Genomic DNA, 461,373 nt, shown 5'->3' with positions numbered 1-461,373 from the left:
CTCGCATTCGATTACTCAATTCAATGCAAGTCGTTTTGGTAAGCGATCGCATCGCAATATCTCAATCACTTGCAACACAAAATAGTCTTTCTAGTTTTTACATGATTAAGAACTTATTCTGCATCATCGTCAATTACTGCACTGCGATCGAGTATTAGTAAGTTACGAAGTTGGTCTGTATCCAGTTCAGTCAACCATTCTTCCCCAGCACCCACAACTTGTTCAGCCAATTGTTTTTTACTTTCAATCATGTCATGAATTTTTTCTTCTAAAGTGCCAGTGCAAACAAATTTATGTACTTGCACATTCCGGGTTTGACCAATGCGAAATACTCTATCTGTAGCTTGATTTTCTACGGCTGGATTCCACCATCTATCAAAGTGGAATACATGATTGGCTCGTGTTAAATTCAGTCCTACTCCACCCGCTTTCAAAGAAAGAATCATAATTGGTGGCCCTTGAGGATCGTGTTGGAAACGGTCAATCATTTCCTCACGTTGTTTTTTGCTAGTGCTGCCATATAAAAAGAATATTTCTCGTCCTAACTGTTTTTCTAAATAGGGTTTAAGTAATTTACCCCACTCAGCAAATTGTGTGAAAATCAAAGCTCTATCGCTTTCTGCTAAAACTTCTTCTAACATTTCTTCTAGGCGCAGAAGTTTGGCTGAATTATGTTGCTCTAATGTCGCTTCTTTCAAATATTGGGCTGGGTGATTGCAGATTTGTTTGAGTTTGATTAACAAAGCCAAAATCATCCCCCGGCGTTGCAATCCTTCAGCAGATTCTATCTCTACTAAAGATTGTTCTACAATTTGTTGATAAAGTGCAGCTTGTTCGCTAGTCAGACCGCAAAATACGGTCATTTCTTGCTTATCTGGTAAATCTTGAATGATGTCGCGATCGCTTTTCAATCGCCGCAGTATAAATGGTTGCACTAATGAACGTAACTGAGTCAAAGAAGCCGTATCACCATACTTTTCAATTGGCATGGCAAACCGCCTCTGGAAAAATTGCTTATTGCCTAAATACCCAGGATTGAGAAAATCTAAAATAGACCATAGTTCTTGCAGTCTATTTTCTACTGGTGTCCCCGTCAACGCAATACGAAATGTCGCTTCTAATTCCCGCACTGCTTTTGACTGTTTCGCCTCTGGATTTTTCACATTCTGGGCTTCATCTAAAACTATTATCTGCCAAGAGACACTTTGCAATGACTTGATATCTCGATGAAGCAATGAGTAACTGGTAACGATTAAATCGTGTTTTTTTACAGCTTCTAAAAATGCTTTTCCTTTTGGGCGTTTGTCACCGTGATATTGCAAAATTTTCAGGCTTGGTGCAAATTTATTGACTTCCCTTTCCCAGTTGCCTAAAACCGAAGTTGGACAAACTAATAGTGTTGGATTTTCTAGTGCATCTTGTTCTTTCAAGTGCAGCAGAAAAGCAATGAATTGGACAGTGTTATGGCAAATAATATTATTAGCGACAAAATTATGATGTTCGCTAACTTCAAAATCATAAACCCATCCCTCATAATCTATCTCCTCTATAGATTCAATCCGACAATAAAATACCTCTCGATCGAGAAGACATTGCAAAGACTGTCTTGTTAAGCTCAACTGTTCTACATCTAGGTTGCTATATGCTGACAAAGTTTGAGTTGTCCATTTAGAAGGTTTTAGTAGCTGATATTGTTTTTGGGCTTCTCCACTAATCATCTGGCTCATCCCAGCTATTACTTGCTGTAAACTATCTCTAGAAAATTGCTGTGAGCCATTAATGTAAACAGTGTTGTGCATCCCAAAATGCCGCAACGGTAGCCTCGTTCCCCTGACTGCTTGAGCAACAATATCAGAAGCAGGAATTCCTTCAATATTTGTGTTATTGACCAGTTGACAAATTTGCTCTAATTTACTCTGTTTTTCTGAGTTATTAAAACCAATTTTTTGGAAGAATCTGCGGGCAGAATTTCCACCAATTACACCAATATAGTAGGTGCGTAAAGTACGAGTTCCATTAGTAGCAAACTTCAGTTTGGGCGATATTCTTAACCAAATACCGAAGCGTCGCAACAGTGCAGAAAGTTGCTGAATTAGTAAAGTTGAAGCTGTAGAAATCTCAATACTCCGCATCCTAAAAAGAACAGCAGACTCAGCATCGAAATAGTTTTGTAAAAATATCCGCACGCTATCCAAATCTGCCTGCATAATGAAGGGCGGAATAGATTTTTCTGCCGATAGTTTACCCCAAACATAACCTTGAGCTTCTAAGAATCGTCGATAGGCTTGACTGTTAACTCGAAGACAAGGAACTTTATTAGTGAAGGTAGAGATATTAGGGCTGTTAATTTTGAGGTTATAACGGTTTTGAATGCGTTGGCAAGTTTGGAGTAGATCCTCTAGTACTCTGATGTCTTTTTGGGATATTGTGACTCTTCCCACATCAGGTAGTTCATGCCCTTCAGCAATCTGCCAAGCAATAAATTTGACTAAATCAGGGTCTTGTGATTGCCCATTCCAGAGAGTTTTACCTGGTACACAAACGTAATCACCCACCTGTAAGTTATTTGTCCAACCTTTACTTGTTAGCAGTTTGTGACGATGAGTGATTGTGATATTGCTACCGTCTTCTAACGTTATTTTTCGCAATTTTTCGCAGACTTGTTGCCGATACAATCGCCTGACATTAGCTTGGACAATTTTGCCAGTTTTTTCATTTATGGAATTAACTAGTAATTGCTCAGTGGGGTTAGACCAAAATCCTTCGCCGTCAAACTCTGTTTCTTTGGCGTGAGTTGTCCAGATTGTCTCAGCTGTGCGTAACAGCCCATTTATATTTATTAGAGTATCATTGGCTACGCATTTACCGAGTCCCATATCGTCGGCGAGACACGCGCCTAAGCCCCAGCGTTCCAAGAATGACAACCAAGCAGCACCACGTTCTTGATAAGGTCGCAACTGTCCTTTAAAGTCTGTTGGTGTTGGCAAAGGTGCGATCGCTTGATTATTTGTTAATGCCCCAATCAACTCTTGCAATGCCCCAGATGCATCAAAGCTGACCACTGGTAACTTTTCAATTGCTTGAGTATCTCCTGTACTCAAACGCAAAGCATCTTCCAGGGAAAGCGCCATTTGGTCTTTGCGAGTGGTAAAAAATGTTTGGGCTGTCTTGATATCTTGGGGTCGCAATTCTACCCACTCACCGTTAATTTCCACTAGCGGACTATTTAAAGCCACAAGTTTATCAAACTCGGCTTTGGAAATAGTCTGTCCACCAATTGCCAATTGCCATTGGAAATTTAGTAAACTCTGCAAGCCTAAACGTCCCTGCTTTTTCTTTGGGGTTTCGGCTGTAATTTTTAAACCTAAACGGTTCGCCCATCCTTCGCGGTTCGCCAAGCTGGGAGGCAAAATTACTCCTAAACCACTGTCTTCCAATCTCCAAGCTACAGCTTTGATAAACTCATAAGCTTGGATGGGGGTGAGACGAGAAGATTGGGGATATTCGGTTTCTAAGCTGGGTGCGTAGGCGCTTTGCGTCTTGTCGCCAGACATCGCTGGATATAATCGGGAAGCTACCCCTAAACCTCGCAAAAATGTTTCTTGTGGTTGCTCAATTGTCCGATTTTGATAAACCAATCTTTCAACTGGATTGTTCCAAATAGTTGCTGCATCCACTAAAAACTCAGGATCGTCAGCCGCTTGCAAAAAATACGCCAATGTCCAATCTGTTTCGCCAGACTCTGGAGAACGCAGTTGAAAACAGGTACGAAATTGACTTTTAAGAGTTAATTGGTATTGTAGCGGCATAGTCCAAGCTTTCAATGCCGCTTCCAGTCGTTCCACTTCAAGTGCATCTGCATTGATACCAGATCCACTAGTTAAGGCTTGCAACCACTGTCGCACCCCAGATGGTAAAGATGCAATCGCCTTAGCTTCTATTGGAGGTTGAGAACCCATCATTTCTCTCACTTGGGCATCTATCGTACTGTTGAGAAATCCCAAAAGTAATTCTTGAGGTTCTGTGGGAAAGTCTATATAAAGTAGGGATCGGGAAAACTCCTCCCCAGTCTCCAATCCCTCCTGATAAGTACGACAAACCAACGGTATATTCGCAGAAAATCTTTCTAGGCGGGTTCCATCTAATGCACTGTCTAGAAGTACTCGCCATTTGGCAGCAAATGCACCATCTGATTGTCGGTCAATTGTTGGTAAAAACTTACACCGGGAGATTAAATCTAAACTCCATCGGGCAACCTGCGACCAAAAGCGTAAATCTCCACCCAAAAAAGCATCTTCCCCTTTAGCAGCATTCAGGGGAATCGCGGCGAGAAATTTTATTGCTTGGCTGGGGTTAAGACAAAAACCCTCAACTCGCCACGGTTGCAAATATTGTGGTGAGTCTGTATTTTCGCCCAAGCTAGCAGAATGTACGGGGAAAATTGCTGCTGTTCCTTCACTACTACCTTCTGGGATATAAGTTGGTAGGGCGATGATTTGGGAATGCGTTGGCAAACTGATTTCAGTGGCACTGGCGGCTTTGCGCGTTCGCCCAGTAGTAGCGATCGCTTTGCTTGCCCCAAGCATCGCAACTTGAGGTTGCTGAATGAAGTTGGTAATTGCCATGTTCTGGGAACGCAACCACTCACTCAACTCCACTGATGTCATTGCCAATGGATGTATTGGGATATTTCCAGATCCATTCAACTCCAAATTCACTCGTGGCGATCGCCAAGTTTCCCCCCAAATAAATAAACTACCATTTTGATTTTTTAGTAACCAATTACAGTGTAAAATCGCCATTTGCTAACTACTCAGATTTTCCCAAAACTCTAGAATTAAAATCACAATTATTCGATTTTTTGCATCTTATCAACAAAATTTATTGCCCAAGTTTCTCATAATATAATAAATATTTCAGTAATTATTTCATATAAACATTGTTAATCATGAATTTTCCCCTAATTAAAGTCTTAAAAACCGGGATGTTAGTGGAACTGGATTATATGCATCCTCAAGAACAAGAGGTTGTCAGATCGTTACTCAATGTTGTAATTGTTGAAGGTAAAACTTATCCCCAAAAGCAACCTCTATCTCCTACAGAATTTTCAGCTTACTGGTTAAGCAAGGATGCCTTTGTTGTCAGGACATCTGTTGTAGATCCTACACACAAGTCAAAAGAAATATTAGGGGCGTTTTATTTAAAGCCAAACTTTCCCGGTCGGTGTAGCCATATTTGCAACGCTGGTTTTATTGTACAACCTGGATTACGCGGTCGGGGTTTAGGACGGTTCATGGGAGAGGCTATGCTTTCGATCGCAGCAAACCTGGGCTACGAAGCAGTAATGTTTAATTTGGTCTTTGAGACTAATATACCTTCAATTACACTTTGGCAGTCGTTAGGATTTGAAATTATTGGGCGAATTCCGGGTGCGGCAAAGCTCGAGAATGGGCAGGTAGTAGACGCTCTAATCTTGTATCACACTTTGTGTTAAACGACTTGTCTATCTTTGTATGTACTAGAAGTCAGCCATAGGGCATAAATGTTAGGATTGCCACAGAAAGAGAATAGCGAAAGAGAAGGAAAAAAAACTGAATGGCAGAAGTTGATAAGTCAATATCCTTCGATGGAAGGGATATTCGACTGAAAGTAGGCCTACTAGCTCCCCAGGCAGGTGGGTCAGTTTTGATAGAATCAGGGGATACATCCGTTTTAGTGACGGCTACGCGATCGCAAGCCAGAGAAGGCATTGATTTTCTTCCCCTGACTGTAGATTATGAAGAAAGGCTATATGCCGCTGGTAGGATTCCCGGCGGGATCATGCGGCGCGAAGGTCGCCCACCAGAAAAAACAATTCTCACCAGCCGTCTTATAGATCGTCCCCTGCGTCCTTTGTTTCCTTCATGGCTAAGGGATGACCTGCAAATTATTGCCTTAACACTGTCGATGGACGAGTTAGTGCCACCCGATGTGTTAGCAGTTACAGGTGCTTCAATTGCTACCCTGATTGCCCAGATTCCTTTTAATGGGCCAATGGCAGCAGTGCGGGTTGGTTTAGTGGGAGATGATTTCATTATTAACCCCACTTATGCAGAAATTGAAGCCGGAGACTTGGATCTGGTAGTAGCAGGTTCACCAGATGGTGTGATCATGGTGGAAGCAGGAGCCAATCAGTTGCCAGAGCGAGATATTCTTGAGGCGATTGACTTTGGTTATGAAGCAGTGCGGGACTTAATCAAAGCGCAGCAAGATTTAATCGCCGAACTGGGTCTAGTAATAGTGCAAGAAGCACCACCAGAAGTAGACCAAACCCTAGAAAATTATATCCGCGATCGCGCTAGTGGCGAGATTAAGAAAATCCTGTCTCAATTTAGTTTGAGCAAACCCGAACGCGATGCAGCTTTAGATGTCGTCAAGGATGAAATTGCCGCGACGATTACCGAACTGCCAGAAGAAGACCCAATTCGAGTTGCCGCAACTACAAATAAAAAAGCACTTGGTAACACTTTTAAAGATATTACCAAACACTTTATGCGGCGACAAATCATCGAAGATAACGTCCGCGTTGATGGTCGTAAACTCGATCAAGTGCGTCAGGTTTCTTGTTTAGTTGATGTCTTACCAAAGCGAGTCCACGGCAGCGGTTTATTTAACCGGGAACTAACTCAGGTATTATCCACTTGTACTCTGGGTACACCTGGGGATGCTCAAAACCTCAACGATGACATGCAGCTAGATCAGCACAAGCGTTACCTGCATCATTACAACTTCCCGCCGTTCTCAGTCGGGGAAACCAAGCCAATGCGGGCCCCAGGAAGGCGGGAAATTGGTCACGGGGCATTGGCAGAACGAGCGCTAATACCTGTGATACCGTCAAAAGAACAATTTCCCTACGTGATTCGCATCGTATCGGAAGTACTTTCTTCCAACGGTTCCACCTCAATGGGTTCAGTCTGCGGTTCCACCCTCGCCCTGATGGATGCTGGTGTACCAATTCTCAAACCCGTCAGTGGCGCGGCAATGGGTCTGATTAAGGAAGGGGACGAAGTACGAGTTCTGACCGACATCCAAGGCATTGAAGACTTTTTGGGCGATATGGACTTCAAAGTTGCCGGCACGGATACTGGGATTACCGCCTTGCAGATGGATATGAAAATCTCCGGTTTGTCTTTGGAGGTTATTGCCCAAGCCGTCCACCAAGCCAAAGCAGCCCGGTTGCACATTCTGGAGAAAATGCTCGCCTGCATTGATACACCACGAACTGAAACCTCACCTTATGCTCCACGTCTGTTAACAATCAAGATTGATTCAGACATGATTGGTTTGGTCATCGGGCCTGGAGGCAAGACTATTAAGGGAATCACAGAGGAAACTGGTGCAAAAATTGACATCGAAGATGATGGCACCGTGACAATTTCCGCTGTGGATGAGAACAAGGCCAAGAGAGCCAGAAATATCATCCAAGGCATGACCCGTAAGTTGCACGAAGGGGATGTCTATGCAGGACGCATTACTCGGATTATACCGATAGGTGCATTTGTGGAATTCTTGCCTGGAAAAGAAGGCATGATTCACATATCTCAACTAGCTGACTACCGCGTTGGCAAAGTTGAGGATGAAGTGGCAGTAGGCGATGAAGTGATTATCAAAGTGCGCGAAATTGATAACAAAGGTCGGATTAATCTCACCCGCTTGGGTATTCACCCAGATCAAGCAGCAGCAGCAAGAGAAGCGGCGGCGGTGAATCGGTAACTCGATTTGGGATTTTAGATTAGATTAAATCTAAAATCCGCGATGCCTACTGTGAAGGCATCGCCGTATGCTTCTCTAAATTGACAAATTAAGAATTACGAACTTGTACTGAGCGAAGTCGAAGTATTACGAATTATTTCAACGACTTTTCTAGTGTTTTTGGCTCTGGCAGAGGTTGACCGTCAGCCAAAGATGATTCAATCAGCATTTCTAAAACTTCTTGAGCATTTTTGAAAGCTTCTTCGTAAGTATCTCCGTGAGTATGACAAAATCCCCATTCAGGAAGACTCACAATAAAACACTCATCTTCATCAGACCACTGAATAATTATTGTGTAGCGAGAATTCATTCTTGTTCTTCCTCTTGAGCCTTTTTAATTTCTTCTAACCTTTGAAGTGTATTATTAACATCTTTCTCTTAGTAAGCTTTCGCATCATTCCCGTCTTTACCTGATATAGTGACTCTCCCAGATAGTAGGGGATGATACCAATTAGTGTGACTACCTTTCCCAGGACGGTATGTAAACCCTGCTTATAGCAACAAGCTTTTCAATTCTCTGATTTTCTTGGGCATATACTCAGCTTACATTTACTTTCCCCAATGCTTTAACTTCTCTTGAGCAAACTTTCGCACTTGCTCATCTGGATCATTCTCTGCTTTGTCGCGCAATAGTGGTAAAGTCTGGGGATGTTGAGGAAATTGCTTGATAATTATCTCCAATGCAACGCGTCGAGGGTTGGTTTCATAGTCTTGCTTACGCTCAAAGGGGTCATTGACAGCGCAGTTGTAGTAAATCTCAAATAACTCAGGCTGATTTCTGAAGTGTTTCGCTAATGCTTCGATGGCTGCACCTCGCACATCCCATTGATTATCAGTAGTGGCGCGTTCTTTGAGAAACAAGTGGGTGTCCGGGTCATCTTTGAAATTGCTGGCTAATGCTTCGATGGCGACACCTCGCACATAAGATTGATTATCAGCAGTGGTGCGGTCTTTAAGAATCGAGCGGGTGTCTGGATCATCTTTGAAATTGCTGGCTAATACTTTAATGGCTGCATATCGCATAGACCCAGATTTATCAGCAGTGGCGCGGTTTTTAAGAATCGAGCGGGTGTCTGGATCATCTGCGAAATTGCTGGCTAATGCTTTAATGGCTGCACGTCGCACAGAATCAGAATCATCAGCAGTGGCGCGGTCTTTGAGAATCGAGCGGGTGTCTGGGTCATCTGGGAAATTGCTGGCTAATGCTTTAATGGCTGCATATCGCATAGACCCAGATTTATCAGCAGTGGCGCGGTCTTTGAGAATCGAGTGGGTGTCCGGGTCATCTGCGAAATTGCTGGCTAATGCTTCGATGGCTGCACATCGCACATACTCAGATTTATCAGCAGTGGCGCAGTCTTTGAGAAACAAGCGGGTATTCGGGTCATCTGGGAAATTGCTGGCTAATGCTTCGATGACTGCACATCCCACATACCATTTATTCTCAGCAGTGGTGCAGTCTTTAAGAAACGAGGGGGTGTCCGGGTCATCTGGGAAATTGTTGGCTAATGCTTCGATGGCTACATATCGCACATCCCCATCATCATCAGCAGTGGCGCGGTCTTTGAGAAACGAGCGAATATCCGGGTCATTTTTGAAATTGCTGGCTAATGCTTCGATGGCTGCATATCGCACATACTCATCATCATCAGTAGTGGCGCGGTCTTTGAGAAACGAGCGGGTGTCTGGGTCATCTTTAAAATTGCTGGCTAATGCTTTGATGGCTGCACCTCGCACATCCCATTGATTATCAGTAGTGGCGCAGTCTTTAAGAAACGAGCGGGTGTCCGGGTCATCTGAAAAATTGCTGGCTAATGCTTCCATAGCTGCACCTCGCACAACATCATCATCATCAGTAGTGGCGCGTTCTTTGAGAAACGAGCGGGTGTCCGGGTCATCTGAAAAATTGCTGGCTAATGCTTCGATGGCTGCACTTCTGACATAGTTTTTATTATCAGCAGTAGTCAAGTCTTTGAGAAACGAGCGGGTGTCTGGGTCATCTTTGAAATTGCTAGCTAATGCTTCGATGGCTGCATCTTGCACATACTGATAATTATCAACAGTGGCGCGGTCTTTAAGGCAGTGTAAGGCATCACGTTTATCTTTCCAAATTGCGGCGATTGTTACAACTGCTTGAATGCGAATTTCTTGAACTAGCTTAGTTTCTTCTGCATTTGCAAAGGGTCTGTAATAATACCAGAGGTCATATTTGGTTAAGTCTTTTACCTTGCCAAATAATTTATTAGCCACTGACGCAATTCCCGACCGATTTCTCACCTCTGCAAGACACTTAGCCGCTAAAAACAAGTTGATAAATTTTTCCTCTTCGCCATCTTGCACCATCAAGTAATCAAGAATTTCACCAACAAATTTCACATCAATCATTCCCGCAATTAGCCGCAATACCTCATGCCAAGTTTCATCTTGCCAGTGTTTGCCAAAAACTTCAGTTTTGAGATCCTCAATTGAAATACTGCCTTCTTTCTCAAACTGCCAGACAAACTCCCAAGCACAGAAATATTCTAAAAATTTCCGATGCAGAAAGGCATTGCTTGCTATCCAGTCAATAAACCATTCCAGCATAATACTCATGCCTGCTAAGTACTTGACTACGAGTATATACACCAGTCCGAGAAATCTTTCTAGATTTCTGGGTTTTTAGGGAGTGCGAGTCTATTCATGCAAAACTTAATGTTATCTGGATTTATATACTGCGATCGCACCTCTGTACTACCTGAAGATTTGTTAAAAATAACTATATACTGTGCATGAATATTAAGAATAATTTTATGGTTCTACAAGTTAACCCCATCCAAAAAGAACCAATAGTTACTTGGGAAGCACTTCCAGCCGACTTCATTTTACCAGACGATCCAGTGGAAAATATTCAACAACCTGCGATCGCTGCTACGCTTACCGATGCTTTGGGAAGCACAGGACGCATCCAACCTCAAATGCTGATAGGCTCTAACTTTGGACTTGTAGCCACAGTCAACAGAAAAATGCCCAACAAGAACGTCAACGCGCTGAACAGGAACGCCAGCGTGCTGAACAAGAACGCCAACGAGCTGAACAAGAACGCCAGCGTGCTGATATATTAGCAGCTAAGTTACGTGAGCTAGGTATTGACCCTGATTCGACTTTGAATAGCCCGTTGTAGACATCGCATAACCTAACAAATGCTGGGAATAATAATTTTGGTACATCAGCACCAAAATTCATTCTATGAAACAGCAAAAAAATCAGTTCAGCCATCTTACTGCGATTGAAAGAAGTTATTTATCATTTCCGGCACAGTTTTTATTAAATCAAAATCTTCTCCAAGGTAAAATATTAGACTTTGGTTGTGGCTTTGGTAATGATGTTAGAATATTGCGCCAAAAAGGTTGTGATATTACAGGCTATGACCCTTATTATTTTCCAGAATATCCTGATAATAAATTTGATACCATAATTTGCTTTTATGTTTTAAATGTTTTATTTGCCGAAGAACAAACTAATGTCTTAATGGAAGTATCACATTTATTAAAACCAGGAGGCAAAGCTTATTATGCTGTAAGAAGGGATATCAAAAGAGAAGGATTTCGAGAACATTATGTTCACAAAAAGCCTACTTATCAGTGTATTGCAAGACTTCCCTTTACTTCAATTTGCTTAGATGAATATCGAGAAATATATGAGTATGTTCACTATAATCATCAGCGAAATTCATCTAACTATTGCATATTCTGTAATCCTCATAAAAATCTAAAATTATTAACTGAATCAGCAACAGCTTATGCTATTTTTGATGGCTATCCAATAAGTAAAGGTCATGTTTTAGTTATTCCCAAACTTCATGTTAGCAATTATTTTGAACTTCCATTAAAAGAGCAATCTGCTTGCTGGTTTATGGCGAACAAAGTCCAAGAAATTATCAAAGCAGAATTTGAACCTGATGGTTTTAATGTAGGAATGAATATCAATCGCTCTGCTGGTCAAAATATTATGCACGCCAGTATTCATATCATCCCTCGCTACAAAGGTGATACTGTCTCTGCTAAAAGTGGAATCAGGAACGTTATTCCTAAAAAACAATAGTTTTTCTGTAATAATTCAGGATTCAAAATTATGCTGTAATTTAACCGCTTTCAAGTGATTATAAAAATTCCTAAAACATCATGACTTGCTCAAATTTCTCTCATTAGATTGAGAGCATCTCTTAAATCCTTTGCGATCGCAATCTCTATCCCAGGAAAAATGCATGTGATGTAGAAATTTTATTGCGATCGCACAAATCAGTCGTTAGCGCATATTTTTGTTCTACCTAACTTGCTCGCACACGATAAATAACCATCTTGACCTGATTATTTTATGGCCAAAGTCACAAGATCGATTTGGATTCAAGTTGCGATCGCCTATTACCATGATGTACTAAGGCCGCCGTTCCATGTTCTGAAGCACGTGACTCTTTGTCAGAGATTTGTGGCTCCTTGGTATAGACCGAACTTAGTAAGATATTCAAAACTCCACTTGTTTCAGCTTGACTGACGGCGCGATGTGTAATCAATTCACCTACATTCAATATCACGTTGTCTTCTGGGTCAAGAATGACACGGGTAACTGGACGACCCAATGCTTGTTCAATCCGTTGATTTTTCATTGCCCGTCTGCTGCGTTCTTGTAACTTTTCTGCCTGCGCTTTCAAAGCTTGCCAGAAAGTGTTGAGGTTCTCTTGAGCGATGCTTACTCGATCGTCCAGTTGAACTTTGTTTTCTAACCATCTGTCACTTGCAGTAGAACGGACTGCGGTTGCCAGATTCAGACCGACAGCGTTCAGTAATTCTGCTTCTTTACCGTAAATCTGAGCGCGATCGAGAAGGGATTCTGTCACAATCTGCCCAGATGCGGCAATAATTAAGCCATCGTCAGTACGCACTGTTCGCAGGACTCTGCGCCCTCTTGCCTGCTGGATCGCTACATTTGCTGCCAAGGAATCAACTGAGTGACGCAGACTAGCGGCGCTGCTCTGAGTTACGCTGCCAATTCGATTGCTAACAGATTCTGTTGCTGCTTGTAAATTGCGGCTGATGTTGGCAGTCAGACTGCCACCCGTGGCTCGATAGAGTTCATCAAGGATACCCAGGCGATCGGCCGCTTCTGCATTGACTAGGGTGACTTCTTGACCTTTTAGTAGCAGTACATTCCCATCTGGAGTCAGCACATCGCACTGGACACACTTGCCAATCACATATAGCTTTTGTTCGGCAGGATCGACCAAATTGTTTGTCAGGGAGGCAATTGCATCTCGATTGAAGTCTTGTAGTTTGCTGCTAGTAGCATCAGTTGCGGCAAGGAATTGCTCACCTGCATTCTGGCTTGCTGACTGTAGCTCTCGGTTCAGTTTCTCTACCGAGCTTTGTAGTTGCTCATTCATAGTTTGAGCTGCTGTTTGCAGTCTGCGGTTAGTACTCTGGGCCGAGTCTTGCAATTTATCTCCAGTTGCCTGAACGGCTCCTCTGATACCACCAACCTGTTCTTCCATCAATTGAGCAATTTCTGGAGGTACAAAAGCAACATCATCACCAATTTTCAGTGTTTCGCTAGCAGGAACGAATGATCGCCCCGAATAAGCATCGGCAAATACACCGCCAGAAACTTCGTATCCTTCCACCAGTCCACTATGCTCATCAAAGAACAAATCGACCAATCCACCGAGGTCGAGTCCCTCTGTAGTTAGAATTCTCTTTTTTCTCAACACGATATTCTGGTGCAGAATCTCTTTAATTACAGGGACACGATGTGCCTTCACAACAGATTCTTTCGAGTTAACTACGATCGCATTTGACCCGATGGCTTGTACCTCTTGTAAAGGAATCACTTTTGCGTCTCGAAACAGTCCCTTCTCTGCAACTAGAAAACCCAAAAGTTGATTGCGTTCCCGATCGACAATTAAATCGATGATTCGGACAATTTTCTTACCTGTGTCGTAGGTGACGACTACTTTATCGAGAATATCACTACCTTTAAGCATTATATATCCCTGGTCTTTTTATTGATTTGGTTGTTGAATTATTTGTTCGTTAGTCGCCCGAAACTTCAGTTGAAAATATCGTCCTTCTCGTCCAAAGCCGGGAACTATATCAATCACACCAAAGTATTCGGAAAGTACCCCAAATATGGCGAGCAGAATGATTAAGCTGGTGATATTCGCTCCAGTATGAGAGCGTTGTCCTACTAATCTAGGCATTTGTTCTTTTATTTATTGTTGTTTTCTAGGGCTAACCTTACTGAAAAAATAATACAAAGCTGTTGATATATTTTTATCTACGATTTGCATTGATTAAGTTTAATCTTTAGGAATAAAAAAACAAAAATTACTAGTTCTAAAGATAGCTACAATCCTGTTTGCCTTCAATCTTTTGGAAGTAACTATTTTTAGATCATTGAGCTTTATTCATTTTCAATAGAACATCAAACTACTCAGAAAGCTTTCACGACTTCCTTAGACTCTTGCACAAATATTTTATGGTAAGATGGAGGTTTTATTAGAAAGCTAATGGTAATATGCGATACCAACAAATCAAAAGCCGATCGGTTGGTGAATTTAAACGCCTGTTTGGGATAAAAGTTGCAATATTTTGCTTTGACTAAGGGATACCACTTGTGGTATTTAGAAATAGCCAAGATTTGATAGATATAATAGTTACTCGCTCGTTTGGTGGTTGTCTATAGCATTGCCCGATCTAAAATTGCAGCCCAGTCAAGAATACAGGCATTTTTACCCCACTCAGAAAGTTGCTTCAGCCGATAAAATTTTGGTAACTCTTAACTATTAATAAATATATCGGTGCTTAGTGCTATTCATGCTTTATATTTAGCGACAGGATGATGCAAATAGCCACTCACCTTCAAATACTTAGGAGGCAGTATCCACCAAAAGCAACTCATGCTTTGATACCACCACCAGATAGTGTAAGTTAAGGTTAAGTCGATATTCAAACGAATAATTTTTGCTCAATTGCGACAGATAAAGACTAAACTAAAAAGTCTTGTGCAGCAAAACCTGTAGCTTTAAATGAAGTAATCATGTCTAAGGTTCTTGTCTCTGATTCGATTGACCAAGCTGGAATTGACATTCTTTCGCAAGTTGCAACTGTTGATGTCAAACTAGGTCTAAAACCAGCAGAACTGATCGCAATTATTGGTGAGTATGACGCGCTGATGATTCGGTCTGGTACGCGCGTTACTCAAGAAATCATTGAAGCCGGCACTCAGCTAAAAATCATCGGTCGTGCTGGTGTGGGTGTGGATAATGTGGATGTTCCTGCTGCCACCCGCCGGGGAATTGTCGTAGTCAATTCTCCAGAGGGAAATACAATAGCCGCTGCCGAACACGCGCTAGCAATGATTTTGGCTTTGTCTCGCCATATCCCCGATGCTAATGCTTCGGTAAAACGCGGTGCGTGGGATCGCAATAGCTTTGTCGGCGCGGAAGTCTACAAAAAAACTCTCGGCGTTGTCGGTTTGGGTAAAATTGGCTCCCATGTTGCGGCGGTAGCTAAGACAATGGGAATGAAACTCCTAGCTTACGACCCTTTTATTTCTACAGAACGAGCCGAACAGCTTGGCTGTCAGTTGGTGGAACTAGATTTACTCTTCCAGCAAGCAGACTATATCACCCTCCACATTCCAAAAACCCCAGAAACTACCCACTTAATCAATGCCACAACTCTGGCAAAAATGAAACCGACAGCCCGGATTATCAACTGCGCTCGTGGTGGGATCATTGATGAAGTAGCTTTAGCAGCAGCTTTGAAAGCGGGTAAAATTGGCGGTGCAGCCTTGGATGTGTTCGAGTCAGAACCACTGGGTGAATCGGAATTGCGATCGCTAGGTAAAGAAATCATCCTCACTCCCCACTTGGGAGCCTCTACCACAGAAGCTCAAGTGAATGTGGCCATTGATGTTGCCGAACAAATTCGCGATGTCCTTTTAGGACTACCAGCACGTTCAGCCGTCAACATTCCCGGACTCGGCCCCGATGTGTTGGAAGAACTCAAACCCTATATGCAACTAGCAGAAACTCTCGGTAATCTAGTAGGACAACTAGCTGGTGGAAGGGTAGAAGTACTGAATATTCGACTACAAGGGGAACTCGCGACCAATAAAAGTCAGCCTTTAATCGTCGCTGCCCTCAAAGGACTACTTTACCAAGCTTTGCGGGAACGAGTAAATTACGTAAATGCCAGCATAGAAGCCAAAGAACGCGGAATTCGGGTAATTGAAACCCGCGATGCTTCGATTAGAGACTATGCTGGTACACTGCATCTAGAAGCCACAGGTACTTTAGGTACTCATTCTGTCACAGGTGCTTTGTTGGGTGAGCGGGAAATCCACCTCACCGACGTTGACGGTTTCCCGATTAACGTCCCACCTAGCAAATATATGTTGTTTACCCTGCACCGCGATATGCCAGGGATTATCGGCAAACTTGGTTCCCTACTCGGCAGTTTTAATGTGAATATTGCCAGTATGCAAGTAGGTCGTAAAATCGTCCGTGGCGATGCGGTAATGGCTCTGAGTATAGATGATCCTTTACCAGAGGGCATTTTGAATGAGATTATAAAAGTCCCTGGTATTCGGGACGCGTATACAGTAACACTTTAATTTTGGATTGCGGATTTTGGTGAGGTAGCCCCCGTCTTGGCGGTTCCCGTCGATAGCGCAGCGTTAGCGAGTCATCGAGCGTCTGGGGGACTGCCGAACCCGAAGGGATTTTGGATTGGTAATGGCTAATTGCTCATTGTTTTTCGCATTGGTCATTAACCGTTACTTAGTCCCTAATCTAAAATCTAAAATCTAAAATTTAAAATTATATGGCAAACACCTGGTGGGAACTAAATATTTTATGTGAACCAGACCTAGAAGATACGATCTTTTGGCGACTGGAAGATTTTGGCTGTCGTGGTACGGCTAGTGAAAACAAAGGAAATTCATCTTTAGTCAGGGCTTATCTGCCGACAATTCAAACACAGCTTTTAGATTTAGCAGCGCTGTCGCTATGGCTGCGTCAAGATGCGCTCTGTGTAGGAGTTTCATCTCCTTCTTTGCAATGGCAGTTAATTGATGAGGAAGATTGGGCGACTAGCTGGAAACAATATTGGCATCCACAAGAAATAGGCGATCGCTTCCTAATTAACCCAGCTTGGCTACCATTACCAGAAACAATCGAACGATTAGTAATTCGCCTCGATCCTGGTGTAGCATTTGGTACAGGTAATCATGCGACCACCCAGCTATGTTTGGAATCCCTGGAAATGCGGCTGAGTGGAGTTCCGCAGTCCTTTGTGGGTAATAGTGGCAAACACGAACATTTGGTAATTGCGGATATTGGCTGTGGTTCTGGTATCCTTTCCATTGGGGCGCTGTTATTGGGTGCTGAGAAAGTTTATGCAGTGGATACTGACCCTTTAGCGGTGCAATCAACTATCAGTAATGGTACGCTGAATCATATTAGCCCAGAACGTTTACTGCCTGCACAAGGAAGTGTAGACGTTTTGAAAAAATTAATTGAAAGCCCAGTGGATGGTATTGTCTGCAATATTTTGGCTCATGTGATTATTGAATTGCTTCCAGAAATGAGTGCGATCGCTAAACCTGAAACTTGGGCAATTTTCAGTGGTATTTTACTAGAACAATCTAAAGCTGTTGCTGACGCTTTAGAAGAAAATGGCTGGGTTGTCGCTACCCTGTGGAAACGCAAAGAATGGTGTTGCTTGAATGTACGGCGTTCTTAACCCAGTAGAAATTATCGCAATCCGCAGATCCCCGACTTATTTAAGAAGTCGGGGATCTTTAAGTAAGTGACATAATATATAGATTACCCACTATTGACTTTTAAAACTAGCGATGAAAGAACGGCTACAAATCCACAAAAAAGCTGACTCATCCGCTTATTCGTCAGAGCAAAGTCAGTTGCAATCGCATTTATTAACTACCCACTCTCAACTTGGCTCCAACAAGCCTATAGTACAGGCAAAGGTAGAAAATCAGAAATTTCAACAATATCAGTTTGAGGCAACGAAACTCCAAATACAAGCCAAGCATGGCACGATCGCGCCAGAGGGACAAGAGCGACTCACTGTGTTGCAAACAAAGATGAATGAGTCTTTGCAGCAAGGCAAGGAACACTCTTTGCAGTTTGGTCATAACTTGAGCAAAATGGCGATAAAACGTGTTGATAGCGTGTCAATAGGAGAAATACAGCCAAAACTGACTATTGGTCAATCAGAAGATCGATACGAACAAGAGGCGGATAGTGTCGCTACTTCTGTAGTCAACCAAATTAATCGATCTCCTCTGCAAAACCAGGACGCACAGCAGACAATACCAGCTAATCAGAACGAACAAGCAAAGTCTGAAGAAATATTAGCAGCAAATAAGTCAGCAGATAAAAAACAAAAATTTTTACAAGAATATTCACTAGCCAAAACACTAGTCAATGGTATAGATGACACATTGCCACAAGATAAAATACTGGAACAACTTTTCAAAAACTTTGTAAATATCCAATTTCAATACACAATGGTAAGCAAGAGTCCAGAAACGCTCTTAAAAGGCTCTCCAGAAGGAGATTGTCAGACATTAGCTCGTGCTTTTAAAAAAGTTGCAGAAGAATATTTTGGCATTGAAAAAATCACAATTGAAAGTATCGCCAAACCTTTTTTGAGTGAAGCTGGAGCTACGCCATACCAAGGTAAAAAACCTAATTGTGATGATGGAAAACGATGGTTTTTCCAAAACCATTATTGGGCTAGCTGGAATGGAAAAATTTATGATGTTTTATTCCTTAGCAATAAACGAACCGAAGCTGATATGGCAAAACAGGTGCAACCACTCACATCAATGTTGATGCCTGAACAAGAATACTATCAAACAGAAAAAGGAAAAATTGTATATCCAATTGTTAATAAGTATTCTACTGTAGAGGTGACAATTTTTGAAAAACTGAAAAACTTTGTTAATAATCTCGGTCAGTTTTTCTCCAACAGTATGAGTACGATAATTAATAAAATTCGGTCTTTATTTGCCCAAAGTGGAAACAATACTAGTGGTTTTGATTCTCTCATGAGAGAACTCGAACATGACAAAAATAATAGTGCGATCGCAAATAACCAGACTCAATAATTCCAACTTTATATTGTAGGTGGAAATTGCTTAAAAATGTTGGCATCTATTTCAATACGATCAAAGCAATGTCCAAACAACTAACTGTCACTGCTTCCTTTGGATAATGAAGTGTGTAGGTTTACACTTCGACCCAACTCTTGGAGACAGTACGCGTAGCTTGCTTCCCCGTAGCGGTACGACAAAGCTCAGGGCAACGCAAGCTCTGTTACCACCGCAGGCATCGCTATCTTTGGTTTCAGAAATAATGGTGGGAAATGATGCAGAATCAAGATATCCACAATCAATCTTCCAGTGCCCCCATGACCACTATTAAGGAACAACTCATTGCTGCGATCGAAACCGCTCCAGAATCGATTCTAGAGGAAACTCTCGACTATCTCGAATATCTCAAAACCAGAAAAAATAGCTCTGGTATTAAACCAGCAAGTGCCATTATCCAAGATGGGGAACCAATACTGCGTGGCTCCAAAGCTAAAGATTTGCTGAAATTTGCTGGTACCTGGCAAGGTGAGGACTTTGAAAAATGTCTCCAGTCTGTTTATGACACCCGCTCGCAGGCTGAATTCTGATGTATCTGCTTGACACTAATCACTGTAGTCGCATCATCTTCGGTGAACCCAATCTCATCCAACAGCAGTCTCAACGGACAATGATTTCCAACGTATTCACCAGATTCACCCTTTCGCTTTAGAGTCTTGGGTTTGAACAGCAATATCCAGCTTACTAACTTGCCTTTCACCACTGCCCTGAATTATCTTCCTGTTGCAATCCAATTAACTGTCGCCGCTTCCAAGCATAGTGAAGAATATTAATCCCTAATTCCTGAGCTGTCCGAATGGTCAATCTGGGTAAACTCAAATCTCTATCCAGCCCCCAAGCAGTTGCTAAATCTCCAATGGCTAAAATAATTCCTCCACCAATTAAAAGTTTAATTTGTTGTTGATTAACCATTGGTAAAGCAGCAAATAAGAAAGGTTTTGTCCTTAAAGGATGACTCCGTTGCAATTCTTCTAAAGGTCTTAAAGGACTCTCTAATTGTTGTGCCAAAGCTTGAGTACTCTCAATTAGAGGATTAGCATTTGTTGGCGCATCAACAAAAAGTACACCACCTAAATTTAAATAATTTTTGAGGGATTCAAATTCGAGACTATTTAAAGAGATAGCCTGTCCACCTGTGAGATAAAGGATGTCATAGTCTTGGATGTTTTCTGCTAAAGAAACCTGACCTGGTTCATCAGCCCCCCGCAAACTTGGGTAGAGAGGTTCTACTGCTTGTAATAAATATGAAAGGCTGAAAAAATTACGCGCACATTCAGGATCGCTATGAGTCGCCTGCGCCATACATACAAGTGCTTGAGGACGCATTTGTGCCTGACGACGATAACGCAAATCAATATTATTATATCCAGGGAAAAAAGCATCCGCAGGTTGGGTAATGTCAGTATGTCCTGGTTGTAAGAGTATTCGACATATTTCTATTTCTGAACTGGCTGGTGTAGAGTTTATTTGGTCAATTCGATAAGTTTCTTGAACAATATCTCTTTGTTGTCCGCGCCGCAATTCATCAGGGTCTACATAGCTAACTACTAAGTAGATCATGAGCGGTTCAGAACTTACTACTTCTAAATCGATCGGAAAATCATAAGAAGTCGGTACAACAATTAGATTACCTGCTAAATCAATTGCAATCCCAGGTTGAATTTGTACCCAACGTCCATCTCGATATCTAGCTTCAACTTGGCTTGGGGCAGTTACATCTCGCACGCCTAAACCGCAGACAATTCCAGGTTGATTTAAACTTTGATATTGAGCATTTTGCCGATTCCGGTGATATTCATGGGCTGTGCGCCAGCGTTCCGCATTGATTAGTAAGCCGTCTGCGGCTTGCAGGCGTTCCAAGGATTTAATTGGTGGTGGTGGGAAAGGATGGGACATGGCAATTTTGGATTTTGGATTTTAGATTTTGGATTTTAGATTTTGGATTTTAGATTTTGGATTTTGGATTTTGGATTTTAGATTTTAGATTTTAGATTTTGGATTAAAAGTCTGTTTAATTTTACTGAATTACGAATTATTTAATTAGTGGGATTTTCGATAGATAATTCATAGGTGCAAAAAGCAGGTTTTTCTTGTTCGATTATTCTTTGAATAAGTTCTTCGTTGATGATGCCACTAGAAATATTTGAACGCAAACGCACTATAAAATGATATGGTTGTCCACCTGCTAAAACTGCATTTCCTAATTGTGCATCTCCGATAATGAAACTTGGGCCAAAAGGTTCTGTAATACTAATATGTTTATCAGCTTCATTTGGTAAATGTTCATCTAGCGGTAAACCAGTATAAAGATGCAAGTAGAGACGCAATCCTTTACGAGTTCCTCGCCAGCGATAAAGTTCTACGGCTCGGCGAATTAAACGCCGTTGTTGCTGGAGATCCCAAACAGAATCTACTTGCCAAGCAACCCAATGAGCCATAAAGGGCAATAATGCTTGCGGTGCTGTCAAGGGATCGAGGTTTGCCCACATGACGTTATAACTATCAACTATTGGTTGAAAAGCTTGCTCAAATATTTTCATGAAGCGACCAATAAAGTCCACTTCCCGATACAAAATTGGCAAGAATTCCATGTAGGCAGTGTAGGGACGGATATATAAATCGAAATACTCGCTTCTCTCGATTTGTTCGTTGTCTGTGCCTGGATCTATATGTAGGGTAATTAGGCTGCGAAAATTGAGTGTTAGTTTGTCTTTTTTTCCAGGGGAAATTGCTTCTTGGTCTTCAAAAAATGTGTCGGGAATTGAGAAGTGGAGAACAGCATCCATCTGTCCGCGAGGCGGTATTTCACTGCCTTCTGTACCAATTTGACACCACTGGGATGGAAAGTTTCCTTCAACGCTTAAGCTTACCCGCAAAGGACGTTGTTCTAAGTTTTGCACCTGCACAATCATCTCGCTAGGATGTCCAGGATGTAAGAGCAAACTACGTCCAGCTACATCGATGTTTTCTGCATTTGCAAATGCTAAACCTGCCGCAGGTAAAGCTTCAGGAATTTGCATTGGCGTTAATTGAATGCTTACAGCTGGACTAGAGCGACTTTGAACCATAGGATTGAGGGTTGGGGGTAAGAAGAGGCAGGGGGCAGCCCTTCGACTTCGCTCAGGGCAAGGAAGCAGGGGGGCAGGGGAGCAGAGGAGGATAGATAATTAATGACAAATGACAAATACTTCTCTACGAGAGGCTGCGCCAACGGCTTCGCTCAGTACAAGTGACAAGTGACAAATGACAAATCAACGATTAATGATTTGGATGTCGTGATTGGAACGCAGATTTGTATCAGCCCAAGAACATATCAAACCTTCCGATCCCGGATCGATCAATTGTTCTGGTGATGGTTGTCGTCGCCAATTTTCTCCTTGCTTGCGGATGGGAAATAGCAAGACAGGGCCTAAATGACGCACGCCTGGGGTTTGTTGCAGTAATGCCACAATATCTGATGTATAAACTGGTCGCCCAAATGGCCAACCTTTGCCGTCGATTCCTCCAGTTAAGGGATTTAAATATTTATACAACGATCGCCTTAAATTCCGGCGAATTTCTTCGCTGGCAAAAGGATTATTGTAGGCTGGCTCTAGAGCAATTTCTGTCTGTACCGAAACACCTACGTAATTCGGCTCTTGTAACTCTACTTGTACCCCTAATAAGCGTCTTTCATCTAAATAACTCAAAATTTGCTCTTGCAGGGCATTACTCAGGGCAAAATCTTCTGGTGTCATCCCATTGCCTTGGGCGATCGCATCTGTATTTGCATAAGGCACTACTAGCAAACTAACTATACCAGCTTGTCTGCGAGAATTTGCTGGCAAACACCGGACGCGAGCGATCGCACCTGCACCCGCCTGTTGAGTTAAAACTTCAAAATCTTCAGCAGTGACGGCGCGATCGCGCGTGCGGAGGATGCGGGGAGCCTTCATTACAGCTTGTTCCAGTGACTCAGCATCCGCCCCATTGATTGCTGGTACGCGATTGACCACACTAGTAATATATGGATATGCAGACTTCAAAAACTGAATTGCCCCAGTTTGAACATTGCCTTCTCTACCGCCGCCTGTACGATAACTAACCATCCTAATTTCTGCACCACGGGGAGGAATCGCCCCATATTGATGTTCCGACTGGTTATTTTCCAGAACTTGTACAGATGTGTCATCTAGTTGTGGTTGCTGAATTCTCGATCTTACTTGTGTTTGTTGTTTAAGTTGGCTCGGTTCCCGAATCAGCGGCCCGAATTGGACTGTACCAGTGATTGAATCGATGGTGTAATGAAAGTTATGCGGCCCAGAATCAGCAAAATCTCTCACCTCAGTCCACTTTTGCGGCAAACCACCAGCAGGAGTAACTAAAATATACTCATTTTCTCGACGTTCTAAAATTGGTGCTGTTTGTAACTGGAAAGACTGACCGGGTGTACCATCACTAATTCCCAATCGCTCGTCTTCAATCAGCGTACTATGGCTAGCCCTAACAGTACCGCCAATTGACCGCACTGCTAAACCAATAATTCGTGGCGGACGATTGTAACCAGATTCATTGGCTTCTGTAGAAATAAAGCTACAACGCAACCAGCGACCTCGGTAAGAGGTAAAATTAGCCACAGGCCAAACTTGAGGTAAATGCAGACGTACCTCTGCACCTTGAGAGGGGTTTTCACCTTCTTGGGCGATTTCATAAAAACTGAAGCCGCGAGTTTTATCATCTGATTCTTGCAATAAAACTGATTGCCAATTTTCCCCATCCCAAGCTTCCCACTTCCGGGGTGGTTGATTGGGGTTAATCCCAGCAGGAGTAGCCGCAGCCCCTTGGAAAATAATTTCTAAAACATTAGCGTCTAAAGGATCGTCAGAATTAATTGCTAAATAAAAGCAGTTACCAGGTTGGGGTTCCTCTTCAAATATCGGTTGTTCGTTACCTGTCCAGTAACCGTTAGATTGACGAGTCCAGGAAGTTGTGACTCTTTCACGCAGAGATTGGGGAATATCTTCGGTAGTTTGGGCAGTTAAGAAATGTTGGATGCGGGGTTTGCCGATAATTAGAGGAGAATCTGTACTGAAGGTAATTGCTTCTGTAGTTTCAGTGCGGATAGTTGAAGCTTCCAATCCGGCGGGAATCGTGTAGGCTTCAGGTAGTGCAGCGCTTAAATAAAAAGTTAATTCTGTGCGGGCTGGGGCGGGAGGCTGGAGACGAATACCTAGTAATTCTAAAAAAGCAACATAATTTTTTCGAGGTACTTGGTTGAATCTGAGCAACATTTGGTCAGTTAACCAAGCAAATAACTCAATGAGCGTAATTCCTGGGTCGCTGAGATTGTGGTCTGTCCATTCTGGACAGTAGCGAGGAATACGCATGATACATTCTTGCACCAAATCATCAAAGGCGCGATCGTCTAAGTTGGAAGAAGGTAATTTCGGTAAAAAATCAAAGTTCATACCAATTTTAAAAAAGAATGTGACAGATACAACCTAGAAACCGAGACGAAATTTAACTTTCTGAATTTTTAATTTTTAATTTTTAATTTTTAATTGGTATCACGATTCCTCCCCAGCTGACACCAAATAATAAGGATAAACAAAACTATAAATATCGGGGCTGTCTTTGAGTCGATAATTGATGATGATGTCCACTCTGCCACGCACTGGATCGGGATCGGTGATAACTTCATCGATAGTAATGCGTGGTTCCCAAACTTCTAAAGCTTCCAAAACATAAAGGCGGATTCGCAGTAGGGTATCGCTATTTAAAGGTGCAAACGCCAGTTCTGACAAGCGCGAACCAAAGGTAGGCCGATAAACCCGCTCACCTATTCCCGTGCGGAGGATAATCCAAATAGATTCTTTAACTTTTTGATCTTCTCGGCTAAGTTGTATCCCACCTTGCACACTTAAATGCAGTGGATAAGCCCAACCTGTTCCCAAATAGGCTCGTTGACGACCGTAAACCATATCTGGCACTTAGACAGCTGTTACATGGATATCTTCAAAGATATCGGCACAGAGGGTTTAAGCCTATTCGCCAAAGGTCGAGGTTAAGGAGGCGGGGCGCAGGGGGGCACAGGGGCAGAGGAGCAGGGGGGCAGAGGAGCAGAGGGGCAGGGGGCGAAGGGAGAATGATTTGTAACTGTAATTTGGTATAAATTAAGATTCATAGACGAGTCTTTAATACTCGCGGACGAGTCTTTGATACTCGCGGACGAGTCTTTGATACTCGCGGACGAGTCTTTAATACTCGTGGATGAGTCTTTAATACTCGTGGACGAGTCTTTGATACTCGCGGATGAGTCTTTAATACTCGTGGACGAGTCTTTAATACTCGTGGACGAGTCTTTGATACTCGTGGACGAGTCTTTGATACTCGCGGACGAGTCTTTGATACTCGCGGACAAGTCTTTAATACTCGTAGGCGCAGTATTCCCCTGCTCCCGTTCGACTACGCTCACGGCAAGCCTGCTCCCTGCTCCCTGCTCCCTGCTCCCTGCCCCCTGCCCCCTGCCTCTCCAATCAACCGCCAATCAAAACAGTGGGATTACCTTTGATAATTTTATTCGGCGGCCCTAATGCTTCTAAAACGGTGTCGCCCATGCGAGAAGCAGGCAAATTGTTAATCAGCACTGTCTGACTACCGTCAATCACAACTCCAGGGCCGTGAGGAGGGACGGGTAAAGGTGTGGCGCAATTATGAATATCAGCACCAGCAGCAGCAGCAGCGATCGCACTACCCATAGTAGCAGCTGATGTTGCCTTTGTAGTTTGTTCCGCAGCTAAGGCAGCAGGTGCCCCTGGTGTACCAGCCGCCGCTAAAGTAGCAGCCTCAGCGGCTTGGATAGCTGCATCAGAAGCGGTTTTGGCAGACTGTAAACCTGGTACTGCGGCGGCAAGCACACCCCGCCACGCAGGTAAAGACCCAATCAACACATTGGGACTACCCGGCCCTCCTGTCAAGACTGGGGGTAAGGGGTGCGCTACATTGTCAGTAATTCTTGCTGCTGGTCTACCCACGATAACCTCCTATTGTGTTAATTACGAATTAATTAAGTCGAATCAACGCACCTTTGACTGTAATCGTACCCGTGGCTGAAATGTCTATATTTCCACGAGCATCTAATGACATATTACCTGTTGATTTCACTGAAACAGATTTAGCCATATCGTCCATTTTGATTCTATGACCGCCTTTAGTTTCAATTTCTATGCACCTTTGACTATCATTGAGATATATTTTATGACCGTCTTTAGTTTCTACGCGAATCCCTGTTTTACTAGTTCCTTTATCTTCTTCAACAAACTGTAGAGTATGACCTACACGAGTTTTAATGGTGCGTAATCTTACACCGTTTGTAACTGAATCCCTTACTTTTTCCGGTGGTGCATCTTTGCCATTCCATACCCCGCCAATAACGTAGGGACGGTGGATATCGCCATGCTCAAAACCTACTAAAACTTCATCGTTTACCTCTGGTAAACAGTCAAAACCTCTATTTTGACCTGCTCCCACAGCTACAACTCTCGCCCAGTCACTTGTATGTTCTTCTGTGAGCGTGGGAAACTTCACCTTCACCCTACCCCATGCCTCTGGGTCTTTGTTATCAGTGACAATTCCCACTAATAAAGTCTCAGATGGCTGGAGACGTTTTTCTGGAGATAGAGTTGTGAATAAGCTACCAGAACGTAGTCCCCGCACGCTGAAATAAGTTTCATAAACGCGTTGACCAAAGAAATGGCGGGTTTCTGTAACATAATACTTACCACTATAGCGATCGCCCATACCCTGAAGATTAATAACCCGTCCCGGACGAATCTCAGGATTCCCTTCTGCTTTGGCATCTGCATAAACAAATTCTCCTCCCAGTTCATCACACAAAGCCTGAGCCATCGTATCTGCTTGTTTTTTACTGGCAACAGGTTTATCTACAACAATCATTTTGGGAGACTTAAGATTAGAAAATGCATTACTAGTACTACTTCCTAGCCGATTACCTGTCTCGGTTACTTGCTTCTCTTTCTTGGCTGTTCCACTAATCAATTGTTTCTTGGTATAGTCCCAAGCGCGTACTTCTACAGAACTTATCTGTTCAGCACTAGTAACACGAGTACTAAATTTATTAATATCAACTAACCATTTAAGTGATAAGGCTCCCTGAGTTTTTGGTTTGCAAAAATTTAGTTTTTCCTCTGTAATAAATAACTCAAAACCAATGCGAGCAGCCCTTTCTCGCAAAAATTCCATATTAGTTTGATTTTCTTGGAAGACATACTTATGAACTTCACCTGTTGCCTCTATATTGCCAAGCTGTATGCCTACTTCTTTAACTATTTGCTTGACTATATCGCTATCAGTTTTATTTAAAAAAGAACGATTATAACGACCTCTATGCAACCGATGAGAAATATCATAACCGCGAACAATGATATCAGCTTCAGATTTTTCATTGAAGTGAACTTCCATCGCTGTAATTTCGCCTTCAATGAGGAATTCTCCTACCTCTTCTTGGAAGTTATTATCTAGAGTTGTACTAGAAGTAAAACCCAATTTCACTTTTTTTCCAATTTTAAATAAAGGCTCATGTCGCCAAGCTTTGTTTTCTGGCCGATCGGATGCGGGAATATAGCTGTTATGGATTACTAGCGTAAACATTGCTGGTAAATGAAGGCTTTCTTCGATTGTGATTTGCAACAAATCCTTCATTAATTCAGGAGAAGCCTGTTTTCCATCTATCTGTATTTTAGGTTCGCTTAAATAAAGGCTTTTTTTTGCAGGCATAATTATTACTTTAGAAATTATGAAATGTTTAGAGCAGCTTTTAATGAGAAAGTCAATACTAATTTGTCACTTTATACCTATTTAATTAATGATTGCAACACATCCTTGGCTAAAGACGCGATTCATCGCGTCTCTACAACGGGGGAAACTCTCGCAACGCGCTGGCTCATGAATCGCCTCTCTAAAAATGGTCTATTTGTCACATTCTTTTTTCAAATTGGTATTACTTATTCTGTCTTACTCAGTGTTTGTCCTTTTTGATCTCCCGCACGAGCATCTCCTGTAGAAGTAGATTCACGTCCTCCAGGAAGGTTATTTTTATCTACTTCTTGCAAGGCTATATCTACCAGTGCTCTTACTGGTGTACCATCACTCAAAAACATATTTAAAGTGTAAGTTAAACTCGTGATCACACAATAAAAATACTCGTTTCCCCATGTAAATATATAAACAGGTGGTCGTTTATCAGTTGCTTTGCTGATAGTTTCTACGCCTTTCTTAATTTTATCTATATATTTTTTCATCACCGACTCTTTTGTTTCATAAGTATCATAAAGTAACTGTTTGAGTGTAAATTTGTAAGGTTCAACGCCAGAAAAGTTTACTTTCGGAAGTAGAGTCGTTCCTCTATTACCATCTTTGCTTTCCCACTTAACAGTCCGAGAGAAACTAATATCTGTAGGATTAAACATTAATTCAATATCTGGCGCTTCACCGTTATAAGCTACAAGTTTGGCTTTCTCAAGTTGCGGTTGACGTTTTTGAATAACAATAATTGCTGGACTTGCCATTTGAGTCTTTCTCCAAAAATTAATTCTTGAATACAAATTTACCAAGGTAATCTACCAGAGGAACCGCCATGTCGTTCTCGCTCAATTTCTATTCGTTGTCGTAATCTGCTATAAACTTCACGAGCTAGAGCTTCAAGATCGGCTGTATCATCTTCATCACCTTCTTGAGAAAATGAAGATGCGCTCTCTATCGTCTCAGTTAGTGGTGCTATTTCTCTGGATATGTCGGGTGGAGTAACTTCTCCACCATCAGTAAAGCCTCTAGGTGAAGGAAGATGTTTAGCAAAAACTTGTGGTGATTCTGAAACATAAGAAAATTCATAATTTTGGCTATTAGATTCTCCATCATTAAAATTAAAGCTCGTAAATTCATCATCATTTCCATTGAGTAAATCTTCTACACTTGACCATTGAGAAGGTGTTTTTGACCATTGGGAAGATGTCTTAGTGGGAGAATTGGCTTTGCGGAAAATCAGGGGAGGTGATGAGTATTGAGGTGAGGATTCACCTACATCAATTGTTTCATTGTGAAGGGTATGAATCTCTGGAGAATTGAGAATAGAAAGTTTCTGTTTATTAAAATTCAACCCCAAGGAAGAAGGAATTAAAGAATTGGATATCTCAGGTGAATCAGTCTCAGCACTTTTTAGCTGTAATGAAGTGTCTGGAAAAGAATCGACTTTAGTCGGAGTCTCTGGAGAAATTGTTTCTTCTGGTTCTGTGGAATTGGGTATCTGTAAACTTGGAAGGATAATATCTTGGGGTGTTCCACCCGTGTTGATGTGATGTAGTAGGGGTAGATTCTTCTGTGCATCTCTAGTATTAATCACAAACTCCCCAGGCGTAAGCATTGCAGGTACAGTATCGGAAGATGCTATCTGCTGACGATTTTCAACGCGGGAATCTGTTACGTGGCCACCAGTAGCATAACCTTTAGGCGCTGGCAAATTTTCTGCGATCGCATTTTGCTCAACTTGAGGTAGTGTGTTTACCTCATTTTGTGGGGAGGTTGGATTATCTGAGGTATCAACAAAGGTTAATATTTCAGGATTTTCTTCATTTGTTACCGCAGAGGTAAATTCTGATTCTACTATTTGTTCATTGTCAATAATTTCCCTGAAAATACTCGCAGTTTCACCAATTTCAGGCGATATGGTGGTAATTATTGGTGCTTCAACAATCTCTGGCGATATGGCGCTAATTGCTGGTATTTCAGAAATCTCTGGCGTCGCGGTAAGTGGTGCGATCGCAGTGATCGCAGTTTCATCAATCTCAGGCGATGTAGGAGTAATTATTGGTATTTCAGAAATCTCAGGTGATGTGGTAAGTGGTGCGATCGCAGTTTCACCAATCTCAGGCGATATGGCGCTAATTGGTGCTTCAACAATCTCAGGCGATGTCGGAGTAATTATTGGTATTTGAGAAATCTCTGGCGTCGCGGTAAGTGGTGCGATCGCAGTTTCACCAATCTCAGGCGATATGGCGCTAATTGCTGGTATTTCAGAAATCTCTGGTGATGTAGCGCTAATTGGTGCGATCGCAGTTTCACCAATCTCAGGCGATATGGCGCTAATTGCTGGTATTTGAGAAATCTCTGGCGTCGCGGTAAGTGGTGCGATCGCAGTTTCACCAATCTCAGGCGATATGGCGCTAATTGGTGCTTCAACAATCTCAGGTGATGTGGCGCTAATTGCTGGTATTTGAGAAATCTCTGGCGTCGCGGTAAGTGGTGCGATCGCAGTTTCACCAATCTCAGGCGATGTCGGAGTAATTATTGGTATTTCAGAAATCTCTGGCGATGTAGCGGAAAGTGGCGCGATCGCAGTTTCACCTATCTCAGGCGATGTCGGAGTAATTATTGGTATTTGAGAAATCTCTGGCGATGTGGTAAGTGGTGCGATCGCAGTTTCACCTATCTCAGGCGATATGGCGCTAATTGCTGGTGTTTCAACAATCTCTGGCGTCGCGGAAAGTGGTGCGATCGCAGTTTCACCTATCTCAGGCGATATGGCGCTAATTGCTGGTGTTTCAACAATCTCTGGCGTCGCGGAAAGTGGTGCGATCGCAGTTTCACCTATCTCAGGCGATATGGCGCTAATTGCTGGTATTTCAGAAATCTCTGGTGATGTCGCGGTAAGTGGTGCGATCGCAGTTTCACCTATCTTAGGCGATATGGCGCTAATTGCTGGTGTTTCAACAATCTCTGGCGATGTAGCGGAAAGTGGTGCGATCGCAGTTTCACCTATCTCAGGCGATATGGCGCTAATTGCTGGTGTTTCAACAATCTCTGGCGTCGCGGTAAGTGGTGCGATCGCAGTTTCACCAATTTCAGGCGATGTCGGAGTAATTATTGGTATTTGAGAAATCTCTGGCGTCGCGGTAAGTGGTGCGATCGCAGTTTCACCTATCTTAGGTGATGTCGGAGTAATTATTGGTATTTCAACAATCTCAGGTGGGACTAAAATGGGCTGACTTTCTGTAAACTCGGTATTAGTACTTTCAAGATAGCTGTCACGTTGCAGTAAAGTCAGATTTGCTGAAGCATCTAAGACATTAAGCACCATAGCAGATTGTGACTCTGAAATTACTAACGGTTCATGATTATCAGAGTTTCTGAATAAATGAGGTGTGTCTTCAATCTCGGCTGAGGTAGGTGTTAGCTGAACAGGTATACTCGCTAGAGACTCACTTGAAACACTGGAATCAATTTCTTGTTGGATTGCAATAGTTTTTTTTGCAACTGAAGACTCAGAAGTAGGTACAACAATATGCTCTACTACAATATTTTCATCATTCGCCAAAGGATGAGTTAAAGTAGTTGCATCATCAAGATCGGGTGAGGTAAGTGCTGACGGCAAAGCTAGAGAATTTTCAACGACAGCATTATCTAGTCGCAATGTGGGTATTTCCAAATTAGCCCCAACAGACAGAGGCTCATTTAATGTTAATAAGCTATCTTCATTACCATTAATAGTAACATTGCTTTGAACAAGATTCTTAGCTACAGATGATTTGACTGCTTTTTTAGATTTTGGTTTTGATTTTTTCTTAAGTGGCTTTTGAGATTTATTTATTTTTTGTGATTTAGATTTACTTTTACTTTTAAGACTTAGTTGTTGCGAGGTATCATCAATTGTTTTTTTATCAATCCGATTTGGCAGGATTTCTGGAATACTGTCTTTTACTATTTCACTAGGATTAACATGACTATTTTCTGGTAGAGCTATTGAATCAAAAAAATCAGATTCCAGTAATGGCAAATCACTATTTATATCTTGATTATCCCAACTATCCCAACCTATTAATGGTTGTATCGATGGTTCATGTTCGCGAGATAAGAAAAATTTCGAGGATGTAACTAATGGTAGTTTAGTTTGTATGGGACTAAGAAAATTACTTCGTGAATGCAGAGAATGAGACTGTTTTCTCAATACCATTCTCTCAGGATTTGATAAAGATGATATTACCCCAAGGGGCTGAATATTGTTTCCTAGTGGAGATTGAATAATTTGCATAGTTATCGTTGAGAAATAGCCAATTAGCTAGAAACGAAATATCCACTTTTTTGATTTCGTTGTACAGAAGTGCCTCCCCCTGTAGACCTTGCAACTTGTAAACCCTCATACGCTAAAGTTAATTCTTCAATGGCAACTGCCTTACCATCTGCTTGGAGTGCAGGTGTTTTCCAGGTTATTGGAATAGCACCAATCAAAGTCCAACTCATCATCGTTTCACCGGCTTGATTGAAAATCAAAATATTGACATTGCGTCGAGATGTTTTCTTCTGTTCATCAAAAACTGCATTCATCCAGTTCCAAAAACCTGGATGATCGGTAACTCCACGTTTAAGAGTGATGTCTGCAAATTCTGTATGACCTAAATAAATTCTTTGCTGATCGTTAACGCCACCTTCTTGAAAGACATTTTTCTTAATTTGAATACTTAATCCTGAACATTCCGCGAAAGATGCAGCAATAGAACTGTCTATTTCTACATAGAAACGATTAGTAGTGACATAATTTAATTCGTGAGTAATGTTGCCATTATTAGCGCCTGTAGCCATCACAACCACCTTTGGGAATTATAATTACCTAGCCTTTCCCGCTGCGATCGCAAATCTTCTAGCAAAAGTTTATATACGTGTTCTGTAAGCTGGTTCATCAGCAGTGAGTCGTTGAGATATTTACTTGCCGTTTTAGCCGCCTTGGTAGCATCAGATGCCGCCGAAACCCCAGCATAGCCAGCAGTCCCGCCAACATCTCCATCGAAGGTGAAAAAATTTTGTTGCTGTTTTGAGTCCATAAATAAAAAAACTCTCCCTAAATCCAGGCTAAAGGTAGTGCATCAGAATCAAAAGTAGCCAAAAGTCGAACTTAGTTTTTGCCTGGATTTCGACTTTGGGTGAATTGTGTTACAAGTGCGATCGCAGTACTCTAGATGTTAGTAACAGCAAAATATTCACCTAGCTACTACTTGGGCATCTGGAGAAGAAAATGAGAGAACAGGTCAGCCGAGGGAAAAAAACTACTACAGGCTTCTCAATTCCATCCCTGAAACACCCAACACGTGGCTTTGGTTTGGAGTCGTCGGCAATTTCACGCCAAGCGGTTCCTGAAATACAACCACTCCATCAACCAGTTACTCACGATATCAGTCGCATACCTCTGCGTAGTCCCCAAGCAAAACTCTCAATTAGCCAGCCGGGAGACATTTACGAACAGGAAGCTGATAGTGTCGCACAGCAGGTAATGCAAAGAATGGCGCAGCCTGTAAATCGTCAGCATATCCAACGAGAAACATTGCCAGAAGATGAAGAAGAATTGCAGATGAAACCTCTGGCAAATTCCATCACGCCTTTGGTGCAACGAGAAGCATTGCCAGAGGATGAGGAAGAAGAATTGCAAATGAAACCTCTGGACAATCGCACACTGCAACGAGAAGAAGTGCCAGAGGATGAGGAAGAATTGCAAATGAAATCTCTGGACAATCGCACACTGCAACGAGAAGAAGTGCCAGAGGATGAGGAAGAATTACAGATGAAGCCGATGGTGCAGCGTCAGGCCAAGGCTGGGATGGCTGCTACACCTGACTTGGAAGCGTCCATTAACCAAGCTAGGGGTGGCGGACAGTCGATGGCGGACGATATTCGCGAACCGATGGAAGTGGCATTTGGCGCAGATTTCAGTGGGGTAAAGGTTCACACGGATGGTCAATCTGACCAGTTGAATCGGTCAATTCAGGCGCGGGCTTTCACAACAGGACAGGATGTGTTCTTTCGTTCGGGAGAATATAATCCTGGGAGTCGGGCTGGACAGGAGTTGCTGGCACATGAGTTGACTCATGTTGTGCAGCAGAGTGGGGGGGTAGTGCAGCGATCGCCTCAGACACAGGAGGGGATACAGAATTTGAATTTTCTCTCTACTACTTCTTTACCAACACGCAGTATACAGCGTGTGATTATCCCACAAAATACGGTAGCAGGGCTAACAGCAGACTTGGATACAAATAATTTGGATGCCGCGAAATCACTCATCAATTTACTGCATGATGAAGGCAGGAGAAAATCACTAGCGGAACTGTACACCAAGATCAAACAAGCAGACACTCATAACAATAAGGAATTAATCAAGTTTATAGATGATAAGTTGAACGTAAAAACAAACATTGTTAAAGAAAATCAACCGTCAGGATTTTTTGAAAAGTCCGCCTTAATTTTCAAATATGGGAATGCAAATGCTACTAACGAAGTTGTGCAAGCCGGTTTGCGAATGTGGGTTTCTGGTGATCCGCAAAGGGGAATTAATTGGAATATGATCGGAAAGCATTTGCGCGGCAGACTTACCGAAGATGAATATAAGCAAATCGGTACGCTGAAATATATGTTAGACGATCAGAATAACAATACCACCCTTGTTAACAACTATTCACCGGCTCAAAAAATACAAGCTGGTACTCAATTACTCAATGATGCACGAAATGATATTAGAGGAGCATTAGATGCACTACCAAACCATGAGGGTATGTCTTATCGCCAAGCTGGTGTAGCAAATACTTCAGTTTATGGAGGAAGTATCAATGTAAGAGATTATATTCGAGATACGACGTTTTGGTCTACCAGTGCGCTCCGTATCACTGGGTCGGCCGGAACTTGGGGTGAGGATGGAACCACATCACATCCTAAGGTTTACTTCATCATAAATGGAACAACAGGTAAATACATTGCTAACTATTCAGGACAGGAAAAGGGTCAGCATGAGGTGCTATTTAAAGATTTAGTGACATTCCAAGTAACAAAAATTGGTAGTTTTCGCAACACATCATTTGTCCATGTTACTGAGGTCGATCCTAAGACTCTGTCGGCCGATCAAGCAATCAAAAATCCTTACACGGGAGAGAACTTGCCATAGCCAGCAACCGTTACTGTTACGATCAAGATTGTGATACTCTGCTCAATGTATGGTTCAGTTTGGCTCACAAGCAGATATTCACATGCGATGGTCGCGTACCCGCTTGCCAGAGGTGATCGCGAATCTTATCGGTTGGGTTGAGTGCGATCGCGAATCTTGTAGGGCGCGTTAACGAAGTAACGCACCAAACCGATGATTTGGTGCGTTACGGCGTAAACAACCAAATCGCCTGTCAAAATATCCAAACACGAACGCTTAACGCAGCCTAAGAGAGATTTATCCCAAATTGAATTAAACTGCAATCGCCGCTCTTGTGGAGGAGCAAGGATATCTTTGCAGGGGAAGAGAAAGTCCTTTTGATTCGGTGAAATTGGATGATTTATTTTTTGGAGTTCCCTTACTTGAAGACAAAAGTTACTTCAGGGAAGGCAGAAGTTGCTACAGAGTGCGCGAAACACCGAAACGTCTTGGCAGAAGTTAATTCCGAGAAAGCAGAAGTGCAATCGCCCGATACCATAGAATCGGGTTCTTGAAAATTTATACTTTCGATAAATTGTGTTACAAGTGCGATCGCCGCGATCCAACGCCTAGACAATTTCAGCGAGAGACGATCGCATAGGATAGATTTTCGGACAATTTAGACTTTGGTGCATTATGTGGTGAATGCGATCGCGATGTTGTCGTTAAAAAACTCCATAGCCCGTATATTCCCGCATTTCAGGAGATTGAAATCCAAGAACAATATCATCTTTTGGAATCCCTCGCTCTACAAGTTCTTGAGCCACTCTCATTTCCGTCATATTCTGCTCAATCGAAATTTTTCCCTGTTTAATATCCAAATGTAAAACACAACCATAGACTCGCCGATGACCATCCCATCCCACATTCATAACCATGTAATGGTCTTGTTTTGTATCAAAAACAGTGTAACAATCAATCTGACCATTCGCTATTGGGATAGCAGCATAAGTCGTCAACAACGACTGAATGATATGCCGATAAGATTCTAGGGTATCCATTGTACAATTACCTCTTGAATTGGGTCATAGATAATTTGTTTAATCTGATATCTCTCTACAGATATTTGGGCAAATTCCCGCTTGAAAAAAGCTTCATAAACACTTATAGGCACTGCCAAATAGAGAATGCGATTTGAATTGCTGATTTCTAAGGCAAGCCGATAATTTAAAAACTGTCCTAAAGCAGCATGATAATCTGTTAATGGTGAATCACTCAGGAACGTTTTAATCTCAACTGCAATTTTTTCTTCACCTCGCTCTGCCGCTAACAGTTGCTCTGCACCTAAATCTATTTCAAACTTAGTTCCGCCAACTTCCAGTCGCAGAGGATCGTCGGTTATCTTCCACTGCTGCTTTTCTAAAGCAATTCTAACCACAGCATGAAATTTATCTTTAGCTGGCATTGTTAACGTTTTCTGATTTACTTAACATTTTAGGACGTAGGCGCAGCCCGCACTTCGACACCTTTCGGCTTCTCTACGAGACGCTACGCGTCAGCGGAGCTTTGGCTTTAGCGATACGCTCAAGGCAAGAAGCTCAGTGACCACCGCAGGCATCGCCCGATACCATAGAATTGGGTTCTTGAAAATTTATACTTTCGATCAATTGTGTTACAAGTGCGATCGCAGTACTCTAGATGTAAGTAACAGTAAAATATTCATCTAGCTACTGCTTGGGCAATCTGGAGAAGAAAATGAGAGAACATGTCAGTCGGCAGAAAAAAACTACTACAGGCTTCTCAATTCCATCCCTGAAACAACCGATACGCGGCTTTGGTTTGGAGTCGTCGGCAATTTCACGCCAAGCGGTTCCTGGAATACAACCACTTCATAAACCAGTTACTCACGATATCAGTCGCATACCACTGCGTACCCAAGCAAAACTCTCAATTAGCCAGCCTGGAGACAAATACGAACAGGAAGCTGATAGCGTCGCACAGCAAGTAATGCAAACAATGGCGCAACCTGTAAATCGCCAGTCTATCCAACGAGAAACATTGCCAGAAGATGAAGAAGAATTGCAGATGAAACCTCTGGCAAATTCCATCACGCCTTTGGTGCAACGAGAAGCATTGCCAGAGGATGAGGAAGAATTACAGATGAAACCTCTGGACAATCGCACACTGCAACGAGAAGCATTGCCAGAGGATGAGGAAGAATTACAAATGAAATCTCTGGATAATAGCACACTGCAACGAGAAGCATTGCCAGAAGATGAAGAAGAATTACAAATGAAATCTCTGGACAATCGCACACTGCAACGAGAAGCATTGTCAGAAGATGAAGAAGAATTGCAAATGAAATCTCTGGACAATCGCACACTGCAACGACAAGAAGTGCCAGAGGATGAGGAAGAATTGCAGATGAAGCCGATGGTGCAGCGTCAGGCCAAGGCTGGGATGGTTGGTGCGCCAGACCTGGAAGCGTCCATTAACCAAGCTAGGGGTGGTGGAGTGGCGATCGCAGACAATATCCGTAAACCGATGGAGGTGGCGTTTGGTGCAGATTTCAGTGGGGTGAAGGTTCACACAGATAATCAATCTGACCAGTTGAATCGGTCAATTCAGGCGCGTGCTTTTACGACGGGACAGGATGTGTTCTTTCGTTCGGGGGAATACAATCCTGGGAGTCGGGGCGGACAGGAGTTGTTGGCGCATGAGTTGACCCATGTTGTGCAGCAGAATGGGGGGGTGGTGCAGCGCTCGCAAAATCAAAAAGCTACTTTACAGCGTCAAGAAACAGAAATTATACAAAGGGTAGTTTACGATAATATGGCTGCGATGTGGACGGAAGTCCATAGTGGCTATTCGCAAGAAAAGATTCAAAATATTCTTAAAGATTCTGTGCTGTCCGCACAATATAATGACGCAGCTACCCAATTACCTAAGTGTGATTTTGTTCAAGTTCAAGGCACAGCACCTCAAGCTACCTCAACACCTGACGCAGAAAAACCTTATAAGATAGAGTGGGACACCGCAGAAAAACTCTCTCTTGATGAGGATTACTTTGCAAGTGCTATTATTCATGAACTGGCTCATGTTGCATCATCACAACAGTACCGAAGAAATGGAGTTAATGACAGGGAATTGATTTGGGCTAACATGAATTTGCCTCCTGCGGAGGGTGTTGTTGATCCTGAAACTGGGATGAGTCCTAATCAATTGCAATCATATCAAACTCAAATGCAGACAATTGATCGAAATTGGCAAGATCTAGAAAAGGAGGCTACGGCAGATCAAAAGTCGGGAAAACTTCCCAACATTCACTACGAGCATATATATAAAAGAATCCAATATGGCTTGGGTACATGCTTTGTCCACAACGATACAGTCTTGGTAGATATGCTGTACTATTTAAAAGCAAAGGAATTAGATAATACAAAGACATATTCATTCGCAAGACGTATGCTCAATGAAGCCAATGATCGTCGTAGGAATGGTTTTTGGTCGAAGAGTGATACTGAAGTTAGAGTGGTTGATAGCAAAGCATGGTGGTTTCAATTTTGGAAATGGTAATCACAGGTTTAAAAATGCGATGATCGAGCTATACTGTGCTCGCTCACCTCGTAGTGCGATCGCCAATCTTGTAGGGTGCGTTACGGCGTAAACAATTAAATCGCCTGTTAAAATATCCAAACACGAACGCCTAATCTGCGTTAAGAGATTAAAGATGTTGTTGGCGTAGTTGTTTTCTACCTCATGGTCATCCCAGGTAACAATCCAGGGAAACGCTGCATGAGCTGCTTGCAGATTGGTATTGGTTTTATAGAAAGCGTGACGGTTGCGATACCTAAGCTTAGTGTGCCGGAGTAATCGCATTCCAAAATAACTTATTTCCGTTTTTACTTTTAACACTTAGCTTTAACTCAACTGTATTGCCTCTAATTCTTCTCTTACAGATAAAGGCTGATACCCCAATGCAAAAGCTTTGGAACTATCCAAAGAAACATCAGTTGGTCTGGGTGCTGCCATTTTCACATCTTGTTGGCGGCAGGATTTAAGTCTAGTGGCGGGAAGTTGCAATACTTCTACTAATATCTGTCCAAAATCATAACGTGAAATCCGCTCTTTGCCACCTAAATGAATCATGCCATTAACTTTTTCTAATGCTAGTAAGAGTCCTTTGGCGGCAGTTGTTCCACTTACTGGGGTGCGGAATTCATCAATAAATAAATTTAGTTCTTTTTCGGCTTGTAAAGTTTGAATAAATGGCTGAATAAAGCTTTTCGCTGTGGGTGTTGCTGCACCAAACATCAACGGCATTCGACACACTGCGGTCATGGGATACCTTTCTAGCATATCTGCTTCTGCGATCGCCTTTTGCTCGCCGTAAAGATTGACAGGACACACGGCATCTGTTTCTCGATATGGAGCATTTAAACCATCAAAAACTAAGTCGGTCGAGGTAAAAGCACAAGGAATAGAATTATCCGCGCAAAGTCCGGCAATATTGCAAGATGCTATCACATTAATTGCGTGCGATTCTTTGGGGTTGGTTTGACAAAAATTTGGTTGCGAATGTGCAGCAGTATGAATAACTGCTTCTGGTTTGACATCATTAAAGATACGTTTCAATTCCTGAAAATTTGTTAAATCCGCTTGTAAAATTTTCATACCAGGAATCTCTAAAGGATGGGATAAATAAGTGCCATAAATCTCCCATTCTTGTTTAGCAAGCTGGCAAAGATGCCATCCTAAAAAACCGCTTGCCCCAGTGATTAACAATTTTTTCATGTCTAATCGTAAACCGCTCAAGAAAAAATCCTTGTTACAGCAGGCTTATATTTTACACTGAGTAGTGGCGATCGAATACTATTGCAGTAATTCCTGAAACTGCTTTTTACTACGCACTTTGCTAAAGTCGGGGTCAGTTTTTGCTAACTTCTTGTATTTATCAGGAACAAGCTTGATTGCTTTGTCTAGGTTCTCAATTGCTAATTCTAGATTGCTTTGTAAAGCATAAGAGCAAGCTTTGTTGTAATATGCTTGGTGCAAATCTTGCTTGATGGCGATCGCTCTATTATAAGATGCGATCGCATCTTGGTAGCGGTGCAGCTTTGTCAGAGCTATACCTCGGTTAATTAAAGCTTCATATTTGTCGGGTTTGATGGCGATCGCTTTGTCATAAGATGTAACAGCATCTTTGTAGCGTTGCAACGATGTTAAGGCGATGCCACGATTATACCAAGCTTCATATTTGTCGGGTTTGATGGCGATCGCTCGATCGTAAGATGCAAGAGCGTCTTGGTAGCGTTGCAGCGATGTTAAGGCGATGCCACGGTTAATCCAAGCTTCAGGACTCTCAACTTTGATGGCGATCGCTTTATCATAAGCTTTTATGGCATCTTCATAATTATGTCTATCTAATAAATTGTTACCTTGATGAAAGTAATCTTCTGCTTTTTGGGTAGCCTTCGCTTCTATGAAAAGTTGGGTTACATTGCTTTCTTGGACAACCTGTGTAGTATTTTCTGCCGATGAGTTTCCCCCACCACTACAGCCAAATGTCAAGAAAGCTATCAAGCCAGATGCAACGAAGCAGTGCCGAAAAACCATGCTGTACCTACAAAAATTTTTAGATGATGGTCAAATTTGTTAGTTTTTTGAGTATTATCAAAATACACTAGTTTTTACCCATTAATTTACTTATATTTCTTTTCCCAAAAAGGTTTGTTGACAATGCATAAAACTTTATCAAAATCAAGCGTATGTAATAATATCATATTAAATACACATAAAGCAATCGCTTAGAACCTGCTTTACTCAAAAAACAATTTATTCGTGTTGCTATATATATTGCGTAGCTGTGACTCGTCGTAAACATCGCATTCCTGTAGTAATTCATCCTGATGAGAAGCTTCTTCAATTTGCCAATGCCGACGGTATAAATCAGCCAGGATCGCAGAGGTGAAGACAGAAGGAATATCAGAATAGTTAGTTTTTCCAACCTCTATCTCTATTAATTAGTTTTATTTTTCGCTTCCAAAGAAAATTCAAACTAAGCTCTAGATATTGATAAATCGGATAAATAATTTATATTAAATATATGGCAATTTCAAGTTTTAATTTTACTTAAAAAATTATTAACAGGAAAAAATCCCATAAAAATTGCTAGTGCACTCATAATGCCATGAGATAATTTTTGGCATTAAAATTGTCTATTTTGTATTCATCATTTTTTATTTAGGATATAAAACTATGTCTCTTTTCTCCCCTGATGGTCGGACAAAAGTTAGCAACACGACAACTTCTCCATTTAGTGCTATAGGAAAGATGAGAATACATTGGAAAGGCCCAGATGGGGTTATTGATACTGCTGATGATATTATCATCAACGGTTCTGGTGCCATGATTGATTCCTACCACTTTTTAACAGCAGGACACTGTGTATATGATACGAGATATGGAGGTTGGGCAGATAAAATTGAGGTGATGCTTGGTTCTAAAGGAAATATTATTGCTGGTACAAACCGCGCTGATTATGAATATTATAGTGAAGCTAAATCTGTTTATACACGTTCTTTTGATGGATGGACTCAAGGAGATCAAACTAAAAGCGAAACTTTTCAATACGATATAGGATTGGTTACTCTTGACCGCAATATTGGAAACTTTACTGGCTGGTTTAACTATGGATATGACGATAATCTCAGCAGTGGAACTTTAGTGAATGTCACTGGATACCCATCTGATAAATTTGATTCCAATAGCGATGGGAAATTTGACAACTATGATATGTGGACTCAAAGTGGAAAAATCACAAGTACAACTGACTCGATCTTGCGTAGTAATGAGCTAGATATCCTACCTGGAAATAGTGGAGGCCCTCTCTGGCTTAATAATTCCAACACAAATAAACCAACTATTTATGGAGTAGCTTCAAATGAGACAACCAGCAATAAAACTCCGCTTTACAACGAGTTCGCCCGAATTACAAGCACTCGATATAATGAGATTCAAAACTGGATCGACCAAGACAATACCGCGCGCCAACCTACTGACAAAGCTGATTTAGTAGATTCTGATGTGTGGTTTAACACCACTCTTGGAAGTTTTAATAATAAAACTATCAAATATGGGGAAAATTTCAGCATCACGGTCTATCCTCGCAACAATGGTACAGCCGCGACAGGCACTTTCTCGGTTTCTTTTTATGCTTCCACTGATGCCAATATCACTGATAATATTGGTTCTCATTACTTAATTGGTAATACAACTATTTCTTCGATTAATCCATTCAATTCGGGAACAGCGACTTGGAGTGGTGCGTTTCCGAATATCCCAATTGGAAATTACTATGTTATTTCATTTCTAGATCCAACTAATTCAATCCCAGAGTTTGATGAAAGTCTAACCAGCAACCAAAAGGTATTTAGAACTTTACTCACTGTTGCCAATAATACGCCTACTTCGCCAGATATCACCGTTTCATCAACCGTTAGCTCCCCTTTATCAGCCAATGAAGAAAATCTTACCTTAACAGGTGCAGATGATATTAATGGGACTGGTAATACTAGTAATAACAATCTAAATGGTGGAGATGACAATGACATCCTTATAGGGGGAAGTGGTAATGATACTTTCGTTGGAGGTTTAGGTAACGATACACTAACGGGAGGAACTGGATCTGATGTTTTTACTATTAATACCCCTTCTGAGGGGATTGATAACATTACAGATTTTTCGCCCTTAGATGACACAATTCATGTTTCTCAAATCGGGTTTGGAGGTGGACTTAGTGAAGGTATACTTCAAGCCACGCAATTTTTTATCGGTTCAGTAGCAGAAGATAGTAGCGATCGCTTTATCTACAACAATAATACAGGGGGTTTATTCTTTGATGCTGATGGTACAGGCTCATCTAGTCAAATCCAAGTTGCTCAACTAGCAATAGGTCTAGCTATGACTAATACAAATATTTTCGTGATTGCCTGATAAATCAAAACGCGATAAATCAAGACGCGATAAATCGCGTCTCTACATGAGGGTTTATCTGTGCAAGGCTTAACTAATGCCAAACACTGACTCGACAGTTGACTTAATCGAATCCCGCGCATCCTTCAAAGTTTGGCTAATGGGATGTTTTGCCTGCAAAAATGCGCGTGCACAATTGCGTCCCGGCATTCCGGAAATTGAACCACCTGGATGAGTCCCTGCACCAGTCAAAAATAGATTATCAATTGGCGTTTTGTAGTTCGCTATTTCTGGCAAGGGACGGAAAAATACCATCTGATCTAGGGTCATGTCAACATGGTAATAATTCCCTTTGTACGCACCTAATCTTTCTCCTAGTTCGGCTGGACTTTCTACCCGACGGGCGATAGTTGCATTTTTGACATTAGGTGCATAGTCTGCCAATTTATCAATCACCCGATCTGCAACTTTGTTTTTCAATTCATCCGTCCAACCAGTACCTTTTAAACCAGTGCCTTCTGCACCAGCAATTTGATAAGGAGCAAAGTACTCAATCCATAGAGTGTGCTTACCTGCTGGTGCTAATGTGGGATCTAAATAACTAGGCATCACCACATACATTGATGGGTTAGCATCAGGAATCTCTCCCAAGGTACATTTACTATGAGCCTCTTCTACATGAGCCACAGAATCAGCAATCAAAATAGAACCGACAAGATATTCATCTTTGTGGGCGTGGTGGGGAAAATGGAGTGGTTCGTCTAAAGCCAAATCTATTTTGAGGATGGTTTCGTTGTTGTTAACGATGCGGCGTTCCAATCTTTCCCATAAATTTGGGTCGGCTCCATCAACATCGCTTTTATCTGTCATTTGTAAGAACAACCGCTTGGCATCAATATTAGAAATAACCCCGTATTTAGCGCGATATTCTTTTCCACCAGCAACCCGCACACCTACAGCTTTGCCATCATCAATTAAAACTTTTTCAACGTGCTGATCTGTGAGAATAACGCCACCTTTACTTGTGACTAAATTCACCAAAGCTTGCACAAGTGCGCCAGTTCCACCGCGAGGTCTGGCCATCCCCGGATTATGACGCATTGCCATCATAATTGCACCAATGGCAAGGGTTTTTTGTGATGGCGGCGCACCAAGTTCTGATGCTAGTCTGGCTAGTGGCGCTTTCAGAAATTCTTCATCAAACCATTCGTTAAGTAAATCCTCAGCGCTGGTCAACATCGTGCGAATAAAGTCCAGCGTTTTGTTTGGAGAACCAATAACAGAAAATAAATCTTTCAGTTTGGTAACGTCGTAGTTACCAAGAATGTCTATAACTGATTTTGGCGGTGCATTAAACATAGGAATCATTGCACCTAGCGATCGCTGCCAAAAGTCTACAAATTCTGCGTATTTTTTGGCATCACGTTGGTTGTAACGGGCGATTTCTGCACAAGTCTTTTCCACTGACTTATGTCCTAAGAAATACTTCCCATCAGGATGAGGACAGAAGACAACTGGATCGCACTGCAAATAATGCAAGCCATATTTTTCTAGTTCTAATTCTTCAACAACTGGCCCTAAATGAATAAATTCATGGTCAATCGCACACAAATTGAATTTAAATCCAGGAGCTTCTTGCGGTAAGCATTCTTCAGTTGTTGCTGCGCCACCTGGTACAGAACGCTTTTCTAGTAACAGAACGCTATAACCAGCTTTTAGCAAATAAGCTGCGCAAACTAGCCCATTATGTCCAGCACCGATCAGCACAACATCATACTCTTGCATAGTTGGAAATTAGAAATAAGTAGCTTTCTAAAATATTAGAAAATTTTTATTACATTGACATCATCCCTCAGTAACAAAAATTATTTTTAATTCGTGTCAATCCTACTAAGGAGATATTAAACTTGAAGATGGAGGTATTTGCTTTACTTGAACTTCTAACATAAGTATTAAAGTACCTTTTTGTACTTCTACATTTTTGATAGAAAAAGCTATCTCCTCCCATTTAAAGGATGGTATATTCATCAGTTCTTTAGCTTTCTGCATCAATGCTGTAGTTAATTCTATTGAAATCCCCTCTCCCTCAGTGCAGTTAAAAGCCTCCAGCATGGCGGGTTGTGAATGAGTTCGTGGGCGAGCGATCGCAGTGTAAGCTAAAGGGCGAGTATTTCCCATTTCCTTTAACTGCACCTTTCCTTTAAATTCTAGTTTGCCATCACCAGGTAAAAATATCTGAATTTCTTCTGGCTCAAAACTGACAATTTCTCCATCTACATTCAACTCAAAGTTTTGCATCTGGCTACGAACAAACTCTGAGGTCAAGGCGCGGTTAATATCTACTTCTGTGAGTATAACCCTAGCAATAGTATTGATTGGCTCATTGAGTTCTATTTGACCAAAAAGAGCGCTAAAGGGATTGATAGCTATACTATCTGTTTGCAGTTTTATTTCCTGTACGCGAATGTCTTCTTTAATAACTAATCCTTGACCTGCAACTGCAACTCCATCCGCCTGTCCTTGAAGGATTTTTAACAGATCGGTTTTTACATCTATTGCTATTTCTTCTACTTCATCTAGCTGATTGGATACTTGTTTTTCAGCTTCTTGGGATAGAAATTCTTCTTCTAACCGATGCTCATTAGGCATGAATTACTAATTCTCATAAATAATGTCCTCTTCCTATTTACTGTAAAGGCTAGATCCTAACAAGCGGCTCTATATTACGATATATGCAAATGGGAAGATTGAGTAATTAAGTAGAAAGTATTGTTTGTTTTTTGAGTTTTGCTTTTTTAGTAACAACCATTTTTACACCGCCGCTAGGGACAATTGTAATGCCACGACGGACGGGATGCACAGGACGTTTATCAGTAAGGCTTAATTCAAAACGGGATAATATTATGGCTGTTACTAATTTTAGTTCGTACATGGAAAAGGCTGCACCAATACAACCGCGATAACCTCCACCAAAGGGTAAATATTCGTAAGGTGAAAATTTTTGATTGAGGAATCTTTCTGGCCGAAACTGTTCTGGTTCTGGGTAAGTCTCGGCTCGGCGATGTGCTAAATAAATACAGGGAACTAAAACTGTTTCTGATGTAAATTTATGCCCCATAATTTCCACTCTATCTTTTACCATTCGCGGCGTGCAAATTAAAGCAATAGGGTGAATTCGCAGTGTTTCTTGACAGACGGCGGTGAGATAAGGTAATTGAGCAATTGTTTCCGGATTTGTGAGATTGTTTAAGGTATTTAGTTCTTGCATTAGCCGATGTTTAACCTTTGGATGGGAGTGAATTAAATAAAATATCCACGCTAATACACCAGATGTAGTTTCGTAACCCAATAGCAATAATGAAACTAGTTGATCGCGTAATTCCTCATCTGTCATTTGTTGCCCATTTACGTCATAAGCTGACATCAGCAGACTGAGAATATCTGTACGCGCAGGATCATTTTGCCAACGTCTTTCAGAAATTTCGGCATAGATGAGTTTGTCAATTTGCTCTCGTCTTTTTAAGAAAATTCCCCAAGGACTCCATGCGCCTAAATCTTTTTGCAGCGAAGGAAAGAAAAACAAGCTGGAATACCAAGGTTTAGTTACGTCTTCTAATAAAGAACTCAATTGTTTTTTTAATTGTTGGTAACGCGCACCATGAGTAATCCCAAATACCACTTGTAAGATAATTTCTAAAGTGATATTTGACATTAATTTGTGTATACAAATATTTGTACCTGATGTCCAATTTTGTGTAATCTCTTCAGTTATTTGACAAATTGCTTGTCCATAAGATTTTAAATTATCGCCATGAAATGCTGGGAGTAATAGCTGCCGTTGTTGTTGGTGCGATCGCGCCTCTTGAAATACAATAGAATTCTCACCAAACAAGGGTTTAAATACATGGGTTGCTTTCTTAAAATCTAATTTTTGTGCAGGTATGGCAAAACAATCACTAATTGCTTGCGGATGGCTAAAAAATACTATCGGTGGCGACTTTAAACCCATTACCTTTACTGTAAAAATATCACCATACTTAGCAGCATTATTTTCTAAAAACTTTGTTGGTTCAGCAATTAATTGCAGAGTTTGTAGCAACGCTGGTGTGCTGAGATTCTCAAATAGTTTCATTGTTTATTGAATACTTTTAGGATTTAACAAGGCGCAAATAATTCAATCCGCTTAGGTTAAGGCTTACTCTCACTAACATTCCTTAAAAAAGATGCAATTATAGCAAGCTTTTTTAATATTTTCAGGGGATAGTCGGGAGTTAGTTACCACTAAGTGAACCGTAGTGTTAATTAATCACCATTAGTTTGACAAAATTAATAATAATATTTTTTATGATTTTTTAAATGCATTTACAAAAAAAACTTACTCAATTATTTTGGGATACACATATTAAATTTACGTCTTTTGATGATATTAAAATGCCTTATCTTGGTGTATTGTCTCACTATTAAAATTCATTCTTTTTACAGTTGTAATATATTAAAATCCCTTATAGTCCTCTTTTAAAGAGGACTATAGGGGATTGTTTAAAAGCATTGAAAATCTATCTAAATGTATAGATGATTGAAAGTTTGCTGAACGCAACCATTAAACCTCGCAGCATCAAACAAAGGTTGTCTGGAGGATGGAAGACTTCACCTGACGTTGACTCGTGACAACCATCTCAATGGGACGATCTGGCCCTGTCACTAAACCACGGCGTTTAGGTCGCACTTCACCATTATTAACTAGTTCTAATTCCTTACTAGAAAGGATTTGAGCAAGTGCTAGCTTCATTTCCAACTGGGCGAATGCTAGCCCAATACAGCGCCTAGCACCACTGCCAAAGGGCAAGTATTCATAAGCAGAAAATTGTCGTTCTAAAAAGCGTTCTGGCTTAAACTGCTTAGGTTCTGGATAAATATCTTCCCGTTGGTGGGTCAAATAAATAGAACCAAGTAGCACTGTACCCGGTTCTAGTTCGTAACCGCCCAGCGATATCGGGGTTCTGACTACCCTGGGCAAAGTTAGTATCGCTACTGGATAAATCCGCAATGTCTCGGAACAGACAGCGTTGAGATAAGGTAACTTGAAAACGGTGCCAGGATCTAGGTTATCGCCCAAGCTATCTAATTCTTGCAGTAGCTTTTGGCGCACTGATGGTACTTTGTGAATCCAGTATAATGCCCATGCTAAGGCTGTGGCTGTAGTTTCGTGACCAGCGACTAACAGAGTCATCAATTCATCGCGCAATTCTTCATCGGTCATGGGTTGACCGGCTTCATCTCTAGCAGCCATGAGTAAGCTAAGAATATCCGTGCGTGATGAATCTGGTTGTTCTCGACGTTCCCGAATTTCCTCGTAGATGAGTTTGTCAGCTTCTTGCTGAAGGCGCATCTGATTTCCCCAGAAGTTAATCGGGCCAAAATCTCTTTGTAAAGCTGGAAAATAAAGCAAAGCTATACTTAAGCGAGAACTGGCCTTTTCTAAAAGATCGCCCAAAAAATGCTGTAGTTTTTCGGCGCGAGGCCCTTCATACAGACCAAATACAGCTTGCATAATCACCCGCAGGGTAATAGCTTGAGTTGCAGACCGGATATTAAAGGGTTTACCTATTTGGTATTGGTTAATAACTTGCTTGGTGACATCGGTAATCACCTGGCTATAGTTCCGCATTCTTTCGCCATGAAATGGAGGCATTAACAACTGACGTTGGCGCTGGTGTTCTGCGCCGCTGATGGTAATTACAGAATGCTTGCCCAGCAACGGTTCAAACAGCTGATTCACATCGCCAGGTGCTTCCAATTCTTTGGTATCAGTTGTCAAAATTTGCTGTTGCGCTTGGGGGTTGCTGACAATCACCATAGGAGGCAGATTTTTGTCTAATCGGAGAGAAAAAATCTCGCCATAGTTTTTGGCACAAGCCTCCATAAATGACATCGGATTAACAACCCAGCGCAGCATCTGTACAACTGCTGGAGTTTGCGGGCCATTTGGGAATTTCATAAATTTTTTTCCGATTAAATATTTTTTGCTACTTCAACTAATTGAAATTTTGATTGCCTGACCATTTAAAGTACTTATTCTAACGTTGTAAAAAAGCAATAAACTGTTACAACCTCGAAGATGTAAAATTTTGGTTAAATTCAACAAGCATCTACAGTTTCACTTCATCGTCAAAAGGTACTCAGCATGACTGCAATCTCCGCAAAGGCATCTTCAGCGCTTCCCAATTTTTCGGAAGGGATTCAATATTTTGGTGAAGCCTTACCAGATTTTGAAACTTATGGTGCAACTCCTGCTATTGAGTCGGGCAAAATCGCGATCGCATCGACTACAGATAAAGCAGCCGTATATCAAACTTTACTAGCTGCCGATGCCCTGCGCTACCTAACTTTACAAGTTACCGGTAGTAAGGCTTCTGGGCATCCCGGCGGATTCGCCAGCCAAGCAGAAGCTTACGCATCTCTTGTCATGCTGGGATACAAGAATATTATTACCGAAGTCGGACACCACGCCCCCGGATTTTATAGTGCCATGTTCTTGGATCGTTCGCTAGAGGACATGGGAATTTTTACAGTCGAACAATTGCGCGATCGCTTTCGAGAAAAGCACGGACTTTTAGGACACCTTTCCGGTTACATTCCCGGTATTCTCGCACCTGCGGGGCCATTAGGACAAGGGCAACACTTTGCAATGGCGGCTGCACTCCTGCACAAAGATAAGTTGTTCCCTTTTACAGTTGGGGATGGGGGATTGGGTGAGCCTTATATTGTAAGTGCGATCGCGCATTTTCATACAGCTTATCCTACTGTCACCAATTTTTTACCGATACTGGTGTGGAACGGTTACAGCCAAGAACATCACAGCATGGTTTCCCTGAAAACCAACCCAGAGATGCAAGCATATTGGCAAGGTAACGGTTTTGATGAAGTCATATTAGTTGATGCCAAAGATTTTGACGATCGAGATCAACCAGGGGATTACGTTGATAGTACTGCCTTTTCCTTTGAGAAACGCCTAGAATTTACTCAAGCAGTACTTTCTGGTGTAGATAAAGCAGCGCGTTCTGCACTGGGCGGCAAACTTACCGTTTTTATTATTAAACAACTCAAAGGTGCAGGAGTTCATGCGCGGGGTGCGAAATCTCACAACCTCTATCCTAAAGATACGCTGGATGCGCCGCATATTGTTAATGCATTGCAAACCCGTGCTTTGTCAGCAGAAGCTTGGCAATTAGTCAGAACAAATGCCGAACGCGCCGGTGGTGGACCAGCAGCAAAAACTGTAGTGACAGAATTTGAATTTCCATTGCCAGAATTAGGCGAATTATCTTTAGAAGAATATGCAGTTGGAGGCGAACCAAAAGTTTCCACAACTGCAATGGGACGATTGGTAGGAATAGTGGGAAATAAAGATCGGGATTTTCTCGTCACCAACGCTGATGGGAATGAAGCGTCTGGAATTGCTAACATCAACCAAGCATTAAAGATTATCCATCCTACAACCGACGAGTTATATAATCAAGCACCAAATGGGCAAGTTTATGAACCATTGAGTGAAGATGCTTGTGCCGGTTTAGCTGCGGGTTTAGCGTTAATGGGTGCGAGAACTTTGTGGTGTTCTTACGAATCTTTTGCCATCAACGGATTACCAATTTGGCAAACTGTAACTCAAGCAATGGCAGAATTACGCCGTCCCACACCCTCGACTATTACTTTATTCACAGCAGGCGCATTAGAGCAAGGGCGCAACGGTTGGACTCACCAACGTCCAGAAATTGAGGCTTACTTTGCTTCGCTGATGCGAAATGGAAATGTTTTTCCATTATTTCCCCCTGATGCTAACAGTATTCAAGTCTGTTATGAGTGGGCATTGAAAACTAAGAATAAGGGTATTGTAATTACTGCAAGTAAATCGCCGTTACCAATTCGGACAACTTTAGAACAAACTCGTCAAGGGTTGCGCGATGGTGCAGTGTTATTACATGAAATTGCTGGCGATAAACAAGTTGTATTTGCTGTAATTGGCGATATGACATTAATGCCAGTATTTGAAGCTGCTGCTTTCTTAGAAACTGAAGGTATTGGTGCGAAGATAGTTTCTGTCATCAATCCTCGGCAATTGTATCGTAGCGATGATACCGCGTGGGATACCTGTTCTGAACCCGAAGGCGGTTTCTTAGATGATGCGAAATTTGCCGAATTATTTGATGGCGATGGGTTAATTGCGGTGACTGGTGGTGCTGCGGCGATGCTAGAACCGATCCTGTTACGGAGTACAGCGAAGCGCGACACCTTTGCATGGAAACGTGGCGAAACTACAGCCAGTGCTGGCGAGTTGATGGCCTTTAATGGATTAACTGCTGAAGCGTTAACAAAACGTGCGATCGCTTTAGTGCATTAAATGATGTTGCATAAATGCAGGATAATTTTATTGAATTTTCCTTTGCGTTTCATCCCTAGATTCAGCAACGCCCATTAAATAAAGCTGGAATTGCTTCTACTTTTATCGCATTTATACGTATATAAACGCTGAAATTGCGTCGGAATGCGTATATTTGCGTTTTTTTATTGAAGAGAACTTAGCAAGCAGGAAAAATGGGAGTAGATTTGCTGAAATTCTTTGACAAAAGCTAATTTTGATGTCGCAAAAGCTGGTTTTGGAGTCACAAAAGCTGGTTTTGATGTCACAAAAGCTGGTTTTGATGTCGCAAAAGCTGGTTTTGATGTCGCAAAAGCTAGTTTTGATGTCGCAAAAGCTAGTTTTGATGTCGCAAAAGCTAGTTTTGAAGTCACAAAAGCTAGTTTTGAAGTCACAAAAGCTAGTTTTGGAGTCGCAAAAGCTAGTTTACGAGTCAGAAACTTAGTTTATAAGTCGCAAAACTTGATTTTTGTAGCTAGGACGAAGGGTGATATTTTTATCTGGAAACGTGGGGAATGTGGAGACTTGAGGAAAAGTGCGATCGAGTTAGCTCATTAAGCTGGATTTTGTAAGTAGAAAAGTCTGAACTTTAACCCAAAATACACGCAGATAGATGCCATAGATTAGCATTTTAAGACGTATATCTACGGTTATTTTTATCATTTTAATTTATTAGTATATATAAAAATTAATTAACAATAAATTATATGCTTAATGAAACAGCTAAAAAGCTTGTGGATGAAATTACAAAAAATTTGGCAGCAAGCAAAGAATCTATATCTTCTTCTTTTGGAGAATTGTTAAGTTTATTAATTGATAAATTACAGCTATCTCAAGACAAAAAATTCGTATTTGTTTTACTAGGCAAAACAGGTGTTGGTAAATCTAGTACTGTTAATTCATTACTGAATCAGGAAATTGCTCCTGTAGGCAAATATGATGCTACAACAATGGAAGTTCAGGAATACGAGCATGAAATAAATGGTGTTAAATGTTCAATAATTGATACACCTGGATTGTGTGATGATATCCCAGAAAAAGGAAATAACCAAAAGTATATAGAATTAATTCAAAATCAAGTCAAGCAAATAGATTTACTTTGGTTTGTAACTCGTCTTGATGACGCAAGAGTTGGTGAAGATGAAAAAAAAGGTATACAAATTATTTCAGAAGCATTTACACCAAAAGTTTGGGAACATTCTGTAATTATTTTTACACGTGCTAATAAAGCTGACGACTATTTAGATGAATTACGGGAAAGAACTAAGCGTATTAGAGATGAAATTGCAAAACATACAGGTAATGAAATTGCAAATAAAATCCCCTCAGTTGCTGTAGATAATAAAAGCCAAACAACACCAGATGGCAAAAGATGGTTAGAAGAATTGTATACGCAAGTATTTATAACAATGTCTGAAAGAGGTGCTATACCTTTTTTGATGGCAACCGCTCCTAGAATAAATAAAACACAATCTAATAAAACTAATACAGATCCCAACTGGACTTTTTATAATCAATCCAAATTTACAAATGAAGACAAAGAAGATAAGAATAATGAATTTAATGCTAATGATTTTATATTTAATGGCATACAAAAAGAATTAATTAAGAAAAAACTTATAGAGGTTATTCCAGCTTTAGCAGCTGCGGGTGCAAGTGCTGGAGCAGTAGTTGGTGGGCCAATCGGTGCTGCAATTGGTGGTATAGTAGGCGCTGCTGTAGGAAGTATTTTTTATTTTTTTAGCTAAAACTAAATAACAAGATAAAGCTATCTTTATATTTAGTAATACACATTGCCTCATGACGAGCTAATATTCTTACCTTGTGTATAATAATTTTCTTAATACTGATTTTCTCTAGCCTCTGGTATCAAGTAATATATTTTAAAATTTAAAATATTATTTGGCTGTATGCCATTCTAAATTAGATTATCAGACGCGATCGCTTGAAAAGCAGTCTATAATAAGGTCATACTGAAAACTTTCCTCAATCTTAGAAGTTAATTATGCTTATAAAATTTGAAGAAATATATAGAGATATTGATACTTTACCAGAAGAAGCTCAAATCTTACTACTTGATTTTATTCAGTTACTCAAAAAGCGTTATCCTCAATCAGAATCAGAAAATCATAGTCAGGAAAAAAGTCTCTATGAAAAGTTTGATGAAATTGGATTAATTGGTTGTTGTTCTGTTGACGAAAATTTATCAACAACCTATAAAGAAGTTTTATCTATTACATTAGATAATAAATACGATCGTCGTTGATACAGGATTTTGGTTAGCTCTTATTGATAAAAAAGACACCTACCACGAAAGAGCAAAACAAGCCTTAAAACAATATAATGAACCTTTAATTACAACATGGTGTGTTGTCACATAAACCTGTTATCTTTTGCTAACTCGCAAGGGAATTGACGCTGAAATTATATTTATAAATAGTCTACAAGAAGAATTATTTAAGATTTTTAATTTAGAACTTCACCATAGTGCTCGAATTATTGAATTAATGAAAAAATATGCTGATCTTCCAATGGATTTAGCTGATGCTTCCCTGGTAATTTTAGCAGAACATTTAGGGCATGGACGCATTTTTTCAGTAGATCGGCGTGACTTTAATACCTATCGCTGGAAGCAAAGTTATCCTTTTGAAAATCTCCTATTTTGAAGTAATTATAAATTTATCAGCCGCGATCGCACAATTTCTTTTCTCCCAATGGGATGAAATTGTAGTTGTAGTAGTTGTAGGTTGGGTTGAGGAACGAAACCCAACATTCCCGCCTCTGTTGGGTTTCACTAAAGTTCAACCCAACCTACAGTTAATATTTCCGTACTATGCTTTAAAACCTGCAAAGGAGGAAAAACTGTTTAACAACATTCTACGGGTTTAAGTCCCTGGCTTCCTCTCATCCGCAAGTTTTGTGATGGGGTTTAAATCCCCATTACAAAACTGTACTTCCGACTTCCGACTTCCGACTTCCGATTTCTTTAAGCAGTTTCACTGAGTAATCGCAGAATAAATTGCAGTGGAATTTCTACCCGATCGGAGCGATTATTTAGTTCCTCGCCTAGTGCATCAATCGCTTGCTCTAGAAGATAGGCAAAAAGCAGCACATCTAGTTCTTCTGTTGTCTTTGGCAGGAAAGATTCTTGATTGGCAGTTTCTAAATAAGAATTGAGAAAGCTAGTACTAACCCAGATATACCAAAACTGTCCCCATTGTTCTATAAGGGGTAAATTTTCAGCCCGGATCATTCCAGATTCTTTTTGATAGCTCAGAGCTTGATTAACTGCATAGTTGAAAGAGAGCAACATTCCTGCTACATCTTGTAAAGGCGATCGCTTGATGCGTCGTTCGCTAAAACTACGATCTGCTTTGCCTTCAAAATCAGGAATAATAAACTCTTTTCCTGTGTAAAATACTTGCGATAAATGGTAGTTTCCATGATGACGAGTACGCAATGCAGTAATTTTTTGCCCGACAACTAACTGAAAGCGTTCTAAGATTTTCTCTTGGCTATTCAGAACTTCTAATGCTAATGGTTGAGTATCGGTTGGCAAGGATTTTACTCGTTCTTTTAACAACCTAAATACTTGTCCAGTTAAGTTACGTGCATTTTGATATATTGAACGTTGATAAAGTGATGAAAAAGATTCTGGAGCAAAGTCTGAGCTATCTATATTTGCAGCCAACGCTATATGGAATTCAGCTGTGGATTTACCCAATAGCTCAACACTTTGCAAGTAAGAAGTGATAGTTGCAATTGCCAATTCTGGAATCTCAATTCTCTGTAAATCCAACAAAGAACCTGATGGCAGAGGCACTTCGGTAATAGTGGCGTGTTCTGTGGTAACAAAATCAAAGTACTTTTGCAAACTATCAAGGGTGTAATCCCAACCACTGCGGATATCTGAAATAAACTCTTGTAATATGCCTATAGTCGTGGCTTGGGCAGTTTTACTGGCTGTTTTATTTCCCCGGCGGTACTCTAAAGCACCAGCTAGAAAAACTGAGTTTTGCAAGTGTTTTTTCTGGTATAGGAAACGCCGGATTTCTAAATCTGGGTGCAAACCCTCTTCGACTTTGCGGAAGAGTTTCAACAACAAGCGATCGCCATAAATTATATAAGTATTGGTTTGTTCTTCTTTATTCAGAACAGTCGGCTCATGATTGGTTAACTGTCGGCGCAATTCGGAGAATGAATCAGTAGTAGTGCCAAATAATTCTCCGGTTGTCCCTTTATAAGAGTGATGATTAGCGATCGCATCATCTAGCAGTGAGGTAAGAAAGTTTTTGTCTGCTAAAGCATCAAATAAAATCCCAACTTCTTGAGTATTGGGTGGAGGAGTGTCTATTTTGCCTTGCACCTCAAGCCGTGCAATTATAGCTTGCGGCATTTCTGCTAAAAGATGTGTTGCAAGATCGCCTTCTGCATAGGCGAGAAATAACAGATAAGTTTCGTGGTTTCCCTGGCTATAATCTACCTGCAACCAAACAATTTGAGCTATCTGCTGGTTATAAGGTAAAGAAATCGCTTCAATGATTTGTACTGATTGTACAGTCTGAGTTTTGCCGCCAAACCAGCTACAGGTATAGAGATAATCCCGCAGTGTTGATTCTAGAACGCTTTTTGACTCTCGTTGTTGAATCACATTCTGCCACGAACCATTTACCAGCAGAGTTACTAAATCTGCTTGGGGTTTAGGCTCTTGATTTGAGCTAAGTTTACGTTGTAAGGTGAACCAGTAAAATCCGTAAGGACTTAAGCTGAGGAAATAGGGCGATTCTGTAATCGGTGGAAACTCAGTGGAACCAAAAATTTCTACTGGTAGTAACCCATTGAAAGTTGATAAATCTAACGTCACCGTTTGCACGTAACGAGATAAATTTGCTACTACCAAAACATTTTCTTCAGAGGTAATCCGGCTGAAGGCAAAAACTTTGCGATTATTAGACTGTAGCAATTCAAAACGCCCTTCACCCAATGCTGCAAACCGTTTGCGAGTAGCGAGTAAACGTTTCATCCAATACCAAAGAGAATTGCTATTAGTCCGTTGTGCCTCGACGTTGAGTGCTTCGTAGTGATATTCTGAGTCAACGATGACGGGTAGATACAAGCGTTGCGGGTTGGCGCGACTAAAACCAGCATTGCGGTCAGAACTCCACTGCATAGGTGTGCGAACACCATTGCGATCGCCTAAATAAACGTTATCTCCCATACCAATTTCATCACCGTAGTAAAGTACGGGGGTTCCTGGCAAAGATAATAGTAAACTATTGAGTAGCTCAATTTGGCGGCGATCGTTACCCAAAAGCGGCGCTAATCGGCGACGGATGCCTAAGTTTACCCGCATCATCGGGTCTTGTGCGTAGGCCCCATACATAAAATCGCGGTCTTCATCTGTCACCATTTCTAGAGTCAGTTCGTCATGGTTGCGGAGGAACAATGCCCACTGACAGTTATCAGGAATCGATGGAGTTTGCTGAAGAATATCTACAATCGGGAAATTATCTTCCATCCGCACTGCCATAAACAAACGCGGCATTAGGGGAAAATGAAAGTTCATGTGACACTCATCCCCTGCACCGTAATACTCGGCTGCATCTTCAGGCCATTGGTTCGCCTCAGCTAGTAACATCCGGTTAGGAAATTTCGCGTCGATGTGCGATCGCAACTCTTTCAAAAACGCATGGGTTTCGGGTAAGTTTTCGCAGTTCGTTCCTTGCCGTTCGTAGAGATAAGGCACAGCATCCATGCGTAGTCCATCTACACCCATCTCCAACCAAAAATCTAGAACATCAAATACTGCCTCGCGCACCAAGGGATTGTCATAATTCAAATCCGGCTGATGGGAATAGAAACGATGCCAGCAATAAGCTTTGGCAACTGAATCCCAAGCCCAGTTAGATGTCTCAAAATCTTGAAAGATAATTCGCGCTTCTTGGTATTTTTCAGGAGTATCACTCCAAACATAAAAATCTCGCTCCGGACTTCCTTTCGGGGCGCGGCGCGCTCTTTGAAACCAAGGATGTTGGTCAGAGGTATGGTTAATAATTAACTCAATAATTACCCGAATACCGCGCTGATGAGCAGCGCTCAAAAACGCTTTAAAGTCTTCTAGCGTGCCATAGATAGGATTTACACTAGTATAATCGGCAATATCGTAACCATCATCTCTGAGTGGTGAAGGAAAAAAAGGTAACAACCAAATGGCAGTAATACCTAAATCTTGTAAATAGTCTAGTTTTTCTGTCAGCCCTGGAAAATCACCAATACCATCACCATTACTGTCAGCAAATGTGCGAACACCTAGTTCGTAGATAATTGCATTTTTGAACCATAATGAGTCATCTTTCAAGCTGGAGTTTGGCATTATTTTAAAAAGATATGCGATCGCATATCCAATAGAACTATATTTTTACTTGATACAATCGCTGAGATTATCAGCTTATTGATCTTACACGAGTAATGTTTACGCTTTCTTACTTAAGTAATGAAACTACCAAAGGAGCTATATTTAGTCATAAATTATCATACCAACTGCGTATATACATATAGCAGTTTTTATTTGCATTAAGTACAAAGTTACGGGTTTTGAGGCAGGTGGTCACTGAGCGTAGTCGAAGTGAGGCAGAAGCTTTTTATATCTGATGCTCCCGTACTGCATTTTTAATTTCGCTTAAAAACCAACCTGCTGTATAATTTTTATTTCCGGATGGAAAAATGTAACAAAACTTATTGTAAACTATAGCAATCCTAAATGAGGAGCAAATTTATATTTGCAGCATCACGGTTGCTGAGTTATATTTTGGTGCTTATAATTCTCAACCAGTAGTGGAAAATTGAACTCGTGCAGAAGAATTTATTCTATTCAAAACTTACCCGTTGTACCTTTAACCGATCCTGCTCTGAGAAAGTGTGGTGAATTAAAAACAGTACTTCGTAGAATAGGACAAACTATTACTGAATTTGATTTACTAATTGCTAGTGTTGCAATTGCAGAAAATTACACCTTAGTAACAAACAATACTCGTCACTACAGCCGCATTTCTAATTTACAATTAGAAAACTGGATTTCATCTGAAAAATATTAAGTCCTGTTACACTTTTGACTTAACTACTTGCTGTGATGCTTGTATCTGAGGCAAACTCCAGTCGGGACGCAAGCTAGCGGCGTTACGTAAATAAATATGATGAATTGAGGCGGAGGTTGGCAGATAAGCGTGAATTAAGAAGCGGATACAGCGCTGCAAGCTGCCTTCGACGTGCATTTGCTGCACATCCAACATAGCCACATTATCCCAACCAGGACGCGCTCTTGCGATCGCAGCTGGAAAAACCGCATCCAAATCGCGTGTCACTGAAAAAGTCACACTAATAATGTCTGTTGGCTGGAATTGATTCCGGTTTTCCAGTTCATCTAGTAGTTCTGTAACCACTTCTCGGATTGTCTCAACAGTATTTTCTGAAGCGGTTGTTGCTCCGCGAATAGCCCGCATTTGCCAGTCCACGCCAAAATCCTCCTTAATTAGTCATTGGTCATTGGTCATTGGTCATTGGTCATTGGTCATTGGTCATTGGTCATTTGACTGTGAGCAAAAGACAAAAGACAAAGGACTAATGACTAATGACAAACAAATATTTAGGGTCGATATAACCACAGAGGTAAACCACTAGTAGACATTTCAAATTCGAGCCAATCAATACCAGCCCCAATTCCTGATGAAAACTGACGACTTCCTGGTATAAAGCGACTCAATAAGGGTTTCCGTTCTTCTAGGGTATAGCAGAGAGTTTTTTCTGGATCGAGACCAACCAGTTCTGCTGTCCAACGACGGGCATCTTCTTCTGTGCCCAAGCGGTCTACAACACCCAAAGCTAGGGCTTGCTGTCCAGTAAAAATCCGACCATCAGCGAAACTTTTTACAGCTTCCACCGTTAAAGAACGGCCATCAGCTACCGTTTGGACAAACTGCTGATAACTTGTGTCAATCAACTCTTGCAGGATGCTTTCTTCTGGTTCGGTCAATTGCCGATCGAAAGCCAAAATGTCTTTGTAAGGGCCAGATTTAATTACTTGGAAGGAAACACCAATTTTTTCTAGCAAGCGTTCCAAGTTATTCCCACGCAGAATCACACCAATGCTACCCGTAATTGTACCTGGGTTGGCAACGATGTGTTCGGCTCCCATGCCGATGTATACTCCTCCAGAAGCCGAAATATTGCCAAAGCTAGCGACGATTTTGATTTTCTCGCGTAAACGCTTGAGGGCACTGTAGATTTCTTGAGAATCTCCGACTGTGCCGCCAGGGCTATCGATACGTAGCAATAATGCCGGAAACTTTTTTTCTTCTACAGTTTTCAGGGCTTCTAGGACGCGTTTGCGAGTAGCACTGGCGATCGCACCAGTAATTTCAATCCGCGCAATTTGTTTTCTAAACTTGGGCTTAAACGGCCAAACCATGAGCTGTCAACATACCTCGTAATAAATTCAATATAAGATCCCCAAGGTCAAACGACCTGCTTTTCTCTGTTAAGAAACATGAGCTGCCATTGTGCTCATCAATATTTTAAGGAAATTTTTATATTTTTCAGTGAGTTTTATTTGATATTCTCAATTAATGCTAATCAAATCCTTAAAGATTACAGCTAGCACAAAATGCCAAACTCTAGTTTAGCGTTAACCTGATGATTTAGAAAGGCTATTTTAGCTATTTTGCAAAATTAAAACTTCTCAATGCCTTGTTATTCCGGCTTTTTGAATGGTTGAGGACTGTTTTTACTCGCGATCGCGCACGCTTACTAGTTGTCAGTAATTAATCACTAATAACTAATGAATATATAAATATTTAATCAATTACTTCGACACTCAATTTAATTAATAAAAATTGATTCAGTAACACTAATCTCTATTTAGGTTATAGACTAGTAGTACTTTCGCTCTGAGAAATATTACTTTTTCCTGTCTTCTACAGCCCAATAATCTCCTGATGAAGCGATTTCACTACTTAAGAATCTATCCGTAAAATTTGATACCGATAATAGACAAACATATCAAACAGTGCGCCAACGAAACTACAGGTTAAGCTAATTACAAATAATCCGCGTAGGGGAGTTCCACTGCCGAAGGTAGCGAGAAAATGGATAATCTCAGTTGCGATCGCCTCAGTGAAGTCTTGTAAGCAGGGGAAGTGACCAATGAGGGATAGAACGAGGAATCCGCCGCCAACGAAAAATATGGGAAGCACAAAACTAAAAATGATTGTGAGTAGTAGGGAGCGGAGAAAGTTAGTAAAAATAGTCATTTAAGACAAACTCCGTGAGTAGAGATGACAAAAGCAAGATAGTGGTTTGTCATTTTCTACAATACGGGCGATCGCTCCAAAGCAGCCAATCTGTCAAAAATCTTAAGTTTTCATTAAAATAAATGGCTAGCAGTTACAGCCCATGCTGTGGATAAAAAAAGCGACTTCAATCTACAAAAGCCTTGTACAATGAAGGTTATAGCGAAGGGTAATACTTATGTATTGCTTTGCAGCACGTTTAAGAACAGCTTCATTTTCTGAGAACATGTTTAATCTAAGTTAATATTCAGCCTTCTTGGGAGAGCAGGGAGAGTAGGGGGAGATGTGGTTCGACTGCGCTCACCAACCGGGACATGAGGGAGATAGGGGGACAAGAGGGTAAACAAAACTCCTAACTCTTAACTCTTAACTCCTAACTCAACACTCTTAATACCCAATGCCCAATGCCCAATGCCCATTCCCCATTCCCATGACTTCCGCTATTCTTAAGGCAGTTACCGAGTTAGCTACAGAACATTGAACCAGACTACATCCAAATCCAGTTTAGGGGAATGGAGTCAGCGGCTGCTGGCGGCGATTTTTCTGGGTGGGCAAGTACTAGTTCACCTATTAAGAGGCAAAATCCATCGGCGCAACACCTTAGAACAAATGGCAGCAGTTGGGCCAGATTCCTTATTTATTGCTTTATTGACGGCTATTTTCGTTGGCGCAGTGTTTACCATTCAAGTGGCGCGAGAATTCATTAACTTTGGTGCCGGAAACATTATCGGCGGAGTCCTTTCTGTAGCGTTGACACGAGAACTCACTCCTGTGTTAACAGCAGTGATTTTGGCCGGACGAGTCGGTTCTGCTTTTGCAGCAGAAATCGGTACCATGCGAGTCTCAGAGCAAATCGATGCCATGTTGATGTTGAGAACAGATCCAATTGATTACTTGGTTATCCCCCGCGTTCTTGCTTGCTGTTTCATGCTACCAATTTTAACCCTTCTGTCTTTAGTGACAGGGATGTTCGGAGGATTCATCATTGCGACCAGTATCTACAACCTGTCTGATACGGTATTTTTAGACTCAGCCCGTAACTTTCTTGGTCTCTGGGATATTTTTAGCGCCATGATTAAAGCCTGTTGTTTTGGCATTTTAATCGCTGTAATTGGTTGCAGTTGGGGGTTGACGACAACCGGAGGTGCCAAAGGTGTAGGACAGTCAACTACAACAGCTGTTGTGACTGCCTTGCTGATTATATTTGTTAGCAACTTCTTTCTTTCTTGGTTAATGTTTCAGGGGACTGGCAGTGCATTCATAGGGCTATAGAAGTAAGAAGTGAGGAGTTATGAGTTATGAGTTATCAGTTAAAACTCCTCACTCCTAACTCTTAACTTCTAACTCCTGACTCCTGACTCCTAAAATAGGAGATATGCCTACTAAACAAAGCAGGATTTAAGACTGTGACCAGTTCATTTGTTTCTAACTCCACATCAACTGTGGAACTCAAGCCTAGTTACAATATACCCATAGTGTTGGTGATTGCCGCGATTCCATTATTGTTGGTACAACCTTGGGTAGGCTCCGTTTTCACGCTGTTTGGTTTGTTTCTCATGTTTCAAGCGTTAACGCTGCGTTTGCAATTTACCGCTACCGACTTAGATATTTACAGAGGCGAGAAATTGATTCGACGCTTTCCCTACCAAGAATGGCAAAACTGGCGGATCTTTTGGAATAGAGTCCCCATTTTGTTTTACTTTAAAGAAATTAAAAGTATTCACTTTTTGCCAATTTTATTTGACCCCAACACCTTGAAAACTTGTTTAGAACAACGTTGTCCGCGTATTTAGTGCTGATTGCCACCTGTTCTGAGTCGTTTTGATATAGACTCAGAACTCAGCACTCATGCTCAGGACTTTTATGGCAGGTCAATTGTAATATTTCTGAAAGCTATTTATTCGCGTCATAGGAATTACACTATTGTTTATGAACCCAGAGGCATCTCAAACCCCAGAACCAATTGATGAGCGGTTGGCAGAAAAACCAGAAGAGAACAATGCAATTGAACATCCAGTCAATCCATCAGTTGAGTCAGTGGTAGACACAAAAGTCATTAGCTCATCAGATGACTACACAAATTTTGAGCCACTCATTTCCAGTGCAGAAGTAGTAGATTCTACAGTAGAGCTAACAGAAAATTCAAATGGCGAGTTTGTAGCGCAGTTAGAAGCGGAAAATGCCGTTCTGGGGTCTGAAATAGGATCGGGAAATCATTCATTAAATTATGTAGAAGCAGAATATGTAGAAGCAGAGCAGCGGATAGCAGAGTTGCAGAGTGCTGAAGTAGCTCTCAAGTCAGAGATAGCCAAGCTGCAAGGTGCTTACGAAAAGCTTCAGACACAGGTGAGTGAAACTCAAACCTCACTAGGGCGACTCGTGCAAGAGTCGCTGGTGCAGTTAGAACAACGCAAACAAACGCTGCAAATTTCTGTAGAACAATTAGAACGCCGTCAAGAACGTATCCGCAATGAGATGCGAACCACTTTTGCTGGTGCATCCCAAGACTTGGCAATTCGCGTGCAGGGTTTTAAAGACTATCTCACGGGTAGTTTACAGGATTTGGCCTCTGCCGCCGAGCAGTTGCAACTAACGCCAAGTGTGGTGGAACGAGAAAAACCATCTGTAAAAGAGGCTAAACCAGCTGAACCCCAACCTGGAATACCCCAATTTGCCCAACAGCAGTTTCAAGATACGACAAAGCAAATTCGCCGCCTCATTGACCAATACCGTAATAAACCAGATTACTACGGGCCACCGTGGCAACTACGCCGTACCTTTGAACCAATCCACGCTGAACGAATCTCCAACTGGTTTTTTACCCAAGGAGGAAGAGGTGGTTTGCGGACAATGGGTAGCCGCTTACAAAATATTCTGATTGCCTCAGCTGCAATTTCGATATTACACAAGCTCTATGGCGATCGCGTCCGTACTTTAGTCTTAGCTAATACACCGGAGCGATTAGGGGAATGGCGGCGCGGCTTGCAAGATTGTCTAGGAATCGGTCGCCCAGATTTCGGCCCAGACCGGGGTGTGGTATTATTTGAGGCATCTGATGCTCTGGCTCAAAAAGCAGACCGATTGACGAAAGCCAATCAATTGCCTTTAATTATCATTGACGATTCCGAAGAACAAATCAGTTTGTCACTGCTGCAATTTCCCCTGTGGTTAGCCTTTGCCCCTGACCCCAAAATAGTGAGAAACTATGATGATGACTTTTAAATGAGTCATTGGTCATTAGTCATTAGTCATTAGTCATTGGTCAAGAGGTATTACTCTTGACTTTTTTGAATTTTGAATTTTGAATGAGTGAATTTTGAATTGTATTATGGCTATTTGGTTAACTCTGTGCGGAGCAATTGTGGTCATAGCTTACCTGCTGGGTTCTTTTCCTACTGGCTACATTGCTGTGAAGCAGTTAAAAGGTATTGATATTCGGGAAGTTGGTTCCGGTTCCACTGGCGCAACTAATGTACTAAGAACTTTGGGCAAATGGCCAGGAGCATTGGTTTTAGTACTTGATTCCTTAAAAGGAGTATTAGCGATCGCTCTAGTTTATTGGTTGTTCAACTTTGAAGCAATTAAAAATTATATCCCTCAAACGGTAGATGTACAACTGTGGCAACCGTGGTTGGTAACAATATCTGGGTTAGCTGCTATTCTGGGACATAGTAAATCAATTTTTTTAGGCTTTACTGGTGGTAAATCCGTTGCTATCAGTTTGGGGATTTTGTTGGCAATGAGTTGGCAGGTAGGTTTAGCAACAGCGGGTGTGTTTGCCGTCGTTGTGGCAATATCGCGGATTGTTTCTTTAAGTTCAATTGCAGGCGCGATCGCAGTTTCCATTTTCATGGTAATTTTGCATCAACCTTTACCCTATATTCTCTTTGGGATTGCCGGTGGTTTGTATGTGATTTTGCGCCATCGCGCTAATATTGAACGGCTGTTTGCGGGAACGGAGCCGAAAATTGGGCAACCTGTAGCGACAGAACCCGAACAAAGTGCATCATAGGTAAACGAGAGCCATCAAAACTCTTCTCTGAGAAGGAAAGAGCTTCTTCCAGAATTACTGTATTGATATTTTAGGCTTACGAACGAACATTGCCTTTAATTAATCGGTGGAAAAGGCGGCAAGGCCACAAAAAAGCTCCACAAACACTGACTGAGGCGATAGCGGCCACAACTCGCCAACTTGAACTAGACCCGGTGTCAGACTTTGAAGGATGAGCTTGTGTGTTTTTAGCTAATTCTGGCATTGAATGAGATAGCTGACTGGCTGTACTCACCCCTTCAATCGCTGCTCCAATTAGATAAGCTACTAGGGCAACTACTAGCCAGTTATTCATAATATTCCACTGTTTGAACTTTGAGCGTATGCTTGGCAGCGAGCAATTATTTGATTTTTCAGACTAATGATTGCCGCCTTGTTCTAAAGATAATCGACCCTCAGCCGTATCACGAATTAGGGGCAGTTTAGATTTTATATAAGTATTGAGGGTGCTATCTGCCTGGGAATCAAGCCCCTGCTTCGCTTTTAACTGCTGGAGAAGCAATTGTACTAAAGCAGCGTCATCAAACTGGAGCAGGGTGTTGACCTGGGTAGACTCGATTACAGCCCAAAGCTGTTGCATCATTTTCGCTGTCACCATGAGTCTGTAACCTCTTAAGCTTTTCTTTATATTTACACGGATTTGGAAATTGTGGTTAGTTTTTATTTGAAGATTTATAAATATTTAAACTAAAAATGCCTGAATCAGTTAAATCGGTTAAGTTATAGCCTTTTTCAATTGATTGCACTGCAATACTAGGCCACACGTTAGCTTAACGGTGCTATGTAAAGAAAAAAACTGCCTAAAGACTTAAATCTTTCCTAACTCTTTTTTATCAGCAAGGAATTATAGCAGGGCTTTCGAGCGGTCACAATGCAGATATACGTAGGTATTAATGCTTTTTTTCGAGGCGAAACTTCTGTGGCTATCAGGTAATTTTGCTATAACTTTATTGTAAAACTCTCGAACAAGCTCCTTCTTGTCCAGAAGGATCGGGAAAAATTGCTAAGGTGTGATATTCAGGATTATCTGTTTTATATATCACTTTAAAAGTATACAACTTGTTTTTACCTTGCGCTTCGGTAACAACTGTTAAAAGTGTATTGCTAGTGGGAGGAAGTCCAGGTATGTCCAGTTTTTGAATTCGTCTGAGTTGAATTACATTTGCTGCGGAGTTTTTACAATCTCCTGAATTATTATTAGCTTCTTGACCGAACTGCATACATACTGGCCCATCAAAATCCATAGTTACCTGTGATGGGTCATTTAACCAAACTTTTTTAATTACTTCTCCCGCCGGAATAAAACTTAAGTTTGTTCCTTGTTGATACCAGACATCAACCGTAGGTACAAGTCCCCCTAAACCTTGTGCTTGACAGGAAAAGATGGAACGCAGAACGGCGTTATTAGCTACAGCGCGACCTACCAACCAGAACATAGAAACGGAGAAAATTAAGGAAGCTATAGGTAGGAAATAAGAACGTTTTGGGTTATCTCCTGACAATTTAATATTCTTTTTCATGGTTGCAAATATCTAAAATTGCTATAAATATTACCCCTTAAAACTGAGTTGCTTGATTAACGTATATTTCAATATTTGTGCCTGCTGGCAAAAACCAAACACCACCTTGTTGAGACATTTGGGCGATCGCCTGTTGATTGCGTTGGGCAATTTGGGGTACTACAGAGTTCATACCACCTTCCAAAACCGCAGCTCCAAGATTGCGTCTGTTGTCAGTCTCACTAACAAGACCAGTGGAGGTGCTGCTGGTGGTATTGTTCGGGTTGTCTTCGGTAGGGTTGGGAGATGTTGATGTTATCGAATATGGCACGAGTTTTGTATCAGGGCGATTTATTAACTCTGCTGCTTTACCTATACCTCCCAAAACAAATAGTCCTGCATCCATCGAGGCTATGGAGGAACTTTGACCAGGATATTTATTTGCGATTAAAGGTTTACCTTGAGTACCGCGAAGAATAATTGCATTGTTGGGTAAGCTTCGTTCTGTACGATTGCCATTATTTTGCGAGATAACTTTGACTACGTTCATCTGCAAAAGACCTTGTTCGGAAAGCGAACCAATTTCAGCTAGGAATTCGGTGTTTGCGGGTAGAGCGATCGCACCATCGGTAGATTTTAGTGGTTCTTTCAATCGGATCACAAATACGTTTTTCGCTTCATCTGCATCACCACCACCACCTGATTTATTAGTAGTTTCTCCAAATATTGCGGTCGCTAACACAGCTTTAGCACTACTTCCAACTGCTACAGATTTCTCTCCCTGCGGTTGAGCTTGACTTACCGCAGAATTGTCCTGTTGTGGGGTGTTTTGTTCGGGATTGGAATTTGTTGCTTCTTGCTGCGGCTGCGCATTGGTTGCAGGTTCCAAAGTAGCTATGTTACTAGTAGGTTGATTGCTAGGATTGACTTGACCGTAGCTCCCTAACTTTGCTAACCTTGCCCACTCTGCAAATGGGTTTGGTGGAGATGGTGGAGTTATAGATGGTGAAGTTATATTAACTACTGGTTGAGTATTTGGCTTTACAACTGGTAGCTGGGGCGATCGCGAAGGTTGAGAAGTAGGTACTCTAACGATCCGCTCAACTGTCACTGTCCGAGGTACGTAAGCTGTTGGTGAGGGTGTTGGGATCGCTTTTTGTCTAACTGACGGTTGTTGTAAAGCTACTGTCGGTGTTGATTTAGCAATTCTCAGCTGTTGTTGGGCATCTTTCACCATCTGTGCTTGTTCAGTCAAAGCTAATTTCGTTTTGAGAGTATCTACTTGGGCTTCCATCTGTTGAGATATGGATTCATCAGTAGGCTGCTCTTGCACTGGCGGAGAAACAATAGTTTTTGGCTTTTGATTGCTACCACTCATCAACTGAGACAAAAACACACCACCCACCAAAACGATCGCTAAGGTAGCAGATCCTACCAAGCCTAACTTGGCAAAGGGATTAGATGAGAGTGCTTGCTTAGTCTGAACTTCTTGTGGAAGAGATAGGGACTCTGGCGGCGTTGCCGAGTCTTCCGATTTTTCGGTGTCACTAGAAGATTCTTCTTCAAAACCGACCAACCTTGACATCCGCGATTCCCAATCTCCAGATTCTACTTCTGGTTGGCGATCGTCGGTAGTTAGAGTAAATCCATTTTGGGGAGGCGTTTCGGCAGGAATTGAGTATCGGGTCATGGTAGAGCCTAGTTTGGATTTCCAGAACAATTATTATCTTTTATTTCACATATATTATAAATTTCTAATCTGGCTTCTCCAAGGCGGTAAGCTGCAAACTGCGACGGTAGTGCTGCATTTGGTAGTGAAGTTACAGGTCGATCTATTGCTCTAACTAAAATTTGTTTATTAAAAGAAACTGATTTCCCTAATTTATCATAACTGTTAAAAATTAATTGATTTGCAAGTATCTCTACTTTCCACTTTCCATTACTGATTTCTTGAGGTTGAGAAACTTTTTGGATTACTAAGACATTCTCTGCACCTCTATTAACATTTTCAAATTGGCTATCTGGATTTAAATTAGTAATTTCTGACTTAAGTTTTTCTTTAAAATCATCAGCTACCAGTTGTGAGCTAATTTCCCAGACTTGTGTTGGCGGCTGTTGTTGTGACCAGGTAAGCATTAAACTCATAGTTTCACCCACAAAGCGCCGAATCGTCTCTGGTTGCCGCTCTAAATTGGGTTGGGGGTCTACCGTTATCGCATGACCATCAACAAGTTGCACTAAACTTTGAGGTGTGAGTTGTCGGCCTAACTGTTGTAACATAGACCAGTGAAATATTAGTAACAGCAAGGTAAATAGATGTAAACCAAATGTTCCTACTGCCAACAGGGGTAAAGGGCTATTTTTTTTATTATTTTCTGGTTTGAGTAATTGCATTAATAATCGTTCGTAGAATTATAATACTGAACTATTTTTACGTCAGAAATTGATTATCTGATAAAACTATCAGATGTTTGTCCAGTTCCGCATTGTTGTAATTGATTTTTGTTCGGGTTGTAGTCATCTAGCAAACATAAATTCCGAATTTCATAAATTTCTAGTCTATCAGCACGGACACTATAAATTGCTTTTTGCAAGTCGGTGCTATTGTCAGCTTGGGGATTAGCAAAATAATCTGCTGCACGTACAAGTAAATCTTTATTAAAAGGAGTTATAAGTCTTGCACCACCAACTCGGTTTTTTTGAACTAAGTCGGCTACCATACCCACTTGCCATTTCCCTGGTGCAATTTGTTTTGGCGGATAAACTCTCTTAATTACTAGTTGTGAAGTCATCGCTTGGTTGGGATTTTCCGAGAAAACTTCTGGTGGTGTCATTTCTGCAACTGTGCCTAAGAAACCTTTGCGAAAGTCTTCTGATAAGGCAAAACTAGCTACCCAACTGCTGGTAGTAATTTTTTGGCTACCACCTTGAGGTGTATTAATCAGTATTCCTAAATCTGGTTTGGGGTTTGCGACTTCTTCAATATTTTGTGGTGGTAAGGTTCCAGACCAGCTAAACATTGAGATCATCGTTTTGCTGATAAATTGGCGAATTGCTTCTGGTTCTCTTGCTAAATCATCAATATTAGCTACTGGTTTGCCATTGATTAATTGCACAAAGTTAGGAGGTTTTCTCAAACTGAGTTGGCGAATATTTAGCCCTTGTAATAAGAATAAAAATAAAACTAATATATGTAAACTGAAGGTTGCGATCGCAAAAAACGTCAAAACACTTGCCGTTCTTTGTCTTTTTTCTAGTAAACGCACCATTTCCTCACCTCCTACTGCAAAAACTTCAGCTATTATATATGATGTTTTGCATATACTTAATAATTACGATACTTACAACAATTTTATTCATTTTTAATTTTTTTATATCCTCTCCTTTACTAAAGAAGCCGTACTGTTAATTGCGCTGAAGACTGCAAAACCACCAGCAGCAGCCACAATTAAAGATAAAATTGGTGCTAAAATTCCCAGAAAAATTATGAACCACATTAAATCTGGATCGACACTAGCATTTTGACCTGGGCCATTGACAATCACTGCGGCAGTCAGCACAGCAATAATATTGAAGGAAATTTTGGCGATTCCAATAGATAAAAATCCAGTCAGCCATGCAAAAATTGGTTTACCAGCTACAGGTAGCAAAGATCCACCTACTGCTATTGGCCCTAAAACTGCTATTAACAACATAGTAGCTTCTATCAAATTCTGAAAAGCATATTGTAAGGAAACTAAAAAGTTTTTGATGCTCGTTTGGGCTGTAGAACCTAACAGAGAATTAAAAGAGGTTTCTGATACAATGCCAGTGCCATATCTGATATTATCTACCTTTGTTTGTAGTCTGCTTATCCAGCTTTTATTTCCATAAGTATCTCTATATTTCTGCCAGAGAACGTTAACTTTTTCGGCAGCTTTAACAAAACATTGGCTTTGTTGTTCGCCAGTAAGAGATTGACAAGGACGTAGTAAAGAACCAGCTACTTCTTCAGCAACACTCATATTCAGTGCTTGCTGATATATATTATCTGCATCTGCTGAAACCACTACTTGCTGATTCACACCGTTTAAAAAATCCCGCACTCCCAGTGTCAGAGTAGAAAGTATACTTCCTTTGCCTGAATTACTTAAGAGGACTACCACAATAAAAGGCCAAATTAAAGCTGATATGGGACGGGTGTATTCGTAGGATATTAAGTCTTTGAGGAATTGTATCATAAAAAATAACAGGGTTCCTACAGCAAAAAAAATACCCAGATTTGTCAGCGCTCCATACAAGTTATCAGCGGTGTTATTTTGTAATAAATCCAACCATTGTTTGTCCCAACCTTCGGCAATACTTTGGGAAGTTGCAGCACCATTATCGAGAATCTGATCGATGCCTACTTGGGCAAAAATTAGTTTAATAGCAAGTTGCATTTTGAGTTTCTGGGCTATTTTCTGAGATTTTGCCAGGTGTGTTAGGAAAATAACCCACCCTACTAAACTGTTTTTTAGATTTACTATTGGTTTATCAAAATTTCAAGTATTTTAAAAATGGTCTAAAAGATTAGAGTTTTTTTCTCTTCAAATCCAAATTATTAACTTTTCTGCCAAACAAATCTAGTTGAGAAGTCGCTCGTAAAAGTCGCGCTGCTTCTGTAGATGTTTCTACTCTCCGAGCGCGATTCGCCTCTTCCGCCTGCTGAGAAATGTTTGCTAAGTTTAAGTTAGAGTATTGCAAAGCCTGATTATTTTGTAATGTCTGAGCAAATGTTTCAGCTACAATTTTTACTTGCTCCTGTTGAATTTTCATCATTTGCACTTGACTAAGACCTAGCAATTGTGCCAAGCCAGAAACAGCATTTGCTGTTTGATCAGTTGCCTTAATAGTGCTTTTAATTTGATTGAGTAGTGTATTATTAGTACCCTCTGTTTCCTGAGCCAATCCATCAATATCTTCCAGACTTTTTTCTGTATTTTCTAGCTTTACTTTTGTTCTAGTTTGTCCATTTTTACCAAGAACACCTACCGCTATTCCACGGGTAATTATACGATTAAGTTCATTACTAACTAAATTTCCCCTTACTGCTGCATTATTCTCAAAGCGACTTGATTTAGCATCTGAATTATAAGAGTAGTTAATTGAATCATCACGAATTTTTTGTCCCGCAGCAACGGGGTTAGGTATCTTCAAATCTCCTTTGGCACTGTCAATCGCAATTTGACTCTGGGCTTGTTCTAAAGGATTTAAGGTATTTTTCAAATTATTATGTTGAAAGTAATCTTGCATATCTTGGGAATATGATTGAAAGTCAGTCCAAACCTGGCCTAATCCGCCCGTCTGAATTTGTGCTACTGCTGGTAGTATTGCCAGAGATAGCAAGGTAAAAGTAAAAATGGTAGTTTTTCGCATATATCTGTGCCTGAAAAAGGTAAACTACATTATATAGTGAGGTAAAAATTTAGCTTTTGAGCCGTGCTGATTTGGGATTTTGGATAATAGAATTAGTTTTTCGGTTCAATCCCGGTGCTATTCTAAAATCTAAAATTCCTGAGCTATAACCCAAAAATGGGTGCAGTAAATCTAAAAGACGTTGGTAAGTTGCTAATACTACACTATCAGAAATCTAAAATCCAAACTTGTTTGATTCACCATTAACTACTTACATAACCCAATTAACTACTACGTAGAGTAGCCACTAATTGACGTGCAAAGGCAGAAATTGCTTCATATTTATCACTGTGAAGTTGCATCATTTGGCTACGTGCAGTTTGTTCATAAGGGTTATTAGCAACTGCTGCCAATTGCTCGTAACCTGGATAGTAACGACAGAATGTATAAGTACCGTTATCATCTAATAGCCATTGACTATAAACGCCTTCTTTACGGGGAAAAAAGCTTTCTGAAGCATTACGAGAAATAACTTGGCGGGGATATTTTAAGATGTCTGCAAAACTATCTACTGCAACTGGCTGAATGCGTCCAATCAACCGTGTTGTCAGGTTTTGCAATATTTTCGATGCAGCTTTAGATTTAGCAATGGTGTCAGGATCTTGTCCTGATAAGATGACTCTGATACCAGCTTTAGCGCCGTTCGCACAAACTCTACCAACTAAATCGGAAATTTGCTCAAACTCAAATAAAATTGGTGCTTCATCGATAAAGAATATGGAAGCTGGACTACTTAATGCGCGTCGGAGTGCGGCTGAATAAGCACTCAAGGATAGTACGGCTGCATCTTCACTATCTGATAGGTTTCTGAGAGCAAAAACTAAAAGTTGTGCATCGGTAGGAAAGCTGGATGGTGCAGAAATGGCTTGTCCGACGCGGCTAGAAAGCCAAAAGCGTAAGCGCAACTGAATTTGACTCAGAGCATCTTCGACTCTGCCAGTTAAAGAACTTAGCTGCAAATGTTCTGGCGAGCAGAAAAAGAGAAAATCTTTTAAAGTAGGAGTTTTCTGCCAAGCAAGAGTGCCAAATCCTCCCTCCATCGCCTGTCGATATCGCTCTTTGATCCCCTCATCTCTAAAGAAGGCTTCTAAAGCCAAGTTGAGCAGCGATCGCACGGTTTGCGATAAAATTTGACTTTCAGTGGACGATCCTAAAACCATTGTCATTAACGCTGATTCCAGGAAGGCGGTATAATCGTTAAAGCGATCGCGCTGTTGTTCTACTTCTAGCGATCGTAAATCTGGCTGCTCAAATAAGTTATTCGATTGTTTGGAAATATCAAAATAGGCTCCATTCCCCTCCATAAACTCTGTGTAGTCAGTGAAAGTAGATGTCCCATCAGGTTTAGGGAAATCTAACGCCACAACCGGAATCCCATGCGCTAAAGCCTGAGTTAAAATTCCTGACACCAACACCGATTTACCAGCACGAGTTGTGGCAAACAAAGCTAAATTTTTGTGTTGATTAAACAAATCTAAATGTATGGGTGTTCCGCCTTCTTCAGCAATCAACTCAAAGCCTTGTCTATCACCTTTTTTACTTAAAACTAGAGGCATTAATCCCGGAACTTCACTGGTTAAATATAGCTGACGACGATTAAAGGGTGTTGCTAATAAACCTTCCCAAACTATTGGTAGAGTTTGCAGCCAAATTTTCCAGGCATATTCAGTTTCTCTAATTACTCTGGCTGGACGTTGAAAACAGTTTTCAATATATCTTGTCGCCTCATCTAATTTTTCTAAAGTTGGACGATGTACTAAAATGGCAATACTCGTATAAATCGGGACTGCACCTTCAAATAACTGTTCTTGTGCTGCTACCGATTTCTTCAATTTTAATTGAGCATTGACATCAATAGTTTTACTTTTTTCTTGAGCCAGAATCGTTGTCATATTTGACTGCTTCAGCACTCGTTGCAAAGTAGTTTTTACCAATGCTGGATTTGCAGCAGTCAACTCACAAAAAATTTCTGTATCTATTACTGTTTCTCTGGCCAACAGTTCCCATAAATAGCGCAGTTGAGCCGATTTATTGGGCCAGCCGCCGGGTTTTTCCAGAAATGACAATGCGCCAATATAACGATTGTTAACATTAACCCAACGGCGATCGGCACAAGGTACACTAGATTCCATCAGCAAAGTTGTGCCGTGAATATTGTCTAGAAGTAATTTAGTACTAGCTAAATCGGAATTAACTTGTTCGTGTAAACCTTGTTCATCTAAAGTCATTAACTGGGGAATATCTATTGGCTGCGTATCATTAAACCTTTTCCATATTTCCCCCCAGAGTTCATCAGCAGTCAAAGGTTTGATATCCAATCCCATCTTGTTAGATAAGATTTGTTCCCAGCGGAGAAACCCCTGATTGTAAGCATTTGTAACCAAAGTTTCAATACGTTGATTTTCTACTTCTAAAAGATCGCCTTTAAATTTCAACCACCAAGATTCAGCTTTGACTAAAAGCTTTTCTATCCAATCATCTGCGTGTTGCGAGTTAGATTCAATGGTATAAGTTACATAAATCCGCAAAAATTTAGGTTTACGAATCCCAGAAATAGTCAGTTCTTTAATTCTGGCTCTCTCCGCCATCAACAAATATTTGATGTCTCGCGATGATGCATTTCTGATTAATGTTGCTAACTCTTTTTGGCGTTCCTTGTCTGAACTAAAAGAACCCAAGTGCAGCGTCATCCTTTCACCACTAGGAATGTCTTTTAATCCGGCTTCAATGTTATTAAAAAGTGTATCAATTTGTTCAGGTCTTAAGGTGGTATGAATTCCCTTACAATCAAAACCAAAAACAAAGCAGAACCGATCTTTTTGAGTACCTTTTGTCAACAGGTAAGCGCCAATATCACGTCCATTCATGGCGACACGCAGCATTGTCGCCAAGTGCAAGGCATCTTCAAATGGTGTTAATCTACTTTCATTTCCGGCGACGCTGACGCTTTGTTTTCCGATTTTTTGCTTCATGGTTAACTTCCAATAAGCTTTGATAACGAGCAAAGCCTCTTGTCCAAGTGGGAACCCCGATAAATTTACTTAAAAAACTCCAACTCTTACCACCAGTTAAAATCCACCAAGTTCCGATTCCCCAACCAGTCATTAGTACTGTCCACAACCATTTTTGAAACTCTTCTTGGAAAAAACCCCCAAAAATTCCATTGATAATAAAATAGGAAGCTAAGGCAATTACTGTCCAAGGAAGAATTTGATCGGCAGGAATTGGCCCTAGTGAAGGTTGGCTTCCCAGAACCTGATTGACTGGACGAAATTCTTGTTCCTGCTCTTGAGGCATTTGAAATATCTGAATTATTTATTAGGGCCAGCGCCAATTACAAAGCCTGTAAGTACATCAGCAACGGTAACAGCAACAACCACTAATAGAGGAGTTCTAGCGATGCTTTGCCAATCTTCATCTTTACGCACTGCGTTAATCACACCAACTAAGGAAATTGCAATATAGAGTAAGTAAATCGCCCGCAAAACATTAAATATCAAACTTATTGCTGTGTTACTATCACCACCATTGGTTGCTGAACCACTGAAGCTGTTTTTGAAAAAGGTTTCAGCTTTCCCAAAAAATTGAGCTTGTGCAGGGGCTGCAAACCAGTCTAACCAATATAAACTCAGAACGATCGCTGCTGCTAAAATTTGTAATAATATTAGCGATCGCCTTGGTAAATTCACTTGCTGACCAATTTGCTGGATGATGACTGCAATTAAACTACCAACCAGTAAACAAAACAGCAAGATAGGACTTTTGAGGCTGATAACGCTAACCAATACAGCACAAGCAATCAAAAAAGGTACAGATTCAATCAGAATAGTCAGACAGGATTTAAATGCCCGTCTTAACTTGTGAGATTCTTTCGCCGCACTACCAGTTAAAGCTTTGAAAAAGTTTCTCTCGTGAGAACTTTGTCTAAACATTTGCTAATTTTCCTATGGTGTACTATGATTTATCCTTGTTTGTATCAAATTTTACAACTACTACAATTCAACATACTTTAACATCATTTCATTATTAATCAAATTATAAACCTGTAGTAAAGTTCTATATTCTACATCAGTATTCTGAAGTTAAGTTAACATGATATTAAGATTTATCTAAAAAGAAATTTCTCTGATTTGAGAAGCTGGATTGCAAATATTGAGATTAAACTGGTAGATTCCTCTCGACTTTGAGAATTTTCTCAATCTTCTCATACAGATAGCCTGGATCGACCAAATTCCAAGCCTTGACTTTCTCCACCTCATAGGTATCTGAGCGAACTGCTATAAATGTTTTAAACTTGTATGTACACCATAGGCTTGCTCTTAGGGCAGACCAAGCGTAGCTTTGGTTCTTTAAAGTTCTTCGGAGCGAACATGATATGAAACAATATTGAGTCACCAAAATTCAAATATCTGTCTTGAAAAGTTTAGATCGATTGTAGAAAAATGGTAAACGTTCTAATCTACGTTTTACCATTTTCTACACGCCGATTAGATTTGGAACTAAATTACAAACTTAAACACAGTTCCTAGATTAGAACTACCGCCAAAAGAGGCAGTACCGTAAAAGGCACCATTTGAGAGTTGAATTAGCGTGGACTCTGGTGTTGCCCCATTAGTGCCATTGAAACTAATTAAGCCGGTGATGGTTGCTCCAGTTAGCTGATAGATAACTCCTTTGTTGCTTGCCCCACCAGCAGAAGCTGTGCCATAGAAGTTACCATTGCTTGCTTTTATGAGTGCAGCCGTTGGGTTGGCCCCATTGGTGCCATTAAAACTGGCGACTAAAACGGGTGTACCGCCACCGATGGGAACCTTGAATACAGCTCCTTTATTGTTGGCTCCACCTAGTTTAGAAGTCCCATAGAGGAATCCACTAACTTCAATTAATCCAGACTGCGGATTTGCCCCATTGGCGCCATTAAAGCTATATGAAGTCAGTATTCCTGCGGGAGTTAACTTGAATACAACTCCTTTAGCACTTGCTCCACCGGCAGAGGCGCTGCCATAGTAGTTTCCATCGGTAGCCAGTTGCAATCTTGCTAATGGAGTTGCTCCATCAGTACCGCTGAAGCTTCTGATGGTGGTGAGTGCCCCGGTAGTTGGCGAAACCTTAAATATAGTTCCTTTATTATTAGCCCCACCTGTAGAGCTTGTCCCCCACAAATTGCCATCAGTACCTGTAATCAGTCGGCCTGCTGGGTTAGCCCCATTAGTGCCTGTGAAATTTGTCAGAGTTGTCAGGGTTGTAAAAGCTGTTTTCGCCAACTTAAACACACTGCCGAGGTCACTTGTACCACCTGTAAAGGTTGCCCCATATAAATTGCCATCGGCTGCTTGGAATAATCTCGCAACTGCATTAGTCCCTTTGTTGATTCCAGAGGTTCCGGTGAAGTTGATTAGTGTAGTTAGAGTAGTGTAAGCAGTAGGAGTTAACTTGAATGCAGTTCCTTTGCCAGAAGTGCCACCAGCAGAAGTAGTTCCATAAAGATTGTCATCAGTACCGTTGCCTTTAAGTACACCAGCTCTTGGTGTAGCTCCGTTGGTGCCGTTGAAATTTACAACAGTAGTCAATGTTGCACCAAAGGCTTGTTGAATGGGTAGTACTAATGAAGAAGCCAAAACAGTCAAAGAAGTAAAAATCAATACCTGATTTTTGGCCTGGTGTTGTTTGTGCAGATTAATCTTGTTCATTGAATACCTCAAAAAGTTTAGTAGAGACGGAATCGTAGCTAGTTCTGACGGATTTTGCGTAGGCGTAGCCCGCCTTCGGCATCGCTGCTATTCTTGACTAATACCAATTTGAAAAATGATTGCTACAAAGTAGGTTAGGAAGCCACTGCTGTCGAAGGGTTTCCCAGCTTTTCTGCGTTTAAAGCACGAAACCCAACGCCCCAACATCTTGTATATGTTGAGTTTTACCCCGTAATCTACGAGATATTGCTACGACTCAATCTACGTATTGAGCGCATTTTTATCTAAAATTGGTATAATTTGTCAGCTTAGGCATTAATGAGAAAATGCCTTAAATGTTGGTATAGCCCTATTTGAAAAGGACTCAACAAGCCTGTTTTACCTACATCACAAAAACCGTACTAGCACTGAGTCAATAATGTGAATAGCACAATTAATGATTTCGTTCGGTAGCATAGATCGTTATTTGTGTTTTTGATGTCGTGAAAAACACAAAAAACAGTGAAAAATCCACGATTTTGACAAAATATAGTCACAAAACTCGAATCAAAAAGTTCCATATAATGGTTTTTTTGTCAAGCAATTAGTAAGCTCTATTAAATACTGATTAAAACCTCTAAAAAATCTTAATAAGCAAAATCACATATTACACATATTAAGTGAAAGGTCTTGATTTTCCTCTGAAGAAAGTAATAAAAGTGCTATAAAAACCACTTTTGAAACACCTCTAAATTCCCAAAATATATTTAAGCTTTTTAATCATTTCATAATGTAATCATGACTTAAAGTTTACCTTCACATTATACTGTTGATTCCGTTGGCAAAATTTAACAGCTATTACCTATAGCAGTTATCAAAAAATCGTGGAATCCTAAATTTCTTTACTTCGCACTTAGCGGTAGTTTGTAACAAACTGCTGTAATTTATATTGAAGAAATTGATTTCCATAATTCAAATAAAATTGCCATCCTAAATAAGTAAGTGGGTAAAATTAAACATGGCTTTTAAAAGGAAATAAGAGACTGAAAATGGTAATTGAAGCCTGATTCATAGTACTAATAACTACTCTCTTATATTAAAGCCACTGAATATTTATACAAACTTACTTTAAGAATGTAGAGTTTTTAACTAGCAAATAATCATTTGTTAGGGTGGATTAGCAATAGAGCCATACTCTCTATATAAAGTATTGCTTTAGTTTTGCTCTACATTTTTCAGCGTTTTGTGTCAATCTCTAATTTATTAATAACCTTGATAATGCTAATTATTTATGCAGATATAAGGTTGTTTTTAATCGCCAATTTGACACTTGATTTTGATTTTATAGGCGTTGAGCCGGAAATTAATTTGAAGGAGCTTGACATGACTTTTTATCCTAATCGTCAATTGACCTATTTAGCAAGTTCAATTTCTGTACTTGCCATAGCAACTGGTTTAGTAGTAGGTCAATCTGCTACTCATAAATCTCTAGCTCAGACCTCTACTACTCCTCCCCCAACTGGAGTAACTTCCATAAATGGTGCAGGTGCAAGCAGTATAACTACTTTGTTTATAGGTACAGGAACTACCTCTCCTTTTAATCCGAAAGGCTCATGGTTTAACACTTACGGTGTTGGAAATCCTTCAAGCCTCAATCCTCCCGGCCCAGTAAATGCGGCTGTCACATTTAGATATGCTTCGGTTGGTAGTGGTAAGGGTTTAACAGCTTTTTTCACTCAAACCGTACCAGCTGGTAGTCCTACTATCAATCGCCCTGTCTCTTTTGCAGCTAGTGACGACCCCGTAGTAGGAACAGAAAAAGTTAGTGGCAGTCCCAATAACGCTGGCACACCCGCAAATGCATACGTCCAAGTACCTGCAATCACCGTTGGAATCGCCTTAGCTTATAACCCCACTGGTCTAAACGTGCCAGCTGGTGGAATTAAGCTTTCACGAGCTACTTACCTTGGTATTCTTCAAGGCAACATCATAAATTGGAATGATGCCAAAATCAAAGCAGATAACGGTGGCGTAACAATAGCAAATAAGCCTATCGTTCTCGTATATCGTAGTGACGACAGCGGTACTACTTTTGCTTTAAGCAGTCATCTCAAGGCGGCATTTCCGACATGGAACAGAGGAACTGGTAAAAAAAGTATTGTTGGCTCTGTACCCTCAACAATACCAACCGATACAGTTATTTGGCCAGTTGGTTCCAAAGGTGCTACAGGAGGTGGAGGTGTAGCCACCACCATCGCTACCACTCCTGGTGCAATTGGTTATGTGGATAGTGCTACGCAGTTAGCTAACAATCTGAAAGCTGCTCTCTTGCAGAACAAGGCAGGTACTTACAATGCCATTTCACCAACTACAATTTCAAATGCTTTTGTCGGTGCGAGTGACCAAGATGCAAATGCTCAACGGATTAAACTCGTAGTTACAGATCCAACAGCTGCAAATGCTTATCCCATTGTTACCGCAACTTACGTGCTATTTTATAATAAATACGCAGACGCTAAAGTAGCAGCTGGTATTAAAGGATTGATCGGTTGGGCTTTCGGAGCAGCCGGGGACACGATCGCTAAAAATCGCGGATATGCTCCTCTTCCCCCTGCAATTAAAACTCTGTCTCAAAATGTTGTGAATACTTACGTCAAACCATAATTGGGTGAATACTGTTTTTGGTATTATCCTCCCTTGTATCCTTTAGATTTTTACATATCTTGACAAAGATATGAAAGTTATACCCCAGGATTATATTTATAATCTTGGGGATTTATTAAGGCGATGATTCGATCTCAATAACTAAATATTCAGATAGTTCGCGATCGCTTTTAAGCATTCACCGATGCTGTCAGGTGATGCGATCGCATCACCTGACATCAACTATGTTATGATTTTATCTGTTGAGAAATATTTTCGGTCATGTGACTGACTATATAGACTCCTCTTTGAATCTAAATCTCTACACCCTTTGATTCTAAAGGTGTTTAATGTCATAAGTATTCCAAAAATTGAAATTTTACTTAGCCGCAATGTATTGTAATACCTCGCGTGACACTGACACTGATACACCTAACTGTCAAAGAAAATGTGCTAATAAGAACGGACAAGTCTAGTGTGTCATACACGCAGACAACATACGGATACTACTGGAACTTATGCCCACGGATATAATTACTCGTCCTGAGTCCCTCACAGAAGATTGCTTTTTTACTTACGCTCTTGGGACTGATTTGCACGATCCTAATTCAACAGCCAAATATTTACGCCGAATCAGAAAAGAAGATAAACCATATATTGACATAGCTGTTTCTCCCAGACCTGGCTATCGGTTTGAGGTTTGTCTTATCCCTGTTGAAGGGTTCGCTCAAGAAAGAATATTGACAAAAGACGGGTTCGCCAAAGCTTTAGCAATCATTTGTGCTGTCTCTAATAAAGCTAGGAAACGATTCCCTTCAGGAAATGGACAAGAGATAGTCCGGTGTCAATTTAGTAAGTTAGCTGATGCAGTCGCTGTAGCGAATAGACTGTCTGCATTACCCTCTGATATGTATGAAACTCTCGTCAAGCTACCAAATGCTTTGTAATATATATTGCATCCGCTGAAATATTTATTATTAAAACGGACACCGGGACATTTTAATGGTAAGTAGTTAAATGGACTTGAGACAAAACTTCAATGGGTCATATTTTGTCTGTTGAGAAAAGACTTGTTATGCAAGACTTTTAAGCTTAATGTACAATTTTGACGTTTTTGTAAGCTAACCTGTAAATTCAAAGTGAGTTTTTTTTATGCCTATAAGTCCTTTGCGTGAAGAACCTCGTAACCAGCGAGCGCCTGTAATTCGTACAAGTAATGAATTTATACTCTTGGAATGGCTGAAGTCAACTGGTCGTTTAATCGAACGCGAACATCAAGAATCTGAGTATCTAACTGAAGTAGAAGAAATTTCCGAAATGATAGACCTTGACGATATCCCTTACGATCATGACGATGATGATAGTGACATGGATTTAGACGCCTAGTAGCGTAATTCGTAATTACTATATCGCAAGCGTTCCATTGATTTGGAATCGGTGTTTCATTTACGCCAAAAGGCTAAAATTCCTGACTTACACCGATTTTCAGTTGAGTAGACTACAAGAAAGACCTAACCCCCTACCCCCTTCCCTATAAGGGAAGGGGGAAATTCAAAGCCTCTCTCCTTCAAGGAGAGAGGAATGGAAGTGAGGTCTGTACGTGGTCTATTCATTTGAAAACTGCTGTATCTAAAAAAGTCGGGAATTTTAGTATTAAAATGCGAGTGTGTTTAATTTTTGGACTTAAGTAAGAGATAAAATAATTGTCCATTGCTGACTGTAACACCAGCGCGATCGCCTGCGATTTTCCCAGTACCTAAAAAATAATCCACTCTACCTGCACCTTTAATTGCACCTCCGGTATCTTGATCGAGAACATAGCGGCTGATAATGCGCTCTTGCATTTTTCCGGTAGGATTAACAAAGGGAATGGAAGCGCGAATCAACGCTAAAGCCCCAGGAGGCATAAGAGATTTATCTGTAGCAATAGAACGCTCTGCTGTTAATGGTACGTTAATAGAACCTTGAGCTGGCTCACCGTGATTTTCTTGAAAAAAAACAAAGCTGCGATCGCGCGGAATATAAATATTTAATTCTTGGGGATGCTTTTGAAAATAGTCGAGAATAATTGGCAGAGTGATACCTTCTAGCGGTAATTTGCCATCATTTACTAATTCTCGCCCAATACTTTTGTAATTATAAGCGGTATGACCTGCATAGCCGATTGTTGTTTGAGTACCATCGGGAAGTTGGAGCCTCGCCGAACCTTCAATTTGAGCTAGATATGGCTCAAGACGATCGCGAAACCAAAATAACTCTAATCCTCGTAATTTTCCTTTTGCAGCTTGTAAACCATCAGTTCCTTCTAACTCCTCGCGTGTCGGATGAGGCTTAGTCCAAGAGTTTAAATCGGGAGGTAAGCGATAAACGGGATAGCGATATTCTGTTGTGGGGACGCGACTGGCTGCGTACAGTGGCTCATAATAGGCGGTGAATAAAACGGAACCTTGGTTATCTTTACCGACTGACTGGTAAAGAACAAATTCCCGCTCAATGGCTTGATGTAATTCTGTGGCAGAATTAGTTTTTAATAAAAGTTCGCGGAATCTTTGCAAGCTTTTGATGACGCGATCGCGCGTAATCCCCGCCACCGGATAGTTTTGATAAGCAGCCGCAGCATCGGCTGTTTGCAGATATTGGAGACTGCGAGCGATCGCACCGATCAGCGCCTTTTTCTCTGGTATTTTGCCATAAATGACTTCATCCAGACAAGAGGTATCATTTTGACAACAAGTAATTGGTAGTCTCTGGATTAATGGTAATTTTTGTTTTTGCAAAAATGCATCTTGATTTTTAGCAGTCAAGGACACTGGTAGATCCCACTTTTTCACCTGACATTCTGGCAAAATGAGTTCCTGATGCGTGAAAGATTGCATCCGCACCAGTAAAATCGACAAAATCACAGGTAGGCTGATAGCGATAGTTTTGTGAAACTTTCCTAACCCAATAAGTGTTTTTTTCATGAAAATTCAAAATTTTTAAGATTCTCCCACCTCGCTGAAATTCCAAAATCAACAACTAAAAATTTTACCCAATGCCCTATTCCCTATCCCCTATTCCCTATTCATTCATATTACGGTAAGTCGCAACGGCAGAGGGCGATATCCGATTCAAATATCGGAAGATCCAATACTTAAAGATAGTATCTAAAATTACTGGAAATGTAGCGATAAATAAGAAGATAAAATCTCTATTTGCTGGTAATCCCCAATGGCGTGATACTCCTTCTAGCAAGACTTCCCAGCCATGAGGAGAGTGGAATCCGACAAAGATATCAGTAAACAAAATAATGATAAATGCCTTGGCGCTATCGCTAAGTCCATAGACAATATTATCAAAGAAATCTTTGACCACAGCAATAGAAGACTTACTGACTAGCAAAAGCCAGATAACAGCAACCACCGAGAACATATCTGCAAAAACATTTTTGATAGCACCAGAGCTTTCGTGACGAAATTCTTCAGCAAGCTCTTTCGCCTTCTTTTTCATTTCAGTCTCCATCTGCTCAGGTAACAGTGGAGGAGCTTTCATAATGAAATTTTCAAACTTGAGCTTTTCTTCAAATCTTTCTAATTCTAAAAGGGCTTCCTCTTCCATTTCCGAATTGAGAAATATCTGTATTTCCTCACTGCTTCTAAATCTCTCAACAATTGGCCCAACTACAAAAGCTTTTGCTATCTGATGCGTTAAAAGTGGTACAATAATTAATAGTAAAATAAACCTGATAGATATTATTGTTCTTTTTTGAGTTTGACGAAAACTCTGAATTACTTCTTGTTCCGAATTAGGGTCTAATTCAACTTGCAGACGACTGATAGTACTTAAAATAGAGCGAGGTAAAACACCTGTTGTATCGGTTTTGCTCTTGGCTTTTGGTTTATTGTTTAAGTCTTGATTTTGTATTTTGGGTGGTAATGTTGGAGTTTTGACGAGCAGGGATTTTTCGTCAGATGTTACATTAACTGGTACATTTGGAGGTTGTACTACTAAAGCGTTAGAAGTTGTTTTATCGGAATTTGTTGTGTATTTAGATGTAACTCGATCGATATAGTTTAGCTTTTCCAAAACTAAAGAAGGAGCTAGATACTCTATACCTGCTTTTTGGGCAGCTTTTTGATCCTCTTCATTTAGAAACCAACGACTTGCTCTAAACTCCGTCAGCCGCATTCTGACAACTTTTAATAGTTTTTTGAGGTCTGACTCAAAATAATCCATCACACTGTTACTGTACATGGCCGAGTCGATGTCTATTTTATTACCATTGAAATGCTTATCTTCTATTTCCTGAATTTTTAATGCTGCATCATAGGCTTCATGTAAAGAACGTTCAGGAGTCTGTAAGTACCATCGAAAAGCAGCAAGCAAGAAAGAATAGATTTTTTGACTAAAAACAGAATTTTTCATTGCAGACAATCATTTAGCATTGTTTGATGACTATTAACCTTAAGTTAACGCACGAGGTATACTAACAAATCTACAAGGAGAAAGTTTGTGGTTTCTCATTCGGTTTGGATTGTTGGCACTAGCCGTAGTGGTAAGACGGCTCGCTTAGTAGAACAATTTTGTAATTGGGTAAAATCAGAAAAACAATATACTGAATCATTTTATACAAAAAAACCAGGGCGTAAAAAAACAGGCGATGTACCTGAATTGTTATATCTTAAACAAACAGAGCCAGGAGTTTTAGTTTTAGCTGCCAATGATGATAATCGTCGAGAGTTAGGAGATATAATTGTTACCTCAACTTTGGGTAAATATCCGGTTCGTGCCAAAACGCCACTAGGTTTTTTTCAGGATGAAGTTATTTTATTTTGGCCGTTGCTGATTAACTCGTTGAACCTGAAAGCACAGTTTCCGGTAAGATTGCGACCGGAAACCGAACAAGAGTTAGCAACCAAACTTTGGCGTCCGCAATTAGACGAAGAAATTTTACGTCTTGCGGGAGTGAATGAATCTCGCTTGGTGCGTCGCATTTTAGACTTATTACAATTAGCAGCTTACAGTGGCATACCTGGCGAAGATATTGCCCAAATTTTAGCCAAGGGTTTTGGGGAAAATACCACAATAGAGCCGGAATTTTTGGCATCTTTGCTACTAGATTGGCGTAATTGGTGTTTAGAGAGGGGGTTACTGACTTATGGGATTATTACCGAACTTTATAGTCAGCACTTATTAAGCGATCGCAACTACCAACAGCACCTAACTAAACGCTATCAGGCAGTACTGGCGGATGATGTCGATGACTATCCTAGCGTAGCGCGTCTTTTGTTTGAGTTGCTATTAGATCGAGGTGCAGTTGGCGCGTTTAGCTACAATCCTGATGGTGCGGTGCGATTGGGATTGGGAGCAGATCCCAACTATTTAGAAGGGTTAGCAGAGCGTTGTCGGGTAGAAATATTGAACGGGCCGCCTCCAGAGTCTCTGAGCGAGCAACTGACTAAACAGATGGTGGAATTAGTCACTTCCCCAATGACACTGTTGAGTTTACCAAAAACAGTGCATTCAATTCAAACCACCTCCCGCGCCCAATTATTGCGGCAAACAGCAGAGATAATTGCTAATGCTATCCAATCAAAGCAAGTGCAACCAGAAGAAGTAGCAATTATTGCACCAGGTTTAGATGCGATCGCTCGTTATACTCTAGTAGAAATCCTCGTCAAGCAAAATATCCCAGTAGAATCGCTCAATGACCAACGTCCCCTAATTAGTTCGCCCGTGATTCGCGCCTTACTCACCATACTGGCACTAGTTTATCCCGGCTTGGGACGACTTGTAGATCGGGATGCGGTGGCGGAAATGCTGGTTGTGTTGAGCAGGAAACAATCACCTGAAAACTCTACAGACGCGATGAATCGCGTCTCTACTACAGACGCGATGAATCGGGTATCTACTACAGACGCGATGAATCGCGTCTCTACAAATATTGACCCGGTACGTGCTGGTTTGATTGCAGATTACTGCTTTGTACCCCATCCCGATCGCCCCAACTTGCTACCAGTGTCAGCCTTTGAGCGCTGGGATCGAATCGGCTATGCAGCTACTACAGCCTATAGTGAGATATTACAGTGGTTAGAACAGCAGCGATCGCAACAAGAATTGCGGTTAATTCCTAGTCCTATTTCTCTGTTAGACAGAGCAATTCAACGTTTTTTGTGGAATGGAAGTAATCTCCCCTACGAACAACTAGCAGCATTGCGGGAATTATTAGAAACCGCCCAACATTACTGGGAAATTGACACCAGATTACGACAAATTACCCCAGTGGAGACAACGCCTCAGACAACTATTATTGAATTCATTCAATTACTGCGGCGTGGTACAATTACTGCTAACCCTTACCCGGTGCGCCCCATTGGTGGAGCGAGAAAGGCTGTCACACTAGCAACTATATTTCAATATCGATCTAGTAGGCGATCGCACCAGTGGCATTTTTGGCTAGATGCTGGTTCACCCCTGTGGGCGAAAGGTGGTGCAGCAACTTTGTTCGGTGCGCCGTTTTTCTTGCGAGATAGATTAGGCGAACCTTGGACAGCAGAAGATGAGAAATTGGCAGAAGAACAAAGACTGCAAAGAATTTTGACAGATTTACTGTCTCGTGTATCTGAGAGAGTTTATTTGTGCCACAGCGATTTAGCAGTGAATGGACAAGAGCAATTAGGGCCGCTGTTACCCTTAGTGAATGCTTGTGTAACGGTTATTTCTGAATCTACTGTTAATTGAGTGTTTTTATAGCGGTTCTCGACAAGCGTGAAGTACAATTTTGACCTCTCTCCAAACCTCTCTCGTTTTAGGAGAGAGGCTTTGAATCTTTTACTAAATCAACCTAGCACTTACTGAAATATCCGAGTAAATTAAAAATGATATTGCTGAAATAGTAAAAGAAAGTTGTTAAGTTAATGTCACTCGATTCGCTTAAGCAAGAAGCAAAAAATCATAACACTTCACCACAAAGATTACGAGAGCTAGCTGCAATTAATGATGAACTAACGAGATTAGTTGCTGCAAATCCTCTCGCCGATAGTAGTTTATTAGCAGAACTTGCGATACAAGCCAGAACTAACAATGATGTGGAAATGCAAAGAGCGATCGCAAGCAATCCCAATACACCAACACAATGGTTAATCGGACTAGCGCATCTGTTTCCTGAAGAATTCTTTAGTAATCCGGCTTATGATTTGTCAATTCTGCAAAATTTTAACTTTCCTCACAGTTTTGGAAAGAAATTCCTCTTGAAGCTTGTTTGTGCATCTAATGCACCAACATCTTTTCTAGAATTTGCTGCTGGCATTTGTGAAACTAATATTAAGCGTATTCGGAATAAGGATAATTTTCAATACTTCTCTCTAGAACGTCAATATGAGATTAATATTAAGCGTCTTCGGAACGATATAGGAGCTTGGCTAGGTATATTCTCTTTTGAAGATTTTTGGAAATGGAGAGAAATCTTAATTGTTCTAGCTAGTCATCAGAATACTCCTAGAAAAAAACTATTGGAGTTATCAATATCTGGGGAGGATATTGTTGCAGAAGTTGCTCAGTTACGTCTTGATTGTCCCAATGATGATATTACTTTCTGGGATCGGGTGGCTTTAAATAAGAAACCAAATCTCATTCTTTTTATTCCACGTAGGATGATGTTTAAATTGGTGCAATTGCCAGATATATCAACAAATTTTTTAAAAGCAGCATCTCAGCTTGAGGCATTTACAGGAATTCTCAATATTATTGCAAATCATCCGAAAACACCCAAAGAAATACTCGATAATCTAGCAAAAAATAGCCTTGATTTTATTGCTCAAGCCGCAAAGCTACATATTAATTATGCTGGAGAATTGGAAACTGGATGGCGCGATCTAGCGGAAAGCAAAATTGATAGAGCGCAACTGCCTATTTTAAATAATGATGAAGAAGGAATTGAACTGCGATTGTGGTACGCAGGAGCAATTGATGAAAGCACTTTACCTTATTTAAATCAAAAGTCAGTACACGAATATACAAGTACTTTATTAAAGATTCTTTCTTCTACTGACACACCTCGTTCGATTTTAGATAATCTGGAAAACCACCCCAGAGTTTCTCAATTAATCGCTGAATGTATTACTTATTTAAAACAGCGAGAATCAATAGCTTTCGATTTACTTGCGGGAATACTGCCAATAGGGCATACTAAACTACCAAATCATTCTACCAATCAAACCAACCCTGTAATTACCGATTTAGACACTTTGTTTACGAAGTTAAAAGATAGATATTGGAGCAAAAAAGTAAGAAGCATTCCCATCCCCATAAATAACCCAACAATTAATCTATGTTTACTTGCCTTGATACAAAACAATAGGGTTTCGAGACGCAGAAGATCCTACCGAGAAAATATGCTTAAGGATTTTGACAGAGGTAGATATAAAGACCATAGTCCAATATTTATTAAATTTTCTAATTTAGAATACTATGGCGTAATTCTAGCAAGCGCTCCTAGCACTTCACCGCAAATCCTATCAAAATTAGTGGAGCATCCAATCCAGGGAGTGAGAGTTTTGGTAGCTAGTCATCACAATATTACTCAAAACTCTTTAGACAAGTTAATTGACGATCGCAATCCAGAAGTTAGAGCAGCTGCTTTGGCTAATCCCAAACTTGATTCGATGCTTAGAGAACAATTAGCAAGCTTGGAAAATCCAAATTTATCTCTATTAGATTTACGAGAACTAGCAAATAGTGAGTACACTGCTGTCAAAACTAAAGTTGTTCGACATCCTAACGTTGATAGTTCAATTCTGGCAAAACTAGCTGACGATAAGTTAATTGTCAAATTAGCTGTAGCTAAACATCCGAAAACTCCAGCCAAGATTCTAACTAAATTTATAGAGCATCCAGATCGAAGATTACCTTTAGCAGTCGCTCAAAATCCTGGTGCGCCGAAAGATTTACTAATTCAGTTAGCTACTCAACCCGCAGTACGTGGGGGATTTCACTTTAATCCACTCAATTTAGCTGCTGTTAAAAGTTTACTGACCCAAGAACCAGAAGCGGCGATTCCTTTCTTGGATCGGTGTCTAAAATTTCCCGATCGCCCATCATTTTCTCGCTTTTTGGTTCTGATGAATCCTCATATACCGAGTTCATTTCTGGCAAGATACTATAAATCTTGGTTTTGGCCAGAAAGATATGCGATCGCTCAAAATCCAAATACTGACCGCGATATTTGCCAACAACTAACCCAAGACCCCAATCGTATTGTTCGTGCTGCTGCACGGGATAATTTAAAGTAGTAAGCTAATCAGCATTAAAGTTGCATAATCAGGGCGGGCAAGATGCCATTAGTGTCAAGTTAAGATGAAATCACTGGGGTAAAATAGTATAGCTAGGGACTGGGGACTGGGGACTGGATGAAAAGTCTTTTTGTGTTTAGGTTTTATCCTCCTCAAATTAAAATTGAACAAAAATAATAAACAGCTGCCCGAATTCGATGAACGACTGCCCGAATTCGATGAACGACACCCCGAATTCAATAAACGGCTGCCCGAATTCAATAAACGACTGCCCGAATTCAATAAACGACTGCCCGAATTCAATAAACGACTGCCCGAATTCAATAAACGACTGCCCGAATTCGATGAACGACTGCCCGAATTCGATGAACGACTGCCCGAATTCAATAAACGGCTGCCCGAATTCGATGAACGACTGCCCGAATTTGACGAACATACCTTTGACATTTGGGCTTCTGCCTTAACTTAACACCAATGGCAAGATGCCTACCCCACAAGACATTGAGAAAATTTTAATATGCAAATTAAATGTGTTTTAGCTTATTCTCTTTTAGATGTTGGATTATAGCAGAAGTAAGTTAACCTATTACGAATGAGCGTTTACTTAAAATAGGTTTATTAAACGCCGCGATCGCAGAAACAATGCTAAAGATGATTTCAGAGATTAGCTTCAATAGATAAGGCAAAATTCAGGTTGCTAAACCGTTACTATCGTCAAAATAGCCTGTATTAATACTTCTAGCTCAATTGGTTTAGAAATATGGTGTTGAAATCCGGCGGCTATTGCTTGTTGTCGATCGATTTCTCCCGCATAAGCAGTCAAAGCGATCGCTGGAATTTCTCCACCTTGTTCGGGCGGCTGCTTTCTAATTTGCCGAATTAAGGTGTAGCCATCCATATCGGGCATACCAATATCACTAATTAATAAATCAAATTTTGCTTGCATCAAATTGTTTAGAGCATCATGTCCTGAGTCCGCCTCAGTCACTTGTGCCCCGTACTGTTCTAGCACGAAGGCAATGAACTCCCGCGAATCTTTGTCATCATCTACAAGCAGCGTTTGCAATCCATTGAGATTGAAGTCTGAGCGATCGCGATCGGCAGTATTAACTTGATTTAATTTTGAAGCAGCGATCAGTGGAAGTTTAACTTGAAATACTGCTCCTTGCCCTTCTCCAGGACTGGCTGCTTGAACGGTTCCGCCGTGCAATTCAACCAAATGACGCACGATCGCTAGCCCTAACCCCAACCCGCCAAATTTTCGCGTCGTTGTCCCATCGGCTTGGCGGAAGTAGTCAAAGACGTAGGGCAGAAAGTCACTAGAGATCCCCCTACCAGTGTCGCTGACAGTAATTTGAGTGTATTTTGCAAGATGAGTATCTACTTCATCCTTGATTGTTTCTAACCGCACCTCTACTCGACCACCCTCTGAGGTAAATTTAATCGCGTTAGAAAGTAGATTCCAAACAATTTGTTGCAAGCGACCAGAATCACCCAACACTTGTCCAACGTTCGGTTCAAATATTGTTTGAATCTGAATAGATTTAGCTTCAGCAGCAAGGCGCACGGTTTCAAGGGCAGCTTTGATAGTAAAAGTAAGACCGACTGGAACTGTGTCTAAAGCCAACTTACCTTGGAGAATACGCGACACATCGAGCAAATCTTCGATTAATTGTGCTTGCAGTTTCGCATTGCGCTCGATGGTTTCTAGGGCGTACTGAGTTTTGGCTGCATCTTGGTGACTCTTTTGCAGAATTCTTGCCCAACCCAGAATTGGATTCAAGGGCGATCGCAATTCATGAGATAGCACTGCCAAAAACTCATCTTTGATGCGGTTGGCTTGTTGCGCTTGTTCGGTCTGTTGCTGCAAGGAAATCATCAGTTGATTGAGGCGATCGTTTTGATCTTGCAGCAAGGCTTCTGCTCGTTTACGTTCGGTGATATCGGACAAGATGAAAACGGCACCAGTGAGAGTCCCATCCCCATTAAATACTGGGTCGATGGTTTTGGCAAACCACTGTCCTTTCGACTGAAATTCGAGAACTTGCCGTTGGTGAGTTTCTTTCGCACGCCGAAAACAAGTGCCATCGCCGATTCCCAATTCTGCGCTCATCAACTCATGGTGAGCATAACCTAAAATTTCGTGGTAGGGCTTGCCAAAAAGCTGCATCATCGCTCGATTACAACGCAGAATTATCCCTTCTCGGTCTACCAGAGATACGCCGTCTTTCATGGAGTCAAAGGTAGTTTGCCACTCCCGCGCTGAGGACAAAGCAGCTTCCTCCGCCCGACGAATTCGCAGCAGCGATCGCACGGTGGCAAGCAGTTCAATCGGTTCAACAGGTTGTACTAGATAAGCATCAGCACCGCTATCCAAGCCTTCTGCTTTATCCTGGCTTTGGATAAAACTTGCAGAAAGGTGTAGTACGGGAATAAAAGTCGTTTCAGGGTTTGCCTTAATTTGGCGACAAACTTCAAAACCGGTGATATCTGGTAGTTGGACATCTAAAATTACTAAGTCAGGCTGAAAGTTAGCAATAGCTTCTAACCCTGTCGTTCCAGTTGCCGCTTCCAGGACACTAAAGCCTGCATTTTGCAAAATACGGGTAACAACGTAACGATTGGCTTCGTTATCATCAACATGCAGGATCGTAACCCGTGGCTCAGACATGACTTTTCCCTTAAACCTCTAGAACAAGTCCGGCTTTGACGAGCGCATCTTGAAGTTGAGCGTAGATGCGTAGCGGCTTGTCGTCAGACATCGCCGTCGTTTGAGAGCCTGTTTCTTTGGAAACAATGGCTATGCTTTGTTGCGCTAATCGGCTATGTGCTTCTGCATCCAGTTGGGCAGATGAGTAGACGATCGCCGGAATCGACTGAGTGACGGAGTTGTTCTTAAGCTGCTTGAGTACCTCAAATCCACTCATCTCTGGCATCTCCAAGTCCAAGACGATCGCGTTTGGCTGTTCCTGTTGTGCCAAATATAATCCTTCCTGTCCATTCGCGGCTTCTAAAATACTCAACGGTGTATTTATTAACAACTGTTTCACAAGATACCGATAAGCGGGGTCATCATCAATCAACAAGATTGTTTGAGGCTTGTTCTCAGTAATTAGCCTATTAAGTTTGTTTAACAGGGGCAATCTGTCTACCGGCTTAATTAGAAAACCGTCTGCTCCTAGCGCCAGTGCTTGCTTTTCGTTATCAATGATGGTAATCACGAGTACAGGGATCGTGCGAGTTGTTTCATCTCCTTTGATTTCCCGCAAGAACGTCCAGCCATTTTGCCCCTCCAGCAGAATATCTAGCATAATCGCCGACGGTCGAAATTGTTGTAAGGCTAGCCTTGCCTGAGCTAAGGTACGGGTAGCAATCAATTGATAGATTGAGTCTTGAAGGTGCTTTTCGTAAATAAATAGGGTTTCTGGATGATCTTCAACCACCAGAATCGGCAAACGAGTTGTCTCAACTGATACAATTGGTTGCAGTCCGGTGGTCAATTCGGTGGCATCTGGGTAGACGATAGGAATTAATGCTGTAAAGGTAGAGCCTTTACCCGGCTGACTTTTCACCGAAATGCTGCCGCCAATTAACTCCGCTAACTTACGCGATAACGGCAATCCTAAACCAGTTCCCTTCACCTGCTTTTGCAGAGAGGACTCAATTTGCATAAAATCCTCAAAAATCCGCTCTCGATCGGCGGGAGCAATACCGATGCCCGTATCAGATACAGAAAAGCTGACGGTGTGACCCGTTTGCACAGCGGTGAGGCGCACCTCTCCCTGCTCGGTAAATTTGAGCGCATTCGAGACAAAGTTTCTCAGAATTTGAGCGACTTTCCCCTCATCGGTAAAGAGGGGCGCAATACCTTCAGGTTCCTCGACAATCAGCGCTACAGAGGAGCCTTGAACTAATAAGGGGCGCAGCATCCCCCGCAGCGTGGCAAACAATTCACTAACTTCAAAGGAACTGGGATGCACTTCAATTTTTCCAGCTTCCACCTTTGCCAAATCCAGCAAGTCGTTGACCAGTTCTGATAATCCGCTTGCCGCCTTTTGGATGAATGTCACCTGCTTTTCTTGCTCCACAGTTAAATCGCCATCCATCCGGGCTAGCAGCATTCGAGAGAGGGACAAAATCGAGTTGAGCGGCGTGCGAAACTCGTGGCTCATGTTCGAGAGAAAGCGGGTTTTTAGCTCATTTACCTGTTGCAGGGAGCTAGCTTTTTCATCGAGTTCTGCATAGAGAGCAACCACACCGCGATTGGTATCTTCCAATTCCTGATTCAGTTGGCTTAGTTCTTCCTCACGCTTGCGTAGTTCTGCCATCGCCCGGAGTAATTCCTGATTTTGCTGCTGGATTTCTTGATAGGGATTTTCGGGCGATCGCCCAATTACGGTTTCTCGAATCTGCTGCAATTGCGAATCGGTGAAAGTAGGTGTGCGCTTCGACAACCTTTTGCCGATTGTTACCGTTGTTCCCTGCTTCGGCAGCGATTCAATCTCAAATAAATCCATCAATCTCCGAGTACCCACGATGCCTAGCCCCGCTCCCGTATCAGAGGTGTAACGTCCGGCCAAAACCTCTGCTAAATCAGGAATGCCCTCACCCCGATCTTGAATCTGAATCAGAAACGTCTGCGGCTCTCCCGCCACAGAAAATTCAACTGTTCCGCCTTGGGCATATTGAAACGCATTGCGGGCAATTTCGGAAACTGCCGTTGCCAATCGCGCCCGATCTTGAGCATCAAAGCCCAACTGCTCGGCGATCTCACGAGTTCGTTGCCGAGCTTGTACAACATCCTGTTCGTACTGGATAGCGATCGCCAAAAGGATTGTCAAGTTGCTTCGCTCCAATTCAAAATTGCACATTCTTCAAGGTTTGTACCTTTAATTACGAATTACGTTAGCGTAGCGGGGCGTAGCCCATTACGAATTACGAATTACGAATTACGAATTATTTAGTCATCTCCCCATTCCTTTCGCGACTAACACTGTCACATCATCCCGGTCTCGGTTAAAGTCTCGGTATAGCACGCCTGCAATCAGGCTGGGATGTTTTTGCATCAAGCCTGGATAGCGATCGATCTGCCACTTAGCGCTTAATCCGTCAGAATGCATAATTAAAATTCCGTTGGCATACCAGGGATAGCTAAACTCTTGAATTTTGCGGATTTCATGTCCCACCGTGCCATTGTGAGATAGCAGATGGCGGTGCTCAGTAAAGGAGAAAATGCTGGCAGCGATGTTGCCAATGCCAGCAAAGCGGACAGACTGTTGCTCAAAGTCGATTTCGGCAATGGCGAGTGCTGCGCCTCGCGTACTTCGCAAGGCGGCGTGGGCAGCTTCGACGATCGCCCCCGGAGAACGATGAATGTGTTCTTGAAACATTCTTACGGCTGCGGAAGCAGCAGAAGCCGCCGCAGGCCCATGCCCTAAACCATCAGCTACTAGCAACAGGTTACGGCAACTATCGACTTCTGATGCCCAGGTATCTCCTGAAACATCTTCTCCTCTTTTGGGCAAACAGATCGCTCCAATTTCTAAAAACTTTTCAGGTTGATGGGGTGCTGGGTTTAGCCAGAGGTGAGCCAAGAGCGCTGTTCCTTGGTTGGGAATGGAGTAAATTTCCAATAAACCAGAAAGGCGACGAATTGCACCCATACCATTACCCAAGGTTCCGGCTGTGGAAAAGCCATCTTGCAAACACTCATCCACATCGACCATTCCCCGCCCTTTATCTAGCGCTAAGATTTCAATGCCAATTTTGGAATTTTCCTTGAGCGATCGCAGCAATACAACTCCGCCGTGGGCGTGCTGCACCAAATTGTTCGCAATTTCTGTCGCCACAATCCCAACCTTGCCCCGTTCTATTTCCTGAAAACCGAGCCGAGTTGCTAAAGCCATCGCTACCCGTCTGGCTTCTCCAGTTTGGCTAGATTCAGTAATTGTGACGGTGACAGATTCTCTCATTTTATTTCCATCGTACAATGATTATCCGTGTTCCTTCTCCCACCGCAGACTGAATCTCAAACTCGTTGGCAAGTCGTTTCGCACCACCCAGCCCCATACCTAACCCGTTGCCTGTGGTGAATCCATCCTTGAGCGCCAGTTCGATATCGGAAATTCCCGGCCCCCGATCTTCAAAGGTCAGTCGGAGTCCTCGTCGTCGCCCTTCCTGAAGCGTTTCTAGTTTGACTGTGCCGCCCCCTCCGTAGTCTAGGGTATTGCGGGCTAACTCACTGGCGGCGGTAACAATTTTAGTTTGGTCTACTAAGCCAAAGCCTATTTCCACGGCCATCTGGCGCACAGACTGCCGAACTAAAACTACATCTGTAGAAGATTGAATCTCGATGGTTTCAGTCTTCTGCATCATCATCTGCACGCCATTTAGTGGCAGTGATTTGATTTGTGGTTCCATTGAGTGACGATCGCAACAATGCCATCCCCTTTTCGATGTTTAAAGCAGTGCGAATCCCCGTCAGCGACAACCCCAATTCCACTAAGGTAATTGCCACAGCAGGCTGCATCCCGACGACAACTGTCTCAGCATCCAGCACCCGTGACATTCTGGCAATGTTGGCTAAAACCCTACCAATGAAGGAATCAACAATCTCTAATCCGGAAATATCGATCAGGACACCGCGAGCGTGGGTTTGAGTGATGCGGTTAGTCAAGTCTTCCTGTAGCATGATGGCGAGGCGATCGTGCATATCTACCTGGATTGTCACAAGTAGAAAATTGCCCATTTTAAGTATAGGAATGCTTTCCATTGCTTTCTTCCAGTTATTTGGATTGAGAGCGGGTAATGGTCGTTCCCAACCGTTTTAGCGCCGTGAGGAAGGCATCGGCTAAGGTTGCTTTTGTGACTACATTTGTCAAATCAATGCCGAGATAAACGATTGTTTGGGCAATTTGAGGGCGAATGCCACTAATCATACAATCGGCTCCCATGAGACGGGCGGCGGTAACTGTCTTGAGCAGATGTTGAGCAGTCAGGGTATCGACGGTGGGAACCCCGGTAATATCAATGATGGCAACTTCTGACTCTGTTTCGACAATCTTCTGCAATAACGATTCCATCATCATTTGAGTCCGGGCACTATCTAGAGTGCCGATAATCGGCAATGCCAAAATTCCCTCCCAAAGTTTCACCACTGGCGTAGACAGTTCCATTAACTCTTCCTGCTGCCGCAAAATCACCTCTTCCCGTGTCTTTTGATACATCTCAATTGTCAGCAATCCTAGCCGATCCAGTAAGTTTGTAGCTAGCCATATTTGTTCACCCAACTCAATCGGGTCTTTCAATTGCTGACGCATTCGCTTGAAGAGGGGTTGCTTGAACGAAAAGACGAATGTAGCCGTTTCTGAGGGTGTGAAACCATTTTGCGATCGCGATCGAGAAATGCTGTTGAGCATCTCCCGCATTTCCTGCCACTGCGCTGCCTGAATATTGGTAAAGTTGCCCCGCCCAACGGCAATCCGAAACAAACTCAGGAATTCTCGGCACTCTTCCTTTAGCTGTGCTTCTTTAATCAAGCCTCTGCGAATATTCACAGTGGCTAGTTCCTGAGTCCACTCCGACAGCAAGTCTGCCTCGAAGGTTTCTAATATCTCTGATATCTTACTTTCGCTCATCGTTTCTTTGAGGGCAACCGCTTTCATTAGTTCAAAATCAGTGTATGACGATTCAGCCCAAGGTGAAAGCGATGATTACAAAAAGCCTAAAAGCCTAAAAGCTTGCTAGATATGAAGTGCAATAAATTGAGCAGACATAGAGCGATGCCTGGGTTGGGCTACGCCTACGCTAATATTGATCGAGGATCGGCAAAAAAGTTACAAAAAAATGCGAGCGTTTAAAAAAAAGTGTATTTTGACTCCTAAATTCTGACCGTGGCAATTTTAGATTCCAGATTTTCATTTAATCCAAAATCTAAAATCTAATACCAATTTAATGTGAAGTTCCATATATCTTGATCCCCCTAAATCCCCCTTAAAAAGGGGGACTTTGATAGATGTTTTTCCGGTTCCCCCCTTATTAAGGGGGGCTAGGGGGGATCGAATTATATGCAGCTTCATAAAAAATTGGTATAAAATCTAAAATTGGTTGACTCCTGCTGTATTTAATGCAAATTTCGAGACTGTGGTTGAATGGGAAGCGGAGAACGAGAAGGTACTTTATCCCGCCATAGGAGTAAAGGAATACAGAAAAATCCCAAAAGAATTACAACTCCAGCCATTATCCAAACCATTAACCTATTTGGTCTATAGTTCCCTGCTTCAATTTGCCAGAAAACTTGGTTGTATCGCCATGCAGCTAAGGCGATAGTCGAAATTCCAAAAATTACCAAAGCAATACCCAAATTTTCCGAGCTAGATAATGGACTTACCGGAGGTTCTTGTTGAGTAATAGTAATATTCAACTGGCGCAGAAATATACCAAATCGCGCGATCGCAAAACCAAAGCCAATCAATGCAATAGAAGTGCGTAACCAAGCCAGAAATGTCCGTTCGTTGGCTTGATGTTCCCTTTGACGGTCAATTTTCGGTATTTTATCCATAATGTAGCTGTCTGACGCCAAGTTCCTCTTTAAAAGTATTCGTAATATTGATGAAGTTTCGTAAAAGTCTAATCTAAAAGTGTCCTTAGATTTTGGGAAAACTCATTCTATATCTATAAAAATCTTTACTATGCTTGATGACAACGATTTTGCATTAGCTTCGGCTGTTGAAACTTCGGTTGTGGTGCTTGAGGAGCTATCTTTGCATCCTCAGCCAGAAGTTCGTGAGGCTGTAGCTAAAAATCCGAATACGCCTACTGAAGTGTTGCTGAAATTAGGTAAGGAGTTTCCAGACGCAATTACGGCGAACCCGATTTTCAATCTTTTGCTGCTGGAAAATCCTGAGAGTCATTTCGTTAGACTCTCTTTAGCGCGTAGCACAACAACTAGTGAAAGTGCGATCGCTCAGTTATCCAAAATCGAGGATAAGGAAATTCTTTGTGCTGTGGCTGGAAATCCAAAGACACCTCTTCACATCCTGGAACGACTTGTAGTAGAAGGCCCGCCTCTTTTCTGCGATCACGAAAATGCTGATGAATCTGATTTTGATGGACTCTTTACCGCGATCGCTCAAAATTTGAATACTTCTGAATCGTTATTGCTTCAACTAGCCGAGGATGGAAGCTGGAATATCAAAATAGCGATCGCTGAGAACCCCAAAACACCCTTATCCCTGCTCAATACGTTTGCAGATTGGAGAGGTTTACATAAAACAATTGCTCGAAATCCTCAAGCACCAAGCGCAATATTGGAAAAACTAGCGGGAGAAAATGAGAAAGAAATTCGCGATCTAGTCAAGAACCATCCAAATGTTTCCGAAACTGCGATCGCCATCATCAATTTTATCGAGGGAAAACCTGGAACATCCATCGACTTGCTAGAGCGGTTAGCTAGCGATCGACGAGTCTCTGTCCGGCGATTGGTTGCTACCCATCCCTCAACCCCTGCAAAGGTTTTAGAAAAACTCGCGCAGGATACAGATGAAGATGTACCCTTCAAAGCCGCAAGCCATCCCAATGCAACCTCTACCGTTCTAGAGTTTTTTGCAGAGTTCTTGGTTAAGCAACGTCAGCGAGTCTCGCCAATTAATGGAGCCAAAATTCGACAGTATAAAGAAAGTGCGCTTGAATTGCTAAAACGTTCTGACATCACGCCAAAAGTGTTAGAAAATCTGTTGCAGATGAATGAATATATTGTAGTGGATGCGATCGCATTGTCTTTGAAAACACCACCCACTATGTTGCTTGCACTTATAGACTATCAAGCTAAATTTGTAAGCATTGATTTTTTCAGAAATCTCGCTAAAAACCCCAATACACCCTCAGATGGGCTAGAGAAGCTTTATCTAAAAATCAACCAAACGCAACATGCAAATACGATTGATGGTCTAGGCGCTATCGCTGCTCATCCCAATACCCCCGTCTATTTGCTAGAACAATTAGCAATTCATGCCGACTACAGTATTCGGGCAAATGTAGCCACAAATATCAATACACCGATTTCAATTTTGGAGCGGTTAAGCAATGATTCGCAAGGCTGGGTTAGTAGGATTGCAAAACAGGCGCTGAAGGCAAGAGCTTGATTTCAGCACTGTTTTTGTAAAGATCAACACAGTCCAAGGCTGGCTCTGAGAAAATCCCAAGCGATGCCAGAATCTTTACAATACAGGACTTACGCACTGAAAACTTGAAAGCTTGATCCCCCCTAGCCCCCTTTCTGGGGCTTTCTGGGGCAGGTTTTTTTGATTAGACAAATTTTTGGGATTTTAAAACCAAAACCATTGTCTGAGAACTTAAAACTACGTTCAATAATTGAGAACATTCTCAACTATTTATCGAAAGCCTAAAAGCCTGCCCTTGAAAGCCCCTAGCCCCCCCCTTAAAAAGGGGGGAATCTTAAAAGCCCCCTTTTTAAGGGGGTTGGGGGATCTCTTCTGCGTAAGTCCTACAATAGTAAATAAGGTAAAGATATATATCAGAGTCAAAATCAATGGCACTATTCGGATTTGGCAAAAAGTCAGTTATGCCCACACCTGAAGAAGCTTTGTCAGGAAGGGCACAATCTATGTCAGTACCCGCCGCTCATTATGTCAATAAGAATCCCTTACAACCTCCTTTTCCCGATGGATTAGAGAAGGCAATCTTTGGCTTGGGCTGTTTTTGGGGTGCAGAACGCAAATTCTGGCAACTTAAAGGAGTTTACACCACCGCAGTCGGTTACGCTGCTGGTTTAACACCCAACCCCACTTATGAAGAGGTATGTAGTGGGCGAACCGGTCACAATGAAGTGGTGTTGGTTGTATTCGATCCCAAAGTAATTAGTTATGCCGAACTGCTGAAAGTCTTTTGGGAAAGCCACAATCCTACCCAAGGGATGCGTCAAGGTAATGATGTTGGCACTCAATACCGTTCGGGAATTTATGTATATTCCGAAAATCAAAAGCAGCTAGCAGAAGCATCGCGGGAAGCTTATCAACAAGCCCTCAACGATGCAGGTTATGGCAAGATTACTACAGAAATCTTGGATGCGCCGGAATTCTATTACGCTGAAGCTTACCACCAGCAATATCTGGCTAAAAATCCCAACGGGTATTGTGGTTTAGGCGGGACAAACGTATCTTGTCCCGTGGGTGTAATTGAATCGCAAGTTAGTAGTTAGAAATGGAATTGGTGGGGTAGTCAACTTAAGGTGAGTTTGACGAACCTCTCCCTGCCTTGAACTAAAGTTCAAGTCTGTCCCTCTCCGAGTTGGAGAGGGACGGTTTTTGTGTCGTTAAGAATATTTGTAGTAGCGTGTCAAGGCTAAAATGTTGCAATAAATTTTCTTGTAGTGTGGGCCGAAAAGCCCGCACGGACGGGCGAGACGCCCATCCCACAAGAGTCAAGCTAATGCACTATTTTAGTCTTGTCACGCCACTACAAGATTACGAATTACGAATTAAATGAGCTAGGTGCTTTAACACTTTCAGGACAATATATATATCATCACGACTATCCAAAGCAAACAAATCAGATAGAGAATATTGTGGAGTTTCAGTTTTTAGCAGTTTGATAAATCTAAATTCATTACCATTGGTGATAAAGCCAAAAACAGGTTTAGCTGAAGTTGCATCTGCCAACATATAAGCTAATGCTTGTGAAATTGCTGGCACTAACGAATAATCTGCTCGTTTTGCCTCAATAACGAGAACCCAAAATGGAGGATGCAACACCAATATGTCAATACGTCCTCTGATAATTGTGCCTTCGTCTTCTGAAGATATTTTTACCTCTTGTTCTGAGGCAATGTAGAAAGGTGATTGATAAAAACCTGCTAGACATAATAGTGGAGATAGCACCACCATTTTGACTACAGGTTCCAAAATAGGATATTTCGATAGATGCAAATATTCTGCCTTGACTTCGTTGAGAGATTGCTTTTCTAAGTCACTCAACTCAGGTAAATCATGCCGCCATTCTGAGAGGATGTTTTAAAAGTCAAAACCAGTCAAAAATTATGCCAGTCGTCTGACCATAATACGAATCATGGCAATATAGATAAATATCTCGGAAGTTTCAGGTAATCTTTCATAATCTTTGCTTAAACGCCGACACCAATTAAGCCACCCGAAAGTTCGCTCAACAACCCAGCGCTTTGGTAAATGAACAAAACCCTTTTTTTCCAAGGGTCTAAGAACAATTTCTACAATCCAGCGAAACATATCCATCACCCACCGCATAAATTCTTCTCCTCGGTATCCTCCATCCATCCAAATAGTGTTCAACCGTTTTACTTGATTGCCTGTATTGTGAACTCGGCTGAGGACTTTTTTCGCGCCTTCACGTTCTGGAAAACTAGCCGATGTTACCAAAACCCGTAAAACTAGACCCAGTAAATCTACACTCAAATGGCGTTTACGCCCATGAATTTTTTTACCTGCGTCGTAACCAACATCAATAGAGATCATCGTTGCTGTTTCTACTGACTGGCTATCAACTGCTGCTTCTGATGGGCTAGGTTCACGCCCCGCGTCTACTCTCACCCACTGGTAGAGTTGATCGTGAACTTTCAACCATGTACCATCTTTACCCCATCTCCAAAAATAACCATAAACCGTTGACCAGGCGGGAAAATCACCTGGTAGACCTCGCCACGTACACCCCTCACACAATACATAGAGAATCGCATTCACCACCGCAAATAAGGCTAATTTTCGGGGACGACCACCTGGCTTTGCTCCTGGGAATAGGTCTGCAATTAATTCCCACTGTTCCCATGTCAAATTGCTACGGTATGCTTTAGTCATTCGCTCACAAGGTGCTGTTTTCTACAAATCTCAGCATAAGCCTTGTGAGCTTTCTTACAACAGCCCCTCTCTTTTAAAACATCCTCTGAAAAAAAATCTTCGTTGTCTGCAAGTTGTAAGCCAAATTCATCAATTAGTTGGGCTAGGGTGATATCTTTTCCTTGAATAATTTGAACCATTTGCTGAACCCTTATACATAATCTGCCTAAGAAATCTTCGCTTGATATTTACGCAAAAGACTGCCTTAAAATACAGATTTCAGCAAAGCGATCGCTCGCACCCATAACATAATACTAATGGGTGCTCCAAGTAGAATACCAGCGATCGCCCACCCTCTTTGATGGGCTTTGAATTGTTCAATACTGCGCCACTGCCTACTTTTCCAAGCCCATTCATTGCCTTTTGCACCAAGTGCGATCGCCATTATCCACCAGGCATTAGGTACAAAACAGAATAAACCATACCACACTTGATTCGGCCACATCCACAACCAAGGCATCAGAAAAGCACCCCAATTCCAACCGAGAATTTCCTCTGGAACTGTTTCATTGTGATTATTAATCCCGCATCCAGAATTGTTGATTATTTCTTTTAGCGGCAAAAGTTCATTCCTCTTTCCAGATTTGACAGTCAGTCCAGATTTAAGAGCATTCAGCGCTTGGGTGGCACTAGTAAATCTTTGTTCGGGAGCGGGTTCTATCAACTTTTGTAGCCAACTGACAAAACTGGGACTGAGGTTAACTCGGTCTGTAAATTGCAGTCGCAAATCCTGCTGGGGTAAATCAGAGGGGGAAGTTCCAGTCAGCAAATGAATCAAAGTCGCTCCCAGTGCATATAAGTCTGAAGCCGCAACAGCTCGACCACCAAATTGTTCCATTGGGGCATAACCATAAGTACCGACAACGGTAAAAGTAACGCCTTCTTTTGCGGCTTTATCTTGAACTGCGCCAAAATCAACTAAATAAATCCGATTATCGTCGCCCCAGATTAAATTACTTGGTTTAATATCTCTATGCAACACTCCAGGATTCAATTCATGTAGATAGGTGAGAATATTTAAAACCTCAACAGCAATTTTTCTCGCTCGCTTTTCACTAAACCTTTTGCCAACAGCAAGTTTATCCTTAAGCGACTCACCAGGAATATATTCTTGGATTAAGCCAAACCAAAGTGTGCGATCGTCGATACAAAAATAATCTATATATCGAGGGATGCGGGGATGATTTAGCTGTTTAAGGATTTGTGCTTCCCTCTCAAAAAGTTTCAGGTCATCCCACTGCACAGTACCGCCAAAGGCCAAAAGTTTGACCACAACGGTCGAATTTTCGCCATCAGAGGCTTGTAAATCCAATGCTTGCCAAGTTTGACGAATTCCATTGTTGCCGAGTTGGCGCTGGATTTGATAACGATCTTGTAATATTTGTTCTGGTTGCAGCATCTTAACACCTGCTGGCAATTTACGTTGATCTGATTCCCTTATATTCAAGGATAGTCATTATCTAGATAAACTGTGGCAGCCTGATAATTTATTGAAACCAGTTGAAGATTCCAATTTTGGGGTTCTCTAGAAAGTTAGTGCGGCGAAGATGCTGAAAATATTATTGTCATACTGTGTGGAGACGACAAAAGCACACAGGTTCAGGACATTGAGGACGCAAAAGCCTACTGGTAACAACAGTAATTATCGATGGTGATACTATTGGGTGCAGAATGTGGGTTAAAGATAATTTTTGCGATAGTAAGCTTGATATTCTTCAGACAGCAGAGGTTCCCACCAATCACGATGATTGAGATACCATTCAACTGTTAAACGTAAACCCTCAGCAATTGTTACTGAAGGCGTCCAACCAAGCTGAGTTTTAATTTTGTTCGCGTTAATTGCATATCTCCTGTCGTGTCCCTGTCTATCTTTGACAAAAGTAATCAACTGTTTGGCTGGATATACTGGTAAATCAGGTGCTAATTCATCCATCATTTGACATAAAAGTTGGACGAGGTTAATATTTTCTACCTCATTATTGCCACCAATATTGTATGTTTCTCCTGGTTGACCATGATTGATTACCACATCTAAAGCACGGCAATGATCGCCCACATAAAGCCAATCCCGGACATTTTTACCATCACCATAAACAGGTAATGGTTTCCCGATCAATGTGTTGATACACATCAGGGGAATGAGTTTTTCGGGAAACTGATAAGGCCCGTAGTTATTAGAGCAATTTGTGATAATCGTTGGAAGTTGATAAGTATGATAATAAGCACGGACTAAATGATCGCTACCAGCTTTGGAAGCTGAATAGGGACTATTGGGAGCATAGGGTGTGGTTTCACAAAAAGCTGGGTCATCTGCACCCAGGCTACCGTAAACTTCATCAGTAGAAACGTGCAGGAAACGATAATCGGATGGTTGTGCTTTCGCTTCCCAATGTTGTCGAAAAGCTTCCAGCAGAGTGAAAGTTCCCACCACATTAGTTTGTACAAAAGCAGCTGGCCCAAGAATCGAACGATCGACATGAGATTCTGCGGCAAAATGGGCGATGGTATCAATATTTTCCGTTGATAATAGGTTGTCTATGGTGGTGCGATCGCAAATATCCCCCTGCACAAACCGAAAATTCTCTTTTCCCTCAAAGGGCGCCAAATTCAGACGATTTCCCGCGTAGGTAAGCGCATCCAACACCACCACGCGATCGCCTGGATAAACCTGACACCAATGATGGACAAAATTTGCCCCAATAAACCCCGCACCCCCAGTAACTAATAACCGCCGATTCATTCAATTTCCTCTCTTCTCTCTGTGTTTTCAGTGTCTCAGCGGTAGCCTGCGACAAGCCTCTACACGTCTACGTTTCCATTACTTAAAATATTTCTTCTTCAACTTTCCGTATATCTTCTGAGCAAGTAATTTCGCCATCCGTGTTTTCGTCAAACTCTTAATATTAGATGGCTGCTGAATCTTGTGATCGAAAAAATCATTTAACTCATCCACAATAATTTGGAAACGCTTAATAATATTTTCAGTCCGATGCTCAACCAAAAAATCTTCAGATAAGTTAAAAACTACTGAAGATTCAATCACCTTCATAATCCGTTGGACATCATACTCTTGGGAATATCCAGCGATTTTATAACAATTAAATCCAGGATCTAAGTAATCAGCTAGTCCACCGTTGACACTAGAAAATACTTGACAGCCACAAGCGAGAGCTTCCATTGGTTGTAGACCAAATCCTTCACTAACGCGCTGTTGTGCCCAGTACTCAGCAGAATCATAGAGGTAAACCTTAGCTCGGTTGAATAGTCCAGGTAGATCCTCTATGTATGAGTCAACAACCAATACTTTACAACGTTTTTGCAACGCTGGAATCAATTCTTTAATTAAATATTCTGAAGACTTCCGAGCTTGAACTAAAACATCAATATCCCGTTCCAACCCTAAATTTTGAAACTCATCAGAGATTTGATTGGGCAAATAATAAATCAGAGAATGGGGTGATTTTTCTCCCCAATATCCCATTGTATAGCGGCTAACAGTTATGATTGGAATACTTGCAGGTAGCCTAAATGAATAACCTGGACTATGTGCATGGTAAACAATATTGTATTGCTTAAGTTTCGCCACGAGTTGAGGTATATCAAATCCCCAACTGATCGCAAAAATTACATCATTTAAATTTTTCTCTTTTAGCAAATCATCAATAAAAAGCTTATCTTTTTCCCTTTGACGGTAAGTTACAACATCAGCACTACAGAAATTCTGAGCTAGATTAAGTGCTTTTAACTCAGCCCAAAGACCACCACAGGCAAATTTGCTATCTGTACCGGGAAGTAAGAAGTAAAGTTTTCTCATAATTTTTTTAGGGGATTGGGCATTGGGCATTGGGAATTGGGAAAGAGGAGGCAGGGGTCAGAAGTTCTAAAATGTTTGAATACTTCGACTACGCTCAGTACAAGTTTTGAATTTTGAATTTTGAATTTTGAATTTTGAATTGATTTCTCCTCTACCCCTCTGCCCTTTTCATTCTTGCCAGCCTACTTTCACAAAATGTGCCTCACGCCCCCAAACATCGCGTGTACGAGTAATATTTTCAATTGCTAGGTTAAAAGGAATGGCAGTTGTTAGGTAACGCTGTGCCATAGAACCTAAATCAGGTGCGATTTCCGCGGCTGTCGTCGCTGCTAATCCTAAACCTATAAGTTGCTCAATTGGTCGAAATGGTAGCAACAGATGCACACCTACAGCTAGTCCAGCTGTTAAGAGCATTGCTACTGACAAATTTGTGCCACAACGGGGATGTACAGCCAAATCCCATTCTCCACTGGTGATGCGATGTCGAGCAAGTGCGATCGCACGCCGCAAATCACTAATATTTACTTCACCGTAGAGGTAAAATCCCCGATCGGTAGATAAACCGCCTAATAGTTCATTATCTAGTTGAACGTTAGTGGCTTGTCCTGTAGCAGGATAGGCGTTTTTTGATTCGCTAAGAACCCAAACCGTAGCATGTTCTAAAGCATGAACCTGCCGCAGCATCAAAATTTCTTTCAACCCTGGAATAAACGATAACTGTCTGAGTAAGTCGGCATCTTGTGTAGGTTGCGGAAAGTCTGAAAATCGATCTTCAAGACTCGGAACTTTCTCAGATACAGGTATCGTAAAACCAAAGTTAAAAAATTCAAAGGGAGACGAGCTACCCTGAAAAGAAGCGGAAGTATTCATTGGAACACTACTCCCAATGCCGATGGGGCAACATAGATTTCTTTCAAATGTAACGCTTGCACTACTGAATTGTTGCTAATTTTTGTAGATGATTGTTTTGTTAGGGTATGGGGCATGGGGCATGGGGCATGGGGCATTAGACCTCTTGGCATTTGTGCTTTTTGCACTCTTAGGGAAAAGGGTAAAGGTTAAAGGGGAAAGGGACTTTTGCAGTACCTTTTCCCCCGCCCCTTATCCCCAGAGGGGGCCCCACCTTCCCCCTGCCCCTTATCCCGACAAATGCCAAGAAGTCTATTGTAGATGCTTCTCCCTAATCCCCAGTCCTATATCTGTTCTGCTGAATTTGAGAAGGAATTCCGATCTTTTTAGTTTCCGAGTCCGAGGGTCAGCTGGCTCCACTTACATAAACTCCGGCTGAGTGAAGGACTTGGAACTTTTGGTAGAGTGTTCACACTGAAAACTTAGGCGTAAGGAGGGGAACAATCAGTAAAACTCAAAATTGGCTTGTAATTTACTAGACTAAAGCAATTAAGCTTCTACTAGTAAATTAGTTTATTCAATCTGGTTAGGCAGAGTACAGCAATTGACATCATTCAAACAGACTTTGCCCCACTGTAAAGCCCAGCGGACAAGGGCTACTCGATTATCTGTCTCAGTCTTGGTGAGAATATTACTGATATGGTTATCAACTGTACGCTTGCTAATCTCCAGTTTTGCTGCAATCTCTTGGTTAGTTAAGCCAGCGGCTACTAAGTCGATAATTTGCAGTTCTCTGTCTGACAGACTAACGGGGGTCTCAGACTTGCCACCAGCCATGACTATTTCTATCCTCCCTTGGTATATGTACTTAATCGCTCTTTCTAATTCTAGAAGATTCTTTTCTTGGTAGGGGTTTCAAGTGTTAGCAGTAATATGATTGTCAATATTTTCTTTGGATTTCAAGTTGCTAAAAATCTAAACCACGCTAAATCTCATGTAATAAATATAGCTTATTTTGACAAATATATTGTCTAAGCACTGAGATAAAAAAGCGAGAATTAGAAGCATATACACGCTATATAAGTAGTAAAAATTGCTATTTAATTCTATGAAGGACTGGCGACAGATTAGCAAAAACTATTGTAGATTTTATACTGTAAATTCCTAATCCCAAATCGAAATCTAAAATTGAAAATGAGATGAGCAATCCTCGTGTTTTGTGCCTTGGTGAAATTTTGTTTGATTGTTTAGCCGATCAATTAGGGCTAAAGCTGGAAGAAGTGAAATCTTGGACTCCTTACCCAGGAGGGGCACCAGCTAATGTAGCCTGTGCTTTAGTCAAGCTGGGAATGTCAGCGGGATTTATCGGAGCTGTTGGCGAAGATGAACCAGGAAATGCACTGGTCAAGCTATTACAAGATGTAGGTGTAGAGACTACGGGAGTACAACGTCATCCCACAGCACCAACGCGGCAAGTTTATGTTACACGGGATCTGGCTGGCGATCGCACCTTTGCCGGATTTGGTCAGTACGATACCGCAGAATTTGCCGATACTCGCTTGCAAGCTAAACAATTGTCAGATTCGCTGTTTCAAGAAGCAGATTTTCTGGTTTTGGGTACTTTGGAATTAGCCTATCCTGAAAGTGAAGAGGCAATCAACCGCGCTTTAGAGTTAGCAGAACATTACGACTTAAAAATTGTGCTGGATGTTAACTGGCGTCCTGTATTTTGGAAAGAGCCAAACATCGCCCATCAAAAAATTCCAGAATTATTTAAGCGAGTTGATTTCCTCAAACTCTCCAAAGAAGAAGCTGAATGGCTATTTGAAACCGCAGATCCCGGAGCTATTACTTACCGTCTAGCTTCGATTGAGGGGGTACTGGTGACAGATGGGGAAAACGGCTGCACTTATTGTCTAGGTGAGAACGAAGGCAAATTACCCTCGTTTTCTATTCCTGTAGTTGATACAACTGGCGCAGGAGATAGCTTTTTAGCAGGATTCATCCACCAACTGAGTAAGTATGGTATCCACAGCTTGCGGGATGCAGAAACAGCAAAACGCATTGTCACTTATGCCAACGCTGTTGGAGCGCTGACTACTATTAAACCAGGTGCGATCGCTTCTCAACCTACTGCTGCTGAAGTCGAAGCTTTTCTCGCCACACATCAACTCTAGGAACTAGCATCAGCCACTGGGATATCAGCCTTTAGTAGCTGATACTCCAGACTAGAAAATGTAAAAAAATCTTCATGCCATTCTGCGGTCATATTAAACAATAAACGCAGTTGGATAAGTTTTGGTATTAGGTTAATGCATTCAATTTTTACTTTTAGAAGTTCTGAATTATCCTCAGTGTATAAGAGCAATGCACTCAGGTCAGATAGATTTTGAAATTCGTTAGTTAAATACAGCAGAATTCAGAATGGGCTACGCCCCGCTGCGCTAACAAGAGTAAAACACGCTTTCAGAACTTACGCACTCAGATCCCCCAACCCCCTTAAAAAGGGGGCTTTAGAGGTTCCCCCCTTTTTTAAGGGGGGTTAGGGGGGATCGGGGTTTCAGGCTTCAGTGCGTAAGTCCTAGCTTTATACCTGCGTAATAGACGAATCGTTGTGTACCTCACTTTATTTGAAATCTGCTGTATAACAGTTCACCCATTTGTAATTGATTAATCCGTTCAATTGTACAAATAGGAAGGTGTCGCAGTCTATGCACAAAAAATATAAAATCTTTACACTTTTATTATCTGCATAAATAGTAATACTGATATCTATAAGTGAATAGAAAGTGTAAGTGAATAGAAAGCATAGATTAGCTTAAGGAATTGGTGAAGCATTATGAAAAACATCACAAAATGGCTTTTGGGCTTGGCGATTGTTCCTGCAAGTTTGGTATTGGCATCTAGTCATGTTAAAGCCAGTCAAATTGCTGGTGAGTGGTTCTTTGGTCTTTGGGATTGTAATATTGACGGTAGACCAGCAAAAATGCAGTGGAAAGTAGTTGATGACCCACAAACTAGTTGTAATGGTAATGTTTGCTCTACTACTTCTGGTGTCCGTCTCGTCGGACGGTTTAGTGATAATGGTAGTGCGTGGGTTCCTCTAGGAAAACGTTTTTCCAGCAGACAAAAACAGGATTTAGGTATTCGTTATTTAGGTACAGAGCAAGATAACTGGTATCTCAAATACAACAGTCGTACTAAAATAGCAGATGGTTGGACGACATGGCGGGGTAAGCGCTATCCGCTACAATGTCGTAATCGCAGATAAACATTTGCTATGCAAAATATGTAAATAAGCGATCGCTAAGTTTGAGTACTAAACACGCCAGCGCTACATTTTTATCAGCTAGTACTTTAGTTTGTCTTAGCTTGCTGCCACAGAGTATCAACAGTTACAAACTTATAACCTTGTTGTAGCAGTTGCGGAATGAGAATTTGAATTGTGGCAGCAACATCTTCTCCACCGCAAGCACCATCGTGCAAAACAATTATTGAACCATTTTTGACCTGCTCCATAATTCGCTGTACCACAGTGGTGACACCTGGTCGCACCCAGTCTTCAGGTACAACGCTCCACATAACTGGGCGGTAATTCCACTGAGAAAACAATTTTAAAGTAGCAGGTGTAAATAAACCATTGGGGGGACGGACATCTCGCACTTGTTGAGGTTGCAGGTTGCAGGCTTTATAAATGGCAGCTTGGGTTTTTTCTAAACTGTCCTTCAAGTCATTTGGGGAAAGCATGGGAAAAGAGCGATGATCGTAGCCATGCAATCCGATCCAGTGTCCGCGATCGCTAACGGCTTTAGCAATAGCTGGTGAACGGTTGACGCAAACACCCAACCAAAAAAAACTCGCTGTAATCTTGTAACGATCTAACACTGCCAAGACTTCGGGTGTGTATTGCGGATGTGGCCCATCATCAAATGTGAGTGCGATCGTTTTAGAACCGGGATTTCCAGCCCAAAGGCAGTTGGGAAAACTCGGCTGGAGAATGCGGTAGAAAATTGGGAAGAGGGGAGCTAGCTGCATAAAATTTTTTCTTTTTTCCGTAATCTTGCCTAACTAAACTGATTACTTAATATGTGGCTGTTAAGCGTGATTCGCACACTTAACAGTCTTATATCTAGAACTTACACGCTGTATAAATAGACAATTATATGAATTAGCCCTCCTTCTAATATTAAGAAGTTTTCCCTTGTTCCTATTTGCAAGTTGGAAATATAGTTTCCACTCACGATCTATTCCTGCCTAGTAGTTCGCTTTCCCTAAAATTGCGCTTGTGGAGGTCGGCGCTTGTGCAGGGGAGCAGAGGAGAGATTTGTACAAGTTCTTTCCCCCCTGCCCCTTTGCACCTCTGCCCAAGAGCTTGCCACCACGCAAAGTTTGTGTGGCGAAGCACTAGCTGACTCAACTTATTTTTTTAGTTATCAGATCGACAGGAAATATCGCAGTCATAAAAGTAGGTGGAAAAGAAAATTACAGCCTTATTCACATAATTGTCTTTTTGGCAAATTGTAAGTCCTGATATTAACAATTACTCTTTATTCAGGATAAACTCTCATGGCAATTAATTTTTCCGGAACTAATGGCAATGATGTTATCTTCGGCAGTAGTGACAACGATACCCTCAGAGGCTTGGATGGTGATGACAAACTATTTGGTGGTAATGGCGATGACTTCATTGATGGTGGCTTTGGTTTTGACACCATTGATGGTGGTGCTGGAACTGATACCACATCTTACGCTTTCTTCTCTGGTCCAATTGATGCCAATCTCTCCACTGGTGTAGTTAGGTTTCCGGGAAATTCTCCTCTCACCGATACCTTAGTCAGCATTGAGAATTTAATCGGTACAGCTGGCAACGATACGATTGTTGGTAATGATGCCAATAATGTTCTCAGTGGTGGAGCGGGTAATGACTTCATCGATGGTGGCTTTGGTTTTGACACCATTGATGGTGGTGCTGGAACTGATACCACATCTTACGCTTTCTTCTCTGGTCCAATTGATGCCAATCTCTCCACTGGTGTAGTTAGGTTTCCGGGAAATTCTCCTCTCACCGATACCTTAGTCAGCATTGAGAATTTAATCGGTACAGCTGGCAACGATACGATTGTTGGTAATGATGCCAATAATGTTCTCAGTGGTGGAGCGGGTAATGACTTCATCGATGGTGGCTTTGGTTTTGACACCATTGATGGTGGTGCTGGAACTGATACCACATCTTACGCTTTCTTCTCTGGTCCAATTGATGCCAATCTCTCCACTGGTGTAGTTAGGTTTCCAGGAAATTCTCCTCTCACCGATACCTTAGTCAGCATTGAGAATTTAATCGGTACAGCTGGCAACGATACGATTGTTGGTAATGATGCCAATAATGTTCTCAGTGGTGGAGCGGGTAATGACTTCATTGATGGTGGCTTTGGTTTTGACACCATTGATGGTGGTGCTGGAACTGATACGACATCTTATGCTTTCTTCTCTGGTCCAATTGATGCCAATCTCTCCACTGGTGTAGTTAGGTTTCCGGGAAATTCTCCTCTCACCGATACCTTAGTCAGCATTGAGAATTTAATCGGTACAGCTGGCAACGATACGATTGTTGGTAATGATGCCAATAATGTTCTCAGTGGTGGAGCGGGTAATGACTTCATCGATGGTGGCTTTGGTTTTGACACCATTGATGGTGGTGCTGGAACTGATACCACATCTTACGCTTTCTTCTCTGGTCCAATTGATGCCAATCTCTCCACTGGTGTAGTTAGGTTTCCGGGAAATTCTCCTCTCACCGATACCTTAGTCAGCATTGAGAATTTAATCGGTACAGCTGGCAACGATACGATTGTTGGTAATGATGCCAATAATGTTCTTAGCGGTGGAGCAGGTAATGACTTCATCGATGGTGGCTTTGGTTTTGACACCATTGATGGTGGTGCTGGAACTGATACCACATCTTACGCTTTCTTCTCTGGTCCAATTGATGCCAATCTCTCCACTGGTGTAGTTAGGTTTCCGGGAAATTCTCCTCTCACCGATACCTTAGTCAGCATTGAGAATTTAATCGGTACAGCTGGCAACGATACGATTGTTGGTAATGATGCCAATAATGTTCTCAGTGGTGGAGCGGGTAATGACTTCATCGTTGGTGGTTATGGCAGTGACGTACTCACAGGTGGTGCTGGTGCAGATAAGTTTGTCTTCAATAGCAAATTCGAGGGTATCGATATCATCAAAGACTTCGAGTGGAGAGAGGGTGACAAAATCCAGATTTCCAAGTCTGCATTTGGTGCTAGCTCTAACAGCCAGTTCAGCTACAACAGCACTAATGGTAGCTTATTCTTCGCAGGGGATCAATTCGCCACCATTGAGAACAAACCTTCTGGCTTCTCAGTTAATCTAGATGTTGTGCTGGTATAAATCTTTTCCTTTTATTCCATATCTTTATACTTCGGCTAATTAACTTGAAAAAGGTAGGGATACGATCGCATCCCTACCTTTTTTGGTTATCTTTAAGTTCAAACATCAGAGCGATCGCTTTGGTCTGTCAATGCTTTATTTTGTAACAAAATCTGTAACAGCAATGCTATTTTACCTAGTACTCGTCTAAATTGATGAGAAATCTACGGGGAATCCCTGAATAAAAGGGTAATGTTGCTCAAAGATATACGAGATTATCAAATACTATTTCTCGGCTTGTTCCTAGTCTTGGGAATCAGTACACGAGATTGGACGCTGCGACCAGAATTGATTGGGGTAGCGATCGCCACTTGTTTTACAACTCAATGGATATTGTCATTAGTCACTTGTACTGAGCGACTCGTACCGAGCGGAGCCGAGGTAAGTCGAAGTATTGGTCATTGGTCATTAGCAAATGACATAGACGCGCTAGCGGCTTCCCGCAGGGTAGGACAAATGACAAATGACAAAAAACAAATGCCGAATCTTCGCAGTGCTTTAATTACCTCACTGGGACTAAGTTTACTGTTACGGGCTGACCACTGGACAACAATGGCAATAGCCGCAGCAATTGCGATCGCTAGCAAATTTATCTTCCGAGTCGGCGATAAGCATTTCTTCAATCCTGCCAATTTTGGCATTATATCTGCCTTGATTCTCACCCCCGATGCTTGGGTTTCACCAGGACAATGGGGTGAAGAATGGTGGTATGGGCTATTATTTCTGGGTACTGGCGGCATGATTTTGCAGCGCATCGGTCGCTGGGACACCACAGCAGCTTTTTTAGGTTCCTACTCTTTGCTAGAAGCCATTCGCAATTTCTGGCTGGGTTGGACTTGGGATGTTTACTGGCATCGATTGATGAGTGGATCTTTGCTGCTGTTCGCCCTATTTATGATTACCGATCCGCGATCGATTCCCAATTCCCGAATTGGGCGTGTAGTTTGGGCAATTTGCATCGCTGGATTGACTTTTATCCTGCGAAATTATTTCTTTGTTTCCACAGCAGTTTTCTGGGCGCTATTTGCCCTTGCACCGTTGAGCATCCTCCTAGATGGTTTCTGGTTAGCCCCAAGGTTTACTTGGCAAGAGAAAGATGAGGAAGTAGGAGTAGAACTCCTAACTCCTAACTCTTGTACAGACGCGATTAATCGCGTCTCTACTCTTAACTCAGCACTAAAAAAGTAGAGGTATAAAATAATGAAATTTTTTCGGCTTTTAACACCATTATTATTAGCAATTGTAGCTGTTTTATGCTTTGCACCCGCAGCTTGGGCATTTTGTGGATTTTATGTAGCCAAAGCTGATACAAAACTGTATAACAAAGCTTCTCAGGTGGTTATAGCACGGGATGGCGATCGCACTGTTATGACAATGGCAAACGATTTTCAAGGCGAAGTCAAAGATTTTGCAATGGTAGTACCAGTGCCAACGGTGCTGCAAAAAGAGCAAGTTCGTGTCACCGAACCGAAGATTATCGAGCGGCTAGATGCTTTTAGTGCGCCGCGATTGGTTGAATATTTCGACCCAGATCCTTGTGCCCCAGTGTACGATAGAGAGTTATCAGCAGCACCAGCGCCAGCAGCACCGAGAAGTGAGGCGGGGAATGCAAGGGGCGATGCTAGTTTGGGTGTGACGGTTGAAGCACGTTTTAACGTTGGCGAATACGACATTTTGATCCTCAGTGCGAAAGAATCTGGTGGACTGGAAACTTGGCTTAAACGCAATGGCTACAAAATCCCCAGAGGTGCGAAACAGTTACTTCAGCCTTATATTCGCTCCTCAATGAAATTCTTTGTTGCCAAAGTCAACTTAGATAAATTCGAGCAATCTGGCTACCAGTTTCTCCGTCCGCTACAAATTTCTTATCAATCACCTAAATTCATGCTGCCAATTCGTTTGGGCATGATCAATGCTACGACAGAGCAGGATTTAATTGTCTACATTCTCTCGCCCCAAGGACAAGCAGAAATCACTAACTATCGGACGGTCAAAATTCCCTCCGACGCGAACATTCCTTTATTTGTCAAAGATGAATTTGGTGAATTCTACAAATCCATGTTTCAAACTGTCTACACCAAAGAAGACAGAAAAGTTGGTTTTTTAGAATACGCTTGGGATATGGGTAGTTGCGATCCTTGTTCTGCTGAACCCCTGACTCCAGAAGAACTCAAGCAAGCAGGTGTATTTTGGCTAGATGATAATTCTACAAGCAATGTGCCAGTACCACCTAGTTTTCGTCGTCCCTCTCCTAGTAGTAACGTCTTTATCTCTCGATTGCATGTTCGCTATACCCGCGACAAATTCCCTGAAGATTTGATATTTCAACAAACTGCCAACAGTGAATCTTTTCAAGGACGCTATGTTTTGCAACATCCGTTCCAAGGGGAACTCAAATGTCAGGCTGGTAGAGAATATAAGCAGTCTTTACCGAAACGTTTTGAACAAGAGGCGCAAACTCTAGCTAAACTAACCAACTGGAAAATCCAAGACATTCGCAACAAAATGAAGTTGAGTGTAGGTAATCTGCGATATTCTTGGTGGGAAAATGTCCTATCCTGGCTGGGATTATATTAAGGAGAGTGGAGAGTGGGGATTCAGAAGGCAGAAGGCAGGAGGCAGAAGGCAGAAGGCAACCCACCCTTACTCATAGTGGGATTGAAACAAGGACGTTTTATACCTCGCTGCAAGCAGTCTCGGTATAATTATCAGTTTTAACTGAGCTTTATACCCTGCAACTTTAGTTTTAATTGATACTCCTGAACTTCAGCATAGCTGCCCTCTGCCCTCTGCCTTTCTAGTAAGGTTAATTCAAAAAATACTCCTCACATTGGCTATCTATGATTACCTAGACAGGTTTTATAAAATCGGGCAAGTCGTTTCTTAGAGAGCGTCCGCAGGAGACAGGAAGAAAGAGGATTTTAGCCTACTTTACTTTTATTAACATAGTTTGATTTTTTCCACTCCTTCTACTTATCTTGACGAAAGGTAATTCTTCAGGTGTTGTTATACGCAATACTAAGATATTCTTGCTTTCTTCGCCAAGATTGTCATGGTTCAATTCGATGAACAGCTACGCCGCTTAGTTACAGAAGCCTGTGGACACCTACCTGGAAGCCCTCAGCGTCAGAAGCTGCTCACGCAAATTATTCGCTTGACAGCAAATAGACTCTGGAGGGAAACTACTCCCTACTATCAAGACGCACTACAACAAACTTGGTTGTATTTTTGTCGCAATGTTTGTGAAGGTTTGACAGGTCAAATCTACGATCCAAATTATGGCAGTGTGATCACCTGGCTGAATGCTTACCTAAAACGGAGACTACAAGACTTTTACCTTAAGCAGAACCGAGAACAGGCCACAACAGTCCCTCTGAGAATTCGTCAGTCTACATCCGGTGGAACAAGTGAAACTATCCAGAACTTACGCACTCAGATCCCCCAACCCCCTTAAAAAGGGGGCTTTAGAGGTTCCCCCCTTTTTTAAGGGGGGTTAGGGGGGATCAAGGTTTCAGGCTTCAGTGCGTAAGTCCTACTATCGATCCTGTAGATAACCTACAGGCTACCCCCCAAGCACCTCCGATTTTGGAAGAGTTGGAGATATGGGCGAAGACAGATTCCGATGGGGAACTGCGCGGTACTTACATTAAAGGGCGTCCAGATGTGAATTGTCAGGTGTTAATTCTCAAACGCTTACCCCCAGAAGTTAGCTGGAAAGATTTATCTGAGGAATTTAGGTTGTCAATTCCGACATTAAGCAGTTTTTATCAACGCCAATGTTTACCGCGTTTGCGTAAGTTTGCAGAATTGGAGGGATTATTATGATCGGTGCTGTTAGCAAATAGCTAGGGTTAAGCTAGTGCTGAGTCAGAAGTAGTACTGATGAATCTTCCCATTTTCAGCCGAGGTATTCATCTAACATCTTGAGGACTTACGCAACTGGCACAGTGCGATCGCAATTATATAGTACATAATTACTGTAAAGAAGGCGTTTAGGTGGTTGGTTGTTGCTCGAATTAAATTGACACCAATGCACTGCCTCCTACCTCTACCTCCTTCAAGAAACTTGTATATCTTGTAACTTTGCTACCATTTCTGCACGCGCCGAAACCTTCAACTTCCGAAACATCCTCTTTAAAGCTTGTTTGACAGAATTTTGCGTAATCCAAAGTTTTTCTCCAATTTCTGCATTCGTTAACCCCTGTGCCACTAACTCGGCAATTTCTAACTCACGCGCTGTCAAAGGACTAACTAAAAGGGAATTGGATATTTTGGGTTTTGTTCGTAGGGTTGCCATTTTTGCTGACAAATGAATGCATAAAGCGCTCAAGTCAGCTAAATCGTTACCATTAAAAGCAGGATTTCCCTTGTCACGTGCCAAGTTAAGGGTTCCGACAAGACGACCATCGCAAACAATTGGCCCGGTCATCACGTGTTCGTGGTCAGAACGCGAACAAAAATGCTTCCAGTCTCCTGGCGATAATAATAACTGTTCGTGGGCGGGAGCATGACGCTCAACCACATAGCGCCCCACTGGATTGCTCTCTAAGCATACTGCTGGAATGCCTGAAAGATTAATCTCAGTGGTTGGCTGCTCATCAAGGAGATAAATACCCCAATTTTGCACGCCAAAATGCTCGCTAATTTTATCCGTGAGAGCGAGTCTTAACTCTTGCTCATTCTGGACATTAGCGATCGCATGAAATACAGCGTGTAGAGAATTAGCCATAAGTGTACCCAGTTGGGGACTATCCAAGCCTCAACAATTACTTCTATGCTAATACCAAGGAAACTAAAACGCTAATTACAGTAGCGACTAGGAGAAGCACATGACAGTTACACAACTCTCTGCTCAGGAACTTTTCCGGGCTGCTTATGAAAACCGCTATACTTGGGACAAAAATTTCCCTGGTTATACTGCAAATATTACCTATAAGCATGATGATAAAGTGTTTACAGGCAAAGTTATCATCAGTGCCAATCTCAAAGCCGAAGTTTTGGATGTAGATGATGAGTCAGCCCAGAAAGCAATTCATGGTCAAGCCTGGGAGATAGCAATTCACCGCGTCCGCCGCAGCTTTGAAGACACTCACAGCGCCAATACGTTTAGTTATGGCAAAACTGACGAAACAGGTGCAGTTGAGCTTTTAATGGGTGGTAAGGCTGAGGGCGATAAATACAAAGTCCGCAATAATGAAGTCTGCCATGTTCACCGTCTAATCCACGGGACTTACGTTACCATTGACACCTTCAGCAGTCACGACACTGGCGAAGGCTACTTGTCTCACCGCTATGACTCTGTGTACCACGACCCCAAAACTGGGGAACAAAAAGGCGGTAGAAGCGAATTTGTTGATGAGTATGAAAAAGTTGGCGACTATTTCATCCTAAATCGTCGGGAGATTCGCACCGAGACAGCAGGACAATTTTCTACTCAGGAATTTATTTTCTCTGACATTAAATTGTTGGAACCTGTTGCTGCTTAAGCTGTATTCTGTAATCCAAAAATTAGCGATCGCTCTTGAGTTAAAGGGAGCGATCGCTTTTATTTTTTGTGGATTCCATGCGTAGCTGTAGCCCATCCTAGACATCGCTCAATCACGTTAAGATACTTAATTAGGTGTTCCTAATAAGCGTGGTAATTTACTTATGAGTCAACTTGAAAATATTCAAGCTGAGTACGAAAAGTTTCCTGAAGCATTTGAGAGTGTAATTATTAGCACTGTGAGCGCACAAGCAATACCCAATGCTAGTTATGCTCCCTTTGTAATAGATGATTCCAAGAATATCTACATTTACGTTAGTGGTCTTTCGATTCACACCAAAAATCTCTATGCCAATCCTCATGTTAGTGTATTGTTTATCGAGGATGAAGCTAAAAGTAATCTAATTTTTGCCCGTCGTCGTTTGAGTTTTGATTGTACGGCAACTTTGATAGAGCGTGAAACTGACAATTGGAATCAAATTGTTGAGCAATTTCAAGGGCGATTTGGTGAAATTATCGAGGTGTTGCGCGGCTTGTCTGACTTTCGGATTTTCCGACTAACTCCAAGTGAAGGTCGCTTTGTAGTTGGTTTTGGGGGAGCGTATCATATTAGTGGCGATAACCTTCATCAACTTGTTCAAATCACAGGAGATGCCGAAAAAAAGCAAGGGTAAATTATGAATGGGGCGTAGTCCATTCTGACTCCTGTTAGCGGATAGCTAAGGTTTAGCCCATTCTGACTTCTGAATTTTGCTATATATTGATTCATCAAATCTTCTCCTGATTCTTTAGCTATTCAGACAGATGTATTTTGACTCCTGAATTAGTTTGACTGTAGGCAAATTCAAATAAACTAAACTTTTTAATTTTATGCTTCAGTTTCAACCTCCTGGCTTTGGGCATAAAGTCATCCATACATTCTTGGGAGCAATGGTTTACTATACCCAAACGAATGCACCTTGGACGATTGCTGACACTGAAGATTTACCTCCACTACTATTTCTCCATAACTTTGGTGGGGGAGCGTCTGCCTATGAATGGTCTAAAGTTTACCCGGCTTTTGCCTCCAATTATCACATTTTAGCCCCCGATTTAATCGGCTGGGGAGAGTCGGCCCATCCAGTGCGGGATTATAAAATTAGGGATTATCTCAGCACGATCGCAGAGTTTATCATCCAAACTTGTCGCCAGCCGGTGACGGTTGTAGCCTCATCTCTCACAGCTGCTTTTGCTATTCGCCTAGCTATTGTCCAACCCAATTTATTCAAAACACTGTTTTTGGTTTCCCCCTCTGGATTTGATGATTTTGGGCAGGGTGCTGGACGCAGACTTCCGCTTTCGGTAATCAATGCGCCTCTGTTGGACAATTTTATTTATATGCTTGGTGCTGAAAATGAAATCGCAGTCCGAAATTTTTTACAAAGTTTTCTCTTTGCTAAGTCACAACGAGTATCTCAAGAGATAGTGGAGGCTTATTTAACCTCGGCACAACAACCTAATGCCAAGTTTGCTGCTTTAGCATTTTTGCGAGGCGATCTTTACTTCGATCTGAGTTTATATATCCAACAACTGACAGTTCCCACCGTCATTTTTTGGGGAGAAAAAGCACAATTTACCGACATCAAATTAGGACAACGCTTGGCAAATTTAAATCCAAGAGCAATTCGAGATTTTTATGCGATCGCAGATACCGGAATATTACCTCATTTGGAAATACCAGAAGTTTTCATTGGTTTATTGCAGCGGTATCTTGGGTAAGTGGAGAGATGGGGAGCGGGGAGCAGGGGGCAGGGGAGCAGGGGGCAGGGAGCAGGGGGCAGGGGGGCAGGGGAGCAGAGGAGAGAATAAGAATTTCTGACAAATGACAAATGACAAATGACAAATGACAAATGACAAATAACCAATGACAAATGACTATTTAGAAAGTAATTGTGCGTTTAATGCTTTAGTAATGCGATCGCTAGAAGCTTCTAAGTGAGCTAAGGTGTAAACATCAAGGCTTTCGCCAAGTTGTTTGAGTTTGACATCAATGGCTTTTTGGAGTTGGCGCAATTTATACCAAGCCAATGTCCGACCATCTTCAGGCGTATTAGTAGTACCCAACATCATCTGTAACAAAATATTTAGATGCTCCCGTTGCAATGAACGCCGGATGCTAGAAATTGGCTTTGGTTCTCCGGGGGCGAAAATTTCTGTCCAGATGCCTGTTTGCAGGGTGTCGAACAGTTCTGGTATGGAAAGCGCTTCTCCAGGCAGAGTTTTTAATTCTATATCTTGTAACCGATTCAGACGATCGCTGTCTAATAGCGATCGCAATATCATACTTTGAAAACCCAAAATGCGATCGTGAATTGGATAATCAAGGCGGTTATTAGGTGCAGAACTACCCCAGTGTTCCCAACGCGATGGTGCTAGTTGATTGAGCAATTGTGGTGAAAAGCTGAAAGCATCATCTGCAAATACATATTCTTGCAACTTTGTCAATGCTTGGCGTTGTTTTAAAAGTGAAACTGGTACAAATGCCCAAGCAGCATCATTACTGGTATGGAGACGCCGAAACGATTGTCCACCAATGTATTTAGAAAGCAAAGTGGCATTCCGAAAATAATATTTAAGTACTTTATTAAACTTAAGGCGTAGGTTACTATAGCTTTTGCCTTTCAATAGATAACCTTTATCAAGACGCTGCCACATAAAACGAGCATTATCCATTTGCCACTGCGAATACAATAGTACATCACTACTCATATCCCAGACATTTGCTAAAGGATTGATGTCCCAGATATCTTCATCGCTTGCATAAGATAATTCTGGTTGAGGCGATGCTAGGGCTATCTGGTCTAAAAAACTTTTTTCTGATTCTGGAATAGTTACCTCAAGGGCTGTTGATGGAAATTTTTTATAACCATACTCAATTGCCCATTCGTCATAAGGCCCAATAACTCTTGGAAAATAGTCACCTTGCTGTACTCCCTGTGGTGCTATGTTCACAGGTACATAGTCCATCACCGAACCCACTAAACCTTTGGTGCGAGTGATTTCAGTATTATTTAATTCTTCTGGCGCTAACATGGTGCTGCCGTAAAAGTTGTGGCGCAAACCCAGAGTGTGCCCGACTTCGTGAGCGATGAGAGAACGCAAATATTGATGCACATACTCCTTCATCGTTTCACTACTAGATGTAGTGTTTGGCAACATTGACAACGCCAGCGCCCCCATAGATGCTTGATTTGAAGATTCCATACCATAGCAAGACTCTGAGGAGAAAAAGCGAGCAGAGGAAGATGACGCAAATTTATCCAGGAATTTCCCCGCGTCTTTACGTCCTTCTGTTTTTTCTTGACATGAGTTTGTATTCGGTGACGAATTTGCCTCCATCAGTGCGTGATATTCTTGCTGAACTAAGCGCACCATATTGGCATCTACAATGATATCTGCATCCAATATTTCTCCGGTGAATGGGTTGACGCGCATCGGCCCTTTGGCAAAACCTGCATCTAAAGAATTGAACCAGCGAATAGTGTTGTAATGTACATCTGCTGGTTGCCAATCAGCATCATCTGGCATTTGCTGCACTTCAATGGCATTTTGAAATCCAGCTTTTTCAAATGCTTTGTTCCACATCAAAACACCTTCACGAATCGCATCGCGGTATTCTAGTGGTACAGCATTTTCAATCCAATACACAATTGGTTTTTTGGGTGGAGATAAAGGAGCATCAGGATTGGATGGTTCTAGATGCCAGCGATTAATATAATGTACAAATGATTCGCGAGCATTATTATTAGAGAAATCTTGGAAAACAGTAGTAAAATATCCAACTCTGTCATCAGCAAGTCTGGGAATATAACCATTGTTTTCTCTCAGTTGAGAAAAACTGTAGTGTACCTTTAGAGTGAGTGCCCTACTATCGGGTACAGCGATCAAATTTGAGCCTTCTAGTGATGAAAAACCGTAAATCGAATCAATCTCTACGTTTTCTGGGAAGCTGTTAACATCACCAAAATATGATTTGCGTACATCTAAGTGGTAATCAGCTTGTAAAGAATATTTTAATATAGGAGTTAATCCAGGTAAATCCTGCATTAGCAGTCCATTCAGGTCGATCAGAATATTTTTACTTTTTGGATCGATAGTAGCTATTTCGAGTGAATAAAGAACGGAATCGCTAAATGAGCGAGCAAGCGATCGCTGTTCTGGTATACTATCTGTACGGAATTTTAAATTACGCACAACAAAATGCAATTTATTATTTACTTTTTGGAAATAAAATATAAAATCAGAAAGAGGTAATCCACTATAAATCCCACTTTCCCCAACCCCTGATTCCAATGTCACTATAGCTAAGTAATCTTTATTTAGCTGCTCTGGTTTCAGTTCTAAAAAAACTTTTCCCGAATCCTCGTTGCAATAAAGTGTAAAGAATCCCTCTAGTTTATCTATTCGATTAACAATCCCATTAAATCGGCAAAAATCCTCCTCTTTTATTTCAGCAATATTCTTGTCAGCACTTGCTACATTTTCAACTACTGGCAGTGCATTTAATTGCTGCACATCAATATTAGAAGTGTTTAAAAGTTGGGTTGCTTCTGCTCCTGCATAATCATTTGATAGCAACAAGCTATACAGTACTACTATACAGACTGCTAATTTCCTTATCCAGTATTTCATCCTTTGGCTTTCCACCTGAAGCAGTTCTCGTTTGGAGAAAAAATTTTGAGTAGTTTTTCGTCTGTAAACCTTTCAAATATCGAGGAATTACGGTATAAATCCACTCAGTTAGACAAAACTTTGTCTCTAGCCTAAAAATTGTCTGACTAATGATTGTTATTAGTAGCTCTTTAGGAATAATCTATTAAGCATCTATATCTTAAGATAGGTAATTTATCTAACTATAGATACATGTTTTTTATCTTTATCTGTATTAAAAACCAAATGTAGCATTAAAAATGTATTTAGTGCTACATTTGGGAACCGAAGAAAACTCAAGTATGATTTATGAACAAAGAGTGAAACTTCTAAAAAAGCTGTTATTTACCAATAAAATGCTCTTTTCAGATGAATTAGGTAAATTTATACTAATCCCAAACGTTTCCTCACATAGTAAATTGGTTCTTCCCAACAATCTTCAAAGCGGTAGCCCAAGATAAAATCAGCTTTTTTACCTAGTTTTCGCCCTTTTGCTAGGTTGGCGAAAATTGCTTTGGTTTGTTGGAAAGCCAAGATGGGATAGAGCAATCTAGCCAACCACAAACCGATTTGAAGTGATTTACTGTAGTTTTGTGTAGCAGCAACAAGTACACCAATTTATCCTGCGTAGGTGGTATCAAAATCAAGCAATACATGAAAAATATCGTGAGTGACTAAATATCGCAGAGCAAATAGATTGCGTTTGGCTATGTCTTCTAGTTCTGGGCTGATATTTAATGGTTTTAGTTGATTTATCCGCATCTGATTGGCATATTTTCGTCCAAAGCAGCCTTGAGGATATTGACTTAATTGGTTCAAATCAATTACGGGATAATATCCCGCTACTGGTTGTAATTTAAAAAGTATTTCTTTTTTATAATTAAAATATGCCTTTTGTTAGAAGGATAATTATATTTTTATAGTTAGTCTTTACTTGTACTTAAGAAAGAAGCTAATTCGCATGATAAACTTGATTTACAGAACCATGAGTGAGATCGGTTCTTTACTTAAAGGACTTCAAGTAAAACGCTTTTTCGCTGTTGTGCTAGTTGGTTTTCTAGTACTGACAACGAATGTTGCTCCTGAGAACAATAACACAGGCTTAAAGGAAAGAGTTCGCGAACAGGTAGAGCAAAATGATGCTCAAAGACCGAAAACAATAGGGCAGTGGAATAAAGAAGCTCGTGAAACGAAAAATTCTCCTGGTGAAAGACTTCAGAAGATTGCAGGAGAGTCAGCAGAAGCCTTTAAAGAATTTGGTTCAGGGTACGTAGAAGGTGCTCAAGAAACTGCTAATGATGTAGGTGATAGTGCTGCACGAACAGGCAAAAATATCCTTAACTAAGTTTGACACTGAAGCGTTACAATTTTGACTTTGCAGTAAGTACTAATAACTTTTCGCCAATAAACGAGTAATATTAAGAAGGCTGGTATCTAACCAAGCAACTCTTCTAATATTTAGTTAAGGCGTTCACCCTTGCTGCTGATAGATTGTAGCGTTTCGTCAATTGCATGAATCTATCCCACTAATAAAATCCGATTAATCCAAATATGAATTGTCGCTAGAGAAAGAAAAGCGTTGAAGCAGTCCGAAATTCGCTCCCATCGCACAACCAGACGGCGGTATTTTCTTTGATACCAAGCGAAACAACGCTCTTGTTGAAAACGTGGAACTGAGATTTTAATTGGTCTACCTCGATTTTTCTTGTTCTTCCAAACACGCTTGGGTAATTGCGGCCTGATACCACGTTTACGCAAAGCTGCACGTTTATCCTTGGAATCGTAACCTTTATCAGCAGCAATAACTTTAACTCGTTTACGAGGTCTACCGGGTTTATTCGTTTTGACTTTGACGCTATCTAGAAGTGGTAAAACCTGCTCTCGCTCATTGCCATTAGCAGGCGTTGTGCAATTAGCTAAGGGCATCCCGTTCCCCTCAGTGAGCGTATGTATCAAAATCCCTTTACCCTTACGACCATACGCAACCCCCTCACCGCCACCTTTCCCAGGGGGAAAAAGACCCGTCCACCGCGCCGTAGTTCCAGTTGATTAATCCTTTTTCTTCTGCAATGCCTAATATACGTGCTTGTAAATTATCTAATGTTCCATCTGTTTGCCAACGTTGTAGCCATCTGTGCGCTGCACTTTTTGATGCCCATATTTCTCCTGAAGGAACATCACACCAACGACATCCTGTTATCAATATATACAGCAAGGTATTAACCACATGGCGAAATGGAGCGTGTGGCATTCCGCGATCGCGCTTTTCTGGTTCCTTGGGGAATATATCTTCAAATAGCCTCCATTCTAGATCGCTTAATCCTTCAAATCGCCCAGCCATACCCTGATATAACTTACCGTCATCAACAGTAGATTATCACATTGCTGGTATTAGTGGGATAGATTCATTAAATATAGGTTTTTAGTAGGGGCGTACAACTAGGTGTATGCCCCTACTGCGCGTTATATCGTCTCCACCTTGTTGGCTGTGTCTCAATACTGCTGGCTTTGTGCATTAGACCTCTTGGCATTTGTGCTTTTTGCACTCTTGGGGAAAAGGGAAAAGGTTAAAGGGGAAAGGGACTTTTGCAGTACCTTTTCCCCTTCCCCTCGCCCCTTATCCCCAGAGGGGACCCCACCTTCCCCTTTTCCCGACTTATGCAAGAAGTCTATTTTTAACTAGGAATTGGGTTTTGGGAAAAGGTTACTGGGTTTAGGTTAAAGGTTTTTTCTTTCCCCTTTCCCCTTTCCCCTTTCCCTTTCCCCTTCCCCTTTTCCTCAAAACCCGACAAGTATTGGGCTGTGTCTGCACTGCAAAATTTAGATTAATACCAGGGAAAAAATATTTTTCCGTAACACTGAGTAAATTGGTAGAAATAAAGTCAACTATTCAGTTTGTCATTTGTTGTAGTCAAAAAGACTTGATGCAGAAGCGTCAGCGTCTTTCTGTAGAACAGAAAAATGACAATCAATATAGTTGTGTTTATTTATACCCATCTATTTAACTATTATAAATAGTCAATGTATATTTTTTTACTATTTTGATAGTATTAATAGAACGGGTAAGTAACTGTTAGATAACTGTTCAAAAACATGAAACAATGAGGAAATAGCTAAGATTAATAATTAGTGATATGAAGCAATCTAAAAGCACGCGAAAGCGGGGACTTGTCCTAACGATCGCTGGGCTAAAGCGTTTACAAGGGGCAATTCTGGCTATGGAAAAGGTAGAAAACAATGGACATCGCTTCACTCTAGAAGATTTAGGCGATCGCATGAAGGTATCTACCAAAACTCTAAACCGATTATGGTCATTGAATACAGGCGTGGATCAAAAAACCTTGAAATTGTGCTTTAGCGCCTTTAACCTAGAATTATGCAGCGAAGACTATGCAATCCTGAGTGAGCCAGATCGTAGTGAAGGTTCTCAAACTCTCTCAATGAGTTTAGATACAAGAGAAAAAAAATTCTTTCCGTCTTTATCCTTAGATTCTCTTGCGACTCAACACTATAACCCGCTCGAAAATCTTTGGTCATACCCAGATGGTCCAGTACCTGTAGATTCCCCCTTCTATGTCGATCGTCCCCCCATAGAAGAACTTGTTTATCGAGAAGTTATTCAACCAGGCTGTGTGATCCGGATTCGAGCACCAAGAGAAATGGGAAAAAGTTCTCTTGTGCTGCGGCTGTTAGCCTTTGCCAAGATGCAAAGTTATCGCTCGGTGAATGTGAATTGCAACCAAATCGATTCCAGCTGTCTGACAGACTTAAATAAACTTTTGCGTTCTCTTTGTTGGCAAATTGCAACAGAATTAGGCATTGACCCAAAGCTAGATGAAAAATGGGATGAGGAAATAGGTTGTAAGTTGAGTTGCAGTTTATATTTGCAATCTTATTTGCTCAAGCAGTGCAAAAATCCAGTAGTTTTAGTGTTAAATGAGGTTGACCGCTTTTTTGAATATCCAGAAATTGCTCCAGAGTTCTTTGGTTTGTTGCGCTCTTGGTATGAAGAAGCACGACAAGATCCCAACTTACAAAAACTCAGACTAGTGGTAGTTTACTCCACAGAAGTATATGTCTCGCTGGATATCAACCGTTCACCATTTAATATTGGGCTACCGATCCGTCTGCCAGAATTTACTGCCCACCAAGTAAAATACTTAGCTCTACGACATGGTTTAGATTGGACTTATGATAACGAAGTTAAGCAACTGATGTCTCTTGTAGGGGGACATCCAGCACTGATTCGGATTGCTTTATATTATCTATGCTGTCAAAGAATGACCTTAGAAGAGCTGATAGAAGATGCGATCGCTAACGGCGGTATTTATCGCTATCATCTATGGCGACACTGGACAATTTTACAAGAAAATCCTAATTTAGTAAAGGCGTATGTTGATGTTGTAGCCACAAAGCAAAGCATTTCTCTCAATCCCATTGACGCTCATAAACTCGAAAGCTTGGGTTTGATCGCTTATGAAAGCGATCGCATCCTACCGCGTTGTGAACTCTACCGTGCTTACTTTAAAAAACAACTAGGTGTTGCTGAATTGGAATATAAATCATTGCAAAAACGTGCTTAAGAAAAAACTATCACAGACTCTTTTTTTGAAATTTCCCGTAATGGCTCCTTTTAATCTTCTATTTAGCGCTCCTCTAGGGATTAGAAACAAGGTTTTCAATGAAAAATAATTAATTGTTTGACCAATAAAGCTGATAATCATCGATATAAAATTTTCCATTATTGGAAGACATTTTGAAAAAGAAGTAATAATCTTCTGGCTCCCAAATACTAAATTCTTGCTCTTGTTCTTGAAAACTAGCTGTCGAACCACTATTGGGAATAGTCATGCTAGCAGTTAGTGTTCTATTTTGTGCTCTCATTAGAAAAATTTCTAGCAGACAGAAACCCTGTAGTTCAGCAGAATAACGAATTTTGAAACGGATTTTTCCACCATTGCGTAGGGTCTTTTGAATAGAAAAATTTTCAGTTTGAACGGGATTGCCAGACAGATAAATGCCTTGACCTTGTGTTAGTATGTAACTTTGTCTTTCGTTAAATGAATTCACAATTTTTTCTTCTCCAAAATAATATAATTGATTGATATAATTGCATTATTAGCAAGCAAATAACTGTTTTTAAAGATGGGTTCTTTCTGTGCTTCTGAATATCACGTTTGTATTTTCCAGCTATCTTCAAAAAAATGCAATGACAGTTAAGACAGTTAAGAAGACAGTTAAGAAAATAATGAAAAACTGAATGATCGAGAGCGATGCCTGCGGCGGGCTACGCCAACGCAATCCGCAAAAGTAGAGATTAACGATTCTTGATTTGTAATTACTAATAATGTTCGCAAACTCGCTATCACTGGGTTTGCACAATTATAATTAAAATAACATCTATCCAGGGAAATAGCTTTTAAAAATCATTCAATTTGGTAACAGACTTTTAATTGCTAACTCTTTCATTTGGCACTTGTCAAGCATTATTGTGGCTTTTAACGATCTTCTTTATGATTTGAAGACATCTGTCTTCAGTAGGGTAAAACTCCAACTGTACATTTGGTAACATTACTTAAGAATAAATAAGTAATTGCAATTGAAGTTAATCATGACATATACACAAACCAACGATCCAACTATTCGCGAACACGTTCAAGCTTGGCAAAACTTAAATGTAGATCAACAACTTGCTTTGTTTTGGTTTATCTATAAAGAAATGGGGAGTTCAATTACTCCAGCTGCTCCTGGAGCCAGTACTGTTTCTCCAGAAATAGCCGAAGGTTTATTTAATCAAGTTAAAGAATTATCTCACGAACAACAATTACAAGTTCAGCGTGATTTGATTAATAAAGTGGATACCCAAATTTCTCGTGAGTATGGCTCTTTGGGTGATACCACAAAACTCCTGTTTTGGTATCGATTATCTCAAGGGATGGATAATGGCACTATCATTCCTGTACCTGATGATTATCAACTTCCTTCCGAAGCTAAAGCTTTGTTTGGCAAAATTCAAGGATTAGACTTTGAGCAGCAGATTACTCTTTTCCGTGATTATGTTGCGCCAATGGGTGCTGAAGCAAAATCAGGTGCTGAAATTTAGAATTTTTGAGGATGCTTAAGGGTATCTATTAACCTAAATTGCGGATTATCAAGTATAAACTTACTATTGAATGCGATCGCCATCAAATTGCAAAAGCTAAGATTACTATGCTTTACCTTGGTGCGATCGCATTCAAATTCGCTTGCGGCTGGGATTGCTTCGTTGTTCCTCTTCTCTACAAGACGCTGGGCGATCGCAATGACATATTATTTTAGAAAAGTGGATTGCTTAGCTTGACTAAGGTGCGATCGCAATAACAATTTAGATCGTTGCAAGACTTCCCAATCCTTTATAGGTACAGTAGGCTCAAAGGGATCTTCAAAGTGAATAACTCCCGTAAAGGATAAAGTGAAGTCAAGTGGTGCGTTACACCAAGTACTAACGCACCCTATCAAAACACTAAAGAAGTAGAAATTAATCAGGAGTTAGGAATAAATAACTCCTAACTCTTGTACAGATGCGATTAATCGCGTCTCTAATTTTTACAACGCACAAGTCAACTCGCCGGCTTTTTGACTGAAGCGGTGATTCTCCCGATAATCTACGGGACAATCTATCACGGCGGGTACATCTTGAGCGAGGGCTTCTTTCAAAGTGGGAATCAAATCTAAAGCCGATTCAACTCGATAGCCTTTTAAACCCATGCTTTCGGCTAATTTGACAAAATCAGGATTACTAAAATGCACAAAAGATGAGTTTCCTTTGCCAAATTGATTTTCTTGCTTCCACTCAATTAACCCATAGCCACCATCATTGAAAATTATCGTGACAAAGGGCGTACCGACACGCAAGGCTGTTTCTAATTCTTGAGAATTCATCATAAAGCCGCCATCACCTGTGACAGCAACGACTTTGCGTTTAGGATGAACCAGTTTTGCTGCTAAAGCGCCAGGAATGGCAATACCCATAGCTGCGAAGCCATTGGAAATTATGCAAGTATTGGGACTATGGCAATGATAATGACGAGCCATCCACATTTTATGTGCGCCAACATCAGAGATGACGATATCATCAGGCCCCATCACTTGGCGTAAGTCATAAATTAACTTTTGCGGCTTGATCGGAAATCCGTCATCATGGGCATACTGTTCGTAATCAGCCCGAATCTCTGGCCTTAAACTAATAGCAAAGGGATCGGGTTTCCCTTGTCTATCTGCTAATTTTAAAATTTCATAGAGGGAATCGGAAATATCTCCCACAACTTCGGCATTGGGAATATAACTACTATCAATTTCTGCCGGATTTACCCCAATATGCACAATCGGAATTTCACCATTACGATTCCATTTCTTCGGAGAAAATTCAATCAAATCATAGCCGATCGCAATTACTAAATCTGTGTTATCAAAGGCACAGGTAATGAAGTCTCTTTGCTGTAATCCCACTGACCACAAAGCTAGTTGATGTGTGTAGGGAATCACGCCTTTACCCATGAAAGTATTGGCAACAGGTATATTCAGCAAAGTAGCAAATTGCGTTACGGCATCACTGGCATGAGCGCGAATTGCTCCATTTCCGACTAAGATTAATGGGTTAACTGCTTGGCAAATTGCGGCAGCTGCTGCCCGAATGCTAGCAAAAGATGCATAAGTTTTTTCGCTATTATCCTTACGCAAAGGTTTGCCTTCGACGGGCATAGCAGCAATATTTTCTGGCAAATCAATGTGAACTGCACCGGGTTTTTCAGATTGCGATCGCTTAAATGCTTTCCGGACTACTTCTGGTGTAATACTCGGTCGGACAATCTGCTTATTCCACTTGGTAACAGGTGCAAACATTGCCACCAAATCTAAATATTGATGGGATTCAATATGCATTCTATCTGTTCCCACTTGACCGGTAATCGCCACTAAGGGCGCACCATCAAGATTAGCATCCGCTACCCCAGTCATTAAATTGGTTGCCCCAGGACCAAGAGTAGAAAGACACACTCCAGCTTTTCCGGTTAAGCGTCCATAGACATCAGCCATGAATGCTGCACCCTGTTCGTGACGAGTCGTAATAAATTTAATTGAAGAATGTTTTAGCGCTTCCAAAACGTGAAGATTTTCTTCACCAGGAAGTCCAAAAATGTATTCCACTCCTTCATTTTCTAAGCACTGCACCAATAACTCTGCTGTATTCATTTTATTTTCCGACAACTCTATTAACGAATAAGACTTTTGTTCTTTGTCATTGGTCATTTGTCATTTGTCCTTTGTCCTTTGTCATTTGTTCTTTGTCCTTTGTCCTTTGTCATTTGTTCTTTGACTAATCGCTAAAGAGCAATGACTAATGACCAATGACCAATGACCAATGACCAATGACCAATGACCAATGACCAATGACCAATGACCAATGACCAATGACTAATCATTTAACCCACACGGTTTTAACATTGACAAACTCATGTATACCTTGGATACTCAATTCTCTGCCATATCCAGAACGCTTGATGCCACCAAAGGGCAACCGAGGATCGGATTTGACCATACTGTTGATAAACACGCTACCTGCTTCGATTTCTTCAACTAAGCGATCGCTTTCTTGTTTATTGGTTGTCCAAGCACTTGCACCTAAGCCAAAGGGTGAGTCATTAGCGAGTTTAATGGCTGCATCAATATCTGGAACCCGGAATAACAAGGCTACCGGGCCAAAGAATTCTTCTTTGGCAATTGGTGTGTCGGTGGGGATATCTATGATAATCGTTGGCGGATAAAAGTTTCCAGGACGATCTGATAAAGGATGTCCACCGGTGAGGACTTTACCACCGCTGCTAATAGCACGTTGCACTTGTTGGTCTAAATCCTGGAGAATACCAGGAGTTGCCAATGGGCCTAAATCGGTATCTGGTTGCATAGGATCGCCTACTTTCAGCGCCTCAAATTTTTCTAAAAGTAATTTTTCAAATTTGTCTGCGATCGCATCTGCGACAATAAAACGTTTCGCTGCAATACATGATTGCCCGTTATTTAACATTCGCGCTGTAGTAGCTGTGACAACTGCTGTCTCTAAGTCAGCACTTTCTAACACAATAAATGGGTCACTTCCTCCTAATTCCAAAACTGTTTTTTTAATTTGTTTGCCGGCAGCGACGGCGAGGGATGCGCCTGCTGGTTCGCTTCCGGTCAAGGTAGCAGCTTTTACGCGGTCATCAGCCATCAAATCGGCAACTTTGGCAGCGCCTATTAATAGAGTTTGAAACGCACCTTCAGGAAAATCTGCCCGTCGGATAATATCTTCAATTGCCAAGGCGCACTGCGGCACATTAGAAGCGTGTTTGAGTAAGCCGACATTCCCCGCCATGAGTGCCGGTGCTGCAAAGCGGAACACTTGCCAGAAAGGGAAATTCCACGGCATCACCGCGAGAATTGCACCTATTGGTTGATAACGTACAAAACTCTGACTAGCATCAGTTTTTACACTGACATCAGCCAAGAAATCAGGGGCGTGTTCGGCATAGTAGCGACAGACAAGGGCGCATTTTTCGGCTTCTGCGATCGCCGCTTTCAATGGTTTACCCATTTCTAGAGTCATCAATTTAGCAAATTCTGCTTTGTCCTGCTCTAAAATGTCGGCAGCTTTTTCTAGCCACTGCGATCGTTGAGAGAAACTAGTCTGACGATACTGTTCAAAAGTCCGATCGGCTAAATCGAGTTTAGCGGCAATTTCTGCATCATTGAGTGCTTCAAAGGTTTTGAGCGTTTCCCCAGTGGCGGGATTAATGGTGGCGATCGCCATTACCTGACCTCCCGTTAAAAAATAGCTTCGGTAGGCTTCCTAGTGTTACACAGATCAATTCTGGAAGCTACCACCCAAATTCTAGTCTTATAACCCAGAATTAGTTGCTGAATATTACAATTTTGCAATTATTTTTGAAATAAAATATACCAAACAATAAGTATTAATATTGATTAATTCAATCGAAGTAAAGTTGCTATAATTTGCACAATTGAGGAATCAAGCCATGACTCAAGTCTTACGCAAAGTAGTTACATTCGATGAGTTCGTTGTTAAATATCCAGATAACACAGGGAAACTTTACGAACTATATGATGGGGTAGTAGTAGAGATGCCGCAACCAACAGGCGACCATGAAGAGATTGTTGTATTTTTATCTACAAAAATCACTTTAGAATATAGTCGCCTTAGCCTGCTATATGGTATACCAAAAACAGTATTAGTAAAACCACTTGAAAATGAATCAGCTTACTCACCAGATGTATTACTCCTAAATCTCCCTAATTTAGTTAATGAACCTCGGTGGAAAAAAGAATCAACTGTTACTCAAGCAGTATCAATTCCTTTAGTAATTGAGGTAGTAAGTACCAATTGGCGTGATGATTATCTGAAAAAATACGCCGATTATGAAGAAATGGGAATTCCTGAATACTGGATTGTCGATTATGCTGCATTGGGCGGTAGAGAATTTATTGGCAAGCCCAAACAACCTACTGTTTTAGTTTGCTGTTTAGAAGAAGGTGAGTATCGCGTTAGTAAGTTTCGAGGAGATGACCGCATCGAATCATCAATTTTTCCAGAGTTTAATTTGACCGCAGAGCAAATTTTTCGCGCTGGCACGGTCAGCTAAATTGAGCATGAGGCTGTGTAGTGTTAAAAAGTTAAAATAAAATTATCATAAATAAATTTAGTTGTTCTAAGCCATTTTTACCTTTTGCCTTGTTCGGTTCGGTACAGAATCTAGATTCCAATGCCCAATGCCCCATCTAATATTAGTTTGCAGCAACAACCCTACTTGTAAATCTTTCGCTTTGACCCAGCCATATCCTGGTATCCAGAAAGAATGTTCGCCTGTAGTCGAAATAACCTCTCTATCCACATACAAGTTAACTAAAGCAGTAGTTTCACGCACAAACGTATTCAACACTTGACATGCTTCAATCTCCCTGAGTGTAAGTTCTCTAACAATCACAATTCCAGATTTTTGGAAGATTTGTATTGCAGACTACACACAAGAATAAATCATCTTTGACTATGTTTAATTGACGACATACAGGGCAGCGACGAAAAATAAACTCAGTAGTAAAATTACCAGGATGAGGAAGTGGAATTTGTTCAAGTGCCTTTTCAACTTGAGACCACGATTCTGGCTCTGGACAATATCCGGTTGATTGGTTTGTAATTTCAACTACTTCAAAAGTCTGCTTTTTGTAAGAAAAAAACATCTCTCCAGCTGAAAGTATAGATTTACCACCTGCACAAGCTATATGCTCAGAGTGGCGGTCTGCAAGACAAATGTAGCCTTCAGAGTCAACTACAAAAGTTGCTGCAATCAGTCCCCAAGTGTTTGGCTTCTGCATAGTTTTATTTATCCAGTTTTTCAAATCTTTTACTGATTTAATGCGAACTCCAACTGGACAATCAGTAACAGAAAGCCGGATATTCTCACTACCTATATATTCAAATAATCTTGTCATTTTCAAACCTCTGAAAACAATAATAATTAAAAATGAGCTAAAGGTAGATTATGCATAAAATAAACTTTATCCTTGATGCTGATACCAATTTTATCTAAAATTGCATAAAAACAATCTTTATCTAGTAATCCAAGCCGCGTAATATCCAACTTGGGTTAATAACTAATAATTGTTGGCACTGGTTGCAATTTTGTCTGATAAACCTTAACTAATCGCTCAATACCTTTGAAACGATAATCTCCCATTTCCTCAAAGTCTGAAGGTTCTGAAAGCATTTTATGGGTGGCTTCACTAATCACGCATTCACTAGGCGGACAAACTGCTTCCATCCGAGCAGCAAGATTAATTGTTGCGCCTAATGCCGTATAATCTACCCTTTGGGAACTACCGACATCTCCCACCACTGCTTTACCGCTATTAATTGCAATCCGTAATTGCAGGGGTTCGAGCCAAAAACCATTGGCATTCAAATGTTCGAGACGAGTGAGCATTCCCTTGGCAGCAGTAACAGCGCGATCGGCATGATCTGCTTGCGGTTCTGGAGCGCCAAAAAATGCCATAATACAATCGCCAATATATTTATCTAAAGTGCCGCCGCAACTAAACACTTCTTTTAGCATTTCTTCAAATAAATTATTTAATAGTTGAGCGATCGCTGTTGGTGTTAATCTTTCAGAAATTGCCGTAAAGCCAACTAAATCAGCAAACAAAATGCTGATTTCGCTCTCGGCGGGAGCTAAACGACCACCCGGTAATCCGCCTACAGAGATCAACTGCTGTACAACTGCTGGAGAATGATAGCGTTCTAGTCGGTGACGAATCATCTCTTCAGTTTTGAGTTTTTCTACTAATAACCAACGCTGTACGCTAGAAGCTACAAGATTTGCTAAAGCTGAGAAAAAACTCAATTCTTCTTCACCTTCATTTGCCCAATGGTAAGAAGAAAAATTGGCATCGGCATACAGTACGCCCACAACTTTATTTTCATCCCATAAAGGCACTGCCATCGCGCTACGAATGCCTTTGACCAAAATACTCTGTTCGCTAGCAAACCTTTCATCCTGATGAGTATCACCAGTTTGAATGACGACTTTTTCTTCAAATACCTTTTGACAGATACTACGACTAATCCAACTACCATCAGAAGGAAGATTTTTCTGTTGGGAAACATTTCTAGTGGCAGCATTCATTAATTCCAAATGACCGCCACCATTGACATCAATTAATAATGCCAAGCGATCGATACTATCAAGATAACGAAAAACTACTTGCTGCACCTGAGAAAAAATCTCTTCTATAGATGCGGCTGCACAAAGATTTTTTGCTATGTCGACTAAATCTTTGAGACGGGCAATAGTTTTGTCCTTATTATTGATGTTGCCATCTTTGCTATCAGCTGCAATCCATTGCTGTTGTAATTGTTCAACATTATGAAGGATTGTTCTTTGCTCATTAATGTCCGAAATTCCGGAATACTCAGGTGTAGGTTGAGAAACAGGGGTTGTGAGCAGCACTACCAGGCTAACATTGCCCAGCCAAACGATATCACCGTGATGTAACTCTTGGGGATAGTTAACTAGATATTTATTGACTTGCGTCCCGTTTTTGCTGCCCAGATCCTCAATAGTCCACACACCGTCAGCCGTTTTTACCAGGCGAGCATGGTTGCGGGATACTCCACCAAAAGGTAAGTACAAGTTACATTCCGGCAAACGACCAATTGTAAATACATCTTGGTCAACTGCGATCGTGGTTTCGGTATCTCCCTCTTGTAGGCGTAGCGTCAGTTCAGTCATGAGTGTGATAGATCCATCGAAGCTAGAGGTCAAGCAACTCTAAGGTAAGTTATACCCTACAGATTAACCTTCACCTTTTGTTTATGACACTGTTAACTGCATTCCGACAACTGTATATGACAGAGATTACATTGAATCTTTTCCAGAATCCGTGAAAAATCAATCTATTGAACAGCTAATGAATGTTAGCGATCGCGTTTAGTAGAACGGCGCATCTGGATTAGTGTGGGTTCCGTGTACCCTTGTTCGGTAACAGCACGGATAATTTCATTGGACAAGCCGAGATCGGAAAAAGACATAAGATTCCAAAAATAACATCAGCCTGTCGCCAATGATGGCGTCAGTCTTAGGCGGAGGGATAAAAATCATTGAAAAGCTGTATGGGCAGTACGCAAAGACTCAGAGCGAGTGCCGCAGTCCCTCATTCTATCAGATTGCCGTCTATTGTGTTGTTTAAAGTTGCTCTGATTCAGTGTTGTGTTAAATTGGCATTACCTGCTTGTAAAGCAAAGTATTGAACTAATGGGAGAAATTCATTATCGCAATCCAAAAGCAACTGATTAATTCACAAATCAAATCACCTAGCGTCTTCTTGATTGACCATGAGAATAACAATCGTGGTCTGATCGACACCAATGAGGCGTTACAGCTAGCTGAAAGCTTAGAGCTTGACTTAGTTGTAGTCTCCCAAGGTAAAGACGCTCCAATCGCCAAGATTCTCAACTATGGCAAGCTTCAGTATCAAAAGAAAAAACGTCAGAGCCAAAGTGCTAGACCCACAGTAAAAGAAGTTCGATTCGGTCTAAACGTGGGTGTGGCTGATTATAATTTACGCATCGAACAAGCAAGTCAGTGGTTGAGTAAAGGCGATTCTGTCAAATTTGCCATTCGTTTACGAGGCCGAGAACATCAATATCGTGACAAAGCAGGAGAGATGCTAGACCGAATTGCAAACGATCTTAGTAAAGTAGGTAAAATCCAGTCGCTGGATAAACGTGCCCTAGTTATTCAAGTCATTCCTGCCTAGTTATCTAGCGATCGCTAGAGGATGTATTTGTGGCAGCTTGTAAGGGACGAAAAAAGCCTAACATAGTACTGTAGCTTCTATGGAAAAAACAGTCAATTACTCAAGGTGAATTTGAATTTCCGACCAAACAAGCGCCACGCGCCAGGATATAACCCAATCAATCGGCGCATTTAGTGATTAGGTGTGTCAAAGCATCAATCAGGCGATCGCTTTCCATTGGTATAATATCCTGTCCATGCATCACATTTTGAGTAATATGAAAATGCACTAATGCTCCTAAAAGAATTCTCGCTGTCGCCTCTGGGTCAGGTATCTTTAATTCTGGAGCCGCCAAGTAGTGAGTGAGAGTTTCGGCTACTGGCTTAATCATCACCCGAATACAAATTTGAGCTAACTCAGGAAAACGCCCAGATTCCCCGATTAAGACTCGCATAAATGCACTATGTTCTTTGTCGTTAAGCATCTGATCTAATGCTTTGGTTGCTACCTGGTGCAGTATGACAGCTGGTTCTCCCTCAATTGGTTCTGTGCCAAAAATAGAGCTGTTCTTTTTGCTTGTAAGTTGCTCTAACAGTACTTTAAAAAGTCCTTCTTTATCTTGAAAGTGGCTGTAGACTGTCGCTTTAGAAACACCAGCTGCTACCGCTACCCGATCCATGCTCGTACCAGCATAGCCATGTTGAAGGAATTCTTGCATTGCCCCTTGCAGAATTTGCTCTACTTTATCAACGGAATTATCTCGATCTACTTCGTCAGTTTTGATGCGTACCATTTATTAACTATCCTCTCTTATCAACAATATTAATAGATGCAGTAAAATGCCCCAGTACAAAATGGCGAAAATAAATATACCCTTCGTTGAAGGGGGCAGGGAGCAGGGAGCAGGGGGCAGGGGGTAGGAATAGCATTTCGCTGCATAATGCCTTTGCAAATTGATTGACAAGTTTAGTTATATCCTATTGACTAAACTAGTCCGTTTAGTTTAGCATAAATTGAACTGGACAGTTTAGTACAAGTTGCTACTGGTGGTAAGGGGGGAATAGCATGAGGGAAAACAGGAATGCAGAGAGTTTAGGGTCTTCTCAGAATCTTGTGCGATCGCCTGTTCTACTTGCAATAATTGCATCTCTAGCAATAGGTGGAATCAGTGTTTATGCGGTGATGAAGCTTCAGGCTACAGCTAATGAGAAGCAAAAAGCCCCAGTAGCAGTTCAGCCCGTGGTAAAAACAGTCACAGCATTAGGACGGTTGGAACCCAAGGGAGAGGTAATAAAACTGTCAGCGCCTTCTTCAAATGGTGAAGGAAATCGAGTAGAGCAACTATTGGTGAAAGAAGGCGATGGCGTCAAAGTTGGGCAGGTAGTTGCGATTATGGACAACCGCGATCGCCTGCAAGCTACTTTGGGTGAAGCACAAAAACAAGTTCAAGTTGCCAAAACCCGCCTTAACCAGGTAAAAGCTGGAGCCAAACAGGGAGAAATTGGAGCGCGTCAAGCTACGGTAAATCGCGTGCAAGTAGAACTACAAGGAAATATTAAAACTCAGCAAGCCACAATTAATCGTCTAGAAGCAGAACTCCTTGGGCAACAACGCAGCTTGCAAGCAACAGTGGCTCGCGTAGCAGCCGAGAAACGTAATGCTCAAGCTGACGTGCAGCGCTACGAAACTTTATACAAAGCAGGAGCAATTTCTAGCCAGGAAGTTGATAGCAGACGCTTAAACGCCGAAACTTCCACTCAAGCATTAATTGAAAGCCAAGCCACTCAGACAAGAACTGTCGCAACCCTACAACAGCAACTTAACGAAGCCAAAGCCAACCAGCAACAAACCCTCGCCAGCTTGCAACAGCAGATTAAGGAAGCAAAAGCTAACTTGAATCAAACTGCTGAAGTCCGTCCCACAGATATAGCAAATGCACAAGCAGAGGTAGACAGCGCTCAAGCCACCGTAGAGAAAATTAGAGCAGAACTAGCACAGGCATACGTTGTGGCTCCTAAAGCCGGTCGAATATTGGAGATTAATACGCGAGCCGGAGAAACTGTTGGCAATGAAGGAATTGTGGCTCTAGGCCAAACCGACCAGATGTATGCAGTAGTAGAAGTCTACCAAAGTGATATCAAAAAAGTTCGTCCAGGACAGGATGTGCGAGTAAGCAGTGATTCTCTACGCAATGAATTAGAGGGAAGAGTCGATTGGATTGGTATGCAGGTAAAGCGGCAAAATCTAATCAACGCCGATCCCTCTAGCAATATTGATGCCAGAGTAGTGGAAGTCCATGTGCAACTGAATAAACTATCTAGCCAAAATGCTTCTAGCTTCACTAATTTGCAAGTCAAGGCGGTAATTGAATTGTGAAATTTGTCATTTGTCATTTGTACTGAGCGTAGTCGAAGTATTTGTCACTTGTACTGAGTTTCGACTGCGCGGTAATCGAGCGAAGTCGAGATTCAACTACCGCGAAGCCGTTGGCGTGGTCACTGAGCGTAGTCGAAGTGCAGCCTCTCCAAGAGTTGTATTTGTCATTTGTCAGTAGTTATTCTCCTCTGCTCCCCCGGTTACTGAGCGCAGTCGAAGTATGCTCCCTCATCTCCCCACTCCCCACTCCCTATTATGAAATTAATCGAACAACTGCGGCGGCGAACGCCTTTAGGATGGCTGCAACTGAGTCATGAAAAAGGTCGTCTTTTGGTGGCATTGTCAGGTATTGCCTTTGCCGATGTTCTAATGTTCATGCAGCTAGGGTTTCAGAATGCCCTGTTTGAAAGTAACACAATGCTGCATCGGAGTATGCAGGCTGATATGTTTGTCATCAGCCCCCAAGCACGTAACCTAGCATATATGTCTAGCTTTACGCGGCGGCGATTGTATCAAGTAATGGATGTACCAGGTGTAAAGTCGGCAGAAGGAATGTATGTCAACATTGTTGATTGGAAAAATCCCCAAACACATCAGAAGACGACAATATTAGTTATGGGGTTCAATCCCGATCGGCAAATGTTGAACTTAGCAGATGTGAATCGCCAGATAGATGCTATTAAGCTACCAGATACCGTTCTGTTCGATCGCGCCTCTAGAGGAGATTATAATGAAGCGATCGCCAAAATTGAACAAGGTAAAACTGTCACAACTGAAATAGAAAGGCGGACAATTACCGTTAGCGGCTTATTTTCAGTCGGGGCTTCCTTCATAGCCGATGGTACTTTAATTACCAGCGATCAGAACTTTCTGCGACTATTTCCCAGACAAGAAGCAAGCAGTGTCAGTCTCGGTTTAGTGCAGCTGCAACCAGGCTATGACCCAAAACAGATGAAAGCAGCTTTAGAATCTCATTTAGATAAGGATGTTAAAGTTTTAACCAAAGCAGAATTTCTTGAATTTGAAATAAATTACTGGAAAACAAATACAGCGATCGGGTTTATATTCAGCCTGGGTGTAGCAATGGGGTTTTTGGTGGGCGTGATTATCGTCTATCAAGTTCTTTCTACAGATGTGAATTCCCATATCAAAGAATACGCCACTTTCAAAGCAATGGGATATAACAATCTCTACTTATTAAGTGTGGTGTTTGAAGAGGCGATAATTTTGGCAGTTTTGGGCTTTATTCCTGGAGCGATCGCACCTTTAGGACTTTATCATTTAACTCGTAATGCCACCAATTTGCCAGTTTACATGACTGTAGCACGGGCCTTGACGGTATTAACGCTGACGATGATTATGTGTGTAATTTCTGGTGCGATCGCCACCCGTAAATTACAGTCTGCTGACCCCGCAGATATGTTTTAAAATTAGTCCTTTGTCATTAGTCATTTGTCATTTGTTACTCAAAAGGATAAATGACAATCATCACGAGTAATCAAGCTATTTATGACTAGCAAACCCGTCATCTCTGTTAAAAATCTCGACCACTATTTTGGTCATGGTCAACTTCGCAAGCAAGTTCTCTTTGATATCAACCTAGATATTAATGCTGGCGAAATTATTATTATGACTGGGCCTTCTGGTTCTGGGAAAACTACACTTCTCACCTTAGTCGGCGGCTTGCGTTCTGCCCAATCTGGCAGTTTGCAGATATTAGAACAAGAACTGTGTGGCGCGAACAAAGCACAACTTACCCAAGCGCGACGTAGTAACGGTTATATTTTCCAAGCGCACAACTTGCATGGTAGCCTAACAGCACTCCAGAACGTCAGAATGGGCTTGGAAGTGCATAAGAATATTTCGTTAGCAGAAATGAAAACCCGGTCAGCCCAAATGTTAGAGGAGGTAGGATTAGGAGAGCGCCTGAATTATTATCCTGATGATTTATCTGGGGGACAAAAACAAAGAGTTGCGATCGCTCGTGCATTGGTCGGTCGTCCTAAAATTGTCTTAGCAGATGAACCCACCGCCGCCCTTGACAGTAAATCGGGACGAGATGTGGTCAACTTGATGCAAACACTAGCTAAGGAACAAGATTGTACCATTCTCTTAGTTACTCATGACAACCGCATTTTAGATATTGCCGATCGCATCGTCTACATGGAAGATGGCAAGTTAGTAAATGACCGTGCTGTTGTTGCAGCATCTTAAGCAGATTCTTTTTGAGCAATTCTCACAAATCAAATTTGTGAAGTAAAGAGATTTTGGAACGGTTTTTGCTACTCTTTCTAAGGATTGTATTCAAATTCGCCTTGCGATCGCACCCCTATCCAATCTCCTGCTGGGGTTTGTCCGACTTCGTAGGTATAGCCAACATCCCAAAAACTGATAGTGTAACAAGTGCGATGAGCTAAACACTGGTTCATAAACTGGCTGAGTTTACGGCTATTGTAGCCATCATCAGCATATTCAACTGTTCGCTTCTCCAAAAAAACCATAGTTGCTGCTTGTAATGCGAGTTGAATTGCTGTTATTTTAGTTTTGGCTAATGCACCCACAATTTGATGTTGGTAAGTGTAGTTGTATCCGCCGTGGTAGTAGCCGTAGTTGGTAATTGGGGTGAGATTATTAAGCAGAATTTGAACTTCAGTTATCAGAGTTTGAGTTGGTTGGTTGGGTAATTCTTCAGAAACAATTTGTGTTTTGGGGTGATTGCGATCGCGGCGATTATAGTTTAGTTGATCGGGGACAGTAGGGGCAAGGCAAAACCAGTGGCGATCGCTAGTTTCACCAACCACAATGGAAACGGAAAAATATGGATGTTCCCACTCAAAGCTTTGATGTGCTGCTTTGGGAACTGATAAATTATATGCTTGGATATTTTGTAGATGATTTTTAATTAACTGCTGGAGTTGTTGATAGTAGCTAAGGCGTTCATTAGCAATACTTTCGTTCCAAGTATTGTCCTTGCGTTTAGAACGCAACGGGGCGTATTCATAATCAGAAGCTTCCTGATTAGTAGGAGTTCCCCATTCTTCAATTTTTTGCCAATGTTTAAAAGCAAGTTCTATGTCGGTTAGATGAACAAAACCTTCGGAAATCATTAAATTCCAAATATTAAACTCCCCTTGGATTGCATTCTCCCATACAAACAAATCTGAGCATAGCAGTTCTAGTGTAGCAAGAAGTTGTTCTGTTTCGACTTTCATTTTTGATATTAATAAATCTAGGGATTGTAAACAAATTCACTTTTTAAATATAGTCCAACCCAATCTCCAGGGTTACTTTGGCCTATTATGTATATATGCTCTTGAGTAAACAAACTAAACCTATACAAAAGAAATTATGCCTAGTTCTGAGGTTATTGCTTCAATTTGTGAAATTAAATTTAGTGTGCTTTCTCCGAATAATTGACTAGAGGTTAATTGAGATAGAGGAGAACGATAAATTAACTCTTGCGGAATTGTTGTTTCTTTATAAACAGTTGGACAAATACAAATCCAAGTTCCGTCTCCTGTTCTACCAATTACTAACCCTGGTAAAATAACACCTTTGCTACAAGAATAAGGCATCGAGTTAAAAGAGTCTAAATCTTGTAAAAAAGATTCTAAACCTTGTAAATTTATATGTAACAATTGTAACAAATATTCAAATGTATTTTTCCTTAGATTTTCCTCTTCAACACCTAAATAAAAGTCATAAAACGATTTAGCATATTCCATTTCTTGCCAACTTCTGATTCGCTTATCTACATCTGTAAGCTGTAGCCAACCATTAGCCAAACAGAGATTGATAATATTAAATTCTCCTTGTTCAGATACGTCCCAAACAAATGGAACAATAGTACCACCATCTTCATGACCTGGTAAATCAATAGTTAAGTCAGGCTCAACAATAACTTGTAGAGTTCCAAAAATGCGTTCTGTTTCAGAGTGCATAATTTATCTTCTTGAGATGTTGTATGTAAAATTAAGGATTGTAATCAAAATCACTTTCTATATAAATGCCTGTTACATCTCCAGCATTGGTTTGGCCAATGACATATATACATTCACGATTCCAAAAACTACATCTAATCATTCTTAAATCGGAAAGATTTTGTGTCAAAAATTGATTTATTTTTTGATACCTGGGGTAAAAATTAACCATTTCATCTTTGTCCCATCTCCAAGATAAAGCTTCTGGGCTAAACTCATGAAATCTAGCAATATCAAGCATTCCTGCTTGATGTAGAGCTATTAACAGAGCTTTTTCTTTAGAGTTTGCTATCCCTGTGACTAAATAATGATTGAATCTATAATCATAACCACCACCGTAATAACCATAAATACTAATAGGTTGTAATTGATTGATGATTTGCTGAAATTCATCTTTCAATTTAGCGGTATTGCTATCCAAAGACAACTGCATTGTTAAATCAGGTACATTAGAGCATTTTATTTCTCCTTCTAATCTTGTCTCTCTAGCAACAGTTTGAGAAAAACAAAACCAATTATTTTCTTGGTTTTGCCCTAACACAACATAAAATGAATAAGCAGGAATTTGACTGAATTTAAAAACTTCTATATTGTAGATATTTTTTTGGATGGTATCAGCCAATGTCTGATATATCTTTGCTCTTTCATCAGCTAATTCAGAACTGATAATATCTTCATCTTCATAGTCGCTAGTATCATCATCTGGATTTAAATAACCGCGACGTTCTAATGCTTGCCAACTTTTAACAGCAACATCAATATCCGTTAGAGTTATCCATCCTCGATCGTATCCAAGATTAAGTAAACTAAAATCGCCTTTTTGAGTTACATCCCAAACGAAAGGTTCTAAACAGGAATTTTCATTATTTGGTAAATGGAAATTGAGGTATTGCTCAGTTAGAATTTCGAGAGTAGCTAAGATTTTTTCGGTTTCAAAATTCATACAATTAGCTCTAATTCATTTTAAGGTTGATACTTGAGCAAATTATTTTTTTATTTACGATGATTATCATAACGATGCTTCTAACAAAGCAGATTGAAATGGTTGCAACAGAATACCGAGGATTTTATCAACATCATTGATGTAGTATTCAACTATGTCAATGTATGCTGTTAGTCCTTCCAACATTAAAAATCGCCAGTTAGTTCCACTAGTGACAACTCCATAGATTGTCTTAACTTCTTGTTGAGTATTTTGATTGAATACTTGAGCAGCTATCATAGTGGCAATACATTGTCCTAAACCACCTTTGATATTTTCATTTTTCGCCTCAACAATTGTAAGCACAGGCGCTTGAATATAAAACTGTTCTTCAGAACCGCAGAGAATGAAATCACAAAATCCATTCAATCCTTTACTACTATCTACATCAAAATCTGTTCCAGAAAACAGTGATATTTGATAATTTAACTGCCGTCTAACTTCAGTAAGAACTGGCATAATTAGTAATTCTGAACGCGCTTTTTCAGTGTTGATGGCAGTTGCTAGTTGAGTATATTCTTCTAAGAGCGTTGTTAAGGTGGCAGAAGGTTGAATAGGCGACACATCTTTGAATAGATTGCGCTTTTCATCAATTACAAGTTGAAATGTTTCTCGAACTTTGGCAAGTGTGAAATCACTGTATGCCATCTGCAACATCCTCAATTATTTACAAGTTATACCAATTCTCTAAAATCCAGCAACAAATTCAAACTCTAAAACCCCCACTAAATCTGACGAATATTAATTACGAATTACGAACTTGTACTGAGCGACTTGCCCTGAGCGTAGTCGAAGGGAGCCGAAGTATACGAATTACGAATTAGTATTAACTCTAGCGGCTGCGCGGACAATCCGGTTGCTATCTTCAGCAAGTTGCTGGCGTAAAACGCTTGGAGTTCCAGAATTATCAGCAACAGCGTAGCGTTCCAGCCAGGATGCAGATTGCGCTGCTTGAGTCAGCACTTCATGGGGAGTTAGGGGATGAAGCAGTGTCACGAACCGTACAAAGGCATTTTCTGAACTTGCGTATTCTGCAAGTATGCTTACTAAATCATCAGTGCTGGGGTTGTAGAGGCGGCTGAGTCCGCGCAAGGTGGGACTGGTTTGGCGGGTGGTGGGTTGTACAATCAAATCGCGGAGGCTTTCGCGAATGGGTGCAGGGGTGTTGGGATTTTGAGCAACTGCGCGGCGGACTTCGACTTTTTCATCGTTTGCCAGTTGTGTCAGCACAGTTGCAGGAAGATCGGAATTAGAGGCGGTAGCTGTACGAACAAATGCGTCCTCATCTCGTGCTAATTGTTCTAAAACATTAACAGGCGAGTTGGTATTAGCAGCAACCTTTGCACGAACATCGTTATCTAAATCCCTCGCTAAGATTTCGAGAATATTTACAGGAGTATTCGAGTAAGCAGCAATTACCTGACGTACACTAACGTCTGTATGGTTGGCAAGTTGTAGCCAAATCTCAGGAGTGATGTTGGGATGATTAACGATCGCACTACAAACATTAGGATTGGGATTTTGAGCAAGTTGTGTCAGAAATTCGGCAGCAAGGCTTTGATTACGCGCTAAGTTAATTAACACTGACTCATTTGATACAGCCATTAACCGTTCTACAATTGCTTGCGGAAGATTTGCTTGAGTAGCTATTCTCTGATAAACCTGTTGCAGGTTACTCTGCATCAGCAGTTCTAACAGATTGAGAGGAAGTTCACGGCGAGCGCTAATTGCGTAACTGATTTGTTGGTAGTCTTGGTTATTGGGATCTGTAAATCTCAATAGCAGTCGTTCTAGGAGTTCGGTTGGAGTATCAGCACGTCGAGCGATCGCCCAGAGAACGGGGCTATACTCATCAGTTATCAGTTCTTCCAAAACCGAGATAGGTGTATTGGGGTTTTCAGCGACATTAGAGCGAGTAATTGCATCACCAGCTTTGGCTAGTTGTTCTAAAGCGCTGGCGGGAGTATTTCGATGTTTAGCCACTTTACTTACATATTTATCTATTTCGCGGGGTCTTTGTCGAGCAATTTTAGCTAACAAACTAGCAGGAGCATTAGGATTTTCTGCAAAAGCATCATAGAATAGCTCTCTATATCGGTCAGCAATAACTTGATTAAGCCCTGCTAGTGCATGACGTGGTGCATCTGGAGGAGGTGATATATCAAATGTCTCTAATACAGCAGGAAGTGTGTTGGGATTTCTAGCTACAGAAAACCTAACATCTGCATTTGCATCTTGTGCAAGTTGTTCTAAAACAGAAGAAGGTGTGTTTGAATTTTTAGCTACTTTAATTCTGACATCTGCATTTGCATCTTGTGCAAGTTGTTCAAGGAGAGTTTGAGAAGACTGGAGATTTTCTGCAACTGTTACTCGTACATCTTTATTTTCATCTCTAGCAAGCCGTTCGAGAAGTACTACAGGAACTTCTTCTTTACGAGAGCGATTTGTACTACGATTACGCAACATATAAGCTAGACTCAAACGTACCTTATCGCTTGTATCTTGTGTGAGTTCAATTAAGATATTTAATGGTAGATTGGAATTGCCAATTACAGCTTTACGCACAGTTTCATCTGCATCTTTTGCTAGTTGTTCCAGCACAGCAATCGGGGTTTTGTTGCTGTGCGCTGCTGTTATGCGGGCTTTTTGGTCGCCTTTTTCTAGAACCTGCGCCAAAGCATAAGGACTATCAGTGCGACGCGCCATTAATTGATTAGCGTTGGCAATTTCTTGAGCTTCTTCTTTGCCAAGTAGCAACCGATAACGTTCCAAAACAGGGAAGTTGGGATTAGCAATAACTATGTCAAACATAGTTTCTTTACTATAAACTGTTTTTTCAACTTCTTCATGTAAAAACCGCATTAATAAATCAGTAGGAGTCTTGGGATTTTCTGCCAACCTTCTCCATAAATACTCTTTGCGTTCATCTGCAATTCTTCTGAGAAGATACTCAGGCGTAGCCGGATTTTTGGCTAATTTATCGCGTAAGTTGTTGCTTGTCGCAATCAGTTGTTGTAAATATTCATTACGCTCTGGTTCAGGTACACTTGGATTAAGAGCTAGTGCCATACGAAGGTCGGTATCCTCTAAATAGCGGCCAAATTCGTCAGGACTTTTTTGACATTGTTGCCACAATCGCTCTCGTAAAATTGCTGGTGTAGATGGATTACCTAATAATGCTGCCACAACTTCTAAATTGCTGCGATCGCTGTTGTAAGAGCTATTTAATAAATGCAGCAGCCCGTCTAGCATTTGATAATTTGCTGCTAATCTAGCATCACTAGGCACTGATTTTTTTCCTGGGCGATCGCGTCTTTCTGCTGTAAATTTACCTTCCCATTTGATTGATGATTTTTTGCTAGCTAAGTATGCGAGTGTTTGTCGTTCTGATTCATTAAGAGAGTCGATTAAATCATCCCATTCTTTTAAAATAGAATTGCGAAATTCTTCACCCTGTTGCAGCCAAAAAATAATTAATTCTGGTGACTGATGATTATCGATAAATGTTTTGATCCGGTTAAGCAGCGATGGTGTTGCATCAGGGGCAATTTGGTGTAACATCTCCATCATGGTATTGAGGGAAGATGATGCACCCGCTAGCTTGTACAAAATTGCAATGGGAGTTTGTGGATTGCTTGCAAGTTGATGCCGAATATCTACCTTTGCTCCTACTGACAATTGTTGTAATAGCAAATCTCGCAAGGCTTCAGGTGTTTGGGAATTTTGAGCAACAGCTAGCTGTATATATGGATTAGGATATTGTGTCAAATGTTGTAAAATTTCCACTGAAGCTTGAGGATGTTTGGCAATATTAGCTAAAAATCTTGTCTCATCTTGAAGCCATGTTTCTAAACTTTTGATAATCGGTGAAGAATTACTTTTAGTAAGTATCTCTGCTCTCAACGCTTCTAAATCAACATTCGCTAACTCAGCTAAAATCCTAGTTGGTGTATTTGGCTGTTTTATAAATAAATACAGATGTTCAGAATTTTTCCAAACTGGTTTATCTGCCGCCTCTTCATTAAAAAATCTTTCTAAAATACTAGTTGGTAAATTTTCCCTTCTTTTCAAAAGCTGCTGTTGAGTTGGGAACAGCTGATGCAATATCTCTTCTGTTGCATTTCTATGTTCTGCTACAGTTACTTGTATCGCTTTATCTTGATGTTCTGCTAGCACAGCCAAAACATCTGCCGATGTTTCTGGATTCTTCGCCACCGCTAACTGAATTTTGTACACCGCATCCCCAGCCAACTGCATCAGCGTCTCTGCTGGCGCTGAGGGATTTTGCGCCACAGCCAACCGCACCCACGCCCAGCGACTCTGCCCCAGCATCGCTAATTGTTCGCTATCGGTATTCCAGTCAGATGCAACGGCATACTGTCCTTCCACCAGTTCAATTAATGGTGGTGGACAACTGGGATTAAATTTCACCGCCAACCGGACTGGTAATTCTAAATCACCCGCTAACTGTTCCAACACTGCTGACGGCGTTTCTGGCGACTCTGCTACCTGTAACCTTGGTTCTAAAGTTGGTTCCTGTGACAGTCGTTGTAATAATTGCAACCGATAACGCAACGGCATTTGGGGATTTCGCAACCCTTGAATTAGTCGCTCAGATGGAACCCATTCGCTGAGAAAGCAAGGAGGTACAGGCCCGATTTTGAGAAGTTCTACCGCCAATCGGTCGTTTTGCCCTAGCTGACGCTGTTGCAGGATTTCATCAACTGCTTGCTGCCAGCCGTCTGTTATTTCTCCTGCAAAGTTTACGTGTAAACTTGCTGCTTCTGCTACCTGCTCATCAGGACTATTAACTAGAATCTCTAAAAGACTACGCGGTGTTTGATGGAAACTAGCAACGGCTAATTGCAACGCTACTGACTGTTGCAATAACTCCTCTGGTGCTGACAAAAATCTTTGCAAATCCGATCCGCTAACTGGTTGAAGAGGTTGCATGGCTGTACAACTAAAGTTGTTAGTACATTTATACTATATCAAGGAATACGTCAAAACTATTGTGATTTTGTATCCCTATCTTTATAATTCCCAATAGCAAACAAACTTAATACAGTAATCCTATTTGATTTGTGACAATTGCAAGCTACAGGTGTCTCAATGCGGTTTGGTTAATGTTTCGTTTTAACCTTTGAATGGAATTACAGGGATTCTTGTGCTTTATGAGGTACAAAAATCCTAGCCTGCAAGTGAAGAGGAGAATATGATGTACCTAATACGATTAGTAAACGCTATTATCATCAAAATTTGATATAAATTTCCACCGCTCTTAATCACACCAAATATTTTTTTTATTTACTTAATTTGATTATGATTGTTGGCGCTGTTACAACCCGTAAATTTAAAACCGTTTACTATACCTGAGTACTTTCATAAAATAAAAGTAGTTTGCTAAAAACATAAACCTCTAATTCGCTAGAGATAATCGTTGTTATCCTAGCCAGATAAATCACTTTATCTAAGTAAAATCTCAACAATTTCCAAATTATTTTATGGACTTGGAAGTGATAAATCAACAATCACTGACTCAAGAAGTAGGAATTAGCAAACAAGTACGGAGAAAAGCCTAATCTATTCTTTTTTCTGCGCCACTAGTTAAGAGGTAATCTATGGTGCGAAACTCAAAGCTAGGGTACAGAACGTTCCCTAAGTCTATTCTGCGCCCATCCGTTGCTATAGGTATAACTATATCTTTATTGGTTGGCGGCATAAGTTTTTATATAGTAAAACGTGGGCAAAATTATGCCAATCAAGAGGCACAAGTGCCAGCAACACAATTGCCACAGTTAAAAACGGTAACAGCTTTAGGGCGACTCGAACCACAGGGAAAGGTAATTAAACTCTCTGCTGCGGTGTCTGCGGAAGGAAGTCGGGTAGAAAAGTTGTTGGTAAAGGAAGGGGATAGGGTAAAGGCGGGACAAGCGATCGCAATTTTAAACAGTCGCGATCGCCTCCAAGCAGCATTCAAAGAGGCGCAAGAACAAGTAAAAGTAGCCCAGGCAAACCTAAACCGCACCCAAGCAGGTGCTAAACGCGGTGAAATTGTTGCCCAAAAAGCTGCGATCGCTCGTCTAGAAGCCGAACGCCAAGGTGATATTAATGCCCAAGCCGCGACAATTGAGCGATTCCAAGCCGAAGTGCGTAATGCCCAAGCAGAAGACGAACGTTATCAACAACTATATCAACAAGGCGCAATTTCCGCCTCTCAAAGAGATAGTAAGCGTTTAAACTTGGAAACCGCCCAAAAAAGCTTGCAAGAAGCCCAAGCACAATTAAATCGTACCCAATCAACTAGTCAGCAACAAGTTAAACAAGCTACAGCAACACTTGATGAAATTGCCGAAGTGCGCGGAGTGGATGTAGAATCAGCCCAAGCAGAAGTCAATCGTGCCATAGCAGCCATGAATCTAGCAAAAGTTAATCTTGAACAGGCTGTAGTGCGATCGCCCCAAAATGGACAGGTATTTGAGATCCATACCCATCCTGGAGAATTAGTATCAAATGATGGCATTGCAGATATTGGACAAACCAGCCAGATGTATGTCATCGCCGAAGTCTACGAAAGCGATATCGGCAAAGTACATTCAGGGCAGCAAGTACAAATCTTTGGTGATAACCTCCCGATTGAATTGCAGGGAATCGTAGATCGCAAAGGCTTGCAAGTGCGACGACAGAATGTCATTAACACAGATCCCGTCAGCAATATCGACAACAGAGTAGTAGAAGTCCACATCCGACTAGATGAAACTTCCAGCCAAAAAGCCGCCACCTTAACCAATATGCAAGTTAAGGCAGTAATTGAATTGTGAAATTAGTCATTAGTCATTAGTCATTAGTCACTTGTACTGAGTTTCGACTGCGCGGTAATCGAGCGAAGTCGAGATTCAACTACCGCGAAGCCGTTGGCGCAGCCTCTCCAAGAGTTGTATTTGTCATTTGTCAGTAGTTATTCTTCTCTGCTCCTCGGTCACTGAGCGTTGGTCATTGAGCGTAGCCGAAATGAGTCTAAGTGCTGCTCCCCTGCTCCCCCGGTTACTGAGCGCAGTCGAAGTATGCTCCCCTGCCTCCCCTGCTCCCCTGCCCCCTACTCCCTACTTCTTATGATGGGATTGCTCAAACAACTGCGACGGCGAACCCCTCTAGGATGGCTGCAACTGAATCATGAAAAAAGCCGTCTTTTCGTAGCATTATCAGGCATTGCCTTTGCGGATCTTCTCATGTTCATGCAGCTAGGTTTTCAAACTGCGCTGTATGACAGTAACACAAGACTACATCGCAGTTTGCAAGCAGACATTGTTTTAACCAGTCCCCAAGCCCGTAACTTAGCAAGCTTGTCTATATTTTCTCGGCGGCGACTTTACCAAGCAATGGATATACCAGGGGTGAAGTCGGCAGAACCGATGTATTTCAACAATACAATCTGGAAGAATCCCCAAACACACCGTGAGACTGGAGTGTTAGTTATCGGCTTTAACCCAGACAAGCCAGCTTTTGACTTACCCGATGTTAACCAGCAATTACAAGCGATCAAAATGCCGGATACCGTCTTGTTCGATCGCGGTGCAAGAGGAGATTATCAAAAAGCGATCGCTCAAATTGATCGAGGTAAAACCCTGACTACTGAAATAGAACGGCGCACAATTACCATTAGTGGCTTATTCCAAGTCGGGGCTTCCTTTGGCTTTGATGGCAACCTGATTACCAGCGATCAAAACTTTTTGCGGCTATTTTCTGGGCGACAGTCCAGCAGTGTCAGTCTAGGTTTGATTCTTCTGAAACCAGGCTATGAACCGAAAAAAGTAGCAGCAATGCTCAAAGTCTACCTCAAAGATGATGTCAGAGTATTCACCCACGCCGAATTTATTGAATTTGAGAACAATTTCTGGAGAACAAATTCCCCAATTGGGTTTATTTTCAGCCTGGGTGTATCGATGGGGTTTGTGGTAGGCACGATCATCGTCTATCAAGTCCTCTCTAACGATGTTAATGCCCACGTTCGAGAATACGCCACCTTCAAAGCAATGGGATATCGCAATTACTACCTACTAGGTGTGGTGCTTGAAGAATCGTTGATCTTAGCAGCATTGGGCTTCTTCCCCGGATTAGGAGTGTCCTTAGTGCTTTATCAACTGACTCGCAGTGCGACAAATTTGCCCATGTACATGACCGCGATTCGGACATTACAGGTATTAGTACTGACCATCATTATGTGTACAATTTCCGGTGCGATCGCTACCCGCAAACTCCAAGCCACCGATCCCGCTGATATGTTTTAAATTTGTCATTCTTCATTGGTCATTGGTCATTTGCAAAGGACAAAGGACAAATGACCAATGACGATCGTCACGAGTAATCGATCTATTTATGACTAGTCAATCCATCATCTCCATTCAGAATCTCGACCACCACTTTGGTCACAGCTCACTCCGCAAGCAAGTTTTATATAATATCAACTTAGAGATTAATGCTGGCGAAATTATTATCATGACTGGGCCTTCTGGTTCTGGAAAGACTACCTTACTGACCTTAGTGGGTGGATTGCGTTCTGCCCAATCTGGTAGTTTGCAGGTGTTGGGACGAGAACTTTGTGGTGCTAGTGCTGAAGAACTAGTAAAAGCACGACGCCATAACGGTTATATTTTCCAAGGACATAACTTGCATGGTAGTTTAACGGCACTTCAAAACGTCAAAATGGCTTTAGAATTGCACAAACATCTTGGGTTAAAAAAGATGCGAGCTAGGTCAGCCCAAATGTTAGAGCAAGTAGGATTGCGAAATCATTTGCATTACTATCCCGATCGACTGTCTGGGGGACAAAAACAACGAGTAGCGATCGCTCGTGCTTTAGTCAGTCATCCTCAAATAATTCTCGCGGATGAACCCACCGCCGCCCTTGACAGTCAGTCAGGACGAGATGTAGTCAATCTCATGCAAAAACTGGCGAAAGAACAAGGCTGTACCATCTTGATGGTTACTCATGACAACCGCATCCTAGACATTGCCGATCGCATAGTTCAGATGGAAGATGGCAGACTCAAGTCAAAAGTAATACTATCAGCCTAAAGTTAATTCGCGTATTCCATCATTTAGAGTTGATTTATAAAGTAAATCTGAAGTGTGGCGTGGCAGACTCACATTTTTGCCTTAATATCATAGTCTTTTGGCAACTAAAGCGCTATTCTCAGTAAGTTTTAAAATAATATTTCCGAATGGTATGTATATAGTTTAATTTATCTTCACTGACTTACTCGCCTAGTTTAAGTAATTTCCCCATACCAATTTCAACCTAAGAATGTGATATTAGTGTCCAGTTGAAAAAGTGTCCAGTTGATTCCGAGATTTCCTTCAAGTATTATTTATGTAATCACAGTTAAATTTTATGCTCATTGCCAATGTCATACACCTTGGTTATTAGAGTCAAGACCAATTTCCTAAAATTACAGATAAAATGATTCGCCCTTGCAATCCATAAATACCTGAAGAATTTCCGAAAATTTATGGTTGTCAACAACATCGGCTTCAAACAGGAAATACTAGCGATAATAAGCTAATCTATTTTCCAATACAAGCAAGGGTTTTTGTAATTCTATGATTATTGAGAATAGCGCTAGTAGTTCAAACAAAAAGTTGCTTGGTTTTGATGTCAAAATTTTGACAGCCAATTGCCGTGCAAAAAATGTGTTAAAGGGAATATTTGCTGTTCTCCCGATCGCCTTGGCATTACCTGTAGATGCTTTGCAAGTAAAGGTGATTCCAACTAATCCTAAATTAGGGGATACACTCTCGGTGGAGATTAATCTAAATAATCCAGAGAATGGTAAAAATCCAACAGTAGCCACTGGTAAAAATACATACCCAGCCTTTGAAATTGCACCCAATCAGTATCGGGCTTTTGTTCCCACAACTCCATTAGAAAAAGCTGGAACTAGAACACTTCGGGTTGCGGGGGATGGGCAAGTGCAAAACTTAGCAGTGAATGTGCTTAATCGCAAATTCCCCGTACAACGTATTACTTTGCCACCTGGTAAAGCTGGAGTGGATGCCACAGAGTATGAACTCAAGCGTGTGGCAGCTTTGAAAGCGCTACAAACACCAGAAAAGTATTGGAATGGAGTATTCCTGAAGCCAAATGCAGGGCGGATGAGTACAAACTATGGTGTACGTCGCTACTATAATGGTACATTTGCAAAAGACTACTATCATCGTGGTCTTGACTACGCTGGTGCTGCCGGTTCACCGGTAATTGCCCCAGCCGCTGGGCGAGTTGCTTTGGTAGGTAGGGTATCCCAAGGGTTTCGGATACACGGTAACGTAGTTGGCATTGACCACGGTCAAGGAGTAACCAGTATTTTCATGCACCTGAGTCGTATTAACGTTAAAGAAGGTGATTTTGTGAAAGCTGGTCAACTAATTGGTGCAGTAGGTTCAACAGGTGCAGCCACGGGACCACATTTACACTGGGGTCTGTATGTCAACGGACAATCTGTCGATCCAACACCTTGGCGAACTAAGGTCGTTAACTAGTAGAGGCAGAATCGATCGTGTCTTTGCATAATTTGTGTATTTTTTGCTGAGAATTAGGCAAAATAAATTGGATTGATACCGTCCCTACCAAGCTTTGCCAACATAAATGATGATAAGCGTTATGAGTATCGAAAAAATTGTAGAACAAGCTCTCCAGGATGGTTATTTGACACCAGCAATGGAAGCAGAAGTCGGTAGAATCTGTGATAACGCCTCAGAACTCTCAATTGAAGAGTATATGGCGTTGGATCGGCTGATGGGTGCGCTATTGACTGGTGAGGTAGTGGCGGTACCTCGCAAACAATTTATTAACGTTATGGAAGAATTGGTGCTGACGGAAGCGATCGCCCGAGTCGCAGAAATTGAAGCTACCAGCGAAAGTTCTTTAGATGTCGGGGATATTGCTGCCTACGCTCTCAATCGGCTACCACCTTTGTATGCTACTACAGAAGAGGGTGCTAACTTCCAGCGCCAAACGGCTCAGGCACAACTGCAAGACTTAATTTCTCAACAAATAAGTGAGGCAATTAACCGTTACCTCGATCGACCCAATTTCTTCCCAGAACGTCAAGCTTTGGGTAAAAATACTGGCAATGAGGTTGTACGCCAAGTTAGTGCTTTACTCCAAACTTATGCACCTAACTTTGAGCAAAAATTATAATTTTAAGAGTCATTAGTCATTAGTCATTGGTCATTAGTCATTAGTCATTGGTCATTTGTTTTAGACAAAGGACAAAGGACAAAGGACTAATGACTTTTAACTAATTAATCACGTACTAACACTTTTGTCCCTATACTCACTTGTTCATATAACAATCGGACATCAGAATTTCGCATTCTTAAGCAGCCGTGGGATACAGCCGTTCCTACCAGGTCAACATCCGGCGTGCCATGAAAGCCAATTTCATTGCGTCCATCTGACCAAAAACCAATCCATCTATCTCCCAAAGGACTATCCGTACCAGCCTGAAATACTTTGCCAGTAATCGGGTGACGCCAGATTGGATAGTGTCGCATGTGGATCACCTGGAAAGAACCTGTAGGCGTTTCCCAACCTTTCTTACCAACAGCAATGGGATAGCTGGCGATCACCTCGTCTCCTGCATATACATAAGTGCGGCGATCGCTTAAATCAACCACCACTTGCGTCTTGACATTTGCCAGCCTACTAGATGGTACTTGTTGGGCTGAAGCCTGAGACCACAGACCTTTTGGCCAACTATCTGCAATTGGATTTTGTCTTTCTACTTTCGCCACCACCTGCGTCTGAGTTGGTAGGTCACTTGCTTTAGCTACATTATTCTTAATAATTTGGGGCTTAGTTTGTGGCTGAATGGTAGCAGGCTTGAGTTTAGAAGCCTTAGGAATAGTTGCTTTCGCTAGATTCTTCTTAATTATTTGCGACTTATTAATAGTAGAAGCCCTACGAGTAGTTGTTTTAGTTAGATTCTTCTTAATTATTTTTGATTTAGTTTTAGGTTTAATAGCAGAGGACTTTGGTGTAAACGTCCTCTGGGCAGTCGAGCCTTGGGTAACTTTATCAGGTGGCACAGATCCACCCAGCGCAATTTCCCCCAAACTCACTTGGGAAAGATTCTTGTAGACTCCCTCTGTCCGGCTTCCCTTAAGATTGGTTCGGGTAGAATCTTGCCGCATCGAAGTAGATGCAGACTTCTCATATTGCCGTTCCGCCGTACTAATGCGCCAATGGACAGCTAAGGATAAAAATGCTGTGCCAAAACAAAGCAGCATTACCATACGCCCTACAGATTCGTTTCTTACCATTGCCATCGCCTATTGTTTATCCCTGACATATCCAGCCGAGCAATTGGATGAGTTCATCATCCGATTATCAAAAATTTATCAATACTTATCATTTCCGCTGTAAATCTGCCAACACCTCTGGGCAAACTAAGACTATATAAATTGTCCCAGTGGCAAAATTCCAAGTGAGCAACCTCATTCCTCAAAAGTTTTGAGGGTCGTAAGCCTCTTTTCGGACTTTTTGGTGGAACTCTTGAAATGTAGCAATCAATCATTAATGGTGTAGGTGGATGAAAAATCATGTTTGAAAAACTATTGCTAGCGGTAACAATTACATTTTCTCTGAATTTATTTTTTCAAGTTCGCGTACCAGAGCCACATAGCTCTAGTACTGCTTTCGGTTCACAACCAGAACAATCAGCTACTATTCTGGTAACGAAATCAAAAAATTAAATCACCATCTTAGCAACCACAGCAACCTAACTTCCAGAAATTATTACCCGAATTTTAAAGGTATGAAGAAGTTAGAATTACAAAATTTTATCTTCATTTTTATAGCTAAATTTAATTATCTCGATCAAGCGTATATACCCAGTTGCTAAAAGTACTAAAATGTGTATCACACGCGCCTTTGTTCGTCAGATCGCTCTTAGGTAACTATGGGAGCAGTATAAGGAAAAGTGGCTCTGCTTATTGCTATAAATATATCCAAAATTGTCTGCTTCAGTGTTCCAGTCATAAATCCGTCACCTAAGCATGGAACTTCTGTACCATTAGCAGGTCTAATGGATAGGGATGATTTAGAGCCAGTACGATCTATGAGTCAATCGATTACTGTATCCTGGTCAACGGTTGATGCAAAGTATCCAGAAGCATCAGTGCAAGTTGACAAACTCCCTAACCACGATTTAATTTTGCGCTGTCAAGCCGGACTGCGACCAGATCGTGCTGCTTTTGCGGAACTATTACGCCGCTATCAAAGTCAAGTCGATCGAGTTCTATACCATTTAGCTCCAGATTGGCCTGACAGAGCCGATTTGGCTCAAGAAGTTTGGATTCGAGTGTATCGGAACATTAACCGATTACAAGAGCCTGCTAAATTTCGGGGCTGGTTAAGCCGTATTGCCACCAACTTGTTTTACGACGAGTTACGGAAACGCAAACGGGTGATGAGTCCTTTGTCACTGGATGCTCCCCGTTCTTTAGAGGACGGCGAGATGGATTGGGAAATCGCTGGCGATACCCCAGGCCCTGAGGAAGAACTAACAACGAGAGAATTTTACGAGCAATTGCGGGAAGCGATCGCGGATTTACCAGAAGTCTTCCGTACTACCATTGTCCTCAGAGAAATCGAAGGCATGGCTTATGAAGAAATTGCCGAAATCACTGGAGTTTCTCTAGGAACTGTGAAATCAAGAATAGCCAGAGCTAGATCGAGGCTGCAAGCCCACTTGCAGAATTATCTAGACTCCTAATTTTCTTAATTTACAGTATCTTGCCTCTGCCCAATGGCAGAATTTAAGCATAGATTAAAAATTACTAGAAAGACGTAGATTGTTTCTGCCTTCAGGGGGAAAATTGGCTAATTTTCCCAAAATTCCCGCCAAGTTTACCCGTGTATGAATTGGTAATAATGTTAAGATGACTACTGATTCTCAGTTTTACGACCGTTCTCCTTTGCAACTTCCTCAAGATTTGTCAGATGGGATGGCCAAGCATACCAATGAATCAACGGGTCTTATGGATATGGTGAAGCGCGATCGCTTCGAGTTATTGAGTGCTTACCTCGATGGTGAAGTCACAGCCACCGAACGCAGGCAAGTAGAAGAATGGCTGGCAAATGATGCCTCAGTTCAATGTTTGTATGCCCGACTGTTAAAACTGCGCCAAGGTTTGCGGACGCTCCCAGTGCCAGCAGCCCAACAGTCGCCAGAAGAAACAGTTCAGCAAGTATTGACACGTTTGCGCCGCCGCTCCCGTTTAAACTGGATAGCGGCAGGTGGAGCTGTTGCTGCTTGTGCGATCGGTGCAATATCTGGCTTAGTAGGTGGTGGTTCGATGGTGCCGCAACTGGCGCAACGACCACAAAGAGAACCGATACAAACGTCCTCAGCGTCTATAGTTCCCCCTTCCCCGCTGATGGTGGGACTAAATAACCCGGTAATTGAAATTCCGAAAGCAGCAGTAGCCTCTCCAGAAAATTCAATTTATCAGGTTCAGCCGCAACGACACGACCCCAAACAGGACATAAACTAATCGCATTAACAGTTTACAGTTCAAAACTGTACTCTAGGGTTAAACCACAGCCGCTCCACCAGCCGTCAGGTTGGAGGAAGCCTCCTAATTGCTCAACTCGTTCTAGAGTCATTAAATAAACCCAAGCCCAACTATAAGAGAGCGACTGTGGCTCATAAACCTCGATAATTTGTCGATTATAGAGGTTTTCTGGTGTTTGTCTATTGGGCTGGTAATCTTCCAGCACATCTAGCTCATTTAAAATTTTTGGGTTGGAAAAAGAAAGTAAATATCCATACACTTGGCTATTCCCTAGCGTCATCGCTGGGTAGCCCATTGGCAGAGCAAATAATTTGCCTTGTACAAACGCTGTTTTGACATCAACTACTTTGTCAGCACAGTATCTTGTATAGTTAGCTTCACCTGGTTTGAGCGTGCCGTAGACAAAAACCCGCACCAAATCAGTAAATTTTAGATTTGATTCAACCATCGCCTATTTTAACCATCTAACTTGACAGCAATAAAAACCTATGATGTTGAATACCTCTAGATATCAGTTCTAGAGGTATTTTTGTTTACTCAGATTAATAGTTAAACAATTAAGTACTACTCTTGCCCTTTATTCCTATCTAACTTCTCTTGAATAGCTTCTCTACAAAATTCAGGAGGGTTATCTTGTTGCTGCACTTCCTCTTTCATTGTCTTAGTCATGCGTATATTCATTTTCTCGGTCAGTGGCTCCTCTCTGTCAGTAGTGAATTTTTTTAAATTTTCTGGATTTCCTTTAGGATTAGCCATTGTTGAGAGATGTAAATATAGCTTGATCTACGTGGAAGCGAGTAAATATGATTTTAAATCGGTGGTGCTTTCATCCTTGGAAATGGTTCACCACCGATACCACTTTTACAAATGGGTAACTCTATTTTATGTTCACACGTGCAGAACTCGAAATCAAAACCACTGCTGAGTTGAGAGACTTATGTAGGCGTTACGGATTAAAGCCTACTGGGAATGGAGGCTACAAGACTAGTTGGATTGTCACATTAATCGCATTTGCACAGATAGCACTCGTTCAACTAAGGCAGGGTAGAGGGTTGAAGTCACCAGGTTTCAGTGTTATTCAATTCCTTGAAGGGGTGGTAGATGAGATGAATTCACCCACAGATGAGCAAGCAGCACTGATTAAGCTGACGATGGAAGGCAAAGCTATGAGCTATCCTGACAGATACGACCAAGAAAATTTGCTTAATTTGCACAAAGCTAAGATGCACCTTGAAATGGCGATCGGATTGCTAACCCAGTAAATCAGTTTAGAACCAAATACATCTAGTCCCCAGCATCCTAAGCTTAGGGACTTTTTTATGCACTATATACCTAAACTTGTTGAACTTTAGGGATATAAGATAGATAGAAATAGGGGGTAGAAAGAAATAGTAAATTGATTTTGTAAATTAAATTAGAAAATTACTAGACAGATAATTCCCTCAATATAGTGGTTCAAATGTACTAGTAAACAAATGCTAGAAAATTAGTAGAAATAAAGTGTAACAGGCATGAAACCATTGGAAATACGTGATTCTGTAGATTCCCGATATAACCCAGCAGCAATTGAGGAAAAATGGCAAAAAACATGGGTAGAACTTGGCTTAGATAAGACACCGACAGTTAGCAACAAGCCAAAATTCTATGCTCTTTCCATGTTCCCTTATCCATCGGGCAGCCTACACATGGGTCACGTCCGTAATTATACGATTACCGATGTGATTGCCCGCCTCAAGCGAATGCAAGGGTATCGGGTAATACACCCAATGGGTTGGGATGCCTTTGGCTTGCCAGCAGAAAATGCCGCCATTGACCGTGGCGTACCGCCAGCAAAATGGACTTATCAGAATATGGCTCAGATGCGGCAACAATTGCAGCGTCTTGGTTTATCTATTGACTGGGAATGCGAACTCGCTACCTGTTCGCCAGATTATTACAAGTGGACGCAATGGATTTTCTTGCAGTTTTTGCAAGCAGGGTTAGCTTATCAAAAAGAAGCAGCTGTAAACTGGGACCCGATCGATCAAACTGTACTAGCAAATGAGCAAGTTGATAACGAAGGACGTTCTTGGCGCAGTGGGGCAATAGTTGAGCGCAAATTATTACGCCAGTGGTTTTTCAAGATTACCGACTACGCCGAAGAATTACTCAATGACTTGCATCAATTGACAGGTTGGCCGGAACGCGTCAAGTCTATGCAGGCAAACTGGATTGGCAAATCTACAGGCGCTTACTTAGAATTTCCCATTATTGGGATAGATGAAAAAATCGGAGTGTACACCACACGCCCAGATACAGTTTATGGTGTTAGCTATCTAGTGTTAGCACCAGAACATCCTTTAACAAAGCGCGTTACTACAAAAGAACAACAAGCAGCGGTAGAAGCTTTTATTAAAGAGGTTTCCCATCAAAGTGAGTTGGAACGTACTGCTGAAGACAAACCTAAGCGGGGTATACCCACAGGTGGTAAGGCAATTAACCCATTTTCAGGGGAAGAAGTGCCGATTTGGATTGCTGACTATGTACTGTATGAGTATGGTACTGGAGCAGTGATGGGTGTACCAGCACACGATGTCCGGGATTTTAAGTTTGCCCGGACTTATGATTTGCCGATTGATTTTGTAATTGCTGCGCCAGAAGATGTAGCAGATTTTGATTTAACGCCGACCTCAGATATAGAAGAAGAAATTGCTGAATATGTGGAGGGTTACACATCACCAGGAATTTTTATTATTCAATATAACCAAGCATATACCGAAGCCGGAGTTTTAATTAATTCTGGTCAGTTTACTGGAATGAATTCTGTAGATGCGAAGGCAGCTATAGTTAAATATGCCGAAGAACAAGGTTTTGGCAAAGAACGCATCCAATACCGCTTGCGTGATTGGTTGATTTCTCGGCAACGCTATTGGGGCGCACCCATCCCAGTGATTCACTGCCCAAACTGTGGGATAGTACCAGTGCCCGATAAAGATTTGCCAGTACAGTTACCGGAAGAGGTGGAATTTACTGGACGTGGTGGTTCACCTTTGACTCAGTTAGAGAGCTGGGTAAATGTACCTTGTCCAACTTGCGGCACTCCAGCAAAGCGGGAAACCGACACGATGGATACTTTTATTGATTCCTCGTGGTACTTCTTGCGCTTCCCTGACGCTAAAAATGAACAACAGGTTTTTGATTCCAGTAAAATCAATGACTGGATGCCAGTCGATCAGTATGTAGGTGGGATTGAACACGCAATTTTACATTTGTTGTATTCGCGGTTCTTTACTAAGGTTCTGCGGGACAGAGGCTTGTTAAACTTTGATGAACCCTTCCAACGCCTCTTAACTCAAGGTATGGTGCAGGGTTTAACTTACCTAAATCCGAATAAGGGTGGTAAAGATAAATGGATTCCTTCTAATCTGGTAAATTCAGCTGACCCGCGCGACCCCCAAACAGGTGAACCGTTGCAACGTCTCTATGCCACCATGTCTAAATCAAAGGGTAACGGTGTAGCGCCAGAAGATGTAATTTCCAAATATGGTGTAGATACAGCGCGGATGTTCATTTTGTTCAAAGCACCGCCAGAAAAAGATTTGGAATGGGATGAAGCCGATGTGGAAGGACAATTCCGCTTTTTAAATCGGGTTTGGCGTTTGGTGACAGATTATATTGCTGCTGGGGTATCCCATAAAAAAGCCCAATCTGATTTAACTAAGCCAGAAAAGGAATTGCGGCGGGCGATTCACACGGCGATTCAAGCGGTGACAGAAGACGTGGAAGACGAATATCAATTCAACACCGCTATTTCAGAATTGATGAAGTTGAGTAATGCCTTAACTGATGCTGACGGCAAAAATTCACCAATTTACGCAGAAGGGATTCGTACTTTGGTGGTTTTACTAGCACCATTTGCACCACATATTGCTGATGAATTGTGGCATTTATTGGGTGAAAGTGATTCAGTTCATACTCAAACTTGGCCATCATTTGACCCAGCGGCTTTAGTCGCTGATGAAATCACTTTAGTTATTCAAGTTATGGGTAAAACTCGCGGCGCAATTCAAGTACCAGCACAAGCAGATAAAGCAGCGTTGGAGAAATATGCTCGTGAATCAGAAATTGCCCAGCGTTACATCGAAGGTAAAGAGGTTAAAAAGGTAATTGTGGTGCCTGGAAAGTTGGTGAATTTTGTAATTAGCTAAGTACAGTTTTGCATAAAATCGTGGCAAATTGAGAGTTGAAATTTAAACGCAGATGCGCTTCTCTACGAGACGCTACGCGTAGCTTGCTTCCCGAAGGGTACGCCTTACCGTAGGGAATTCGCTACGAATTAATGAAATCTTGTACTTAGCAATTGATAAAATTGTGAATTTAGCCTGACAAAACATCAGAGGATTTACATCCGTGACACTCAAAGAGTTAGAACAACAACTTCTTGCCCTCAGTCCTGGGGAAAAATTGCAGGCTATACAGTTACTTGCTCAAAGTCTCGGCAACAATTGGCAAGGAATTGAAAAAACTCCTAGAGTTTGTGGTGGAGAGGCTCGCATCGCTAAAACTCGTATTCCCGTTTGGGTACTTGTGGAAGCTCGCGGTCTTGGATATAGTGATGCTGACCTTTTGACGAGCTATCCAACTATTACAGCTACAGATTTAGCTAATGCTTGGGTATATGCAGAAGCTCATCCCGATGAAATCGAATTGGCAATTGAGCGTGAGCGTAATGAGGTAGCCTAATCGATGGCACGGTTTTACGCAGATGAGCAGTTTCCCTTTCCAGTTGTGGAATTAGGGACTTCCAACTAAAAAAATATCCGATCTTGGTGTAGGTAGGGGGGCAGGGAGCAGGGGGCAGGGGGAGAAAGAAAAATACGATCTGAGTAAATTGGATAATTTATTTTCTGGAAGTCCCTTATTACGCGATTTGGGGCATGATGTTTTGACAGTTCAAGAAGCAGAAAATGCAGACCAAGGTATACCTGATGAGGAAGTGCTAGCATTTGCCATAAGTCAAGAACGCTCAATATTAACTATCAACAGAGTTGATTTTATCCGTTTGCATCGTCGTGATTCTAACCACTTCGGTATTTTTGTTTGCACGAATAATCGTAATTGGGAACAATTTGCAGCACGGATAGATGAGGCTGTGGCAAAAGAAGAACCTTTGCAAGGAAAACTAATTCGTGTGGTACGTCCAGTAACTTAAAAAGGTTTTGATGGTACGCACAAATCTAGAGTCATCAGGTATATGTTGCAACAATTTTTATAACAGTAGTTTCCTTGTCTGGTATATGTGTATTTAAAGACATTTTTAATTATTGTCCAGAGAGTTAAACTGTTTTATTTATACACAAAAAAACGCTTGAGAGTTTTGCTCACTCAAGCGCTTTTTCGTAAAAGCTTATACCAACTCACTCGTTTGATGCAACATTTGAAATCTGCAACACTCCCTGAGGAGGGAGTATTACTGGGATAACTTGTGACAAACATGTGGTGAAATGGTATCACTCCTTGCACTAACTAAGAATATCTCTTTTGTAAGAATACCGGGGATCTAGAGAGTGACACTTTATGAACTGAACACTAGTTAAAAACGACTCACCGTGAATAGTAACTAAGGAGACTAAGCACCATTGTAGCAATTTTGTAAGTATAGTATAAAAACTTATAGTTTATTACTACCCGCCGCCGACATTGTTTACTACTAAGTGCAGTATCAAAAAATGCAGCAATTAGTAGCATAGATATCTCAACTTCTGCGTCAAATTAGTCGCTATCAAATAACCTAGAAAAGGCTTGGATATTGGTATCAAAGCGATTTTGACTCAAATAAATCATAAACGAAGGTATTGTTTAGAGAATGGCAACCCAAGAACAAATCTTTGACCCAAATAGATTGAAAAGTTTGAGTTGGGTATCTTTTATCTCTTAGCAAACGGTAACATCCAAGTCTTCTGTATAGTGTAGGGAGTTACTTCTTTCATGGAAGCAAAACACAACTTTTTCAGCGACAATTACCGCGATGTTCAAAAAGATTTCGCGTTTTTCTATAAAAACAACTGAGGTGGATTATGGGTAGATTTTAAGAATTTATCGTACCTATGCCTCATCTAGATAGATGTTTCATCCTTGGCTAAAATAGCCGTTCGCCTACGAGCAGACACCTTAACCTGGCGTCTAGGTGTGTGGTAAGATTGCCTGGAACAAAGGTTTTATCTGAGTTGGAGTCTGGTATAAATTGCAAAGGTCAAGCTGACCGATCGTTAACTCCCACAATACTTTTCCTATAAATTTGGAAAATATACAACAATGCTGGTGATAATCTGAGTGGAATTTGTAGATGAATATCTAGGATTTGCTATCAGACTTAACCAACTTCCCACAATTTTGACTTTTATTTGACTTTTAGGATAGAAACATGAACGATAAGCTGATGCTGATGATTCCAGGCCCTACACCAGTGCCAGAAGCTGCCTTACTGGCATTAGCCAAGCATCCGATTGGGCATCGTACTAGTGAATTTAGCAACATATTGGCAGAGGTGACAGAAAACCTCAAGTGGCTGCACCAAACTCAAAGTGATGTGCTGATGCTGAATGTCAGTGGTACGGGTGCTGTCGAAGCGGGAATAATTAATTTTCTCTCTCCAGGCGATCGCATTTTAGTTGGCTCTAATGGTAAATTTGGCGAACGCTGGGTAGAAATTGGTCAAGCCTATGGTTTGAATGTAGAAGAGGTTAAGGTGGAATGGGGAAAACCCTTAGACCCCGCAGTATTCGCCGAAAAACTCCAAGCAGATACCCAAAAGCAAATCAAAGCTGTAATTATTACCCACAGCGAAACCTCAACCGGTGTGTTGAATGACCTAGAAACCATCAACCGCCACGTTAAAGAACACGGTGAAGCTTTAATTATCGTTGATGCTGTCACGAGCTTGGGTGCATTCAATCTACCTGTGGATGCTTGGGGCTTGGATATCGTCGCCTCTGGTTCCCAAAAAGGTTATATGATTCCGCCGGGATTGGGTTTTGTCTCTGTCAGTCCCAAGGCTTGGGAAGCTTACAAAACTGCGAAGCTACCGAAATATTATTTGGATTTAGGCAAATATCGCAAAGCTACAGCCAAAAATACAACTCCATTTACTCCGCCTGTGAACTTGATTGTAGCGTTACACACCACGTTGCGAATCATGAAAGAAGAAGGCTTAGAATCAATATTTGCTCGACATGAACGGCTGAAGAATGCTACCCGCGCCGCCATTAAAGGGTTGAATTTGCCCTTGCTTGCAGCAGATAGTTCCGCTAGTCCGGCGATTACGGCTGTAGCACCACAAGGAATTGAACCGGATAAGATTCGGTCATTGATGAAAAAACGCTTTGATATTGCCCTCGCTGGTGGTCAAGACCATTTGAGCAATAAAATTTTCCGTATTGGTCACTTGGGTTTTGTGAGCGATCGCGATATCCTTAGCTGTATAGCATCCTTAGAAGTTACCCTCACAGAACTTGGCTACGAAGATTTCACCCCTGGTTCTGGTATAGCAGCAGCAGTTAAAGTGTTTAGTCAATCCTGAGTAATAAATCAAAAGAGCGAGTTAAATTATCAACTCGCTCTTTTAATTTGTATATAGAGTAGAAACCTTTGCATCAGGTAGAGTTGATGTGACATACCTCAATTCTTTTAAATGACACCAAGTTGCCCTAGATAGTATTATTTGCTTTGAAGAAAGTCGGACTGTATCTTTGACACCAAACAAGACTAACTTTGGCAACTTAGTATCATCCAAAATTGGTATAAATAGTATTGTTTGAGATTCTGCTAATAGGCATTTGGTAGAAACTTTTAAGCCAAAGTCTAAAATTTCCAATCTAAAATTGGTATAACCTACGCCGTCTCCAGCCAATCGTAAATTTGTTCTAATTGCTCTAAAGTAATCAAACCATATTGCCAAAGAATCATTGCCAAAGGGCCTGGGTCTTGCTCCCGATGCCGAAGCGCCACTGCTAGTGATGCTGTAGAAATTGCTAAATCTTCTTGCAAAAAATGAATCAGTCGGGAATATTTTGATGGTGACATTTGTATCTCACCTCCTTGTGCAGAATGTATTGTCATATATCAGTTCACCATTACTCGGTAGACAGTAGCCAGTATTTTATCTGTCACTGTGCCGTTTTCGGCTATACACCCCAGCACAGTTTTTGTTAATCTGCCTTCAACAGAGGCTTCTTATAGATGGTCTGAGAAATAAAAATTCTCATACAAATCTTTTGCTAGCTTATTAAGCAGTATTTTTACTTAATTAAATTGGCTTCATCTTATTTACCTTTGTGTTTTATTTAATTACACAAGTAGTAATAAAGATTCCATAGCCTATACTCTCTTATTGGCGACTATTTACACTTACGCCCAAGGGAATATTTTTGAGACTAAACCTGAAAACTGCGATTTCAGGTTTGAGACAGTAGAATTTTACATTATTACCACAGTTTTTAAATAGTAGCGTTACAAGTGCTGTTTGACCACATACAGTGACATTTTTTACAAAAAAAACATATATTTCCACCGTATAGGCTCTCAACCGAGTAATTACCCAAGTTTTTATCCAGGCAAAACACCAGGGTTTCAAAACTCAATTTTGAGAATATCGCCCACTTTCAACTTCAATTCGGCAGCTCTTCCAGAACGAAGTTCAATCACTTTATCAATTGGTGTATTGGGACCATAGGTAGGACAAGGCTCACTCGCACAAGGAGGTGCAGCAACCTGAATATATTTAACAACACCTTTATGTAGAAATACCATGTCTAGGGGTACCGGTACATTCTTCATCCAGAAACTGACTGGTTGTGCTGAAGGGAATCCAAACAGCATTCCCCGGTCATCTGGTAAAGCTGGTCGATACATCAATCCCATCGCTTGCTGTTTTGGCGTCTGCGCTACCTCTAATTGAATCGTTGTACCATTAGGCACAATAGCTTTAGCAGAAATTGGTAGTTTTTGACCTAAACTTTCTGGTGCTGGAGTTTTAGAACCAGAGGTGGGGCTAGGAGATTTAGCAGTTGTTGGCACAGAACAACCCATCAGAAAAATACTCAGCATTATCGAGAGCAAACTTAGCCGACGAGTCATATAGCTTTTCAATTTTGTTATTTAGACTTCAATTTTACAGTGTTGTAGGCAGAAAAACCCTTTAGGTGGGAGGTAGCAACACCCAAAGGAAGCATTCCCAATGTGAAACTGGGAACGAGGTAAGGAAATAAGCAAACTCCCGCTACAGTATACTAGGATTCTCTTAAAACGTACCCTACGCCTCGCACTGTTTGAATCAGGCGCTTTTGACCTTCATCTTCGATTTTTAACCGTAAGTAACGGATGTACACTTCAATTACATTTGACTCACCGAGAAAGTCGTAACCCCAAACATTTTCTAGAATTTGTTCGCGGGTTAACACTTCACGGGGATGTTCCATTAAGAATTTTAATAGTTCAAATTCCTTCATTGTCAAGTCAATTGGTCGCCCGTTGTGTATGGCACGGCGAGTTGCTATGTCTAAAATTAAATCCCCAAAGCGTAATTGCTCCGTGGTATCTACATCAGGTTTTAAGTAGAGGCGAATCAACTTCAAAAAGTCTTCTGAGCGGTAAGGTTTGAGGATGTAATCATCCGCTCCAGCTTCTAGACAAGCTACACGATCGTCAACTGTATCCCTTGCCATTAAAATCAATACAGGCGATCGCATACCAGTGCTTCTCATATTTTTGCACAATGAGAGTCCTGATTCTCCTGCTAACATCCGGTCTAAAACAATTAAAGCAGGTTGGCGATCGCGACAGTGTTGTAAACCACTCGTTGCATCATGAGCCAAAATCGATTCATAACCGGCTTCTTGCAAATCGCAAGAAAGCTGATTTGCAAGGCTTTCATCGGTTTCAATCACCAAAACACAAGGACTTTGAGCAACTGTCATAACAATTTGGGATATTGGATTTGGGATTGTAAAGATATTCCAAAGAAAATCTTTACATCAGTTATAAAGTGCAATTACGAGCTTTTAGTGATGTAGCAATTCTAATTTGACGCGCTGCTAAGGATGTTTTAGCACGTTCAGGTGTCAGCTATCGAATTCTCGGATGCAATCTTAATAACTAACTCCAAATTCCATCTCCATACCAGTAATTCTGGAAGGAAATCAGTAAGTTAGGGAGTAGGGAGTAGAGAGTGGGAAGATGAGGGAGAAATCAATTCAAATTCAAAAACTTCTGCCTCCTGCTTCACTTCGACTACGCTCAGTGACCTTCTGCCTGGTTGTTGAGCGTAGTCGAAACACGGCCTCTTGCCCAATGCTTACGGCAATTCTACCGAAGTTGGTTTAGCGATATGTGGTAAACCCCAACCTAATTTTTCTCTCAAAATTCGGAAAAACTCAGGCGGTTGCAGGCGAATAAATCGGGCACTATATTGCGATCGCTCCATATATACTCGATCTTCTGGGAAGATATAGCACCCTCCATTACCATCTACTACCATTACCAGCCGAGGAATATTGACTGGGTAGATATTGACCGATTCAGTATCTGGAAATACCAATGCTCTAGAAGCTAGGGAATGGGGACAAATGGGTACTAGCTGTAAAACAGGTACGCCAGGAGTCACCACTGGACCACCAGCACTCAATGAGTAAGCTGTAGAACCAGTAGGCGTGGAAACAATCACACCATCTGCGGCAATATCTACTGGCGCATGATGCCCTATGGCAATTTCAAAATGGCACATAGAGGTCAAAGGTTCGCGGTGTAGCACCATTTCATTCAGGCATAGAGCTTCCCATAGCACTGAATCATCCCGAAACACTTTGACATTGAGCATTGCTCGTTCTTCAATTTCATACTCACCTGCCATTACCTGTTCTAGCGCTTGGGGCAATTGATTCAGGAAAGTTTCCGTCAAAAATCCCATGTGGCCGGTATTCACTGTTAACAGTGGAATACCACAAGGGGCTACTTGACGAGACGCTGCCAGAACAGTGCCGTCTCCCCCTAATACCACTGCAAACTCCATATCTGAATCAAAACCAGGGGGTGTCAGACCGTCAATGGGGGTGTGGCACACAGGACTCTCCGGGTTAGGGTAGCCCAATATACCACCGATACTCGATGTGATACATACATTCCAACCGGCTGCGGTTAGCTTGTCTTTCAACTCGATAGCGACACGGCCCGCTATCGGTTTAACGTCATTGTAGATAATGCCTGCTTTCGGCACACTCAAATATCCAAGTTTAGGCGATGCTCTGTATTATGTAATCGTTACACATTTTTGGTCATGTAGTCATTAATCTAGGTCAAATATCCAGAGTCTAGAGTTTTACGACTAATGTCTGTTTTGTAATGACTATTGACTGTTGGCTTTTGAAGATTGCTTAAAAGGAGTTTTTTTAGGTTTCTGTTTTTTATTTTTATTTTTCTGGTAGTCTACCTCTTTGAGTTTTTTCATTATTCGGCTGAAGTACTCTTGGAGATAACTTTCTAGGGTTGTGGTTTGTTGCGGATCTAAACCAAATACTGTGTATACTTGATCCATTGAAGCATTTAACTGTTTACCACTAGCCAATACTTCTGTAAACGCCAGCCTATCTGCTACGTTCCATCCCCACTGAAAGAACCGCATTATGCCCCGCACTGTACGCAGTAAGTTTATTGGCATCCGCGTTACTCTAGCATCTTTTCCAGATAAGCGTTCGCACAGGTTGATAATTTCTTCTGCACTCCATGCACGAGTGCCGACTACAGGAAAAGCTTGGTTTTCCGTTTCTGGTACACTCAATGCCCGGATTGCAAACTTAGCAATATCTTGAGTGTCCATATAAGCAATGGGAGAAGAATTACCTGTCACCCAAACTGGCTGTCCTTCCAAAATGGGAATCCCATACTGGCCGATTAACCCTTGCATAAATCCAGCTAGTCGCAAGATGGTAAAATTCAAGCCTGACTCAGCCAAGAATAGTTCTGTACACCGCTTAATTTCCATCAGCGGCACTTCTGGGTATTTATCAGCATCTAAAATCGAAAAGAAAATAAAACGCTCGACACCAGCTGCTTTTGCTGCTTGAATCAATGCTACTTTGCCTTCCCAGTCCACTTGTTTGATACTCAGTGAATCTGTAGGGCGAGAGGTTGAGGCATCAATAACTTGGGTTACACCAACTAAAGCTTCTGCTAGTGTATCGGGGTAACGTAAATTTCCAGGGACGAGTTCTGCTCCCCATTCTTTCAGAAAAGCTGCTTTTTTACTGCTGCGGACAAGACAGCGTACTTTATATCCCTCATCGATAGCACGACGAGCCACTTGTCTTCCTAAGGTGCCAGTGGCACCGACGATTAATAAAGTCATGAGGGTTGTAATAAATTTTAATGTTTTATGAAAAGAATGTTATCAGAATAACCTATGCAAACAAAAGTTTACATCTTTTCTCAGAAAATCAATTTATTTGGATGGACTTATGAGAAAATAGCTGTCCGATTAACGAACAAGCTTTTTTCTCATTTCGGTAAAAAAGAGAGTAGGGAGTAGGGAATGGGGAGAATAATAACTCTTGTACAGACGCGATGAATCGCGTCTCCACTACTCCTAACTCAGCACTCAGCACGGGCTAAACGCCCCGCTATCCATGTACAGCACTCAATTATTCTTCTGTGCCTTGAATTTTCAGTAACAAAGCGCCTAAGCCCCAGCCTACGAAGATTAAACCGAAAGACAGTAGAGCTGCATTCAAAATTTCGCCGCCCATTAGCGTGATTCTCCTTATGTGCAAATTGGTGTGTAAACTAGGTCTACCAAAAGCTTTTCAACAGTTGCTAGGATTAGACCTGTGTAAACAATTTTAAACTAGTTTAGCAGCTAATCCCTACTGGTTTGGGGGGTAATCCCCATTCTTGGTAGAAGGGAAGATGGGTAAATTGGAAAATTTTGATGATAATAATTATGAAGAATTTTTATGTATCAAAATAATCAAGGTGGTTTAATAAATTTTGTAAAAAAGAATCGTCCGCGTTTGGCGCTGACGCTGGGAGATCCGGCGGGAATTGGGCCGGAGGTGATTTTGAAAGCTTTAGCCGATCCAGAAATTCGTCAAAAATATGACGTTACAGTAGTGGGTAACGGGGATTTGCTGGCACAGATTTATTACAAACTGAATTTAACTGAGAATTTAGTAGCTTTGGCAAATCCAGATGATTTGTCAGTCAGCGATGTGCAGTTGGATGGAAAAATTAAAGACCGAATTATTTCAGGAATAGGTAATGCAGCCAGTGGTGCGGCTAGTTTTGCGTATATGGAATATGCGATCGCTCAAACACTGGCTGGTAAATTCGATGGTATTGTCACAGGGCCGATCGCTAAATCTGCTTGGAAGGCCGCAGGCTATAATTATCCAGGGCAAACAGAACTTTTGGCAGAAAAATCAGGTGTTGACCGTTTTGGGATGTTATTTGTGGCGCGATCGCCTCATACTAATTGGACACTCCGCGCAATACTAGCAACCACACATATTCCCCTACGTCAAGTAGCCGATGTGTTGACACCGCATTTGTTGACACAAAAACTGGATTTGTTAGTGGAGTGTTTAGAGAAAGATTTTGGTATATATAGAGGAAGAATTGCGATCGCCGGTTTAAATCCCCACAGTGGCGAACAGGGACAACTTGGAAACGAAGAACAAGATTGGTTAATTCCCTGGTTAGAGCAAGAGCGGCAAAACCGACCACAATTGCAGTTAGATGGGCCGATACCGCCAGATACGATGTGGGTTAAACCTGGTCAAGCTTGGTATGGAAATTCTTTAGTACAAAATCCAGCTGATGGCTACTTGGCACTTTACCACGACCAAGGCTTAATTCCTGTAAAGCTAATGGCGTTTGATCGGGCAGTTAATACTTCTATAGGTCTTCCTTTCGTTCGCACTTCACCCGATCATGGCACAGCGTTCGATATTGCAGGTAAAGGAATCGCTGATGCTACGAGTATAAAAGCAGCAATACATTTAGCCGCTGAGTTAGTTAGTCAAAGATTGGCTAAGAAAAATAATGAATAATCTTTAAGTGCAGCTTTGCTTAAAATCTTCAAGACACGACCAAATTAGTTCTGAATATGGTTCAAAGCATTTCTTTTTTCTTTTAGTGTTGTTTGCACTTCTGTAGTAGCCATAAAAACTAGTATTCTAGTCGGGCGCTTCAAACTTATAACCATAGCCTCGCACAGTTTTGATAAACTCCGGTATGCTGGGGTCGACTTCCATCTTTTTGCGAAGTTGACCAATATGCACATCAACTACCCGACCATCTCCTACGTAGTCGCAACCCCAGATTTTTTGGATTAGCTGTGGGCGACTCCAAGCCTGATTAGGATGACTTGCCAAAAAATGCAAGATATTAAATTCTAGTGCTGTTAAGGGAAGAGTTTTATCGTTAAGTGTTACCTCGCGAGCCTCTGGATTAATTACTAGCTGCTTGAAAACGATACGTTGTGTTGAGGAAGGATTGATGTAGCGTATCCGCCTCAAAAGAGCTTCTACTCTAACTTCAACTTCTGCAAGACTAAATGGTTTAGTCATGAAATCATCAGCACCTGCGCTTAAGATTTTAATTTTATCAGCCTCGTCAGTCCTACTAGTCAGTATTAGCACTAAAACATTAGTACGACTCTGCATTTCTTGGCAAAGGCTATAACCAGTAACATCCGGCAAATTCCAATCCAGAATTACTAAAGCTGGGTTGAATTGCTCAAACAACGATAAAGCAGTCCTACCATCTGCTGCCGACTCTATTTGATATTTCCGACTTAAAAAACGATAGACAAGATTTCGGACGCCGAAGTCGTCATCAACGATCAGAATTTTGGGAGTAGTAGTAGCAGTAACCATAACCATAATGCTATCTATTGTAGATTGGGCGATTTGCTGTTGTTCCAGCTTTACTTTACGTGTTTCTGTTGAGTACCACCGCTACTGTAGTACTTGTGTACATTTAATTTTCCATGAAGCCGATCGCAACCTCAGCCACGATAGGGCCAATAAAACTTATAATTATGGCATTATTTTTGCATAATTTTAAATTTGTATTGTATAATGTTAAAATTTTACGTTTGAAATAAGTGTAATTAAAAACCATCTCCGTAACCGCAAATAGTCAAAAGACACATCCAGAAGCGACGGTAATTGCTACAAATTTACAAGAGTAAGGCACTCCCTGGTTAATTAGGTCTCTACAAAGGCTGAGAAACTAACTTATCAGCCAATCTAGATTCTCAACTCCTACTTACTCGACTGTACTAGAACCAACAGGTATGTTCTCTTGAAGAAGGTCTACGAAAATCTACCCTGGTGCATTTACATATAGCTGCCCTCTTAAGCATATACTATACTACAAGTTTCAGTCTGAAGTATGACAAAAAGACTGAAAGCATCGCCAGAAGGTATATAGGGCGTCAAAACCAGCTTTAACAGACAAAAGCAATAACAACAAGAATTGCTCTATAGGAATCCGCTTTGATTCGGAGAAATTATTTGCGTGGTGCGCGTTCGCAAAGCGTCTCGCAAAGAAGCGCAGCGCAAGCGCGATAGGGAGGGAATAGGGAATAGGGAATAGGGAACAGGAAATAGGAAAGAAGGAATAAATGTGTACTGAGTTTTATTTCACGCAATCAAATACGAGTTCTATAGCAATATTATGATGTCAATAACTTGCTGGGAGCTTGTTTCAATAGTACTGCTGACAGCATAATTAAGAAGTAAAACACCTTTTGTATTTGGGTAAATATCTAAGCATAAATAAATTTCAAGTTTGTAGTAAGGACTTTAGTCCCGATCGTCCTTGCTCTGAGCGATAAATTGCTCACTACAAACTAGAAGTTTATTTGATATTTAATTATGTCTACCTACTTAACAGATTTAACTTATGTACCTCACAAACTTCTAATCTGCTGTATATAACTCTACAAGTTTGGCAGAAAATGAGGAGACATTATTAGCGATCGCTGTTATTAAAAAGGTATTATTTACTATTTTATTGCTAACTATTTTTTATTTAAAACTAATATTTTATCGATTGATGAGGAATTCAGTAAAATCTAAAATATCTAAATAACTAAAATATCAAAAAAATATAAACTTAAAATATATTGGATTAGATTTAAAGAAAATATTGTCTCTTCATACTCTCAAAGTGCATTATTTACAATTGATTAATTGGTTGATTTTCTGGAAAATACTCGTCTATCTGAGGAGAGAGTTTGAAAATATTCATACCAGAGAAAGATCAATTGAATATCTTCAGTTCGCTAAATTACTATTAACATCGTCAGCAAGGAAAGAAAAATTATGGTTAATAACTTAGTCGGCGGCATCATTCCTCCACAACCACCAATAGAAGCACAAACTGATGCTCATACCCTAAAGAGTCGTCTGGAATGGGGTGAACCAGCTTTTACAATCCTGGATGTGCGCGATATCGCGCAACCTTCAACGAAGGTCACATTATGGGAGCAATGCCAATGCCAGCAGATGAGTTGGTAGAGCGTGCAGTAGCTTCTTTAGATAAGAGCCGTGACATTTACCTTTACGGTGATAATGAACAAGACACTGCCCAAGCCGCACAACAACTGCGTTCTAATGGATTTGAGCATGTCTCCCAACTTAAAGGTGGTCTTGGCGCATGGAAGGCGATCGGCGGCCCAACAGAAGGTATTGTTGAATCAAAAACTCCCGCAGGTGCAGATGACTACAATGTTGTAGATCGGCTAAAAAACCACCAAGAAAATCTGCAAAAGGGCGGTACTAGCTTCACCGAATCCATTAAACAGGGAGCAAGTAACCTCAAAGAAGGAGCAAGTAACCTTAAGGAAGGTATTCAAGAGCAAGCAAGTAACCTCAAGGAAAGCGCTCAAGAGCAAGCAAGTAACCTCAAAGAAGGCGCTCAAGAGCAAGCAAGTAACCTCAAAGAAGGCATTCAAGAGCAAGCAAGTAACCTCAAAGAAGGCGCTAGTGAATCTACTTCTAGAGACACCAATGATTCCAATGTTGGCTCTTAGATAAAAAATACAGCAGAATTCAGAATTCGGGAGCAAAGCCAAAGACGCTCCACCGAGGCGTCAGAATCCAAAAGTAAAAGAGGCTTTATATATACCTGGATTTGAGACGAACTTTTGTGTATTTCACTTTCCTTGAAATCTGCTGTAATTTAGCACGAAGGTTTGTAGTAAGCACTTTAGTGGTTGGGAAATAACAACTTTAGTACTTACTACGAACCCGTTTATCTATCAATTTCAACTTGACATATAACTAGTAGGAATTGACGAGCAATAAAAATTTATTGTCACTATTCCTTATTCGATTAATGTTCAAATAGATCCTTGAATTGCAATAAATCTAAAGAAACTATAGTTGGTAGAAACTCAAAACATTCTTGAGCAATTTGCCAACGTTCTTCTCGTTTCAGCATTTGTATTAACTTCTGCTGCACGCTAAGTAAATAGCGTACATCGTTGGCAGCATAACTTAGTTGAGCTTCAGATAAGCTAACGGCGTTACCCCAATCAGAACTTTGAGAGCTTTTATCTAATTCCACTTGTTCTAACTCTTGTACCACGTCTTTGAGTCCGTGGCGATTTGTGTAAGTACGGGCTAATTTACTGGCAATTTTGGTGCAAAAAATTGGCCGTACCTGAATACCCAGATTGGCTCGCAAAGTGGCCAAGTCAAATCTAGCAAAGTGAAACACTTTCACGACATTGGCTGCTTCCAAGAGTTTTTTTAAGTTGGGGGCGTCAGCTTGCCCTTTGGCTATGCGGATTGCAGTTACTTTCCCTTCAAGATTGCACAGCTGGACGAGACACAAGCGATCGCGCAGCGGCAATAATCCCATCGTTTCTGTATCAACTGCGATCGCTGTAGATTCTAAATACTGGCTAAGGGTTGCGTCACTGAGGTCGCGATATCGCTCACCTGAAAATCTGGTAATGTCATCAATTGTTCAAAAATAATAGCAGTGTCTAGCAGAAAAAAGTCTTGTCAGACACTACATTATTATTGTGCAAAAAAATCAGAAATTAAATCTACCTGGTGCGAAAAAACATCTGTGTCAGGTAGACTTCGCCTTGATTATTAGTAGCAACGCCAATTCCAGTCAGGTTGTAATTTCCTTTAAGATTCTTTAGGTGTCCGGGACTTTTGATCCAACCGGTAACAGCTTCCTCTACGGGGTTGCTATATCCTCGGTTAAAAGCAACATTTTCTGCTGCACTGTTGTAGCGAATCGGGATAGCTTTGACTCGCCCTTCAAATCCCTGATGGCTAAATGGGGTTTTACCTTTAGCCATATTTTGACTATGAATTCTTGCCTGTCGAGTTAAATTTGCATTTAAAGTCAACTTTGGCAGCCCTTTAGAAACCCGATATCGATTAATTTGGTCAAATACTGATTTTTCTAGCTCAGTAGTTTTAAAAGTAGGAGTCGATATTGCAACCTGACTAGAAAAAAGCGACAACAGCTTATTACGGGTGGATGTATTCGTAGAAGTATGATTTGGTATCGGAGCAGTCGTTAATCCACTAGCAAGGACAAGCGCACTTAAAGCGATGCCAAAAGCAGTTTGTCGGAACATGGAGAATTGCGTATGTGTAGAGATATAAGACTTCTACTCTACCCTATTGTTCCAAGGATATATACCACAATACTATTAAGTAATGATGAATTTCGGCAATTTGGCTACATCCTTTACAAGTAACACAAACAATAATTTCCAATTGTCAGTACTTCAATAGGTCAGCTTCATGAAAATCATGGTTAATTTGGCTAATAATTTCAGATTTTCATGAATTATCTAGCAAAAGCTTTACTAACAGGTTAAAGTCTGGGGAATTTACGAAAAAACCTAAATACCAAATCTAACGCTATGTGCAATTTTTACTCAAACCTAATCTCTTTGCCTAACAATAAGGAATAGGTAGAATTCAAAGCCTCTCTCTTTTTGCAGGCTATCCATTAGTCACATCTTTCTTTACAATCTTGACACGCTTGTTTTGTAAGGCATCTTAAACACGCTCAGTGTGTGGCATACTTGACAAGTTAGCGCTTAATCTTCTCGCTAAAAGTAGGTTTTTATTGAGAATTAACGACGAACGAATCAGGGTTATAAAAAACGCGAGTGAATACTCTCGCAAATTTGGAAAAAGATCCGGGTAATGGATAGCTCTTTGCAGGAAAGAGGAATGGAAGTTAGATCAGAATATTAAGTTGCACATCGCGTCAAACTTATGAGCGAATGAACATTTGTGTGAAGTAGATTGCGCCCTGACTGTTTTTAGCAACACCAATCCCCGTCAGATTGTAATTACCTCTGATATTAGCAAGATGCCCTGGACTTTTGAGCCAGCCTTGAACAGCTATTGTGGCAGGATCGCCATATCCCTGGTTGTAAGCGACATTTTCAGCAGCCGATCTGTAAGAAACACCGGTTGCATTAAGACGTTCTGAAAATCCATTATGTCCAAAGGGAACAGTACCATTAGCCATGTTCTTACTGTGAAGCCTAACTTGATTATCCATAGCAGAATTACGAGTCAGCGCTGGTAGCCCTTGGGAAGCTCTGTAGTTATTGATTTGGTTAAAAATCGACTGTTCTAGAGCAGCAATGTCCGTACTAGATGCTGCAATTTGATTAGTATTATTTGATACGTTTAAAGGCACAGGCGTACAAGTTGGATTTGTTACAGAAGTAGCGATCGCTCCACTACTGAGAGCAATAGTGCCTAAAGCAACGCTGAAAACTATTTGTTTGATCATTTGTCGGCAGTAAAGTTTTAGACAATGTAACCAACGAATATCAATGTGACAACTTGCTTATAGGTCTAAATTGCTCTATTTGTGAGCTTTTTTGCTCAATAACTACTAGCAAACGTTTAAATGCACGATTTAACGCAAAATTAGTACTATTTGCTCAATAATTGACTTCTAGCATTAGTCTGATTATTTTTATCCCACATTCCATACTTAGGTTATTACATAGTGTAATTACTGAATTTATTCTGAATTTCTTAGTTCCAGATTATGCTTATTCATCTTTTAAATTCAGTTATCTTACTGCTTTTAAGTATATTCCACAAGCATTATTACGTATAAAAAGCAGTAAAAACCGATTGTAAAAGTGAAAAATACGGAATGTAGGATATAAATAGGCTGGATTTATTCAGCAAAACCTCTGCGTGATTTCAATTAGCTTTATTTCAAGGTTTCTACCTCTTCCTGTATCACACGCAACACCCGTGCAATATATTCTGCACGCCACTGTTCCCGTTCTTTAGCTACTTGGACATCCGGCTCGTAAGCTTCAATTTCACTAGTCGATAAAATACCTTTCACCTCTAGCAACCGTTCGATGGTGTCTAGTCGCTCATGCAGCACGGACACCTCACCAGTCAAGGCCATGACGATCGCTAACAATTTATCAGTTTGCGAATTTTCTAAGTAAACAGGTCGTTTACCCTTGGCTATTTTTGTCATCCTAATACCAATTCTCCAAAAATATGACTAGACATACAAAATGAGGAAAGCCAGATAAAATCTGACTTTCTCAATTACGAATCACGTTAGCATAGCAGGCCATAGCCCATTACGAACTTGTACTGAGCGTAGCCGAAGTATTACAAAATTTTCTTTGCTTACTTAGTTGCAGCAACCATAAACCAAGTGCCTTGGGTGGCTGAGTTACCATTTTTAACCAGGCCATTAGTTTCTTTTGCTTTCCATGCCCCATTCGGGATAAATTTCTCGAATGTCTTATCTGCTGTAAAACCAGCCTCAGTAACTAGTGGCACTAAATCTAAATCGCGTACAGCACTCCAGAAGGGTTCGTTGTTGTTAGCGGTTTCCCAATCATAAATAAACTGTGTATAAACATCCATGTGACGATAAAGGGGTGCTTCTAGATGAATCATCATGCCACCAGGAGCCAGTAGACGATAAGACTCTTGCATAACTTTACGCACAGATGACGGGGGGATTTCATGCAGCAAAATGTGAGAAACCACTAAATCAAATGATTCATCAGGGAAGTTAGTATGTTCGGCATTTTGCTGAGAGAAGTGTACCCGTTTTCCCAAGGCTTCGGCTCTTGCATGAGCATAACGCAGTATAGATGCGCCTATATCTATAGCATGGACTTCTGCATCTGGGAAACCATCGACATAAGGTAATGTGCTATTGCCAATAGAACATCCCATATCGAGGATTTTCCTCGGTCGAAAGTCGGGAAACTCTGCTAAAAGGTAGTTTTGGACTATAGATAGCCCCATATCATCGTTGAGCGGTCCCAACCAACCTAGTCCATAAACGTAAGCGCCGCGATCGTAGGTTGCACCGGCCGCGACATCATCAGCAGTGAATTCACCGTGATATCCTCCGGGCATACAGTGAATGTCTACAGCCTTTTGATAAGCAGGTATTTGAAAATTTAGGTCGAGGGTTAAAGTACCCAGTTCACCACCTTTATCTTTGGCACGCTCGATCAACTCTGGCAGTTGTCTGTCAACGTTGGCATTTACAGCATCCCATAACATTTCCTGGTTGATGCGCTTCAGGGCACTAGTCCAGCGATAGTAGGGTTCGTGCTGCATTACTTCCCGAATTTCATAACGATTCTGGGGAGGGCGCTGATGTTCTTGTTCAAACTTCGGCTTGGCTAATTTTTCATAAATTTCTTTATTACCAGGAGTGACATTCTTGAAAATGTGCATTTTCATAGTTTGCACAAAGTTTTGGCGTGCCAACTCGTCGTGAGTGGGCTGCGGTAACATTGGGTGTTGGAATTGTCGATTCATGATTGCTTCCTCCCAAAAATTTGAGCTATATTTACGCTGGATATAATAATTTGGCTACCGTTTGTACATCTTTGTCACCACGTCCAGAGCAGTTAATTACAATCCGAGGACTGCCGGTTAATTGAGGACAGAGGGTTTCGAGATAAGCGATCGCATGGGCTGTTTCCAATGCCGGGATAATCCCTTCCAATTTCGCTAATCGCTGGAATGCCTCCAAAGCCTCTGCATCCGTCACACTATAGTATTCAGCGCGACCAATATCTTTCAAATAACTATGTTCTGGGCCGACACCAGGATAATCTAACCCCGCACTAATTGAGTGTGCCTCAATGATTTGCCCATCTTCATCTTGCAGTAGGTAGCTCATTGCTCCGTGCAATACACCAACTCGTCCTTTTGTCAAGGTTGCTGCGTGTTTTTCGGTATTGACACCTTCGCCGGCTGCCTCAACCCCAATTAAGCGTATAGAAGATTCATTAATAAACTCATAAAATAGTCCCATCGCGTTGGAACCACCACCCACACAAGCCAAGAGAATATCAGGCAATCCACCCCACTTTTCGATTGCTTGGGCGCGAGTTTCTTCGCCGATTATTGCATGGAAATCACGTACCATCATCGGGTAAGGATGAGGCCCTGCTACCGAACCCAGGATGTAGTGAGTTGTTTCTACATTTGTCACCCAATCGCGGATTGCTTCCGAAGTAGCATCCTTCAAAGTTCCGGTTCCCGCCTCCACCGGACGCACTTCTGCCCCCATCAGCCGCATTCTAAACACATTTAATGCTTGGCGTTCCATGTCATGAACGCCCATGTAAATTATGCATTCCAGCCCAAAACGAGCGCAAACTGTAGCTGTAGCCACTCCATGTTGTCCAGCACCCGTTTCGGCAATAATCCGTTGCTTACCCATACGTTTCGCCAACAATACTTGACCAACAGCATTATTGATTTTGTGAGCGCCAGTATGATTTAAATCTTCACGTTTCAAGTAAATTTGTGGCCCGCTGCGATCTGGCCTAGCATAATGAGCAGTCAAGCGTTCAGCAAAATACAATGGTGTCGCACGTCCTACATAGTCTCGTAACAACTGCTGTAGTTCTGCTTGAAAACCAGGGTCATTGCGGTATTGCTGATAAGCTGTTTCTAGTTCAGCTAGGGCAGGCATGAGCGTTTCAGGTACATACTTACCGCCAAACTGTCCGAAGCGGCCTAACGTATCTGGAACCTGAGCAGTTGAACTTGGAGATAGGGGAGTGGTAGTCACAGGCTGTTTTTGATGACGGGAATCACTTAATTATAGAAAAGTCTGAGGCATATCTGGAGAATGGGGATTGGGGATTGGGGATTGGGGATTGGGCATTGGGCATTGGGCATTGGGCATTGGGCATTGGAACTTCTTCCCCATACCCCAAGCGACGGGGCGACTATCCCTCTCCACGTCACTTGCGGGATGGAGTTTTCCGTCGCTTTCGATGAATTGCCCCTGAGTGCGTGTGCCTAAGTTCTATAGAAAATGGAGCTTGGAGATTAGGTTTCGCGTTAGCAGCTTATTAACCTAATGCGGACTTTAAATCACTTTCCGCTTGTGCCAATGCATCTGGTAATTTACTTGCATCGCGTCCGCCGGCTTGGGCTAGGTTTGGTCTTCCACCACCGCCGCCGCCGCAAATTTTAGCGATCACACCCACAAATTTACCAGCTTGCAAACCTTTTTTGTTCACTTCTGGACTAAAAGCTGCAACTATACTCACTTTCCCCTCTTCGGGAACAGAACCCAGTACCACTGCACCGTTACCAATTTTTTGTAATAACCGTTCGGCTGCGGTTTTCAATGATTCTGGATCGACATCTTCTAATTGGGCGACAATAATTTTAGAATCGCCTACGCTTTGGGCTGTTTGTAGCAAGCTGTCAGATTTAGCGATCGCTAATTGTACCTTCAAGGTTTCTAATTCCTTTTGGCTATTTCTCAGTTCGCTTTGCAGACTTGTGATTCTGTCTGGTAATTCTTCGGGTTTAACTTTAAAGCGATCGCTCAAATCTTTAACTACTTTATCCCGCAGATTCAGATAATCTAGGATTGCTGGCCCCGAAACGGCTTCAATCCGCCGCACCCCAGAAGCCACGCCAGCTTCCGAGATAATCTTGAAGACGCCGATTTCCGCAGTATTACTTACGTGAGTCCCACCGCATAGTTCCATTGATACGCTGGGAAAGTCAATGACGCGCACTTCATCTCCGTATTTTTCGCCGAACATGGCAACAGCACCCCTAGCTTTCGCCTCGGCTATTGGTAATACTTCCACCTTTGCAGCATGAGCCTCAGCAATCCAAGTGTTCACCTGTTCTTCAACTTGTTGAACTTCCTCTGCTGTCAATGCGCGGGGACAGTTGAAATCGAAGCGCAACCGATCAAAGGAAACCAGGGAACCTGCTTGAGATATGCCTTCATCAACAATTTTTTTTAATGCCGCTTGCAATAGGTGCGTTGCGGTATGGTTAGCTTGGGCGCGACGCCGACAAGCTGGATCGATTTGGGCGGTGACGCGATCGCCTACGCGCAGTGTACCGCGTTCAATACGTCCGAAGTGAACAAAGAAATCAGATTCTTTCTTCACGTCTTCTACCCGAACTACGATACCATCACCGGAGATATAACCGCGATCGCCGATTTGTCCCCCAGATTCACCATAAAATGGCGTTTTGTCAAGGACAATTTGCACCTGTGTCCCTGCTTCTGCTTCTTCTTGGGAAACACCTTCTACCAAAATTGCTTCGACTTTTGCCGTTGCCGTCGATTGGGTATAGCCTAAAAACTCGGTGACTTGAACGTGTTCTGCTAATTTGTCAAGGGAACCTTGGACAGTTAAATCGATGGTTTCATGTGCGCCTCTACCTCCTTGTTGTTGGATTTCCATTGCTTTCTGGAATCCATCAACATCAACTGTCAGATTATTTTCCTCAGCAATTTCTTGAGTAAGTTCAAAGGGAAAACCGTGGGTATCGTAAAGAGTAAATGCACTGTCACCGCTAATTTGAGTTTCCCCTCGCTGTTTCACCTCTTGAATGATTTCTTCTAGCAGTTTTTCACCTCTATCCAGAGTTCTGAGGAAATTGGATTCTTCTCGCTGCAACTCAGCTTTAATTGCTGCTTCTCGTTGGCGCACATTAGGGTAAGCTGATTCCGAAAGAGCGATCGCAGTTTCAGCAACTTGGGTAGTAAATTCGCCAGAAATCCCAATTAATCGCCCATGACGCACCACCCGCCGAATTAATCGCCGCAGTACATAACCGCGTCCGACATTGGAAGCGCGAATTTCATCAGCAATCATGTGGATAACAGCCCGAATATGATCGCCAATGACTTTTAGGGAAGTTTTGGTTTTTTCATCACTTTTGTGGTAATCAACACCAGCAATTTGCCCTGCTGTTTGGATAATTGGAAAAATCAGGTCAGTTTCGTAGTTATTCGGCACTTTTTGGAGAATTTGCGCCATTCTATCCAAACCCATACCGGTGTCAATATTCTTGTTTTGCAGTGGCGTTAAATTGCCTGACGCATCCCGGTTATATTGCATGAAGACGAGGTTGTAAAACTCGATGAACCGGGAATCGTCTTCTAAATCTATATTTTCGTCACCGCGTTCTGGGTGGAAGTCATAATAAATTTCGGAACAAGGGCCACAAGGCCCAGTCGGCCCGGATACCCAAAAGTTATCATCTTCGCCCAAACGTTTAATTCTCGCTATCGGCACACCGATTTGATCGCGCCAAATTCCAAAAGCTTCATCATCATCTTCAAAAACGCTGACGACGAGATTTTGGGGGGAAAAGCCAAAGACTTGCGTGGAAATTTCCCAACCCCAAGCGATCGCTTGTTCTTTAAAATAATCACCAAAGCTAAAATTACCCAGCATTTCAAAAAAGGTGTGATGCCGTTTGGTGCGTCCAACATTCTCAATGTCGTTGGTGCGGATACACTTTTGCGAAGTCGTAGCCCGTTTAAATTCTGGTGTGCGCTGCCCCAAGAATATTGGCTTAAATGGTAGCATCCCCGCGATCGTCAGCAGTACAGTTGGATCTTCTGGCACGAGGGAGGCACTTGGGAGAATTTGGTGTTCCCGTTGAGCAAAGAAGTCGAGAAATATGTTGCGAATTTCGTTACCGCTTAGGTACTGGGGATTTGAAGACATAGGTGTTTTTAACTTTAGACTTTAGACTTTCGACTTACGCGTAGCGGCACTAGGTAGGTGTATTTTCATAAATAGCTTTATATATTCTTGCATTTTGTTTTATATTACTGCCAGCTAATTCTGCCATTGGGTGAAATATATGCAGTTACTAGGATGCTATTAAGCTACTATCTGACTTTGACAGGATGTGCATAGGCGTAGCCCGTAGTAAGCACCGCATTTCGATGCTTAAAATTAATCATTAAGAAATAGTTTAAAATTCCCATACTGAGGTAGCAAATGGCACTACAACTGAAAGTATCAAATATTGCTTTTGAGGGATGTGCAAAAATAATTACTAGGTTATATAACCTGAAGCAAAGTGGATGTTGAGATTAACGCAAAAACTGTCATGGTGGAGTCCGAAGCTTCTGAGGAGTCAATCAAACAGGTAATTGTTGTTGCTGGTTACGCTGGAGAAGGCGATCGATCGGATTTCAGCTTTTCACAGAAGAAGTTTAGACTTTAATATCTCAAGCGACGCTAACAAAATTTTTTTATATTTTCTGCCTGTAGAAAGGCAAAATAGAAATAACTTCCCCAAATTAGTGGCACGTTTTGACATAATTTTTTTATTTAGCTGTATTTTCTAAATTTATGATGTTACAGCAAATACAAAAGACGTGAATTAAGTAAATAGGCAAATCTAGATAAAATGTCGGTATAAATATTTTCTTTCTTCTGATAACGCCTTGTTTATTTTGGTTTAAATTTACTTAATTTATAAATTTTTACCCAGCAAGTTCTGTCTTTATTTAGATGGGAGGTAAGCTCCAAAAAGTTGCTGTACATAGCAGTAGGTAGTTTTGCTGTGTATATTTTATATATTTTAAACACTTTCTTAATATGCGATCTAAGCCTAGCTTATAAATAAGAAGGCTAAAAGTTTTATGGAAAATAATATTTTGAATTGCATAATAAAATTTCGGATTTGATAATTCAATTCAAAAAGCTTTGCATTTTATTTTTCTACTGAGGAATAAATTTCTTTACCTAACGCAATGGTTATTAAAAAAGTATTAATTTCGGTAGTTTCATCATGTGAATAGTACTTAAGAAACGACAAAAATAGTTTTTATGCATTTAAATAATATTCAGTGTTTTCACTGTTTTAAAAATAAACTGTAAAGAAGACATTAGTTATTAGAAATGAATATTTCCGAAACGTAGTAGTAAACATAAAATCTTAAAATCAGATTAAGCTTGGAAGTTTACTATCTAATCTATGCTCAAAAAACAAGATGCAACAAATATAATTGAGCCTAGAACATAATATTTAGTATTAGACGACAAGAGCAGTAGTTACCCAAGTGAATTTATTTAATTTAAAATTTAAATAGGATAAAAAATAAAGCAATGAATATTTCTATTCTGATCTTTGGAAAAAATAATTTTATCGCCACACTTCCAGATCAGATCCGTTATGCGACTGCTTTTAGTGTAGAAGTTATAGACAATTTTGATCGAGCAGTGTCGCAGATTAAAACAACACCCCCCGATATAATTCTGGTGCAGGCTAGTCTGGATAGTAGTATGGAACTCTGCGGTTGGTTGAAAGATCAAACAAAACTATCGTGGATATATTGTATTCTTTTCGAGGATCGTTCCCAGCAGCTTACCGATCGAAATAAAGGTTGGCATAGGGAATTGGAAATGAGTGCTGCGGCACTAAAGCAAGGAGCCGATGCATATATTTGGCATCTTATTGAAGAAAAAACAGACTATAGCTTGGCAGAGTTGACTGCCAATCATGGACTAATACTTGCTCAATTGACAGTTGGTTTGCGGAAAGCACAAAAATACCGAGATTTGATTCGGACAAATGATATGTTATCTGCGATCGCCTTAGCCGATTCCTTGACAGAATTAAATAATCGTCGTGCTTTAGAATGGGACTTACCAAGGCAAATTCAAAGAGCCAGGACTCAAAAAACTTCCCTGAGTTTGATTATTCTGGATGTAGATCATTTTAAGAAAGTTAACGATACTCATGGGCATTTAATAGGCGATCGCATCTTGCAAATATTATGTCAGCGTTTGCGCCACAATTTGCGCTGCCAAGATACAGCATTCCGCTATGGTGGCGAAGAATTTGTAATTCTTCTAGCTAACACTACCGATGACGAAGCACTATTAGTAGCCCGTCGTCTCAATCGCGTAGTCAGCGACGAACCATTTGCACTCAACAATAAACTGACAATTAATGTCACCATTAGTTTGGGTACAGCCTCTCTGCAAGCTGAGGATGATGAAAAAGGAGAGAGTCTGCTGCATCGTGCCGATCAATGTTTGTTACAGGCTAAAACTTCTGGGCGTAATCGGGTGATTAACTCCAGCTACCTATCTCATCATGGCTCACATTTGAAAGTTGTTTCTTCGTGAAATTGGATGAGGCGGACAATTTATGATCTCTGGGAAGGTGGTTTAAAATTGGCACATACCACTTGATTAAATCGTATGTTTTCTGTATGATAGGTAAATCATTCATCCAGACAAAATTTTCTCAAAAAAATGATCGCGCAGAGCGCGAGACATTAAGAAGGGTAAACAAATAAAGAGCAGAGTGCTAAAGGGCTACTAATTCCTGCCCCCAACCACCACAACCCGAAAACCCGCGTAGCCGTGCCTCTCGTCACGTGCGCGATAGAATCGAAGCGCCGAGCTGCAATAACTGGGGGAGTTGACCCACGAACCACCACGCAGCAGATTTTGATTATCATTATCACCTAACCAAGCGCTTCCATCTTTTGGCGCTCCGTTATAATTTTCGTGCCACTCATCCAGACACCATTCCCATATAGTACCATGCATATCAAATAAACCAAAGGGGTTAGCAAAGAATTTTCCTACATCTGTTGTTTGCTTACGATATTCACCCTTTGGCCCTTGAGCATAATTACCTAAGTATACTGTTCCCTGATAATCCCAGTCAGTACCTTGATAATTCGCTAAATCAGTTGTAATCGTTTCGCCAAAATAAAACGGTGTAGTCGTTCCCGCCCGACAAGCATATTCCCATTCTGCTTCACTGGGTAAGCGATAGGTTTTCTGAGTTTTTTGAGATAGTCGAGCGCAAAACTCAATTGCATCATCCCAAGAAACTTGTTCAACAGGTCGATTTGCACCTTTAAAATAGGATGGGTCAGAATTTAAATCAATATTAACCTGGGGTAAGGCGGCAACAGCTGCCCATTGACTCTGAGTTACCGGAAATTTGCCCATGAAAAAGGGTTGAATAGTGACGGGGTGCTGTGGACTTTCCCAGCTAAGTCTTTCTGGCTCATTATCTGGCGAACCCATAAGAAATTTACCATCAGGAATTGCAACCATCTCCAGAACTACATCATTACCCAAGTTTTCTGTAAAAAACTCGGCGCGTCTACAACTGCGGTTAATTTCATAGGTTTTTCCTCTACCCAAAAACCCTACTGAAGGGGTTAGGGTGGCGGTTTCAAACTCAAATGGCTGAGTTTGAATACCTGGAGAAGGAGAAGATGATTCCCTTTCTCGTTCTTTTTTTAACTCTGCCTGCCGTCTTTGATTTTCGGCTGTTTCTTGTTCTTGCTGACGCTCATATTCTGCTTGTCGTTTTTGATACTCTATTTCTTGTTCTTGTTTTAGGCGAACTACATCTTCATCTTTAAGCAGATAATATTTTTGAAATTTTTCTAATTCAGCTTCAGCTTTTTCAGCCAATGGATATCCTTGTTCATTTACAAAACTCGTCAAGTATTGCTTGTATTTGTCTAGATTTTTCTTATATATACCGTAAGGTTCTAATACTTTTTCTCGAACTGCACTCGCTTCTTGATCTGTTAATTTTAATTTTTCTTGTAAGTCTTTTAATATATCAGATTCCACAAGAGAAATCTCGCCATCAGACGCAAATTCTTTAGCCTTTTGGCGATACTCAACTATTGCGGCTTCCCTGGTTAACCGTTGTTGTTGACGTTCCTTAATTAATTGTTCAGCCGCAAACTTAATTCCCTGAGCTACATTTGCGAATGCATCATCTTGATTACTCCAAGACTTAATAGGTTGGGTATTTTTGGGCAGAGCTTGTAGTTTAGCAAATGGTGCATCTTGCCAAGAAACGTTTCGCAGAATAATTGGAATGACACAAGCCTCTCCAGCTTCGTGGCGTTGTATTGCTTTGGTAACTTCAACATCCCAGCAGTATTTAGAATATATAAAGTCTGAACTGACTAATAATAAAATGATATCGGCTATATTTAAATTTTCATTAATCTCCTCATCCCATTCTCTTCCCGGTGGTATCTTGCGATCGTGCCAAGTTGAAATAATACCTTGCCGTTCCAACATGGTCAGGTGTTTAGCCAGTTCATCCTTTAGAGGTTCGTCGTTGTGAGAGTAGGAACAAAACACCTTGAGTGGTTCTAACGAAACATCTGCCATTTTGCGTCTTTAGGAGTAGTATAAATTACGCTTCTTACAAATTATAGTATTTTTGCGTGATTTCCTTGATAAACTAACCCCGATCGCTAATGCAATTCATCGTCTTAACCCAAAGATATGAAATTGCGATCGCTATTCCATTCTGATGCTACTGCGATCGCTGCATCAAATCGACAGGGTAACTTTTATTGCAATCAAAACACGTCAAGCTTGACTCCAATCTTGCAACTCTAGTGCTTCAATTCTCTTTTAAAACTATGCTTTAGAATTTATCTAAATTCATTAAAGCCTTAACTTATGCTTCTTACCGAACTCATACCGCTAGTTAAAGAATTATCCCACACTGATAAACTCTTACTAATGCATTTCCTGGCAGCCGAATTGTTGAAGGAATCAAGTTTAGTTCCATTGGATGCTCAGGACAAAGTAGCTAGTCTTGGCTTATATGATTCTTTTGAAGCTGCTGCTGTTTTAGCGAAGGCATTAGCAGAAGAAAAAGCGGCAACATATGGTTGATAAAGTTAGATTTGCATTTTTGAAATTAGCCCCAAAATAGTCTGATGGAAATAGTGAAACCCAACATTATATTAGGTTAACGTTGGGTTTCACAGCATTCAACTAGCTTGATTAGGCGGTATTTGCTCAGGTGGCGTTTCTGCTGGGGGAGCGAGTACCGCATCTGGAGCAATTTCTTCTACAGAAATCGGTTGCTTATCCTCAATTTCAAAATCTGGTTGTGCTGCTTCCACCAATTCAGGAGATGGGGGATGTGGAGGAATCGCTTCCGGTACAGTCTCGGTTTTTGCTTCGGTGTCAGTAGTAATCTCCTCTGCTGGTGGTTCTGGTATGACAATAGTTTTGTCGATAATCTCAATAGCAGGTTTCTCTGACAATACAGAGGTAATATCTTCAGGTTTGGGGGTTGTGGGTGTTTTTTTACTCACAGTCTGTTGCACCTTGTCTTTCGCGCCACTGAAGGTACTACCCAGACCTTTTTGCAACTGTCCCAGCCGTTCCTGAAGAGACAACTTATTCACCTGTTCTTGAATGCCAGTTTTTACTGTCTCAGCACTGGGTACTTGGGTTTGTTGTGCCTGTGGAGTCAATTGCCGACGTAATGATAGAGTTTGCCAGCCAAACCAGACCAAAAGAGCCACACTAGCCACATGACCGAGCAACAAACCTCCAGTAATGCGTGGTGCAAACACCCATAATACTAAAGCGTAGAACAGCCCTACACCACTCCAGATAAAGTCATTCTTGCGGTGGATTTCTGGGAAAAAGAAAGCTGCTATGTAAATGGCTAAACTACCAAGACCCACTACCAAAGCTAGGACAAATGCCAGCATTATTTGGTTACTCCTTACTGCGTCTTTTGATTATTTCAATTTTGCAAATTTTGCCAGTCAATTGTTGATTTAGATACAATTTAAAATTAATTATCCATGTTAGTTGTGGATTTTTGTGGTTTATATGAAGTCTTAAGGTCTTCTTTAGGGGAGAAGGGAAAATATCGGACTACCCTTAAAGTAAAAGGATCTGCAAGAGTTAGCCAGAAATTTTTTATGACACTACAAAGCTTTGGTGTGATTGGATTAGCCGTTATGGGTGAGAACATCGCTCTAAACGTAGAGCGCAATGGCTTCCCAATTGCAGTTTACAACCGCTCCCGAGAAAAAACGGATGCGTTTATGGCGCAGCGTGCTACAGGACGGAACGTCAAAGCCGCATTTACTTTGGAAGAATTCGTTGCCTTATTGGAACGTCCCCGCAAAATTCTAGTAATGGTGCAAGCTGGTAAGCCAGTAGATGCGGTGATTGCTCAACTCAAACCCTTGTTAGAGGAAGGCGATATCATTATCGACGGTGGTAACTCTTGGTTTGAAGATACGGAACGCCGCACTCAGGAATTAGAACCCGCTGGGCTTCGGTATCTTGGTATGGGTGTCAGTGGCGGTGAAGAAGGAGCGCTAAATGGGCCTTCACTGATGCCTGGAGGTACAACAAGCTCTTACGAGTATCTATCGCCAATTTTCAACAAAATTGCTGCCCAAGTCGATGATGGCCCCTGTGTAACCTATATTGGCCCTGGTGGTTCTGGCCACTATGTCAAAATGGTACACAACGGCATTGAGTATGGCGATATGCAGTTAATTGCTGAAGCCTACGATTTGCTGAAAAATGTCGCTGGATTAGACCATAATCAGCTACATGAGGTGTTTGCTGAATGGAACACCACCGATGAACTCGATTCATTTTTGATTGAGATTACGAAGAATATCTTCCCATATATTGACCCAGAAACAAAAAAACCCCTGGTGGATTTGATTGTTGACGCAGCAGGCCAAAAGGGAACTGGGCGCTGGACTGTGCAAACTGCATTGGAATTGGGAGTTGCTATTCCCACAATTACAGCAGCAGTTAATGCCCGGATTATATCTTCGATTAAAGAGGAGCGGGTTGCAGCATCTAAAGCCCTTACAGGCCCTAGTGGCAAGTATGACGGGCAAACCAAGGACTTTATCAATAAAGTACGCGATGCTCTCTATTGCTCAAAAATCTGTTCTTATGCTCAAGGGATGGCGTTGCTATCCACAGCTTCAAAAACATATAACTGGAATTTGGACTTGGGCGAAATGGCGCGGATTTGGAAAGGTGGTTGTATTATTCGCGCTCGCTTTTTGAATAAGATTAAAAAGGCTTTTAGCGAAAATCCAGCTTTGCCTAACTTGCTGTTAGCTCCCGAATTTAAGCAAACAATTCTCGACAGACAGACTGCTTGGCGGGAAGTGATTGCGACAGCTGCAACACTGGGAATTCCAGTACCGGCATTTAGCGCATCCTTGGATTATTTTGACAGCTATCGCCGCGATCGCTTGCCCCAAAATCTAACTCAAGCACAACGCGACTACTTCGGCGCACATACCTACCTGCGTCTTGATAAGCCTGGAACTTTCCACACTGAATGGGTACCTATTGCTGAAGCTAAGAAGTAAGGTTTTGTACCTCTAAAGTCTCAATTTATTTTATTTGCAGGTGACTCTAGATATTAGAGTCACTTTTTTGTGAAAACTATCAAAGACATTTAGTAGTCTATTTGAACTATAAGAGGTGAATAAAAATGGAGATTAGAAAGTCTCTATAAAAGTTAAAAACCTTATGAAATATAGGTTTTATGAAATTCGAGTGGATGTCAAAAATGAGCCGACGGGGGCGTATCTAGCCTTTGGGGGAGGGGGAACTAACGTGCCAGACTCCGTAGCAAGTGGGAAGATATCTGTGTGGCTAAGACTTCAGGTTCTAGGTTTTGATTTTGGACAACGAGTAGATCGTAAAGAGTCCAATTAATCGTACCAATAATGCTGTTAATAGTAATTTGAACATTAAGTGCAGGTGGATTGAGGAATATCCCTTGAGCAATACCATCTTCAATAATGGTCAATAAAATATTGCGATAGTTTAGTCGCGCCGACTGAAGTTGTTCGGTTGCTGCGATGTCACCATAACCGACTTGCATGAAGAATAGTTTGATTAGTCCTTGATGCTGATGGAAATAGCGCAATGTAAGCAAAACAACCATCTGCATAGCCTCTATTGGATGAGAACAGGCGCTGAGAGCTTGAGCAATTTGAAGATGTAACTTGTTTAAATGCCTGACTATGATAGCAGTGAGCAATTCTTGCTTGCTTTTGAAATGACGATAAAATAATCCAACCGATACACCTGCGGTATCAGCAATGAGTTGAGGTTGGGCTTGCTCGTAGCCAATACAGAACAATGTTTCGCCTGCATCCAACAAAGCCGTATATCGCCCAAGGACATCATATCGAGGTTGTGTAGGTTTAGTTGTTTTTCCCATAGAGCGAAGGGTTGTGATAATGTGAACGAGTGAATATTATTCATTCACTCTCAATCATCGCATCATGGATATATCTTATGCCTGAGCAAGTATTTATCAACACAATTGAGGAGCCGTGGATTGACTTGACTCAATTTCCCGGAACTCAGCTTTTACCCTTGGCGGAGCCTGTTCCACAAGGGTCAATCCATCTTTTGAAAATGAGTGCTGGTACTACAATTCCAGTTCACATCCATTCGTGTGATGAGTATGTTTACATACTTGCTGGGGTAATGGAAACTGGGGGAACAACATCCTCTGCCTTAACGTTTTGGTTTACTCCAGCCAACACTCGCCAGGGGCCGCACAAAGCAATAACAGACGTTGAACTCCTAACAATTCGCCTAGGAGCAATGGGAACATTTGAAGATTCCGGTTTATAAGGGCACAAGTTTTTTTATTAATGCAATACCAAATTGAACAACTGTTTCCATCCGATAATGATTGGCAACACTTATGTAAAAAACTTCAAGCCAGTATAACTCTCACAGCACTTGTGCTTACCGCTTGGCAGATGGGACTGTGGTTCGCTAGAGCAATTGTAGAGCAGCAACTGAGACAACGTGCCCAATCTCCGACTTTTTGGGAGAACTGTCCTAAATGCAACAAGCGCCTACGTAGCAAAGGGTTTATAAAACGAAAAATGCTTACCCTTGTAGGACAAGTTGAATGGCTTCGACGAGTTGGTAGATGTTCTAATCGCTGTGCAGGTAGTCAAAGTATTCCTTTTGATAACGTTCTAAACATTCATCCTTATCAACAAACCTCATCTGAACTCATACGTTTAGGATGTCTACTTGCAGTGTTTCTGCCTTTTGGACTGGCAGCTTGGATGTTACAGCAATTGTGTGGCATTGCAGTGGATGAAGATACGCTTTGGAAATGGGTGCAAGCCGCAGGCAGACGCGCTATTGACCAGTTGAAAATTCAATTACAGCATTTGGAAAATGGACAATTACCCTGCCTAGAATTTTTGGATGCAACACTTGTAGATACACCCTTGATCATTGCAGCGGACGGCGTAACAGTTCCTTTCCGTTCTCAATCACAAACACCTAAAGGCAAGATTGTCTGGCGCGAGGTGAAGATTGCCTTAATAGCTCGCTTAGGTAAATATAAAAAGCGGTCTGGTGAAATGGTTACTCGTTTACACCAACGACGGCTAGTCGCTGTCTTGGGTGATATCGATGACTTGCAACCGCGTCTTCGACTTGAAGCTTTTAAACAAGGCATGACTACTGCCGAAACGGTTGTTTGGATTAGCGATGGCGCACGAGGCTTTTGGCGACTTTTTCAGCAATCCTTTGCTCATTGTGCCATTGGCATTTTAGATTTCTATCATGCAGCACAACACTTATGGAAAGCTGCAAGTGCTTACTCAGACGGTAATCCTGAGCGAACACCTCAAATGTGGTTCAAAAGGATGCGTCATCAATTACGTCATGGTCGGGGAAAGAATATCATCCAAGAATTGAATTGGTTAAGTAAGTCTCAAAACACCTCAAAAGCAACTCAAACCATTTTGCGCCAAGTGCGAGACTACTTAAACACTCACTTCAAACACATTCAGTATCGCACTTTTAAGAAACTAGGTTTGCCTATTGGCTCCGGTATGGTTGAAAGTGCTTGTAAATGGTTAATTCAACAACGTTTCAAAGGTGTGGGGATGCGTTGGAGTGAGGATGGGTTCAATCACCTTCTACATTTGCGTTTAGCTTGGGTGAATCAACGGTTTGATACTTTGTTCTCTGACGAACCATTAACACTAACCTTGTACTCCCCCAACGATTAGATGCGCCCAGCCGACGGACAGTAATTAGGCGATTAAGACAATGTGCGAATCAAGAGCGATTTAGCAAGTAAGCATTAGTTAAATATTTGGAATCAATTTGGTGTTCCCGTGGAAGATAAATCGCAACCGGAATTCCTATATTATGCAAATATCGACACATTAGTGGCCCTACTTCAGACCAATTTAAATTGCCTAAACCACAACCCAAAGCTGGCATTGCCAAAGACTGAATACCAATTTCATGACAATTGTTTCTAACCCATTCTAAGCCACCTTCAATATCTTCTAAACGAGAGTTTTCTCGCCATTGTCTTTTCGTAGCAAACAACAAGAACCACTTTACAGCATTGGAGGACACAAGCGGAAGACTAAGATCGGCTAGTTCTTGGTCTAAAGAAGCTTCCCGTTTATAAAGATAGGGTTTTGTGGCAGTCAGCTGTTGATTTCGGCAAGCATCTTGATAAACTACATATACGTCAGGAAACTGATATTTTGCTCGTGACGCTAATCCTTTGCCCATTATGCCTTGAAGGTTAACACTAATCGTCAAGGTTTGCATATTTGAAAAAAACATATCCCCATCAATCAAGGAAATATTAGTCCCGATACGGGCAGCAGATATAGGTTGGAAAAACATATTTGGTTCAGGAACAATAGGTATTCTAGCTGAACCTATAATTGTTTCGACTCGCTCTTTAGCCTTATAGTCTGCTACAAAAACTGAATGAACAAGTTCTGGGCTGATTTGCTCAGGAACCAGGTACTCAGCCATTATCTTTCGTTTGGAACCATCTAGCTCATTCCACCACTCATTTTGAATAATTTTCCATTGTTTCTGAAGTATTTCTATTCCTTCCTTAATAGCAAAAAATTGAGTTGGATCATTGGCAGCATTTCCATCTGTAATTAGTCCTCCTGCTGCTCCAAATACATCCGGTTTGACTCCAACAACAGCAATATCTCTTTTGTCCTTTTCATGAACCACTCGATACATCATTGGGTTACGTGGCTGAAAGTATAAGTTAGCGTACTCCCACAAACTACTCCTTCCAGGTGTAGACTTATCTTTACGCTTGCTAACAATCCCACTATCATAGATTGGTGTATATGAAACACCTAACTCCTCAACTGCTTTGTGGGATAAAATACCTCTTTGAAGTATTGAGGGCAAATTTTCAATATGTGTGATGTAATAGAGACTTTTGATATTTGGTTTTATCATTGATTTGGCGTATTATTCTTTCCAAGATATTTAGCTTTTAATTCTTCTAATTCTTCATCTATTTTACTTTTACTAGTAGGCTGAGATGTAGGATTTTGTAGCTGTATTTTATTTGGTTGAGGTTTATTACCACCCATAAATTGGGTTTTCATTTCCTCTAATTCTTTCTCAATTTGACTAGGAGATTTCGATACAAAAGCAGGTGAAGAATTTGGTGGTGATTGAGAAATCGGTTTTGGTGGAATCGCTGGCTTGGATGCTGCTGGCGAGTATTGATTTAAATCTTTGAGAACTTCATCTACTGTTTGATAACGCCGAATTGGAATACTTTCTAACATTTTGTTGAGAATGCGACTCAACTGATTACTAACAGGAGTTTTTAAGTATTGCTGCCATACCCAAGTATCGTTGTTAGTATCATAAGAATCGAAGGGCGATCGCGCAGTTAATAAATTAATACAAGTCGCACCCAAACTATAAATATCGCTGGCGAAAATAGCTTTACCTCTCATTTGTTCAGGAGCAACATATTCTGGACTACCAATAGTAGTACCAGTTTTATTTAAAGCAGCGCCAGTGGCAGATTTTGCAGCACCAAAATCTACTAAAACTAGTTTGCGTTGGGCTTCGCCCTTGCCGTAGGCATCGCTCTCGCGTAAAATAATATTTTCTGGCTTAATATCTCGGTGAATTACGTGTCTAGCGTGACAGAATTGCAATACTGGTAATAAATCATTTAGTAATTGCCAGATTTCTATTTCACTAAAAGCACCTCTATGTGCTAATTCTTGGGCTAAGTTTTGCCCGTCGATAAATTCTTGTACAAGATACTGCCGAGCTTCTTGGGTAAAATATGCCAGTAGTTCGGGAATTTGGGGATGTTTACCCAATTCATCTAACTGCACCGCTTCATGATTAAATAACTCTACGGCTTTGGCAAGAGTGTTAGTACCTTGGGATTGGGGATAAAATTGCTTAATTACGCAGCGTGGTTTTGAGGGTTTATCTTCATCCACAGCTAAGAAAGTTTTGCCAAAACCACCTTGTCCGATTGGTTTGATAGCACGATAACGTTCTTTGAGGAGTAACTTGGAACCGCAAGTCACGCAAAAATTGACATGATTGGGATTTTCAGGCTTAGGACAATGAGGGTTAAGGCAGTAGCTCATATAGGCGATCGCTCTTATATCTCTTTATTTTACTGGCGTTAAGGGTGGAGACTTTTGCGAATCCGTTAAAATATGAGCGATCTCTACGACGGGCTATTTGGTGTCGCACTACTAACTAGTACAATAAGCTCGTTTTGAGGGTTTGTACTAAGCACAAAGCGTGCTTAGAAGATAAGGATAAGGAAAGGATAAGCACTAAATTCCTTACTATGAACTTTTTAGCAGAAATAAAAAGGTACAGAGAAAGTAAATTTATTTATAGGGTTTCCCCCTGCTCCCAGCAAGAACTGCCCCTTTTCCTCTTTTTGACTTTTGCCTTGCGGTACTACCCCATACCTTCCATAACTGGATGAAAGTAGAAGGCGAACCCCAACACTGTATAAGCAGCTAATAACAAAGTGCCTTCGAGCCAATTGGACTTACCATCGGAACTAATACTGTTGGCAATCAACACTGACACAACTACAGCGACTAATTCAAAGGGTTTGAAATCCAAATCCATTGGTTGCCCCAATACCCGCCCTGCTATAACTAACACGGGTGCAACAAATAAGGCAATCTGCATACTCGATCCCACAGCTACCGAAAGGGAAAGATCCATCTTATCTTTCATCGCCACGGTGACTGCTGTGGCGTGTTCAGCTGCGTTACCGACGATGGGAACCAATATCACCCCTGTAAACAGCGCCGTCAAACCTATCTGAGATGTGGCCACTTCCAGAGAATCTACTAGCATTTCTGACTCAATTGCCACTAGCAAGGTACATACTAGCAACACGCCAACCCACAAAATCATATTTGGTTTCGCGTGAGGGGTTTCCTCTTCTTCTGTCTCCGCTACACCCACATCATACAAATAGGAGTGGGTTTTCATCGAAAATAGCAGCGTTAGGGCGTAAACCAAGATTAATACTAGGGCAACAGCAATAGAAAGATTTTGCAATGTTTGTTCGTTAATTCCTTGAGAGGTATAGTTCATTGCTGTTGGCATCAAAATGGCAATCACTGCCAAATTCATCGAGGCAGCATTTACCCGCGCCACAATTGGCTGAAATGTCTGTTCTTTGTAGCGCAGTCCTCCCAAAAGCATGGAAAAACCCATCACTAGTAGTAAGTTGCTAATAATCGATCCCGTGATACTAGCTTTGACTACATCTACTAACCCAGCGTTCAACGCTACTAGGGCAATGATTAATTCTGTAGCGTTGCCAAAGGTGGCGTTTAACAAGCCCCCGAATGATGGCCCAACTACGACAGCAATTTCTTCTGTAGCTGTACCCATCCAAGCTGCTAAGGGCAGAATGGCTAATCCAGCTGTAATGAAAACTATTAATTCTCCCCACTCCAGAAAGTGGGCTGCTACAGAAACCGGGATGAACAGTAGTAAAGCGAAAAGAATAATGTTTTTGGTTGACATTTGTTGTCTTAAGTTGAGGGTATCATTCACAGCGAGCAATCCTAAGTTTTAAATTTGGAGTGTTGAATTAACAATTACTTTCACTCAGCACTCCCATAGGATACTCTCAACCGCCTGTAGAACAATTCAGAGATTGTACTGTTTTCCGTTCACCGCTGTGGATGTTGTGTAAAGCAAAATTGCGATATAATGAGTTTTCGTAATCTTTTGTTGCAAAAGTATGAATTTGAGCCAAAGTATTACATCAAAAATGGGGTTTAATATATTAAAAGACAATTAAATTTTTGATTGGCGCTGAAAAAGAGAAAACCCCTAACTGAGGCTTTGTTCAATGGCTAATTATTTTAAGCCTTCAGGAAAGGGCTGTGCGATAACGCAGATTTCCCACTACAATGAAACCGCTTTGTCAAAAATTTAGTTGGATTTCATAGTTGTTGTTTATACCGGATTTTGTGTTCAAACTATTGGAGAAAAGTTTATGCACAATGTTTTCGGTGCAAATGCAAGTTTTTTGTTTTGGATAAATATACATGACTTCTGCTGCTGAAATGCCAGCTAGCTCTGGCTCAACGTTAACATTACATTCAGATCCCAATAACACCAAAGAAACCGATCCCCTGAGAAAAGCTAATGGTGTTTATGTGACGGTGCATGGTCATTTTTACCAGCCACCAAGGGAAAACCCTTATCTGGACGCAATTGAACGCCAACCGAGCGCTGCACCTTTCCATGATTGGAATGAGCGGATTCATTGGGAATGCTATCGTCCAAACGCCTTTGCCAGAGTCTTAAATGAGCAAGGTGAAGTGGTGGGGATCGTCAATAATTACGAGTATTTCAGTTTTAATATTGGCCCAACGCTGATGTCGTGGCTAGAACGCTACGATGTGGAAGTTTATCAGCGGATTTTAGAGGCGGATGCCAAGAGTAGCCAACGCTTGCATGGTCACGGTAATGCGATCGCGCAAGTATACAATCACATCATCATGCCTCTGGCGAACGAGCGTGACAAATATACCCAAATTCGCTGGGGTAAAGAAGACTTCCGCTCCCGCTTTGGCCGCGATCCCGAAGGGATGTGGCTAGCAGAAACTGCTGTAGACTACGCCACCCTAGAAGCTCTTGTGGCTGAGGGTATTCGCTTCATTGTCCTGGCACCATCTCAAGCACTGCGTTGCCGTCCCCTGCCGACTCCAGATCGTCCCCATCCTGAATGGATCGAAGTCGGCGGTAGTCAGATTGATTCCACCCGTCCCTATCGTTGTTATTTGAAGCCCACATTAGACACTTCATCTTCACCTTTAAGTGCGCTCGCTACTAACCCCAACGATAGTAGTACAGAAGAATTACCCTACATTGATATCTTCTTCTACGATGGGCCGATATCGCGGGATATGGGTTTTAGTGATGTAGTTTATAATTCCAGTCACTTTACCGGACGTATCGGTTCGGCAGTGCGTGGGGATCATCGTCTGGCACAGCTAATTTCTGTGGCGACAGATGGAGAAACTTTCGGACATCACAAAAAGGGAACAGAGAAAACTTTAGCCTACGCCTTTACCAAAGAGTTTCCTCAACAAAGTTGGACGGTGACGAACTTCGCCCACTACCTGAGCTTAAATTCTCCCAGTTGGGAAGTGGAATTAAAGTCAGTCACAGCCTGGAGTTGCGCCCACGGTGTCGGCAGATGGGAGGATGACTGTGGTTGCGGTGGGGAAGGCTCAGTTTGGCATCAGAAATGGCGTCGTCCACTGCGGGATGCCCTAAATTGGCTGCGGGATCGGCTAACTGAAGTGTATACAGAACATGGTAGACAGTTATTTCGCGATCCCTGGCTAGCGCGAGATGAATATATCCAAGTAATACGCGATCGCTCTGCTACCAATGTCAACCGTTTTCTCGCCCGTCATCAAACCCACAAACTAACCGCAGCCGAACAAGTAGACGCTTTGCGCTTGTTAGAAATGCAGCGTCACGCTTTGTTGATGTTCACTAGTTGCGGCTGGTTTTTTGAAGAAATTTCCCGTCCAGAAGGGACACAAATTCTGCGCTATGCCGCCCGTGCTTTGGAATTGGCAGGGGAAGTGGCCGGCGTGCAGCTGGAAAAAGGCTTCGTCAAACATCTAGGTTTAGCCCCCAGTAATGTGGATCAGTTCAAACACGGTGCAGAAATTTATCGGCAATTAGTGTTAACTGCCCAACTTGGCTTTAAGCAAGTTGCAGCCCATTACGCCATTACTTCCCTGTTTACCAATCAGAAACCAGCAGAAACGCACAATTCTCTACCGAGAAAAGATGCTGCTGACAAACAGTCTCAGCGTTACCAAAAGCGGGTTTATTGCTATGCTGCCAATGAGCTAGATTACCAACTGCAACGTATGGGATCGCTAACTCTGGCTGTGGGAAATTTAAAGCTGGTATCAGAGATTACTTGGGAAAGTGAGCATTTGGTATTTGCAGTCCTACATTTGGGAGGCTGGGATTTCCACTGTGGCATTCAACAATTTACTGGGCGGCGTGACTACAGCAAATTAAAAGAAAAGCTGTTTGGGGCGCTAAAACAAGCTAGTGCGGCTCATACGATATTGGCGATGACACAGCTATTTGGGAAAGAAGCTTTTAACTTGCAAAATCTATTTGCTGAAGAACGCCACCGGATTATGGGGCTGTTGAGTCAGGAAACACTGGCACGTTTAGGACAGTTATATACTCAAGCCTACCGTGATAATTACGGTGTGCTGATGGCGTTTCATCGTGATGAAATTGCAGTACCGCAAGAATTGCAGGTGGCGGCAGATATTGCTTTAGGACATCGCTGTCTGATGACATTGCGATCGCTTGAGCAAGAGATTGCCGATCCCCAAAAGAGTTGCAATCACATCTTAGAATTGGAGGCGATCGCCACTGAAGCAAAACATTTGCGTTGTCGGCTGAATATTCCCGACGGTAAGCAAATGTTAGAACAGTTAATTGCGCGATCGCTCTGGCAACTGTTGCACGATGCCAATGATAGCTTTAATGCAGATATCCAACTGTTGGAACGATTGATTGATGTCGGGGATCAACTAAATATTCATATTTCCCTACAGCGATCGCAGGAATTATATTTTAGTTGTCTGCAAAGTCATATAGCACCGATGTGTATTACTAGCCTTGGTAATGAACCAGATAATCAGTGTCTTCAGTTGCTCAAGTTGGGTAAAAAATTGGCCGTTGATGTTAGCTCGATCTCAAATCAGTTGAAATAGATGTAGGTACACTACAGTGGTGCATTAGTATCAACTTAAGCTAAAATGCTTGTCCCACATACTTTTTACCCCCCTTAATCCCCCCTTATAAAGGGGGGAAATAAGAAATAAATCTAGTTCCCTCACGCCACATGCTTCAAGTCGGGCATTGCCCGCCCAACACAGTGGCTCCCCTTTATAAGGGGAGCCACTGCGGTCTTGGGGTTTCCCCAAGTGGAGGAGGCAGTGCGGTCTTGGGGTCTCCCCAAGTGGAGCAACTGCCGTCAAGTGGCGTGAGGGTTAGGGTGGGGTAAAATCTTGGGTTTTTCAGGTAATAAAGTCTGTTTTACTTCAGAATTTCCTTGTAATACCAATTTGAAAAAAGAATGCGACAGATAGGCAGCCCTAAACCCTTGTCCTGTCTGAATTCTTAATTTTGAATTTTGAATTTTGAATTTTGAATTGGTATAACTTCCTTTACCTAACGTGAGAGCGATCGCAATGGTAGGGATAAAGCCACTCACACTTGAAGAGTCCGCGTGTATGTTTTTCAAAAAATGTTCCTGCATGGCGTCCAGGTGATATGTCGATCCCAGCTTTTGTTTTAATCTCATATAGCCAGGGAAAGGCTACTACAAAAATAGCTATGATAGCGAAGAGGTAAAGAATTGTAGTTTTAATGTTGGGAAATCTTCGGGAATTGCTATTTTGATTTTGAGGCATAGAAATGAGAGAGAAACTAATAGCTCATACCATCGTAACCTAAAGCTGAAAATGTCGCCGGAAGCGGAGATCAATATTGTCTGTTTTCTGCTGATTGCAGTTAAAACAGAGAGTTTGAAGATTACTAATATCATTTTGACCCCCACGAGCCAGGGGAATAATATGGTCAATACTGAGATTAGCTTCTACATTAGTTTTACCGCAGCTTCGGCATTGATATTGGTCGCGTTGAAAAACATATTTTTTTACTTCCGGTGGGATACGAATGCGGGGAGTTTTGCTCATCTGTTTTCTAGTTACTCAGAAATCTTTCCAAGCTTGGAACATCTACCCAACTTGATTTTTGATGCGATTCATGAGATAAATCCATCAACAGCTGAGAATAAATTCCTTCGCGTAGTGATGGTGTAATTTCCTGATTGCGATCGATTCCTTGTACCCATCGATCTACTACGCGGATAAATGCCGAAATCCGGCCATCAGCATAATTTTTGGGAAAAATTAACCGATTCGGTATTTCTATTTCTGTTAAAGATTTACCTGGTTGGGAACCCCAAACACGAAAACCATGTATATAATCTTTTTGATTTTCACTACCTACGATTAATGTACCGCGATCGCCATATACTTCTATCCAATGGGTTCTTGCTGCATGAACAACCGCACTGATAGAAAGTTGGCAAGGTGTACCATTTGCTAATTCCAGCGTTAATATACAGTTATCATCTGTATTCACAGCTTTAGATTCCCCGCTAATCGGGTCAACTCGTGTAGGAATAGCAGTAGTTAAATGAGCGTTTAATCTACGCACTGGCCCGAATAACCAGTGAATATAATCGAAGGCGTGAGAACCTAAAGATCCCAATGCACCGCCTCCTTTCTCTTTTTCAGAATACCAATTCCAAGGGCGTGAAGCATCAGCACGAGAAGAACCTAACCAATCAATTTTAATTAAGCGTAACTCACCTACATAGTTTTCTGACAATAATTCTGCAAACAATTGCCATGCTGGTACAAAGCGAAATTCAAAGTCTACGGTTGCGATCGCGCTTTTAGCTTTAGCTAACTGATAAAGTTCTTTCGCTTCAAATGCATTTAAAGTTGTCGGTTTTTCTAATAATAAATGTTTGCCAGCTTGCAGTACAGTTTTTGCCATTTCATAATGCAAAAAAGGCGGTGTCGAAATGCTGACGGCTTGCACTTCTGGTAATGCCACAATATCTGCAAGTGAGTCGGAAGCATGACGAATATTATGGGATTCTGCTATGGCTTTGGCTTTATTTATATCACGGTGATAAACAGCAACTATCTCAGTGCGAGAATGTGCTTGGAATCCGGGTATATGGACTTTTTGACCAAATCCAGTGCCGGCGATCGCAACTCCAATCATCTAATTTTTATCCTCATATTTATGCAACTTATTGTTTACTTATAATTTACATTTAATATGTAGTTACATCAAATATCGGCAATATTTTCCTCATGTTTGGCGATTGCTATTGAGTTGATAACATCTAGCGATCGCTCTTTTGAATCTAGTATACTATCATCTAGGCTTATCGTAAAACTCTAATTGTCAAGGGGTAACGATAATGCTCACCATTGTAAGCTTTAACAGCAGCAAAAGTCACTACAAAAGATTGTAGTAACAGTTTGAATAAAATTAATGATATAAGTATAATTAATAAATTATCTAAAGTATTTTTTATTTGATTAATTGAACCATTAGTAGTCACTGCTAGACTCAAGCTAGTTACTACTAAAATTAATGATATTGCGATTGTAATAAAAGTATAAACAGTTAAAGAAATTTGAAAATTTAAGGATTCCTTACCTTGTAAATCAATCCAAGGATATTGAGATTTTTTCAAGTGCCAAATTATGAATGGAGGCAAAACATTTAAAGGTAAATATAAAGGAATGCCAAGAAATACCAAAAAACACAATAATATCCACCCTAGCAAAGCCGAGAGATGACACAACATCGCCCATATACGCATTTGTTTAGGTTTTTCTTTCATGGCTTTTTATTTGTAAATGGATTTAGCTGATAATTCCCCACTATAATTATCTATAAAAAAGCCACCAGAGTTAAAATCTGAGTATTTCTCGCTCATAATTGACAAAAAGAGGTTTTATCGTAAGTTCAAGGGTTTAAGACCCCTACATCTATATGTAGCACCAGTTTCAGTCGGGGTTTAAATCCCCGTCTGAAACGTCTTTAATTTTGAATTTTGAATTTTGAATTTTGAATTGTTAATTGCCAGGTTATGTTTTCTCCTGGTAATAGTGCAACTTCTAGACAAAGTTACTCTATGCCAGTTATAAACCCCGTCCATTTTGAAACTTGAAGTCTTTTAAGGAGAGTGTATTATTCGGTTGTGGCTTGGGTTGTGAACTTTACCCTAATTCCAAAAAACTATGGTTTTTAAGGTAGACGCAGTAAAATGTGGTATAATTAACAATTTTTATATACCTGCGTAGGCGTAGCTAGTTGATACCATGTCCGCTTAAAAACTTATCATTAAGATCGCAGAGATGCAAATGAAAGAGGTTTTTGGACTTTTTGCTTCCCCCTTTTGGCATAAAGTTTCGCAGATAGCGGTGCTAAAGATGGCCTTGGCGTAGCTTTTTAAGGTAAAACCTTTGAGAATTTTATCAAGGCGATCGCAATCTGAAAATAGTCTGAAAGTTTACATTCAGTACTGGCGAAAATAGCAACTGTCTTTTGGGATACCTAATAGCAAAGTTTTTCTAAATAGGGGATGAATCCAACAAATCTGTTTGCGATCCCATTCAGGAGCATGTATGACTTAACGTATAAGTTATATCAGATGAGTTTGCTTTAATTTGTATATCTATCCTACTTTTCCTACTTTTCCTACCTTTCCTACTTTTAATTAAATTGTTTTAATTCGTATTTAAAATCACAAATCATCAAAACATTTTTTTTTCAAAATAAAGGTAAAATATAAGCCATAAGAGGGAAGAAGCCCCGAAAGAAATTAGTTAGTTTTAAAACTCAGTAATTAAACCGATCGTATTAATAAATATCAGTAAAACTACATTGATTACGTTAGTTACAATTTTACTGATTTAGATATATCAAAAAAAATTGATAAAACTTAAACATGAAAGTGACATAATTATGAATCAATAATTAATTAATTGATTAAATATTTCCTTAAGTTAATAACTGGAGATTAAAAAACTGCTTTATGGCACGACGTTCGTTGAAAGCATCTACTGTAGGTATTGAGAAAGCAAAAAAGGCTTTTAAAATTAGAGAATGGACGCAAGAGTATTTAGCTAGCGAGATAGGACTTGAGACTCGGCAACCAATCTGGAAATTTTTTACAGGCAAGCCGATTGAGCGTCAGAACTTTATGGAAATATGCTTTCGACTCGGTTTAGATTGGCAAGATATTGCTGAACTACCCAATCAGCAGGAATGGGAAAGAGAAAACTGCCAAGATATCGAAAGCTTAGTGCAAATGTTGCGATCGCGTCTAAGTGATAAGATTAAATGCCAATGTGGCACTACGAGGTTGTTAGATATCGATCGACCAATTCAACTAGAAGAAATTTATGTCAACACCAATATTCTGAATCATATTACAAGTCGAAGATGGGTAGATATTCTCGACCTACAAAGCTTCATTCCCGAAGAGTTCGACTGTTTTGCTTTTAATCAACTTTATCAAGAACGAGTTTCTGCAATCCAAGCAGTTATCACCTATCCCAAACTCATGGTACTAGGTAAACCAGGATCTGGTAAAACTACGTTTTTACAGTATATTGCTATGCAATGCAATCAAGGCAAATTACTATCAGACCGGATACCAATTTTTATTCGCTTGAAAAACTTTGCTGAGAATGCTAGAGAAAGCGGAAATTATAGTTTATTGAACTATATTAGTCAAGAGCTTGCCAATTGCGGTGCTTCAGATCGAGAAATTCAAACATTACTAGTTAGTGGCAAAATATTAATTTTACTGGATGGCTTAGATGAAATTTCAGAAGATGATAACGCCAAAATCATCACTAAAATTCGCAGTTTTGCTGCAAACTATTACCAAAATAAGTTGATTCTAACATGTCGTATCGGTTATCAACAGTATCAGTTCGAGGAATTTAGTGATGTTGAAATTGCTGATTTTGATTGTTCTCAAATTGAGGCTTTTGTGCAAAATTGGTTTGTCAATGTTAGTAAGAATTCCATCGACAAAGGAAAAGCTTTAGCTTGTCGATTTGTGCAAAAATTACAGTTATTAGAGAATCAACAAATTCGAGAACTAGCTGTCAGACCACTTTTGCTTAATTTGGCTTGTTGTGTCTTTCAAGCTTGCTCGGACTTTCCAATTAGAAAGGTCGAATTTTACAAGCAAGGATTGGACACTTTGCTCAATCGCTGGGATAAAGTGAGGAACATTAAACGAGATGAAATTTATCTTCATTTTTCTTTAGCTCAAAAGCTGGAACTGCTGAGTCAAATTGCTGCTATTACCTTTAAACAAGGTCATTACTTTTTCACACAAAGTATTATCGAGCAATACATTACGGACTACCTCTGTAACTTACCCATAACCCAAACTGAGCCTGATATACTGCAACTCAACAGTGAAGCAGTGCTGAAACTGCTTGAGACACATGGATTACTAATAGAGCAGGCGCAGGGAATTTACTCGTTTTCACATATAGCTTTTCAGGAGTATTTAACAGCTAAAAATCTTGTTACTAGCCCTAACCCTCAAATATTAGAAAAAAAATTAATCGATCTGGTTAGCCATTTAACTGAACCACGTTGGCGCAAAATATTTTTACTAACCACTGGAATGTTGGATAATCCGACTTATCTGTTGCAATTAATGAAGCAACATATCGATCGGCTTGCCGCCTTCGATTGGCAATTAGAAAATTTCTTCAACTGGCTTAACCATAAGTCTCTTTCAGTTCAGTCTACTCATAAAAGAGTAGCTATTCGTGCCTTTTATCTAACCCTAGAACTTCTCGACGACTTGAGCTTTAATAATGACTTGGCTTTTTCCCTTGGCATCGATCTCAGACTTACTAGTAATCTTACCCCTGATTTAGCTCTAGATATAACTCTTCACTGTGCCCTTCACTTAAGCGTTGCCCTCTCTAACGAGCCGACTTTAGATCGAGTTTTGGCTTTAAGCTTTGCTCTTTCTGATGACCGAATTCTTGTCTGTCACCCTGAGCTACAGCATTCTTTACAAAAACTCAAAGAACAATTACCAACCCCAGTTCAAGATAGAGAAAAGTTAAAAGAATGGTGGAATGCTAACGGTCAAACTTGGGCTAATAATTTGAGGTTGGCGATAGTTCAGTGTCGCAACATTGGTCATCAATGGCAGTTCAGCGAGCAGCAGAAAGAAATACTTAAACAATACTATACTGCTAGCCAGTTATTGGTAGATTGCCTCAATAGTGCTTGTAAAGTAACTCCTACCGTACCAGAGAGTATTTTGGCAACGTTATTGTTACCTACCGCTAAAGCAGAGAGCAAGTTTATAAACCATAGTAGTAAGAAGTTTTAAAACTACTCATTTCCAGTTGGGTATATGTAGTATCAAATTTTTGGCAACATTTTCTCCATTGGTTGAAATGAAACCCTATATTTATATATTCAATATTCAACTGTAGATTTTGAACTGACTCAGCAATTGGTGTTGCTGAGTTTAATTGACCAACTGGATACAAAACTAGACTGAAAATATACGTTAATTCATACATTTTCGTAAACGCGATCGCAAACGCACTTCTGACACACTCTTAAGTATTACAAGGTTGTTAATTAATGGCGATTGTGGTGGTATTAACGCCAAATATGCTGCCAATGCATTGAACTAAGTATATGTGTGTTTCTTTTTTTGAGCCAACTGACGTAGTGTTTCAGCAACAAGGAAATAAATTTGCAGGGAATTGTCGGGGGTAATTTGCGAAACTTGACTTCAACACCTTCTGGCTTCTGTGCTGAACCACTTGCACAAGGCGAGGCAGTCACAGTAAAAGGTAAGTTTTTCTTTATTAAGGATAAAAAGTTTTTTCTTAAAGGAGTGAGTTACGGCCCTTTCTGCATTGGTAGCCACGGTGAATCCTTTCCAGAAAAATCAGTTGTGGAAAAAGATTTCGCCATGATGGCAGAAATGGGAGCTAACTGTGTGCGTACCTATACTGTTCCACCTGATTGGCTGTTGGATCTAGCTGCAATCTCTGGTCTGAGACTGTTAATTGGTATACCTTGGTCTCAGCATATTGCCTTCCTTAACTCTTCTGCTGTCAAAGCAGAAATCCGTAACTGCATTGTTCAAGGAGTTAAAGTTTGCCGGAATCATCCCGCTACCTTTGCCTATTTGGTGGGCAATGAAATTCCTCCAGATATTGTCCGATGGCATGGAGCAAAACCAGTTCGGGCTTTTATTAAAGAGTTAATGGCGGTAGCAAAAGACAGCGATCCCGAAGGTTTGGTGAGCTATGCCAATTACCCCTCTACAGAGTATTTAAATATTGACTTTACTGATTTTTCATGCTTTAACGTTTACCTGCATCGGGAAACAGATTTTCGTCGCTACCTCTCACGACTCCATAATCTAGCTGAGGATAAACCTCTAGTACTGAGTGAGTTTGGCGTTGACTCGATGCGTGAAGGAACCCAAGCCCAAGCCGAAATTCTCTCTCAAAAGCTGTCATCTAGTTTTGAGATGGGAGCAGCCGGGACAATCATATTTTCTTGGACGGATGAATGGTTTACCGGCGGATATGCCATACAAGATTGGGCTTTTGGTCTAGTTGACGCCGAACGGCTCAAAAAGCCAGCTTTCCAGACAGTTCAGCAGTATTACACAGCGCCTCTGCCGCCAGCGCTACCTGAATATCCTAAAGTCTCAGTGATTGTCTGCGCTTACAATGCTGAACGCACGATGGATAGTTGTCTAGCTTCTCTCAAAGAACTCAACTATCCCAACTATGAAGTCATTGTAGTTAATGATGGATCGAGCGATCGCACTTTAGAAATTACTCAGCGTTACGACTATGTACGCCTAATTAGCCAAGAAAATAAGGGATTAAGCGTCGCCCGCAACGTTGGGATGACCGCCGCAACTGGCGAGATTGTTGCCTATACCGATTCTGATTGTATGGCAGATCCAGACTGGCTCACCTATCTGGTCGCCAAGTTTCTCTCCTCTGGTCTAGCTGCCGTAGGCGGGCCCAACTTATCTCCCCCGGAAGACTCTCTTGTTCCCGCCTGCGTTGCTGTCTCACCTGGCGTACCTACCCACATACTTTTGAGTGATGAAGTAGCGGAACATATTGCTGGCTGCAACATGGCTTTTCGTCGGCAGGTTCTACAAGAAATTAACGGCTTCAACCCGATATTTCGTACTGCCGGGGATGATGTCGATATCTGCTGGCGACTGCAAGATCGAGGTTACACCATTGGTTTTAGCCCAGCGGCAATCGTATGGCATTTTCGCCGTAACACAGTAGCAGCCTATCTCAAACAGCAGCAAGGTTATGGCAAGGCAGAAGCGCTCGTTTATTTTCAGCATCCCTACCGCTTTAACCTTCTGGGACAGCCTTCTTGGTTGGGGAGAATCTACGGAGATTTATCTGCATTTCTTCGTATTGGTCAACCAATTATCTACTCTGGGGTGTTTGGTCGCGGTCTGTTTCAAACCTTGTACGAGCCTTCCTCGTCTCTGATTTCTTACCTCCCGCTGACACTGGAGTGGAATATCGCAGCTTTGATCCTATTTGTGTCTGCGCTTTTATCTGGCGATCGCCCGTGGTTGGGTGCAGCAATGTTCCTTATCTCTTTTAGCTGGTGTGTAGCTGGTGCTATACAAGCGCGGATTGACTCTCGTTTTCTCAAAGGCAGGGCACGGTTACTGGTGGCGCTACTAATTTACCTGGGGCCAATTGTACGTAGTATAGAACGCTATAAATGGCGAATTAAAGAACTTAAGAAAGCCGAGCCGATAAAGTTTGATGAACTGTAAATAAAAATAGAAGCATTAAAAAAATGACCGAAAACGACTCATGATACAAGCCTCTAAATTTATTTATGGGGATCATTAATTTTGAATTTTGAATTTTGAATTCGGAGCGAAGCGACGTGACTCAAACATTAACTCAAGCAGATTTAATTCAATTTGATTTGCCAGCGCACAAAGTAAATATTTCCTGGCGCGATCGCGCCTATGAGTTGTCCTATTGGACAGAAGCAGGAATCGAAAAGGAGAACCTGCTGCAAAAGGTAATGGATTTACTCGTGTCTTGCAAGTATTTCATTGCGATGGATCGAGGCTGGAGCGACTGGGATTTAGAGATTTATCAGGGGATTTGGTCAAAAGTTCAGCTGAAAGTATGTGCTGAAAATCATGGAGGTAACAAAAGAGTTTTGCGGGTGCGGTGTGCCTTGAGAATGTCACAGTTAGCCATGATGGCGATGGTTGGCTATTGTCTGTTCGCAATTGTGGCGATCGTTCTGGGAATGCCTGAAGTAGCAACACTCACAATTGCACTAGGTACGCTGAACGCCAGTGTCATCTTATATCAGAACTTCCAGTTGGGACGTATTCTTTACCAAGTACTGGAGATTGTTGCCAAAAGAGTTTACTTGCTGCCAATACAAACCACCAACAACCAGTCTGTCGCAGAAAGTGTAATATTACAGCCATGACAAACGTCTTGGTACTCCAGTAAGCAAATGGCCAGACGAGAGGTAAATCTGCAAGTGAGGCAAGAGATCAAATTAATCATGCATCGATACGGGCAGATGCTCCGATATCCGCTGCGCCAGTGGCGTACCTTAATCGCAATCCTCGGTCTCACGGCTGGCACTTGTGCCACCGCCACACTTCAACCTTGGCCAATGAAAATCTTGGTAGATTATGCTCTCGGTCAGGCAGTCATCCCCCCGTTGGTTCGCTCATTCCTGGGGACTTTTAACTTGGCGCTCACACCAGCGTTGCTGGTTGTTGTCGCCGCAGTTTGTAGCCTTGGACTTTATACTTTAAACGCTACCTTGGAAACTAGCCTTAGCTGGGCCTGGAGCGCTGCCGGACAAGGTATGGTCTACGAACTGGCCCAAAGACTGTTCTATCGTTTGCAACGCCTTTCACTGCTGTTCCATAACCAACGGACTGTGGGTGATTCCCTCAGCCGTCTAGCCGGAGATACCTATTGCGTTTATACCTTAAGCGGTGCTTTGCTGATTTCACCTGTGCAATACTTGCTGACGCTAGCAACTATTAGCCTCGTCGCCTGGAATCTAAGTCCTTTACTAACACTACTTTCGCTTTTCGTGGCTCCAATAATGGGCGGTTCAGCCCTTGTTTTTGGTTCCCGACTCAAACGCCGGACAAAACTTAACCGTGAAGCCCAATCCCGCCTCACTAGTTTTGTCCACCAAACGGTAACAGCAATCCCGATGATTCAGGCATTTGGTAGAGAGAGTTACAATACCCGGCAGTTTGAGCATTTAGCGGCAGACGCAGTTGTTCTCTCACAACGCGAAACTCTGCTCAAAAGTGTTTACGGTGTAGCCAATGGTACTGTGACAACGATTGGTACTGCGATCGTTCTGTATGTGGGCGGGCAGCAGGTGTTATTGGGGGCTATGAGTATCGGCAGCTTGCTCGTCTTCTTAGCATACCTACAATCTATACAAGGAGCATTTAAGGGTCTATTTGGCATCTACGGGAGCCTGAAGTCTGTAGATGCCAATATAGATAGAGTTTTAGAAGTTTTGGATGCTCAAGATGGCGTACAAGATGCTCCTGCTGCCAGAGCATTGCCAGTTCGTCCACTTAGAGAACGCGGGCACGTATGTTTAGAGAAAGTCACCTTCGGTTACGAACCTAACTACCCCGTCCTCCAAGAAATTACCCTAGAAGCGCGACCGGGAGAAACGATCGCCCTCGTCGGCGCGACAGGTGCTGGTAAGAGTACACTGGTTTCCCTGATTCCCCGCTTTTTTGACCCTTGGCAGGGACGAGTCCTCTTTGATGGGGTGGATGTCCGAGATGTACAACTGAAAAGCTTGCGCGAGCAAATTGCTCTGATGCTGCAAGAGCCGTTTTTACTGCCGCTCTCGGTGGCAGAGAACATTGCCTACGGATGTCCAGAAGCAAGTTTAGCAAAGATTATCGCAGCAGCCAAAGCGGCTAAGGCGGACGACTTCATCCAACAGTTACCCCAAGGGTATGATACCCCGATCGGTGAAAGAGGAGCGCTCCTCTCTGGCGGACAAAGACAGCGAATAGCGATCGCCCGCGCCCTGCTCAAGGATGCACCTGTACTGATTCTCGATGAACCCACTTCTGCCCTGGATGCCCAGACTGAGGCTTTACTGCTGGAAGCTTTAGATCGCCTGATCGAAGGCCGGACTACGTTTATCATTGCCCATCGACTTTCCACGATTCAACGAGCAGATCGGATTGTAGTTCTGGAACAGGGAAAGGTTGTGGAGATGGGAACGCACCAGGAGTTGCTGGCTATCAATGGTTTCTATCATCGTTTGCACTCCTTGCAGTTTCCCAAACCGCCGCAGGAGGTCGTTCTATGAAACTGTGGTGGCTGCGATTGGCACGTTACGCCCTGGTTCGTTGGCGCGGACTCATTTTTGTCATGCTGCTAATGCTGATTAATGTGGGGCTAAATGTACTCAAGCCCTGGCCTTTGAAGTTGATCGTTGATTGCGTCTTGAACAACCAATCGCTACCAAATAGCGTTCTTTGGCTCAAAACCTTGTCTGGTAGTCAATCCGATATGCAGTTACTCGCTTGGTTAGTAGCTGCCACAATCGTTTTATTTTTATCCAGTGAGGGAGTTCGACTGATACAGGAATATGTTGGAGCTGGTGTTGGCAGCCAGATGGTTTATGACTTGGGAGCAGCACTATTCGATCGCTTACAGCATCTTTCTTTGAGATTCCACAATCAACAGCGCGCTGGCGATCTGGTCAGGCGGGTGATGACCGACAGCATCTGTATTCAGAATTTGGCAATGGGGGTTTTTCTGCCCGTGCTTACTTCTCTGGTGAATTTGGTCGCAATGTTCGGCGTGATGTGGCAAATTAATCAACTGCTTTCACTGCTCTCGCTGACGATCGCTCCTTTAATAATCTTACTAATTTGGGTCTTTAACCAGCCCATGACTGAACGAACCTATCAGTATCAACAATTTGAAGGTGAGATCGTTGCACTCAGCGAGCAAACCTTGACAGCAATACCGATTATTCAAGCATTCGGACGTGAAGCACACGAAGATGAGCGCTTTCGCTACCTGTCTCAAAAAGCCCTGCAAGCTTATGTACGCTCTATCCTTGCCCAAATGCAATTCAAAGTTGGGGTGGGAGGTGTAACCGCAGTTGGAACAGCAGCAATCATGGCTTACGGTGGCTTCCAGGTTTTGGATGGGTCACTCTCAATTGGTTCTTTACTAGTCTTCCTCTCTTATCTCGCCTCCTTGTACGTGCCGATGGCGACTCTGGCTTATATGTCCTCTAGTTTTGCTAGTGCAGCTGCTAGTGCTAGGAGAGTGTTAGAGGTTTTGGATACTCAAGATGGGGTGCAGGATGCTCCTGATGTTAGACCATTGCCAGTTCGTCCAGTAGGAGGACGCGGACACGTATGTTTAGAGAAAGTCACCTTCGGTTACGAACCGAACTATCCCGTCCTTCAAGAAATTACCCTAGAAGCGCGACCGGGAGAAACGATCGCCCTCGTAGGCGCAACGGGTGCTGGCAAAACTACCCTAGTCTCCCTGATTCTCCGGTTTTTCGATCCTTGGCAGGGACGAGTCCTCTTTGATGGGGTGGATGTCCAAAGCGTACAACTGAAAAGCCTGCGCGAGCAGATTGCCCTAGTGTTGCAAGAGCCATTTTTACTGCCGATAACTATTGCTGAGAACATTGCGTATGGCTGCTTTAATGCTAGCCGCGAAGCGATCGTCAAAGCCGCTCAAGTTGCCAATGCTGACAGCTTTATTCAACGATTACCTCAAGGTTATGACACGGTAATTGGCGAGCGCGGAGCCACACTTTCAGGGGGTGAGAAGCAACGGTTAGCGATCGCCCGTGCCCTGCTCAAGGATGCTCCAGTGCTAATTCTGGATGAACCCACCTCCGCCCTAGATGCTCAAACGGAGTTTCTGCTGCTGGAGGCATTAGAGCGACTGATGGCAGGACGGACTACGTTTATCATTGCCCATCGCCTCTCGACAATTCAACGAGCCGACCGAATCGTAGTTTTGGATCGGGGGAAAGTAGTAGAGATGGGAACTCACGAGGAGTTGCTAGCGGTAAGTGGCTATTACAAGAAGCTGTATAAATTACACTTCGGCTCAACTCAACCATGCGATCTGCGATCGTGAATTCGCAAACAGGCGGTTAAAAACTAGCAAGATTTTTGTTTAAAGAGTTCGATCCATGAAGTATTGCATTGTTAATGGAGATGATTTTGGTGCTAGTCAAGGAATTAACAGTGGCATTGTTGAAGCCCACTGTAACGGAGTCCTAACTAGCACGAGCTTAATGGTGAATATGCCAGCGAGTGAGGAAGCAGCTATCTTAAGCCGTAAACTACCCGAACTGAGCGTTGGTTTGCATGTAAATATCACAACCGAGGATGGAGAATTAGCACTCGATCTCACGACTTTGGATCGATGCCGTGCTGAACTAAATCGCCAATTGAAACGCTTTCAAGAGCTAATAGGGCATCTACCGACTCATCTTGACTCGCATCATAACATCCACCGCTCTCCTCAATTACTGCCCCACTTCCTTAATTTGGCGCAGCAATATCGATTGCCACTAAGAGAACACTCTCCGGTTCGTTATTTCCCCAGCTTTTATGGGCAATGGGATGGAGAGACGCACCTGGAGCAGATTAGCGTCGAAAATTTAGTCCAAATGCTAGAAACCGAAGTTCAGGAAGGGTTTACGGAATTGAGCTGCCATCCAGGTTACGTCGATCCAGAGTTTTCATCAACCTATGCGATCGAGCGAGAAACGGAATTACGAACGCTTTGCAGCCCAATCATCAGAAGCAAGCTCACAGAACTCCAGATCCAACTTATAGGCTTTCGAGAACTCGCCAATTTGCTAGCAAACCTATCAGCTTAATTGGGAGGGAAGTATTATGTCTGTCGTTGTCATCTCTCCTTCAAACGTCGTCACCTTTCCAGAAGGAGGGGGTCATTTCTGGGTTTATATGCAATATGTACAGGGGCTGCGCCAGTTGGGATGTGAGGTGTATTGGCTAGAGCGTTTCCACAGCAGCGGCGATCGAGAGCAGGATAAACTTATGCTTTCTACGTTTTATCAACGTATGGAACGCTATGGACTTAGTGGAAAGGTCATCCTTTATTCAGACCAGAACGCGATATCCGATCGTGGCAGCGAGTATGAATACATCGGAGTTTGGTCATCAAAGGCACAGGCAATCTTTCGGCAAGCAGACCTTTTACTAAATTTTTACTACGGTATTCATCCAGCTTTGCTTTCATGTTTTCGACGGACTGCTTTAATAGATATCGATCCAGGTTTATTACAATTTTGGATAACAGTTGGACAGATCGTTGTACCCCCACACGATTATTACTTTAGTACTGGTGAAACTGTCGGCACACCTAGCGCTAAGTTTTCGGATTGTGGTTTGACTTGGATGCGAATTCGACCACCAGTATGTCTGGAATTGTGGCCATACGTATACAATCCCAACAGCGAAGCATTTACGACTGTCTCCGGTTGGTGGGGCAATGGTGGCAAAGGGGAATGGATTACGGACGGGCAGGATATCTGCTACGAGAACAACAAGCGAGTTTCCTTCATGCAATTTGTAGAACTGCCGCGCTTAACCGACCAAGTGCTTGAGCTGGCGCTGTGCCTGGGTGAGGGAGACGTGGAAGACGATCGAAGCAGAAAAGAGCAAAGCTGGCAAGCCAACAATACCGTACCGCATGATGTTACTGATTATAAAGGAGACGCAGAGGATCGAGAAGTGCTGGAGAGCTATGGTTGGCGGGTGCGTCATGCCTACAAAATGGCTAGCAGTCCAGATAGGTATCAATCTTACATCCAAATGTCGCGAGGAGAGTTTAGTTGCGCGAAACCTTCATGTATGAAGTTTCAAAATGCCTGGATTAGCGATCGCACGCTCTGCTATTTAGCAAGCGGGAAACCTGTTGTTGTTCAAGATACTGGACCGAGTTCCTTCCTACCTAATGGTGAGGGGATGTTCCGGTTCTCGACGCTTAGTGAAGCAGCTGATGCCTTAGCGACAATAAATACTAATTATCAAAAGCACTGTCGAGCAGCAAGGGAAATTGCTGAAACATATTTTCAAGCTAAACAAACTTTGAATGGCATCCTCAACTATGCTCTTAAATTTCAATGATGGATGGAGTGAACCAAATGATCCTTTCTTTTGACTATCCGCCTGCTATTCGGGGAATAGTCGTCGTCTGGGGGATGCTAGCATCCTTTCCATTTGGGGGCATGACTTGGCAAGTGCTCCACTATCTAGCAGGCTTGCGGCGATTAGGTTTCGATGTCTGGTACGTCGAGGATACTGACAGCGAACTATTAGATCCGATTACCTTCTGCTGGCATACATCAGAATATTCAGCAAATGTGCGCTATCTTGCCCAATACATGGATAGTATCGGTTTGGGCGATCGTTGGATTTTCCGTCCTCCAGGAGTGCGAGATGCAACCCTGGGAGCGCGTGATTTAATGGGATTGGCAAAGTTATACAAGGAAGCGGATGCAGTCATCAATCTATGTGGATACCATCCCCTACGTAGTGAACACGACGATATTGCCTGTCTGATATATTTACAAACCGATCCGATGGTCGATCAGATCAAAGTAGCCGAGAATGACGCTCAAAAGATTGAGCAACTTGATGCTTACAATTACTTATTCACCTATGGCGAGAATCTGGGAGCGCCCGACTGTCTTGTACCCGTCGATCGATACCAGTGGCATCCGACGCGACCGCCAGTTTGCCTCGATTGGTGGTTTACCGATAGTCCACCAATTTTGGACTCGGCTCTCACAACTATCTCAAACTGGGAGCATTGGGACAATGATATCGTTTGGCAGGGGGAGAAGTATTACTGGCGCAAAGACCGAGAATTCCGGCGTTTCATAGACCTTCCAGCAAAATCTTTGCTACCGCTTGAGCTTGCTCTTGAAGGTATTAATCCTCAAGAGCAAGCTGAAATGATTAATCGCGGTTGGCGGATTATTTATGCTAGGGCATTATCCGATCCGATCGCCTATCGTAACTATATTTGTGCCTCTCTAGGCGAGTTCACTGTTACAAAGGATCAGTATGTTCGTCCTCGCACTGGCTGGTTCAGCGATCGCTCTGCCTGCTATCTGGCAGCAGGTCGTCCTGCGATCGCCCAAGAAACAGGGTTTAGCAAGTTCTTACCCACGGGGAAAGGATTATTTGCATTCAACACTATGGAAGATATTCTCGCGGCAGTGGAGGCGATCAAAAGCGACTACGAAGGCAATTGTCGGGCAGCTCGTGAAATTGCTTCGGAGTACTTTGCCGCAGAGAAAGTGATTGGCAGTCTCATGGAACGAGCGGGGTTATAAGTATGGCACGCATTGTTGTTTGCGGATATATGATTCGACATCCTGTTGCTGGCAATCTCTTAGCCTACTTTCATTATGTTTTAGGGCTACATCATTTGGGACATGAAATCTTATACCTAGAGGAAAGCGGCTGGGCTGGGTCTTGCTATAACCCCATCGCCCATAATTACACTGATGACCCAGGCTTTGGACTTCACGCAGTCCAAACGCTCATGCACAGTTATGGCGTGAATGCCACAGTTTGCTATGTAAATCGGGATACAGGAGATATCTACGGTGCAGATTGGCAAGAAATAAAGCAGATGCTCAAGACGGCGGATCTGCTATTAAATATCGGTGGAGTTTGCTGGTTATCTGAATTTCTTTTATGCAAACACCGAGTATTAATCGACATGGACCCATTCTTTACCCAGATTGGGACGTTCGCCGCTGAGGGGCGTAACGATTATCACGCCTACTTTAGTTACGGCGTTAATATTGGACAACCCGATTGCAGCATACCGAGTGATGGAATTGAATGGCTCCCTACCGTACCGCCCGTTGTGCCAGAGATATGGAATTCGATACTTATTCCTGAAGATAGTGGTGAAGAACGCGCAGATTTACCATTTACGACAATTGCCAATTGGAATGCTTATGGAGGTGTGACTTATAAAGGTGAGGATTATGGGCAGAAAGATCGGGAATTCATGCGCTTGCTAGAACTTCCTAGCCACTGTTGGCAGCAACTCGAACTCGCTCTTGCTGGCAAGGATGCAGAAATAGCAGAGGTTACGAAATCTTTAAAGGCAGCAGGTTGGTTAGTTCGAGATGGTAAGGAAATTAGCGCAAGTCTGTCAACCTACATAACTTATCTGACTAGCTCCCGTGGAGAATTTAGCGTTGCCAAACAAGCTTATGTCAAAACCCGTAGCGGTTGGTTTAGCGATCGCAGTGTTTGTTATCTCGCAGCTGGTCGTCCCGCCATCTTACAAGATACCGGATTTAGTGATTGGCTGCCGACCGGGCAAGGTGTGTTGGCATTTTCATCTTTGGAGGAAGCGGTAGATTGCATCGAGCGCGTCAATACAAATTATCTGGCTCACTGTCAGGCAGCAAGGAAATTAGCCGAACAATTCTTTAGTTACAAAGTGGTGCTACCTCGACTACTGGAAACAGTTTTAAGCACGAACACAGCCCATCTATCTCAATTTCGAGTCTGACTGCCTATGGAGAAGGAAAAATCATCAGCTAATACATCTAATGAAAACATATAACAAATTTCAAATAGGATGATTATTATTTTTGCTAGTGCTATTGGTCGGTTTCCCATAGGAGGCAACGCCTGGTCTGACCTGCAATACCTCCTGGGTCTGCGTGCGCTTGGGCATGATATCTTCTACTTAGAAGAATGCGGGTCAGAGTCGTGGGTTTACAACTGGGAAACCGAGCAAATCACGACGGAGTTAGACTATCCAACAAATTATATTAAAAACTGCCTAGAACCGCTTGGTTTTAAGAACAAGTGGATTTACCGAACTGACGAGCATTCAGTTGGGATGGAGATTGACGAGTTTAAAGACATCTGCTCTCAGGCTGATTTAATGATTGTTCGTGGCTCTCCACTTTCTGTTTGGAGAGATGAGTATGGATGGCCGCGGCGCCGCATCTACATTGACGCCGATCCCGGTTTTACGCAGATTAATATTGCTAGCGGTAATTCGGAATTAGTAGAGACAATTGAACGTTGCGATCGCCTCTTCACGATTGGGCAACGCATTGGTGCTGAAGACTGTCTTATCCCCACAAACGGTAGGCATTGGCAAAAGACATTACCTCCAGTAGCACTGCCTTACTGGCCAGTAACTGAAGACAATCATACCACCCACTTCAGTTCGATTATGCAGTGGCACAGTTATCGAGAGGTGGTCTACGAAGGAGTCACCTACGGCAATAAGGATAAAGAGTTCTTAAAATTTATAGATATACCGCAACTCACCAAACAGCAATTTCGGATTGCCTTAAGCGGTGGCTTTCCCGATGAACTATCACAGTATGGCTGGGAGGTGATTCCCGGATGGATTGCCTCCTTTACCCCAGAGTCTTACCAGAAATTTGTCCAAGCATCCCGCGCTGAGTTTGGAGTCGCAAAACAGGGTTATGTTGCTACCAAAGGTGGCTGGTTTAGCGATCGCAGCGTTTGTTATCTGGCTTCTGGTAAGCCAATTCTAGTACAAGATACAGGTTTGAGCGATTGGCTACCCATCAAAGAAGGGATTTTAACTTTTTGCGACCAACAGGAGGCAGTCAAAGGTGTAGAAGCCATCAACGCTGACTATGAGCAACATCAGTATGCAGCACGGAGGTTAGCAGAGGAATATTTTGACTCAGATAAAGTTCTTTCGTCTCTGCTAGAGGCGGCAATGAATTAACTGTCATTGAGTATAGGAGATATATTATGTCAACAGTAACTATCGGATTCTTTCCTCGCGAACAATTCACCTTAGCAGTTGAATCTTTACAGCGAATTTTCAACTACACCCACATCCCGTTTAACCTGATTGTAGTAGACTGCAATACTCCGAAAGTGTATTGGCAGCAGATAGAACAGGTATTAGAAGGTCGCAGTAATGTCAAAGTCATTTACAAAGATTGTTATTTGCAGCCCAACCAGTTAAGAAACTTGGTAATTCAAGAAGCTAAGGATGATTTTTTGTGCTTCGTTGAGAATGATGTTCTTGTTGAGGAAGGTTGGTTATCCCATCTGATCGCCGCCTGCGAAGAACAACCAGCTGATGTAGCTGTGCCCCGAATTATTGAGGGGCCTTTAGGAGCGACAAACGTTCATTGGGACCCAAACCAGGGTCAGGTTCGGTCAGTACAAACAGCTAACGGCGTTAAATGGGAAGTCCTGCCAGCCACGAGCGAGCAGCAACTCGATCGCGGAACTCATCGCCGGACGATACAGTTAGCTGGAGAAGCTCACTGTCGGCTCTACCGTCGAAGTGTTTTTGATCGAGTTTCTCCTTTCGATGAAGATGTTATTTTTCTAGATCATTTCGATTCTAGTTTGGCTTTATATAATGCCAAAATTCCAGTTGTCTTTGAGCCGAAATCTGTTGTTCATTTCTGGCACCCTTATCCTCCTCATCCAGAAGACCTCGATTATTTTTTCATGAGATGGGATCTTGAACAATCCGCCAAGAGCCTCGAGCGTATTCAAGAAAAATGGAACTTGGTTTCACTGTACGGAGACTTAAGTTTTGCCATAGAGCGGAATCACATTGGTCATCTGTACGAGGTAAGAGAGGAACTCAAAACTCTGATATCGCCACAGGAATCTTTTATCTTGGTCGATGAAGACCGCCTGAACGGTAACGAAATCATTAAAGGTTTTCAAACAATCCCCTTTACTGAACGCGATGGGTGGTATTGGGGGCGTCCAGTAGATGACGACACAGCTATTCGAGAATTCGATCGCCTATACCAAACTGGTGCTAGTGCGATCGTTTTCTTGTGGCACACTTTTTGGTGGCTGGAATACTACACCGGATTTCATGAATATTTACGGCAAAAGTTTCCCTGTGTATTACAAAATGACCATCTGATTGTATTTGACCTACGCTCATGAACAAGCCTCTAGCCAGTATTATCATCACCAACTACAACTATGAACGTTTTCTGAAGGAGGCAATTGATAGCGCTCTCAATCAAAACTATCAGCCTTTAGAAGTGATTGTGGTTGATGATGGTTCAACAGACGACTCACAGCAAATCATTGCCAATTATGGGAAAGAGATTATCTCTCTGCTAAAGGAAAATGGCGGACAGGGTTCTGCATTCAACGTCGGTTTTGCCGCGAGCCGTGGTGAGGTTGTCTGTTTTTTAGATGCAGATGATGTTTTGCTGCCTGATGCGATCGCCAAAGCCGTTGAACTGCTGCGCTATCCGAATATAGTACAGGTACACTGGCCTTTATCCGCTATAGATGCTGATGGTAAACTGTTGGGAAAATTAATTCCCGATCAACCTCTACCAGAAGGAGATTTGCGCGATGTGCTTCTTCAAGGTAGCATTGAAAGCTATGTTTTCTCACCCACGAGCGGCAATGCCTGGTCACGCAGTTATTTAGAGAAAATTTTTCCCCTACCCGATATTTACTACTCTCTTAACGCTGATGCGTACTTAACTTTTTTGTCTCCTTTTTTCGGTAGCATCAAGCGCATTGCTGAGTACCAAGCCCTGTATCGGATTCATGGTCATAATGGCAGTAGCAAGCTTACTTATAGTTGGCAACTTAGCCAATATCACGATCATATAAAAGCCTTGCGCGAGTCTTTGCACAAGCACGACATTCAAATCGAAGATGCTTTTGAGCGCTGGAAAGGTTCTGAGTATGAGTTTATCCAACGTCTGGGCAGGTTGGAGCAGGAACTAACTCCCTTAATTCCAATGGGGCAAGGGTACATTTTAGTTGACATGAACGAATGGGGATCTGGTCAGCTTCTGGACAAGTGCCAATCAATTCCCTTTCTAGAAAAAGATGGGATGTATTGGGGAGCGCCAAAAGATGATGCCATTGCCATTAAAGAGTTTGAACGACTGTACCGTGCAGGAGCAAGCTTTATCGTGTTTGGATGGCCAGCTTTCTGGTGGTTTGATTATTATGCTGAGTTCGCTTGCTATTTACGTACTAAGTTTCGCTGTGTTTTAGATAATGAGCGCTTGGTTGTCTTTGATTTACGTATGTCTGTTTAATTTTATTTAAACATTTTTAGTTAAAAAGGCGGTAATTTTAAACACATGGCACTTCAAACCAAAGTTAGCATTGTAATTCCAACTTACAATCGCTCGGAGTTATTAAAAACTAGCTTGCAGAGCGCATTGGCACAAGACTATCCAGATTTTCAAGTTCTTGTCTTAGATAATGCTTCTAGCGATGATACAGAGGCAGTTGTATGTTCATTTGCGGATTCGCGCATCACTTATATACGCAACGAAACGAATATTGGAATGTTTCGCAATTGGCAGCGAGCTATTGAGGTAAATTCTAGTCCCTATCTAGCTCTCTTGTCGGACGATGACATTCTGCTGCCCAACTTCATCCATGAATCTGTTTTAGCATTAGACAACCATCCAAATGCTGGTTTTTCGGTTGCGCAAGCTGAAATTATCGACACTAATGGTGTTCCAGTGCATGTGACAGGCAAAGAGCTTTCAGATAACTTTCCAGAAGGGTCAATTGATGGTCTAGAGTTCATCCACCAAATTGCTGATGGGCGGAAATGGATTTTGCTATGTTCAGCGATCGTGTTTCGCGCTAATGCCCTGGCAATGGTTGGGGGAATCGACGCACCGCACTCCAAGTATATGCTTGATTTGAACTTATACTTACGTATGGCGGCGCAATTCGATCTCTTCTTTATTGCTAAACAATTAGCCCAAGTCCGATATCATCTTGAACAAGATTCCCAAATTAATTTCAGTGTTGGAGGAACAGGCCCACTTGGTGTGATGGCAGAACGTACTGATGCGATCGCTTATTTGTTAAAGTCGCCGCGTGCAGAGGATGCATCTTATCGTCAGTGGCTAGCAGAGCGCCTGTTGCATATAAGTATGCGCCGCAGTCAGTTCACGTCTGAATTGATACCTGAAATTAATTTGAGTTGGTCAGAACGCCTACAAATTGCTATGCAGGAAATTGCATGTGTGATTCCCATTGGCAAGCGTTTGATTTTGGTCGATGAAAATCAATGGGGTTGCGAGATTCTGCCGCAATACGATGCTCTGCCCTTTTTAGAACAGGACGGTGAATACTGGGGAGCGCCACTAAACGATCGGATCGCCATCCGAGAACTGGAACGAATGCGTCAAGCAGGAGCAAGTTTCATAGTCATCGCCTGGCCCGCTTTCTGGTGGCTTGATTATTACTCTGGTTTGCGAAATTATCTCAGTTCAAATTTTTGCCGCGTTTTGAACAATAGTCGCCTCGTCGTGTTCGATCTTTGGCTGCGAGATTCTTCAACATTAGTGTAATTGCGTAGGTGTAGCCCTTCTCCTGTCGGAGACGCTGCGCGTAGCTTGCTTCCACGAAGTGGTACGGCTGCGCTCAGGAACCACCCGTTGTAGACATTGCTTGTAATTAACTGCAAACTCACTGGTTCGAGTTGTCATGAACTGGAAATATGAAAAAGATAAATTTAATATCCCAAGTCGATGGCTAGCTTGGTCAGGAGTTTTAGCTTTAGCCGGTGCTGGCGGTTGGCTAACCTACTTCTTCGCTCTAAATCAACCTCCTGAACCAGTAGCAGTACGCTTGTTAACCGTGGAGCGAGGTAATGTTGAAACCACAATCAATGAGAGCGGTACTGTTGAGTTACGGGAACAGCGAATCTTGAAGTCCCCAAAAGAAGGTGCAATAGAACGAGTCATGGTAAAACCTGGCGAGAGGGTAAAACTTGGTCAAGTGCTGCTGACCCTGCGCTACCCTGAGCGAAAAGTTGCTCTTACCAATCAGCAATTACAAATTCAACAAGAGCAACTCAACTTAGCACGTAGTCGCGAGAAAATTATTGAAGCCCAAGAACGACTAACAGCCGAAGAAAAACAACTCCAGAGGCTTGCTCCCTTGGTGCGAGAGGGAGCTATTGCCCAAGAACAAGCCAAAACGCAGGAAGATACTGTACGCGTTGCTCGCGCTAGCCTGCGAGATAATCAAGCAGAGGCACGTACAACCGCTCTCAAAATTCAGACTTTGCAATTGGAGCGCCAACTTATTCAGCAGCAACTCCAGGATAATATTGTAACTGCACCATTGAATGGCGTAGTTTTGGGTGTAAATGTAGAAAACGGTGATGGGGTCGAGTTGCGTACCAATCTGCTCACTTTGGGCGACCCCAGAAAAGTTTTAGTGAAACTCCAGCTTTCTACCCTCAACGCTGCTCAAGTTCGCGTCAACCAACTTGCCCGTATTAATGCGATCGGACCGAATGCAAGGAGATTCTCTGGACGCGTAAAAAGCTTGTATCCTCAAGCACTTAGCCCTGAAGCCCAAAAACAAGATGGTAGCAGTTCAAAACAATCAGAGCAACCAACAGTACCCGCAACGGTTGAGCTTGATAGACCGACTCGCACACTGCTCCCTGGTAGCAGGGTAAATGTCGAGGTTGTGTTGCAGCAACGCCAGAACGTAGTAGTTTTGAAGACAGAGGCAATTGTGCGATCGCAACCACGCCCGTTTGTATGGGTTCTGGATAGCCAAAATCATGCTCAAAAACGCACCATTAATCTGGGATTGGAGGGGTTAATGAATGTAGAAGTAACCTCTGGTTTGCATCCCGGCGAACAGGTTATACTGCCACCCGTTGAGTCGGAACTCAAGCCAGGGCTGCCAGTTAAGGCAGGGGAGCAGGGGAGCAGGGGAGCAGGGGAGTAGGGGAGTAGGGGAGCAGGGGAGAAGTTGCAGTAAATTTTTCCCCTCTGCACCTTTGCCCCTCTGCCCCTCTGCCCTTCTACCCTTCTGCCCCTCTGCACCTCTGCACCTCTGCACCTCTGCACCTCCGCTTCTTGTCCCCAATACCTAAGCTAGAGAAAAGCAACTATTATGGCTCTTTCAGCTTTTGACTTATTAAATATTACCTTTCACTCTTTAGGTAGAAACCCCTTGCGTTCTGCTTTGACTACTCTGGGGGTATTTATGGGTGTGGCTGCTGTCAGCGCTACACTTCAGGTTGGTAATATTAGCCGAGATGCGATCGCTCAACAATTAGCAAAACGAGGTGCGCCTCAAGTTTCAGTTTATCCAAATTGGGATTCTGGTGGTCAAGCTACCCAACTCAAGTTGGAAGATATGGAATTCTTACGACAGCGAATGGTGGGCTTGCAAGCGATCAGTTCTTTTAATTGGGCTGGTTCTACACCAACTATATTTCGCGACAAGGAATTTACTCCAACCTTGTCACCTGTTTCCCAAGATTTTTTGTTGACTTCAGGGATATCTTTAGTATCAGGACGGTTTTTCACGTCTGAAGATTTTGCCAACTACCGCCCGGTAATCGTAATCGATCAATTGCTGGCAGAACAACTTTTTCAAAAGCAAGAACCTGTAGGGCAGCTGATTTATGCTGAGGACAGACCCTATATCGTTATCGGGGTGGTAGCAACTATTCTAAGTGAAGATGCACCTCCGGCGGGTCAACTGTATGTGCCGATGTCTATTTACAACGCTTCGACTGGTAGCCGCGACATTGGGAGCATCCAAATGCGCCCTTATGCACTTGCAGATGTGGAAGAGTTAAGCCACCAAGCAGAGGAGTTACTGTTACAAAGATTTCCAGGTTACAAATTTAAATTTTGGAATAATGTATCAGATATTATACAGCAGCAAAAAACTCTAGAGATGGCTTCTCAAGGTCTAACAGCAGTAGGAGTGATCGCGCTGTTAGTTGGCGGTGTTGGAATTGCGAATATTATGATTGCCTCTGTAAATGAACGAACTGCTGAAATAGGTTTGAGACGGGCTATAGGTGCAACCCAACGCGAAATCTTGCTGCAATTTATTTTAGAGGCGATGCTTTTAAGTCTAATAGGAGGAACAGCGGCTCTAGGAGTAGTGCATGGATTGACTGTTGTAATTACCGATACCTTTAGCTTGCCCTATAAGTTTGATAGCAGAATTGCAGTGCTAGCAGTGGGTTCAGCGCTACTGGTGGGGGTGGGAGCTAGTTTGCTTCCCGCCCTGCGTGCTAGCCAGATCGATCCAGTAAAAGCCTTGCGCTCATAAGTTTTTTTCTACATTTTGAGGCAGGAAGTATATTGAGTAGAGTGTAGCCAGATACAATTCTTCTTAGGGACTTCCAAAAAATAAAACATCCCATTTAAGATAATAATAATCATTATTATAGAGGAGAAAGCGGCAGCCATCGGCTGCCACTTTCTCCCCTCCTTTTGGTAGTAAATTCAGTAATAATGATTGAATTTTCTGCCAAAAGATTAGTTTTTTGGAACAATTTATTCTTTGGAAGTCCCTTATTCATCAACTCGCGTAGACGGCGAATATTATCCGCTTTTACAGTTAGTAGAGTCGGATTTAAGTAAGTCAGCGTAAATAAATATTGTTGGCATAAAACAAAAGCAGAGAGCTTTTAGCAGGGGGAGAAAGAGTTTGAGCGTTATTTACTTTTATTTACACAGTTTGGTTTTATTGTACCGACTTACTTATTTGCACTGTTTTCTAATAGTTATTTCAAATAATCCTCGGCCTTCTTTTTGGCGATAATCACTGGTTTAAATACGTTTTTTTCAACACTAAAAACAAAACCTGGTGCTACATTCCGTAGCACATCATGTCTATTAAAATTTGTTTAAATATGGAGTTGTAGCATGATTCATGCAAGTATAAATCTTATGAGTTTATACCTTAAAAAACACTCAAACCATCTATTTAATATTTGGAAAAACTTATGCTGTTGAGTAAAGCTTTATTACTAGGCTGTATAGCGTGTTCTATAGGTTTTACTACTCCGGTCTTCGCTGTGAGTATTAACAAATCTTTAGATGTACAACAAGGTTACAATTTCCAGCCAAATACCTATAAACCTCTTGGGTTTATTAAGACATTAAGCATTGGTGATTTAGCTCTAGTCGCAGATCAATACGTAATCGATCCCACCAGTCGCCCAAGTCCTGGCGGAACCGGGATATATAATTACCCTGTTGTAGCAGTGCTTAGTAATGTTCAATGGGATGGTTCGCCAGTGGGAGATATATTCCTTACAGGGCGTATTTCGACCCCAAATAAGGCGCAGTTAGCTTTGTTGATGGGAGTAATCGGTAAAAAGGTGGTAGCAATTTCCTTTGCTACTTATGAATACAGTACTACCACTAAAACTTACTATCCTAGTTTTGCTTCTTATCAAGGCAGTCGTCCAAGCTATATTAATCCTCCTACTACAACTAATGTAATATATGGCTTGGCAAAAACGTTTACTGTAAATACCCTCCCTAGCACTGATGTTCTCGGCGCCCCAAACTATGTATTTAATATAACTTTATCTCCGACAGTAAGTTCAAGCCCGCAAGTATTCAAAATCCAAACTTCTCCCACTTTGACACAGTTTCAACCGTGGGGATTACCCCAAGCTTCTATCCAACCAACTGAGCTTTATGCGGGAGAATTAGACCTAAGTAAAATTTTTAGTATGACATTCTAAATGACGTTTTTAATGATCGCTATGGGGATTTTTTCACAAAGAGATATGTAACTTTTGTGGGCTGATGCGAGAAAATTGGGTTGTCTTTGCACTCAAAATTATTCATTAATTTGCGATCGCTAATCTCGGTTAAATAATTCCGATTAATCTGTGTTAAATCGTTGTAAGCTGTGGATCGCAGGGTCTACAGTCTAGCGATGAAAATAAACCGTCATGGTCGCGCCAAGGTTCTAACACAGCAAGAGATACAGCTAATTTTTAGCGATGGCTTAGACAACGGGCGCGGCGGGCTACGCCTACGCGCTTTGTTCGGTGTCTGCCTGTTTAGTCCTGTAGAATCCGTGAATGCTGTAGGCGACAAACTCAAGATATCTACACACCCAAGGGTAACGTTAGACCGCAGTTTGTCATCAGAAAGTCAAACACTAACCCTCGGAATGATTATCATTCTTATAACCTGTATATTTTATTTTCTGGAAGTTCCTTACTTTCATCTCATGCTTTTAAAGGTGGCTGACTCCTGCCTTCTGACTCCTGCCCCAGCAAGAACTGCCTGCTACCCTCTGTTATAAAGACTCTAACTGATGGTAACCTAAGATTGTAGAACCAAATCCAATAAAAACTTTTGTTTTTGACAGTTTTCTTTTCTGGACAACAGTAATATAAGTCGTGGATAAAGTCTTTAACAATTAAGACTTGGTGATGATTTAAGTAAGTTCTAGAGAACTTAGTTAGTTTTTTAACAGGAGAAGTAGGGTGCTTAACAACCTTCATCAGTTATTATCTCCCCGAAAGTGGGGAATTCCCCTCGCGGGCTTAGGCTTACTTCTCGGTTTGGGCTTTTTAGCCAAGCAAACTCAAGTAACATCATTTACAGATTCTCGATTATCATCGGCTCGGATTCATAAAACCTCCGAAAACTCTCTTTTGTCGCAGCTGAGAAAAGTTCGAGATCAAAGAAGTCAACTTAATGCGGCTTCTGGAGGTGGAAACACAGTACCCACAATCACAGCGCTGGTTCCAGGCGATGGGGGAACTACAAAAAGCGCAAGAGTTTTACCAAAAGGAAGTTTTCCTGTAAAAGATGGGATTTACCTTTATGGTCAATCCCCAAAGCCAAACCAGCTTGGTCAAGGTTATATCATATTTCAAAAGCAGCAAGACAAGGTAAAGGGTGCGCTGTATATGCCCCAATCAGAGTTGAATTGTTTTCAGGGTACAATCAACCCATCAGGAGAGTTGGCAATGACGGTTAATACTTCGTCAAATGAAGCCAATTCTGAACAATCGAATCAGGTAGCTACGAGCAATAGACTACCGCAGGTTGGTGAGGATGAGTCAAATTCTTATGCTTACTCCCTGGCTTTGCAAGACTTTTATCGGTTAAATTCGATCGCAGCTAGCGATCGCCGCACGTTACAAATGTGCAATTAATCTTCAATATCTTGATTATGTCCTTTTGGACTAGACACACTCAAGACCCTGAGTGTGTTATTAAGCAATCCTCAGTAGTTTTCTAGAACTTTTTTGCCACTCGTTAAAATCGCTGACCTGTTGTAACTTCAAATCTAAGTTCTCCTCGATCGCTAATTCCTAAATCACCTCGAATCAGTCCAAAGGATGACTTGACGCGCAATCCTAAGCCGTAACCAAAGCCACTTCCGGGTTTATCTCGTAGCACTCCTGGTTCTCCTAGCACGGTATCGCTAGACCCGAAATCTGAGGCGAAGTCAGTAAAAACAACTCCTCCGACTGAGTAAGAAATTGGGAAACGATATTCCACAGAAGCTAAACCATAACTCCGACCACTAGCGACTTTTCCATAACCATAACCCCTGACAGAATTTAGTCCACCAATATTAAAAGCATCAGCTGGTGGAAAGTCTCCCAGAATCGTACCAATTTGGAAATTAATTGCTAACATTTCTGGATTGTCAGTTGGTCTACCATTACCGATCCAACTGACTGGTAAATACTGAATATAATCTCCCCGTAGGCGGTTGCTAGAAATATTACCCAATCCAATCGGAATTGCTTGTTCTGTGCTGAGAGTAAGAATCGATCCTTGAGTCGGATTTTCTCGGCGATCGCGTTGATCTCTGGAGACAGAAAATAATACTGTATATAAGTCATCAATGCCAGTACCGCTAAGAGATAAAGGACTCCCTAATCTATCTACCTGTGCAACGTTATATTCGCGATCGCGTAAGCTAATTCTGGTATAGTTCAAACTTATAGCTGCATCCCACCGATCGAAAGATTTTAAAACTCCCACAGAACCGCCAAACCTTCCCTCGCGTACTTTGTCACCGTTAGACAATCTGATATCGTCGTTGAAAGTTCCCGATGTATTACGAGTACGAAAAGCTCTGATGCTGTAGCCTAAGCGGTTTGGTTCTTGAGGACGATAACGACTAGTGAACTGACCATTAAATTGGACATCTTTACCGCTGATTTGCACAATTGTATCTAATTTATCGTTAAGACCGCTGATATTTTCATCTTTATAACCCACTCGACCGTATAATCCAACATCGTCGTTGTTACCGCCTCCTAATATTAGAGAAGGGAAGTTACGCTCTTTGATTTCATAAATGAGATTAACGCTATTGACATCTTCTTGTCGATAAACATTGACTTCATTAAATGATTCTAATCTCCGCAATCGTTGCAAGTCTGCTGCTAGTAAATCTTCACGAAATACCTCACCAGGTTTGAGTTTCAGCAGACCAATGATAAAATCTTTTTGAGTACGTCCTTTGATCGGCCGACCTTTTTCATCGAGTAATTGATCTTTGTTGTTAACAAAACGAATCTGGATATCTTTGACAATTCTTTGAGAAATTTGGGAAAACTCGGCAGACTGGTTATCTACTGGAGTTAATCCGATATAGTAACCATATTTTGCATACCCTCCCTCTATCTCTAATGTCGATGTTGCCACAATACTATTAGGACTATCTTCAGTAGAAGATTGCGAGTCTGCAACGGCCTCTAGATTTTCTCCAGCTATTAAGATGAATGCGATCGCAACTACAGCTATTTGAATATACATAAATAAAGCTTTGTCATTACCCACATTTTGGCAACAGTTAAATATTTGATAAGTAATCAAGCGAAGATGATATCAAAGCTTCCTTTCTTCAGTGACTAATGTCAAGCTAACCCATTCGCCTTTCTCGTTGTAGCTGCGAATCATCCGTTGGCGCAGATTTGGCTGAATTAACCACCCCACTTCCAGAAAAAATGGTTGGCGTAACTGCACCTTGACAGGTGAAGTTGCAGAAGCGCCATTTGGTAAAAATAATACTTGCACCTGCTTTTGGGGGTTTTGGTCAAAGAGAACAATGGAGTCTTTGATGGTAGCAGTTGAGGTAATAGTGCGTTCTGCAAAAGAGGTACTTTGAATTAATCGCCCAGCATCATCAAGTTGTAATTTGAAGATTGTAGAGTAAGTATCAGGCGAGCGCAAATCTGGATATATTGTTACTGCTTGGCCTTGCCATTCTCCCAACAAATCATTTATCTGTAAAGTTGAACGTTCATCTGCTGGGGTTCTGGCTAGATGTTCTCGAATTAAGATTAATTCCTTTAGCTCACCAGTATTATCAAACAGTTGCACCAGACGCAAGCGGCGATTTTCATGAACCAAAGCCAGTTCTCCACCAAATTCGGAAAATGGCCCTAGCTGAATTACACCTTCAGAGAAGGAACCATTTTCAAAAAATAGCAAACTCCGTCCCAGAGAACTATATTCTTTAACTAAATCATCTCGTCCAGAACGGCATAGAGTTAAACGCACTGTCTGGTTATTGTTCAAACCTTCTAGAGAAAGACGGCTAGGAGTATCGTTCAAAAGCGTTCCTTGGGGAGAAAAATTAGTAAATGAACCTTCCCAAACACCGAGATTCTGCAAAAAACATTCCCATTGTGATTTCATAGTGATTTTGTCATTTGTCAATGACTATCCTTTAGCAAAACGTCGGACAGCAAATAAGCTCCCCATTAATCCTACACCTGCACCGAAACTCAAAAGAATCAGAGGCAATAATAAAATTTCTGCTGGAGTGAGTTGCACTCTGTTGGTGATGACTTGGATAAACTCAGGTTGATTGACTAGCAACTTACCGAGAAACTGTTGAATCACAGAAATGAAACTCCAAGCGATCGCACCACCAACCAAACCAAAGGCGATTCCTTGTAAAATAAATGGGAGGTAAATCCAAACAGAAGTTGCTCCCACTAGCTGCATAATTTCAATTTCCTGGCGACGCGCCATGACAATCAGCCTAATTGTGGTGGTAGTGACTGCGATCGCTGTTAAAGTCAGAATCATTGTAATTGTTAAAGTAATCCAGTTCAGACCCCGGTGCAACTGGGCAATGCGTTTGACTGCTTCATCCACATACTGCACCGTCTCAACTCCTCGTAATTTAGCCAACTGTGTTGCTAAAGTTGGTACAACTTGAGAATTACGCGCTTTCACCTTCATCTCATCAACCAGAGGATTCTCACCCAGTTGCTGGGTAGCACCCTCAATATCAGAAATTCTCATTTCCTTAACTAATTTAGTCCAAGCTTCTTGTTTGGTAATGGTTTTTATCGCCGCCACCTCTGGCATTTTAGCGATGAGTGGCTCAATATTTTCGATTTGTGTATCCGGTTCGAGATAAACTGAGACTTCTAGCTGGCTACCAAACTGATAAAGAAGTTTTTCGACTTGCCAAGAGGTTTGCAGACTCAAGCCGAATAAAAACAGTAACACCGTTACAGTACTGACAGCGGCCCAATTCATCCAACCTCCCCGCAATAAACCGAGGAAAGTTTCTTTTAGCAGATAATCAAGTTTCGTGAAAGATTTAAACACACATCACCTCAAAATTTGAACTTAACGCCAAAGCACTAAGTTCAGCTTTTGCGTTTTTGCGTAAATAACACCACTATTTATAGTCAATAGTGCAAAGTTTGCCAATATATCAGCTTTTATCTCTTGCTACTTCCTTCTTCTGTCATCCTGCTATCTTGACCATTTACTCGATATTCATACTATTTGCCACAGATATACTCACTATTGCCTCTAACAGTTATTGATAATAATTGGCTAGCTGTTCTGGTTTCTCAGCAATTTTACTGTTATTTAAACTTGACCTCTAGGAAGAGGGAAAATAGTTTGGTATTTATACTATGTTTTTCTCGGAATATCGGAGTAATTTATAGGAGAAACAGATTGATTCAAGGAAAGTTAAACCATGAAATTCTTAAACAAAGCCAATTTGGACAATATTTTATTAAACCAGATCCGCTCTCAGCTTGAGTCCGTAGAAATACATAATTATAATCTGGCCAAACTATTGTGCAAAATAATTCCTTCCAATTGCCCTTTTGAAAGAACTCTTAAACTTTTCGGTCGGACTTTGCTTCACATTCCACCTTTATGTAAATTGAACCCTCTCTATGAGCAAATAGTTGGTCTTCGTTTTAAGTGTTTATTATATTTAGTCAATGAATGTGGTGAAGATGCCAGAAAATATTGCTAAACATAGATTTTCATCAATAAAAAATTGATTGGAAAAATCTTTTTACTAATAAAAATTGTCTAGGAATCCTAGTTGCAATCAGATCGTCAGAAATAGGCTGGTAAACAACTGACAATCGATTTCACATTTAAAAGTACTGTTTAATGATGTCAGCCTCGATAAAAGGATCGCTCCAAGTATGGTGCAACGTGACTTCACAATAATTATTTTGGAGATTGGTACTACGTCTAAGGGGATATTTAAAAAGTATTATTGCTAACAATACAACCTCGGAGACCTAACCCCCTAGCAAACCTTACTGACGATAAAATAAGGGTTTCACAGCCTCTGATTCGTGGCATCAGCCTGCCGCAAGGCAAGCAAAAAGACGGAATGGTAACTGGGTTTTTGGTATACTCCAGGACTTTTTAAACATCCTCTAACTGAGATTGATAGAATGAAAATAGTAGGAATTTTCACCATCTAGCCATCGAGACTCATGCCCTCTGAAATTGCTGTCGAGAAAAAAAAGTTAAAAAATCCACCTTTGGAGCTTCATTATTTAGGCGATCGCGTGCTGCGTCAAGCTGCAAAGCGGATTTCTAAAGTTGATGACGAACTTCGCCAAATAGTGCGCGAAATGCTGCAAACTATGTACAGCAAAGATGGCATTGGTTTGGCTGCACCCCAAGTGGGAATTCACAAACAACTAGTTGTCATCGACCTGGAACCAGAGAACGCAGCTAATCAGCCTTTGGTGTTGATTAACCCCACCATTAAACAAGTCAGCCGCGACCTCTCTGTTGCCCAAGAAGGATGCTTGAGTATTCCCAACGTATATTTAGACGTAAAGCGCCCCGAAGTCGTAGAAATTGCTTATAAAGACGAATACGGTCGTCCTCGAACATTAAAGGCTAATGACCTCCTGGGACGCTGCATTCAGCACGAGATGGATCACCTTAACGGCGTGGTATTTGTAGACCGTGTAGAAAACTCCTTGACTTTAGCCCAGGAGCTATCTAAGAATGGCTTCTCGTATCAAGCGGTGAAACCAATAGCATAGGGGGGCAATAGTGTATTTAACTCCAAAAAGCAGTTTATTTCTGGGTGGTTCTTGTGTAAGTGCGATCGCCGCCGTCGGTTCGATTTTTGAACTCGGTTACGGACAGCCAGATTTTGGTTTTACAGCCACGGCAATTATCCTGGTATTAAGCATTCCACTTACAGGATTATTTTTCTTTGCCGCAGTGAAGGACGCAAGGGCTAACATGAAATAAGCATCAGGTACATAAAAAAGGTAAGAGGATGAAGGAAAAAGGCAAAATTCATTCTTTTACCTTTTATCTTTGCTCTGGATTTTCCACTGCCCCTAAAGCTTTGAGCGTCACTAACTGCGCTGCGGTTAGCCCTGTCACCCCGGTGATATTCATTCCTTCGTAAGGTCGTGGCGATCGCAGTGTTCTTACACACTCACCCGTCGATACATCCCAAAGCTTGATTGTCTCATCTTGACTACCACTAATCAGGGTTTGCCCATCGGGACTAAAGGCAACTGACTTTACCCAATTAGCTCCCTGCAAAGTTTTCAGGCACTTGCCGTTATAGACATCCCATAATTTTATCGTTTGATCTTCACTGGCACTAGCTAAAATTTGACCATCAGGACTAAAGGCTACTGACCAGATTCGATTAGTATGTTCTTGCAAAGTTGTCAAGCACTTGCCCATGAAAACATCCCATAACTTCACTGTTTGGTCATCACTGCCACTAGCTAAAGTCTGACCATCTGGGCTGAAAGTAAGCGATCTGATCCGATTGCTATGCCCCTCCAAAATATGGAGACATTCGCCTGTATAAATATCCCATAACCTGACTCTTTGGTTTTCACTGCCACTAGCTAAAGTTTGACCATCAGGACTAAAGGCAACCGATCTTACCCAACTGGTATGCCCTTTCAAGGTCTGGAGACATTTTCCGGTGTAGATATCCCATAATTTCACCGTTTGGTCGTCACTGCCGCTAGCTAAAATTTCACCATTGGGACTAAAAGCAACCGATCTAATTCGATTGGTATGTTCCTGCAATTTTTTCAGGCATTGTCCCGTCTGAACATCCCATAATTTAATTGTGTGCTTTTCACTGCCGCTAGCTAAAATTTCACCATCAGGACTGAAGGCAATCGACCGTACCCAACTGTTATGCCCCTCCAAAATTTTGAGAAACTTATCGTTACGGACATCCCATAATTTCACTGTTTGCTTTTCACTGCCACTAGCTAAAATTTGACCATCGGGACTGAAGGCAACTGACCTGACGCGATTGCTATGCCCCTGCAAGGTTGTCAATGACTTACCATCCTGGACATTCCATAACTTCACTGTTTGGTTTTCGCTACCACTAGCTAAAGTTTGACCATCGGGACTAAAAGCAACTGACCTGACCCGATTGGTATGCCCCTGGAAGGTTTTCAGGCATTTACCATCACGAATATCCCATAACTTTACTGTTGGGTCGTCGCCACCGCTAGCTAAAGTTTGACCATCGGGACTGAAAGCAACCGACCAGACGCGATTGGTATGTCCCTGCAAGGTTTTCAGGCATTTACCATCACGAACATCCCATAATTTCACCGTTTGGTCGTCACTACCAGTAGCTAAAGTTTGACCATCGGGACTGAAAGCAACCGATCTTACCCAACTGCTATGTCCCTGGAAGGTTTTCAGGCATTTACCATCACGAACATCCCATAACTTCACTGTTTGCTTTTCACTGCAACTAGCTAAAGTTTGACCATCAGGACTGAAGGCAACTGACATAATTCGATTGGTATTCCCCTGCAAAGTTCTCAGACATTTGCCGATGTGGACATTCCATAACTTCACTGTTTGGTCTTCACTACCACTAGCTAAAGTTTGACCATCGGGACTAAAGGCAACCGATCTTACCCAATTGCTATGTCCGTGCAAGGTTTTCAGGCATTTACCATCACGAACATCCCATAATTTCACTGTTTGGTCATCACTGCCACTAGCCAAAGTTTGACCATCGGGACTGAAAGCAACTGATTTTACCCAACTGCTATGTCCAATACAGGTAAACAGTAGCTTTCCATCGTCAACTTGCCACAAATAAGTCTTGCCATCAGCATCACCCGTAGCCAAAAGTTTTCCATTGGGGCTAAATGCGACTGAGGAAACACTAACTAATGTTTCGGCAAAAACGCATTTAGCTAAATCGCTATTGGCAAAATTTACCCGATGCAAATTCACACCTTGTAAATATGCTTGCCAAATGGTCAGATTTGAAAAGTCATAGCCGCTAAAATCAGTTTGTAATTGACAAAGAATATTTAACAGATTTCCACCTGCATATCCTGCTGTTTGGGGAATTTGTCGCAGAGACAATAAAATTTGATATAGATGATGTTCAATATTTTTAGCATATCTAAAAATAGTTGATAACCTATCTATAATTGGTTTAATAATTAGGGTAATTTGAGTATTTCTAATATAATCTTTGGTCGTCGCTTCCATTAAAGCATGGCTGATAAATAATCTAATATTACGAGTGGTAATTTCGTCACAAACCTGTTCAATCAGTTGGTCGGTGATATATTCCATAACCACAGATTGAAGGGTGAAAAGTGCTGTTCTTTGTTCAATTAGCGATCGCCGCCGCAGAGATTCTAGCGCTTCCATCACTTCCCTTTTGGTCAAGGGACGCACAATATCATTTAGCAATTCGTCGAGAGAAACTAACTCGCGCTTGATTGCTAACCAATAAATGATTTCTTTTTCAATCTCTGACAACCGCTCAAATTGCTGGTCTAGTAAATTTCGAGTATCGCCAAAAATGATCTCTCCTTCAGCTAGAAAAGCAGCGATATCACCACCAAATAACTCCCGAATTGGCTCAGAAACTAGCTTTAACGCCAAAGGATTACCTGAATACTTTTCAACAAGTTTGGCCCATTCCTGTGGTGAGCCAAATAACTTTTTATCTTGGAGAATTTCTTGCCCTTCTGTTTCTCCTAAGCCAATTAACGATAATGTTCTAACTGGTGATGCTTCTCCCTCTAAAGGCGCAAATTCTTTTGGTTTTTCGCGAGATGTTAGCAGCAAACAGCTTTGATGCGGTTCTTCCCCTACCCGCCTAAGTAGTTGACCGTAATCTTCATATTCTTGTTTATATTGTCCGGCGCGATCGCCTGATTGTAAAATTGTCTCTGTGTTATCAAATACCACAAGACAACGATGCTCTCGTAAATAATTAATCAGCAGCGTTACTCTACCATCTACGCTTTCAGGCAAATTTGTTTCCCTCTCATCAGATAAAAACCCGATCAGGTTCGCCAACATCTCTGCAACGGGTGGCGCATTGCAAAGACTCCGCCAAATCAAATACTCAAAATTATCCTGAACTTCCTTTACCAGTTTCACAGATAAAGCAGTTTTGCCGATTCCACCCATTCCCAATATTGCCACTAGTTGGCAGTTATCCTGAATGAGCCATTGCGTTAACTGAGACAATTCTGCGATGCGTCCGCGAAAAAAGCAGACACCAGGCGCTTCACCCCAATCTTGACGGTTTTGGGTAATGGATTTCTCAGTCTGTGAAGATGCTTGATACTCAGATTCTATAACTTGCTGTAACTTAGTGAGCTTACCTGGGCCGCTACCAGTAACATTAAATTTCTTATAAACTTCACTTAATCTTTTGCGTACTGCTTCGGCACTGATTGCCAATTTTTTCGCGATCGCATTTGGCGATTGTCCCTCAACAGCATATAAAAACACTTCGATCTCGCTGTTAGACAAGCACCGTTTTTCGGCTAAAGCCAAAAGAACGTTTTCGGAAATGACACTCATACTCACACAAAGACAGATTACAAACCAATGTTATCTCACATAGTGAGATAACATTACTGTTAATACAGCATCTTCTCAACATTTCGGGGTAAACATTTGCTGTGGGAATGCTTTCTTAGGCTTTGGCGTTTTTCTCTGACAAAGTGCGCGATCGCACGGATGAGTTTAGTGTACCTCACCTAAACAGTGCTGAGTGCTGAGTAACGAGTGCTGAGTTTAGGAGTTAGGAGTTAGGAGTTAAAAATTTATTATTCTCCCCCTGCTCCTCGGTCACTGAGCGTTGGTCATTGAGCGTAGCCGAAATGAGCCGAAGTGCTGCTCCCCCTGCCCCCTGCTTTCTGGGGCAGGTTTTTTTGATTAGACAAATTTTTGGGATTTTAAAACCAAAACCATTGTCTGAGAACTTAAAACTACGTTCAATAATTGAGAACATTCTCAACTATTTATCGAAAGCCTAAAAGCCTGCCCTTGAAAGCCTGCCCCCTGCCCCCTGCCCCCTGCCCCCTGCCTTTCTGGGGCAGGTTTTTTTGATTAGACAAATTTTTGGGATTTTAAAACCAAAACCATTGTCTGAGAACTTAAAACTACGTTCAATAATTGAGAACATTCTCAACTATTTATCGAAAGCCTAAAAACCTGCCCTTGAAAGCTGCCCCCTGCCCCCTGCCCCCTGCCCCCAAATTTACGCCCACCTACTTAGTTTGTGCAACTGGCTGCACGCGCAAACCCTCTGTCTCATCAACCGTAGGAGTGGCAATCAGCGATTCATTTCCTGTCAGACCTGATGTAATTTCTACTTCAGTACCATAATCTCGCCCAACGGCAACTTTTTGATAATGCACTGTGTGGTCTTTGGTTACAGTTGCTACCTGCGTACCTCCGGCATTAACAACTAAGGCACTATCTGGCACGATAAAAGGAGGATTAGTGCGGTTAATGGCAAATTTGACATTGGCATACATCCCAGGCCGCAGCGTCGCGTCTGAATTGTGTACTTCTAATTGTGTCAGCAAAGTGCGAGTAGCTGGATCTATAGCGTTGCTAGTACGTACTACTTTACCCGTAAACACTCGTTGGGGTAACTCTCTGACTGTAATTTGTGCTGTTTGTCCAGTTTGAAGTGACTGTGATAAACTTTGTGGAACACTCACATTTACCTTTAGATTGTCATAAGCAGCAATAGTATAAAGGCTGCTATTGCTAGTGTTAGTGTTAGTGTTGCTGGTACTGGTGTTGCCATTACCTGCTGAAATTAAAACACCTGTATTGACATTACGTGCAGTAATCACTCCGGCAAAAGGAGCAGTGACTTTCTTATAAGACTGCAATACGGTATTACGCTGGAAGTTTGCTTGACTTGCGTAGGCGTTAGCTTGTGCTGCTTTGATGTTGGCAGAATCAGAATTAACAGTGTTTTGTGCTGCCTCAACGCTGGCAAGATTAGCTTGATATGTAGCATATTTTGTATCTGCATCTTGTTGAGGTACTGCACCTTGTTTGACAAGAACTTGCCAGCGCTGCCAGCTCTGACGCGCTATCAAGAGATTAGCGCGGGCTTGTTTCAAATCAGAAATACTTTTAGCTAAATTAGCACGAGTTTGAGATACATTGGCTTGTGCTTGCGCTACCTCTGCCTTCGCTTGCAGAACTTGCTGATCGGTGTCTGGTGAATCAATTTCTGCCAACAACTGACCGGCTCGGACGCGATCGCCAATATCTGCGTACCACCGCCGTAAATACCCAGTACTGCGAGCGTAGATGGTCGTTTGATTCAAAGCTACAACACTGCCAGGTAATTCCAATTTGGTAGCACCAGTAGCGCGACGGGGAGCGATCGTGTTCACTGAGGGTACTGTGCTTGCTTCCTTGACTGCTGCTTGTAATTCTGACTTTTGGCTTAATCGGGGTAGAATACCTATCGCCAGTAAGCTAGCAAAAAAAACAGCACCAATTACAGCCCAACCAATACCACCGATGCCGCGTCTGTGTTTTTTAGAAGTCGTTTGTTGTTCAGAATCAGGAGATGGACGATGCTGAGAATCCATAGGTAAACTGTCCTATATTATCTTAATTTGCAGAAATTTAGCAGCTAGAGTCATTACCATTATTAGACTTCTTACAGAAGTGCCATTCGGGTAAAGGGGTAAAGGGGAAAGCAGCTTAGAGGATGTTTTAAAAGTGGTTGGCTGTAATTTTAGGCACTTGTTGATCCCCCCAACCCCCCTTAAAAAGGGGGGCAAACTTTCTCAAAGTCCCCCTTTTTAAGGGGGATTTAGGGGGATCTAAAACGTTTTTATACCGACCAGAGGACGTTTAAAACATCTTCTTAGAAAAAACTCTTTTCCTTTAACCTTTTTCTTTTCTCCTACGGTGTACACACAAGTTTTTGACCTGCACCTTAATTGCATTGACCTGCACCTTAATTGCATTGACCTGCACCTTTGTTGCATTGACTTGCACCTTAATTGCATCGACCTGCACCTTTGTTGCATTGACTTGCACATTAATTGCATTGACTTGCACATTAATTGCATTGATCTGCACCTTAATTGCATTGACCTGCACCTTTGTTGCATCGACTTGCAAAAATGAATCTACCCTACGTAACGTAGTAACTTTAAAAGATTTGTGTGTACACCGTAGCTCCTAAAATATGTCTATGACTTGCCTTGAGATGATGACAACGAGTAGGCTGTCTGCGAATCGGAGAAATTTAAATCGTCATCATCCTCATCGATAGGACGAGGTGGTTGACGCCGCATAATGCTGTATACAACAGGTACAAAGATCAGAGTCGCGACTGTTGCAGCTGACAAGCCGCCAATTACGGCGCGACCCAAGGGTGCATTCTGTTCGCCACCTTCACCAAGACCAAGAGACATTGGCACCATCCCGATCAGCATGGCTAAGGCAGTCATCAACACCGGACGCAACCTTGTATAACCTGCTGCTAGGGCTGCTTTATAGGCATTTTCCCCTTCTACACGTTGCTCGTTAGCAAAAGTAATCATGAGAATACTGTTTGATGTCGCTACACCGATACTCATAATTGCACCCATTAACGAAGGGACGCTCAGGGTGGTACGGGTGACAAACAGCATCCAAACGATCCCTGCTAAGGCACTTGGCAGCGCCATCATAATAATCAGGGGATCGAGCCAAGATTGAAAGTTCACTACCATTAAGCAGTAAACCAGTACAATTGCAAACACAAGTCCTAAACCAAGTCCCAGAAAGGAAGAGTTCATCGTTTGCACTTGCCCACGGACATTAATCTGACTTCCCTTGGGCAATTTTTTCTGATAATCAGCGATGATTCGATTTACATCATTGGCAACCCCCCCCAGGTCGCGACCAGAGGCGTTAGCGTAGATATCGAAAACTGGCTGAATGTTGTAGTGATTCACTACTTGCATCACTGTGTCGCGTTTGACACTAGCCAAATTACCTAAAAGTTGGGGTGCAGTTTGACCGTTGCCAACTGGCGTATTTTTCAGGCTGTCAATAGAGTCAATTTTATACTGGGGAACTTGTACAGCCAGGGTGTAACTCACGCCTTTTTTAGGATCGAGCCATTGGTTGATTGCAGATTGACCGCTTGAACTTAAGGAAGTGAGGACGCTATTGGCAACATCACGCTGGGTCATACCCAATTGTTGAGCCTCGGTGCGATCGACATCAAGACGTAATTTGGGAGCATCGACAACTTGCTGGAGATGTACATCTACAGCCCCAGGAATACGCGTCATTCGAGCGGCAATTTGTTGGGCAATTTCAAAGTTGGCTTTTGAGTTTTTCAGAGGGCCAGATATTTGCACGTCAACAGCAGCAGGTAAACCGAAATTGAGAATTTGAGTCACAATATCAGCCGGCTCAAAAAAGAAGGTGTAGCTGGGAAATGTCGCTTTCAATTTTTGGCGGAGTTCCTTGATGTAAGAAGAAGTTTCACCAGATTCTTTTAGGGAGACAAGAATATCAGCATCAGCCTGCCCAATTGTCGCGCCGTTGTAGCCATAAGTAAGGTTAATGCCACTGGTGGGTAAGCCGATGTTATCTAAAATCAGAGCGAGATTCTCTTTTGGTACAGTTTGGCGGATAACGCCTTCAACTTGGCTAACAATTTTTTCTGTCTCTTCCAAACGAGTCCCAGGTAAGGCTCGAACATGGAGGCTAAATTGACCGCCATCGACTTCCGGGAAAAAGTCTTGACCGACGAACGGCAATAAAACTCCGGCACTGACGATAAAAGCACCAAATAGCACAAAGACTATGCGGCGGTGATTTAATGCTGAGGTCAGGACACCATAGTACCAACTGCGAAATTTATCAAATTGTCGGTTAAATTTTTCGTGTAGCCGCCATATCCAATCTTTCTTCACAGATTTGGCAGTTGTCGTTGCTGCTTCTTCTGTTTGCTGGTGGTTATCGTGACCATTATTGTTTTGGGCTGGCGAATGGGTGTGGCGATCGCGACGATCGTGGATTTCGACTAGCGAATGGCTGTGGCGATCGCCGCGACCATTATTATTTTGAACTGGCGAATCAGTATGGTGGTTGTCGCTATGACCATTATTATTTTGAACTGGCGAATCAGTATGGTGGTTGTCGCTATGACCATTATGATTCTCGCTTTCTCTATGCCAGTCTACTTCGGATGGTAGAAGATAACTTGCCATTGTCGGTACTACAGTCCGAGATAGCACATAGGAAGCAAGCATCCCAAATACTACCGCCATCGCTAGGGGGACAAATAAGTACTTTGCTACTCCACTGAGAAACACGACCGGCACAAAGACAATACAAATACATAATGTTGCTACAAGTGCTGGAGTGGCGATTTGCTGTGCCCCATCTAAAATTGCTCGCTTGATGGGTTTACCTTGTCCGAGATTTCGGTGGATATTTTCAATTTCGACTGTGGCATCATCTACCAAAATACCAACAGCTAAGGATAAACCACCTAAAGTCATGATGTTGAAAGTTTGTCCCAAACGACTCATCACAATAATTGAAACTAGCATCGACAAAGGAATCGATACGGCTACAATTACCGTGCTGCGCCAACTTCCCAGGAAAATCAAAATCATCAGCGCAGTGAGACAGGCTGCAATCAATCCTTCTTTGAGAACGCCTTGAATAGAAGCTTTCACAAATATAGATTGATCGAACAAAAATGATAAATTCAGTTCTGGAGGCAAGGTGGATTGGATGCGAGGCAAAGTTTTTTTGACTCGCTCGATCACATCAATCGTCGAAGCATTGCCACTCTTGAGGATACTAAGTAAGCTCGATCGCCTGCCATTCTGACGTACAATGTTCGATTGCACGCCAAAGCCATCTCTTACCTGGGCGACATCACGAATGGAAATGACAGTACCATTAACTTGCTTAATTGGCAAGTCGTTGAGGGCTGCCACCACATCTGGACTATTGTTGATTTGTACGGCGAAGTCGCGATCGCCTATTTTCATATCCCCTGCTGGCAAAACCAGATTTTGGGCACTAACAGCATTCGTCACATCTTGGGCAGAAATGCCATTAGCCAACATCGCTTGGGGATCGATATCAACCATAATTTGCCGAGGTTTACCACCATAGGGCAGAGGAACACTCGCGCCTTGCACTGTGGCTAATTGAGTGCGGACGAAGTTGGTAGCATAGTCAAAGAGTGCTTCTTCCGGCAAGGTTTTGCTACTGACACTCATCTGGATAATCGGCACAGAAGAAGCGTTGTATTGAATGATGAATGGCGGTGTAATCCCAGGTGGCAAAGGGCGGAGAATTGTTTGGCTGACAGAGGTAATTTGAGCGACTGCTGAGGCAATATTAGCGTTGGGTTGGAAAAAAACCTTGACGACGCTAACACCACTTAAAGATTGAGACTCAATGTGTTCGATGTCACCAACGGTTGTGGTCATAGCGCGTTCGCTAATGGTGACGATTCGCTGTGCCATTTCCTCAGATGTAGTTCCCGTGTAAGTCCAAACTACGCTGACAACCGGAATGTTAATTGCGGGAAAAATGTCAACTGGTGTACTAAATATCGTCACTGCACCCAGGATCGCAATCATCAAAGCGGCGATCGCGAATGTATACGGAAGACGTAAAGCAATTTTGACGATCCACATAGTTAGTTAGGATACTTCAAAAGTTTTTTGTGTTAAAGCTGTTTTACTCATCACTCATCACTCATTACTCAGCACTCTTGATTGAGGTTGGCGTTTGAGCTAATTGCAGTTGTTCTATTTTGAGTTGCTCAACTAGCCACTCAATTTCTGATTTGATGACTTCAACCGCACGCCTTCGTACTTTCCTTTGATATAAATCATCAGTAACTTCTAGTGCTTTTTTCTCTGCAAGGCGTAACTGACATGACATCAATCGATGTTCGATTAACTGGACTCGTTCTTCGGGTAATAAATAGCTAAAGAAAAAAAATTTGATTAGAAATCGCGATCGCGCATTTACCCAGCTTTCATGAGGATATGCCAACATCTCTTCATACCAAGTGTTTTTGCCGAGGGGTGTAATCTCATATACCTTTGCACAATGTCCACCTTCTTCTCCTTGTTCTGCACATAAAATCACTTCACCTTGTTCTTCCATGCGCTTCAAAAGAGGATAAATCGCGCCATAGTTGACACAAATACTGCAACTCATAAACATCTCTAGTTGCTGTTTGAGCCGATAACCGTTTAATGGTTCTCGCTGTAATAAACCTAATACTGCCAACTTCAGCATTTTGATATATCAATTTGATATGTCGATCAACAATATCAAATTGAGCTTTTTTAGCCAAGTACCCAAGGTTCAATTGTCAGGATTCTCTGTGATCCCGTAAAGGCCAAGCCGCATAAGTTACCTGTGGGCTAGTTACAAGCGAGTGAGATGCCCACCTCACAATAGGTAGTTGAGTATTTTTTTATTTGAAAGTCCCTTAGTGCTAAAAGTGAGGATTCATTTGGAGACTACAGCCGGATTTATTGTATCTTATGCTATTTAAATAATTTTCTCTACAGTTTACCTTGACTTAAGTAACTAAGTTACTTAAGTTTAATAACTTAGTTACTTTGTTACTTGACCTAACAACTAAACTAAGCTACTTTATAGTTAGCAGTAGAAACCACGGTAACTTAATAAGGTTAAGGGTGAATTAAAAGAAACTTAGTGAGTCGAAGAGAAAGGCAAAGGCTGGAACTGCAAATTCCTCCAGGCAATTTGTATACAAATTACCTGGAGGAATTTCAAGGGTTCAATGTGCGTAGTACACCTTCTATGCAACTACGCGCATTGAGCGCCTAATTTTTGATATCCAGATTGGCCTGGGAATTCATCAAAGAGCTTAATTTTTCATAATCTGCAAATATCAAGACCACCTTTATTGGTATTCCCACTCCACTCAGGAGTAGGACTTTTGTCTACCTTGACTTGGTGGGAGCAAAACTGTGGAAATTCACTGTTTCTTTAGTGTGGTCGGGGGAGCGCGAACTGCTACCTAGATTCAACTTTCAAAACAGGAAAAAAACTATGAAACCCAGTCTCAAAGATAACGATAATCTGTTGTTCAGGTGGTTCTGTATAGGACTGAAATATTTTCTGCTGGGGCTGCTGGGGCTGGGAATAGCCTTTGTTGTGTCTCACACTTTTGGGGCAAATGCGATAGTTGGGATGCTTTTATCTGCAAGTCTACGGTCATGGGTTGCCAAGATAGCGATTTTCCTAGTCTGTCTATTTGCGATCGCCATGATCTTCGAGTCTTGGGGTTAAGGCTCATACTGACCATAAATAGCCTTTAGCTGAGTGAAGATCGGCCAAAGGCTTCGTAATCTTTTCACTTGGAGATTATATCATGCCTAATAACAACGGCTCTGGAGTAGAAACACTTTCGCCACTTTTAATTATTTTAGTGGCAGGGTCAATTTCTTTGGCGATCGTTAACAAAGCTAATCACCCAGCATATTTTGACATAGTTAAAATAGCTATAGCCTACAGCTTTGGCTCAATCAAGTCCCAAGGAAAAAGTAAACATTCCGATGCTCCCCACGATGAGGTAAATCGAGACGAGTTGAAATAGCAGATGTAAAGGCAGTAAAAAATACCTGTTTTTTACAGATAGTCTGCCAAAGGTGAGTTGCGGATTATAATTTACTTTTAAAATAGAAGAATGCTGTCAACTCCCACTCAACTATTGCGACTCTCTCAAGGACAACTTAACTTACTAGAAGCTTGTCCGCGTAAATTTCAACATACCTATCTCGAAAAACTTAATTCTCCCTCAAATCCAGAACAAGAAGAACGGCAAACTTTGGGTAGTCGTTTTCACTTGCTAATGCAGCAGCGAGAAATGGGTTTGCCAATTGATAGTTTCCTGGAAGCAGATGCTCAACTGCAAAGCTGGATGCTAGGTTTTGCTGATGCAGCACCAGAAATTTTAACGGCTGCATCTGATAATCAAACTTTCCGTGAAAGCGAACACTACCGGACTCTGCAAGTTCAGGATTATTTGCTCACAGTTATCTATGATTTATTGATTGCAGATAACCAACAAGCGCAAATTCTCGACTGGAAAACTTATCCTAAACCACCCAATAAACGCAAGTTAGAATCCAACTGGCAAACACGGCTTTATATGTATGTCTTGGCAGAAACTAGCGACTATTTGCCAGAAAAGATTTCTATGACTTATTGGTTTGTCCAATCTGAGGGCAAACCGCAAAATATTAAATTTAATTACAGTACTGCTCAACACGCACAAATAGGAAAGAAACTTAATCAACTATTAAGTCAGTTAACTCATTGGCTGGAAAATTACCAGAATAACCAGCAGTTTCCCCAAGTGGTGGAGGGTAGCAAAAACTGTGATTATTGTCAGTTTGCCAAACGTTGCGATCGCAAACAAGTAACTAAAGAAGCAATAAAAGACTCATTGCCAAATTTTGACAGTATTCAAGAAGTCTCACTTTGATTTGATCCGCAAGATTTTGTTGTTGCTAAAACAGATTCCTTATATCTGTAGAGTCTTGTGGAAAATCAAAAAGTAATGTAAAGCCCTTTTTTTGACTCTAAAGCATTTGAAAGCATTTTTATTAAAAGAGCTAGATTCGGTAAATGCTCTTTTTTTTCATTCAATAACCAATTAAGCAATTCAAAGTTATTCTTCACTTGCTCAAGAGATTGAAAATACGATCCTATTTGGCCAGGGTTAAAATAGTTTCCAGGAATGCCGAAATTTTTACCTAATAAGGGAGACGTATCTTTATCCAGTTCATTGAGTAGCATATCATAGAGAGGCAACCAATCATAGCCAAGTCCTATATCACATTGAGGATTATAATACTTGGTAATTGCAAAATCACCATACTGGCTTATATCTTCTGTATCGAGCATTTCTTTCCATGAATAATCTAAAGGTTCGCCTTCATCAGGATTTTTAAGGTATGAAAAGTTATTTTCAATAAAAGTGATTAATTCGTTTCTTTGGTTAATAACAAGTGCATTTTCTAAAATCTCAGCTAATTCTTGAATAAACGCATCGTAATCAAAGACAAATGCTTTATGCTCCATTGACATTTTTTAAAATTCCTTGTCGCCAAAATTTAACATAGTGGTGTTAGCTCACAAAATAAATCTTTTGAAATAGTTGAGAACGCTAAAATTCCGCAATCATCTATGAAAATAAATCACAACTTCTAAATTTATGTCAACTTTTGATGAAACTGAAGCAATTTATGTACGTGAATTAGGAATTGATGACATTGCTCCCGTTTATCACTTGGGAGAAGGGTTATTTACCAGCGATTTATATCCTTATTTATACCGCACCTGGGATGAATGGGAAGTGATTGGACTTTATAACACCGATCCAGAATACTGTCTTGTGGCTGAAACAGACGGGGAACTAGCAGGATTCGTTTTGGGAACTATCATCACCAAAGCATCCTGGACTTATGGATATATTTTATGGCTGGGAGTTAGTCCGAAGTATCAGCGTCGGGGAGTTGCAGACAAGTTGGTTGATAAAGTTGTTGCCCGGATGATTGAAGATGGGGCGCGGTTTATGCTGGTAGATACTGACCCCACCAATACTTCAGCATTAAAGTTTTTTAACCGCAAAGGTTTTGGTAATATCCGCCAGCATATTTTCTTGTCGATGAATTTAAGCAAGCATGAATATTATGGCAGATTGATTGATTACGAACACCAAAAAGCTGAAAGAGCAGGTTATAGGCGATCGCGTCCGGCAATTCGTGCCCGTAAAGCTGATAGTGTTGCTAATGAAGTCGTCCTCAATCCTCTAGTAAATGAATCTTCAATAACTGAGGATCAATCCCCAATCTAATAAAACTTAGGAGTAGCCTTTTATTTGGGTAAAATTTTTGGACAATAATTCCTCTTTTTTCCGTGTTCTCTGCGCCTCTGTAATTCAATAAATGACTTTTAAACCGTAGACGCATAGAAAACGCAGAGAGAAAAGCATGATGGCGATTGTGAATTTTGAATTTAGAGCAAAATGGTGTGACTTATGTGTATAGAATTTGGGCGGGAAATTTGCGGTAATCTTGACATTGCAGAATCGCGGGAATGGTTAGTTACTAACGGTATTGGTGGTTACGCCTCTGGGACTGTGGCTGGTTTATTGACTCGCCGCTATCACGGACTATTGGTAGCAGCATTGAAACCACCTCTGGGTCGCACTTTAATGCTGACAAAACTAGATGAAACTGTATTGTATGATAACCGCTCTTATTCTCTAGACACCAATCGTTGGGCAGATGGTATTGTCAGTCCGCACGGTTATCAGCATATTGAACGTTTTTCTCTGGAAGGTACAATTCCTGTATGGCGTTTTGCGATTGCCGATGCCTTATTAGAAAAACGGGTGTGGATGCAACAAGGCGCGAATACAACTTATGTCCAGTATACTTTGCGTCGTGCCACTCAACCGCTAAAGTTGACGCTCAAAGCAATAGTCAACTACCGCGATTATCACAGCGACACTCAAAGTAATGGTTGGCAGATGTCTGTTGAGGAGGTGGAACAAGGGATTTGTGTAACTGCTTATCCGGGTGCTGTACCACTATATCTACTGAGTGATTCACCTAAAGGCGATGCCTACGGCGGCAAGCTACGCAGTATTTCACGTGTTAGTACATCTGTTATTCATAATTGGTATCATGACTTTGACTTGGCAGTTGAACGCTATCGGGGATTGAGAGATCGAGAAGACCACCTCCACGCCGCCACTTTTGAAGTTACACTCAATCCTGGGGAAGCGATGTCTACGACGGGCTGCGCCTACGCATTTGTAGCCAGCACAGAAAAACAACCAAATCTCAATGGTGAAGCGGCACTAAAGTTACGTCGCGCTCAAGAGCAGAAGTTAACAGGATTTTGGAAAACTAATCGACCCCTCAAGACTAAGGAATCACCTGACTGGATCGACCACCTAGTATTAGCTGCTGACCAATTTATTGTCGATCGCTCATTGCCAGAAGACCCCTACGGCAAAACCATCATCGCTGGTTATCACTGGTTTAGCGACTGGGGACGCGACACCATGATTAGTCTACCTGGTTTGACAATTTCCACTGGTCGTCCAGAGGTAGCACGCTCAATTCTTCGCACCTTTGCCAGATATGTAGACCAGGGAATGCTGCCTAATCGCTTTCCTGATGCGGGCGAGCAACCAGAATATAATACAGTCGATGCCACTCTCTGGTATTTTGAAGCAGTCCGCGCCTACTACAGCGCTACGGACGATGATACTTTGCTTGGTGAACTCTTTCCCATACTTGCAGACATCATTGATTGGCACTGTCGCGGTACACGCTACAATATTCATCTCGATGCCGCCGATGGCTTACTTTATGCAGGTGTTGCAGGCGTACAACTGACCTGGATGGATGCCAAAGTTGACGATTGGGTAGTTACGCCCCGAATTGGCAAACCGATTGAAGTTAATGCCCTTTGGTATAATGCTCTACGGACAATGGCAAAGTTTGCCCGTCAGCTTGGTAAACCACACCAAGAATATGAAGCAATGGCAGAGCGGGCAAAGTATAGATTTTCTCGCTTCTGGAATGAAGAGACGAGTTATTGCTATGACGTTTTAGACAGTCCTGATGGTGATGATGGGTTGTTACGTCCTAACCAAATATTTGCTGTGTCATTACCAGAAAGTGCGCTCACACCTACCCAGCAGAAGGGTGTGGTCGAAGCTTGCGGGCGATCGCTGCTGACTTCTTATGGGTTGCGATCGCTTTCCCCCGATCGTCCTCAATTTCAGGGTAAATACGGTGGCAATCAGTATCAACGTGATGGAGCTTACCATCAGGGAACCGTCTGGGGTTGGTTGTTGGGGCCATTCGTCTTAGCACACTTGCGCGTCTACAAAAATCCTGAGCAGGCTCGTCAATTTTTGGAACCAATGGCTAATCATCTCACTGCACACGGTGTTGGCAGTCTCAGCGAAATTTTTGATGGTGATGCTCCGATGACTCCACGGGGATGTATTGCCCAAGCATGGACAGTAGCAGAGGTTTTGCGTGCTTGGTTGGCGACAATGAGTTGATAGGCCGAACTGTGGTGTTTCTACAAAGTCGATTTTGTCAAGAATTTTTAAGAAATTAACATCCTTCAGAAAAGGAAAGACGTAATGCTGAAGTAATCCTCAAAAGTTTATAGACACGCCTTAGTGTCAGGAGGAAATTATGCCGTCAGGAATGATGATCGAAGGCAAATGGATAACCGATAGGAATAAATCAGATCCTAGCGGTAAGTTCAATGAAACGCCGACAACGTTTCGCGATCGCGTCACGGCCGATGGTTCTAGTGGGTTTAAGGCAGAAGCAGGACGCTATCACCTCTACATTTCCTTAGCCTGTCCGTGGGCACATCGCACTTTAATTATGCGAGAAATCAAAGGTTTGAATGATGCCATCTCAGTCTCTATCGTCGATCCGATTATGAGCGACAAGGGATGGATCTTTTCTGAAGCACCGGGAGCTATTCCTGACTGGGTAAATCACACTCAATATTTGCAAGATATTTATCTGAAAGCCGATCCCAAATACACAGGAAGAGTTACTGTTCCAGTATTGTGGGATAAGCAAACTCAAACAATCGTCAATAACGAATCTCGCGAAATCATGCGGATGTTTGATGTAGAGTTTGGGGAATTGGCAAGACAAAAAATAAACTTATACCCACGCGACCTACAGCATCAGATTGATGAAACGATCGATGCAATTTATCTGCCAATCAATGTTGGTGTATATCGCGCTGGTTTTGCAACTTCACAAGCAGCTTACGAAGATGCGGTAACTGAACTCTTCGAGAGTTTAGATCGATGGGAAGCCATTCTCAGCGAGCAACGATATTTATGTGGCAATCAACTTACCGAAGCCGATATTTGTATGTTTGTTACTCTGTATCGCTTCGACTCAGTGTATTACGGTCACTTTAAATGCAATTTGCGGCGAATTATCGATTATCCAAATCTCTGGAATTATCTACTAGACCTATATCAGCGTCCGGAGTTCAAAGCGACTTGCAATCTAGACTATACCAAGCGCAGCTATTACATGAGTATGACTGATATTAATCCAAATCGAATTGTGCCGAAGGGGCCGATCGTTGATTTTGACCAACAGCACGATCGCGACCGCTTCACTAAGGCGTCTCGTAGAGAAGTTATCGCTCCCTATTCATAGAAAATAAATTGCACAATCCAACTGGAGTAACACCATGAGCCTTGTATCAGGTATCCACCATGTTGCAGTGGTGACAGCAGATATCGACCGCTTTATCGACTTTTATACTGATGTATTCGAGATGCCAGTAATTTTTCAAGAGACGACCCCAGCCTTTCGTCACGCACTTCTCCTAGCTGGATCGCAGAGCGTACTTCACGCAGCAGAGATGCCTAATAATATTCATAGTTCTGGATTACCGGATATGTTTGGACGAGGACACATCGACCACTTAGCTTTGAATGCCCCAACAGAATCAGCATTCCAGATTATCCGCCGCAAACTGATAGATCGAGGTGTGAGTGATGGCGCGATCGCCGACCTTGGCCCAGTACTTAACTTGTCATTTTCCGATCCTGATGGTATGCATATCGAAGTTTGTCTCATCGTCGATGCTTTACTTCAGGGTTTTCACCAACCGCGACCATATCTAGAGACTATCAACCAATAGGTTGAAGTTAGCGTTAGTCCCCTTTGCTGTTTGTGGTTAATAAATAGTGCCGCTCTCGTCTGCTTATTTTCAACTTGCGATCGGACGAGCGCAAATTTTATTAGTATACCAGTTTTACTATCAATTATTAATTATAACTTCAGCCCTATCTTAGGTAGAAAAAGTATAGCAAGCGAATTAAAGGTTAGGACATCTTGAAAGCGTGGATGTTAGGAATAGTAATATTTTACCTCCTGCCTTCAGCATAGCTGCCTTCTGCCTTCTGCTATATACTCCAGATAGCAAATTAACTGGACTAAAATACAGATATGCATAGGGTGATATTATGACAATTTTAACCCAAGAAGAAATTAGATTAGCAGAAGCCCTAACTCACAAAGCTCATTGGCGCAGATGGGGGCCATATTTAAGCGATCGCCAATGGGGAACGGTGCGCGAAGATTACAGTCACAACGGTACAGCCTGGAACTATTTTACCCACGATCAGGCTCGTTCTCGCGCCTACCGTTGGGGTGAAGATGGCATTGCTGGCATTTCTGATAATCATCAACGACTTTGTTTTGCGATCGCACTTTGGAATGGCGAAGATTCTATTCTCAAAGAAAGATTTTTTGGTCTAACTGGTAGCGAAGGAAATCATGGGGAAGATGTTAAAGAATATTATTTTTATCTAGACAATACTCCTACCCATTCTTATATGAAAGCGCTTTACAAATATCCTCATAAAGCCTTTCCTTACTCCCAATTGGTTGCAGAAAATCAACGCAGAAATCGCCAAGAGCCAGAATTTGAATTACTAGATACAGGTATATTTGATGAAAATCGTTACTTTGATGTCTTTATCGAATATGCCAAAAATTCTGCTGAAGATATTCTCATCCAAATAAAAGTAATCAACCGAGGATCAGAAGCAAAAACCCTACACCTATTACCTACTCTCTGGTTTCGTAACACTTGGTGTTGGAATGGGGATATCAGCAAACCTACTTTAAAAGAGGTCGAATCTGGTAATGGCTTTAATTTAATTGAGGCGTTTCATCCAACTTTAGGTAAAAGGTGGCTGTATTGTCAAGAAGCAAACGAAATTCTCTTTACAGAAAACGAAACAAATTATCAGCGATTGTTTGGCTATTCTAATTCGTCTGCCTATGTAAAAGATGGCATTAATGATTACATTGTTCGGGGTAAAAAAGAGGCAATAAATCCAAATAAACTTGGCACTAAAGCATCTGCCGATTATTTTTTGAAAGTTGGTGCGGGTGAAACTAAAATCGTTAAATTGCGATTGAGTGATGTACCTAATTTAGTTGAGCCATTTGCCAAAGAATTCGATATCATCTTTTGGGAACAACAACAGGAAGCAAATAAATTTTATCAGCGCGTTACACCATTTTCTCTCAGTGAAGATATGCGAAATGTGCAACGACAAGCATTTGCTGGAATGCTATGGAGTAAACAATATTATCACTATGTTGTAGAGGATTGGTTGAAAGGCGATCGCAATACCCCAGCACCACCTCCAGAACGCCAACAAGGAAGAAATCGGGAATGGTTTCATCTCTACAATAAAGATATTCTTTCTATGCCCGATAAGTGGGAATATCCTTGGTTTGCAGCTTGGGATTTGGCATTTCATACTATTCCTTTGGCAATGATCGATCCTGATTTTGCTAAGTATCAATTGGATGTTTTAACACGGGAATGGTATATGCATCCCAATGGGCAAATTCCTGCTTATGAATGGGCTTTTGGTGATGTTAATCCGCCTGTTCATGCCTGGGCAACTTGGCGCATTTACAAGATTGAGCAGAAGATTTACGGACGAACAGATAGACAGTTTTTAGAAAGAGTATTTCAAAAGCTAATGCTCAATTTTACCTGGTGGGTAAATCGCAAAGATACTCAGGGTAATAACGTCTTTCAAGGGGGATTTCTCGGTTTAGATAATATTGGCGTATTTGACCGGAGCGCAGCTTTACCTACTGGCGGACATATTGACCAATCTGATGGTACGAGTTGGATGGGAATGTATTGTTTAAATATGTTAGCGATCGCTTTAGAATTAGCTAAGACTAATCCTGTTTACGAAGACATTGCTACCAAGTTCTTTGAGCATTTTCTTTACATTGCTGATGCTATGAATAACATCGGCGAAATAGAAGCCAGTTTGTGGAATGATTCCGATGGATTTTACTACGATGTCCTGCATTTACCTGAACGACAAATTACCTTAAAAGTTAGGTCAATGGTAGGTTTAATTCCTCTATTTGCCATTGAAACTATAGAACCAGAAACTTTAAAATTGCTTCCTGGTTTTAAAAAGCGATTGGAATGGTTCATCCAAAACCGTCCTGATTTGCGGCAAAATGTGGCTTGTATGGAAACAAAAGGAGTGGGTGCGAGGAGATTACTGGCGATCGTTTCCAGAGATAAGCTCAGAAGTATTCTGCAAAAAATGCTGGATGAAAGCGAGTTTTTTGGCTCTTATGGCATTCGAGCACTTTCTCGATTTCATGCTGAAAATCCTTATATTTTTGATGTTAATGGTTCGCAATTTCGAGTTGATTATGAACCGGCTGAATCTACTAGTGGTTTATTTGGTGGTAACTCTAACTGGCGCGGCCCCGTTTGGTTTCCGGTGAATTTCATCCTAATTGAATCTCTGCAAAAGTTTCATTATTATCTAGGAGACGATTTCAAAGTGGAATGTCCGACAGGTTCAGGTCAAATGATGACACTTTGGGAAATTGCATCAGAATTATCTCAACGATTAACCAGAATTTTCTTGCAAAATTCCTCTGGTAAACGTCCTGTTTATGGTGGAATGCAAAAGTTTCAAAACGATCCACACTGGCAAAATCTGATTTTATTCTATGAGTATTTTCATGGTGATAATGGAGCCGGAATCGGTGCTAGTCATCAAACTGGCTGGACAGGTTTAGTTGCGAAATTAATCCAGCAATTTGGTGAATATGAAGCACAGCATCAAGAACCAGAAATAGAGAAGGATAAAGATGCGATCGCTTTAACATAATAACATCCAAAAAGGTTTGTTGTTACCATCTTGCCGAGACTCCTCACCAGATTTAGCAATTCTGGATTGGATGCTTCCAGGGTTGACGGGTTTGGAAATTTGTCGGCGTTTGCGAACAACAGGTAGTACAGTACCAGTGATTTTGTTGGCAGCAAAAGATGAAGTGAGCGATGCCTACGGCAAGCAGATGAAGCGTCTACGCGTCGCCGGATTAGATGCAAGAGCCGATGATTATGTAGTTAAGCCCTTCAGCATTGAGGAACTATTAGCTAGAATTCGCGCTCATCTGCGGCGCACGCAAGAAACAGACGAGGATTTGTTGCAATTTGAAGATTTAAGCTTAAATAAGCGCACTCGTGAAGTATTTCGGTAAAAACGAAGCATTCAGTTAACAGCAAAAAAATTTGACTTATTAAAATATCTCCTTTCACATCTTCGTCAAGTATTTACTAGAGATCAAATGTTAGAGAAAGTTTGGGGTTACAATTTCATGGCTGATTCTAATATTATTGAAGTATATATTCGTTATTTGCAACTCAAGTTAGAAGAAAATAATGAAAGACGTTTGATTCATACAGTCCGTGGTGTAGGCTATGCACTACGGGAGTAATCGTAATGACTTGGTAATTTCAAGAAAAGTAACATATTCAAGATAAAAGAGAATTATGAAGAAAAAATGGGCTGTTAAACGACTGACAGTAAATCTCACAACCGAGGAAATGAAGAAACTTGAACAATACTGTACTCTCACAGGAAGACCAGCAACAGATGTAATTCGAGAGTTGCTCCGAAGTCTTGAGGTTGACAATGCTGAAAACTCTGAGATGGGAACAGCAGACTCAAAAATCACTGTTGGCAGTTCGTCAAAATCACACTAACTATCGACTCGACTATAGCGTTTCCTAATCAGAATCAGCTACAGCTTAACCTCACCCCCAACCTCTTGATAAAAAGAGGGGTTGGGGGTCAATACTTTTCGGGTTTTGGGGGAAAGGGGAAAGGGAAAGGGTTTGAATTTACCTTTTCCCCTTTGCCCTTTAACCTTTTCCCAGACCAAAAGAGAGATTGTTAGGCTTATCCGAAAAGTATTGGGTTGGGGGTGAGGTTTTGATACGTACTTTATGCACCTGGGAACTTCTATATCCCGCCAAATTAAGGCTTTTACGCCTTTTATCTTTCCTATGTTTTAACAAGCATCGATTATGGGCATCATAATCCCAGTCCGAATACATCAGCTAGCAGCCAGAAAACTATTTGGCAGCAAGTTTTGCATTTAAACATATAGTATCAACCGATGGTATCTAGTTTTAGACCTTATCTCTTTGTTTCTCGATATAGTTTGTACGCTGTATTTCTTTTGGGATGCCTACAGATTCAATTGGGAGTAATCTGTAGCTTAGGTATTTGGATATTATCAGAAGCTAAATTACAAGCAGCCCAAGCACATCAGACCTGGAAATCACCTTTAGGATTGACTGAGCAAGTCACCACAGCAAATCCTGAGTCAGCACAATACTCAAAACCACTCCCCTATCGATTAAAACCAACACCTATTTTGCTCGCAGCACCGGAAAACTTCAATCCTGATTTGCGATTACCCCCATCGCGACCCGAACCACCGCTACCCGAACCACCACAGCAGAATTCTAGTCCGCCACCGCTACCCGAACCACCGCAGCAGAATTCTAGTCCGCCACCGCTACCCGAACCACCGCAGCAGAATTCTAGTCCACCGACAGCTTCCACCAAACCAAAAACGCCGGATGCAGTTTTGGAAAGTATTGATACGGACTATTACTATGAGACAGACAACTTTGGTCAAACTAATTTTTTCCTAGAACCAACAGTTCAGTTTCGATTGAGAAATGGCAATAAAATATTTTTCAAGACAGGTTTTAACTTCTTTGAGCAACGCGGTATTGAATCAATTACCAATTTTCCCTTGCAAGTTGGATGGCAAGGAAAAATTGGACAAGTGACTCTACAAACAGCAGCTGGAGTCGATGTGTTCAATCGTTTACCCACAGCTATCAATCTCAATGTTAAAGTGGATGCTCCCATTTCGCCGCCGCGAGTTTCGTCATCAGGTCGATTGCTATCGGCAGTAATAATATCAGGTAATTTAGAACAAGGGCCTTATAAATCTAATGCTCGAACTTTAGAAAATCAAATTACTGCTTGGCGATTTGGGCCTGATTTATACTGGCAGATTGACCGTAATACCAGCTTATTTTCGTCATTGCGTTTGGGTAGTTACAACGATGGTAATTCCGATGTACAGTCCTTTAGTAGGTTAGAGCGCAAGTTCGGACAATTTTCTTTGGCAGCTAACTTATTCACTTGGAGTTACGATCGCGATTTAGAACGCACTAGCGGTTATTTTTCTCCACCAGATTTTCTAGTTTACAACGGTGAGGTAGCTTGGGAGGGAGATATTGCAAAATTCTTACGCTGTCGCCTCGCTGCCAATTTAGGACGGCAGCGACTTAAAGGAGAATTTGACAACGCCAATACCTATCAAACGCGCTGTACGGTAAAACTGTCGCCCAGTATAGAAGCAGACTTGGGCTATAGCTTTAGTAATGTCCGCAATCAAGAAACCGGTGGAAGCGCCTACGGTGGTAATTCCTTCACAGGACAGTTGCGGGTCAAGTTTTAACAAAAAAGAATTCAGGAGTCAGAATTCAGGAGTCAGAATTCAGAATGAATATAGAATCAAGTTCTATATATTTTTGATTTTTTGATTTTTTGAAAGTTACAAACTTTGAATATTAAAGTATTTTTAATTTTAACTTCTAATTTTTAACTTCTAATTTCTAACTTCTAACTACTGGATTCTAAATTCACCATTCTGAATTCTGTTTTTTAAATCCAAAATGGTATAAGGCTGGAGAATGAAAGCACCATTACCTGATAACGAAACACAGAGAATCGAATCTCTTTTGCAGTATAAAATACTCGACACTCCTTCGGAAGCAGCCTTTGACGACCTCACCCGTTTAGCCTCATATATTTGTGGAACTCCCATTGCCTTAATCAGCTTAATTGATACTAATCGTCAGTGGTTCAAGTCAAAAGTTGGTTTGGATGCGCTACAAACACCCCGTGATTTGGCATTCTGCGCCCATGCTATTTTGCAACCTGAAGTTTTTGTTGTATCTGATGCAACAGTTGACGAAAGGTTTGCGACAAACCCCCTAGTCACCTCAGATCCGAATATTCGGTTTTATGCTGGAGTACCGCTAACTAACCCTGAAGGATATGCACTAGGAACACTTTGTGTAATCGATCGTGTACCAAGAAACCTCTCTCTAGAACAAGTTGAAGCATTACGAATTATTGGTCGCCAGGTAATTAAGCAACTAGAAATGCGCCGCAATTTAGCAAATTTGGTATTGGCAAGTGATACACGCAAACAGTCCCAGAAGACACGCAAACAATTTTTTCAAAGGATAGCTGGAGGATTTGGGTTAGCATCGGCAGTTTTAGTTTTGATTGGCGTGATTTCTTATCAAAACACATGTATATTGATTGATACGAATAAGCAAGTACTAATAACCCAAGAGAAAATCAATCAACTAGAAGAATTACTGTCTGAGATGAAAGATGCTGAGACTGGACAACGTGGTTACATCCTCACTGGACAAGAAAGTTATCTAGAACCTTATCAAGCAGTAGTTGGAAACATCGATCGCAAAATTGTAAAACTGAAAAATTTAATCGCAGATCAACCTAACCAACAAAAGCAGTTCGCAACCCTTGAATCTCTGATAGCTGCAAAACTTGCCATACTCAAGCAGACTATATACCTACGTCAAAATCAGGGATTTGAGGCGGCGTTGCAGGTAATCCAGACAAATCAAGGAAAACATCTCATGGATGATATCCGCAAGATCGTCCATGAGATAGAAAATCAGGATAGAAGGTTGCTTCAACGGCAGTCACAAGCTGCAAAAGCCAGTGCTAACAACACGGTTTTGACACTGGCGATCGCGATTTGTCTAAGTTTTTTGATTCTGGCTATAGTCTACTACTTTATTTACCGTGAAGGAAAAGAGCGGAAATTAACAGAGGAAACACTCAATCAAGAACGCAACTTTATCTCAACAGTCCTGAATACAACCAGCGCTTTGGTAATAGTTCTTGACACGGAAGGGCAAATCGTTCGCTTCAATCAAGCTTGCGAACAAATTACTGGTTACTCATTTGATGAGGTGAAAGGAAGGCATTTCTGGAACCTATTTCTACTTCCTGAACAGGTAGAGCCGGTTAAAGCAATTTTTGAGCAGTTGCGATCTGGTGAAGCGCCCAAAGAATACGAAAACTATTGGGTAACTAAGGATGGCAGCCGGCGACTTATTTCTTGGACTAACACTACCTTGAAAGACTATGAGGGGCAGGTTGAATACATTGTTGCTACAGGTATTGACATCAGCGATGTCTTTGAGGAACTTCGCTTACGCCAACGAACTGAACAGCATCTCAAAGCAGAGTATGTTACAACCCGGATCTTAGCAGAGTCAACCACAATCAACGAAGCCATGCCCCAAATCTTGCAAGGAATTTGCGAAAGTTTGGGATGGGATTTTAGTGAATTTTGGATGGTAGATGGGCGAGCAAATCTACTGTCTTTGCTAAATTCATGGTATAAAATCTCCTTTGAGATGCAAGAGTTTGACATCCTCAGTCGGCAGATTACATTTGCACCAGGAATTGGGCTGCCTGGGCGTGTCTGGGCTAGTCTTGAACCTGTTTGGATTGCTGATGTCGTTAAAGATCGGAGTTTTATCCGCTCTCAAATCGCTGCCGAAGCACAACTGCACGGAGCTTTTGGTTTTCCGATCTGTAGTGGTAAAAAAATCATCGGTGTGATTACCTGCTTTAGCCATAAAATCCAGCAAGCTGACCCAGATTTGGCAAAAGTCATGAATTTGATTGGCGAGCAAGTAGGGCAGTTTATTGAGCGCAAGCAGGCAGAAGAACAACTCCAACGCCAAAACTTGCGATCGCAACTATTTACTGAAATCACCCTCAAAATTCGTCAGTCTTTGCAAATCAAAGAAATTCTCCAAATCACTGTCACCGAGGTGCAAAAAATTCTCCATAGCGATCGAGTTTTGATTTATCAGCCTTTGGCTGATGGCTCTGGAGCTACCGTGGTTGAGGCAGTAATTTCTGGCTGGCTAGCAATTAAAGAGAAAGAGCTAGTCAATGCTTACTTTCAAGCCGAATACATCCAACAATACTATCTACAACAGTACCGTCAAAAACCGAATCTGGGGCTTGCTGACTTGGATATAGCTGAAGTCCAAAAAAACCATCTCGAATTACTGCAACAATTTGGAGTCCAGTGTAATTTAGTCATACCCATTCTTGTCAAAGAAGAACTCTGCGGTTTGCTGATTGTCCATCAGTGCGGCAGTTCCCGCCAATGGTCTAGCTTTGAAACTCATCTTTTACGGCAAATAGCCGATCAAGTAGGTATTGCCTTAGCCCAAGCCCAAATGTTAGATGCAGAAACTCAACAACGACGAGAACTCGAAATTGCTCGTCACCAAGCTGAATTAGCTTCTCAAACCAAAAGTGCCTTTTTGGCCAACATGAGCCATGAAATTCGGACTCCGATGAATGCTGTGCTAGGAATGACAAGCTTAATGTTAGATACTCCCCTAAATTCCGAGCAGCGGGATTTTATGGAAACAATTCGCATTAGTGGCGATGCTCTTTTAAGCCTGATCAACGAAATTTTGGATCTGTCCAAACTAGAGGCTGGGGAAATGGCACTAGAAACTCTAGATTTTGACTTATCTACCTGTGTAGAAGAAGTATTGGAGTTATTGGCTCCCTCAGCCCATCATAAGGGATTAGAAATTGCAGGATTAATTTACAGCAACGTCCCCACCCACCTCCAAGGCGATGCCGGCCGCTTGCGACAAATTCTTATGAACCTGATTAGCAATGCAATCAAGTTCACCAGCAAAGGTGAGGTCGTATTACGAGCAGAATTGCGATCGCTTTCCTTGACTACAGCCACCATCTATTTTGCGATCGTAGATACCGGTCTTGGCATTACCCCTGAAGATCAATCCAAACTCTTTAAGCCATTTACCCAAGTAGATGCTTCCACTACCCGGAAATATGGCGGCACAGGTTTGGGATTAGCCATCTGCAAGCAACTGGTAAGCTTGATGGGAGGAGAAATGGGTGTAGAAAGTCGCTTGGGGAAAGGATCTAAGTTTTGGTTTGAAGTAACTCTTGCCATGCAACTTGACTCTATTTCTTTAGAAGGCGAACGCGAACTTTTGCTCAATCGCCGCTTGTTAGTGGTGGATGATAATGCTACTAATCGCAAAATCATCTACCATCAAGCTACTCGTTGGGGAATGCTGGTGGATCAAGCGGCTTCGGCTACTACTGCCCTCAAAGCTATTCAGGAAGCTGCCAAGCAAAAAAATTTATATGACATAGCTGTGATTGATATGCAGATGCCAAAAATAGATGGCATGACTTTAGGAGAACAAATTAAAGCAAATTCAGCGATCGCTGGGCTACCTTTAATTATGCTTACCTCTACTAATCAACGCGATGAAATCCAACGAGCGCTAAAAATAGGATTTGCGGCTTATTTAGTCAAACCTATTAAGCCGTCCCGACTCCTCCATACGATCGTGACTATTTTAGGAACGCAGCCAGAAGAAGAGTCAGAAGTCAGAATTCAGGACTTAAAACTGAAAAATTCTGAAAAAAACCGCAACTATTATTGTGACTCCTCTAAACTTAGAATTCTCTTGGCTGAAGATAATTTGGTGAATCAGAAAGTTGCCCTGAAGCAACTCCAAAGTCTGGGTTATAGCGCTGATGTTGCTGGTAATGGGAAAGAAGTTTTGCAGCTATTAGAAAAAATTCCCTACGATTTAATTCTGATGGATTGCCAAATGCCAGTTCTTGATGGTTTAGAAACCACAAAAGAAATTCATCGTTGGCAAGAAAGTGACTTTGCTAGTGGTTATCGTCCGGTGGTAATTGCAATGACAGCTAATGCCATGAAAGAAGACCAACAAATGTGTCTAGATGCCGGAATGGATGACTATTTGAGCAAGCCAGTAATAAAAGAAAAATTGGCGTTGACATTAGAGCGTTGGGGAAATGCGATCTTCGAGGCAAAAGAAACAACTGCCACAGAGCAAACAGTTTATACAACAAATGTCGGTGCAGTTAACCTCCCAATTGATTGGGAACGCTTACACCAATTATCGGAAAACAACCCAGAATTTGAATTGGAACTACTGCAAATATTTGTTGAGGATATTCAATCTCGTCTAGAGTTAATTAAAATAGCGATCGCAGCTCATGACTTTGAGCAAATAATACTCCAAGGTCATCAAATTAAAGGTTCTAGTGCCAATATGGGAATTACAACCATGCATCTGGCAGCCGAAAAACTAGAACAACTAGCTTATAAGCAAGAGCGTCGAGGTTCTAGTAACTTAATCGTAGAGTTAGATGACTTTATTAAACGCATCCAAGATTTTTTGAATTGTCAAGATAGTAACGCCACAACCTGAAATAATATTGCTTAATAAATTCACTGGATAAACACTTATTTTATATTTCTCATTATTAATTTTCTATTTGACAGATAGAAATTGTCACCGATTGGGAATAATAACAAAGTATATTCGGTGAGTTGGCTGCATCATCAGCTAAGAATTTTTAGCCTAAATGTCAGTTAAATACATCATCTATTATTCCCAATTGATTACCCAAAAGTGAGGTTTTCCTAATGAGTCAGATGAGTAGAGACGATGTACGAGAAAGACTTGGTAATATCGATCAGATTCGCGATATTATTCTTGGAACCCAGCTAAGAGAGTACGAAAATCGATTTAGCAAGCTGGAGTCAGATGTATCTCTCCTGCAACAACAGACACGATTGCATGTCGAGCAACTCAAGTCCAACTTTTCCGCCGAACTAAAAGCAGGATTTGAGTCGCTGGATAAAAAGCTGAAATCACTGAACCTCGCAACTCAAGAAGAAACTCTTGACTTACGGCAACAGGTTGATAGACTTAATAAAAAGTTTTCTAGCAGCGTTCAGTCGCTTGATGAAACCTTAGATAGCCAAACTACCTTGATTCGAGATGAAATCTTTCAAACTAAAGTCCAATTACAAGATGATGTTACGGCATTACGGGATCTGATTTTAGAAGAAATAGATCGGCGCTTCTCACAGCTGACAGACACGAAAGTTTCTAAAGACGATATGGCTGAAACTTTGTTTGCCTTGGGAATGCGTCTGAAAGAAACTGAATTTATTCCTAAATTGCGAGAAGCAGCCAATGAACGCAGCGATGAATATACTGCTGTACCGCTTTTAGAAACTACAAAGTTATCAAAAGTAAGTGTTAACTCACTCTAACAGTACAGCAGAATTAAATTCATAATCAAGTCAGAAAGTAAAGAGATATGAAGGAGATAATGACTCCCAACTCATAACCTCTAACTCACAACCTCTAACTCAGCACTCTAAAAAGGATAACTCAGGTGGAAAATTCGATTTCTCAATCTGTTGAGTTGAAGTCAGAAACAGCTGTGCAGCTTGACAATTTGCTGCATTTGCTTATCGATCTCAAAATTATCGAATCCCCTGAGCAATCTCCTTTATTACCATTAGAAACTGATAATAGTAATGAGTATATTCCAGAAGAAATTGAATTACTACAACTTCCTCCAGTGACATTAGAAGTATGTGAAGCTTATTTAGAGTCGGATTTTAATTTTCATCAAGATATATCTAATTACTCACAAACTACTCAAGAAGAATTAGAAGAATCTATTGAAATATTTACAGAATTTGAGGAAAAATTAGATAACTCAGAAGATGCATTGCAAAAATTACGGGATATATTAGTCGGATATGAGCTAACAGAAATAAACAATATTACAGATAAGTTAGAACAAAAATTAACAAAAATAGAGCATCAAATTTATGACCCTAAAGAGTTAATAAATCTACTATTACCGTGGATTTCTGAACTTTTAAGGCTGAAGATTACAGAATCAAGAGAGGAAATTGTCCAAATAATCGCTCCGATAATTGATGAGACTATCCGCAGTCGCACTGAACAAAATAAAGTTAGTATGAGTACAGCGATCGCACCTGTAATTCCTCTAGCTATTTCCCAGCAAATTATTATAGCTCCAGAAGAAGTTTCAGATGCGATCGCTCCGGCAATGGGACGAGCCATAAAAAAGCAAATTGAAATTGAGCAGAATATTGTGGTGGATGCACTCTACCCAGTTATTGGTAGTACCATAGCCAAATATATGGCAGAGACAATTCGTGCCATTAACCGACAAGTTGAAGAAACCCTCAGCGTTGAAGGCATTAAACGTAAAATTCGTGCCAAGCTACAGGGAGTTTCAGAAGCAGAATTAATTCTTAAAGAAGCTCTGCCATTTACAATTCAAGCCATTTTCTTGATTCATAAAACATCTGGTTTAGTTATCTCAGATATTCAGCACTCTCATGTAGAGCAGCTAGAGGCTGAAATGGTAGCAGGAATGCTGACAGCAATTCGTAGCTTTGCCAATGATTGTATCAATCAATCTGGAAGCATAACAGAATTAGATGCAATTGAATATGGAACATCCAAAATAATTTTAGAAGTTGCCGGATACTGTTATTTAGCGATTGTTGTGCGAGGAGAACCAAGCAAAAACTTTATTTGGAAAATGCGGCAAACATTCAGCAGAATTATTAAAAAATATGGTAATATAATTGAAAAGTTTGACGGCGATCCAGATTTAATTCCTATTGAAATTCATACACTTCTAGAAAAGCTAAAGAATTCAGATATTCAGGATAAAAAGAAAGCGAAAATCTGGCCACTACAGATATTAGTCTTAACATTGATCGGTACCATTTTAATTCCTTGGGGTATTTGGCAATACCGTAGTAGAGTTATACATTCCATTGAAAATCAAACTTCGTTGGCTCTAACTTCTGTTCCAGAACTAGCCGTATATCGGCTCACTGTACAAGTAGAACACAACAAAATAAAACTAACAGGACGATTACCTAATCAACTTCTTCGCCAGAAAGCCGAGCAAACTGTTAAAATCACTTCTCCTAATTGGTTGATTGACAATCAAATTTTATTAGTAGAAGTACCAGCAGATCCCGTATTAGCTGCTGCTGAAGTCAAACGAGTTACAGCAGTTTTAAATCAGACTAACGATATAGCAATTTACGCTCAATATATCGCTGGTAAAGTAGCTGTTGAAGGAACTGTCAACCGAATTGCAGATGCTCAGATTATTGCGAATGCATTTGCGCAAATTCCCGGCGTAAAATCTGTGTCTAGTGCGGTACGAGTAGAACCCCCACAGATTGAAGTTCGATTTTACTTTCAACCCGACTCAGCGAGTTTAATGAAAGCAGATACAGCACACAAGATTCAACAGGTTAAACTTTTCCTTAATCAGCACCCAAATAAGCATTTAAAAATCATTGGTTATAGTGACCGTACTGGTGCGAACAAATCTCAAAAATTGGCACTGACGCGAGCAAAGGCTGTACAACAAGCACTGATTAAATTAGGCATCGCGCCATATCGCCTACAAGTCATTGGTAGGACAAGTTTACCACCAGGAATTGATGAAACTCAACCCTTGTGGTTAAGCCGCTGTGTCGCTCTAGAAGCGATAAAGGAATTTTAAGTTTATAGTAGTTATGATTTCGATCGAACATTCTCTACTTTCCTTCAACTATGTCTACAATCTCTAAAAAAATATGCTTATTTGGTGATTTTGGTGTTGGTAAAACTAGTCTGATTCGCCAATTTGTAGAGTGCCAGTTTAGCGATCAATACCTTTCAACTGTAGGAGTAAAAATCTCTCGTAAATTGGTTGTTTTTTCAAAAGAAGAGCTACTTGTTGAACAAAAATTACAGTTAATTATTTGGGATATTGAAGGTAGTAATAAGTTTAAAGCAGTTGCTAAAAATTATTTTCAAGGTTCTAAAGGTGCTGTGATAGTCGGTGATGTGACACAAGCAGAAACCCTCAATCATATCCAAGAGCATATTCAAACTTTTTTAGCTGTTAATCCTAACAGCTATATTGTTGTTGCACTGAACAAATCAGATATGATTGCAGCCGAATATTTAGAAAAAATTCGGCAAATGCATCAATTTACTAATCAAGCTAATATATTAGACACTTATGTAACCTCAGCTAAAACTGGTAATAATGTTGATAAAATATTTCAAGCTTTAGCCACTCGTTTAATTTAATTAAGATGAATTCATTTTTTACAAACCTATTAGCTGTATGTGGGATTGAATATTTGATAATTGATGAAAACTTCAAAATTTTAGAGATATCTTTGGGATTAAATCATTTTGCCGAGCTTCCTAATGAAGTAAAGCTAGGTCAGGATGTTCGGATTGTGTTTCCAGAATTAGAGGGACTAGAAGATGTTTGTGATGCAATTCTCCAGGGAGAACAAGATAATTTTGAATTAAAAGGAATTATGCGATCGCCAGATACATCTTCTCCTTTATATATTGATATTCGTATTACTAATAATCTCCAAGAAGACCATTCTAGGAATCGACTAACCATTGTTGTCAAAGACGTGACAGAACGGATGGTACTTGAGCAATCTTTATTTCAAGGTGCAAATGAAGCAAATCTTTTATTACGCAACTTAAAGGCTTCTAAACAATACATTGACCAAATTGTGACATCAATGGCGGATGCCTTGTTAGTGACAACGCTATCAGGCGAGATCAAAAAAATGAATTATGCCGCACAAATCTTATTGCAATACAACGAAATAGAACTCATCGGTCAACCGATCGCAAAAGTTATTGGAGAAGCCAATAAATATCCATTGATAGTTGATGATATTGATATATTCCACAGTCAAGACATCAATTTTTTAGTAAAAGAAGTAGAAACCGTTTGTTATACCAAAAGTGGTAAAACAATTCCCGTAGCTTTTTCATCCTCAATTGTCAAGACAGAAATTGAACATTTTCAAGGTTATGTTTACATTTTGCGAGACATGACTGAACGAAAGCAGGCAGAACTTGCTAAACAGGAATTCTTAGCAATGATTGGCCATGAAGTTCGGACTCCCATCGCATCGGTAATTGGTATGGCCGGTTTGTTGCAATATACTGAATTGACTGCTGAACAGCAAGATTTTGTTGAAACCATTTACACCAGTGGAAATTCCTTACTCAAAATTATTAACGATTTCCTTGACTTCTCTAAAATCCAATCGGGTAACTTAGAACTCGAAGAGGAACCTTTTGCTTTGCGAAATTGCATTCATGAGGCTCTTTATCTACTTGCACCTACAGCTAGAGAAAAAGGTTTAAAACTCACATTTTTAGATAGTCCTCAACTTCCTACTACGATTGTGGGAGATATCACCAGACTGCGCCAAGTCTTGATTAATTTAATCAGTAATGCAATTAAATTTACCGAAACTGGAAGTATAGAAGTCTCAGTTATAACCCGCAAAAATAGCGATATTAATCATTCTGCTGCAAATACTAACGAAATTCAGTTTAGTATTAAAGATACAGGCATTGGAATTCCACGCGATCGCCGAGAGCGTTTATTTAAAGCTTTTAGTCAAGTTAACTCCTCCATTACTCGACAGTATGGCGGTACTGGCTTAGGTCTTGCTATCTGTAAGCAACTGTGCGAGTTAATGGGTGGCAGAATTTGGGTTGAAAGTGAGCTGAATGCAGGTAGTACATTTTACTTTACGATTGCCGCTTCTGTTATTCCAGAGGAGTCAGCAGGAGCCAGTATGGTCTTCTCCCAACAGGAGATACCAAAAGCGATCGAGTCTTCACAAGTGGAGCAACTGGCGTTCAGAAGTCAAGAGTTATTAAGCGTCCCCGCGTCTTCTTCCCCGTCTCGTGACCTATATAATTTAAGAATTCTTTTAACTGAAGATAATCTGATAAATCAGAAAATAGCCTTGAAGCAACTCAAAAGTCTCGGCTACAGTGCTGATATTGCTAATAATGGAAAAGAAGCGTTGCAACTATTAGAAAAAATTCCTTATGATTTAATTCTGATGGATTGTCAAATGCCGATTCTTGACGGTTTAGAAACCACAAAACGAATTCATCGTTGGCAAGAAAGCAGCTTTGCTAGTGGTCGTCGTCCTGTAGTAATTGCAATGACAGCTAATGCAATGAAACAAGACAAACAAATGTGTTTAGATGCTGGAATGGACGACTATTTGAGCAAACCGGTGATGAAAGAAAATTTAGCCGCGACGTTAGAGTATTGGGGAAATGTAATATTCAAAGCAAAAGAAACAACTGCCACAAAGCAGACAGTTTCGACAACAAATGTTGGCTCAGTTGACCTCCCAATTGATTGGGAACGCTTGCATCAACTTTCAGAAAATAACCGAGAATTTGAATTAGAACTACTACAAATATTTGTTGAAGATATTCAACCTCGTTTAGAGGTCATTAAAATAGCGATCGCAGCTTGTGACTTTGAGCAAATAGCGCTTCAAGTCCATCAAATTAAAGGTTCTAGTGCCAATATAGGAGTTACAACTATGTATCTGGCAGCAGAAAAACTAGAACAATTAGCGATCGACCAAGAGCGTCAAGGTACTATTAACTTAATTGTAGAGTTAGAAGATTTTATTAAACGCATCCAAGATTTTTTAATCATCAGTCAGTAGTCACGATCTCCCTACTGCAATCATAGGCATTTTTTGTAAGATTTACTAATAAATAAACAGTAACGATTATCTACTGTCAGATCATAACTTAATTTGTCGGCAATGGCGGACATAATTTTTAAACCCCGGCCGCGCTCTCGATTGTTATCCTCAAATTCAGATGTTTGGCGCAATTGCTGTTCTAAGTCAAATGGTTCACCTTGAGACCAGATGCGAATTTCTATGTATTCATCTAACCGCACAGCTTCCATCTCAATTGGAGTTTCAATAGGTAAGTTTTTGTGAGCATGTTCGACAATGTTAGTAAAGCCTTCCATCATCAGTGTTTGACATTGCCACCAAATTTGTTTATCGGGAATAGGTGGTTGATTCATCTGCTCGAACCAAGACAAAACTTGAGGTGAAACTGTCAAATCTGTGTTGACTTTGAGATAAATTTTATTATTCACTTCTTAACTAAGAAAATATCGTGAAATTATCATATTCGTTAATTAGTTTATTTAATTTGAGTATTTTTACTATACATTAAAAACTAAATTGCATATAACTTAAATTAAAGCAACTATTTATCAATCATTTTACTTAGTAAATTGTAATTTATGTTTAAAATTCTAGTTATTGATGATGACCCGACAGTGCGAGCAGTACTGAAAAGCACACTCCAAAGGCAGGGTTATGAGACTACTGTAGCTAGCAATGGTGAAGAAGGAATTATCCAAGCACAACTGCTACATCCTGCCCTGATTATCTGTGATTGGATGATGTCACAGGTAGATGGGTTAGAAGTGTGTCGTCGAATTAGAACAGATCCAGAATTGGCAACTACTTTTTTTATTCTATTGACAGCTAGGGGAGCAGCTCGAGGAGAGGAGGAAGATAGAGTTAGAGGACTTGATGCAGGAGCGGATGAGTTTATCTCCAAACCAATAGAGATGAATGAATTGAAAGCACGGGTAAGAGCAGGACTAAGGTTACACCAGCTAAATCAGGATTTGCAAAGTCAAAAGCAAGCTTTGGAGACACTCAATCAGGATTTGCAAACTCAAAAGCAAATTTTGGAAGCCGAATTGGCTGAGGCCGCTGATTATGTGCGATCGCTTTTACCCTCACCCCTTGTAGGAGCAGTAACTACAGAAAATCTATTTATTCCCTCAGCGCAGCTAGGGGGTGATTGCTTTGACCATTATTGGATTGACGAGGATCATTTGGCAATTTATTTGTTAGATGTATCTGGTCATGGGGTGGGTTCAGCCCTCCTATCGGTATCCGTACAGAATGTTTTGCGATCGCAATCTCTACCAAACACTAACTTTTGTCAACCAAGTGAAGTCCTAAAAGCTCTCAATCATGCCTTCCAAATGAGTAAGCACGGTGATAAATACTTTACAATCTGGTATGGAGTTTATCACCGCCTTAAACGTCAACTCATTTATGCCAACGCCGGACATCCACCAGCTTTACTGTTATCTAATACCTCCACAAACAACATCGAAATTAAACAGCTAACTTCTTTAGATTTACCAATTGGCTTTTTACCTGAAGTTAAATTTGAGGATGCTGTTTTTCAGGTTGAAGAAAACAGCACTTTATACATTTTTAGTGATGGTGTTTATGAAATTAATCAGTCAGATGGTAAAATTTGGGGGATTGATGCATTCATTGACTTACTAACCAAATATAGTCAGAATACCTGTAACCTCAATCAACTATTAGCAAAAATTCTCACCTTAAAAACTCAAGATAATCTTGATGATGACTTATCTTTAGTCAAAGTTAACTTTGGTTAAAATAGTCAGTTATGCATACTTAGATTTGAATTGCTTAATAGCTTATTGTGTTGCTAATACTTGACGATAAAAGTCATCTTTGTCAGCAAATGTTTGAAAAATTCTATCCATTTTAGTTAGTTCAAACAACATTCTAACTTGATCGCTTATTGAACAAACAAACAGTTTAGCTTTAGCAGTTCGTACCATTTGCATTGCTGATACTAAAGCACCTAAACCAGAGCTATCAATAAACTTTACTTCTTTCATATCAATTAACAAAATATCAGCGCCATTTGCCAGCATACTACTAACTTCACGACGTAATTCATTTCCTCTAATACCATCTAAAATTCCAGATATCTCTAGTACTTTCACGCTCAAATTCATGGTTTTTTTTCCTATTCTGTAGTTATATTTTGGCATTGAATTAAGGTAAACCGCAATAGAGAAACTCTGTAATTAGCTTGGTTTTACTACTTGCTGATGACTGTTATTTGCGATTGCCATAAAAAAGCTAGCATCAACCCATTGCCGAGAAATTTCAAAAGCTTCAAAATAGCCGTCTTTTTGACCTAACTCACGTGCCCAGAAACGAGACAGAACAAGTATGGCATCAAGTTGCATAAATGCTTTATTTAACTCTGATTCATAACAACCAATCGCTGCAACTTTTTCCTCAATTACAGAAGTTATATCTACAAAAAAGTTGGGTTCAAAACCACGCAAAAAAACAGGTGGTGCTGAATACCACAAGGGTATATTTTTGCGGGTAGCAACATTAGAAACTGCGATCGCACACACTTCATGATCTCTATGCCCATATTTTTCAGGTTGTGGTGCGTGAGTAATAATCAGATCCGGTTGCCAACGCCCAAGAGCTTCTTCAGTAACTTTAATCACTGCTTGTGTGGAGAAATTGCACTCCTCAAGTGTATGAAACTCATAAGTTGCACCGATGATTTTACCAGCCGCATCCGCTTCTTGATGACGTGTACCCTTAACAGGCGAACTAGAAAGACCACCATCAGTCAAAATTAAGCAACGAACATTCCATCCTGCCTTAGACATCAGACTGAGAGTACCAGCAGCAGGTAGAACTTCATCATCAGCATGAGCATAAATTGTTAAAACAGTTCGCTGACCAAAGTTTTTTGAGTCTGAATGAGTGTTCATAGCTGTTTTTTTCTAGGCTGAATTTATAAGTCAGTAGTCATCTTCCTTTTGCTCACTCCTCTTACTTAACTTTTAAACCTCTTTTGGAGGCTGCCAAACAGATGCGCGGATGATCGCCCACAAAAGTAATAAATTATAAATAGCCCATGCACCATTAAGCAGGTGAACATCAGGATTATTTAAATGGCCAATAGCGAATTGGTAAAGGCTCCATAACATCCCCAAGATGGTAAGGATAAAAACAACCAACTGCGGCCAAACAAGCCGGAGATAAATCCCGGATTGCCGCTGCTTAGGTGTGACTTGGAAATTGAGTTTTTGTCCTGTAAACACACTCCATACAGCTTGAATTAATAAGGGAAATAAAGCGATCGCATATTGTTCAGAACGCCATACTTCTCTAGCTGGAATGCCCCAAGTAGCTGTAAGGAAAGTCAGACGGTTAATAATAAAAGCTGGGAAAAAGTGTATGGCAAAGTCAGCTCCGTAGCTTCTAACTGGAACAATGTCCGTAAAAAAATAAATAATTGGACAAGAAATAAAAACCAGAGTTGCAAAACCAGAGAAATAACTATACATCGTCTTGAAATATTGCAACCTTTGCCAAAACGTTAGCCCTGATTTTGTCAGTGGATTTTCCCTCACTAGCACTTGGATAGTTCCTTGTGCCCAACGTAACCGCTGTTTTAGAGTAGAACTGAGATCGTCTGGTGCTAAACCTTCTGCCAAAAGTTCATTGTGGTAAATAGATTTCCAGCCAGCACTATGCAGACGCATGGCTGTATTCATATCTTCCGTAATGCTATTACTGGATACCCCACCAACTAAATCAAATTCATCTAAACGTTTTTCATCTTTGGCAAATTCATCAGCAAAGTTTTGCAGTCCTACACTAACTAATGCTTCACGTCTGAGAATCGCATTTGTGCCCGTATAAAACGCAGCATTCATGCCATCTTTACCTTGTTGAAGTGGCCCATAAAATAAATTTGCTCGATGTCCAAAAGGATCGCCTGGAGGAATATTGTAAAAATCTTGGCGGGTCTGTACAAAAGCAATTTGATTCTGTTCGTATTTTCCGATTAAAAGATTATAGGTGTAAAAATAAGGCAGAACTCGCTTGAGAAAATTTCGCTTGGGAATGTGGTCAGCATCTAGAGTAACAATAAAATTTCCTGACGTTTCTCCAGAAAAAATTGCATAATTGATGTTGCCTGCTTTGGCATGATGTGCAACACCAGGGGTCTTCGGACGAGCAATGTAACGAAAACGAGCGAGTTCAACTAGTTCTAGTTCTTTTTTGTAAATAGCTTCTTCTAAAGCTTTCCGTTCAATAATTAAGCGATCGCGTAGCGTCTTTGTCGAAGAATCGCTAATACTTTGATGAATCGGAGGTAGCCAAAGAATCAGCGATCGCAAACTTTGCACAAATCCAACCGCAGGCTGGTTTCCCACTGATTCTGATGATGTTTGCAGCCATTGTTCGGCGGCTTGAGTATTAGGTGTCAGATTTTCCAGTTGCTTCAAACGCTCCAACAATCCAGCATGTTCTGCATCAATCCGTTCCGCTTCTAGCTGTAATTGTGGTGACTGCAAATCTTGAATACACAATTTTTCTGTCATCGCTCGTATATCAGCCGAATTGCCATCATCCAGCACATAAACGCGTAACTTGATGGGCGGATAATCCATTGCTAAGGCAGCTTTGGCAGTTTCTTCGACAATTTCCGGCGGCTCATTGTAGCAGGTGACAAATACATCCACTGTTGGCCAGTCGGCTTTGGGTATAGGTGGGGTCATCTGGTCGAGAGACTTAATTTGTCTGACTAAAGGTCGCCACAACCCAATTACAAACATAACGCCACCGAAATAACTGTAAATCTCGGCTATCAGCAAAGGAATAGAAATCCAGAGGGCATCAAAATTGATCGAATGAGTGACGCGCCATTGCAAATACCAGATACCAAAAATTAAATTGATTTCTGCTAGATAACGAAATAACAGCGTTCTTTTTTTGAGTAATGAGCGGCTGTTACCAGGAAAGTTTGTTAGAGAAACTGAAGCCATCTTAGTACCAATAGTTAATGTATCTGCATCCTCATCAAAATAAGTATTCCCTAGTTAAATTTGCGACTAACAAATTTTCTCGAGCGAGCCAAAATTGGCGTTGCTGAATTCAGCTACAAATCTAGATGTAGAGACGTAGCATTGCTACGTATCACAAGGATTTTGGATTACTAGGACTTATACAAAACTACACACTCTAGGGGCAATTTTATGAATTGCCCCTACCTGAAAATCAGGGTTTTGGTTATGTTATTTTGTGCCAGTTACTAGGTGAGTTTTTTCACTATCTGAAACCCAGTAACTTCCAGAACTATCAGAAGTTAACTTGGTTTGTTGTGTGGCGCTGTTTGGTAGACCTCGCCCAGAATTTCCCTTAGCAACTGTCTGCCACCAAAGGGAGTTCGTAGTAGTAATCGGACGAATTAAGGGTTGTCGATTTGTCACATTGTATAGTAAGGATTGCAAAATCATACTGTTGGTGCTGCTGGTGAAACCAACTGCTGTTTTGCCGGTGGTTTCGTAGAAGCCCTCATAAAATCCAATTAATGGATTATATAAGTCAGTCGTTCCTTCTTGTAACTGTTGACTATACTTATTGTCTGGAAGCAGAGCATTATAGGCAAAAGCTACTGCTGTACTTACCAATCGCCCCTTTGGTAGTGGTTGACCATCATCTCCTAAAGCTACCCAAGCCTCCCCTTGTCCAGTAATTGTACTGTGGACAGTGTAAGGTTTACGATCGATTAAGGTAGTGGCTGAGGCTGTGAGCGTGCCTGTGCGACGGTAACGTTCAGCTTGTGCTTGAAAAATTGGTTCAAAGAGCGATCGCATTTTTGGATCTAATCCAAACTCCAATGCATAGAGTACAAAAGGATTGCTAACTGTATATTGGTTAACTTTGGAGTTAGTATCTGTGCGATGGCGTTGAATTGGGACTTTCAATCCCTCCACTGAGGCAGTTTGATATTCACCCCCAACAGCAGAACGATCGAGATTAAACCCCCATAATTGAAAAGCACGAGCGGCATATTCCTCATAACCCAAGCGGATTTCGGGGTTAACGCGGGTGAGATATCGCCCATCTTCTTCTTTGGTAACGGTGGCACTGGAGAGAATACCTTCACGCACCACACGCAAGTATGACCAATCCAAGACAATTTTATCTACCGCAGTCGTGTATTCTGGATGACAGCTTTTTAAGTTGTACAGCGCTGCCAGCATTCTACCCAAATCTAAAGCTGACCAACCGTTTCCTTCAGGAACTGGATTACCACCATAATCGACTGGTTGGAGCGATCGCGTATCATAACTCCGACTTGGCAATTCCCCAGCAAATAACGGTAACTTTGTCAAAGCTCCTAAGAGATGGCGGGTGCGCTGGTCAAATTCTTTAGGGGTAATTGTATCGAGCGATCGCGCTGCATGGAGTGCTGCAAGATAATCTCCCAATCCCCAGAGGGTTGCACCTTTGAAATCACTGCGATCGTCTATCAGCCCACTCTTAGCGTGATAATTCGCTTGGAAGTATCGCCAAGCCGCCTCTGCATAGCGCCGTTCAATAGGCGTTAGCGATCGCTCTAGTTTCAGGTTAGATGATGACTGGGGACTATCCACTGGTGGAATAGGTGCAACAGCTACTTCTGTAGGTTTAGAAGTTGCGATCGGAGTTGTAACAGGAGAATTCGGTTGATTTACAGGTGTTGCAGAAGAAGCATTTTCACTAGGTTTGCCAGTAGAATTCGGTTGATTTACAGGTGGTGCAGAAGAAGCATTCTCACTAGGCTTGCTAGTAGACACACTCACAGAAGTGGAAGCAATTAAAGGGTGATTTCCCCTAGCTTTGTAGTATAAAATCTCCAAAATTAACCCATTCGTATTACCTGTTAAAGCTTTGTTGGGTTGTTTTGATTCTTCATAGATGCCAGCATAGTAACCGCTATCATCAGGACTGCGAAGATCCTTGACTGCATCAAAAACTTTTTGGGCATAAGCATTATCTGGAAATAGATAGCGCCAGCCAAAAGCAGCTTTTGTACTGAGGCTGCGAAACTGTGGGTAAGGTTGATTGGTATCGGTAATAGTTGCCCAATTTGTACCGTTGGCGTAAACGGTGTTGTAGAGAAAATAAGGTGCTTGGTCGATATTATCTTCTGTTACCGCAGTTAACTGACCTGTGGTATCAAAACGCCGTTTTTGTACATCTAAAACCCTAGCAGCAAAATCAGCTAATTCACCTTGCAAGCCAAATTCAATCCCATCAAGGATATAAGACTCACTCACAACGTAATTATTAGCGTTGGTGCTTTGAAAGTCACGCGTATCAACAGGGATTTGCACACCATTAATTTCGACCAATTTAAATGGTTCTAAAGCAATAGCCTTGGGTGCAGAGAAACCCCAAAGTTGATAACCCCTAGCGCCATATTCTTCGTAGCCGAGTCGTCCTTCTTGCACCAGTAAGGTTTTGTTGTCAGGGAGAACAGTCGCGCCATAAAGTTGTCCATCTTTGAGCGATCGCGCCACCTGCCACTTCGCTATAATTCCTTTGAGCCAGTCATTATATTGCGGATGACAGGTACGGATGACATCAAACGCAGCCAGTATTCGCCCAACATCCAAAGCAGACCAACCAATACCCCGCTCTAGTGGATTGTTGCCATAATCAACCATCTGTGCAGTGGCCGCATTATAGACTTTATTTGGCAAGGCATCTTCAAATAACTTCAGACTGCTAAGAGTCGTCAAAAACTTATTGAGGCGGGAATCAAAGTCTGCTTGATCGGTAAGATTCAACCATCGTGCAGTATTCAATGCCATCAGGTAGTTACCCATATCCCAGAGTGTACCTGAAGGATAACCCCCAGTAGAATTGGTAAATCCCGTTGCTGGCTGATAATTTTTGACAAAATACTGCCAAGCCCCACGAGCATAAGTTTGTTCTTCAGATGTGAGCGGGGTTGTAATATTGCTACAGCTATTGGAATTTTGAGATAAGACTGGTGTCGGGATGTAAAACAAAAATTGCAGAAATGTTCCAATTAGGAACAATGCAATCCATCTCAACAGCTTTTGTTGAGGGAGTTTGTATAGCATAATTCAAAGAATAAGTTAAAAGAGCGTCATAGCCCGTCTGTACAGTTATAATTCATAAATCAAGTTTTATCAGGTATAAAAAATAGACTTGGCGATCGCTTTGGTCAATGGCGGTCAACTATTTCCACCGCAGAGATGCCACTTCTGTTAACTGTAGGCTAGTTCTGTAGACAATCAAGATAGCGAAATGGAAGTTGGGGCGATCGCAGCTAAGATACTCAAAATTAATTTTTAGACTAAACCGTTTAGTTTAAAACAGTGATTAGTAAATTTTTGACTTCCTAATGACTAATAATTTCTTGAGAAGTTACGATGAAATCACAATCGAACTTTAGTTGAGACATTTCATTCCCAGGCAAATAAAAACATCAAACAGCAATGCCTCTTCCGTCGAATTTGACCAATTTATAGTAAATCTCACTTAGCACCCATGCCACATCGTCATTATCCTCCCGCTTACTTACGCTATCTCAAAGCCAGGTTATGGAATCTAGGGCGGCCTGGTTTTTGGGGAACTGCGATTTTTTTATCTGTAGTTGGGCTAGCAACCTGGGAATACTGGTCAAATCCAGATATTTTCGTTTATAAGCAAAAAAAACCAGTCGTTTTACAAAAGTCTGCTGATTCCTCCCTGTCAGAAGAAAACAAAGCGATTGCAGCAGATATTGATAACCTGCCAGCTTTATTTAATGACTTTGAGCAAGGAACTCTCTCATCAACGGCAAATGCGCCTGAACAACAGACTGAGGCGAAAAAGAGCAAAGGCTTATTAGATGATGTAACTAACAAACAAAAGTCTGCTAATAATACCAAATTAAATCCTGGTTCAGGTGTTAACGGCGATACTTCCGCAGCCGCGAAAAATCCCTTTGTCCAACAAACAGACAATTTATTGCGTACTGGAACAGTTGATAGTAGTAACCCGTTTCTAGGTCTTAAAACCTTTAATACGGCATCTGAACCAACAGGGGGAGACCAAACATCTTCTAGCCTGGGTGTTGGATTCAATAATCAAACCAATAAGAATCAAAATTCTCTCTCTATCAACCCTTTGCAAGCAGCGCTTAATCAATCGACAAACCAGAAATTGTCTAGCTTGAATGATACCACTGCAACTCAGACAAATACCTTGGGGCAAGTCTCCGCTTCAGGAACAACCCTAATGCCACCCATCAATAGCTTAACCAGTCAGAATTCTCTACCAAACACTGGGTTAACTGCTGGGACAGGTAACACGTCAACAGGTACGAACTCACCACAAAATCCCTACAGTAATTTAAATAACGGTCAGGTATTGCCTAATAATGGGTTAACTACGGGTACAAACTTACCGCAAAATCCTTACACTTATTTAAATAACGGTCAAGTAGTGCCTAATGTAGCACCGAGTAATACTGTACCTTACTCTAGCCAGAATCCAAGTCAAAGTGTTGTCACACCCACAAACTCTGTAGGTTATGGGAATAATGGCTTGCAGCAACCGACGCAACTACCACAAACTAATTATGGGAATAATGGCTTGCAGCAACCGACGCAACTACCACAAACTAATTATGGGAATAATGTCTTGCAGCAACCGACGCAACTACCACAATCTAATTATGGAAATTATGGCTTGCAGCAACCGACGCAACTACCACAAACTAATTATGGGAATAATGTCTTGCAGCAACCAACACAGTCTAATTCCGTATATCTTCTTCGCCAACTTCGAGACAAGTATAAAAATCCGGGTCAAAACTGATTTGAAGTACGTCGGCTAGAAAAAGTCTAGCTAAGGTGATTGTGGGCTATTTGGAATTATCGGAACTTCCGGTGTTTCGGGTTGTTGCTGTTGTCGTTGCAAATATTTACTCAATACATAAGCCATATCCCCACGGGTTACGGGTTTTAATGGGGAAATATTGCCTTGAGCATCTGTATTCAGAAATCCCTCAGTAGCTACTGTAGCGATCGCTTTTCTAGCCCAAGTTGGGATAGACTTTTCATCTGGATGTGAAGCCAGAATCTCATTGACAGCAGCATCAGGAAATTGAAATACACCATAAGCCTGGGCGAAAATAGCCAGAGCTTCTGCCCTTGTCACTTTTTGGTTAGGAAAGAATTCATTGCCCCGATAGCCTTTCATGATGTCGGTTTTTAGGACTGTCTGTATATCATTAAATGCCCAATAAGAACGAGGAACATCTGGAATAGTTAAATTTTCTTTGTTAACAGCTTCTCTTTTATCTAGACGAAATGCTTTTACCATAATCGAGGCTAATTCTGCCCGACTCAGTAACCTTTCTGGATAAAATTTGCCATCGGGAAAGTTTGTCATCCATTTGACAGCAGTTACCTGTTGAATGGAATCAGCCGGAACTCCAGAAGTAGATTCTGGTACTTGAGCAATTGCTGGCAAGCTTTGTAGTACTGCCATTAAAGATAGAGTAATTGAAAGCTGACGCATCATGATAACCACTTTTAGCTGCTAACGGGAATTGAAAAAACTACGTTACTGAGGTGAACGCAAAATTTAATCTTAGTTAATGACGAATTTCGGCTAGGCAATGTTGCTCCCATTACGTAGTGCGTTAGCTGGTTTTGATCGTCAAGGGAGTAGAAATCAGCAAAAACTTGTTTTTTCCTTTGATGTTTTGGCGTTATCCGCCCACTACTATGGACTATAGTCAGTTTTTCAGGAGTTTTGGGAATGACAGCAGCAGATCCCGTAAAGTTGATGAAGCAAGAAGTTGGCAAAGCCGCCGCCGCCCTGGTAAAGTCGGGTTCCATTGTCGGGTTGGGTACGGGGTCAACTACAGCATATACGATTCAGTTTTTGGGCGATCGCCTCAAGTCGGGCGAACTCAAAGATATCATTGGTATACCTACCTCGTTTCAGTCAGAAGTGCTAGCGAAGCAGTACGGTGTCCCTCTCGCCACCTTGGATGCTATTGATCGCATTGATATTGCCATTGATGGTGCAGATGAAGTCGATCCGCAGAAGAATTTGATTAAAGGCGGTGGTGCAGCACATACCCGCGAAAAAGTCGTAGACTACCTAGCAGAACAGTTCATCGTCGTGGTAGACAGTGGCAAGTTAGTAGACCGTTTAGGTTCTACTTTCGCTGTGCCCGTGGAAGTGATTCCAATGGCAATTACCCCTGTCACCAATGCCATCAAAAAACTTGGTGGTAAACCAGAACTCCGCATGGGTGTAAAAAAAGCTGGGCCAGTAATCACCGATCAAGGCAACTTTGTCTTAGATGTCAGATTTGACTCTATTGAAGATCCAGTCAGCCTAGAAAAGACATTGAATAACATTCCCGGCGTTCTGGAAAATGGTATCTTTGTGAACTGTGTCGATTTAGTTTTGATTGGCGAAGTCAAAGATGGTCAGCCATTAGTGCGGCAACTGTAAGAATTTTGGATTTTAGATTTTGGATTTTAGATTTCAGAGACATCTAAAATCCAAAATTAAGCAAGATTCTAGTAAGTTTAAACAGAAACTTCACAAAATTCGCCAGTTGTAGATCGTTCATTCTGAATTCTGACTCCTGAATTCTGTTTTGACACTAAACTTTCGCCTAATTTTCTATAAAACTTCAAAAATAGCCCGTCTTCTCCTCTTCCGCTTTAAGCTTGCCGCACTCCCGCGCTATCATCTGAGAAAGATAAAACTGTTGCGATCGTGGGGAGGTCTTTCTCACTTTAGGAATTCCAACAACTACATCCCGTAAAATAGACAGGCAAGAACCCTGTCCGAAAAAAATATGGGAAAATTTTTGGGAAATCCCTCAAAACTCAGGACTCGGTACTTATCTGCTCACTCAGGACTCAGGACTCTTTATGTTAGCAGGCACAATTTTGCAGGATGGAAAATATACCCTAATTCAAGAAATAGGGCGGGGTGGCTTTGGCATTACATTTAAAGCTACGCATCACTACTTGGGTCAGGAGGTAGTGATGAAAACCATCAATGAACGGCTGCGACAACATCCTGATTTTGCCAAATTCGAGCGCCAATTTCAAGATGAAGCCAGACGATTAGCTACGTGTATTCACCCAAATATAGTCCGAGTTAGTGACTTTTTTGTGGAGGCGGGACTGCCTTATATGGTGATGGAATACATTCCTGGTGAAACCTTGGGAGACGCATTTGTTTTACCAGGGATAACTCTGCCAGAAGCCACAGCAATTCATTACATCCGGCAAATTGGGGCAGCGTTGCAGGTAGTACATAACAACGGTTTGTTACACCGCGATGTCAAACCAGATAATATTATTCTTCGTCAAGGAACACAAGAAGTAATCCTAATTGATTTTGGCATTGCCAGGGAATTTAATGGCGGTGTCAGACAGACTCACACAGGTTTGGTTTCTGAGGGTTATTCTCCGATTGAGCAGTATATGACGCAAGCGGCGCGTACACCCGCCACGGATGTTTATGGTTTAGCAGCGACTTTGTATGCACTGTTGACAGCCCAAGTTCCCATGCCAGCATTATTGCGCGATCGCGAACAAATGCCTTCCCCCCGCGAACTGCAACCACATTTGAGTGCTGCTGTCAACCAAGCGGTAATGCGCGGTATGGCGGTAGAGTCTCGTTTTCGGCCAGCGACAGTTGCTGAGTGGCTGCAATTGCTACCTGGAAATGGGGTGAATGGAACACCGCAAGTTTTACCCACTTACGCAGTGCCAACTGTCAATTTATCTGCCCAGCAGGCAGCAACTTTAATTGGGAAAAGTACCCAAAATTCTATTCATAGACCATCTGTGTTGGCGCAGCCTAACCCAGGTATGGCTAAGGAAACTCTACTGGCTAAAAAGCTGGGGTCATCTAAAGTATTTATTGGTATGGGTGTAGCCCTAGTTGCTGCGACAGCAGGTTTTGGGATCGCCAGTATATTACCCAAATCTCAGCAGCAGCCGACTGCCAAGCCACTTGTTGAAAAGCCAACTCAACAACCAGCCGCGAAAACACCTAATTCTGATAGTACATCTTCACCCAGAGGTGAAGAAACTAACACCACTTCAAGAACCGAAAAAGCACCCGTCTCTAATTCCAGGCAGCGTCGCCGCAATCGTCGTTCTTCTCCAGAAGAATCTTCCAGCAGTACCCCTACAAGAGAATCGCAAAGCGGTGATTCCGAACAATCCACACCTTCACCTAGCGTTTCCCCCACACCCTCTTTAGTGGAGAAACTACGGGCAATCCGCTCATCTCGAAAAGCTTCCCCCGCCCCTACACCGTTGCCATTCCCACAAAAGAACTTACCCGCTTCTAGTCAAAATCCTGCCTCTCCTCAACCCGTCAGTCCATCAAAACCTCTACTTATACCACCAGCACCACCAACAGAATCCAAAAAATCAGATCCTTCTGCTGTGGTAGTACCAACATTAGAAAAGCAAAATTCACCGACTAATAATCAACCCCAGAATATTCAGAAGTTCGAGGAGAAGCCACAAGATGACAATAACTAGTCAATTTTGGATTTTGGTAAAGCAGCGCAGTGAGTCCAGCACCACGCTGACTCCTATTAACTAATTACAAATTACGAACTTGTACTGAGCATCTTGCCCTGAGCGAAGTCGTTGGCGCAGCCTCTCCAAGAGTTGGGAGCCGAAGTATTACGAATTACGAATTATTTTAGGAAGGATTAAGTTTATTCTGTACAACAACTTCCCCCTTCTGATTAATCTTCACCGGATTCTTAGGAAAAGCTTGATTATTCAAATAACGCATAAGTCTTACAGTTTGAAAACTCCGATCGATATGAGGAATTCCCTGCCGATCCATCCGAACGGGAATAATTTTACTTGATACCAAATCTCCTGCTGAGTTGAGTTTGACTTCTAAAATCATGGAGTCACCTGTTTGGGCATTTGTAGATAAAGTCCGATATCCCAAAAAGTTTCCTAAAGAATAGGCAATAATTTTTCCCTGATAAATTTCCATCGCTCTGGGAACGTGAGGACCATGTCCTAGTACTAAGTCTGCTCCGGCATCAATCATGTTTCGAGCAAACGCGATCGCATTACCTCGGTTTTCTCCATAAAAAAACTCTGTTTGATTCTTAACGTGTAGTGCCCCCGTTCCTTCCGCTCCAGCGTGCATCGATACTACTACAATATTGGCTTTATTTTTGGCTTCTGCCACGAGTGCTTTAGCTGCTCTTAAATTATGGATGGAGTTATACATTTCATAAGGAGAAAATCCGATCATTGCCACAGGGATATTGTTAGCTTCTAAATAAAGAATTTGATTTTTATGGCCTAATGTTGCAATGCCTACAGCCTGAAGATTTTTCATTGTATCTTTGAATCCTACCGGGCCGAAGTCCATTGCATGGTTATTTGCCATATTGAACACATTAAAACCAGCTTCAGCAAAAAGTTGGGCGTATGCAGGTGGAGAGCGAAAAGCAAAGACTTGTCCTCGACTAATATCTTTGGCAGTATAGGGATAATTAGTTAGGCTACTTTCAAAATTCCCAAACAAGATATCAGATCCTTGCAAGTGAGTTCTCACCGACTTTGGTAATAATTGATCTCGAAAACGAGGTAATCTATAGTTAGGGAAATTAGTGCCGGGAATAATATCTCCAACGGCTTTGATAGTAATAGTATTTGGAAAGGTTTGTTGTTGTGTTTTTGATGGGGTAACAGGAATAGCTAATGGAAACTGCATAGTCTTATTCGGCATAGTAGCAGCGTTTAATCGCTGTGAGTAACCAAGCCGGATAATGACTCCTATACTAATACCCAGATATAAAGAAATACTAATCAGACTAAATGAGAATACTCGCCCCAAGCTGCGATCTACCATCGTTCACTCCTCACACAATGGCATTAGTTTATCCCAAAAATATGTATTAGCAGTGTATATTTTAGTGTTTTTGGCAAAGATTTGACTACGTAAATATTGAGCGATAATCCTATCTAACTTCCAAATAAACAGACAAGTTGCTCAAGATCCTTGCTAAAGGTAGGCAAATTTCAGCCACATTAGACCTCTTGGCATTTGTGCTTTTTGCACTCTTGGGGAAAAGGGAAAAGGTTAAAGGGGAAAGGGACTTTTGCAGTACCTTTTCCCCTTCCCCTTTCCTCTTTTCCCGACTTATGCAAGAAGTCTATTGTAGTGAATTTTCAGTAATCTTTTGAACGGAGAGGGGGGGATTCGAACCCCCGTTGGGTTTCCCCAAAACGCATTTCGAGTGCGTCACCATGAACCGCTCGGACACCTCTCCAACTATTTATTCAGACATTTGAGTGTCTATTCTACATTCAAATGCTGTAAATTTAGGGAAATCTTACTGGATTCCCTATCCTACTATAGCATTATCGCTTTTTTTGCGTAATGCAATTCTCTAGGAATGCCAACACTACTAAAGCCCACGACATTTTCCATCATGACGGTTGGTGAAATTACTTGACGAGTCAATGAGACGCAGAAATTTATATAAAGCTGTGAAAAAACGTTTCTTATGCTAGGACTAGGGGTGCAAGAAAGCGTTACACAAGAGTACAAGCTTATTTCAATCAGGATAGCTTGGGTGCCTAATTTCGATTAAGTAATGCAGAAATACCCAATTTACTTTACTTGGTAGGCATAGAGACTTCCCAAATTCCTTGATTTCCGCCATATTCCAAAACATAAATCTTATTGCTAATAATCTCAGCATCAATGGGATTACTAAAACCTATGACAAGGCGTGTAGCATTAAGTTTATAGTTGGTATTTCCTACTTTAGTTAAATTTAAATGTAGTAGGTCTTGGCTGGCATCTTTAAAAGGGCCTATCAGTTTTTCGCCAGTGGGATCGCCTGCTGTCCAACTCAACATAAATCCATCTCTATTGAATTCTGGACTCATTACCCCTTGCGTATCAAAAACTAACCCTAAAGGAGAACGGTGTGTTGTAAAAGTGCTCAAAGGTTGCCCAAGAACACTGGCATCTTTGATTTTTCCATCTACAGGATCGCGGTAATTATCTGCGTCCGGACCAAGATTAGGAATTGGTTCAATCAAATTTCCAGTAGGCCGAATAGGAAAGGTTGGATCGTTACGATAGTAGCCTTTTTGGATGGCATTAAATTGAGGGCTTAACAATCGATCAGTGGCAGGATTATAATTTGGAAATTGTTGTGGATTATCTGTCCCACCAATACGCCAAGGAAAGCCGTAATTACCACCTAAACGTAGCCAATTTAATTCTTCTGACATGTCGCGATCTGGGCCATTTTCTGTGCCAAATAAATCCCCATTGGATGCAAAAGCCATATCGAAAGTATTACGCGTTCCTTCTGCAAAAATATAGCCAGCTGTCTTTAAAGTTGCTCGATTGTTTGCCAGAAAGAGATTGTTACCATTACTAGGAAGACGGAGTATACAGGCGGTTAATCCGACTTCGCGAGTATTGGGATATAGGCCCTCAACAGACTGAACCTCACCATGATCGGTACGAGAACCGCTATTCACATAGATAAAGTTACCATCTAGGCTAACAACTACGCCGTTGAAGCGATGGTCATAAGCTGTTTTGCTTTTGGGATAAGCTTCACTCTTAGCTAAGATAGACCAGATACGCTGTTTTGTACTCGAATTAATTACACCTTTAACAATAATAGCTTGAGTTTGGTTATTCACTAGGTCTGCATTGCCAACTAAATAAATTGTGCCGTTAGGGCCAATGGCCAAACCTTGAGTTTCACTTAAATTATGATTACTAGAGTTGTATACAAGAGTTCTAGTAGAGGAGGCTAAATTGACTTGATAAATCTCACCATTTCGTTTGAGGTAATAAAGAGTATTGTTTCGTGGATCTTTTGCAATTCGCACAGAAGGAGATACTGATGATGTATTAATAATATTGCGAACCTTGATATCAGGACGCAGGCTTTGAGGGACAGTATTTATTCCAAGAGTGCTATGATTTAATAAAACTATTGTAAATAATAGTGTTATTGTAAATAACAGCGTTTTAACAGCAGTTTTATGGGAAAATTTGCGTTTAAATTGGTTAGATGATTTCATGTTATTCATGATTTTTTTGATAAAATAATAAGTTAATTTTGTTGTTCAATCTCTCTTGAGGAGGGAAACCTTTTGCAATTTTAACTTGGTCTTTAGGAGACCATAGTGCTGAAACTTTTCAACCTTTATAAAAAAACATTTTTTGCAGTTGGCAGTGCTATTTTTCTGTGACGGATGGATGGAAAGTTTACCTCAGTTTTATTAACCCAGAAGATCGTATCGTCAGTAAAGCATATATGACCAGAGTAAGTAGGTAGGCACGAATTAATCTAACTATGTAATAAAATGTCAAAAACAGGGTGTAGGGGGTAGGGAAGACGGCATTGATAGGGGCTTGTACTCCCACCAATGCAATTGTGAGTGAAAAACGGAGCTTGAACGAAGAAGGTTGTTGAAACTTTACCAACAAAATATTCGGATTTTCTGATAACTTACTGTATTGTGGGATATCCTACCTTGTGGAAAGCCAAATCATGACTATGAATATGCAACGACTGATCAAAAAAACTTCTAACCCAATTCGCAAGATAACAGAAGTAACTCCACCATCGACTGAACCCATTGAGATGCCTGAGAGTCAAGATATTCCTGAATCGGTGGTTGAACCAAATCCACCTGTGTACATTGAAGCATCCGAATCGGACTACATCTGGGAACACTATCGCCCTTTGCGTTCCGTTGGTAACTCTGGCTGGCAACCTTCTGATGTGTGGCGCGAGTTGAGGGTTGATAATTTCTGTGGGTGAGTAATATGAACGCAGATAGCCATTCGATTTATGGCTGAATAAAATTATATGTTTGTGTAAGTTCTGCTGAAATGTTATTTCTCAGCTACAGCATTAACAATTCAAAATTCAAAATTCAAAACTTGTACTGAGCTTGTCGAAATATTCAAACATTTTAGACATTTCAGACGGGGATTTAGCGAGAAACGCGGTCTTGGGCAAAGCCCCAAGTGGAGCGATTTCTCAAGACAAACCCCGACTGAAACTGGTGCTACATATAGATGTAGGGGTCTTAAACCCTTGAACTTACGATAAAGTAGCTCAAATTTCGTAGTTCCATATTTTTGATACTTTATACGTCTCAATTTTAAATAAATATATATTGGACATATCAAAAAAGGCTACATATCATACTCGTACAGAGATTTGATTGAGGCCTGAGCAATGAGTGAAAAAACAACGTCAGAGAATTTTAGAAGTAAAGCTGTTACACAAGGAGTACAGCGATCGCCAAATCGGGCTATGCTGCGTGCAGTAGGTTTTCAGGATGAAGACTTTAAGAAAGCAATTGTCGGTGTGGCTAATGCCTACAGCACCATCACTCCCTGTAACATGGGAATTAATCAACTAGCACTCATAGCTGAAGCTGGAATTAAACTAGCCGGGGCAATGCCGCAAATATTCGGCACAATTACTATTAGTGATGGGATTTCGATGGGAACTGAGGGAATGAAATATTCCCTAGTGTCACGAGAAGTGATTGCTGACTCCATTGAAACCGTCTGTAATGGTCAAAGTATGGATGGTGTCATTGCCATCGGTGGCTGTGATAAAAATATGCCAGGGGCAATGATTGCGATCGCACGGATGAATATCCCGGCTATCTTTGTTTATGGTGGGACAATTAAACCCGGACACTACAACAGCCGTGACTTGACTATTGTGAGTTCCTTTGAGGCTGTGGGTGAATACAGTGCTGGAAAAATTGACGACACCGAACTGATGGAAGTAGAACGCCACGCTTGTCCTGGTGCTGGTTCTTGCGGTGGGATGTACACAGCCAATACTATGTCCTCGGCCTTTGAAGCGATGGGTATGAGTTTACCCTATTCTTCCACAATGGCGGCGGAAGATGACGAAAAAGCCGATAGCACTGAAGAATCAGCCAAGGTATTAGTAGAAGCAATTCGCAATCAACTGTTACCCAGGCAGATTATCACGCGCAAATCTATAGAAAATGCTATTTCTGTAATTATGGCTGTGGGTGGTTCAACTAACGCCGTGTTACATTTTCTAGCGATCGCTCGTGCAGCTGGTGTAGAACTTAATCTAGATGATTTTGAAACTATCCGCGATCGTGTCCCGGTTTTATGCGATTTAAAACCTAGTGGTAGATATGTTGCCACAGACTTACATCAAGCTGGTGGGATTCCCCAAGTAATGAAAATGCTATTGGTGCATGGATTACTTCACGGCGACTGTATCACCATCACAGGTAAAACCATCGCCGAAATTTTAGCAGATGTCCCCGACGAACCACCAAGCAATCAAGATGTGATTCGGACTTGGAATAACCCGATGTATACCCAAGGTCACTTAGCCATCCTGAAAGGGAATCTCGCTCCAGAGGGAGCAGTAGCAAAAATTACCGGGGTGAAAAATCCCAACATTACTGGTTCTGCACGGGTATTTGATTCCGAGGAAGAATGCTTAGATGCCATCCTTGCAAGTAAGATTAAAGCCGGTGATGTAATTATCGTCCGCTACGAAGGGCCGAAAGGCGGCCCTGGTATGCGGGAAATGCTAGCACCTACCTCAGCACTGATTGGTGCGGGTTTAGGCGATGCAGTCGGGTTAATTACTGATGGACGCTTTTCAGGCGGTACTTATGGGATGGTAGTCGGACACGTTGCTCCCGAAGCTGCCGTTGGTGGTGCGATCGCTCTAGTCGAAGAAGGTGATAGCATCACTATCGATGCTAATTCTCGCTTGTTACAAATCAACATTTCTGATGCAGAATTAGCCCGTCGCCGCGCCAAATGGCAACCCCGTCCACCCCGTTATACAAAAGGCATTTTAGCAAAATATGCCAAGTTAGTTTCCTCTAGTAGTGTTGGTGCTGTCACAGACTTGGATTTATTTCATGAGTAGGGAGTAAGGGTAGAGACGCGATATACCGCGTCTCTCTACAAGAGTACGGAAAGAAGACTTTCTGGCATTGGCTGTGAAACTTACAGCAGAATTCAGAATTCAGAAGTAAACACGTTTTATATCTGGATAACAAACTTAGCTTGTGTACTTCACCAACTTGAAATCTGCTGTAAGTCGCTCTACTTATGTTTTAAAGTAGAAAGTAGTTGATTGAAAGTGTTTGTTACTACCAATGAAAGTTTTAGGATCAGTCTTGCCAATCCTGTTACTGCTATGCAGTCCTGCTATGGCAGTTGAGCTTAAAGGACAAAATATTGACGGTCAAAAGCTACCTGCTACAGCTTATTACTATGCAACTGGTGGGGTCTACAAAGTTCAGGTGCGCTTTCACAACAAACGAGCCACAATTTACTTTGACGACGGCAACCAAACAACTATACAGTTGAACCAGCGAGCGATCGCTGACTCAAAGAATATTGAAGGTTTTGGAAAACTAGGACAATATCCTCTAAATAGAATATTCAGTGTGGGGTTGGTGTATGACAATAATTGGCTCGGTAGCAATGATAGTCAATTCCAACTGTCTAATCCGCTAGATGGGTTGTGGAAAATTAGTTTGGAGTGAATACTCATCCGACTTTAAAACATTTCTTACTTCTGACAGGGCAACTCAACAATATGTCCTCTGCTAGACTCGAAGTAACTACTTAATTCATAAAGTAACATATATTTAGGATTCCTATTTAATTTTTGAATAAATAAGCTGCTTAAAAGCTTGCCAGACAAAGATTTCCTTTTCAGTATCCTGAGCAGGATTCAAGTAGGATTACTAGATGTATATGAACATAATAATTACATAAATGAAAGTTGGCATTCAAAATACAGTAGAAATTCTAGAGCAAGTTCACCAATTAGAGTCCACACTAGGTCTTAAAAATGAACCCTGCCGTTCTAAATTTTTGATTCATCCTCACTTCACGTCAAAAGTTTTTTTGTTTTTGCATGGTTTTACAGCAGGCCCTTACCAATTCGAGCCGCTTGGTAAAGCCTTCTTTAACAAGGGATATAACGTTCTAATTCCTTTACAACCCGGTCATGGACGCTCAGGTAACTGGAAGTCGCAAAATCCTCCACCCTTGCCAACAGATATTGAGATTTATCAACAATTTGTCATCAAATGGTTGCAGATTGCCAAAACGCTAGGGCAACAAGTTGTAATTGGTGGATTATCAACAGGTGGAACTTTAGCTGCTTGGTTAGCTTTGGAGCATCCTGAAGAGATTGACCGCACTTTATTGTTTACGCCTTTTTTAGGTAGCCGCTATTTACTATTCGATCGACTCATCAAAATTCTGCCAATTTACTTTGAATGGTTCAACAAAGATGCACCTGGGAATTTTGGTTATAAAGGTTTTCGTCTCAAGGCTTTACGGATATTTCTCGAATTGGGATATCAGGTTTTAGACAAGGCTCAAGACTGTGTATCTGCCCCAATATTAATGGTATGTAGTGAAGCAGATGGTGCTGTTAGTCGCTCGAAACAGCAGGATTTTTTCCGAAGAATACTTCAGCAGCAACCGAAATCCTGGTATTACTGTTTCGATGATTCGCTTCACATTGAACACCGAATGATGACAAAATTGGAAGACAATGATTATGAAGAACTGGTAATTATCCTTGCTAAAGCATTTGTTGAGAGTAATTTAACTTGGGTAGAGTTTCAGGAAATGGCAAAGCGGATAGCGCAGGGGCAACCCTATGATCAAATCATCCGAGAACTCAACTTTGATGAACAAGTTTTTCCACAGCTATCTGCAATGATGACTCAAGGTTTTGGCTGTGAGCATCTTAAATGTATCAATCCAGATTCCTAATGAGCATCCCTATTTTGCAAAAAATGGAGAGGTAAAAAATATTTGCAATTTCAAAATCTAGTTTAATTCTCTATAGATTCAGTTAACAGCTATTATTGTAGATAATTGGTTTTTCAAGACGCGATGAATCGCGTCTCTACAAATGGTATTGTCGCATTCTTTTTTTTAATTGGTATTAATTTTGAGTCTGAGCCAGAATTGGTAAGGTAATTACAAATTCTGTTCCAACGCCCAGGGTAGAATTCACAACCAGTGAACCGCCATGTTTTTCTACAACAATAGACTGAGCGATCGCTAATCCTAATCCTGTTCCTTTACCTACACCTTTCGTAGTAAATAAGTGGTCAAATATCTTTTGTTTGACTGATTCACTCATCCCTTGAGCATTATCAGCAATACTCACTTCAACTTGTTTATTTTTTAAAGAGGTGGTAATTTTAATCCGATTGGGATTGGCTTGAATCTTTTCAAAACTCTTACCTATATTTGATTCATCTAAGGCATCAATGGCATTTGCTAAGATGTTCATAAATACTTGGTTTAACTGCCCAGGAAAGCATTCAATTTTGGGTAAATTTCCGTACTCATTCATTACTTCAATAGCTGGACGTTCTTCGTTCGCTTTCAGGCGATGTTTGAGGATTAAAATCGTACTATCAATGCCTTCATGAATGTTAAACGGTACTTTGTAATCTCTATCAGCACGAGAAAAAGTACGCAGACTGGTGCTAATGTTCTTGAGCCTATCACACGCTATTGTCATCGAATCAATTATTTTGAGCAAATCTTCTAAGCTATATTCCAAATCGATTTCTTCAGCATGGGTAAAAATTTCATCTCCGGGAGTAGGAAACTTTTGTTCATATAGTTTCAAGTGTTCGATCACATCAATAAATGTTGGTTTAGCTTGTTGGAGACTGGCAGCAATAAAACCAAGAGGATTGTTCATTTCATGAGCGACGCCAGCAACTAAATTGCCCAACGCAGACATCTTTTCGCTTTGGACGATTTGTAATTGAGCTTGTTGCAAATCTTCTAAAGCTTGTCCAGCTTGCTGATAAAGCCGAGCATTTTCCAAAGCAATTGCTGCTTGGGAGGAAAGTAGGTTAATCACCTGTAAGCGGTTACTAGTAAATACTCCTTGATTCAATTGATTTTCTAGGTAGAGAATCCCCACCAAATTACCTTGGTTAATAATGGGCGTACATAATACGCTTTGAGGTTGATGTAGGAGCATATATTCTCCAATTACACCAGGAATACTCGTTTCACAATTGTCTATGATGACGGTTTCTTGAGTATTTTTAACGTAATTTATTAGCTTTCGCGGAATATATTGGCAAGCATCTATTAGTTGTGAATCTAGAATGGTTTTGACATCAGTTTGGGAATTTGACTGTTCATCGATAAAAGTAATTGCCCGCACTTGCCAAGTATCTTTTTGAGGAAGAATTAATACAGATGTTTTCGCACCAGAATTTTCTAAGATAATGCGAGTGAGACTGCCGATCAGTGCGTCTAATTCGATACAACTGGAGATAGTTTGAGCTGCTTTGAGAATGCAGGTTAAATCTAGAGCATCAGAAATATTAGTACTGCTGGTAGTGTAACTAGATGTACGAGCAATGCTGGCTATGGTTTCTAAGGGGTTTAAGTTGAATTCTTGCTGTTGCAAAACGGGTTTGAGTAATTTGGGATAGCGTTTTTCCAAGTCATCAGTTTTGGCTTTTGCTCCCCAATGGGCATAACTGTAATATGCTTGTTGCAGATATCCTTCTGCGGCTTTTTCTTTACCCCATTCTAGGTAAAATTTGGCAGCAAGTTCGTTAGCGATCGCTGCTTCCTGAACATAGTCATTGGCGATCGCTTCTTGGATCGCTATTTCATAATAATCTGCGGCTTGTAAGCGATCGCCAGTTACACGAGCTTGTTCAGCTAAAATTAAATTGTACTTGTGCTGATAATTTACTGGTGCATGAGCCGCCCATTCTTGCATTTTTGACTGGTTTTCGGCTACTTTCTGGAGATAAAGCTGTTGCTGTGCTTCATTTCCTTGAGAACAAAGAGCTAGCAAACTCAAAGATTGATAGAAATTCCGCAAGGGAACAATTAATAAGCCTGCTGCTCCCTGCTCATACTGCTCAAATTTTTGGGAATATTCCCAAGCAGATTCATACTCACCAAAAAGATAAGCTAGGAGCGTTTTTGCTAGATAGACATAACAAATACCATTGATATTGTTTGTTTCAATTAAAGTCGGTAACATTTCAACTTCGTGAAAATGCTTACCAATTAAACAACAGGGATTAGCCGCTTCTCCTTGTAAATTTAGAACAGTCTGCCGCCAGATATTTCCCCAAACCAGAGATACCTCTTGTTTAATTTGCTGCATGAGATCGCAATATTTATCAGCCTCCAGGACAGCATTTTCTAGGTTTTCTCCACTCCAAAAGAGAAATTGACAATAGCAATTGGCACAATAGCCTACATATTCTAAATTTCCGGTTTCTAATCCACTCTGCAAGCCCTCTAAAAAGAGATTCAATGTGGATTTAATAGAATCTTTCCAATGTTTAATAAACAAACTAAATGTTAAATAAACCCTACTTTTAAGTTCTTTAGTTTGAAATTTTTCTAAAAGTTGTACTGCCAGTTTACCAAACTGATATCCATCTTCAATTGCACCAATACTGCACAAAAATAATCCATAGAGACTATAGGCAACAGCTGCCTGTGGTGAGTTGCCGTACTTAATACAAATTTCGATCATTGTAAAAATTTTGAGCGGCAATAACATCGGTTTGGCTATATAAACTGGAGCAAATAAACCTGATAATATGCGGAGTGCAACTAATTTTTGGGGATCAATGATTTCTGGCATATCTGCCAATGCTGCAATCGATTGATGAACCAACATTTGTTTTAATTGGTCATATTCCTCAAAAATAATTTGAGTGCTACCATCTTCAGGTAACGTCAAATCTAGTAATTGCAGTGCTTCTCTACCTGTGGCTATTGCTTCAATGAATTTATTTTGCGCCGTATAAGATTGGATTTGAATCTCATAGGTACGAACCTTTTCTAATGGAGATTTAGCATTTTTGAGGATAATCTCTACTAATGATTTTGATGACTCAAAGTTTGTATTCAGATATTCTGCCTCAGCCGCAGACTCGTAAACAGCAAGGGCCAAATCGTAGCTGCTTTGCCAAGCATTTATCGGTAATAGAAGCATTGCCACTTTTAAATACTCAACTGCTGTTGCATAAGCTGTGGAGTTTTTGGCTTTACAACCAGCTATCAGATTTAACCGGGATAAATGTTCTCGTTCGTCAGCTTCTTCTAATAACTCCAGTCCGTAATTGAATTGGTTAACGATCGCAAAAATTCCTGACTCTTGCTGCTCTTTAGGTGTATTCTGCAACAACAGTTGCCCAATTTGCAAGTGTGTTGACTGTTTTTGTGCTTCTGGAATGAGTGAATAGGCAGCTTGCTGGACGCGATCGTGTAAAAATTTATATACAACCATCTCAGACTGTTCTTGAGTAGCTGCTTGATTTTCGGAACCAACAAAAAACTTATAAACCTCACTTTGCGGCAAAATCAACCCTTCTTGCAAAGCCTTCCACAAGCAATCTGCGGTTTCTACCTCCGATTGTTTAGAAACAATCGCTAATGTTTTTAAATCGAACTGATTACCAATACAAGCGGCTAGTTTCAATTGTTGTTGAGTTGATTCTGGTAATCTTCGTAATTGGAAAACCATAAAATCAACAACATTGTCTGCTAGAGTTTGCTGATTGATTTGAGAAATGTCGCATTGCCAACATCCCTCTACAGAATTAAATTGAATGAGTCGATCTTGATGTAATGATTTCAAGATTTGAGTTGCAAAAAATGGATTCCCTTGAGCTTTACGATAAATCAATTGTGAAAGAGACAATGCCACATTTTCTGCACAATTTAATGTATCGGCTACAAGTTGATTCAATTGTAATTGGTTGAGTGGTTTTAGATTAAGACTATTTACCTTGACACCTATTTTGCGAATTTCATCCAACATTACCATCAATGGATGTGCTGGAAAAACTTCATTGTCTCTATAAGCGCCAATTAACAATAAATATCCCTGATTAGCTTCATTCATTAATAATTGCATGAGTTTTAATGAAGCTGAATCTACCCACTGTAAGTCATCTAAGAATATGACTAAGGGATGTTCTTTAGTTGTAAATACTTGGAGAAATTTCTGAAATAATAAATTAAATCGGTTTTGTGCTGCGTTACCTGATAATTCTGGCGCAGGTGATTGTTTACCAATAATTTTTTCTAATTCGGGAATGACTTCAATAATTACTTGTCCGTCTTCACCTAATGCTTGAATAATTTGATTTTGCCATTTTTGTATTTGGACATCACTTTCTGCTAGTAATTGCTCCATGAAGTTACGGAAAGCTTGGACAAATGCAGAAAAAGGAATATTCCGATTAAATTGGTCAAATTTGCCTTTGATAAAATAACCGTGTTGGCGAACAATAGGTTTATGAACTTCGTTAACAACCGCAGTTTTACCAATCCCCGAAAACCCAGCTACCAGGATTATTTCTGTTGCTCCCAGGCTGACATTTTCAAATGCTTCTAACAGAGTTTCTACTTCTGCTTCTCGTCCATAGAGTTTATCAGGGATAATAAATCTATCGCACACATCCCTTTGGGCAATTGGGAAACTTTCAATTTTACCTGTTGTTTTCAGTTGAGCTAAACATTTTTCTAAATCATACTTTAATCCTAATACACTCTGATAGCGGTCTTCAGAATTTTTTGACATTAATTTGCTAACGATATCCGAAATTACCGCCGGAATTTGTAAGTTAATTACATCTATTGATGAGGCTACCTTAGCAATATGTGAATGCACCAACTCCATTGGATCGTTTGATTGAAAAGGTAACTCACCTGTGAGTAATTCGTAGAAAGTTACACCAAGTGAGTAAAAATCAGTCCGGTAGTCAATTCCCCGATTCATTCTCCCTGTTTGTTCTGGAGAAATATAAGCTAGTGTTCCTTCTAACACATTAGGACTGATTAGCGTATGCGTTTCTCTTGGTAATAGAGAGGCAATACTAAAGTCGATTAATTTAACTTCTTTGGAATCAGGATTAATTAAAATATTGCTCGGTTTGATATCTTTATGAATGATGCGCTGACTATAGAGTATCTCTAAGGTATTACAGAGTGCGATCGCTATTTGTAAAAACTCTTGTAAAAACCTAATGTCTCGTGTTTGATCGCGAGGAAAATAATTTTTTAGAGAAATGCCACCAAAATCTTCCATCACCAATGCATAGGTATTTTGATACACTTCCAGGCTATAGGTTTGGACGATTAAAGATGAGTTGAGATTTTTGGCAATGGTGTACTGATTGCGAAACTGCACTAGTTCGTTGAAGGAGGGATATGGATTTTTCAGTAGTTTGATCGCTACAGGTAATGAGTCACTTTCTCGATACCCTCGATAAACTATAGTTCTCGAACCATTGTAGATTTCTTCAATGATTTGGTATCCAGAAATATTAACATGAGTGCTAAACATACTGTTAAATCCGAGTAATTTATAAGTTGATTATTCCCAAATTCATAACGGCAGTTTAATGTTAATTAATAAAGATTACTATGGCTTTACTTTTCAGACCATTTATGAAGATAAGCTTTAAATTTTAGTGTACATTACACGCTGCCTTAGCTTTAAAGCATTCAATGCAGAGATAGAATATCTGGCACAAAGCGTCAAGGTTCTCAATAGTAAATTAAGAATCTACAAAGGTAAAGTAGGAATTTTTTAACTCAAAAATATGCTTGTAAGGGCTAGGGAAAGTTTAAAGGGAAAAGGTTAAAAACTTTCACCTTTTCCCTTTAAACTTTAAAGAACCAAGTTAACAAGAGCAAACTACTATAGGACTACTATTTGATTTTTGAACAAAATTAGGTATTGTAGTGGCGTGGCAAGCAAAAAAATTGTGCATTAACAAAGTCTTGTGGGATGGGCGTCTCGCCCGTCCGGTGCGGGCTTTTCGGCCCACACCACAAAAAAATTTATTGCAACATTTTAGCCTTGCCGCGCCACTACGTATCTTTTCAGAAATCAAACCGGATTCCTATAGTACTTGCTGGGATTTTTAGTTAGGTTTCGTAGTCTGACTAAAGGCAATTACTTACTCAAATAGGAGAGCCTATTATTGATTGACAGTAGCGGAAGTTTGTTATTCCGCCGACTGTGATTGATAGAATTTTGAAACCAGTCTTCAACTACGGTTATCTGGAATTACCGCATAAGCATCAATTTCAAACAACATACCGTCAAGTGCAAGTCTAGGAACGGGAATAAGAGTGTTTGCTGGTGGTTGATTCCCCCATAAATTTATAATTTCACGTCCTAACGGGATCAATTTATTTTGGTTGTGATCCACTATCAGAACAGTAGTTTTTGCGACATCTTGTGGTTGTGCCCCAACCGCTGCTAAGGCATAACGGAGGTTTTTAAAAGCCTGTATTAACTGCTTTTCAAATTCATTGGAGACAAGATTCCCTTGCAAATCGGAACCAAATTGACCAGAAATATAGACAGTTCTCGCCCTTGATGGTGTCACAGCTATATGGCTATAGCCATTTTGGGTTGGATTATATAATGTTGGTGGGTTCACCAATTTCAACTCTTTGTTGTCTTTAGCGCTCACTTCCTTTTGTGTTCCCACCATCAAGGCGGTTGTTATTCCACTACCTCCAAGCCACAAAAGTGCATTTCGTCGCGAGAAGTTTGCTACTAGCGAATTTACAGCACTGGTAATACGTTTAGTCATTAAAGCTCCTTAAATGTGAGTTCTCTATTTTTGCTCATACTTAGTTCTATTATCTATCCAATCATGATAAAAAGCACTAGCAATGGAACATAGTGCGGTGTAATCACTTAATAAATACCTCCTAATAGCTTTCAGGTCGTTTAGCTTTAGATATGGATACAGTTAATACTTATACCAAATCAGGTTGTTAACCCTCCAAAAGCGCATTAGGCGATCGCAGTGCGTAGTATTTTCGTAATAACTTCAGAGCGCAAACAACAGTCGTAGGGGCGCAAGTCCTTACGCCCCTACTTCTTGCTAGGCTTTTGTCTCCCTTCCCCTTTCTAAGCTTCTGCGCAAGTTTCTTTTGCAGCCCTCAATATTATGTCTGCTTGATTAGGGATTACCAAGAAATAAATTATTCAATCTTGTGGGGTGGACATCTTGTCCGCCTTAACCATTGGGTGGGCGTCTCGTCCGCCCGCCCCACAAGAAAAATTGAATGTTTTTTTCTTTGGAAGTCCCTTACTTATTAAACTAGTGAGATTTTATATAAGGATATCTAAGTTTCCCGGCTTAGATATCCACTAGCAACATAACCTACATTTAATAGATTGTTAATTCTATTCTAATTACTAATGTCTGTTTTTAAATGTTTCCTTGGGACAGTTATAAATTCGTCCTTAAGTTAGATGTCAAAATGATATATATTTTTTAGCTCGATCCACTTTACAAATTTAATTAAGATTTTTGTTGTATATGAGAATATTACTTGTTAATAATAACTTCTTAAAAATTCATTAAATAATTTTTTTGATTTTTCCCTTAAGCTTTTATATTGAGACTAACTTCTCAAGCCGATTATCGATCGCAAATATAAATATAAGCTATATGCAGGTGCGTTACACTGTGTTAACGCACCCGAATTTCTAAGAGAAGTTAGGAATACTAGACTTTTCTAAACTCGCTACTAATTTCACTCCAAATTCTTCTTCAAACACCTCTTTTTTATAATCTAAGCTCCAAAGTTCTAAAGCACAATCATCATCTGATTGAGTAGGGAAAATTAGCAGGTTGACCTGCCTAAGCTGTGAATAATACTCACATTGCACTTGAGCAACTGCACCAATTTTTCGTCTATCTAATGCTACTGCCAATCTTAAAATCGCACTTAATTGACTAACAATTTGTCGTTGTTGTTTGGTCAGCAAACTCTGGTAGTTTTCATGTTTTTTCTTGGGCGGCGATTTGCGATGATAACGCGCTAAATTAGCAATAATTTCAATCTCGGTTTCTGTATAACCGAGTAATTCTCCATTGCGAATTAAATAGTAAGAGTGCTTGTGGTGAGACGAATGGCTGATATAATGACCGCAATTGTGTAATATTGCCGCTGCCCAGAGCATTTGTCGTTCATCAGTTCCCCAATGATGTAGAGTACCTTGAGTTTGGTCAAATAAACTCTCGGCAAATTTTGCCACGCGATCGCTGTATTCTAAATTGATATGGTATTTATCTGCGAGTTTGAGGACATTCCGTTCCCGAATTGAACTTTGGTAGCGTAGTTTATCTTCAATTAAACCGTGGGTTAGCATCCAGTCTACGATTACGCCTTCCCTCAGAGAACGCTCACAAACTGTTACTGATTCACTACCCAAAAGGGTCATTGCTTCTTGTAATATGACTGCGCCAGCGAGGATAACTTCAGGGCGCTTCTCTGGCATCCCAGGAATTTCAGCCCTTTCGGAATTACTCAGTTTCCGCAGGCGATTTACCAACTCTTGCAAGTCTTTCAAACTAAATTGGTAGCCATTGAGAGTGGAAGGAATGACACCCGACTTTTCCCGTGCATGAATCATCGCCAGGGTTTCAATTGTGCCGGATGTACCCACCAAACGCGGAGATTCCCCAGACTCTAGGTTTGCTAAGATTTCTTCTACAGAACGTTCCAACATCCCGCGTGCATAAGCTTGCAGATATTGGAACTCACTGGTGCTGATGGGGTCAGTAGTGATTAACTCGCTAGTGAGTCGCACTGCACCAACTTTGGTACTGGTGAGAATCCGGGCTTGCTGACTATCGCCTAAAATTAATTCTGTGGAACCACCGCCAATATCAATAATGGTGTGGGGCTGGTTGTTAAATTCCATCCCCGACAGCACACCAAGATAAATTCGCCGCGCTTCTTCTTGACCAGAAATCAAGTTAACGCTTAAACCCAACTCCGTTTCTATTGTGTGCAAAAAATCTTTCCCATTGGGTGCTTCTCGCACAGCACTAGTTGCCACAGCGATGATTGTTTCAGCGTTGATAGTTTTGGCAACTTCTTGAAAGCGTCTTAAAGCAGCGATCGCCTTTTCAATTATCTCTGGTTTGAGTTCTCCAGTGGTAAGATTGCGATCGCCAAGCCTTACGGTTTCCTTTTCTTTAGCAATAATGCTGAAAGCTGGTAGTGTAGGGTCAATCTTGACTACTACCATGTGTAGAGAATTTGTTCCCAAATCAATGGCAGCAATAATCCGATGTTGCTTAGATGGTTGAGTAGGACTACTCTCCCAGCTAGAAACTAAATCCAGCATCTAGTTTTCTCTCTTTATAAGAAATGATCGCAAACGGTGATATGTCGGGGTAGCTAGCACTGATATTTATGACAACACACTTGCTCAGGCTGAGTGCTGTTAGTAGATAGCTAGGGTTTAACCCATACTAGCTATGTATATTTACCCTACTACTTATAACCTCAGTGACTATTTAAAGATATTTAAAGTTGCCACTTTCAGTTATGTTTTTACAAATAACAAATAACGTTATTCTATAGATGTAAAGAAGTGTGAATTAAAAAATAAGGCATAGGGAATAGGGAATGGGGCATTGGGAAAAGACAAGGAAGACAAGGAAGAAGGGGGAGACAAGGAAGAAACTGGTTCAATAATTCTCCCTTGTCCCCCTTGTCCCCCTTGTCCCCCTCATCTCCCCCTGCTCCCCTGCCCCCTGCCCCCTGCCTCCTGCCCCCTGCCCCCTCAATCCTATGCTAACGACGCCAGAACGCCCCCAGTCACCAATTTGGCTTGTAATTATCCGGCTTTTACGCTGGCATAAACCAGAAGGGCGGTTAATTTTAATGATTCCTGCCCTTTGGGCTGTGTTTTTGGCAGCTTCAGGAAAACCGCCTTTACCTCTGGTTGGTGTGATTATATTGGGTACTCTGGCCACGAGTGCGGTTGGGTGTGTTGTCAACGATTTGTGGGATCGGGATATCGATCCAGAAGTGGAGAGAACACGCGATCGCCCCCTTGCTTCTCGCGCCTTATCTGTGAAAGTTGGAATTGTAGTTGCGATCGTCTCTTTAGCGTGTGCAGCAGTCTTGGCCTTTTATCTTAACCCCCTGAGTTTCTGGTTATGCGTGGCAGCAGTGCCTGTAATTTTGCTTTATCCAGGTGCAAAGCGGGTGTTTCCCGTACCGCAACTGGTGCTTTCCATCGCTTGGGGTTTTGGGGTCTTGATTAGCTGGAGTGCAGTCACGCAAAATCTTTCTCAACCAACTTGGTTACTTTGGGGCGCGACAGTACTGTGGACATTGGGATTTGATACAGTTTACGCCATGAGCGATAAAGAAGACGATCGCCGCATTGGTGTTAATTCTAGCGCCCTATTTTTTGGTAATTATGCCCCTCTAGCCATTGGAATTTTCTTTGCTGGCACAATTTTGTTATTGTCTTGGTTAGGCGTAGTTATACATCTACACTTAGCCTTCTGGATTAGCCTTGCAATTGCTACTATCGGATGGGTTTGGCAGTCTCTGCGATTAAGAAAGGGAAACTTACCTAATTCTGCTTATGGTAAGATGTTTCAGCAAAACGTGTGGATTGGTTTTATTTTACTTGCTGGGATGATTGCTGGATCTTTATAAGTAGGCAAGAGGCAAGTGGCAGGTGGTTCAGTTGGAATCTGCGTTTCAAAATGTTGGATTATGCGTTAAAAATTTCCCATGCTATTTGATGCGTTTAAAAATCGTAAATCTCCTAAAATCGAATTCATCAAAACTAATCCAACCTGGCGCGTAGCATGGGGAAACATTAATCCAAATTATGAAGATATAGCTTGGCGAGATGAAAAAATTTCTGTAATTTTACCACACACAACTTCGGAATTTCCGGCAGAGAAATTAGCAATCAGTTCTAGAGGAAGATTTGTTGTGATTGGTGATGTTTGGTTAACTAACCGAGTGCAGTTGCTGCAAAAGTTGGGAATTGAACCGGATAGCTTTCAAGCAAGTTCTCTGCAACTGGTGGCCAATCTTTGGGAACAATGGGGTAATGAAAGTCTCAGCCAACTTGTAGGGATGTTTGCGTTGGTGGTTTGGGATAGAGACAAACAGGTGTTGAGATTGATTCGCGATCGCATCGGTGTTCGTACTCTCTATTATACTACCAGTGGTTCGGTTCGTTGGATTGCGCCTCAACTGAGAACTTTATCACCCCATCGTTCATCTGATTTAGATTTGGTGGCGTTGCGAGATTATCTTTGTTGTGCTTTTATTCCCGGCGAACGAACCCTTTGGGAACAGGTGCAAGAACTCCGACCTGGAACCGTTTTAGAATTTCCCGACCACAAAGTTACAGCTTATTGGCAACTTCAAGAACAAATTATAGCAAGCGATCGACCTTTAGCATGGCATGGCGATCGCTTGCGAGAACTTCTAGAGCAAGTTGTTCAAGAATATTTACCACCAGCAAATGAACCCGTTGGCGTTTTTCTTTCTGGTGGTTTGGACTCTAGTAGTATCACTGCTTTAGTAGCAAAATTCCACAAAGCACCAGTCCACACCTTCTCGATTCATTTTGGTTCGGAATGTCCCAATGAGTTAGAATTTTCCAGTCTCGTTGCATCCCATTGTCAAACACAGCACCACATTTTAGAAATTACTTTTAAGGATATGTGGTCGCGTTTGCCGGAAACAATGGCTTATTTAGACGATCCTATTGGCGACCCACTGACTGTTCCCAACTTTTTGCTAGGACGACTGGCGAGAGAAAGTGTAGAAGTAGTTTTAAATGGTGAAGGTGGCGACCCCTGTTTTGGCGGGCCAAAAAATCAGCCCATGCTAATTAATAGTTTATATGGCTCCGTCACCAATCAAGATGCATTGTATGCTTATTTAATTTCCTTTCAAAAGTGTGCTGTTGACTTACCGCAACTTTTAAAACCAGAAGTTTGGACAGCAGTACAAACAGCGCCTTGGGTTTTTGCAGAAGATTTATATTCCCAAGCCAGCTATCTGAATCGTTTGATGGCAATGAATATCAAATTTAAAGGCGCTGACCAAATTCTGACGAAAGTCAGTAACTTGACTCAAGCTGCTCTTTTGCAAGGTCGTTCTCCTCTGTTCGACCAACGAATAGTAGAGTTAAGTATGGAGATACCTCCAGAGTATAAGCTTTCTGGAGTAGAAGAAAAAGCAGTTTTAAAGCAAGCAATTACCTACGGTACATCTTTGGCGATCGCAGATATCTTACCAGACACAATTATTCATCGTCCCAAAAGTGGCATGATGGTACCAGTGCAGTTAGGATTTCGGAAATATTGGCAGCAAGAAGCCAGAGATTTATTGCTCAATCGAAATGCATGTATTACTCCTTACTTAAACCAGTTGCCAATTCGTAATTGGTTAAACTATCAAGGAGATACTTGGAGCCGGTATGGAGTAAAGCTGTGGTTGCTTGCTAGTTTAGAAATTTGGTTACAAGTAAATCAAAAAGCACAGTAGTGAAAGCAACAAAAAGATACGCCATAACTAAGTTGAGTTATGCCTTCGCTATCAATCCTGAGTGAGGGTAAGTACTCAGTAATAATAAAAGTTTTGAATCTTACAGCAGTTTTCATGTATTTGAACCACATCTGTTGGAGGAGCGCAAGACCTTGCGCCCCTACCGCGTGGTCTATTTACCTGAAAATAGTTGTAACTTATCCCAAGGCTTTTCATAAAAGCCGTGAGAAAATCGAAGTCATCTGTCATTTGCCATTAGTACAAATGACTGCGACCGTATCAATATTTCCTGACTTATGTCAGCATTTTTTGTTTTAGAAACCACTGAAAAAACGCATTTTCAAGTGATTGCCGATTTTCTTTTAATTTATTTTTGATTATTTACTGAGCTAATCTCCGTTTGCGGTGTACTCTCAATATACGGTAACTACCAATACTTCTCGGTTAAGGGGAAAGAAAAAACCTTTAACCCAAACCCAGTAACCTTTTGCCAAAACCCGATTCCGAATTAAAAATGCCTAACCGAGAAGTATTGCGATAACTAGCACACTCAACCTTTGAGATCAATTACACCCAGAGGTGAATACCATGAACAATTATGCTCAACAACAGGAATTTATTTTAAGTCAAATCACAAATAAACATTTTCAGCGCCGAGATTTCAGTGGATGTGATTTGAGGGGAATCGACCTGAAAGGAATTAATTTAAATGGTATTAACTTTATCGGAGCAGATTTGCGTGATGCAAATTTGTCTGGCTGTGTTCTAACTCGTGCTAATTTAAGTGGCGCAAATTTGATGCAAGCTAGCTTACGTGAAGCCAATTTGTATGAAGCATCTTTATGTGAAGCCAATTTGACTAATGCTGATTTAACACGAGCAAATTTGTGCGGAACATTCTTATGGCGAGTTAAATTCATAGGTAGTAATCTTTGGGGTGCTTCTTTATGTGATGTAGATTTGAGAGAAGCAGACTTAAGTGAAGCCCAATTAATTGAAGCATCCCTGATTGAAGCTAACTTAAGTTTTGCAAATCTCACACGAGCAAAGCTATGTGGAGCAAAATTACTCGAAGCTAATTTGACTGAGGCTAACTTAACCGGTGCAGACTTAACATGGGCAAATTTAACTAAAGCAAACTTGAATAAGGCAAACCTTTGGAAGACAAATTTGATTTATGCGAAGTTGCGAGATACTATCATGCCTGATGGCACAATTGAGCAACCTCAGATAAACCTCATCTATGTTGAAACCTAGAGTTTTTTAAAAAATATTAAAAGATATACAGCACTTTGCGCGACTAACTGGTACAGTAGCAGCAGTGAGAAAAGATGTTCTGCTACCATTTCCTCTATCTGTTGAGAATAACCAGATAGTTGGCTCGGTTTTCCTCCAGTTGCTACACTTGGCTCTAGTGTCCTTTTTTCTCGTTTTCGGTTCACGAGGTCTTGTACTGTATTTTTATTTACCTTGAATCTTTCTGCTACTTTGCGAATAGATGTATTTCCCGCTTCGTAAACACTAATCATTTTCTCCCGCAGATCTACTGAGTAGGGTTTCATCTGATTTTTTACTTTTATCTTCTCAACTACTGTACCAAACCGTTACACAAAGTGCTGTATTTATGTAGGTTGGGTGGAATGAAACGCAACCCAACATTACTAACTGATTTATGTTGGGTTACGCTATCGCTGCACCCAACCTACAAAACTACTACCATCGGGGGTAAGGGTGGCGGTGAAGTTGTCGCCTCGGAAGAATTTGGAGCCGTTGACGGTTTGGATGTGGCGGTCAAATTAGCTGTAGCCGTTGATGATGCCTGCTAGGTGTCCCATTTCGTGCAGGATGCTGGTGAGCAGGTCGTATTTGCCGAATGCATCGCCTGTAGTGGCGCAGAAGGCTGTATCGGTGAGGGTTTGGGTGAATTCGCTGTTGTCTAGGGGTGTGGGGTCGATGAACCATCCGATACCGTTGGCGTCGTCGTCGATGAGGATTGTGCCGCCGTTAGGGCGACCAAAGGAGTCGAATTTGGTGATTTGAGCTTCGGCTAGTTGTCCTGTAGGGAGATCTTCGATTTGGAAGGTTAGCGATTTATTGACGGTGGTGCAGACTTGTCGTCGTCAAGGCAAGTCTATTATTGATTTTTTTGTACAAGCACTACTGGCTGATTCTAATAATTATCTGTACTCCCCCATCTCTACTTTCTAAATATTAGACCTGAATCTTTACGAATTAATAACCAATGACAAATGACAAATGACCAATGCCCAATGACAAATGCCCAATGCCCAATGTCTAAAATTCACGTTGTGAAAAGATTGCAATAGCGATCGCTAACAACATGGCACTATAAAGTAAGCCATAACTAGCATTCATAATCAGTGCAGTAGTGTCAGGTAGTGCTTGCAGACCATAAACGGCATCATTTTTCAAATCTAATCGAGATAAATCTGGCAAGAAAAGAAACAAAGCTTGAGTTAGACGTTCCATACCAGGGTTACGGCTCAGACGACCCAGTTGTACTAAATCTTGAGTAATATTTCCGATTAAATATACCGCAAAGGTTAAAATAGTCGCTAGCAGAGAAGCAGTAAAAACACCAAAGGTAATAGCCACAGCAGTAATTAATGACAACTGCAAAAATAAGAAAATTGCAGCAATTAGAATGCTTGCTGTAGGATGAGGAATATTACCAATTTGCAGAAATAGCAGATAAATTACTGTCATCGTGGCGACAAGCACAGCTAGGACTGCGGATAAACCCAAGTATTTGCCGACGATAATTTCGCTGCGACTAACGGGTTTAGCAATTAATACTAAAATAGTGCGTTTTTCAATTTCTTTATTAATTAGTCCCGTACCAATAAATATCGTAATAATTAACCCGATGGCATTCATCGCCGTCATCCCAAAGTCTAAAAACATTTTATCTTCAGCTGTAGCTGCAAATTCAGGAAGGACGCGGAAGGCAGTAGCGAGTACTAGCGCATAAAAACCAATAATATATAGGATGCGATCGCGTACCACTTCCTGAAACACATTCTTTGCCAATACAAAAATTCTGTTAATAGTCATTTGTCATTTGTCATTCGTCATTTGTCATTGGTCATTTGTCATTTGTCATTCGTCATTAGTTATTCTCCCTGCCCCTCGGTCACTGAGCGTAGCCGTTGGCGCAGCCTCTCGTAGAGAAGTGCTGCCCCCTGCCCCCTGCTCCCTACTCCGCTACCCCACTCGTCACTGCTGCGGAGGCGGTGAACCAGCAATTAATTTACTGGCGCGATCGCATTCGATTTCTGCAACTGTAATCTTATTCTCGGAATTAGTAGCTGTTGCAACTGGTTCAATGCGACAAGATTTTTTTAAGTAATAGCCTCGTGGGTTAGAACTTGGGCCTATCCAAATACTTAATAAATCTAATATATATCCAGACTTTGTATTAGCTACACGCGGCTCAACGCGCCATAGTTCCTTCTCTTCATATTTACTCAGGTTCTTTTTAATGATTTCCCTACCCAGATTTCCTACCCGCTGTTTCGCATCTAGCAACCATTTTTCTACTTCTGACCAAGGTCTTTGGGCTATTTGATCTACTACTATTGGTTGAAGTCTCTGGAGAATGACAACGCCGTTTCGGGGAATTTTTACTAATTCTTCTGTTCTAGGAACAAAGGTACTATGTTTAAAAGTATCTGCCTGCAAACTGGGATATTGTCGTAACCAATTATCCGTCACAAAGTGAAACTGAATCCAGCAACTTAGCAGCATACTACTAGCAACCAAAATTATGATTCTTTGGCGATCTTGTGGTTTAGGAATGCGAGCTTTTGCATCAGTATCATTTCCTTCAATAAACTCTGGTATTGCCGTAATTAGTGCTGAAATTGTCGGCCAAAAAACAATTGTTCTGGGTGTAATTACATCTCGTTGATCTCCAAATGCAAAAACACTCACTAAGAATCCAGTGATTACTGCCCCGACTGGCATAAAAGTACCAGGAACCCTCAAAGGATCTTCAGTTGTATACCAAGCTGTGCCGGCAATTAAAAATAACCAACCGAAAAAGGCAATTATATCTTTGATATAACCTGTAGCACAATATGAAAGTACCCAAGAAAAAATACTCAAATAAATAAATGTCTGCCAAGAATAAGCTTTGGGTGGAACTAATATTTTTCTAATTCCTGCATAAAGCCCTTCAACAAATTTAAAAGCCCCAAAGAAATCTTTTAGTAGCGTATTCATATTCCTCCGTACACCTGATTAATCAATATTTTTCCTCTGAAATAAACAAGTAGTTTATTGCTATTTTGAACGAAATAATAAAATAATAGTTATTGCAGTATAGCTTAGAGAATTTGCTATTAGTACCGTAGTAACCAAATTAGTATTTTGGAAATTCAGAGTGATAAAACGACGCCGTTGCAAGCGCTGAGATGTTTTAGGTTCTTCTTCCTTTGTCACAAATGATTCATTTAATGAGAATAACAAGACCCTTAAAATGAAAAATTTCATCAAAAACGTAGTAAAAAAAATTATACAAGCAGTTAAAATAATAAAAGGTTGTGTGTTCGTCGATTTGAAATTATTAAAAAATACATAGTTAATTAATTCTGATTTCACCTGTATTGGTAACATTGGTTCTGATACAAAAAATATGAACCAACCAATTACGCTAGAAAACAGATTGATAGAAATTGCATAAAAAGTACTGGTTTTTTTGTCAAATTTTAGTCGAGAATGCAAAACATAAGCTTCGATGGGGATAGCAATCAGTACAAATAAAAAGTCAAACAGAAATCCACCAATGGGAAAAACCCTGGGAAGCATCCAATTGTCAAGCATAAATGTTTAAGGGTAAGGGTTAACTGTAGTGAGTATAACTGGGATAGTAAGGGTGATGGGGGAAATTATCCCATTGTTCTTGTCCTTTACTATGCGAGTGTGCCAGTATTCCTCTATTGAGATTGTTAATAGATCGAACTAACCCTTGTACAGAGGCGTTAGAGGGGCAGTTTCTCTACCTGAGAGTACAAGAGGTTAGGTAAGATTAAAGACTGCCATAGTTATAGCTTTTCCAGAGATGACAAGGAACGGTATTGGAATTCGGACGGCGCAAGTACGTCAAGAACGGCTTATTGGTCAAATTCACGTCTACGATGGTCTGGGTAAAGGTAAATCTCAAGCGGCTTTGGGGGTGGTTTTGCGCTCCATTGGCTTGGGAATAAATATGCCTAGCAATTCTAATCGTGTTTTACTGCTGCGATTTTTAAAAGGGCCAGAACGTGATTATGACGAAGATGGCGCGATCGCAGCTTTACAGCGCGGGTTTCCCCATTTAATTGACCAGGTTCGCACCGGGAGAGCCGAATTTTTTGGCCCGGAGGCAATTACCACTTTTGACCGAGATGAAGCAATGCGGGGTTGGGATGTGGCCAAAGGTGCGATTGCTAGTGGTTTATATTCAGTTGTCGTCTTAGATGAAATTAACCCAGTTCTGGATTTGGGTTTGCTACCAGTGGATGAAGTCGTAAAGACATTAAAATCTAAACCCCAAGAGTTGGAAATCATCGCCACTGGACGCGCCGCACCGCAAAAATTGCTCGATATTGCAGATTTGCACTCAGAAATGAAACCTCATCACCACCCAACAGCCAAAGCCCTCTTCCTGGAAGGGATTGAAATTTATACTGGTGCTGGTAAAGGTAAATCTACTAGTGCTTTGGGCAAAGCCTTACAGGCAATTGGTAGAGGAATTAACCATCCAGGGTCTACCCGTGTATTGATTATGCAGTGGCTTAAAGGTGGTACTGGCTACACAGAAGACGCCGCGATCGCCGCTTTGCAGCAGTCGTATCCAGAAGTGGTAGATCATCAGCGTTGCGGTGGAGATGCGATCGTCTGGCGAAATTCCCGGCAAGAATTAGATTATGTAGAAGCCGAACGAGGTTGGGAAATTGCCAAAGTTGCGATCGCCTCTGGATTGTATAAAACTATTATTCTCGATGAACTCAATCCCACCGTTGACTTAGAATTACTCCCCGTAGAACCCATTGTCCAAGCTTTACTCCGCAAACCCCGCGACACCGAAATTATTATCACTGGCCGCTGCCAAAATCCACCCGCGTACTTTGATTTGGCTAGCGTCCACTCAGAGGTTTATTGCCACAAACACTATGCTAATCAAGGTGTAGAACTTAAACGAGGTGTAGATTTTTAAATGGGGAATGAGGGAATGGGGAATGGGGAATGGGGAATGGGGAATGGGGAATGGGGCATTGGGCGAAACAGTTGCGAGTTCCGAGTAAATAAGTGAGTGAGATTCACAACTCAGCACGGGCTAAACGCCCCGCTTCCGCTAACAGCACTGAGCACTCCTGAAGGGCATTGGGCAGATAACTGAATGTTGACACATTAGCGTAAATTTGTACTTTCGGGTAGTAGAATATTTTGCACAAAGCGATCGCGTCCTGTTGCCTTTGCTTGATATAACGCTCGATCGGCTGCGGCAATCATTTCTTCTAAATCAGAATCTGGCTGAGGAATTTCTGTTGTAAACCCAACACTAATAGTTACATGAGAACTAACTTGGGAATTTTGATGAGGAATTGCTAATGTTTGGACAGCACGACAAATTTGGTCGGCAACATGAGTCGCCCCCTCGGTGTCTGTGTTTGGTAAAATCACAGCAAATTCTTCCCCACCATAACGGGCAACTAAATCTCCGGGACGTTTAATAATGTCTTTGATAGCTTGGGCAATTTTCTGAAGACAGCGATCGCCTACCCGATGACCATAGGTATCATTATATAATTTGAAAAAATCAACATCGCAAAGAATCAGAGAAAGCGGACGTTGCTCGCGTTTTAGACGCTGCCACTCTTGGGAAAAATACTCTTCAAACCGTCGGCGATTGGCTACTTGAGTTAATCCATCGATAGTAACTAATCGCTGCAATTCCAGATTTACGGCTTCTAGTTTTTGCTGTAACTGAGATTGCTGAATCAAGCGTTTTACCCGTTGTCGCAAAACTGGCCAGTGAATCGGTTTGGTAACAAAATCCATTGCTCCCACTGCAAATGCACGGTCAACTGACTCTTGATCTTCAAGTCCTGTAATCATTAAAACTGGAGTATGCTTGTTATAATCCAGAAGTTCCAACTGAGTGCAACACTCGAATCCATCCATATCCGGCATTATGGCATCAAGGAGTACTATATCAGGGTGCAGTTGGTTAAAAAGATTTATTGCCTCTATGCCATTTTGAGCTTCCACTATTTGATAGCCTTCCCGCTCTAAGAAATGCCGCAGTATCAAGCGAATAAAAGGTTCATCATCAACAATTAAAACTAAAGATTGGCTTTCTTGAACAGTGGCTTTCATAGTGCTTCCTTCGCGAGTTCTTTTTCTAAGGCAGTTTTAACTTGTTCATATTCCTGATACAGTAGTGAAAGTAATTCTAAATTGTTTTCTAAGTTACTGCTGCGTGCCTGTACTTCTAACACCTTGCAAACTTGTGCCAAGGCGATCGCTCCAATAGAAGCGCTGCTGGACTTGAGTTTGTGTGCTGTCTTCCATATAGTTTGGATATCCTGACTTGCGATCGCTGTGCTGATATGTTGCACTAGTCTGGCTGTCTCTGTAAGATAACACTCAATTAGTTCAGCAAATGCCACACGATCTCCTCTAAGCATAAGCTGCAAGGATTGGAGGATTTTGGCATCAATTTTGGTACTTTTTAATGTCTGGTTTTGCCCTGATAGTAAGATATTTAACGAAGGTTGCAATTCTGGGCGCATTACTTCCCCTTGTTGTTCGATGGAAGTGAATTCAAAATTTCTTTGGGGTGGACATTTGCTGAGTGCCTGAGCTAACTCTTGTAGTTGAATGGGTTTGCTAATGTAGTCATCCATACCAGCGGCAAGACAAAGTTGGCGATCGCCCCGCATGGCATTGGCAGTTATGGCGATGATATGGGGACGAAAACCTATCCCCCATTCTTGACAGATTCTCCGAGTTGCTTCTAAACCATCCATTTTGGGCATCTGAACATCCATCAACACTACGTCAAATCGCTGTTTTTGCAGAGCTGCGATCGCTTCTAGCCCATTGCTGACGACCTCTGCGCCATAACCTATTTTCTGTAGCATCAATAGAGCAACTTTCTGATTAACAACCGTGTCCTCTGCCAAAAGAATTCGCAGTGGCAGTCGATGACCCAAATGCCGATCTACCAAAGGAAAATGAGAAATACTGTTGAGGATCGGCTGATTTCCCAAAACACGAGTCATAACATCGTAGAGTTGAGAGTGTTTGATGGGTTTACTCAAAGAAGCAGCAAACTCGACATCATTAAAGTCAGAAGAAGTTTCTACTTTCGCTAAAGAGGTCATAATTACCAAAGGCAGATTTTGACAACCAGATTGCTTGCGGATTTGACGAGCTAGGTTTATGCCATCCATTTCTGGCATCTGCATATCTAAAATAGCTATATCAAACTGCGTTCCCTGAGCAAGTTTAACTAAAGCTTCTTTTCCAGATTTGGCAGCATAAGTTTCCATCTTCCAAGACTCAGCTTGCAAGCTAAGAATTTGGCGATTGGTTAGATTATCATCCACAATCAATAGTCGCTTGGATGCAAGCAGGGTTGAAGTGCTTACAGCTTGTTCTGGTTGAGCAGCCACTTTGGTAATAATGGTGAAATAAAATGTTGAACCTGGTGAAGAGTCAGGAAATGATAATAATTTTCTCTTATCCCATCTAGGGCTAGAATTACCACCAACAAACCCCTGGCTTTCTACCCAAAGAGTGCCGCCCATCATCTTACTGAGCCGCTTACTAATCGCCAATCCTAGCCCTGTGCCACCGTATCGTCGAGTCATGGAGACATCAGCCTGAGTGAAAGGTTGAAATAATCGCTCTATTTTCTCTGGTGCGATGCCAATACCTGTATCTTTGATTGCAAATTGAATTTCGTAGAGAAGTTGTTCTTTTTCAACAGGTATCGGGGATTGGGCATAAGAGGCAGAGGGGCAGAGGGGCAGAGGAGCAGAGGGGAAAGACTTACTGCTACTTCTTCTCCTGTGCTCCCCTGCTCCCCTGCTCCCCTGCTCCCCTGCTCCCCTGCTCCCCTGCTCCCCTGCTCCCCTGCTCCCCTGCTCCCCTGCCTCCCCTGCTCCCCTGCTCCCCAGTTCAACAGAGAGTAATACTTCTCCAGTTTCGGTAAACTTGATAGCATTATTGAGAAGATTCATCAAAACTTGGCGCAGACGAGTCAAATCACCGACGATCTCAATGGGAACTTGGGGCTGGATCAGATAAACTAGTTCGATATCCTTTTGGGCAGCTTTCGGAGCTAAAAAGGAAATAGCCTCCTCCACACAAGCTCTCAAATTAAAAGGCTGTTCTTCTAATTCCAGTTTGCCCGATTCAATTTTGGAGAAATCTAGAATATCGTTAATGATGGTAAGTAAAGTATCTCCGCTACTGTGAACTATTTCCAGAAAGTCTTGCTGTTGAGGTGTAAGGTCAGTATCCAGCAATAGACCTGTCATGGCAATAACAGCATTCATTGGAGTCCGAATTTCATGGCTCATCATTGCCAAAAACTCACTTTTTGCCCGATTTGCAGCTTCTGCTTGACGTTTTGCCTGCTCCAAGGCAAAGTTTTTCAAAGTAAGTTCTTCACGTTGGCGTGTTTCTTGTTCCAGTAAGTGAGCTTGTGCTAGAGCAATACCTAGTTGAGCCGCCACCGCTTCTAGTAATTCGATTTCGTCTTGTGTCCATTGGCGAAAATAGCTGCATTGATGTAAACCGATCGCTCCATTGGGTTCTCCTTGATAGGAAGTGCGGATTGACAGCATAGACTTCAGCCCAATTTCTCGGCAGATAGGCTGAACCATTTGCAGTAAAGGCTCAACGTAGACATTTGGAGAAGCGATCGCATTTTCTTGGGCGATCATCTGCTCGGCATGAGGATTGTTAGTCATGGGAACTTCCAATTTCAATACAGAGCAGTAACCAGGGAGTGTATTATATTCTGCTACTAAAGGGATTTGTGGTGTGGGGTTACTAATGTAAGAGTGGATTAGACAGCGATCGGCTGCAAATGCTTGTCCAATTTGGGTAGCAGCCGTCTTAAAGATTTTGGTGGTGTCAAGGCTTTGACGAATTTCTTGAGTAATTTGTTCAAGTAGTAGGGTGCGATGCAATTGCCGTTGCAGTGCCTCTTTAGCTCGTTTGTGTTCGGTAATGTCGTGATTGATGCCGACAGTCGCAACAGTTTCCCCCTGTTCATCCTGTAGAGGGACTACGGTTGTTTCGCAAATTCCTTCACTGCCATCTTTGCGAATAAAGTGTATTTCCCCTGACCAGCGTCCTTGCTGGGTGACTGTTGACAAAATGTTGGCGCTTAATGTTGCGGCTACTTCCGGCTGATGCAAAATACTGGGATGTTTAGCTAAAACCTCAGCTTTGGTATAGCCAAACATACCTTCGGCAGCAGGATTCCAATCAATAATACTTCCAGTTAAATCTGTGATAATTACGCCATCATGCATATTTTCAAAGGTGAGGGCTTGCCGACGTAGATTGGCTTCGGCTTGCTTGCGTAAACAAAGCTCATTGTAGACATCGCTAATATCTCTCTGAATACCAATGAAGTGGCTTAACTCACCATTGTCATCATGAATCGGAGAAATACTCAATTCATTCCAAAACAAAGTACCGTCTTTGCGATAGTTGCGAAGAACAACTTTGCAACTTGTTCCAGTTTGAATAGATGAGCGCAATTCATTAAGTGCTGGTTGCTGGGTATCTGTGCGTTGCAAGAATCTACAGTTTTGCCCAATTACATCAGTAGCACTGTAGCCTGTTATTTGCTCAAAGGCAGGGTTGACGTAAATAATGGGATTGTAGGCGATTCTGGCATCGGCAATCATAATTCCATTACTGGTAGCGGCTAGTGCCCTCTCCCTCAGCCTCAAGGTTTCTTCAACCAGTTTCAAATCAGTAATGTCAAACATAAATCCCCTCAGCCCGATCGCAGTTCCGGCTTCCTCAACGACACTAACAATGTCTCGCAGCCAAACAACTCGCCCATCAGCAGCTAACATCCGATATTCCAATTCGTGATTTTCGCACCTAGCAGTTGCTTCTTGACAAAAACGAACAGAGTTTTCCAAGTCATCTGGATGCAGATGATTAACCCAAAAATTTTCCTCGTACCACTCTGCGATCGGATAATTTAGCAAATCTACCGCTTGTGGCCCTACGTAAATAAATCGCCAAGTTTTCAAGTCCAATTCCCAAGGGATGACTTTGACAGTTTCCACCAACTGTCGCAAACGATTTTCACTGGCGATCAGGGCAATTTCTACCTGTTTCTGTTCAAAAATCCTATGAGTTAACTCCTGATTGATTGCTGTTATTTGTTGGTTTCTTGCATTCATTGCCAAGGCAAAATAAATTGATAATGTCAGCGTGATAACAACTAATAACCCTGCAATCAATTCTAGTTGTGCTAATAACCTCGGATTTTGGATTAAAAGTCTCTGCCAGAGTAGGAATACAGAGATTGAGAAGAAAATCCCCAGCAACAGGGCAAGTAATTCTTGTTGACGAAAAAATCTCACAGCTTTGAACCAGTAATATCGGTGCTGTTTTTCCACTTATTAACTCTCTAGAATTTTCAGGGCTTATTGCACTAACTTTTACTTTTAAGTAATCTAAAATATCAGTAGCAAGGGGGAATTTACGGAATTTATTTTTAGTTAATATATCAAGATATTTATGTATTGCCCGAAAAACTTAATTATTTCTAATTATAATTACATTTATTTTGATACTAATTATTTATGAATACGCATAGTAAAAAATCCCACCACCTGCGGCACATCTCCTTGGTAAGGTTGGCAAGGGTCAAAACAATAGACCTGTTGGCAAAAGTGCTTTTTGCACTCTTGTAGGGAAAGGGGGAAAGGTTAAAGGGGAATGTTAATTCTATCCCTTTCCCCTTTAACCCTTAACCTTTACCCGATTTCTGCAAGAAATCTAATGTGCAGCTTCCTCGAAAATTAGTATGAGAACTGCTAATTTTTTGTAGTATGACCTCAACCTCACGTTAATTGAGATGGTAGAAGGTACTAGAAACCAAAAGATCCCCGACTTACTTCAAGAAGTTGGGGATCTAAGCCTCTGGCTGGAGAGCAAATTAAATATAGTGGTTCGCGCAAATTTTAAGTAGACTACGCCTGCGATCGCAAGAAAAGGGTAATGGAAATTCAAAACCAGATTGTAGAGACGCGATTTATCGCGTCTTGATTTATCGCGTTTTGAAAGACCAATAACCCTTAAACCAAGCATATTGGATTAAAAACAAGGGTTAATGCCATTTGCTTGTACTTTAAATTGCAGCTTCTTGGCGTTGACAATCAAAAACAACCATGTAGGAAGCATCTGGTATTTCTTGAGGAAGGTGCCGCATATAGCCATCGGCATCAGAACGGCTGCGGAAGCGAGCAACAATTTCCCGTTGCGTATTAGGAAGTTGACGAGCGATATCGCCCAAGAATTCAGGCGTTCTTTATACGCAATAGTTTGATTGTCTGATTGGGAAGTTTTGTTATCCGTATTTTCTGGCATAATTATCTTAACCGTATGAAGTTTAATGAAGGGCCTTAATTAGTTTCTAGGTAGGAATGCACCAACGCTTTTTTTAATGCTGCTGCCACCTTGTTATTCGATTATTAATAAATTGTCAACACTGAGCGCTATATTTTAGACCAATTAAGTTGAAATTTTCAGGTGGCAGTGAGTCTCAAAGCCTTAATTTGCAATTGTTTCCAGGACACAACAATGTTCAAACAGAAAGTTTGGCAATTTTTGGGTTTGCATTATTTGTATGTATACACATAAGTAAAGTCCGCATCAGTGGTAAAACAAACATTAATGTCTGAAAACATACTATTTACAAGTTGAAGAGAAAATAAATAATGTACGCACTCTTAATTTTTCTATAGTCTGATTAGTAAAGCTACATTGCAGGCATTTACATTTTTTATAGTTAGTTGAAAATAATTAAATTTTCAGAGTTTATTGAAATATTCAAAAATTAATTTTCCTTCAGTTTTTGACTAGAGTTTTAGGGACAAACAATAGTGCAATTGTTAAAATTGAAAATTCTTGACTAATTGTCACAAAATAGTTAAAATTTTTTCGACGAAATTCTAGTTATCGATAATGAAAACACCATTTTTAACATCAATAATTAAAAAAATAGCAACAGAAATAGAAGCAGCAGTTTTAATAGACCCAGAATGCACTTTTATGGGATTGATTACATTTAAAAACGGCAATAAAACATTTTTTCGTAATACCAGGTTTAGTATTAATTCTTTTGGTTCAGTAGCAATAGCTAAAGATAAAGCAGTTTCAAACTTTTTTCTGAATAAATTTGGCTATAAGGTTACTGAAGGGAAAACGTTTTTTAGTGACGAATTATGCGAAGAAATAGCTAATCCTAGAAATATAGATGCAGGATTTTATTATGCTCATGAGTTGGGATTTCCTGTAATTGTCAAGCCGATTAACCTTAGCCAAGGAATGTTTGTTACCAAGGTTCACAATAAGCAAGAATATTATCAAGTAGCTAAGAAAATCTTGCGAAAAGCCTCAGGATTTATTGTTGAGCGATTCTATAATGGCAATGATTATAGAATTGTAGTACTTGATGATAAAGTAGTTTCGGCATATCAAAGAATTCCTTTATTTATCATCGGAGATGGTCAATCTACTGTTTTGCAACTTATGGAACAGAAGCAAGAAACTTTTATCAAAAATGGTAGAAAAGAAATTATAGATTTTGAAGATTACAGAATCAAAAAAAACTTGCGAAGACGGAAGCTAAATTTTAGTAATGTTATACCTAAAAATAATATAGTCTATCTTTTAGAGAATGCAAATTTATCAACTGGAGGTGAGGCAATAGATTTCACTGACAATATCCATCCTGATTTTAAAAAATTAGCAGTAAATATTACAAAAGATATGGAATTGAGATTATCAGGTGTGGATATTCTTGCTAATGATATAACCTCACCAATGGAAGATTATACAATTATTGAAGTAAATGGCGCTCCTAGCTTAACTCACTATGCGTCATTTGGTGAAGTTCAGACGAAAAGAGTCGAAAATTTATATCTCCAAGTTCTCAAAATACTTGAAAACGAGAATAACAGAATAAATAATTGATTTTGATTGGAGGCGAAGCAGAGATTGCTCCCCTCCGGAATTCTTTTGCAATTCTAACGATTTCTTCACCACTCCTTATTTAATAGGGATTCAAATTCAGCTTGTAAGGCGGTTATATCCGCCAACCTTGTGACTAGTAAATTATCTTTACCAGCATCATTTAAACGCATTTTCCAATAACGAATACTGTCTGAGTTATTCAACCAAAACTTAATCACGGTATCTACCACTTGATCCAAATTCCAATCCCACTTGGCTGGAACTGATTCTACCGATTCTAAAAACGTATCTAACGTACACGTATGCATTCCCAAGTATTCCACACCTTGGTGGGGTGGTTTTTGCCCGTTTTGTTGTTGCTGATTAAAAAACTGCAAAAGTGGAGATATTCCTACAATATCAAAAGTGTATTTCATGCCACTACTCCCAATTTTATATTACTTACAGAAAATATTTAGTTTTTTCTATTTCTAAAATAATATCTGGAAAGGAACTAATGCATCTACAGAAAGTGCAGTTTTGGGCTATATCATAGGCGTTAAACTTCAGCGATAAATTAGCACTTACAAGCATTGAGTGCTAATATTTATTTGAGAGTTTGATTGATTACTAAAAAGTTTCAGGCATTAATTAAAGGATGCATATATCTTTAATAATTATTTAATTAGTTATGTTACGACTTGTAAAGCCTAGATTCTCCCTAACTCACCTTTTGAGGGCTGGTGATTAGCAATAAAGCGGCTGTGTAATGAAATCAGTAAGCCAACAGATAACCTGGACGCCATCGAGTCTGTCAAGCAAACTGCCATAATTTGAGCGATCGCACCCTAAATGCAGATGGGGTCAATTCAGCAGTCAGTTCTAAAAGTGTCACTTACTAGACTCGGCTTTTGATTGAAGCAGTGATACTATTTAGTTGTGTGAGGAGCAAGTTAAAAATAAAAAGCGCCTGGGGTGGAAACACGGCAACACTCCCAGGCGCTTTTTAATTGGTACACAGAAAAAAGTTTTTGCAGATTCTCCCAAACCGGATTGCTAGACATCGGATGTAGCAATAGCCCAATCAAAATCTAAAATTCCTTAAGCCGCACCAAATTCAGCTTGTAAGGCTTCATCGTTATTATCAGCGATCGTTGCCACAATGGTAATTAGCCGAGACACTTCGCCAGGAGATAACTCTGCTAAGGTGCGTGTCGATATTACAACCACTCGGTTTTCAATAATACCGAAACGCGCTTCAAAAGTACTAGAGCAGTTCAACTCCAAAAGATACCGCATCAACTTAGGTTCATCTTTGGCAGGTAAATTTAGCACCGCAGACCAAACCGTTATTGTGTCTTCATCGGTTGTCCCGTTGAGTTGGACAAATACTTCCACGCTTCCATACTTAAACTTCCAGAGATAACCACCCTCTGGAGTGTGGCTAACCATAGCACTATCATCTTGTTCCAAAGAGTCGATGACATTTTCAATTACCTCAACATGGTTAATGCTTGTCGTCTCGGCGATTAAATCACTAACGGATTCGTTATTACTAGTTAGGGTTTCTGGGTAGCTGGTCATACAGATTTTTTCTCAACATACTCGCTCTACACATACTTTATAACTTGTAGACGTAGTTGTAAGGGCAATCCATGAATTGCCCCTACTGATTGCATGGTTCTTCCGGCTACCATCTGGTACTATTTTGCAAAAATGAGAATGACGATCGCGCTCAACCTACGTCATCATGGGCAAAGCGGTTAAAGAGAAAGTCTAGGGCATAGTTACGCAATTGGTAGTATTGGGGATCTTCCATGATGCGGCTGCGATCGCGCGGACGAGAAAAGGGAATTTCCATAACTTCACCTATTTTCGCGTGGGGGCCGTTGGTCATCATCACCAATTTGTCTGCTAAAAATAGTGCCTCGTCGATGTCGTGGGTAATCATTAGCACTGTACAACGGTTATCGCCCCAAATTTTGAGCAATTCTTCCTGTAATTCTTCTTTGGTGATGGCATCTAGCGCCCCAAAAGGTTCATCTAAAATTAAGACTTTCGGACGAATCGCCAAAGCACGGGCGATAGAAACTCTTTGTCTCATCCCGCCGGACATTTGCATTGGTTTCTTTTCCATTGCATCAGCCAGTCCCACCATTGCTAGATGATCGCGGACGATCGCTCTTTTTTCAGCTTGTGGTTTATTTGGATAAACGGCGTTGACAGCTAAGTAGATATTTTCAAAAGCAGTTCGCCAAGGTAACAGGGCATAGTTTTGGAAGACAACCATTCTGTCTGGGCCTGGCTTAGTAATGGGTTCTCCTTCGAGTAACACTTGCCCGGAGGTGGGAAAGTTAAAACCGGATACCATATTTAACAGCGTCGATTTGCCACAGCCAGAGTGGCCGATGACACAAATAAACTCGCCCTGTTCGACGTTGAGGTTAACGCCGTCGAGTACAGTGAAGGGGCCTTTCTTTGTCGGATAAACTTTGGTAACGTCTTTAATTTCTAGGAAAGGTCTGCGGTTGGTGGTTGCACTGACGAATGGTTTTCCTAGTGTGCTTGTAGCTGTTGAGTTACGGTTTTGCATGGTATTTGGTATTTGGGGATTAAAAAGCAAATGTACGCGATGTGCAAATGAATATTCTGACTTCTCTCTAAATCTCTCTCCTAAAAGGAGAGAGACTTTGAATTTTCCCCCTACCCCTACAAGGGAAGGGGGTTAGGTCTTTTGTTGGTTTTTATACATGACGTGAAAAGTTAGATCGTTAATGGAGTTCAAAGCCTCATTAATGGAGTTCAGAGGTTCATTAATGGAGTTCAAAGCCTCATTAATGGAGTGCAAAGCCTCATTAACGGAGTTCAGAGGTTCATTAATGGAGTTCAAAGCCTCATTAATGGAGTTCAGAGGTTCATTAATGGAGTTCAAAGCCTCATTAACGGAGTCCAAAGCCTCATTAACTGAGTTCAGAGGTTCATTAATGGAGTTCAAAGCCTCATTAACGGAGTCCAAAGACTCGCACGTGATGTTTTACTTCTCCCACTCCCTCTTTCTCTCGCGATTTTTTTATGAGGCGAGTCTCCTTCTTGGTGCATCGAGAACAACTTCCGCGACTGAAAAATCACGTTTAATTTTCAAGCTGTTGAGATATGCGATCGGATCGTCGGCGTTAAAGGGAGTACCATCGAACAGTTGAATCGGTTGGCGAATATAGCTAATATCCAAACCTAATTCTCGTGCGGCGGTGCTGAAAACACGCACGCGACACACCCGTTCCACAACTTCTACCCAATTTCTGGGGAAGGGAGTGTCACCCCAACGCGCCAATTGACTCATAATCCAAATTTGTTCGGTACGGCTGGGGCGGTTAATGGCAGACTCAGAATAAAACTGGTGATGGGCATAGTCCCGCAACGGATGGTCTAAGTCACAGGTGAGATTATCTGGATCTTCGAGTTGAATGTATTCTAAATCAGTGCTGACATACTCTCGCCCTGCTAAAATTTGCCGAATTTCTTGGGCATTTTCGGGATTTGCACAATACACGCAAGCTTCTAACAAAGCTTTGGTTAAGGCAATATGCGTATTTGGATAATTTTCTGCCCAATCTTCCCGCACACCAAGAACTTTACCGGGGTGTCCCAGCCAAACTTCTAAATCGGTAGCAATAGTAAAGCCGACATTTTCCACAGCAGCGCGGTAGTTCCAAGGTTCGCCGACGCAGTAACCATCAATGCTTGCGGCTTTTAAGTCAGCTACCATCTGCGCTGGCGGAATGGTCTTCATGTCCACATCGCTATCGGGGTCAATTCCTCCAGCCGCTAGCCAGTAACGCAACAGCAAGTTGTGCATAGAAGCGGGATGCACTACCCCCATTGTGTGCCGTTGGTCGTGGGTAAGAATCAGGTGATTTCTGAAATCGGATAAGGTTTGTATGCCTTGGTCGTAAAAGCGTTTTGCTAAGGTGATGGCGTTACCGTTGCGAGTCATAGTGAGGGCGGTAACAACGGGCAGAGGTTGGTTATTATGTCCTCCCAAAGAAAGCCACATCGGCATCCCTGAAGGCATTTGAGCCGCATCCAAATAACCACCACTGATGCCATCTTCTATACCCCGCCAGCTACTTTCCCGTACCAGGTTAACTTCATCTAAACCATGTTTGAGAAAGAAGCCTTTTTCTTTAGCAACTGCTAAGGGGGCGCAAGCTGTCAGAGGTAAAAAGCCAATTTCTAAGTTAACTTTTTCTAATCCATGACGGGCAATGTCAGCAGTTTTCCGCGCCCGAATTTTCTTAATCCGTTTCTGCTGATTGAGGAAGTAAATCATCTCACTCCGCAAGCTGTAGTAGCTGGGATGTTCTACTACTTCCATCCGCTTGCGGGGTCTGGGAATATCCACTTCTAAAATGTCGCCGATTTTAGATTCGGGACCGTTGGTTAACATCACGATTCTGTCAGATAACAGCACGGCTTCATCGACATCATGTGTCACCATCACCGCAGTAACTTCATTTTCTTCGCAAATTTGCATGAGTTGTTCTTGCAAATTGCCGCGTGTGAGTGCATCCAATGCACCAAAGGGTTCATCTAGCAAGAGTAATTTGGGACGAATCGCTAAAGCGCGGGCGATCGCAACTCGCTGCTTTTGTCCACCTGATAACATTCCCGGCTGTTTGTCAGCATGGGGACGCAAACCCACCATATTAATATGTTTTTCGACAATGGCGTTGCGTTCGGCTGCGGGTGAACCTTTCATTACTGAGTCCACAGCCAGGGCAATATTTTCTCTTACCGTCCGCCAAGGTAATAACGAATAGTTTTGGAACACCACCATCCTGTCTGGGCCGGGTTTGGTGATTCTTTGCCCTTCAAGAGTGACAATACCTTCAGTTGGCAAATCCAAACCTGCAATCATATTTAAGAGTGTGGATTTACCGCAACCGGAGTGACCAATTAGAGAGACAAATTCTCCTTTTTTAATTTGGAGGTCGATTCCTTTGAGGGCGATATATTTGCCACCACCAGTTAATTCAAAAACTTTATCAATTTGGTCAACAGCTACAAACATAAGATATGTGGTATTTGATATTTGGGCATTGGGCACTTGTACTGAGCGAAGTCGAAGTATTGGGCATTGGGCATTGGGCACTTGTACTGAGCGAAGTCGAAGTATTGGGCATTGGGCATTGAAGATTAGAGATGATTGGGGATTAAGGATTGGAAAAATCTTTCTTAGTTCCCATGCCCTATGCCCCATTCCCTATTCCCCATTCCCCATTCCCCATTCACTATTTCTGTTCTGCTGGTAAAATCTTGTTTTGTAGCCAAGCCATCGCTTTATCTAGGAGCAACCCAACAACGCCGATATAAACTAGAGCTAAAATAACTTCGCTGACGTTGTTATTTTGATAGGCATCCCAGATAAAAAAGCCGATGCCGACAATACCGGACATGACGATTTCAGCAGCAATAATCGCTAACCAAGCTAAACCGATCGCAATTCTTAAGCCGGTAAAAATATAGGGTAATGCCGCCGGAATCAAAATATTAATGAAATATTCTTTGCGGCTAAGTTGCAGAACTTTGGCGACGTTGTTGTAATCTTGAGGAATTTGGGTAACGCCGACAGCAGTGTTAATTAAGATGGGCCAAATGGCGGTGATGAAAATTACGAATAAGGCTGCGGGTTCGTTTTGTCGTAAAGCTGCTAAAGAAATCGGAACCCAAGCTAGAGGTGGTACAGTCCGCAGTAATTGAAAGATGGGGTCTAAAGCTTTGGACATGGTTTTATTAACCCCAATCAAAATGCCTAAGCCAATACCAACGATCGCAGCTAGGGTATAACTGATAGCAACCCGTTGTAAACTAGCAAGAATCTGCCAAAATAGACCTTTATCAATGCCACCTCGGTCATAAAATGGCCAGAAAATTAGAATCCAAGTGTCTTGAATAACTTGTATTGGCCCTGGTAATGTGGCTCCCGGAATCCAAGCGAAGAGTTGCCAGATAATCAGGAAAATTGCGATCGCGATCGCTGGTGGTATCAGGTCAGGAAATTGCTTTTGCAGACTTGCTATAAAGCTATTATTAAATCTAGGGCTTGCAGGGCGTTTTTGGGCGAGTGTCATGATGCTGTGTTCTCCGCAAATTTTATTTTTTATTTGTTCTAGACGGGATGAATCTTTAGACGCGATGAATCTTTAGACGTGATGAATCTTTAGACGCGATGAATCGCGTCTCTACAATAGATGAATCGCGTCTCTAAATACTGACTTTTTTGATTTTCAAACTCTTCAAATATTCTTCTGGCTTTTCGGGGTCAAATTTGATGCCATCAAAAAACTGTTCTACACCACGGGATGTATTTGTGGGAATATCAGCAGCGGCAATTCCAGCTTCTTTAGCAGCTTCTTTCCAAATATCTTCGCGGTTGACTTTGTTGACCAGTTCCTTAGCTTTAGCAGCATTATTGGCAATGTAATCTTTTGGCAAGAATCCCCAACGAACATTTTCAGTGATAAACCATAAATCGTGACTCTTGTAAGGATAAGAAACATTACCTTTTTCATCTTTCCAGTAGTAAGCAGCCATTGATTTATCATCAATTTTGCGACCATCGCCCATGTCATATTTGCCTTGGTATGGATCTGCTAGAATTTCGGGTGAAGGAAGGTTGAAATAATTTCGTCCAGCGAGAAGTTCAGCCGCTTCTTTGCGATTATCAAAATTATCTAGCCACTGTTGGGCTTCCATAATTCCTTTTAAAATTGCTTTGGTAGCCTTGGGATTTTTATCAACCCAATCGCCTCTCATCGCGAGGTATTCTTCAGGATGATTTTTCCAAATTTCTGCGGTTAATGCTGCTAGGTAGCCAATTTTGTCTTGCACCAGGCGATAAGGCCAGGGGTCGCCTGTACTAAAGGCATCCATCGTTCCGGTTTTCATGTTGGCTACAGTTTGCGCTGCTGGTACTGTGAGCAATTTGACATCTGCATCTGGGTCTAAGCCACCTGCTGCTAACCAGTAGCGAATCCATAAATCTTGGTTGACGTGGGGAAAGGTAAATGCAGCTGTGAAGGGGGTTGAAGATTTTAATTCTTTAAATAAAGACTTAGAACTGGCGAGTTGTAAACTAATACCTTTGCCTTGGTGCTTGCTGGCGATCGCAATTCCATTTCCATGCGTAATTAACTGACATAATACATACATGGGAATTTTTTGATTGCCCTTGGTAATTAAACCTTCTGTAATTAAATGTGGCATTGGCATCTGCCATTGACCGCCATCTATACCACCACCGGCAGAACCAATTTCTACGTTATCTCTGGCTGCACCCCAAGAAGCTTGTTTGGAAAGGTCAACATTAGTCATGCCATACTTGGCAAAAAATCCTTTTTCTTTAGCAATAATTAAAGGAGCCGCTTCTACAATGGGAATATATCCTAACTTGACTGTAGTAGTTTCTGGTGTTTGTTCGGGACTAATATTAGCAACCGTTTGAGCAGTTGGCTGTACTTGGGTGCTTCCACCAGTCAGGTTTTCAGGAGGATTACCCAAACAGCCTTTGAGCAATACAGCACTCGCAGATACTCCGGCTGTGAAGATAAATTTGCGGCGAGAAATTTGATTAAAAAATTCTGTCATAAATATCTCCTGAAAACGTAAATGTTATTTTTTATAGCTATGACAATTTAGGCAAAAAACCTTGTGTTTCTTGCATCATTAATGATTAATCAAGCTATATTTGGCCAAGCGATCGCAGCCATTTCATGAATGAAATAGCTACCTATATAAGAACTCGGTTAAATTATTGGCTCTGCTTTTCTAGTGTGATGCAGAGGTATCATTCACCTTGTTGAAATCAGTTTACAGCCTTTGAAGCCGAAATTGTTAACTTGGAATCGAGATTATTAAACAAATATTAGATTGGATGTATAAGTAAAAATTTATCTATTATCCTCAACTATAGGAATAATTTTTAAGATATAAACTCTTATTTATGAAGACTATTGTGTTTACTTGATGATTGACTATCTTCACTTCTTTTGTAACTTAAATTTTAGTAGTTATTTGTCATATATAAGTTTTTATTTATTACAACCATTATGTTATCCCTATAATTTAACGTGAGTTCGACGGCTCTAAAAACCCCTCTCCAAACCTCTCCCACAGGGAGAGAGGCTTTGAAACCCTATTTTTTCGTTGTCAACTAAGAATATTTCTGCCCCTCTCCGCCTCGGAGAGGGGTTGGGGAGAGGTTCATCGAACTCACGTTAATTTAATACGGTTTTAATTAATGATTGCAAAACATCCTTGGCTAAAGACGCGATGAATCGCGTCTCTACAACGCAAATAATTGGGAGTAGTTCAGGTAGTGTATTCGGCGTTAATCTTCACATAGTCATAACTCAAATCACAACCCCAAGCTTTACCCACACCATAACCATTGCCAACATTAACGGAGATTAAAACCGTATCCTCTTCCAGATAAGCACCCGCAGCTGCTTTTTTCAAATAAGTACTTGCGGCTGCACGGTCAAATTGCAGAGGTTGTCCATTTTCTAACATTAAGAAATCCCCTAGCTTAATTTGCAGGTTTTCTTGCTCAAATGGCACACCTGCACGTCCGGCAGCGGCGGCGATGCGTCCCCAATTTGGATCGCGTCCAAAGATTGCAGATTTAACTAAGGATGAACCAGCGATGGTTTTAGCTATTTGTCGGGCTGAAAGTTCATTCTGCGCCCCTGTCACTTCCACTTCAATTAGACAGGTTGCACCTTCACCATCACGAGCGATCGCTTTGGCTAAATGCTGGCAAACTGCTGTTAACATTGCCTCTAATTTCTCTGCTTCTGCGCCCCATTCTATAATTGCTGGGGTGCGAGATTGACCGTTTGCCAAGGCAATTAAGCTGTCGTTGGTGCTGGTGTCACCATCCACGGTGATGGAATTAAAACTTCTATCAGCTGCCCTGGCTAACATCTGTTGCCAAAGGTGAGGCGAAACCACAGCATCACAAGTAACAAATGCCAACATGGTTGCCATATTGGGGTGAATCATGCCGGAACCTTTGGCAATGCCGCCAATTCTTACCGGGCGTTGGCGCAGCCCGCCGGAGGCATCGCTTATAGTTGTCTCTAAAGCAATAGATTTTGTCACCAAGTCTGTAGTGATAATCGCCCCAGCAGCAGCATCCGAACCTGTTGCTGATAGTGCTGCTACTACTTTGGGAATCCCACTTCGCAAAGCATCCATCTTAATTCTTTGACCAATTACACCAGTAGAAGCCAATAACACAGATTCAGACGAGATGTTTAGGGCTTGGGCTACTGCCAGAGCAGATTCTAGGGTATCAAGGTTGCCTTGAGTTCCTGTCGCGGCGTTTGCTTGTCCAGCGTTGCAGAGGATGGCACGAGCGCTTTGTTTGGCTTGCAAGCGTTGGCGACAATATTCTACACAGGCAGCTTTCACTTGGCTGGTGGTGAATACACCTGCTGCGATCGCTTCCACCTCGGAGAATATCAAAGCTAAATCTGGCAGCCCCGAAGGTTTCAACCCTGCGGTAATTCCTGCCGCCTGATACCCCCTTGGTGCTGTGATACCACCTGTGATTTTTTGCCAATCTGCCATCATTCTTCCTTACAACTATCTGGTTGGATAGGTCAATTTGTACTTTACAAAACTGCTGAGTTAGGAGTTACGAGTCAAGAGTTATTAGTTTCCCCACTCCCCACTCCCTTTTATTGTGAGTTTATTTGCTGATGGCAATAATAATGCACCAATTGGCGATTGGCATAATTGTTTTTACCTTTCTTATGACGAAAAACAAAAACAAAAAAAGGAGAGTTACTTGGGTTGCTCTGTAGATCGTTAGGATACATCTACTTACTAATCTCTCTAATTTACTTTTTAAGGGTTAATACTTATTTATTGAGATTATTTCTAAAAATTTTTGAACTTTATCCGTAAATACCACGAAAATAAAATAAAAAAGAGAGCTACTTAGGCAGCTCTCCAGATCATCAGGGTGCATCTACTTACCACAGCATATCATTTTACGTATGAGGGTTGTCACCAGTTTTTATATGAAGATTGTGTGAAGCAAGACCGGGAAAATACTTAGTTGGGGAATTGGGCATTGGGCGTGGAGAAGAGACAAGGTAGACAAGGTAGAAGGGGGAGACAAGGGAGAGAATTGTTCAATAATTCCCCCTTGTCCCCCTTGTCCCCCTTGTCTCCTCTGCCCCTCCTGCTTCCTCACCCAGCGAAGTTAGCTTGATAGATCGCTAGGCGTTCAGTTTTTTCTCGACCAATTCGTTAGTCAGCTTAGGATCGGCACGTTTGTCTGTTTTTTTGAGAACTTGTCCGACAAAGAAGCCTTTAAGGTTAGTGTTACCGTTGCGATACTTTTCTACTTCTTTGGAGTTGGCGGCTATGACTTCATCGACAATCGGTTCTAGTACACTAGGATCGGTAATTAACTCTTGTCCTGCAAAGGCTTTCTCAGGAGAAATACCACTGAGCAAATCTGGCAACTTTTGTTTAGCTTGAGCATTGCTAATTTTGCCGGTTTCAATGCGAGTGATAATATCTGCTAAATTGGTGGGAGTCAGTCCGATTTGAGTAATAGTGAGTTTTTGCTTATTCAGGTGGGCGGCAATATCTTGAGTAATCCAGTTGGCAGCAGCTTTGGCATTTGCTCCAGATGCGATCGCAGTTTCAAAATATTCGGCGATTGAACGATCTTCTGTCAACACTCGCGCATCGTAAGCGGAAAGCCCCAATTCGCTTTCATAATGATGGCGTTTTTGAGCTGGTAATTCTGGTAATTCGCTCCGCCACTTCTCTAATTGTTCATTTGACACCTCAATTGGTGCTAAATCTGGTTCGGGGAAGTAACGGTAATCGCTAGAACCTTCTTTTACCCGCATACTACTTGTACATTGAGCGCCTTCTTGCCACAGCCGAGTTTCTTGAATGATGCGATCGCCTGCTTCGATGGCGGCGATTTGGCGTTCAATTTCGTAGTCAATCGCCCGTTGGATGGCGCTAAAGGAGTTCATGTTTTTAATTTCTACCTTGGTGCCAAACTCCTTTCGTCCCACAGGACGCACGGAAATGTTGACATCGCACCGCAGAGATCCTTGTTCCATATTGCCGTCACTCACGCCGAGATACCGGACAATCCGACGCAACTCTTCGGCATATTCAGCCGCTTCTAGTCCAGAACGCAAATCGGGTTCGGAAACAATTTCTACTAATGGGATACCTGCGCGATTGTAATCTACCAAAGAATAGGCAGAACCAGAAAGGCGATCGCTACCAGCGTGTACCAATTTTCCCGCATCTTCTTCCATGTGCAGACGCGTAATACCAATGCGTTTGCGAGTCGGATTACCCTCAGCATCCACCAACTCAATTTCTAGCCAACCATGTTCTGCGATCGGTAGATCGTATTGAGAAATTTGGTAATTTTTGGGTAAATCTGGATAAAAATACTGCTTACGGTCAAATTTGCTATATTTAGCGATTTGACAATTTAGTGCCAAACCAGCTTTGACGGCGTATTCTAATACTTTTTGATTGAGTACAGGTAAGACCCCAGGTAAACCCATACAAACCGGGTCAATGTTAGTATTGGGGTCAGAGCCGAATGCCGTAGAGCTATTAGAGAAAATCTTGGTATTGGTACTCAGTTGACAATGGGTTTCTAAACCAATAATCGCTTCATACTCAGTTTTTACGTTCGTAGCAATGGTCATAATATCAATAATTTGGGCATAATCCTTGTAGTGGTACTATTGTAGCGGCGTATTGAGTTGCCCTGAAGACGGTTATTTGGGTGAGCAATGCTTACCTCTTGAGCTTGAAAAGGGAGAAGCACATCTAAGGTGAAGAAAATCTTAATCATTGGTTCTGGAGGTGCTGGTAAATCTACCCTAGCCCGCGAACTGGGAACCATCTTAGGTTTAGAAGTGATTCACTTGGATGCTTGGTACTGGAATCCTGGTTGGATTGAGACTCCAAAAACTGAATGGCAAAGCATAATTCAAGACCTAATCCGACGAGAATCTTGGATTATGGATGGTAACTATGGCGGTACTCTCGACCTTCGTTTGTCGGTTGCAGACACAGTAATTTTTTTGGATTTTCCTCGGCTTTTATGTTTATCGCGAGTGATTAAACGTCGTTTCATGTATGCACGACAATCGAGACCAGATATGGCGCGATTAACTTTAACAATATTCCTGTCTTTAACTGGAAATAAAAATATGAAATTATTTTGGAAGCGTTAATTTCTATAATTTCTATATACAAATTAAAAAATGCCTGGGAGTGTTGCCGTGTTTCCACCCCAGACATTTTTTATTCTTAACTTGCTCCTCACACACAAATAAACCATATCACTACTTCTATCAAATGGCAAGTATTTTGAGTGATATTTTCAAAACTGCACAAGCAATCCAATTTTTGACAAATTAAAAAGCGCTTGGGAGTGTTGCCGTGTTTCCACCCCAAACGCTTTTTATTTTTAACTTGCTCCTCACACACGACTCCAAAATATCACTGCTTATATCAAAAGGCAAGTATATTGAGTGACAATTCTAAAACCCCACAGAAAACCCAATTTTTGACAAATTAAAAAGCGCTTGGGAGTGTTGCCGTGTTTCCACCCCAGGCGCTTTTTATTTTTAACTTGCTCCTCACACACCATTAGATAATATCATTGCTTCAATTATAAAGAAAGTATTTAGTGTGACAGTTTGTAAACTGCACACCTAATAAGCAATGATTTAGTGTAAAAAGTGACGTACACCAGTTAAGACCATCAGTAAACCCAGTTCGTTAGCAGCAATGATAGAATCTTTATCGCGCAAACTTCCCCCTGGTTGGACAATGGCTGTAATTCCTGCGGCGGCGGCTGTTTTGACTGAATCATCAAAAGGGAAAAATCCATCGCTGGCGAGAGTTGCACCTTTGGCTTTATCTCCAGCTTGTTCTAGAGCTATTTTAACTGAGCCAACGCGGTTCATTTGACCAGCGCCTACTCCTAGTGTAGTGCGATCGCTTGTGACAACAATGGCATTAGATTTAACGTGTTTGCAAACTTTCCAAGCAAACAGCAACTCGGCTAATTCGCTGTCGCTGGGTTGACGTTCAGTCACAACTTGCCATTGACTAGTATCAGCAATGATATCATCGCTAGTCTGGACAAGGAAACCACCTGCGATCGCTTTCACTGTATCCTTAGGACCACTGCTCAAATCAGCTAGAGTCAAAACCCGCACGTTGGATTTCTTAGCCAGGATTTCTTGAGCTTCCGCGTCACAACTTGGTGCAACCACACACTCTAAAAATGTTTTCGTTAACTCGCTAGCCGTAGCCGCATCAATCGGACGGTTGAGTGCGACAATTCCACCGAAGGCAGAAGTAGAGTCAGCGTTAAAAGCTTTTTGATACGCTTCTGAAATAGTGTTTCCCAGTGCCGTACCACAGGGATTTGTATGTTTGATAATCGTTGCGGCTGGGGTATCAGTGAATTCAGCAATGATTCGGCGTGCGGCTTCTAAATCAACTAAGTTATTGTAACTGAGTTCTTTACCTTGCAGTTTCGTCGCGGCTGCCCATCCCGTTGGAGTAGTACCAGTTTGATACCAGGTGGCAGGTTGATGAGGATTCTCGCCGTAACGCAGAGATTGCAATTGTGTACCGCTAAGAGTGTACTGCTGTGCTTCTGCAAGGTAGGATGCGATCGCTTGGTCATAACTAGCAGTGTGCGAAAATCCTTTTAATGCTGCCTTTTGCCGAAACTCTAAAGATGCTTCGCCGTTATTTTGGCGTAATTCCTGCAAATACTCGTCATACTGTGCCGGATCGCATAATACAGCGAGATGGGCGAAGTTTTTCGATGATGCCCTTAACATAGCTGGGCCACCAATATCAATCTGTTCAACAGCTTCAGCTAATGTTACCCCAGGTTTAGCGATCGTTTCCTCAAAAGGATAAAGATTCACCACCACTAAATCAATCGGGCGAATTTGGTTATTTTCTAAATCTGTAATATCTTGGGGAACATCCCGCCGTGCCAAAATTCCGCCATGAATTCGGGGATGTAAGGTTTTGACTCGACCACCTAAAATTTCTGGCGAACCTGTATAATCAGCAACTTTGGTGACAGGGAGTCCCGCATCTTTGAGTGCTTGGGCTGTTCCCCCACTGCTGATTAAATCAAAGTCGAATTCTTCAACCAAGCTACGGGCGAGGTCAATTAAACCAGTTTTGTTAGATACACTCAGCAGGGCTAGACGCGCCATTGATTAATTCCTTAAAAGTAGGCTAGAAGCGAAGGATCTCAAGTTTTGCATAAGCCTTGGTTCACTTCAAGACCATGAGGAATAATATTGTTGACTCGTGTAATTTATATGCTTACATCCCCCATCAGCACTGTTGAAAATGCTGGAAATAAAAACTAAGTAGGCTTAGTCTCTCATATTTGCGATCGCCTAAACTAAAAGTAAGCATCTTTTACCCACATAACATCTATGGTTCAGTCTTCTAATCAACGCCTAACCCTAGAAGAATTTCTCGCACTTCCTGAAGGAGATATTACATACGAGTTTGTTAACGGTGAAGCTGTGCCCAAGTATAAAGATAATGAAATGTCACCAAAATTTTTTCATGGCTCGACTACAGGTGCTTTATTTCTACTATTGTCTGCATGGGCACAAGCAAAGGGTCGGGTTGTGATTGAATGGGCAATTAAACTAACACGAAACCAACAAGATTGGATGCCTGTGGCCGATCTGGCCTATATTTCTTATAAACGTCTTCCTGCTGATTGGCTATTAGACGAAGCTTGTCCTGTCGCACCTGAATTAGTCATCGAAATCATTTCACTTGGTCAAACTTTTGGTGAAATTGCAGAAATTGCCACTGATTATCTGAAAGCTGGTATTTATCGTGTTTGGGTGGTTGATACAAAAGCTAGAACTGTAACTGTATTTGCGCTATCTTCTTTACTGATTACTTATCGATCTCATGAAGTAATTACTGATAATTTGCTACCAGAATTAGAAATTACCCCTCATACAATCTTTGAACGGGCTGGATTACTCTAAAATTTCATTAAGAATCAGAATAATTATAGTACTGAGTTGCTTGTGTAATAGTTCTTAAAAAATATTATAAACTCAAGAAGCTTTCAAACTATCAGGAAAACCAGACCATAACTTAGTCAACCGAGGACAACCAGCTAGAGCCAATTTTATTTTATAGCTATCTAACGAATCTAGTCTCCACAGAAGCATTATCGATTAATCGCGCATAAGCGATATGCATTTATCAGTAAATAATATGAAGAGTATGCGAAGATTTTTATTTGGATATAGACATCTAAGTAAATATTCGGTATTTAATTATTATCAGGTTATTTAGATGTTTCCTATTTTCAAGCTAAACACCCACAGACAATAACCCACAACGAGGACATAAAGATTCCTTCTTCTATGCTCTGTCAAGTGTTCCCTATTTTTAAGCTAGTAAGACTTACGCATTAACAAACCAACTAAATTATGGGCTGTGGTTTTTAGGCATTCAAGCTTGATTTGTATACTCTTTTTCAGTGATGCCTACGGTTTTTACAGCCTATGCTACTGATATAAAGATGATTGAAATAATCCTAAAGCTAGTTTTTTTGTGAATCTAATCCACACGCTCATGAATTTGTACAGTGCCTAAGACTTAGATAGTTTGAGTAAGTGCTACGTAAAATCCAATCAAAGGGGAAATCTTCAAAGAAAAATTCGTAACCCTCAAGAGCGACATGAAAGAACGTCGAAACGTCAACATTTTGCTAATTTTTGTACGCTCAAATAGCACTAACTGCAACTTGAGAACTTAATTTACTCAAAAAATCGATTTAGGTAGGAAAAAATTATGGCAAATATCATTGGAACCAACCAGAATGATACTCTACTGGGCACTAACAGCGCAGATACGATTAATGGTAATGGTGATAACGATACCTTCTCAGATCAGGACAACGATTTTCTAACTGGTGGCGGTGGTAAGGATAAATTTGTTTACATAGACAAAACCTCTGTTCAGAACACCGATACTATTAGTGATTTCGGTGGCGTAGGTAAAGGTGTAACTCCCTCAGCAGCAGTCATTGCCGAAGTGGATACCATCCAATTTGAAGGCTATTATTATACTGCCAAAAATCTGCTGCTTACTCAGAATGGCAGCAATCTGGAAATCACCTTTGAATATGCGGCTGGTGCAAAAGTCATCCTTCAAAACTTCAAATTAGAAAACCTGGATAATCTGCCAGCAACTTCTTCACGACCTGCTATTGGCAATATCCTGTTTGATGGACAAACCAGCATCACCGACAGTTTTGATGTGTTTAATGCCAACTCCACTCAAACTAACCTATTCAATAAGAACACAGTGACATTTCTCAATGACCTCGACAACAACATTACAGGTTTAGACAACTCAAATGATGTAGTCAATGGTCAAGGGGGTAATGACAAAATCGATGGCAAGAGTGGTAACGACCTGCTACGCGGTGGTATGGGCAATGATACTCTTATTGGTGGTGAAGGGGACGACTCCCTTCTTGGTGGTGAAGGGGATGACTCCCTTCTTGGCGGTACAGGTAATGACATCCTTCTTGGTGGTACAGGCGATGACATCCTTCTTGGTGGTACGGACAATGACACCCTTCTGGGTGGCACTGGTGACGATCGCTTGACTGTTGGTTCTTCAAATGTTGATACTTTAGGAGGCGATCAGCTGCTCTATGGAGATGATGGCAACGATACTCTCTCTGCATCAGGCTACGAAAGCCGATTTGAAGACACCTATTATACCTCTGGCAATAACACCCTCAACGGTGGTGCTGGTGACGATTATTTGATTGTTCAATTTTCAAAAGGCAATAACTTGCTGAATGGTGGTGACGGCAACGATACGTTCTCCGAGTACAACAGTGGCAATGATACGGTAGATGGAGGTCAGGGTGACGATTTGTTGTCCTATAATTCCTACGCTACCAGGGGAATCACTTCGACTTTCAATCCTACTACTAACGTTGGCTCAATTACAGCAGACACAAATCAGGTTAGCTACAAGAATATCGAACGATTAAATATCATCGGTACATCCTACGATGACTATATTGTGGGTAGCAATGGCAATGATACGCTCGACCCTGGCAACGCTGGTAATGATACCATAGATGGGGGCGCAGGTGACGACTTGTTGTCCTATAGCTATAACTCCAGTGGTGCGGGAATCACTTCAATCTTCGATGCTACCACGAATACTGGCTTAATTACCGCAGATACAAATCAAGTTAGCTACAAGAATATCGAACGATTAAATATCACAAGTGGATTCGGCAATGACAACATTGTGGGTAGTAATGGCAATGATACGCTCGACCCCGGCAAAGCTGGGAATGATACGATAGATGGGGGCGCAGGTGACGACTTGTTGTCTTATAGCTATAACTCCAGTGGTGCGGGAATCACTTCAGTTTTCGATGCTAGCACTAATACTGGCTTAATTACGGCAGGCACGAGACTAGTCAGTTACAAGAATATCGAACGATTAGATATCACAGGTACAGACTACGATGACGATATTGTGGGGAGCAGTGGCAATGATACGCTCGTTTCGGGCAGTGGCAATGATACGATAGATGGCGGCAAAGGTGACGATTTGTTGTCCTATACCGCCAATACTAGCGAGGGAATCACTTCGGCCTTCGATGCTACCACAAATACTAGCTCAATTACGTCAGGCAGGAATCGTGTTAGCTACAAGAATATCGAACGATTAGAGATCGCAGGAACAGAGTACGATGACAATATTGTGGGGAGCAATGGCAACGATAGAATAACAGGAAACTACGCTTTCGATGTCGGATACCGTGAACCTCAGTTAATTGAGATTATCAGTGGCAATGACACAATCGATGGCGGCAATGGTGACGATTTGTTGATCGTCCATGACAACGAGGGTAGCGATGCAATCACTTCGACTTTCAATACCACCACTAACACTGGCTCAATTACAGCGGGGATAAATCAGGTTAGCTACAAGAATATCGAACGATTAAATATCATCGGTACACAATACGATGACTTGATTGTAGGGGGTAATGGGAATGATACTCTCGATGGCAATGCTGGCAATGATACCCTTGTAGGTGGCAATGGTAATGATAGCCTCTATGGAGGATCTGGTGGTACTGATACTTTTGCTTTCAATAGTTTCAATGAAGGCATTGATGGAATTTATAACTTCAACACTACTAATGAACTGATTCAGGTATCGGTTGCTGGTTTTGGTGGGGGATTATCACCAGGTTCACTTTCAGCTAATCAGTTTACGATTGGAGTATCTGCAACCACTAGCACTCAGCGATTTATTTACAGCGATGTTACAGGTGCATTGTTTTTTGACCAAGATGGCAGTGCGAATACCTTTACTCAGGTACAATTTGCACAACTATCTGCTGGTTTGTCACTAACCAAAAACAATTTTGTGGTTGTTTAATCGTAATTAGCGCTCTATCACTCTTAGCAGAGAAAATATGCAATGATCGGATTGCGAGGTGTCTAAAATAGCAACTCGCATCCGATTTATTAATGCAATTATAGCCAGCGATCGCGCATAGAATTTTTTACCAGAGGGAGTTTATAAACAATAGATAAACTTTTCTTAGCAAAATCGGTGTGATTCGCATTTTTATTTATCATAAATTACCTTGACGGCGATCGCATTCTTTAGACAAGCAGCAAATGCCGTAAAATACTAAGTCTCCTTGAAGAGATAGGATCTATGTATAAAAGTAGAATTTTAGGAGCAAACCTCTGTCTTTACAAGCTATTACCGTTCCCACAGCGACTTCTCAACCCCCAGCAGGCTTAATTGTCACTTTGCATGGTTGGGGAGCCAATGCTCAGGATGTAGCATCTTTGTTACCCTTGCTCAACTTACCCGATTACCAGTTTGTATTGCCCAATGCACCTTATCCTTATCCCTATTCCCCGATAGGGAGGGCATGGTATGACCTGCGGGGGGAAAATATGTATCAAGGGTTGCCAGAAAGTCGGCAACTGCTAACGGATTTCTTGGAATCTTTAGAAAGTACCACTGGCATACCTTTGTCACGTACCATTTTGAGTGGATTTTCTCAAGGTGGAGCAATGACTTTAGATGTCGGCTCAAAATTACCCTTAGCAGGTTTAGTTGTCATGAGCGGGTATTTACATCCTGACGCACTAACGGCAGCTAAAAGTGCGATTCCGCCGACTTTAATCACTCACGGTAAATATGATGAAGTTGTTCCCCTGCAAGCTGCTTTGAAGGCACGAGAAACTCTAAAGTCTTTAGGAGTGGCGGTAGAATACCACGAATTTGATATGGGGCATGAAATAGATCCAAAAACGTTAGAAGTGCTACGAAATTTCGTTGTAAATACAATTGCTTAGTCAGGATTACGAATTTTTTATAAATTCTGGTACAAATTCTGACAATTTTCACGAACTTAATGACTTCTAATGAGTAATATATATTGGGTGGCTGCGAAAGAGCGCAACTTAACCCATGCTGAAGGCAAGTGCTGCATAAGGGAGGGGCAAGTATTATGACAACTCTAAGCATTTCCCAAAAAGAAATTGCTGCCATGAGTGCAGTGGAAGTAGAAAAACTAGCTACACGTCTGGAACTGGATAATTATAGTAATGCTTTTGAGGGTTTAAATGATTGGCATCTATTGCGAGCGATCGCATTTCAGCGTCCGGAGTTAGTTGAACCCTATATCTACCTCTTAGACTTGGAACCCTACGATGAAGCGTAACAATTTTGGATTTTAAATTTTAGATTTTAGATTGGGGTCAACTGGCTACAATCAGAGATTATCAGGGGTTAATGTATCACTTGCTTAATCCGAAAGTACCAATGCAATCTCCTTTAAATCCAAAATCCAAAATCCAAAATCTAAAATTGAACAGGGTTCTTATTGCTGTAGGTGGCGGTATCGCCGCCTACAAAATCTGTGAATTGGTTTCGACGCTGTTTAAAAGTGGGGTAGAGGTTCGAGTTATCCTCACCCGTTCGGCGCAAAAATTTATCACGCCTCTGACTTTATCAACCTTATCTCGTCATCCCGCCTACACAGATGATGATTTCTGGCAATCAACTCACTCTCGTCCGTTACATATTGAGTTGGGTGAATGGGCAGATGTGATGGTAATTGCCCCTTTAACAGCTAATACATTAGCCAAATTAGCCTACGGGATGGCTGATAATTTACTCACAAATACTGTGCTGGCTTCTACTTGTCCCGTGCTGTTAGCACCGGCAATGAATACTGATATGTGGGAACAGCAATCGGTGCAACGGAATTGGCAACAGTTATTAATCGATAGCCGATATCATGGGATGAATACAGCATCAGGATTATTAGCGTGCGATCGCATCGGTGCTGGTAGATTAGCAGAACCTCCAGAAATATTCGCTCACATCCAATCGCTGTTACACACTCAAGGCAAACGAGATTTAGTTGATAAACGAGTCTTAATTAGTGCTGGGGGAACGCGAGAATTTCTTGACCCAGTGAGGTTTATTGGTAATCCTTCCACAGGTAAAATGGGATTAGCTTTAGCGCAAGCATCATTTCACCGAGGCGCAAACGTCACTCTGGTACATGGCCCAGCTAGTTGGGATGTACCATTGGGAGTACAAGCGATTCCCGTTGTTAGTGCCGACCAAATGCAGCACGTGATGGTGGAATGTTTACCCAACGCTGATATCATTGTCATGTCAGCAGCCGTGGCCGATGTGAAGCCAAAAGATTATAGTACAGAAAAATTACCCAAGCGATCGCTCCCCCAAGCTTTACACTTGGAACCCGTACCAGATATAGTCGCCCAATTAGCAAAACTCAAACAGCCGCATCAAAGATTAATTGGTTTTGCCGCACAAAGTGGAGATATTGTCAAGCCCGCATTAGAGAAATTACAGAATAAAAAACTCGATGTCATTGTTGCCAATCCCATCGATCGGCCGGATAGTGGTTTTGGTAGCGATAATAATCAAGCGATATTTTTAGATAGTCAAGGAAATCAGGTAGAAATTGCACCTTGTTCTAAATTAGAAATGGCGCATCAATTATTTGATTTTCTTTCTATAGTCTGAAATCTATGAGACAACTAGCAACCGAATCACCATCCACCTGGCGTTTCATCCCAATGCTTCAGACATCAGGGGGAGTGCAAATGGCGATCGATGCTTGGTTGTTCAACCAATGTGAAAACGGACAGCATCCGCCTACCTTGCGTTTTTATACCTGGTATCCTTATGCTCTTTCCTTGGGACATCTGCAAAAACAATGGCCTGCCGAGTGGCATAATTTGATTTACCAGGGAAAGGCACTCGATCTAGTTCGTCGGCCAACGGGAGGTAGAGCTGTTCTCCACCAAGGAGACTTAAGCTACGCCCTGATTACCTCAGCTAGTACTGGAAAAAGCTGGGGTACTTATGAAAAAATCTGTAACTTTTTGATCCAAGGCTGGCAAACCTTGAATATTGAGTTAAATTATGGTTCGGCTGGACGAGGTTACATTCACAATCCCAGTTGCTTCAACACAGCAACAGCAGCCGACTTAGTTACTGCCGATGGAAGTAAATTTATTGGTAGTGCCCAACGCAAGGGAAGAAATACCATTCTTCAACACGGCTCGATGATTTTGTCTACAGACAAAAGTTTATTTCAGGAAATCTTTGAACAACCTGCTCCGTGGAATACCTCACTTTGCAACACACAGGAACAAGATGACTGGATTGCAAAGATTGTGGAGACATTGACAGAGACGGCAAAACAGTACTTTGGCATAGAACTAGTTACCCAAGCATTTACCGATCTTGAATGGGAAGATATCCTCAAATTGCGATCGCTTTATGAAGTGCGCTCGCCTATTCCAAAACTTGAGGTTATGTAGGAAATACGTAGAAAACCAAAGTTTTTTGTAAGTTAAATCGCTGTACAGCGTATTTTTACAGTGCGAATAAAAAGTTGACATTTTTATTTACATCATTTACTGTAAACACATTAAGATGTAATTGTACATAGCCATGTACTTTGAGGACGTGCGTGAGTGGCAGGGAACTGCGGAGGCTCTGACAAAGGAGTTAAAACGCCAGATTAAACACCTTGAACTGTCTATAGAATCACCTGCCCTTCGTACCATTCGGTCGTGGAGAGCAAAACAACTTTTATCACAACCCAAAGGGCAAGAATTTGGATTTCGTCAAATTTTAGAGGGCTTGGCAACTGCTCTCCTATTGAAGAAAGGTTGGACACTTGCAGCAATTACTCAAGTATTGCCTTCTTTCTCTGACGATACTTTAGAGATGCAAATTCTTGCAGAAGCTCAAGGTCAAGACCCTACATGGCTACCCACGATCGCTGCAACTGCTTTGCCGTTACCTACTGGACACAGACCAGCAATGGATCTGGCTGAAGATGCAGTGGTGTTGTTAGCGCAAGGAATTATTCGCCAATATGAACGAGTACTGCCAGGTCAACAAATAGTTCGTCAAGAGGATAGTACATTGCCGCCAGAACTGTATCAAGCAATGTGCAAATTGGGTCGTCTATATATTGAAGAAGGACAAGGCGATCGCGCAGCTTGTGTACACACTGTTTTGGATAACGCACGCTACCCGCTTGGTTGTGAGCGTTGGGGGTTAGGAATTTTTAACCAATCAGACTTTCGCTTTTCTAAAGCAACCATCATCGATCCAGATTTGCGAGTTCCCACCTCAGACTGTGCAGAGATTGCCAACCTCAGTGGCGGTTTTGGGGAAAATAATGTCATTGAACATCGTCTCTATACAGAGTTATGCGACGCAACTCAAAGATTGGGCGGCCGTCGTCAACATAAGGCTTACACTGCATTACGACAGTTGTTTGGTAGGTATTCTCTGATAGGACAACGCCAACTATTAGATTACTTGGTTGAAAATGACTTAACTCCTTTACAGGGAATGATTATTGATAGATTTTTCGACCTAGTACCGGATATCTGGCTAATTGATGGTTTAGCAAACCGTTGTGCATACTGCGGCACACTCATGCGGCCTCACCCTAACAATAAACTTTTTGCACAAGGGCGATGTCCTATTCGGCAGTGTATTGGCCATGAATTGCCAAAAGTATCTGAGACAGTAGATCCCAACGAAGACATTTTACGAATTGCCAAGCCGCAAATTCTCACCTACTGGACAGGCCCAGCCATTGATGAATTAGCCATATTTGATACAGCCAGACAAAACGGACTAGACGCTGAACTTTATCCAGAGTCGGATTTATGCGATATAGCGATTAATGAACGAGTAATTGGAATTGATGCTAAATCTTACACAAGTCCGGTGACTCTGGCTTTGCGTCTCAATCGTAGTATTGGGGGACTGATTTATTATCGTCGTCGGATTTTGGCTGTGAGCGATCGCTTAATTGAAGATAACCCAAGCTACATCTCCACCCTCAAATCAACACTTGATAAAAAAGCTGATGCGGCCAGTTTAGAAATTATGTCAGTCTCCTCCGTCATTGAGTTTTTAAAGAAGATGCCCTATGCGAACCAAACCTGATTTTTGGAAAAGTGCAGAGCGAATTTGTTGGCTTTGCGTCTTCATGGAAGAATTTATCGGCACTAATTCACTGGAGTATGCACCAGTTGTAATGTCAGGCATGGCCAGCATTTTAAATGCACCTGCCTTTGCACAAGCTCGTCAAGCAATTTTCAATATGCGTCAGATGTCACTGGCTTATGTAACGCACCAGTCAGTTAAGCACGCAATTGCTCTCTACAACAATTATCATTACTGCAACAATACTCAAGGGACGTATGAAATTGATATTGAAACACTTCACTTTCAAAGGACTGACGCTTTAGAAGATTCATTAATTACAAAGGCGCGGCAAATTCTCAGTACCCCTTTGCCCTACGATACCTATGGTTTTACAGTTGCCGATCCTCGTCAGCCAATGGCGGTTGCGTTAGGTGAAGACTCAACCTCCGTGAAGTTGGACATTCCGCGTATCTCAGCTCCGATTGCTGCACGCCGTACACATTCCCTCAACCGTCAACCAAGAGGAAAGATTCGCATTCCCCTAAGAGAACTGCGTGATTTGGCTATTGAGATGGACGAGCGTGAAAAACAAGATCCTGAACGACGGCCTGGGAACTGGGCAGATCGCTTTGAACGCTTTGACCTGATGGTATCGGAGGCTGGAAAAGGACTGCGGAAAGAAGATGATGTGCTGGAATTAGAGGATATCAAACACTTGATTGGTTTGCCAGGGTCGGGTAAAACAACCTTACTGGTTTTGATAGCTGTCTGGTTGGGGCTACATGACTATAAAGCAATGTTTGTGTTTCCCTCAATTGAAGTTGCTAGACAGTACATGGCTGATTTGGCATTTCATCAAGTTAAGGTGGGAATGCTTGTCGGTCAAGGTGATGAAACTCGTCGTCGCCATGCAGACAATATTGCAGAAGCGATCGCTGCTACAGGAAATAATGGTGGTTTTGCTTACACCTTAGAACAAGCAGAAGTTTTTGGGATGAATTGCATTCTACCAGCCTTTTCAACTGCTGATATGTCTTTGTGGGGCTTTGGTTACGCACCTTGCAACGAGATATTGCAAGGAGGAGGAAAACAGGGAAAGATGAAAAAATGCCTGTGTCCCTTATGGACAATGTGCGGTCGTAACAAAGCACAGCGAGATTTATTGGATGCGAATATTTGGGTTGGTCATGTGCGATCGCTTGATACTCAAATATCACCCCATGCAACTTACGAACAATTACGATATTTTGAATTAATTGCCCGTACTTTTGACCTAGTTGTTTTCGATGAAGGCGACATGGTTCAAAAAGTCTTAGATGATTATGGTGCGGCAACTTTAAGTATTTCCGGCTCAGAGCGATCGATTCATAGAGTAATTCTCGAACAGATTCATAACCGCTTTGCTCGTGGTGAAAACTATCGACTCTTCGATCGGGATATAGAACTTTACAGTCGTGACTTAGCGGAATTTGGCAATCATAATACCTCTTTGATTACCACCATCCATAATATGTCAGGGTCGCGGGTAAAAGAACGCTACGAAAATCAATTGCTGACTGTATTACGGATTGTTAGCGAACTCTTGAATAGTGTGAAAAAATCTACTGAGCAAGATGAAATTGATGAACAAGAAGCCAAAACAGAAGTTACCAGAAGTCGAGCGTTAGCTGAATTTTGGGAAAAAGCAGCATATAACGCCTTTTATGACCGCACAGGAGTTAATAACCCTCAAGATTTTAAAGCAGATTTTTGGCCTCATTATATAGGCATCAACAAAGAGACTTTAGAACAGCAATGGAAAACTCTCATTCATCATTTCCGTCGTTACTTAGCTGAGAATCTGATTAAACAACGTGATGCTATTGTCCAAGAAATTATTGAATTATTTTTCAAACTCTGTTTTCCCAAGCATCAATTAACTATAGAAGCTGAGGATTTAATTAAACTACTTATAACTGTTACATTCGTAATTTTGGGTTATCAGCGAATTGTACCAGGGACGAGAACAATGGTTGCAGAAGGCTTCATTCGTGAACCCATTGTAGAATCCACTGCATCACCCGAACTCAGAAAATTTATTCCCGAAAGTATTTTAGGTTCATTTTCTGGTGTGCGATACAGTTTTTTCAAAGCACTAACAACACGCACTGCTGCTAGAAATATGGAGTTATCTTACATTACATTTGTAGGTGCGCCTCGGATGTTAATGCACCGCTTTCATCGGTTGTTAGAGGCAGATAATGGACAAGCCAGTCCAACTATTTTAATTACCTCAGCTACATCATTTTTACAAGCCAGTCCTGCCTATCATATTAACGCAGGGCCACATTATTTACTCAAAGCACGTCAGCCAAAAAATCAGACATCAGCCAAAAGCACTTATTATTTCAAATGGTTTTCAGATAGTCAACGGGGCGACCAACCTCTACTATACAGTGGCGCAGGCGATCGCAACCTGCAAATACGTAATCTTGAGCTTATGGTAGATGCTCTTGTCAAAAGAGGAACGACTAAATCTGAAATTTATAAAGCTATGAATAAATTTGATATCAAGTCTGGTATTCGGCGTAAAGCTGCTTTAGTTGTTAACAGTTACGATCAAGCTCGTCATATTAAGAAATACATCAATAACTATTATCCTGACGTTGGTAGGTATACAAAAGCAGTTGTTAACTCTTTGAGAGAAGGGGAACAACCAAAGGATTTTATCACTTCTGCTCAATGTGAAGCATTGGGAGATGATGAAAACTGTCACATTTTAATTTTTCCCATGCTGGCAATTGGTAGAGGTGTCAATATTGTTTTTACCAAAGGGGAAAGAAAGCTAGATGCAGCAATTGGCTCAATTTATTTCCTCACTCGTCCTCACCCTACTAAAGATGATATGCAGCTTTTGTATAGCTTAACAGGACGAGCAACACAAGAATTTGATAGTCGAGTTTTTAGTGAAACAGAAGATTTGAATGCCATAGCAACAGCTTGGCGACAGTCAAGAAAAGACCTGTGGTTAACTGCCAATAGATTGTTACGTGAACCCTTAATAGCAAGCCGTTTGGGGACTGAACTATTCAAATCATTTACGGCTAATCAAATGGTAGCTATTCTGCAAACAATTGGTCGAGGAATGCGGAATGGATGTCCAGTATCAGTTTACTTTGTTGATGCAGCTTGGGCTAAAAAATCAACAGAAGATAAACCCGATTCTGGACGAGATAGTATGCTGGTTCAGATGCGAATTATTTTAGAAAAATGTGTGAACCATGAAGACCCCGTAATTCGAGAAATTTATCAAGAACTGTATAGCGCATTTCTAGAACCTTTACAACGCATTGAAGGCGTACTTTATCCAGATAACTTGCGCTCTTTGGAAGAATCTGCGGATGAAGAAGAAGGCTTTGACGAATTTTCAACAATACTGGAGATGTAAAAATGATGACTAACTTTGATAATGAAATTGAATTGGAAGAAGATTTATTTGCAGAAGAGGAAGACGAAGAAATTGAAGGTGATTTCGTCTCAGATACATTGTATATACAACAAGGCGCAATCAAACCAATTGCAAAATTTCCTTTGGCTTTTAGCGTACCAGATAAACTACCACCAATTATAGTAGAGGGTTGTAATCTTACTTGGACAAAAGCAGCTTTAGGATGTTTTAGCGAGATTCAACAAGGAGCTATTGTCAAAAATCTTCCTTATGGCTCATTGCGAAATTTTCTACAAGTAGTATTAGAAGATGCTACGCGAATTGAAACAGAGATTGGTCTTAGCAAGAGCGCATTTTATCATGCTAACAAAGGAGATGAGCCAGAACCTTTTGTTTATCTTACTGGTGGCAATGAGGAAGAAATAAATAGAATGCTTCGCCCAATTATTAATGATTGGTTCATAAACTATCTCAAACCATTTGCTGAGAAGGAGGATATATCAATCAACATTATTGAGCGTTTGGAGGATTTGCAAGAAAGAGGAGAGTTAATAAAAATTTCTCCATTCAAATCTCAAGTATTACCTTGGGCTTGGAATCAAGAGACGGATACAACTCAACCTAAAGATAAATATGCGTATCGAATGCTTGCAGATTATGTGGCTCGTCAAATTGCTGGACAGATAATCTTTCCAGAGTTAGGGTCAATCAAACGGATTATTTCTAGCAATAAAACATTTAACTCTGGTATTGCAGAGCTAATTACTGAACCGAAATCCTTAGATAACAAAAAAGGGAAATTCAGTTTTGTAGTGAAATTGGAAGTTATTACTTATCCATCTTTACATCAACCGTTATTACAAGTTGAGGTTTCTAAACGTCGCTGGTTAACTCAGTTAAAAGCTCCTGAATATGACCGTAGAAATATTAGCGGTTTCATATTTTCTCAAGAGCATACTGATCGCGCCTTTAGCTATCAAGTAAAAGCCGAACGAGACAAAAACAGCAAAAATGCTAAAACTAACAACAAAGAAAAGGTAAAATTGGTTTGGAGAACAGATAAAGATTTTGAAATATTACGAAGATAATTAAATCTGGGATCATCTTGTGATGGTCAAGAAATCGCTTTGGGTTTAGCTTCTACTAATAGCTGTGAGGTACTTCTTACTTATCGTAATGGACTTCAAGATAATTCAGAAGACGACGAAGAAACGTCAGAAAAATACGGTATTGAAACAGGCGTACCAGAGATTGATAAATTAGATGCGTTTGAGGCGATCGCTCAAATTCTTCAACCATTAGGAATCGAAATATTTAAGGATTACAAAAAAGTACCATCTATCCACAAACTAGATGATACAGCTTCACGCATGATTAATCTTCCTACGCTGCTTGGTGGTGTTTTAGAAGGTCTTGAAACAAATACCAACTTAGAGTTTACTCCGAAATATCTCGATCAACTCAACGAGAAACAAATTGATGATTTACTAAGTAAACACTTTGGCATTCGTTTAGAAGGGATTCATTCGGGAAGAAAAGCGCTTCAGTTTAGCCAATATACCAAAAATCAGACTGATGAACTTCAAGCCATCATTCAGGCAAACCAAGCAGCAATGGAGCAATTGTATCCCAATGAACAACCTTTATTATTGATCTTTTATGAAGCTCATTTACAAACAGAAGTGAAACTATTGCAGAAAGTTACTCAACTTTTGTGGGGAGACACACTAAAAGTAAAAATTAATCGCTTACCTGAAAAGACTCACGGGCCGAAAGAAATTCTACCAGGAAAAGATTTGAAAGCTAAAGAGCGATCGCGTGAGCGAATTAAAGCATGGGAATCTACTGCACAACAGATTGAAAAGCTCAATCAGCCAACTTTCTGCTTAATAATGGCAAGAGAATTTTACCCAGATCCTACTGGTCAAAAAAATGTTAAGCATGATGATAAAGTTAATAAACCATCAACCCGCAAAGCATTAGCAATGGCTGGTGCTGGTGTGCAATTTCTATTACCCATCGAAAAGACTCGAAAAGCAAACTGTCTTAAACTTGCAGACTTTTTCCATCGGATGCAGTCAGCATTAAAAGATTTAATTTTTGCTCATTCTGGTCGCATTAATAATGTCAAAGAAAAAGTTGATAAATACCTGCAAAATATTTCACAGGAAGCAAGACCAAAAGAAATTATTGTAATTACAATCGTCCGGAAACAAAAAGGTCGTGTCCGTGGCAAAATAGAAAGTACATTTTTACCAATAGCAATCCGCATCAATGTGGATACAGGTAAATGTGAATTTTGCTGTGCTTATGATAAAGGAAATTTAGTAATCAGTCCGTGGATTAGTTTTTCTGACGCACGAGCTTTTGTTGCTGAACTTACTCCCATTAAACTAGCTGATAAAGAGGAGGTACGCAAGACTAGATTCATGGACTTTGTGGAACAGGTTGTTTCTGATTCTGTGGAAGCAGGTAAGCAACCATTGATCATGATTGATTCTTCTAACTGCGTTCAACTATGGCCTTGGTTAGCTGATATTAGAATAAATGCTAATGAAATTAACCTTGGCTCGTATCAAGATATGCAAGTTGACTGGCAGGGCGCACGTATAATTCGTATTCGTCAAGAACTTGCCCCTGGCATTATTGAGAAAAAAGTCAGACATATAATAGAAACTTCTTTAGAAGATACCAGAACTAAAGAAGAACTAAAGGAACTGCCGCCTGACAAGAAAATTCCTTCAGCATCTAGCGCAACTGGCTTATTTCGACTCAGCGCAACTAACAAAACTGGATGTGTAGCTTATCTATCTGTGGCGCGTGAATTACCACATCAATATACTCGTGGTCAAAGTTGCTATCGTCCAACCGAAGCTTTAGTTAAAAAAACTGATGATTCTAAAAAGCCAATTTGTAACAAAGCTGAGTTAAAGGTACATCAACTTACTAAACAAGCTCCATTTGCGGGTCGCTGGCCTACACCCAACCCCCTTGAGATTGTCGTTACCTTGCGTCAACCAGAAGATAATCCTGATGACCTAGCAGCCCTTGTTGAATCACTACGCTACGGCTTTGGTCACTACAGCGATTGGACAGCTTTACCAGCTCCTTTATTTTTTGAGCGTGTTGTACGGGACTACATCAGTGAATTTGCGATCGCAGATGAGAACATTGAATCTGAGCAAGATTAAACAATCCTGCCAGTGTAGAAAGAGGCTACTAATAAATTTACAACTTGAAGCAGGTATTATTTACAATCAAACTCGCACAAATATGACTGTTAGAATGCATTCCAACGCATTGGCATTGCAAGGGCACGCATTAACAATGCGGCTTATGTATTATACCAATTGGAAAAAAGAATGCGACAAATAGACTATTTGTAGAGACGCGATTCATCGCGTCTTTACCCAAGGATGTGTTGCAATCATTAATTGAATTGGTATTAGCATTGCAAAGGGACGCATTGCCATTGCAAGGTATTGCCAAATTCAATTCCTTACGAATTAATGAAATGCTGTATTTAACAAACTAAAGTTAAGACTGCAATCTAAAACTTGAGTTTATTAAGCTTAGTGAAATCCCAGAATAAGCCCGAAAGCTGGTAAAAATAGTGTGACTGACATAAAAACATCAAGTAGCAATTAGGAAAGGAAACTACTACCTTGAATTGGGTATAACCCGTATGGTTTATGGCTTCAAGTCGCTTTTATAAATTTTACAATATAAGTAAGACATAAAAATAACGCTTCAATTATATGAAAATACTCTCATCAGAACTAGTCCATTTAGGATTTGGCAAATATGTGCGTTCTGACCAAGTAACAGCAGTTATACCAATAGAAGAGGAGCGAGGCCCAGGGCGACGAACTTTTGTTCACGTTCAAGGGCAAAACGATCCCATTATCGCCTCTCGCGCTGAAGATACCATTGTGCGTGATTTAGTACAGGAACCACGCGAAGTTACTCAAGCCCGTCAGCAGCAGGAAATTCTTCAAGATTTATTGGTTAATTTGGCCAATGTTAATTCTACTGTGCGCCGAATTAACCGTGATGAAGGCAGTTTGGATCTCGATTTGTTAGAACGACGAATTAAGCAAGTCCTGGAAAATTAATTGCAGAAATCAGCAAACTAAACAACGGAGAAAGATATTGCTGAATACCATTACAGACCAAGTTTCAGTATCAGATACACAAACAAGATCGCCAAGGTTGTGGATACCTGAACGGGTACTGTTTACACCTGCTGCCCTAGATGAAGATTGGGGGCAGCAGATTCTTAAACGTGTGCAGTCACTCAACTTACCAATAGAAGAACTATCACAGAACCGCCTGAAGGGACTGCGCGGTGAATCTGAGCGGGATACTTACAACATTGCCAAGCGTACCTTAGCGGTGGTTACTGCACCCCCTAGTTCTTTTAAACTGAGTCCGATCCCACCTTCTGCGGATTGGCAGTTTCACCTTGCCGAAGGTTGTCCGGCTCATTGTCAATACTGCTACTTAGCAGGTAGCTTGTCGGGACCACCTGTCATCCGCGCTTTTGCCAACTTACCGCAGATATTAGAAAACTTAGCTAACTACGAGCAACAGGGTAAAACTACAAGTTTTGAAGTTAGCTGTTACACTGACCCATTGGGTATTGAGCATTTAACTGGAAGTCTTGCTGAATGTATCCGTCACTTTGGCACTCGTAGCAATGCACATCTACGTTGGGTATCGAAGTTTGATGCTGTGGATGGATTACTCGATTTACCACACAATGGGCATACTCGCTGTCGGATGAGTGTTAATGCCGCACCGATTTCTGGTAAGTTTGAAGGTGGCACGGCATCCGTAGCATCCAGACTAAATGCATTGCGACGGTTGGCATTACCACGAGAGCGTGGCGGTGGTGGTTATCCAGTAGGCTTGGTCATTGCGCCAATTATGCCGATAGACGATTGGCAGATGCACTATAGTCGTTTGTTTGACCAAATAAACGAGGCACTGGATTTTGATTGTAACCTTACCTTTGAGTTAATCTCGCATCGGTTCACACCTGGATCAAAAGAAGTGTTACAAACTTGGTATCCGCAATCAAAATTAGAGATGGATGAGGCAAAACGCAGTGTCAAGCGTAATAAGTTTGGTGGGACGAAATACGTTTATGAGAAGGACACAATGAAGGCGTTGCGTAGCTTTTTTGAGAGTGAGATTAGTAGGCGCTTTCCAAATGCTGAAATTCTTTATTGGACTTAGAAGAATATTTCGCTCATATAGAGTTTGAGCAAATTAATTATTGCACGAGAGAGCGATTGATATATGATGCGATCGCTCTTTTTTCCGGTTGCTCAGGCACAAAGCGTGCTTAAAAATCTAGGACTAAAGTTTTGACTACGAACTTTTTTACCCCTGACCTGGGTTTGGCTACGCCCACGCAAAGCGGGATAATTTGGGCAGACGACAGGCGGCGTTATACATTAATAAGTGTATCTGCAATACCGGACTTGTTCTGGCTTAGTCTCAATAGCAAAGGTTTGGAGATGTTTACTTTATCAGAAACTTCTATCCTGGCGGCAATCCTACTGGTAGCTTTAGGCATTTTGGGCTGGGGCTTTTATCGCGCCAGACCTTTTGGTAAACTGGGAATCTTAGCCTGGTTACAGTCGGTGGTGTTGATGACTCCCTGGCTCCTGTTTTTTGGATTGTTTGCCGCAGGGATTTACATCAATATAGCGGGTATATTGTTCTTAGTGGTCACATCCGCCGGATTGTACGTCTACTTGGGCAGACAGTTACGCCAAGCTGGGCAAGATGCCATCCTCAAGCAACGCGCCACAGAAAGACTCGCTGCTGCTTCCTCACTTGAAGCAAATTCCCCACAACCAAAAGTAGCAGAACTGAAACCAGAGATTCCGCCGATACCAGAAGAAGACTTGAATGCAGTTAAAGGTATTTTCGGTATCGATACATTTTTTGCTACAGAAACGATCGCCTACCAAGATGGAGCCATTTTTAAAGGCAATCTACGGGGAGAACCAGAAGAGACTCACAACCGTCTAACTGCAAGTTTACAACAACGCCTTGGCGATAAATATCGTCTGTTTTTAGTGGAAAATACAGACGGTAGACCTGTGGTGATTGTCTTACCAAGCCGCAACGATCCCCGGCCGATGTTGTTATCGCAAAAAGCCTTTGCAGGTGTTCTGTTGATAGCGACCATTGCCACAAGTTTAGAAGCTGCGGGATTACTGCTAAATTTTGATTTTTTTGCCAATCCAGGGCGGTTTCAAGAAGCTTTGCCCATAGGCGCGGGAATATTTGCGATTTTAGTAGCTCACGAAATTGGTCATTGGTTACTTGCCCAGCGTCACCAAATTCGCCTTAGCTGGCCCTTTTTTCTCCCCGCAGTGCAAATTGGTTCTTTTGGTGCAATTACCCGCTTTGAGTCTCTGTTGCCCAACCGCAAGGTATTATTTGATATTGCCTTAGCAGGGCCAGCCGCAGGTGGTATTGTCTCTTTGTTAATGTTGGTGACGGGCTTGCTGCTTTCCCACCCAGGTAGTTTATTTCAATTGCCCAATCAGTTTTTCCAAGGGTCGATTTTGGTGGGAAGTTTGGCGCGAGTTGTCCTTGGTTCAGCGTTGCAGTCACCCTTGGTAAGCGTTCATCCTTTAGTGGTGATTGGTTGGCTGGGGTTAGTAATTACCGCTTTGAACTTAATGCCCGCCGGACAACTAGATGGTGGCCGCATTGTTCAGGCGATTTATGGACGCAAAACCGCAGGACGAGCAACGATCGCAACTTTAATTTTACTAGCGCTAGTGTCTCTCGGTAATACTCTTGCCATGTATTGGGCGATCGTGATTTTCTTTTTGCAACGAGATCAAGAACGCCCTAGCTTGAATGAAGTCACTGAACCCGATGATGCTAGAGCCGCTTTGGGTCTTTTGGCTCTCTTCTTGATGATTACCACTCTTTTACCCCTGACTCCCGGCTTGGCTGGGCGTTTGGGAATAGGATAGAGAGTGCTGAGTGAGGAGTTGGGAGTTAGGAGTTTAAAGAACTCTGTCTATCTCGCCACTCCCTACATTTCTACGGTTTCCAACCTGCTAGCAAATTCGGGTAAGCTGTTGGTGTGGGAAAAATTTTCTGAAAGCCAGTTTGACGTTCTTGCGCCTTTTCTTTGCTCATATTCCAAAGGGTTTCATAGAAAAAGAAAGAGACTCCAGCGAAATTGCGATCGCGTACTTTTTGCACTTGTGTTTGAATCTGCTGCATTGGTATAGATCGGTTTTTCAACCCAGCCAAAATGCCTACACTCACTGGAATATGGCTCTTGGCTGCTTTCACTTCTGGATACTCTAATTCGCTGATAAAAACATTCAAGTCATCCCGATATACCTGCAAAACTAAGTCTTCGACGATTCCTAGCCGTTCCCACTTCTGCCAATCTGCTAAAAAGAAATCGTAGGAAAGACGCTGAGGATTAGGAGCAACGGAAACCAGGCAATTTTTTTTAGTAGCTTTGATAGCTGTAAATACCCGCTTCATAAACTCGGTGATTTTGTTAGCTCTCCAACGTACCCATTCTGGATCTTTGAAGTTTTTCGAGGGAGCTTTACCACCGTGTTCTTTTTTGTAAAGTGCCACTGTATAAGCATCGTATCCTAATTCTGATGGTAAGCCAAAATGGTCATCAAATTGAATCCCATCGATATTGTAGTTTCTAACAATTTCAACGATTAAATCTTGAATAAATTGTTGTACTTCTGGGCGAAAGGGATTTAGCCAAACGCGATTATGTGTGCCTTCTTTGACAATCCGAGTTCCATCGCTGCGACTGGTGAGCCATTGGGGACGATTTTTAGCTAATAGAGAATCCGCTGGTGCCATGAAGCCAAATTCAAACCAGGGAATCACTGTTAACCCTTTTTGATGTCCCACATCGGCAATTTCTTTGAGGATATCTCGCCCTTTGAGTCCGGGTGTGGGATCGAGCGATCGCCCGATAACTTTTAGTGCAACTTTGCTAGGATACAAGGTATATCCCCAATTCCAAACCGCCGGATATATAGTGTTAAAATTGAGTTCATCAAGCCGTTGCAAAGATCCCTTGAGGCGATCGCGCTCAAATAACACATCACTATCAATATTTGTTAACCACACTCCCCTTAACTCAGATTTTGGCGTTGACGGTAGATTAATTTGAGCGTTCAAAGGGAACGACAAAATCAGCGTCGCGATCGCACTCAAGGTAAGCATAACGATAAACAAAAAAGACTTTCTACTCTGGCGAATATTCCACCAAGAAGAAAACTCAACACACCACTCTACAAACCTTTTCATCATTATTTAAAATGTCTGTGTCAGTGAAGGAAACATTGGCATGATAAATAATATTAATGCTTAACCTTTGTTTCCTGCTCTAAAAACAGATTGCCAATATCAAATAAAAGTTGCATAGTACCTCGATAGCCAACTTTGGTAAACTGACCATAATCTAAGCGGTCAAAAATCGGAATACCTTGACGGTAGAGAGGAATTTTTAAGCGTTGAGCGATCGCCACTCCATGAGAGTTGGTAATTAGCAAATCAGATCCAACCGCCAGTTGCTCAAAGTCTTCCAAATCGCCGATAGTGATGCTTTTAATTGGAAGTTTTTCTAACAGAGGAAAGCGTGTTGTTGTCACTGCTGCGTGGATTTCAACTCCTAGCGATCGTAAAAAAGCAACTGTTGACCAAAGCAAATCAGGTTCTAGCGCCAAAGAAACTCGCTTGCACCCAAAGTAAAAGTGATTTTCCAACATCACATGTTGTAACTGACGGCGTTGACGGCGATATTTCTGTGGTACGCTGACACCACTAATATCCGCCAAAGCTTGCAGAAATTTATCTACTGCTGCTAGTCCCGTCAGTTCACCAAATACCTCATAAGGTATATTGAATCTTTGCTCCAAAATTTGTGCTGCACCCCGCATACTATCACCTAGTACCAAAGTGAATACAGAACTACCAATTGAGCGCAACTGTACTACATTTGTGCCATTAGCTGTTATGGCACTAGAAGAATCTTCTATATGACTATCTAGTACGCTAGAAAGATCGGGTACAACAATAGGTACAAGTCCAAAAGAGGTGACAATCTCTTTGATTTCTTGTACATCCCCTGGTGTGAAGGCAGAACTCGCCAAAATAGTGATTTGTGTGGGACAAGGGTCTTGTTTGAAGCCTTTTTGAGGAATTTCCCTGACTATACTCTCAACTGCACCAGCAAAGCCATCCTGTAATGTACCTTTGAAATCCGGTGTAGAGACAAGCACAATTGGTAAATAATCCAGTTCTGGATGACGGTGACGAATCTCCTTCACAAAACGCCCCATATCATCGCCTCTGGTTTCCACCAGCCCAGTGCTACAAAGACCAATAATTTCTGGTTTGGATCTCTGCACCAAAGTCAAGATTGCTTGTTCAACTCTTTCCTCGCCCCCCAAAATAGTTGCAACTTCGGTCATCGCTGTACTGGAAAGAGGAATTGTCTGACGGAAATGTTGTACTAATACTGCTTTAGTCAAAGCAGTACAGCCTTGAGAACCGTGTAATAAAGGCATGATTCCCTTCAACCCCAAAAAGGCTAAAACTGCACCCACAGTTTGGCTTTGCTTCAGGGGATTAACTGCAACAGATGTACTCGTAACGCTAATAATCGCCATCAAATTTTCTCCTCAGAAGAATTTTCTGCTGACCACGGGGCTGGCTGGTATACTTGCTCCCATACAGGGTTGTAAAAAGCGGCATACAGTTCTCGTGCTATTTCTAAAATTCCTATATAGCCCGCATAGGCATGATTGCGTTCAGTATTAATATCTAAGAATGGAATCCTAGCAGTGAGAGAGGTGTCTTGATGGCGTTTATCAGCAATTAACATATCAACGTGATTTTCGTTAATTATCTGTAGGATTTCTTCAGGACTATTTTGTTCTAAAATTATGCCATCTTGACCCAGCAAACTTTTGACTCTAATTTGATCCTCATCAGTATTATTCTTAGTCAGAATAGCAATAACTTCCATCCCCAATTTTTTAGCAGCAAAGATAATCAACCAACTCTTGAAACTTCCAATAGAAAGGATAATGCGCTTACCCTGTAATCGGGTAATATACAGAGCAAGTTTTTCATCTATTGCAGCAGTTTCTTCTACAATTAGCTTTTCTGTACGTTCCTGCAAATCAGGATTATCCAACTTTGCAGCAATATTCCTTAAACATTGATTGATTGACTCTATACCATAGATAGACTCTTCAATATAGGGAATGCCATATTTTTTCTCCATCCCTTTTGCCACGTTGATGAGTGCTTTGGAAGAGAGTATGACGTTAAGTTGGGCACGATGAGCGTAGCAAACTTCTTTGTACACAGCATCGCTTGTAATTTTTGCCAAAACTCTGATACCTAATTTCTCCAATAACGGTAGAACATTCCATATTGCACCTGCGATGTTATGTTCACCAATCAAGTTGATGTTGTATGGTGTACTAGTCTCTGGTTCAGATGTTCCAATAACGTGTTCTAGCAATGCTTCACCAGCAACACGATTGCCCAAATTTTGGTTCCCAATAAAGCCAGGACAATGTACAGGGATAGTAAGTATTCCTGTTTTCTCGGTGGCATCTTTGCAAACTCCTTCGATATCATCTCCAATCAAAGCGGTGATGCAAGTGGAGTAAACAAATACCGCCGATGGTTTGTAGCGTCTTGCTAATTCTAAAATGCCTTTGTACAGTTTTTTGGCTCCACCGAAGATGATATCGTTCTCATCGATATCGCTGGTAAAGCGTATTTTGTACAGCATCGAACCAGAAGAGAGACTGCTGTAACTTCCCCAAATACTGGCAGCACAGCCGCTTGGCCCGTGAACTACGTGAGCAGCATCGGTGATTGGTACTAGGGTAATCATTGCACTATCAAAAGCACAACTCCCTTGAGTAGTTCCAGGTTGGGGTAATTGTGTGGAGGACTTTTTTTTATGCAGTTTCTGCTGTTGACGAGTATCTTCAGAAGTGGAGTCACTGAGTGAATCGTTGATTTTTTCTGGGGTAGGATTCATTTGTTTGGTGACAATAGGTAGAAGTTATTAGGTGTTAAGTAAATTTTAAATTTTCATAAATTTTTAAGTTATTAACCGTGTATTTAAAATATGCAATAAAAGGGAATGATAAAGAGAATTTTACATCCCCTAAAACATAAACACCAACTAGGTTAGAGAAAGAGAAAACAAAAACACGAATTAGACTATTCAAGTATTAATGTTGCTGTGTAAACCTTGAGAAACTAGTGTTAGCACGGTGAAGTTGAAACAAACAAAATTTAAGATTGGCTATTCGATTACCTCCATTTTAAAAGATTTTTCAGGAGTGATGAGTGCTGAGTCCTGAGTAAGAAGTAATGAATAAGTAATATTAATGAATCTTCCTACTTTTAGCCGAGGCATTCGCTACTCAAAACTAATTTGATGCTTAGTCGGTCTAATTTTACTTTTTACTCAGCACGCACTAAACCTTAGCTATCCGCTAATGTTACTTAGCACTCAGAACTGTTTCGGTGAGAGGGTGGGCTATTTTTTGCCCACCTAATACTTACTTTGTATTTAGCACCGGAGTCTAAACAAGAACCTTACTTTTTCTCGCTACCGGAAACTATTTCTACATTGCCTTTTTTCAGTGCTTCTAAGGCTTCACCTTCAGCATCTTCTTGCTTCTTAACAGCATCGGCTTGGCTAATTAGTTTCGCAGCATTTTCTTCACTTTCAAGGATACCGAATTCAATCAACAAATCTTCTAGCTCATCCATTTCGATGGGTGTGGGAACGGCGAGATTTGTATTGTTGATAATCTTGTCTGCTAGTGTGCGATATTCATTAGCTTGGTTGCTGTCGGGTGCGTACTCGTTCACCGTCATCCGACGCAATTCGGCGTGTTGCACGATATTGTCACGGGGGACGAAGTGAATCATCTGAGTACTTAATCTAGCTGCAAGAGTGCTAATCAGTTCGTCTTCCCGGTCAGTTTTCCGGCTGTTACAAATTAGCCCACCCAAACGTACACCACCAGTGTGAGCATATTTGAGAACGCCACGAGCAATGTTGTTAGCTGCAAACATCGCCATCATTTCACCAGAAGTAACGATGTAGATTTCTTGGGCTTTACCTTCACGAATTGGCATCGCAAAACCACCGCATACAACGTCGCCCAAAACGTCGTAGGATACGAAGTCTACATCTGAGTAAGCGCCGTTTTCTTCAAGGAAGTTAATAGCGGTGATGATACCCCGGCCGGCGCAACCTACACCAGGTTCTGGCCCACCTGATTCTACGCATCTGATATCGCGGAAACCAGTGATTACCACTTCTTCGAGTTCGATATCTTCCACAGCACCCCGTTCAGCAGCTAAATGCAGCACGGTAGTTTGAGCTTTACAGTGCAAAATCAAACGAGTGGAGTCAGCTTTGGGGTCACATCCGACAATCAAGATGCGTTTACCCACTTCTGCCATTGCAGCAAGGGTGTTTTGGGAAGTGGTAGATTTGCCAATACCACCTTTACCGTAAAAAGCAATTTGTCTAATTTTGTCGTCGGACATGATAATTTATCCTGCAATTGTTTGTTTGGTGGGTCTGTCAGTTGATGAGGCGTTGGCACAAAGTAGTGCTTACCAGAGTGCTGTCAAGTTACAGCAGTAACCTGATGTAGAACGTTGTTGGAGGTGCTCGTTCTACAGCAAAAAGAGTCTGTATCCAGAACATAATTAAGTTTTGGTCAGTTTTCATTGGCCACTAGTCATTGTTTTTTCTCACTAATGACTAGAGCGATAAGACATCACTCAAGGAATATTGCAAGTATTACCATCCACTCATCCAAATGATTTCTCTGACGGTAGTAATACCACGTGAGTTCGACAGACCTCTCCCGGACAGCCTGCCTCTCCTAAAAGGCGAACGCGAGTGCGTCTGGGTAAGGAGAGGGAGGAGTAACCAGTAAGGAGAGTTTTTGCTCCCCTCTCCTGGTAGGAGAGGGGCTGGGGGAGAGGTCAAAATAGCACTCGTCGAACTCACGTTAATACCAATTGGAAAAAAGAAAGCGACAAATAGACCATTTGTAGAGACGCGATGAATCGCGTCTTTACCCAAGGATGTATTGCTATAGATTCCAAACTGGAAACTCAAATTGAAATCCGAATTACGAATTGAGCATCATCAGTTGTTGTAATCTCCTGAAGGTTGCTCATACCTAAAGAGTGGTTGCAGCAGGATTTAAATTTACGCCAAGTTTTCCCTAAACCACACAACCAACCATTGCAATCCACTCTAAACAGTCGCTACAACTTCCCCGATTTTGCTGATATCGTAACCGCCAAGAATTTCAAATTGGGAGTGAACCATGCGATGTCCCAAAGTACTGAGCAACTGTTGTACAGGTGCTTCTTCCAAATATTCCTTGAGAATCACCAAATCATATCGTGACTGATGTAGAGGGATAAATCCCAGCCCAAAGGCGGTAGCTACAGATGCCGTACTCATACCAGCATCGGCAACTCCTCTGACTACAGCTTGGGCGACATCTTGGTGAGTTTTGAGTACATTATCAAAGCCCTGAACAGCATCGAACGGTATCTGCTCTTTTTGGAGTGTTTGTTCCAAAAGCATCCGACTACCAGAACCGATTTCGCGGTTGACAATAGTCGCCCCTGCAACTAAATCACTAACTGTTCTAATTCCCATTGGGTTCCCTGACTTTAACAAAAGTCCCTCCTCCCAGACACCAAGGGTAATCAGAACTGCTTCCCTCCCAGCCAGAACATCTCGAACAAAGGGAGTATTATACTCACCAGTCTCAGGATCGTAGAGATGCATCCCAGCGATGTGCGCCTCACCTCTGCATAGACTGTGCAATGCAGCCATGCTATTGGCAAAGTTATATTGAACTCGCAGTTGGGGATGCCAGCGTTCGGTGGCTCTTGCCCATAGTGAAATTACAGGGGCACAACCAGCAATCACAACGGTGTTGTGAAGTGTGTCGAGATTATCGTCTAAAAGACGGACTCGAACTTTATTTGTACCTGTAAGGCTTGTACTTTCTCCGTCAGCCGGAATCATATCTTGGCGAAAAGCATCCTTACCAATCAACGGATAAGCTATCCATTGTCCTCCGACACGAGCCATGCTAACTCGCAGTTGCTGACCGTTAGGAACGGGTTTGGCAAGAACGGCTTCAATTTCAGGTAAATCCCGCTCTAACCAGAATAGATCCTCAACTTGACAGCCAAGCGCTTTGGCCAAGCGAAGTGTTATGGCTACTGAGGGAGCATATTGTCCCGACTCTACACCACTAATAGTCTGACGAGTCACATTAGCGATGTTAGCCAAATCTTGTTGGCTCATGCCTAAGCGAGTTCTAATTGACTTCAAGTTATTACGGAGGTCACTATCCTGCTTCATTGGCTTTGTCTCTTAGTTTCAAAAAGCCGTAGCGGATTTAAACATTGCATCTGCCAAGGCGAAAGTCTGGTCTTTGAGTTTATATCATTTCTCTTGGAAGACTTTTTGTGCTTTCGCTGTCTTGATTCCCCATATAAAAAGACTATCACAGAAATTGCCAATTTGCTTGCGAAGCGCAAATTATTTTTGCAGATGGTTGTTTTTTACCTGCTAGTTTGGCTTAAAAGCGCCAAACTCCAATAAACAGAGCATTTATTTTGCAGTAAATTTTTACCAATTAAATTGGTAAATAGTAGTATTCAATACAGTTTTAGGGATTAGTTTCAGCTTTGATGCTTGATAGACGAGTAACACAAACAGTAGAAAACATACCAACCAATTTCGCTTTTTAGGGTAAATTTTGCCCTGACGAAAAATTACCTATTTGACTAAAGTGAATATGCACATGGCATCAGCAAATAATTGCTGTTTGAAGTTTTTGCACAATCAATTAGGTATTTACCAAAGTATGCAACAGATGGCAACAAAGTAGTGGAGAAAGTAATGATTACCGAAGAAGACTTAGCCCAGCAATTTAACGTAATTATTGAACACACTCACCCACAGGTATGGAACCTGTTAAACCAATGTTATGTGAAGATAATCAATCCTCATCCTCATTTAACAAGAATGAATATAAAAACATGCATCCGCTATACAAAATACATTGGTATTTATTGCCCTGATAGACTAATTAATGCTGTCGTAGAACAAAAAAACCTACTCAAAGAAGTAGCAGAATACTTAGGGCTAGTTGAAGTTGTTTGCTTTAATGCCAATAACTTGATGCGCGATCCACTCTCAAACCTCAAGCAAGCTTATCCCCAGTTGTGGTTAGACTTGCTGTGGATTGTTACTCAAGAACAATAACCTAGTAAACCTGATTTTTTTGCAATATTCAATCTGCAAAAAATCAAAAGTACCAATCTTCATCGCAGCTTCGTTACTTTTGAAGCTTGCCAAAACCTTATGAATCAACCATGCCTACATCCAGATGATTTGCCTTCACCTCAAACAATCAAGCTAAGTGAAATACTATTTCGACAACTTGAAGAAGCAACGAAAAAAAGCTTTTTCCTAGCGTGCGATCGCATGACACGGATTTTGTTATCAAGTTGTCATTGGTATTTCCAAATCAATAGTGGCGTTTTGACGTTGATTTTGATTTGTAATAACATGGAAAGTTATCGCAATATCATGAAAACTGTTCCCCAATTTGCCGATCGCTTAAAACAGTTTGCTAACAGAGCTAAAATTACTGTCAGTTCTCCAATCGACAAAGGTATACCGTGGGTACTCAGCATCGATAATGTCTTACCGGAAGGGGACTTGCCCAGTACTTGATAGATATACCAGAAAAATCGCGATCGCCCCTTTTGCCGAATATTGGCGATCGCGCCAAAATATCAAATCACGGCAAGGTGTGTAAGCGCTTTGTATCTGCTTATTTAACTGATTGAGAGGATAGGGATGAAAATAAAAACAACTTGAGCTAGAAAAAGCCATATTCATTGGTATCTAAATTCCTTGCGATTCCAGTTGGGAGATGTTGGGGAAATATTTGGGGTAAAACTGGGGTAATGTAAAAGGGTCAAGATGTTTACAAAGTAGCTGTGTTAAACAAAAATTATGTCGTCCGCCCGAAGTAGATTTTATCCCAAGACGACGATGGTCTTTTAAATAAGCATTAGCTTCTATAATTGCCATTTGACACACGGGTATAGATCCGTATAACAGATTTTGCGCTTTTTTATACCCTATATTGTCAAGTTAGGCACTTATATCTCGCATATAGATAACTTTTACCCTCACGACTGGAGAGCAAAATCTTGGGCATAGAATTACGCAGTTTCGTATTTCTCGACAGCCTGCAACCTCAACATGCAGCATATATGGGAACAGTAGCCCAAGGCTTCTTACCATTACCAGGAGATACATCACTGTGGATTGAAATATCTCCTGGTATCGAAATTAATAAAATTACGGATATCGCCCTGAAATCTGCCTCTGTCCGTCCGGGAGTACAGGTAGTGGAAAGACTATACGGACTACTAGAAGTTCATTCTAGCTCCCAAGGCGAAACCAGAGCTGCTGGTCAAGCTATTTTGGCGGCACTGGGAGTCCGAAGAGAGGAATGTCTGAAACCGCGGGTTATTTCTAGTCAGATTATCCGCAACATCGATGCTTATCAAACCCAACTGATTAATCGCACGCGCCGAGGACAGCTACTACTAGCAGGTCAAACGCTGTATGTATTAGAAGTGGAGCCTGCTGCTTACGCCGCACTAGCTGCCAATGAAGCGGAGAAAGCAGCGAGGATTAACATTTTAGAAGTTCAAGCTGTAGGTAGTTTTGGACGGCTTTACTTAGGTGGACAAGAACAGGATATCCTAGCAGGAGCAGCGGGAGCATTAACGGCTATTGAAAGTGTCGCTGGTCGGGTAAATTCTCTGGGTGGGCGTCAGGAGTAAAGGAGAGAAAATGGCAAATCGAGAGCATCTAACTTTACTCAAAGCAGGTGCAGTTAAATGGATTGAGTGGAGAAAGAAAAATCCCCAGATTGAACCAGACCTGAGCGCCGCGAATTTGCAAGGCGATAACCTCAGAGGTGCAAACCTCCAAGGGGTAAACTTGAGAAGAGTTGATTTAGGTAATGCTTTACTTGTGCGGGCAAACCTCAGTGGTGCTGACCTCAGTAGTGCCAACCTTTATAAAGCCTTCCTAAATGAAGCTAACCTGAGTGCGGCTAACTTCAGTGTTGCTAACTTGAGTGGTGCTATACTTATCCAGGCAGATTTGAGTTATGCCAATTTGATTGGAGCTGACTTAAGCGGGGTGGATCTTAGAGATGCTGCCATCGCATCTGCTAATTTAATTGGCACTGACTTAAAAAGCGCTAACTTGAGAGATGCTGATTTAGGTGCAGCAAAGTTGATCCGGGCTAACCTCTCTTTTGCCAACCTGATTGAAGCTAACTTGATTGCGGCTGACCTTAGCGAGGCGAGTTTGTACGAAGCAGAGGTTTTAGGAGCTTATCTTTACAAAGCTGACCTATACAAAGCTAATCTGACCAAGGCTCACCTAAGTGGTGCATACTTGTTACGGGCTAACCTAAGTCAAGCTAATTTGAGTCAAGCTGACTTGAGTTGGACTAACCTGAGAAATGCGAATTTGGCAGGGGCGAATCTTAGAGGAACTAACCTTAGAGGAGCCGACATTCGGGGAGCTAACCTCAGCGGCGTAAATCTTCAAGAAACAATTATGCCTAATAATAACGCGATCGCTTTCTAATTTTCTAGCCAATTGAGAACTGTTGTAGGTGCGTGGTTCTTGTTTTAGACATTCTTCCAAAAACACTGTGTCGAATAGCACTAAGTTAAGATACAGCCCTTGCCCTAACTGGTTCCGAGCCTCCAGGCTCGGAACCCATTCTGGGAGGCTCCGCCTCCAGTGGCTTAACGAGAGGCAGAGCCTCTCGGAACACATTCCCAGCCTGGAGGCTGAGAACGAGTCTAAACAAGCCTTTAGGCTTTTCTTAGTGCCATTCACACTATGTCCTTTTGTTTCCACTTTGCCTTCCCCCCGCGTCCTGGTCGTTCCCAAAGCCCTTCCATACCAAGTTTCTGCCATTTATGCAAAACATCTCTGACTGTTTGCAGAGAAAATCGCAGCGCATCCTCCCTCAACCCCACACAAGGATTATCGTAAGTTCAAGGGTTTAAGACCCCTACATCTATATGTAGAACCAGTTTCAGTCGGGGTTTAAATCCCCGTGTGAAATGTCTTGAATTTTGAATTTTGAATTTTGAATTTTGAATTGTTAATTGGTTGCATTTAGCTTGCCTAATGCGTGAGCTATCTAGGATGGCATTGACACACAGCGATCGCCCGATGGTGTCGTCTACTCACGGATAAAACCCCTTCACTGTGGCCTCGTTGCTGGATGATGGTCTGTGGTATTGTCAAGAGCCATTTCATGTACCGTAAGAATTAAGAAATTTTCAGGCTTCCATCCTTCCCTATAGCGATATCACAGTTTCAGTAGATTCGCCCTGCGCGTGACGAGGGCGAAGATGTAAAGTGATTTCCGTATCGAGTCGCTTGAGGAAAATGAGCAGTTTGCCCTCGCTGAATCTTTGAAACTCTCCTTTCATCAAACGAGATACTTCTGGCTGCGGAATGCCAAGAAGTTCGCTGATTTCACGCTGTTTCAGGTTGCGTTGTTTCAAAAGGCGGAGTACCTGAATCCCTATTTTGCCCCGTGTAAAAAGTTCATCCGCATTCTCCAAACCGAGGTCAGCGAATACGTTGCCACTGCTTTGTTCAAAAATCGGTTCCTGTGTCATTGTTGTTTCTCCCTGGCTATCGCATCCTTATAGCGTTGTTTAATGAGGTCAACATCAGCCTGTGGAGTTTTAATCCCCTGCTTTGATTTCTTTTGAAAAGCGTGCAGGACATAAATTCTCTCTGCAATCTTTACCGCATAGACTGCCCTGTAAGTATCGGTATCGTAGCGTTTGACAATTTCATACACGCCGCTTCCAACCCCTTTAAAAGGCTTGGCATCCATTGGTGTTTCCCCTGCTTGCACCAATTGCAGTGCATAGCCTACTGATGCACGTACCTCTTCTGGAAATGAACGGATATTTTTGAGAGAGTCTCCCATCCAAACCAGAGGTCGTAAAGGAATTTCTATAATATCCTCATCTTCATCCATTTTATATGAAATTTCCTATAAAACCAGTCAGACAATAGCATGAAATGTCCCCCGCACCACCAGAGAGCTAAATTTTATTTACAGTTTTTTCTTTCCCTTTTCCCCAAAACCTGACAAGTATTGCCCTGCCGCCTACTCCTTGCTCTTTAACTCCCCTTCTTCTCTTGCCGTTCTTTGAGTTTCAGCATAATTTGGGCGTGCATCTCGCGGGTAATTGGGTAAAAATACGTTAAAACTAAGCCAAAAATCAGACAAACTGTTGGTATGGGGCCAACGGCAACACGAATAGCAAACAGTGCTGATTCCGGTTGGATGGGTAGTGGACTTCCAGCTACAGATTCTTTGAAACCAGATGCTTGCAAAGCATTTCCCACCAAAAATAGTCCCAAAGCTAAACCAAATTTTTGCAGCAAAACCATGAAGCCATAAAAAATGCCTTCTCTGCGTTGTCCGGTTTGCAGTTCATCTAATTCAATCACATCTGGAATCATTGACCAGGGAATTAGATAAGCTGTGGAGACACCAATACCTGCCATCACAGCCATCACATACATCAAAACTATTTGACCAGGCTGTAAGAAAAATAGTCCGGCTGCTGCTATAATCCACAAACTCATTCCCAGAAAATAAACAACTTTTTTGCCGATTTTTGTACTCAACGCTCCCCAGACAAATAGCATTAACAGAGCAGTTCCTTGGACTGCAATCATCACTGTGGGCACATCTGATTCTTTGAGTCCCATACAATTGACTACAAAATAAGGAATAATGCTGGCTGTTACCTGTACGCCTAGCCAAGAACAAAGATATATACCAATAACAAATAAAAAAGGTCGGTTGCTAAAGACAATTTGTAGCTGTTCAAAGAAGGGGAGAGATGCAGGTTCCTCGGTTTGGCTGCGTTTAGCCTCAAAAGCCAAGATGCGATCGCGGACTCCAAAAACGCACCAATATAATCCTAAAATCGAAATTACCGTACAAATGGCTGCTAAAACGAGATATTGTTGTTGGCGATCGCTAATTTGAGAAAAAACAATTTGCGTTAAAATCAACGATAAAATGCTGCCACCAATGGAAAATGTAAACCGATAGCTGTTAAGGCTGGTACGTTCGTCGTAATCTTGAGTTAATTCTGGAGTCATTGCCGTATAAGGCAAATTCACAACTGTGTAAAACGCCTGAGATATCACCCCAATCGCTACGTAATACAAAAACAGCGGCCAAATATTATCACTCTGATTTGCACTAAATCGCGGTACAATCCACTGCAAGAAGAAGAAAACTCCAAAGGGAATAGCCCCATAAAACATCCAAGGAAGACGACGACCCCAACGACGAGATTTCGTTTTATCAGTCAGAAACCCGACAACCGGATCGTTTACCCCATCCCAAATTTTGCCAATCATCAAAATACTCCCAGCTAAACCCGCAGGGATACCAGCGACGTTGGTAAAGAAAACCAGCAGAAAAAAGACGGAGATATTTGCAGTAATTGCTGGGCCTAAATCCCCTGCACCGTAAGCCAGCTTTGTTTTAAGGTCAAGTTTTTCACTGAGAGGATTTCGTTGAACATCACCATCAGCAGCAGAATCATTCATAAAACTTTGCACTCATACTAAAATAAAAAATCTGCAATCGCCTTCAATACTAGCCATCTACCACTCCCGTTAGACTTATGCCAGACCTTTATGTTTCTTGGTCAGATTATCACCAAAAAATTGAACAACTGGCTATTCAGATTTATCAATCAGGTTGGGAATTCAACCAGATTATCTGTCTTGCCAGAGGAGGACTACGAGTTGGAGATATTCTCTCGCGTATATACCAGCAACCACTGGCAATTTTAGCAACCTCATCTTACAGTGGCCCTGGCAAGCAAGAAAGAAATAATCTAATTTTCTCCCGCCACTTGACAATGACTGCCGAAAAGTTGGGTTCGCGCATTCTCCTAGTGGATGACTTAGTAGATTCTGGGATCACACTCCAACAGACTATACCTTGGCTCAAGCAAAATATTGATTTTCCCATTGAGGAAATTCGCACTGCCGTTCTTTGGTATAAAGCTTGTTCAGTTATAGCACCCAATTATTATGTTGATTATCTGCCTGACAACCCCTGGATTCATCAACCCTTTGAACACTATGAAAATCTGAACCCCGCAGAACTTGCGGGTAAGGTAAATAAAGTTAGGAGTTAGGAATGATGAGTGAGGAGTTATTAATTCAAAACTCCTAACTTTTAACTCCTAATTCCCCAAACTTAGGACTCCACCACCCTTTTTGTGTACTGAAATAAGCCACATCTTTATGTTTGGTATCCTTACGGGATTGTGAATTAGAACATCGCAACATTGTCTTACTCTGCCCCTCTTTGATATAACTGTACTCCTCTAGAGGTTTCTTACATACTGGACAGGGATATGCCGTCACCTTCACGGGAGGCCTTTGTTGATTCTCAGCTTGGACTGTTTTAGTTTGTGGTGGCTGCCAAGTTTTGTTAAAGTCGCTCCAAAACAACACGACATTTTCACAGCCTTTTGTACATTTGAGGAAATATTTCTTTTTAACTTTAGTACTCGGAATTTTGGAAAGAAAATTTTTGCATTCAGGACATCGCGTCTTGGAAGTTTCATATTTGCGCTCAGTTATCACATTAGCTTTACCTTTTGGGGAACTCGCAACTACAGTTTTAGCTTTGGAAAGTGCTGGTACAAAGTAATTCTGATTCCAACTAGTTAAATAATGCTGCCAAGAATTCTTTCCTTCAGAAATGGCATCAAGGGCATCTTCCATTTTCGCTGTGAATTCCGCCTCTAGTAAATCCGGCAGTGCTTTGAGCAAAAAGGCATCAACTTCTAACCCTAACGCTGTCGGTTGCAGATGGTCTTTTTTCAACTCGACATAATTGCGTTTTTTTAAGGTAGCAACAGTAGGAGCATAAGTACTTGGGCGACCAATTCCTTTACGTTCCATTAGTTGCACTAATTTGGGTTCGCTATAACGCGGTGGTGGCTGAGTTTGCTTCTTTTCATGTCCAGCATTCTCCAGTTTCAATGCTTGTCCCTGTTGTAATGAAGGTAAAACACTATCTTTACTGAGATTGTTCCAGTAACGGGCATAACCGTAAAATTCAATTACTTGCCCTCTAGCTGACCACAGTAGAGAACCAGATTGAGTAATCACCAAAGTTTTACGCAATTGGGCAGCTTTACATTGAGAAGCAATTGACCGTTTCCAAATCATTACATACAGATTAAACTCATCATCAGGAAGTTCTAAGCGCAACTGAGCTGAGGGACGAAATACATCCGTGGGGCGAATCGCTTCATGTGCTTCTTGAGCCGATTTACTACTACGATGCTTGGCGAGTTGCTGCGGTACATTCTGCGGGTCGTTTTGCTCTAACCATTTACGGGCGCTGGCACAAAATTCTGGACTCAGCATTACTGAGTCTGTTCGCATATATGTGATCAGCCCTGCCTCATACAGCTTTTGAGCAACAACCATAGTTTTATCGGGAGCAAACCTCAGCTTTGAACCGGCTGCTTGCTGAAGGCTAGAAGTTGTAAACGGTGGCGGTGGCTGGCGGTTAACGATTTTTCCTTCAAAATGGATAACCTGATGAGGATGTCGCTGTGCTTCTTCAACTAAACGTGTTGCCTCTGCTTCCGAAAGAACGCGCTTAGACTCCGGTGTTTCTGGACTATTACCTACCTTCGCGTCATCATGAGTTTCAGTTTCTTGTTCTGCTGCATCTTTTGCAGAATCGACCGTACCTTTGTAAAAAGCCCGAAATCCTTCCGCATAATCTACCCAGACACTCCAGTAATCTTGGGGGACAAACGTCAGAATTTCGTTTTCTCGCTGACAAATCAGGTGCAATGTCGCGCTTTGGACTCTGCCAACACTCTTAGCACCGTTATTCAATGCCCAAACTAAAGGACTACCCTTGTAACCTACCAGCTTATCTAGACAATCTCGGCACAACCCAGCACCAATCAAGTTTTGGTCTAGCTTTCTGGGATTAGCGATCGCACTCTGTACCGCCGATGCTGTAATCTCAGTATAAATTACTCGTTTCGGTTCCCTTAAACCCAGCGTTTCTTTAAGATGCCAAGCGATCGTTTCCCCTTCCCGGTCTGGGTCAGTTGCTAAGACAACTTCATCAACCTGCCTTACCGCAGACTTGAGCTTTTGGATTGTTTCTTTCGCTCGTTGGTCACGCGGAACGTAATTGCATCGGACATTACTGCCGTCCATGACAAAGCCTAAGGAATCGTCTCCTTCATTGCTGAGTTCTCGGATATGACCACAACTGGCGAGAACTTTCCAATCCGAACCCAGAATTTGACTGAGTTTTTTGACTTTTCCGGGAGACTCGACTACAAGCAGGCGTTTGATCATAGCAACTGCGTTCTAGATTTTGAGTAATACACTGGCAATTGCAATTAGCGATCGCCTATTCTCGTCATCTGGATTTTATAGAATACTGTACCAAAAAGCTTTAGCAATTGCTGAACTCTGAAGCAATTTTCTTGTACTTAAACCTTTGCTTCACTTCTAAGTGTCTAGGGTCAGCTTTTGCAACAAAACCGCTATCGTCCGGTGCAAGCGTTTATTATGCTGCATACATTAATAACAGTACATCTGTACACAGTAAAAAACAATCTTATAATTTAGCATTTTTAACCAATTATTGCTACTCTTAAAGCAGTAAATTACTATTTATTCACAATTTTCTATCAGAAGCCTAAACTTCATCCTATGCTTATTGAATTTAGTGTCGGTAACTACAGATCGTTTAAAGAGCAAGTCACCTTTAGTATGGTGGCAGCAAATCTTGTCGCAAAAGACAAAAAGCTCGACGAAAACAACGTTTTTGAAATAGATAAAGAATTAAAACTACTTAAAAGCGCTGCAATATACGGTGCAAATGCTAGTGGTAAAAGTAACCTAGCTACAGCTTTAGGTTTCATGAGATGGTTTATGATTAATTCTTCTAAAAATACTCAAAGTACTGAAAAAATAGATATTGAGCGATTTAAACTCAGCACCGAAACCGAAGCTCAACCATCTTTTTTTGAAATAGTATTTTTAATGAATGGCAAGAGATATAGATATGGTTTTGAGGCAACTATTGAAAAGGTTGTCTCTGAATGGTTATTTTATGTTCCTAAATTAAAAGAAACTAAACTTTTTGAGCGGAAACTGGACAAAATTAGTGTTTCTAAAACATATAAAGCTGATGGAATTCAGCAAAAAACAAGACAGAATGCCCTCTTCTTATCTGTATCTGCTCAATTTAATGTCCAGATTGCACAGGAAATCTTAGATTGGCTAACAAACAAAGTTGGACTTATCTCTACTTTAAATGATCGAGGGTATAGAGGATACACAGTTAGTTGTTTAATAGATAACGAAAATAAAGATGAGATTTTTCAGTTGCTCAAAAAACTAGATTTGGGATTTAGCGATATCAAGGTAGAAGAAAGTGAAATTACTACTGATTCTTTGCCTAAAGAATTACCAGATGAACTCAAGAACTTAATTTTAAAAAATCTGGAAGGAAAATTATCATCAGTTCAAACCATACACCAAAAATTTGATGACAAAGGAAATCCTGTATCTACAGAGATTTTTAATTTAGATGAGCAAGAGTCGGAGGGTACTAAAAAAGTCTTTGCCTTGGCAGGGCCTCTTGTTGACACACTGAAAAATGGTAAAGTTCTCATAATTGATGAATTTGATGCTAGAATTCATCCTTTGATCAGCCGTGCAATTGTGGAATTATTTAATTCTAATGTAACTAATCCAAATAATGCTCAGTTAATATTCATGACTCACGATACCAATTTGCTTAACAATAAACTTTTTCGGAGAGATCAAATTTGGTTTACTGAAAAAAATAGATATGGTGCAACAGATTTGTACTCTTTAGCAGAATACAATGTAAGTAACGACGCTTCATTTGAGAGTGATTATATTCAAGGTAGATATGGCGCAATTCCATACATTGGAAATTTGAATCATCTAATCGACTCTCATGGCTAAAACAAAAGCAAACTCTCGTGGATATTCACCAAGAAAAGTTAATACTAGGGAAGTCAAACAGAGATTCTTAATCGTATGTGAAGGAGCGAAAACTGAACCTAACTACTTTAGGAGTTTTCGTGTTCCTAAGAATGTCGCTGAAATAGACGTGCAGGGTTTAGGAGAAAATCCCAGCAAACTAGTTCAAAGTGCAAAGGAATTAAAAAAGCAAGGAGAGTACGATCAGGTTTGGTGTGTTTTTGATCGTGATTCTTGGACGATAGAAGATTTTAACAACGCTATTAAAAATGCTGAAGCTCAAGGGTTTAAAGTGGCTTATTCTAATGAAGCGTTTGAATTATGGTATGTTCTGCATTTTGAATTTCTCAATACTGGTATCCCTCGAAGTGATTATCTGAGTAAGTTAACTTCTTTATTTGGTAAAACATATCAAAAGAATAGCGAAACGATTTATGATGAGCTATTTGAGAAGCAATCTATTGCTATTAAAAATGCTGAAAATCTTCTTAAACAATATAATCCTCCCACTCCAGCTAAAGACAATCCATCAACAACGGTGCATTTATTAGTAAAGGAACTCAACAAGTTTATTGTATAAAGAGACTCTGAGTAGCTAGACAATTTTACGCCCACTGAAAACCGTAAGGTTAGATGCTACGACTACGCTGTAATTTATATTTGATGAGTCTGCACAGTGAGCAGTAAACCAAATTATCCACGAGATTTAAGGCAAACTGCGATCGATCAACTGGTTAATCTTAAATTGAAGAGTAAAAAACCCAGCTTCTCTATGAAAACCGGGTTTTTCAGTAATTGTTTATTTTTGAGCAGTACAACAGGGTAATAAAGGCTTGTTTACAACTTCTTTAATGTCTACTGAATTCAACAAATCTTCCCAATATTTTTGAACTTCGGGATCGTTAGGACGCTGGCGGCGCAAATTAGCTAAAGTTCTGAGAGAATCTTCCCAAAATCCGGCTGTGGCAAATAAAACTGCCCGATTCCAAGTCTGTGTTTGGTTGGTTTAGCTGAAGAGATAGATTTTCATCTTGCGATCGCACAATTGTACCTTCTACATACGAGTCTTTATCGCGGTTATTAGGATCGCAAATCATCGAAAAAGTCCAATTATATTCTTTACCTATTTGTAGAGATGGCCGATCGACAGGTACATTTACGCTAACAATACCATTCTGCCCAACAGGTTTGAAAGTTCCTTTATATAACGGGTCAATGCTATCACCATCCCGCAAAACAAATTCTAGTGCTTGCACTGTTGTCGAGGTTTGAGGAAGGTAGAAAAAGAATGTGGGACGTTCTGCTGTGGTGCGTTGAGCTTCCTTATCTGTTGGTGTCAGGGGAATAATATATTGTCCAGTTTGAAAGCAACTTCCCCGTGTTCCTGCTGACCTTACTCTACCAGGTCTACCTGGCACAAAGGCGATACGATTTCTACTGCTACCGCGTTGAATGTAACTTGTAACATTTCTAATTGCAGCAGTAGCATATCTATCTCCAGGACGTAGCCGCTCTGCTTGCTGAAAATTCAATAAAGCTTTTCTATAGTTTCTGCGTTTGGTTTCATTATAGCCAGCCAGCATATATTGGGTGTAAGCAGATTTTGCTTGTGCGAGTTGGTAAACTGATGTTGCCAAAACCTGAGTAATGCTTACAGGCTCGAAGGGCAGAAATGCTAAAGCAGCAAGCAGATAGCTTGCCCAAAATCTATGTTTCATAATTGTTTATGTTTACTTGTAGTACATTATTTCGGTATATATAATACAATAGCCTAAGCTTTACAGTGACAAGACTTTATTGTACATTCAAGGGTTTAATATGATGTCCGGCTAATTAACCATAATTAAGCTGCAAATTCAGACCACCAGTAAAAATTGGTTAAACCGCGAATGAGATCGGGACGGTCAATAATTTGGCGACAGCGCTCAAATAAAGCCTCCTCAACCCGATCCAAATTTTCAAAACTACGATTGGCAATTGGTTCATTGGTAAGTGTCCATAGGCGCTCTGCGGGTTGTAATTCTGGTGAGTGGGACGGTAGAAACAAAAGATGAATACCCTCTGGTACAGAGACTTGATTGCTTATGTGCCATCCGGCTTGATCTAGAACTAAAACAACTTGTTTGGTTTTACCAACATTAAAGTGACGAGCAAAATCTTGAAGTACGCGAGTAAACAATTCGATATTGACATAGGGTAAAATCCACCAATACGTTTGCCCAGATTTGGGGTGAACAAAACCATACAACCACAACCATTGAAATCGCCAGTTGACATTTGCAATCGGTACTGCCAATTCATCAACCCAAATACGACGAATCACTGGTTTGAGTCCAACACGATGTTCATCCATTGCCCACACTTCCACGTCGCAATCTGGGTTTGTTCGTTTGATCTGTTCGACTTCGTTGACCAAATTTTTTTTTCCATTCCTCTTGTTCAGTAGGACTTGGTTGAGTATGTTCAGGGCGAGGAACTCGCAATCGGTAGCGCATTTGTTTAAGATAATCCCATCCTCGCTGACGACTGACACGACGACCAATCAGCCTCCCAATCCAGTCTGCTACTTTACGACCGTTCCACAGTCCCCCTTCAATTGGTGGTTCCTGCAATGCTTGCCACAGATAAGCTTGTTGCACATCATCAAGCAATGGTTCGATACCACCTTGATTGTGATTGCGCTGGTCTCCCAATGTTTGTGGACCAATGCGGTTATAGCCCCAAACCAATTCATAAATCCAGCTACGACTGTATCCCGTCGCTGTGGCTACTTCTGCGGTACGCAATCCTTTGGCTAGTAACCAAATAATTTGATAATGTGTTCGCTCGACTGGTTCTTTCGCTTGGCGGTATCGGATCTCCAACTCTTCGAGGCTAAGATGCCCCTCGATTGTGATTCGTTTTGGCATGGCGATCGCTCTTGTACTACACCCTTCATCTTTATTATGGTTGATTGCCCGGACATCATATAAGACCCCAACCATACACGTAGCATATTTTGAGTCGGGGTTTAAATCCCTAACTCAAAATGTCTTGAATGCGTGAATTTTGAATTTTGAATTTTGAATTTTGAATTGTTAAATGTGCTACTTTCTGGGAAGGCTGAGGTAGTATTGTAATTTTTTTTCACAACAAAATTCCCAACTTTTTTCAGAAGTTGGGAATCTTAACCTTTGGATTTTCAGTAGTCTAAAGTTGATAGACTATTAGCTTTTGCCTATTCCTTAATAGACATCCGGTGAAATTAAAGATGCGCTATCCAGAACCTTTGTAGAGACGTAGTAGTGCTACTTCTCTACATTATTTCTCACTCATATTTTTAATGAGGTACAGCCAATTGTTCATCGGCTACCTGAACATGATCGGTAACAATTTTGCGGAATACATCACCTTCAATTGTTTCTTGTTCTGCTAGCAAATCTACTAAACGCTCCAAAACTACGCGGTTTTCTTCCAACAGTTCTTTGGCCTTAATGTAGGAATTGCTAACAATTTCGCGCACTTGTGAATCAATTTTGGCAGCAATTTCTTCAGAATAGTCTGATTTGTTCATCCAGTCGCGTCCTAAAAATACCTCTCCACTCTGATTTTCTAGTGACAATGGGCCTAATTCTGACATCCCAAAGCGTGTCACCATCTGCCGCGCCATCCCTGTCACGTGTTGCAAGTCATTGCTTGCACCTGTGGTCACTTCTGGCTTCCCAAAAACGATTTCCTCGGCGGCGCGACCACCCAAAGTAGCAGTAATCCTCGATTTGAGTTGGGAACGGGAAATTAACCCCTGTTCTTCGTTGGGAGTAAACCAAGTTAATCCCAGTGCTTGTCCCCGTGGAATCAATGTAACTTTCTGCACAGGATCGTGCTCTTTGAGCAATGTGCCTACTAAAGCGTGTCCAACTTCATGATAGGCAATTAAGCGCTTGCTCTTGCTGTCTACTAAGGCGGTACCTTCCATACCTGCAACAACTCGGTCTACAGCAGCATCAATTTCTAAAAGAGTGACGGCTTCTTTACGTCTTCTAGCGGTGAGAATGGCGGCTTCGTTGAGTAAGTTAGCTAAATCTGCGCCAGTAAAACCAGGAGTGCGGCGAGCGATCGCTTCTAATGATACGCTAGGATCGATTTTCTTATTCCGCGCGTGGACTTTCAAAATTTCCAGTCGTCCTTTGAGATCGGGTGGATCGACCATCACTTGTCTATCAAAGCGTCCCGGTCTGAGCAATGCTGTATCTAAAACATCTGGGCGGTTTGTGGCAGCAATAATAATGATACCTGTGTTACCTTCAAAACCATCCATTTCGGTGAGCAGTTGGTTCAAGGTTTGTTCGCGCTCGTCGTTACCGCCACCGATTCCAGCGCCCCGTTGTCTGCCTACTGCGTCAATTTCATCGATAAATATTAGACAAGGGGCATTATCTTTGGCTTTCTTGAAAAGGTCGCGCACGCGAGATGCACCCACACCAACGAACATTTCTACAAATTCTGAACCGGAAATACTGAAGAATGGTACACCGGCTTCACCTGCGATCGCTTTTGCTAGTAAAGTTTTACCAGTACCAGGAGGGCCAATTAACAGCACTCCTTTGGGAATCCGTGCGCCTACAGCCGTAAATCTTTCTGGCTGTTTCAGGAAAGTCACAACTTCTTCGAGTTCTTCTTTCGCTTCTTCAACCCCGGCGACATCTTCAAATTTCACTCCAGTTTTTGCCTCCATTTGGAAGCGAGCTTTGGATTTGCCGAAATTCATCGCTTGGCTAGAAGCATTAGTAGAGCGTCGGAGGAACAATAGCATTAAAGCCACCAGTGGCAAAATCCACATTAAGTTGATCAACAGCCCAACAGCAGCTCGACTGTTAGCAGAGGAAACTTCGCCAAAATCAACATTCTTGTCTTTGAGAATATTGACTAACTCTGTGTTTTGTGCTAATAGTCTTACCTGTTGCGGTGGTGTATTATCTTTTTGCCCCTTGAGATAAACCTTTGCTAGCTGTTCGGTTTCGTCAAGCTCTACTTTCTCGACTTCTCCCGCCTTCACTTTCTTGATCAAATCACCATAATTTAGCGAGGCGGTTTCTGCTTTTTGTGCCATGACAGGAGTATTTCCGAAAATTCCTGGCAACATAATCAAACTAGCAGCAATTGCACCAACCCAAGCAACGCGCTTTGAGGACTGCCTTTTTATCAATGCTTTTTTTCCCGAATTTGTCATAATAATTACCCTTTGTCTGCTGGCACAAGTTAAGCGCTGGTTTTATGCCTATTCTTCTATCAAAAATTGTAATAACTGGAAATTACACTTTTCTTATCTAGTCTAACTTCCACATAAAAGCATTCCCAAGTTTCTTCAGGCTATTACATAAAGTTGAGCGATCGTTATCTAGATTTATGTAGTTGTTAAGACTAGACATTGGGCACAAAAGGCAGAGGTGCAAAGGGGACTTACTGCTCCCCTGCTCCCTTCCTTCCCCAATCTCCAGTAGATATTAATTTGACACATTCTGGCACAAATCGCTAAGATAAACATAGTCATAACGATTCCGTTTTTTAAGAAATCTGATGATAGTAGCTAGTTAATAGTTTGTGGGTTAATTATGGTGAAAATTATTGGCATTGGTGGTAGTTTAAGACCTAACTCTTATACCCAGCTTGCTTTAGAAGTCGCAGCGCAAAGGGTTGAAGCTGTAGGCGCAGAGGTAGAAATTCTCGATTTACGAGAGTTGCAGCTACCATTTTGCACTGGCGCAAAGGAGTATCCAGAGTATCCAGATGTTCAGCGGTTGCAAAATACAGTTAGTCAGGCTGATGGGTTAATTTTAGCGACACCTGAGTATCATGGTGGCGTTAGTGGTGTCCTGAAAAATGCCCTGGATTTGATGAGTTTTGACCAACTGTCTGATAAAGTGACGGGATTGATTAGTGTCTTGGGTGGTCAGTCTAATAGCAACGCTCTAAATGACCTACGGCTAATTATTCGTTGGGTACACGGTTGGGTGATTCCCGAACAAATTGCGATCGGACAAGCTTGGGGTGCTTTCAGTCCTGAAGGCAAACTAGTAGATGAGAAACTCTCTCAAAGATTCGATCAATTTGCTCAGAGTTTAGTTGATAACACTCGCAAGCTGCGGGGTGTGAATTAATTGTAGGGTGGGTCTAGCTTTGCCCACCCTCGTAAACTCAAAACTTAATGATGATGGTGGTGATGATGGCGATCGCCAGCTAGTTGGGGATTAACTGCTAAAGGTTGCTCTGACAACAACTCTGCAATATGAGCATCAGCCCATTGCGCCGCCATAGCCAAAAATTCTGGGCGATCGTTGACGCAAGCCATTTGTACGTAGTTCGTACCAGGATGCTGTTTCTCTAAAGCGTGGATGATATGGTGTACATCCAATAAAGTTTCGTGGTTTTCTGTGGCAAAGCCAATCGGCATAAAAATTACCACTTTTGCACCCAGTTGAATCAGGTTATTTGCAGCTTGCTCGGCGTTTGGCTGTGTCCAATCAATTAAGGGCGTGTCATGATTGAGCCAACCCACGGAGATTAACGGATAGCGGTTAATCAACTTATCCCGAACCAAGTCGTACATTGCTTCACTTTCGGCAATCCCAGAAGTAAAGCCTTTAGCTTTGTGGGGACAGCCATGATTCATTAAGACAATGCCGATTTGAGAAGGGAGATAAGCTCCGGCTAACTCAGCAATTTTCTCTTCAACCAGATGAGCCATCAAATCGATGTAGGCTGGTTCGTTGAAGAAAGAAGGAATGTAGCGCTGTGCTTTAACCCAGTGTTCCTCACCATCAGTCAACTCAACGAGAGCATTGTTAACTTGCTCGATCGCAATCCCACTAGTAAAGATAGAATCAACAACCAGTAGTGGGTAAATCAGCAGCTTCTCGAAGCCTTGGTTTTTGATTTCTGCCAAGACTTGATTGGGTAGAAAAGGCGCACAGAAGTTAAAAGCCTTGAAAACTTGAACCTTATCGCCCCATTTTTCTTGTAAATTCTTCTCAATCCCAGCCCGTTGCTGTTCAAAAATGGCATTGTGTGGGGAGATAAAATCGTGGTGTGTGTGTCCCCACTCATGGCGGTCAAATAGCGCCAAAAGCTTTGCCAGAGGCGGATAAATCCAGGTTGGTACTGGTGCGAACTTTGCTGTCAGTAGATTTAAAGCCTGTTCGTTATAGTTGGCGAAATCTTCGTAGCTTTCGACTTCGCCGTAGCCCATAAGCAGTACGGCTACACGGTCTTTACCTGATAGATGCTCGTGGGTGTGTTGTACTTTTTCCGGCGTGGCAACCACAATTAATTCCTCAATATAACCAGAGTGCAGAGAAATATAACGTTAGGGAATTGTTTGCACATTTTCCCTACTTGTAACTTATTATCCCATCCAGGGGGATAGGATAGGTGAGAAAATCAAAATAATACATCAAAAGTAAGATTTTTGTGCGGCATTGGGTATGGGAAATTGAATCAAAGTACACTTTTGACCTCTCTCTTAAAAGAAAAGAGGCTTTGAATTTTTCCCCCTTCCCGCCACGAGTTGGGGGTTAGGGGGTTAGGTCTGCGTACCTTATTCAATTAAAAATGTCTATATCCTAGAATAACGAAAGCGTTTAAGATGCTGAAAAGCTGCATTATCCCTGAAACTTATTTGGTGAAACTCTGTCTCAAATATGTCGATCAAGATTTAAGTCTTCAACAATTCCCAACATCAAGTTGAGGGTGTCAAAATATTCTCTTAAAGGCGCAAAATTTAACACACTTTTATATAAACTAGGGTCAAATATATTATTTTCTACCGCTTCTTCAATGGCTATATATATCATGTCATCAACAAAAGAAATATAAATATTTCTATTGGTTTTCTTGCGAAAGTTAACTATTTTATCCATTAAACTAGTAGATAAGACATAGCGTGCTTCTATTTGGTCATCACCATAAACAGTAAAAAATTTAGCAAATTCTGGATCTTCTAATTTAATTAGCTGTTTCTTAGCATGATTAAGAGCATGAATATTCGCGTTGATAACTTTTGGTTGAACAATTGTAACAGTTCGCAAAATTTTGTGAAACTTAGCTTTAAAAAACAATCCTTTAAATATTATACTCGCACGTGTAAATTGATTTCTAAAAACTTCACCTTCAAATTTTTTATATTCAATATTTTTACCTGACAAAATACTGCCAAATATATATGGAACTGTTTTTAATAATCTAACACATAAAAAAAATATATAAGATATCAATGGTGGAATAATAGTAAGGTTATATAACAAATACCAATTTGAATAAATTCTGTCTTTTTGCAACCTTCTAATTGATGGAATATCTAGAGGATTTATTCGAGAATGTTTCAATTCTGATTCTGCGCGAATATTAGAAAAGTGGATATTAACACCATGAATTCTGCCATAAATATAATCATCTTGTATAATACTATTTGATTTTATGATTCCTTGAAACAATTGGCTGTGATTAAAGCTATCTGTAATATTTTTGATATCTCTGACTGAAGAATGATATATATACTTTAATCTTCGTTTTTCATCTACAAAAGTAAATATTTTTTCAGGCATTTTTAATTTATATGGAATAGAAAATGTTTCAAATGCTGCGCTATAAAAAGTTATCCAAATCGAAAAAATAAATAAAAAAGCTAATAAATAGCTAAAAAAGAAAAAGATAAATAGAAATGGTATTACTATTATTGTTTTAGAGTTAATTTTAAAAAACAAACTATTTTCATTAGAAACTTTAAGAAGATAAGATATAACTGGAAACAACCTAACTAAGACAATTGCAATAAATAAAAAAACTAAATGAGCAGTAAAAACAGATAATAAAACTTGTTTTCTACGAGATTCAAAAACTTTTAATTCGCTCAATAAACTGTTTTGACAAAATACTTTGAATTCTTTTAATGTTTTTGGTGTAAATTTTTCAATAGTTGATTCGGTTTCTTCTGCCAATGTTTCGCTTGGTAATTGTAGCTTAACTTCTGATTCATTGGGGTTTGGTGCAGTCGCAGACACATTAATATCATCTGTAAATAGCTCTGTAAATAAAAGTTGCCTTGCCCATTTTCTCGTTGCTTCGTCTTCATTAATTAGGAGTTGCTGGCAAAGAGCGATCGCTTGATTAATTTGTCCATTCTCGTAATATGCTTTTATCAGCCATTTGTGTGCTTGCAAATATTGTTTTGTAGCTGGAGAAGCAGCTTTACAAAAAATTTTAAATGCTCGAATTGCTTCTTTATAGCGTTTTTTGGTCAAGGCTTCATATCCAGTATTTATAAGTTCAGTCTCTTGTGCAGGAGTGAGTGAACCTTTAGTTGAATTTAGTGATGATTTTGACTCTGTAACTTTAGCTTCTGGAAGAATTTCGGCAAGATAGTACTGTGCTAATATCTGAGTAGTTTTATGTTTACTGTTACTCAATTCTTTGCATAAATTAATTGCTTTATCAAAGCGTCCATTATAAAGGTATGCGTCTAAAAGCAATACTCGTGCATACAAATATTCTTTTGTATTGGTTTCTGGATTATTTTGGAAAAACTTTTCCAATGTCTGAAGCGCTAAATTGTAATTTTGATATTGTAATAACTTAGCTATTCCATTTAATAATTCTTGATTTGGTGCAGAATTAGATTTTGGCATATTTAAACTTACTTATGGTTTATTTCAATATTTACATTGTTTCTTGCTTGTGGATTAGCTTTAAACTGCAATTTTGATTCATATTTCATTAATAAAGCCATAATATTTGTTGGAAACATTTCTACAGCGTTATTATATTCAGTCACGGCAGAGTTATAAAATCTTCTAGCGGCAGAAAGTTGTTCTTCTACTTCACTTAATGAATATTGTAATTGGATAAAATGGTCGTTTGTTTTTAATTCGGGATAGGCTTCAAATATTACTATAATTTGGCTTAACATTCTCGAAATTTGGTCTTCTACAACAACTCGGCTATTGTCACTTAAATTTTTTGAAGTTACTGTACTTCTGAGCCTGCTAATTTCTATCAATGTTTTTTGCTCAAATTGCATATATATTTGAGCTAAGGTAACAAGTCTAGGTATCAAATCGCTTCTTTTTTGCAGAATCACATTAATCGTAGAAAATGCATTATTAACTTGATTCTTTTTTTTAATTAAACTATTATATGAAATAATACAAACTATTCCTAAAATTATAAAATTAATTAAAAAACAAATAAACATTTAATTTAGGAGATTAATCTAATATTATTTATAATCAAAAATAAGAAGCTTTTAGAATAGTATTATTTCGGAAAAATATGTGAAAAAGCTATAATTTACTCAGTAAAAACAAGGTAATATATATCAAAAACACTTGATTTGTGAAAAAGCTCTTTACATCGGAAGAGTCAAAAAATCAAAGGTAGTGTAAAAGATGAGTATAATTATTTGCCCTGGAATTCATGAGCCAGAGTTAACTGAAAGCTTTAGAGTCGAATTGTTAGATTTAGTTTCTCATAGCGCGATACCTGCGGTGAGCTACGCTAACACACCTAACCCCATAAATATACTCGTTTATCCGGGTAAAGATGTTTTGGTTTTATCACCATTGCACATTTTGCGGTTTTTGCGCGATTACTTGACCGACTCTTTAGAATCACCAATTATATTCATAAGCTTTAGCGCTGGCGTAGTTGGGGCAATAGGGGCAGCACATTTGTGGCAACTCTTGGGTGGTCGTGTGAAAGCGTTTATTGCTATAGATGGATGGGGAGTACCACTACAGGGAAATTTTCCGATTCATCGGATAAGTCATGATTATTTCACTCATTGGAGTTCATGTTTACTTGGTAGCGGGCAAAATAACTTTTATGCAGAGCCAGCAGTCGATCATTTGTCCATTTGGAAATCTCCCCAAACTGTACAAGGCTGCTGGGTAGATTCATCCATCGAGATTATTCCACCCAAAGGTCGTCTGACAGCAAGTGAATTTTTGCTTATGCTGTTAAAGCACTATGAAGCAAATTAATCCGGACAATGGAGTAAGTAAACAGGAGTTAAGAGTGAGGAGTTAGGAGTTAAGAGTGAGGAGTTAGGAGTTAAGAGTGAGGAGTTAGGAGTGAGGAGTTAGCGTTTATTCTAGCCTCTGCCCCATGCCCCATGCCCAATGCCCCATGCCCAATGCCCAATGCCCAATGCCCCATGCCCCATCTACCCAAAGTATCTAATGTTTCCAACTGAACCAGCTGCTGTTAATAACGGGTTTAGCGCACTGCTAAAAAACCGTGGTTTTATGCTCCTGTGGATTGGGCAACTTCTGTCCCAATTAGCAGATAAGGTCTTCTTCGTTTTGCTGATTGCTCTTTTAGAGAACTACCCACCGCTTCCTGGGTTGGCACAAAACTCAATGTACTCAACCTTGATGCTGTCCTTTACAATCCCAGCAATTTTGTTCGGTTCTGCCGGTGGTATCTTTGTTGACCGTTTGCCAAAAAAGCTGATTATGGTCGGCTCAGATGTCGTGCGGGGAATATTAACGCTGTGTCTTCCCTTGTTACCACGACAATTCCTGATTTTGTTAATCCTGACTTTTGCCATTTCCACGGTGACGCAATTTTTTGCACCAGCCGAGCAAGCAGCAATTCCCTTGTTGGTGAAGCGAGAAAATTTGTTGGCAGCTAATGCACTATTTAGCAGCACGATGATGGGAGCTTTAATTGTTGGTTTTGCCATTGGAGAGCCGATTTTGAGTTTGTCGAAAAGCTGGATGGGAGAAGAATACGGTCAAGAGCTTGTGGTTGGTGGATTATATATATTATCGGCTGCAATTATGCAGCCAATTAAGTTTAAAGAAGACAAACCTCACCGAGAACATCGAGTATCAAATCACCTTTGGGCTGAATTCACTGAGAGCCTGCGCTATCTTAAGAAAAACCCTTTGATCTTGAATGCTATGCTGCAACTGACAACCTTATATTGTGTGTTTGCAGCCTTAACAGTGCTGACGATTCGATTAGCCGAGGAGTTTGGTCTAAAAGAAAAACAGTTTGGCTTTTTCTTGGCAGCAGCAGGAGTAGGTATGGTCTTTGGTGCGGCAATTTTAGGTCACTGGGGTGATAAATTGCATCGCAAGCCTCTACCTTTAATTGGATTTTTGATGATGGCACTAGTTTTAGGAGTGTTCACTTTTACGCACAACTTGTTGCTGGCACTAGGACTCTGTGCATTTTTGGGTATAGGTGCTGCCTTAATTGGTGTCCCCATGCAAACTTTAATTCAACAGCAAACACCACCGACCATGCACGGTAAAGTATTTGGCTTTCAAAATCATGCCGTCAACATCGCTCTGGCATTACCTCTGGCGATTACTGGGCCATTAACTGATGCTCTGGGCTTGCGATTTGTACTAGTAGGAATCAGTATTGTTGTCGTGGTTGTCGGTGTTTGGGCTTGGAAAAATACCCGCAATGTCTTGCAAGACGTAATTTAATTAATGTAGGCTAATAATCTAGCTTTATATCTAATATATAAAATTCTCAGAATTTAATTGGACTTTTCCATTAAAATGAAATCTTAACTACAGAATTCAGCATTAACTTTAGCTATAGTCTGAGGTTTGACCGTGCGATCGCTTTCCCCAATTAGTCTCCCACAAATCGAGAATCACAAACAGTCTCGTGCTTCTAGTCCGCCAGTCGTGCCCAAACGTGCATCTGGCGGTTTTGCTCTGCTTGACAGCCTTCATCGCCACGGCGTTGATTATATTTTTGGTTATCCTGGTGGGGCAATTCTCCCAATTTACGATGACCTGTATAAGGTGGAAGCAACTGGTGCTATGAAGCACATTCTCGTGAGACACGAGCAAGGCGCAGCCCACGCTGCTGATGGTTATGCCCGTGCTACAGGCAAAGTAGGAGTATGCTTTGGTACTTCTGGGCCAGGAGCAACTAACTTGGTGACAGGCATCGCCACCGCCTACATGGATTCAATCCCGATGATTGTGGTTACAGGACAGGTAGCACGTCCGTCGATTGGTACAGATGCGTTTCAGGAAACTGATATTTACGGGATTACCCTCCCAATCGTCAAGCACTCCTATGTGGTGCGCGATCCCAAAGATATGGCGCGAATTGTCGCCGAAGCGTTTCACATCGCTAGCACTGGGCGTCCGGGGCCAGTTTTGATTGATGTCCCTAAAGATGTTGCTCTAGAAGAATTTGACTATGTACCTGTAAAACCAGGTTCAGTCAAGTTACGCGGTTATCGTCCCACGGTGAAGGGAAATCCCCGACAAATTCATGCCGCGATTCAGTTGATTACTGAAAGTCGCCGTCCGCTATTGTATGTGGGTGGTGGTGCGATCGCAGCTGGTGCCCATGAAGAAATCAAACAACTAGCTGAATTATTCGATATCCCTGTCACCACAACCTTAATGGGGATCGGTGCCTTTGACGAACATCATCCCCTGGCTTTGGGAATGTTGGGGATGCACGGCACAGCTTACGCTAACTTCGCTGTTAGTGATTGTGACTTACTGATTTGCGTTGGCGCTAGATTTGACGATCGCGTTACAGGTAAATTAGACGAATTCGCTTCCCGCGCCAAAGTAATTCACATCGACATCGATCCGGCAGAAGTCGGCAAAAACCGCATTCCCGAAGTGCCCATTGTCGGCGATGTACGGAACGTCTTAGTAGACTTGTTGCGTCGCTGCAAAGAAGCAGGGATTAAGGCCACACCAAATCAAAACCAAGAGTGGCTAAATCTAGTTAACCGTTGGCGCGAAGAGTATCCTCTGGTAGTGCCGCAGCATCCCGACAGCATTTCACCCCAAGAAGTAATTGTAGAAGTCAATCGCCAAGCACCCCACGCTTTCTACACTACAGATGTCGGACAACATCAAATGTGGGCAGCACAATTCCTGAAGAATGGCCCAAGGCGCTGGATTTCTAGCGCTGGTTTAGGAACTATGGGTTTTGGCTTACCTGCGGCAATTGGCGCGAAAGTGGCGTTTCCTGATGAAGAAGTCATCTGTATTAGTGGTGATGCTAGTTTCCAAATGTGTTTGCAGGAACTAGGAACAGCAGCACAGTATGGAATAAATGTCAAGACAATAATTATCAACAACGGCTGGCAAGGGATGGTGCGCCAGTGGCAGCAAGCCTTCTATGGTGAACGCTACTCATGCTCCGACATGGAAATAGGGATGCCAGACGTAGAGTTATTGGCAAAAGCTTATGGCATTAAGGGTATGGTAATCAGCGATCGCAGTCAATTAAAAGATGCGATCGCCGAAATGCTGGCACACAAAGGCCCAGTAATCTTAAATGTCCACGTCACCAGAGACGAAAACTGCTATCCAATGGTAGCTCCTGGTAAGAGCAACGCTCAAATGGTCGGCTTACAGAAGCAAGCACCGAAAGCCGCAGCCGAGCCAGTGTATTGTAGCCATTGCAATGCCAAAAATGCTCCCACTCACAATTTTTGCGCTGAGTGTGGCACAAAGCTGTAACGCTTTTTGATAATTCAGACTAGAGAGGTAGGGGAGCAAGGAGAAGGGGAGCAAGATGCAGGAATTCCCCTAATTCTTGCCCCCTTTCCTCTTACGTAGGTATCCTTTAATCTTCCTAATGATGTTATATTTCTGTTTTAATTGCAGCAAAGCGTTCTGAAAACTACTTTATCAAACTTAGATTTTATTAAAAATTCATATACTTTTTACTTTAGTTAGTTAAATATGCGAGTGAAAGCTGATTTTATATAAATCAGTTTTCTTTTAAAATTCAGTAACATTCCTCTTTTATTAAAAAGTTAAACATAAATACAATATTAAAAGTTGTGCTGGCTTAGTTGATTAAAAAACGTCAATTATTCCAGGTGTATCTATTTGCTAACTTTTTTTCAGACAGATTCAATAGTCTTAAAATAACTGCTCTCTTTCTTTTACAAAAGAGAGTTTAGCTTTCTATTGATTGAGAAAATTAGATTGTTGTTAGCGAATTAATGTACTAAGCATTAATAGTCTGTTCATTTGAAAACGCTGTGTTCAAGTTTATTGAACAACAGCGTCATGACTTCTATGGAAAAATTGCAGTTTTATTTTTAACTGAGAACAAACACAACTTCTTTAAGCTTTGAATACTTCTGAACGCATATAATCAATCCCAATTCCTATGCAACAATATATTTCTCATTTGCTCGTACTGGTATTAGGAACAAGTTCAACTTTCCTTGTTACTCCATCTCAAGCTCAAACTCCGGTAAAAACCAAGAATCAAAATCCTGAAAATGTTACTTCCATATCTTCAAATTCACCTTCGGCTACCCAATTAAGTGATTTTACCAATTCTACTAATAGCAAACCACCTCTTCTTTCTGAGGTAACTAATAACTCTTCTGCTACTAATACCAATACAATAACAAATAAACCTCGTCCACGGGTTCCTATATTCAGCAGAATTTTTCCTACACCTTCGATGCAGCAATAATTAGCGATTAAACATTTAGTTTACTTGCTTGGGTCGATCAAAATTTGCATTCATACATTTTGACCTCTCTCCTTTAAGGAGAGAGGCTTTGAATTATGACTCCTTAATGCTTGTAGGGAAGGGCTGTTTTTGTTAGCTATATATTGGACTCAACTGAGAACCACTATATATATCAGGCATACTCTGATTTGCTTTATGCTTGCAGCTGACAGAGGATTAAGCCAAACCATTGATTTGGATCTCTCCACACATGAAGAGGTAATAAACCTTGTGCAGTTAGTTGCTGTTTGATAATATTAAGGTCAAATTTGCGAGAAATTTCGGTGAGGATAGTCTCACCTAGTGCAAAATTAACCTTAAGATTAAGAGCGCGTAATTCTACAATTTGCGATCGCAAGCTGCGTAAATGCATTTCTATTTGATGCTCGCTTTCATTGTAAAATGCTCGGTGTTCAAACTGGGTGGTGTCAAAGTTACCCTCAAACCGCTGATTTAAATGTTCCAGCATATTGAGGTTAAATGCAGCTGTCACTCCCTGGCTGTCGTTATAAGCTGGTTCTAAAATCTGTTTTGGCTTTCGTAAATCTATCCCCAATAAAAAATACTCACCTACTTGTAGAGCATTAGTTATTTGAGAGAAGAACACATCACATTCATCAGGGGTAAGATTACCTAAACTGCTACCAATAAAACAAATCATCCGACTGGGTAATTGCGTCGGTAGGAGTTTTGCAAGGGCTAATTCATAGGTTCCCGCTAGTGCATAAACTTGGAGTAAAGGATAATCTCCCAATAACTGCTTGGCACTATTTTCCAACATACCTGCACTCACATCAATTGGTAGGTAATGCAGAGGATAGCCTAGTTGCTGGTAGGCATCTAGTAAAATGCGGGTTTTACTAGAACTACCACTGCCAAGTTCTACCAATTCACAAACGCCAGTTATCTTGGCAATTTCACCAGCATACTGCTGTAAAATCGTTGTTTCTGTGCGTGTAAGATAATATTCTGGTAAATCGCAGATTTGCTCAAACAGATCGGAACCACGGTCATCATAAAAGTAACAAGGGGGTAGAGATTTAGGTGTTTGAGTTAATCCCTTCACTACATCACTCCCAGCACTAGATGCAACTATTTGAGTCGCTCCTATCAAACGCTCTATCTGCAAGCGTTTTTCAACGCTGCTTTGAGAAATAACCTTGCTATTAACAGCTTTAGATATCGACATGAAACCTCCGTTTGCTTGGCGTAATAGGTTACTTTGATAGCAGACCTTTATTCCAATCAGTGAAACACATAGCCATAGTTAATAAAATCATGTTTGAGCAATATAGCTCAAGCTTTCAAGCTATTTTTCCGCATTTTCCCATTAAAATAGTAGCAAGTAAGTGCCTAAGTGCTATGTTCTTGCAACGATAAAGATTTGATATAGGCAATATACCCTAAGTACCAGCAAATAGCAGATCGTGTCAGAATGAGGTTGACTAAAGAATATGGCTTAGTCATATCCTGGAATAGCGCCAAAGTTTTCGAGCGATATTCATCGTAGGCTGGAGAAATAGCCTTTTTCACACTAAATTTACTCAATTTGAATTTCATAGTCTGCTCCCACACTAATGAAACTCTGGACGATGAGTGAGTGTTCTGGTTTATATAGAATATCTTTTAAAGAAATAGGCGAACCGAGGTAAGCAAGTAAACGGCACATTATGAATATTCCAACTTCTCTTAACACAATTATTAGGCAACAGCCTTACCCGTTTTTATTCGCCATCATTAGTGGTTCCCATTTATATGGCTTTCCCTCACCCGATTCTGATTATGACTTGCGTGGTGTCCATATTTTACCAGTTCAAGAAGTAGTGGGATTACAGACTAAAAATGAAACTATTGAAGTTTCAGAAGTTCGCGAATCTTTAGAAATTGATTTAGTAACTCATGATGTCAAAAAATTCTTTTTGATGCTACTTAAAAAGAATGGTTATGTGTTGGAACAATTGTATTCTCCTTTAATATTAATAACCTCACCTGAGCATGAGGAATTGAAAATTATTGCTAAAAATTGTATTACCCGTCATCATAGTTACCATTATATTGGTTTTGCCGCAACACAATGGAAACTTTTTGAGAAAGAAAATGCGCATCGAATTAAACCATTACTTTATGTTTATCGAGTTCTATTAACTGGGATCTATCTGATGCAAACAGGAATAGTTGAGTCTAATTTAATTAAGCTAAATGAGGTTTTTAATTTGCCATATATTTCTGATTTGATCGCCCAAAAATTAGCAGGTACAGAAAAGTCTGTTTTGTCAGATATTAATGTAGCTTTTCATCAAAGAGAATATGAACGTCTGCATAATAATTTACAGGAGGCATATCAATCTAGCTCATTACCTGAAACACCTTCATGTAATGCAGATTTGGATAATTTGTTAATACGCCTGAGAACAAAGAGCTATAAATTATAAGCTTTTAACTCCTCACTACTAGCATTTTAAAAAAGATAAATTTAAACATTGAAAATTCTGCGTTATTTATAAATAACGGGGTTAATTGATTTGTATGCACCTTGTTGAAATTATGATTGATGAATTGACCAATTTTATTTTTTGGAAAATATTTTTGTTGAAAATATGCTGTAAAGACAAGATAAATGAGCCTCTAAAAAATGAAGTTAAGAGTTAAAAACTCCTAACTCCTAACTTTTTTACAACTTCAAATTCCAAGCAGCAAAAGCCAAAGCACCCCAACCTGCGAGAAAGGCTGTGCCGCCTAGTGGTGCGATCGCTCCCAAGGATTTAATACCGGTTATGCTAAGGGCGTACAAGCTACCTGAGAAAATAGCAATACCAATGATAAATAGCCATCCACTGGCTACGAGTGTGGGTTGAGGCGACTCGGTACGACTAATTAGTATTGCTACTAGAAAAAGTGCCAGAGCATGATACATTTGGTAACGAGCGCCAGTCTCAAAAATTTCTAGCGATCGCTCACTAATCTTTTCCCGCAGGGCATGGGAAGCAAAAGCACCAGCAGCAACCGACAAACCGCCTAAAATGGCAGCTACGCTCAAAAAAATCTGCGTCATGAGACCTAGCCGTAAGTTGAGTATTGTAGTCATTAGTCATTAATCATTGGTCATTAATGAATAACAAATAACATAGACGCGCCAGCGGCTTCCCGCAGGGTAGGACGAAAGACAAAGGACAAATGACTAATGACAATTAGACATCAAAATGATATGATACAGCCCCTTCTTCGTTTACCTTAAAATTTGCATTGAATTCTTTAGCTTTTTCATCTAAATATTGTCTGGCGTGGGCTGCGGGTAATTGTGACTGGATGGCAAAGCCTAAAACAGTTACGCGCCCGTGATTTTCTTGTAGCATCTCATAAAAAATCGATTGCAGGCGATCGCTAACTTGTTGATTAATTGCCTTTTTCTCCTGCCGACTTTGACGGTACAATCCCAATGCTAACCACGTGCCCAGTGTTAGGGTAGGGACACCAAAAATTAGACCGCCAACAGCAGCATTATTATCTTCATAAGTGGCATTCGGTGCGTTAAAGTCATACTCACCCGCCGGTATTGAGATGGCTTTAGGTGTAGCGAATTTTTCTAGTGCCGCTGTTGCTGATAGAGTTACAAACATGAATCCGAGTGTCAGTAGCCAACCGGCAGCTAATTTTTCAGCAGTTTTCATAGTTTCACTTCAGATTTACACTTTGCTTGCGATTTTAACCTGACTTTCATAAAGGTTCCAATATATCAATTAACCTGACTTTTCACGTTATGTGGAAAAATCTACCAAAAACCTAACCCCCTAATATCGTTTCCGGTTAAAGACTTATCATTAAGACGGCAGGGGAGCAGGGGGCAGGGGGAAAGAGGGTTTCCTGGTTTTTGCACAAATGCGGGAATTATAACTAATTAGGCGGACATGATATAACTCCCTTCCCGCGTCGGGAAGGGGGAAAATTCAAAGTCTCTCTCCTAAAAGGAGAGAGATTTAGAGAGAGGTTTTCCAGATACCGTGAAAAGTCAGATCAATTAACTCCCAGTTACAGTTTTTTAGCTTTTACACAATATTTTTTGCCTATGCAGACCATGCTCACCACTCATGATTGGAATGGAGTGGTGAGGACGGCGTAAGATTTAATAAAAGCTGAGTTCGGGATAAGCTGAAACTCTACATTAAACTGACTTTTCCCGAACTCAAGTCAATATTAAGATGTAATTGGATTGTGGTGCACGTTAATACGATCCTTCTGGTGGGGAAATATCAGATCCGACAACCACACCAGTATTATTAGTGGATTTAATCCCCGGTTTAACAGTAGGAGATTGTTGTTTTAACGATTGTAAAACAGAAGAAGAGTTATCTTGCTCAGTTGATATATTGGTATTTGCTTGTTGCTGGGACATCAAAGCTAATCCTCCCATTGCACCAGCAAGAAGAGCTGTATAACCTACATATAAATGCGTCGGACGAATTTCTAATCCCATTCCTTTTTTAGATTGGTACGAAAGGGGCTGAGTTACTGGTATAGCTGCTTGTACTGGTAAAGAAGCAGCTAAAGCAACACCATTAAGTCCTAAAGCATCTCCATAACGTCGGATAAATCCACGTAAAAAAATGTCATCTGGCAATTCTTTTGAGTTGCCGTTTTCTAATGCATCTATCAACTCGGTTCGGATATGAGTGGAAAGCTGGATGTGGTCCAAAGAAAGCCCTTTGGACAAACGGGTTTTCTGGAGTTGTTGCCCGATTTGACGTAGGCACACCATGCGTTGTTGGTCTGCTTGCAAGGCAAGTTCTGCTTGAGAAATTCTCTGATGATTCAGCAATTGCAGTGGTTTTTTCCACAGCGAATTTTCTGTTGCATTTTTAGAGGATTGCTCCTGTTGAGTGCAACACTCTTGCTGTATTTCTGATGAAGAATTGACTGTTTCCGTGGCTTGCTTCGTATCTGTAGCTGTTTCAACTTTTTGATTTTGTTGGGCAAATTGTCGAAATGCTAAACCGATCGCTTCTCTACCTACGGCTTTTAATAAATCTTGAGCTCGATCTGTTTCTTCACCTATTAACTTCTGCACAATCGCTAAAGCACGTCGATAAACTCGGCTACGATGCAGTTGTACTTCTATTTCTCCTAAAAGCGATCGCAACTCATCTTGAGAAATTTCAATATTTGGATTGCCCAGAATTTGCAAATAGTGTACAGGAGTAGTAACCATTGTGAAAACCTTTTATATTAACTCAATCAAAGAAATTTACAATCATATCTTCACTATTGTTTCCTAACTTCACCTTGGTTTTCCGGATGTTACTTGTATAAATTAAATTTTTTAATCGCTCGTTAACACTGGAACAAAGCCATAATAAATGCAGTCAACCCCTTTGGGGAATTCAAAATTCAAAATTCAAAATTCAAAATTCAATAATTTTTGATCCCCACAAATTAATTTAAGGGCTTGTACCTTTTTCTTTCTGGTCGCGATCGTAAAAATGATACTGGCATCTCTGTGAAAAAACCTTGAGTGCGTACCATTTGCAAGTAACCGGAATCTCAAGGTAGACTGAGCCTGCCTCTGAGTCTAGTCTAATTGAATGCGATCGCGGTAACTAAGTACTGTAAAAATCATCTAGTGCTTTATGACCGTATGGTATGCTCGTGCAGTAAATAATTACTGTTAGCATTAGCCATGAACCCTGAAGCAGTCGATCGCAGCTTTCTCACACCTCTAACTTTTATTCAACGTAATGCTAAAGTTTATAGTCAGAAAGTTTCTATTATATATAATCAAAAACGCTTCACTTACAGGGAATTTGCAGAGCGAATCAATTGTCTAGCTTCAGCACTGCATCATGCTGGACTTGAAAAAGGCGATCGCGTCGCTTTTTTTTGTTTCAATACTCCACCCATGCTAGAAGCCCATTTTGCTGTGCCTTTAATAGGTGGTATTTTAGTATCTATTAATACTCGTTTGGCTTCCCAGGAAGTTGCTTATATCTTAAATGATTGCGGTGCTAAATTTCTTTTTATTGATACAGAGTTAACAAATATAATTCGACCTATTCAAAATAGTCTTAAAACTGTTAAGTATATAATCAATATCAACGATAATCAAAAATTTGAACCGATAAATGAAGAGGATTATGAAGCATTTATCCAAACTGGTAATCCTACTCCTTTGCCTTGGGTAATTACAGATGAAATGGATACGATTTCTATTAATTACACTAGTGGAACTTCTGGTAAACCCAAAGGTGTAATGTATTCTCATCGCGGTGCATATATTAACTCTTTAGGAGAAATAGTTGAAACAACACTAACACCTAACTCGGTTTATTTATGGACTCTGCCGATGTTTCACTGCAATGGTTGGTGTTTTACTTGGGCGGTAACTGCTATCGGTGGTACTCATATTTGTTTGCGTAAGTTTAACCCTGGTAATATCTGGAAGTTAATTCAACAAGAAGGGGTAACTCATTTAAATGCTGCACCTGTAATTTTAATTTCTCTCCTCAATCATCCAGACTGTCCGCAATTATTAGCAAAACCTCTAACTATTACTACAGCAGGCGCACCACCATCACCAATATTAATTGAAAAACTTACTAAAATTGGCGCAAAAATTATTCACGTTTATGGTTTAACAGAAGTTTATGGCCCATATAGTGTTTGTGAATATCAATCAGATTGGAATAATTTAAATATTGAAAAACAAGCAAAACTTATGGCACGCCAAGGCGTACCTTATATCGGTGCAGATGGTTTACGAGTTATAGATCGAAATATGAATGATGTCCCGGCCGACGGTGAAACAATGGGGGAAGTGGTGATGCGGGGAAATATGGTGATGACAGGCTATTATAATGACCCAGAAGCAACTGAAAGGGTATTTAGAGGAGGATGGTTTCATAGCGGTGATTTAGCAGTAATGCACCCTGACGGTTATATTGAGGTGCGCGATCGCATGAAAGATATCATCATTACAAATGGAGAAAATGTCTCTAGTATTGAAGTTGAACAATGTCTTTACCGCCATGAAGCCGTGTTAGAATGTGCAGTTATTGCTGTACCTCATGCCAAGCGTGGTGAAGTGCCAAAAGCTTTTGTTACCCTCAAAGAAAACGCGCAAGTTACAGCACAAGAATTAATCCAATTCTGCCGCGATCAAATTGCTGCTTTTAAATGCCCTACGACAATTGAATTTACTACTCTGCCAAAAACTAGTACTGGTAAAATTCAAAAGTATCTTTTACGAGAAAAAGAATGGATAGGTTATGAAAAGAGGATTTATGGCAGTTAGTTGCGATATCTAAATTCACTGCCAAGTTTACCTGATATTGTTATTGAAGGATATAAGCGGCTGAAGTTGCGAATCAGGCAATGACTCCACAGCGCTAGTCTGTTCTAGATTGAGATTGAGTTAGTCAGTCTCATGCTGGGATGGTTGTTGCTAGATGTTTTTTCAGCTTTCCTGTAACCAACACCAATTAGACAGCTAGGGTCTGCAAAGGCGATTTTATAAAGAATTTTTAAGAAATTAACATTTTTCAGAAAACGAAAGACCTAATGCTGAAGTAATCCCCAAAAGTTCAGAATCATAGATTTTGTAGTTTACACACACCCTAGTGTCTGAAAACCTTACATGGTAAAGTCTCTGATGTACTTCATCCATGTCGAAACCTAATTATTAGTTTTTCAGTTTTTTGGAGGAGAGAAAAATGAGGAAGTTCAGCTGTTTGATGATTGTCGGGGCAGTATTGTCAATTAGTGCGCCGGCTATGGCTGAAAGTCGTGCCGTTAATATCAGTATTGGCAGTATTGGTGGTTCCTTAGATAATGCTGCTTTGCGAACAGTTCGTCAGGTTATCGGGTTTGCAGTCGGCACTGGTACCGTCGATAAATTCATTGTATATAGTCCCAGGGCTGGATCTATTCCCATCGAAGGAGGTTTATCTGCTTGTGCTGAAGCTGGCTTCGGGATCAGCAATACAACATTTAATGCTTTTATCCAGCAGTTGCGTTCAATTAATCCCAAACCAGGGACTTTCTACAATCTAGAACTTACCGCAAGCTGCAAACTCAAATAAGACGTTTGTACTCAAGCACGGTAGATGGGCTTCGTACCTTAGCCCATCCATCAAGTTAGGCTCTACGCGATAAACGCAAAACTCCATATTTTTAAATTGGAGATGTAACATCAATGTTGATTTAAATCAGCGTCAAGAAGCGACTAGATTAGTTGTATCAGCCTCTAAACTCAATAGTGCAGATACTTCCAGCATCAAACAAAAAAGAATGTCAAATTGAAGCGCATTTTTGGGAGTAGAGAAAAAATATGTCTAATGTGAGCATTGCAAAAGGTAGCTGCCTGTGCGGAGTAGTAAACGTTTCTACAACCCGTATGAGTAATCAGGTAGAAGCATGTCATTGTAGTATGTGTCGCAACTGGGGTGGAGGACCTTTGTTAGTAGTTGAGTGTGAAAGTGATGATGTTAGCTTCTCTGGTGAAGAATATATCGAAGTTTATCAATCTTCAGAATGGGCAGAGCGTGGATTCTGTAAGAAGTGTGGTAGCCATCTATTTTACAAATTTAAACAAAATAACCAGTATTTCATACCCGTTGGACTATTCGATAGCTGTGAAGGTCTTGTTTTCCATCGTCAGATATTCATAGATGAAAAGCCCAAATATTACTGTTTTGCCAATGAAACCAAGAACCTAACAGGGGCGGAGGTATTTGCACAGTTTGCACCGCAATCACAGCAGTAAAGATTGGAGTTACTTTTTAGCATATCTGTGATTGTCTGAGCAATTATTGTCAGGAAAGCCTTGGTAAATGCCTTACAGCTATTTTCAGGTAAATAGACCACGCGCTAGGGGCGCAAGGCCTTGCGCCCGACAGGTGTGGTTCAAATACATGAAAACTGTTGTAAGGTCACTTTTACGCAGACATCAAGTCAATTGGAGTACAAAAGAGACCTCTTGGCATTTGTGCTTTTTGCACTCTTGGGGAAAAGGTTTTGGTTAAAGGTTAAAGGGGAAAGGGACTTTTGCAAAGCCTTTTCTCCTTTTCCCGACAAATGCCAAGAGGTCTAAGGATTTCTGCTAGTGGATTCCAGGACTCTCCCAAGCTGGCAGCGACACAGGATTTCTACCAATATTTCTTTGTCGCTGCTAAAAATTTAAAACATTTATTGGCTTGTATGCTTTAGCCCAAAATTGAGTCTGAATCCAGTTGCCACTGATGTTTGAGCAATTCTTGATAAGTCGTTTCCCGGATTATCATCTGCTTATAGAGCATAAGCAAAAACTCTTGAGCTTGTTCGCGGGACATCTGTTGCACAACGTCTGCAAAAGTTCTAAGGCGAAATTCTTGTTCTAAAGATAATGTAATGGGTTGATTCATCGCAGGATCGATCGCCCAACTAGGCGAAAACTAAAAGGTCAATGTTGACAATCTTGAAAAGAAGCTTTCATACCTAGCTGCTGTTAGCAGTAATACACTCATCAAGCGACCTACTGGATATTGCCTTACTTAGCGGTGTCAAATCTAAATATGAACTTCTGTTAACTAGTATAACAAATTATTTACAAACTTGAGATGATGGCATGTTAATGCTTTAGTACATCCTGTGTCACTGATACCCCAAATATCTGAGTAATCATTTGTAATGAATCCTTACACTATCTTTAATCAGACCGAACTTCAGCGTGTTAGTGATGGCATGACCCGCCCCCTATTAGAAAATTGCGAGCCTGCCTCATATATCCTTGTTTTAGTCTGGCCCCAACTTGGGGATTTTGATAGTCTTGAATATGCGTGGTGGTTACAGCGCGAAGCTAAAAAATTGTCAGATGAAAAACTCGCTATTCGTGCAGTGGGAATTGGTAATCGCGCCTCTGGAATAAGATTTTGTGAATATACAGGATTTCCACCGGAAAATTTATTTGTTGAACCTAATGGAGAACTACATCACCAACTCAAACTTTATTCAGGTCTCAATTTTTCTTTCCCTGGACTTTCTCCTGCTCAGAAAGCTTGGCTAAATCTAGTGTTAATGTGTGCAGGCTTTGGAAGTCCTGGAACACTAAGAGAAGTTTTTCGGGGATACAGGGGAGATCGTCAAGCTCCTCAACTCATTGAAGATAATGAAATTATTCAAGGTACTCCTCTACCTGCTTTTAAAGGCTCGTTTTTCCAATTAGCTGGCGGAAGTGGGTTTCAACGCCCCTTTGAATTGGCTACTCTACGGCTACGGAATATGGTTGAAGTTCTCAGCAATTGGCATACTTATGTACCTAATTCTGCTTACTTAACTCAGCGTGGTGGAACTTTTCTGTTTGATACCAAAGGCCAGTTACTTTACGAACATCGAGATCCAGGAATTCTAGGTTTTGCTAGTAATATGAGTCGTCCCCTATCATTTTTATCCTCGATCGAAACGGAATTAGCTGGGCTTGGGAATCAATTTTAATCTCTGCTGTAGTTTTACAGTATCAACATATTTGAAAACCTCTTCAATAAGATTATTGGCTTTTTTTGTATGCTTAAATAAAGTGTTCTATCCCGATCAATCGTAACCTCACTATTTTATCCTGAGCTTGCATCTATTCCCCAATATGATTTTCCTGACGATAGTTACAGAGCCAAAGAAGAACTGATAAACCAGTTAGTTTTAGTTATTGGCGTCAGACATCCATTTGTTACCATCTCTAAACGCTTTGTGAAATCGTCTAAATATGCAAAGACAAAGACAAATCGGTTTCTCCTAATTGCTGGTAGGAGGTCACAATCGTCGGATGCAAGGCATCGCAAAATCAAATAAGGAAATATTATTATCAGGCGATTGATGCTGAATCGAGAAGACTGATAACCCAATCTTCGGTTAAAGAAGACAAGTAGTTTGTTGGGATACAAACCGACTGTAGTATGGGGCATCGGTGAGAGTATAATAAGATAAAGCGCATTTTGTCAATCAGTATTCAGAATGAGTTTTGACTCATTAATTCTGAATTATGCTGAAAATTGAGATAAGTAAAGACTTTCTAAAGACGCTTGAATTTCATTTGTACGAAGTGGTCTTCCAGTAGGAAAATAGATAAAGGAGTAGTAACCATCAAGCTATATGTTTGAAATCATGGTGTTAAATCATTTCTTATTAAAAGAGCCTGCTTCGGTATCTCATCAACATTCCGAGCATATCAATCTACTTTTGTAAATCTAAAATCTGCTCTAAAAGAAGCTCTAATGGGTGTAAAAAATAATTCGTAATTGATAATGACGCTTACGGACTCGCTAACGTAATTCGTAGTTGTAATCACTGCTTGCTCTGTACTCTCTTAATTACGAATTACGCATATAGCAAGTAAGGATAGATAAAATGTCATTTATTATGCAAACTTCTGGAACTCTTACTGGTTTAGATATCTTAGTCGTTGAGGATGATGACGATACTCGCTTTTTTATCACTACTGTCTTGGAAATGGATGGAGCAACAGTTATAGCAGTGATATCAGCAGCAGATGCACGCAATGTATTGTCTGAATTGCAACCCGATGTTTTAATTAGTGATATCGGGTTGCCTGGGGAGGATGGCTACACTTTCATCTCCAAATTTCGTGCGCTTAAAGCAAATAAATGTGGACGAGTCCCGGCTATTGCTTTAACAGCCTTTGCTGATAGTGAGGCTCGTATCCGTGCTTTGGAAGCTGGCTTTGACACTCATGTATCTAAACCGATCGCTCCAGAAGAACTAGTTGAGATAGTGGCTAATTTGGTTGCTTCTTGTAATTGGTAATTATTCTCTTCGGTCTTGATAATCTTCAGAAGACTTTGGATCTAACTCCCAGCGATCGCCATCACGATCCTCTAAAATATCGTTGGTATGCAGAAATTCCGAATCAGCCATTTCTAGCCCTACTGCTGCTTCTAAGTCCTCTGTGACATTTTGATCGGGAGTGGAAGTACTACCACCAACAGCTTCATCTCCAACTGCATCTGCATCTTGCCAATAAGCATCAACATCCCCACCAGTCAGTTCAGGACTAGTTTCTGTGTACTCGTCTCTTTCTACTTTTATTGAGCGTCCGCCAATATTGTATCCTGGCAAGTCTTTCACACCAGTACCGTAGGATTCGGTAATCTCTTGTGGCAAATCATTACTTTTAATTTTGTCATTATGATTTTTTTCTGCCATAATACTAGCCCTTTTCTGCATTCTCACAATAACGTTTTTCTGTTACAAATTTGTCTAACTAGAGGTGTATAGCTAAGAAAATAATCTATCCCCTGGGTACGACGCTAAACTAGCGATCGCGCCATAAGATTGTAGCTATGAATTCATGGTCAAGGAACTTGTAGTTGAAGTTATGAGTTAGAAGTTATCAAACCGAAATTATTCATTGGCGAACTTTTAACTCATAACTATTTCCTGTTTGGCAAAAATAGGCAACCAGAAATTAAATTTTGATGATAAATTTAGCATTTTTAACTCGTATTCTTACTTTCTAACTACCTAAATGCTAAATAACCAATCAAATCCTCAAATAATTTTGAGTACCGGAGGCAGATAATATGATAAGTAATTCAAAATTATTTATCCAAAAAATCATCTGTCTGTTTAACTTTTGTTGTAGTTAGTTAAAAACTAGAGAAATCAAAACGTAATACCATCTATGACTGAACATAACAATCACTCCGGCAAGAAAAAAGTTGCTATTCTCATTGAACAAGCAGTAGAGGATGCAGAATTTACAGTTCCATATAATGGGCTAAAACAAGCAGGAATGGAGGTAGTAGTCCTTGGTTCCCGAATGAATGAAAAATATAAAGGTAAACAAGGCAAACTTAGTATAGAAGCCGACGGTACCACAACCGAAGCGATCGCAGCCCAATTCGACGCAGTGGTGATTCCCGGTGGGATGGCTCCCGATAGAATGCGGCGGAACATCAACACAGTACGTTTTGTCCAAGAAGCTATCCAACAAGGAAAATTAGTCGCTGCTGTTTGTCACGGGCCACAAGTTTTAATTGAAGGCGACTTGCTCAAAGGTAAACAAGCCACTGGCTTTAGCGCTATTGCCAAAGACATGATTAACGCAGGCGCAAAATATCTAGATGAGCCATTGGTAGTTGATGGGAATTTGATTACATCTCGCGAACCTGGAGACTTGCCAATTTTTACCACAGCTATATTAAGTCGTTTGGGTTATGGTGGCAAAGATGCGGCATTACCAAATGAAAAAGACACAAGTGTTGAATGGTGGAAGCTGGCTGATGCTTGGGGTGGCTCAACTAAAGGTGAAATCACCAAAGGTTTAAATACTGCCCTTACTGGTGAACGTTATTCGCTAGAAACATTTGAAAACTACTTTGAAAAGGAATCAGATAGCGAAGTAAAATCAGTATTTCAAGAAATAATTGCTAATAAACAGCGCCACATTCAAAAACTGGAAACTTATCTTCAGTTATTGGGTGAAAAACCGTCTTTAGGAGCAAATATTGCTAATCAGTATGCCAAGGTAAAAACTGCCTTGACAGGAAGTGACGATATATATCAGTTACGTTCTGCATTGGGGGATGTGCAAACTGGTATCGGCGATATTGGCAATTTGTGTGCAATGTACACTGACCCAGTAGCAACAGCTATTTTCAAAGAAATTTACCACGATTTATCGAAATACGAACAGCGATTAGTAGAGTTGTATCGGACGCGGATAAGCACTCAGATTCAGCCTCCTAAGCCGACTACAGGAGCTGCTGTGTCAATGTAAGGTTTTTTGAACAAACCGCAGAGGCGCATATTCTTACAAAGAAGCAAGCTACACGTAGCGTCTTCTAAACAAGAACCCAGAGATAGAAAAAAGAGAGTATTTGTGCCTCTGTGGGAAATTTACTGTGATGGAGATATAAAAAAGTGGCCTCAACATCAGGGGATAAATTAAGTACAAACCAGCCTGAAGCTAGTGAAGTAGAGCGTTGGGCATCTCTCATCGGTGGCGGCGCTATGGTACTGATGGGTTTAAGGCAAGGTTCATTGCGGGGAGCGCTGACGGCATTGGCTGGTGGTGGTTTGATTTATCAAGGTGCAACTAAACAAAGTACAATCCAGCAAGCACAGGAAGCAATCGGGATAAACCAACCCATCAAAGTTGAAAAGACGGTAACAATTAATAAATCGGCAGAAGAATTGTATCGTTTTTGGCATAACTTTGAGAACTTGCCCACATTTATGAAGCATCTCAAGTCTGTCAAAGTGTATAACGAAAAACGTTCTCACTGGATAGCCAATGCACCCTTGGGTAACAGCGTGGAATGGGATGCAGATATTCTCGAAGACCGAGAAAATGAATTTATTTCTTGGGCTTCTGTAGAAGGTGCAGATGTTGATAATTCTGGTTTTGTTCGCTTTAAAAAAGCACCAGGCGATCGCGGCACGGAAGTCAAGGTTGTTTTAGAGTATAACCCCCCCGGTGGAGCATTGGCAGCTACCGTAGCTAAACTTTTTGGTGAAGAACCAGAACAGCAAATTGGTGATGAATTGCGCCGCTTCAAAATGCTAATGGAAGCAGGCGAAATTGCCACCACCGAAGGGCAACCCTCTGGACGTAGCTAGTTATTTGTTCTTTGTCCTTTGTCATTTGTCCTTTGTTTAAAGCGAATGACTAATGACTAATGACTAATGACTAATGACTAATGACTAAGGACTAATAATTATGAAAGCAGTCTGCTGGAACGGTGCTAATGATGTGCGGGTAGAGACAGTACCAGATCCGACAATTCTTAACCCGCGTGATGCAATTATTAAAATTACTTCCACGGCGATTTGTGGCTCCGATCTACATATTTATGGCGGCTATATTCCCACAGTGCAACAGGGTGACATTATTGGTCACGAATTTATGGGGGAAGTCGTGGAAGTTGGTAGAGGAGTCAACAATTTAAAAATAGGCGATCGCGTTGTTGTTCCTTCCACAATTGGCTGTGGTAATTGCCATTATTGCCAACGTGATATGTGGTCATTGTGCGATAATTCCAATCCCAATGGCTGGATTCAAGAAAAATTATTTGGCAATATCACCTCAGCTATTTATGGCTACTCCCATATGTTAGGTGGTTATGCAGGGGCACAAGCAGAATATATCCGTGTACCCTTTGCTGATGTGGGTGTTGTCAAAGTTCCGCCAGATTTGCCGGATGAGATGTTGTTATTCATCTCCGACGCTATCCCCACAGGTTATATGGGTGCAGAGTTATGCGATATCCAACCGGGTGATACTGTAGCCGTTTGGGGTTGCGGTGCTGTTGGACAGTTTGCCATGATTAGCGCCTACATGATGGGAGCCGAAAAAGTGATCGCTATAGATCGCTTTCCCGAACGCCTGGAAATGGCGAAAAAGTTTGCCAAAGCAGAAGTGATTAACTACGAAGAAGTTAATGCTGGCGAAGCGTTGAAAGAGATGACTGGTGGTCGTGGCCCCGATGCTTGTATCGATGCAGTGGGTTTAGAAGCACACGGTGTTGGTTTAGAAGACTTCTACGACCAGACAAAACAAAAGCTCAGATTGGAAACCGACCGTCCCCATGTTTTGCGGGAAATGATGGTCGCCTGTCGTAAAGGCGGGACTCTTTCAATTATGGGTGTTTATGGTGGTTTTGTAGACAAAATACCATTGGGTGCAGCCTTTAATAAGGGTCTAACCTTTAGGATGGGACAAATGCATGGACAAAAATATATGCATTCGTTATTGCAAATGATTTTGGATGGAAAACTCGATCCTTCCTTTGTTGTTACCCATCAATTGCCTCTAGAACAAGCACCCCACGCCTATCACATCTTTCAACAAAAAAAGGATAACTGTATCAAAGTTGTTCTTAAACCCTGAATGGTGAATAGTCATTCAGTGTTTTGAATTGTACACCCAAGATAATCTAATTGAGGTTTTTTATGAATCGAGTAATTTCATGGCTGCGGAATATTCGCATTTCCCAAATCGTTGTAGTTTTCCTCGTAGGATTTATGTTCTTACTGGGTCAGGCTTTTAGCTACGTTGATGTAGCACAAGCTGATGTTAAAAGTCCAGAGGGTACTTATTACAAAGGAGCACCAAATGGGCAAGGTGAAATTAGAAACGATACCCAAATCAATAATACCCAAAAATCACAAAATCCAATAAAAGGCGCTGTTGATAATATCCGCGAAAAATTAAACTTGGATGAAAAAACTCCTGAAGCTACAAAAGAGTTTTTCGATCCTAGTACAAATAGAAGCGCAGATAAAACTTCATCATATGAAGGAAGTAGAGAAGGTTATTATCGCACTCCTTCTAGTAACTAACTCAGAGATAGCAGCTAAACGGTTAGTAAATCTTGAGTCGAATACTTGAATAACTTTTTAGCGGTTATTGAGGCGCGATAACTATCGCGTCTCAAAATTAAGATAAATCGAGTATTTATCTTGATATTAACGAGCCAGAAATGATAACTTAAGGACTAAATATTATGAAAGCAGTTTGCTGGCATGGAGCAAACGATGTGCGGGTTGATACAGTTCCCGACCCCAAAATTCTTAACCCACGCGATGCCATTGTTAAAATTACTTCTACGGCAATTTGTGGTTCAGATTTGCATATTTATGACGGCTACATTCCTACCATGCAAAAGGGTGATATCCTTGGTCATGAATTCATGGGGGAAGTCGTAGAACTGGGAAGTGCAGTTAAAAATGTGAACGTAGGCGATCGCGTCGTTGTTCCCTTCACCATCTCTTGCGGTAGCTGCTTTTTCTGCAATCGGGATTTATGGTCACTGTGCGATAACTCTAACCCCAATGCTTGGTTAGTAGAAAAGCAAATGGGACATTCGCCAGCAGGTCTATTTGGCTACTCTCATTTATTCGGCGGTTACGCTGGCGGTCAAGCAGAGTATGCAAGAGTACCTTTTGCCGATGTAGGCTTGTTCAAAATTCCCGATGGTTTAACGGATGAGCAAGTGCTATTTCTAACAGATATTTTTCCCACAGGCTACATGGCAGCCGAGAACTGCAATATTAAACCCGGTGATATTGTCGCCGTTTGGGGTTGTGGGCCAGTCGGACAATTCGCCATTAAAAGCGCATATATGCTAGGTGCAGAACGGGTAATCGCTTTTGACCGCGTTCCCGAACGTTTGCAAATGGCTAAAGAATACGGCAAAGCTGAAGTTCTCAACTACGAAGAAGTGAATATTGGCGAAGCACTCAAAGAAATGACTGGCGGTCGCGGCCCCGATGCTTGCATTGATGCAGTAGGAATGGAGGCACACGGCACAGACTTTATGGCGATGTACGACCAGGTAAAGCAAGCAGTACGTTTAGAAACAGATCGACCGACGGCATTACGGCAAGTAATAGTATCTGCTGCTAAAGGTGGTCACGTATCCCTTGCGGGTGTGTACGGTGGCTTTTTAGATAAAATCCCAATGGGTGCTGCCATGAACAAGGGATTAACCTTCAAGATGGGACAAACGAATGTCCACAAGTATCTAAAACCTTTGCTAGAACACATCCAAAACGGTGAAATCGATCCAACGTTTATTATCACCCATACTTTACCTTTAGAACAAGCGCCCCACGGCTACGAGATTTTTAAGCACAAGAAAGATAACTGCATCAAAGTTGTACTAAAACCGTAGTGGGGAATAGGGAATAGGGAATGGGGAGTTTGCAGTTAGGAGTTTGGAATTCTCTGCTTCTGCCTGTTTTCAATGCCCAATGCCCAATACTTCGACTTCGCTCAGTACAAGTGCCCAATGCCCAAAGTTAAAAATATAAAGAGGCAGAAAATATGTCTGATACAACCGTTATCAAAGTAGACTCTAGCCATTCCCCTAAAGGCCAACTTGGTCAGAAATATCTTGCATCTGGCAAAACCATTTCTATGCGCCTATGGGAAAATGAGGAACCGAACGAACCTAAAGAGCCAACAGCACGGGAATATGAAACTGTAGGTTATGTAATTACTGGTCGTGCAGAATTGCATATTGAAGGGCAAACGATTTTACTAGAACCTGGGAGTTCTTGGGTAGTAGCAAAAGGAGCTAGTCATACCTATAAAATTTTAGAATCATTTACTGCTGTTGAAGCAACCAGTCCACCTGCTCAAGTTCACGGGCGAGACGAAAACTGATTTGCGATCGCTAAAAACCTATAGCCGCTTTCAATGGCATGGAATATAAAGCATTCGTAGGAGAACAATATTCTTGTTCTCCTACGAATGCTTTCCAGTTTAGAGGTTGTTTTAAAGTCTTTTGCTGTGATTTTTATCACATTTTTACCCCCCTTAATCCCCTTAGAAAGGGGGGAAACAAGAAATCTCTAGTTCCCTCCCCTTTATAACTACGGTGTACACACAAATCGCATTACCCCCCTTAATCCCCCCTTTCTAAGGCTACGGTGTACACACAAGTAGTCCTAGAGCGAGTTTCCAGCCGAAAAAGGTAGATTCAAACTGATATAATCCGCGAATCAAAGTAGTAATTCCGGGAGGTTTCTGAGACTTATAACCAGACCAACCACCAAGTCGAGCAATAATCCAAGTAGCCCAAGCAAGGGTTTGAGGAGGATAAGGATTTTGTTGCAATTGAGTTTTCCCATCGAGAGTTGGTGCGTAGGCGTAGCCCGCCGCAGGCATCGTAGACAAGCATTGCAGTTGCTCGTCCGAAAAGGCAACAGTTGCAGGCAAATCAGGATTTTCTCGTCCCTGAATCAATTGTAAAATTCTCACAGCAGTAGACAAAGCCAACACAGTTAGTCGTTGGATGGCAGCAATCGACTCTAACTGGGTAGCTTCGAGATTTAATCCGGCTTTTTTGAGGGTGGCAAACAACTGTTCAATTCGCCATCGCCATGTATACCATCTAATCACTTGTAATGCTTGTTCTAAACAAACGACTTGGTGAGTCGTCAGCAATCGCCAATGAATCGGTTCTTGACCAACAGGTGGGTTGACTTCCACAGCTTCAACTGCATAAAGCGTTACACTAGCGGGATAATCTAAAGCACTCAATTGATCTGGACGTTGAATTTTCACCACCGCACGGCGAAGGATTAATAATGCCTCTCTTGCGGTTCTACCGATACGTGAATCTGCCGGGACATCTACGGTATAAGTTCCCTCACTAGATTGTTGGTTTAAATACGTATAAAGCGATTGAGTTTGTCCTGCAAGGCGACGGTCTTGGCAAGCTCTTACCAATACATGATTGTCTCGATTTGGTACAGTGGCAAATTCCTCATACAAATCGCTTTCTCGGTCGGCGATATGAGTCACTACTTTGGCTAACCCAATACTTAAACATCTTTGAGTATCCGTTGCCGAACGCAACCACTTATATGACTCCTTCTGTTCTATCGGCAATTTGTGGTACTTTCGCTCATGCTTATCCGCATGGTTGATGTCTCTAGTCCATAGATGTACTGTGCTTATCCCCAAAGGAAATCCATTTTCTGCATCCAATATTAGAGTGGGATGAATATAAAATCCCACATCTGTGTTGTTTCCTACTACACCTTTCCCCTTTGCTTTTAACCTGCCTACATGAGCCTGCAAGTTAATTTCGCTGGTATCACTTATTGCTAATATATGCTTTCCTTCTACCTGTAATACGCACTGGTCTGACAGGCTTCGGACTAATTCTCCTACTGTCACATTCTCATTTTCCAAAAAGCGGTAGTATCCCACTTGTTCTGCTCTATTTCTACTGATTTGACGAATGCTGACTGATTGATGTTTTCCCATTGCTTCGTACAATGCTGCCCCCTTTTTATCAGTCGAGGGTCTCCAAATGCTTTTCCCTCAACCAGTTGAGCGTGAATTCTTATTGGATTTTCCACCACTTCTTACTCCCCACAACTCCTTCTGTTATTAGTTTACTTGGACTTGTGTGTACACCGTAGCCTTTATAAGGGGAGGGTTAGGGTGGGGTGCAATGACTGGGGGAATCATAACTAATTACCCGGACTTGATATCTATTTTGAGAATTCTAGATAATACTTATGGCATAAATCTTCTGATAGAGAGACATAATCAGATGAAATTGTATTCTATTAACAATGTCTTTTTAGAGAAAATGCTTCTCAGAAAATCTGGTTTTCTATCAATAATTTTAGTAATAATTACTCAATATTTTTAACAAAAACAAAATGGAGCGAACTAAATGAGGTTTGTCTTAAGACGCCGCAAGTTGGGTCAATTGATGGTCTTCAGCACAGTAGCGGCGACGATCGCTAATTTTGTAGAGAAAGCGGTAGCAGAAACTCAAGTAAAAAAAACTACTCCTATGTTGGCAACTTCCACTTCTGAAACTGTGAAGGTGACGCTACAAGTGAATGGAACACCACATAGTTTACAGATTGAACCGCGTGTTACTTTACTTGATGCACTTCGGGAATATCTAGGATTAATTGGTACTAAAAAAGGTTGCGATCATGGTCAGTGTGGTGCTTGCACGGTGCTGGTCGATGGGCAACGGATTAATTCCTGCCTGACATTTGCAATTATGCACACCGACGCAAAAATTACAACTATTGAAGGGTTGGAACAAGGAAACAATCTGCATCCGATGCAAGCCGCGTTTCTGTCCCGCGATGCGTTTCAGTGCGGCTACTGCACGCCAGGACAGATTTGTTCGGCGGTGGGTTTGGTGAACGAGGGACACGCCAAGTCAGATGCCGACATTCGCGAATTAATGAGCGGCAATATCTGCCGTTGCGGTGCTTATCCAAACATCGTGGCTGCTGTCCGCGATGTCTTAGAGGGAAAAAAAGATGCAGCCGTTTAGCTATAAAAAAGCAGGACAGGCAGAAAATGCTGTGGCGTTGGTTACTCCAGATGCCCAAGCCTCGTACCTAGCTGGTGGTACTAGCCTCATCGATTTGATGAAGTTGAATGTCCAGAACCCAAGAGAGTTGGTTGACATTAACCCACTCCCACTGAGCAAGATAGAAGTACAGGGTAACGGTGTGCGGATTGGAGCAACAGCAAGCAATAGCGATGTTGCTTATAATCCGCTCATTCAAGAGCGTTATCCGATGCTATCAGAGGCATTGCTGTCTGGGGCATCACCGCAACTGCGAAACATGGCAACAGTAGGCGGAAATTTGCTGCAACGTACCCGGTGTTACTACTTCCGCGATACTTCAATGCCCTGTAACAAGCGCGTTCCCGGTTCAGGTTGTGCGGCAATTGAGGGCTATAACCGGATTCACGCGATTCTTGGCGGTAGCGATCGCTGTATTGCCACCCATCCTTCTGATATGGCGGTGGCAATGGTGGCACTCGATGCCGTTGTGCAAACCCGCGGGCCCAGAGGAGAGCGCAGTATTCCGTTGGTAGATTTTCATCTTCTACCTGGCGAAACTCCAGAAAAGGAAACGGTTCTAGAACACGGAGAGTTAATTGTTGCTGTTGATTTACCTGCTTTAAACTTCGCAAAGCGATCGCACTATTTAAAAGTCCGCGATCGCGCCTCTTATGCCTTTGCGATGACATCGGTTGCAGCTGCATTAGATATTCAAAATGGCATCATTCGCGCGGCACGGATTGCCCTTGGTGGCGTAGGCACAAAGCCTTGGCGTGCCTTGGAAGCAGAAAAAATACTTTTGAACAAACCAGCTAACCAGGCAACATTTCAAGCAGCTGCGGACGCTGCGATCGCCGGCGCTAAACCTCAAAAATACAACGGCTTTAAAGTCGAACTGACTAAACGCACAATTGTGAAGGCGCTGACAACAGTGGGAGGGATGGCATGAATACAGGGGATAAAAATACAGTTGTCGGCAAACCGCTCAATCGAGTTGATGGATATCTGAAGGTAACAGGCGGCGCACGCTACGCGGCTGAGTTTCCAGTAGCAAAAATGACTTATGGCGTGACAATTCAAAGTGCGATCGCCAAAGGTAAAATTGCCCAAATCGATACCAAGGCGGCGGAACAAGTACCGGGTGTATTAGCAGTAATTACCCACCTGAATGCGCCCAAAGCTGATGGAGAAAAGGGCGGCGGTCGCAAGTTGCAAGTCCTGCAAGATAACGTTGTGCTTTATAGCGGTCAGCATATTGGTGTTGTGGTTGCCGATACCTTTGAACGAGCGATGTATGCTGCTTCGCTGGTGCAAGTTCGCTATGACGAAGAGAAAGCAACCATTAATATGCAAGAAAACCTCACTAAGGCATACTTGCCTAAAGGTAAAATCCCTAGAGAGGAACCGCCCGACTTAGCGCACGGCAATATCAACCAAGGACTAGCGGCGGCGGCTGTCCGCGTCGAGCAAACTTATACCACCCCAGTAGAAAATCACAATCCGATGGAGCCTCATGCTACAACAGCAGTTTGGCAAGGCGATGAACTGCTGCTGTATGACGCAACTCAGGGAATCTTTCAGGCTCAACAAAAAGTTGCGGGGGTATTAGGAATTGAGCCTGAGAAAGTCCGCATTATGTCTTACTTTGTGGGCGGTGGCTTCGGTTGCAAAGGATCGGCTTGGTCGCATGTGCCAATAGCGGCGATGGCAGCACGGCAGGTTAATCGCCCAGTGAAATTAGTTTTGGGACGCATACAGATGTATGGGCCTGTGGGCTTTCGACCGGAGACAATTCAACAGGTTTCTTTAGGTGCAACCCGCGATGGCAAATTGACTGCTTTGCGACACACCGGGATTTCGCAAACTTCAACTTTCGATGAATTTATCGAACCTGTTGGTAAAAGCGCCCGGATGCTTTACGCCAGCCCGAATATCGAAACTAGCCACCATCTGGTTCAGATCGATCAAGGAACACCTACCTTTATGCGCGCCCCAGGCGAAGCTTCTGGGTCGTTCGCTTTAGAATCGGCAATGGACGAACTAGCTTATGCACTTAATATCGATCCGGTGGAACTGCGTTTGCGTAACCATGCTGATGTCGATCCAAGTAAAGGACTGCCTTGGTCGAGCAAGTCACTGATCCAGTGCTACAGATTAGGAGCAGAAAAGTTTGGTTGGCAAAAGCGCAATCCTCAGCCTCGTTCGATGCGAGATGGCAACTATTTAATTGGTTGGGGGATGGCGACAGCTACTTATCCTACTAACCGTTCTCCAGCATCAGCGATCGCCCGAATTATGGCAGACGGTACAGCCGTTGTACAGAGCGGTTCGCAAGATATTGGTACGGGAACTTATACTGTGATGACTCAAGTTGCAGCTGAAGCACTCAGTTTACCAGTTGAGAAAGTTCGGTTTGAACTAGGCGATACCAAGATGCCACAAACCCCCGTTTCTGGTGGTTCGCAAACTGCCGCCAGTGTCAGTTCAGCCGTGCATTTAGCGGGAAATCAAGCTCGCAGTCAGCTTTTGCAACTAGCACTTGCCGATCGAAAATCACCCCTTTATAGTTCAAATGCTGAGGATGTGATTGCCGAAAATGGCAGCTTTTTCTTAAAGAATAAATCCTCTGCCAGCGAAACATATCAGGCAATCTTGGCACGGCATGGAAAGAACATGATTGAAGCGCGTGCAGATGCCAAGCTGGGAGAAGAACAAGAAAAGTTCTCAATGCACTCATTTGGAGCGCAGTTTGCCGAAGTACGCGTTGAGCCTGATTTGGGCGAAGTGCGAATATCGCGCTGGGTGGGAACTTTTGGCGTTGGACGCATCCTCAATGCTAAAACAGCCAACAGTCAGCTGATTGGTGGGATTATTTATGGTATTGGCATGGCGCTAATGGAACACACAGTAACAGACCCCAATCTAGGACGCGTTGTCAACCATGATTTAGCTGAGTATCACGTACCAGTGAATGCAGACGTTCCCGATATTCAGGTGTTGTTTGTCGATGAACGCGATCCACATATCAACCCGCTTGGTGTCAAAGGAATTGGCGAAATTGGCATTACCGGCACTGCGGCAGCGATCGCTAATGCTGTCTATCATGCCACAGGTAAGCGCATCCGCGATTTGCCAATTACCTTAGACAAACTGCTGTAGATATGGCGATCGCAACACTTGTAGAGACGCGATTTATCGCGTCTTGAATTTATCGCGTCTTGAATTTATCGCGTATTGAAATACCAATCAGTAGAAGACTCAAGATTGATGACCAGTCAAGTAAAATTTGGTACTCTTATCTCGGAATCACTGTAATTACGTCCGCGACCGAGATGAGTAGTCGAACAGCCCGATCCTACGCTTTCTTATCGATTGCAGCAGCAATCATCACTATTGCCCTAAAATTTGGCGCTTACCTGCTAACCGGGTCAATAGGTTTGCTCTCAGATGCTATTGAGTCAATTGTAAATCTCGTGGCAGCATTGGTTGCTCTCTGGGCATTGACCTATGCTGATAAACCAGCCGATGCCGAACACGCCTTTGGGCATTCTAAAGCCGAATACTTCTCCAGTGGTGCAGAAGGTGCGTTGATTATAGTGGCAGCCATTAGCATTGCTGTTGAAGCTTGGGGACGCTTGCTGCATCCAGAACCATTAACACAACTGGGATTAGGGTTGGCACTCTCCCTCTTTGCAACCGCAATCAACGGCGTTGTTGCCTTTATTTTGCTACGAGCAGGGCGACGGTTGCGTTCCATTACACTGAGGGCTGATGCTCACCATCTGTTTACCGATGTAGTAACTTCGGCTGGTGTAGTAGTTGGAATCTTTCTCGTCAAAGTAACAGGCACTCTCGTACTCGATCCAATTGTTGCGCTGATAGTAGCAGCAAATATTACTTGGACAGGATTTCGTTTGCTGCGGGAAACCGGTAGCGCCTTACTGGATGCAGCTTTGCCTAAAAAAGAAATTGACGCAATTAAGAGCATCCTTAACGAGTACAAAGGTCAAGACATCCAGTTTCATGCCTTGCGAACCCGTACTGCTGGAACCCGTCGCTTTGTTTCCTTTCATGTTCTCGTGCCTGGATCTTGGACAGTGCAACAAGGACATGATTTGTGTGAGGCAATTGAACTGGCTATTGTTCGGGTGCTGCCTTCAACCCACGTTACAACTCATCTAGAACCTGTAGAAGATCCAGTTTCTTGGGAAGATTTGGAGTTGGAGCGTTTGAGCAATCAGCAAATGCAAGATATGAAATAAGAGATTAATTGCTAGCGATCGCACTCATAAATTACAACACATAATACTGCAAATGCGATCGCTTCCAGTACGGGATTACGCCATCGCAACTTGCTTTTTCCGCGAAGGACGCTTGCGGTCTGATTTTTTCTTCAATCCCACAGCTTGGGCTTGATCGCTATCTGAGCCATATTGCCCGCGTACAACTTCTTTCATCGCTAATACGGCATTATGAAATTCCCACTCTGCTAATCGCGCAGCATCAGCAGCAGCACGGTATAAAGCTAGTTTCTCGGTTTCGGTTTGTTGAGAAATCAACATTGCTTGATAAGCTTCCTGTAAATTAGCAGCCGAGGCATCAGCACGAGTTGTATTGTAAGTGCTGACGGTTTGTAAACCGTGGAATGAGTCAATATCTTGACTAATCAGTTGAGGACGCAAACGGTTTGTTGTATTTTGGGGAGGCATATCTGCATACTTAGTAAGTTGTACATTTAATGTACCCATTACAACAAAAAAGCTATCAGTAAGATGAAATTTTCAGATAGGGCAAGGTTAGAAAGGATAGTTTAAGATAACAGACCGATGTATTGGCATAACAGACCGATGTATTGGCATAACAGACCGATGTATTAACATAACAGACCGATGTATTGGCATAACAGACCGATGTATTGGCATAACAGACCGATGTATTGGCATAACAGACCGATGTATTGGCATAACAGACCGATGTATTAACATAACAGACCGATGTATTGGCATTGCAGACCGATGCAATTACAAAACCGTAAGACGACACTAAAAACCACGAGGAGCATTAAAATTTCTAACACTCTAAAGCTGAAGTGTCACTAGTGGGAATACAATCAAAAAATTATACAGTTTTTGACCCTGTTGAACAGGGACACCTGTTTGGTGATGTTCCAGCATTGTTCTTGGTAGCGATCATCCTTGGCTTTTTAGCGCCCCGCAAAGTAGTGTCAAGTACATAAACAGGCTACCCCTACGCTCTATTCTTTACTGTACTTTAGATATGAGGGGGCATGAAAATCGAACCGCAAAGAGCGCAAAGAAAGATAGAAGAAGGAGCGATCGCATCTCTCATAAACTGCAACGCCGAATACTGCGAATGCGTAAGCGTAGCCAGCACTTCTCTACGAGACGCTGCGCGAACGACTACGCTCTGTTACCACCGTAGGCATCGCCGAAACGATGAAACCTCAATCATGCGATTGGCGATCGCTAATTTCTAAACTCAATTAAGTTGATTAACTTGCGATCCCTTCCAGCAGGCGGTTACGCCATCGCTACTGACTTTTTGCTTTGGTGACTATTGCTCTAACCAGTTAAGCAGCCCAAGTGAAGTAGCGCCTCCGACAAAGTGAGCGCCAATCAGATTGACATTGGCCAAAACCACAAAAATATCTAGAGACCGAATGACATTTTCAGGTCTATAGACTCCTATTGTTTGAGGTAGAGCTAGCGTTTTCGCTAATACAGCAATAACAGTCACTTCAGATGCTAGAAAAGCTAAAAATAGCCCTATAAAACTAACAATTAGCCCAATTTGTAATACTTGAATTACATCCTGTTTACTTGGATGTAATTCTCGATTAGGCAACTGTAAAAGTTTGTTTAAACGCCTGTAGCGGTTCATCCAGTAGAGCCGGAAACACAGCACTAAAATTCCAATAATGCCCAAAAATACTCCAAAACCCATAACCGAATTTGTCGTTGTTTGGGCAGCGACGTTACGGCTAAATATAGCCAGTAACAAAGCCAAGATAGAAACAGTGCCTAATGCTAACTGTACCCAAAAACTAATTGGTCTTACTACACCGAAAGTGGCTGCAAATTTTCGTTTGGTTGGTACAGGTAAGTATGAATTTAGGTCATTTGTCATCTTTCTTCTCCTAAAACTTACGCCAATTGATCGTTGCAATCGAAACCTCTACGCGCTGCCTACGTAGATACTTATCGAAGAAGGCTTTTACCCGGATTTCTCACCGATGCTCAAGGTCTGTGCTTGTGCAGGGGAGCAGGGGGCAGGGGGCAGGGGGCAGGGGGCAGGGGGCAGGGGGCAGGGAGCAGGGAGCAGAGGAGAGTTATTGTACAAGTTCTTTCCCCTCTGCCCCTCTGCCCCTTCCCTCAAGCTTGTGAGAAATGCGGGTTTTACTCTATTGTCTGCGGCAGTGCCAAAGTCACTATACCCAGCACCTTGAGCATAGTTAGCGGATAACGCCCACTAACTATTCTCCCATACCTTTTTTCGTTCACCTTTGTAAATGCATTGGCTTGCATTAGGAATACATCAACTTGCATTATGAATGCATCTATTTGCATTAAGAATGCATCGGCTTGTATTGTGAATGCATCTTGCGGAATATATTTAAAAGCACACCTTAGCTAGAGTCTCTGCATCAGCTAGCAGTGATAATATACGGCTCATTCCTGTTGGTGCTTGTAGGAGACAATTATGGAAATTAGTAGACGCAGCTTGTTAAAAACTGCTTCTGCTTCGGGATTAGTGGCAGCAGGACTTGCAGTTTCGGAAGGATTTTTGCAACCACTCCTCGCCCAAACAGAACTCAACCAGATAATATCCCTGCATTCAATCGAGAAATCTTGAATCCATTTACACAATTTGCACCAGCGGCATCTGCTTCACATTAATCGGCTTTGTTTGTAGTTTACTCAACTGTGCGATCGCGCTTAGTTTTCATTCAACGTTTCAAAATATAGCTTTATCCAAGGAGAACACTAATTATGTCCAATTTCAAAATATTTTCTACTGGTATAGTAGCGATCGCTTTATCTCTGGCGACTGGTTGCACACCGACTACTCCGCACGACCAGACTACATCTGAAGCTCCAGTTGCCGTACCTGTACAAGGAACTGAGAGTCCATCCCCAACTGTATCACCAACTACCTCACCAACTCCATCAGGGCAAAATAACCTCAGTTCGGCAGACAGAAAGTTCATAACTGAAGCCGCTCAAGGTGGTTTAGCAGAAGTCCAACTAGGACAACTAGCATCACAACGTGGAACTAGCGATGCGGTAAAACAGTATGGACAGCGTATGGTTCAAGATCATACCCTGGCAAATAATCAACTCAAACAGTTAGCGACTCAAAAAGGTATCACGCTGCCAACTACTATTGGCACCAAAAATCAGCAAGTAAAGCAACGTTTATCCAAACTTTCTGGTGCTAGGTTCGATCGCCAATATTTGAATCAGATGCTTCAAGATCATGAAAAAGATGTCTCTCTATTTCAAACTGAAGCTGAACAAGGACAAGATGCAGACGTGAAAACATTTGCGGGTCAAACTCTACCAATTCTCCAAGACCACTTGCAAGAAGTTCGTTCCCTTATTAATCCTGGAAGTTCAACTAGCACCCCAACTCCAACTAGTACCCCAACTCCAACCACTACCCCGTAAGGCAATACAGTTCAGTTAAGCATTTCTTCTTTCTCTTTATATCCGCTGCGCGTACTCTTGCAAAGAAGCAAGCTACGCGTAGCGTTTTGTAGAGCAGGAGTGGCGTAAAGCGTATGTGGGACAAACGTTTGAGCTTAAATTGACCAATGAGCAATGATGTGCACCGACGAGAGATGTGGTTCAAATACATGAAAACTGCTGTCAGCCCAAAATTTAATTATTAAGAAGAATTTTAAGGAACCACGATGTCTAAATTGTTTAAAGGAAAAATTTCTCGTCGTCAAATTCTGACTACAGCTGGGTTAGGAGCCGTTTCAGCCGCCGCAATTGGTAGTATGGGCGAAGAGGTTACTGCCCAACAGCCAACAGCACAAGCCACTCCCCGCGGAGGTGAGTTGCCGCCTCAGATTAAGTTTGCGCCCATCTCAGAAAAAACTGAGGTTGATACGGGTGGCCCACCAACTGCATTACCTCCAGAGCGACGTTTGGGATTTGCGATCGTTGGACTTGGCAGACTGACATTAGAAGAAATCATGCCTGCGTTTGCAGAATGTAAACTAGCAAAGCCAACTGCATTAGTTAGTGGTGATGCTGCCAAAGCAAATCTTGTTGCCCAGCAGTATGGCATTAAACCGCAGAACGTTTACAACTATCAGAATTACGACAATCTCCGCAACAATCCAGACGTTGATGTGATTTATATTGTACTGCCTAACAGTATGCACCGGGAATATACGGTGCGGGGTGCAAAAGCTGGAAAGCATATTTTGTGTGAGAAGCCAATGGCAACCACAGTCGAAGATGCTCAACAGATGATCGACGCGTGCAAACAAGCGAATCGCAAGTTAATGATTGCTTATCGCTGCCAATATGAGCCGCACCATCGCGCCATGATTGGGATGATCCGTAGCAAAGAATTGGGAACTGTGAAGGTGATTCAGGCAGATAACGGACAAAACCAGGGAGGTGACTTAAATCAGTGGCGATTGAAACGCGCCTTAGCTGGAGGTGGCTCCTTACCGGATGTAGGAATTTATTGCTTGAATGCAACTCGCTATTTAACAGGAGAGGAACCGATCGCAATTAGCGCCCAAATCTTCAGCACTCCTGGCGATCCGCGCTTCAAAGAAGTTGAAGAAAGTGTCACCTTCCAGTTGCGGTTTCCCAGTGGCATACTAGGGATTTGCTCAACTAGCTACGGCTTTCACGAAGGGCGTCGGTTTCGCGTTTTCGGCTCTGATGCTTGGGGACAACTCGATCCGGCGTTCTCCTACAACGGTTTGCGAATGATGATTTCGCGCAAATCGCCAACCAACAGCATGGCAGAAAATATTAGCGAAGTGCGCATAGGCGAGAAGAATCAGTTTGCCTTAGAAATCGATCACATGGCAGATTGTGTGATTCAGAATAAACAACCCCATACGCCTGGTGAAGAAGGTTTGCAAGACCAAAAACTAATGGCGTTGATTTACGAAGCGGCACAAACAGGTAAAACGATTACCTTACCTCGTGTGTCAGGATTAGATACCACTCGTGGCCCCGCTCCTCGAATGCTGAAGTAATATGTGCATACCCCCGCATTTCTCACAAGCTTGAGTGCAGAGGTGCTTCAGAGGCAGAGGGGAAAGAACTTGTACAAGAACTCTCCTCTGCTCCCCTGCTCCCCTGCTCCCCTGCTCAAGAGCACAAGGTTTTGAGAGATGTGGTGATAAATCCGAGATACCGCAGTCATGACAACCTCTGCTTGGAGTCCGCTCCGTAAATCTTTGTTTCGCGATCGCTGGATTGCCTCGATTGTCTCCAACATTGGCGGTTGGATGGAGGACACGGCGGGAGCTTGGTTAATGACTTCTCTTACCACCTCTCCTCTGTTGGTGGCACTGATGCAAACAGCCGCAACTTTGCCAGTGCTGCTGTTAGGATTACCAGCCGGAGCAACGGCAGATATTTTCGATCGCCGTCGGTTACTGCTGTTTTGGCAAGTCTGGATGCTGGTTGCGGCACTGATCTTGAGTGGATTGATTTTTGCAGGTAAGATTACACCGTGGTCACTGCTGGCGCTGACGTTTTTGCTCAACGTGGGAGCGGCAATGAATGGCCCAGCTTGGCAAGCTATTGTACCAGAATTAGTACCGCGATCGGAACTGATGGCTGCCATTGCTTTAAATAGTGCTGGGTTTAACATTGCGCGAGCAGTTGGGCCTGCGATCGCAGGTTTTATATTGGTGGCGGCAAATGCGGGAGTCGTCTTTTTGATTGATGCCCTTTCCTTTATCGGGGTGATTTTCATCCTTTACCGTTGGCAGCGCCAACCGCTTTATGAAAGCGCCCTGCCCGCAGAGCGAGTATTGGGTTCTGTGCGAGCTGGTATTCGCTATGTCCGTTTTTCTCCCGCCCTGCAAGCCGTGTTAATTCGAGCCGCTGTTTTAACTAGTTGCACGAGTGCTTTGTTAGCCTTGCTGCCTTTAGTAGCACAACAAGATTTGCGACAAGGAGCAGGTGGGTATGGTTTACTACTCGGTTGCTTTGGATTGGGGGCGATTTTCGGTGCAATTTTGCTGCCACGAGTGCGTCAACGTCTCACAGCCGATGGAGTTGTGATTGCCGGAACTCTGGTGTTTGCAGTTGCGACCTTAATTCTGGCATTCATTCACAACGTACTTTTGGTATTGCTAGCTTTGCTGGCGGCGGGAATTGCCTGGACAAGTATGACATCCAGTTTGAATATTACAGTGCAGCTTGCAGTTCCCGCTTGGGTGCAGGCGCGGGCACTAGGAACTTATCAGATGGTATTTCAAGGAGGTTCAGCAATTGGTAGTATTGTTTGGGGTGCAGCGGCAGAGCATTGGGGTATGCAGACTGCCTTATTCATTGCTGCGATCGGCTTAGTCGGGGGAACGTTCACAGCGCGGCGTTATCGCTTGCTATCAGGAAAACTGGATTTAGGCCCAGCATTACGGCGAGCAGAACCGCTGGTAGTAATTGAATTGCAACCAGAAGAAGGGCCAGTTTTAGTCACACTTGAATATTGTATTGACCCAGTTCAAGCAGAAGAATTCATTGCGGCAATTAATGCCCTGCGCGTGGTGCGGCTACGAGATGGTGCGATTCGCTGGGGCATCTTTCATGATACATCTGTGCCGCATCGCTACTTAGAGACGTTTATCGTCGAGTCTTGGGTAGATCATTTACGTCAATATGAGCGGTTTACAGTGGCAGATCGAGAAATTCGCGAAAGGGTTTTTGCCTTTCATCAAGGCGATAAACCCCCAGTTATTTCTCACATGATTTATGCTCGCTAATCCCAAGAAGCACGAGCTTAAAAAAGACTGAAAACAGGATATTCTTAAACAAACGTGAGTTCGACAGACCTCTTTCTCCCAGCCTCTTTTTCTTAAAAGGCGCTACGGTGTATACACAAATCTGAAATAGAGTACACGTAAGGAGAGTTTTTGCTCCCCTCTCCTTGTAGGAGAGGGGCTGGGGGAGAGGTCAAAATAGCACTCGTCGAACTCACGTTAAACAAGTTGAATGTCCAGATTGGCTTGAAAACCAATAGGCTTATTTTCAACAATGGCGAATCTAGAATATAAGTTAAGGGTGAATTTTACAAGCTACAAAAAACCTACGCGCAACCCCTATAAATTTACATCCGCTCATACCTTTGGAGTTGTCATCTCAAATAGTTTCCCAATCTTTGTATACTCAACTGGCCCACCTAAGCGCGTAATCGGCCGCATCCTTACAGTATCAACTAACCCCAAATCTTGGCGGTATAGGTCTTCACGCACATGAAATCGTAACACTCGACCCAATACCATCACATTATTGGTTCCTTCCACTGTCACTATTTGTGTGACTTTACACTCCATTGCCACTGGTGAGCTTTCAATCCGCAATGGTCGGACATCTGTAGCAGGAATAGCTTTTAAGTTTGCTTTTTCAAACTCGTTAACTCCATAGGGAAATTCTGTTCCGGTTTGAGCCATTGCCTGAGACAGTGTTTCATCCACCACATGACACACAAATTCATCAACTTCATGAATATTGCGTAACGTGTCCTTTTCTTTTGGCTCATGTCTACGATATGCAATTGAAAACATAATAGTTGGTGGAAAACCTGCTACTGCATTGAAAAAGGAATACGGGGCAAGATTGGAAATTCCAGAGGCACTAATTGTAGACACCCAGGCAATTGGGCGAGGAGCAACGATGCTTGTCAATAGATGATAAGGAGCAGGGTCTTTCATTTCCTGCGGCACAAATGATAACATAAAATTCTCTATTTCTATATTTTTCAAATCAACCCCTTGCACCTGTGACATAAGCTGCTGTCAAGGGATGTTGGGGGTACTCAAAAATTTGCTCTACTGAACCTGACTCAATCAATTGCCCAACACCTGACTGCACCCAGAACAAAGCAACTCGATCCGCGATACGTTTGGCTTGCGCTAGGTTATGCGTCACAATTAGCAAGGTATAACGCTGACGCAAACTAGTAATTAAATCTTCAACTATTCCACTGGCAATTGGGTCGAGGGCGCTACAAGGTTCATCCAATAACAGGATTTCTGGTTGCAAAGCCAAGGCTCTAGCTATGCACAACCTCTGCTGCTGTCCGCCAGAAAGTGCTAAGGCAGAGGTTTGCAGTCGGTCTTTGACTTCATCCCAAAGTCCAACATCTTTCAGGCTTGTCTCAACGATCGCATCGATTTGTTCTTTAGGGATACCATGTTCTCGCAGGGGTAATTCCAGATTCTTCCAAATTGATAAAGGAAAAGGATTAGGCTTTTGGAAAATCATCCCAACTTGCCGCCGCAGCGCGTTCGCATTAGTTTTGGCATTTAGCACGTCTAAACTACCGATGCGAATCCGCCCTTGGACTCGACACTGAGGAATCATATCTGTTAACCGATTTAGACAGCTCAAAAAGCTGGTTTTTCCACAACCAGAAGGCCCCACCAATGCCAAAATTTCCCCCAGATTCACACTCAAATTGACATTAGCAAATGCGGTTTTTTGCCCGTATTGCAGAGTTAAGTTCTCCGTTTCAATCAACGGTTCAACAATTCCAATAGCGACATTTGCCGATTTCATCCAGAAAAAATTCTCCTGTGCAACCAATTATCTGCAATCCATGCTGCTGTACCATTAATCACCAGCAGTGATACCAGCAAGACTAATGCTGAGGCGTAAGCATTGGCATCTCCCCCAGAGACGTTCATTGATAAATCAAAAATATGAATCGAGAGGGCACGCCCGGAATCCAGCAGTGATTCTGGCATTCTATCTACGTAACCACTAGTAAAAATTAAAGCTGCCGTCTCTGCGATCGCTCGACCAATACCCAGCACCAATCCCACAACCAAACCAGGGACAGCAGCAGGTAACAATAGTTGAAATAACGTTGTCGTGCGAGAAAAACCAAGGGCTGCGGCTCCTAATCTATACTCATTGGGAACAGCGCGAAATCCTTCTTCTGTAGAGCGAATCAAGATTGGTAACACCATACACCCCAAGGTCAATCCTCCCGACAAAATAGAAAATCCCAGCCCCAAAACTTGACAAAAGAAGATGTTGCCAAACAATCCAAAGACTATAGAAGGAACTCCCGCCAGTACATCTAAACTACGCCGCACCAACCCACCAAACCAACTATCCACGGGGGTGAATTCTGCCAGTAAAACGGCTGTACCAACACCAATGGGGATAGAAACCGCCATACACACTGCCATAATTAGAAAAGTGGAAACAAGAATGCTGGCAATTCCCCCTTCTCTGCCAGCATTTTCTGGCTCAGTTGTCAGAAATTCCCACGTCAAGTGTCCTATCCCATGCCAAAGGATATCACTGAGTATCCAAAGGAAGATACCAGTAACTAGGGCAGCAGTTGTCCAAACAATGATTGTTGGCAACCAATCTTTAGGACTTACAACAGGTTCACCCATATATTTTTCCTTGACTGATGACTTCCGCAACCGCAACTAACAGCACAATCATTCCCATCAAGACTAAACCGCTAACAAACAACGCCGACCGATGGTCTCCTGTGGCATAAGCCATTTCCAGAGCAATATTAGCCGTCAACGTGCGGATGGGGTCAAATATACTTTTTGGCATTTGTACCACATTGCCACACACCATCAAAATAGCCATTGTTTCGCCAATTGCTCGACCTGTTTCTAAAATTAAGCCTGTGAATAATCCAGATTTGGCAGCGGGAAGCACGACTCTAGAGATAGTTGCCCACCGGGATAATCCTAAAGCTGCTGCTCCCTGAAGGTAAGAAATTGGGACTTTCGCTAAACTGGCATCGGCTACAAGCGCTATTGTTGGCAAAATCATCACCGTGAGAATGGCAATACCCGCGAGTAAGCTTGGCCCCGGTGGATGTATCCTACCAATCATCGGCACCAGCACCACCAATCCCCAAAAACCGTAGACTACAGAAGGAATTCCTGCTAATAGTTCAATTAAGCGACGATATAACCGAGCCATTACTGGGGGGGCATAGAATTGACAAAAAACCGCAGATAGAATTCCTACAGGTGTCGCGATCGCTACTGAGCCAACCATTGCCAAAAATGTACCCAATAACATCGGGAAGAGATTATATAATCCGGCGGTTGGGTTCCAAGAAGAGTCTGTAAAAAAACGTGTTATTCCTACATGATTGAGGACTGGTAAAGACTCCAGAATCAAAAAGACGATAATTAAAAGTGCGATCGCTCCGGCGATCGCCGCTAAAAAACGCAGTATCCAAATTAACCAAAAGTCATTTGGAGACGACGACAAAGTTTTGCTTTTGAACAATGTCACTTACCTGTTGTGATTGCGCGAAATCAAGAAATGCTTTTGTCAATCCTTGAGGTTGGGTTTTGGTTACTAAGTTAAGTGGACGAGAAATCGGAAAAGTCCCATTCTGAACGTTGGCTGTTGTTGCAGCTATCCCATTTACAGGTAGCAGCTTAATAGCTACTCCATTGGCTGCACTATTTTCTGCTGACCCGATTGATACATAACCAATTGCATTCGGGTTTCCTGCTACTGTCTTAATTCCCTGCTGATTGTCACCAATTACTACTTGGGCTTTAATATCTGTATTTTTCAGTTTGAAATAATGGGTAAATAATTCTAAAGTAGAACGTCCTTCGGCTTTGTTAACAACTGTAATTGCTCCATCTTTACCTCCCACTTGTTTCCAGTTCGTCACCTTACCTGTGTAAATATCTACAACTTGTTTGTCGTTGAGCGATTTTACTGGATTGTCCTTGTGGAGAATTACCGTTACTCCATCACGAGCGATAGAAAATGTTTTTAAATCGTTTTCTTCTGGTTTCAAGGCACGAGAAACCATACCAATATTAGCGACACCTTGACGAGCATCAGAAACCCCACGCGAAGACCCTCCTGATTGCACATCAACTCGCGCACCTGGATGTTGAGATTCAAAACGCTTGCCAATTTCAGCCGCTAAAGGTGCAATTGTACTGGAGCCTGTGAGTACTAGTTTTCCCTGAAGCTGATTTGTATTATTTGCATCTCGATTTGCTGATGAACAGCCTTGTAACCAAATACAGGTAGCCAACCCAATCGCCAGAGGTAAAATTTGAGAATTTTTCATTATTGCTTTTCAACCCGAAATTGGGTTTTTAGTTAAAACAGAGGACACAACAGCCAAGGTTCAAAGCTTTGCCAGTAGCTACTTCCACTTCTGGAGCCAGGTGGTAGAGAACTGTTTTTCCATCACGCGAGGGCACAACCAACTGGGAGCGACGCAGAACTTGTAAATGATGCGAGAGCAGGCTTTGTTCCAAGCCCAAAATTGCGTTCATCTCTCCCACGTGTTTGGGACTGTCGATCAGAAGTTCTAATACTGCTAGACGAGTTTCATCTGCCAGTACCTTCAGCTTTTCTACGCAGTCAACCTGCTTCTTAGTGCTATTTTTCATTGCCTTTAAAGGAATAGGTTTTTCTTGTTTCCGAAGTTAGGTTGCAGCGAACGCTCTCGTGTTCAGCGCAGATTAACAACTGCTGCTCTCGCAAATAAATAGCAATTCATATGAAATTCGATTCATATTTTAAGGTAGAAAGTGTCACACTCTACAATTAAAATTATATTTTTTAACCAAAGCTTAATGTTTATCCTATTTACCAAGAAGGGGAAGAGGGGAATGGATTTGCGGATAAGGGAAAAAGAAAAAACTTTTCCCCAAAAGGTATAAAGCCCCTATTTTTAAATATGGAGAATAAAAAAGAAGATAATACCCGCCACATAGTGCGATAAAAATCAGCATCCATGCGCGATTGCAATTTATTTGATATCAGCTAAAGTGTGGCGGAAAGCTATAATTTGAGGCAGCACTTGAGGCTAAAAGTATGACTACTGTAGCAATTTTACCAACAAGAGACGCTAGCGGTGAGAAATCCTATCGTGCGATTGCAGGAGATAAACATTCGGTTGGCAAAACTGCGGGGCAAGCTTTAGATGCGTTAACTGCCCAGTTGGGTGAGATTGAGTTTAGTGCGCTACTGGTCATTCAAAGCTTTCTTCCTGACGCATTCTTTAGTGCCCAGCAACAAGAACGGTTATCAGAGTTGATGAGATTATGGCGATCGGCACGGGATCGGGGACAAGAATTGCTACCAGAACAACAGGCACAGCTGGATGACTTGGTTGAAGCTGAATTGAGAGCGGCGACAGCCCGTACTGGTGCGTTGATGCAGCCAGAAAATTCATGAATCCGTACTATACTGCGATCGCTGGGCGTGCTAACCATCGTTGTGAGTATTGCCAAGCTCCTGAAGTCGTTTTCAATTTTCCGTTTGAGGTGGAGCATATTATTCCAATTTCTCGGCAAGGTGCAAATAATAAAGCAAATCTAGCCCTTGCGTGTCGCTCCTGTAATCTCCGTAAAGGAACTCGCATCAGTGGCACTTTGCCTGATTCCAATACTGAAGTTCGGTTATTTCATCCAAGAGAAAATCAGTGGAGTGAACATTTTCAGGTTGATGTTGAATCTGGCAAAATTAGGGGAATGACTCCAGTTGGAGAAGTTACAGTAGAGTATTTGGCGATGAACAGTCCTGCTCAGGTAGCAGCACGGCAATTATGGATTCGATTGGGGTTGTTTCCGTAGTCATGCAGCACAACAACGCCTATGCACTTAATCGTTGAAAGGTTATCTGCGCGGGTGTCAGCAACGCCATTTTTTCTAAACAAAATGTGCATCTTTCGGATTGAATGCCAGCTAAATATTCAAAGTAAATTCAGCCTGTAGATAGATATTTTAACTAAACACAATAGACTTCTTATAAAAATAAAGAGTCTCAAATTAAGACTTTTGCAATAAGTTTAAAGTACCCTGCCAAAACTGTAATTTAGAGAAAATCAGTATTCTGTGCTAACTCTTATGATATATAAATGACTAAAGTTGGCAACTATCCTGTGGGGCATGATTTCAGTGGTGTTTTCGCTTATCTTGGATAGCAGAACACCGCGAGCGCACCTCAATCTAACGTATATACTGTAATCGTTAAAGGGCAGCAAATCTAAGAGGATGTCTGAAAACTTTTTGGTGTAGTATTTGAGACCTATAGATCCCCCTAAATCCCCCTTAAAAAGGGGGACTTTAAGAAGCTTTCCCCCCTTTTTAAGGGGGGCTAGGGGGGATCAAGAGAAATATTTAATACTTCTCAGACATCCTCTAAGGAGTGTTTGACACTAGCAGCGATGCACAATGGCACAGTCATCACATTAGACCTCTTGCAAAAGTGCTTTTTGTAAGAGGGGGGAAAAGGGTAAAGGTTAAAGGGGAAGGGGACTTTTGCAGTACCTTTTCACTACTTATGCAATAAGTCTATTGTTTCCATTGAGACTGCCTACTCAAGTTTAGAAACTGCTAGAAACAGAAACAAATGAACGAATTACAAGCAATTTTAGAAGGCTTTCAGTCAAGTCAAAAAAATGGTGAAATTACTTTTCTTGCTACTGTAGTCAAAACTCAAGGTTCAACCTATCGCCGACCGGGTGCTAAAATGCTGATGACAGATACAGGTCGGACGATCGGAACAATCAGCGCTGGTTGCTTGGAAAATGACGTATTTGAGCATACTCAACAACGAATGTCGGACGGCGAACCAATTGTTGTTACTTACGATAACACCGCCTCGGAAGATATTCTTTGGGGTTTTGGTTTAGGATGCAATGGGACAGTGCAAGTTCTCATCGAACGTCTTGAAAAAGAAAGTTTACCGAATGCGATCGCTTTTATGCAGGAGTGCTTCGATCGAAAACATTTGGGTATTATTGCTACAGTCTTTGCCTTTGAAGGCGAGGTAGATGTGAAACTTGGGTCGCGTTTACTGTTGTATCCTGATGGGAAAACGATCGCTGACATCAAAGATCCACATTTAATTCAATCTCTGCAAATAGATATTCAAGCAGCTTTTACTAATCAAAAGTCTAGTGTAAAAAACTATCAGTTACCTTTAGGCAGTGCAGAAGTTTTTATTGAAGTCATCCAACCACCCACACCTTTAGTAATATTTGGTGCAGGTTATGATGCTGTACCCGTAGCACAGTTTGCTCAAGCATTGGGTTGGGATGTTACTGTAGTCGATTGTCGAGCTAATGAGGCAACTAAAGCGCGATTTCCAATAGCTTGTGACGTGATTCTGACTCGGCGAGAAATTGTCCAAAAACAGGTATTTATAGATGTCAACACAGTTGTTGTAGTGATGACGCATAATTATCTTGATGACCTGGAAATTTTGAAAACGTTGCTGCCATCTCCCGCACGCTACATAGGGGTTTTAGGGCCAAAGGCGCGTACTGAAAGATTGCTTGAAGATTTAGGTTCGCAAGGAATAGTTTATACTACTGAACAATTAACCAGATTGCATGGCCCGATTGGGATTGATATTGGAGCAGATACACCTGAAGAAATAGCGATCGCGATTATTGCAGAAATTCAAGCAGTGCTAACAAACCGCAATGGTAATTTTTTAAGAAATCGCAATCAACCGATTCACCAATGTGATGAAAGCAACTCAAACTTGCTACTTACCACTTAGTTTTTATGACTCCTATAGACAAAGAGAAATCAACCATAGCTATTATGATTCTTGCTGCTGGTGCATCTACTAGGATGGGTACACCAAAACAACTATTGCTTTACCAAGGGCGTAGTTTGCTGCAATATATTATAGACATGGCGATCGCTTCAGTTTGTCAACCTGTGGTAGTAGTACTTGGAGCCAACGCAGAACAGATTCATCCCCAAATTAAACAACTTCCCGTTAAAGTAGTTAAAAACTCGGATTGGGTTTGTGGAATGAGTACCTCAATCAAGAGTGGTATTGAATTGTTAAATAATCTTCCGCAAAAAATAGAAGCAGTAGTTATTACACTTTGCGACCAGCCATTTGTTTCTACCCAAATTATCAATCAACTTGTTGATACATATTATTCGACAAAAAAACCGATCGTTGCTTGTAAATATGGAGATACATTAGGTGTACCTGCTCTATTCAGTCAGACATTTTTTTCAGAACTTGCCACTTTAAAAGAAACTTCAGGAGCAAAAAAAGTTATTAATCATAACCTTAATGAAGTGTTTTCTATTCCGTTTCCATTAGGGGATATCGATATTGATACACCAAAGGATTACGAACAATTGCTATCAATTACTAAAGGAATTTTTGAAGTATCTTGAACAAAAATGCTAAAAGCGAACAAGTAGAGAAGACTGCGCTGACTCCACAATGCAGTGGTTCTCCGACCCAATACTTTTCGGATAAGCCTAACAATCTCTCTTTTGGTCTGGGAAAAGGTTAAAGGGCAAAGGGGAAAAGGTAAATTCAAACCCTTTCCCTTTCCCCTTTCCCCCAAAACCCGAAAAGTATTGTTCCCCGACCTACACAGATAGAAAAATAAAAAAAGTTGGTTTAGTATTTTAAGGCTAGAATTTCTTTACTAGCCTTTTGTCTTTAAAACATTTTAGCGATGAAGATATAGGACTCCTATTTGATTTTGGAACAAGACTCAGTAGGGATCTATACCTTCTTTCCTGTTCCCTATTCTCTATTCCTTGCGCTGCACTGAAGCTCAAGAAGTGTTCCCTGCCCACGCAAGTAAATTCTCCGAATCAAACCGGATTCCTATATTAGGAAACAATGTTATTTAAGAGCGGCTAAAGTTCGATGTCCAATTATTCCGTCTGCTCTTAATCCCTTAGACTTCTGAAATTTGATCACAGCTGCACGAGTCTTATTATCAAACACACCATTCACACTTGCTGTATAGAATCCTTGCTGTTTTAAAGAATTCTGAACAGTTTTCACTGTCTCTCCTTTGCTGCCTACTGTTAGTACAGTACCAGTACTACGCTTTGCCACACGATTAGACTTGTGCTTGGCACTAAGCTTTGGTACAGCATTAGGCTTTTTCATGGTGTTGCCTTGCTGAGTACTTTGGGCAATGTGCGTAGCAGTAGCCGAATTTTGGCTTTTATTATTAGTTAAAGAGTAAGCAGGTACAGCAGTAGCTAGAGTCAACGCAGGGAGCAAAGCAAGTACTTTCCAATTCATTTTCTTGTTCCTTACAACTGTATGAGATTTTGCAATTTCTATTTGAAGAATCATCTTCATAAGGTACTGTGCCTTAAGTGATTTTCTTCTGTAGATTCTGGTGTGTGGGTTTAGTCTGAGACTATTTCCGAAGCCAGAGCTATAGCATCACACGTCGTATTGACAAAGCTATTGCGAAATTGTGACAAAACCATGACTAAATGTATTAAAATTTATGTCGCACGAAATTGCGCTAGTACCGCAAGGCGGAATTCAAAATTAAAAATTAAAAATTAATACGGCGTAAGCATTTCATTGATTTTGAATGGAATGGCACGCTTGTTAAGATACAGCCTTTGCCCCAACTGGTTAAAAGCCTGGAGGCTGGGAACGAGGATACAATAAGTCTTTGGGCTTTACAAGCGTGCCATTCGGTTTTGAATGCGTGGTTTATTTCCGCCGCTTTGTACTAGTCTCTTTTATCCTCAGAACCCAACATTTTCAATAATTTTCTAGCAGCTAAAACGCCCATAACTCCTGCGCCAACCACCTCCACTGCTTGAACAACTTTTTTGCCCACATCATGAGGATCGAGATGGTGATGAAAAATCTCTTCATCCACCCATTCAGTTGTTGCTTTAAAGTCATGAATTGGTGTTGGTAATAGTGTTAAATAAGTTCCTTGACGAATTAAATGCCCGGATTCTCCTGCAACTTCAAAAACATTGAATAAATTAGCAGCAGCATCATTTAACCCTAATTTCAAGAGAGTTCCGCGTATATTTACCTTTAATGGTTTGAAGTCTCCACCTAAAGCTAATGCTTTCAAATTTTGGGCAATATTGGCTCCTTGCTGATAAGCAACTTGGGCTGTTGGCGGTAGTGAATTATCTTGAACTGCGACACAATCCCCGCCTGCAAATACTTCTGGAAAGTCGAGTAGTTGCATTGTGGGAGTAACTAAGAGGCGGTTGTGGCGATCGCGATGTTCTTGAGAAATTGGTAAATCTTTAATTAGTGGGTGAATAGAAGTACCAGCTGTCCAGATTGCGGTGTATGTTGGCAATGTTTCAATTTGCTCATTGCGCTTATATTCAATCGCATTGGCATGAATAGTAGTGGCTTCTGCTCCCGTAAGTATTTCAATTGGAATCGTGCGTTTTTGTAATTCTTTTTCAGCAATTGGGCGCAGAGGATTGTTAATATCACCATTGAGAATTTCTTGACCGTGATTGAGCAATACCACCCGGATTTCACTAGAATTTCCTCCCATAGCGCTATACCAATGTGGGAGTAAATCAGCTAAGGTAGCTGCCATTTCTACACCACTTGCACCACCACCAACTATAACTATTGTTAGCAGTTGACGACGTTGTTCTGGATCTTCAGTTTTGATTGCTTTTTGCAAACAATCGCCTAAATGCCGGTCGAGAGCGATCGCATCTGCTTCTGTCCAAAAAGGAAAAGCGTATTCTTTAGCACCTTCAAGATGATGATAAGCAGTAACACTACCCAAAGCTAAGACTAAGTTACTGTAGTTGTATGAGTTTCCCGAAGCTAATTTGACTTGTTGTTGATGCAAGTCTATTGATTCCACTGTATCTCGAACAAAGATGACACCACTGCCTTTAAGCAATTCTGCAAAACGCGGTACTACTTGAAAAGCATCCATCTCGCCACTGAAATATTCGTAGAGTAAAGGCTTAAAGCAAAAGCCTTCATTTTGATCGATCAAAATTACAGAGCGAGGATAATGTTCGTGAGCTAGGTGTAAGGCTGTAAATAAGCCAGTGAAGCCACCACCAAGAATCACAGTTTGATAAACTGGGTTGTTCATAAAATATCTCTTTTACCAAATTCATAACTCACTTTTATATAATTACTCCTTTTGTTAAGGTAAAACTTAAAAAAGTCTAAACTTTTACCAATAGAAAAAGCGATCGACTATGGCGACCACTTTCTCTATAGATTAAAAAATTATTTCTTATTTAGCTATATTGCATCTACGTTTCAGCTACCGAGAGAAGCATTTCCAGACAAATCTGGTATGTTAACTAATCCTAATGGATTTGCCAGGGGTTGATTTCCTTGCGCTTGTGTGTTGAAGTTCAAATTTCCTTGAATCAATCCCGACTGAGGAGATAAGTCGCCGTTATTAACTTGAATGTTGAATATTTCACTGGCTCCATTACCGATCACAGTGTTTATACCATTATCATTACCAATTCCTCCTACTACTAGCATTGATTGTGCATCACTCAATTCTTCTAACAAGCTAGTTTCCAAGTCGGCAATTTTGTTGTTTGTCATAACTTCCTTCGTTCATTAATTCCCAATATTTGAATTTAACCATCTACTACCTACTAATTTAAATCTTATTAACAGGATAATGAAGGTTTACTGCAAAATATACTACTTTTCCTACTTTTCCTACTTTTCCTGCTTGACTAAATAACTACTGTTATAGCTAAAGATGCTATTGCTAGAAAGATTACCCCATATTCGTTTCAGCATTAGCGTACAATTGAAGTGAATGGCACTAAGAAATGTGGTTTAAATTTGCAATTGCTTTTGTAATTCGTGCCGGGGTTTCGTCATTAAGGGGTAAGCTTAAGTGCGAATTTATAAGACTTACGCAAAACTACACGTTGTAGGGACAATTCATGAATTGCCGTTACCTAAAAATCAGGATTTTGGCTATTGTTTGCGTAAGTCATGATTTATTTTTACTTATACCTCTATTAGTTCTTTGTCTTTACAAATGACTAATTCACTATATAAATAAAAATAAGGCAATTAAAAAGACGCTGAGGAACAAAGCGAAAGCAATAGCGTATTCGACTCTACGACTAAAAAATCCCACAGCAGCAATTAGAGCGATCGCTAATCCAATAATGCCAATATATTGCTCTTTTTGTAACCCACGTGCAATGAGTGGGTCTTTACCTGGTGCGGGAGTTTCTTGAACTGCTTTTGGCGCGAGTTCTGAGGCTGGTAATTCTTGAATGAATAAATTCATAAAGTTACTCCTGTAAATACTTGGTAAACTGAAAATTTTTATGCCCGCCAAAGATAGAGAAGCGAGAAAAGGAAGACCCAAACTACATCAACAAAGTGCCAAAATAGAGTTGTCGCACTTGTACCGAAGTGAGTTTTATTATAATTGCCTGGAATGAATGAGCGAATCAGCATAATTATCTGAAGCACTACACCCGCCAAAACGTGTAAACCGTGGAAACCTGTTAGCAAATAGAATGTGGAACCAACTAATCCCGTAGTCAGCTTGAAATCGAGATTTTTCCACTCAATTAATAGACCAATTAAAAAGTAGATTCCCATTGCGATCGTTATCAACCAGAGCCAGCGAAATTTACTCAATTGATTTCGTTTGAGGGCATTTTCTGCTGGTTGAATTACAAAGCTACTAGAAAGTAAAACTACCGTATTAATAATCACGAGCTTAGACAATTCTGGCCCAGAAACCCCAGGTGGTAGCCAGTTATTGGTATTCAGTCGTAAAGCAACATAAGTAAAGATAAAACTCAAAAAAATGATACTTTCCGACAACAGGAATACAGTAAACCCAAACATCCCTTTGCCATGATGATCTTCATGACTTCCGCCACCACTTGGCAGAAAGCGCTGTAACCAATTCGGTAAGCGTCGCCGCCACCGATCGAAACGGATCGGACTTTCATCTATATGGATTCTGGGACGTTGCATGATTTTGGTCATTGGAAATTAAGAATTGGGCATTGGGCATTAGGATTGAATCTTCAATTTTGAATGCGTGAATTTTGAATTTTGAATTGATTTCTCCCCTGCTCCCCATTTTCTAGTGAGACTCATCATTATCAGAATTTTCCACGAATGAATATTTGGGATCGCCATAGTCGTAAGGAGGTCTGTTGACAACAGGAATCTCTTCAAAGTTATCTCGCGGAGGTGGTGAAGAAGTTGTCCATTCCAATCCTGTCGCGTGCCAGGGATTATCAACTGCTCTGGCTCCATATAGCCAAGAACCGACAATGTTAGCAATAAAGGGCAGTGTGGAGACTCCCAGCAAGAACGATCCCAGGCTAGCGATAACATTCCAACCTTGATACTGGGGATCGTAGGAGGATATTCGGCGTAACATCCCCTGCAAACCTAACGGATGCATAGAGAAAAAGGTGATATTGGCAGGAATAAAGGTCAACCAGAAATGCAGTTTACCCCAACCCTCCGCGTACATCCTGCCAGTGATTTTGGGAAACCAATAGTAAATTCCGGCAAAGATTGCCATTGTAATTGTATTAAAAACAATGTAGTGGAAGTGACCCACAACAAAGTAAGTATTATTGACGTGGATATCAAATGGCGTGGCGGCAAGCATTACACCAGTGACACCGCCAAAAATAAACATCGCTGCACCTCCCATTGCAAATAGCATTGGTGTCTCTAAGTGCAACTTGCTCCTCCAGATTGTGGCAGTCCAAGCAAATGCCTTAACACCCGTGGGTATGGCAACTAACATTGAGGTGGCCATAAAGGTCATCCGCATCCAGCCGGGGGTTGCACTGGCGAACATGTGATGCGCCCAAACGAAGATGCTGACTACAGCAATACCTAAAGAAGCAAGAGCAACTGATCGATAGCCAAATAGAGGATTGCGAGAAAAGGCTGGGAGAACTTCCGCAATAATACCGAAGGCTGGTAGCGCCATGATATACACTGCGGGATGAGAGTAGAACCAAAATAAATGTTGGTAAATGATCGGATCGCCACTTCCTTCCGGTTTAAAAAATTGTGTACCGAAGGAAAGGTCAAGCAACAGGAGTATCAATGCACCTGTCAAAGAAGGTAAGTTAATCAGCTGTAACAACTGGGCGCTAAAAACTGACCACACAAAGACCGGCATCCGAAAAAATGTCATCCCTGGCGATCGCATCCAAAAGATAGTGGTAACAAAATTGACAGCCCCCATAATTGAAGAGATGCCGATTAGTACTAGGCTAACTATCCAAATAAACTGACCGTTAATCAACTGATCGGCTGGAACTTGCAGACTAACTGGTGGATAAGACCACCAACCAGCTTGTGCAGTCCCGCTTGGTAGTAAGAAACTAGACAGTAGTAGAAGACCGGCTGGTGGCAAAATCCAAAAAGAAATAGCGTTGAGCAGGGGAAAAGCCATATCCCGCGCTCCAATCATCAACGGTACTAGGTAGTTAGCAAGACCTGCATTGAAGGGAATAACCCACAGGAAAATCATGATTGTCCCGTGCATGGTGAATAAACCATTGTAGAGGGGGCGGTCAACTAAGTTTGCTTCCGGGGTGAGCAATTCAGCCCGGATAATCATCGCCAACAGCCCGCCAAGAAGAAAGAAAATGAAGGTCATCACCATGTACTGAACACCGATTACCTTATGGTCAGTACTGAAGCTGAAATATTCCCGCCAGTTATTCTCAGGTTCTCTATTGTTGGCTATAGCTTCACTCAAATCATGTGTCATTATTTATCTTCCTTTGATTGGCTATAGCAGGTTGAGCAGGTGCGACGGTGTACCAGCCGCTTTTGAATAATGTCTTTGGTGGTTGAATATTTTCGGCAACTGCCTGATTTTGAGGGTTCGTTTCACTAGACACTGTTTGCGCGAGCCACTGATTATACTTATCGAGGGATTCAACGTATACATCTGCCTCCATCAAGGCAAAATAAGCACCACTGAATTGAGAATCTTTCAGTCGATATTTACCTGGGCGAATCGGTGTAATCACAATGTCAATGTTCCGCCCTGGAACAATATCCTGCTTTAAACGAAACTCAGGAACGTAGAAGCCGTGGATTACTTTCTCTGCTTGCATATTTAAGCGAGTGCTGCGATCGCTCGGTAAGTGTAATTCCTTACTGGTAAGATTATTTGGATAGTGGAAAGACCAATCCCACTGCCTAGCGAAAACATCAATTGTTTCAGACGCAGGTTTGGGGACATCGCTAACAGTGGCGGCGTAGGCGGGTGCAGATTCTAGGGGCGCGTGCAAATGCACAATTTGGTTTAGACCGAGAATATTTAATTGCTGATAAATATTGAAGCTTTGAAAGGCAATCCATATTACTAACAAAGTTGGGGTCGCTGTCCACAATATTTCTAACTTTCCATTACCTCTAGAAGGGTGTCCCTCAGTGTAGTCTTCCGGGGGGGCGCGATGAAAGGCGATCGCATACACGATAACACCAACCAGCCCCAGCAAGATAAATGCTCCAATTGAGACTAAAAAGCTAAATAAATCATCTACCCGTTGTGCTTCTGCTGTCGCCTGGGGAGGCATCCAAGAAAATGCCTGTTGTCCAATCCACCGACTGACAATTAGCAGCCCTGCGACATAAAACGCTATCAGTACATATTCAAAAACACTAAACATCACAATTTCATCTAAGAGTAGTTCCCGCTTGATTATTTGAGTAGTAAATTTGGGTTTTTACCTTCTTGGAGTAACTTCGCAGCCGTAACGTGAATTCCAAACTCTTCTCCCAATTGCGCCCCCAAAGTTCCGTGGACAAATAAGATGCCCAATATTGCAATACCTGCTAATAAGTAACTCCACTGCACCTGCCTAGAAGCATCCTTGCGCCAGCGATAACGTTGTAAACCTCTCCATATTGTCATGGCAACAACGATCCCCAACAATGAAATGCCACCCAAGCCATGCAAAAGCATCGTCCAACCAGCAGTTAACCCCCAAACGCTCTTTTGATCGATTGGTGGATTTGCTAGCAGTAACTCGAAAAAACCAGCTGCAACAGTGAAAAAGGTGATAAAAGCTGCTCCTATGAGGTTATACCAGCCGACATCAAAGAAACCAGAACGCAGGGCAGGCAGACCTAAAAATTTGAAGATTGGTTTTTCTAAAGCAAACAGCGCTCCGGCAATATCAAAAATAATGGCAAGAATGAACAAACCCAATGTAAAATGCACCAGTTGCGGATGTATGGGAATCTCATAAGGTAATCCGTTAGCATTCAGCCTCAATCTCAACTGGTCAATCAGTTGCCAGTTCATGGCGAAACTCCCTGCTTCATTGCTTGCACAACTGGCTCGATATGTAACCCATACACCCAAACCAGCTTGCTTCCTAGATAGACTTGCAAGCACACCAAGCAGACTAAAAAGGTTGCTACACCAAGGTAAGCCGGTGGTACTTTCCGGGGAGTGCGTTTGCGAATCACGAAACGCCAAGCTGTAATGCCAACAACAATAGCCGCCAGCGACCAACCCATCACCGTATGAAAATTCAGTGTTGGTTGGACTGCTGGGTAGATGTTCGCCAGACCTGCTTCAAACTGACCAAGAATCACCGCTAAAAAAATAGCTGCTGAGGCCACAAACATATTCCAGAAACTCACCTCAAATAACCGCACATTGCGGGTAAAATAACCCAGCACGTCGCACACGAAAGAAAAAAGCACCATCGCAATTACGAAGTGAACAACGATCGGATGTAGAGGGTCAGGGTATGGTAAATTTTGGTTATTCAGAGACAGAGCAGGCATCGCTTTCTCCTTCATGGGTCAAATATATATGCGTTGCATGGAATTGCCATCCGCTTAACGCACCATTCATATTTTCCAGAATACTGCGCTAACGTTACAGATCGACCAATTAAAAAACATTGACAATTTCCGATATACTGCAATTTTTCAAGTAGCTTTTGAAATAAAATACATAATTACTATTTTTCAGTAATTATTTTCTCCAAAGGTCAAAACTAACTAAAACAACTACATTTTTGATTGGTATCATATCTTGATTAATATTTCCAAAAACTAAAAATTTTCTTTTTGATTAGATGGGATTGCTAATAGCAAGTTTAATCAGACGCTTGAGAGTCGCCTAAAAAATGTTTAACGTTTTATGTAGTTCTCTGATTAACTAAAAAATTTACTCTCATCAATAATCAAACTTGCTTTGAATATACCATAAATCTTGCTTGAGATTGACATAAGCTTGAAAACCACATTTTTACAAATCTTAAAAAGAAAAACATACGATTGTCACAGAAATGACAAAGTATTTCAATATTTTTTAGTAAAAAATATGCTGGTTATCTTTCTCTAGATAGATTAGAAAAATACTAAAGCTTTTTAAAATCATTTAAGAAAGCAAAACTTTTTTGAGCCATAATTTCCTGATTAAAAAATTAAAATTGTCAGGATAATACTACGCGCAAAAAGCAAAAATATTATGAAGGTCTTGGAAATATTGAGATATTCACAACGAATACAAGTTTTAAAAACATCGAAAGCATTATGAGCTATTCCCCTTACCTGCTCAAAGGTCAAAAAGCACTTGTGACGGGTGCTAGTTCTGGTATTGGTCAAGCGATCGCTCGCTATTTAGCTTTATCGGGTGCAGCAGTCGCCGTCAACTATCGTTCGGAAGCTGAATCAGCCCAAAAACTTGTTGATGACATCAAAGCGGCTAATGGTGAAGCATTTGCTATCCAAGCTGATGTTAGCAAAGAAGACGAAATAAAGGCGATGTTTAGCCAGACAATCGAGCAATTCGGCACTATTGACATTTTGGTAAACAATGCAGGTCTTCAAAAAGATTCACCGTTTGTAGATATGACCCTCGAGCAATGGAATAGAGTTATTGAGGTGAATCTGACAGGACAATTCTTATGTGCTAGAGAAGCTGCAAAGGAATTCTTACGTCGGGGTGTCCAGCCTGATATTTCATCTGCCGCAGGTAAGATTATTTGTATAAGTTCAGTACATCAGGTAATTCCTTGGGCGGGTCATGTTAATTATGCTGCGAGTAAGGGCGGTATAAATATGATGATGCAAAGTATTGCTCAAGAACTTGCACCCCATAAAATTCGCGTTAATAGTATTGCGCCTGGTGCAATCAAAACCCCCATTAATAAATCAGCTTGGGATACTCCAGAGGCAGAAGCAAAGTTATTAAAACTGATTCCAGCAAAACGTGTGGGTAATGTAGAAGATATCGCTAAAGCAGCAGTTTGGTTAGCTTCTGATGACTCTGATTATGTCTATGGTACAACTCTATTTGTAGATGGCGGTATGACCTTATATCCAGGTTTTGCAGACAATGGTTAATTGATAATGCCTAAAAAAGTTACTGTTAACCCTGGTTTGATAACAATCAACGATTAAATTTAGCTGGAGGAGACGTTTTGGCACAAGGTCAAACCAACCCAATGGGAAATTACCCATCCAGATGGTGAATTAGAAGTTTCTGCATAATTATTATTGACTCTCATGGCATCTGATTCATCTCATAAAACTATATTTGCAGCGATGGGCGCTAACTTAGCGATCGCTATTACTAAATTTATCGCCGCCTCCATTACTGGTAGTTCCGCCATGATCTCTGAAGGAATTCATTCGCTGGTAGATACTGGCGATCAACTAGTACTTTTGCTGGGAATTAGAAGAAGCCAAAAGCCAGCAGACGATAGGCATCCCTTTGGTTACGGTCTAGAACTTTATTTCTGGACTTTTATTGTTGCTATCCTGATCTTTGCCCTTGGCGGCGGGATGTCAATTTATGAAGGAATCACTCATTTAATTCATCCCAGCCCTTTAGAAAACCCAATGTGGAATTATATTGTATTAGGTATTGCAATATTATTGGAGGGATTTTCTTGGACTGTAGCATTAAAAGAGTTTTTGCCGACTAAGGGGAAACAAAATTTCTGGCAAGCAATCAAAAATAGTAAAGACCCCACAGTATTTACAGTATTATTTGAGGATTCTGCGGCAATTTTAGGCTTATTCGTAGCCTTAATCGGAATCTTCTTCGGACATTTATTTAACAATGTTTATTTGGATGGCATTGCTTCGATTATTATTGGCATTATCTTGGCTATAGTAGCAGTGGTATTAGCCAGAGAAAGTAAAGGATTATTAGTTGGTGAAAGTGCCGATCCTCAAACTATAGCCAATATCCGGTCTTTGTCCAAAACAGAACCAGGAGTGAAAGAAGTTATCCGGGTGCTAACAATGCAGCTTGCTCCCAAAGAAGTGCTACTTAACTTAGAAATCCAATTTGCTCAAAATCTTACAGGTGAGGAAATAGCCTTAACTGTAGAAAGTTTAGAAGTAAAAATTCGCCAAAAGCATCCGGAAATCAAACAAATTTTTATTGAAGCAAAATCCTTAACTGCCGCTCGGAAATTTTCACCAAATTCTCAATAAATTTTTAATCGCATAAATATCAAATACAGCATTTTCTAAATGCACTCAAAGCTTATCGGCACAACAATGCACTATGGTAAAGTTTATTGATCGAGCAAAAGCTTTTGGCTCACCAGGTATTGAGCCGCGATGGACTCATGCGAATAAAGATGGAGTCGGAACAGCTTACTCTACCTCTAGTAACATTTGGTTTACTCTTTGGAGCGGTATTGTCACTGAAATCTACCATCCCACAGTAGACAAACCTCAAATTCGGGATTTGCAGTATTTAATTTCTGATGGGAAAAGCTTTTTCCACGAAGAGAAACGCCATCTCGAATCCAAAGTGGAACCGATGTGGACTCATGGTTTAGGATACCGCATCACTAATTCCGATCCCCAAGGACGTTATGCCGTAATCAAAGAAGTGATTGCCGACCCGCATTTTCCCTGTATCTTACAGCACACCACATTAACAGGAGAGAGCGATTTTATTTCCCAACTCCATTTATATGCTTTGTGTGCGCCGCATCTGGATGTTGAAGGTATGGGTAATAATGGTTACGCTGTGGAGGTTGCTGGACATCGTATTTTGATAGCCGAGAAACAAGGAACATGGCTAGCGCTGGGTGCAACAGTTCCCTTTAGCCGTCTTTCTTGTGGTTACGTTGGTGAAAGCGATGGTTGGACAGATTTAGCTGATAATTTCCAGATGGATTGGGAGTTTGATAGTGCTGTAGATGGCAATCTTGCTTTGACTGGAAAACTAAATTTAGATCGCACTAAAGAGTTTACTTTAGGATTGGCGTTTGGTACAAACTTGCATAATGCAATTTCTACACTATTTCAGTCGCTGAATATTCCTTTTGAACAGCAGAAGCAGCAATACAACGAACAGTGGAAGCGATATCGCGCCGCAATATCCGACCGCTAGAAGATGTTTCATACAATGATGGAAAGTTGTATCACAACAGCATTAGTTTGTTGTTAGCACATGAAGACAAACTTTACCCAGGTGCTTTAATTGCATCCCTGGCGATCCCTTGGGGTGAAGCCAAAAACGACCAAGACGAAGGCGGATATCACCTTGTCTGGACGCGGGATATGGTTAGCAGTGTATCAGGTTTAGTGGCTGCTGGTGAAACAGAAACAGCAGTGCGATCGCTAATTTATCTTGCAACCAGCCAGCAGGAAGATGGCGGTTTTGCTCAAAATTTCTGGGTTGATGGCGAACCTTACTGGAAAGGTATTCAACTAGATGAAGTGGCATTTCCGATTCTTCTAGCATGGCTATTGCACCAGCAGAAGACTTGTTTAAAATTCGATATTTATCCGATGGTTCTGCGGGCGGCGGGTTATTTAATTCGTAACGGCCCGGTTACTCAACAAGAACGCTGGGAAGAAAATAGCGGTTATTCACCATCAACCCTAGCATCCAGTATTGCCGCCTTAATCTGTGCTGCTCAATTTGTTCGTCAACGTGGCGATGAAGCAACAGCAAAGTTTATCGAAGAATACGCAGATTTTTTAGAATGTCACATTGAAGCTTGGACAGTAACTACTGAAGGAACTTTAGTTCCTGGGATCAAACGGCATTATATCCGAATTACTCCCTCAGATATTAATAATCCTCAAGCTGACGAAAATCCTAACCAAGGAACTCTTTTCATCAGCAGTCAACCTCCTGGTGAACCAGCAGAATTTCCGGCCAAGGAAATTGTCGATGGCGGATTTCTCCAATTAGTACGCTATGGAATTCGCAAACCAGACGATCCGATTATTGTTGATTCTGTCAAAGTGATTGATGCAGTTTTAAAAGTAGATACACCCGTTGGGCCTTGTTGGCATCGTTACAACCACGACGGCTACGGACAGCAAAAAGACGGCAGTCCTTATACTAGTTGGGGTAAGGGACGCGCTTGGCCTCTTTTGACAGGAGAACGAGGACATTATGAACTAGCTGCTGGCGGCGATGTCAAAACATATATTAAGGCGATGGAAGGATTTGCTTCAGATACTTGTTTGCTACCAGAACAGGTTTGGGATGAGGCAGATATACCTGATGTCTATATGTTTTTAGGAAAACCAACAGGTTCAGCGATGCCTTTAATGTGGGCACACGCAGAGTATATCAAGCTGCTACGGTCAACTGATGACGGACAGGTGTTTGATTTTATTCCAGAAGTGGCAAATCGCTATCTGGGCGAAAGAAAGCAGTGTAAATCATTGGAAATTTGGAAGTTTAACCGACAAATCAGCCAAATAAAAAAAGGTCAAACATTGCGAATTGACGCTTTAGCATCTTTTCAATTGCACTGGTCAGATGATGATTGGCAAACTACACAAGATATGCTTTCTACTTCTACAAAGTTAGGAGTGAATTTTGTAGATATTTCTATTTCTGATAATCAGCAACAGCCAATCAACTTTACCTTTTTCTGGATTGAAAGCAGCAAATGGGAAGGACACAATTATACGGTTAGAATTTCGTAATTCCTAATTTCTAAATTTGTTTTTCAATACATTTCGGATCAAAAAGAGCTATTATTATGCAGAATAACTCATCATCCAAACCAACAATTGAATACTGGCACGTCTGGACTGACAACGACGGTATAAGTCACCAATCCCGTTGTCAAATTGAAGACTTTATCGAAAAAGGCATAGCCCCGGATACCTCACCGCAGTGGCTTTCTAATTTGAAGCAGTCCGGTGCTACAATTAGCTTTACTGTGCTACCTGTGGGATGGGTTGGTAACTGGCATGAAAACCCAAAACCCCAGTGGATCGTACCTTTGTCGGGACGCTGGTTTGTGGAGACTATGGACGGTCAGCGAGTCGAGATGGGGGAAGGCGAAATTTCCTTTGGAGAAGATCAGGGTACGAAAACAGACGCGCAAGGTCATAAAGGTCACTTATCTGGAACAGTAGGCGATGCGCCAGCTGTTTTAATAATGGTGCAATTTGAAAAGACTCCGACTGTAGACCAATCTTGTCGATTTAGGTAAGTAAGTTAGTATACTCCTTTGGTGAAGTAAACTATGCATAAGTTTTGTAGGTTGGGTGCAGCGATAGCGTAACCCAACATAAAATTTGATGGTAATGTTGGGTTGCGTTTCACTCCACCTACATAAATATATCTTTAGGACTTACGCATTGACAAAAAAGATTATCTATGTTGTCTAGAAAATGCGATCGCTGCTAAGGTTTGCAAAAATATGCTCACGTACAACTAATGTGAACATATTTCGTTGTACTTCGTACCAATTGCTAATTATTTTTTCAGACCGCATAAACTCCAATCTAACAAAAGCTTGAAGGGAACAAAATATGTGAGTATAGACAACCACATTGGGGCAGTCTGGTATTTCGTTCATCACTATAATGCCTCTCTACGACAATAAATCATTACTATGCATCACTACCAAAATATGGATAAACTTTCACTTTGTATTCGGCAATTTGGAGAAGCGGCGAGATTGCATCTTGACGAAGCTATTTTGTTAGGAGAAATGTGCTTGCTCCCAAACTTTTGCCATGAGCCAAATACATATGAAGTTATTAGTGCGTTTGTAAATAGTGTGAATAGCCGAACTTTATACTGGGGTCGTAGCAGCATGGGCGAGATAACAGTGTTTGCTAAACCCATAAATAACAGCTACGATAAAGACCGAATTAGCACTCTTTATATTGCAAACTTATTGAAATTTAGCAGACGTTTATATCCAGAGATGGAACACTATTCATTCGGCAAATTTTGGGATGAACTGGATGTTTATCGCCACTCTGAATTTTTAAATCAAGATGCATTTGAGATGTGGATGAGTAACTTTGGGCATGAGCCAAATTTGGAAATATTTCTTAAGAGAATAATACCTAAAATGTTCGGTCAGCCTAATCAAAATATTTCTTTCTACTGTCTTGTAAATGATGAAAATGAAAACACAGACTTTGCACCATACATTTTTATTGGCAATAGCTGCATTTTAACCATTGCCAGACGATGGATACTATAGTTGTAGCGGCTTGTAAACAGTCAATAACCGTGACTGTGGCGGTATATTCTTCACTTTCAGTAAAGATGTGGGTAACATTCGTTAATAATTAAGGGGAGATAAGGAGTTGTTTTTTGCCTTGATTTTTGGGTACGCGCACTTGTGTGGTAAAGATAGTAACGTTACCAGCGCTATCAGTTCACTGTAGGTCAAGGTGTAGATACGACCGTTGCCATTACCTGAACGTTCCGCACGTAGGAAGATGCGTCCATCAAAGCGAATCTCAATTTAAAAAACTAAAGTCACAGCGAAACACTTTTCAAACAACCTCTTAGTATACTTTTTTGGTGAAGTAAACTATGCATAAGCTAATCGTTATTTAAATTGCACCATATTCATGGTAATAAAAGCTGCAAACCTCCCTTGGGCTTACGCCATTTGTCGTGCCATCAGATTAGCAAATAAGCCCTTTTGATTCACTAATTCTTCAAACTTACCTTGCTGAACAACTCGACCGGCTTCAATCACATAAATTCGGTCGGCGTTGCGGATGGTGCTGAGGCGATGGGCGATAATTATGCGCGTTACTCCTAACTGGTCTAAGCTGCTACTAACTATCGCTTGAGTACGATTATCTAAAGCACTGGTAGCTTCATCAAAAATTATAATTCTCGGTTTTAAGACTAAAGCACGAGCAATTAATAACCTTTGACGTTGCCCACCAGAAAGATTTGTACCCCCCTCCGAAATGACTGTGTGCATTTCCATTGGCATTGACTTAATATCATCGGCAAACCCAGCCATACGTACTGCTTCCCAGGCTTCTTCCATTGTCACTAATGCGCCACTAGAAATATTTTCAAAAATTGAGGCGCTATTGATGCGACCATTTTGCAGTACTACACCAATTTGTCTACGCACTGCCGATATATCTAACCCCGATAAGTCCTGACCATCATAGTAAATCGTGCCATCTTTTGGCGTTTCAAATCCTAATAACAGCCTAATAATCGTTGATTTGCCACTACCAGAAGGCCCTACCAAAGCAATCAACTCTCCTGGTTCTGCCTGAATTGTCAGAGCGTCTAAATTCAGGGGGCCATCTTCGCGGTAGCGGAAAGTCACGCGATCGACTTTTACTTTACCCGTTAATCGTCCTGGATCGCTTTTGCTCAGGTCGATTTCTGGTTGAGCTTGAAAGATAGGCTTTGCACGTTCCCAAAAAATGCTGATATCTAATATGCTGACTATGGTATTACTCAGCTGAGTTGCCCCAGCGATAAATATGGCAAAGGCGGAATTAAATGCTAAAAATGTACCTGTAGATAATCCTATTCCGCTTTCAGATGGGGCTTGTGCGATTAACGTAACTGCTAGCCAAAAGATAATTATCGAGCTGACAGTTGGCATGGCAGTGTTAAATATCGCTAAGATATCTTCAATTACCTCTGTACTCAGCTTGAATTGTAGCTGCTGACTATACTTTTTTGCCCAATAGGCAAAAGCGCGGTCTTCTGCATTGGTGACTCGAAGTTTGGACACACCAGCAACCATCTGTACAGTAAAACCAAAAATTTCTCCCTCTATTTCTTCTAAAGAACGCAACTTTTGGCGGCTAAGTAAGCCTGAGATGGTAGTGAAGGCGATCGCTATCAAGGCTACTGCGACGACAACTAAAGCTAGACTGGAACTGTAGATAAACAATAGCGCCAGATTTAGTAAAGAGAAGAAGCTGGTAAAAATTGTGCGTAGCACTGTGTCGTTGAGTTTCTGGCGGATTTGAGTGATTGCAGAAACACGAGATTGCAAATCCCCAATTGAATATTCACGAAAGAAAGATACGCGCAGATTAAACAATCTATCCCATAAGGCTGCTTGAGAGTCTAAACTGGCTTTACTTTCTAATCTCAGACCGGCAAAACCTTGGGCAATTTGAAAAATTATCGTCCCAAAGCTGGCGGCTATCAAACCCAAGCCGATTTGCACTAACAATCCTCTATCTGCATCGGGAATCACGGAATCGATGAGGATAGCAGTTGCCAAGGGAGTTAACATTCCCAACAATGCGCCTACAACGCCTGTAAGGAAGATAACAATCAGTTCTCGAATTTTCCCCTTAAAGGCAAACAGAAGTAAGGCGATCGCAGTTAAATTGTTTTCAGGTATAGGACGATAAAATACATAGGCAAAGGGAGCTAGTTGTTGAGCAGTACGATTGTTTACAGGTATGCGGACGTGCTTCTCTGGGTCAAAGATTTCGTACTTTCCTACCCCTGCTGGTAGCAATGCAACAGGAAAATTATCTTGATTGGTATATGCTAATAAAGGGCCGCTATCTTTTTGCCACCATTGGTCATTGAGCAATACGCGTCGGATGCGTATTCGGGATGCACGGGCGATCGCTTCTAATGGTTCTTTAATCCGCTTCATGTCTTCAGAACGCACAGGTGGCAAAATCTTAATTCCTAATGCCCTTCCCACTGCACCTGCGGCAATCAACAACGGTGTACCTGACTGCATCAATTCGGCTTGCTTGGGTTTGAGGACTGAGGCTAAATTTCCGAAAGCATTAACTTTTACCTGAGAATTAAGTTGTTGCCGTGCTTGAAATTGAGTCCATTTTGCTGCCAATTCTTCCTGTTCTATTTGAGTGAGAATTTCGCAAAAATCGCTGTGTAATTCGCTCAAAAGAACTTGGATCTCGTTCCAGTTGGGAAGTTTTTCAGTGTGGGAAAAAACTGGCACAATCGAAAAGCGTTCGCGTTCGCGCAGCTTATCGTAGAGTCTTGTAGAGAAGGTATCGCCTAAACAACTTTGAATATTTTGCTCCCAAGTCTGCACTAACTTAATAAAACTTTCTGCCTCGTCTTTCTCCTGACTTATCCATTGCTCGCATTCTTGTGTAGGTATTTGCAACAACACAGTATCTTCTATGGATACCGCCAAAAGTTTATGGTTATTAGCCGATATCCCAAACAATGCTTCTTTCGCATTGACACTAAATAGATAACGGCGAGTACCCTCAATACCTTGCTCAATCAGAATAGCAAAAACAGCGATCGCACCGGATTCAATTTGCCAAACTGTTAGGGGATTATCTAATACTAGGAATTGATTATCTGTAAGCAGTAACTTGGAATTACTCATCTGGAGTTAAAGGTGCAATGGTTCTTTGGCAAAGGCGTAGGGCATTAAATTGCTCTTCTACTTCTAATGGAATGTTAGTAAAACGAATATAAAAATTATCTGTTTCTGTCGTTTTGTCTAAGACTTTAGCATAGATATCTTCACTTATTTCGGCATTACCTTGCATCAATAAGTTCAGTTTTAGATTAGTAAAGGGCTGTAAAGCTAGATAATTTACTTGAGAGTCATAACATACTTGCGCTCCCTTAGCTGACAGCTTTACTAACTTTCCCTCCATGACAGTGTTATTTACATTTTTTCCATCCAAAACTGTATATTTTAAGGGAATTGCTTCTGGCAGTTCCCAGAAAATTTTATCTTCGTCTTGAACAAGATATAAATTGTATTCTCCAGTAATTCCACCTACTTCATAAATTTTTATCGGTTGTTTCACTCCTTTTGCTTGCACTTCTTTATGTCCAATAATTTTGACAATATAACCAGTTTCATTAATAGTTGATTGCGAAGCAAAAATTTGTCCGCCGACTGTATACGATTCAATGCGATAGGTTAAATTAACTTGATCGCCGATAATTCCATATTTAGTTCGTTTTTCCGAACCAATATTACCGACAACTACTTCTGCTGTATTAATGCCAATACCCATTTCTAGCTTTGGAAATCCCATTTGCTGGATTTTTTTGTTCACTGATTCCATTGCTAGTTGCATTGCCACTGCACAAGCGATCGCTCTTGTCGCATCATCTTTTCTAGTGATTGGAGCGCCGAACAAAACTAAAATTCCATCACCCATAAATTCATCAATCGTGCCTTGGTACTGAGTAATAACATCTGCCATATATCCTAAATAAAGGTTAATTATTTTAATTACTTCTTCAGCAGGTAATTTCTCAGATATAGCTGTAAAACCTCTTAAATCAGAAGTGAGAATAGTAATTTTCTTACGTTCGCCACCAAGTTTTAAACCTTCAGGGTTTTCTAATAAATTAGCGACGACTTCATCGGTGAGATAACGACCAAAGGTCTTGCGAATTGCTCCCGCAGTTCTGGCAATATAAGCAGTCACAGCAATTGCCGAACCAATTAATGTCAGTAATGGTGGGACAATAGGAATCCACCAACCTGCTATAAAAGCTAGATAACTACTACCTACAAGACAGCATCCAGCTAGCAAAATACTAATCAAAGGTAATAATGATTTTATTTTATAACTGCCGCTATATCTTTGTTGCCAGATTAGTATTGCACCAATCAGTGACCAAAGAAAAATCCACAACCATTCCTCTAATTTAGTCCATGTTCTGATTAACGGGCGGCGATCTAAAGTAGCGCTTAAAATTTGACTGATGGCATGAGCGTGAATAGTTACACCAGCCATTCGTTTAGGTGCTGTTAATATAGTACTGCTGTATGGTGTATAGAATAGGTCTTTGAGACTTTCGGCTGTGGAACCAATCAACACAATTCGCCCTTTTACTAAGTCCTTGGGTATCCGATTATCTAACACATCCATAATAGATATGTGCTGAAATTCTTCTTGAGAACTCCGATAATTTATTAGTACTTGATAACCTCGATCTTCAGCCCGAACATAACCACCATCATTACCTTGAAATAATGGGTAAACAACGTTACCTGTTTTTACTAAATAATCTTTTGTTTGTCCGACATCAATTTGGCGATCGCTCAAATAAAGATAGGCAAGTTTAAAGGCAAAACTAAACACATTTTCGCCATTTTTGTCTGACAAATACATTAAACTGCGGCGAATTTTTCCATCCCCATCTAAGGGAAAATCATTTGCACCGACTCGATCGAGTTTTTTCAGGGCTGGTGGTGGTGCTACCGCCGAGCTATCTTCACTTTGGGCTACTTTTTGTACGCCAACTAAATTTGGTGTAGATTCAAACACCTTAACTAATGATTGATGTCCAAAACCTACTGGGAAATCTCGATATAAATCCAAACCAATAGCACTGGGTTTTTGCTGTTTTAAATTCTCTAAAACTTGTGCCAGCAACTTGTCAGGCAAAGGCCAATAACCGCGCTTACCAAGTTTTTGCACATCAGATTCATTAATTTCTACAATGACAATCCGCGTATCAACAGGTTCTGGAGAACGTAACAGAAACATTTGATCCAGCGCTGCCAATTCCAACATCTGCAATAATCCACTCAAGCGCAGGATAAACACTAATGCTCCCACACTGGGAGCAGCAATGAAGATACCGCGATATTGCCAAAGTTGTTGCTTGATATGACTCCACATGAATCAATTCAAAATTCAAAATTCAAAATTCAAAATTAAATACAGCCACACCACTTGCGGGTGGGGTGTCTACCTGTCTTGTGAGACAAGGATTTTTTCGCCCACAAGGGGCGAGGTTTTAAACCTATCTTTTTTGATAAATTATTTAGTCTTGGCATTCCAGATATCTACTTAAAGGTTTGGAAACTAAATCTTTTAACCCCACTGACTCCAATAATGCTTGCCAATTAGCCATGACTGTGCGATCGCTCGGATCGCTAAGACGTTGCTGTACTAATGTATGTAACACTTCATACCAAATCCCAGATCCAGCATACACTTGGGAAAGCTGCTTGGGATTTGTTGTGGCTAGCTGCTTTGATAAATCATTAGTAGGTTGGATTCGTTCTACCCAACCATCGACAGTGATTCCTTCTCCTACTTCTTCTGAATTGTCAGCGATTGACATATACCAGTGATATTTTTTACCTACTTTCAGACTTGGCGCTTTTGTTGGCAGAGTAAAACCAATAATTCCTAATTGTTTAGGAAGTTTAAAAGTCGTCTCATAGACTATATCCTCACCATCTAGAAGTGAAAAGCGAGCAGTTTCTACTGGTATCTGCGGGATAAACCAGTAAAATGTGGGACGTTCTGCAAGGGTTAAACCTATTTTATTTAGAGGCATTAAGGCAGTTAAAGTTTCTTTACTTTCTAAATACCGAGAACCGCGACGAGTCGCCCCACCAGAGGTAGTTTGTGGCGCATTTCGATTTGGTGGGGTAAACTTTTGACTAATTTGCCAATTCTGAAATTTTTGGAATTTCAGTGCTACTGGTGATTCAGCGATCGCCATTCTGGGCAAACTAGACATTACCAATACTGTCATAGATATAGGAACTGCTGCCATGTTTACAAATTTTTGTATCCAACTCATATTAAGTCCTATTAATTTTCAAGTATCTAACAAAGATAAATATTTGTGATAGCACGAAAAAGCGATAGTTAGTTAAATTAACTACCAATGATAAAATCTATATTAACTTTTGTCTAAAAGCTTTGTTAAAGATTTTACCAAAAAACGAAGTAAGTATAACTTAGCACGCTATTTTATGAATTTATAGCGAATTAACCGAAACAAGCTTCGTGCCGCTCTGTGCGAAACTCTGTACCCTTAACTTGAGGAAGTAAAGCGTCTATGCCTTGAAATTTCAAACCTAAATTGGCTACCAATTTGCAAAACTGTGTACTTAGTATAAACAGGAATTTAGTTGTCCAGTAACTTTACCTTTTCATATAAGTCCACCTCTTTTCTGAAAAACCTTGTTTTTACTGACTTTTTACTATTCTGTCAGCCAGGTTAAAAACTTCTATAAAACTAATAAAAAGCTGGATTTTGCTGTAAAAAATGAATTTCACTCCTAATCAAGTTTAAATTCTATGTTTAAAGAAATGCTGGTTAATACTCCCAACTTTTCTGCCTTTAAGGAAAGTGATATTGATTGGATGTTCAGTGTAGGCAGATGTAAAGAGCATCTTCCTAATCAAATTCTCATTCAAGAGGGTGAAGAGATTATTGATACAGTAGAAATTTTATTAGAGGGAGCATTAAGCATTTGTGTCTCTCTCACAGGTAATGTCAAAGACGCACAAGAAATCGATCGCGTATCGCCAGGGGAATTTGTAGAAACTTTATCTTTTATAGATAATCGTCCTCCGTCTACTACTTTTATCGCTCTAGAACCCTCACGGATATTAGCAGTGCCAAGAGAATTATTACTCAAAAAACTGGAGCAAGATACAGAATTCGCCGCGCATTTTTATCAAAAAATAGCTGTTTTGCTGTCACAGCAGTTGCGGGGACTCACTGATTTTCTTGCCAAAAACAAAGTAGTTCCAGGAGAATCACTGCGAAAGGTTTTGTTTGTGTTTGCTATTTTGAACGATAGCGATATTGATTGGATAATTTCCCAAGGAGTAAGAACTAAAGTTAATCCAGGTAAAGTAATAATTCAAGAAGGGAAACCTGTTGAAGCATTATATATATTATTAGATGGCAAGTTAGGGATTTTTGTTTCCACCCCACAGAATCAAGTTGCCGAAAAAGAAATTGCTCAATCTGTAAAAGGCGAAATTTTAGGGGAAATGTCTTTTGTAGAAGCAACAACTGCCTCTGCCACAGTCAAGGCGATAGAATCTTCTATATTACTAGCTTTACCACAAGAGAAACTAGCTAAACAATTAAAGCAAAATACAGGATTCACAGCCCGTTTTTATCGAGCGATCGCTGTAGTTTTAGTAGATCGGATTCGCGATCGCCTGTTCCGCCGTGGATTTGGAAAATTGGCTTACCAACTAGATCGACTCTTAGCAGAAGATATCGAAGTTGAAGATGAACTCAACTTAGATACATTAGACAACACCGCCCTAGCAGGTGCTAGATTTGACTGGATGATTAAACGTCTAAATCGACAATCTTGAAGAAGACAGGATGCAGGAGGCAGAAGGCAGAAGGCAGGAGGCAGAAAGTAGGTAGAAAATAGCTTCATTAGTCTTCAATTCCAGTCTTAATTACGAACTTGTACTGAGCACAGTCGAAGTATTACGAATTAACAAATGAATGGCTGAAGAACAAGATAGTATATTTCGCAAAGAATCGCTGGAGCGTTTATCTTCTCCAGAAAGATTGGATCGGTTAATGCAAGTAGTCAATCCTGTAGATTGGCTGCCTTTGGCGACGCTGGGTAGTTTTGTGTTGTTGGGGTTAATTTGGAGTATTTTTGGACGTATTCCCGTCACAGTCACAGGAAAGGGAATACTTATTCAACCCAATCAAGTTGTCACTTTTGAGTCGCCAATCTCAGGACAGTTAAAAAGTCTAAATGTGAAAACAGGACAATGTATAGATCGAGGATATGTCATAGCAACGATCGATCCGACGGATCTCAAACAGCAATTGCAACTGCAACGCTCAAAACTGGGGCAATTACAAACACAAGAACAAAATTCATCCCTGCTTCAGCGACAACGTACCGCTAAAGAAAAAGAGGCGATCGCATCTGCTAAAGCTAATTATATTCAACGTTTGCGGGATACTCAAACTCTCACGCCTGCATTTTATGAAAAAGGCTTAAATGCCATCCGCGAACAGCGCCTTAGTTTGCAGCAACGCCTCAATGATGCTGTAACTGTCGTACCTATACTCAAAGATCGATTACAGAAGCGCCAGCAACTCGTAGATGCGGGAGCCATTGCCAAAGATACATATTTACAAGCAGAGCAAGAATATAAACAGGCAACGCAAACCGTATCTGATATCAAAGTGCAGCTCAAGCAATTAGATGTAGAAGAAACAGAAGCCCAGCAAAGATACTTACAAAATTTGAGTTCTGTAGGCGAACTGCAAGCGCAGTTAAAAGACTTAGAGACTAAGAGCCAACGTATCGATCAAGAAAACGTAGAAAATCTTAATACCAAAATTAATCAAATTCAAGAAGTTAATCGAGCGATCGCGCAACTAGAAAAACAAATATTAGAAAATAGTCAAATTCTTAGCCCTAGTAGCGGCTGTGTATTAGAAGTTGCTGGTTTTGTCGGACAAGTTACTAGTCCGAAAACTCCGCTCGTCACCTTGAACGTCGGTGACAAAAAGACTTCACTAATTGCCGTCTCCTACTTTCGTGTCGAAGATGGTAAACAAATTCAACCAGGAATGCTCGTGCAAATTACCCCCACTTCCGTAAAAAGAGAACGCTTTGGCGGTATTGTCGGTAAAGTTACCTCTGTTTCCCCCTTACCTGTGACTAAAGAAGGCGCAAAGTCTGTGATTGGCAATCCCGATCTAGTCACAAACATCTTGCTAACTGGAGGCGGAGATATAGAAGTGCGAACAGAAATGGAACTAGCTCCATCCAACTTTAGCGGTTATCGCTGGTCTTCTTCCCAAGGGCCAAAATTAAACATTTCTCCCGGAACAACTACCAGTGTTCGGGTTAAAGTAGCAGAGCAAGCACCAATTACTTATGTCTTGCCTATTCTCAGAGAATTTACTGGCATTAACTGAAGTGTTAGGGGATGTTTGAAAAGTCCTCTTCTTGGGAGCAAAACGTTCTAGATCCCCCTAAATTCCCCGATAAATTGGGGGACTTTGATTTCAGTTTCCCCCAATTTATCGGGGGGTTAGGGGGGAGCAACAAGTGCCTAAAGTCACAACAAAATACTTTTCAAACAACCTCTTAGGGGAACGCTCTTGTGCAATTGATTCAGCAGTTAATATCCTTAATTCAAAACCTTAATCCCTTCCGCCAAAAAGCCCCATTATTAGATTTAGAAACGGCAGAAACTCACATCTTTTCTCGCGTCAAAACTCCCACTCTATTGCAAATGGAAGCTGTAGAGTGTGGAGCAGCAGCTTTCGGGATTATTTTAGCCTACCATCGTAAAATTGTGCCTTTAGCAGAACTGCGGCAAAATTGCGGTGTTTCTCGTGATGGTAGCAAAGCCTCTAACATGATCAAAGCTGCGAGAAACTATGGAATGCAAGCCAAAGGTTTTAAAAAGCAATTGGCGCAATTACAAGAACTTCGTCCGCCATACATTGTTTTCTGGAATTTTAATCATTTCTTAGTAGTAGAAGGATTTAAAAAAAATTGGGTTTATCTCAATGACCCAGCTACCGGGCCGAGACGAATTTCCTTTAAAGAATTTGATGAAGCTTATACAGGGGTTGTTCTGGTAATGGAACCAGGCCCAGAATTTCAACGTGGGGGTCGCAAACCGAGCTTAATAGGCGCACTCTTTGACCGTTTACGGGGTTCTTGGGGAGCCATTCTCTATTGTTTATTAGCAGGATTTTTTCTAGTCATTCCAGGGTTAGTTTTACCAGTCTTTAATCAAATTTTTGTTGATAACATTTTGGTAGAAAATCGCACAGACTGGTTGCGTCCATTAGTTTTGGGAATGACAATTACAGTGATTATTCAGGTGTTACTGACATTACTACAAAGACGTTTTCTGAGAAAACTAAATATTAAATTATCGGTGGAAATGTCAGGGCAATTCATCCACCATATTCTTCGCTTGCCAGTGGCGTTTTATGCCCAAAGATTTGCCGGAGAAATTAGCAGTCGAATCAATATCAATACTAAAGTTGCCGAAGTGCTATCCGGACAGTTAGCCAGGACTGTAATTGATACCGTCATGGTAGTATTTTATGCCTTAGTCATGTTTGCTTATGATGGAGTGCTGACTGCGATCGGTATCTGTTTTGCTGCGATTAATATTTTGACTTTGCAGTGGATTTCCCGACAGCGCACAGATATTTATATGCGAATCATCCAAGATAGAGGCAAAGTTGCAGGGACAGAAATTGCTGCCCTTCAAAGTATGGAAACTCTGAAAGCATCAGCGTTGGAATCTGATTTTTTCTCCCGTTGGTCGGGTTACTATACAAAATTTATTAACGGTCAGCAAGAGTTAGGTATTACTAATCAAGTACTAGGTGTTTTACCTGTTTTCTTAACTAGTTTAAGCTCCTTAGCAGTTTTAGTTATTGGTGGTCTACGAGTCATGGATGGGCATCTCAGCATTGGGATGTTGATTGCTTTCCAAAGTTTAATGACTAGCTTTTTAACTCCAGTCAACTCTCTAGTCAATTTCGGCAGTACCTTACAGGAACTAGAAGGAGACTTAAATCGCCTCGATGATGTATTGCAAAACGCAACCGATTCCGAATTGGATAATCATAATTTACATACCTCACAGTATGCTTCAGCTTGCGAACTTAAGGGATATGTCGAATTAAAAAATGTCACATTTGGTTACTCTCGGACAGATGGGCCTCTAATTCAAGACCTAAGTCTTCAACTGAAACCAGGACAGAGGGTAGCCCTAGTTGGTAGTAGTGGTTCTGGTAAATCAACAGTTGCCAAATTGGTAGCGGGGCTATATCAACCTTGGTCGGGAGAAATTCTCTTTGATGGTATCCCTAGAGAGCAAATTACTAGGGCGATACTTTCTAATTCTTTGGCAATGGTAGAACAGGAAATTTTTCTGTTCGCTGGCAGTGTCCGAGATAATTTGACTTTGTGGGATGATACAGTGTCTAATTCTCAATTAGTCCGAGCTTGTAAAGATGCAGTTATTCATGAAGTGATTTTAGCTTTATCTGGAGGGTATGAAGGTAACTTACTTGAGGGTGCTGCTAATTTCAGTGGCGGACAGCGCCAGCGTTTAGAAATTGCCCGTGCATTAGTCAACGATCCCACAATTCTGATCATGGATGAAGCAACCAGTGCCTTAGATGCTGATACGGAAAAAATTATTGACCGAAATCTGCGCTATCGGGGCTGTTCTTGCATTATTGTGGCTCACCGTCTCAGTACCATCCGCGACTGTGATGAAATTATTGTTCTGGAAAAAGGTAAAGTAGTGCAACGCGGTACGCACAATGAAATGTTGCAGCTTGATGGTTCCTATGCACGGTTGATTCGGTCAGAGCAGGCAAGTGTTTAAGTAAGTCGGCGCAATTATAGCTAACTGGCGGAGGCTGTCATTTGTCCTTTGTTATTAGTAAGGGTTTTAAGCCCATTTACGTTTCCCAACATATTTTGGTTTATTTCACCGACTTATACCAATTCAATTAATGATTGCAACACATCCTTGGTTGAAGACGCGATTCATCGCCTCTCTACAAATGATCTATTTGTCGCATTCTTTTTTCAAATTGGTATTACTTAGCATTGCTTCACGTCTTCTCAACTCTCGAATATTCTTAATCGGCTCAAGACCAAGATATTGCCCCCGAATTCTTAGAGAAAGGTAGTTTAAAGTGTCCCTGCGATCGCTTTCACTCCCCGTCCATGAATCGCTTACAGCCTCTAGTTTATTTAACCATTCTAGATGATGCGATCGCGCTTGTGTCTCGTCTTGCAGCAACAGCGATAAAGACTGAACATCAACCGAGGGGGCTGGAAAAAGTTTAGCCAATCGCCGATTATAAGCGTTGCGTCCCAAACGATAAGCAATTGACATGGCTGGTTCCAAGTACTCTATGTAGTGCCAGATCATCATCGGCATGAAAATAGTTTCACCAGGATAAAGTACCGCATCATAAGCGTTGGTATATCGGAGAAAATCCGTTTTCTCGGCTTCTGAGAAATTTTCCAGGAAGATACCACTGGTACGGCAGAGATTAAGCCGATCGATCGCATCTAGCTTTTGAGTTTCACGCGAATGAATCAATACAAATCGCTTTGTGCCAAAAACTTGAAACAATAAAACATTACGTTGATCGGCATCATAGTGCAAATGAGCATAATTATTGCTGGCAGCGACAAACATGTTGGAGTACAAGTCGCTTTCATCATTTAAATGTTGGTATGAATTCAGGGGCAATAACTGAAGTAACTTTTGGGGCGTAGGATATTCAACACAGATATCAAGAGTTGTGGGTTGTGCTTGTAGGAAATCAAGATATTCACCTAAATTCATCATTCGAGGAACATCAGCTGATGTCGAATTTAGCAGATTGGCGATGTAATTTGGACAGATTTCAACTGGGATATCAGTCAGCCCTGTTTTTACCTTTTCAAGGCTATCCATCGGACGTAGTGGTGAATTCTGAAATAGATTGGTGATAATCGCTGGACGCTGGGGCAGAATATACTCTCGGTAAAAGATATCTGCTGGAGGTGCTTCGATACGGTCGATGTTGTCGAGAACCACGTTTTTTGATTGCTAAATATGCCGTAATGCTGCTTTAGGCCAGCTTCTATTGTCAACCTTTCTTTTCTTGATTTAACATCAGTGAACTGTGGTAAAAGTCATTTCATGACCGACGAATCAACTTCAACTACACAAGCTAGTAGTCAAGACTGGGAAAATGGGAATTGGGTGCAACTTAATGTGGGACTCGTCAGGCATCAGGGTAATGCACTATCGAGTGCCCGTGCCCTGTTTGCCCGACTCGAACCGTTAGTTACTCACTGGCAAAGTAATGATTTGTTGCGCTGTTTCTTCTTTATGAGAAAACCGCCAGATGTACGGGCGCGCTTTTTTACAACAGTGGATCGGCAACAAGCGATCGCTGATATCTCCGATCTCATGTATGCACTTCAGGGTGAGAATTTGATTAATTTATTTTTCTTTAGTGACTACGAGCCTGAAACTGACCGATTTGGGGGACTAGAAGCCATGAAGTTGGTTCATCAGCACTTCGACGCAGACACTTCATTGTGGCTCATGCTTGACTATCTCGATCGACATAACCTTAGTGTTATTTCCAAAGATTTACTTGTGCCAACTGTGTTGCACGATCTCTTTACCCGTACTCTGTCAGATCCGGTAGCTATTCTCGCAACCTGGCACAGTTTAGCGGCTTTAATTTCCACACCTCCTGAAGGCACAATTCCAACAGTTGAACTACTTTCCCTCGAAACTTTGTATGACTCAAAAGAAGCAGAGATATTGCAAAAATATGCCATAGCTAATGACATACTTGCAAAGGAATTACTTAATCTTCAGCATCTTGGTCAATTGACTCAGGATCTAGTTGACATCTTGGCCGCAGTTGCGATGTTCAATTTTCACCGCCACGGGTTTGATTCGCATCGTTCAGGAAGGCTAATTGAAGCTATAATCCGAACCCTTGAGCAAAAGAATGCGAAAAGATGAAATTCCTACAATAGACCTCTTGGCATTTGTGCTTTTTGCAAGAGGGGAAAAGGGTAAAGGTTAAAGGGGAAAGGGACTTTTGCAGAACCTTTTCCTCCGCCCTTACCCCTTCTTGGAACCCCACCTTCCCCTTTACCCTTTTCCCGACAAATGCCAAGAAGTCTAATCTATTCATTAGCCAAAACATTAAAGGGGAATGGCACGCTTGTTAAGACACAGCCCTTGCCCTAACTGGTTAAGAGCCTGAAGGCTCTTAACCCATTCTGGGAGGCTCCGCCTCCTCTTTCTTGACCAGAGGCAGCAGCCCTCTGGGAATACATTCCCAGCCTCCAGGCTAGGAACGAGGCTACGAGTAAGGAGAGTTTTTGCTCCCCTCTCCTGGTAGGAGCTACGGTGTACACACAAGTGTTGGTGCAGTGTATCTATCTCGCCTCGGAATAAATTCCGAGTCTCATAACCAAAGTCTTCTTTTAGAAGACTAAACTAAATTTCTTGTTTAGTCCTCTTTTAGAACACTTTAACTATCAGCCCGGAACTTTAGTTCTGGGCGGGATATTTGCTCAGTGTGAGACTTTCACTTGAACAGAAATATTGGCTGGGTAGGATTTTTAGAGATGTGTGTACACCGTAGCCTGGTAGGAGAGGGGCTGGGGGAGAGGTCAAAATAGCACTCGTCGAACTCACGTTATTTTAAGGTTCAAGCGGCACTAACTTGTCAAGTTTAATGTTAATTTTTGTATATTGCTATACAAAATTAATGTTTTATTAGTTACAAAAGTTGACTTAAGCGATCTGGACATTAGCCTATACTTCAAGCAATTATTGTATTGAACAATACTAAAACTTAAGTGATTGTTCTGTTGCCTAGCGATTGGGAACAATACTTTTGAAGTCAATCACCCAGCTTTCAGATTTAGTTACCTACTTCAAGGGAAAGGCCAAGTATCTTATCTTAAGGAGAGTTGATAATGTCTCAGCAAAGTTTTGTCGAATACTATGAAAATTTTTTAGCTCAACCAGCCAATTCGCCGCTACGTGAAGCGTTGGATGCTACGGAAGCAGGTGAGTTTGCAAGAATCGCTGTTGAACAAGGACAGACAAATGGTTTTGATTTTAACGCTGATGATGTGAAAGCCGTGATGGTTTCGGCTGAAAGAAAGGTTCTAGGTTTGTCAACTACTTCTCCATCTGTGAATATCCGTTCTATTAATAGCGTTAACGGTATTAAAGCAAGACCAGCTAACCGAGAATTGTCAGAAGATGAGTTAGAAAGTGTAGCTGGTGGACTGGCTTCATCCACAGTTAAAGAGACAGTTATGTGTTGCTGGTAGCCTTGATTTAAAGCTTGCGGTATCTGTGAAGGGAAGGCGTTGCTAAATTGCAACGCTAACCTTTTACTTTAATAGACCTCTTGCAAAAGTAACTTTTGCACTCTTGCGGGAAAAGGGACTCATCTTTATTGGGGAAAGGTTTTTTTATTTCTTTTCCCTTTCCCCCAAACCCAATTCCCTACAAATGCAAGAAGTCTAATGATTGTGATATCGCCATTTTCAAAGGCGCTAATTATAACTTCATGTGGCGCGTGCTTAATAGAACACATTGACAAACACTTAAGTGCGTTAGAAATTGAGTATTTATTAGTACTCTCAGCAATGGTTGGAGAAAGAAACAAGCGAATGTGGCAAAATCTGAATGCTCCTAAGCTGAATCTTAATGGCACGTTTCGGACAGAAGAACCTAATTCTACTTGGGAGAAGCTACAAGAATTTCTGGTTGCTTTTGGCATCACGCGGGTTGCAGACATTACTGGTCTTGACTGCATTGGTATTCCTGTTGCTCAAGCGATTCGTCCTAACGGAAAAGCCTTTTCTGGTTCTCAAGGCAAGGGAATTTCACTTCAGCTGGCGATGATCTCGGCAGTGATGGAATCTGTGGAGTCTTATCATGCAGAAAACCTCCCCCAACCAGAGATAGTTGCCTCTTATGAGGAAGTTTGCCGACATCACCAGGCAATCGATCCTAGCGTTTTAGAGCCAGGTAAGCGATCGCAGTTTTATCATCCTGCAATACCGCTAGATTGGATTTGTGGAACCGATTTATTTACGGGCGAACCTGTTTACGTACCACAGGCGTATCTTGATTTAGACACCACAACTGAAAAACGCGATACCAATCTGTTCAGCACTTCTAGCAATGGACTAGCATCAGGAAACCATTTACTAGAAGCGATCGCTCATGGATTGTTTGAAGTCATTGAGCGCGAAGCTGAGTGGCGTTGGTGGCGCTTACCTTTGGAGGAACGGATTAACTGTTTGGTTGATATTCAAACCATCCAGTCTCCGCTTTTGCAATCTTTACTCTATCAAGTTGAACTTGCCAAGGCAACAGCCGTGATTACTGATTTAACTTCAACTATCGGAACACCTACTTATAAATGCTTGATTAGCGATCGGGAAAACTGGCATGGACGACCGACAGCAGCAGGGTGGGGATGCCACAGTTCCAAAGAAATTGCTTTAGCACGGGCGATTACTGAAGCGGCTCAATCACGAGTAACGGTGATTGCAGGTAGCCGAGATGACATTCATCCAGATAGTTATGCCCTTGGACGCATCAGAATGCCAGGTAGCCCAGCGATCGAGTCTAGCAGCAAAAGACCGATCGCTACTCTAATTGATTTTGAAACTCAGCCTGAGCTAGCCTTTACCCCAACGTTTGCAGAAGAAATTCAACAAATTCTCGATTGTTTGAGTAATCAGGGATTTAAGCAAGCTGTCTTCGTCAATCATACGCGACCGGAGTATGGCATTCCAGTGGTGCATGTGATTGTACCGGGTATGCATCTCCCTTCGTCTTTGTAAAATTCAATATGCACTGGAATTCTTTGGAACCTAGTCAAATTCTCATTTTTCTTGGGCCCACCCTATCTGTTACCCAAGCCAGTCAAATTTTACCGGCCTGTTACCTCGATCCTGTCCGTTGTGGTGATATTCTTGCCTATCTGCGGTTACAGCCGCGTGTAATTGCTATTATTGACGGTTTTTTTGACCGTAGCGCTTCAGTTTGGCATAAAGAGATTCTCTGGGCATTAGAAGCAGGAGTGCGAGTATTTGGGGCAAGTAGCATGGGTGCGCTTCGAGCCGCTGAACTTGAAGCCTTTGGCATGGAGGGATTTGGAGCTATTTTTGCAGCCTACCGAGAAAGACACTACATCGGGGATGATGAAGTGGCAATTTTGCACAGTAGCCCTCAATTCCAATACCAACCCTTAACTGATGCCTTAGTAAACATCCGCGCTACAGTTCAGCTAGCGGTAGACAAAAATATTATTGAGCCAGCGATCGCTAGTTTAATTATCAGTTGTGCCAAACGGCAGTTCTTCACTCAACGACATTTGAGCCAAGCAGTGGCTGAAGCTGAGGTACAGGGGGGCGATCGCCAGGTTTTAGCCCAGTTTTTGGAATTTGTGCAAAATGGCGGCTATGTGGATCAAAAACAGTCAGATGCCATTGAACTGCTGAAACATCTGGCCGCTATGGTTAGAGAAAGTGGTGGTACTGCTGCTAATCAGCAAGTAAAGTTTCAACTCAACAAGTCGATTTTCATAGAGGAACTTCAAGCTAGAGTTGCTATTCGTCCATTACGGACAGCATATTCCTGGTTGCCTCTGACTGAAAAATTAAGCCAAGAAGCCCGATTTTTCGGCAGAGTTTACATTCAATTGCGTAATCTCGCTGGGTTAATTCGTTGGTGTGATGCTGTAGCCCAACAACAGAACTTGCAACCTGAAGAAGGCAGGAGGCAGGAGGTAGTGGGTTCGAGTTCTGATGCTAATGAACTAGAGTTAGACGTGGATACCTCAGCAATACCAGTCTTAGTTGAACGTTTGGGTCGGATTCAGGCATTGCTGAAACTTCATAGTGCAGACGATACCTTTGCCAAAAAGGTTGAACAATTGCATCAATTTGTCTTGATAATTGTTGGTAAGGATATCTCCTCAGTTCAGCAAGAGATAACTAACGCAGATGCAGATATTGTAACTGCATTAGCGAGTTGTGAACGTAGATTGTATCGTCAGGTTGCTATCCTTTGGGCTTTAGCCGAACAGACAAACAGCCAATCAAAAGCGAGTTTGAGAACTAGCATTACTCAAAAAATTACGCAACATTTTTTCCAAGAAAGGGGAGTTACTAACGAGGCTGAATTTCCGGCTTGGTTATCGAGTAATTCCTTCACTCCAGATGAATTTTCTCAGATGATGGAAGCGATCGCGCGGCTAGAGGGATTTGTCAATGTACCCCGATGGTGGGGGCGAGGTATGAGCAACTATTTCTCAGTCACTGAGTGCTTTCTTGCCGATGCCTTAAGGCTGTCTGGATTTTATCCAATTTTAAGTAAAAAAGTTCATCTGGCTGAACAAACACAAAGCTGGGAAACCGATCTGAAAAACTGGCGTCAGGTCAATGCCTTTCCCCAGGTATGTAATATTACTCAAGTGGCTTTTTGGCTAGATTTTAGCGAACCAGAAGAATTTGTGAAAGAACTAAGTATAAGGCAGAATTGAATTCAAAATTCAAGTTGCGCTGTCAGCGCACCAAAGGTGCGACTCAAAATTCAAAATTAAAGAAATTTTCATCCGTTTTCGAGGTAACTCCAAAAATG

At 41.5% G+C, this 461,373-nt stretch carries 367 protein-coding genes, 1 tRNA gene and 15 pseudogenes; 190 read left to right on the top strand and 193 right to left on the bottom strand.

From position 1 onward, the window contains the following. Nucleotides 1-113 precede the first annotated feature (113 nt). A complete protein-coding gene (locus ACR5KR_RS08145; protein ID WP_448266125.1) occupies nt 114-4,802 on the bottom strand; it encodes an SNF2-related protein in 4,689 nt (1,562 codons plus the stop codon). 146 nt (nt 4,803-4,948) lie between these two features. On the opposite strand from ACR5KR_RS08145, the gene ACR5KR_RS08140 reads away from it, so the two are divergent. Further along, nucleotides 4,949-5,494 carry an N-acetyltransferase family protein gene (locus tag ACR5KR_RS08140; protein ID WP_448266124.1) on the top strand — a complete coding sequence of 182 codons (546 nt, stop codon included), beginning with the start codon at nt 4,949-4,951 and terminating at the stop codon, nt 5,492-5,494. Between the two features lie 101 nt (nt 5,495-5,595). Continuing rightward, nucleotides 5,596-7,752 carry a polyribonucleotide nucleotidyltransferase gene (locus tag ACR5KR_RS08135; RefSeq protein ID WP_448266123.1) on the top strand — a complete coding sequence of 719 codons (2,157 nt, stop codon included), beginning with the start codon at nt 5,596-5,598 and terminating at the stop codon, nt 7,750-7,752. Between the two features lie 133 nt (nt 7,753-7,885). On the opposite strand, the gene ACR5KR_RS08130 is transcribed toward ACR5KR_RS08135, so the two are convergent. From ACR5KR_RS08130 to ACR5KR_RS08120, 3 genes and pseudogenes are all read right to left on the bottom strand, one after another. Then, nucleotides 7,886-8,101 (bottom strand): type II toxin-antitoxin system HicB family antitoxin, encoded by a 216-nt coding sequence (locus ACR5KR_RS08130; RefSeq protein WP_448266121.1) that lies wholly within the window; start codon nt 8,099-8,101, stop codon nt 7,886-7,888. After that, nucleotides 8,098-8,325, bottom strand: a pseudogene (locus ACR5KR_RS08125) (type II toxin-antitoxin system HicA family toxin). Before ACR5KR_RS08125 ends, ACR5KR_RS08130 begins: the two are co-directional and overlap by 4 nt. A gap of 15 nt (nt 8,326-8,340) precedes the next feature. Further along, the gene (locus ACR5KR_RS08120) at nt 8,341-10,383 is read right to left on the bottom strand and encodes a HEAT repeat domain-containing protein (protein ID WP_448266120.1); all 2,043 of its coding nucleotides are present in this window, start codon (nt 10,381-10,383) and stop codon (nt 8,341-8,343) included. A gap of 197 nt (nt 10,384-10,580) precedes the next feature. Here ACR5KR_RS08120 and ACR5KR_RS08115 point away from each other — a divergent pair, with 197 nt between their 5' ends. Next, nucleotides 10,581-10,892: a hypothetical protein gene (locus ACR5KR_RS08115; protein WP_448266119.1), complete on the top strand. Its 312-nt coding sequence runs from the start codon at nt 10,581-10,583 to the stop codon at nt 10,890-10,892. A 124-nt stretch (nt 10,893-11,016) separates the two neighbouring features. Beyond that, the gene (locus ACR5KR_RS08110; protein WP_448266118.1) at nt 11,017-11,871 is read left to right on the top strand and encodes a bifunctional class I SAM-dependent methyltransferase/HIT family protein; all 855 of its coding nucleotides are present in this window, start codon (nt 11,017-11,019) and stop codon (nt 11,869-11,871) included. Nucleotides 11,872-12,154: 283 nt separating this feature from the next. Here the strand turns inward: ACR5KR_RS08110 and ACR5KR_RS08105 are convergent, their stop codons facing one another. Further along, nucleotides 12,155-13,804: a PRC-barrel domain-containing protein gene (locus tag ACR5KR_RS08105; RefSeq protein WP_448266117.1), complete on the bottom strand. Its 1,650-nt coding sequence runs from the start codon at nt 13,802-13,804 to the stop codon at nt 12,155-12,157. A gap of 18 nt (nt 13,805-13,822) precedes the next feature. Further along, nucleotides 13,823-14,020, bottom strand: a complete 198-nt coding sequence (locus ACR5KR_RS08100) for a hypothetical protein (RefSeq protein ID WP_448266116.1) — start codon at nt 14,018-14,020, stop codon at nt 13,823-13,825. Nucleotides 14,021-14,859: 839 nt separating this feature from the next. On the opposite strand from ACR5KR_RS08100, the gene serA reads away from it, so the two are divergent. The 4 genes from serA to ACR5KR_RS08080 all read left to right on the top strand — a co-directional run bounded on the left by serA (nt 14,860) and on the right by ACR5KR_RS08080 (nt 19,532). After that, nucleotides 14,860-16,440 (top strand): phosphoglycerate dehydrogenase, encoded by a 1,581-nt coding sequence (gene serA, locus ACR5KR_RS08095; RefSeq protein ID WP_445627000.1) that lies wholly within the window; start codon nt 14,860-14,862, stop codon nt 16,438-16,440. Nucleotides 16,441-16,649: 209 nt separating this feature from the next. Next, nucleotides 16,650-17,570 (top strand): 50S ribosomal protein L11 methyltransferase, encoded by a 921-nt coding sequence (prmA, locus tag ACR5KR_RS08090; RefSeq protein WP_448266115.1) that lies wholly within the window; start codon nt 16,650-16,652, stop codon nt 17,568-17,570. 112 nt (nt 17,571-17,682) lie between these two features. Next, nucleotides 17,683-18,960, top strand: a complete 1,278-nt coding sequence (locus tag ACR5KR_RS08085; RefSeq protein ID WP_448266114.1) for a hypothetical protein — start codon at nt 17,683-17,685, stop codon at nt 18,958-18,960. Between the two features lie 302 nt (nt 18,961-19,262). Next, nucleotides 19,263-19,532, top strand: a complete 270-nt coding sequence (locus ACR5KR_RS08080; RefSeq protein ID WP_448270126.1) for a hypothetical protein — start codon at nt 19,263-19,265, stop codon at nt 19,530-19,532. A 166-nt stretch (nt 19,533-19,698) separates the two neighbouring features. On the opposite strand, the gene ACR5KR_RS08075 is transcribed toward ACR5KR_RS08080, so the two are convergent. The 10 genes from ACR5KR_RS08075 to ACR5KR_RS08030 form a co-directional block, all read right to left on the bottom strand. Then, nucleotides 19,699-20,898 (bottom strand): DUF4159 domain-containing protein, encoded by a 1,200-nt coding sequence (locus ACR5KR_RS08075; protein ID WP_445627003.1) that lies wholly within the window; start codon nt 20,896-20,898, stop codon nt 19,699-19,701. A 140-nt stretch (nt 20,899-21,038) separates the two neighbouring features. Further along, the gene (locus ACR5KR_RS08070; RefSeq protein WP_448266112.1) at nt 21,039-22,070 is read right to left on the bottom strand and encodes a phage tail protein; all 1,032 of its coding nucleotides are present in this window, start codon (nt 22,068-22,070) and stop codon (nt 21,039-21,041) included. Between the two features lie 183 nt (nt 22,071-22,253). Then, nucleotides 22,254-24,449, bottom strand: coding sequence for a putative baseplate assembly protein (locus tag ACR5KR_RS08065; protein WP_448266111.1), 2,196 nt, complete (start codon nt 24,447-24,449; stop codon nt 22,254-22,256). Between the two features lie 99 nt (nt 24,450-24,548). After that, nucleotides 24,549-24,962 (bottom strand): GPW/gp25 family protein, encoded by a 414-nt coding sequence (locus ACR5KR_RS08060; RefSeq protein WP_448266110.1) that lies wholly within the window; start codon nt 24,960-24,962, stop codon nt 24,549-24,551. Between the two features lie 555 nt (nt 24,963-25,517). Next, nucleotides 25,518-26,015, bottom strand: coding sequence for a PAAR domain-containing protein (locus ACR5KR_RS08055; RefSeq protein ID WP_448266109.1), 498 nt, complete (start codon nt 26,013-26,015; stop codon nt 25,518-25,520). A gap of 28 nt (nt 26,016-26,043) precedes the next feature. Next, nucleotides 26,044-27,777: a VgrG-related protein gene (locus ACR5KR_RS08050; RefSeq protein ID WP_448266108.1), complete on the bottom strand. Its 1,734-nt coding sequence runs from the start codon at nt 27,775-27,777 to the stop codon at nt 26,044-26,046. 227 nt (nt 27,778-28,004) lie between these two features. Continuing rightward, nucleotides 28,005-28,568 (bottom strand): CIS tube protein, encoded by a 564-nt coding sequence (locus ACR5KR_RS08045; protein ID WP_448266107.1) that lies wholly within the window; start codon nt 28,566-28,568, stop codon nt 28,005-28,007. Nucleotides 28,569-28,606: 38 nt separating this feature from the next. Then, the gene (locus ACR5KR_RS08040; RefSeq protein ID WP_448266106.1) at nt 28,607-32,083 is read right to left on the bottom strand and encodes a hypothetical protein; all 3,477 of its coding nucleotides are present in this window, start codon (nt 32,081-32,083) and stop codon (nt 28,607-28,609) included. A 23-nt stretch (nt 32,084-32,106) separates the two neighbouring features. Then, a complete protein-coding gene (locus tag ACR5KR_RS08035) occupies nt 32,107-32,631 on the bottom strand; it encodes a phage tail protein (RefSeq protein WP_292725611.1) in 525 nt (174 codons plus the stop codon). Then, nucleotides 32,631-32,870 carry a hypothetical protein gene (locus tag ACR5KR_RS08030; protein WP_445627012.1) on the bottom strand — a complete coding sequence of 80 codons (240 nt, stop codon included), beginning with the start codon at nt 32,868-32,870 and terminating at the stop codon, nt 32,631-32,633. Before ACR5KR_RS08030 ends, ACR5KR_RS08035 begins: the two co-directional genes overlap by 1 nt. A 191-nt stretch (nt 32,871-33,061) precedes the next feature. On the opposite strand from ACR5KR_RS08030, the gene ACR5KR_RS08025 reads away from it, so the two are divergent. Further along, nucleotides 33,062-34,975, top strand: coding sequence for an eCIS core domain-containing protein (locus ACR5KR_RS08025; protein WP_448266105.1), 1,914 nt, complete (start codon nt 33,062-33,064; stop codon nt 34,973-34,975). Between the two features lie 125 nt (nt 34,976-35,100). On the opposite strand, the gene ACR5KR_RS08020 is transcribed toward ACR5KR_RS08025, so the two are convergent. Further along, entirely contained in the window at nt 35,101-35,277 is a 177-nt protein-coding gene (locus ACR5KR_RS08020; RefSeq protein ID WP_448266104.1) for a hypothetical protein, read from the bottom strand. 99 nt (nt 35,278-35,376) lie between these two features. On the opposite strand from ACR5KR_RS08020, the gene ACR5KR_RS08015 reads away from it, so the two are divergent. Continuing rightward, complete coding sequence (locus ACR5KR_RS08015; protein WP_448266102.1) at nt 35,377-35,508, top strand: hypothetical protein; 132 nt, start codon at nt 35,377-35,379, stop codon at nt 35,506-35,508. A gap of 150 nt (nt 35,509-35,658) precedes the next feature. Here the strand turns inward: ACR5KR_RS08015 and ACR5KR_RS08010 are convergent, their stop codons facing one another. Both ACR5KR_RS08010 and ACR5KR_RS08005 read right to left on the bottom strand, forming a co-directional pair. Further along, entirely contained in the window at nt 35,659-35,994 is a 336-nt protein-coding gene (locus ACR5KR_RS08010) for an element excision factor XisI family protein (protein ID WP_448266101.1), read from the bottom strand. Then, nucleotides 35,982-36,398: a XisH family protein gene (locus tag ACR5KR_RS08005; protein ID WP_448266100.1), complete on the bottom strand. Its 417-nt coding sequence runs from the start codon at nt 36,396-36,398 to the stop codon at nt 35,982-35,984. The genes ACR5KR_RS08010 and ACR5KR_RS08005 overlap by 13 nt, the downstream gene beginning before the upstream one ends. 290 nt (nt 36,399-36,688) lie before the next feature. Between ACR5KR_RS08005 and ACR5KR_RS08000 the strand changes: the two genes are divergently transcribed. Continuing rightward, entirely contained in the window at nt 36,689-38,509 is a 1,821-nt protein-coding gene (locus tag ACR5KR_RS08000) for an eCIS core domain-containing protein (RefSeq protein WP_448266099.1), read from the top strand. Between the two features lie 153 nt (nt 38,510-38,662). Here ACR5KR_RS08000 and ACR5KR_RS07995 read toward each other — a convergent pair. The 3 genes and pseudogenes from ACR5KR_RS07995 to ACR5KR_RS07985 all read right to left on the bottom strand — a co-directional run. Beyond that, nucleotides 38,663-38,782, bottom strand: a pseudogene (locus tag ACR5KR_RS07995) (alkaline phosphatase D family protein); the annotation flags it as partial. Nucleotides 38,783-38,854: 72 nt separating this feature from the next. Next, nucleotides 38,855-39,727, bottom strand: a complete 873-nt coding sequence (locus ACR5KR_RS07990) for an SDR family oxidoreductase (protein ID WP_448266098.1) — start codon at nt 39,725-39,727, stop codon at nt 38,855-38,857. 78 nt (nt 39,728-39,805) lie between these two features. Next, complete coding sequence (locus tag ACR5KR_RS07985; protein WP_445627020.1) at nt 39,806-40,549, bottom strand: tetratricopeptide repeat protein; 744 nt, start codon at nt 40,547-40,549, stop codon at nt 39,806-39,808. A 642-nt stretch (nt 40,550-41,191) separates the two neighbouring features. Between ACR5KR_RS07985 and ACR5KR_RS07980 the strand changes: the two genes are divergently transcribed. After that, on the top strand, nt 41,192-42,928 hold the full coding sequence (locus ACR5KR_RS07980) for a trypsin-like serine protease (protein WP_448266096.1): 1,737 nt from the start codon (nt 41,192-41,194) through the stop codon (nt 42,926-42,928). Nucleotides 42,929-42,997: 69 nt separating this feature from the next. On the opposite strand, the gene crtO is transcribed toward ACR5KR_RS07980, so the two are convergent. From crtO to ACR5KR_RS07960, 4 genes are all read right to left on the bottom strand, one after another. Continuing rightward, entirely contained in the window at nt 42,998-44,692 is a 1,695-nt protein-coding gene (gene crtO, locus ACR5KR_RS07975; RefSeq protein ID WP_448266095.1) for a beta-carotene ketolase CrtO, read from the bottom strand. Nucleotides 44,693-44,797: 105 nt separating this feature from the next. Continuing rightward, nucleotides 44,798-45,556, bottom strand: a complete 759-nt coding sequence (locus ACR5KR_RS07970; RefSeq protein WP_448266094.1) for an LmeA family phospholipid-binding protein — start codon at nt 45,554-45,556, stop codon at nt 44,798-44,800. Nucleotides 45,557-45,662: 106 nt separating this feature from the next. Next, nucleotides 45,663-47,039 (bottom strand): cytochrome P450, encoded by a 1,377-nt coding sequence (locus tag ACR5KR_RS07965; protein WP_448266093.1) that lies wholly within the window; start codon nt 47,037-47,039, stop codon nt 45,663-45,665. A 483-nt stretch (nt 47,040-47,522) separates the two neighbouring features. After that, on the bottom strand, nt 47,523-48,905 hold the full coding sequence (locus ACR5KR_RS07960) for a cytochrome P450 (RefSeq protein WP_448266092.1): 1,383 nt from the start codon (nt 48,903-48,905) through the stop codon (nt 47,523-47,525). A gap of 186 nt (nt 48,906-49,091) precedes the next feature. On the opposite strand from ACR5KR_RS07960, the gene ACR5KR_RS07955 reads away from it, so the two are divergent. From ACR5KR_RS07955 to ACR5KR_RS07930, 6 genes are all read left to right on the top strand, one after another. Further along, nucleotides 49,092-51,305, top strand: a complete 2,214-nt coding sequence (locus ACR5KR_RS07955; protein ID WP_448266091.1) for a phosphoketolase family protein — start codon at nt 49,092-49,094, stop codon at nt 51,303-51,305. A gap of 219 nt (nt 51,306-51,524) precedes the next feature. After that, entirely contained in the window at nt 51,525-51,881 is a 357-nt protein-coding gene (locus tag ACR5KR_RS07950; RefSeq protein WP_448266090.1) for a hypothetical protein, read from the top strand. Nucleotides 51,882-52,030: 149 nt separating this feature from the next. After that, a complete protein-coding gene (locus ACR5KR_RS07945) occupies nt 52,031-53,071 on the top strand; it encodes a GTPase (RefSeq protein ID WP_335222813.1) in 1,041 nt (346 codons plus the stop codon). A gap of 257 nt (nt 53,072-53,328) precedes the next feature. Continuing rightward, nucleotides 53,329-53,589: a DUF2281 domain-containing protein gene (locus ACR5KR_RS07940; RefSeq protein WP_448266089.1), complete on the top strand. Its 261-nt coding sequence runs from the start codon at nt 53,329-53,331 to the stop codon at nt 53,587-53,589. 127 nt (nt 53,590-53,716) lie between these two features. Next, entirely contained in the window at nt 53,717-53,989 is a 273-nt protein-coding gene (locus ACR5KR_RS07935; protein WP_448266088.1) for a type II toxin-antitoxin system VapC family toxin, read from the top strand. After that, on the top strand, nt 53,970-54,212 hold the full coding sequence (locus ACR5KR_RS07930; RefSeq protein WP_448266087.1) for a hypothetical protein: 243 nt from the start codon (nt 53,970-53,972) through the stop codon (nt 54,210-54,212). The genes ACR5KR_RS07935 and ACR5KR_RS07930 overlap by 20 nt, the downstream gene beginning before the upstream one ends. A gap of 97 nt (nt 54,213-54,309) precedes the next feature. On the opposite strand, the gene treS is transcribed toward ACR5KR_RS07930, so the two are convergent. Beyond that, nucleotides 54,310-57,696 (bottom strand): maltose alpha-D-glucosyltransferase, encoded by a 3,387-nt coding sequence (treS, locus tag ACR5KR_RS07925; protein WP_448266086.1) that lies wholly within the window; start codon nt 57,694-57,696, stop codon nt 54,310-54,312. A 469-nt stretch (nt 57,697-58,165) separates the two neighbouring features. On the opposite strand from treS, the gene ACR5KR_RS07920 reads away from it, so the two are divergent. After that, entirely contained in the window at nt 58,166-58,417 is a 252-nt protein-coding gene (locus ACR5KR_RS07920; RefSeq protein WP_445627032.1) for a PIN domain-containing protein, read from the top strand. 6 nt (nt 58,418-58,423) lie between these two features. On the opposite strand, the gene aroH is transcribed toward ACR5KR_RS07920, so the two are convergent. The 3 genes from aroH to ACR5KR_RS07905 form a co-directional block, all read right to left on the bottom strand. Beyond that, a complete protein-coding gene (gene aroH / locus ACR5KR_RS07915; protein ID WP_445627033.1) occupies nt 58,424-58,834 on the bottom strand; it encodes a chorismate mutase in 411 nt (136 codons plus the stop codon). 131 nt (nt 58,835-58,965) lie between these two features. After that, the gene (gene sppA, locus ACR5KR_RS07910) at nt 58,966-59,787 is read right to left on the bottom strand and encodes a signal peptide peptidase SppA (RefSeq protein WP_322694031.1); all 822 of its coding nucleotides are present in this window, start codon (nt 59,785-59,787) and stop codon (nt 58,966-58,968) included. A gap of 544 nt (nt 59,788-60,331) precedes the next feature. Continuing rightward, nucleotides 60,332-60,628, bottom strand: coding sequence for a hypothetical protein (locus ACR5KR_RS07905; protein ID WP_322694030.1), 297 nt, complete (start codon nt 60,626-60,628; stop codon nt 60,332-60,334). Between the two features lie 516 nt (nt 60,629-61,144). Between ACR5KR_RS07905 and ACR5KR_RS07900 the strand changes: the two genes are divergently transcribed. The 4 genes from ACR5KR_RS07900 (at nt 61,145) to plsY (ending at nt 64,679) form a co-directional block, all read left to right on the top strand. Beyond that, nucleotides 61,145-61,939 carry an MlaE family lipid ABC transporter permease subunit gene (locus tag ACR5KR_RS07900; protein WP_335007964.1) on the top strand — a complete coding sequence of 265 codons (795 nt, stop codon included), beginning with the start codon at nt 61,145-61,147 and terminating at the stop codon, nt 61,937-61,939. Between the two features lie 134 nt (nt 61,940-62,073). Then, the gene (locus ACR5KR_RS07895; protein WP_194043054.1) at nt 62,074-62,460 is read left to right on the top strand and encodes a DUF3119 family protein; all 387 of its coding nucleotides are present in this window, start codon (nt 62,074-62,076) and stop codon (nt 62,458-62,460) included. A gap of 136 nt (nt 62,461-62,596) precedes the next feature. Beyond that, complete coding sequence (locus tag ACR5KR_RS07890; RefSeq protein ID WP_448266085.1) at nt 62,597-63,889, top strand: DUF3086 domain-containing protein; 1,293 nt, start codon at nt 62,597-62,599, stop codon at nt 63,887-63,889. Nucleotides 63,890-63,995: 106 nt separating this feature from the next. Further along, on the top strand, nt 63,996-64,679 hold the full coding sequence (plsY, locus tag ACR5KR_RS07885) for a glycerol-3-phosphate 1-O-acyltransferase PlsY (protein WP_448266084.1): 684 nt from the start codon (nt 63,996-63,998) through the stop codon (nt 64,677-64,679). Nucleotides 64,680-64,755: 76 nt separating this feature from the next. Here the strand turns inward: plsY and ACR5KR_RS07880 are convergent, their stop codons facing one another. From ACR5KR_RS07880 to ACR5KR_RS07825, 12 genes are all read right to left on the bottom strand, one after another. Then, entirely contained in the window at nt 64,756-65,013 is a 258-nt protein-coding gene (locus tag ACR5KR_RS07880) for a hypothetical protein (RefSeq protein ID WP_448266082.1), read from the bottom strand. A gap of 63 nt (nt 65,014-65,076) precedes the next feature. Next, nucleotides 65,077-65,316, bottom strand: a complete 240-nt coding sequence (locus ACR5KR_RS07875; RefSeq protein WP_322714675.1) for a hypothetical protein — start codon at nt 65,314-65,316, stop codon at nt 65,077-65,079. Nucleotides 65,317-65,665: 349 nt separating this feature from the next. Next, complete coding sequence (locus ACR5KR_RS07870; RefSeq protein ID WP_445627038.1) at nt 65,666-66,238, bottom strand: hypothetical protein; 573 nt, start codon at nt 66,236-66,238, stop codon at nt 65,666-65,668. A 37-nt stretch (nt 66,239-66,275) separates the two neighbouring features. Next, nucleotides 66,276-67,907 (bottom strand): TrbI/VirB10 family protein, encoded by a 1,632-nt coding sequence (locus ACR5KR_RS07865; protein ID WP_448266080.1) that lies wholly within the window; start codon nt 67,905-67,907, stop codon nt 66,276-66,278. A gap of 8 nt (nt 67,908-67,915) precedes the next feature. Further along, entirely contained in the window at nt 67,916-68,611 is a 696-nt protein-coding gene (locus tag ACR5KR_RS07860; RefSeq protein WP_445627040.1) for a hypothetical protein, read from the bottom strand. Between the two features lie 53 nt (nt 68,612-68,664). After that, nucleotides 68,665-69,486: a hypothetical protein gene (locus ACR5KR_RS07855; protein WP_448266079.1), complete on the bottom strand. Its 822-nt coding sequence runs from the start codon at nt 69,484-69,486 to the stop codon at nt 68,665-68,667. A gap of 102 nt (nt 69,487-69,588) precedes the next feature. Then, entirely contained in the window at nt 69,589-70,638 is a 1,050-nt protein-coding gene (locus tag ACR5KR_RS07850; protein WP_448266078.1) for a hypothetical protein, read from the bottom strand. 130 nt (nt 70,639-70,768) lie between these two features. Then, nucleotides 70,769-71,614 carry a hypothetical protein gene (locus ACR5KR_RS07845; protein ID WP_448266077.1) on the bottom strand — a complete coding sequence of 282 codons (846 nt, stop codon included), beginning with the start codon at nt 71,612-71,614 and terminating at the stop codon, nt 70,769-70,771. Nucleotides 71,615-71,877: 263 nt separating this feature from the next. Further along, nucleotides 71,878-74,625, bottom strand: coding sequence for a hypothetical protein (locus ACR5KR_RS07840; protein WP_448266075.1), 2,748 nt, complete (start codon nt 74,623-74,625; stop codon nt 71,878-71,880). After that, entirely contained in the window at nt 74,579-74,950 is a 372-nt protein-coding gene (locus tag ACR5KR_RS07835) for a hypothetical protein (RefSeq protein ID WP_448266074.1), read from the bottom strand. Before ACR5KR_RS07835 ends, ACR5KR_RS07840 begins: the two co-directional genes overlap by 47 nt. 14 nt (nt 74,951-74,964) lie before the next feature. Further along, nucleotides 74,965-75,585 carry a hypothetical protein gene (locus ACR5KR_RS07830; protein WP_448266073.1) on the bottom strand — a complete coding sequence of 207 codons (621 nt, stop codon included), beginning with the start codon at nt 75,583-75,585 and terminating at the stop codon, nt 74,965-74,967. A gap of 567 nt (nt 75,586-76,152) precedes the next feature. Then, a complete protein-coding gene (locus ACR5KR_RS07825; RefSeq protein ID WP_448266072.1) occupies nt 76,153-77,343 on the bottom strand; it encodes a choice-of-anchor tandem repeat GloVer-containing protein in 1,191 nt (396 codons plus the stop codon). A gap of 1,257 nt (nt 77,344-78,600) precedes the next feature. Here ACR5KR_RS07825 and ACR5KR_RS07820 point away from each other — a divergent pair. From ACR5KR_RS07820 to ACR5KR_RS07810, 3 genes are all read left to right on the top strand, one after another. Continuing rightward, the gene (locus tag ACR5KR_RS07820; RefSeq protein WP_448266071.1) at nt 78,601-79,986 is read left to right on the top strand and encodes a substrate-binding domain-containing protein; all 1,386 of its coding nucleotides are present in this window, start codon (nt 78,601-78,603) and stop codon (nt 79,984-79,986) included. A gap of 497 nt (nt 79,987-80,483) precedes the next feature. Then, nucleotides 80,484-80,912, top strand: coding sequence for a hypothetical protein (locus tag ACR5KR_RS07815; RefSeq protein ID WP_445627048.1), 429 nt, complete (start codon nt 80,484-80,486; stop codon nt 80,910-80,912). Between the two features lie 205 nt (nt 80,913-81,117). Beyond that, nucleotides 81,118-81,351: a DUF3134 domain-containing protein gene (locus tag ACR5KR_RS07810; protein WP_445627049.1), complete on the top strand. Its 234-nt coding sequence runs from the start codon at nt 81,118-81,120 to the stop codon at nt 81,349-81,351. A gap of 284 nt (nt 81,352-81,635) precedes the next feature. On the opposite strand, the gene mltA is transcribed toward ACR5KR_RS07810, so the two are convergent. Both mltA and ACR5KR_RS07800 read right to left on the bottom strand, forming a co-directional pair. Next, nucleotides 81,636-82,928 carry a murein transglycosylase A gene (gene mltA, locus ACR5KR_RS07805; RefSeq protein WP_448266070.1) on the bottom strand — a complete coding sequence of 431 codons (1,293 nt, stop codon included), beginning with the start codon at nt 82,926-82,928 and terminating at the stop codon, nt 81,636-81,638. A gap of 97 nt (nt 82,929-83,025) precedes the next feature. Then, entirely contained in the window at nt 83,026-84,369 is a 1,344-nt protein-coding gene (locus ACR5KR_RS07800; protein WP_448266068.1) for a proton extrusion protein PcxA, read from the bottom strand. A gap of 87 nt (nt 84,370-84,456) precedes the next feature. Here ACR5KR_RS07800 and ACR5KR_RS07795 point away from each other — a divergent pair, with 87 nt between their 5' ends. Continuing rightward, nucleotides 84,457-86,685: a recombinase family protein gene (locus tag ACR5KR_RS07795; protein ID WP_448266067.1), complete on the top strand. Its 2,229-nt coding sequence runs from the start codon at nt 84,457-84,459 to the stop codon at nt 86,683-86,685. Nucleotides 86,686-86,861: 176 nt separating this feature from the next. After that, entirely contained in the window at nt 86,862-89,234 is a 2,373-nt protein-coding gene (locus ACR5KR_RS07790) for a hypothetical protein (RefSeq protein ID WP_448266066.1), read from the top strand. Nucleotides 89,235-89,391: 157 nt separating this feature from the next. On the opposite strand, the gene ACR5KR_RS07785 is transcribed toward ACR5KR_RS07790, so the two are convergent. The 8 genes from ACR5KR_RS07785 to ACR5KR_RS07750 form a co-directional block, all read right to left on the bottom strand. Beyond that, nucleotides 89,392-89,670, bottom strand: a complete 279-nt coding sequence (locus tag ACR5KR_RS07785) for a hypothetical protein (RefSeq protein WP_445627054.1) — start codon at nt 89,668-89,670, stop codon at nt 89,392-89,394. A 261-nt stretch (nt 89,671-89,931) separates the two neighbouring features. After that, a complete protein-coding gene (locus ACR5KR_RS07780) occupies nt 89,932-91,905 on the bottom strand; it encodes a hybrid sensor histidine kinase/response regulator (protein WP_445627055.1) in 1,974 nt (657 codons plus the stop codon). 10 nt (nt 91,906-91,915) lie between these two features. Further along, nucleotides 91,916-94,075, bottom strand: a complete 2,160-nt coding sequence (locus ACR5KR_RS07775) for an ATP-binding protein (protein ID WP_448266065.1) — start codon at nt 94,073-94,075, stop codon at nt 91,916-91,918. 123 nt (nt 94,076-94,198) lie between these two features. Next, complete coding sequence (locus tag ACR5KR_RS07770; protein ID WP_448266064.1) at nt 94,199-95,206, bottom strand: ATP-binding SpoIIE family protein phosphatase; 1,008 nt, start codon at nt 95,204-95,206, stop codon at nt 94,199-94,201. Nucleotide 95,207: 1 nt separating this feature from the next. After that, entirely contained in the window at nt 95,208-95,654 is a 447-nt protein-coding gene (locus ACR5KR_RS07765; protein ID WP_445627058.1) for an anti-sigma regulatory factor, read from the bottom strand. Then, complete coding sequence (locus tag ACR5KR_RS07760; RefSeq protein ID WP_445627059.1) at nt 95,593-96,006, bottom strand: STAS domain-containing protein; 414 nt, start codon at nt 96,004-96,006, stop codon at nt 95,593-95,595. The genes ACR5KR_RS07765 and ACR5KR_RS07760 overlap by 62 nt, the downstream gene beginning before the upstream one ends. Before the next feature lie 13 nt (nt 96,007-96,019). Continuing rightward, nucleotides 96,020-96,898 carry an STAS domain-containing protein gene (locus ACR5KR_RS07755; RefSeq protein ID WP_445627060.1) on the bottom strand — a complete coding sequence of 293 codons (879 nt, stop codon included), beginning with the start codon at nt 96,896-96,898 and terminating at the stop codon, nt 96,020-96,022. A 458-nt stretch (nt 96,899-97,356) separates the two neighbouring features. After that, nucleotides 97,357-97,794: a YidH family protein gene (locus tag ACR5KR_RS07750; RefSeq protein WP_445627061.1), complete on the bottom strand. Its 438-nt coding sequence runs from the start codon at nt 97,792-97,794 to the stop codon at nt 97,357-97,359. A gap of 130 nt (nt 97,795-97,924) precedes the next feature. Between ACR5KR_RS07750 and ACR5KR_RS07745 the strand changes: the two genes are divergently transcribed. After that, entirely contained in the window at nt 97,925-99,376 is a 1,452-nt protein-coding gene (locus tag ACR5KR_RS07745) for a hypothetical protein (protein ID WP_448266063.1), read from the top strand. A gap of 407 nt (nt 99,377-99,783) precedes the next feature. Next, a complete protein-coding gene (gene msrA, locus ACR5KR_RS07740) occupies nt 99,784-100,452 on the top strand; it encodes a peptide-methionine (S)-S-oxide reductase MsrA (protein ID WP_448266062.1) in 669 nt (222 codons plus the stop codon). A gap of 265 nt (nt 100,453-100,717) precedes the next feature. On the opposite strand, the gene ACR5KR_RS07735 is transcribed toward msrA, so the two are convergent. The 8 genes from ACR5KR_RS07735 to pedR all read right to left on the bottom strand — a co-directional run bounded on the left by ACR5KR_RS07735 (nt 100,718) and on the right by pedR (nt 107,618). Continuing rightward, complete coding sequence (locus ACR5KR_RS07735) at nt 100,718-101,227, bottom strand: type I restriction endonuclease (RefSeq protein ID WP_448266061.1); 510 nt, start codon at nt 101,225-101,227, stop codon at nt 100,718-100,720. 60 nt (nt 101,228-101,287) lie between these two features. Then, the gene (locus ACR5KR_RS07730) at nt 101,288-102,079 is read right to left on the bottom strand and encodes an IS5 family transposase (RefSeq protein WP_448265250.1); all 792 of its coding nucleotides are present in this window, start codon (nt 102,077-102,079) and stop codon (nt 101,288-101,290) included. Continuing rightward, nucleotides 102,076-102,258, bottom strand: a complete 183-nt coding sequence (locus tag ACR5KR_RS07725; protein ID WP_448266060.1) for a hypothetical protein — start codon at nt 102,256-102,258, stop codon at nt 102,076-102,078. The genes ACR5KR_RS07730 and ACR5KR_RS07725 overlap by 4 nt, the downstream gene beginning before the upstream one ends. A gap of 65 nt (nt 102,259-102,323) precedes the next feature. Further along, on the bottom strand, nt 102,324-103,517 hold the full coding sequence (locus tag ACR5KR_RS07720) for a serine/threonine protein kinase (protein WP_448266059.1): 1,194 nt from the start codon (nt 103,515-103,517) through the stop codon (nt 102,324-102,326). 279 nt (nt 103,518-103,796) lie between these two features. Beyond that, nucleotides 103,797-104,858, bottom strand: a complete 1,062-nt coding sequence (gene rfbB / locus ACR5KR_RS07715; protein WP_445627065.1) for a dTDP-glucose 4,6-dehydratase — start codon at nt 104,856-104,858, stop codon at nt 103,797-103,799. Nucleotides 104,859-104,936: 78 nt separating this feature from the next. Continuing rightward, on the bottom strand, nt 104,937-105,932 hold the full coding sequence (locus ACR5KR_RS07710) for a glycosyltransferase (RefSeq protein WP_448266058.1): 996 nt from the start codon (nt 105,930-105,932) through the stop codon (nt 104,937-104,939). 168 nt (nt 105,933-106,100) lie between these two features. Further along, nucleotides 106,101-106,802 carry a DUF6391 domain-containing protein gene (locus tag ACR5KR_RS07705; RefSeq protein WP_445627067.1) on the bottom strand — a complete coding sequence of 234 codons (702 nt, stop codon included), beginning with the start codon at nt 106,800-106,802 and terminating at the stop codon, nt 106,101-106,103. A 552-nt stretch (nt 106,803-107,354) separates the two neighbouring features. Then, on the bottom strand, nt 107,355-107,618 hold the full coding sequence (pedR, locus tag ACR5KR_RS07700) for a photosynthetic electron transport-dependent transcriptional regulator PedR (RefSeq protein WP_292870113.1): 264 nt from the start codon (nt 107,616-107,618) through the stop codon (nt 107,355-107,357). Between the two features lie 362 nt (nt 107,619-107,980). On the opposite strand from pedR, the gene ACR5KR_RS07695 reads away from it, so the two are divergent. Both ACR5KR_RS07695 and ACR5KR_RS07690 read left to right on the top strand, forming a co-directional pair. Next, complete coding sequence (locus ACR5KR_RS07695; RefSeq protein WP_445627068.1) at nt 107,981-108,958, top strand: carbohydrate kinase family protein; 978 nt, start codon at nt 107,981-107,983, stop codon at nt 108,956-108,958. A 662-nt stretch (nt 108,959-109,620) separates the two neighbouring features. Next, nucleotides 109,621-110,052: a DUF6006 family protein gene (locus tag ACR5KR_RS07690; protein WP_448266056.1), complete on the top strand. Its 432-nt coding sequence runs from the start codon at nt 109,621-109,623 to the stop codon at nt 110,050-110,052. An 86-nt stretch (nt 110,053-110,138) separates the two neighbouring features. Here the strand turns inward: ACR5KR_RS07690 and ACR5KR_RS07685 are convergent, their stop codons facing one another. Beyond that, nucleotides 110,139-110,816: a polysaccharide deacetylase family protein gene (locus ACR5KR_RS07685; protein WP_448266055.1), complete on the bottom strand. Its 678-nt coding sequence runs from the start codon at nt 110,814-110,816 to the stop codon at nt 110,139-110,141. A 531-nt stretch (nt 110,817-111,347) separates the two neighbouring features. Here ACR5KR_RS07685 and ACR5KR_RS07680 point away from each other — a divergent pair. From ACR5KR_RS07680 to ACR5KR_RS07665, 4 genes and pseudogenes are all read left to right on the top strand, one after another. After that, nucleotides 111,348-113,204, top strand: coding sequence for a hypothetical protein (locus ACR5KR_RS07680; RefSeq protein WP_448266054.1), 1,857 nt, complete (start codon nt 111,348-111,350; stop codon nt 113,202-113,204). Nucleotides 113,205-113,435: 231 nt separating this feature from the next. Further along, nucleotides 113,436-114,431 (top strand): RnfABCDGE type electron transport complex subunit D, encoded by a 996-nt coding sequence (locus ACR5KR_RS07675; RefSeq protein WP_448266053.1) that lies wholly within the window; start codon nt 113,436-113,438, stop codon nt 114,429-114,431. Nucleotides 114,432-114,443: 12 nt separating this feature from the next. Next, nucleotides 114,444-115,820, top strand: coding sequence for a DUF2330 domain-containing protein (locus ACR5KR_RS07670; protein ID WP_448266052.1), 1,377 nt, complete (start codon nt 114,444-114,446; stop codon nt 115,818-115,820). Between the two features lie 475 nt (nt 115,821-116,295). Beyond that, nucleotides 116,296-117,068: pseudogene (locus ACR5KR_RS07665) on the top strand (sigma-70 family RNA polymerase sigma factor). Nucleotides 117,069-117,300: 232 nt separating this feature from the next. Here ACR5KR_RS07665 and ACR5KR_RS07660 read toward each other — a convergent pair. Beyond that, nucleotides 117,301-117,972 carry a LuxR C-terminal-related transcriptional regulator gene (locus ACR5KR_RS07660; RefSeq protein ID WP_322694953.1) on the bottom strand — a complete coding sequence of 224 codons (672 nt, stop codon included), beginning with the start codon at nt 117,970-117,972 and terminating at the stop codon, nt 117,301-117,303. A gap of 100 nt (nt 117,973-118,072) precedes the next feature. Between ACR5KR_RS07660 and ACR5KR_RS07655 the strand changes: the two genes are divergently transcribed. The 3 genes from ACR5KR_RS07655 (at nt 118,073) to ACR5KR_RS07645 (ending at nt 120,486) form a co-directional block, all read left to right on the top strand. Continuing rightward, on the top strand, nt 118,073-118,729 hold the full coding sequence (locus ACR5KR_RS07655; protein WP_448266051.1) for a DUF3386 domain-containing protein: 657 nt from the start codon (nt 118,073-118,075) through the stop codon (nt 118,727-118,729). A gap of 163 nt (nt 118,730-118,892) precedes the next feature. After that, complete coding sequence (locus ACR5KR_RS07650) at nt 118,893-119,402, top strand: HugZ family pyridoxamine 5'-phosphate oxidase (RefSeq protein WP_322712154.1); 510 nt, start codon at nt 118,893-118,895, stop codon at nt 119,400-119,402. 196 nt (nt 119,403-119,598) lie between these two features. Continuing rightward, a complete protein-coding gene (locus ACR5KR_RS07645) occupies nt 119,599-120,486 on the top strand; it encodes an alpha/beta fold hydrolase (protein ID WP_448266050.1) in 888 nt (295 codons plus the stop codon). A gap of 156 nt (nt 120,487-120,642) precedes the next feature. Here the strand turns inward: ACR5KR_RS07645 and ACR5KR_RS07640 are convergent, their stop codons facing one another. The 3 genes from ACR5KR_RS07640 to ACR5KR_RS07630 form a co-directional block, all read right to left on the bottom strand. After that, nucleotides 120,643-123,399 (bottom strand): zinc-dependent metalloprotease, encoded by a 2,757-nt coding sequence (locus ACR5KR_RS07640; protein WP_448266049.1) that lies wholly within the window; start codon nt 123,397-123,399, stop codon nt 120,643-120,645. A gap of 402 nt (nt 123,400-123,801) precedes the next feature. Beyond that, complete coding sequence (locus tag ACR5KR_RS07635; protein ID WP_448266048.1) at nt 123,802-123,981, bottom strand: hypothetical protein; 180 nt, start codon at nt 123,979-123,981, stop codon at nt 123,802-123,804. A 54-nt stretch (nt 123,982-124,035) separates the two neighbouring features. Continuing rightward, on the bottom strand, nt 124,036-124,236 hold the full coding sequence (locus ACR5KR_RS07630) for a Coq4 family protein (RefSeq protein ID WP_445627079.1): 201 nt from the start codon (nt 124,234-124,236) through the stop codon (nt 124,036-124,038). A gap of 142 nt (nt 124,237-124,378) precedes the next feature. Here ACR5KR_RS07630 and ACR5KR_RS07625 point away from each other — a divergent pair, with 142 nt between their 5' ends. Beyond that, a complete protein-coding gene (locus ACR5KR_RS07625) occupies nt 124,379-124,762 on the top strand; it encodes a hypothetical protein (protein ID WP_445627080.1) in 384 nt (127 codons plus the stop codon). A 173-nt stretch (nt 124,763-124,935) separates the two neighbouring features. Here the strand turns inward: ACR5KR_RS07625 and ACR5KR_RS07620 are convergent. Together ACR5KR_RS07620 and ACR5KR_RS07615 are read right to left on the bottom strand one after the other, a co-directional pair. After that, nucleotides 124,936-125,382 (bottom strand): annotated as a pseudogene (locus ACR5KR_RS07620) (transposase); the annotation flags it as partial. Nucleotides 125,383-125,407: 25 nt separating this feature from the next. Next, nucleotides 125,408-125,758, bottom strand: a complete 351-nt coding sequence (locus ACR5KR_RS07615) for a transposase (protein WP_448266046.1) — start codon at nt 125,756-125,758, stop codon at nt 125,408-125,410. Nucleotides 125,759-126,551: 793 nt separating this feature from the next. Here ACR5KR_RS07615 and ACR5KR_RS07610 point away from each other — a divergent pair. Further along, nucleotides 126,552-128,000 carry an AAA-like domain-containing protein gene (locus ACR5KR_RS07610; RefSeq protein WP_448266044.1) on the top strand — a complete coding sequence of 483 codons (1,449 nt, stop codon included), beginning with the start codon at nt 126,552-126,554 and terminating at the stop codon, nt 127,998-128,000. Between the two features lie 109 nt (nt 128,001-128,109). Here ACR5KR_RS07610 and ACR5KR_RS07605 read toward each other — a convergent pair whose 3' ends face one another. After that, nucleotides 128,110-128,487 carry a hypothetical protein gene (locus tag ACR5KR_RS07605; protein ID WP_448266043.1) on the bottom strand — a complete coding sequence of 126 codons (378 nt, stop codon included), beginning with the start codon at nt 128,485-128,487 and terminating at the stop codon, nt 128,110-128,112. A gap of 541 nt (nt 128,488-129,028) precedes the next feature. Between ACR5KR_RS07605 and ACR5KR_RS07600 the strand changes: the two genes are divergently transcribed. Together ACR5KR_RS07600 and ACR5KR_RS07595 are read left to right on the top strand one after the other, a co-directional pair. After that, complete coding sequence (locus tag ACR5KR_RS07600; RefSeq protein WP_448266042.1) at nt 129,029-129,520, top strand: orange carotenoid protein N-terminal domain-containing protein; 492 nt, start codon at nt 129,029-129,031, stop codon at nt 129,518-129,520. A gap of 38 nt (nt 129,521-129,558) precedes the next feature. Beyond that, entirely contained in the window at nt 129,559-129,735 is a 177-nt protein-coding gene (locus ACR5KR_RS07595; RefSeq protein WP_448266041.1) for a hypothetical protein, read from the top strand. A gap of 267 nt (nt 129,736-130,002) precedes the next feature. Here the strand turns inward: ACR5KR_RS07595 and ACR5KR_RS07590 are convergent, their stop codons facing one another. Together ACR5KR_RS07590 and ACR5KR_RS07585 are read right to left on the bottom strand one after the other, a co-directional pair. Continuing rightward, nucleotides 130,003-131,646 carry an acetolactate synthase large subunit gene (locus tag ACR5KR_RS07590; RefSeq protein WP_445632156.1) on the bottom strand — a complete coding sequence of 548 codons (1,644 nt, stop codon included), beginning with the start codon at nt 131,644-131,646 and terminating at the stop codon, nt 130,003-130,005. A gap of 226 nt (nt 131,647-131,872) precedes the next feature. Continuing rightward, entirely contained in the window at nt 131,873-133,240 is a 1,368-nt protein-coding gene (locus tag ACR5KR_RS07585; protein ID WP_445627084.1) for an NAD-dependent succinate-semialdehyde dehydrogenase, read from the bottom strand. Between the two features lie 226 nt (nt 133,241-133,466). On the opposite strand from ACR5KR_RS07585, the gene ACR5KR_RS07580 reads away from it, so the two are divergent. Beyond that, the gene (locus tag ACR5KR_RS07580; RefSeq protein WP_448266039.1) at nt 133,467-134,090 is read left to right on the top strand and encodes a Uma2 family endonuclease; all 624 of its coding nucleotides are present in this window, start codon (nt 133,467-133,469) and stop codon (nt 134,088-134,090) included. 66 nt (nt 134,091-134,156) lie between these two features. On the opposite strand, the gene ACR5KR_RS07575 is transcribed toward ACR5KR_RS07580, so the two are convergent. The 3 genes from ACR5KR_RS07575 to ACR5KR_RS07565 all read right to left on the bottom strand — a co-directional run bounded on the left by ACR5KR_RS07575 (nt 134,157) and on the right by ACR5KR_RS07565 (nt 136,733). Continuing rightward, nucleotides 134,157-134,432 carry a hypothetical protein gene (locus ACR5KR_RS07575; RefSeq protein ID WP_448266038.1) on the bottom strand — a complete coding sequence of 92 codons (276 nt, stop codon included), beginning with the start codon at nt 134,430-134,432 and terminating at the stop codon, nt 134,157-134,159. Continuing rightward, nucleotides 134,422-134,937 carry a hypothetical protein gene (locus tag ACR5KR_RS07570; protein ID WP_448266036.1) on the bottom strand — a complete coding sequence of 172 codons (516 nt, stop codon included), beginning with the start codon at nt 134,935-134,937 and terminating at the stop codon, nt 134,422-134,424. Before ACR5KR_RS07570 ends, ACR5KR_RS07575 begins: the two co-directional genes overlap by 11 nt. A 155-nt stretch (nt 134,938-135,092) precedes the next feature. Further along, a complete protein-coding gene (locus ACR5KR_RS07565) occupies nt 135,093-136,733 on the bottom strand; it encodes an adenylate/guanylate cyclase domain-containing protein (RefSeq protein WP_448266034.1) in 1,641 nt (546 codons plus the stop codon). Nucleotides 136,734-137,268: 535 nt separating this feature from the next. Here ACR5KR_RS07565 and infC point away from each other — a divergent pair. Further along, a complete protein-coding gene (gene infC / locus ACR5KR_RS07560; protein WP_448270124.1) occupies nt 137,269-137,760 on the top strand; it encodes a translation initiation factor IF-3 in 492 nt (163 codons plus the stop codon). A gap of 157 nt (nt 137,761-137,917) precedes the next feature. Here the strand turns inward: infC and ACR5KR_RS07555 are convergent, their stop codons facing one another. Then, on the bottom strand, nt 137,918-138,532 hold the full coding sequence (locus tag ACR5KR_RS07555; protein ID WP_445627087.1) for a TetR/AcrR family transcriptional regulator: 615 nt from the start codon (nt 138,530-138,532) through the stop codon (nt 137,918-137,920). 272 nt (nt 138,533-138,804) lie between these two features. Here ACR5KR_RS07555 and ACR5KR_RS07550 point away from each other — a divergent pair, with 272 nt between their 5' ends. The 3 genes from ACR5KR_RS07550 (at nt 138,805) to ACR5KR_RS07540 (ending at nt 142,329) form a co-directional block, all read left to right on the top strand. Further along, nucleotides 138,805-140,115: an HlyD family efflux transporter periplasmic adaptor subunit gene (locus ACR5KR_RS07550; RefSeq protein ID WP_448266033.1), complete on the top strand. Its 1,311-nt coding sequence runs from the start codon at nt 138,805-138,807 to the stop codon at nt 140,113-140,115. Between the two features lie 255 nt (nt 140,116-140,370). Next, a complete protein-coding gene (gene devC, locus ACR5KR_RS07545; protein WP_448266031.1) occupies nt 140,371-141,543 on the top strand; it encodes an ABC transporter permease DevC in 1,173 nt (390 codons plus the stop codon). 81 nt (nt 141,544-141,624) lie between these two features. After that, a complete protein-coding gene (locus ACR5KR_RS07540) occupies nt 141,625-142,329 on the top strand; it encodes a DevA family ABC transporter ATP-binding protein (protein ID WP_448266030.1) in 705 nt (234 codons plus the stop codon). 77 nt (nt 142,330-142,406) lie between these two features. On the opposite strand, the gene ACR5KR_RS07535 is transcribed toward ACR5KR_RS07540, so the two are convergent. The 6 genes from ACR5KR_RS07535 to ACR5KR_RS07510 form a co-directional block, all read right to left on the bottom strand. Next, nucleotides 142,407-143,327 carry a hypothetical protein gene (locus ACR5KR_RS07535; RefSeq protein WP_448266029.1) on the bottom strand — a complete coding sequence of 307 codons (921 nt, stop codon included), beginning with the start codon at nt 143,325-143,327 and terminating at the stop codon, nt 142,407-142,409. A gap of 120 nt (nt 143,328-143,447) precedes the next feature. Beyond that, nucleotides 143,448-144,056 (bottom strand): hypothetical protein, encoded by a 609-nt coding sequence (locus tag ACR5KR_RS07530; protein WP_448266028.1) that lies wholly within the window; start codon nt 144,054-144,056, stop codon nt 143,448-143,450. A gap of 31 nt (nt 144,057-144,087) precedes the next feature. Beyond that, nucleotides 144,088-145,038 carry a nuclease A inhibitor family protein gene (locus ACR5KR_RS07525; protein ID WP_448266027.1) on the bottom strand — a complete coding sequence of 317 codons (951 nt, stop codon included), beginning with the start codon at nt 145,036-145,038 and terminating at the stop codon, nt 144,088-144,090. A 66-nt stretch (nt 145,039-145,104) separates the two neighbouring features. Then, a complete protein-coding gene (locus ACR5KR_RS07520) occupies nt 145,105-145,725 on the bottom strand; it encodes a hypothetical protein (RefSeq protein WP_448266025.1) in 621 nt (206 codons plus the stop codon). Nucleotides 145,726-145,890: 165 nt separating this feature from the next. Then, entirely contained in the window at nt 145,891-150,030 is a 4,140-nt protein-coding gene (locus ACR5KR_RS07515) for a hypothetical protein (RefSeq protein ID WP_448266024.1), read from the bottom strand. A gap of 625 nt (nt 150,031-150,655) precedes the next feature. Beyond that, the gene (locus ACR5KR_RS07510) at nt 150,656-150,799 is read right to left on the bottom strand and encodes a hypothetical protein (protein ID WP_448266023.1); all 144 of its coding nucleotides are present in this window, start codon (nt 150,797-150,799) and stop codon (nt 150,656-150,658) included. Between the two features lie 52 nt (nt 150,800-150,851). Here ACR5KR_RS07510 and ACR5KR_RS07505 point away from each other — a divergent pair, with 52 nt between their 5' ends. The 5 genes from ACR5KR_RS07505 to ACR5KR_RS07485 all read left to right on the top strand — a co-directional run bounded on the left by ACR5KR_RS07505 (nt 150,852) and on the right by ACR5KR_RS07485 (nt 156,274). After that, on the top strand, nt 150,852-151,898 hold the full coding sequence (locus ACR5KR_RS07505) for an ABC exporter membrane fusion protein (protein ID WP_448266021.1): 1,047 nt from the start codon (nt 150,852-150,854) through the stop codon (nt 151,896-151,898). A 294-nt stretch (nt 151,899-152,192) separates the two neighbouring features. Further along, nucleotides 152,193-153,365, top strand: a complete 1,173-nt coding sequence (gene devC, locus ACR5KR_RS07500) for an ABC transporter permease DevC (protein ID WP_448270123.1) — start codon at nt 152,193-152,195, stop codon at nt 153,363-153,365. An 88-nt stretch (nt 153,366-153,453) separates the two neighbouring features. Continuing rightward, on the top strand, nt 153,454-154,152 hold the full coding sequence (locus ACR5KR_RS07495; protein WP_448266020.1) for a DevA family ABC transporter ATP-binding protein: 699 nt from the start codon (nt 153,454-153,456) through the stop codon (nt 154,150-154,152). A 525-nt stretch (nt 154,153-154,677) separates the two neighbouring features. Beyond that, on the top strand, nt 154,678-155,613 hold the full coding sequence (locus ACR5KR_RS07490) for a M23 family metallopeptidase (RefSeq protein ID WP_445627097.1): 936 nt from the start codon (nt 154,678-154,680) through the stop codon (nt 155,611-155,613). Between the two features lie 121 nt (nt 155,614-155,734). Further along, entirely contained in the window at nt 155,735-156,274 is a 540-nt protein-coding gene (locus ACR5KR_RS07485) for a late competence development ComFB family protein (RefSeq protein WP_190909652.1), read from the top strand. A 104-nt stretch (nt 156,275-156,378) separates the two neighbouring features. Here the strand turns inward: ACR5KR_RS07485 and ACR5KR_RS07480 are convergent, their stop codons facing one another. Beyond that, nucleotides 156,379-157,398, bottom strand: a complete 1,020-nt coding sequence (locus ACR5KR_RS07480) for a L,D-transpeptidase family protein (RefSeq protein ID WP_445627098.1) — start codon at nt 157,396-157,398, stop codon at nt 156,379-156,381. Between the two features lie 279 nt (nt 157,399-157,677). On the opposite strand from ACR5KR_RS07480, the gene ACR5KR_RS07475 reads away from it, so the two are divergent. The 3 genes from ACR5KR_RS07475 (at nt 157,678) to ACR5KR_RS07465 (ending at nt 159,633) form a co-directional block, all read left to right on the top strand. Beyond that, entirely contained in the window at nt 157,678-157,830 is a 153-nt protein-coding gene (locus ACR5KR_RS07475) for a hypothetical protein (RefSeq protein ID WP_445627099.1), read from the top strand. A 365-nt stretch (nt 157,831-158,195) separates the two neighbouring features. Beyond that, nucleotides 158,196-158,852 (top strand): sigma-70 family RNA polymerase sigma factor, encoded by a 657-nt coding sequence (locus ACR5KR_RS07470; RefSeq protein ID WP_094352725.1) that lies wholly within the window; start codon nt 158,196-158,198, stop codon nt 158,850-158,852. 166 nt (nt 158,853-159,018) lie between these two features. Beyond that, entirely contained in the window at nt 159,019-159,633 is a 615-nt protein-coding gene (locus ACR5KR_RS07465) for an anti-sigma factor family protein (RefSeq protein ID WP_445627100.1), read from the top strand. 13 nt (nt 159,634-159,646) lie between these two features. On the opposite strand, the gene ACR5KR_RS07460 is transcribed toward ACR5KR_RS07465, so the two are convergent. Continuing rightward, nucleotides 159,647-160,102 (bottom strand): gamma-glutamylcyclotransferase family protein, encoded by a 456-nt coding sequence (locus ACR5KR_RS07460; RefSeq protein WP_445627101.1) that lies wholly within the window; start codon nt 160,100-160,102, stop codon nt 159,647-159,649. A 116-nt stretch (nt 160,103-160,218) separates the two neighbouring features. Continuing rightward, nucleotides 160,219-160,410 (bottom strand): hypothetical protein, encoded by a 192-nt coding sequence (locus ACR5KR_RS07455; RefSeq protein WP_334854157.1) that lies wholly within the window; start codon nt 160,408-160,410, stop codon nt 160,219-160,221. Between the two features lie 128 nt (nt 160,411-160,538). Between ACR5KR_RS07455 and ACR5KR_RS07450 the strand changes: the two genes are divergently transcribed. The 5 genes from ACR5KR_RS07450 (at nt 160,539) to ACR5KR_RS07430 (ending at nt 167,212) form a co-directional block, all read left to right on the top strand. Beyond that, on the top strand, nt 160,539-160,916 hold the full coding sequence (locus ACR5KR_RS07450; protein ID WP_445627102.1) for a hypothetical protein: 378 nt from the start codon (nt 160,539-160,541) through the stop codon (nt 160,914-160,916). A gap of 249 nt (nt 160,917-161,165) precedes the next feature. Then, nucleotides 161,166-163,841 carry a leucine--tRNA ligase gene (gene leuS / locus ACR5KR_RS07445; RefSeq protein WP_448266019.1) on the top strand — a complete coding sequence of 892 codons (2,676 nt, stop codon included), beginning with the start codon at nt 161,166-161,168 and terminating at the stop codon, nt 163,839-163,841. A gap of 202 nt (nt 163,842-164,043) precedes the next feature. After that, nucleotides 164,044-164,376 (top strand): DUF433 domain-containing protein, encoded by a 333-nt coding sequence (locus ACR5KR_RS07440; RefSeq protein WP_448266018.1) that lies wholly within the window; start codon nt 164,044-164,046, stop codon nt 164,374-164,376. Nucleotides 164,377-164,524: 148 nt separating this feature from the next. After that, on the top strand, nt 164,525-164,845 hold the full coding sequence (locus ACR5KR_RS07435; RefSeq protein ID WP_448266017.1) for a DUF5615 family PIN-like protein: 321 nt from the start codon (nt 164,525-164,527) through the stop codon (nt 164,843-164,845). 1,212 nt (nt 164,846-166,057) lie between these two features. Continuing rightward, nucleotides 166,058-167,212, top strand: a complete 1,155-nt coding sequence (locus tag ACR5KR_RS07430; protein ID WP_448266016.1) for a pyridoxal-phosphate-dependent aminotransferase family protein — start codon at nt 166,058-166,060, stop codon at nt 167,210-167,212. Nucleotides 167,213-167,523: 311 nt separating this feature from the next. Here ACR5KR_RS07430 and ACR5KR_RS07425 read toward each other — a convergent pair whose 3' ends face one another. From ACR5KR_RS07425 to petM, 6 genes are all read right to left on the bottom strand, one after another. Then, the gene (locus ACR5KR_RS07425) at nt 167,524-167,751 is read right to left on the bottom strand and encodes a DUF2949 domain-containing protein (protein ID WP_012410503.1); all 228 of its coding nucleotides are present in this window, start codon (nt 167,749-167,751) and stop codon (nt 167,524-167,526) included. Between the two features lie 510 nt (nt 167,752-168,261). Beyond that, a complete protein-coding gene (locus tag ACR5KR_RS07420) occupies nt 168,262-168,768 on the bottom strand; it encodes a DUF192 domain-containing protein (protein ID WP_445627107.1) in 507 nt (168 codons plus the stop codon). Between the two features lie 152 nt (nt 168,769-168,920). Next, nucleotides 168,921-169,607, bottom strand: a complete 687-nt coding sequence (gene nblR / locus ACR5KR_RS07415) for a response regulator transcription factor NblR (protein WP_099103317.1) — start codon at nt 169,605-169,607, stop codon at nt 168,921-168,923. Between the two features lie 377 nt (nt 169,608-169,984). Further along, complete coding sequence (locus ACR5KR_RS07410; RefSeq protein ID WP_448266015.1) at nt 169,985-170,902, bottom strand: NAD(+) kinase; 918 nt, start codon at nt 170,900-170,902, stop codon at nt 169,985-169,987. Nucleotides 170,903-171,031: 129 nt separating this feature from the next. Continuing rightward, entirely contained in the window at nt 171,032-172,030 is a 999-nt protein-coding gene (locus ACR5KR_RS07405) for an SDR family oxidoreductase (RefSeq protein ID WP_448266014.1), read from the bottom strand. A 292-nt stretch (nt 172,031-172,322) separates the two neighbouring features. Beyond that, nucleotides 172,323-172,427 carry a cytochrome b6-f complex subunit PetM gene (gene petM / locus ACR5KR_RS07400; RefSeq protein WP_094344256.1) on the bottom strand — a complete coding sequence of 35 codons (105 nt, stop codon included), beginning with the start codon at nt 172,425-172,427 and terminating at the stop codon, nt 172,323-172,325. Nucleotides 172,428-172,634: 207 nt separating this feature from the next. On the opposite strand from petM, the gene pdxA reads away from it, so the two are divergent. Continuing rightward, complete coding sequence (gene pdxA, locus ACR5KR_RS07395) at nt 172,635-173,729, top strand: 4-hydroxythreonine-4-phosphate dehydrogenase PdxA (RefSeq protein WP_448266012.1); 1,095 nt, start codon at nt 172,635-172,637, stop codon at nt 173,727-173,729. 126 nt (nt 173,730-173,855) lie between these two features. Here pdxA and ACR5KR_RS07390 read toward each other — a convergent pair whose 3' ends face one another. Then, complete coding sequence (locus ACR5KR_RS07390; protein WP_445627110.1) at nt 173,856-174,563, bottom strand: response regulator transcription factor; 708 nt, start codon at nt 174,561-174,563, stop codon at nt 173,856-173,858. A gap of 1 nt (nt 174,564) precedes the next feature. Between ACR5KR_RS07390 and ACR5KR_RS07385 the strand changes: the two genes are divergently transcribed. After that, complete coding sequence (locus ACR5KR_RS07385) at nt 174,565-174,741, top strand: hypothetical protein (RefSeq protein WP_448266011.1); 177 nt, start codon at nt 174,565-174,567, stop codon at nt 174,739-174,741. Between the two features lie 1,271 nt (nt 174,742-176,012). Beyond that, nucleotides 176,013-176,461 (top strand): annotated as a pseudogene (locus ACR5KR_RS07380) (rhodanese-like domain-containing protein); the annotation flags it as partial. Between the two features lie 563 nt (nt 176,462-177,024). Here the strand turns inward: ACR5KR_RS07380 and ACR5KR_RS07375 are convergent. From ACR5KR_RS07375 to trpB, 6 genes and pseudogenes are all read right to left on the bottom strand, one after another. Continuing rightward, nucleotides 177,025-177,656 (bottom strand): annotated as a pseudogene (locus ACR5KR_RS07375) (ribonuclease H-like domain-containing protein). Between the two features lie 89 nt (nt 177,657-177,745). Beyond that, nucleotides 177,746-178,294: a CAP domain-containing protein gene (locus tag ACR5KR_RS07370; RefSeq protein ID WP_292783269.1), complete on the bottom strand. Its 549-nt coding sequence runs from the start codon at nt 178,292-178,294 to the stop codon at nt 177,746-177,748. Between the two features lie 650 nt (nt 178,295-178,944). Next, complete coding sequence (locus tag ACR5KR_RS07365; protein ID WP_448266010.1) at nt 178,945-179,475, bottom strand: CAP domain-containing protein; 531 nt, start codon at nt 179,473-179,475, stop codon at nt 178,945-178,947. 435 nt (nt 179,476-179,910) lie between these two features. Beyond that, nucleotides 179,911-180,192 (bottom strand): hypothetical protein, encoded by a 282-nt coding sequence (locus ACR5KR_RS07360; RefSeq protein ID WP_445627113.1) that lies wholly within the window; start codon nt 180,190-180,192, stop codon nt 179,911-179,913. A 158-nt stretch (nt 180,193-180,350) separates the two neighbouring features. Next, nucleotides 180,351-181,508 (bottom strand): class I SAM-dependent methyltransferase, encoded by a 1,158-nt coding sequence (locus ACR5KR_RS07355; protein WP_448266009.1) that lies wholly within the window; start codon nt 181,506-181,508, stop codon nt 180,351-180,353. Nucleotides 181,509-181,539: 31 nt separating this feature from the next. Continuing rightward, nucleotides 181,540-182,775, bottom strand: coding sequence for a tryptophan synthase subunit beta (gene trpB / locus ACR5KR_RS07350; RefSeq protein WP_448266008.1), 1,236 nt, complete (start codon nt 182,773-182,775; stop codon nt 181,540-181,542). 60 nt (nt 182,776-182,835) lie between these two features. Here trpB and ACR5KR_RS07345 point away from each other — a divergent pair, with 60 nt between their 5' ends. Continuing rightward, on the top strand, nt 182,836-183,012 hold the full coding sequence (locus ACR5KR_RS07345; protein WP_448266007.1) for a hypothetical protein: 177 nt from the start codon (nt 182,836-182,838) through the stop codon (nt 183,010-183,012). 49 nt (nt 183,013-183,061) lie between these two features. Here the strand turns inward: ACR5KR_RS07345 and alaS are convergent, their stop codons facing one another. Continuing rightward, nucleotides 183,062-185,704: an alanine--tRNA ligase gene (gene alaS / locus ACR5KR_RS07340; protein WP_448266006.1), complete on the bottom strand. Its 2,643-nt coding sequence runs from the start codon at nt 185,702-185,704 to the stop codon at nt 183,062-183,064. Nucleotides 185,705-186,065: 361 nt separating this feature from the next. On the opposite strand from alaS, the gene ACR5KR_RS07335 reads away from it, so the two are divergent. Together ACR5KR_RS07335 and ACR5KR_RS07330 are read left to right on the top strand one after the other, a co-directional pair. Further along, entirely contained in the window at nt 186,066-186,212 is a 147-nt protein-coding gene (locus ACR5KR_RS07335; protein ID WP_448266004.1) for a hypothetical protein, read from the top strand. An 887-nt stretch (nt 186,213-187,099) separates the two neighbouring features. Continuing rightward, nucleotides 187,100-188,125, top strand: a complete 1,026-nt coding sequence (locus ACR5KR_RS07330; protein ID WP_445627117.1) for a GGDEF domain-containing protein — start codon at nt 187,100-187,102, stop codon at nt 188,123-188,125. A gap of 13 nt (nt 188,126-188,138) precedes the next feature. Here ACR5KR_RS07330 and ACR5KR_RS07325 read toward each other — a convergent pair. Both ACR5KR_RS07325 and ACR5KR_RS07320 read right to left on the bottom strand, forming a co-directional pair. Next, nucleotides 188,139-188,231, bottom strand: a pseudogene (locus ACR5KR_RS07325) (diversity-generating retroelement protein Avd); the annotation flags it as partial. Between the two features lie 89 nt (nt 188,232-188,320). Next, complete coding sequence (locus ACR5KR_RS07320) at nt 188,321-190,159, bottom strand: SUMF1/EgtB/PvdO family nonheme iron enzyme (RefSeq protein WP_448266002.1); 1,839 nt, start codon at nt 190,157-190,159, stop codon at nt 188,321-188,323. Nucleotides 190,160-190,456: 297 nt separating this feature from the next. On the opposite strand from ACR5KR_RS07320, the gene ACR5KR_RS07315 reads away from it, so the two are divergent. Beyond that, nucleotides 190,457-190,675, top strand: coding sequence for a hypothetical protein (locus tag ACR5KR_RS07315; protein WP_448266001.1), 219 nt, complete (start codon nt 190,457-190,459; stop codon nt 190,673-190,675). A 98-nt stretch (nt 190,676-190,773) separates the two neighbouring features. Here the strand turns inward: ACR5KR_RS07315 and ACR5KR_RS07310 are convergent, their stop codons facing one another. Further along, nucleotides 190,774-191,508 (bottom strand): Ycf66 family protein, encoded by a 735-nt coding sequence (locus tag ACR5KR_RS07310; protein ID WP_448265999.1) that lies wholly within the window; start codon nt 191,506-191,508, stop codon nt 190,774-190,776. A gap of 216 nt (nt 191,509-191,724) precedes the next feature. Between ACR5KR_RS07310 and gndA the strand changes: the two genes are divergently transcribed. Further along, nucleotides 191,725-193,155 carry an NADP-dependent phosphogluconate dehydrogenase gene (gene gndA, locus ACR5KR_RS07305; RefSeq protein WP_322679004.1) on the top strand — a complete coding sequence of 477 codons (1,431 nt, stop codon included), beginning with the start codon at nt 191,725-191,727 and terminating at the stop codon, nt 193,153-193,155. A gap of 245 nt (nt 193,156-193,400) precedes the next feature. Here gndA and ACR5KR_RS07300 read toward each other — a convergent pair whose 3' ends face one another. Further along, complete coding sequence (locus ACR5KR_RS07300) at nt 193,401-194,018, bottom strand: TetR/AcrR family transcriptional regulator (RefSeq protein WP_448265998.1); 618 nt, start codon at nt 194,016-194,018, stop codon at nt 193,401-193,403. Between the two features lie 77 nt (nt 194,019-194,095). Here ACR5KR_RS07300 and ACR5KR_RS07295 point away from each other — a divergent pair, with 77 nt between their 5' ends. Next, nucleotides 194,096-194,440 carry a cupin domain-containing protein gene (locus ACR5KR_RS07295; protein WP_448265997.1) on the top strand — a complete coding sequence of 115 codons (345 nt, stop codon included), beginning with the start codon at nt 194,096-194,098 and terminating at the stop codon, nt 194,438-194,440. Nucleotides 194,441-194,460: 20 nt separating this feature from the next. Further along, the gene (locus tag ACR5KR_RS07290) at nt 194,461-195,849 is read left to right on the top strand and encodes an ISKra4 family transposase (protein ID WP_448265996.1); all 1,389 of its coding nucleotides are present in this window, start codon (nt 194,461-194,463) and stop codon (nt 195,847-195,849) included. A gap of 49 nt (nt 195,850-195,898) precedes the next feature. On the opposite strand, the gene ACR5KR_RS07285 is transcribed toward ACR5KR_RS07290, so the two are convergent. From ACR5KR_RS07285 to cax, 3 genes are all read right to left on the bottom strand, one after another. Continuing rightward, a complete protein-coding gene (locus ACR5KR_RS07285) occupies nt 195,899-197,071 on the bottom strand; it encodes a DarT ssDNA thymidine ADP-ribosyltransferase family protein (protein WP_445627123.1) in 1,173 nt (390 codons plus the stop codon). Next, nucleotides 197,068-198,240: a protein kinase domain-containing protein gene (locus tag ACR5KR_RS07280; protein ID WP_448265995.1), complete on the bottom strand. Its 1,173-nt coding sequence runs from the start codon at nt 198,238-198,240 to the stop codon at nt 197,068-197,070. The genes ACR5KR_RS07285 and ACR5KR_RS07280 overlap by 4 nt, the downstream gene beginning before the upstream one ends. A gap of 325 nt (nt 198,241-198,565) precedes the next feature. Then, a complete protein-coding gene (gene cax / locus ACR5KR_RS07275) occupies nt 198,566-199,657 on the bottom strand; it encodes a calcium/proton exchanger (RefSeq protein WP_448265994.1) in 1,092 nt (363 codons plus the stop codon). Between the two features lie 530 nt (nt 199,658-200,187). Between cax and ACR5KR_RS07270 the strand changes: the two genes are divergently transcribed. Next, nucleotides 200,188-202,905 carry a DUF3536 domain-containing protein gene (locus ACR5KR_RS07270; protein ID WP_448265993.1) on the top strand — a complete coding sequence of 906 codons (2,718 nt, stop codon included), beginning with the start codon at nt 200,188-200,190 and terminating at the stop codon, nt 202,903-202,905. A 456-nt stretch (nt 202,906-203,361) separates the two neighbouring features. Here the strand turns inward: ACR5KR_RS07270 and ACR5KR_RS07265 are convergent, their stop codons facing one another. From ACR5KR_RS07265 to ACR5KR_RS07250, 4 genes are all read right to left on the bottom strand, one after another. Further along, nucleotides 203,362-203,607: a hypothetical protein gene (locus ACR5KR_RS07265; RefSeq protein ID WP_448265992.1), complete on the bottom strand. Its 246-nt coding sequence runs from the start codon at nt 203,605-203,607 to the stop codon at nt 203,362-203,364. 39 nt (nt 203,608-203,646) lie between these two features. Further along, nucleotides 203,647-203,892 (bottom strand): HNH endonuclease, encoded by a 246-nt coding sequence (locus ACR5KR_RS07260; protein ID WP_445627128.1) that lies wholly within the window; start codon nt 203,890-203,892, stop codon nt 203,647-203,649. A 7-nt stretch (nt 203,893-203,899) separates the two neighbouring features. Beyond that, on the bottom strand, nt 203,900-204,997 hold the full coding sequence (locus ACR5KR_RS07255; protein ID WP_448265991.1) for a Gfo/Idh/MocA family protein: 1,098 nt from the start codon (nt 204,995-204,997) through the stop codon (nt 203,900-203,902). A 166-nt stretch (nt 204,998-205,163) separates the two neighbouring features. Then, nucleotides 205,164-205,628: a DUF4870 domain-containing protein gene (locus ACR5KR_RS07250; protein ID WP_448265990.1), complete on the bottom strand. Its 465-nt coding sequence runs from the start codon at nt 205,626-205,628 to the stop codon at nt 205,164-205,166. A gap of 1,197 nt (nt 205,629-206,825) precedes the next feature. Here ACR5KR_RS07250 and ACR5KR_RS07245 point away from each other — a divergent pair. From ACR5KR_RS07245 to ACR5KR_RS07160, 18 genes are all read left to right on the top strand, one after another. Beyond that, nucleotides 206,826-209,168, top strand: coding sequence for an NACHT domain-containing protein (locus ACR5KR_RS07245; RefSeq protein ID WP_448265989.1), 2,343 nt, complete (start codon nt 206,826-206,828; stop codon nt 209,166-209,168). Between the two features lie 375 nt (nt 209,169-209,543). Further along, nucleotides 209,544-211,631 carry a glycosyltransferase gene (locus tag ACR5KR_RS07240; protein WP_448265988.1) on the top strand — a complete coding sequence of 696 codons (2,088 nt, stop codon included), beginning with the start codon at nt 209,544-209,546 and terminating at the stop codon, nt 211,629-211,631. Between the two features lie 116 nt (nt 211,632-211,747). Continuing rightward, nucleotides 211,748-212,314: a hypothetical protein gene (locus ACR5KR_RS07235; RefSeq protein WP_448265987.1), complete on the top strand. Its 567-nt coding sequence runs from the start codon at nt 211,748-211,750 to the stop codon at nt 212,312-212,314. Nucleotides 212,315-212,392: 78 nt separating this feature from the next. After that, the gene (locus ACR5KR_RS07230; protein WP_448265986.1) at nt 212,393-214,201 is read left to right on the top strand and encodes an ABC transporter ATP-binding protein; all 1,809 of its coding nucleotides are present in this window, start codon (nt 212,393-212,395) and stop codon (nt 214,199-214,201) included. Continuing rightward, nucleotides 214,198-216,009 (top strand): ABC transporter ATP-binding protein, encoded by a 1,812-nt coding sequence (locus tag ACR5KR_RS07225; RefSeq protein WP_448265985.1) that lies wholly within the window; start codon nt 214,198-214,200, stop codon nt 216,007-216,009. Before ACR5KR_RS07230 ends, ACR5KR_RS07225 begins: the two co-directional genes overlap by 4 nt. A gap of 55 nt (nt 216,010-216,064) precedes the next feature. Next, the gene (locus ACR5KR_RS07220) at nt 216,065-216,760 is read left to right on the top strand and encodes a carbohydrate deacetylase (RefSeq protein WP_448265983.1); all 696 of its coding nucleotides are present in this window, start codon (nt 216,065-216,067) and stop codon (nt 216,758-216,760) included. A 16-nt stretch (nt 216,761-216,776) separates the two neighbouring features. Continuing rightward, nucleotides 216,777-218,033, top strand: coding sequence for a hypothetical protein (locus tag ACR5KR_RS07215; RefSeq protein WP_448265982.1), 1,257 nt, complete (start codon nt 216,777-216,779; stop codon nt 218,031-218,033). 17 nt (nt 218,034-218,050) lie between these two features. Further along, on the top strand, nt 218,051-219,247 hold the full coding sequence (locus ACR5KR_RS07210; protein ID WP_448265981.1) for a hypothetical protein: 1,197 nt from the start codon (nt 218,051-218,053) through the stop codon (nt 219,245-219,247). A 2-nt stretch (nt 219,248-219,249) separates the two neighbouring features. Continuing rightward, on the top strand, nt 219,250-220,449 hold the full coding sequence (locus tag ACR5KR_RS07205; protein ID WP_448265980.1) for a hypothetical protein: 1,200 nt from the start codon (nt 219,250-219,252) through the stop codon (nt 220,447-220,449). 69 nt (nt 220,450-220,518) lie between these two features. Next, a complete protein-coding gene (locus ACR5KR_RS07200) occupies nt 220,519-221,658 on the top strand; it encodes a glycosyltransferase family 1 protein (RefSeq protein ID WP_448265979.1) in 1,140 nt (379 codons plus the stop codon). A gap of 26 nt (nt 221,659-221,684) precedes the next feature. Then, nucleotides 221,685-222,857 (top strand): glycosyltransferase family 2 protein, encoded by a 1,173-nt coding sequence (locus ACR5KR_RS07195; RefSeq protein ID WP_448265978.1) that lies wholly within the window; start codon nt 221,685-221,687, stop codon nt 222,855-222,857. Next, nucleotides 222,854-223,984 (top strand): glycosyltransferase family 2 protein, encoded by a 1,131-nt coding sequence (locus ACR5KR_RS07190; RefSeq protein ID WP_448265977.1) that lies wholly within the window; start codon nt 222,854-222,856, stop codon nt 223,982-223,984. The genes ACR5KR_RS07195 and ACR5KR_RS07190 overlap by 4 nt, the downstream gene beginning before the upstream one ends. 45 nt (nt 223,985-224,029) lie before the next feature. Beyond that, a complete protein-coding gene (locus ACR5KR_RS07185) occupies nt 224,030-225,262 on the top strand; it encodes a glycosyltransferase family 2 protein (protein WP_448265976.1) in 1,233 nt (410 codons plus the stop codon). A 136-nt stretch (nt 225,263-225,398) separates the two neighbouring features. Next, entirely contained in the window at nt 225,399-226,661 is a 1,263-nt protein-coding gene (locus tag ACR5KR_RS07180; RefSeq protein WP_448265975.1) for an efflux RND transporter periplasmic adaptor subunit, read from the top strand. A 168-nt stretch (nt 226,662-226,829) separates the two neighbouring features. Further along, nucleotides 226,830-228,008 carry an ABC transporter permease gene (locus ACR5KR_RS07175; RefSeq protein WP_448265974.1) on the top strand — a complete coding sequence of 393 codons (1,179 nt, stop codon included), beginning with the start codon at nt 226,830-226,832 and terminating at the stop codon, nt 228,006-228,008. A gap of 679 nt (nt 228,009-228,687) precedes the next feature. Further along, nucleotides 228,688-229,437: a hypothetical protein gene (locus ACR5KR_RS07170; protein ID WP_445627146.1), complete on the top strand. Its 750-nt coding sequence runs from the start codon at nt 228,688-228,690 to the stop codon at nt 229,435-229,437. 197 nt (nt 229,438-229,634) lie between these two features. Beyond that, nucleotides 229,635-230,009 carry a hypothetical protein gene (locus tag ACR5KR_RS07165; protein WP_445627147.1) on the top strand — a complete coding sequence of 125 codons (375 nt, stop codon included), beginning with the start codon at nt 229,635-229,637 and terminating at the stop codon, nt 230,007-230,009. Nucleotides 230,010-230,193: 184 nt separating this feature from the next. Continuing rightward, complete coding sequence (locus tag ACR5KR_RS07160; protein ID WP_445627148.1) at nt 230,194-230,871, top strand: hypothetical protein; 678 nt, start codon at nt 230,194-230,196, stop codon at nt 230,869-230,871. Between the two features lie 103 nt (nt 230,872-230,974). Here ACR5KR_RS07160 and ACR5KR_RS07155 read toward each other — a convergent pair whose 3' ends face one another. The 3 genes from ACR5KR_RS07155 to ACR5KR_RS07145 all read right to left on the bottom strand — a co-directional run bounded on the left by ACR5KR_RS07155 (nt 230,975) and on the right by ACR5KR_RS07145 (nt 234,304). Further along, nucleotides 230,975-232,492, bottom strand: a complete 1,518-nt coding sequence (locus tag ACR5KR_RS07155; RefSeq protein WP_448265973.1) for a BamA/TamA family outer membrane protein — start codon at nt 232,490-232,492, stop codon at nt 230,975-230,977. A 72-nt stretch (nt 232,493-232,564) separates the two neighbouring features. Beyond that, nucleotides 232,565-233,377, bottom strand: coding sequence for a DUF3598 family protein (locus ACR5KR_RS07150; RefSeq protein WP_448265972.1), 813 nt, complete (start codon nt 233,375-233,377; stop codon nt 232,565-232,567). 24 nt (nt 233,378-233,401) lie between these two features. Continuing rightward, a complete protein-coding gene (locus tag ACR5KR_RS07145) occupies nt 233,402-234,304 on the bottom strand; it encodes a cell division protein FtsX (RefSeq protein ID WP_445627150.1) in 903 nt (300 codons plus the stop codon). Between the two features lie 382 nt (nt 234,305-234,686). Between ACR5KR_RS07145 and ACR5KR_RS07140 the strand changes: the two genes are divergently transcribed. From ACR5KR_RS07140 to ACR5KR_RS07130, 3 genes are all read left to right on the top strand, one after another. Then, nucleotides 234,687-234,974, top strand: a complete 288-nt coding sequence (locus ACR5KR_RS07140; protein WP_445627151.1) for a Mo-dependent nitrogenase C-terminal domain-containing protein — start codon at nt 234,687-234,689, stop codon at nt 234,972-234,974. 478 nt (nt 234,975-235,452) lie between these two features. Next, nucleotides 235,453-236,016 carry a peptide deformylase gene (def, locus tag ACR5KR_RS07135; protein WP_322668450.1) on the top strand — a complete coding sequence of 188 codons (564 nt, stop codon included), beginning with the start codon at nt 235,453-235,455 and terminating at the stop codon, nt 236,014-236,016. A 10-nt stretch (nt 236,017-236,026) separates the two neighbouring features. After that, a complete protein-coding gene (locus tag ACR5KR_RS07130) occupies nt 236,027-236,230 on the top strand; it encodes a hypothetical protein (protein WP_094351396.1) in 204 nt (67 codons plus the stop codon). Nucleotides 236,231-236,293: 63 nt separating this feature from the next. Here the strand turns inward: ACR5KR_RS07130 and ACR5KR_RS07125 are convergent, their stop codons facing one another. The 5 genes from ACR5KR_RS07125 to ACR5KR_RS07105 all read right to left on the bottom strand — a co-directional run bounded on the left by ACR5KR_RS07125 (nt 236,294) and on the right by ACR5KR_RS07105 (nt 246,562). Continuing rightward, nucleotides 236,294-239,821 carry a WD40 domain-containing protein gene (locus tag ACR5KR_RS07125; protein ID WP_448265971.1) on the bottom strand — a complete coding sequence of 1,176 codons (3,528 nt, stop codon included), beginning with the start codon at nt 239,819-239,821 and terminating at the stop codon, nt 236,294-236,296. A gap of 692 nt (nt 239,822-240,513) precedes the next feature. After that, nucleotides 240,514-241,866 (bottom strand): efflux RND transporter periplasmic adaptor subunit, encoded by a 1,353-nt coding sequence (locus ACR5KR_RS07120; RefSeq protein WP_448265970.1) that lies wholly within the window; start codon nt 241,864-241,866, stop codon nt 240,514-240,516. 301 nt (nt 241,867-242,167) lie between these two features. Then, on the bottom strand, nt 242,168-242,407 hold the full coding sequence (locus ACR5KR_RS07115) for a hypothetical protein (RefSeq protein ID WP_448265969.1): 240 nt from the start codon (nt 242,405-242,407) through the stop codon (nt 242,168-242,170). A gap of 71 nt (nt 242,408-242,478) precedes the next feature. Further along, nucleotides 242,479-245,949 (bottom strand): efflux RND transporter permease subunit, encoded by a 3,471-nt coding sequence (locus ACR5KR_RS07110; protein ID WP_448265968.1) that lies wholly within the window; start codon nt 245,947-245,949, stop codon nt 242,479-242,481. A 64-nt stretch (nt 245,950-246,013) separates the two neighbouring features. After that, nucleotides 246,014-246,562 carry a PadR family transcriptional regulator gene (locus ACR5KR_RS07105; RefSeq protein ID WP_445627156.1) on the bottom strand — a complete coding sequence of 183 codons (549 nt, stop codon included), beginning with the start codon at nt 246,560-246,562 and terminating at the stop codon, nt 246,014-246,016. Nucleotides 246,563-247,348: 786 nt separating this feature from the next. Between ACR5KR_RS07105 and ACR5KR_RS07100 the strand changes: the two genes are divergently transcribed. The 3 genes from ACR5KR_RS07100 to ACR5KR_RS07090 all read left to right on the top strand — a co-directional run bounded on the left by ACR5KR_RS07100 (nt 247,349) and on the right by ACR5KR_RS07090 (nt 248,786). After that, nucleotides 247,349-247,588 carry a hypothetical protein gene (locus tag ACR5KR_RS07100; protein WP_322693998.1) on the top strand — a complete coding sequence of 80 codons (240 nt, stop codon included), beginning with the start codon at nt 247,349-247,351 and terminating at the stop codon, nt 247,586-247,588. An 82-nt stretch (nt 247,589-247,670) separates the two neighbouring features. Next, nucleotides 247,671-247,895: a hypothetical protein gene (locus ACR5KR_RS07095; protein WP_445627157.1), complete on the top strand. Its 225-nt coding sequence runs from the start codon at nt 247,671-247,673 to the stop codon at nt 247,893-247,895. A gap of 90 nt (nt 247,896-247,985) precedes the next feature. Next, entirely contained in the window at nt 247,986-248,786 is an 801-nt protein-coding gene (locus tag ACR5KR_RS07090; RefSeq protein ID WP_448265966.1) for a PD-(D/E)XK nuclease family protein, read from the top strand. Between the two features lie 65 nt (nt 248,787-248,851). Here ACR5KR_RS07090 and ACR5KR_RS07085 read toward each other — a convergent pair whose 3' ends face one another. Beyond that, a complete protein-coding gene (locus tag ACR5KR_RS07085; protein WP_448265965.1) occupies nt 248,852-249,391 on the bottom strand; it encodes a hypothetical protein in 540 nt (179 codons plus the stop codon). Nucleotides 249,392-249,518: 127 nt separating this feature from the next. Between ACR5KR_RS07085 and ACR5KR_RS07080 the strand changes: the two genes are divergently transcribed. The 13 genes and pseudogenes from ACR5KR_RS07080 to ACR5KR_RS07020 all read left to right on the top strand — a co-directional run bounded on the left by ACR5KR_RS07080 (nt 249,519) and on the right by ACR5KR_RS07020 (nt 270,789). Further along, nucleotides 249,519-250,160 carry a GNAT family N-acetyltransferase gene (locus ACR5KR_RS07080; protein WP_445627160.1) on the top strand — a complete coding sequence of 214 codons (642 nt, stop codon included), beginning with the start codon at nt 249,519-249,521 and terminating at the stop codon, nt 250,158-250,160. 183 nt (nt 250,161-250,343) lie between these two features. After that, a complete protein-coding gene (locus tag ACR5KR_RS07075; protein WP_448265964.1) occupies nt 250,344-252,392 on the top strand; it encodes an amylo-alpha-1,6-glucosidase in 2,049 nt (682 codons plus the stop codon). A gap of 139 nt (nt 252,393-252,531) precedes the next feature. Further along, a complete protein-coding gene (locus tag ACR5KR_RS07070) occupies nt 252,532-253,533 on the top strand; it encodes a glutathione S-transferase family protein (protein WP_448265962.1) in 1,002 nt (333 codons plus the stop codon). A gap of 34 nt (nt 253,534-253,567) precedes the next feature. Continuing rightward, nucleotides 253,568-254,023 carry a VOC family protein gene (locus ACR5KR_RS07065; protein ID WP_448265961.1) on the top strand — a complete coding sequence of 152 codons (456 nt, stop codon included), beginning with the start codon at nt 253,568-253,570 and terminating at the stop codon, nt 254,021-254,023. Nucleotides 254,024-254,348: 325 nt separating this feature from the next. After that, nucleotides 254,349-257,057 (top strand): MGH1-like glycoside hydrolase domain-containing protein, encoded by a 2,709-nt coding sequence (locus ACR5KR_RS07060; RefSeq protein ID WP_448265960.1) that lies wholly within the window; start codon nt 254,349-254,351, stop codon nt 257,055-257,057. A gap of 22 nt (nt 257,058-257,079) precedes the next feature. Next, nucleotides 257,080-257,667, top strand: a pseudogene (locus ACR5KR_RS07055) (winged helix-turn-helix domain-containing protein); the annotation flags it as partial. 55 nt (nt 257,668-257,722) lie between these two features. Beyond that, nucleotides 257,723-257,935, top strand: coding sequence for a CopG family transcriptional regulator (locus ACR5KR_RS07050; protein WP_094351406.1), 213 nt, complete (start codon nt 257,723-257,725; stop codon nt 257,933-257,935). Nucleotides 257,936-258,351: 416 nt separating this feature from the next. Continuing rightward, a complete protein-coding gene (locus ACR5KR_RS07045) occupies nt 258,352-259,716 on the top strand; it encodes a hypothetical protein (RefSeq protein WP_448265959.1) in 1,365 nt (454 codons plus the stop codon). A 235-nt stretch (nt 259,717-259,951) separates the two neighbouring features. After that, on the top strand, nt 259,952-264,622 hold the full coding sequence (locus ACR5KR_RS07040) for a response regulator (protein ID WP_448265958.1): 4,671 nt from the start codon (nt 259,952-259,954) through the stop codon (nt 264,620-264,622). Between the two features lie 218 nt (nt 264,623-264,840). Next, nucleotides 264,841-265,476, top strand: coding sequence for a hypothetical protein (locus tag ACR5KR_RS07035; RefSeq protein ID WP_445627167.1), 636 nt, complete (start codon nt 264,841-264,843; stop codon nt 265,474-265,476). 125 nt (nt 265,477-265,601) lie between these two features. Continuing rightward, nucleotides 265,602-267,779, top strand: coding sequence for an OmpA family protein (locus ACR5KR_RS07030; RefSeq protein ID WP_448265957.1), 2,178 nt, complete (start codon nt 265,602-265,604; stop codon nt 267,777-267,779). A gap of 50 nt (nt 267,780-267,829) precedes the next feature. Beyond that, nucleotides 267,830-268,354, top strand: a complete 525-nt coding sequence (locus ACR5KR_RS07025; RefSeq protein WP_448265955.1) for a Rab family GTPase — start codon at nt 267,830-267,832, stop codon at nt 268,352-268,354. A 5-nt stretch (nt 268,355-268,359) separates the two neighbouring features. Next, the gene (locus ACR5KR_RS07020; protein ID WP_448265954.1) at nt 268,360-270,789 is read left to right on the top strand and encodes an ATP-binding protein; all 2,430 of its coding nucleotides are present in this window, start codon (nt 268,360-268,362) and stop codon (nt 270,787-270,789) included. 20 nt (nt 270,790-270,809) lie between these two features. On the opposite strand, the gene ACR5KR_RS07015 is transcribed toward ACR5KR_RS07020, so the two are convergent. Beyond that, nucleotides 270,810-271,238 carry an ATP-binding protein gene (locus ACR5KR_RS07015; RefSeq protein WP_448265953.1) on the bottom strand — a complete coding sequence of 143 codons (429 nt, stop codon included), beginning with the start codon at nt 271,236-271,238 and terminating at the stop codon, nt 270,810-270,812. A 150-nt stretch (nt 271,239-271,388) separates the two neighbouring features. Here ACR5KR_RS07015 and ACR5KR_RS07010 point away from each other — a divergent pair, with 150 nt between their 5' ends. Beyond that, on the top strand, nt 271,389-272,576 hold the full coding sequence (locus ACR5KR_RS07010; RefSeq protein ID WP_448265952.1) for a SpoIIE family protein phosphatase: 1,188 nt from the start codon (nt 271,389-271,391) through the stop codon (nt 272,574-272,576). Nucleotides 272,577-272,618: 42 nt separating this feature from the next. Here the strand turns inward: ACR5KR_RS07010 and ACR5KR_RS07005 are convergent, their stop codons facing one another. The 4 genes from ACR5KR_RS07005 to ACR5KR_RS06990 all read right to left on the bottom strand — a co-directional run bounded on the left by ACR5KR_RS07005 (nt 272,619) and on the right by ACR5KR_RS06990 (nt 278,891). Beyond that, nucleotides 272,619-272,945 carry an STAS domain-containing protein gene (locus tag ACR5KR_RS07005; protein WP_322704042.1) on the bottom strand — a complete coding sequence of 109 codons (327 nt, stop codon included), beginning with the start codon at nt 272,943-272,945 and terminating at the stop codon, nt 272,619-272,621. A 72-nt stretch (nt 272,946-273,017) separates the two neighbouring features. Next, nucleotides 273,018-273,731: a PIG-L deacetylase family protein gene (locus ACR5KR_RS07000; RefSeq protein ID WP_445627174.1), complete on the bottom strand. Its 714-nt coding sequence runs from the start codon at nt 273,729-273,731 to the stop codon at nt 273,018-273,020. Between the two features lie 72 nt (nt 273,732-273,803). Further along, a complete protein-coding gene (locus tag ACR5KR_RS06995) occupies nt 273,804-275,798 on the bottom strand; it encodes a glycosyltransferase (protein ID WP_448265951.1) in 1,995 nt (664 codons plus the stop codon). A 249-nt stretch (nt 275,799-276,047) separates the two neighbouring features. After that, nucleotides 276,048-278,891 (bottom strand): DUF3131 domain-containing protein, encoded by a 2,844-nt coding sequence (locus ACR5KR_RS06990; RefSeq protein WP_448265950.1) that lies wholly within the window; start codon nt 278,889-278,891, stop codon nt 276,048-276,050. A 430-nt stretch (nt 278,892-279,321) separates the two neighbouring features. Between ACR5KR_RS06990 and ACR5KR_RS06985 the strand changes: the two genes are divergently transcribed. Next, nucleotides 279,322-280,635 carry a hypothetical protein gene (locus ACR5KR_RS06985; RefSeq protein WP_448265949.1) on the top strand — a complete coding sequence of 438 codons (1,314 nt, stop codon included), beginning with the start codon at nt 279,322-279,324 and terminating at the stop codon, nt 280,633-280,635. Between the two features lie 30 nt (nt 280,636-280,665). On the opposite strand, the gene ACR5KR_RS06980 is transcribed toward ACR5KR_RS06985, so the two are convergent. Continuing rightward, nucleotides 280,666-281,340: an S-layer homology domain-containing protein gene (locus tag ACR5KR_RS06980; RefSeq protein ID WP_448270121.1), complete on the bottom strand. Its 675-nt coding sequence runs from the start codon at nt 281,338-281,340 to the stop codon at nt 280,666-280,668. A gap of 243 nt (nt 281,341-281,583) precedes the next feature. Here ACR5KR_RS06980 and rpiA point away from each other — a divergent pair, with 243 nt between their 5' ends. After that, the gene (gene rpiA, locus ACR5KR_RS06975) at nt 281,584-282,291 is read left to right on the top strand and encodes a ribose-5-phosphate isomerase RpiA (RefSeq protein WP_448265948.1); all 708 of its coding nucleotides are present in this window, start codon (nt 281,584-281,586) and stop codon (nt 282,289-282,291) included. Between the two features lie 428 nt (nt 282,292-282,719). Beyond that, nucleotides 282,720-284,354, top strand: a complete 1,635-nt coding sequence (locus tag ACR5KR_RS06970) for a protein kinase domain-containing protein (RefSeq protein ID WP_448265947.1) — start codon at nt 282,720-282,722, stop codon at nt 284,352-284,354. Nucleotides 284,355-284,520: 166 nt separating this feature from the next. On the opposite strand, the gene ACR5KR_RS06965 is transcribed toward ACR5KR_RS06970, so the two are convergent. The 3 genes from ACR5KR_RS06965 to ACR5KR_RS06955 all read right to left on the bottom strand — a co-directional run bounded on the left by ACR5KR_RS06965 (nt 284,521) and on the right by ACR5KR_RS06955 (nt 287,915). Continuing rightward, nucleotides 284,521-285,699 (bottom strand): CapA family protein, encoded by a 1,179-nt coding sequence (locus ACR5KR_RS06965; protein WP_448265945.1) that lies wholly within the window; start codon nt 285,697-285,699, stop codon nt 284,521-284,523. Between the two features lie 336 nt (nt 285,700-286,035). Continuing rightward, nucleotides 286,036-286,120 (bottom strand) — tRNA-Ser (locus ACR5KR_RS06960). 349 nt (nt 286,121-286,469) lie between these two features. Beyond that, a complete protein-coding gene (locus ACR5KR_RS06955) occupies nt 286,470-287,915 on the bottom strand; it encodes a PQQ-dependent sugar dehydrogenase (RefSeq protein WP_448265944.1) in 1,446 nt (481 codons plus the stop codon). Between the two features lie 68 nt (nt 287,916-287,983). On the opposite strand from ACR5KR_RS06955, the pseudogene ACR5KR_RS06950 reads away from it, so the two are divergent. The 5 genes and pseudogenes from ACR5KR_RS06950 to ACR5KR_RS06930 form a co-directional block, all read left to right on the top strand. After that, nucleotides 287,984-288,154, top strand: a pseudogene (locus ACR5KR_RS06950) (IS1 family transposase); the annotation flags it as partial. 225 nt (nt 288,155-288,379) lie between these two features. Further along, nucleotides 288,380-288,652 carry a hypothetical protein gene (locus tag ACR5KR_RS06945; protein ID WP_322702298.1) on the top strand — a complete coding sequence of 91 codons (273 nt, stop codon included), beginning with the start codon at nt 288,380-288,382 and terminating at the stop codon, nt 288,650-288,652. Nucleotides 288,653-289,075: 423 nt separating this feature from the next. After that, nucleotides 289,076-290,782 carry a dihydroxy-acid dehydratase gene (gene ilvD, locus ACR5KR_RS06940; RefSeq protein WP_448265943.1) on the top strand — a complete coding sequence of 569 codons (1,707 nt, stop codon included), beginning with the start codon at nt 289,076-289,078 and terminating at the stop codon, nt 290,780-290,782. Nucleotides 290,783-291,068: 286 nt separating this feature from the next. Continuing rightward, a complete protein-coding gene (locus ACR5KR_RS06935; RefSeq protein ID WP_445627184.1) occupies nt 291,069-291,407 on the top strand; it encodes a hypothetical protein in 339 nt (112 codons plus the stop codon). A gap of 235 nt (nt 291,408-291,642) precedes the next feature. Further along, a complete protein-coding gene (locus ACR5KR_RS06930; RefSeq protein WP_448265942.1) occupies nt 291,643-292,656 on the top strand; it encodes an alpha/beta hydrolase in 1,014 nt (337 codons plus the stop codon). Between the two features lie 175 nt (nt 292,657-292,831). On the opposite strand, the gene ACR5KR_RS06925 is transcribed toward ACR5KR_RS06930, so the two are convergent. Further along, nucleotides 292,832-298,249 carry a trifunctional serine/threonine-protein kinase/ATP-binding protein/sensor histidine kinase gene (locus ACR5KR_RS06925; protein ID WP_448265941.1) on the bottom strand — a complete coding sequence of 1,806 codons (5,418 nt, stop codon included), beginning with the start codon at nt 298,247-298,249 and terminating at the stop codon, nt 292,832-292,834. A gap of 401 nt (nt 298,250-298,650) precedes the next feature. On the opposite strand from ACR5KR_RS06925, the gene ACR5KR_RS06920 reads away from it, so the two are divergent. After that, on the top strand, nt 298,651-298,836 hold the full coding sequence (locus tag ACR5KR_RS06920; protein ID WP_448265940.1) for a hypothetical protein: 186 nt from the start codon (nt 298,651-298,653) through the stop codon (nt 298,834-298,836). Between the two features lie 122 nt (nt 298,837-298,958). Here the strand turns inward: ACR5KR_RS06920 and ACR5KR_RS06915 are convergent, their stop codons facing one another. Together ACR5KR_RS06915 and ACR5KR_RS06910 are read right to left on the bottom strand one after the other, a co-directional pair. Beyond that, a complete protein-coding gene (locus ACR5KR_RS06915; RefSeq protein ID WP_445627187.1) occupies nt 298,959-299,513 on the bottom strand; it encodes a RidA family protein in 555 nt (184 codons plus the stop codon). A gap of 908 nt (nt 299,514-300,421) precedes the next feature. Next, nucleotides 300,422-302,071, bottom strand: coding sequence for a Ppx/GppA phosphatase family protein (locus tag ACR5KR_RS06910; protein ID WP_448265939.1), 1,650 nt, complete (start codon nt 302,069-302,071; stop codon nt 300,422-300,424). A 449-nt stretch (nt 302,072-302,520) separates the two neighbouring features. Between ACR5KR_RS06910 and ACR5KR_RS06905 the strand changes: the two genes are divergently transcribed. The 3 genes from ACR5KR_RS06905 (at nt 302,521) to ACR5KR_RS06895 (ending at nt 306,516) form a co-directional block, all read left to right on the top strand. Then, nucleotides 302,521-303,402, top strand: a complete 882-nt coding sequence (locus ACR5KR_RS06905; RefSeq protein WP_445627189.1) for a 4-hydroxybenzoate solanesyltransferase — start codon at nt 302,521-302,523, stop codon at nt 303,400-303,402. Between the two features lie 78 nt (nt 303,403-303,480). After that, nucleotides 303,481-305,259 carry an asparagine synthetase B family protein gene (locus ACR5KR_RS06900; protein ID WP_448265938.1) on the top strand — a complete coding sequence of 593 codons (1,779 nt, stop codon included), beginning with the start codon at nt 303,481-303,483 and terminating at the stop codon, nt 305,257-305,259. Between the two features lie 588 nt (nt 305,260-305,847). Continuing rightward, nucleotides 305,848-306,516, top strand: coding sequence for a pentapeptide repeat-containing protein (locus tag ACR5KR_RS06895; RefSeq protein WP_448265937.1), 669 nt, complete (start codon nt 305,848-305,850; stop codon nt 306,514-306,516). Here ACR5KR_RS06895 and ACR5KR_RS06890 read toward each other — a convergent pair. Next, nucleotides 306,513-306,821 carry an IS630 transposase-related protein gene (locus ACR5KR_RS06890; RefSeq protein ID WP_448265936.1) on the bottom strand — a complete coding sequence of 103 codons (309 nt, stop codon included), beginning with the start codon at nt 306,819-306,821 and terminating at the stop codon, nt 306,513-306,515. The two genes, ACR5KR_RS06895 and ACR5KR_RS06890, sit on opposite strands and share 4 nt — an antisense overlap. Nucleotides 306,822-306,899: 78 nt before the next feature. On the opposite strand from ACR5KR_RS06890, the gene ACR5KR_RS06885 reads away from it, so the two are divergent. Continuing rightward, complete coding sequence (locus tag ACR5KR_RS06885) at nt 306,900-307,085, top strand: hypothetical protein (protein WP_448265935.1); 186 nt, start codon at nt 306,900-306,902, stop codon at nt 307,083-307,085. 469 nt (nt 307,086-307,554) lie between these two features. Here ACR5KR_RS06885 and ACR5KR_RS06880 read toward each other — a convergent pair whose 3' ends face one another. The 3 genes from ACR5KR_RS06880 to fraC all read right to left on the bottom strand — a co-directional run bounded on the left by ACR5KR_RS06880 (nt 307,555) and on the right by fraC (nt 310,104). Beyond that, the gene (locus ACR5KR_RS06880) at nt 307,555-308,334 is read right to left on the bottom strand and encodes an ABC transporter permease (protein WP_445627194.1); all 780 of its coding nucleotides are present in this window, start codon (nt 308,332-308,334) and stop codon (nt 307,555-307,557) included. 162 nt (nt 308,335-308,496) lie between these two features. Beyond that, complete coding sequence (gene fraD, locus ACR5KR_RS06875; RefSeq protein ID WP_448265934.1) at nt 308,497-309,504, bottom strand: septal junction protein FraD; 1,008 nt, start codon at nt 309,502-309,504, stop codon at nt 308,497-308,499. 60 nt (nt 309,505-309,564) lie between these two features. Then, nucleotides 309,565-310,104 (bottom strand): filament integrity protein FraC, encoded by a 540-nt coding sequence (gene fraC / locus ACR5KR_RS06870; RefSeq protein ID WP_445627196.1) that lies wholly within the window; start codon nt 310,102-310,104, stop codon nt 309,565-309,567. Nucleotides 310,105-310,342: 238 nt separating this feature from the next. On the opposite strand from fraC, the gene ACR5KR_RS06865 reads away from it, so the two are divergent. Beyond that, the gene (locus ACR5KR_RS06865; RefSeq protein WP_448265933.1) at nt 310,343-311,479 is read left to right on the top strand and encodes a cob(I)yrinic acid a,c-diamide adenosyltransferase; all 1,137 of its coding nucleotides are present in this window, start codon (nt 310,343-310,345) and stop codon (nt 311,477-311,479) included. Between the two features lie 194 nt (nt 311,480-311,673). Here ACR5KR_RS06865 and ACR5KR_RS06860 read toward each other — a convergent pair whose 3' ends face one another. From ACR5KR_RS06860 to ACR5KR_RS06850, 3 genes and pseudogenes are all read right to left on the bottom strand, one after another. Next, nucleotides 311,674-312,642, bottom strand: coding sequence for a diguanylate cyclase domain-containing protein (locus ACR5KR_RS06860; protein WP_448265932.1), 969 nt, complete (start codon nt 312,640-312,642; stop codon nt 311,674-311,676). After that, entirely contained in the window at nt 312,639-316,928 is a 4,290-nt protein-coding gene (locus ACR5KR_RS06855; protein ID WP_448265931.1) for a PAS domain S-box protein, read from the bottom strand. The genes ACR5KR_RS06860 and ACR5KR_RS06855 overlap by 4 nt, the downstream gene beginning before the upstream one ends. A 734-nt stretch (nt 316,929-317,662) precedes the next feature. Then, nucleotides 317,663-317,901: pseudogene (locus tag ACR5KR_RS06850) on the bottom strand (hypothetical protein). A 597-nt stretch (nt 317,902-318,498) separates the two neighbouring features. On the opposite strand from ACR5KR_RS06850, the gene ACR5KR_RS06845 reads away from it, so the two are divergent. After that, nucleotides 318,499-319,509 (top strand): cyanophycin synthetase, encoded by a 1,011-nt coding sequence (locus ACR5KR_RS06845; protein WP_445627199.1) that lies wholly within the window; start codon nt 318,499-318,501, stop codon nt 319,507-319,509. Nucleotides 319,510-319,574: 65 nt separating this feature from the next. On the opposite strand, the gene ACR5KR_RS06840 is transcribed toward ACR5KR_RS06845, so the two are convergent. The 8 genes from ACR5KR_RS06840 to gatB form a co-directional block, all read right to left on the bottom strand. Next, nucleotides 319,575-319,925, bottom strand: coding sequence for a hypothetical protein (locus ACR5KR_RS06840; RefSeq protein ID WP_445627200.1), 351 nt, complete (start codon nt 319,923-319,925; stop codon nt 319,575-319,577). 664 nt (nt 319,926-320,589) lie between these two features. Next, complete coding sequence (locus ACR5KR_RS06835; RefSeq protein WP_445627201.1) at nt 320,590-321,072, bottom strand: YbjN domain-containing protein; 483 nt, start codon at nt 321,070-321,072, stop codon at nt 320,590-320,592. 151 nt (nt 321,073-321,223) lie between these two features. After that, nucleotides 321,224-322,081 (bottom strand): nitrate ABC transporter ATP-binding protein, encoded by an 858-nt coding sequence (locus ACR5KR_RS06830; RefSeq protein ID WP_445627202.1) that lies wholly within the window; start codon nt 322,079-322,081, stop codon nt 321,224-321,226. A 477-nt stretch (nt 322,082-322,558) separates the two neighbouring features. Beyond that, nucleotides 322,559-324,559, bottom strand: coding sequence for a nitrate ABC transporter ATP-binding protein (locus tag ACR5KR_RS06825; RefSeq protein WP_445627204.1), 2,001 nt, complete (start codon nt 324,557-324,559; stop codon nt 322,559-322,561). Nucleotides 324,560-324,779: 220 nt separating this feature from the next. After that, nucleotides 324,780-325,619 (bottom strand): nitrate ABC transporter permease, encoded by an 840-nt coding sequence (gene ntrB, locus ACR5KR_RS06820; RefSeq protein ID WP_448265930.1) that lies wholly within the window; start codon nt 325,617-325,619, stop codon nt 324,780-324,782. Nucleotides 325,620-325,752: 133 nt separating this feature from the next. Beyond that, nucleotides 325,753-327,135, bottom strand: a complete 1,383-nt coding sequence (locus ACR5KR_RS06815) for a CmpA/NrtA family ABC transporter substrate-binding protein (protein ID WP_448265929.1) — start codon at nt 327,133-327,135, stop codon at nt 325,753-325,755. 723 nt (nt 327,136-327,858) lie between these two features. Further along, nucleotides 327,859-329,121, bottom strand: coding sequence for a bifunctional ornithine acetyltransferase/N-acetylglutamate synthase (gene argJ, locus ACR5KR_RS06810; RefSeq protein ID WP_448265928.1), 1,263 nt, complete (start codon nt 329,119-329,121; stop codon nt 327,859-327,861). Nucleotides 329,122-329,777: 656 nt separating this feature from the next. Next, on the bottom strand, nt 329,778-331,253 hold the full coding sequence (gene gatB / locus ACR5KR_RS06805) for an Asp-tRNA(Asn)/Glu-tRNA(Gln) amidotransferase subunit GatB (RefSeq protein WP_448265927.1): 1,476 nt from the start codon (nt 331,251-331,253) through the stop codon (nt 329,778-329,780). Between the two features lie 129 nt (nt 331,254-331,382). Between gatB and ACR5KR_RS06800 the strand changes: the two genes are divergently transcribed. Beyond that, nucleotides 331,383-331,787, top strand: a complete 405-nt coding sequence (locus tag ACR5KR_RS06800; RefSeq protein WP_448265926.1) for a hypothetical protein — start codon at nt 331,383-331,385, stop codon at nt 331,785-331,787. A 498-nt stretch (nt 331,788-332,285) separates the two neighbouring features. On the opposite strand, the gene purH is transcribed toward ACR5KR_RS06800, so the two are convergent. Continuing rightward, the gene (gene purH / locus ACR5KR_RS06795) at nt 332,286-333,806 is read right to left on the bottom strand and encodes a bifunctional phosphoribosylaminoimidazolecarboxamide formyltransferase/IMP cyclohydrolase (protein WP_448265925.1); all 1,521 of its coding nucleotides are present in this window, start codon (nt 333,804-333,806) and stop codon (nt 332,286-332,288) included. Nucleotides 333,807-334,034: 228 nt separating this feature from the next. On the opposite strand from purH, the gene ACR5KR_RS06790 reads away from it, so the two are divergent. The 13 genes and pseudogenes from ACR5KR_RS06790 to ACR5KR_RS06730 all read left to right on the top strand — a co-directional run bounded on the left by ACR5KR_RS06790 (nt 334,035) and on the right by ACR5KR_RS06730 (nt 353,580). Further along, a complete protein-coding gene (locus ACR5KR_RS06790; protein ID WP_448265924.1) occupies nt 334,035-334,610 on the top strand; it encodes a Uma2 family endonuclease in 576 nt (191 codons plus the stop codon). A gap of 817 nt (nt 334,611-335,427) precedes the next feature. After that, nucleotides 335,428-338,061: pseudogene (locus ACR5KR_RS06785) on the top strand (beta strand repeat-containing protein); the annotation flags it as partial. A 332-nt stretch (nt 338,062-338,393) separates the two neighbouring features. Then, nucleotides 338,394-338,999, top strand: coding sequence for an alpha/beta hydrolase (locus ACR5KR_RS06780; protein WP_448270119.1), 606 nt, complete (start codon nt 338,394-338,396; stop codon nt 338,997-338,999). A gap of 155 nt (nt 339,000-339,154) precedes the next feature. Next, nucleotides 339,155-339,367 carry a protein IsiD gene (gene isiD / locus ACR5KR_RS06775; RefSeq protein ID WP_322698325.1) on the top strand — a complete coding sequence of 71 codons (213 nt, stop codon included), beginning with the start codon at nt 339,155-339,157 and terminating at the stop codon, nt 339,365-339,367. 101 nt (nt 339,368-339,468) lie between these two features. Continuing rightward, nucleotides 339,469-340,707: a bifunctional phosphopantothenoylcysteine decarboxylase/phosphopantothenate--cysteine ligase CoaBC gene (gene coaBC / locus ACR5KR_RS06770; protein ID WP_448265923.1), complete on the top strand. Its 1,239-nt coding sequence runs from the start codon at nt 339,469-339,471 to the stop codon at nt 340,705-340,707. A 5-nt stretch (nt 340,708-340,712) separates the two neighbouring features. Further along, nucleotides 340,713-341,510, top strand: coding sequence for a lipoyl protein ligase domain-containing protein (locus tag ACR5KR_RS06765; protein WP_448265922.1), 798 nt, complete (start codon nt 340,713-340,715; stop codon nt 341,508-341,510). 133 nt (nt 341,511-341,643) lie between these two features. Next, the gene (locus ACR5KR_RS06760) at nt 341,644-343,164 is read left to right on the top strand and encodes a restriction endonuclease-related protein (RefSeq protein WP_448265921.1); all 1,521 of its coding nucleotides are present in this window, start codon (nt 341,644-341,646) and stop codon (nt 343,162-343,164) included. Beyond that, nucleotides 343,148-346,573 carry a pPIWI_RE_Z domain-containing protein gene (locus tag ACR5KR_RS06755; RefSeq protein ID WP_448265919.1) on the top strand — a complete coding sequence of 1,142 codons (3,426 nt, stop codon included), beginning with the start codon at nt 343,148-343,150 and terminating at the stop codon, nt 346,571-346,573. Before ACR5KR_RS06760 ends, ACR5KR_RS06755 begins: the two co-directional genes overlap by 17 nt. Nucleotides 346,574-346,575: 2 nt before the next feature. Continuing rightward, the gene (locus ACR5KR_RS06750; RefSeq protein ID WP_448265918.1) at nt 346,576-347,661 is read left to right on the top strand and encodes a pPIWI_RE module domain-containing protein; all 1,086 of its coding nucleotides are present in this window, start codon (nt 346,576-346,578) and stop codon (nt 347,659-347,661) included. A gap of 39 nt (nt 347,662-347,700) precedes the next feature. Then, complete coding sequence (locus ACR5KR_RS06745; RefSeq protein WP_448265917.1) at nt 347,701-349,764, top strand: RNaseH domain-containing protein; 2,064 nt, start codon at nt 347,701-347,703, stop codon at nt 349,762-349,764. Nucleotides 349,765-350,331: 567 nt separating this feature from the next. Next, nucleotides 350,332-350,688: a hypothetical protein gene (locus ACR5KR_RS06740; protein WP_104900334.1), complete on the top strand. Its 357-nt coding sequence runs from the start codon at nt 350,332-350,334 to the stop codon at nt 350,686-350,688. Nucleotides 350,689-350,791: 103 nt separating this feature from the next. Beyond that, on the top strand, nt 350,792-351,814 hold the full coding sequence (locus ACR5KR_RS06735; protein ID WP_448270117.1) for a spore photoproduct lyase family protein: 1,023 nt from the start codon (nt 350,792-350,794) through the stop codon (nt 351,812-351,814). A 284-nt stretch (nt 351,815-352,098) separates the two neighbouring features. Further along, nucleotides 352,099-353,580 carry a site-2 protease family protein gene (locus ACR5KR_RS06730; RefSeq protein ID WP_448270115.1) on the top strand — a complete coding sequence of 494 codons (1,482 nt, stop codon included), beginning with the start codon at nt 352,099-352,101 and terminating at the stop codon, nt 353,578-353,580. A 70-nt stretch (nt 353,581-353,650) separates the two neighbouring features. Here ACR5KR_RS06730 and ACR5KR_RS06725 read toward each other — a convergent pair whose 3' ends face one another. The 5 genes from ACR5KR_RS06725 to ACR5KR_RS06705 form a co-directional block, all read right to left on the bottom strand. Beyond that, nucleotides 353,651-354,904: a glycoside hydrolase family 10 protein gene (locus ACR5KR_RS06725; RefSeq protein ID WP_448270113.1), complete on the bottom strand. Its 1,254-nt coding sequence runs from the start codon at nt 354,902-354,904 to the stop codon at nt 353,651-353,653. Between the two features lie 53 nt (nt 354,905-354,957). Further along, the gene (nifN, locus tag ACR5KR_RS06720) at nt 354,958-356,268 is read right to left on the bottom strand and encodes a nitrogenase iron-molybdenum cofactor biosynthesis protein NifN (RefSeq protein ID WP_445627216.1); all 1,311 of its coding nucleotides are present in this window, start codon (nt 356,266-356,268) and stop codon (nt 354,958-354,960) included. Then, nucleotides 356,268-357,662 (bottom strand): nitrogenase iron-molybdenum cofactor biosynthesis protein NifE, encoded by a 1,395-nt coding sequence (gene nifE, locus ACR5KR_RS06715; RefSeq protein WP_445627217.1) that lies wholly within the window; start codon nt 357,660-357,662, stop codon nt 356,268-356,270. Before nifE ends, nifN begins: the two co-directional genes overlap by 1 nt. Before the next feature lie 566 nt (nt 357,663-358,228). After that, nucleotides 358,229-359,194: a nitrogenase iron protein gene (gene nifH, locus ACR5KR_RS06710; RefSeq protein ID WP_445627218.1), complete on the bottom strand. Its 966-nt coding sequence runs from the start codon at nt 359,192-359,194 to the stop codon at nt 358,229-358,231. A gap of 724 nt (nt 359,195-359,918) precedes the next feature. Then, complete coding sequence (locus ACR5KR_RS06705) at nt 359,919-361,049, bottom strand: substrate-binding domain-containing protein (RefSeq protein WP_448265916.1); 1,131 nt, start codon at nt 361,047-361,049, stop codon at nt 359,919-359,921. 543 nt (nt 361,050-361,592) lie between these two features. Here ACR5KR_RS06705 and ACR5KR_RS06700 point away from each other — a divergent pair. Further along, a complete protein-coding gene (locus ACR5KR_RS06700; protein ID WP_448265915.1) occupies nt 361,593-361,958 on the top strand; it encodes a hypothetical protein in 366 nt (121 codons plus the stop codon). A 99-nt stretch (nt 361,959-362,057) separates the two neighbouring features. After that, complete coding sequence (locus ACR5KR_RS06695; RefSeq protein WP_094353382.1) at nt 362,058-362,432, top strand: hypothetical protein; 375 nt, start codon at nt 362,058-362,060, stop codon at nt 362,430-362,432. Here the strand turns inward: ACR5KR_RS06695 and ACR5KR_RS06690 are convergent. Next, a complete protein-coding gene (locus ACR5KR_RS06690) occupies nt 362,403-362,600 on the bottom strand; it encodes a hypothetical protein (protein WP_448265914.1) in 198 nt (65 codons plus the stop codon). The two genes, ACR5KR_RS06695 and ACR5KR_RS06690, sit on opposite strands and share 30 nt — an antisense overlap. Nucleotides 362,601-362,917: 317 nt before the next feature. Between ACR5KR_RS06690 and ACR5KR_RS06685 the strand changes: the two genes are divergently transcribed. Beyond that, entirely contained in the window at nt 362,918-363,559 is a 642-nt protein-coding gene (locus ACR5KR_RS06685) for a hypothetical protein (RefSeq protein WP_292856419.1), read from the top strand. 10 nt (nt 363,560-363,569) lie between these two features. Then, nucleotides 363,570-364,379, top strand: coding sequence for a pentapeptide repeat-containing protein (locus tag ACR5KR_RS06680; protein ID WP_448265913.1), 810 nt, complete (start codon nt 363,570-363,572; stop codon nt 364,377-364,379). Nucleotides 364,380-365,107: 728 nt separating this feature from the next. Here ACR5KR_RS06680 and ACR5KR_RS06675 read toward each other — a convergent pair. The 3 genes from ACR5KR_RS06675 to ACR5KR_RS06665 all read right to left on the bottom strand — a co-directional run bounded on the left by ACR5KR_RS06675 (nt 365,108) and on the right by ACR5KR_RS06665 (nt 367,403). Continuing rightward, nucleotides 365,108-365,434, bottom strand: a complete 327-nt coding sequence (locus ACR5KR_RS06675) for a helix-turn-helix domain-containing protein (protein WP_445627224.1) — start codon at nt 365,432-365,434, stop codon at nt 365,108-365,110. Then, entirely contained in the window at nt 365,431-365,805 is a 375-nt protein-coding gene (locus ACR5KR_RS06670) for a type II toxin-antitoxin system RelE/ParE family toxin (protein ID WP_445627225.1), read from the bottom strand. The genes ACR5KR_RS06675 and ACR5KR_RS06670 overlap by 4 nt, the downstream gene beginning before the upstream one ends. A gap of 146 nt (nt 365,806-365,951) precedes the next feature. After that, on the bottom strand, nt 365,952-367,403 hold the full coding sequence (locus ACR5KR_RS06665) for an MFS transporter (protein ID WP_448265912.1): 1,452 nt from the start codon (nt 367,401-367,403) through the stop codon (nt 365,952-365,954). Between the two features lie 77 nt (nt 367,404-367,480). Here ACR5KR_RS06665 and ACR5KR_RS06660 point away from each other — a divergent pair, with 77 nt between their 5' ends. Beyond that, on the top strand, nt 367,481-368,002 hold the full coding sequence (locus ACR5KR_RS06660) for a phosphoribosyltransferase (RefSeq protein WP_445627227.1): 522 nt from the start codon (nt 367,481-367,483) through the stop codon (nt 368,000-368,002). A gap of 34 nt (nt 368,003-368,036) precedes the next feature. Here ACR5KR_RS06660 and topA read toward each other — a convergent pair whose 3' ends face one another. Then, on the bottom strand, nt 368,037-370,208 hold the full coding sequence (topA, locus tag ACR5KR_RS06655; protein WP_445627228.1) for a type I DNA topoisomerase: 2,172 nt from the start codon (nt 370,206-370,208) through the stop codon (nt 368,037-368,039). A 360-nt stretch (nt 370,209-370,568) separates the two neighbouring features. Here topA and ACR5KR_RS06650 point away from each other — a divergent pair, with 360 nt between their 5' ends. Both ACR5KR_RS06650 and ACR5KR_RS06645 read left to right on the top strand, forming a co-directional pair. Beyond that, nucleotides 370,569-371,855, top strand: coding sequence for an AAA family ATPase (locus ACR5KR_RS06650; protein ID WP_448265910.1), 1,287 nt, complete (start codon nt 370,569-370,571; stop codon nt 371,853-371,855). Beyond that, nucleotides 371,848-372,453 carry an RloB family protein gene (locus tag ACR5KR_RS06645; RefSeq protein WP_448265908.1) on the top strand — a complete coding sequence of 202 codons (606 nt, stop codon included), beginning with the start codon at nt 371,848-371,850 and terminating at the stop codon, nt 372,451-372,453. Before ACR5KR_RS06650 ends, ACR5KR_RS06645 begins: the two co-directional genes overlap by 8 nt. Nucleotides 372,454-372,672: 219 nt before the next feature. Here the strand turns inward: ACR5KR_RS06645 and ACR5KR_RS06640 are convergent. From ACR5KR_RS06640 to ftsH, 4 genes and pseudogenes are all read right to left on the bottom strand, one after another. Continuing rightward, nucleotides 372,673-372,813, bottom strand: a pseudogene (locus ACR5KR_RS06640) (DUF928 domain-containing protein); the annotation flags it as partial. Further along, entirely contained in the window at nt 372,797-373,456 is a 660-nt protein-coding gene (locus tag ACR5KR_RS06635) for a DUF928 domain-containing protein (protein WP_448270111.1), read from the bottom strand. The pseudogene ACR5KR_RS06640 and the gene ACR5KR_RS06635, both read right to left, overlap by 17 nt. 260 nt (nt 373,457-373,716) lie before the next feature. Then, nucleotides 373,717-374,782 (bottom strand): annotated as a pseudogene (locus ACR5KR_RS06630) (IS630 family transposase). Between the two features lie 410 nt (nt 374,783-375,192). Beyond that, nucleotides 375,193-377,082 carry an ATP-dependent zinc metalloprotease FtsH gene (gene ftsH / locus ACR5KR_RS06625; RefSeq protein WP_448265907.1) on the bottom strand — a complete coding sequence of 630 codons (1,890 nt, stop codon included), beginning with the start codon at nt 377,080-377,082 and terminating at the stop codon, nt 375,193-375,195. A gap of 382 nt (nt 377,083-377,464) precedes the next feature. On the opposite strand from ftsH, the gene ACR5KR_RS06620 reads away from it, so the two are divergent. Further along, a complete protein-coding gene (locus ACR5KR_RS06620) occupies nt 377,465-378,010 on the top strand; it encodes an NADPH-dependent FMN reductase (protein WP_448265906.1) in 546 nt (181 codons plus the stop codon). Between the two features lie 44 nt (nt 378,011-378,054). Here the strand turns inward: ACR5KR_RS06620 and ACR5KR_RS06615 are convergent, their stop codons facing one another. From ACR5KR_RS06615 to ACR5KR_RS06605, 3 genes are all read right to left on the bottom strand, one after another. Next, nucleotides 378,055-379,173: a ferrochelatase gene (locus tag ACR5KR_RS06615; protein ID WP_445627232.1), complete on the bottom strand. Its 1,119-nt coding sequence runs from the start codon at nt 379,171-379,173 to the stop codon at nt 378,055-378,057. A 370-nt stretch (nt 379,174-379,543) separates the two neighbouring features. Further along, the gene (locus ACR5KR_RS06610) at nt 379,544-381,532 is read right to left on the bottom strand and encodes a DUF3137 domain-containing protein (protein WP_448265905.1); all 1,989 of its coding nucleotides are present in this window, start codon (nt 381,530-381,532) and stop codon (nt 379,544-379,546) included. 8 nt (nt 381,533-381,540) lie between these two features. Beyond that, the gene (locus ACR5KR_RS06605; RefSeq protein ID WP_445627234.1) at nt 381,541-382,098 is read right to left on the bottom strand and encodes a LemA family protein; all 558 of its coding nucleotides are present in this window, start codon (nt 382,096-382,098) and stop codon (nt 381,541-381,543) included. A 193-nt stretch (nt 382,099-382,291) separates the two neighbouring features. On the opposite strand from ACR5KR_RS06605, the gene ACR5KR_RS06600 reads away from it, so the two are divergent. The 4 genes from ACR5KR_RS06600 (at nt 382,292) to ACR5KR_RS06585 (ending at nt 387,344) form a co-directional block, all read left to right on the top strand. After that, nucleotides 382,292-382,885, top strand: coding sequence for a hypothetical protein (locus tag ACR5KR_RS06600; protein WP_448265904.1), 594 nt, complete (start codon nt 382,292-382,294; stop codon nt 382,883-382,885). A gap of 198 nt (nt 382,886-383,083) precedes the next feature. Beyond that, on the top strand, nt 383,084-384,346 hold the full coding sequence (locus ACR5KR_RS06595; protein ID WP_448265903.1) for an MFS transporter: 1,263 nt from the start codon (nt 383,084-383,086) through the stop codon (nt 384,344-384,346). Between the two features lie 126 nt (nt 384,347-384,472). Then, nucleotides 384,473-386,368, top strand: a complete 1,896-nt coding sequence (ilvB, locus tag ACR5KR_RS06590; RefSeq protein ID WP_448265902.1) for a biosynthetic-type acetolactate synthase large subunit — start codon at nt 384,473-384,475, stop codon at nt 386,366-386,368. Nucleotides 386,369-387,029: 661 nt separating this feature from the next. Continuing rightward, the gene (locus ACR5KR_RS06585) at nt 387,030-387,344 is read left to right on the top strand and encodes a hypothetical protein (protein ID WP_448265901.1); all 315 of its coding nucleotides are present in this window, start codon (nt 387,030-387,032) and stop codon (nt 387,342-387,344) included. A 193-nt stretch (nt 387,345-387,537) separates the two neighbouring features. Here ACR5KR_RS06585 and egtD read toward each other — a convergent pair whose 3' ends face one another. The 3 genes and pseudogenes from egtD to ACR5KR_RS06570 form a co-directional block, all read right to left on the bottom strand. After that, nucleotides 387,538-388,572 carry an L-histidine N(alpha)-methyltransferase gene (gene egtD, locus ACR5KR_RS06580; RefSeq protein WP_445627239.1) on the bottom strand — a complete coding sequence of 345 codons (1,035 nt, stop codon included), beginning with the start codon at nt 388,570-388,572 and terminating at the stop codon, nt 387,538-387,540. A 164-nt stretch (nt 388,573-388,736) separates the two neighbouring features. Beyond that, entirely contained in the window at nt 388,737-388,916 is a 180-nt protein-coding gene (locus tag ACR5KR_RS06575) for a hypothetical protein (protein ID WP_445627240.1), read from the bottom strand. Between the two features lie 46 nt (nt 388,917-388,962). After that, a pseudogene (locus tag ACR5KR_RS06570) lies at nt 388,963-389,052 on the bottom strand (ergothioneine biosynthesis protein EgtC); the annotation flags it as partial. Nucleotide 389,053: 1 nt separating this feature from the next. Here ACR5KR_RS06570 and ACR5KR_RS06565 point away from each other — a divergent pair. Then, nucleotides 389,054-389,815 (top strand): nucleotidyltransferase domain-containing protein, encoded by a 762-nt coding sequence (locus ACR5KR_RS06565; protein ID WP_448265900.1) that lies wholly within the window; start codon nt 389,054-389,056, stop codon nt 389,813-389,815. Nucleotides 389,816-390,054: 239 nt separating this feature from the next. Here ACR5KR_RS06565 and ACR5KR_RS06560 read toward each other — a convergent pair whose 3' ends face one another. The 3 genes from ACR5KR_RS06560 to ACR5KR_RS06550 all read right to left on the bottom strand — a co-directional run bounded on the left by ACR5KR_RS06560 (nt 390,055) and on the right by ACR5KR_RS06550 (nt 392,586). Further along, nucleotides 390,055-390,435 carry a DUF423 domain-containing protein gene (locus ACR5KR_RS06560; protein WP_448270110.1) on the bottom strand — a complete coding sequence of 127 codons (381 nt, stop codon included), beginning with the start codon at nt 390,433-390,435 and terminating at the stop codon, nt 390,055-390,057. A gap of 136 nt (nt 390,436-390,571) precedes the next feature. Continuing rightward, nucleotides 390,572-391,051 (bottom strand): hypothetical protein, encoded by a 480-nt coding sequence (locus tag ACR5KR_RS06555; protein ID WP_322712904.1) that lies wholly within the window; start codon nt 391,049-391,051, stop codon nt 390,572-390,574. Nucleotides 391,052-391,602: 551 nt separating this feature from the next. Continuing rightward, nucleotides 391,603-392,586 (bottom strand): helix-turn-helix domain-containing protein, encoded by a 984-nt coding sequence (locus tag ACR5KR_RS06550; RefSeq protein WP_448265899.1) that lies wholly within the window; start codon nt 392,584-392,586, stop codon nt 391,603-391,605. A gap of 468 nt (nt 392,587-393,054) precedes the next feature. On the opposite strand from ACR5KR_RS06550, the gene ACR5KR_RS06545 reads away from it, so the two are divergent. From ACR5KR_RS06545 to ACR5KR_RS06535, 3 genes are all read left to right on the top strand, one after another. Further along, entirely contained in the window at nt 393,055-394,665 is a 1,611-nt protein-coding gene (locus ACR5KR_RS06545) for an acyl--CoA ligase family protein (RefSeq protein WP_448265898.1), read from the top strand. A gap of 418 nt (nt 394,666-395,083) precedes the next feature. Beyond that, nucleotides 395,084-395,452, top strand: a complete 369-nt coding sequence (locus tag ACR5KR_RS06540; RefSeq protein WP_448265897.1) for a hypothetical protein — start codon at nt 395,084-395,086, stop codon at nt 395,450-395,452. Between the two features lie 248 nt (nt 395,453-395,700). Beyond that, entirely contained in the window at nt 395,701-396,135 is a 435-nt protein-coding gene (locus ACR5KR_RS06535; protein ID WP_445627246.1) for a GFA family protein, read from the top strand. 439 nt (nt 396,136-396,574) lie between these two features. Here the strand turns inward: ACR5KR_RS06535 and ACR5KR_RS06530 are convergent, their stop codons facing one another. Beyond that, nucleotides 396,575-396,772: an NblA/ycf18 family protein gene (locus tag ACR5KR_RS06530; RefSeq protein WP_448265896.1), complete on the bottom strand. Its 198-nt coding sequence runs from the start codon at nt 396,770-396,772 to the stop codon at nt 396,575-396,577. A gap of 265 nt (nt 396,773-397,037) precedes the next feature. Here ACR5KR_RS06530 and ACR5KR_RS06525 point away from each other — a divergent pair, with 265 nt between their 5' ends. Both ACR5KR_RS06525 and ACR5KR_RS06520 read left to right on the top strand, forming a co-directional pair. Then, nucleotides 397,038-397,841: a peroxiredoxin-like family protein gene (locus ACR5KR_RS06525; RefSeq protein ID WP_448265895.1), complete on the top strand. Its 804-nt coding sequence runs from the start codon at nt 397,038-397,040 to the stop codon at nt 397,839-397,841. 906 nt (nt 397,842-398,747) lie between these two features. Further along, complete coding sequence (locus ACR5KR_RS06520) at nt 398,748-399,164, top strand: response regulator (RefSeq protein WP_445627249.1); 417 nt, start codon at nt 398,748-398,750, stop codon at nt 399,162-399,164. Here ACR5KR_RS06520 and ACR5KR_RS06515 read toward each other — a convergent pair whose 3' ends face one another. Then, complete coding sequence (locus ACR5KR_RS06515) at nt 399,165-399,563, bottom strand: DUF6335 family protein (RefSeq protein ID WP_448265894.1); 399 nt, start codon at nt 399,561-399,563, stop codon at nt 399,165-399,167. It lies immediately after the preceding gene. Nucleotides 399,564-400,041: 478 nt separating this feature from the next. Between ACR5KR_RS06515 and ACR5KR_RS06510 the strand changes: the two genes are divergently transcribed. The 6 genes from ACR5KR_RS06510 (at nt 400,042) to ACR5KR_RS06485 (ending at nt 405,531) form a co-directional block, all read left to right on the top strand. Continuing rightward, entirely contained in the window at nt 400,042-401,139 is a 1,098-nt protein-coding gene (locus tag ACR5KR_RS06510; RefSeq protein WP_448265893.1) for a DJ-1/PfpI/YhbO family deglycase/protease, read from the top strand. 143 nt (nt 401,140-401,282) lie between these two features. Continuing rightward, on the top strand, nt 401,283-401,981 hold the full coding sequence (locus ACR5KR_RS06505; RefSeq protein WP_445627252.1) for an SRPBCC family protein: 699 nt from the start codon (nt 401,283-401,285) through the stop codon (nt 401,979-401,981). A gap of 100 nt (nt 401,982-402,081) precedes the next feature. Further along, a complete protein-coding gene (locus tag ACR5KR_RS06500; RefSeq protein WP_335006879.1) occupies nt 402,082-403,251 on the top strand; it encodes a zinc-dependent alcohol dehydrogenase in 1,170 nt (389 codons plus the stop codon). Nucleotides 403,252-403,313: 62 nt separating this feature from the next. Further along, complete coding sequence (locus ACR5KR_RS06495; RefSeq protein ID WP_448265892.1) at nt 403,314-403,703, top strand: hypothetical protein; 390 nt, start codon at nt 403,314-403,316, stop codon at nt 403,701-403,703. A gap of 164 nt (nt 403,704-403,867) precedes the next feature. Further along, nucleotides 403,868-405,037 carry a zinc-dependent alcohol dehydrogenase gene (locus tag ACR5KR_RS06490; RefSeq protein ID WP_448265891.1) on the top strand — a complete coding sequence of 390 codons (1,170 nt, stop codon included), beginning with the start codon at nt 403,868-403,870 and terminating at the stop codon, nt 405,035-405,037. A 152-nt stretch (nt 405,038-405,189) separates the two neighbouring features. Further along, nucleotides 405,190-405,531, top strand: a complete 342-nt coding sequence (locus tag ACR5KR_RS06485) for a cupin domain-containing protein (RefSeq protein ID WP_448265890.1) — start codon at nt 405,190-405,192, stop codon at nt 405,529-405,531. Between the two features lie 261 nt (nt 405,532-405,792). On the opposite strand, the gene ACR5KR_RS06480 is transcribed toward ACR5KR_RS06485, so the two are convergent. Next, the gene (locus ACR5KR_RS06480) at nt 405,793-407,142 is read right to left on the bottom strand and encodes an IS4 family transposase (RefSeq protein WP_448270108.1); all 1,350 of its coding nucleotides are present in this window, start codon (nt 407,140-407,142) and stop codon (nt 405,793-405,795) included. Between the two features lie 418 nt (nt 407,143-407,560). On the opposite strand from ACR5KR_RS06480, the gene ACR5KR_RS06475 reads away from it, so the two are divergent. The 4 genes from ACR5KR_RS06475 to ACR5KR_RS06460 all read left to right on the top strand — a co-directional run bounded on the left by ACR5KR_RS06475 (nt 407,561) and on the right by ACR5KR_RS06460 (nt 412,467). Beyond that, nucleotides 407,561-408,184 carry a (2Fe-2S)-binding protein gene (locus ACR5KR_RS06475; RefSeq protein ID WP_099103683.1) on the top strand — a complete coding sequence of 208 codons (624 nt, stop codon included), beginning with the start codon at nt 407,561-407,563 and terminating at the stop codon, nt 408,182-408,184. Continuing rightward, nucleotides 408,171-409,154, top strand: a complete 984-nt coding sequence (locus tag ACR5KR_RS06470) for an FAD binding domain-containing protein (RefSeq protein WP_448265889.1) — start codon at nt 408,171-408,173, stop codon at nt 409,152-409,154. The genes ACR5KR_RS06475 and ACR5KR_RS06470 overlap by 14 nt, the downstream gene beginning before the upstream one ends. Continuing rightward, nucleotides 409,151-411,364, top strand: a complete 2,214-nt coding sequence (locus ACR5KR_RS06465; RefSeq protein ID WP_448265888.1) for a xanthine dehydrogenase family protein molybdopterin-binding subunit — start codon at nt 409,151-409,153, stop codon at nt 411,362-411,364. Before ACR5KR_RS06470 ends, ACR5KR_RS06465 begins: the two co-directional genes overlap by 4 nt. A gap of 173 nt (nt 411,365-411,537) precedes the next feature. Then, nucleotides 411,538-412,467, top strand: a complete 930-nt coding sequence (locus ACR5KR_RS06460; RefSeq protein ID WP_448265887.1) for a cation diffusion facilitator family transporter — start codon at nt 411,538-411,540, stop codon at nt 412,465-412,467. A 75-nt stretch (nt 412,468-412,542) separates the two neighbouring features. Here ACR5KR_RS06460 and ACR5KR_RS06455 read toward each other — a convergent pair whose 3' ends face one another. After that, entirely contained in the window at nt 412,543-412,914 is a 372-nt protein-coding gene (locus tag ACR5KR_RS06455) for a hypothetical protein (RefSeq protein ID WP_448270107.1), read from the bottom strand. Between the two features lie 389 nt (nt 412,915-413,303). On the opposite strand from ACR5KR_RS06455, the gene ACR5KR_RS06450 reads away from it, so the two are divergent. Then, a complete protein-coding gene (locus tag ACR5KR_RS06450; RefSeq protein WP_448265886.1) occupies nt 413,304-413,441 on the top strand; it encodes a hypothetical protein in 138 nt (45 codons plus the stop codon). Nucleotides 413,442-413,492: 51 nt separating this feature from the next. Next, on the top strand, nt 413,493-413,702 hold the full coding sequence (locus tag ACR5KR_RS06445; RefSeq protein WP_448265885.1) for a hypothetical protein: 210 nt from the start codon (nt 413,493-413,495) through the stop codon (nt 413,700-413,702). A 77-nt stretch (nt 413,703-413,779) separates the two neighbouring features. Here ACR5KR_RS06445 and ACR5KR_RS06440 read toward each other — a convergent pair whose 3' ends face one another. Then, nucleotides 413,780-414,352: a DUF3611 family protein gene (locus ACR5KR_RS06440; RefSeq protein ID WP_445627262.1), complete on the bottom strand. Its 573-nt coding sequence runs from the start codon at nt 414,350-414,352 to the stop codon at nt 413,780-413,782. 573 nt (nt 414,353-414,925) lie between these two features. On the opposite strand from ACR5KR_RS06440, the gene ACR5KR_RS06435 reads away from it, so the two are divergent. From ACR5KR_RS06435 to ACR5KR_RS06420, 4 genes are all read left to right on the top strand, one after another. Then, on the top strand, nt 414,926-415,078 hold the full coding sequence (locus ACR5KR_RS06435) for a twin-arginine translocation signal domain-containing protein (RefSeq protein ID WP_445627263.1): 153 nt from the start codon (nt 414,926-414,928) through the stop codon (nt 415,076-415,078). Nucleotides 415,079-415,215: 137 nt separating this feature from the next. Continuing rightward, entirely contained in the window at nt 415,216-415,893 is a 678-nt protein-coding gene (locus ACR5KR_RS06430) for a DUF4142 domain-containing protein (RefSeq protein ID WP_448265884.1), read from the top strand. Nucleotides 415,894-416,138: 245 nt separating this feature from the next. Then, nucleotides 416,139-417,455: a Gfo/Idh/MocA family protein gene (locus ACR5KR_RS06425; RefSeq protein ID WP_448265883.1), complete on the top strand. Its 1,317-nt coding sequence runs from the start codon at nt 416,139-416,141 to the stop codon at nt 417,453-417,455. Between the two features lie 168 nt (nt 417,456-417,623). Continuing rightward, on the top strand, nt 417,624-419,195 hold the full coding sequence (locus ACR5KR_RS06420) for an MFS transporter (protein WP_448265882.1): 1,572 nt from the start codon (nt 417,624-417,626) through the stop codon (nt 419,193-419,195). A 354-nt stretch (nt 419,196-419,549) separates the two neighbouring features. On the opposite strand, the gene ACR5KR_RS06415 is transcribed toward ACR5KR_RS06420, so the two are convergent. Genes ACR5KR_RS06415 through ACR5KR_RS06390 form a run of 6 tightly spaced genes read right to left on the bottom strand, consistent with a single transcriptional unit; the run spans nt 419,550 to nt 423,845 of the window. Beyond that, the gene (locus tag ACR5KR_RS06415; RefSeq protein ID WP_448265881.1) at nt 419,550-420,218 is read right to left on the bottom strand and encodes a flavin reductase family protein; all 669 of its coding nucleotides are present in this window, start codon (nt 420,216-420,218) and stop codon (nt 419,550-419,552) included. Further along, nucleotides 420,196-420,990, bottom strand: coding sequence for a phosphate ABC transporter ATP-binding protein (locus ACR5KR_RS06410; protein WP_448265880.1), 795 nt, complete (start codon nt 420,988-420,990; stop codon nt 420,196-420,198). Before ACR5KR_RS06410 ends, ACR5KR_RS06415 begins: the two co-directional genes overlap by 23 nt. Further along, nucleotides 420,987-421,841: a phosphate ABC transporter permease PstA gene (pstA, locus tag ACR5KR_RS06405; RefSeq protein WP_448265879.1), complete on the bottom strand. Its 855-nt coding sequence runs from the start codon at nt 421,839-421,841 to the stop codon at nt 420,987-420,989. Before pstA ends, ACR5KR_RS06410 begins: the two co-directional genes overlap by 4 nt. Further along, nucleotides 421,834-422,712, bottom strand: a complete 879-nt coding sequence (pstC, locus tag ACR5KR_RS06400; RefSeq protein ID WP_448265878.1) for a phosphate ABC transporter permease subunit PstC — start codon at nt 422,710-422,712, stop codon at nt 421,834-421,836. Before pstC ends, pstA begins: the two co-directional genes overlap by 8 nt. Further along, the gene (locus ACR5KR_RS06395; RefSeq protein WP_448265877.1) at nt 422,669-423,517 is read right to left on the bottom strand and encodes a phosphate ABC transporter substrate-binding protein; all 849 of its coding nucleotides are present in this window, start codon (nt 423,515-423,517) and stop codon (nt 422,669-422,671) included. The genes pstC and ACR5KR_RS06395 overlap by 44 nt, the downstream gene beginning before the upstream one ends. A 28-nt stretch (nt 423,518-423,545) precedes the next feature. After that, nucleotides 423,546-423,845, bottom strand: a complete 300-nt coding sequence (locus tag ACR5KR_RS06390; RefSeq protein ID WP_448265876.1) for an ArsR/SmtB family transcription factor — start codon at nt 423,843-423,845, stop codon at nt 423,546-423,548. A gap of 427 nt (nt 423,846-424,272) precedes the next feature. Between ACR5KR_RS06390 and ACR5KR_RS06385 the strand changes: the two genes are divergently transcribed. The 4 genes from ACR5KR_RS06385 (at nt 424,273) to ACR5KR_RS06370 (ending at nt 427,610) form a co-directional block, all read left to right on the top strand. Continuing rightward, on the top strand, nt 424,273-424,635 hold the full coding sequence (locus ACR5KR_RS06385) for a hypothetical protein (protein WP_448265875.1): 363 nt from the start codon (nt 424,273-424,275) through the stop codon (nt 424,633-424,635). Beyond that, on the top strand, nt 424,632-425,033 hold the full coding sequence (locus tag ACR5KR_RS06380; protein WP_448265874.1) for an HNH endonuclease: 402 nt from the start codon (nt 424,632-424,634) through the stop codon (nt 425,031-425,033). Before ACR5KR_RS06385 ends, ACR5KR_RS06380 begins: the two co-directional genes overlap by 4 nt. 778 nt (nt 425,034-425,811) lie before the next feature. Next, nucleotides 425,812-426,969, top strand: coding sequence for an XdhC family protein (locus ACR5KR_RS06375; RefSeq protein WP_448265873.1), 1,158 nt, complete (start codon nt 425,812-425,814; stop codon nt 426,967-426,969). A 5-nt stretch (nt 426,970-426,974) separates the two neighbouring features. Next, complete coding sequence (locus ACR5KR_RS06370) at nt 426,975-427,610, top strand: nucleotidyltransferase family protein (RefSeq protein WP_448265872.1); 636 nt, start codon at nt 426,975-426,977, stop codon at nt 427,608-427,610. Nucleotides 427,611-428,073: 463 nt separating this feature from the next. Here the strand turns inward: ACR5KR_RS06370 and ACR5KR_RS06365 are convergent, their stop codons facing one another. The 9 genes from ACR5KR_RS06365 to ACR5KR_RS06325 all read right to left on the bottom strand — a co-directional run bounded on the left by ACR5KR_RS06365 (nt 428,074) and on the right by ACR5KR_RS06325 (nt 435,999). Then, on the bottom strand, nt 428,074-428,484 hold the full coding sequence (locus ACR5KR_RS06365) for a peptidoglycan-binding domain-containing protein (RefSeq protein WP_448265871.1): 411 nt from the start codon (nt 428,482-428,484) through the stop codon (nt 428,074-428,076). A gap of 448 nt (nt 428,485-428,932) precedes the next feature. Further along, nucleotides 428,933-430,300: an NAD(P)/FAD-dependent oxidoreductase gene (locus ACR5KR_RS06360; RefSeq protein ID WP_448265870.1), complete on the bottom strand. Its 1,368-nt coding sequence runs from the start codon at nt 430,298-430,300 to the stop codon at nt 428,933-428,935. Between the two features lie 173 nt (nt 430,301-430,473). Then, the gene (locus ACR5KR_RS06355) at nt 430,474-430,773 is read right to left on the bottom strand and encodes a hypothetical protein (RefSeq protein WP_448265869.1); all 300 of its coding nucleotides are present in this window, start codon (nt 430,771-430,773) and stop codon (nt 430,474-430,476) included. Between the two features lie 463 nt (nt 430,774-431,236). Next, entirely contained in the window at nt 431,237-431,482 is a 246-nt protein-coding gene (locus ACR5KR_RS06350) for a hypothetical protein (RefSeq protein ID WP_445627280.1), read from the bottom strand. Between the two features lie 38 nt (nt 431,483-431,520). After that, entirely contained in the window at nt 431,521-432,186 is a 666-nt protein-coding gene (locus tag ACR5KR_RS06345; RefSeq protein ID WP_445632167.1) for a cytochrome c oxidase subunit 3, read from the bottom strand. A gap of 112 nt (nt 432,187-432,298) precedes the next feature. After that, nucleotides 432,299-433,960, bottom strand: coding sequence for a cytochrome c oxidase subunit I (gene ctaD, locus ACR5KR_RS06340; protein ID WP_445627281.1), 1,662 nt, complete (start codon nt 433,958-433,960; stop codon nt 432,299-432,301). Continuing rightward, complete coding sequence (locus tag ACR5KR_RS06335) at nt 433,950-434,870, bottom strand: cytochrome c oxidase subunit II (RefSeq protein ID WP_448265868.1); 921 nt, start codon at nt 434,868-434,870, stop codon at nt 433,950-433,952. The genes ctaD and ACR5KR_RS06335 overlap by 11 nt, the downstream gene beginning before the upstream one ends. A gap of 32 nt (nt 434,871-434,902) precedes the next feature. Then, the gene (locus tag ACR5KR_RS06330; RefSeq protein WP_445627283.1) at nt 434,903-435,508 is read right to left on the bottom strand and encodes a DUF2231 domain-containing protein; all 606 of its coding nucleotides are present in this window, start codon (nt 435,506-435,508) and stop codon (nt 434,903-434,905) included. Continuing rightward, nucleotides 435,505-435,999, bottom strand: a complete 495-nt coding sequence (locus ACR5KR_RS06325) for a DUF2231 domain-containing protein (protein ID WP_445627284.1) — start codon at nt 435,997-435,999, stop codon at nt 435,505-435,507. Before ACR5KR_RS06325 ends, ACR5KR_RS06330 begins: the two co-directional genes overlap by 4 nt. 756 nt (nt 436,000-436,755) lie before the next feature. Here ACR5KR_RS06325 and ACR5KR_RS06320 point away from each other — a divergent pair. From ACR5KR_RS06320 to ACR5KR_RS06300, 5 genes are all read left to right on the top strand, one after another. Further along, nucleotides 436,756-437,568 carry an SDR family oxidoreductase gene (locus ACR5KR_RS06320; protein WP_448265867.1) on the top strand — a complete coding sequence of 271 codons (813 nt, stop codon included), beginning with the start codon at nt 436,756-436,758 and terminating at the stop codon, nt 437,566-437,568. Between the two features lie 162 nt (nt 437,569-437,730). Next, a complete protein-coding gene (locus ACR5KR_RS06315) occupies nt 437,731-438,669 on the top strand; it encodes a cation diffusion facilitator family transporter (protein WP_448265866.1) in 939 nt (312 codons plus the stop codon). A 73-nt stretch (nt 438,670-438,742) separates the two neighbouring features. Further along, nucleotides 438,743-439,582 (top strand): hypothetical protein, encoded by an 840-nt coding sequence (locus ACR5KR_RS06310; protein WP_448265865.1) that lies wholly within the window; start codon nt 438,743-438,745, stop codon nt 439,580-439,582. After that, a complete protein-coding gene (locus tag ACR5KR_RS06305) occupies nt 439,546-441,141 on the top strand; it encodes a glycoside hydrolase family 15 protein (protein ID WP_448265864.1) in 1,596 nt (531 codons plus the stop codon). Before ACR5KR_RS06310 ends, ACR5KR_RS06305 begins: the two co-directional genes overlap by 37 nt. Before the next feature lie 56 nt (nt 441,142-441,197). Next, nucleotides 441,198-441,656 carry a cupin domain-containing protein gene (locus ACR5KR_RS06300; protein ID WP_445627289.1) on the top strand — a complete coding sequence of 153 codons (459 nt, stop codon included), beginning with the start codon at nt 441,198-441,200 and terminating at the stop codon, nt 441,654-441,656. A 174-nt stretch (nt 441,657-441,830) separates the two neighbouring features. Here the strand turns inward: ACR5KR_RS06300 and ACR5KR_RS06295 are convergent. Beyond that, nucleotides 441,831-441,992, bottom strand: a pseudogene (locus tag ACR5KR_RS06295) (IS701 family transposase); the annotation flags it as partial. An 87-nt stretch (nt 441,993-442,079) separates the two neighbouring features. On the opposite strand from ACR5KR_RS06295, the gene ACR5KR_RS06290 reads away from it, so the two are divergent. Beyond that, entirely contained in the window at nt 442,080-442,664 is a 585-nt protein-coding gene (locus ACR5KR_RS06290) for a hypothetical protein (protein ID WP_448265863.1), read from the top strand. Nucleotides 442,665-443,072: 408 nt separating this feature from the next. On the opposite strand, the gene ACR5KR_RS06285 is transcribed toward ACR5KR_RS06290, so the two are convergent. From ACR5KR_RS06285 to ACR5KR_RS06275, 3 genes are all read right to left on the bottom strand, one after another. Further along, complete coding sequence (locus ACR5KR_RS06285; protein WP_448265862.1) at nt 443,073-445,790, bottom strand: NHLP bacteriocin export ABC transporter permease/ATPase subunit; 2,718 nt, start codon at nt 445,788-445,790, stop codon at nt 443,073-443,075. Further along, on the bottom strand, nt 445,783-448,059 hold the full coding sequence (locus tag ACR5KR_RS06280; RefSeq protein WP_448265861.1) for a CHASE2 domain-containing protein: 2,277 nt from the start codon (nt 448,057-448,059) through the stop codon (nt 445,783-445,785). The genes ACR5KR_RS06285 and ACR5KR_RS06280 overlap by 8 nt, the downstream gene beginning before the upstream one ends. Nucleotides 448,060-448,204: 145 nt before the next feature. Beyond that, the gene (locus ACR5KR_RS06275) at nt 448,205-448,948 is read right to left on the bottom strand and encodes a DUF928 domain-containing protein (RefSeq protein ID WP_448265860.1); all 744 of its coding nucleotides are present in this window, start codon (nt 448,946-448,948) and stop codon (nt 448,205-448,207) included. Between the two features lie 530 nt (nt 448,949-449,478). Between ACR5KR_RS06275 and ACR5KR_RS06270 the strand changes: the two genes are divergently transcribed. The 3 genes from ACR5KR_RS06270 to ACR5KR_RS06260 all read left to right on the top strand — a co-directional run bounded on the left by ACR5KR_RS06270 (nt 449,479) and on the right by ACR5KR_RS06260 (nt 454,551). Next, on the top strand, nt 449,479-450,519 hold the full coding sequence (locus ACR5KR_RS06270; protein WP_448265859.1) for a cyclic nucleotide-binding domain-containing protein: 1,041 nt from the start codon (nt 449,479-449,481) through the stop codon (nt 450,517-450,519). Nucleotides 450,520-450,658: 139 nt separating this feature from the next. Next, nucleotides 450,659-452,101 carry an NHLP bacteriocin system secretion protein gene (locus tag ACR5KR_RS06265; RefSeq protein ID WP_448265858.1) on the top strand — a complete coding sequence of 481 codons (1,443 nt, stop codon included), beginning with the start codon at nt 450,659-450,661 and terminating at the stop codon, nt 452,099-452,101. Nucleotides 452,102-452,421: 320 nt separating this feature from the next. Next, nucleotides 452,422-454,551: an NHLP family bacteriocin export ABC transporter peptidase/permease/ATPase subunit gene (locus ACR5KR_RS06260; RefSeq protein ID WP_445632168.1), complete on the top strand. Its 2,130-nt coding sequence runs from the start codon at nt 452,422-452,424 to the stop codon at nt 454,549-454,551. Between the two features lie 186 nt (nt 454,552-454,737). Here ACR5KR_RS06260 and ACR5KR_RS06255 read toward each other — a convergent pair whose 3' ends face one another. Continuing rightward, nucleotides 454,738-455,763: a cupin-like domain-containing protein gene (locus ACR5KR_RS06255; protein ID WP_448265857.1), complete on the bottom strand. Its 1,026-nt coding sequence runs from the start codon at nt 455,761-455,763 to the stop codon at nt 454,738-454,740. A 105-nt stretch (nt 455,764-455,868) separates the two neighbouring features. Between ACR5KR_RS06255 and ACR5KR_RS06250 the strand changes: the two genes are divergently transcribed. The 4 genes from ACR5KR_RS06250 to ACR5KR_RS06235 all read left to right on the top strand — a co-directional run bounded on the left by ACR5KR_RS06250 (nt 455,869) and on the right by ACR5KR_RS06235 (nt 461,275). After that, a complete protein-coding gene (locus ACR5KR_RS06250; protein ID WP_448265856.1) occupies nt 455,869-456,711 on the top strand; it encodes a thiopeptide-type bacteriocin biosynthesis protein in 843 nt (280 codons plus the stop codon). A gap of 968 nt (nt 456,712-457,679) precedes the next feature. Then, on the top strand, nt 457,680-458,042 hold the full coding sequence (locus ACR5KR_RS06245) for a hypothetical protein (RefSeq protein WP_445627298.1): 363 nt from the start codon (nt 457,680-457,682) through the stop codon (nt 458,040-458,042). A gap of 198 nt (nt 458,043-458,240) precedes the next feature. Continuing rightward, nucleotides 458,241-459,572 (top strand): YcaO-like family protein, encoded by a 1,332-nt coding sequence (locus tag ACR5KR_RS06240; RefSeq protein ID WP_448265855.1) that lies wholly within the window; start codon nt 458,241-458,243, stop codon nt 459,570-459,572. Between the two features lie 8 nt (nt 459,573-459,580). Then, nucleotides 459,581-461,275 (top strand): TfuA-like protein, encoded by a 1,695-nt coding sequence (locus ACR5KR_RS06235; RefSeq protein ID WP_448265854.1) that lies wholly within the window; start codon nt 459,581-459,583, stop codon nt 461,273-461,275. Nucleotides 461,276-461,373 lie beyond the last annotated feature (98 nt).

It is taken from the genome of Nostoc sp. DSM 114159 (assembly GCF_053470285.1).
The sequence above is the reverse complement of the archived record's forward strand: the minus strand, read 5'-3'. Positions and strand labels throughout refer to the sequence as shown.

What these genes read in the sequence shown, in the direction of transcription:
- ACR5KR_RS07260 (WP_445627128.1), bottom strand. Translation starts at nt 203,892, where the DNA reads ATGAGCAAAACTCCCCGCATTCGTATCCCACCGGAAGTAAAAAAATAT.
- ACR5KR_RS06750 (WP_448265918.1), top strand. Translation starts at nt 346,576, where the DNA reads ATGATGACTAACTTTGATAATGAAATTGAATTGGAAGAAGATTTATTT.
- ACR5KR_RS06555 (WP_322712904.1), bottom strand. Translation starts at nt 391,051, where the DNA reads ATGAAAACTGCTGAAAAATTAGCTGCCGGTTGGCTACTGACACTCGGA.
- ACR5KR_RS07590 (WP_445632156.1), bottom strand. Translation starts at nt 131,646, where the DNA reads ATGAATACAGCAGAGTTATTGGTGCAGTGCTTAGAAAATGAAGGAGTG.
- ACR5KR_RS06865 (WP_448265933.1), top strand. Translation starts at nt 310,343, where the DNA reads ATGACAAGGAACGGTATTGGAATTCGGACGGCGCAAGTACGTCAAGAA.
- ACR5KR_RS07640 (WP_448266049.1), bottom strand. Translation starts at nt 123,399, where the DNA reads ATGAAATACTGGATAAGGAAATTAGCAGTCTGTATAGTAGTACTGTAT.
- ACR5KR_RS07070 (WP_448265962.1), top strand. Translation starts at nt 252,532, where the DNA reads ATGCCGTCAGGAATGATGATCGAAGGCAAATGGATAACCGATAGGAAT.
- ACR5KR_RS06375 (WP_448265873.1), top strand. Translation starts at nt 425,812, where the DNA reads ATGAACGAATTACAAGCAATTTTAGAAGGCTTTCAGTCAAGTCAAAAA.
- ACR5KR_RS08050 (WP_448266108.1), bottom strand. Translation starts at nt 27,777, where the DNA reads ATGCCTGCAAAAAAAAGCCTTTATTTAAGCGAACCTAAAATACAGATA.
- ACR5KR_RS06330 (WP_445627283.1), bottom strand. Translation starts at nt 435,508, where the DNA reads ATGAACTGGCAACTGATTGACCAGTTGAGATTGAGGCTGAATGCTAAC.
- ACR5KR_RS07455 (WP_334854157.1), bottom strand. Translation starts at nt 160,410, where the DNA reads ATGGCTAATCCTAAAGGAAATCCAGAAAATTTAAAAAAATTCACTACT.
- ACR5KR_RS07215 (WP_448265982.1), top strand. Translation starts at nt 216,777, where the DNA reads ATGTCTGTCGTTGTCATCTCTCCTTCAAACGTCGTCACCTTTCCAGAA.
- ACR5KR_RS07120 (WP_448265970.1), bottom strand. Translation starts at nt 241,866, where the DNA reads ATGGATTCTCAGCATCGTCCATCTCCTGATTCTGAACAACAAACGACT.
- pdxA (WP_448266012.1), top strand. Translation starts at nt 172,635, where the DNA reads ATGTATCAAAATAATCAAGGTGGTTTAATAAATTTTGTAAAAAAGAAT.
- ACR5KR_RS08065 (WP_448266111.1), bottom strand. Translation starts at nt 24,449, where the DNA reads ATGAACTTTGATTTTTTACCGAAATTACCTTCTTCCAACTTAGACGAT.
- ACR5KR_RS06695 (WP_094353382.1), top strand. Translation starts at nt 362,058, where the DNA reads ATGAATCAACCATGCCTACATCCAGATGATTTGCCTTCACCTCAAACA.
- ACR5KR_RS06355 (WP_448265869.1), bottom strand. Translation starts at nt 430,773, where the DNA reads ATGACAAACAACAAAATTGCCGACTTGGAAACTAGCTTGTTAGAAGAA.
- ACR5KR_RS06955 (WP_448265944.1), bottom strand. Translation starts at nt 287,915, where the DNA reads ATGAATAACATGAAATCATCTAACCAATTTAAACGCAAATTTTCCCAT.
- ACR5KR_RS06915 (WP_445627187.1), bottom strand. Translation starts at nt 299,513, where the DNA reads ATGACTAAACGTATTACCAGTGCTGTAAATTCGCTAGTAGCAAACTTC.
- ACR5KR_RS06430 (WP_448265884.1), top strand. Translation starts at nt 415,216, where the DNA reads ATGTCCAATTTCAAAATATTTTCTACTGGTATAGTAGCGATCGCTTTA.
- ACR5KR_RS06410 (WP_448265880.1), bottom strand. Translation starts at nt 420,990, where the DNA reads ATGAAATCGGCAAATGTCGCTATTGGAATTGTTGAACCGTTGATTGAA.
- ACR5KR_RS06900 (WP_448265938.1), top strand. Translation starts at nt 303,481, where the DNA reads ATGCTATTTGATGCGTTTAAAAATCGTAAATCTCCTAAAATCGAATTC.
- ACR5KR_RS06500 (WP_335006879.1), top strand. Translation starts at nt 402,082, where the DNA reads ATGAAAGCAGTCTGCTGGAACGGTGCTAATGATGTGCGGGTAGAGACA.
- gndA (WP_322679004.1), top strand. Translation starts at nt 191,725, where the DNA reads ATGACACTACAAAGCTTTGGTGTGATTGGATTAGCCGTTATGGGTGAG.
- isiD (WP_322698325.1), top strand. Translation starts at nt 339,155, where the DNA reads ATGACAACTCTAAGCATTTCCCAAAAAGAAATTGCTGCCATGAGTGCA.
- ACR5KR_RS08135 (WP_448266123.1), top strand. Translation starts at nt 5,596, where the DNA reads ATGGCAGAAGTTGATAAGTCAATATCCTTCGATGGAAGGGATATTCGA.
- ACR5KR_RS07370 (WP_292783269.1), bottom strand. Translation starts at nt 178,294, where the DNA reads ATGTTCCGACAAACTGCTTTTGGCATCGCTTTAAGTGCGCTTGTCCTT.
- ACR5KR_RS06530 (WP_448265896.1), bottom strand. Translation starts at nt 396,772, where the DNA reads ATGAATCAACCCATTACATTATCTTTAGAACAAGAATTTCGCCTTAGA.
- ACR5KR_RS07080 (WP_445627160.1), top strand. Translation starts at nt 249,519, where the DNA reads ATGTCAACTTTTGATGAAACTGAAGCAATTTATGTACGTGAATTAGGA.
- ACR5KR_RS08105 (WP_448266117.1), bottom strand. Translation starts at nt 13,804, where the DNA reads ATGCTTAAAGGTAGTGATATTCTCGATAAAGTAGTCGTCACCTACGAC.
- ACR5KR_RS07965 (WP_448266093.1), bottom strand. Translation starts at nt 47,039, where the DNA reads ATGAAACTATTTGAGAATCTCAGCACACCAGCGTTGCTACAAACTCTG.
- ilvD (WP_448265943.1), top strand. Translation starts at nt 289,076, where the DNA reads ATGAGTGAAAAAACAACGTCAGAGAATTTTAGAAGTAAAGCTGTTACA.
- rpiA (WP_448265948.1), top strand. Translation starts at nt 281,584, where the DNA reads ATGACAGCAGCAGATCCCGTAAAGTTGATGAAGCAAGAAGTTGGCAAA.
- ACR5KR_RS08075 (WP_445627003.1), bottom strand. Translation starts at nt 20,898, where the DNA reads ATGTCCCATCCTTTCCCACCACCACCAATTAAATCCTTGGAACGCCTG.
- ACR5KR_RS07615 (WP_448266046.1), bottom strand. Translation starts at nt 125,758, where the DNA reads ATGGCTGGGCGATTTGAAGGATTAAGCGATCTAGAATGGAGGCTATTT.
- topA (WP_445627228.1), bottom strand. Translation starts at nt 370,208, where the DNA reads ATGATCAAACGCCTGCTTGTAGTCGAGTCTCCCGGAAAAGTCAAAAAA.
- ACR5KR_RS06250 (WP_448265856.1), top strand. Translation starts at nt 455,869, where the DNA reads ATGACCGACGAATCAACTTCAACTACACAAGCTAGTAGTCAAGACTGG.
- ACR5KR_RS07020 (WP_448265954.1), top strand. Translation starts at nt 268,360, where the DNA reads ATGAATTCATTTTTTACAAACCTATTAGCTGTATGTGGGATTGAATAT.
- ACR5KR_RS07200 (WP_448265979.1), top strand. Translation starts at nt 220,519, where the DNA reads ATGATTATTATTTTTGCTAGTGCTATTGGTCGGTTTCCCATAGGAGGC.
- ACR5KR_RS07255 (WP_448265991.1), bottom strand. Translation starts at nt 204,997, where the DNA reads ATGATTGGAGTTGCGATCGCCGGCACTGGATTTGGTCAAAAAGTCCAT.
- ACR5KR_RS08140 (WP_448266124.1), top strand. Translation starts at nt 4,949, where the DNA reads ATGAATTTTCCCCTAATTAAAGTCTTAAAAACCGGGATGTTAGTGGAA.
- petM (WP_094344256.1), bottom strand. Translation starts at nt 172,427, where the DNA reads ATGGGCGGCGAAATTTTGAATGCAGCTCTACTGTCTTTCGGTTTAATC.
- ACR5KR_RS06885 (WP_448265935.1), top strand. Translation starts at nt 306,900, where the DNA reads ATGAAACGCAACCCAACATTACTAACTGATTTATGTTGGGTTACGCTA.
- mltA (WP_448266070.1), bottom strand. Translation starts at nt 82,928, where the DNA reads ATGAAAAAAACACTTATTGGGTTAGGAAAGTTTCACAAAACTATCGCT.
- ACR5KR_RS07650 (WP_322712154.1), top strand. Translation starts at nt 118,893, where the DNA reads ATGAGTCAACTTGAAAATATTCAAGCTGAGTACGAAAAGTTTCCTGAA.
- ACR5KR_RS07065 (WP_448265961.1), top strand. Translation starts at nt 253,568, where the DNA reads ATGAGCCTTGTATCAGGTATCCACCATGTTGCAGTGGTGACAGCAGAT.
- ACR5KR_RS07550 (WP_448266033.1), top strand. Translation starts at nt 138,805, where the DNA reads ATGAGGGAAAACAGGAATGCAGAGAGTTTAGGGTCTTCTCAGAATCTT.
- ACR5KR_RS06565 (WP_448265900.1), top strand. Translation starts at nt 389,054, where the DNA reads ATGAATATTCCAACTTCTCTTAACACAATTATTAGGCAACAGCCTTAC.
- ACR5KR_RS08010 (WP_448266101.1), bottom strand. Translation starts at nt 35,994, where the DNA reads ATGGATACCCTAGAATCTTATCGGCATATCATTCAGTCGTTGTTGACG.
- ACR5KR_RS08060 (WP_448266110.1), bottom strand. Translation starts at nt 24,962, where the DNA reads ATGGTTTACGGTCGTCAACGAGCCTATTTGGGAACAGGTTGGGCTTAT.
- ACR5KR_RS06240 (WP_448265855.1), top strand. Translation starts at nt 458,241, where the DNA reads ATGATTGTGATATCGCCATTTTCAAAGGCGCTAATTATAACTTCATGT.
- ACR5KR_RS06930 (WP_448265942.1), top strand. Translation starts at nt 291,643, where the DNA reads ATGAAAGTTGGCATTCAAAATACAGTAGAAATTCTAGAGCAAGTTCAC.
- ACR5KR_RS07815 (WP_445627048.1), top strand. Translation starts at nt 80,484, where the DNA reads ATGCCCACGGATATAATTACTCGTCCTGAGTCCCTCACAGAAGATTGC.
- nifE (WP_445627217.1), bottom strand. Translation starts at nt 357,662, where the DNA reads ATGAATCCTACCCCAGAAAAAATCAACGATTCACTCAGTGACTCCACT.
- ACR5KR_RS06760 (WP_448265921.1), top strand. Translation starts at nt 341,644, where the DNA reads ATGTACTTTGAGGACGTGCGTGAGTGGCAGGGAACTGCGGAGGCTCTG.
- devC (WP_448266031.1), top strand. Translation starts at nt 140,371, where the DNA reads ATGAAATTAATCGAACAACTGCGGCGGCGAACGCCTTTAGGATGGCTG.
- ACR5KR_RS06675 (WP_445627224.1), bottom strand. Translation starts at nt 365,434, where the DNA reads ATGACACAGGAACCGATTTTTGAACAAAGCAGTGGCAACGTATTCGCT.
- ACR5KR_RS07990 (WP_448266098.1), bottom strand. Translation starts at nt 39,727, where the DNA reads ATGAAAAAATTGTTAATCACTGGGGCAAGCGGTTTTTTAGGATGGCAT.
- ACR5KR_RS06515 (WP_448265894.1), bottom strand. Translation starts at nt 399,563, where the DNA reads ATGGCAGAAAAAAATCATAATGACAAAATTAAAAGTAATGATTTGCCA.
- ACR5KR_RS07450 (WP_445627102.1), top strand. Translation starts at nt 160,539, where the DNA reads ATGTTCACACGTGCAGAACTCGAAATCAAAACCACTGCTGAGTTGAGA.
- ACR5KR_RS06365 (WP_448265871.1), bottom strand. Translation starts at nt 428,484, where the DNA reads ATGAATTGGAAAGTACTTGCTTTGCTCCCTGCGTTGACTCTAGCTACT.
- ACR5KR_RS08070 (WP_448266112.1), bottom strand. Translation starts at nt 22,070, where the DNA reads ATGGTTCAAAGTCGCTCTAGTCCAGCTGTAAGCATTCAATTAACGCCA.
- ACR5KR_RS06535 (WP_445627246.1), top strand. Translation starts at nt 395,701, where the DNA reads ATGTCTAATGTGAGCATTGCAAAAGGTAGCTGCCTGTGCGGAGTAGTA.
- ACR5KR_RS06895 (WP_448265937.1), top strand. Translation starts at nt 305,848, where the DNA reads ATGAACAATTATGCTCAACAACAGGAATTTATTTTAAGTCAAATCACA.
- ACR5KR_RS06435 (WP_445627263.1), top strand. Translation starts at nt 414,926, where the DNA reads ATGGAAATTAGTAGACGCAGCTTGTTAAAAACTGCTTCTGCTTCGGGA.
- ACR5KR_RS07405 (WP_448266014.1), bottom strand. Translation starts at nt 172,030, where the DNA reads ATGACTTTATTAATCGTCGGTGCCACTGGCACCTTAGGAAGACAAGTG.
- ACR5KR_RS07510 (WP_448266023.1), bottom strand. Translation starts at nt 150,799, where the DNA reads ATGCCGCCAACCAATAAAGATATAGTTATACCTATAGCAACGGATGGG.
- ACR5KR_RS07865 (WP_448266080.1), bottom strand. Translation starts at nt 67,907, where the DNA reads ATGACCCGATACTCAATTCCTGCCGAAACGCCTCCCCAAAATGGATTT.
- egtD (WP_445627239.1), bottom strand. Translation starts at nt 388,572, where the DNA reads ATGTCGATATCTAAAGCTGTTAATAGCAAGGTTATTTCTCAAAGCAGC.
- ACR5KR_RS06270 (WP_448265859.1), top strand. Translation starts at nt 449,479, where the DNA reads ATGTTTAAAGAAATGCTGGTTAATACTCCCAACTTTTCTGCCTTTAAG.
- ACR5KR_RS08115 (WP_448266119.1), top strand. Translation starts at nt 10,581, where the DNA reads ATGGTTCTACAAGTTAACCCCATCCAAAAAGAACCAATAGTTACTTGG.
- ACR5KR_RS08085 (WP_448266114.1), top strand. Translation starts at nt 17,683, where the DNA reads ATGAAAGAACGGCTACAAATCCACAAAAAAGCTGACTCATCCGCTTAT.
- ACR5KR_RS07460 (WP_445627101.1), bottom strand. Translation starts at nt 160,102, where the DNA reads ATGGTTGAATCAAATCTAAAATTTACTGATTTGGTGCGGGTTTTTGTC.
- ACR5KR_RS06420 (WP_448265882.1), top strand. Translation starts at nt 417,624, where the DNA reads ATGACAACCTCTGCTTGGAGTCCGCTCCGTAAATCTTTGTTTCGCGAT.
- ACR5KR_RS06370 (WP_448265872.1), top strand. Translation starts at nt 426,975, where the DNA reads ATGACTCCTATAGACAAAGAGAAATCAACCATAGCTATTATGATTCTT.
- ACR5KR_RS07905 (WP_322694030.1), bottom strand. Translation starts at nt 60,628, where the DNA reads ATGACTATTTTTACTAACTTTCTCCGCTCCCTACTACTCACAATCATT.
- ACR5KR_RS07945 (WP_335222813.1), top strand. Translation starts at nt 52,031, where the DNA reads ATGCTTAATGAAACAGCTAAAAAGCTTGTGGATGAAATTACAAAAAAT.
- ACR5KR_RS07330 (WP_445627117.1), top strand. Translation starts at nt 187,100, where the DNA reads ATGAATATTTCTATTCTGATCTTTGGAAAAAATAATTTTATCGCCACA.
- ACR5KR_RS07085 (WP_448265965.1), bottom strand. Translation starts at nt 249,391, where the DNA reads ATGTCAATGGAGCATAAAGCATTTGTCTTTGATTACGATGCGTTTATT.
- ACR5KR_RS07210 (WP_448265981.1), top strand. Translation starts at nt 218,051, where the DNA reads ATGATCCTTTCTTTTGACTATCCGCCTGCTATTCGGGGAATAGTCGTC.
- ACR5KR_RS06985 (WP_448265949.1), top strand. Translation starts at nt 279,322, where the DNA reads ATGCCACATCGTCATTATCCTCCCGCTTACTTACGCTATCTCAAAGCC.
- ACR5KR_RS06275 (WP_448265860.1), bottom strand. Translation starts at nt 448,948, where the DNA reads ATGGCAGCAGTTCCTATATCTATGACAGTATTGGTAATGTCTAGTTTG.
- nifH (WP_445627218.1), bottom strand. Translation starts at nt 359,194, where the DNA reads ATGTCCGACGACAAAATTAGACAAATTGCTTTTTACGGTAAAGGTGGT.
- ACR5KR_RS08130 (WP_448266121.1), bottom strand. Translation starts at nt 8,101, where the DNA reads ATGAATTCTCGCTACACAATAATTATTCAGTGGTCTGATGAAGATGAG.
- ACR5KR_RS08110 (WP_448266118.1), top strand. Translation starts at nt 11,017, where the DNA reads ATGAAACAGCAAAAAAATCAGTTCAGCCATCTTACTGCGATTGAAAGA.
- nifN (WP_445627216.1), bottom strand. Translation starts at nt 356,268, where the DNA reads ATGGCGATTATTAGCGTTACGAGTACATCTGTTGCAGTTAATCCCCTG.
- ACR5KR_RS07300 (WP_448265998.1), bottom strand. Translation starts at nt 194,018, where the DNA reads ATGGGAAAAACAACTAAACCTACACAACCTCGATATGATGTCCTTGGG.
- alaS (WP_448266006.1), bottom strand. Translation starts at nt 185,704, where the DNA reads ATGTCTTCAAATCCCCAGTACCTAAGCGGTAACGAAATTCGCAACATA.
- cax (WP_448265994.1), bottom strand. Translation starts at nt 199,657, where the DNA reads ATGTCAACCAAAAACATTATTCTTTTCGCTTTACTACTGTTCATCCCG.
- ACR5KR_RS06310 (WP_448265865.1), top strand. Translation starts at nt 438,743, where the DNA reads ATGGTAAAGTTTATTGATCGAGCAAAAGCTTTTGGCTCACCAGGTATT.
- ACR5KR_RS07555 (WP_445627087.1), bottom strand. Translation starts at nt 138,532, where the DNA reads ATGGTACGCATCAAAACTGACGAAGTAGATCGAGATAATTCCGTTGAT.
- ACR5KR_RS08080 (WP_448270126.1), top strand. Translation starts at nt 19,263, where the DNA reads ATGACCACTATTAAGGAACAACTCATTGCTGCGATCGAAACCGCTCCA.
- ACR5KR_RS07465 (WP_445627100.1), top strand. Translation starts at nt 159,019, where the DNA reads ATGACTACTGATTCTCAGTTTTACGACCGTTCTCCTTTGCAACTTCCT.
- ACR5KR_RS07725 (WP_448266060.1), bottom strand. Translation starts at nt 102,258, where the DNA reads ATGGTTCAAATTATTCAAGGAAAAGATATCACCCTAGCCCAACTAATT.
- ACR5KR_RS07730 (WP_448265250.1), bottom strand. Translation starts at nt 102,079, where the DNA reads ATGACTAAAGCATACCGTAGCAATTTGACATGGGAACAGTGGGAATTA.
- ACR5KR_RS06755 (WP_448265919.1), top strand. Translation starts at nt 343,148, where the DNA reads ATGCGAACCAAACCTGATTTTTGGAAAAGTGCAGAGCGAATTTGTTGG.
- ACR5KR_RS06480 (WP_448270108.1), bottom strand. Translation starts at nt 407,142, where the DNA reads ATGGGAAAACATCAATCAGTCAGCATTCGTCAAATCAGTAGAAATAGA.
- ACR5KR_RS06650 (WP_448265910.1), top strand. Translation starts at nt 370,569, where the DNA reads ATGCTTATTGAATTTAGTGTCGGTAACTACAGATCGTTTAAAGAGCAA.
- ACR5KR_RS06445 (WP_448265885.1), top strand. Translation starts at nt 413,493, where the DNA reads ATGAAAATCGAACCGCAAAGAGCGCAAAGAAAGATAGAAGAAGGAGCG.
- ACR5KR_RS06935 (WP_445627184.1), top strand. Translation starts at nt 291,069, where the DNA reads ATGGCAGTTGAGCTTAAAGGACAAAATATTGACGGTCAAAAGCTACCT.
- ACR5KR_RS07090 (WP_448265966.1), top strand. Translation starts at nt 247,986, where the DNA reads ATGCTGTCAACTCCCACTCAACTATTGCGACTCTCTCAAGGACAACTT.
- ACR5KR_RS06350 (WP_445627280.1), bottom strand. Translation starts at nt 431,482, where the DNA reads ATGAATTTATTCATTCAAGAATTACCAGCCTCAGAACTCGCGCCAAAA.
- ACR5KR_RS06560 (WP_448270110.1), bottom strand. Translation starts at nt 390,435, where the DNA reads ATGACGCAGATTTTTTTGAGCGTAGCTGCCATTTTAGGCGGTTTGTCG.
- ACR5KR_RS06290 (WP_448265863.1), top strand. Translation starts at nt 442,080, where the DNA reads ATGGATAAACTTTCACTTTGTATTCGGCAATTTGGAGAAGCGGCGAGA.
- ACR5KR_RS06585 (WP_448265901.1), top strand. Translation starts at nt 387,030, where the DNA reads ATGCAACAATATATTTCTCATTTGCTCGTACTGGTATTAGGAACAAGT.
- ACR5KR_RS07280 (WP_448265995.1), bottom strand. Translation starts at nt 198,240, where the DNA reads ATGAGCTACTGCCTTAACCCTCATTGTCCTAAGCCTGAAAATCCCAAT.
- ACR5KR_RS07540 (WP_448266030.1), top strand. Translation starts at nt 141,625, where the DNA reads ATGACTAGCAAACCCGTCATCTCTGTTAAAAATCTCGACCACTATTTT.
- ACR5KR_RS08025 (WP_448266105.1), top strand. Translation starts at nt 33,062, where the DNA reads ATGAGAGAACAGGTCAGCCGAGGGAAAAAAACTACTACAGGCTTCTCA.
- fraC (WP_445627196.1), bottom strand. Translation starts at nt 310,104, where the DNA reads ATGCTTGACAATTGGATGCTTCCCAGGGTTTTTCCCATTGGTGGATTT.
- ACR5KR_RS06390 (WP_448265876.1), bottom strand. Translation starts at nt 423,845, where the DNA reads ATGAAAAATAGCACTAAGAAGCAGGTTGACTGCGTAGAAAAGCTGAAG.
- ACR5KR_RS06285 (WP_448265862.1), bottom strand. Translation starts at nt 445,790, where the DNA reads ATGAGTAATTCCAAGTTACTGCTTACAGATAATCAATTCCTAGTATTA.
- ACR5KR_RS07040 (WP_448265958.1), top strand. Translation starts at nt 259,952, where the DNA reads ATGAAAGCACCATTACCTGATAACGAAACACAGAGAATCGAATCTCTT.
- ACR5KR_RS06380 (WP_448265874.1), top strand. Translation starts at nt 424,632, where the DNA reads ATGAATCCGTACTATACTGCGATCGCTGGGCGTGCTAACCATCGTTGT.
- ACR5KR_RS07110 (WP_448265968.1), bottom strand. Translation starts at nt 245,949, where the DNA reads ATGTGGATCGTCAAAATTGCTTTACGTCTTCCGTATACATTCGCGATC.
- ACR5KR_RS07100 (WP_322693998.1), top strand. Translation starts at nt 247,349, where the DNA reads ATGAAACCCAGTCTCAAAGATAACGATAATCTGTTGTTCAGGTGGTTC.
- ACR5KR_RS06705 (WP_448265916.1), bottom strand. Translation starts at nt 361,049, where the DNA reads ATGAAGCAGGATAGTGACCTCCGTAATAACTTGAAGTCAATTAGAACT.
- ACR5KR_RS07660 (WP_322694953.1), bottom strand. Translation starts at nt 117,972, where the DNA reads ATGGCTAATTCTCTACACGCTGTATTTCATGCGATCGCTAATGTCCAG.
- ACR5KR_RS07075 (WP_448265964.1), top strand. Translation starts at nt 250,344, where the DNA reads ATGTGTATAGAATTTGGGCGGGAAATTTGCGGTAATCTTGACATTGCA.
- ACR5KR_RS06680 (WP_448265913.1), top strand. Translation starts at nt 363,570, where the DNA reads ATGGCAAATCGAGAGCATCTAACTTTACTCAAAGCAGGTGCAGTTAAA.
- ACR5KR_RS07675 (WP_448266053.1), top strand. Translation starts at nt 113,436, where the DNA reads ATGTTGCTCAAAGATATACGAGATTATCAAATACTATTTCTCGGCTTG.
- def (WP_322668450.1), top strand. Translation starts at nt 235,453, where the DNA reads ATGCCCTCTGAAATTGCTGTCGAGAAAAAAAAGTTAAAAAATCCACCT.
- ACR5KR_RS06495 (WP_448265892.1), top strand. Translation starts at nt 403,314, where the DNA reads ATGAATCGAGTAATTTCATGGCTGCGGAATATTCGCATTTCCCAAATC.
- ACR5KR_RS06265 (WP_448265858.1), top strand. Translation starts at nt 450,659, where the DNA reads ATGGCTGAAGAACAAGATAGTATATTTCGCAAAGAATCGCTGGAGCGT.
- ACR5KR_RS06280 (WP_448265861.1), bottom strand. Translation starts at nt 448,059, where the DNA reads ATGTGGAGTCATATCAAGCAACAACTTTGGCAATATCGCGGTATCTTC.
- ACR5KR_RS07220 (WP_448265983.1), top strand. Translation starts at nt 216,065, where the DNA reads ATGAAGTATTGCATTGTTAATGGAGATGATTTTGGTGCTAGTCAAGGA.
- ACR5KR_RS06325 (WP_445627284.1), bottom strand. Translation starts at nt 435,999, where the DNA reads ATGCCTGCTCTGTCTCTGAATAACCAAAATTTACCATACCCTGACCCT.
- ACR5KR_RS07495 (WP_448266020.1), top strand. Translation starts at nt 153,454, where the DNA reads ATGACTAGTCAATCCATCATCTCCATTCAGAATCTCGACCACCACTTT.
- ACR5KR_RS08040 (WP_448266106.1), bottom strand. Translation starts at nt 32,083, where the DNA reads ATGCAAATTATTCAATCTCCACTAGGAAACAATATTCAGCCCCTTGGG.
- ACR5KR_RS07655 (WP_448266051.1), top strand. Translation starts at nt 118,073, where the DNA reads ATGACAGTTACACAACTCTCTGCTCAGGAACTTTTCCGGGCTGCTTAT.
- ACR5KR_RS07765 (WP_445627058.1), bottom strand. Translation starts at nt 95,654, where the DNA reads ATGGAACCACAAATCAAATCACTGCCACTAAATGGCGTGCAGATGATG.
- ACR5KR_RS07840 (WP_448266075.1), bottom strand. Translation starts at nt 74,625, where the DNA reads ATGAAGCAAAAAATCGGAAAACAAAGCGTCAGCGTCGCCGGAAATGAA.
- ACR5KR_RS06610 (WP_448265905.1), bottom strand. Translation starts at nt 381,532, where the DNA reads ATGCCAAAATCTAATTCTGCACCAAATCAAGAATTATTAAATGGAATA.
- ACR5KR_RS07475 (WP_445627099.1), top strand. Translation starts at nt 157,678, where the DNA reads ATGTTTGAAAAACTATTGCTAGCGGTAACAATTACATTTTCTCTGAAT.
- ACR5KR_RS06315 (WP_448265866.1), top strand. Translation starts at nt 437,731, where the DNA reads ATGGCATCTGATTCATCTCATAAAACTATATTTGCAGCGATGGGCGCT.
- ACR5KR_RS07820 (WP_448266071.1), top strand. Translation starts at nt 78,601, where the DNA reads ATGCTAATTATTTATGCAGATATAAGGTTGTTTTTAATCGCCAATTTG.
- ACR5KR_RS07195 (WP_448265978.1), top strand. Translation starts at nt 221,685, where the DNA reads ATGTCAACAGTAACTATCGGATTCTTTCCTCGCGAACAATTCACCTTA.
- ACR5KR_RS07225 (WP_448265985.1), top strand. Translation starts at nt 214,198, where the DNA reads ATGAAACTGTGGTGGCTGCGATTGGCACGTTACGCCCTGGTTCGTTGG.
- ACR5KR_RS07360 (WP_445627113.1), bottom strand. Translation starts at nt 180,192, where the DNA reads ATGACAAAAATAGCCAAGGGTAAACGACCTGTTTACTTAGAAAATTCG.
- devC (WP_448270123.1), top strand. Translation starts at nt 152,193, where the DNA reads ATGGGATTGCTCAAACAACTGCGACGGCGAACCCCTCTAGGATGGCTG.
- ACR5KR_RS07745 (WP_448266063.1), top strand. Translation starts at nt 97,925, where the DNA reads ATGCTTGATGACAACGATTTTGCATTAGCTTCGGCTGTTGAAACTTCG.
- ACR5KR_RS06385 (WP_448265875.1), top strand. Translation starts at nt 424,273, where the DNA reads ATGACTACTGTAGCAATTTTACCAACAAGAGACGCTAGCGGTGAGAAA.
- ACR5KR_RS06550 (WP_448265899.1), bottom strand. Translation starts at nt 392,586, where the DNA reads ATGGTTACTACTCCTGTACACTATTTGCAAATTCTGGGCAATCCAAAT.
- ACR5KR_RS07530 (WP_448266028.1), bottom strand. Translation starts at nt 144,056, where the DNA reads ATGCACTCTGAAACAGAACGCATTTTTGGAACTCTACAAGTTATTGTT.
- ACR5KR_RS07855 (WP_448266079.1), bottom strand. Translation starts at nt 69,486, where the DNA reads ATGGTGCGTTTACTAGAAAAAAGACAAAGAACGGCAAGTGTTTTGACG.
- purH (WP_448265925.1), bottom strand. Translation starts at nt 333,806, where the DNA reads ATGGCGCGTCTAGCCCTGCTGAGTGTATCTAACAAAACTGGTTTAATT.
- pedR (WP_292870113.1), bottom strand. Translation starts at nt 107,618, where the DNA reads ATGGCTGGTGGCAAGTCTGAGACCCCCGTTAGTCTGTCAGACAGAGAA.
- ACR5KR_RS06605 (WP_445627234.1), bottom strand. Translation starts at nt 382,098, where the DNA reads ATGTTTATTTGTTTTTTAATTAATTTTATAATTTTAGGAATAGTTTGT.
- ACR5KR_RS07670 (WP_448266052.1), top strand. Translation starts at nt 114,444, where the DNA reads ATGAAATTTTTTCGGCTTTTAACACCATTATTATTAGCAATTGTAGCT.
- ftsH (WP_448265907.1), bottom strand. Translation starts at nt 377,082, where the DNA reads ATGACAAATTCGGGAAAAAAAGCATTGATAAAAAGGCAGTCCTCAAAG.
- ACR5KR_RS06415 (WP_448265881.1), bottom strand. Translation starts at nt 420,218, where the DNA reads ATGTCACAGGTGCAAGGGGTTGATTTGAAAAATATAGAAATAGAGAAT.
- crtO (WP_448266095.1), bottom strand. Translation starts at nt 44,692, where the DNA reads ATGCAAGAGTATGATGTTGTGCTGATCGGTGCTGGACATAATGGGCTA.
- ACR5KR_RS06235 (WP_448265854.1), top strand. Translation starts at nt 459,581, where the DNA reads ATGCACTGGAATTCTTTGGAACCTAGTCAAATTCTCATTTTTCTTGGG.
- ACR5KR_RS07265 (WP_448265992.1), bottom strand. Translation starts at nt 203,607, where the DNA reads ATGCCTCAAAATCAAAATAGCAATTCCCGAAGATTTCCCAACATTAAA.
- ACR5KR_RS07480 (WP_445627098.1), bottom strand. Translation starts at nt 157,398, where the DNA reads ATGGTAAGAAACGAATCTGTAGGGCGTATGGTAATGCTGCTTTGTTTT.
- ACR5KR_RS07565 (WP_448266034.1), bottom strand. Translation starts at nt 136,733, where the DNA reads ATGACTGAACTGACGCTACGCCTACAAGAGGGAGATACCGAAACCACG.
- ACR5KR_RS07695 (WP_445627068.1), top strand. Translation starts at nt 107,981, where the DNA reads ATGAGCAATCCTCGTGTTTTGTGCCTTGGTGAAATTTTGTTTGATTGT.
- ACR5KR_RS07940 (WP_448266089.1), top strand. Translation starts at nt 53,329, where the DNA reads ATGCTTATAAAATTTGAAGAAATATATAGAGATATTGATACTTTACCA.
- ACR5KR_RS07860 (WP_445627040.1), bottom strand. Translation starts at nt 68,611, where the DNA reads ATGCAATTACTCAAACCAGAAAATAATAAAAAAAATAGCCCTTTACCC.
- ACR5KR_RS07610 (WP_448266044.1), top strand. Translation starts at nt 126,552, where the DNA reads ATGAAGCAATCTAAAAGCACGCGAAAGCGGGGACTTGTCCTAACGATC.
- ACR5KR_RS06455 (WP_448270107.1), bottom strand. Translation starts at nt 412,914, where the DNA reads ATGCCTCCCCAAAATACAACAAACCGTTTGCGTCCTCAACTGATTAGT.
- ACR5KR_RS06690 (WP_448265914.1), bottom strand. Translation starts at nt 362,600, where the DNA reads ATGAATATGGCTTTTTCTAGCTCAAGTTGTTTTTATTTTCATCCCTAT.
- ACR5KR_RS07585 (WP_445627084.1), bottom strand. Translation starts at nt 133,240, where the DNA reads ATGGCGATCGCCACCATTAATCCCGCCACTGGGGAAACGCTCAAAACC.
- ACR5KR_RS07790 (WP_448266066.1), top strand. Translation starts at nt 86,862, where the DNA reads ATGTCACTCGATTCGCTTAAGCAAGAAGCAAAAAATCATAACACTTCA.
- ACR5KR_RS07690 (WP_448266056.1), top strand. Translation starts at nt 109,621, where the DNA reads ATGAAAAACATCACAAAATGGCTTTTGGGCTTGGCGATTGTTCCTGCA.
- ACR5KR_RS07875 (WP_322714675.1), bottom strand. Translation starts at nt 65,316, where the DNA reads ATGGTGACAGCGAAAATGATGCAACAGCTTTGGGCTGTAATCGAGTCT.
- ACR5KR_RS07310 (WP_448265999.1), bottom strand. Translation starts at nt 191,508, where the DNA reads ATGCTGGCATTTGTCCTAGCTTTGGTAGTGGGTCTTGGTAGTTTAGCC.
- ACR5KR_RS07025 (WP_448265955.1), top strand. Translation starts at nt 267,830, where the DNA reads ATGTCTACAATCTCTAAAAAAATATGCTTATTTGGTGATTTTGGTGTT.
- ACR5KR_RS06545 (WP_448265898.1), top strand. Translation starts at nt 393,055, where the DNA reads ATGAACCCTGAAGCAGTCGATCGCAGCTTTCTCACACCTCTAACTTTT.
- ACR5KR_RS06740 (WP_104900334.1), top strand. Translation starts at nt 350,332, where the DNA reads ATGAAAATACTCTCATCAGAACTAGTCCATTTAGGATTTGGCAAATAT.
- ACR5KR_RS07430 (WP_448266016.1), top strand. Translation starts at nt 166,058, where the DNA reads ATGAACGATAAGCTGATGCTGATGATTCCAGGCCCTACACCAGTGCCA.
- ACR5KR_RS07140 (WP_445627151.1), top strand. Translation starts at nt 234,687, where the DNA reads ATGAAATTCTTAAACAAAGCCAATTTGGACAATATTTTATTAAACCAG.
- ACR5KR_RS07785 (WP_445627054.1), bottom strand. Translation starts at nt 89,670, where the DNA reads ATGTTCGTCAAATTCGGGCAGTCGTTCATCGAATTCGGGCAGCCGTTT.
- ACR5KR_RS07985 (WP_445627020.1), bottom strand. Translation starts at nt 40,549, where the DNA reads ATGGTTTTTCGGCACTGCTTCGTTGCATCTGGCTTGATAGCTTTCTTG.
- ACR5KR_RS07170 (WP_445627146.1), top strand. Translation starts at nt 228,688, where the DNA reads ATGCTGTTGAGTAAAGCTTTATTACTAGGCTGTATAGCGTGTTCTATA.
- ACR5KR_RS07570 (WP_448266036.1), bottom strand. Translation starts at nt 134,937, where the DNA reads ATGACAAGATTATTTGAATATATAGGTAGTGAGAATATCCGGCTTTCT.
- ACR5KR_RS07535 (WP_448266029.1), bottom strand. Translation starts at nt 143,327, where the DNA reads ATGAAAGTCGAAACAGAACAACTTCTTGCTACACTAGAACTGCTATGC.
- ACR5KR_RS06425 (WP_448265883.1), top strand. Translation starts at nt 416,139, where the DNA reads ATGTCTAAATTGTTTAAAGGAAAAATTTCTCGTCGTCAAATTCTGACT.
- ACR5KR_RS07845 (WP_448266077.1), bottom strand. Translation starts at nt 71,614, where the DNA reads ATGCGAAAAACTACCATTTTTACTTTTACCTTGCTATCTCTGGCAATA.
- ACR5KR_RS06485 (WP_448265890.1), top strand. Translation starts at nt 405,190, where the DNA reads ATGTCTGATACAACCGTTATCAAAGTAGACTCTAGCCATTCCCCTAAA.
- ACR5KR_RS06320 (WP_448265867.1), top strand. Translation starts at nt 436,756, where the DNA reads ATGAGCTATTCCCCTTACCTGCTCAAAGGTCAAAAAGCACTTGTGACG.
- ACR5KR_RS07830 (WP_448266073.1), bottom strand. Translation starts at nt 75,585, where the DNA reads ATGTTTAGACAAAGTTCTCACGAGAGAAACTTTTTCAAAGCTTTAACT.
- ACR5KR_RS07525 (WP_448266027.1), bottom strand. Translation starts at nt 145,038, where the DNA reads ATGAATTTTGAAACCGAAAAAATCTTAGCTACTCTCGAAATTCTAACT.
- ACR5KR_RS07190 (WP_448265977.1), top strand. Translation starts at nt 222,854, where the DNA reads ATGAACAAGCCTCTAGCCAGTATTATCATCACCAACTACAACTATGAA.
- argJ (WP_448265928.1), bottom strand. Translation starts at nt 329,121, where the DNA reads ATGGCAGATTGGCAAAAAATCACAGGTGGTATCACAGCACCAAGGGGG.
- ACR5KR_RS08005 (WP_448266100.1), bottom strand. Translation starts at nt 36,398, where the DNA reads ATGCCAGCTAAAGATAAATTTCATGCTGTGGTTAGAATTGCTTTAGAA.
- ACR5KR_RS06845 (WP_445627199.1), top strand. Translation starts at nt 318,499, where the DNA reads ATGAAAACACCATTTTTAACATCAATAATTAAAAAAATAGCAACAGAA.
- ACR5KR_RS07870 (WP_445627038.1), bottom strand. Translation starts at nt 66,238, where the DNA reads ATGAAAAAGAATATTAAATTGTCAGGAGATAACCCAAAACGTTCTTAT.
- ACR5KR_RS07250 (WP_448265990.1), bottom strand. Translation starts at nt 205,628, where the DNA reads ATGAAAGAAAAACCTAAACAAATGCGTATATGGGCGATGTTGTGTCAT.
- serA (WP_445627000.1), top strand. Translation starts at nt 14,860, where the DNA reads ATGTCTAAGGTTCTTGTCTCTGATTCGATTGACCAAGCTGGAATTGAC.
- ACR5KR_RS07155 (WP_448265973.1), bottom strand. Translation starts at nt 232,492, where the DNA reads ATGTATATTCAAATAGCTGTAGTTGCGATCGCATTCATCTTAATAGCT.
- nblR (WP_099103317.1), bottom strand. Translation starts at nt 169,607, where the DNA reads ATGACAGTTGCTCAAAGTCCTTGTGTTTTGGTGATTGAAACCGATGAA.
- ACR5KR_RS07105 (WP_445627156.1), bottom strand. Translation starts at nt 246,562, where the DNA reads ATGCTGAAGTTGGCAGTATTAGGTTTATTACAGCGAGAACCATTAAAC.
- ACR5KR_RS06525 (WP_448265895.1), top strand. Translation starts at nt 397,038, where the DNA reads ATGAATCCTTACACTATCTTTAATCAGACCGAACTTCAGCGTGTTAGT.
- ACR5KR_RS07270 (WP_448265993.1), top strand. Translation starts at nt 200,188, where the DNA reads ATGACTTCTGCTGCTGAAATGCCAGCTAGCTCTGGCTCAACGTTAACA.
- ACR5KR_RS07180 (WP_448265975.1), top strand. Translation starts at nt 225,399, where the DNA reads ATGAACTGGAAATATGAAAAAGATAAATTTAATATCCCAAGTCGATGG.
- ACR5KR_RS06765 (WP_448265922.1), top strand. Translation starts at nt 340,713, where the DNA reads ATGAGACAACTAGCAACCGAATCACCATCCACCTGGCGTTTCATCCCA.
- ACR5KR_RS06890 (WP_448265936.1), bottom strand. Translation starts at nt 306,821, where the DNA reads ATGAAACCCTACTCAGTAGATCTGCGGGAGAAAATGATTAGTGTTTAC.
- ACR5KR_RS06440 (WP_445627262.1), bottom strand. Translation starts at nt 414,352, where the DNA reads ATGACAAATGACCTAAATTCATACTTACCTGTACCAACCAAACGAAAA.
- ACR5KR_RS07045 (WP_448265959.1), top strand. Translation starts at nt 258,352, where the DNA reads ATGGTATCTAGTTTTAGACCTTATCTCTTTGTTTCTCGATATAGTTTG.
- ACR5KR_RS07365 (WP_448266010.1), bottom strand. Translation starts at nt 179,475, where the DNA reads ATGATCAAACAAATAGTTTTCAGCGTTGCTTTAGGCACTATTGCTCTC.
- ACR5KR_RS07600 (WP_448266042.1), top strand. Translation starts at nt 129,029, where the DNA reads ATGACATATACACAAACCAACGATCCAACTATTCGCGAACACGTTCAA.
- ACR5KR_RS07470 (WP_094352725.1), top strand. Translation starts at nt 158,196, where the DNA reads ATGAGTCAATCGATTACTGTATCCTGGTCAACGGTTGATGCAAAGTAT.
- ACR5KR_RS06860 (WP_448265932.1), bottom strand. Translation starts at nt 312,642, where the DNA reads ATGAAAGCCACTGTTCAAGAAAGCCAATCTTTAGTTTTAATTGTTGAT.
- ACR5KR_RS06730 (WP_448270115.1), top strand. Translation starts at nt 352,099, where the DNA reads ATGTTTACTTTATCAGAAACTTCTATCCTGGCGGCAATCCTACTGGTA.
- ACR5KR_RS06335 (WP_448265868.1), bottom strand. Translation starts at nt 434,870, where the DNA reads ATGTTTAGTGTTTTTGAATATGTACTGATAGCGTTTTATGTCGCAGGG.
- ACR5KR_RS06245 (WP_445627298.1), top strand. Translation starts at nt 457,680, where the DNA reads ATGTCTCAGCAAAGTTTTGTCGAATACTATGAAAATTTTTTAGCTCAA.
- ACR5KR_RS06470 (WP_448265889.1), top strand. Translation starts at nt 408,171, where the DNA reads ATGCAGCCGTTTAGCTATAAAAAAGCAGGACAGGCAGAAAATGCTGTG.
- ACR5KR_RS06700 (WP_448265915.1), top strand. Translation starts at nt 361,593, where the DNA reads ATGATTACCGAAGAAGACTTAGCCCAGCAATTTAACGTAATTATTGAA.
- treS (WP_448266086.1), bottom strand. Translation starts at nt 57,696, where the DNA reads ATGCCAAACTCCAGCTTGAAAGATGACTCATTATGGTTCAAAAATGCA.
- ctaD (WP_445627281.1), bottom strand. Translation starts at nt 433,960, where the DNA reads ATGACACATGATTTGAGTGAAGCTATAGCCAACAATAGAGAACCTGAG.
- ACR5KR_RS06465 (WP_448265888.1), top strand. Translation starts at nt 409,151, where the DNA reads ATGAATACAGGGGATAAAAATACAGTTGTCGGCAAACCGCTCAATCGA.
- ACR5KR_RS07720 (WP_448266059.1), bottom strand. Translation starts at nt 103,517, where the DNA reads ATGCTGCAACCAGAACAAATATTACAAGATCGTTATCAAATCCAGCGC.
- ACR5KR_RS07580 (WP_448266039.1), top strand. Translation starts at nt 133,467, where the DNA reads ATGACTCAAGTCTTACGCAAAGTAGTTACATTCGATGAGTTCGTTGTT.
- ACR5KR_RS07825 (WP_448266072.1), bottom strand. Translation starts at nt 77,343, where the DNA reads ATGAACAAGATTAATCTGCACAAACAACACCAGGCCAAAAATCAGGTA.
- ACR5KR_RS07750 (WP_445627061.1), bottom strand. Translation starts at nt 97,794, where the DNA reads ATGGATAAAATACCGAAAATTGACCGTCAAAGGGAACATCAAGCCAAC.
- ACR5KR_RS07345 (WP_448266007.1), top strand. Translation starts at nt 182,836, where the DNA reads ATGGGGATTGGGGATTGGGGATTGGGGATTGGGCATTGGGCATTGGGC.
- ACR5KR_RS07485 (WP_190909652.1), top strand. Translation starts at nt 155,735, where the DNA reads ATGAGTATCGAAAAAATTGTAGAACAAGCTCTCCAGGATGGTTATTTG.
- ACR5KR_RS07050 (WP_094351406.1), top strand. Translation starts at nt 257,723, where the DNA reads ATGAAGAAAAAATGGGCTGTTAAACGACTGACAGTAAATCTCACAACC.
- ACR5KR_RS06840 (WP_445627200.1), bottom strand. Translation starts at nt 319,925, where the DNA reads ATGAAATACACTTTTGATATTGTAGGAATATCTCCACTTTTGCAGTTT.
- sppA (WP_322694031.1), bottom strand. Translation starts at nt 59,787, where the DNA reads ATGGTTTGGCCGTTTAAGCCCAAGTTTAGAAAACAAATTGCGCGGATT.
- ACR5KR_RS07800 (WP_448266068.1), bottom strand. Translation starts at nt 84,369, where the DNA reads ATGAAAAATTCTGTTTTTAGTCAAAAAATCTATTCTTTCTTGCTTGCT.
- ACR5KR_RS06665 (WP_448265912.1), bottom strand. Translation starts at nt 367,403, where the DNA reads ATGAATGATTCTGCTGCTGATGGTGATGTTCAACGAAATCCTCTCAGT.
- ACR5KR_RS07770 (WP_448266064.1), bottom strand. Translation starts at nt 95,206, where the DNA reads ATGAGAGAATCTGTCACCGTCACAATTACTGAATCTAGCCAAACTGGA.
- ACR5KR_RS07515 (WP_448266024.1), bottom strand. Translation starts at nt 150,030, where the DNA reads ATGCAACCTCTTCAACCAGTTAGCGGATCGGATTTGCAAAGATTTTTG.
- ACR5KR_RS06905 (WP_445627189.1), top strand. Translation starts at nt 302,521, where the DNA reads ATGCTAACGACGCCAGAACGCCCCCAGTCACCAATTTGGCTTGTAATT.
- ACR5KR_RS07685 (WP_448266055.1), bottom strand. Translation starts at nt 110,816, where the DNA reads ATGCAGCTAGCTCCCCTCTTCCCAATTTTCTACCGCATTCTCCAGCCG.
- ntrB (WP_448265930.1), bottom strand. Translation starts at nt 325,619, where the DNA reads ATGACACTCGCCCAAAAACGCCCTGCAAGCCCTAGATTTAATAATAGC.
- pstA (WP_448265879.1), bottom strand. Translation starts at nt 421,841, where the DNA reads ATGGGTGAACCTGTTGTAAGTCCTAAAGATTGGTTGCCAACAATCATT.
- ACR5KR_RS06395 (WP_448265877.1), bottom strand. Translation starts at nt 423,517, where the DNA reads ATGAAAAATTCTCAAATTTTACCTCTGGCGATTGGGTTGGCTACCTGT.
- ACR5KR_RS07960 (WP_448266092.1), bottom strand. Translation starts at nt 48,905, where the DNA reads ATGAAATTCCCAAATGGCCCGCAAACTCCAGCAGTTGTACAGATGCTG.
- ACR5KR_RS06670 (WP_445627225.1), bottom strand. Translation starts at nt 365,805, where the DNA reads ATGGATGAAGATGAGGATATTATAGAAATTCCTTTACGACCTCTGGTT.
- ACR5KR_RS06460 (WP_448265887.1), top strand. Translation starts at nt 411,538, where the DNA reads ATGAGTAGTCGAACAGCCCGATCCTACGCTTTCTTATCGATTGCAGCA.
- ACR5KR_RS06345 (WP_445632167.1), bottom strand. Translation starts at nt 432,186, where the DNA reads ATGCAACGTCCCAGAATCCATATAGATGAAAGTCCGATCCGTTTCGAT.
- ACR5KR_RS06300 (WP_445627289.1), top strand. Translation starts at nt 441,198, where the DNA reads ATGCAGAATAACTCATCATCCAAACCAACAATTGAATACTGGCACGTC.
- ACR5KR_RS06510 (WP_448265893.1), top strand. Translation starts at nt 400,042, where the DNA reads ATGACTGAACATAACAATCACTCCGGCAAGAAAAAAGTTGCTATTCTC.
- ACR5KR_RS07000 (WP_445627174.1), bottom strand. Translation starts at nt 273,731, where the DNA reads ATGAACACTCATTCAGACTCAAAAAACTTTGGTCAGCGAACTGTTTTA.
- ACR5KR_RS07245 (WP_448265989.1), top strand. Translation starts at nt 206,826, where the DNA reads ATGGCACGACGTTCGTTGAAAGCATCTACTGTAGGTATTGAGAAAGCA.
- plsY (WP_448266084.1), top strand. Translation starts at nt 63,996, where the DNA reads ATGGCTATTTGGTTAACTCTGTGCGGAGCAATTGTGGTCATAGCTTAC.
- ACR5KR_RS06815 (WP_448265929.1), bottom strand. Translation starts at nt 327,135, where the DNA reads ATGACAGAATTTTTTAATCAAATTTCTCGCCGCAAATTTATCTTCACA.
- leuS (WP_448266019.1), top strand. Translation starts at nt 161,166, where the DNA reads ATGAAACCATTGGAAATACGTGATTCTGTAGATTCCCGATATAACCCA.
- ACR5KR_RS06880 (WP_445627194.1), bottom strand. Translation starts at nt 308,334, where the DNA reads ATGACTATTAACAGAATTTTTGTATTGGCAAAGAATGTGTTTCAGGAA.
- ACR5KR_RS06475 (WP_099103683.1), top strand. Translation starts at nt 407,561, where the DNA reads ATGAGGTTTGTCTTAAGACGCCGCAAGTTGGGTCAATTGATGGTCTTC.
- ACR5KR_RS06825 (WP_445627204.1), bottom strand. Translation starts at nt 324,559, where the DNA reads ATGTTTGTAGCTGTTGACCAAATTGATAAAGTTTTTGAATTAACTGGT.
- ACR5KR_RS07880 (WP_448266082.1), bottom strand. Translation starts at nt 65,013, where the DNA reads ATGAATAACTGGCTAGTAGTTGCCCTAGTAGCTTATCTAATTGGAGCA.
- ACR5KR_RS06620 (WP_448265906.1), top strand. Translation starts at nt 377,465, where the DNA reads ATGGTGAAAATTATTGGCATTGGTGGTAGTTTAAGACCTAACTCTTAT.
- ACR5KR_RS07710 (WP_448266058.1), bottom strand. Translation starts at nt 105,932, where the DNA reads ATGAGAAAACTTTACTTCTTACTTCCCGGTACAGATAGCAAATTTGCC.
- ACR5KR_RS07645 (WP_448266050.1), top strand. Translation starts at nt 119,599, where the DNA reads ATGCTTCAGTTTCAACCTCCTGGCTTTGGGCATAAAGTCATCCATACA.
- ACR5KR_RS07955 (WP_448266091.1), top strand. Translation starts at nt 49,092, where the DNA reads ATGACTGCAATCTCCGCAAAGGCATCTTCAGCGCTTCCCAATTTTTCG.
- ACR5KR_RS06725 (WP_448270113.1), bottom strand. Translation starts at nt 354,904, where the DNA reads ATGAAAAGGTTTGTAGAGTGGTGTGTTGAGTTTTCTTCTTGGTGGAAT.
- ACR5KR_RS06595 (WP_448265903.1), top strand. Translation starts at nt 383,084, where the DNA reads ATGTTTCCAACTGAACCAGCTGCTGTTAATAACGGGTTTAGCGCACTG.
- ACR5KR_RS07980 (WP_448266096.1), top strand. Translation starts at nt 41,192, where the DNA reads ATGTCTCTTTTCTCCCCTGATGGTCGGACAAAAGTTAGCAACACGACA.
- ACR5KR_RS06970 (WP_448265947.1), top strand. Translation starts at nt 282,720, where the DNA reads ATGTTAGCAGGCACAATTTTGCAGGATGGAAAATATACCCTAATTCAA.
- ACR5KR_RS07205 (WP_448265980.1), top strand. Translation starts at nt 219,250, where the DNA reads ATGGCACGCATTGTTGTTTGCGGATATATGATTCGACATCCTGTTGCT.
- ACR5KR_RS06360 (WP_448265870.1), bottom strand. Translation starts at nt 430,300, where the DNA reads ATGAACAACCCAGTTTATCAAACTGTGATTCTTGGTGGTGGCTTCACT.
- ACR5KR_RS06990 (WP_448265950.1), bottom strand. Translation starts at nt 278,891, where the DNA reads ATGCTATACAAACTCCCTCAACAAAAGCTGTTGAGATGGATTGCATTG.
- ACR5KR_RS07355 (WP_448266009.1), bottom strand. Translation starts at nt 181,508, where the DNA reads ATGAATCGACAATTCCAACACCCAATGTTACCGCAGCCCACTCACGAC.
- ACR5KR_RS06490 (WP_448265891.1), top strand. Translation starts at nt 403,868, where the DNA reads ATGAAAGCAGTTTGCTGGCATGGAGCAAACGATGTGCGGGTTGATACA.
- ACR5KR_RS07150 (WP_448265972.1), bottom strand. Translation starts at nt 233,377, where the DNA reads ATGAAATCACAATGGGAATGTTTTTTGCAGAATCTCGGTGTTTGGGAA.
- ACR5KR_RS07320 (WP_448266002.1), bottom strand. Translation starts at nt 190,159, where the DNA reads ATGGCAGATGTTTCGTTAGAACCACTCAAGGTGTTTTGTTCCTACTCT.
- ACR5KR_RS08145 (WP_448266125.1), bottom strand. Translation starts at nt 4,802, where the DNA reads ATGGCGATTTTACACTGTAATTGGTTACTAAAAAATCAAAATGGTAGT.
- ACR5KR_RS07810 (WP_445627049.1), top strand. Translation starts at nt 81,118, where the DNA reads ATGCCTATAAGTCCTTTGCGTGAAGAACCTCGTAACCAGCGAGCGCCT.
- gatB (WP_448265927.1), bottom strand. Translation starts at nt 331,253, where the DNA reads ATGACCATTGCTACGAACGTAAAAACTGAGTATGAAGCGATTATTGGT.
- ACR5KR_RS07780 (WP_445627055.1), bottom strand. Translation starts at nt 91,905, where the DNA reads ATGTCTGAGCCACGGGTTACGATCCTGCATGTTGATGATAACGAAGCC.
- ACR5KR_RS06635 (WP_448270111.1), bottom strand. Translation starts at nt 373,456, where the DNA reads ATGCTGGCTGGCTATAATGAAACCAAACGCAGAAACTATAGAAAAGCT.
- ACR5KR_RS07230 (WP_448265986.1), top strand. Translation starts at nt 212,393, where the DNA reads ATGCATCGATACGGGCAGATGCTCCGATATCCGCTGCGCCAGTGGCGT.
- ACR5KR_RS07010 (WP_448265952.1), top strand. Translation starts at nt 271,389, where the DNA reads ATGTTTAAAATTCTAGTTATTGATGATGACCCGACAGTGCGAGCAGTA.
- ACR5KR_RS07425 (WP_012410503.1), bottom strand. Translation starts at nt 167,751, where the DNA reads ATGACAATACATTCTGCACAAGGAGGTGAGATACAAATGTCACCATCA.
- ACR5KR_RS08035 (WP_292725611.1), bottom strand. Translation starts at nt 32,631, where the DNA reads ATGGCTACAGGCGCTAATAATGGCAACATTACTCACGAATTAAATTAT.
- ACR5KR_RS07680 (WP_448266054.1), top strand. Translation starts at nt 111,348, where the DNA reads ATGGCAATTAATTTTTCCGGAACTAATGGCAATGATGTTATCTTCGGC.
- coaBC (WP_448265923.1), top strand. Translation starts at nt 339,469, where the DNA reads ATGCAATCTCCTTTAAATCCAAAATCCAAAATCCAAAATCTAAAATTG.
- ACR5KR_RS07705 (WP_445627067.1), bottom strand. Translation starts at nt 106,802, where the DNA reads ATGAATACTTCCGCTTCTTTTCAGGGTAGCTCGTCTCCCTTTGAATTT.
- ACR5KR_RS07835 (WP_448266074.1), bottom strand. Translation starts at nt 74,950, where the DNA reads ATGCCTCAAGAGCAGGAACAAGAATTTCGTCCAGTCAATCAGGTTCTG.
- ACR5KR_RS06910 (WP_448265939.1), bottom strand. Translation starts at nt 302,071, where the DNA reads ATGCTGGATTTAGTTTCTAGCTGGGAGAGTAGTCCTACTCAACCATCT.
- ACR5KR_RS07185 (WP_448265976.1), top strand. Translation starts at nt 224,030, where the DNA reads ATGGCACTTCAAACCAAAGTTAGCATTGTAATTCCAACTTACAATCGC.
- ACR5KR_RS08120 (WP_448266120.1), bottom strand. Translation starts at nt 10,383, where the DNA reads ATGAGTATTATGCTGGAATGGTTTATTGACTGGATAGCAAGCAATGCC.
- ACR5KR_RS07285 (WP_445627123.1), bottom strand. Translation starts at nt 197,071, where the DNA reads ATGATAAAACCAAATATCAAAAGTCTCTATTACATCACACATATTGAA.
- ACR5KR_RS06790 (WP_448265924.1), top strand. Translation starts at nt 334,035, where the DNA reads ATGGTTCAGTCTTCTAATCAACGCCTAACCCTAGAAGAATTTCTCGCA.
- ACR5KR_RS06520 (WP_445627249.1), top strand. Translation starts at nt 398,748, where the DNA reads ATGTCATTTATTATGCAAACTTCTGGAACTCTTACTGGTTTAGATATC.
- ACR5KR_RS06260 (WP_445632168.1), top strand. Translation starts at nt 452,422, where the DNA reads ATGGAAGCTGTAGAGTGTGGAGCAGCAGCTTTCGGGATTATTTTAGCC.
- ACR5KR_RS07295 (WP_448265997.1), top strand. Translation starts at nt 194,096, where the DNA reads ATGCCTGAGCAAGTATTTATCAACACAATTGAGGAGCCGTGGATTGAC.
- ACR5KR_RS07175 (WP_448265974.1), top strand. Translation starts at nt 226,830, where the DNA reads ATGGCTCTTTCAGCTTTTGACTTATTAAATATTACCTTTCACTCTTTA.
- ACR5KR_RS08000 (WP_448266099.1), top strand. Translation starts at nt 36,689, where the DNA reads ATGAGAGAACATGTCAGTCGGCAGAAAAAAACTACTACAGGCTTCTCA.
- ACR5KR_RS08045 (WP_448266107.1), bottom strand. Translation starts at nt 28,568, where the DNA reads ATGGCAAGTCCAGCAATTATTGTTATTCAAAAACGTCAACCGCAACTT.
- ACR5KR_RS07625 (WP_445627080.1), top strand. Translation starts at nt 124,379, where the DNA reads ATGATAAACTTGATTTACAGAACCATGAGTGAGATCGGTTCTTTACTT.
- ACR5KR_RS06995 (WP_448265951.1), bottom strand. Translation starts at nt 275,798, where the DNA reads ATGGCTTCAGTTTCTCTAACAAACTTTCCTGGTAACAGCCGCTCATTA.
- fraD (WP_448265934.1), bottom strand. Translation starts at nt 309,504, where the DNA reads ATGAATACGCTACTAAAAGATTTCTTTGGGGCTTTTAAATTTGTTGAA.
- ACR5KR_RS06600 (WP_448265904.1), top strand. Translation starts at nt 382,292, where the DNA reads ATGAGTATAATTATTTGCCCTGGAATTCATGAGCCAGAGTTAACTGAA.
- ACR5KR_RS08100 (WP_448266116.1), bottom strand. Translation starts at nt 14,020, where the DNA reads ATGCCTAGATTAGTAGGACAACGCTCTCATACTGGAGCGAATATCACC.
- ACR5KR_RS06540 (WP_448265897.1), top strand. Translation starts at nt 395,084, where the DNA reads ATGAGGAAGTTCAGCTGTTTGATGATTGTCGGGGCAGTATTGTCAATT.
- prmA (WP_448266115.1), top strand. Translation starts at nt 16,650, where the DNA reads ATGGCAAACACCTGGTGGGAACTAAATATTTTATGTGAACCAGACCTA.
- ACR5KR_RS07390 (WP_445627110.1), bottom strand. Translation starts at nt 174,563, where the DNA reads ATGGTTATGGTTACTGCTACTACTACTCCCAAAATTCTGATCGTTGAT.
- ACR5KR_RS06835 (WP_445627201.1), bottom strand. Translation starts at nt 321,072, where the DNA reads ATGACCAGCTACCCAGAAACCCTAACTAGTAATAACGAATCCGTTAGT.
- ACR5KR_RS07165 (WP_445627147.1), top strand. Translation starts at nt 229,635, where the DNA reads ATGAAAATAAACCGTCATGGTCGCGCCAAGGTTCTAACACAGCAAGAG.
- ACR5KR_RS07970 (WP_448266094.1), bottom strand. Translation starts at nt 45,556, where the DNA reads ATGCCTAATGAGCATCGGTTAGAAGAAGAATTTCTATCCCAAGAAGCT.
- ACR5KR_RS07490 (WP_445627097.1), top strand. Translation starts at nt 154,678, where the DNA reads ATGATTATTGAGAATAGCGCTAGTAGTTCAAACAAAAAGTTGCTTGGT.
- ACR5KR_RS07420 (WP_445627107.1), bottom strand. Translation starts at nt 168,768, where the DNA reads ATGACTCGTCGGCTAAGTTTGCTCTCGATAATGCTGAGTATTTTTCTG.
- ACR5KR_RS07095 (WP_445627157.1), top strand. Translation starts at nt 247,671, where the DNA reads ATGCCTAATAACAACGGCTCTGGAGTAGAAACACTTTCGCCACTTTTA.
- ACR5KR_RS06830 (WP_445627202.1), bottom strand. Translation starts at nt 322,081, where the DNA reads ATGCAAAACCGTAACTCAACAGCTACAAGCACACTAGGAAAACCATTC.
- ACR5KR_RS08030 (WP_445627012.1), bottom strand. Translation starts at nt 32,870, where the DNA reads ATGGACTCAAAACAGCAACAAAATTTTTTCACCTTCGATGGAGATGTT.
- ACR5KR_RS07060 (WP_448265960.1), top strand. Translation starts at nt 254,349, where the DNA reads ATGACAATTTTAACCCAAGAAGAAATTAGATTAGCAGAAGCCCTAACT.
- msrA (WP_448266062.1), top strand. Translation starts at nt 99,784, where the DNA reads ATGGCACTATTCGGATTTGGCAAAAAGTCAGTTATGCCCACACCTGAA.
- ACR5KR_RS07125 (WP_448265971.1), bottom strand. Translation starts at nt 239,821, where the DNA reads ATGAGTGTCATTTCCGAAAACGTTCTTTTGGCTTTAGCCGAAAAACGG.
- ACR5KR_RS06645 (WP_448265908.1), top strand. Translation starts at nt 371,848, where the DNA reads ATGGCTAAAACAAAAGCAAACTCTCGTGGATATTCACCAAGAAAAGTT.
- ACR5KR_RS07290 (WP_448265996.1), top strand. Translation starts at nt 194,461, where the DNA reads ATGCAATACCAAATTGAACAACTGTTTCCATCCGATAATGATTGGCAA.
- rfbB (WP_445627065.1), bottom strand. Translation starts at nt 104,858, where the DNA reads ATGAATCGGCGGTTATTAGTTACTGGGGGTGCGGGGTTTATTGGGGCA.
- ACR5KR_RS07520 (WP_448266025.1), bottom strand. Translation starts at nt 145,725, where the DNA reads ATGGCATACAGTGATTTCACACTTGCCAAAGTTCGAGAAACATTTCAA.
- ACR5KR_RS07890 (WP_448266085.1), top strand. Translation starts at nt 62,597, where the DNA reads ATGAACCCAGAGGCATCTCAAACCCCAGAACCAATTGATGAGCGGTTG.
- ACR5KR_RS07755 (WP_445627060.1), bottom strand. Translation starts at nt 96,898, where the DNA reads ATGAAAGCGGTTGCCCTCAAAGAAACGATGAGCGAAAGTAAGATATCA.
- ACR5KR_RS07760 (WP_445627059.1), bottom strand. Translation starts at nt 96,006, where the DNA reads ATGGAAAGCATTCCTATACTTAAAATGGGCAATTTTCTACTTGTGACA.
- ACR5KR_RS07385 (WP_448266011.1), top strand. Translation starts at nt 174,565, where the DNA reads ATGCTATCTATTGTAGATTGGGCGATTTGCTGTTGTTCCAGCTTTACT.
- ACR5KR_RS07315 (WP_448266001.1), top strand. Translation starts at nt 190,457, where the DNA reads ATGCTTCTTACCGAACTCATACCGCTAGTTAAAGAATTATCCCACACT.
- ACR5KR_RS06980 (WP_448270121.1), bottom strand. Translation starts at nt 281,340, where the DNA reads ATGCGTCAGCTTTCAATTACTCTATCTTTAATGGCAGTACTACAAAGC.
- ACR5KR_RS06965 (WP_448265945.1), bottom strand. Translation starts at nt 285,699, where the DNA reads ATGGTAGATCGCAGCTTGGGGCGAGTATTCTCATTTAGTCTGATTAGT.
- ACR5KR_RS06945 (WP_322702298.1), top strand. Translation starts at nt 288,380, where the DNA reads ATGACTATGAATATGCAACGACTGATCAAAAAAACTTCTAACCCAATT.
- ACR5KR_RS07005 (WP_322704042.1), bottom strand. Translation starts at nt 272,945, where the DNA reads ATGAATTTGAGCGTGAAAGTACTAGAGATATCTGGAATTTTAGATGGT.
- ACR5KR_RS07035 (WP_445627167.1), top strand. Translation starts at nt 264,841, where the DNA reads ATGAGTCAGATGAGTAGAGACGATGTACGAGAAAGACTTGGTAATATC.
- ACR5KR_RS06925 (WP_448265941.1), bottom strand. Translation starts at nt 298,249, where the DNA reads ATGTTTAGCACTCATGTTAATATTTCTGGATACCAAATCATTGAAGAA.
- ACR5KR_RS07850 (WP_448266078.1), bottom strand. Translation starts at nt 70,638, where the DNA reads ATGCAACTTGCTATTAAACTAATTTTTGCCCAAGTAGGCATCGATCAG.
- ACR5KR_RS06660 (WP_445627227.1), top strand. Translation starts at nt 367,481, where the DNA reads ATGCCAGACCTTTATGTTTCTTGGTCAGATTATCACCAAAAAATTGAA.